This is a genomic window from Saprospiraceae bacterium (assembly GCA_016719615.1).
Classification (GTDB): Bacteria; Bacteroidota; Bacteroidia; order Chitinophagales; family Saprospiraceae; genus Vicinibacter.
On sequence record JADJYQ010000007.1, the window covers coordinates 1 to 431,078 of the forward strand.

Below are 431,078 nucleotides of genomic sequence, written 5' to 3' on the forward strand. Positions count from 1 at the left end.
AGACCATACAATCCTCCGACCAAATCTCCTTCTTTCCATATTTTGAATATTCCGGGCAATCTGAGCCACCCATTCCGGTCTAAACTGAGCCACTAATTCCGGTTGAATGTGAGCCAGGGATTCCGGAGCAAAGTGAGCCACTAAATAAGTAGATAAAAGACCATAAGCCAAAAGTAATTATTGTTGATTAATTTTGACATTTTGCGTAAAGATTCACCGGTTAGTTCAATTCTATGAGCTTGATGTATTATACGATCAAGGATAGCATCGGCAATGGTATTTTCATTGTATATTGATGCCATGCAGCTACAGGAAGTTGAGAGACGATTATGGTGGAATATCTGTTATGTCTATCTTCCATTATTTGCAACAAAGCTAAACGAGCCTGAGTATCGAGGGGAGTCAAACCCCAGTCATCTAAAATAACAAGATTTTTATTTTCAAGTCTATCAATGTCTTTGCGGAATGCACCATCCAATTTATCTGATTTAATTTTGCAAACAGTTTAGGTAATGAAAGATAAGCTTACGTTTGCCTTTAATACAAGCTTGATATCCGATAGCAGATGCAAGAAAACTTTTCCCGCAACCTGTAGCACCTGGTAATGATAATATTTTCACCACGATCTATGAACGAGCAATCCGATATTGAAGAAATTATTTCTTTTGAGAGATTCCTTTGTGGTGTACAAATCACATCGTTAAGATTAGCTTGATACCTAAACTTTGCATTCTTTACAGAAGTTTGAGTTTTGCGATGATTACGGTGCAAAAATTCAGCTTCTACCAATTGGCCAATTAAATGGATTCATCTGGTTTTTGGTGTGCTGGTAAATGAATAATGGCTTCGTATCGATCGGCCATTCCAGTTAACCGCAAGTTGCGCATGGAATCTAAAGTACTTTGTTGATTCATATAGATAATTTAAAAAGGTTACTTATAATACATTTGACCTCGGATATTTTCATGAAAAGATCCAATTGGGTTGGAGAAGCTTCGTCCCATTTGATATTTTGAAAATCCATTGAGAGAATTTGTTCCAATTTCCGGTATGATACATAATCAAATTGTAGACAGATTCCAGCAGCCTGATCTACCTTATCGTTTCCGTTTTTGTTGCAAGATGGAGCACCCCTGACAGCTTTTAAAAGCTTGCTCAGGATGTTTGCTCTGCGCAAATAGTTGTTCCATAAAACGAATTGTATGTTCTCCTATCTTAGCCCCTTCCTGGACAAAAAAAATCTTTATTCCAGCGACGGTAATATTGGTGATTGGGATGCAAATGAGTTCCATTGGTAGTATACTTGCTCCATGTTCTATTCCTTTGGTGTAGGGCTATTCGCTCATGTTTGAAAATATTTCCACGGTTGTGGCGGTATACCCAATATCAACTTTTTGACCAGTATAACTGTATGGTACAGAGTAATACTTGCGATCCTCGCTAAGCAATACATGACAATTGGGTTGAACCTTTGCTTGTTGATATTTTTTAAATTCAAATTTTAGTTCAGGCAATGGTTTTAGTTGATTTTTTCTACTGAATCAAATTGTTGTTTGCGGCTAAATGGTTTTTGTTGATAAAGAATACTATTGTGCTTATCAAGCAATATACGAATGGCTTCATTCAAGTCTCGAAGGCTATGAAAACTTTTTGTCGTGGAGCGGAGCATAAATTCTGGTATATATAGGATATTAATGGCAGATTCAACTAAGGCTTTATCTTTTGGTTTGCGTGCGTGTAGGTAATACTGCGGCATCTAATGCTCCGCAAAATCTGCCATACTTTTATTCAACTCAGGATCGTACTTGCTGGCACGGTTTACAGCAGGCTTTAGGTTGTCAGTAACGATCGCCTGTGGAACGCCCCCAAAATAATGTAGAGTTGATTCTAATGCGTATAAAAAATCAGGTGTGGTTTGACTTGGAATAGCGATTGCAAATGTGTATCCACTACAGGCAAAATACCAACAAATACTTCGACTGGAGTAGGTTCACCAGAATCGGGATCCAATAAGTGCAATTTTTTACCTGCAAAATCAATCATGATTTTATCCCCGGCTTTATGATCAAACACATAACTGAGTTGCTGACTTTTTTCATAGCGTTTAAAATGTTCACAAAATTGGGAGTATTGAACACCTGAGGAAACTCCCTTTGTAATCTTCCCAGAGCAAAAGTTTGGTCACTCCAACTTTTGTTAATCGTTTTTCATATCTGGGAACAAACGATATAATTCATCATGACTGGGTCTTGCTCAGCTGGAGGGTAGACAATAGAATATAACTCCTTGTCCGATAGTTTAAGTAATTGTTGATAACTCAAAGGATGCTTAGCGAATACCTCTTTGTATTTATCAATGGTATTCCTCGACATTCCGGTAAGCTGACTAATCTTACGATCAGATAAGGCTTCCAAAGTCAATTTTAATAGTTTTCTTAGCTTTTGCATAGATACAATTTGATTGGCCATCTTGAAGTAATTTTTACTTCAAAATAGGTCTCAAATCATACTGCCTTGAGTGGCTCACTTTGCTCCGGAATCCCTGGCTCACTTTACTCCGGAATCGGTGGCTCAATTTGCTCCGGAATCAGTGGCTCATTTTGGCCGGAATACTCACATATTTCTAGGGAATGCGCCAAACCCTTTTCATGCAGATCTGAAAAAGCTTTAATGATATCGCCGTGGATCCAGCTTCCGTGTTCGCCATGCCGGGCCACCGTTTTGCATTGAAGCATCACATCCAAAAAATTGCAATCCACACTGTATAGAAAAATATTTTTCTTCATCAATAATTTCAAACTCTTCGCGATCTTCAGTTTCTTTGAAACAGCACCAGCCCTGAGGAATGGGAGCAAACCACATGATTTGCTGGCCTTTATTGTACCGAGGAAAAATTCCATTGAGATAAGCCACCAGCAATTGTTCAACTCCAGACCCTGCCTACCATGAGTAAGCCGTCGTAAATGCCATCTGCAAGGTCTGGGATTTCATAATGACTTTCGTTGAGTTTGTATTCCTGCATGTTGATTGCAAAGATGGGATAAGAAATGGAATTTAGGCATGGAGGGGGGTAGGGGGGTCCGATAGTCTGGGAGCCTGGGAGGCATTTAAAACTTCGACCTTTGAAAATGTTGATTCTTGATCAATGAATATTGATTTATTTTCAACAAGCAATAGAAAAGAAAAGTATCATTATTACTAATTAACTAAAACCAATTTACCTTTGGCTTCCAGAATATTAATAGTATTTGAATCTGTCTTTGCAATAAATTGTGTAAATGGAAGCAAATAACCATTCAATTTATTTCCCAATTTAATACAATCCAATACATAGGATTGCACAGTTTCCCATGAAGGATAATTTAATTCTACTCTTAAATCGTTGATTAAATCAATTTCGGATTTCTGTTTAATAATTTTGTAATAATTATCATTGCAATAGAAGAATTGATTAACATGAAGGTTTTCGACAGTTAAGAGTTGAATTATTCCGTTTGTTATTAATATTCAAAATAAGTTCCTATTAAGGGATTAATTTTGCCATTTTTATATTATCATAAACGATTTGCTTTATATCCAAATTCCCAATTTCTATGGAATGAAGTAGCAATATCTCTAATGCTGAAATTTTCATATCTCTTGAAATATCGATAATCTTACAGTATGATGGAAATCCATTTTTTATAATGGTATTATTTAGAATAATAGAATTTATTGAGTCAATATTTTTTATTAAATCATTATAATAGTAAGCTGTTTTTTCGTTATTTAATCCAAAAGATCTGTAGAATTGATCTGTTTCATAAAGGTGCAAAAAAATACTATCTAATCCTGAATACATCAAGGATGAGTGATGTATTAATGGATTATCCATCGCTAGTTTAATTGTTGGTATATTAAGAAATTCAACAAAATATTTATTAGTTAAAAGACACTCTCTTTTGTTTTTTTTTAGTAAAATATTAATTAATTCAACTGATTTTGTTTCATTCTTTAAATTTAAATTTAATAATAGGGTATTCCAAATATCTGCTGAAGATGAACAAGAATCGATTTCATTATTTAGTATATTGGCAGCTTCGTTTAATTTGTCTTGTGAGATTAAAATATATGAGGTAAAGATGTTCTTGAAATAATTAAGATTCTGTGAATAAACAATCAAAGCATTTAAATTGGCAATAATAATCAATAAAGTACTTAGATTTACTTTCATTTTAAATGATTGAAAAATTCTATGGAACCCTAATAAATAAGACTAAAAGATTCCATAGAAAGGTAAAACAAAATTTTAATCATGGATTCCGAATATCATCTGTCTTAACACCCAATAAACTGGACAGAATTTTGAAAACAGTTTATTACTAGTGCATCATCCTTGTCCTGCTCACCTGTTAAGCAAAGATATGCCGTTTCGTTGAACTTGTCAAGGCTATACGGAGCGGACCCATCGCACGGGCTATTCATGTCCGGCCTTGACAAGTCCACCGTAGCCGGCTCAAATTGTTGCTTAACAGTTGCCCAGCACATAGCCCTGATTATCCATAAATTTCCTTGCCCAAAGCATCCACCTCTTATAATATTGACTGTAAGTATTCTTAGTAAAAGGAAGGTTAGCATAGTATAATTTATAGGCACGCTCTACTTCAAATACATTAGGAACTTCTTTGTGCATAAGTTGTATGTAATGTGGAGCTTGCTGGTCATCCTTCAAAGCATCGGGTCTGAGCTGTGCAGTTAAGTTGAAAGAGGCAAGTAGGAATATTAAAAAAACGAGGTAAGCTTTCATAATGCTATTCAATTGATAATGTGCACAAAATTAAGTGAATTGCATCAGATCATCTGAAGTAATAGGACGAGGGTCTTGTTTCCAGGATTGTCCGATAAGGGCATGCTTTTTATTCTGCTGCAACAGATTTTGGAACTCTTCAAGTTCCACGAGTTCAGCACCCATTGATTTCATATGTGGTGTATCCTGTTGACAATCGATAAACTTAAATTTCCGTCTGATGAGTTCGATACATAATGCTGTCAGAGCTATTTTGGAAGCATTACTTTCTTTAAAAAACATCGATTCCCCACAAAACATTTTTCCAAGCGCCAGACCATACAATCCTCCGACCAAATCTCCTTCTTTCCATATTTCAAGGGAATGCGCCAAACCCTTTTCATGCAGATCTGAAAAAGCTTGAATAATATCGCCGTGTATCCAGCTTCCGTGTTCGCCATGCCGGGCCACCGTTTTGCATTGAAGCATCACATCCAAAAAATTGCAATCCACACTGTATAGAAAAATATTTTTCTTCATCAATAATTTCAAACTCTTCGCGATCTTCAGTTTCTTTGGAAACAGCACCAACAGGCACGGGAGCAAACCACATGATTTGCTGGCCTTCATTGTGCCAGGAAAAATTCCATTGAGATAAGCCACCAGCAATTGTTCAAACTCCAGACTCCCGCCTACCATGAGTAAGCCGTCGTAAATGCCATCTGCAAGGTCTGGGATTTCATAATGACTTTCGTTGAGTTTGTATTCCTGCATGTTGATTGCAAGATGGGATAAGAAAGTGAATTTAGGGATGTGGAGAAGTCGGAGAGTCTGATAGTCTGTAAGTCTGGGAGGCTTGTAAAACTTCGACCTTTGAAAATGTTGATTCTTGTCCAATAATTATTGATTTATTTCCAACAAGCAAGCTTATATCTTAATTACTCTTAATGAATTGACGAAACCGTTTTTATTACTGAATTGTATAAAATAAAATCCTGAACCCAATTAGCCGTATGTATAATTGACTTACCATACTTGATTTTTGAATCATAAAAACATCCATGTTGACTAATTATTTTACAGATTACATATTCCTTCAAATTTTTATTAATTCTATAGTTATATAATCTTTTAAAAAGGAGAGGGATATAAAACTATTGCAAAACAATTTGAATTTATGTATTGACTCTTGGAAAGTTAGGTATTGAATTTGAAATGAAGATATGTTCTTCAAATATACACAAAGGAACTTCAGGAATTATCTGTGCTGATTAAACAATATGCTTGGAGACTTGAAGACGAATGGTGGAAATTAAATAATCAACAATATACTTAAATACAGTAATAATCCAATAAATAAAATTGTCAAAATAAAATTAAAATAAAATAAGTTTTACTATTTGTAAAACCAAATTTTTTAGCAGTTTATTTTCGTCTACTAATTCACTTTTCAAGTATAAATAATAGTTTGATGCGACAATGATTATGATAAACATTACTAATTCAACACCAATATTCCTAAAATATTCAAAATTTTATATTTAACCACCCTTAAAAATAGTATAAAACTAAAATAACGAATAATACTATTTTAATAAACTTTTGCTCTATTTATATTCGTTAAAACTGACATATGTTTGTTTATTTATGCTACATACATTTCGAAAAGGTAAAATTTTATTGTTAGTTATTTCCAGGCAGCAATCGGCATGATTTTTTCTCAGCTTCACGAATACACCTGTTAGCATTATCCACTCCGTTCATAGCTATCCCAACTGAAGCTCCCCAACCCCACTCTGCCACCCAAGCTGAGGCTACAGCAAAAATTGCATTCATTAAACATTCTTTTAGGGCCTTTTTATAAGCAGGACAACAATCCTCTTCAGGTAGATCACCGTTTTCGTCCAATTCACCCATCAGAGCAATCAATTCAATTTTTTCACTGACTTAATTCTGCTATATCAGGTATCTGTTTTGTAATAATGTGCCAAGGGTATCGATTAGTGCTATGTTACCCATTATGGATGTAACATTTTCAAAACCATAAGAATTTAGCGTATTTTGAAGATCGGTTGACTCAATAATCGTATCAAAAAGGGTGGTATCGTTATGAAATATATCTCTGTTTCCATAAAACAGAGAATCGCAAAAATTTAACATAGCTTGCTTTTGGGCTATAAAATCAGCATCCGTTAATATAGGATGATCTTGAACATCAATTCCAGAAACAGGAATGTCATTATCATCTGAACTGCCATCTTGTAACTCTTGTTTTGAACAAAAGTAAAAACAAGTAGAAACGAGTATCAAAAAGAACAAGAAAAATTTCATATTCTTTTTTATTAATAAAAATTAAAAGTGTAGAAATTACAATTAAAATCTAATTTTCCAATATTTGAATGTGCTTTATAAAATGTCAATCTAACTAAAGTTAATTTAAAAAACAGCGGCAAAATGTAATGTTAACAAATAATTAACACAATTATTTTTTTATATTGTAACACCCAGGATACACTGCTTAAATATTTGTAACAGTAATGTATCCGTCCCACGAAGTACACTTAGGCAACAATCTCAATGTTCTTCTTCGGGTTGACCTGCACCAATTCTGCGGAAGTAGTTCTGAGATACGATTTATAGGATGATCCTTAATTCTGTGGAAGACATCGGTTAACCAATCATATGGGTTAATGTCATGGAGCTTGCAAGTAGCAAACAAGGAATAAACCATAGCTGATCTATGGGCTGATTCCTCAGAACCTGCAAACAAATAATTCTTTCTACCCAGAGCCAAAGGACGGATAGCATTTTCTATAAGGTTATTATCAATTTCTACTTCACTATGAACTGTATATGCCAGTAGCTTATCCCATCGTTTGATTGCATATACAAAGGCTTTTCCAATTGCACTGGCTGGAAGTATAGATTCTACATTTTTATCAAGAAATTCTTTAATAGTATTCAAAACCGGAATGGCATTTTCCTGTCGCCATTTTTGTCGTTCTTCTTTGGATAGTTTTTGTTCTTTGGCAGATTCCTCAATTTTATAAAGAATTTGAATTTGCCTTAACACGTAATCTGCGCGCTGTTTGTCATTATCAAGTGCTTGTTCAAAATATCTTCTGGCATGTGCCCAGCAACTGAACATATTAAAATCCGGATTTTTATCACAGGATTCATAAACGCTATAACCGTCTGTTTGTAACTTACCTTTAAATCCCTGGATATGATTATTAAAATATTCAGCTGACCTTCCTTTTTGATAAGTAAATAGGACTAAATTATTTTGTGGATCTCTGCTGACCCACATATATCCTAAATGACATTTTCCTTTTACTTCATCTGATTGCACTTTGATTGGGCTTTCATCCGTTTGTAAATAATTAGCGGATAGAACTTTTTGATGAGCACCAAAAATGGGCTCCAATGCATTGACATATTGACTGCCCCAGCCTCCAAAAGTCGATCGAGGGATATCCACTTGATGCATTCTTTTGAGTTGTTGGAGGAATCTATAATATGGGTTATGATCCAAATACTTTCCAATAATAGCATAAGTCATAAAATCTGGACCAGCTATGCATTTATCAACTACTCTCGAAGGCATCGGAGCAATGATTATTTTTTCTGACTTTGGGTCTTTGTATTTAGGTCTTTCGTAGCGATTGACATAGATGACTCCTGGAATGTACTCCAATTCTTCAGTGACATTTTTGCCAATACATTTCATATCATCCGTTTTCCCCTCTGGCTCCAGTACAATGACTTCTCGCCTTAAGTGATCTGGCAGTTCTTTCCTTCCTCCGCGTTTGTGTACTGCCTTTTCTCTGGTGTGGGTTATTCTTTCAGTTAAATTTTCTAATGGTTGCTCCTCCTCGTTCACTTGTGTAAATAATGTATTCGGTGGGAGAGGTGGTTCGTTGCTTATGAATCGCTCCGATTTTGCTCCAAATATGAATCGTTTTAATTGCGCTAATTCTTGGCGTAAGTATTCGTTTTCCTTCTTGTATTCTGCAATTTGCGTAAGCAAATATTCATTTGTAATTTCTTTATTTGAATCTTGTATCACAACAACAAGATCGCAATTTATTTTCAATTTACATAATTATTTTTCAAATATTTTTCACCAATTATATGTCTCTTTCTATAACGAATACTGTTCAATTTAATGCCCTGCATGATACACATTAATTGCGTCCAACTGATGTTCAATTTTATATGATTAGTTTGCGATTCCATAATTTCAAAGGTACCTCTATCTAAACGCTTGCTCAATAATACTAATCCTCCGGTATCGTAAACCATCATCCGTATTTGATTACGCCGTTTATTAGTAAATAGATATACGTCACCGCTCAATGGATTACTTTGCATGATTGATTTAATAATTCCAAACAGTCCGTCATAACTTTTGCGGAAATCTGTAATACCGGTATATAGAAAATACCGGTGTCCGCTAGTAAACGGAATCAACTTTTGGAATTGATCAGTTTCAATAATGTTTCTGAACCGGGATTCGCCTGAAAGTTGATCGTCACTCCATTAGGATATACCAATCGAATTGTTGAATTTGGTGGTTGGATAGATCCAATTTGAATAAATTCATTTTTTGATTTTGATGGTTCCTTTAAACAGTACTTCTTTCTCCAATATTGAAATTGATGTATTGGGAACCCCTTTGTTGCCATAAAACTTTTAAGCGACATTCCGCTAGTTTCCAATTCAATTTTCAGCAGTTCAAATTCTTGCTTTGTCATATAAACTATTTTCTGGCAAAGCTATCGGGTGTTTGGGTCTCTCGCAAGATGTACTTCGTAGGACGGATACTCATAAACTAAATTTTCACAAAGCTATTTGGTGGCATTTGATTATGCAAGATTTACTTGATTATACGGATACTTTTTGTCTATAAAATATTTAAATTTCGTTATATGTAATAAATAATGTTTATCTTTATTTACATTATCTACTTATGGAAAAATATTTAAATAAATTTCTTTCAATCTTTGTATTCCTATTTATAATTCAATTTTGCATTAAAAACAATAGGGCGTTACCTTTTAATGGAATTATAAACAATTTAATTTGGGAGCCATTAAGCAAATTATTGCCATTTGATTTAATGAATAAATTATTTTTTTAATGCAGTCATTTTTAACTCAGAGTCACCTTTTGGAGGTAGTGGTGATACAACTTCTGAATTCATTATTTTTTTTGCAATAATTTTGACTTCAATAATTTGCACAATTTTTTTATTTACTATACCTAAAATACGAGAAATAAAATTTGAAGTGCTTAATTACCTTATTCTAAGGTATTATCTAGCCTTTATTATGATTTACTATGGCTTTGCAAAAATGTTTTCATTGCAATTCTCACAATTTGATCTGCTAACTTTAACTACAACCTATGGTGAATCAAGCCCAATGGAACTAGCTTGGGCATATTTTGGGTACTCACATTCATATCAATTCTTTATTGGCTTTTTAGAAGTTCTTTCATTTTTTCTGCTCTTTAGAAGAACAGCGACTTTTGGCGCACTGATCACACTTGTAATGACAATAAATATTGTAGCTGTAAATTACTTTTTGATATACCAGTAAAGTTATTTTCATCAATTTTATTATTTTTTACTATTGGCCTACTATCAAAAGATCTGAAGACTATTTTCATGTTCTTATTTTCCGGTAATTATGTTTCACTTAAAACAAAACCATACAATTTTGCAGATACAAATAGATTGCCTATATATTTAGTTGCAATAAAAACGGTTTTAATTGTTTTCTACTTTTTTTCAACAATTTCTGCCTTAAGCTCAAAAAAATTTAAATTTGATGCAATATCTAAAATACAACCAACAATGTATGGTTCATATACTATACTTAAACAAAATTTTGATTCTTTAAAAAATGCAAATCAAGTCGATAATAATTGGAAACAATTAATTATTGAGAATGAAGGCTTTGCAACTGTTAAATACAATTGTGACATTACTTTAAATTATGTAACATCATTTGATTCTATAAGTAAAAGTCTAATATTTTATGATGAAATGATGAATATTAAGTATGCTTACTTAATTTCAATAATTGACACCAATTCTTATATATTGAAAGGTCAAGATACATTTATTATAACTAAACAAATTGTTTCAAATAATATTAAATTAAAACATTTTCATTGGATAAATGATAACACAAACAATAAGTAAATCCGAGATTATCAGTCAGTAAAACAATATAATAAATTGACTTGTGATAATCACGATTGATAATCCACCAAAATCTTCCATTAGAATGTTTGCAAACAGCCATTTGGTTTGGAATAAATTTACCTTCCAGAATAATTTGATTTTTATTTAATACTTTACCTAAGCCACCATTATCATTTATTGAGATTAAAGTATAATACAATTTATCTGAATAAGAGTGTTTAAATTTGAATCCCAAATCTTTCTTTTATGAATAAGATAGATAAGATTTTCCATACCGTTAATAGTTAAAAAACTGGACGCGTTTGTTATAGGGTAAAAAACTCCCTGATAATCATTCCAATAGTCCCCCGGATTCAATGTATCACCATTTTCAACAATTCCATGTTCTTTGTTCCCAAGGTTAAATCCATCAAAATAGAATAAAAGATTTCCATTTTTATCCGAAATACTTGCATTCTCAAAACCCAAATAAAATCTATGACCTCCTTTAGTTGGTAAAATATTAATTGAGTCTTTGGAAAATTTAAAATTACTCTTCCAAATCTTGATGGTTGTGGAATATTATTATACCCAATTACCCAATTTAGGTTTTGGACTTGCGAAATTGATGAAAACTGTTGGATTACAAGGTAAAATATTATTTTAAAAATTCTATAATTCATGGAGTAAATATTTTTTCTGCCTTCATTGAACCATCAAGAAACTGATATTTAATTAAATAGATTCCTGTAGGCAAATTTAAATTACTTTGAGGACTTTTTAAAGACTCTGATTTTGGATTTTTAGTTAAAAGGATGTTTTACCAACTGAATCAAAGAAACAGTTTCTATGTCCTTGAAAAATGCTTAATATCCGCTAAAGAAAAAATATTCAAATATTTCTTCTTTGTTTTGAACGCTTAATCAGAATTGAAAACGGGTGACATGTAAATGAGATAACAATATTAAAACTTATAAAGATTCATACCAAATTTTTTTAGTTACATTTTTAAACTCAATGAAAAATTCAGGGTTTAACCTGATACCCTATAAGTAGAAACCCTGAGAAGAAATGTCATTAACAGGGTTTATATAAAATTTATTTAATGCCAATCTGGAAAAATGTGCAGTCTTTGTTTTGATTACTAATACTTATACACAGGTTTAGAAATGTTCTTTAACAATCTAAATTAGTAATTATGAAAAATCAAAATGGCGAGAGCCAAACAACATCGTCTATGTTGCTTGTAGGCTTGTAGGCTTTCCCGACATAAATAAACTTCTTATTTGCAATAACTTTATAATGTCGGGAGGCTTGTAGGAATGTAGGAATGTAGGAGGAAGTCTGTTAGTCTGTTAGTCTGTTAGTCTGTTAGTCTGTTAGTCTGTTAGTCTGTTAGTCTGTTAGTCTGTTAGTCTGTTAGTCTGTTAGTCTGTTAGTCTGTTAGAAAAAAACACGCCCTAACGAATGTTAGTTCAAATAAAATACAATTATTTTCAATTTATTTTCAAAACTTTACTTGCCTAAGTATTATTGCTTTAGGCTTTTGGCTTTCCCGACATGAACCAGCTTCTTCTTAAAAATAATTTTCTGATGTCGGGAGCTTTGAGCTTCCTCCTTAAACCTTTATCGTCTCAATCACCGCAGAGAGTCCGCGATCGCATAATGCATCTTTCATGGGGACCAGAATATTGAAACTTGCCGTTTTGACAACAGCTTTGCCTTTGAAATGCACGATCAGTGATAATTGCTCTGCCTGCTCAAAGCTGTGTTTACAAACATCCATCAGGCATTGAATGACCCAGTCAAAAGTGTTGACATCATCATTGAACACGATCAGTTCAGATACTTCGCCGGTGGCTTCTTCCAACAGGACTTCATCTTCCAGGGCTTCCCAGGTTCCAGGATTTGTTTGTGGCATAATTGAATCAATTGAGATTATCCAATGTTCTGTTCACAGCGTCGAAGTTAGGTAAATTTCCAGCATTCTCCAAAATTTCGATATACCGGAGCAGGCCTTCTTTGTCGATCACAAAAGCCGCCCGCTTGGAGACTCCCCTTAAACCAAAATTAAATTCCTCATAAAGGCAGTCGTAAGATCTTGAAACCGACTTATTAAAATCAGACAACAAAGGATATGGCAAATTTAATTCTTCTTTGTATTTGTTCAGGCTATAGGGAGAATCTACGGAGATCCCAAGAATTTGTGCATTGGATTTTGCATAAAAATCCATCTGGTCGCGTATGCTACAGAGTTCTTTGGTACAGGTACCCGTAAAAGCAAATGGAAAAAACAACAAGACGACATTCCGGTTTGCAAAATCGGTAAGGCTTACTTCCTTCTTTTCATTGGAAATAAGGGTAAATCCGGGTGCTTTTTCGCCAATTTTTAAACTGTACATATCTTGCTGTTCAAGCGGGCACAAAAATAGATATTTGTACCAATTTACAAAATGAATCTCACAGATCGTCAAAAAGCCATTTTAAACCTCCATCTCGCGGTCTTTTTGTTTGGCTTTACGGGAATTTTAGGTAAACTCATCTTATTGCCCGCATTGACCCTGGTTTGGTGGCGCGCACTGATGAGCTGGATTTTGATGTTGCCCAATTTAAAACAGGCCGGCGGACTCAAAAATCTGACGCCCCGAAGTATTTTTATCTTTCTGGGCATTGGCGTTGTGGTTTGCTTTCATTGGATGTGTTTTTATGGTTCCATCAAACTTTCAAATTCGTCGATAGCCATGATCTGTCTGGCTTTTATTCCCATTTTTACCGCTTTTTTTGAAAGTTTGTTCAATAAAAGGCCCTTAAACAGATTGGATGTGATCACTGGATTGGTCACCATTCCATCCATGTGGATGATTGTACAAAATATAGACCTGAGTTTCAGGCTGGGATTTGCAGCCGGAGTTCTTGCTTCCCTATTTTCTGCCATTTTTGCCAGTTTAAATAAAAAATATATCATGAAAGCGACAGCCATTCAAATATCCTGGCTGGAACTCTTTTCTGTATGGCTGGTTTTATCTATCATCATTCCGTTTATGTATTTCTATCAACCCGAAATGAAATTTCTACCCACAGGAATGGATTTTCTTTACCTGATCTTGTTATCATATGTATGCACTGTAGTGTCTTATGTTTTGGCACTCAAATCATTACACCACCTGAGCGCTTTTTCATCCATGCTGGCCTTTAATCTGGAACCCATTTACGGGATTATTTTGGCCATACTCGTCTTTAGTGAACATAAAGAATTTAATACCTATTTTTACATAGGTGCTACGATATTGATCTTAAGTGTTTTTCTCCACCCGATTTTACAGAAAAAATGGAATCCAAAACAATTCCCGGAAATTGAGCAATAAAAAAGGTCCTGGTCTGAACTCAAATAGTATATTTACGTTTACTATAAACCAACATTAAAACAAGTATTATGCCCTTTACACTCCCCGAACTTCCTTATCCTCATCAAGCGCTTGAACCTCATTTTGATACGCGCACCATGGAAATCCACCATGGCAAACATCATGCAGCCTATACTACAAATCTGAACAATGCCATCAAGGATACTCCACTGGAATCCATGACCATAGAAGAAATTCTCAAAAACCTTGACATGAACAATATGGCGCTTCGCAACAACGGTGGAGGCTATTACAATCATTGTTTATTTTGGGAATGCCTTTCACCACATGGCGGGGGAGAACCCAAAGATGAGTTGGGAGCTGCCATTACTGAATCTTTCGGAAGTTTTGAAGCTTTTAAAGAAAAATTTTCTCAAGCAGCTATGACCCGCTTCGGATCAGGTTGGGCCTGGCTATGCGTTCAACCGGGCGGGAAGCTCGAAATTTGTTCGACGCCCAATCAGGACAATCCTCTCATGCCTGCAACAGCTTGTGGAGGAACGCCTGTCATCGGTCTTGATGTATGGGAACATGCTTATTATTTACTCTATCAAAACAGAAGAGCCGAATTTATTTCAGCGTTTTTCAACGTCGTCGATTGGGAATTTGCTGAAAAACGCTACGCGCGTTTGCGTTAATTCACTACTCTATTTATGAACACATTAAACACAGTCATAGAATTATGCTGTGCAGATATCCATTCCGTTCAAGCAGCAGAGATTTATAAAATACCTGCTATTGAATTGTGTATAGATTTAAGTTGTGGTGGACTTACACCCGGTATGGCCATGGTTTCTCAAACCCGTAAATTATTTAGCGGTGAGTTGGGTGTATTGATTAGACCTCGCAAAGGAAATTTTCATTATAGTACTTTGGAAAAAGTCCTGATACTCGATGAAATTTCCAGAATGCTTGATGCCGGGGCAAATGCCATCGTCATTGGCGCTCTATATGAGGATGGAAGTCTCGATTTAAAATTTATGGAACAAATTGTGCAAGCTACCATGGGGAGTACTCTCGTGTTTCACAGAGCAATAGACACAACTCCTCACGTTGATAAGATTCTTCAACAGCTCACCGATTTTCAATTTGATCGGATACTAAGTTCAGGAGGAAAACATACTGCTTCCGAAGGGGCAGAAAATTTAAAAAAATGGAGTCAATCTATCAATCATCAAATTGAAATGGTTGCAGGTGGGAAAATAGATGCCAGCAATGTGAAGCAGATTATTAAAGAAAGTGGTTGTAGGAGAATTCATTGTGCGCTGAGGAGTCCTGGAGAGCTCACAGAAAGTGTTTTGGATTTAGGTATACCGGATGCACTGGATGTAGACAAATTAAAATCTCTTCTGAAAGTATTGAAAAAATAAAATTGAAATACTGAATCGAGGTTTCGGTATTGATTCATGTTCCTTTATTTCCCGCAGATTTTCGCAGATTACTCGCAGATGATTTTGATTAAAATTGGTGGCTAAAAACTTACTATTTTTTTCGATTGCGTAAATAAATTGTAATCTTCAGCTTTTGGCTTTGAGCTTTAGTCTTTAAGCTTTAGTCTTTAAGCTTTAGTCTTTAAGCTTTAGTCTTTTCCCTTTAGTAGGTTTATATGCTCTTTGCAACAAAGTCTGAATCTGAACATCGGGTTCCAGTTGATCCATTTGCTGAAGCACCCATGGATATCTGAATGAAACATAATTTGATAAAGGTTTGACTTTATACCTTTTAGGGTTTGGCAAGCTGGCTGCGATCATAGCCGCCTGCTCTCTGGTTAAAAACCGGGCATCTTTATTAAAGTATGACATTGATGCGGCCTGGATTCCAAATATACCTTTGCCCATTTCTGCACAGTTAAGGTACATTTCAATGATGCGCTTTTTCGGCCAAAGGAGTTCTATCATCACCGTAAAATAAACTTCAAGTCCTTTGCGAAGCCAGGATCTGCCTTGCCAAAGAAAAACATTTTTGGCAACTTGCTGAGAGAAATTGTAGAGGCGCCTCTTGTGCGTTTAGGTTTCTTTTTGTTATGCTCGAGCGCTTTTTCAATACTTTCAAAATCAAAGCCATTGTGTTCCATAAATATCTGGTCTTCCGCACCTATCACTGCCAGAACTGCATGTGGGGAAATGTTTTTCAGCGATACATAATCCCGATAACAACCATTGCCAGAAATCATACTATTCAATTGCGTGGTCGTGACAGGCGGAAATACAAGGATGAGTAAAACGAGATATAAAAAATGAGCCGCAATAATTAATCCTATCCAGGTCAGGCATTTATAATACCATGCCAAGGCTTTGTATCGAGTATATAAACCCTTGATCCGGCTACCCACAAGTAAAAATTTATCTTTCATCATTGGCTCTGCCAAATTTATGTATGTTTGGCAAATAATTGCATTCTATGATCTGGCTTTTACGAGGATTGGTCTTTTTTTTAGCCTGCTTTTTTATTTTACCCTGGTTTCAGGTCGAAGACCCCTTCAGATCTATAGGTCTCCGGTTTTTTTCCATCTCAGGTAGTGCTGCCCTTTATCAGCACGATTGCAATCCTGATCGCATCTATTTATATGAATACAATTTGGGGCAAACGCTTTATCAGCAGCGGTACGATGGTTATATTGAGAGCCTGGACCAGAAAATTCCCGAAAATATGCGTTGTTCCGGAACTTTAGCGTCTAAAGTAGAAATTCCCATTCGCTATTTTCCCTATTTCAAGTATTGGAGTGAACCGGAAGATGCCATCCGTCCATCCCTTATCCTATTCATCATGTTGAATGCCGTGAAATTTGGGTCGGTAATTTTGTTGGTACTAACGTTTGTTAGGAGGAGGTGAGGGGCAGTTGGAAGTTGACAGTTGTTGGTTGTTAGTAAAATTCCTTTGCGAGCGAGAACAAAATAAAAATAGCTGCGATTCATCTTGCACTTGGAAAACAGAGTTTTTCTGACGCCCCTGTGGATCCCGCTTTGTTTAAGTTATTTTAAAATATTAGAGTTTCTGAAAGCGAGATGAAGACTCCGCAGAGCAGGTTTTAATAAATCGCATTCAATTCTGAAAATTCTTAAATTCTGTAAATTCTGATTCAGACAATGAGGAAGTTATAAAAGTTTTTCATTTTAGCTAGATCACGGTTCTATTGAACTTCCGGTTCGCCACGAAGGCACAAAGACACAAAGGACCACGAAGGATTAATAATTGAGCAAGGATGATAGCTTATGGATGAATATTAAATATTGATTATTGCCCACTGACTATTGTCTATTAAGTAGGGAACAAAGATAAATGTGCTCTATTTAATCAAACCTCGTAATCATATATATCCTTTTCCCTTTAGCCTTCAGCCTTAATCCCTAATCCCTCCTATTCAATGGATGAAACTGCAATATCGTTTCGCGCAGATAATGTATATCCAGATGCGTATAAATCTCAGTGGTAGTAATACTTTCATGTCCAAGCATTTCCTGTACGGCCCGGAGATTGGCTCCGCCTTCTACTAAATGTGTTGCAAAGGAATGTCTGAAGGTGTGCGGACTCACTTCCTTTTTGATGCCAGCTTTGGCAACATAATGTTTGACCATATTAAAAATGCTGATGCGGGATAATTTCTTTCCAAAGCGGTTCAGAAATATATAATCTTCATGTCCCTTGCTGATTTGATGCTGATTGCGTTCGGCGTTTTTATAAATATTGATTTGTTTGAGGGCTTGCATTCCAATGGGGACTAATCTTTCTTTATTTCCTTTGCCAATCACCTTTATAAATCCATCTTCAAAATAAATGTTGGATAATAATAAATCCGTTAATTCGCTGACGCGCAAACCGCATGCATATAAAGTTTCAAGGATGGCCCGATCTCTATGTCCGTAGTCTTTACTTAAGTCTACGGCCTCTAAAATTTTATCAATTTCCTCGATGCGGAGGACATCCGGAATTTTTCGGATCCATTTCGGACCTTCGATGAGTTCCGTTGGATCATCCACTACGATGTTCTCGATCAATAAATATTTATAAAAGGCTTTGATTCCGGAGAGGATTCTTGCCTGAGAGGTTTCTGAAAAACCAAATTGATGAATCCACGCTAAAAAAGATTCAATATCTTCTGACTTGATCTGTTGAGGATTGCACCCATTCAGTGAATCTATTGAAAATTGTTTCAATTTTTCAACATCTCGAATATAGGCTTGTATAGAATGTGCCGACAAGGATTTTTCCAATTGGAGATATTGCTTAAAACCGATAATGCCAGAATGCCAGTCCATCCGGTAAATATAAGCCAGACATTCTTGCCTGCGGCTCTAAGCCAAATGACTTATTTTTGCAGCTTTAAAGTAAGAATGATAGATAAGATGCATGCAATTGAATTAGCCCGGCAGCTGGACCAAAAAGACAGTTTAGCTGAATTTAGACAACAATTTCTCATTCCTAAAAATGCAGAAGGTGAAGATTGCATTTATCTCTGTGGCAATTCTTTAGGTCTGCAATCAAAGGGAATTCGTACAATTATTGAGCAGGAACTTTCAGATTGGGAAAAATTTGGAGTACATGGCCACCATGATGCACAACGCCCGTGGTTTAAATATCATGAATTTCTGACGGAACCCATGGCTGAATTATTGGGCGCAAAACCGATCGAAACGGTTATTATGAATACGCTAACGGTAAACGTCCATTTAATGCTCGTTTCATTTTACCGACCCAAGCCAACTAAATTTAAAATACTCATTGAATACAGCAGTTTCCCTTCAGACAGGTATGCAGTTGAATCTCAGATAAGATTTCACGGTTACGATCCTAAAGATGCATTGATCATATTGGAGCCGGAGCCGGGAAAAGATTATGTGGGTCGGCAACAAATGGAAGCCGTCTTTGCCCGCGAAGGAGACCAAATTGCATTGGCTTTGATCGGTTCCGTGAATTATTACACCGGCCAGGCCTATCCAATATCTTTTCTCACTCAACTTGCACATGCACATGATTGTAAAATTGGATTTGATCTTGCACATGGTGCCGGCAATCTCCTATTAAATCTTCATGACGATGGTCCTGATTTTGCCGTTTGGTGCGGCTATAAATATCTAAACGGTGGCCCGGGCACATTGGCAGGCTGTTTTGTCCATGAACGACATTCAATGGCTCCGGAATTAGCGAGATTCGCTGGTTGGTGGGGCCATGATAAATCCCGACGATTTAAAATGGAGCCTCAATTTGAATGCATGCCAGGTGCCGAAGGCTGGCAATTGAGCAATCCACCTATATTGCCCATGGCATGTTTGCTGGCGTCCTTACAAATATTTCAAAAAGCTGGAATGAAAGCCATCCGTGAAAAAAATCTTGCCATGGGTAACTTAGTCATTCAATGGATCAAAGAATTGAATCATCCAAATATAGAAATCCTTACACCTGATCAGCCCGACGAAAGAGGAGCGCAACTTTCCATTCGTTTAAAAGATGCCAATAAAAATATTTTCCAAAAAATAAGTAAGGCCGGCGTCATTGCAGATTGGAGAGAACCCGATGTGATTCGCATTGCTCCTGTTGCGCTCTATAATAGCTTTACAGATATCGCCACATTTATTGAAATTTTTAAAAACGCAGTTTATGAAAAGGGATGATCAAAAGATTCTAATCGCTGGTAGTGGCTTGGTAGGTAGTTTAACGGCATTGCGCTTACTTCAACTTGGCTTCGACGTAGAGCTTTTTGAATCGCGGCCTGATATGCGCCGCACAGATATTCCTGCAGGAAGATCGATTAATCTGGCACTTTCACACAGAGGGATTAAAGGATTAGAACTTTGCGGAATTGGTCCGGAGGTTTTGTCCAATGCCATACCCATGTTTGGCAGGATGATTCATCCGAAAGAAGGAAACTTGCAATTCCAGGAATACAGCTCGCGATCAGGAGAATATATCAACTCGATCAGCCGTCGAAGCCTCAATATGGTAATTATGGATGCCATCGAAAAAATAAAACCTGATTGTATTCATTTTGGCCATCGTTTGGTCAACGTTGGCAAAGATGCTTCGGAATTTTATTTTGAAAATCAACAAAAAGAAATCATTAAAAGAGATCGAGCCATTCTTATCGGGGCAGATGGTGCCGGCTCAGCAGCCCGAAAATGGATGTTGGACCAAACGCCCCATTTTCATTTTGACTACAGCCAGCGATACCAGAATTATGGATACAAAGAATTGACCATTCCTCCCGGGGCTGGTGGTGAATTTGTCATTGAAAAAAATGCTTTACACATCTGGCCAAGGGGACACTTCATGATGATCGCCCTCCCAAATCCTGATGCCACTTATACAGCCACCTTGTTTTTGCCTTACCAAGGAAAAGAAAGTTTCTCACAATTACAAACAACCGAACAGTTGTTAGCTTTTTATAAGGAACATTTTTCAGATGCCGTGCCTCTCCTAAAAGATCTTGAAATTGAATTTTTTGAACATCCAACAGGTTATCTGTACACCGTAAAATGCGAACCCTGGCATTATAAAGATAAAGTCCTTTTGATCGGAGATGCAGCCCATGCGATCATCCCGTTTTACGGGCAAGGCATGAATTGTGGATTTGAAGATGTGTTTGTACTCGATCAACTAATCCACCAGCATTCTGAGTGGACATCTCTCTTTGAAGCCTTCTCGAAAGCACGCAAAAAAAATGGAGATGCCATTGCCGATCTTGCAGAAGACAATTTTATTGAAATGCGTGACAAAGTTGCCGATCCTGTTTTTCAGCGCAAACGCAAACTGGAAATTCAACTCGAAAAAGCTTTTCCGGAATATTATTCCAAATATGCGCTGGTCACTTTTCGACCGGACATTAGCTACTACGATGCCATGATACAGGGAAGAAAACAAGATGATCTGCTGATGGAGATCTGCAGGCAAGATCAGGAAGTATGGTCTGAAGCTGATTTGAGGGAGATTTATGGAGTCTGTTAGTCTGTTAGTCTGTTAGTCTGTTAGTCTGTTAGTCTGTTAGTCTGTTAGAAAACAACACGCCCTAACGAATGTTAGTTCAATAAATTTCAACTTTTTTTAATTTATTTTTTCGAATTTTACTTGTTAAATAATATTGCATTGAGCATTGAGCATTGAGCATTGAGCATTGAGCATTGAGCATTGAGCATTGAGCTTTTGACTTTTGACTTTTGACTCTTGACTCTTGCTCCTCTGTCCTGTAGGGACAAAATATGGGTAGCACAATGCGATTACGAAAACCGCGTGCCGTAGGTACGCAAGATGGATTATAGATGAAAGATGATGGATTATGGATTATGGATTATGGATTATAGAGCAAAGAGTAAAATGTATTATTCTAACGAACGTTTGTTAGTTTCAGCCTTTAATCCTCCCGACATCATCATCATCTTTTTATTGAATAAGAATTTCATGTCGGGACGACATCATCATCATCTTTTTATTGAATAAGAATTTCATGTCGGGACGACATCATCATCATCTTTTTATTGAATAAGATCTTCATGTCGGGACGACATCATCATCATCTTTTTATTGAATAAGATCTTCATGTCGGGACGACATCATCATCATCTTTTTATTGAATAAGACCTTCATGCCGTGACTCCATCATGCATGATCTTTGCTCCTTAATCTTAAGGTTTACTTATCCTGCTTTGCGAAAACCTTTTTCAACAGATCTGATGTTCTGGCGGATAAATTGTGGCGGATGTCTTTTTCTTCCTCTGCAATTTTCATAAACAGGCCATCGAGAGCTTTTTGCGTAACGTGATCAGACATGTCCGGATTGGCTTTTTTGACAAAAGGAATTTGGTTGTATTGGGTAATCGCCGAGTTCCACAATTGGAGGGCCCCAACTTTGCTCATCGATTCGTCTATAAGGGGTTTGAAAGCATTGTATAAAGCATTGCGGGTCGTTCGCGTCAAGTACATGGTAGCTGCATTATCTTCACCTTTTAAAATATTTAATGCATCAGCGATGGTCATTTGTTTAATGGCATCTATAAAAATAGGTTTGGCTTTGATCGCCGCATCTTCAGCTGCGCGATTCAGTTTTTCGATCACATCCTCTTCTATGCCACTGAATCCCGGGATGACCCGAAGTTTGTTACAAACTTGTTTGGCATCTTCTGGTAAAGCTATTTTATAGATACTTTTAAAATAGCCGTCCTTCTGAGAGAGCAGATCGGAACCATTAACGGCACCTTTTGTCAAAGCTTCCTTGAGTCCTGAAGCAATATCGTCGTTATTGAGATCAATTCCTGTAACTTTTTTAAATAATTTATCAAATTGGGCATTACAAGATTGAAAGAGCAAGGCTAATGGAATTAAAATAAAAATAGATCTCATGTTTTTTCATTTATAACTGCAAAACTAAGCGGCCTGACACATTCCTTTGGTTAAATCTTTGTGAAAACCCATCACATTGTTTTTCAGCAGTTTGTAATCTGTCAAATAAAATACCGCTATTTAAATACATATCATTGTATTTTTGCCGCTTTGTTTCGCGAATTAAAGTCTGCACATCCATGCCACCACCTAATGACCATCACAAATTAAGTCTCGGCGGTCTACTTATAACTCTAGGGATTATTTTTGGAGATATAGGAACTTCCCCTCTCTATGTGATGCAAGCCATTACCAAAGGGAAGGTCATTTCTCCGGAACTCGTTTTAGGTGGTGTATCGTGTGTCCTGTGGACATTAATCATACTTACTACGATCAAGTACGTATACCTTGCTCTCAATGCCGATAATAAAGGGGAAGGAGGGATATTCGCTCTTTATGCCAAAGTGAGACGTTACAATTCTAGTTGGGTGATTTACCCGGCTATAATAGGTTGTGCCACATTGATTGCTGATGGATTCATAACACCACCAATTTCAATCTCGGCCGCGGTTGAAGGACTAACTATCATTTTCCCCGGCATCAAGACAGTGCCGATCGTTATCGGTATCATCATTGCCATATTTACTTTTCAGCAAGTGGGCACCCAAGCAGTTGGCAAAACATTTGGACCTATAATGCTCATTTGGTTCAGTATGCTGGCAACATTAGGCGTCATTCAAATTATAGATCACACAGAAGTATTAGCAGCATTTAACCCTAAATATGCCATCAATCTCCTCATCCATTACCCACAGGGATTTTGGTTATTGGGAGCAGTATTTCTTTGCACCACTGGAGCTGAAGCTCTCTATTCTGACTTGGGTCATTGTGGCAAACAAAATATTCGGGTAAGCTGGTCATTTGTAATTGTAAGTCTACTTTTAAATTATTTTGGTCAAGCTGCCTGGCTATTGGAAAATCTGAACGGACAAACGATTACTTCCACAACACGAATTTTCTACGAGCTCATGCCTGCTTGGTTTCTACCGATTGGTATTGCAATCGCCACTGTTGCTACCATAATAGCCAGCCAAGCTTTGATAAGTGGAGTCTTTACTTTGGTCAACGAAGCTATGAAACTGCATTTGTGGTTTCGGATGCGCGTCAACTATCCTTCTAAATTCAGAGGGCAAGTCTACATCCCATCCATTAATTGGTTCCTGATGTGTGGATGTATTGCTGTGCAGCTTATTTTTCAAACAGCAGAAGCCATGGAAGCAGCTTATGGTTTGGCCATTACCATTGACATGTTGATGACTACTTTGTTGTTGAGTTATTTTTACAAAATCAAATCACATAAGACTTGGTTGGGTTTGGCTTTACTCATCTTTTATTTATGTTTTGAGACTACTTTTCTGATCTCCAATTTTGATAAACTGCTTCACGGTGGTTGGTTTACACTCATTTTGACTGTTGTTTTTGCAATAGTTGTATTTGTACATTACAACGCACAAAAGATCAGGAATAAACATACCAGATTCGTTCCGCTCAACGATTATGTGCCGGTTCTGAAAGACGTCATCACCGATGACTCAATATCCAAAGAATCCAGTCACTTGGTTTATCTCAGTATGTCTGAAAGTAAAAATCTGATTGATTCCAATATCATGTATTCCATCTTGCGGAAAAAACCAAAACGGGCAGATGTCTATTGGTTTGTACATGTTGCTATTGTTGACGATCCTTATTCAAAAAGCTTTCATGTCGACACCATTTTACCTGGTCAGATCTTTTTTGTTCATTTAAAATTCGGATTTAAGGTTCAACACAGAGTCAACTCTATGTTTCATGAAATCGTAGAACAAATGGTAGCAAGTGGAGAAGTAAGCATTAAAAGTGCCTATCCATCTATACGCAAACACAATATTGATTCTGATTTTAAATTTATCTTATTGCACACCCGTGTATCAGCAGATACAGAACTCACCGGCTTCGAGCAATGGGTTGTGAGAACTTATCGAATGCTTAAAAAATTCAGTTTGCCGGCCGTAGAGGACTTCGGTCTGGAGATGTCGAATGTAGAAGAAGAGTTAGTACCTATTTTGGTTGGACCGAAAGCGGAAATCCATTTGAAAAGGGAAATGTGAACAGGATAGACAGGATTGATAAGAATGACGGGATTTACAGGATTATGAAGCACTTTTTGACCTCTAATCTTTGTACCATAAATCATAAGCAATAGTCATTGGTCAATATTCATCCATAATCTCAAATCTTTACTCCATCATCTTTGATCTATCATCTATTATCTTTGATCTTTAATCTTTGATCTATAATCCTTGATCTATAATCCACCCGATAGTATATCCCATTTTTATTGAACTATTCCTTCATGTTGGGACTCCCAAATCAATCCTTTGTGGACCTTTGGGTCTTTGTGCCTTCGTGGCGAAAAGGATGTTCAATAGAAACGCATTCCAAATTGAAACAGTTACTTCTTCTTCAACTTCATGGTTCAATCATTTAATCCTGTAAATCTTGTTAATCTTTCAATCCTGACAGATTTGGGAAGTATTGTTGCAACAAGATGACAAACGGCTGATGATCGCGCATTTTTTCAAATCCCTTATCCAACTTCATTAATTCAGTTTTATTAAATCCTTGTGAGAAAGCTTGTTTAAAGTATTCCATAGATATTTCAGAATGATTTTGGAGAGATGCATTGCTTGCCAGATAAAAATAAACAAGTGGAGCCTTCTCTGTGATCCTTTTAAAATAGGCATCAGAAGAATCTAATTGATTTATACTTCGATAATATTCTCCTAAGCTTTGAAGGGCTGCAGGATTTTCTGGATGAACTCTTAATACATCATTAAAGATGGCCAAAGCTATCTGAGTTTGCTCAAGTTTCAATTCAATTTCACCTAGGTTAATCAATGCATCGGGATCATTTGGTTTTAGTTCAAGATAATGCAGTATCGCTTTTTTAGCTTCGGGATATTTTTTAGAGTGGTAATAGGTCAAGGATAAATTAAAATACGCATTCGCATACGTGGTATCCAATTGAGTCGCGATCATCAGATTTTCAATTGCCAAATCAAACTGTTGCACCATTTGATAAGATGAACCCAGATTGTAATGCGCCAATGCAAATTTGTTATCCAGTTCAATGGCTTTTAAGCCACTAAATATGGCACTGTCAAGAAGTTCCAGGTCATTGAAGCAAGCACTTAGATTGGTCCAGGCCAAAGCCCAGCCCGGACTAAGACTCAGTGCTTTTTGAAAATAGCGGATAGCTTCTTTTGAATTTGATTTACGCCTTTCGAGTAAACCCAACTCGTTATAAGCAAAGGCGGCATCCGGATCCAATTCAATGCAACGAAGTTGCTGCATACGAGCTGTCTCAAACAAATTTATATTTTTACTACGTTCTCCTTTTAATCTCAATTTTAGGCCTTCATAATAATGTTTACGGGATTGTAAAATTGAATACAATTTATGTTCAGTTCCCAGAATCGATGCCGCTTTTTCCAGATATTCAGGATAGCGCTCATAACGTTCATTGAAGGACCATCTCTTTCGCAATTCAACGGGATCTGATTTCAAATAATCGTTGATCGCCTGTTGCGTCTCATCCACCATCGCCGCAGCCAATTGATATTTCCATTGTTGAAGGTATGCTGCTGTTTCTGGTTCCTTTTCTAAAGCAGTGAGATAATCCCATGCCGAGCTGTCTTTAGGATAAATCATTCTTTTGTCTGCAATAGATTTAGCAAAAGCCTGATAAAGTTTTGAGATGTTTGGATTTTTAAAATTTGAAAAATCATTCAAGGTTCCTCTGGCTTGAGCAAGTGTCTGATTTTGTTGACCCGCTTCAGATTCTTCTGTTGGGCCACTGCTGCGCACTTTGGTTAATAATGATGCTTTATTTCCAACAGCCATGGGCAATTGTTTTTGCGGGGCTACCGCATTGGTTACTTCATCTTCAAGATATCTTTCAATCTCAAAAAGACTGACCATTTGATCTTTATTCTTATCAGCCAGGCCATTTAAACCTTTCAACAAATAATATGAAAATACTCCGCGACCTCCACCCCAATGAGCCGCTTCCAATGAAAGTTCATCAGGTTGGCAGGATAAAAATTTTTAGTTCGTTGGCAAATTGTTTGGCAAGATTCATGGATGTCAATTGGCTTCCGCCTACTGCATTTCCAGCCAGTTTTCCGGATCTGCAAGCATCTGTGATCATCAATACTTTAGCCTTATTTTGGGTAGATAAGGTTGAAATGATTTCTTGCAAATAAATCAATCCAAAAGTTCCGCCGCTCATATAAACCGCAGGCGGAGCATCCCAACACAAGAGAAAACCCGGTTGACTGATGGTTTTGGTTTCCAGGTCACCATGGCCGGAAAAATAGAAAATGAATAAATCGCCTTCTTTGATTTGGTCTAAAAGCGGATACATAGACATAATGACGTTACCAGCGGATGCTTTTTCATTGAGTAGCAACTCCAGATTCTGAGTATCCACTCCGACACCATTGGGATCGAGCAGATAATCTGCAAAGGCCTGTGCATCTCTGTCGGCATACTTTAAATCTGTGATTGCCGGATTTTGATAATCAGAAATGCCTACGACCAGGGCATAAATCTTTCCTTTGAGTTCCTTTTGGTTTTCAACTGCAGAAACACCTCTGGACAGGATTTGCGCTGTAGAGCACAATGGCAAAACGCCAGCCCAAAGCCAAAGCAATATATATTTATACGACCCCATTTAATTAAAGTACCCCTTATTGTAAATCGTTATCAGCTTGACCACGGCATTGATTTATTTGATTTAACGCTTTACTATGTAAAAATACATGGAATCTGATGGAAAAATAAAAAATTTAAGATTTGCAATGAATGGACCTATCCAGACTTTTAAGCTAAACAATTAGTTGTTACCCGAATTCAACAGATTTATGAAGTCTGTATCGGAATGAAATTTTTCAAAATTGGGATCATTTAAAATCTGCCAGTTGTATTGATGATTATTTTTCAAAACTTTTCGCAAAAAAGTCATTGTTTTAACCTTTTCTCCTGAGCTTGCCGATAAACAGGCTTGAATATAATGATATTTTGTAAGTTCAAACTTATTAGCTTGGAAGGCCCTCAAATATTTTTCAACTTGATCTAGTCTCCCGGTATAAATTAGATTACTTACAAGCCGCTCCAGGCCATAATCATCCAAATTAGAAAAATTTCTATAGGATTCGAATGCTTTAAGTGAATCCTTAAAACCATATTGATATATATCACCAATCATGATAGGATCATTATTTAGCTTGAGTGCATGGTGTAAAGCTTTTTGATAGTAGTAAACTGAACTATCCCGCATTTGGTTAAAAGCAAAACTCTCGCCCAATTCTTTAAGGAAGCGAACTTTCGTGGAATCAAATTTTAGATAACTTTTTAAAATAAAAATTGCACTGTCAAACTTATACTGACTCTTGTAATTCTGCGCCAGATACCAATGGGCTTCTTCATGATCCTTTTGTAAAGAGATAACACTTCGAAAGCAAGTGTCCGCTATTGGGTAATTTTTTTTCCAAAATTGAATTTTTCCCCTTATGAGCTTTGGCCCCCTGGCAAAAGTATCTCTCTTTTCAGCCAGGCTCGCCAATTTATAAGCTTCTTGTTGCCTTCCCGATTTAATATACATTTCAGCGAGATTATTGTAAGCTGAAGTGTAATCGGGGTTAATAGAAATTATTTTTTTTCCAAGCTTTTCTGCTTTGTCAAATTCATATAAACTTGAATATATCGAAATTAAATTAGTATAAGCAGCGTAATACTTGTTGTTGACTTCGATGGCCTTTTCAAAAGATTGAGCCGACTCTCTGATTTTTCCAATATTGTATAAACTTACACCAATTAAATTATGGACCAATTCGGAATGCGGTATCAATTGTGTACACTTATTAAAATAATAGAAGGAACTGTCCATATTTCTCATCGTTTGATGTTTGATGCCTAAGAACAGGTTTGTATAAGCTGCGTTTGGTTCGAGTGTTCTGGATTGATGCAAATAGAGGATGGATTGCATATGTGCATCATGGTTGAGTGGTCCATAGTTATTGATATGGATATTGAATCCTACAATCAAGGCCTTGATTAAAAAATATCTAGATAAGATTGGATTAAAGAGGTAATGATTTTTATCAATCAAATTGAGACAAGTATCTAGGTCCGACAAAATGTATTGAATTTGCTCCAATTTAAATCTGGGTATTTTTCCTTTATTGATGATTGGATAAATGATGCTATCAAATCCCCGATTGAAATGAACAATGAGTTTTCTTCTAAGTATAGATTCCAGGTCAGACTCAGGATTCCGTTCTATAAATTTTCGAAAATTGGAAGTGATTCCTTCAGAAATTTCAGGCTTATAATTGTAGCCATTTAAATATCCTGTGGTCAGGCTGTAATATTCTAGACTTATCGAATCTAATGCAGGCAATAGCTTTTCTTCGCCTCCTTTAAAATTAATATCGCCTGGCATTTTAAGCACTTTTGAAATGGACTCCTGTAGCGAATCTTTAGATACACCAGAAACACGCGTTATGATGCGACTAAATGGCCCCAAAACAATTGGCGTTTGTCTTTTATCACTTTCAAGGTAAGTGTGTTTACTAACATATTGGTTTAATTCAAATAAGCTAATACTATGATCATTATCTAAATCAGCCATTCCCCTTAATCCCATTTCAAGATTATATGAAAAAAGTCCTCTGCCTCCTCCCCATTCTTTACCTTCAATAGAGAGCTGGTCCACATCACATGAAAGAAGTAAAGTAGCATTGTCAGAAAGTGTATTCCTGATGGCTTTGGAAGTATGATTTTTTCCCTTATCGCCACCTTTTAGTTTTCCAGAATGACAAGCGTCTATAATATAAACCACTTCTACTCCCTGATCTGTAAGCTTACCAAAATAATCTGCCAATTGTGAAACTTGTAAAACCCCATCGCTCATTCCAAAATAATTGTCTTTCGGACTATCATAAAGGAGCAGCAGCCCATTCTTGGATTGCGTAAGGTCTTCGATATCCCCATGTCCGGCAAAATAAAAATACAATCGGTCTTTCGGTTTAAGTTTCTTAATTAAATCAGAAATTGCATCTGAAACATTAATTCGGGTTGCTTCGGCATTTAAAAATAGTTCGATCCGTTGAGAATCAGAGGCGGTGAAATTCGATTGAAGCAAATAGGATCTGAATGCCAACGCATCATGATCTGCAAATCGCAGATCATTAATATTTCTGTAATCGCTGATGCCAATGATTAAAGCAAAAATCCTCCCGGTAGAAATCTCAGTAACACCTTCAGGAATTTGCCCGCGGATTGGTTGCGTTGACACATACATCCCGCAAAAAACGAAAACGCTTAAAAATGAAATTTTCCATTTATAAGAGAATAGCATAACCCTTTTATTGAATTTTAAACTGACCTGTAAACCTGCTGTAAATATATCAGAAACCTTTGATCTTTTGCAATACTTAATCGTTAGATATTTTTTTGGCCCCCCGACTACCTTTACAACCAAACCTTCATCATGCTTTGACGCCCCTTTTATAAAATTAAAATGAATTGTTTTTCAAATAAAAAAAGAGGCCACTTTTGTGGCCCCCTTTATTTAGATCTGTTCTTCAGTATTTTTAAAAACTTGGGTAATTACTTCAAATCAACATTTGTAACGACTGCTTTATCAGCACGAGTAACTCTCATCCGATAATTTCTTCCTTTTGGCGCATCTGGCAATCCAAGCAAATCAACGTCTACGGTACCATCCTTCTCGTTGTATTTTACGCGTCTCTCACCTCTTGCAACAACTTTATCATCAGCGTCAACCAGTTGGAATGTTAAACCAGTGCGGCTCAAACTTCTCAAATCCTCAGTTTGAATAATCGATGGTGCGGCAGCGGATTTTCTTAAATTTAATTTAATACCTACCGATTCAGACCTTTGATTACCACCCGTTTCTGTAGCTTCAACTTGAGCGTAAGATTGGCTAAATCCTAAAAAAATGAAAGAAAAAAGAAAATAATACATGTTTTTCATTTGTAAAATAATTTAAAATTTAAAAATAATCGTTAATAAATAAAAAGCTATCAGATTTACATTCCTGATCGCATATTTAGGTACCCAATGCAGCAATTTGTTATCATTTTATTTTAATTATTTTTGATAAAATTGGCATTTATTGTAACCCGGGACAAATATATTCTTAAATCAATCATTGGCTCAAAATCCCCCTCAACTAATTACATATCCATAAATATCCAATTTAATGCAACAATTTACAGTTGTTGGATACTCTACATTGCAAGGCTTAATAAGCCTTTTAATTTTTCGATGGCAATGACCTTCTCATCAGAAATTAATTTCAAAAAATAAAATCCTGATCTTAATGAGCTTGCATTAATATTTTGTATTGGATTGCCCGCAATTACTTGTTGTTCAAAAACATTTCTTCCAGTTAAATCTATGATGCGGAATTTCATTCCAGTAATTGCTGAATGCTGCAATTCAATAGTAAAATTGCCATTGCTTGGATTTGGATAGATGCGCAATTTTCCAAGTTGTTCTGAATAGCTTGATAGCGGAACTTTAGATGTACAAATCTCAATATTATCCAGACCTATAACAGACATCACCGAATCACTTTGATTTTGAAGACAAATCACCAGGTATTTCAATTCAGGATTATGTTGAAAAATTAATGTAGTATCAAACCGTATGTAACCAAATGCTCCTAGTTGATCCTTATATACTTTTCTGACTACTTCTGTAGATCTAATCGGGTTTAATGTAGAATCATTTTGTAATCGAAATACAATGTTTGGCCTTATAAGATCGTAGTGTTTTCTCTGATAATCTAATAAATCAAATCCAATATTGATAAAATTGTCCTCTAGTAAGTTTACTTGCTGCCAAATTCCCGCAAAATTATTTTTATTTCCAATCAATAAAACCTGGCCATCATCAGAAGCACCCAAACTGTCCGTCACAAAAACCAAACCATCCCCGGTATTTGGAAATAATTTCCAATCATCAATTTTGGCTTCATTGTTCTTGCCCATATGGCCTTCGACCCTTCCTAGTGTGAAGTCACCATTTTTAATTGCATTTGGCTCACATAAACGAAGAGATGGATTAGGGAAGCAATTGATCGTTACTTTTCTGCAATAGAATTCCCGGCATGTATCCAATTTAACAGGATCGATTCGAGTGACAAACATGCACACGTTAAAAATTCCAGGATTACTAAATTGAATAAGCTGACTATTATTGCCAATGGATGTGCCAGGTGTTGGCGTCATTGCCGGAGTTACAACCCATGTAACTTTATCATTTGGACAAAGCGCTTTTGGTTTAAGTGTTCTGTTACAACTCATTTTATTACCACTTACATAAAACCCCTGTATAACATCTTGCTTAATGGAATCACATGGGCAGGGGCATTCATCAAATGAAAAGTTTATTTTGCAGTTACACTTATTACTTCCGCATTGTCCACTTACATTTAATGTATATTGTACTCCCGCATTAAACCAAAGTGTATTAAGCAGAATATCGAAATGTCCGCTTGCGTTCGGCTGTTGAGCATAAAGTGGAACATTTCCCAATGATACAATTTGTCCCGAATTTGATTGCACGATATTCCATTGTATGGAATCCTTAATACAGTTTATAGCATTGCAATTTAGATTGCCCTGAACAGTAAAATATTGTCCTGGCTTTATACAAGGCAATTTCACAGAAGGGCCGCCACAATTCCCAGCAAATAGAGCACCAGGCCAATTTGGATTAAGAAAAGTTATTGGAGAAAATGATTTGCACATACAAGTATCACAAACCAACTTCAAAGAATCCCGGTATACTTTATCAAAACATTTGACAGGCGGCATTACGCTGTAATCATATTCTGTTGCGGTCCATGAAATGTAATACGTTCCGTTTCCCGAATAGCTATGCATTGGCATGCTAGCTGTCGAATAATTTCCTGTAGTAGAAGAACCATCTCCCCAAAAAATCGGACCAATGGAATCACATTTTGGAAGATTAGCGATGTTGAGGGTGGCTTTACATTTAACATTATCAACCGTAATACTTACCGCATTTGAAATGCTCAATTCAAAATCAAATTGATTGGAACAACAATCATGTCCGTCTGCCATGAAATAAATAGTACAAGGACAAATATGGCTCCCACAATGTCCATTGATAGTTAATGTATATAATCCAGCTATTGAAAAACTTGAGTTCGTAAAAGGCAAAATAAAATCCGGATTGGCATGCACAGCAGGAATTGTAATAGGAATAAATCCAGGAGGTCCGGTAAGAACTAAATCAACCGTTGGTTGTGGACAATTGGTTCCCAAACATTTTAAAGAAGATAAAAATCGAATAGGTACGATTGCGGTGGATGCCGGCACAAATAAGGTATCACCGCAAGCATATGGAATAAGAGGTCCGCGGCCAATGCTGTATTGCAAATCAAATGGACCGCATAAACAAGTGTCGCAATTTACATTTACGGTCGTACACATTTTTTTGCTATTGCATTCATCAACCACATTGACACAAAGTTGATGGGTGCCGCTTGATGTAAATGTATATGACCAGGAACCGCCAGGGTTTGTAATCACCTGGGGTACATTGGCACCATCTAATGAAGGCGGTGTACTAAAGAGATAACATGAATCAAATTGTGGTGCAGTTGCGGTAAACTTACAATTCGATTGAACGACTGTAAATCCCTGATTAATAAGCGTAGAAAATGCGAGTGAATTTGCACAACAATCGATACAAAAATCACCGTCCTCCCAGAAGACTAACTTACTGGAAAGATTCGCACCAATGATAGGATTTACTACACTGTCCATGTAAAATTTATAATTAATGGGCGCTAAATTCGTAGGAACCAAAGCAACAGTATCCTGTAATACCATACATGTGTTAAGCTCAAGATCGCTTATGGAAAGAAAGGCTTCATGACCACCAAATCCCTGAGCCATAATTCTTCCATCTGCAAATACAATATTGTTGCCGGGTAATAATGAAGTTGTTCCGCCAAAATAGTTGGAACCGGAATTAAAATATTTGACCCAAACTAATGTTGGGGAATTAGGTAAGTTATCTATAAATTTCAGAATAACTGATCGGGTTGCTGATCCGAATGATCCATTACCCGTGGCATAAATAATACCCGGAGCGGCGACCCAAACTTGTGATAAGGAAATGAGTTTTGGAATTTGAACTTGCCACAATTGATTAAGATTTTGATCAAATTTTGAAAGAAAAGGTGCCTGACCCACTTCACTATTTGATGCTGTGTAAAATCCACCACTAATTCCATCCTGTACCATATCAGGATAGTTCATCCAATTTGCAATCTTTCCTGCGATTATTTTTCCATCATTTTTGGTCATATACATAATGCCGGAGTGATCATTCAGTGTATTTAATCGGCTCCCTGAAAGAATCATATTCCCATTCGGCAAAGCTTCCAAATCTCTTAAAAATTCATCATCATCAGTGCTCACATAAATTCGCTTCCAGTTGAAATTCCCGTTTGCATTCATATTTAATAAAACAACATCATCCCAGGTGCCTGATAATCCTGGAATTTCTTTTTGGCCGCCTAAGACATAATATGGAAATGCAGGATTATGAGGAATTGGGTTTTCAATAATTTTTAGAAAATAATCTCTTTCAGGTGCATCGTATTCTTTGACCCAAGCAAAGTTACCTGATGCATCAATTCTTCCCATAATGCTTTTACCAAGGCTATTATTTAATGGAGTAGAATGACCAACAACTAATAAGTCACCTGATGGCTGTATGCGAATAGCATCATTCCATTGCGACGTTATATCTAAACTTCTGGTCCAAAGCAGTGATCCATCTACAGCGAGCCGAGTAATGGAAGCACTGGGGAGCGAGCCGGCCGTTAGCTGATCCAGACCTAAGACATAATATTCACTGCCATCCGCTATTACTTTAGAAAATGAATTATTCAAGTTGCTTCCAAAGTATTTTTGAAATTGCGCTGAACTTTTAATAGGAACGCAAACAAATAATATAAAAATTACGAATGTTATTCTACTTGATCTAAACAGAAAAAACGAAGGTGTAAATGTTTTCATACCTGAATTATTTGTGAGTCATAAATACTAAAGATAAGCATTAAATCAGGCAAATTCGAAAATTCTGCTTTTAGATCATATTACACCAATAAAAAAGGAGACAACAAATGTCGTCTCCTTTTTTTATTTTTAAGACTTGGTGTGTCTTGTAGGAAAGATGAAGATTTACTTCAAATCCACATTCGTAATTGCATTGTCTGCTCCGGTAATTTTTAATCTAAAATTTTTACCTTTAGGTGCAGCAGGAAGACCTACAACATCAACTGAAACGTCTCCGTTAGCTTCGTTGTACTTCACGCGTTTGTCACCACCAGCAATTGCCTTACCATTTCCATCCAATAACTGGAAACGCAATCCTTTACGGTTCATTGTTTTTAAAGCATCAGCCATAATTGCTTTTGCAGCACCTGTTTTAGCAGTTCTCAGGTTTACAGTAAGACCTGTTGCAGGAGCGTTTGTGCCTTGATTAGCACCAGGTTTAGCAGCACCACCGCCCATTGCACCTTGTGCATAAGACTGGCTTAATCCCAAAAAAACGAAAGAGAAAAGAAAAAAATACAAGGTTTTCATTTTTGAAAATTTTTTAATAGTGATAAAATGGACATTTATTTTTTAGTAGCCTATTTGACAGATACTAGTCGAATCAAATATCTAACTAATATCGATAAGTATTCAAACTTGTTCAAATGTTATCAGCAAAGATGTCAATTTTTTTTTGAAGTATGGTCAGCTACCTTGCGATTATAGGATAAAATTAGATATGAATTATTGATTATGAAGCACTTGTAAAAAAAATAAGTCCTGGTAAAAAAATTGATAAATATTTAAAAGATGGCAACTTCCTTTCAGATCATATCAATTTAGACTCAGTTCCTGAACTTTACAAAAGCATAGTCAGCTACCGATTGAAAAGGCCTGATAAAAAATGAATACTTTTGGCTCGTAAAAACAGACTATGACGACAATGGATAGTTTTGAGGTCATTGGAGGCAATAGGCTTCAGGGCGATTTGCAGCCTCAAGGTGCTAAAAATGAAGCACTGCAAATATTATGCGCAACACTGCTCACGGAAAATACGGTAACAATAGAAAACTTACCTGATATTCTCGACATCAGGCATCTTATTGAGCTTATTGCCGGTTTAGGTGTAAAGGTGACCCGACATGATGCACATAAGTATAGCTTTGAAGCCAAAGACGTAGATCTTGAATTTTTTGGCACCGAAGCCTTTCAATCTAATGCGCGAAAGATCAGAGGGTCTGTAATGTTGTTAGCACCATTATTGGCCAGATATAAAAAGGCTGTACTGCCCAAACCAGGTGGCGATAAAATTGGCAGAAGACGCCTAGATACACATTTTCTCGGCTTACAAAAATTAGGCGCTCAATTTGACTACGATGACACGAAAGGGGCCTATGTCATCAATGCCGATGAATTAAAGGGAAGTTATATCCTCATGGATGAAATATCCGTAACGGGAACGGCAAACGTATTAATGGCCGCTGTATTAGCGAAAGGAACAACCACGATTTATAATTCCGCTTGTGAACCTTATATCCAGCAACTTTGTAAGATGCTCATCAATATGGGTGCCAACATAGAAGGCATTGGATCTAATCTCCTACATGTTCAAGGCGTCGAAAGACTAAGTGGAACCACACACCGCATACTTCCGGATATGATTGAAGTCGGTAGCTTTATCAGTCTCGCCGCCATGACACAATCTGAAATTACCATCAAAAATGCCGGCGTAGACCATCTTGGCATTATCCCATTTGTGTTTGAAAGAATGGGAGCACAACTAGAAATAAATGGTGATGATATATACATTCCCGCTATGGAAGAGTATGCTATACAGTCATTCATGGATGGTTCGATTATGACAATTTACGATGCCCCATGGCCCGGTTTCACTCCCGATTTGATGAGTGCTTTGTTAGTTATGGCTATCCAGGCAAAAGGAAGTGTGCTCATTCATCAAAAAATGTTCGAGTCGAGATTGTTTTTTGTCGATAAACTCATCGACATGGGCGCGCAAATTATTTTGTGCGATCCACACCGTGCCACCGTCATCGGTCTCAATCGTAAGTTCACTTTGAGGGGTATTGAAATGACATCCCCAGATATACGTGCAGGAGTTGCACTTCTCATTGCAGCGCTATCTGCTTCAGGCAAAAGTAAAATTCACTCCATACATCAGATCGATCGCGGTTATGAAAACATAGATCAAAGATTGAATTCCATTGGTGCCCAAATTACCCGGATTTGAAAATTCTATTCATTGCATGAAAAGCAGAACTTCCTGGAATGTAAAAATGGACAAACCCGCTTTGCCCGAAATAAAAACCGGTCCGGTTGAATGGAACGAAAGGTTTGGAGGAAATAAAATGGTCATTCCAACACCACGCCTGATCGAAAAAATAATATTCGAAATTCCGACAAGCAAAACTCTAAAACTGACACAGTTGCGGGAACATATCGCTGAAGAATGCAAAGCCGATTATGCCTGTCCACTGACCACTGGAATTTTTTTGCGAATTGTAGCAGAATATGCCGAAGAATTAAAAAAAGAGGGCGAACTGAAAATTCCACCTTACTGGAGAATTATTCGAGATGATGGGAGCCTTTTTGAAAAATTTCCAGGAGGAATAGAATCGCAAATGGAAAAATTAATAAAAGAGGGGCATCAGTTTAAAACCAGCCAAAGGGGTAAAGTGAAAATGGTTTCTTAAGTTGATGGTTGTTGGATGTTAGTTGATGGTTGTTGGTTGCTGGATGTTAGTCGTTAGGTTGTCATGGCATGAAGAAATCTTTTATCAACCTTAATTTGATGGTGCCGGGATTTGTTAGTTGATGATTGGTGTTGACCAAAGATTACTTGGAAAACAAACACGGTTCCCATTTAAACAATTTGGTGATCATAAGAAGCCGATCCACGCAGCTTGTTATGCTTAAGAAGAAGGTTTATTTATTAAAATACTATTCGTTTTTCTAAAATTCTGCCCCCGGATCTTTACCTTTAATTTCTAAATCGTTTGAATCGTGTTAAATAAATCTACGTATTATCTGTTTATCTTCCTGATGTTTCTGTCATGTAAGGCACCTAAGACGGGATTGTATGAAACTGTTGCAAATGATGTTGCTAAAATTCAACTCGTTCTCTTAAAAAATAAAAAATTCGAATTACATTTTAAAGACCTCGAAGAAAAACCAGAGAAAAAATATGTATTCAAAGGAAAGTGGTCGGAACAAAAAGATAAAATACGACTTCAATTCAAATTGGATAAAAATAATCTTCCCGACCTCTATGCACTCTTCGATCCCAATTTAACAGAATTTAAATCCATCCGGATTCTCGATAAGGAAAACGTTGAATTCAAGAAAACTGATAAAACTATTTATATATGGGGTATTTCTTGTCCAAAAATCCATATCCAAAAAAATAAATAATTTGATTCTATGATTAAAATTCATTGTCCAAAATGCAATTCAAAATTGGAATTAGAAGATGATTCTTCCGGCAAACAACGTTTTTGTTCTGTCTGCGGGCAAACTTTACAAATTCCGATTATTGAAGAATCCCAAATTATTAGTGAATACACAGATCAACAGGACTCCATTCAATCCCTGAATGAATCTTTCCAAAATATCATTGAAAAGAGTTCTAAACAAGCACAAACCTTACTCAAAGATTTACAACAAATACCATTAAAACAGGAAATTATCCCGATTGATCAAACAAATATTCATTTGCTTCTAAAGGATTTTATCTTCTGGGCAGTTAGTTTTTTAGGCATTATTCCTTTACTCATCATTACGGTTAATCATGTTTCTACTCAACTTACTATGTTTGCATTATTTTTTGCATTTGTTTGGGGTGTTATTTTTAAAAAATTTATAATAAAGGACCATACATCCAATCGACTTCCAATAGCCTCTTTGTTTTTTACGGGCATCATTGGTATCTGGTTATTGTTATTTGTTTATCGCTTTTTGCCAAATTTCTATCTCGATGCAGCAGACAATCCCAATTTGCTAATATCACTGATTGGATATGTACTCCAAGTAGGCATCTGTGAAGAACTTATAAAATCCATTCCTATTTTTGTTGCCTTAAGATGGTTCCGTAAAGATCTCAATGAGTTATCCCTGATCACCATCGGTGTTTTTAGTGGATTGGGTTTTGCAGCATTCGAAAATTTACATTATGGCGATAATGCCATTGGGAATACCTATGCCAAGACCCTTGACTATGGGGTTAGTGGTTTGGTATCAGGAGTTCAAAATGCGATGGTATTGGTAATGTTGCGTTCTTTGTCCTTGGTCTTTTGTCATGCTGTCTTTTCAGGCATTGTGGCTTATTTTATAAGTATTGCTAACATTCGCGGTACTCAACAATCTGCACTGATTTTTATAGGTTTTGCTACAGCTGCTATCTTACATGGAGTCTATGACTGGCTTGCAGGTATTCAACCTACACTCGCAGCGCTATTAGCTGGTTTTTCATTTGCGCTATTTTACGGTTATTTGATGAAATTAAAAAATACAAACCGGGCAGTTGGCTAATCCTGCAGTGTATCATATTCACATCCAACTCAGTGGTCTCTACAGATATTAATCATGTATTTCTAGTTGGCCCAAAACAAAGAAATAAATTTCTTGCATTTACCATTGAGCTTTCGGAAATAAATTTGCGAAAGATTTGCTTTTGTACTCATTTCTTGCTTCAGAATTAATGACATTTTTAATTCTGGATCCCATATAAATATTTAATGATTCCAACACAATTTCATTTATATTCAGACAAATGATGCCAATTCTATTGTAAATGTACTTCCTTCCCCTTCCTTACTTTCAATCTGGAGTGTACCATTCAATTTACGGAGAAGTTCTGAAATTAAAAAAATACCGAGGCCGCTACCTTTTTCGCCGTGTGTTCCCTTTGAGCTTTTGCTGGCATAACTTTTAACTCTTTCTATTTGATCTAAAGACATACCAAGCCCAAAATCCTGAACACTTATATATATTTTCTGATCTACATTTTTTGAAGTAATTAATATTTCCTGATGTTCCCTGCTAAACTTAATTGCATTGGTAATGAGATTTCGCAAAGCGATAGAAAGAATATCCACATCTGCAGGAACCATTTGTTCCTGAATACGGCTTTTGATTTGAATTTTCTTTTGAGCAGCTTGCAAATGCAATGAAGATATGACATCATCCACACATTCTTTTAAATCAACCGGCACGATATTTACCTCAGTATTTTTTAACTGCATATTAGCCCAGGCCAGGAGATTATCAAGCAGTTCACCTGTTTGAGTGACCGCCTGCATTGTTTGATTTTTAAAAAGCAATTTTTTATCTGCAGTGAGGGATTCATTATCAGATAGCAATAAGTATGATCTCAATGTGATGATCGGATTGCGGAGGTCATGGCTGATAATGGAAAATAAACGATCCTTCAAACTGTTCAATTCGTCAAGTGCAGATTTTTGATACGTGATTAAATCGCGTTGCTCCTCAACTATTCTTTTCTTGCGCTCAATTTTAATATAAGCGTATATCATTACAGTTAACAACAGAAATCCGGCTATCGCAATAAAAATAAATAAATTTCGCGCAGTCCGTTGTTTAGCTACCTCAGCTTCTTTACGATACAATTCTTTATTTTTCTTTTCCAGCAAATAATCTGATTCGAGTTCCGTTAGTTTGTATTTATTGTCTGCTGTAAAAATGCTATCTTTTAATCCAAAATGCTTTTTAAGATAATAACTGTGATTTTTCCAATCACCGATTTTTTCGAACATATCTGACATGTTCAGATAATTTTCCATTTCTATCAATCTGCTATTGCTTTCAAAACAATAGCGCAAACTCTCATGAAAGGCCTCTTTGGCCTTTTCAATTTGGCCAGCCTGCGCATAAATAGATCCAAAATTATTGTACACAGTTGCAAATGAATGGCTACTGGACTTCATTTTTATAAATACATGCAATGCACTGTCTGTATAATACAAAGCTTGCTCATTATCACCTAATTTCTTGTACATTAATCCCAAATTAACCAAAGTGGTCGGAATCAAATAGCTATCATTTGACAGCACGGCTATATTATGTGCCTTTTTTAGAAAAATGATAGCCGAATCATACTTGGATTGTTTGTAAAATATAATACCCACTTCTGAAAGATAAGTTAACCATTCAAAAGTGTCTTGAGTGATTTCAATCAATCGTTCGGCCTTACTAAAGTAATCTCTTGACTTGTCTAATTTATTGTAATCTGCATAAAGTGTGGCCACAGCTATATAAGCATTTGTAAGCCTTCTTTTATGCCCTAATTCTTCATAAATTCTGACGGCCTGCAGATAATTTTCTAATGCATGATCAAAATCACCTTTTATAATATAACAATATGCAATAGAATAATGATTTGCAGCCTCGTTGGTTTTTAATTTCAGAGCGCTGGCTATTTGACGAGCCCTTTCAAAATAGTCTATAGCCTTGCTGGCATTATTATTCATATAGTAATCCCCAATCTCCCGATGAATAAACATCTGTCCGGAATCGATCAGCTCCTCATTCACCATCCTCAACAAACTATCCAAGGTTTCATGAGATTGGGAAATGTTTTTATTCTCAAAGCAAAGAATAAAAATAACAATGAAGTAAAGCAATCTTATTTGCATCATTTAAATAAATCTCTTTATAGCAGAATTTCCAATAATAGCCTGAACAACTTCCTCTGAATACGATTTCCCAATAGGGAGTCTTAGTTTATCAATGTAAACCATTGCGTTTTCAACAGCTGTGATTTTGGATCTGTTGATAATGTGGCTTCGTGAAATTCTTATAAAATAATGTCCGGGCAATTGTTGTTCCAATGTTTTTAATCCGACCAATGCTATTTTTTTGGACCCATTGCTTAAAAAAATACTTACAAAATCAGCCATGGATTCTATATAGAGAACCTCTTGAAATAAAATCTTAACATATGCACTTTTCTCCCGGATAAAAAAACTGTCCTCATTATGCGCTGGAATCTGATCGGCCATTTCATCTTGCTTGCGCATTTCATACAACATTCTGACTTTGTCAACAGCTTTGATTAATCGCTCAGGTGAAAAGGGTTTGACTAAAAAATCAATTGCATCAACCTCAAAGGCGTCTGCCGCAAATTGAGGATAACTGCTAATAAAAATAGTGAGCGGGGTTTTATTTAAACTTCTGAGCAACTGAAGACCGGTCAAACCGGGCATCTCAACGTCCAGGATCATCATATCCGGTTGTTGCATCAAGATCATTTCACGGGCAGAAATTGCATTATCAGAGGTTCCAAGCAATTCCAAGCCTGGAATCATGCTTAAATATTGCAAGGTCAACTCCCTGAAAACCAGATCGTCATCAACTAAAATATACTTCAATTCGGTCATAAGGCTGATGCATAAATTTAAACAATAATTTACTTCGAATTTCTAAATCTACTCCAAACCATCATTCTTCGACTTTTACAGGGCTTCTAAATACTCCATTCTTTTCCAAAAATCCTAGGCCATAGGTTTGTTTTATGAAATTCATCAATTCACATCTAAAATCAGCCGCCGTGAAAAAGTCACAGTTTCTTTTAAGCATTGTTTCTGGAAAGCTAGAATTAAGGACAATTCATTTATTGCCCATTTTTAACATCTTGCTTTTAATTTCGCTAATTTCAAGTAATTGCCTGGCTGCGATTCGTTATGTCAAACCTATAGCAACCGGATCTGAAGACGGGAGTAGTTGGGCCAATGCTTCAAATGACATACAAGCTATGATCAATGCTTCCTCAGCCGGAGATGAGATTTGGGTTGCCGCCGGTACTTATTATCCCTTATATGAACCAGATGGAACTACAAATGCACCACGCGATTTTACATTCTATCTAAAAAATGGTGTCAAAGTATATGGATCATTTGCCGGCACAGAAACCAATCTGTCAGAAAGGAATTTGAGCTTACAGATTTCTATTCTGGATGGCGATATAGGCACTCTTGGTGACGTCTCGGACAATGCCTATCATGTCGTGCTATCCGTTTCTGATAATAATACCACTTTGCTGGATGGATTTGTCATCAGGAATGGTAGAGCGAATACTGCTACCAATCTTACCGTAGAATCAAAATCAACAGCAAGATCTGAAGGTGGTGGGATATACAACGCATTTTCAAATACAATTTACCAAAACATAGCTCTCGTAAATAATTTCAGCAGTGATGATGGTGGAGGACTCTATAATAACAATTCTTCTCCAAAGCTTATCAATGCCATTATCTACAACAACGATACCAATGACGAAGGCGGTGGAGTGTTTAATGAATCCAATTCCTATCCTGAATTTATCAATTGCACATTTGTAGAAAACGACTGCGCAAGAAGCGGAGGAGCCATTTTCGGCGTATTCAATAATGATCCTACAAAGTCAACAGTTGTTCGCAATTGCATATTTAGAGATAATCGAATCAACGGAGTTAAAACTACTAAGTTTGCTGATTTGGGAGCATTCGCTTCCTTTTTTTCTGTTGAAAATACAGATTTGCAATTTGCCTTCAATAATACCAATTATGAAACAGCGGAATTTTTAAACGATATTTCTGCTGCCAATAATTTTTTCAATTATGATCCCGCATTTCAAAATATAGCCGATCCGGATGGTGCAGATGATCAGTGGTTTAGCACAGATGATGGTTTGATCCTAAAATCCTGCAGCCAATTATTAAATGCCGGTGAGAATACTTTCAATAATTTAAGCAAAGATATTCAGAGCAACATTCGCATTTTCGAATCTACGATAGATTTGGGTCCTTACGAAATTCAGGAAACTGCAGATCCTGTCCTCATCACCAGTGTTGCTTTAGACACGATATGCAGCAATGTTTCCCAAAAATATGCAATAAGCTGTTCTCATGTCAGTGCAACTTACAGTTGGTCAAGGGCTCTAGTGACAGGAATCAGCAATGCTGCTGTTTCGAATCAAACCAGTGATACAATAAAGGAAAAATTGATCAATACCACATCAAATCAGGTCAATGCTGTTTATAAAATAAATGCAACAGCTAATACATGTAAAGGGCCAACATTTACCAGAACATTAACCGTTGATCCGAATCCAAATGCAAGCATACTAAATGTCAGTATGGATTCTGCATTTGTTAATAAACCATATCTGGACACCTTAAAGCAAACTGGAATGACAACGCCTAAATGGTCGGTTGTTTTGGACAGCTTCCCCCAAGGATTAATTTTAAATAGTACAAATGGAATCATTAATGGAACACCAACTCAGGTTGGTAATTATAATTTACCTGTGACCATCCAACAAGCCAGTTGTTCTGTATCCAAAACGATCCCAATGAAAGTATTTGAAACCATAACAGTTATAGAACTAAACAATATCAATATAGGTAATAAAAACGCTAGTGATACGAGCTTCTGGAGGTCAGTTGGCCTGTCTACCAATATTGATGAGGATGGTTTGCCGGATTCAACCGATCAAATAAAAATCATGGGTACTTCATCCGGTCAAATCACTTTAGATAAAAATTTAACCATACAATCGTTAGTTATTGATAGTGTTGCAGATGTTACAATAAAATTAGGAAACAAGATTTTATCAATCATTGGAGGCGAACTCAAAGCCTTGAAAGAAGGATCCTTAAAAGCAGATAGTGCGACACTTAAGTTTTACAGAAATGCAATTATTAATATCAAGGATATCATAGGTACCTTAGAAATGGAAACCGATGATACCGGTAAAATAATACTCTACAATCATCTCATCGTCAAAACGCTGTTGAAAATTAAAAAAATGAATAACCTGGAGGGAGGAAAAGAAATTCAGCTGGAAGGAGATGCCGAATTAAATAATCCCCCAATGCGTGGAGATGGCAAAGTAAAAATGCAAGGTAGCCAGGATCAAAAAATAAAAGGGGATGGATCCGTTCATCATTTAGTTGTTGATAAACCTAGCGGAAAGATTGACCTGGAAAATAATTTGCGAATCAAAAATGCAGATCCCAACGAAAAAGCACAACTCAAAGGAAATAATACGCCCATTAGAAGTAAAAACGGTAGTGCTGTTTTACTGGAAGATGAAAAAGAAGTTGAAGTCGATTATCAGGGAAAAATTGATCGCGTCGAAGCCAAGACTCCTAAACTCATGATGAAACAGGATTTAAATGTAGATTCTTTGTTGGTGCTCCACGCTGAACTTCTCGAAATGGATGCGCCTGCAGGTACCAAACTCAATAACAAGGGCAATATGGTGGTCAATACGCAAAATCTGAAAGGGCCTGCTTTTGTCGTTATGCTTGGCGATAGTCTGCAAATTATTTCAGGTCCGGGTGCACTTCATAAATTGGAAGTCAACAAACCAGAAGGTTCCTATATGCGCCTCGACGATTATCTGCGTATCAAAAATGCTGATCCCAACGAAAAAGCACAACTCAAAGGAAATAATACGCCCATTAGAAGTAAAAATGGAAGTGCGGTTTCACTGGAAGACGAAAAAGAAGTTGAAGTCGATTATCAGGGAAAAATTGATCGCGTCGAAGCCAAGACTCCTAAACTCATGATGAAACAAGATTTGAATGTGGATTCTTTGTTGGTACTCCATGCTGAGCTTCTTGAAATGGATGCCCCGCCCGGTACCAAACTCAACAACAAAGGAAATTTGGTGGTCAATACTCAAAATCTGAAAGGCCCTGCTTTTGTAGTTATGAAAGGCGATAGTCTGCAAATTATTTCCGGTCCCGGTGCCCTTCACAAATTGGAAATCAACAAGCCCGAAGGTTCCTATATGCGGCTCGATGATTACCTGCGAATCAAAAATGCTGATCCCAACGAAAAAGCACAACTCAAAGGAAATAATACGCCTATTAAATCAGAAAACGGTAGTGCGGTCTCACTGGAAGATGAAAAAGAAGTTGAAGTCGATTATCAGGGTAAAATTGATCGCGTCGAAGCCAAGACTCCTAAACTCATGATGAAACAGGATTTAAATGTGGATTCTTTGTTGGTGCTCCACGCTGAACTTCTCGAAATGGATGCCCCGCCCGGTACTAAACTCAACAACAAAGGAAATTTGGTGGTCAATACTCAAAATCTGAAAGGCCCTGCATTTGTAGTTATGAAAGGCGATAGTCTGCAAATTATTTCCGGTCCCGGTGCACTTCATAAATTGGAAGTCAACAAGCCCGAAGGTTCCTATATGCGGCTCGATGATTACTTGCGAATCAAAAATGCTGATCCCAACGAAAAAGCAGAACTCAAAGGAAATAATACCCCCATCAAATCAGAAAACGGTAGTGCGGTTTCACTGGAAGATGAAAAAGAAGTCAGCGTTGATTATGGAGGAGACATAGATAAAATACAAATTACAACTCCCAAATTAAGCATTAAGCAAGATTTACATATTGAAAAAGATCTAACCTACGCTGGAGATACTATCGAATTAAAAGGCCCGGAGAAGTCGATAAAAGTAAAGGGAGATTATCATAGCGATGCCCATATAAAAGGCGATTCCAAAACGGAAATTACCGGAAACCAAAAATCGCAGATTACAAGCAATGCTATGAAAAATCAGGGTTATTTAAAAATAAATAAATCGGATACAGCCAAAACAGAATTAATGACCGATCTTCTGGCAGATACACTTGCTGTGGAATCAGGAATTTTGGACCTCGGTTCTTATCAAGGAGATCCACAAATGCAAAGAAAAGTAACGGCCAATACTACTGTGCGAGGAAATGGAAAAATGGCAGGATCCGGAAAAGCTAAGAAACCGGATCCATCACCAAATGTACCACCGCCACCAAGTTGTGGGAAGGGTTATATATACAATACTAAAACCAAAGCCTGTGATCCGGAAATTGGAACTAATGCACCTCCTAATAATTCACCAGGAATTGAAACATGTGCAGCTCTAAAGTCAACAGATAAAATTGCTTATGAACAATGCCGAAAAAAATATGGAGTAGCTCCGGGTAATAGTCCCGGCCAAATTGAATTTGATTATCCTGTGGCGTTCAAGAATACAAATCTCGATTTTGAATTAACAGATATGGATGCCGGATCCGGCTACGACCAGGTCCGCATTAATGGTCAGATCACCATCGATACCGGAGTTAGTGTTACATTGATTGGAGCAAACATCAATTGTTATGAATTTATCATTTTGCAAAACAACAGCACAGATTCTATTAAAGGCAGGTTTTTAGACTTGCCGAATTCAGGTGATACGATATCATTTAATGGGTTCACATATGCCATCAATTATAAAGGTGGCGACGGCAATGATATTTCATTTAGATTACAGGACACCGTAAATCCCGTCATAAGTTGTCCTCCACCGATTGTAAAATATACAACTTCAAATCAATGCTTTTACCAAGCTCAAAATACGGAGTTTGACTATATTTCAAGCAGCGACAATTGTGCAGTGACCACCATTGAATTTTCATTTAGCGGTGCAAGTTCAGGCACCGGTCTGACAAGTTTGCGGGATACCGTTTTTAATGTTGGTGAAACAACCATCCAATGGATTGCAAAAGATGCATTTCAAAATTCATCTTTTTGTCAGTTTACACTCACCGTTCAGGATACGTTTAAACCTCAGGCCTATTGCAACAATTTTGATATATATTTGAATTCAGCCGGTTCATTTGAACTTGATGCTGAAAATATTAATAATAATTCATCTGACGTTTGTGGAATGTTGTCCTTCAATTTAAACAAGTCTGGTTTCAGCTGTGAAGATGTCGGAAGCGAAACTATAATACTAACGGTTACGGATTTACATTCCAACTCATCGACCTGCAGCGCTACAGTGAGTATATATGATACGGTTAAACCACAAGCCATCTGTAATAATGCTGCTGTTTATTTAAATAGTCAGGGAACCGTTGACATCACACCTGCTCAGCTTAACCATAGTTCTTCAGATGCCTGTGGCCTTGATGATTTGGATTTAAGCATTGATCAACTATTCTGTCATCATACGGGAGTTGTAGAAGTCGTTTTATACGTTACCGACCATAACGGGAACTCATCGAGTTGTGTAGGATTGGTTACTGTATTGGATACCTTATTACCCATCATTACGTGCCCGCAAAACCAAATTCGAAACACATTTATAGGTATGTGTACCTATACGGCCAATGGATCAGAATTTTACGCTACTTTCCAGGACAATTGCAGTAAAAAATCAGAATCTTGTATATTGACAGGCGCAAACACAGGAACGCAATCCGGAAGTTTGGCTGGAAAAATATGCAGCAAAGGAATTACAACAGTTTTGTGGACAGTGACCGCAAGCAATAATCAGTCGGGTACATGCTCCTTTACCATCAACATCCAGGATCTAGAAAAACCAAGTATCAATTGCCCTTCAGATATCACCGTTACTACACCAAATGGACTATGCAAAATTGACAAAGCTTTGGTAAATTTAGCCAACCCAACAGCTTCCGATAATTGTGGAATTAGCGGCGCAATAACCAACAATGCACCCAATCAATTTGATCTTGGAGTGCAAACTGTAAAATGGACAGCAAAAGATTCCAGCAACAATAAAAGCAATTGTAATCAAAAAGTTACAGTCCTGGCCTATAGTTGCGGAGCACCCGTTAATGTATTTGTTAAAGACACAACAGAAACATCTGCAAAGATAAAATGGAGCGCAGGGACTCCTTGCAATACAGAATATCAGTTGCGCATTCGTCACGAAGTAAGTACAGGTGTTTGGTCAAGCTGGTCAAGTTGGGTGACCGGTAATGGAAATTCGAAAGAATACCATTACACAGCTTTGCCCTCTGGCAAATTGCACCATTACCAAATCCGTTCTAAATGTGGTTCTGCGACAACATCAGCAATTATTGATGGTTGGTTCTCTACAAAGTCAAATAATTCACTCCGAAAATCTGACAAAAACATGAATGAATCATTAAACGTTTCAGATGCATACGGGATTCAGAAAATAGAAACCCATGCTTCAGTTCATACTTTAATGATTTCACCCAATCCGGCTACAGAATTTATCCAAGTTAAAATCAGCGGATTCGAATTCGTAAGCAAATCATTATTACTTGCAGATCTATTTGGCAGGAAAGTTCTTGAAATCAAATTGGATCCAAGAGAAAATGAAATGTATATAGATGTTCCGCTCTTACATCTCCGAAATGGAATTTACATACTTCAAATTTCAGACGGAAAGACAAAAATTACTCAACGCTTGGAAATTTTAAAATAAAAATTGCATCTACATTTTATAAGCCCGGAAACATCTTCCGGGCTTTTTTTATGCCATCAGAAAATATACCATTCATCATGTTGTATGAAAATTAAACTAACATATATTAGTTATCATCCCCAATCTATCATCCATCATCTATACTCCATAATCAATAATCCATCCACTTTACATATTCCGTCTGTATTTTCCTCCGACAGCATACAGCGCCGTGGTGATTTGACCGAGCGAACAAGTCTTCACCGCTTCCATCAATGATTCAAACATATTGGAATTATGCAAGGCTGCTTCCTGTAATTTTTGTAAGCTGGTCAGAGACTTATTATCATTTGCTTGTTTAAGTTCATTTAATGAAGTAATCTGATCATCCTTTTCAGACTCTGTAGCCCGGATGACTTCTCGTGGAAGTACCGTTGGTGATCCATCTTTTGATAAGAATGTATTAACTCCAATAATCGGGTATTCGCCCGTATGTTTGAGGGTTTCGTAATACAAACTTTCTTCCTGGATTTTGCTGCGCTGGTACATGGTCTCCATGGCCCCTAATACGCCACCTCTTTCTGTGATGCGATCAAATTCTGCCAACACTGCTTCCTCCACAAGGTCCGTGAGCTCTTCAATGATGAATGAACCTTGTAAGGGATTTTCATTTTTAGCCAATCCTAGTTCATTGTTGATGATCAACTGAATGGCCATGGCTCTTCGCACGGATTCTTCAGTAGGCGTGGTGATTGCCTCATCATAAGCATTTGTATGTAATGAATTGCAATTGTCATAAATAGCGTAAAGCGCTTGAAGCGTAGTGCGAATGTCGTTGAATGAAATCTCCTGTGCATGCAATGATCTCCCCGATGTTTGTATATGGTACTTCAACATTTGGCTTCGCTCGTTCGCACCATATTTATATTTCATAGCTTTAGACCATATACGACGCGCAACGCGTCCAATAACGGCATACTCAGGATCTACCCCATTCGAAAAAAAGAAAGAAAGATTGGGTGCAAAATCATCGATATGCATCCCTCTGGATAAATAATACTCTACAAAAGTGAATCCATTGGAAAGGGTAAAAGCCAATTGCGAAATGGGATTTGCCCCCGCTTCTGCAATGTGATAACCGCTGATAGAAACAGAATAAAAATTGCGAACTTTATTTTGAATGAAATATTCCTGAACATCGCCCATGAGTTTGAGCGAAAATTCTGTTGAAAAAATACAAGTGTTTTGTGCCTGATCTTCTTTGAGGATATCTGCCTGTACAGTACCTCTTACCGAACTCAATGCTTTTGCTTTGAGTTTTTCATAAATTTCTTTTTCCAGAACATCTTCTCCTGTAATTCCCAATAACATCAATCCCAATCCATTGTTGCCCGGTGGTAATTCCCCCAGATAGCTGGGCCTTTTGATTCCTTTTTGATCGTATTTGATCTTCAATTGCTCTTCTACCCTGGATTCTAATGTATGCTCATGAATATATAGTTCACATTGCTGGTCGATGGCTGCATTCATAAAAAATGCACATATGGTCGCTGCCGGACCATTAATGGTCATACTCACGGATGTTTTTGGATCGCACAAATCAAATCCACTGTATAGTTTCTTGGCATCATCGAGACTGCAAATGCTGACACCGCTGTTTCCAACTTTTCCATATATATCTGGACGATGATCGGGATCTTCTCCGTATAGGGTAACCGAATCAAAGGCTGTACTAAGTCTATTGGCAGGCATATCCAAGCTCAAATAGTGAAATCTTCTGTTGGTGCGTTCTGGTCCGCCTTCACCTGCAAACATTCTCGTCGGATCTTCTTCCTGCCTTTTAAAAGGATAGACTCCTGCAGTATAGGGGAACTCACCAGGAACATTTTCCTGATGCACCCAATGCAAAATGTCGCCCCAATCCTTATATTTCGGAAGCACAACTCTGGGTATTTTCGAATGTGATAGCGATTTAGTAAATGTTGGAACACTGATGTCTTTGTTTCTTACTTTATAAATATAAACATCCTGCTTGTAAGCATTTTTTTTGTCTTCCCATTTCTCTAAAATAATCTTGCAAGTTCCTTCTAAATGCAATTCACTTTCCTTGATTTGTTGCTCGACAGATTCAAAATTCGCATTTGCATTTTGCAATAATTGTTTTGCTGTATGCAAGGAGTAAAGTTCGCTGGCGGTTTGCGCTTGCTTATCTACCCATTTATCGTAGTTGCGGTTGTTATCCGAGATTTCACTTAAATAGCGGGTTTTTGAAGGAGGTATGATATAAATTTTTTCTGATTCTCCGACTGGCAATTTTAAATTTGATTCCCATAACACAGCAGTTTTTTCGGAAATTAGCGAGACCAGTTTTTTATATAAAAGATTGGTTCCCGGATCATTGAATTGAGATGCAATTGTTCCGAAAACAGGCATCTCATCCGGTGACTTATCAAATGCTTTGTGGTTGCGTTGAAATTGTTTGCGCACATCGCGAAGCGCATCCATGGCGCCACGTTTATCAAATTTATTGATGGAAACAATGTCGGCAAAATCCAACATGTCTATTTTCTCCAACTGCGTTGCAGCTCCATATTCAGGTGTCATGACATAAAGTGAAACATCGCTGAAATCGACGATCTCCGTATCGCTTTGCCCGATACCGGAAGTTTCCAGGATAATCAGATCAAAAGCAGACGCTTTTAATAACTTCAATGCATTTTGAATATGTGGAGACAAAGCAAGATTACTCTGTCTTGTAGCCAGTGATCTCATAAAAACCCGTCCGCCGTGAAATTCAGGATGAATGGCATTCATGCGTATGCGGTCGCCCAGCAAGGCGCCACCGGTTTTTCGTTTAGAAGGATCAACAGATAAAATTGCAATGCGTTTATCTCCGAAATCAAGTATAAATCTGCGAACCAGCTCATCCACCAAACTCGATTTTCCTGCACCACCTGTGCCGGTTATTCCGAGAACGGGAATCTTTTGGCTTAATGGAGTATTATCCATTTCCTTGACCAGCTGTGTGGCTTTTTCTGCATCATTTTCAATAACCGAAATCAATCGGGCAATGGCAGGTATGTCGCCTTTGAATGAGGCTTTCATTTCGCCATTCAAAGAGGAATACGTCAAGAAATCACATTGCCTGATCAAATCATTGATCATGCCCTGTAGTCCAAGTTTTCTTCCATCGTCCGGGCTGTAAATACGAGATATGCCATAAGCATGCAGATCTTCAATTTCTGAGGGCAGGATTGTTCCTCCGCCGCCTCCAAAAATCTTTATATGACCACATCCCTTCTCTTTGAGTAAATCATAGATGTATTTAAAAAACTCATTATGCCCACCCTGATAAGAAGTAATTGCTATACCTTGTACATCTTCCTGTATGGCAGCCTCCACGATTTCAAGTGCCGAGCGGTTATGCCCCAGATGGATGATTTCGACGCCACTGCTTTGCATAATGCGTCGCATGATGTTGATGGCCGCATCATGCCCGTCAAATAGAGAGGCTGCAGTCAGAATGCGAATTTTATGCGTGGATTGATAGGTGACTTCAGAAATCATAAATACTGTATTAGGCGTCAAATTTAAGGCTTAAAATGCAAGTCAAGGGCCTTATTAAACAATGATAAAAGTCAATAAATCGTCTTTTAATAGATCTAAAAATGGAAGAAATGTTGACAAAAAGTAAATTTTTGGTAATTTTCCCGTAGAATTCAGATCATGAATCAAAGAGCTGCTCTTCTTTTATTGCGTTTTAACAAATCTTGGGTCAAATGGACTTTGGTGGTTTTATGCTATTTTGGGCTCCAATCCTCAACAATCCACTCGAAACAATGGCTTGTCATTTATGCAAAAGAAGGATTTTTTAATGGCTTGATGCGCCAATCGTTCGGGCATATTTATGTAGGAATGATCCAGGAAGATCCTAAAAATCCCGGCGATTTGCTTGCAGGTTTTTGGGGGTATTATCCCCGCAATGGAATTCGCAAAGAAGGCGTATGGGGATATATGGATGGCAGTATTCGCAACGATTGGGGTGCAGACTACCAACATAGTTTCGCAGTTCAAGTCAATGACTCGGAATTTATGAAATGCCTGCAATTAATACAACAATGGGATCAGATGCCCTATTCGCTGAGAGCACGCAATTGCATTGATTTTATCAGACAAATCGTAAAATCAATGACTTCCTTAAAAGATCCGGATGGATTTTATTTACTCCCAAACGCATACATCGAAGCACTAAGAGACCAAAACAGAAAAATTGAATTTACTTCAGATTTCTCTTCGTATAAAAAAGTAGTTCAGGTCACACATTATGATGGCAGACTGGCCAAAAAGTTTTTCGTGCTAACCAAGTGGAAGGCTTTTATGATGAAGCATATGCGGTTGGGGAAAAGGGTAAAGAGTAAAGGCTAAAGGCAAAAGGCTAAAGGCTAAAGAAATGAAGCTATAAGCTATAAAGCTGAATGTAGAATTTGAATTCTATGTTAAACTGCGGAAATCAGCAGGAAACAATCCCTGCAGCATATTAAAATACCCTATCCCTCCTACTGACACTGCAAACAGAAATCACTTCTCTCGTTGAGGACGGTCACCCATTTCAAACAAATACTGTAATAGTATTGGCATATGAAAAAGACTATTCAACTGATTTTGATTGGCTTGCTTGTCCAGTCAGATTTACAATCGCAAAATGCCCTAGATGCGAGTGGTGGGTTTATAAAAAATACCGCCTACTCAGCATCTTATGCCATTGGTGAAGTTCAAACCATTACTTTAAAAAGCGGCACTCCCGCACAGTTTGCGACCTCCGGTGTGATCCAACCTGACCCTGTGGTCATTACGCTCACAGAAGATCCGCTAAAAAGGTCTTTCAAATTATATCCCAACCCGGTAGCGGATGTTCTCAAAATCGAATATGAAGAAAGCTCCAACATATCCTTTAAAATTTATAACCTCCAGGGTTGGGTATTGTCCGCTGGCATTGTAGAACATCGCGAGTTGAATCTGGCAACCTTTGCGCCGGGGGTGTATATGATTGAATTGAATGGAAAATCAACGGGTCCGCCACAGCTGTACTTGATCACTAAAAATTAATACTACTAACAAACGTTCGTTAGTTTTTTTTTCCATAATAAAAAAAATAGATCATCTTTATGAAATCGTCATTAAAAATTTAATTTATTTATTTTTCGCATGTTTGAGTCTCGGCACTTTTGCGCAGGTTCCGCAAGGACTCAATTTTCAAACCATCGTAAGGGATCAATCCGGAAAACCCCACGCGACAAAAAATGTGAATTTTCGGTTTTCCGTTTTACAAGGCGGAACTGGCGGACAAGTCGTTTATAGCGAAGAACACCGGGCAGTCAGCAATGAATTCGGTCTGGTCAATTTATTACTTGGATATGGATTTCCATTATCGGGAAGATTCGACCAGATCAACTGGAGTGCCGGAAGTTTTTTTCTCAAAACGGAGATCGATCCAAATGGTGGTATCAACTATGAACTTTCAGGCGTGTCACCATTTCTTAGCGTACCTTATGCATTGTATGCAGGTCAAACGAAACTCGAAGCCGGACCGGGCATTCAGATTGATGGAAATAAAATCAATAATACCGGTGATCCGGATCCATCTGATGATCTTAAAATAGGTTCTAATGTCGGAGGTGATTTGTCAGGCGCTCTTCCAAATCCCAAAGTTGCGGGTTTGCAAAACAGAGCTGTTTTGGATATTCAACCCAACATAAATCAGGCACTGGTTTGGAATGGGTCACAATGGATTCCGGCAAACATTGATAACGATCCTGGCAATGACTTATTAATAAACAGTGCTGCAGGAGGCGATCTGGGAGGAAGCTACCCAAATCCAACAGTTCAAAAACTCAATGGTTTTCCATTGGCAAGTACGAATCCGGATTCAGGTGATGTCCTCGTGTTTTCACAAGGTGAATGGAAACATATGCCTGTAACATCGAGCCCCGGTAGTTCTCACTGGAGAAAATCAGGAACAGAATTAATTGTCGATGATCCTGCAATACAAACTGTTCAGCTGAACAATTCGATTTTGAATACACGAAAAGAATTACGTGCAACGGAGGGCATGGATACAAGTTACATGAAACCCAAAAACCTGTATGTTACTTCCGGTACCGGTGCCACAAAATCTCAGGTCTTTTTAGGTGCTGATCGTGTACAAATGTTTGGAAGTGGTATGGATCTCGGTGGACTCAAATCCGAATATAGTTTGGGAGGTATTCCTTATGCCTATCTTGAAATACTTAATAACGATGGGGCTTCCAGGACCATAGGCAGTTATGTAGGTTCAGGTGTCTTTGGAATTACCATGTTTAATCCGGACAGAGGTTCTAAGCTGTTTGGAGATGCATTTGAAATCTACCGCAAATCAAAAGACAGCCCGGTTGAATATTCTGGTATCGAAATAAGAGACAGCGGTTTGTATTTTTATCAGGGAAATAAGGACATCCTTTATATGGAAAGCACTCCTCAATGGGGTGGCGAGTTATTTACATATGACAAAGCAGGAAAAGGTAGAATAGCTTTTTCTGAATTGATCAGTGATCAGACGCAACCTTATGTTGGATTATTTTCTACCAAAACCAATCGTGAAGTGGTTGCCTTCAACGGTTATAATTCTGTCGGTGAATTGACTTTATACAATTCAAATACAGACGAATGGATTTTGTATGCAGGATATTCTTCTTTGGGAACTGCATTCCCCTATATAGGCATTAGCGACGGATTTGGTGAAGATGTTGCGGGATTTACTTTGAACAACATGGGTGATGGAGTCATGTTTGCAGATTTGAAATTTTTCAGGATGGATGATCCTGAAGTTGCACAACAGGAGATTTGGTATGCCTGTGTAGAAGGTCCGGAAGCAGCGGCTTATGAAAGGGGCACAGGTAGTTTGGTGAATGGAGAAGCTTACATAAAATTTTCAGATCACTTCAGGAAAGTCATCAATCCACAATCATTGACGGTGCAATTGACTTCCCTTTCAGCTTCTACTTACGGTCTTGCTGTTATCGAAAAAAATGTCGATGGGTTCAAAGTCAAAGAATTGCAAAACGGAGATGGTAACTTTAGTTTTGACTGGGAAATAAAAGGAGTCAGACAAGGATACGAAGACTATCAGGTGTACCGCAAAAAAGAAACACTGAGATCTCAGGTCAAAGCATTAGGAGTTAAACCTCCAAATAATGCTTCAAACTCCTTTCGGAATACCAGGAACCGAAATAAATAATCCTAAAACATGTTTAAGATGATGGGGAGTATCGCTTTTCAAAAACGATACTTCCCAACTTTAAAAGCATTCTCCAAATAAGAAGGCAATGCAGCCGAGCCATACCACTTCAACAATATGGGCTCGAGTAATCCTGCTTTAATTGCAGGATCTGTATCCATTAAAATTTTAGCCTCTTCAAGATCGGTCATATCTAGTATGAATATTCCGCGGTAAAGTTCATTTTTAGCCAGCGGACCCGCAACGATCATTTTTCTTTCATCTACCAATTTTCCAATATTTGACATATGTCCCGCAAACAATTCTGAAACTTTAGCTTTATCTTGAATTTGAGCAGTACCCGTTTTCAGCAAGACGAGGATATAATTTTTCATACCATAATCATCGGCGCCGTATTTTTTAGCTAAAATGGAATCGTATTTTTCGTTTAGCGATTGGGAAATACCCAAGCATGAAAAAAATAAACTAACTGCGGCAAGTTGGAAAATTTTAGATTTCAACATTTTTTCTTGCAAAGTTAGTTTTGAAAGTGGAATAAGGAAAAAATAATTTCATTCAACAGTCATCAGAATTTTATCAAAATAGAAATATTTCCCAACCCCGCCAAAGAAAACTTTGTCATCAATGTATTAGATTATAATGCGGAAAAAATGCATCTGGAACTTTTTAATCTCACCGGCAAAAGGATCCTGATACAAAGATTGTTTGAAGGGAGTAATGGCATTGAACTTGGGTCCGTTTCAAGCGGTGTATTTGTCGTTAAAATATTTGAACAGGGTAGACTTGTGAAAAGCGAAAAATTGATAAGATTATGAACAGTTGAGTAAACATTCGTGTAGCCGATAGCCATTCGCTTTAAATTATTGAATGAACTAACAATTGTTTATGTATTCAGATGTCGCAATTTGATTTAACTACACCTTATCCAAAGCCTGTTCAAGATCATAAATAATATCCCTATAATGCTCCACTCCAATTGAAAGCCTGATCATTTTTTCAGTGATCCCCAGTTGTATTTTCTCATCAGGTGCTACATCTGCGTGGGTCATCGTGGCCGGATGTTCTGCAAGACTTTCTGTACTTCCTAAACTTACAGCGAGCTTAATGAGTCGGAGCGCATTCAGAAAATTAAAAGCATCTTTTTCACCGCCTTTGATGTCAAAAGAAATCATCGCGCCATTACTCAGACATTGTCTTTGTTTGATTTCATACAAGGCGCCATGAATGGGTTTGATGTTTCCTAAGAAATAAACTTTTTCAACTTTCGGATGTGTGTTCAGATAGTCCGCCACCTGATCTGCATTGGCTGCCTGAAGATCCATTCTTGCTTTGAGTGTTTCCAGACTTCGCAATAAGAGCCATCCGGTCCAAGGTCCGGCCATATTGCCTAAAAAGGTTCGCAACACTTTTACGCGGGTCATGAGTTCTTTTGAACCCAGGCATGCCCCCGCTATCACATCACTGTGTCCGCCAATATACTTGGTTGCTGAATACAGCACAAAGTCTGCTCCATGCTTTAATGGATGTTGCCAGATAGGCCCCATATAGGTATTGTCCACCGTCAGATAAATTTCTTTACCATTTTTTGAAAAATGACGGGCAATTTCTTTACAACATCGAATGTCAATTAAATCGTTGGTTGGGTTTGCAGGTGTTTCGATATAAATCATCGCAAGTTTATCTCCATGGCCGCTTTGTTCCACAATTTTCATCGCTTCTTCCTTACATTGGCCAACAGAAAAACTCAACACATGAATTCCAAATTGATTGAGAATTTTGCGAATGAAATGATCCGTACCCCCATAGAGTGGGGTACTAAATAATAATAAATCACCGGGTCTTAGAAATTCCAGTAAAACAGTAGTAATGGCAGACATCCCGCTTTCAAATACCGCACAATCTTCTGCTTCATCCCATAAGCACAATCGATTCTCCAGTATTTCCAAATCGGGATTGTTAATTCTGCTGTAAATTAATCCTGTCTTTTCTCCTTCCCCTCTTTCCCGAAGTCCATATGCGAGTTCGAAAAATGCCTTGCCTTCTTCCGCAGATCTGAAAACAAATGTAGAGGTTTGAAATATAGGACATTTAATGGCACCTTCCGACCATTCGGGTCTGTAGCCATAAGACATCATCAGGCTCTCGGGTTTCATTTTGTGAGTTGGCATTTCTTAAAATTTAAATATTTTTAATCGCCGCCAAGATAAATTACGCTTTAATACATAAATGTGATCCTTATCAGTTCTCCCCATGATTGCGATTAACCATCCTTGGATTTTCTGTACTGCCAGCAATGGAATAAGGTCAGCTTTGAAAGAGCATGCCATTTATACTTTTTTCAAAATTCGGATTATCATAATTTTTACGCTGGATTGATTTCACAAGTAAGCTTTGAAATGTTGTCTTGATCTTCCAATTCCATAGGATGCTCTTGCGTACCTACGGCACGCGAATATGGCATCGTTTTTTTTCTACCAAGATATTGTCCTTACGGGACAAGGGATAAAGAGTCAAGCGTTAGTGGTCAAGGTTCAATTAGAATTCATTGCGGAAAAGCCTTTAGTCTTTTGATTCGTATTGCTTGCCATCAAACTTATAAAATAAGAATTTGCTGCTGGCTCAAAAACCATTCATTACTGAATAACATCAAAATAAATGAGGCCCAAAAAAATGAAGCCTAATATAATGCGGTACCAACCAAAATAAGCAAAACCATATCGACTCACAAACATGATCATAAATTTTACAGCAATCCAGGCTGAAAAAAAAGCGACGACCATACCTATCGATAATAATTTGATCTCCTCAGATGTAAATATCATTTGTGTCTTGATTAAATCGTAGGTGGTTGCGGCAAGCATGGTAGGAACCGCCAGAAGAAAAGAAAATTCCGTGGCCTGCTTTTTATCAAATCCATTAAAGAGTCCACCTACAATAGTTGCTCCTGCCCGCGATACTCCGGGTATTACAGAAATGCCCTGTATCACACCAATCCAAAATGCATTAATTTCCGGAATTTTTTCGAGCTGATTTATTTTAGAAATTCTGCCTTCAATAAACCGATCCAACCATATAAAAAAGCAACCCCCTAATATCAGCATGATCGACACAACAGTGGTGCTGAATAAATAAGTCTTTATGATATCGTAGGCAAGAAATCCAATTACCGCGGTAGGTACAAATGCAATGACGAGTTTTTTATAGAGTTCAAAATTGAGAAAAAATCTTCGGGCATACATCCATGTTATGGCGAGGATCGCCCCTAATTGTATAGATATTTCAAATGTTTTTAAAAATTCCGTGTTCTCCAAACCCATACACGCTGATGCAAGGATCATATGTCCTGTTGAAGAGATCGGTAAAAATTCTGTCAAGCCTTCAACGATCGCAATAATAATGGCCTCAAAAATACTCATCGATTTTCCTAAATTGATTGACAAATAAATTAACTTAAGTTCAATACCATTGGCCCTGAATGGTTATATGGAATCCCAATGATTTAATATGATTTTGTAAATCTGTTGACCACAGTAGCGGATTTGTATGATTAAAATGGATAAACTTAATTTTCTCTTTATGCTTTGCTTCTTCTTTTTCAAATAATTTTACCGTTTCAACAACAAGTGGATGAGGTATTTCCTCCAAACTTCTGTTTGTCAATTCCCCTTCATGATAGAATGTAGCATCTATAAATGCAACATCTGATTTTTTAATTTCCTCTACAATTCCCATTTCCCATTTTTCCCATTTATCGATATCAGGAATAAATAAATAATCTCTCGAACCACATTTTATTCTAAACCCAGCCGTTTCAGAATACTCATCGCGATGCGGAACCAAAAACGGTGTGATACTATTGTCTTGGCTTACTAATTTTTCTTCGCCTGCATTTAAGCTGACGATTTGAATATTTTCCAATTTTACAAGTTGACTCCAAGGACCATTTTGCTCTAAAAATGCCTTCATCTTAGGCAAGACATAAACCGGCATTTTAGAACTATTTAAAACTTCACGACCCAATTGCATCAATCCGGAATAATGGCCAATATGCGCATGTGTTATAAATATACCCTGTGGCATGTATGGGAATTGTCCTTGCGTCAATTCCTGAAACAAATGTATTTGCCTGGCAATATCCGGCGTAGCTTCAATCAACCACCATTCATTTGTTTTCCAGTCGACTATTGCAAGAGAAACAATATACTGTTTTAAAGAATCCGAATTCCAGGCATTATTGCAACAGGCCTTTCTGCAAGCCATGTGTGGGTAACCTCCATCCTGACTGATGCCTAGCACGAGAACTGAAGATTTCGGATCTTGTGCACCGACTATAACAGATAAGTATAAAAATAAAATTCCAAAATATTTTGTCATATCAAAGCAAGACTTCTTTTAATTTTTTCTTCAATGCATTCATTTCATCGCGATGTACAGCAGCTTGTATAAAATCTAAATCTTTGGCAGCTGCTTTCATTTTGCGTTCGGCTTCTTCAATTAATTTTTCAATTTGGGATCTGTTCATAAATGCAATGAGTGGATCTGCCGCCACAGAGGATTCTTCTTTTCAAAATACGCTTTAACATCTTTTCCTCTCATATCCAATATAGAGCTTTTCTGCATGATTTCTTCACGGGTCTTGCTCAAGGTACGTGGTGTTATTCCAAATTCTTCGTTATAAGCTATTTGTTTGCTCCTGCGTCGATTGGTTTCTTCTATGGTACGTTGCATGGATTGGGTAATCTTATCTGCGTAAAAAATAACCAAGCCATTCGCATTTCTGGCGGCCCTGCCTGCGGTTTGCGTCAAGGAACGATCATTTCTTAAAAAGCCTTCTTTATCCGCATCAATGATGGCCACCAATGAAACTTCCGGAAGGTCCAGACCTTCACGCAAAAGATTAACCCCAACCAGCACATCAAACTCCCCAATGCGTAAATCACGTAGTATCTCTACGCGTTCCATGGTTTCAATTTCCGAGTGTATGTATTTGCATAAAATATCCATTCCCTGCAGATATTTGCTGAGTTCTTCAGCCATTCGCTTGGTCAGCGTAGTAACTAACACTCGTTCGTTTTTTTCTTTTCGAAGTCTGATTTCTTCGAGCAAATCGTCAATTTGGTGCAATGAAGGTCTGACCTCAATAGGCGGATCCAACAATCCAGTAGGCCGTACAACCTGTTCGACAAATTCACCTTCAGTTTGGGACAATTCGTAATCTCCGGGAGTGGCACTCACATACACCACCTGATTGATTTGTTGTTCAAATTCTTCAAAATTAAGGGGTCTGTTATCTAAAGCCGATGGCAGTCTGAATCCAAATTGAACGAGATTTTGTTTTCTCGCGCGGTCACCACCCCACATCCCTCTGATTTGCGGAAGGGTTACATGCGATTCATCAATAATGAGCAAATAATCTTCAGGAAAATAATCCAATAAACAAAAAGGTCTTGTGCCCGGAATTCTGCCATCAAAAAATCTGGAATAATTTTCAATACCACTACAATAGCCCAATTCGCGGATCATCTCCAGATCAAATTGTGTGCGCTCTACGATCCGCTTTGATTCCAAATACTTCCGTTCGCTGTCAAAATATTTCCGTTGTGCTTCTAATTCATCTTCAATAGAGCGAATGATGTTTTTCAATCGGTCTTTGGGGGCCACATATAAATTCGCCGGAAAAATGGCAGCAAAATCCATGCTAATGATGCGCTTTCCGCTTGTAAGTTCAATCTGATCTATGTTTTCGATTTCATCCCCGAAAAAATGGATGCGATATCCATAATCTGCATAGGGCAAATAGATATCCACGGTATCGCCTTTAACCCTAAATTCACCCCGGTTCAAACTGGTTTCCGTTCGGTTGTAGAGAATATCCACTAATTTGTATAAAAAAGCATTCCGCGGCATGACTTGCCCTTTTTCTAACCTGATAATTCCCGTTTTATAATCTTCAGGATTCCCCATACCGAATATGCAGGACACGGTGGCTACCAGGATAATATCTCTCCGGCCTGAAAGCAATGAAGAGGTAGCCTTTAATCGCAGCCGGTCCACTTCCTCATTGATCTGCAAATCTTTTTCAATGTAGGTATCAGATACAGATATGTAGGCTTCAGGTTGGTAATAATCGTAATAAGACACAAAATATTCGACGGCATTGTCCGGAAAAAATTCCCTGAATTCTCCGTACAATTGCGCAGTTAAAGTCTTGTTATGCGTCATTATCAAGGTCGGTTTTTCGACCTGTGCAATGACATTGGCCATGGTAAAGGTCTTTCCCGATCCGGTCACTCCTAACAAAACTTGTGAACGATCATGGTTCCTGATACCATCAACCAACTGTTTTATGGCTTGTGGCTGATCGCCGGTGGCCTGATAAGGTGAACTTAAGTGAAACGACATAAAATACAAAAATAAGCAGACTCCTGAAAGTGAAGGCCGGGATTTTAAATAGTAAACAACAGGGAAGTGGTCATGTTCTGATCATACTCCATGGACTCTTTGGTTGCCTCGATAACTGGCAATCCATGGCTCGAATGCTCAGCGAATATTTTACGGTCATCACAGTGGATCTCCGCAATCACGGGAAGTCCTTCCATCATCAAACGATGAACTACCGCGTCATGGCCGATGACTTACTGGATTTTATTCATTTTCATCAAATACCAGATTGTTACCTTATGGGGCACAGCATGGGTGGAAAAGTCATTTTGGATTTACTCAGCAGAGATTGGCAGACTCAGCACAAAGTGATGATTCTCGACATTGCACCGAAAGCCTATCCCGACGTTCACCTCAATATTTTCGAAGCAATGAAGGATTTACCTCTACATCAATTGAACACGCGACAAGAATTGGATCATTTTCTTTCTAATTCTATTCAAGAATTTTCGATACGCCAATTTATTCTCAAAAATGTGGATCGCGATGAATCGGGCCGATTCAACTGGAAATTAAATTTGGAAGTCCTGCATCAAAATTATCATGAAATCTCAAAAGCCATAACATTTGACAAAGTGATCTTCAATGAAATTTGTTTTGTGAGGGGTTCGCATTCGAATTACATCACTGATTTGGATATCATTGAACTCAAATCCACCTTTCCAAATTCAAAATTTGAAACGATCCTTACTGCCGGACATTGGATCCATGCAGATCAGCCACAGGCATTAAAAAATACAATAATGAAATTTTTTAAATAATAAAGGTCCCATGAAATTTTGCATTTTTAAACAAGACCTTTGGTTTAACGTTTCTAAAATACATCAAATAAACATAATAACATGGATATTCAAAACGCAATTGTCCTCATCACCGGCGGTAGTCAGGGCATCGGGCTCGAGACCGCAAAACTCCTTGTTTCCGAAGGCGCTCAGGTGGCCATCTGTGGGCGCAATAAACAAAAACTGATGGAAGCATCGCAATTAAGCGGAGCTTACCCAATTCAGGCAGATGTAAGCAGGGAAGATGAAGTCACAGATCTTATACAGGCTGTCATTGATCATTTCGGTGGCTACAACGTTTTAATCAACAATGCAGGTTATGGCTATTTTGATTTGATTCAAAATCTGGATTTAAATAAGTTTCGTCAGCTTCTCGAAACCAATTTATTGGGAGCTACCGCTTGTGCCAAAGAATCAGCAAAATATTTTATAGAAAAAGAATACGGCAATATCATAAATATAGCTTCCACCGCAGCAAAATCAGGCTTTCCTGCAGGTAGCGCTTATTGTGCCTCCAAATTTGCCTTGACCGCACTTACAGAATGTTGGAGAAATGAATTGCGGAAATACAACATCCGGGTCATGCAGATCAATCCCAGTGAAGTGCAGACAGATTTTGTAGTCAACAGTGGAAGACCCGAACGGCCGTTCAATGAAACAAAGTTGCAATCTGCAGAAATTGCACACAGCATTTTGAGCATGTTGCAAATGCACGATCGTGGATTTATCACTGAACTGACAGTTTTTGCAACCAATCCTCAATGAGATATCCCGATGCCAAAAAATCCTTTGGGCAGCATTTCTTAAAGGACCAGAATGTACTGGAAAAAATGGTCGAAATTCTAAAAGTATGGGATACGCCCAATTTGATAGAGATCGGACCCGGGACTGGAGCCCTCACCAAACGATTGTTAGTTTTGGGTAAAAATCTACGTTGCATCGAAGCTGACAGGGACATGCAGGCTTACCTTATGACCCATCATATATTGAACGAAGAACAACTCGTGAAAGCAGATGTTCTGGATATAAATCTCAAAGAATTATTTCCGGATCAGGATTTCATACTCTGTGGCAATTTTCCATATAATATTTCTTCACAGATTCTCATTCAAACGCTATTCAATGCAGACCGCATTCCTCATATGATCGGTATGTTTCAAAAAGAAGTAGCCATGCGCATTATTGCTAAACCAGGCACAAAAGATTACAGTTCGATCAGTGTACTCAACCAGTTATTATACGATCCGGTGAAGTGTTTTGACATTCCGCCCGGTGCTTTTCAACCACCGCCAAAAGTGATGTCATCAGTTGTCCATCTCCGCAGAAAAGAGCCTTTGATGGATTTGCAGTTGTTTAAAAATATTCAGAAACTGATTAGACACGCATTCCAGTTCAGGCGAAAAACGCTCCGCAATAATTTAAAATCATACGTACAAAATATAAACTTGCTGGAAGGAAAATATTTTGACCAACGGGCAGAAGCATTGTTGCCGGAGGAGTTTATAAAATTATATACTCAATTAAAAAGTATAGAAGCCTAAAATGACTTGCTAGTTATAAACAAATTTTCAATTATTCTTCACGACTCAAATCAATCAAATGACAATTTGATGCATTACTGGAGTAAGTTTCAAATTTAAAAAGTCTGGAACATCTTCTTTTTGTGCCATTGAATAAATATTTTCAGATTAATTTTTTTTACTCCTTTTATCCAATTCCCCTAAAGCCAAAATAGGTTGGTAAGATTTTAATTCAATGACTCTGAATCCAAAGGGTCTTCCTCTATAAACAAAGTTGGTCATCGCGGTGCCTCCCTGTCCAGCAATCTGAACATTGATCTCCAGCTTACTTAGTAATTCGCCATCGTATTCCATTTGCGGATAACTCAAGCTGATGCCTTTAAGTCCTACAACGACCCGAATAGAATCCAACAGGCTTTTTGACATTTGTCTTCCGAAATGCACTTCAACGCTATTGTCTTCAATAAATAAAGCATGTGGCTGGGGTTTCGGAGTGCAGGAAGTATAAAGTATCCCGGCCATACAAAATAACATTATGATTTTTTGCATTTGTTATGAATTTGATATGCCAATAAAGATATGCAATAGATTCAAAATATTGATCCTGCATTTATTAAAACCTGGCAATTTGATACTGGAATAAGGATTTCATTGATTGAATCGCAATTCTATGCAACTCTAAAATTGTACAGCTTGTAAAAAAATCATAGCTGAACAGCCCGATTTTAAGCTTTACTTTAGCTGAGTTTCTGTTTCACTTCTGTGATTTCAACAGCCTCAATGATGTCGCCTACTTTGATGTCATTGAAATTTTTAATGGTGATACCGCATTCCATATTTTCCTTCACTTCCTTGACATCATCTTTAAAACGTTTCAATGATGAAATCTCTGCTGTGGCGCCTTCGCGGTTAGGATAAACGACAATTCCATCACGTATAATTCTGATCGGATTATTACGTGCCAACTTCCCTTCAATGACCATACATCCTGCAACTGTTCCAACTTTTGAAACTTTGAAAACTTCCCGGATTTCAACTTGTCCGACGATTTTCTCTTCTTTCGTTGGTTCCAGCATCCCTTCCATAGCTGCTTTTATCTCATCAATGGCTTCATAGATGATAGAATACAATTTGATCTGTACGCCTTCTTTTTCAGCCAATGTTCTTGCCCCTAAAGTAGGCCTTACCTGGAAACCAATAACGATGGCATCTGATGCAGATGCAAGGAGGATGTCTGATTCTGCGATAGGCCCTACCGCTTTATGAATAACACTTACCTGTATTTTTTCGACTGATAATTTGATCAATGAATCTGAAAGGGCTTCCACCGAACCATCTACATCTCCTTTGACGATTAACTTCAATTCCTTGAAATCTCCCAATGCCAGACGGCGTCCGATCTCATCCAAAGAAATTCTCTTCGCAGCGCGTGTGGCCTGCTCTCTGTTGATTTGCATTCTGCGGCCTGCAATCAATCTAGCTTCACCTTCATCTTCCATCACTTTGAATTTTTCACCTGCCGTAGGTGCTCCAGGCAATCCTAAAACAAGTACAGGAGTTGCCGGTGGTGCCTTCGTCAATTTCTGAGCGCGCTCATTAAACATCGCCTTGACCTTGCCTGCATGTTCCCCAGCTAAAATAAAATCTCCCGTTTTTAAAGTACCGTTTTGGACCAATAATTTAGTTACATAACCTCGCCCTTTATCCAATGAAGCTTCGATGACAGTTCCTATTGCCGGTCTTTTCGGATTTGCTTTCAGATTCAACACCTCCGCTTCCAATAATATTTTTTCAAGTAAAGACTCGATACCTAATCCTGATTTTGCTGATATATCCTGCGATTGATATTTTCCGCCCCATTCTTCGATCAGCAAATTCATTTGGGATAATTCATTTTTAATGCGGTCCGGATCAGCGCCGGCTTTATCTACTTTGTTGATGGCAAAGACCATAGGTACTCCCGCTGCTTGTGCATGCGATATAGCTTCTTTGGTTTGAGGCATTACGTGATCGTCTGCAGCAATAATAATCACTGCTATATCCGTGACTTTGGCACCACGAGCACGCATCGCTGTAAAGGCCTCGTGACCAGGGGTGTCCAAAAAGGTTATAGGTTTGTGATCGGGTCCTACTTTTACTTCATAAGCTCCAATATGCTGTGTAATTCCACCTGCTTCTCCTGATGCCACGTTTGCTTTTCGAATATGGTCGAGCAAAGATGTTTTTCCATGATCTACGTGCCCCATTACCGTCACGATCGGGGAACGTTCAACCAAATCTTCAGGATCATCTACAATTTCTTCCTCATCATCAACGCTTTGCTCTTCCGCACTGATGAATTCAATCTTATGCCCGAATTCTTCAGATAATATTTCAATTACTTCTGCATCCAATCTTTGATTGATGGATACGATGATACCCATGTTCATACAAGTCATGATAACATCAGAAACGGGTACATTCATCAAATTGGCTAACTCTGAAACTGTGACAAACTCAGTAAGTTGAATTGCAGAAGCATCTTCAGCAGATTGCCTGATGTTCTCTTTCTCGCGCATTTCTTCGCGTTTGTCCCTTCTGATCTTTTGCCTTTTGTTTCTTCCACCTTGATGCAGTTTGGCCATAGTAGCCCTGATCTGATCTTCAATTTCTTTCGTAGAAACTTCTTTGACCTGTGGTTCATTCGGACGATGACCTGGCCTTCCTCCTCTGTCATCTTGTTGGAAATCTGTAGTGTTAACTTTTTTGCGTTTTCGTTTCCGCTTCTTTTTATCAGCTTCCGTTTCAACTTTCTTAGCCGGACCTGGACCGGCAGCAGGAGCGGGTTTTTTAGCTTCTTCTTTTTTCTTACTGCTGTCTTTTAATTTACTTGAATCAATTTTGCCCAAGATTTTGAGTCCTTGCAATTGAGGCGCTTCTATCCGTGTAATTTCCTCTTCTATCACGACAGGTGCTTCGGGCACTACTGGGGCAGGAATTTCGACAACCGTTTCCGCCTCTTCTTTTTCTTTTTCTTTTTAGGTTTGGCTTCCGGATTTTCAAGATCTATTTTACCAACGACCGTTAGTTTAGGTTTATCTTCTTCTTCGACTTTAGCCGTGATCACCTCCTGAGGTTTCGACACAGGTTTTTCAACCGGAGGCGGAGGCGGAGGGGGCGTTGGATCTCCAAAAAGATTTACGGTGACTTTTGGTTTTTCTTTGACAACAACAGGCGTTGCCAATTTCTGCAACTGATCAGCCTGTTCCTTTTCCTGAATGTCCTTCTGGAATTCTTTCAGCAGCTCGGTATACATCTCATCGGTAACTTTTGCTGTTGGCTTGTTCTCAATCTCAAAACCTTTCTTCTGCAAAGCTTCCACAACTGTGCTCAGTCCGACGTTAAACTCCGTTGCTACTTTAAATAATAATTTCATTCCTTGCGTTTACCAATACTCAGCTTGTCATTAATTTTTCAAGCTATCAATCTTTTAATTCTTCTTCTAATATTTTGATAACATCCATTACGGTCTCTTCTTCGAGATCGGTTCTTCTTACCAATTCCTCAACACTTAAATTCAAAACACTTCTCGCGGTGTCGCAACCGATTTTTTTAAATGCATCGATTACCCATTCGTCGATCTCATCTGTGAATTCATCCAGATCAACATCATCTATTTCGCCCTCATCCTGGTCTCTGTATACATCGATTTCATAACCTGTAATTCTGGAGGCCAATTTAATATTAGCTCCTCCTTTCCCAATTGCCAAAGACAGCTGATCTGCTTTTAAGTATACACTGGCTTTTTTATTGGCTTCGTCAATTTCTATGCTACTGATCTTAGCAGGAGTCAAAGAACGTTGTATATAAAGATTTAGGTTATTTGTAAAATTGACGATATCTATGTTTTCATTTCTCAATTCTCTCACGATACCATGAATCCGGCTCCCTTTCATACCTACGCAGGCACCTACCGGATCAATGCGATCATCAAATGATTCAACAGCCACTTTTGCACGTTCTCCGGGGATACGCACAATTTTGCGAATCACAATGAGGCCGTCTTCAATTTCCGGAACTTCCTGCTCCATTAGTCTTTGCAGAAAGCTGGGATCTGTTCTCGAAAGAGTAATGTAAGGCTGATTGTTTTTGAGTTCGACTTTTTTAATGACAGATCTGACGATATCTCCTTTGCGAAAATGATCGCCCCGAATGGTTTCCGTTCTTGGCAAGATCAATTCATTATTGGTAGCATCATCGATGATTAAAAATTCTTTCTTCAATACCTGATTCACTTCCCCGATCACCAATTCTCCTTCGCGTTCTGAATATCTTTTATAGACATCGTCTTTCTCGAGTTCCATAACACGAGAAACCAATGTTTGTCTGGCGGCCATAATGGCACGGCGACCAAAATCATCTAGTTCCAATTGTTCGTAACATTCCAGACCAACTTCATAATCTTCATCTATGGCCATGGCTTCAGAAATGGCAATTTCCTTCAAATCGTCCGTTACCTCGCCATCCGGTACAATCTTGCGGATACGCCAGATCTCGAGGTCTCCTTTTTGTGTATTGACGATGACGTTAAAATTTTCGTCAGAAGCGTATTTCTTGCGAATCATCGAACGGAACACATCCTCCAATACCCGCATCATCGTGGGTCTGTCGATATTTTTTCCCGCTTTAAATTCGGCAAAAGTTTCTACAAGTTTCATTGTACTAAATTTTTATTACAATTTTTGCTTCTGCAATAGCCGTATAAGGCAATTGCATTTCTATATTTTCTTTAATCTTTTTCTTACCTTCTTTTCTGATCTCTTCTCTTCCCAAAGTCAGCAAACTTTCATCAGCGTCGAGAATTGTGCCTTGTGTCAGACTTCCGTCAGCCAGTTTGACTTGTAGCTCCCGGCCGATATTCTTTACATATTGCCTGGGATACATCAGGGGTCGGGTTAGTCCGGGAGATGAAACTTCGAGGATGTAGTCTGGCCCAAACCAGGCTTTCTCATCAAAATACTTCTCTAAGTAACGACTTAGCTTTTGGCATTTTTCAAAATTCATGCCGCTATCACTGTCGACAAACACCCGCGTGGTCTTGCCAAACTGTTCGATGGTCACTAAAAAACAATCGCGAAAGCTTTCTTCCTGAAATTTCTTAGCGAGGAGATCCTGAATTTCTTCTGTATACATGAGCTCAGGTATTAAAACAAAAAAAGGGAACTTTTCCGTCCCCTCCTCTTAAAAGCCGCACAAAGGTAATACTTTTTTAGCGGATTACCAAGATTTTAAACTCGCATATTCATTTAGAAAACAATATGTTTGCGGGCGCTGTTTAGCTTGTTTAGACTTCTTTTGGAAATGCCATTCAACCATCAAAATTTACTCGTAAGGGCCTTAAATAAGGAATTTTTAAGTGCCGCAGAGGGTTTATGGCTGTTTCAAAACGCTCCAACGGCCGAATTAATGCATACGGCCCACCAATTAAGATGCCTTCAAGTCCCCGGAAATAAGGTGGGTTGGATCATCGACCGCAACAGTAATACCACGAATGTTTGTGTTGCAAACTGCAAGTTCTGTAATTTTTACAGGCCCCCGGGCCATGTCGATTCATATATCACCAGTCTCGAAGAATACCGCCAAAAAATCGAAGAAACCTTTCGATTGGGTGGCAGACAGCTCTTGCTTCAGGGTGGCCACCATCCGGAACTTGGACTCGATTTTTATTGCCGGCTATTTGCAGATCTCAAAAAGATGTTTCCAGATCTCAAATTACATGCCCTTGGACCTCCGGAAATCGCACACATCTCTAAACTCGAAAAATCGACGCATACGGAGGTTCTAAAAGCCTTGAGAGACGCCGGTTTGGATAGCTTACCGGGTGCCGGAGCTGAGATTTTATCAGACCGGGTCAGGAGATTGGTTTCCAAAGGCAAATGTGGCGGGCAGGAATGGCTGGATATTATGCGGGCAGCACATCAGCTGCATATCACAACTTCCGCTACCATGATGTTCGGACATGTGGAGACATTGGAAGAACGGATGGAACACCTCGTGCTCATCCGTCAGGTCCAATCTGAAAAACCAAAAGATGCCAAAGGATTTCTGGCATTTATACCCTGGCCCTTCCAGGATGAAGGGACCATGCTCAAAAGACTCAAAAGAGCCCGAAACGCTTGTACTGCCGATGAATACATACGAATGATCGCCATTTCAAGGATCATGCTTCCCAATATTCTGAATATTCAGGCCTCCTGGCTCACCGTAGGTAAGCAAACAGCACAGGTATGTTTGTATGCCGGAGCAAACGATTTCGGCAGTATCATGATTGAGGAGAATGTCGTTTCAGCAGCAGGTGCAGCACATAGATTCACCGCAAGTGGAATTCAGAAAGCTATACGGGAAGCAGGTTTTGAACCGCAACTGAGAAATCAGGAATACGAAGCCCTGGATTGGAACCCAAGCATAAAAGATCAAGAACTGGACCACAGTCAATTACTAGTAGACTAATAACGAATCATGTCTGAACTCTTCCAACAAATAGAAGAAAGTACTGCTTTTTTGAAAGCCAAACTCGGCCAAATACCGGAAATCGGGATCATCCTTGGAACCGGACTCGGTAATATTTCGGATCGAATGGAGAAGATTAAAGAGATCTCTTTCAAACTTATTCCTCATTTTGCGCCACCCACTGTCGAAAGCCATAGCGGAAAAATCATCCTTGCGCAATGGGGTTCACAACAGGTCCTCATTCTTTCCGGTCGCTTGCATTATTACGAAGGCTATTCAACTCAGGAAATCACCTATCCCATAAGAGTTTTGAAAGAAATCGGAATCAAACAACTTTGGATCACCAATGCCAGTGGTTCCGTAAATCCCGAACTACATGCGGGCGATGCCGTTTTTCTGGAAGACCACATTAATTTCCATCCTGAAAATCCCCTCCGCGGACATTATGACCCAAGAATGGGTGTGCGCTTCCCGGATATGTCGGAAGTCTATAACCGCGAATTATTAAATAGGGCTCAACGCTGTTGCGAAAGTCTGAATGTTCCTTTCCGCAAAGTAGTCTATTTTGGTTTACAGGGACCCAGCCTTGAAACGCCTGCAGAATACCGGATGATCCGAATCCTTGGCGCAGACATCGTAGGCATGTCGACCGTTCCGGAAGTTATTGTCGCACATCAATGTGGACTCAAAATTTTTGCGGTTTCACTGGTCACCAATTCTTGTCCGGATGATGTCGCCTATGAAAAAACGAGTCTGGAATCAGTACTCCAGGTTGTAGATCAAAATGCTTCTAAAATTTACGATATCATTGAAGCGATGTTGAGGGAAGAGGGGGGGGGAAGTAGTCTGATAGTCTGTTAGTCTGTTAGTCTGTTAGTCTGTTAGTCTGTTAGTCTGTTAGTCTGTTAGTCTGTTAGTCTGTTAGTCTGTTAGTCTGTTAGTCTGTTAGTCTGTTAGTTAACAACGCGAACTAACGTATGTTAGTTCAATAAATTTCAATTATTTTTTAATTATTTTTCTGAACTTTACTCGTTGCGAAAATTTTGTTATTGGCATCATTTGGAATGGGTTGAAACCCATTCCAAATGATGGTTTCAGGTTTAAATCTTGTTCCATTGGAATCCGTTTTCAAATTAACTTTTTTGGGATTCCATCTAAGTTTCCGGCTGAAGCCGGCATTGTGGTTTGATATCTTGTTCAATAAAAGTATAAAAATAATTCAACGGGATACGGTAGGCATTGGAAACGGCATACAGGGAGGGCATGAAGTTTTTATATTTGGTTTATTCAGTATTGACTACACTTAACTCTTTACCATTGACAATTGACTTTTGATCCTCCGTCCCGTAGGGACAAAATATCGGTAGCTCAATTCGATTACGGAAATCGCATGCCCTAACATGGATTATAGAGTATAGAGTATAGAAAAACGACTTATTATACTAACGTACGTTTGTTAGTTGCATCATCTATCATCTCCCGACATCATCATGTTGTTGTTAAAAAGTAACATCTTCATGTCGGGACATCCATAATCCATAATCTATCATCCACAATCCTATCTTCTCCACAAAATCAAGTCCGTCCTCGGTGGTTCCAGTCCGGCTTCGCGAATGGATTTTGCGATTTGCCCGCGATGGTAAGACGAATGATGGGATACGTGCGTAAGGATATCCATCAATTTTGATTCGTATACTTCTGTTCCGGAAATGGGCGTATATGAAATCAATTGGTCCAATTCCATGGTATTCAGGATGTCATCTATTTCCGTATTATTTTTAGCGCTGAGTTTTTCCAATTCTTCCAAAGGAAGTGTGATCCAAAACTCATAATCAAAGGGTTGTTTCAAAATTCTGTGTTGCCAAACATGTTGAGTCATGAGCACATGGGTAAACATTTTATAAGCATAATCTGAAATTTGTTGCTTTTCAGGATACAGTACTTCCATTACTAATTTATTGGCAGCATCTTGATAAGAAAACAAGTCTCTTAAATATTTTTTCATTTTGGCTTTTTTTTAAAACTCCTTAAAGGTAATTGGGAATCCGGAACTGAGAAAATTTTGAATTTAGCATTTTAAAAAAATTAGGTTTTCCTGATTTAAAATCTTTTAAGCAAAGTCTGGAATCTTCAAAACCATTCTTTATTTGAGGCGTTTAGTTTTAACTTTGCCGGCCCCATGGAATTTATAGAACAATACCCTGAATTAGAATGGATCACCATCACCGGTGCAGCTGAGCATAATCTCAAGCAGGTATCCTGTAAGATTCCCAGAAACGAACTTGTGGTCATCACGGGTATCTCGGGTAGCGGCAAATCTTCTCTGGCCTTTGACACGCTTTATGCAGAGGGCCAACGGCGTTATATGGAAACCTTTTCCCATTACGCACGCCAGTTTATCGGCAATATTGAACGTCCTGAGGTCGAGCGAATTGAAGGCCTGAGTCCGGTCATTTCGATCGAACAAAAGACTACGGGTTGGAATCCCAGATCTACGGTTGGTACCATAACCGAAATCTACGATTTGTTCCGTTTGTTGTATGCCAGGGCTGCAGATGCTTATTCACATGCCAGTGGCGAAAAAATGGTCCGCTATTCTGAAGAGCAAATGCTAGAATTGATCCAGGACCAATTCAACCATCAAACCGTGAGTATCCTGGCTCCAGTTGTGCGATCCCGAAAAGGTCATTATCGCGAATTGTTTGATCAGATCCGGAAACAAGGCTTTAGTAAAGTTCGCATAGACGGAGAGATTACCGATTTAAGTCCGGGAATGCAGGTTGACCGCTTTAAAATTCACGATATCGAAGTCCTCATCGATCGCCTTCAGGTCACACCCGGAAAATCTGAACGGCTTCAATACAGCGTTCAGACTGCACTCAAAATCGGGCAGGATGTGTTGTTTATTCTATTACCCGATGAAAAAAAGATATTTCCATTCAGCAAACGTTTGATGGATGCAGTATCCGGCATTTCTTATGATGAACCCTCTCCGAATAGCTTTTCTTTCAATTCTCCTTACGGAGCTTGTCCGGAATGTAAAGGCATTGGATCAGTATTCGAAATCGATCTGAAGCAAGTCATCCCTGATGATGAAAAAACCATCAATGAAGGCGGTATTGTACCACTTGGTGAGCAAAGGGAAAATTACCTGTTCCGGCAACTCAAACAAATCGCCGAACGACATAAGTTCACATTTTCTATACCCATTAAAAAAATCCCCAAAAAAGGTCTGGACACTGTCCTTTACGGGGGTGATGATAGTTACCCCAATCCGAATCCTAATGGCTGGTATGAAGATAGTTTTCACCTGGCCGCTGAAGGATTGGTCAACATGCTGAAAAGGTGGTATAGAGAAACCAGTTCTGAAAAAATCCGTCGCTTTGCCGAAGATTTTATGATCATTACCGATTGCCCTGTTTGCAAAGGCAGCCGGTTGAAAAATGAAAGCCTCTATTTCAAACTGGCCGATAAAAACATCAGCGAATTGGCCAATATGGATATCTCCGATCTAAATTTATGGCTTATAAATGTTGAAGATCGACTGAGCGAACGACAACGCATTATTGGCAAAGATATTTTAAAAGAGATCCGTGCCCGTGTAGGCTTTTTGGTATATGTAGGTCTTGATTATTTATCCCTGAACCGAACGGCCGTTAGTTTGTCAGGCGGCGAATCACAACGGACGCGATTGGCTACACAAATTGGTTCACAGCTTACCGGAATTACCTATATTCTGGATGAACCTTCTATCGGATTACATCCACGCGACAATCAGCGTCTGATCAAATCCCTGAGAGAACTTACCGATATTGGCAACACTGTGATCGTCGTAGAACACGATAAAGAGATCATGCAAGCTTCTGATTACATCATCGACCTCGGACCCGGAGCCGGCGTGCACGGAGGACATATTGTCGCCGAAGGCAAACCGGAATCTTTCATTCAACAACACTCGCTCACGGCTGAGTACCTAGCCGGAAAACGCGAAATCGCTATACCCAAAAACAGAAGATCCGGAAACGGAAAACACCTCATCCTTCGCGGGACGCGCGGAAATAATTTAAAAAATCTCAGCATCAAATTTCCGTTGGGCACTTTTATGTGCATCACCGGGGTTTCCGGAAGTGGAAAGTCATCTCTTATTAATGAAACATTGTATCCTATACTGAGAGAACATTTTTACAATAGTTTGCAAAGGCCTTTGAACTACGATGTTATAGAAGGCCTGGAACATCTCGACAAAGTCATTGAAATTGACCAGGAACCCATAGGCAGAACTCCGCGGTCAAATCCGGCTACCTACACCGGCGTGTTTACAGAAATTCGCAATCTGTTTACCGAATTGCCGGATGCAAAAATACGCGGTTACAAAGCAGGTCGCTTTTCATTTAATGTCAAAGGCGGAAGATGCGAAACCTGCGAAGGTGCAGGAATGAAAGTGATTGAAATGAATTTCCTTCCGGATGTACACGTGCACTGCGAAACCTGTAATGGAAAAAGATATAATCGGGAGACCCTGGAAATCCTGTACAAAGGAAAATCTATTGGCGAAGTATTAGAATTAACCGTAGAAGATGCGGCAGTATTTTTTGAAAATGTTCCCAGAATTTATCGCAAACTCAAAACACTGGTCGATGTGGGGCTAAGCTACATCACACTTGGACAGCAGGCCACAACATTATCCGGAGGAGAAGCCCAACGCGTCAAGCTGGCCGAAGAACTTTCCAAAAAGACACCGGCAATACACTTTATATATTAGATGAACCCACTACCGGATTGCATTTTGAGGACATCCGGCAATTGATTGACGTCTTGCAAAAACTCGTAGATCGCGGAAATACGGTAATGGTCATCGAACACAATCTCGATGTGATCAAAGTAGCAGATCTTATCTTGGATCTGGGGCCGGAAGGTGGTAAAAAAGGAGGACAGATTGTGGCATATGGAACGCCAGAACAACTAACGACCGTTAGTGAATCGTTTACGGGACAGTATTTGAAAGCGGAGATGGCTAGAAGATGATGGGGATGTGTTGCCCGCAGATTTCGCAGATTTATTTAATTTGATCTGCGTCCGAATCTGCGATATCTGCGGGAAACTCTTCCAATGTTTTATATTTTTACAAATTTGATGACATGTGAGCTGATGCCCTTTTCTTTTATATTTAAGAAATAGAAACCGGGTTTCAGATCTTCAACTGGAAACTGATGTTTGGATGTACCGGAAATCACATTTAGATCCCAACTTTGCAAACCTTGTCCGTTGAGATCCTGGATGACAATTTCACTATCCACATTTCTAAGACTTTCCAAATGGAGAAACAGCATGTGACCGACCGGATTTTGCATTAATTGCACAGCTGAAATATCCGTTTGTACAGTTCCGACATTGATGGCGCATGATAAAGCTCTTCTGATTTGCCCGCGAATTTCACCGGGCGGGTTGGCAGCTGTGTGCACATTGACATAAGCGCCATCATTTCTAATTTTGGCTGCGACAGTGCCTGGTATTTCGACAACTCCTGCAGCATAAGGATTAGGAACATCCAATGGAATTAATATAGACCCATTCACTCCAAAACCTGCATCGTGGATGTGTGCAGAAACGGCATCTCCATTTAAATCAGTTGAAAACAGGGTATATTCCAACTCCGTAGCAGCTTTATTGATAGCAACATGGGATGCCCCATAAGCCGGTACATTCTTTTTAGGTACTTCCTGGTCTCCACAAAGATCAAAAGCATATACATCCAATAAATTATTTTGAATTTGCCCGCGAATTTCACCAGCTGGATTGGCAGCTGTATGTATGTTAAAATACAATTCGTCTTTCAGGAAAGCTTGTAGTTGAATTGGAGTAAGTGCTGTCGAACCAGTGTATACACCTGGAAATCCAGTCGCCGTCAATGGCGCAACCACAGGTCCACTCTGTCCTGCACGAGCTTGATGGATATGGGCATCCGTCGCAATAAGGCCTTCAGAAATTACCAAATAAAACAGCGTGTCGATAGACGGATATCCAAGCACTCCATAGCCGTATCCTCTGGCTGCTGTTGCAACCGCTGGTGTTTCCTGATCGCCGTTCAAAAAAGCATTACCACTGAAAATGGCAGGAAGCTGAACTTGTCCACGGATTTCTCCATTCGGATAAGCAGCTGTATGAATATTCACATACACCCCTGTATCATAAGCGCTAAATATTAAGTCAATAACTGTGAGTTGATCCGTAATTGTCCCGCTGATAAAAGTTCCTGCATTTAAATCGGTTAAAACAGTTCCGTTGGTGGCTGCATCTCCTCTGTGGATATGAGCAGCTGTAGGTGGCCCGGTCAGGTTTATAGGCATAATTTGGTATTCCACGCGAGTGAGATTGGGTGAAAATCTCAAAACGCCCAGCCCAATACCCGGAGAAGGGACCGCTGGAATTTGATTTGCACCCAAGAGTACTACAGGCATAATCAATTCAGATCTCCAATCCAATTGACCTCTGATCTCACCGCCCGGAAAAACACTGGAATGCAGGTTCACATACAATCCACCAGTCGTAGCAAGTTCTAAAAATAATGCCGGCGTAGGAACTTTGGCTTTGATGCGATGACCTGATACAAAACTACCGAGATTAAGAAAAACAGGACCATTGGTGGCTCGATCTCCAACATGAATATGACATCCTGTGATATTGCCAGTGATATTTGAAAACGCTCCATGAATTTCTATTTCACTTAAATCTTCAGATAAAAGAAAGGTAAATAAACCACTTGCGTCTGTTCGCACCATGGGTATTTCATTGTCGCCATTCATTTCAGCCACAAACAATAATTGCCCGTTTTGGCCTACAAGCTGTGACCAACCACAAAAACTAATAAAAATTGATAAGAAATAAGTAATTCTCGTTTTCATTAAAATGAATTTAAGGTGATGATTGTAATAAAACAGCTTGATGGGTTAGTAGATGAAACCCTGCATTACAAAATTAAACATTTAAATGGGAATTATTGGAAATTTAACATTTCTACAAATGTGGGCATACAGCAAATAAATTGGAAAAACTTAATAAACTATTAGGCTATCAATGAAGCAACTGCATGCATGACATCAGATTTACCAAGGCCGTATTTGTCCAACAACTCAAGCGGTTTGCCGGACTCTCCAAAAGAATCGTTTACGGCAATATATGCTTGTCTGCATGGGTATTTTTGAGCAAGCAATTGGGCGACAGAATCACCCAATCCACCATTGCGTTGGTGTTCTTCACAAGTCACTACGCGTTTGGTTTTCATGACTGAACTTAGTATTGCTTCTTCGTCAAGAGGTTTGATCGTGTGTATATTGATCAATTCGCAATCTATATCTTGTTTTTCCAATTCCCTGGCGGCCTCCAGGGCAATCCAAACCAAATGTCCGGTTGCAATGATCGTAATGTCCCTTCCTTCTTTGAGAATTTGTGCCTTGCCAAATTCAAACTCTTGCTCTTCTAAAAACACCGGCCAATCGGGTCGGCCAAAACGGAGATACACCGGACCCTGATGATCAGCAATAGCCAATACCGCCTTCCTTGTTTGAGAAGCATCAGCAGGAACTACAACACTCATCCCCGGTAACATCTTCATCAAACCAATATCTTCCAAAATCTGATGCGTTGCTCCATCTTCGCCTAAAGTCAGGCCAGCATGCGAAGCGCAAATTTTTACATTTTTTTCTGAATATGCGATGGACTGACGGATCTGATCATAAACCCTTCCAGTGCTAAAGTTTGCAAACGTACCGGTATATGGAATTTTACCCACTGTAGCCATGCCAGCAGCCATGCCAATCATATTCGCTTCAGCGATGCCTGTTTGAAAAAATCGCTCCGGAAATTCTTTTTCAAAAGCATCCATTTTTAAAGATCCGATCAGGTCTGCACATAATGCGACCACCTCATTATTTTTTCTTCCCAATTCCAGCAAACCCTCACCAAATCCATTTCGAGTTGCAGATTTTTTTGTTGATTGATATATATCCCAGGCCATTTGTTATTAATATTAAATTATAGAACAGATTCTTAGGCGAAAGGTGAAAGTTATAAGGATCATGAGAAGATTAAAATTTATCACGTGATTTACTTTCCCTTATTACAAACTTAAACTCTTTTACTTTTAACTACTAACAACTGATAACTGCCAACTTCTTCATGGTACTCCTTCTCCTCTATGCTTTAGACTTTTCGCTTTAGTCTTCTCCCCTGCTTACTCAAAAGTCTCCCAGCGTTTCCTCCAACTGCGCCAGAGCAACTTTAGTTTGTTCGTCATTAGGGGCTACCCCATGCCATTTATGTGTGCCCATCATAAAATCAACACCAAAGCCCATGATGGTATTCATTAAAATCACTATGGGTTTTTGCTGATTTGCTTTGGAAATAGCTTTTTCTATGCCTGCCACAACTTCTGTCATATCATTTCCATTCATATGAAGAAGGTCCCAGCCAAAACTCCGCCATTTAGCTTCCAGATCGCCCAGGTCCATTACTTTTCGGGTTGGACCATCGATTTGTTGCCCATTCCAGTCGACGGTGACAATGATGTTATCTGTTTTGTAATGTGCTGCTGCCATTGCTGCTTCCCAAACCTGGCCTTCCTGTAACTCTCCGTCGCCTGTCAGTACATAAACCAAATGTGGATCTCCGTTTATTTTCTTAGCCAAAGCTGCGCCTAGCGCGACGCTTAATCCCTGTCCCAATGAACCCGATGCAACGCGGACTCCGGGCAATCCCTCATGAGTAGTGGGGTGACCCTGCAGTCGGGAATTTATTTGACGAAAGGTATTGAGCTCATCAATTGGAAAATAATTACTTCTTGAAAGAACAGAATAAAAGACCGGCGATATATGTCCATTGGAAAGAAAAAACAAGTCTTCGCCATGACCTTCCATTTTGAAAGGCAATTCTTTTCGCAAAAACTTGAAATACAGTGCCGTCAAGAAATCAGCACATCCCAAAGAGCCACCAGGATGGCCGCTTGCGCAACGATTGGTTTGGCGAATGATATCCCTTCTGACCTGGCTTGCTATGCGTTTGAGACCGTCAACATCCATAAGTGGAGCAAAAGTAGCTAAAGAATGGAAAATAGCTCACAAAACACTGACCCATCGCAAAAAATACATATTTTTTTTTCCATATGACTTCTTTGAAAATGACTATCCAGGTCGTTTAGTCCATTGGTTTGCAAAGTAATAAACCTGGTTTTCGATAGCCTTGATCCAATAAGGAATGTCATGGCCGCCGGGACCCTCATGGTATTCACAAGGTATATTCAGGGTTTTTTTTCCAAATCTTTTCATTCCCTTTGAGCGGTCCAAATACTTCCTGCAAGTTCCATTCGTCCGAAAAAGGGAGTATATCCAAAGCTCCGCTGATACTTCCTGCTATTCCAAATACATCCGGTTGATTTAAAGCCAAATATATGGCCCCATGTCCGCCCATACTAACGCCCGTTATCCCCCTATAAGTTTTGTCTTTCATACTTGGATAATGATCGTCTACATATTTTACTACTTCTCTAGCGATGTAGGTTTCAAATTTACTGTTTCTCCTGACCGGACTATTTACATACCAGCTTGAATAGTCTCCATCGGGACATACAATGATAATCCTATGATCATCTGCCCAATTTTTTAATTGCGATTCAATATAGTTCCATCCGGCATAATCGCTGCTGTGGCCATGCAATAAATACAAGACCGGAAATTTCTGTTGGGTCTTTTTTTCAATTTCCGGTTTAAAAATTAAAGCTGGAAAAGATTTATTCATTGACCTACTGTAGATTTGAACGGTATCCACTTTAGCGGCATTTGAAGATACAGCCAGCCAGCCACTCAAAAATAGCAATAAGCATTCTTTCATAAACTTTTGATTGAAGCATTTTTCATACATTAGGAATAAAGATATTAAAACCGCAGAATTTTATCTTCAAGCCAAATTAATTGTTGGATTTTGTCCATGAATTAAAAACATTTAGTGCAAGATGCAAAGGGTTTTATACATTTGAGGCTTATGCAGGGAAAACACCTGTATTCTATTGATATGTTGCGGGGCCTGGTGGCCTTGCTCGTTTGTTTATACCATTTCACTGAAGGCTTCTTTCCGGAAGAGCATGTTTTTAGATTTATTTTTTCGAAAGGTTATCTTGGGGTAGAAATTTTCTTCGTCATCAGCGGCTTTGTCATTCCTTTTACGATGTACAAATCCCAATATGTACATTCGAAGGCTCAAAATTTCATGCTTAAAAGATTGATTCGCATAGAACCACCCTATTGGTGCAGTATTGTTTTAATTTTTATCATTGACTATTGTGCTACTTTTTTCAAACATTACAAAGACAAGGAAATTGATTTTGAATGGACAGAATTATTGTACCATCTTTTGCATATCAATGATTTCTTAGGAACTCCTTGGTTGAAAGGTATATACTGGAGTCTGGCCATTGAGATTCAATATTACTTGCTCATGGCTGTCATTTTTCCATTTTTATTATTCAGAAAAACCTGGACAGCTACGCTGGTACTCTTTTGTTTTTGCATGGGTCGCTGGATCAATGCAGATGAGCTTGTACTTTATTATGGATGCCATTTCGCCACGGGTATTGTACTTTTTAACTATTACATAGGGGACCTCAATACAAAACAAGTTTGGATCGGACTCTTTATTTGTTTCGGACTTACTTTTTGGTGTTTTGATATTTATCATTTATCTGCAGTGGTGGGTTCTTCCATATTTATACTCTATTTTAATAAAATGATTCGCCCTTTGGTCTTTCTTGGAAAAATTTCATATTCCTTTTACCTGATACATATTCAAATCGGATGGACGCTCATGGATGTATTGCGAAGAACTTATCCGGACAGCAAGCTCTTTCAAAACCTGCTCATCAGTATCGCAGCAACAATTTTTGCATCCTGGATTTTTTACATCATCATTGAAAAGCCCAGCCACCGATGGGCTAAGAAGTGGGATACAGATTAAAGATGCATCGTATTATAAAAATGCTCACCTCACCCCCGACCACTGAGCGGAGAGGGGAGGAATTTTATGATTTATTGAAATTCACGTTGCACGAGTGTAAGGAAAACTCCGTTTTCTTTACGGACGATAAATTGACTTTTATTTATTTTGTTCTCGCTTTTTAAGGGGTGTACTGACCACAAGCATCCACACACTCCCTTTTCTTCACTCATCACTTTCTGTAATCCTTCGCCATCATTTTCAAAGTCGCCATTTCCTTCATCATTTCCCTTGCTTCTTCACAAGGCGCCCCCAAATAGTTTTTTCCAGCTTCGAGATCTTTTCCAACGCCTGATTTCGCTAGCAAGGTCACGCGATGGCCAATTTTTAAATTTTGCGCGACACCTACTTGTCCATACATAGTCACCCAATCGCCGACGATGGTTTTGCCTGCAATTCCGACCTGTGCTGCCAACAAACAATGTTTGCCAATGACAACGCCATGTCCGATATGCACCTGGCAATCAATTTTAGTTCCTTCACCAATGATCGTATCTCCGCTTACCCCTTTGTTGATTGTCGTTCCTGAACCCACATCGACGTGATCATGAATGACTACGCGACCACAGGATCTCCATTTCCGAAACCCGGCTGAAGTTTTTTTGAAATAGAATGCTTCTGTTCCAATAAGAGCACCCGGCTGAATGTTTACGTGTTGCCCTATTACTGTATATTCTCCAATGACACTGTTGGCACCAATGTAGCTGTTGGCTCCAATCACTACATGATGGCCTATAAAAACATTGGAATCGATATGTGAAGTAGGATGAATCCAGGCATTGTCGGAAATTAACTTATGCTGGTTTACAACAGGTCTGTACTCAAGCGCCAGTTGATTATAAACTTCAAAGGGCTGATCGGTTATCAATAAAGTTTTTCCTTCTGGACAATCCGTTTCCTTATTGATTAAAATGGTCGTTGCGGCAGAGTTTATCGATTTAGCATAATATTTTTCGACATCTACAAACGTGAGATCACCTTTTCGCACTTTATGTATTTCATTGATCCCAAAAATGAGTTGGTCTTTTTGACCAATGATTTTCATCTGAAATCGCTCGGCCAAATCTTTTACGGATAATGCTTGTGCTAATTGCATACTTTAAAATTTAATGCGCTTCCAACCAATTATTTCCAAATCCGATACCTACCTCTATGGGAACTTTTAGTTCCGGGATCGCATGTTTCATTTCGTATTGAACCATCTGCTGCATGATATCTAATTCGCTCTTTGGTACATCAAAAACCAATTCATCGTGGACCTGTAGTATCATTTTCGATTCCAGTTTTTCTTTTCGCAAGCGATCGTGAATGTGAATCATCGCTAATTTGATCATATCTGCTGCGGTACCTTGAATCGGTGTATTGATGGCCACCCGCTCCGCGTTGGTTCGTGCCAGGGCATTTTTAGAATTGATATCGCGCAAGACTCTTTTGCGACCCAACATCGTCGTGACATAGCCATTACTTCTCGCATTATCGACCACATTGGCCATATAAGCTTTTAATCCACTATAGGTTTTAAAATATTGATCGATCAAATCTTTGGCTTCTGTTCGACTGATGTTCAATTGTCTTGATATATTGGTAGAACCGGCACCATATAAGATTGAAAAATTCACAGTTTTAGCATTGCGTCGCTGATCACCGGTGACTTGATCATAATCGACATTATAGACCTTTGCAGCCGTTGCACGATGGATATCCTGTTCCTTAATAAAAGCATCGAGCATCATTTCTTCATTCGCTATCTCAGCAATCAATCTCAATTCTATTTGCGAATAATCTGCCGAAATTAAAACATGATCGGAGTCTCTGGGAATAAATGCTTTGCGGATCTCACGTCCGGCTTCGTCTTTAATGGGAATATTCTGCAAATTGGGATTTTCGCTGGCGAGCCTTCCGGTTGCAGCACGTGCCTGATTAAATGAACTATGTACTCTTCCTGTTTTAGAATTTATCATTAAAGGTAAAGCATCAACATAAGTTGATTTCAATTTTGATAATTTCCGGAACTCAAGAATATCATAGACAACTTCATTTTCTTCTGCCAATTCGCTTAATTTTTCTTCATCTGTGCTATATTGGTTGGTGCTCGTTTTTTTCCATTTGTATGGAATTTTCAATTTATCAAACAACACTTCACCTACTTGTTTGGGGCTTGCAATATTAAAACGCACACCCGCCTTTTTGTAAATCAGTTGCTCGGCGGTATAAATTTGTTTTTCAAGAACTTTCGAATAATCATTCAAAAAATCACCATCGATGCGCACCCCGGCAAATTCCAAATCGCACAATACTTTTACAAGCGGGAGTTCAATTTTTTGCAACACCGTATCCAATTCATTTTTTTGAATTTCATCTTTCAATATCGGAAGCAATTGCAAAGTCATATCAGCATCCTCCGCAGCATATTCTTTAATTTTTTCCAATTCGACATCCCGCATGGAACCTTGTTGAGCACCTTTTTTCCCAATCAATTCTTCGATAGCTACCATTTTGTAATTGAGATAACTTTCGGCGAGATAATCCAGTTTATGCCGCTGATCAGGTTCGATCAGGTAATGGGCAATCATAGTGTCAAACTCCGGAACTGGAAGTTGCACACCGTACCATTTCATCATGAGCATATCGTATTTGATATTTTGTCCGATGAATCTCTTAGAATGATCTTCCAATAGCCCTTTAAATGGTTCAAGCAATTTTTTTGCTTTGATTTGATCCGAAGGAAAAGGTATATAATATGCTTCGCCGGGTTTCCAACAAAAAGACATTCCTACCAGTTCTGCCTGATTGGCATCGATACCCGTGGTTTCCGTATCAAACGAAATGATGGAAGCATCTGAAAGGATTTTTAGTAAATGCGTGATTTCTGCATCGGTTTGGACTAAATGATATGTATGTGGAGTTGAATGAATGTCGTATTCGCCTATTTTATATTCCTTATTCTCTTTCTGATCCAGAGAAGATTCCTGAACTACTTCTTCACCAAACAAGGAAGATTGTGTTGGCTTGAGCGCAGCACCTAAAATGGTATCTGCGAGACTTCTGAATTCAAGCAGCTTAAACAACTCCATCAGACGTGGTTTATCAAAACCCTCAAGCCTATACATTTTTTCGTCAAACCGGATGGGGGCATGGATATCAATGGTTGCGAGTCTTTTACTAAGTATTGCAAGATGTTCGTGCTCAATGATTTTATCCTTGAGCTTACCGGCAACTTTGTCTTTGTTCTGCAATAAATTTTCAATACTATCAAATTCTTCGAGTAGTTTGGCTGCTGTTTTCTCACCTACGCCCGGAATGCCCGGTATGTTATCTACGGCATCACCCATGAGTCCCAGCATATCGATGACCTGATCGACTCTTTTTATTCCCCATGTTTCAGTAATTTCCTTAGGGCCCAATATATCGACTCCATTGCCTTGTCTGGAAGGTTTGTACATAAAGACATGATCTTCGACCAATTGACCATAATCTTTATCTGGAGTGACCATATAAACTTCAAAGCCTTCCTTCGAGGCCTGCTTGGCCAAAGTACCAATCACATCATCAGCTTCGTAAGCTTCGACGGTAACGATAGGTATATTAAAAGCTTTGATGAGTTCTTCGATATAGGGAAAAGCATTGGTGATGTCCTCAGGCTGGGCCTCCCTGTGGGCTTTGTATTCAGGAAATTCTTTATGTCTGAAGGTCGGGCCCGACAAATCAAATGCCACAGCAAGGTGGCTCGGTTTTTCGCGACTGATGATATCCCACAAAGTGCGGGTAAATCCATTAATGGCAGACGTATTTAATCCTTTGGAATTAATCAGAGGGCGTGTGATAAAGGCATAGTGAGCGCGATATACCAGTGCATGGCCATCCAGGAGGAACAGTTTTTTCATAATGCTAAAATGAAGGGTGAAGATAAGGAGAGTTGGAGGAAGTTAGTTGTCCCGACATGAAGTGGCCTTTTATGAAAAATAACTTGCTGATGTCGGGAGTTGATAGTAGTTAGATGTTAGTTGTTAGTTGTTAGTTGTTGGATGTTGGATGTTGGATGTTGGATGATAGTTGTTGGTTTGTCAATGCCTAAATAGGGTTGACCGTTTTGTGTAACTTTTTACTCGAATTATTTGCAGAGAATACATCAAGATTCTGAGGTGTTTTTTGCTCAAAATATATGGGGTTCGATACCCCATATATTTTGTTATTTGCATCAAATGACTCTTTCATCCTCGGTGTTTTTTTGCAATTGAAAGTTATATCCAAATTTTCAAATTCAACAGGACTTAATCTTTGTAACTCTTTATGAGGTTTTTCTAAGTTATAAAGTTGTACACTTCGGTCAACCTCTATAGTCAATTGATGATAATTTTAATATCCTGTGTATCAAATAGTTATTCTTTATGATTCCATTAACCTTCGCTTTACCATTTTCCCAAGCATATTCACACATACTGTTTCTGATTTCATATTTTGCGGTAAGCTCAAAAAGGATTTTGCATAGTATTGTCCACCACCATCGGAATGGAAATTAATTCGCTCATCTTTTGTTTGGCTCGCAACTTTATAGCCATTTTAAGGCTGGCATTGTGGTACAAATGGTCGTTAAATTATCCGACACGTTAGCCCAACAATTCGTCTAGAATAAGCATCAAGGATAAAAGTTAAATAATAAAACCTATTGTTTAATTCAAAATAGGTTATGTCGCTTTGCCAGACTTGATCAACTCGATTGATTTGGAGATCTATAAGCAAATTGTCAAATCGTATAACCCCTGTGTTGTCTGTTGTTCTTGGCCTAAATACTTTCTTAAGGGACATCAAACTATTTTCTTTACAAAAGGCTTCAAAACGGTCCCCGCCCATGGATTCTGGCCGAATTTTATAAAACAGATCACGCACTCCCATCGTAGGGTGATCTTCACGAATTTGGTGTATGAGCCACAGAAGTTGTGCTTCTATTTCTAGATCCCGGTGATTCCTTTCTATTCTTTGATGAACAGATTGTTTGCTGATATTCATTACTCTGTACAACTTATTTAATGAGAATGGATATGCCCTGTCTGAAGTAGCAGATTGTGCTGAAGAATATTTTTTTTAATATCAATCTTGTATGCTTCTTCTGCTAATTCAATCATCTTAGTTTGAAAGTCAATTAGATCTGTTTTGACCAATTACTCGTTCCATTGCAACTTTTTGCTTAAGTTCTATTATTTTTTAGTGTCGGAATTTGTTTCAACAATCATGCGAATTTGGCTTTTAGCTGCACCAAATTTACTCATCCATTTGTATACATTGGTAGGGCTAACCTCGTATTCCTTACAAATTTCACTGACTTTGCTCCTGCCTTGCTCTATCTCGAGAACCTTCGATCGTTTGAAACTTTCTGAAAAATGCCTCGCCATACGCTGCTCAATGCTCATTTTAAATTGCCTTCTAATTGTTGCCATTTTTATGTTTTTTAATGATAAAATATGGTCAACCTATATCAGGCACTGACAGTTAATAGTTTGTCCTGTAGAAGCCTCATACTTTCAATAATTTGCTGATGTCGGGACTGCCAACTTCCTCTTGTAGGCTTGTAGACTTTTCCGACATAAATAAACTTCTTATTTGCAATAACTTTATAATGTCGGGAGGCTTGTAGGCTTGTAGGCTTGTAGGCTTGTAGGCATGTAGGCATGTAGGCATGTAGGCATGTAGGCATGTAGGCATGTAGGCATGTAGGCATGTAGGCATGTAGGCATGTAGGAACCAACACCGACTAACGTATGTTAGTTCAAAAAATATACCGCTCATTTAAATTATTTTTCCTAAGGTATAATACTCAATAATATTGCTTTGAGCTTTGAGCTTTGAGCTTTGAGCTTTGAGCTTTGAGCTTTGAGCTTTGAGCTTTGAGCTGCCAACTCCCTCAAAACCTCCTCGTATACGTCACCAGCAATTGTTCGATAAAATTTATTCTTTTACCGGAACCGTTGATTCCCCCAACTGCATTGGAATCAGTGATGTTGTTAGTTTTATTGTCGTCGTAATAGAGATCCGCTTTGAGTTGCAAGTGAAATCCTTTGAACAATTCATATGCAAATGAATTTTGCCAAACCACATCGATGTTTTGCGGATTGTCCAGATAATCTGAAAACAAGTTTAATTCACTACTTACATTTAGTTTCTCAAAATACCTGTGTTTGTATCCGGCTTTCAACATGGCTCCCAATGCAAATTTTGAAGTTTCGTATTCTGTATTGCTACCTTCTTTTAATGCGGTGCCATGTATGCCTAGATTGGCTATGTTTTGATCGCTGATGATCGTGATTTGTCCGCCCACAGGCGAAAAGAAGATCTGCCAGTCTTTACTTTTTGAATATTCGATGCCGGGGGCGATTGTAATAAGAGCCGGCGAAAAAAGTTTTGAAACCAAATCGGTTTTGTAGGGTGCTACATTCAACTCTTTCATATAAATTAATTGTGATGCTGAATCTACATAACTATTGAGCAATTGTGTGCGCAATCCGAGATCCAGTGCAAAGGCCCATGCCGATGATTCGTTAAATTTATATCCCAGATTGGAATTCAGCTGTAACATATCGAGTGCTTTGCGAAAGGGTTGTTTTTCATTTGAGTTTGCATTGATCGTACCGGATCCCGTTCTCTCTGCTGAAAAATTAAATAGAATATCGTTTTTCCATTGGAACAATCCCATTTTAAATTTTGAATTGCAATTTATTGCACCACCGAAACCTAAACGACTGTTACCGGCACCGGGATATGGATTGATGTTTAGCAGTTGTCCAAGATCCATACCAATCGCTGCTTTATGCAACCAACCTTCCTTGTCTTCCAGATTTGTCTCGGATTTGAGTTTATCCATTCTCTCTTTTTCCTGAGCTGCCCTTTGTTCATCCACCTGCGAGTAAAGAAACGATGAACAAAACATGAATACACTTACTACCATTAGATTTTTCATATGCATTTAATTTATATTTGAATTCCGGCCAAAGATCATGAATTCTTAAATGGTTTCCAACGGTAAAGGACAAATTCACCTAACCCCCAGCCTCTCGCCACGAGGCGGAGAGGGGCAGGGGGTGAGGTGAATTTGTTAAATTTCAAGGTTTCAATCCATTGTATCTTTATATCCTATTTTGTTGTGCTTAGATAAGACAAGCTAAGGGAATTGAGGGAAATACCATTACTTATACCTTGATTTCCTACAAATTAGATTTCTTTGTTGGAAATTCATTTGCCAGACAATTTTACATTATATGCAAATTTTAGAATCGATAGTTTTTAGTCGTTGGAGAAAGGCTCAGTTTATTCTGTACTTATGTTTTCTTTCAATGAGTTTTGAATCAAATGCTCAAGGTAATACGGAAGAGGATGATGCCTTTATGATTAAACAATTTTACGAGGAAGCATTGGACAGGCAATTATCCTATAAATGGCTGCATTATTTGGACGAAAACATTGGTGGGCGCATCGCAGGTTCTCCCCAAAGTCTGGCAGCTGTTGAATTTACTGCACAAGTGATGGATAGTTTAGGAACAGATACCGTCTATCGATTGCCTTGCAAAGTCAATTATTGGTATCGAGGCGCCAAAGAGCAAGCCCGAATCGTAAATCACCCTGCGATGGGTACTCAGGAACTTCGATGTCTGGCATTGGGGGGTTCAGGAAGTACTGGTCCCAATGGGCTAACAGCAGAGGTGGTCGAGTTTAAATCTTTGGATGAATTAAGAGCCGCAGGAGACCGGGTCAAGGGGAAAATCGTTTTTCTCAGCCGGCCCTTCGATAATAAACATTTAAGAACCTTTCATGCCTATGGATCGGCAGTCGATCAAAGAACTGCTGGACCAAATCTGGCTTCTAAATTAGGAGCCGTTGCTTGTATAATCCGCTCCATGACCGGCAGAACAGATGATTGGCCTCATACTGGCGGTACACATTTCAGTGATTCAATCAAAGTCATACCCGCTTTGGCTTTATCCACAAAAGCAGCAGATGTGTTGAGTCAGTGTCTCAAAGCGGCTCCAACGCATATGTATTTAAAATCCTCATGCGAAAACCGGGGCATGCAAGAAAGTTACAGCGTTATTGGTGAAATTAAGGGAAGCAAATATCCTGATGAAATCATCTTGGTAGGTGGTCACCTCGATTCCTGGGATGTCGGCGGGGGAGCCCATGATGACGGCGCAGGTTGTGTTCACAGCCTGGAAGTTCTTTATTTGTTTAAACTTCTAGGTTACAAACCTTTAAGAACGATACGCTGTGTCATGTTTCAAAATGAAGAAAACGGACTGGCAGGCGGATTATCTTATGCAGCCTATTCCAACGCCCGCAAAGAATTTCATCTGGCCGCAATCGAATCCGATGCCGGCGGGTTCACACCACAAGGTTTTGGCTTTGATGGAGATGCAAAACTTATTGAACGCCTCAAAAAGGTCATTCCACAATGGGAGGAATTATTGGGGCCTTACAATATTGATTTCTCCCCTGGCGGAGGCGGAGCAGATATTGGCCCTTTAAAAAGCCAAAAAGGTATGTTATTTGGCCTCAAGCCGGACAGTCAGCGGTATTTTGATTACCACCATACCGAACAGGATCGCATTGATGCCGTACATCCAAGGGAATTGGCACTAGGATCAGCAGCTATGGCCAGTTTGGTGTTTTTAATTGACAAGTATGGAATCCGGTAATATTCAAATTGGGGATTACCAGTTTGAAAAATACATCGAAAAGGAACGAATAGAATCAAAAATTATAGAGCTTGCTGATTCGATCAATGCTTATTACAGTTCTCAAAACGTTCAAACGATCGTATTACTTGATGGAGCCGAAACATTCGCTTCAAAGCTAATCCCACACTTGAAATTCCCTATTTCTAAAACAGAACTGCAATTGAAAACTTATGAAGGATTCGAATCGACCCAGACTCTACAAATACCCCTGGAATTGCACCATCAATTCAACAAAAAGGATCCTGTTTTGATCATAGAAGATATCATTGATTCGGGGCTTACTTTATTCAAATTGTTTAACTATTTGAATCAATATGGCTTTAACAGTTTACAGATTGTCACACTTTTGCACAAACCTACTTGTTTGAAATATCCAATTCAGCCCATGTTTGTAGGTTTTGAAATTGGGCCTGAATTTGTTATTGGCTTTGGGATGGATATCGATGAAAGTGGAAGGGAGCTTGATTGTATTTACAGGCTTAAAAGTATTTAAATGCGTTATGAGATCCTGAGATATTGAAATTCAGTTAGTTATATAATTTATGGATTTGCAAATTCAGGTTTTACCTAACCCCTCTCCACTATGCGGAAAGGGGAATTGATACTAAATATATCTTCATTCTGCTTATACACCTAAATTGCTGAACTAGGTTTAAAACTCCTCATTCGTTCACTTAACGGTGTATAAATAGGAATTCATTTCGTTTAAGTTCGCTGAGACTTTACATGTGTTTATCTCTTCTGTTTGTCGGCACATCAACGATTCTTGTTTTCTCGATTTTCATAAGCATCTTCAATTAATACTATAATTTTTCAGGAATCTAGTTATTCTTGCAGCCCAAATCAAACCATTGACCCATGGTGTAACGGTAGCACTAGTGATTTTGGTTCATTCAGTTAAGGTTCGAACGCCGACGAAACCGATTAACAAAATCTCCCTTCAAAATCTAATGCTCGTTCGGTTTGTCGGCGTGCTGACAAGCCGGAACGAATAGTTTCTCAATTTCATCTCCCATAAACCGGCTTCGTCAGCATCCTTATGGGCATCGACGATTCTTGTTTTTTCGATTTCTGCCGAGTTGCTTGAATTAATACTATAAATTTTCAGGAATCTAGTTATTTTTGCAGCCCAAATCAAACCATTGACCCATGGTGTAACGGTAGCACTAGTGATTTTGGTTCATTCAGTTAAGGTTCGAACGCCGACGAAACCGATTAACAAAATCTCCCTTCAAAATCTAATGCTCGTTCGGTTTGTCGGCGTGCTGACAAGCCGGAACGAATAGTTTCTCAATTTCATCTCCCATAAACCGGCTTCGTCAGCATCCTTATGGGCATCGACGATTCTTGTTTTTTCGATTTCTGCCGAGTTGCTTGAATTAATACTATAAATTTTCAGGAATCTAGTTATTTTTGCAGCCCAAATCAAACCATTGACCCATGGTGTAACGGTAGCACTAGTGATTTTGGTTCATTCAGTTAAGGTTCGAACGCCGACGAAACCGATTAACAAAATCTCCCTTCAAAATCTAATGCTCGTTCGGTTTGTCGGCGTGCTGACAAGCCGGAACGAATAGTTTCTCAATTTCATCTCCCATAAATCGGCTTCGTCAGCATCCTTATGGGCATCGACGATTCTTGTTTTTTCGATTTCTGCCGAGTTGCTTGAATTAATACTATAAATTTTCAGGAATCTAGTTATTTTTGCAGCCCAAATCAAACCATTGACCCATGGTGTAACGGTAGCACTAGTGATTTTGGTTCATTCAGTTAAGGTTCGAATCCTTATGGGTCAACTTAAAGAGCTCTGTAAAACAGAGCTCTTTTTAATTTGATAGATTTATTTAATCCCCTACCACCGAAAAACTAAACATACAAGTCCTTCCACCAGGTCCCGTCATTTGCAATTTATTGACGACCACCCTATCCCCGGCATTCAATTTTTCAAGTTCTGTTTGTAATGCATCGGAAAATTTCATTTCGGTTTCTTCAAATGTCAGTGGATCAAATCCATTTTTTTCTATGGTCAGTTGCATATTAACTATTTTCCAATTTGATGGATCCTGCTTTGGAATGCAATAGGTTTGAATATTGCTCACATAGCGCAATATATTCAAATCTGCTCGTGTCAGACCCAAATTGATAATACCCATCAATCGCTGGCAATCTACTAACTTTAAGTAAATACCACTCGATTTCATGATTCGGATATCTTCATAACCATTTACAGTATCCATGGTGATCAAGGTATCTACAAATTCGCGCACAATAACTTTATGATCATTGCTTTGGGATCCAATTTTTATTGCTTGAGCACCTGCAGAAATTCCAGTGAGGAATAAACTGATAAAGACCAGTAATAATTTATATATCATAGTTAAGAATTTAATGAATAACTAAATTGTAAGTAAATACCAAAACTAAGAAAATAACACATTCCAATCATATTTATTTTCAATTTGGATTTGTATATTACAATGGCATTTTAAAAAATATAATCAATCCCTAAAACCCTTATTGTAAAGAACTGTTATTAATGTAAAGGGATTTCATATTAATTTTAAACCCGGACCTTTTGTGATGATGAATATTTGTAAAATTTTGATGACTGGCTTTATCTCAATATTTGTGTTTCAAAATTGTACTTTAGCCCAAAACGCAAAAGATATCGTCAAAAAGGCAGATGAACATGCGCGGGGGAAAACTTCGATGGCCACTATGACCATCCAGACGATTCGTCCAAAATGGTCTCGAGAAATGACGATGAAGACCTGGGGAAAAGGCAATGATTTGGCCATGATTCTGGTCACTGCACCTGTCAAAGACAAAGGTATTGTGTTCCTCAAACGAAAAAAAGAAGTTTGGAATTGGATTCCTTCCATCGAGCGCAATATTAAAATGCCTCCTTCTATGATGAGCCAAAGTTGGATGGGCACTGATTTTACTAACGATGATCTGGTCAAAGAAGCATCCATTTTAGAAGATTATGAGCACAGCTTGTTGAAAGACACGGTCATTGACGAAAGAAGTTGTTATAAAATTCACCTCCAACCGAAACAGCAAGCAGCTGTGATCTGGGGCGGTATAGATCTTTACATTGACAAGAAAACCTATATCATGATTTACGGAACTTATTTTGATGAAGATGGAAAATTGGTAAATACCATGCATGCATCCGATATTAAAAATTTAGGTGGCCGTCAATTACCAGCGCGATTGGAAATGATTCCTGCAGATAAAAAAGGACATAAAACTGTTTTGATTTACAATTCACTTACATTTGACAAAGCAATCGATGATGCTTTTTTTACGAGTCAAAATATGAATCGACTTCAATGATCCTTAAACTGATCTGGAGAAATTTGTGGCGCAACAGTCGACGAACTATTATCACAACGGCTTCTATTACATTTGCAGTATTGTTTTCTATCCTGATGCAATCGTTTCAAACGGGTGCTTTCGATAATTTAATCCAAAATGTAGTCGGTTACTATTCCGGATATGTTCAGATTCACAAAAATGGATATTGGAACGATCGGATATTAGAAAATGGTTTTTATTGGGAAGATTCACTAACACAAATCATCCAACAACATGCGAATATCTCCGGTATAGTTCCAAGACTTGAAACATTTGTACTCGCTTCTAATGGGTCACACACAAAAGGATGTATGTTGGTTGGAACTGATCCGGAAAAAGAAAATAAACTTAGCCAGCTCAAAAATAAATTGATCTCTGGAAACTATTTTTCCGAAACTGAAGAATCTATACTAATTGCAGAAGGCTTGGCCACGCGATTTGAAATTCATAGCGGAGATACTTTGGTTTTATTTGGTCAAGGATACCAGGGTACCATAGCAGCAGGCAAATACAAAGTGTCAGGAATAGTTAAGCTGGCTTCTCCGGCCATGAATGATGGTTTTATTTACTTGCCTCTAAAAACTACACAGTCCTTTCTAAGCGCAGAAAATTTATTGAGTTCCGTTTCTTTACAACTTCGAGATCCATCTTCGATGAAGATTCTTGTCAATGAACTTCAATTAAAACTTGGGCATGAATATGAAGCCATGGATTGGGAAATGATGATGCCAGAAATATCCAATCACATCAAAGCCGATGGCGTTTCCTTCTATGTTTTTTCAGGAGTACTTTATCTCATTATTGGTTTTGGTTTTTTCGGCACCATTCTCATGATGATTGCGGAGCGCAGAAAAGAATTTGGAATGTTGATCTCCATAGGGATGAAAAAATCCTGGCTTGGCCTTATGCTCTTTGGAGAGACCCTACTAATAACCGCTTTGGGAATATTGCTCGGAATGGGTCTAAGTTTTCCGCTGGTCGTTTATTTGAATAAAAATCCATTAGTGTTTACCGGAGAAATGGCTAAAGCCTATGAAGAATTTGGTTTTGAACCGATCATTCCAACAGCTATAAGCCTGAATATATTTTTATCACAATCTGTGGTTGTCATGTGCCTGGCATTTATTATCGGAATCTATCCTTTATGGCATATTCAAAAATTGGATGGTATAAAAGCCCTTCGCAATTGATAAGTCATGATGCTCATTAAAATTGCCTGGAGAAATATTTGGAGAAGTAAAAAGAGAAGTATCATTCTCGCAGTAGCGATCAGTTTAGGTCTCTGGACAGGTATTTTTTTAATTGCATTTTACAATGGTATGATTGAACAACGCGTTGACTCAGCCATACGCACTGAAATTTCTCATATACAATTGCACCATCCCGAATTTAAAAAAGATCATGATATTAAGTTTACAATTAGTGATGGATATGAAACACTTCAAAAATGTCAATCTCCAAATCAGGTCCATTCTGCTTCTGCCAGATTAATATTACAAGGTATGGTATCATCGTCTGCCGGGAGCCATGGGGTTTTTATCAATGGCATTATCCCAAAGCAGGAAAATTTATTGACCCGCCTCGAAGACAAACTCATAACCGGAAACTATTTTAGCAATGATGGTACAAATGAAATCATTCTGAGTCAAAAACTGGTTCATAAATTAAAATTGAACCTTCATAAAAAAGCAATCATCACTTTTCAGGATCATCAAGGCAATCTTGCTTCTGCTGCTTTTAGGATCAAAGGCATATTTAAAACAAACAATTCACCTTACGACGAAACAAATGTATTTGTACAGATCAACGACATCGATTCACTGGCAGGCGTAAAGGGAGAAATAAATGAAATCGCCTTACTGCTCCATTCCAATGAAACTTTAAATGAAACGGCAAATCAATTAAAACAAAAATTCAAACATCTTGAAATTAAAAACTGGATGGAAATTGCGCCTGAAATTGGATTCACGGTGAGTGCCGGATCACAAATGGTCTACATCTATATGGGAATTATCTTACTTGCACTTGCATTTGGAATCATCAATACCATGATGATGTCGGTATTGGAACGCACTCGCGAAATTGGAATGCTGCTATCCCTGGGAATGAATAAAATGAGAATTTTCGCCATGATATTATTGGAAACTTTTTTTCTTATTTTGGCAGGTTGCCCTGTTGGCATTCTCCTTGCATTTGTTTCCATTGGCATAACACAACAAACGGGAATTGATTTTAGTCACTTTTCAGAAGTATATTCAAGCTTCGGTTACAGCTCGGTCATTTATCCTTCTTTGAAATCTGACCAGTTTATTACAATTCTGTTAATGGTCATTTTTACCGCCATTATTTCTTCATAGTTTCCGGCACAACGCGCATTAAAATTGAAACCCGCAGCTTCTATTAAAATTTAAGCAACATGAAACAAATCGTCATAGATGCCCACAATTTATCTAAAATATACGATGAGAAAACGGTTCCAGTTTATGCATTGAATCAAGTTCACCTGCATTTAAACAAGGGTGAGTTTACCGCCATAAAAGGTCCTTCCGGTTCCGGAAAAACGACCCTGTTGAATATGATTGGAGGACTTGATCAACCCACTGAGGGTTTTGTTGAAATCAACGGGACCAATATCACAAATTTACATGGAAATGCTCTGGTAGATTTTCGTTTGCATAATATTGGTTTTGTATTCCAGTCTTACAATCTCATTCCCGTTTTAACTGCCAAAGAAAATATTGAGTTTATCATGTTGCTTCAGAAAATACCACTTCATCAAAGAGAGCAAAGAGTAATTGAGCTTTTAAAACAAGTAGGCCTGGAAAACAAAGCAAATAAAAGGCCAGGAGAATTATCCGGTGGACAACAACAACGTATAGCCGTAGCCAGAGCCCTGGCTTCAAAACCCCAATTTATTCTGGCAGACGAACCTACCGCTAATCTGGATTCAATATCGGCTGGAAATCTTCTGGATATGATGACCAAACTCAATGAAGAAGAAAACATGACTTTTGTATTTTCAACGCACGATCAAAGAGTCATTAACCGGGCAAGGAGGATCATCACATTAGAGGATGGAAAAATAGTGGATGACACAGATCCCGCATCAAGAAATTAAAACAGACGCATCACAAATTGAAAACCTATTTTTATATTTTTTTATTAAACCTTTTGTGTTTAGGCTTACATGTAAATGCACAGGAAGAAACGATCAAAAATCCATTGATCGAAATCAAAGGGTATATTAAAGATATACAAACTTCATTTTTCCAGGACAGGATTGAATCCATAACTTCTTTCAACACCTTACACAACAGGATCAATTTAAAATTAAACCTGGATTCTAAACTTTACTTTAAATTAGAACTGCGCAATCGAATTCTTTGGGGAGATCTGATCAAAGAGATTCCCAATTACGGTACATTTCTAGACGATGATGCGGGATTTATCAATCTTTCAAAATTATGGATGGATGAAAAAGGATTTGTCATACATTCCATGGCAGATCGAATGTATTTGCATTATACGACGGATGTATGGGATATTAAGTTGGGTCGACAGCGTATCAATTGGGGAATCAACACTATCTGGAATCCAAATGATATTTTTAATGCTTACAATTTTTTGGACTTCGATTATGAAGAGCGTCCGGGCAGCGATGCATTGAGAATTCAGAAAAATCTTCGCTCAAATGCTTCCATTGAATTTGCCTATAAACCAGGTAAAAATAAAGATCAACATATTGGAGGAATTTTATACAAATGGAATTCAGCAGCTTATGATTTCCAATTGCTTACCGGATTATTGAACACTGATTATTTTATTGGAGGTGGTTGGGCTGGAAGTATCATGGATGCGGGATTTAAAGGTGAATTCAGTTATTTTCATCCAAAGAAAAATACAGACGACACCAGTGGAGTTTGGAGTTTATCGTTTATGTTTGATCAAACATTCACCAACGAATGGTATTTGTCTTTTGCTTATTTATATAACAGTCAACCCAATGGCAGCCTTATTGGCAACAGCGGTTTTCTGGACGCTCAATTATCAGCAAAGTCACTTTTCCCATACCGCACTACATTTTATACAGGCATTTCAAAATCTCTGAGCCCTATTCATAATCTTGCATTAGCGCTGATTTATTCACCTACCCAAAATACCATTTTATGTATTCCATCTTATCATTGGAATGCGGCAACCAATTTTGATATTGACATTACCTTGCAGTCTTCCTTTGCAGAAATATCAAAGACCTATAAATCCATAGGAAATGCATTTTACATTCGCGGAAAATGGAGTTTCTAAAAAAAGCCCTTATTCCTACAGCAGGAACAAGGGCAAAATCTTTAGAAAAAAAAAATTAGTTCTTTACTTTGGTCTCCAGGCACCTATAATCGCTCCCATGACTGTAAACAACAGGAAGGTATAAAATCCGTCAACCATTGAAAGGCTGGTTGGATTGCCTGCAAAGCGGTTTCCTGTATAAATTCCAAACAGGTGAATCACACCGATCACGGCTCCCAATGTTGCTCCGGATTTCAGATCAAAGGAACTGGTTTTATTAACCAGCCAGTTCATGCAGTATGCATACACCAAGAGGCTAATGATGTTTACGATCATCGGTAAACTGTCCATGGGCATTTCAGCTCCATTTTTCATGACTTTCTCGCCATCCATGGTCATGCCGTTGCCCAACATCCAAAGGTCTGTAAACAACATGCCATACCAAAGCCAGCCCATGGCCATTCCAACTAAGGCCGAAACAACCAGCGCAATCCAATTTGTTTTTGTCTCCATTTTGTTTGATTTATGGTTAAATAATAAAATTAAGTGGAAATTGTCGAGCTAAATATAAAAGGATTTTGGAATACGATGGGGAGAAATTTAGGCAAGGCAGATTGAAGAAGCCTGAAAGTCTGGAGAATAGACTTGTAGATAAAAACCACACCCTAACGTATGCTAGTCCAAATAAAAACAAGTTTTTCAAATTATTTTTCCAATCTTGACTTGCTCTTCCAGACATCATCATCACCTCCTTATTGAATAATTTCTACTTGTCTGGACTATTGACCATTAACGCTTGACTCTTGCTCCCATGTCCCGAAGGGACAAAATATCGGTAGCTCAATGCGATTACGGAAATCGCATGCCGTAGGTATGCAACAGCATCATTGTGTGCAAAATGTTTGTTCATTTATTGTGTTCAGAATTTCGCCTTCGTATTCTCTAATCATAAAAATGCACTCAGGGTTTACCCTGATAAACCATCAGGGTAAACCCTGAATTTTAATACATTTTTACGAAAATGGGCTAAATTTTGAACGGATAATATAATGCATACGTTATAAAATTAACACCCCATTTTTATTCAAATTCAAGAGTATTAAATACCTAGTTGCAAATTTCATATTGCAAGTCTTTCCTGTATTGTATAAATTTAAAAGATTTATTAAAGACTTCAAAATCTATAATTGCAAGTTCCATAAACAGATCAAAAACCGATATGAAAAGTTAAAGTCGGCTGCGAATAATCGAATTTAAATTTTAATATTATTTGCAATGGTGTGGTCAATATATTTTCTAACCACTCTCCGGAATTTAGTATATTTGAATTTATTCGGAAGAGAGTATTGGTATTGTTATGCTTTAAAAATTTGTAGTTAACTTCATTATGAATCAATTTTCCTCTCAGGACCAGGATGACGAACTGATTTGTTTTCCACCAATACCTATTTTGAGCGATTTAAACAAAACAACTAAAACAAATGAATTCTATGTTGTTCCCAATCCTGCAGATCAGACTGTCCGTTTGCATGCAGCCGAAAACTTGAAAGTTATTGAAGCTGCATTGATCAATGAACAAGGAAAGGTCTTGATGAAATTTTCGGGTAAGACCATCCCGAATTCAATCGATATTAAGAGCATTCAAAATGGTTTGTATTATTTACGTTTCCTGACAGAAAATGATCAATATTTTGTAAAATTTATGAAATTATGATTCACTTATTCCAGGGAGGTTTATGCCTCCCTGGTTTTATAATTATTTAGAAATGATTACCAAATACTTCATCGTTTTTATTTTCTTATCCCCACTTTCTTTAAAAGCGCAATTCGAAGATCACAACTGGATTTTAGGCTATTTAAGTGGTTTTGGTCCCCATACCATGCAGTTTGATTTCAATGAAAATGAATTGAGGATTACAAACTATCATTCCAATTATAAAGTTGATCATGGCAATGCCATCATCTCCACTCCAGATGGTAAAAACATTCTTGCTATGTCAAACGGTTATACTATTTACAACCGAAATTTAGATACCATGGTCAATGGCGGCCGCATAAATTTAAAAACAGCTTTTTACAGTATATACGGGTCATCACTTCCTCAATCTGTATTGATATTAAATCTTCCAAATGCTCCACAATTATATAAAGTTTTATACTTTTGGGAAGATCAACCAAGGCGTGACAGTTTTATTCAAGTAAACCGTTTACTTCAAGCTACAATTAATATAGAACTTGAAAATGGTTTAGGTCGTGTAATTGAATCCGATGTACTGGTAGATGATGATGCCTTTGAGTTTGGCAAATTGCAAGCCTGCCGCCATGCCAATGGGCGTGACTGGTGGATTGTGATCCCTCGAAGATATTCCAAACAAATTCTTGTATATCTTCTAGAGCCTCAAGGTATCCGCAAGTCACATGAAGTAGAATTGCCCATTCCAATAAAAACAGGCATCGGTCAAGCACAATTCAGTCCTGATGGTACGAAGTATGGAATTTCTCAATCTCAGGATAATTTTCGTCAAGGCGATTATCTGGAATTATTTGATTTTGACCGTTGTGCAGGTTTGATCAGCAATATGAAATCCATTCACATTCCTGATACCCTTGGTTCAGGAGGCTTAGCTTTTTCTCCGGATTCCAGAAAACTATATTTCGGAACTTCGAAACGAATTTATCAGTTTGATTTGACTCAATCGGATGTAGCAAAAAGCAAAGTGCTTGTGGGATCATATGGAGGTCTTATCGATTCATTTTTTTCCGGAGCAGAGTGTAATACCGGCCCTATGGTCCTTGCGCCCGATCATAAAATATATATCGCTACAACGACCGGTACCTACTGGATGCATACCATCGAATACCCAGATAGCCTCGGTGCTGCCTGCCGGTTCAAAGAAGGCAGTTTACATTTACCTTCGCCCAATACCCGGTCGGTACCGTCCTACCCAAACTTTCGACTGGGACCCATTGATGGTAGTATTTGTGATAGTTTGGGTATTGACAACATTCCTTTAGCTCGATGGCGTTACGAGAAAAACTCAACAAATGATTTAACAATTCACTTTAGAGACCTCTCCGGTTTTCAACCAACTGAATGGAGCTGGGATTTTGGAGATCTGAATTCAGGTGTTGAAAATTATTCTTCAGTTCAACATCCCAGTCATCTATTTTCAATCAACGGGATTTATACTGTATGCTTGACCGCACGAAACTCCAGTGGATCGCATAGCCTTTGTAAAAATATTGATATTCAAGTTACCAATAATGCAGATCAACATAAAACTATTGAAACACTTTATCAGCTTAGCTATTATCCAACGCATGAAAAAATAATGATACAAAGTCCGCAAAATTCAGACCCGGTTTACATTGAACTGATAAACCATCAGGCCTACTCCTTAGCCAAATTTGATCATGTAACCCTTCCTTTTGAAATATCCACTGTGAATTGGAAACCTGGAATTTATTATGTTCGTATTTACAACAAAAATATTTGGTTTGTTCAAAAATTACTCATTATTTGAAGTGGGTTGTCTCGAAATTTTAGGCTTTCCCGACATAAATAAACTTCTTATTTGCAATAACTTTATGATGTCGGGAGGCTTTTAGGCTTTTAGGCTTTTAGGCTTTTAGGCTTTTAGGCTTTTAGGCTTTTAGGAATCAACAAATACCAATGATTATTCGTTTCAGCTTGTGCAGTTACATTTTTGGTTTGGGGTTCTTTTCAAAATTCGTTGGTTTCCCGCAGATCGCGCAGATTTAACGCTGAAAAATTGGACCGCGAAAATCTGCGGATATTCAATCTGCGTTTATCTTCGAGAAAGAATTCCTGCCTATAATTTTATTTCTAAACATCATCCATTGATCTTGACAGCTGTTAGGATTTTTACACCTAGAAAGTACAAAGGCTTAAATCTTGACATGATGAATACAAGAAAGTAAAAACGATCTGTGCATATCGTTGGCCAATGCCTATTGTTGTTTTTCTGCAAGCAAGATCATGAATGCATAATCAAGAGCTACTTCTTTCAGCCTTTCAAAACGACCAGAGGCCCCACCGTGGCCGGCATCCAGATTCGTGTGGAAGAGCAGTAAATGATGTTTGTCGGTTCGATGGGTACGCAACTTCGCAACCCATTTGGCTGGTTCCCAATACTGCACCTGGCTATCTGAAAAACCCGTTGTGATGAGTACATTTGTAAATTCCTTTTCCTCCACCTGATCATAAGGTGAATAGGATTTCATGTAATCGTATTGTTCCTTAATTTCAGGATTGCCCCATTCATTATATTCTCCTGTGGTCAACGGAATGTTTGGATCAGACATGGTGGTAAGTACATCTACAAACGGAACATGGGCCAGAATTCCCTTGAACAAATCAGGTCTGAGGTTGAGCAGCACGCCCATCAATAAGCCCCCCGCAGAACCTCCGCGTGCGAACAAACGTTCGTTAGTTGTATAGTGTTCCCGGATCAGGAATTCGGCACAATCTATATAATCGTAAAATGTGTTCATTTTGTGAAACATCTTGCCCTTTTCATACCAGTGCCAGCCATTTTCTTTTCCACCACGGATGTGAGCTATTGCCAATACAAATCCTCGATCCAATAGAGATAATGCATTACTGCTGAATACAGGATCATAACTGATCCCATAACTCCCATAAGCATTGAGCAATAATGGGGCTTTCCCGTTCTTTTCAAATCCTTTGCGATACACCAGGGAAATTGGAATCAGTGTTCCATCCCTTCCAGGAGCTTTAAAATATTCTGATTGGTAATTTTCTTTATCAAAATTCCCCAACACTGCATGTTCTTTTAATAATTCCAGCTTTCGTTCCGGGATGTGGTAATCAAATGTCGAACTTGGAGTCGTCAATGAGGTATAATGTAATCTGAGTACATCGGTATCCAATTCTTTGTTCGCACCTAACCAACAATCATAACTTGCATCCGGAAAGCGTATAAAATGTGGAACCTGTGCGCCACTCCATGGATGAATGCGAATTTGATTCAATCCATTACTTCTTTCATGAATCACCAGGTATTTGTCAAAGAACTCCATATCCTGAATCAATACTTCCTCGGAGTGGGTGATGATATCCGTCCACTGATCAAAGCTAAACTCCAATACATTTGCTTTGCTTATTTTAAAATTTACAGCCTGGTCATTGTGCAGGATATAAAAATGATGGTCAAAATAATCTACCGAATAATAAAAACCATTGACTCTTGGCTTCATACATTGAAGCAGAGAATCTGTTCCGTCCATTCTTAAAAAATGACATTCTACATTTTCTGTATAACCGCAATGAATAAATAAATAAGATCTGTCTTTTGATGAAGATATACTCACATAAGTGGTCTCATCTGGTTCATGATAGATAAGGGGATCCTGATCTACAGCAGAACCCAAAGTATGCAACCAGATTTGATCTGCACGCAAAGTCTCTGCGTCTTTTGTATTGTAATAAAACGAATGATTATCGGGTGTCCAGACAAAATCTCCAGCCATGATGCGATGGATCGTTTCTATCATTTCACCACTCCTCAGATCCTTTACAAATGCTTTATGTAGATTTCTTCCAGTGGTATCAAGGCCAAAGACCATTTTGTTTTCATCAGGGCTCAGTTTGGGCGGTATGACATGACAAAATTTCTGCCCTTCTGCAAGTTTGTTTACATCAAGAATGATTTCCTCTTCAGCATCCTGTATGTTCCGCTTTTTTCTGCAATAAATTGAATATTCTTTACCATGTTCGTGGCGGATATAATACAAATATGTTCCCATAGGATAAGGCACGGTTTGGTCCTCTTGCTGAATTCTGGATAACATTTCATCATACAATGTATCGCGCAATGGTTTCACTGGGGCCAGTACATTTTCGAGGTATTCGTTTTCTTGTTTGAGATATTCAATCACCTTTGGATTTTCGCGATCATTCAACCAATAGTAAGGATCGATTCTGATATCGCCGTGAAGTTCCAGTTGTTTATCAATCTTTATTGCAAAAGCTTCTGTTGTATTTTGATTCTTTTCAAAGACTTCTTTGGCTTTATTTGGTTCATTTAAATTCATCGCGTAATGTTATTAAAGCAATAATAACAGCAAGGTCTATAATTAGTTGAAGGAGTTTTACATTTAAAGGTGTTAGAGCGTATAAACGGAAATCAAAAGAGTTATTTTAGGAATAAGCACTTAGTTTGAACATCCCATTTTGGAAGGAAGGAATAGCATCGATAAATTTAGGATTCGCTTAAATAATTTATTCGCCGGCAGCAATTTTAATTTTTCCAAAATCTAATTTGGAGGCAAAGGCCAATTCTTCCTGCTCTGATGCAAAGCCTCTTAGATTAAATCCCACTAGTGTTTGTCCGAGGGGTAAATGTATTTGGGTGGCCCGAATTTTTAAAACCTGATCGTCATTTCCATAAAAATCGATCATCTCTGTTTTTAATACCCCTCAGCGTTCCAACGCGAATACTTTTTGCACCTTCCCCCAGTAGAGCCGGATTATTCATATACATATTTACGCCGCCCATTAATGGTGAATTAGCCATAATTTGAATATCTGCATCATTTTCAGGCTTTGTCGGATTTTTATAATCCCGACTTAAAGAAAGGCCTCCGCCCATAATTCCTGAATTATTGAAAGCTGCCTGAATAGCTTTTAAGCCATTGATTTCATCTGGTAGTAAATTAGCCATATCATTGGCCATAAGTCTGTTTAATTCGTTCATCGCATCCTGGAGGCTCAATTGCGCTTGTTTATAGTTTTTTTGTTTGTAAAATTCCTGTGCTTCAGTTACAAAACCCGGAAAGGGATCTTGCGCATAATTTTGGATACTGCAAGATGCGCAGTAAATGAATATGAGAATTGCATTTTTCATGATTAAGCATTTAGCTGTATCCAAAGATATTACAAATTCCATTGAATTTGAAATTAGATCTATTTCCTCTTAATTGCTTGGATTCCAAGATGCTAATCCATCCAACTTCATAAGTTCTTGCTTTGTTACATTTCGAACTACCACTGCATTGAAATGCCGTATATTTGCCACCTCACCTTATTTAGACCATGTCTCAGTTCGTACACTTGCATTGCCACACCCAATTCTCATTGTTGGACGGTGCCACCGATATCCCTTCTTTAATGAAAAAAGCGGCTGCCGATGGCCAAACAGCTGTCGCTCTGACTGATCACGGTAATATGTTTGGATGCTTCAGCTTTGTAAAAGAAGCTAAAGCCAATAAAATCAAACCTATTTTGGGTTGCGAATTTTACCTTGTACCGGACAGGCATAAGAAATCATTTGTCAAATCTGCAGGCGAAAAAGATGAACGCGTACATCAATTGCTGTTAGCGAAAAACCAAATAGGTTATGAAAACCTCTCCAAACTCTGTTCGCTGGGTTTTACGGAAGGCCTGTACGGAAAATTTCCCCGCATCGACAAAGAATTATTGCTTCAATATCACGAAGGTCTGATTGCAACCAGTTGTTGTATAGGAGCTGAAATTCCTCAAACAATCGTCAAAGGACAAATTGAAGAAGCAGAGCGCAAACTCAAGTGGTGGATGGATGTGTTTGGAGAAGATTATTATATCGAACTCCAGCGTCATCGCAATTGTGAAGACATAGATGGTTCAGGCGTAAGTCAGGAAAATATCAATCAAGTCCTATTGGGCTTTGCAAAAAAATACAATCTGAAAGTGATCGCTACCAACGATGTACATTACCTCGAAGAAGAGGATCACAAACCTCATGATGTATTACTTTGTGTCAATACGAATTCCAATGTTGAAGAAACAGATCGCTTTCAATTTCCGAGTTCTGATTTTTTCTTCAAGACTCATGATGAAATGATGTCCACCTTCAGTGATGTCGCTTATGCGGTTGACCAAACTCAGGAAATTGCAGACCGATGTTTTACACCCAATCTCGAAAGAGATGTATTACTTCCGAATTTTCCGCTACCACCAAATTTCACATCTCAAAATGTTTATCTCGAGCATCTCGTTTATGAGGGAGCGCGAAGAAGATATGGTTCATTGGATGCTGTTCATGAAGCGCGCATTCAATTTGAATTATCAGTTATAGAAAAAATGAATTTTGCAGGATATTTTCTCATCGTGCAGGATTTTATTCACAAAGCCAGAGAAATGGGTGTGAGTGTTGGACCCGGTCGCGGTTCAGCAGCAGGTTCGGTGGTCGCTTATTGTCTTACCATAACCGACATAGATCCAATCAAATACAATTTACTTTTTGAACGCTTTCTCAATCCGGAGCGGATCAGTATGCCGGATATAGATATCGATTTTGATGATCGCGGAAGACAAAAGGTCATCGACTATGTGGTCGAACAATATGGCCGCAATCAGGTGGCGCAAATTGTAACCTTTGGAACGATGGCCGCTAAATCTTCGATTCGAGATGTTGCGCGGGTTAAGCAACTTGACTTAGCTTCTGCAGACAGGCTTGCAAAATTAGTGCCCACACGTCCGGGTATTTCACTTCGATATATCATGGATGAAACCACAAATCTGAGTGAAGAGTTTCAGGCCGATGAGAAAAAACGCATTGAGGATCTTCGTCAAATCAGGAAGCAAACGGGCCTCGAATCTGAAGTATTGGAAATGGCGATGAAGCTCGAAGGATCTGTGCGTAACACGGGTGTACATGCTGCCGGTATTATCATTGCGCCTGATGAGATCACTAAATTCATTCCGGTTTTCACTGCAAAGGACACTGATTTATTGGTAACACAAGTGGAAGGAGGTGTTATCGAAAAAACAGGACTACTAAAAATGGATTTTCTTGGGTTAAATACCTTATCCATTATCAATGATACGCAAACAAATATTGAACGCAAATACGGACCTGAAGCACGCGTCGATCTTCATGAAATTTCTTTCGATGACCCTCAAACGCTCGAGTTGTTTCAAAGCGGAAATACGATAGGTCTGTTTCAATTTGAAAGCGAAGGCATGCGGGGTCATTTGAAAAATCTGAAGCCCAGCAGCATTGAAGATGTCATTGCAATGAATGCTTTGTTTCGTCCCGGGCCGATGGCCTATATTGATGAATTTATTGCACGCAAACACAAACGCGTGTACATCGAATACCCGCATCCATGGCTGGAAGAATTGTTGCGTCCAACTTATGGGATCATGGTTTATCAGGAACAGATCATGCAGGCAGCACAAATCATGGCTGACTATTCATTGGGCGAAGCCGACGTTCTCAGGCGGGCGATGGGAAAGAAGCAGAAGGAAGAGATGGAAAAACAGAGTAAACTCTTCGTCGAACGCAGTCAGAAAAAAGGAGTAGATCCTAAAAACGCGCAGGAGATTTTTGATGTAATGTTGAAATTTGCCTCTTATGGATTTAATCGTTCGCATTCAGCTGCATATTCAGTTCTTGCGTTTCAAACTGCTTATCTAAAAACTCATTTTCCGGCCGAATTTATGGCAGCTGTACTTACAGCAAACAAAAATAATGTTTCAGATTTAAGCATCTACCTCAAAGAATGCCAGCGAATGAAACTCACCGTGCTTTGTCCGGACATCAATGAATCTGAAATTGATTTCACTGTAAATGAGAAAGGCCAGATCAGATTTGGATTGTCTGCATTAAAAGGCATTGGTGAAGGTCCTGTCGAAGAAATTATGATTGAGCGCAATGCGCATGGACCATTTCAGGATTTCGGAGATCTTATCAAAAGACTAAATTCAAAAGTATTTAATAAAAAAGTTATTGAAAGTTGTGTTTACGGTGGCGCTTTTGATTGTTTTGCAAATATGCATCGGGCTCAATATTTTGCACCCTATGATAAATATCCAAGTTTCATAGAATACATGATTCGCTGGGGCAACCAATACCAATCTTCGAAAGATAATTTGCAGGCTTCTTTATTTGGCGAAAATTTTCATGATGAAATACCAATTCCCATAGCTCCGGAATGTTTACCCTGGACCACTCTTGAAAAACTTGAACGAGAAATAGAAATTGCAGGGATCTATTTAAGCGCACACCCGCTGGATGACTATAAACTCGAAATTCAACATGCTGCAACAATTACCATTGATCAACTCGATGTACTCAAAGAAGAAAACAGAGAAGGATACCGACATCGGATTTGCGGTATCATAGCAGAAGCCCAACACCGCACCAATCAACGTGGAGAAGGATTTGGGATTATCAAAATTCAGGATTATTACGGAAGCATCCAGATTCGCCTTTTTAAAGAAAAATATCTTCAATACAAAGCTTTTCTCAACAATGGACAAGCTGTAATGGTGGACGGCAATTACGGTAAAAGCAGATTCAGGCCCGAAAAAACGGATGAATGGGAATTTCAAGTTAACAACATAGTGATCCTTTCCGAGTCTTTACAAAATTTGTATAAAAAATCCTTACAACTGTTCGTTAAATTAGAATCCATTCAGGACGAAACAGGCGATGCGCTCGAAAAAATACTCAAATCGCACAAAGGGAATATACCTGTCAATCTTCAAGTATTGGATTCAGAAGATAAAATTCAGCTTGCATTAATTTCACCCAAAAGAGTTAGCATTGGAAGTGATTTATTGTCGGGAATAGAAGCTATCGGATTGAGTTATAAATTGAATTAACACATGGAGAAAAATATTTTATTCATACTCGCATTTTCCAGCTTGTCATGTTTTGTTAAGGCCCAAAATTTTGATGATTTTACGGTCGACAAAGAAGTGAGTATCTTTATCAAAGATAATTTTGCCACACTAAAAAATTTTGACTTAGGAATCAAGTGCCCCCATGAAGAAAATCAATGGTATCTAGATTCCTTGGAGTATTCTCCATGGTACGTTGGAGATTTTAATAAAGACAATATTTCAGATCTTTTTGTAACCGGCAAACAAAGAAAAGATCAGACGCATTATCTTATATTTGGCAAAGATGAATTAGACGAACAGGAAGGTTGGGAATTTTTGCAATTGTATCCTTCCAAAAAAAGAGGTGATCTCGTCATCCCATTTATTGAAGAGACCCGAAAACAATTGTACATCATTTTTAAACAATTTAAAACAAGCACCACTACCGTTGTAAAAGATGGTATGGAGGTCCGATTGCCTACAACGTATAAAGATTATTACAAAATGGGCTTGATGAAAAAGATACCCTTTTGTATGCACATGGACATATTCTTGAATTCAACCCTAAACCTGATACGCGAGTCATTAAATTCCTGCAGATACATATCTTTTGTCAATTCGGTGGTTGTCCAGATTTTAGATTAAAAATCAGTGCCGACGGACAAATGCTACGCAACAATATCAGCAATACAGAAGAAGAAGTCGGCATGTACACTGCTGTTTGCGAGCCGGATTTATTGGACCGCTTGTTTGCGCTTGCCAATTATTTAAAGGTTCATAAACAACTCGACAAATTTGGAGAGGATAGTGCTGATAAAACCGTTACGATGCTCATCGAATATGAAGACGGAACTTATAAATCCTGGTATGACTACGAGCAAGGCGCTAGTCTGGCCATGGCTCGTTTTTACGAATTAATGGTTGAAGCAAAAAAGGCCGCGGAGTGGGAGTTGAAATGAGGGGGGTGGAGGCTTGTAGGAATGTAGGGATTTAGGGATTTAGGCTTGTAGGAATGTAGGCATTTAGGAATGTTTGAATGTGGCTTTGAGTCTGATAGTCTGATAGTCTGATAGTCTGATAGTCTGATAGTCTGATAGTCTGATAGAAACAACAAATACTAACGATTGTTAGTTCAATATATATGCCCATTAAGTTATCATTATTTTACTTGCTTTGAATAGCAATTGCCAATAAATTATAGAGTCCTTAATCCATTATCCTTGCAAATAATTCGAGTAAAAAATTACACTAAACGATCAAGCCTATTCAGGCATTGACATTGACACTCTATAATCCTTGATCCATCATCTATACTCCATAATCTTTGGATCTCATCTTTGAGCTGTAACCCATAATCCTCGCTCAAAATAGCATTAACCTATAATCACTGCTCCAAAATCCATAATCCATCAGCCGTGATCCATCAACTATAATTCATCCTCTATACTCCATCATCCAACATCTCATCCTTCAATTTTACTCTTAAGGCTAAATTCTGATTCCTAAATAGATTTGGTAAATCAGCATCATCCTTTTTGCCACTAAGACGCAAAGGCACAAAGGACCACAAAGTATAATAGATGGTTTGTTTGGCTTAGAAGAATCAATAGAAATTATAGCAAATTAATGGATATTATTAAACTGACAATTGTAAGATTCAGTTGTTGATCATCCATCATCTCCTGACATCGGCAAGTAATGACTCATACTAACAGCTCTAAAATGATAATAAGAATCTTTATATTTGTGCAATGGGAAAGGCTTCCAAGTTACTAGATAAGATACTCACTGGAAAGTCTGATCACAATATAAAGTTCAATGATCTTTGTAGCATGCTTATGAAACTTGGATTTGATGTTAGGATTAAAGGAAGCCACTATATTTATTACAAAGAAGGTGTTCAGGAAATTATTAATATTCAAGATATTAATGGTCATTCAAAAGCATATCAAGTTAAACAAGTGAGAGAAATTATTATTAATTACAAACTAGAAATTCGAGAAGATGATGAATTATAAATATGAAATTATTATTTACTGGAGCGAGCCAGATCAATCATTCATTGCAGAAGTTCCAGAATTAGCTGGCTGTAAAGCGGACGGCAATACATATCAAGAAGCAATTTCAAATGTACAGTTAATAATTGATGAGTGGATTGAGACCGCCAAATCAATTGGAAGAACCATTCCAACTCCAAAAGGCAAATTGATGTATGCATAATGAATGAAAAAGAACGAGGCATATCATGGCATAGACTCTACACCGCCAAGCTTCGAAAATCATTCTCTTTTAATTTTTTCGGGTAATAAAAAAGTAATTCCTTATTTTTGGATGATTATGTTTGGCGGTGCAGCGTCTATGCCTGCACGTTATTGTTAGCAGAGGCTTCATGTCGGGATATCTATCATCCATCATCCTTGATCCATCATCTATACTCCATCATCCAACATCTCATCCTTCAATTTTACTCTTAAGGCTAAATTCTGATTCCTAAATAGATTTGGTAAATCAGCATCATCCTTTTTGCCACTAAGACGCAAAGTCACAAAGGACCACAAAGTATAATAGATGGTTTGTTTGGCTTAGAAGAATCAATAGAAATTATAGCAAATTAATGGATATTATTAAACTGACAATTGTAGGATTCAGTTGTTTATCATCTATCATCCTTGATCCTTGATCCATCATCTATACTCCATCATCCTTAATCCATCATCTATACCCCATATTCCTTCTTCTCATATTGATTTTCCACATATATATAAATTTTCCTTATATTCGCCCCAATTACCTAAAACCTGGGCTATTAAGGCAGAATTTTACGCACGCGGCAAAGTCTTGTTGAGTTCGGAATATCTCGTACTCTTTGGTGCTAAGGCATTGGCATTGCCGTCGCGTCTGGGTCAGAAAATGAAGGTTCAAGAATTGAGCGGCTCAGAAATTCTTTGGAATGCTTATGATGCCCAAGGTAAGAAATGGTTTTCTGCAGAAATCGATTTGCTGGGTTTTGATGTCGTTGAATCGTCTGATCCCCAAACAGGCAAATATCTGCGCAAAATTTTAAAAGCCTGCTGCCAGAATAATTCTGAGTTTCTGTCCCATTGGAAAAAATATAAAGTTGACCACTACCTCGAATTTCCATTGGATTGGGGTCTTGGGTCGAGTTCAACGTTGATTTATAACATGGCCTTATGGGCTGATGTCAATCCCTACCATCTTTATTTTGATGTAGAGACTGGATCTGGTTATGATGTCGCATGTGCCGGGGCTTCGGGCCCTTTGCTATATGCTTTGGGTGATGGCGAAATAGATCTCGAACAAGTGGATTACAAACCCTCATTCAGCGATAAATTGTATTTCGTAGTCCTAAATCATAAAACGGATAGCCGGGAGGCTGTTGAAACTGCCAGGAAAAACAAACCGTCTAAAGACATCATCCAAAAAGCATCTGACCTGACTGAAAAAGTATTAGATCTTAAAAATCTAGAGCAGTTTGAAAATTGGATTCGCGACCACGAAAATTTAGTATCGGAATATCTTCAGATGGATAAAATCAAGGACCGATTATTCAGAGACTACTGGGGCGAAGTAAAATCTCTTGGCGCCTGGGGCGGCGATCTCGCACTCATCAGCAGCAACAAATCGCGGCAGGACACAGAAGCCTATTTTCAAAATAAGGGTTTTCAAAAACTCATCCCCTATTCTGAACTGGTATTGTAACCAATTTAGAATACCAATTGTTATAGTTCAAAAATTTATGCCACCAGCGATTTGGCATTCTTTAAAACTTCTTGAAAGCTTCAGAGACTCGGACAACACCAGACGGTTTATTTTCCAAACTGAAAGTCCTGAACCTATTAATTATGTTCCCGGACAATTCTTAACCTGCGATTTGCCCATTGGTGAAAAGAGATTACAGCGCTGGAGGAGCTACAGTATCGCGAATCGCTGCGACGAAACGCAACAAATTGAATTCTGCATTTCTTACAAAAAAGACGGTCCGGCCTCTGAATTTTTCTTTCATAAAATTCAGAAAGGAGATATCATAAAAGCCAAAGGTCCGGAAGGAACTTTCGTCCTTCCCCAAATGTCAGGTATGCAATTGGTGATGATTTGTACTGGAACCGGGCTCGCACCCTATCGGGCCATGTTACAGGAGATCCTTCAATCGGGTCATTCCTTTAGTTCTATTCATTTAATTTTTGGATGCAGGAAATCTGATGACATTCTCTTTCGCCATGAATGGTCACAATGGGCTAGCGGTATTCCCAACTTTTTTGCTACGATTTGCCTTTCTCGCGAAAACGAATTCAGTCCAAAAGATTTTAAGGGTATTCGTTTTATGAATTCCTATGTTCATGCAGCTTATTTGGAGTCTTTAGCCAGTAATACCCTTGATCGCGATAAAGCCCTTTTCATGCTTTGCGGATGGCAGGAAATGATCGACGAAGCCATTGCCAAATTGTATCTCGAACAAAAAATTCCAAGAGAACAGATTCGATTTGAATTATTTGGATAGGGAGATGGCTTTTAGGCTTTTAGGCTTTTAGGCTTTTAGGCTTTTAGGCTTTTAGGCTTTTAGGAATCAACTAGTACTAACGAATGTTAGTTCAATAAATTTCAACCATTTTTGAGTATTATACCATTTTCTTCGATTGGAAAAATTAAACAGCTTGGTACTTGAATTCATTCTACTTATACACCTTCTCAATATTCTTATCCGGTATCAGCCAAAGTATCGCAACTGCAAATACGAGTATACCTGAAATGAGTGGGTAAAAATAGGAGGCCAGTAATGCGAGGGTATAGGCCAAGAGAGATATTTGACCTTTTTGATTTTGCATCTTATGGGCTTTTGTAAATTCGTCCGGATGCAAATGGTGTTTGACTACAAGCGTTTGTAAAATATAATATGCAAATGCACACATTAGCAACATGAGGCAATATAAAGCCACGGTATTTTCTGCAAAATGATTTTCTCCCATCCATGCGGTTGCAAATGGAATCAATGAAAGCCAAAACAATAAATTCAAATTCGCCAGCATGATTCCTGAAGTAATTTTATTCATGCTGTGCAGGAGGTGATGATGGTTGCCCCAGTAAATTCCTATGTATGCGAAGCTGATGGCATAAGAAATAAAAATCGGCCACAGAGCCATCAGGTCGCTCCAGGAAGATCCATGTGGTACTTTCATTTCTAAAACCATAATGGTGATGATGATGGCAAGTACGCCATCACTGAAAGCTTCTAATCGCGTTTTCGTCATGGTTGATCAGGTTTTTATTTTTGCAGGGCTACCCATGTAAATTCCGGGTACATCGAGATCCTTAGTAACTAATGCACCCATACCAATCGTGACCCCGGAAACAATTTTGAGTCCATCCCGAAGTGTTGCTGAAGGTGCAATCCAACAATGATCACCCAGCTCAGTACTTCCGCCAATTAAAACATTGGCAATGACCAGACAGTTTTTACCCAATTTCACATTGTGGGCCACATGGACGAGATTATCAATCTTACTGTTTGCACCAATTATTGTATTCCCAAGTGTTCCTCTGTCTATGCAAGTATTGGAGCCGATTTCAACATCATCTTCCAGTATGACTCCTCCCAAATGCGGAAATTTGATATAATTTCCATCCAATGCTTTCGAATATCCAAATCCATCAGATCCTATGGTCGTGTGGCTTTTGATTAAAACGCGTTTGCCAATAATGCTTTGATCGTGAATGACACAATGACTATGTATCATACAACCGTCTCCGATGGTACATTTGCCAATCACACAATATGCACCAATCGAAACATCTGATCCAATTTGGGCCTCTTCATTAATGATCGCTGTAGGATGAACGCCCGCTAATACTTTAGGAACAAATAATTTATTTAAAATACAAATAAACGTTTCTTTGGGAGCATCCGTGAGAATTATCGTCTGTTGGCTCCGAGGCTGCAATAGCGCTTCCAATGAAGTGTGTGCTATGATTAAATTCGATGTTAAGGTCTTGATAGATTCAGGATCTTTAGCTTTAGCAGCACCAAGCCAAATCAAACTGTCGCAATCGCCGGAATCGATATTTTTAACATTTGTAAAAGCAATGTTAGCAGGATTGCCTAAAATATGATGATCATAAATGAGGCAGTCTTCAATATCCGGGTATTTGAATGTATTCATGAATTCTTATCGCTTGTTATGAGGTCCTCTGTTATTTATCACTTCAGTCCCGAAAATAAGCAATATTTCCATGCTTCAGCAAGGATTCAACAGGCTTAAAAAATAATAGCTAAAAAAAGGAACTTAATTCTCTTTTTTTTGAAATTGCGTTCTTGCCTTAAAATTTCAATTTCAGGATTAGGTAAACTGCAAGTGTTATTTAGGACTTCTTGCGTTTAGACAACATTTCGTTGACTCCATCCGTAAACTCTTTTGAAGTAGGCGTATACCCCGTTTTACCCAAAGCATTAAAACTGTATTGGTTGGTCTTTTTATCTTTTTCAATATCGAATAGATACACAGTAGGGTAACCTCTCACACCAAAAGACTGTTGGAGGTTTGCATTCTGAGTCCGGATATTATCGGGAATTGAAAAAGATCTTGGAAAATCAAGTTCCAATAAAATGACATTCTTTTTCGCCCATGTTTTAAATTCATCCTTTACAAAAACGGCCGCAGACAATCTTTTACACCATCCACACCAGTCGGATCCTGTAAAATTTGCCAATATGGGTTTTCCCGTCTTTTTTGATAAGGCATAGGCTTCATCAAGATTTACCAGCCAGCCTTCATGTGTAGCTTTGTAGGGGCCTGGTTTTGCATTTGTTTGAGAATGGCTTAATTGGCTGAAGAATAAAAGTCCGCCAAAGATCAAAAGGTATAATTTCATTTTTTTAGTTATTCGGTTTACAAAAATCATTTAAGCTAGCAAATTTATGCATGTTAAAATAAAAAAACAGCATTATTCGAATTCGGTTTAAATCTCTTTGAAATTAAGTCCTTTTTTTTTGAATGAATAAAGGAGTTTTTGAAAAAAAAGTTTAAAAAACATCTGTTTTGTACAACAAAATCTTCTAAATGGCCCAAATTTAGGCCAATTTCATATAATTTGAGTGCTCATTGGGCAAATTATACCAATCATTAAAACTTTGTTAAAAATCAAATCCTGGTACTAAAGACCGTTTATGTGCTTAAAGCAAAGAATCCATACTCCAGCTCTTCCTAAAATATAATTCAATGTTATTTGAATGTATAAATCTTCCGGACCTCAAATAAAAATAAACTTCTTTAATATAAATTGTCCGCTCGAATTACTCAATTTCAAAAGATACAAACCACTATTCAAATCCTTGCGATCTATGGTTGCAATTTCTTGAAACCATGATTTACGCACAATCTGCCCTCTGTCGTTCAGTAATTGATATTCATCATAGTGCCGGGATCGAATTCTGACAAAATTCTCTGCCGGAATGGGAAAAACAACAGCTAAAGGATCGGATTCTTCTTCAATTGCGGTCACAGATTCTGAAATAACTGTTATTCGCCAACTGCTTTTGTTTTGTTGATCATCTACATTCCGCATACCCATTCTCAATCTACCGGTACCTGGATCCGGGCCGGTAAAAATATCAACAATGAATTCCATTTGTTGGCCGGGTTCTAAACTAATTTGAGTGCTGTCTACATTTGCAGGGTAACATACATCCAGACAAATACTCGATGACCAATTGGCCGGCAAATCATTGAGCAATCGCTTAATTTCAATTTTAGCTTTGGAGTTTCCTGTGTTAGTTAGGGTCCCTGAAACGTAAGCAACGCCATTTACCTGAGCATTAACAACTGTATCTGTTTTAATTTCGAAAGTAAAAGTGGAAATACCCTGTTGAATGCTATCACAGACAGCTGAAGGATTTAAAAATTTCTGAAGATCGCAAATCATATCATCGGGATCTCTATCAAACCACGCATGCTTAATTTTTACGCGTCCATCGACATCAATAAGTGTAGCATTATTTGGGGCCGGACCATAATGATACCACCATTCATTACATGGGCCATCCACTAAAATGGGGACATCAATTTTATATTCCAGCAATAAATCTTCAATAACCCGAATGCGCTCACCGTATGTTTTAGGCTGGCGATATAATATTCCGCCATTAATATTTTGTTGACCTGTGTTTACTCGACCAAAATAAGGGCTGATGTCTGTTTCGGGGTGCGCTTCAACTGTGTACACGATGGCTATTTCAATTTGATCTTTAAACATGGCTTGAAGGGTATTGATTTCAGAAATTTTACCCCTGAAGACCGGACAAGTATAACTTGAAGAGATCAGCAACACCGGCTTCCCCTTTTGAAGAATTTCAGACAATCTGAAATATCCTCCAAGATTATTTAATAAAGCAAAATCATGCACGGTATCCAGCAACTGATACCCACTTTCTTCAAAATTGCCGAGATAATTCTGAATCGGGCAAATACTATCTGTAAAGGCAGGTAATTTATTTAATCCTATAAACGGCTTGAGCTGGATTTGAGCTTGAAGGCCCCAGCTGAATCCAATCAATAAAAAACAAATGGCCAGTTTTTGCATGACTTTTTTGAATTGGACTAAATCCAGACCTCATGGTTTAATCAGAAATTCATTCTCCTCTAATTCAATGTATATTGTACATTCAGACCTCCATTGATGCGCACGTCCTTAAATTGGCTTAGAACATACGGAATGGTTTTCCGGTAATCCACAAACACGCGAATGTTTAGGTTTTTACTCATGCTATATTTGATGGCAGGAGTAAAACTGATCTGTTTGGAACCACTATTGGCTTGAGCATTTACATTGGCATCCAACCTGTGAATTTTAGTAATATTATCGTTGATCCCAAAATCAAAACTGATTTCCAGATCATTGCCCTTCGGATTATTAATATTAGCATCCGGGTCCTGATCTTCATCATCAGCCTTTTTCTTTTTCTTCTTTGTTTTCTTAGGCGGTTTATAATCTTTATTTAAAGCTTTCATACCTGGCAGCCAGGATAGAAAAACATCTTTGATGATATAACCCATTTTGATGGTATAGGTCGTTGCTTTTGTTTCAAGCAATTGTCCGTCAATTCCGTTGCGAAGATTTAAATTTCTGTTCTTGTTGTAATCCAGTCCAAGCTCCATGCCTGCCTTGGTCTTTATATTCACACCAACGAGTGGTGCAAATTGTTCGCTGATGACGAGTTCGGGAACTTCATACCGGGCATGATATGAAGCGCGATCGTCGTTACCTCTTCTGGAAAGGGGTAATTCATTTGCATCTATGCGATAATCGAGATTGCTTTTAAAACTATTGATCGTCAATGTATTCTTATAAGCATGTCGGATGCTGAAATCCTGAAATATGTCTTTAAGTCCACTTAATTTACTCAAACCATTATAGCTAACTTGCCAATTCGGCAGTGGAAAAGTTTCAAATAGATCCAGTCCAACTTTATTGGGGTCCTTATTTGTATAAGCTGCAAAAAATGCAGGTGTTACGACATCAATGTGGTCGCCCTGAAATCCATCGCGATAATCGGGATTTGTCGGACTCAAATTTTTGATCCCCAAGCGATCTGCTACTCGCTGAGAAACAATGGGCCGTGCATCGCTGAAACGCCTGAATACATCATCAATGTCACTGTTGAATATGGTTTGTAATGAAATATAAGATAAAGCTAAGTTGCCCATTTTCAAAAGGCGTAAAATGTTGGAATCCCAAAGTATTCGTGCCTATAATACTGTCGTATTTAAAAGTCTCCGAAATATCTTTCGTGTATGTTCTGTCCACATTTAAATCAATGCTAAAATCTTTTACGGGTTCGACTTTAAATTTAAAACTGAGCGTATTTGAATTTTTTTGCAACATTTCCTTGTTGAAAAAACAATTGTCAGAAATCCAGCCCTTTTCTGCAGCTTTATCCAACCAGCCACCTTTTCGAAAATCAGGTTGACCACCTGTTATAAAACTAAATCCGGGTGCATCAAATCCCGAACTCAATCCTAAGAGTTCCGGTCTTTCCATAAAACCCGGAATGGTGGTTCCTTTATTTTCAGCATAACTCATTTGCATTCGTTTCAGCATAGTTATTGGCGTAAGTGCTGCCTGAATCCAGGGATTGGGTTTATCAGATTTTGTTTTCTTTTTGTCTTTTGACTTTTCATCTTTCTTGGGATCCGCCTGGTTGCGCACGGAAGGTCTGAATCGACCTGTTGATGCACTTTCACCGCTATATTTTTTCAGAAATGCAGACTTATTGATTAATGTCGAAAAATTAATTTCTCCGGTGATGCTAATACTTTGTGTATTGGTAATAACAGATCCAAGTGAATCAATAGAATTAATCGAACCTCCAGCCCAATTAAAGCTCGAAGTATATTGGGTGCGAATCGTGACAAAGTCTAATAAAGGAAATAATTTTGTTGGTAATTGATAGGCAATTGTAAAATTGTGACGGTAGTCCTTGGTGCGCCCGAATGATTTTAAATTGTCTCTGAGAAATCTGCCGCGTTCACTGGCCTCCACTTCCTGATCTGTCAAAGGGTTCACATAAGCCTGTCGCAGAGGATTAAAAGTTATTTCATCAACAGCTGCTTCATTCTTCGCACTAAAATTGAGTTTTATGGACTTGGTAAGATCCCAATTCAAAGTATAATCGCGGGTCCATGCAAATTTGCGATCCTCCCAGGTACTATACTTCGGATCCGCAAATCGATAGGTTCGGGTTGCAGCTTTCCGGTTCAGATTATTTCTAACGGAAATTGAATTCGGAATTGGATTAAAATTAAAATCTCCAATAAACTTCAACAGCGGACTCGTGACAATTTTCTTAAAAGGTTCTATGTATTTCGGCGTAAGTGAATAATTATAATCGAGACCGCCTTGTTGACTTTTTAATTCGTCTTTGGATATGATAGGGTTATGTTTATTAGCTACAGAAACGGAATAACTCACCGAAAAATTGGAGATATCCCAGGGTTTAGGTTTGCCGCTCCCCTTTCTTTCTTTGCGCACATTATTGAATGCTATACTCTTGATCTCAGAGAAATCAATTGCCCGATCGCGAATAGAATCTTTTTGTGCCTGGCTTGAAGCAGCTTTAACTTTGTCTTTAAGTTCTATATCCGTATCGTTTGGATCGTATTGTGGGGTCAATGTTGTATTTGAATATTGCAAGGCCATTGGAATTTTTATACCTACACTTTGAGGTAAAAATTTATCCAAAGAAATATTCATCCCGGCATCCAATTGTACCGTTTCATAAGTCGCGCGTTGGTCCAATTTCTGGTCAATACCACCCCAGCCAACGGAGGCGTAATTTCCGGCTACACTTATATTTCCTAAATCAGCTAATTGCATTTCCGCGCGCACCTGTGCTGCCACGCCACCTTTTTCTTCTAAGCCGGACAATCGCAATTCATTAAACCAGACTTCAAGATCTTCTACAGTTTCTTTACTCTTATTTCGAAAACCCAGCAATACACCTCTCACCAAACCTATGGTTGGATTTCCAACAACTTTTACCGTGTTTTTGGGTTTTTCAGGATCGGGTTTAGAATAGGCTCCAAAATCTGGTACTACATTATTTCTTTCCGTTTTCAAATCCAATAAGAGTTGCAAGGGAAAATCAAATTCATTATCTTTTAACCAAATGGAATCTCTTTGATCAAAATGTTGCTCATCCGAAAAACGCAATGGAATTTCATATTCGTAATAATTATCTGTAAAATCTTTTCCTAATCTGATGAAAACACAAAGTCCATCGTTGTCTTTGGATTTCAAAGATTCCCCATGAACGAACATTTTCAATCTTTTATATTTGCGAATATCGAGGTCTATAATTTTATAAACAGATTGCGAGCAATTGGCTTTGAGGTCCTCCTTTCTCAACAAGATCGAAGATTCATTTTGCGGTATATCTGCAAATTGTGAACTGTAGAAACGCTCTCTTTGAATTCCAGGCGGCGTTGTATAATTAAACGGTGTCTTTCCGGCATTTTCTTCGATATCCACTTTATCGAGAATCAAAACTTTGTTTCCGGCATCTATTCCATCACATACATCTTCAAATTTCCGCCAGGCATTTCGGCCTAATTGAAATTTAATAAATCTGAAAGTAACCGTTTTATCAAATCCGGCAAATAACATACGCATGCTTTGAATAGATCTAAAATCCTGGATCTCACCTATTTTGCCTGTGTGCGATCTGACTGGTATTCTAAAGCGATACCATACTTCATCATCCAAAAGTCCAGGTACTTTTACGATCACTGTGTCTGTGATAAAATTATCGAGTGAAGCCGGATCGAATGCTATTTTATTGTCCGGTGTTCTATTTAATGGAATTTCATAATTGTAATACGATTCAATTTCATTGAGTGATTTATCAAAGTTGATATCTTCCTGATCGGGATAACCGGTATAAGCAGTAGATTGTATATTTCCTGTTTCAATTTGTGCATTTCCCTCCGGCATATTGTATCTTTTGTATTTATCTGTAACCGGAATGTTGGGTGCAAAGGTATTGGAGCGGTAAGAAGTATAATCATCGTTAGCAGGATCTCTGGCAAGCTCTGCAAATGCGGTTGGATTCAGGAAGTTTTGTTGTTGAGCAATGTAATTTGCATAAAACGTATTTTCATCTTTATCGAAATTTGACGAAACACTATTTAATCCATCATAACCTAAGTCTTGCCTTTCGCGATTATTGATATCAAAACTACTTGTGATAGGAGGGAAACGGCTGATCTTTCCAAAAACTGAAGGGTCTGTCAATAAATTCAAATCAGGAGTTGGCAGGCCATGTTCAAATTGTTGTTTACCATCCTTAAAAATATCTTCTGAAAAATTTCCAAGCTGTATGTATAATTTTCCATTTCCCGTTACCGGATCTGAAGGATCTGCTTTTGGTAAAAACGGATTCAGCAACCAGAAATCAATGTATTCGACATTGTTGGCTTCAAAATCATTGGTATTCAGACGAGTCATCAGCCCTGCCCATCTGGTTTCAGGCTGCAAGAGTTTGTGATCCCGGTCGATACCGGCAGTGCTAACTCCACCAAATGTAGAATCAATTGCCATCAAACCACCATTCACATCAAAATTATAAGGACCTTTTTCTTCCGGATAATAAGTCATGTCAAACGTCAACTCCGTACTAAATCCGATAGGTCTTTGCTTGTTCGGAAAAATTTCAATTTCATCTACCAATCTCGTGTAGTGATTATTTGGATTGAGGGTACTTACTCTGGCAAAATCGTCAATGCGGTACCAGGATAATAAGGCCCGATTGGCATTGCTGATGACGTTATCATAAAGTCCGGATCCCTGAAAAGGCTTATCGTTGATTCCTTGTGGCGCACTCGCCAGGACCCATTGAGAAACATTGAAACCCAAGCCTATTCCCGAAGATGCACCTTCAAAATCATCGATGTAAACGACACCACCTTCGCTTCCTTGTTGATTGATGGTATTGGAGTGACCTGGCAATAACGCGGCGCCCTCAGCTTCCAACTTCCAGGAGGATACTTCCTTGGTAGCATAAAACGGAAGCTTATCTAAGATGCGCGTCATCCAGGGTGCTTTTTTTGCGATGTTAAAATCCAGGCCAACAATTCTGTTGTTAATTGGATCTTCGCCAATGTTCACTTTTTCTGTAAAGGGTTTTTCAAATAAATGCATATAGGTTGCACCTACAGACCAGTCTTTTCTTTTAGAATATTCGGCTCTTAAGCCGATCATGGTTTTTGTTTGGAAACTGAACAAAGCGCTATCTTCAAAATCAACATTAATAGGTACTCCCGATTGCAATAAGGCTTCATTGAGGATCGTCACCTTCCCGAGATTGCGATCTACGATATAATCAGATCCCTCAACTAACGATCGTGAGCCTGCGCTGACAACAACGCGGGCATTGGGATCCAGATTAAAAGTGTTGAGTGATATTTCGTTTGATTTACCGGATTTATAAGATCCTTTGATGACAAATTGATTGGATTTCAACTCTCGTCGCGCAGCGGTAATGGAGACATCATATAAAGCGGTGTATTTATATTTATCATAAATTTCTTTTGTCCGCACGCTGTCTTTGATCACATTGGAGAGAAGTTTATACAGAGAAGAACCGAAGGGTTCCAACACCGGAAAAATTACAGCCCCACTTGCAGGGATCACCGTTTGTCCGGGTATAAAATCAAACACACCATCCGGTTGGGGGTCATTGGATTTATTCAAAAAATCCATTCTGAATAAATTCAATAAAGGAAAGCCATCTATTTCCTGGATGTAGCGTTTAGATTTGCCATCGCGGTCTTCGTAATAAATATCCATGGTAAAATCGTCCGGATTCAGATTAAAACCACCCGTTGGATAAACGTTTTTCATCATCTGCCGGTAGGAAGGTAAGTCCGTGCGCTGTGCAGATGATTTCAGCATCTTCACGAAAATGACTTTATAATTTAAGGAGTCCGATTTTACTTCTGAAGTAAATTCTCCCACTTTATAGGTTGCTCCGGAACGCGGATCGATATCCCTGCCATTTTGTAAATAATGATAAGCAACAGCCAATACCTGATTGGGTCTTGGTCTGAGACGCAAAGAAATGAATCCTAGATCTGCGTGGTAAGTATATTCATTCTGATTTAATCTTCTCGCTCTTACTTTTTCAAAATCTCTACCTTGTTTCAGATTTAAGCCGGCAGGATTTGATAAAATGCGCACGACTTTATTGAGGTCTCGTGCTTCCGGGTTTTCGAGAATTTTATCTAATAATGTGTTGGAAGTATTTGAAGGAACTTCAACCCCGGCTTTATCTTTGGAAATGGCTCTTCCCGGTAAAAAAGTCAATGCGGCTGAATCGCCCATATCAAATTGATCAGGGGTTGAAATGCCAAGATCAGCCAATGCAACGATATCGCGCAACTCTGTTTCCCGGCTATTTTGAGCGTCTTCGGTGATCCAAACTTCAATATCTTTTACTTTAAACTGACTATTGATTTCCGGAAGTTTTTCCAATGCAAATTCATAGGTACTCCGGTTGTAAGTGCTTAGAAAAAAATGTCTGTTTTCATCGTAACCATCGGGTCTGATTTCAAATTCCTGTACTACGCCTCCACCTTTAACCTCTATGTTTTCCTGTTTCGATTTTTGCTGAGAGATCAAACCGGTCAATCGCAAATAGCCGAATTGCCAATCTGTTTTGAAACCGAAAAGATTTTGACTACCCTGGATCAATTTTGTACGAAGCGGTAAACTTACATTTCCCGCTTCTATTTTTTTAATGATATCGTCTTCCGAAAATTTTTCGGAATCGTAAGCAAGTTTTAATTTATTTTCAAAATCAAATGCTGCTTTGGTATCGTAATTGGCATTCAATTTTAATTTATCACCAATGCTTCCAGTCAAGTCCATTCGGATATCTGTATCGAAATCGGGACCCCATTGTCTTTTCTGATAATCCTGCAACTGGGGGTTGTCAGTAAAATTGTAATAACCGCCTACAAAAAAACCGATAGAACCCTGCGGTTTGATGTCAATACCAAAACCACCAAATAATTTATCAGCCAGGTTCTTTTTTAAATCAATTTTTGTAATGGGATCGATGAGGTCGCCATAAGTTTTTTTACCGGTAGAAATACCAGCCAGATCTTTATAATACTCTTTGTCTTGTTGCCTAGCTTTAAATTTTAAGAATTCATCAAAACTTAAGGTGGTGCCGGGTCTGTATTCCAAATCGCCGACTTTTTCGGTAACTTTAAAGCTGTTGGTCTCAGGGTCGTACTCAATGTCCTGTTCGATTGAATTCGGATCTTTTAAATCAAAAGGATTGTTTCTCGGATTCTCTACAAAATTGCCCGGGCGATCTTTTAATGGAATGGTATCCTGAATACTTGTTAAAGGTTTTTCATTCCAATCCGGAATATGACGTCCTCCAGCTGCATAAACAGCGCTGAACATGCATGCTGCTATGAAAGCTGTTAAAAACAAGTTACCCAATTTATTCATAAATTCTTTAAAATCTTCCATAAGAAAAAACCGTCAGGATATAACGACAAAAAAGTATATAAGGTATTTGATGGGCGTGATTAGGCCAATTTTTTTAATGCTGCTTTGATGATTTGTTCCAGACTGATCTCGGGATCTTTCAATTCTATCAAATCTTTAAAAACCTGGTCAATAGCAGGTTTACCAAAGCCAAGAGCGACCAATGCAGAAATGGCTTCTGACTTCATTCGTTGAGGTGAAGCTACACCTGGTAAACTGGATTCAGCAAAACCTTCTTTGCTGATTTTGTCATGTAAATCGATGAGAATTCGCTGTGCGGTTTTAGGACCCACGCCTTTAATTTTTCTAAAAACCAATTCATCTCGAAGGGCTATGGCTGCTTTAATGGCATCTGGCTCCATGGAAGAAAGGATAAGCCGGGCTGTATTGGGACCTACTCCATTAACAGATATGAGATGGATAAAAAGTTGCCTTTCCGTTTCCGAAGAAAATCCATAGAGATAATGTCCATCTTCTTTAATGATCAAATGCGTCAATAGATATCCCTCACCCGTAGGAGCAATATTGGAATAAGTGTAAAGGCTGATGAAAATCTGGTAGGCTACACCCGAAGTTTCGATCACCGCAAAAGTTGGGTGTCTCTCCAATATTTTACCACGAATTGAATAAATCATCGAGTTTTAAATCTTTGCGTAAAATTAATTATTTATAGGTAAATATAGCAATATGTTGATTTTATATATTATATTAATTAAAATACAAATGGCCGACCCACTGTTTTCACCATACTTTAATAACTTTATTTTCCAATCGGCTTGCTTTAAAAGTAAGCGATTGGGTTCAAACACATTTATCAACTTTTAAATTTTAAAGAATGGAAATCAATTGGCTTGTTGTAATTGGAGCAGGAGTAATTCCCCTCATCACTGGATTTATTTGGTATCATAAAAGTGTATTTGGCAATGCCTGGATGCAAATGACAGGTATGACTGAAGAGAAAGCCAACCAGTCGAATATGGCGCTGGTATTTGGCTTGACATTTTTATTCGGCATTTTTCTGGCTTTATCGATGTTATCCATGACGATCCATCAGATGGGCATTATGTCAACTTTAATGAATGTACCCGGATTCGGACAGGAAGGGAGTGAAGTAGACCTCTATTTCAAGGATTTCCTCGCCAAATATGGAAATGAGTTCCGCACTTTTAAACATGGAGCACTTCATGGTGTGATTGGAGGCTTATTCATAGCATTACCGATTATTGCAGTTAATGCACTTTTCGAACAAAAAAGCTGGAAATACATTGCGATTAATGTAGGTTACTGGATGCTTACCATGGCTTTAATCGGTGGCGTCGTTTGTGCCTGGGGAGCGTAAGAAAGCTTAAAGACTGAAGCTGAAAAGCTTAAAGCCTTGTTATGTGGTATTTTTTTTGATGAATTGAAAATCGATGCCCATGAATAAACATAAAAAGCTTTAAGCTTTTGGCTCCCGACAACATCAAGTTATTTTTAAGAAAAGACATCTCAATGTCGGGATAGCTTTAAGCTTCTAACTGTTAAGAAACTAGCGTGCCCACATTTTCCCCACGAATGATGCGTTCAAAATTGGATGGTTGATTGACATCAAACACGATAATTGGTGTATGATTTTCTTTGCACATCGTAAAGGCGGTCATATCCATAACTTTCAAGCCTTGGGAAATCACTTCATCGAAGCTAAGTTTATCGTACCGCGTCGCATCCGGATACTTGAGTGGGTCTTTCGTATAGATTCCATCTACCCGGGTGCCTTTTAAGATGACATCTACATTGAGCTCACTCGCGCGAAGCGCTGCTGCAGAATCTGTTGTAAAATAAGGGTTTCCGGTACCTGCTGCAAAGATGATAACCCGCCCTTTTTCTAAATGCCTGATGGCCCGACGCCGTATGTAAGGTTCTGCAATTTGTCGCATTTCTATGGCAGTGATAAGCCGCGTGTAGACGCCAATTATTTCAAGCGCACTTTGCAAGGCCATGCCATTAATACATGTGGCTAACATTCCCATATAATCCCCTTGTACGCGTTCGATACCGGATCCTTCTCCATCCATGCCCCGAAAAATATTACCACCTCCAATGACAACGGCCAATTGTATTTTATGATCAACTGCCATTTTGATTTGCTGTGCATAATAATGCAACATTTTGGGCTCTATGCCATAAGCTTGTTCGCCCATGAGGGCTTCGCCGCTCAATTTCAGTAAGATCCTTTTATATGCACTCATTTTCAAAAATGGGTTGATGTCGTTACCTATTTGAAATCCTGATTTTCAGACTTCATTTGTTCACAATATGCCAAAAAAAAGGCGAATGATCAATCATTCGCCTTTCAAATTTTTCTTTTATCCTAATTTGACATGTCTGAATCCCGAAACGGTCAACTCTTTGTCAAAATTTTTCAAATAAGCTGCTATCGTCAGACTACCGTCTTTGACAAACTGCTGATGTAAAAGTGTACTTTCCTTGTAAAATTTTTCCAATTTGCCCATTGCAATTTTTTCAAGCATGGCTTCCGGTTTACCTTCTGCGCGGGCTTGTTCTTTTCCGATTTCAATTTCTTTTTCAATAACACTTGGATCCACATCGCCCTTATCCAATGCTAGTGGCTTCATCGCAGCGATTTGCATGGCGACATCTTTTCCGGCATCAGTAAACGCATCGGATGCTTTGTTAAGTCCTACCAAAACTCCGGCTTTGTTGCCCATGTGAATATAACTTTCAACCTGGGGCGCTTCCAACTTTTCGTAATTGCTGACTTCTATTTTCTCGCCGATGGCTGCTACCATATCGGTGACTTTTTCACCAATCTTTACATTTCCTTCATAGGTTTGTGCCAACAGGTCTTCCAGACTTGCAGGATAGGCATCCAAAGCAATATCTGCTATTCGTTTTGCTGTTTGAATGAAATCTTCATTTTTAGAAACAAAATCCGTCTCACTGGAAAGTTTAATGACAATTCCTTTGGTTTTGGAATCATTTACTTTGGCGATTACGGCTCCTTCTTTGGCTTCGCGATCTGCGCGCTTCAAGGAAAGTTTTTGTCCTTTTTTTCTGAGAATTTCTATGGCTTTTTCGAAATCTCCTTCTGCTTCAGTGAGGGCAGCTTTGCAGTCCATCATTCCGGCTCCTGTAGAATCTCTCAGATTCTTAACATCTGCTGCTGATAATGTAAAACTCATAATGTAATTATTAAATTAACTAACGTTCGTATGTTTAGCTTGCGGGGGCTTCTTCTTTGACCTCTGCATTACGCTCTTCCAATCCTTCGCGGATCGCTTGAACCATAAATTGGGTGATCAAAGCGATTGACTTTGAAGAGTCATCATTGGCAGGAATCGGAAAGTCCACCAAATTGGGATTGCTATTGGTATCGACCATAGCAAAAGTCCTGATGCCAAGGCTTTCTGCCTCATCAACGGCCAGGTGTTCATTGAGAATATCGACAATAAAAACGGCAGATGGCAACCTGTTTAGATTGGATACCCCACCCAATACCCTTTCCATTTTTTCTTTTTCACGACTTAAGGTCAGACGTTCTTTTTTAGTAATCGTCGTAACATTATTGTCGGTCAACATTCGATCGATATTATTCATTTTTTTAACCGAGCGACGAATCGTGGCAAAATTAGTCATCATTCCACCCAACCATCTTTCGGTTACATAAGGCATGTTGACACTTTTTGCAGCTTCCGCTACAATTTCGCGGGCTTGTTTTTTAGTGGCTACAAACATGATCTTTTTACCAGATTTGGCAATCTGTTTCATAGCATGAGCCGCTTTATCCAAACACTCTGCTGTACGGTTGAGGTCAATCAAATGTACGCCTTTATGCTCCTTGAAAATGTACTGGCGCATTTTGGGATTCCACTTTCTGCGCAAATGCCCAAAATGAACATTGGCTTCTAATAACTGCTGGTATGTGGGTTTTTCCATGATCATATTGTGAATGGTTCTCTTTTGAAATAAAATTAACGTTTACTAAACTGAGATCTCTTACGCGCTTTGCGCAATCCGAATTTCTTACGTTCAACCTCTCTTGCGTCTCTTGTTAAAAAATGTCTTTCTTTAAGTGGCTGACGCATTTCAGCATCGATTTTACAAAATGCTCTTGAAATCGCCAGGCGAATCGCTTCTGCCTGACCCTTCAATCCGCCACCGGCTACGGTAGCGTGGATTGCATAAATCTGATCACCTGCAACGGTTAATACAGGATCCATAACTTTTTGAGCAATATCCTTGATAGGAAAGTATTCCTCTAATTTTCTTTCGTTGATCGTGATTTCAGTAGTGGCAGTAGTTCCTTTGCGCAAGTAAACTCTGGCAACTGCTGCTTTCCTTCTCCCAATGGCATTGACGTTTTCCATAAATTAGATTGTGTAAGGTTCAGGTTTTTGAGCACTATGTGGATGTGTAGCACTCTCATAAACAAATAATTTCCTATACATGGCATCTCCAAGTTTGCTTTTAGGCAACATTTTTCGAACTGCCACTTCTATAACCCTGTAAGGGTGTTTTGCAAGCACTTCTCTGGGTGTAGCTGATTTCTGGCCTCCCGGATAACCACTATAGGTTAAATAGACTTTATCATCCATTTTTTTACCTGTAAAGCGGATTTTTCCGGCATTGATTACGATAACATTATCGCCACAATCCATGTGCGGGGCAAAATCCGTTTTGTGCTTACCCATAAGCAAATGAGCAATTTGCGAAGACAGACGACCGACCACCTGGCCTTCGGCATCAACTACATGCCATTTTCTGCTGGTTTCTGCATTTTTGGAGTAGGAAGTTTTAAAACTTAAGGTTTTCACTTTTACTGATTTTAATAGTAATAGCTCTTTTAAAGCGGGCACAAAGGTAACCGCAAGTCGCATTCCCTGTATAAGTTTTATTAAAAAAAATTGCAAATATTTAGCTAACTACTTGAAAAACAGTCTAAATTTTGACAATCCTTACAAATTGACCTGAATTTTTGAGATTCGCCAGTCAGTCCCTCTTGTAATCATTTGTTGCCAGAATCCATTTCGCCTTATCTTCACCCATTCAATTCAAGTAATGGACAAAATCAAAATAGGCATTAGCTGCGGCGATATCAATAGCATTAGCCTGGAGGTCATCCTGAAGGCATTAAGGCATGAGATGATCTATAAAAATATCATACCTATTCTTTATAGCAATGTCAAAATTGCTTCCTACCATAAAAATATAGCGCATCTGGATAATTTGAGCTTTAATATTTTGGCACAAGGAGAAAGGCCTCGAGCCGGTCGTCTGAACCTAGTGAATTGCTGGAATGACAATGTCACCATTTCACTTGGTAAAGCCAGTCCTGATGGTGGAAAATATGCTAAAATGTCCTTGGACAAAGCAATAGAGGATATTCAAAAAAATGAAATTGATGCACTTGTAACCGGACCCATTCACAAACATTCGATGCGAATGGCCGGTTTTGAGCACATGGGCCATACGGGCTATTTATTGGAAAAATCGGCTGCTAAAGATTGTCTGATGTTTATGGTTTCAGATGGCCTGAAAATAGGGATCGTTACTGAACATATTGCCGTTTCGCAGATTGCCCAATCCATTAAGAAAGATTCAATTCTGAGAAAATTAAAGATCATGGAACAATCCTTGATCACAGATTTTGGAATTGAAAAACCCCATCTGGCCGTATTAGGATTGAACCCGCATGCCGGAGAAGAGGGCTTATTGGGTTCGGAAGATGAAGAAATCATCAGACCCGCAATCATTGAAGCCAAAAAGAATGGAATGTTTGTTTCGGGACCTTATCCTGCAGATAGTTTTTTTGGAACCGGATTATTTAACAAATTTGATGGCATTCTGGCGATGTATCACGATCAGGGTTTGATTCCATTTAAGTCCATCACCCACCAGGAAGGCGTCAATTTTACAGCCGGTTTGCCTTTTGTACGAACTTCTCCCGATCATGGCACAGCATTCGACCTCGCCGGTAAAAATGAAGCAGACTCAGGATCGATGTTCAATGCCATACTTATGGCAAAAGAAATTGTATTCCAGCGAAAAGGATTTAAAGAAATGCATGAAAATGTATTGAAGAAAAGGCCAAAGCTATCAGAAGAAATGAGCGAGTAGGTTAAGATCACTCTATTATCATTCGTCTCGGTTGAGATTGGTTTACTTCGATCCGACAACCTTGGCACTGCAAAGTTATGCGAATTTGTATGAATATATAGCGTAAATTCAAATATAATTTTCTTAAATATTTTTCCGAAAAATGAATTAAAAAATATTTGAATGAATTTGTTTTCAATGCCCAATAACTGAATTCTCCGAACAACAATCAACGAGATCAAGCCTTAATCAATTCAAGATTCTTTTTCTTGCGCAATTTTTTCTTCGATTGTTTACTTTTCTTGTACTGAGATTTTACAAGTGGCTTTTTAGATTCCAAAGGAAGGATCTCTTTCGTTAAATAATCTACAGGAATTCCTTTAATTGCATTTTCTGAAGCCAATATCGCTTTTGGTTCTTCTGTTACTACAAAATCGCTTTGTGCTTTTTTCTGATCCAATAAATCGAGATTGTATTTTTCAATCAGGCGAATCAATCTTTCAGGATAATTGGGATCAGTTGCATATCCGCATTTTTTTAAGCCATACGCCCAGGCTTTGTAATCGTTGGCGGGCAATTCGAAAAGCTGGCTATATCTGGGCCGGAATTTGATAAAATCCGAATGATCTAAATAGGAATCCATCGCAGAAGAATAAGACCTGAAACAGGAAAAAATCAAATTACCAATTTGATCCTTGTCATCATCTTTGTACTGATAGGTATCTCCGGTCCAGTTTGCTTTACATTTTATTCCAAAATGGTTATTTGCATTTGTTGCCAACTCACTTCGGCCAGATTGAGATTCATGCAGCGCTTGGGCCATTTTAATACTTGCAGGTATACCTGTGCGCTCCATTTCCTGAATGGCCAACCACTTGAATTGCTCAATATATTTTTCTTGTACCGTAACGGGACGGGTGGCTGTTAAAAATATTGCAGAAAAGATCACGAATAACAGCTTGTGATGGGGGAGTAATGTTATTGCGGGCTTCATATTTAGTATCCTTTCCTTTTCAGATACAAAAATAATACCAATTTTGGATTTTCAAAATGGGGTTAAATATATAATATTTTATTTATCAATATATTATATAGTATGTTTTAATGTAATATATTTTAATTTCTTTCTATTTTGCCCAATTCTGCTGCTTTACAAGCATTTCCGGACCAAACATTTTTGCCAGCCGTTTAGTTGAATGATTGCGTTTCATGGATTTGTTGAAGATGCCTCCATTCATGCTCTATCAATATCCGAAAAGCATCCTCCAAACGATAACTCACTGCATTATTTGCAGGTGAGGAAATAATGCATCCAGATGCCAGCAAAGGGCTACTCTTCATTAAATACATTTTGACAAGCTCCTGATGTTCTTTGAAGATATGGATGATATCTTGTGCCGGGTTCAATTGTTCAGGTTGCCAAATTGAAAAAGTTTTGATCTTTTCTTTCCGATGCCGCGAAACTTTCTTCAATAACCAAGGACCTACAAATTTGGCTATATACTTTTTAAACCAATGGTATCTAACTGGCTCCGTCGATTCTAATAAGCGATCCATCACCGGAAAATAACTCGTATTTACAAGAATGATGTGCTTTAAGTTTTCAGCAATACTCCAGGAACCCTCTTTTCCCTTTTGAAATAATTTTTCGCTTGCCATTTTACTGTAAGTTTCTGTGACCAGCTTTGTGATTACATCTATTTCATGACAACATTCCTGAATAAGTAAACTGTGCTGAGGCATGTAGATAGTTTTATCAATTTTTCTTCCACTTTATATTACAGCCTAAACTTGGAAATTGTTCAGCGTCCACAGGTTGATCAGACAAAACAGCTTCTAATGCATTGCGCAAATCTCTTCCGGAAAGTGGAACACCTGATTGAGGCCTGCTTGAATCCAATCGACCCCTGTATTTTAAAATTTTATTCCTGTCGAAAACATAGAAATCAGGTGTACAAGCTGCATCATAAGCTTTTGCAATTTCTTGCGTCTCATCGAAGAGATAAGGAAATGAAAAATTTTTTAACAAGGCCAGTTCTTTCATTCTATCGGGACCATCCTGAGGGTAACTACTCACATCATTACTGCTGATGGCAAAAATAGCTATGTTTTTTTTCAAATATTCATTGGTAAGATTTACCAATTCATCCATAACATGCACTACATAAGGACAGTGATTGCAAATAAACATAATCAAATAAGCGTCTTTTGATGATTGCTCATAGAGTTGAATGAGTTGCCCGCTGACCACATCAGGAAGTTCAAAATCAGGTGCTGGTGTGCCAAGCGGAAGCATATTGGATTCTGTTAAAGCCATTATAGTGTTTATTGATTTTTAAAATGCGAATTCCAAAAATTCGACAATTATATTAAACTTAAAACGATTTACTCGTTAACAAGTTCGCTGCAATGATTTACATTTTTAATAAAATCGAATAGTTTGACTGAATGCATGTATTCGACTCCAAGAAATGGATAGACTTCCCTGTGATCAAATTGTTTTAGTTGAGATGACCAAATCGGATACGATAATGGTTCATAAGACCAATGCCATTTTTCTTCTTTAAACCCTGCTGGTCTCATAGGATTATATTCCGTATAAGATTGACAAAACCCAAATTTTCGCGCGTGTTGAATGAGCCATTGATACACGCGACTTCCTTCTTCCAATTCAAAATAATCGGGCTCCACTTCGTTAATATCAATATCGGTTCCCCAATGATGTCTTGAAAAACCCGGAGGTGCTGTGTATTCAAGAATTTTTTGAGCTTTGGTCACAGGGTCCTTTGTTATCGTATTGACGTCTACTCCATCTACCGGCAATTTACCCAACCATTTTTGTTCCCAAATTTCCTGTTGCTTTTCAAAACTTCTAAATGCAGAGACAATGAATAAATGAACCGTATCTTTAAACGCAGCTTCTTTCATTTTTAAAAAAGCGATATATGCATCTAATTGAAGAAACATATGTGACTTGTCCAACTCTGATTCGAATTCAATAAATCCATCTCTTAGCGACGGATCAAATTTCCCTGCCATAAATAGACTGTCTATCATCATTTTCGTTGGGCTGTCATTCATTATTTGGAGTTTATTAAATCTAATTCCATTTAAGCTTAAAAATATTATCGGATCAAGGATTCGATAATATTTTTTCTCCGATCTTGTTCTTCCATTTTTATGACGTCTTCCAAAGTATATTTTCGTTCGAGAGATTTCGCGTATCCGCCTGTATTGTCAAATAAGTAATAAACATTCGTTAGCCATTTTGAAGTGTCCGGTTCCTGAGAGGGTGAGGTTACGTATTCTTCAATAATTGGAGCTCCTAAAATATAAGGAGAATTATCCATGATGTAAGTGAGTTTGGTATGCGCATTTCGCAAACTCGTGTAACTGCCATAATTCTCGAGTTTATAACAATCAGTTGGCTTGATGGTATAGGAAGTGTAACCTGTATAATTTGGCATCGGCTTTTCTACAGGCAAGGCTGCCATAATAAGCACCTGGCCCAACTTAGCCTCCCATCCAAAGATTAAGCCCACAGGAGGTCCGACAAATTTCACTCCAAGAGAATCTAAAAATTTGTAAACCTTTGGCAATGATTTCGCATAATACTGCGGTATTTTTGAATTTACGATAATATCAAGGATACCAATATAATGTTTCTCTGTAAAGCTTGATTTTTGGATACCAAACTCAGTTTTTACCAATTGTTCAATATAGGTTTTAATGCCTTCCAGATCATTTTGAAGTGTTGCATCCAATGTTGCCGGCATACCGATATACCAGGCTCTTTTCCAAAATTCTATTCTTCCTGGTATTCTGGCATTCATTTTCAGAAACAAACTCTTTGTGCCCTCGGGTATTATTTGCCAGTTTAAGTTTAGTTTGGAAGGCAGTTTATCAGATTTCATGATGGCTGTAACCAGACTATCCTGAAAGGATTCTTCAATTTCTACGTAACCTTCACCCAAAGCTTTGCATTCGAAGCTAAAGTTGGCTCCAATAAAGTGTTCTCGGCCCCCTTTTGAGAATTTAAACCCGGGATCATCTTTAGCCCAACTGATCCATCTTGGCCAGTCCTTGATATCATTGATAGCTATGTAAGCCATTTTATAAGGTCCGTCAATCTTTATCTCACTGGAATACTTATAACTTGCCGGGCCGAAAAAGCATGCTAAAAAATAAGCAAACACAACAACAATCAAACCCCCAACAATTAACCATTTGCGATTCATACTTTGAACTTAATGCTGCAAAATTACGTTTTTGAAGCCTCTTTTGCTTAGTTTGTTCCTTAGCTTTGCGCATCATTTACAAATAATAAAGATTATGCACCCATTTCAGACGGTCCATTGTTGGTTCATCAGGGTTTTTACTTTTGTTTTCTTGTTTGGCTGTACAAACATTCTCTATAGCCAATATGATCCGTTATTGGGTATTCGCGTTGATGTGGTGTACCTCGCCTCTGATGTCCTGGAAGGCCGCGAAACCGGAACCCCGGGAGAAATGATGGCAGCTGAATACATAGCACATCGGATGAAAGAAATAGGTTTGAGTCCAAAAGGCTCTGAAGATTGGTTTTACGAATTTTCTTTTAAAGCGAATCCTCATGGCGGACCGAAAATAGACGGCAAAGGCAGAAATGTGGTCGGTTTTTTAAACAAAAAAGCTAAAAAGACCATCGTCATTGGTGCACATTACGATCACCTGGGTTATGGAGGCTCGGGTTCCCGAAGCCCAAATGAAAAAGCCATTCATAATGGAGCCGACGATAATGCAAGTGGAATAGCTGCCATGTTGTGGCTGGCAGAAAACCTGAAAAATGAGAAAAAACTTAAATTCAATATCCTGTTTATTGCATTTTCGGGTGAAGAAATGGGGCTCCTGGGTTCAAAAGCTTTTATAGAAAAACCTACTATTCCGCATGAAAGCATTCATGCTATGATCAATATGGATATGGTGGGCAGACTTAATGCTGAAAAAACAATGGCCATTAGTGGCGTTGGTACGGCAATTGAATGGAAAACGCATTTGGATAATTGCAGAATGCCCGGTTTTCAATTCAACTACAGCGATGGTGGGATTGGACCTTCTGATCACACGGCTTTTTATCTCAAAAATATTCCTGCCATACACTTTTTTACCGGACAGCATCAGGATTACCATAAACCTTCAGATGATAGTCATCTTGTGAATTACGAAGGCATTCGCGAGGTCAGCGAAATTATTTGGGGCTTACTGATTCATCTGTCTGATAAGCCGGTCTTAACTTTTCAAAAAACCAAAGACGAGGATAAACAAAGGGCCTCCTCTTTTAAAGTTACGATGGGTGTTATGCCGGACTACGTATACAATGGCGAAGGAATGCGCGTGGACGCTGTTTTGGACAACCGGCCCGCACAAAAAGCAGGACTTATGGGTGGAGACATCATTATAAAAATAGGAAGTTTTGACATTAAAGATGTCTATCAATATATGGAAGCGCTGTCCAAATTTGAAAAAGGCCAGAGTGCCGATGTAACTGTAAAAAGAAAAGAAGAAGTGCTGGTGAAACAAGTTGTCTTTTAACTAGGATTGGCTATGATAGAATATGATTGACTATGATAGACTATGTTTAACTATGATAGAATATGATTAACTATGATAGACTATGTTTAACTAGGATAGACTGAGATTAACTAAGATAGACTAGGATTAACTAGGATTTAATAGGATTGATAGGAATTACAGGATTGGCAAGAATGCCAAGAATAGTTGGATTGCAGGGATTGGAATTAGGGTCAATAAATTGTACTTAATTTGGATAGCGGATGGTTTTGGTTTTGTTCAGCTTGTCTATGATTTCCAAAAAATAAATCCCTTGCAGATTATGAAACACGAGCGAATAGGGTAATTGAATGTCATTCAATGCTGCAATGTATTTTCCTTCGGCGTTTAATATGTTTAATTTTTTAATAAATGTTTCGCCGCATTGGCTTGACAATATATTGTTTGCGATTTGGAAATCGAAACAATCCGCATTTTGATGGATATTTTTTATGGAAGACTCGTGAATTTCATCAATGATGCGCCAATTCATTTTATAATAATAATCACCAGGCGCTTTGATTGCATCTGTAAATCTTCCCTGCGATGGAAAGTTGGGTGGAATATAAATTTCTTTAAACCCGGAATGATTATAAGCTCTTTGCAAACTGAGTTCTGAATAACAAATGGATTCCGGCAGTTTCCAGTTTATTTCTGCTTGGTCTGAAATTTTCTGCACTTGGAATTCAGGTTCGCACAAACTCAGTTGAAAATCCAAATACAACACAAACAAACCATTTTGAATATCAGAAGCGAGTATAGAACCGGAAGGCAAATAAGGATAAACACCCCAGGCACCGGCATATTGTTGCGAATAATCCTGATTAGAAGGCTCTGTGTCGTAGTAAGCAATGATTTCAGGATTCAAAGGATCGCTGCAATTAAATACAACGACTCCATCATGATAATAACTCACAAACGCATATTCTCCTTTAAAGTAGGGATTGTGAGCCATACTAGCGGTATCCAAAGGAGCTTCTAATGCAGAGCGAAATAATTTTACAATACGAGGATTCTGTCGATCGCTGACATCCACCATTTTTAAACTGGTATTGTGCGTTTCATCTGCCCAAATTAAATATTTTCCATTTTCGTGCAACCAGGAACTATGATTGTACCCTTGTTGCTGATAAATATTGATGGAAGACAATTCTGTATAATCTCCATTCTGTTCTATTTTATAAATGTAAAAACCGTTAAAACCATGGGAACAAAAAGCCGTGTCATTTCTGACAAACAGATCGTGCACATAATTGCCGGGTAAATCTATTTTTTTGATCAGACGGGGATGTGTTGGATCGAATTGCAAATCCATCATTATTAAATCAACGGGTCCGCTACTGTCGCGACCACCTGCAATATACAAATGTGCGGTTGCGGTATCGACAAATAACATATGTGAAGTCAACACATGAGCATGATCCCTGTGTGCCAAGACAATCGAATCCGGAGCGTTTTTCAAATCAAATATGGTAAGCCCTTCGTTTGCAGCATCGGTAATTGCAAATAAATAATTTTGGTAAGTTTTGAATTCCCTCCAAATGGTACGAAATCCACCGGAGAAACTAAAAACGCGCCGAATGTTGAATGGATCCGTGACTTCATAAATCCAAATGCTATCCAAAGTACCTATGATGGCTATTTCTTTACCATCCGGATAGGCATATCCCCAAACATCGCTATAGGCAACTCCACTCTGTTGAGGCAATTGATCATCATCGTAACGTGATGCCAACGACATATTTTTATACTTTTGACACAGAATAACTGATTCTGTGAAAAGGCTCAATACAATGATCAGTATTAAATTTCTCATGTGTTTTACAAAAATACGAAAATTAAAGAATGAATGCACAGGAAGTCCTTTCAAAAGATCCCAAAATGAAAATACTGGTTGATCTGATTCCTCAAAGTGCCTTACATATCCCGGGACAAAAATCAGATATCCGTGAATATCTCGTCAGTTCTATCATTTCCCAACAGCTTTCGGTTAAAGTTGCCAAAGTCATTTTCACAAGATTCCTGGAACTCTTTGGTGGTAAATTCCCTCGAAATCTGGAAATCATAAACACGCCTATCGATCGTCTCAGAAGTATAGGATTGTCTGCACAAAAATCACAATATATTAAAAACATTGCCGAGTTTTTCGAAATACATAAACTCCACAAAAAAGACTGGAAGTCATTACCAGACGAAGAAATCGCTAAATTGCTCATCCAAATTAAAGGTGTTGGAGTATGGACTACTGAAATGGTACTGATGTTTGGCCTTTGCCGGGAAGATGTGTTTTCATCTGGAGATTATGGCATCCAGATGGCTATGAAAAAACTGTATAAATTAAAGCAAGAAGGCAAAGAACTCCAACATAAAATGTTGCGCATTGCAGAAAAATGGAGGCCACATCGTTCGCTAGCTTGTATGTACCTTTGGACCTGGAAAGATCTAAAAGAATAAAAAATGATAAATACACAACAACTGGATGCCTGCGTCCTCAAATTCCAAAATCAAGAAAAAGAAATTGATAAATTATTGGATGAATTACAAACAGATCAAGCTTTGTTGATGGATGTTTTAGTTGGAAGCCATGCCGAATTATTGACGGAAGAAGAACTCGATTATTTGTTATTTCTTTTTCTGGTACTCTATGGTACATTTAAGCAACAAATAAGCTTACCAGTTTTTAGTGAAGATGAAGTGATTAAGGCCGAAGAATTCAGCTGGAAATATATCAACGAACAAAATGATTATGACAAACTGGTCGAAATTTTTTACGCTGAAATTCCCAATCAGGATGTCATGGAATTCATTGACTTAAGCATTGCCCCGGATGATGAAAATGAAATCAAAATCACCCCGCCGGGCCGTCTGATCATGTTGGCAGTATTAACTGCTCTTTCACATCTGATGTTAAACCTTAAAACTTAAACCAAAGTATATTAGTGTTTGTTATTCTTCAAAAGGTCCAATTACCTTGCCTTCTATGGCATTTGTATTGTAGAAACTTGAATTTAATCGATCCATCAGAAATTTTCAAACATCCATGCATTACTTTACTAAAATTTTTAATATCATTTTCTCCACGAGAGCTGCCGGTTTATACATGTTGCTTTTTGCAGCAGCTATTGGAGTTGCCACTTTTATCGAAAATGACTTTGGAACAAGCTCTGCTCAAAAATTAATATTTAAAGCAAAATGGTTCGAATTATTGCTTGTCCTTTTTGGATTTTGTCTGATTTTCAATGTTATTAAATTTCGATTTTTTCAACAGAAAAAATGGGGAACTTTAATGTTTCATCTATCAATTATTGTCATATTGATGGGTTCTGGTATCACCCGCTATTTCGGATATGAAGGTATCATGCATATCCGCGAAGGCGAATCTAGCAATACCATTTTGTCATCAGAATCTTATTTACAATTGCAAGCCAACATTAAAGGTTTGCAGTATAAAACTGAAGACAAGGTTTTATTTGCATCAAAAGGAAATCATAATTATCAGCAATCCTTCCTGCTTGGACAAGAAAAAGTGGATGTTGAATTACTTGAATTTGTTCCAAATCCAATTGAAGTCTTAACAGATGATCCGTCAGGCGCCCCTTTCATAAAATTGGTTATGGGTGGAGAGCAAGGTCGTGAAGAATTTTTGCTAAAGTATAATAGTCCGCGATTGATAGCTGGTACTGTTTTTAATTTTGCAGAGATTCCACAAGCAAATGCAGTCAATATTCAGTTGAAAAATGACTCAATACTGATCGCGTATCACGAACCATTTATGCAAATGGTTATGGCTACTCAGCAAAAAGATACACTCGCCCCCGAGAAATATCACATGCTTCGCTTCAGATCTCTTTATTCTTCTAGTTCCTTCAACTTTGTAGTAAGTGAATTTAATAAAAGTGCAAAAGTGGATGTGAGTTCTTCCGATGCTAAAATGAGTAGTTCAAGTATAGCAGCTTTGAAATTAAAATTGAGTGTAAATGGTCAGTCCAAGGAATTTTACATTTCAGGAAGTCCGGGGAATGAAGGTAATCCCAGAACCCTTAGTTTTCCAGAAGGCAATTTCAGCTGGAGTTATGGAGCCAAGCGCATTCAACTTCCCTTCGAACTAAAATTAAGGGATTTTATCATGGATCGTTATCCGGGTACCAACAGCGCATCATCTTATGCAAGTGAAGTGACGCTCATAGATTCCAGAAAAAACATCCAAAAAGAACTGCGCATTTATATGAATAATATATTGGACCATGATGGTTATCGCTTTTTCCAATCTTCCTTCGATAAAGATGAATTGGGAACTTATCTAAGTGTAAATAGAGATGCTCCGGGAACCTGGGTGAGCTATATAGGTTATATTTTATTAACCCTTGGATTGTTGATTAGTTTGTTTGATAAAACCAGCCGATTCCAATATTTAAGTCGCAGAATTCAAGAGCTCAGACCGAAAAGTTTAGTTCTTTTATTTGCAAGCTTACTTCTGAATACTTTACTTTTTGCCCAAACTTCAACACAGAATGTACAGGCACAAATTCCAGCCATTGATCCGTCTCATGCCAAAATGTTTAGAGAAGTTATCGTCCAGGATGTGAATGGCCGAATGAAACCCATGAATACTTTGAGTTTGGAAATTCTCAGAAAGTTATCGCGTAAAGAGTCTTTATATGGAATGAATGCCGATCAGGTGTTTATTTGCATGTCTGCTTTTCCGGAAATCTGGAATAAATTGCCAATCATCAAAATTGGTAAACACGAAAAAATACAAAATCTCTTTAAAAATTCTGATGGCTACGCATCGTACCTGGATTTTTTTAATGCGGAGGGTGAGTATATTCTTAGAGATGATGTCAGGGAGGCATTTAATAAAAAGCCAGTTGACCGTGGTGTTTATGAAAAAGAAATTTTGAAACTGGATGAAAAACTGAACATCACAAGTATGGTTTTCTCCGGTAGTTTGTTAAAACTTTTTCCCGTAGAAAATCACCCAAATTTTCAATGGGATGCTCCATCTGGTCAACATATTCACCAACAACTAGAAATCGCTGCGGAAGCATTTCCGGATAGATTTTATAAAGCATATATCGAACAAATCCGAGAGGCCGAAAACACAAATAATTGGTCAACTGCCAATTCATTAATTCAGGAATTAAAAGTATATCAACACAAACTAGGAAAAGACATCATTCCTTCTGATTCTAAATTAACTGCAGAAATCTTGTTAAATGATTTGAATGTTTTTGGAAAATTGAGCAAGTATTATGGACTTTTAGCATTAGTTTTTCTTGGTTTATTGTTTACAAGTGTATTTGCTCCATCGAAATCCTTGAAATTGGGGCTGAGCATTTCTTTAATACTATTTATTGCAGGATTTTTATTCCAATCTTTTGGTTTGGGACTGCGATGGTATGTATCTGGAAGAGCACCCTGGAGCAATGGATATGAATCTATGATTTATATTGCATGGACAACGGTTTTAGCGGGACTGCTATTTTCAAGAAAATCCCTTGGCGGATTGGCAGCAACCAGCTTATTATCATCCATTGTACTTATGGTAGCTGGTTTGAGTTGGCTCGATCCTGAAATCACGCCATTAGTGCCAGTTCTAAAATCGTATTGGCTCACCATTCACGTATCACTTGAAGCTGGAAGTTATGGCTTTTTGGTGCTCGGGGCACTCATAGGTGCTTTGAATTTGATTCTCATGATTCTTACGACCCGAAATAATAAAATCAGAATGGACAGGGTCATTGATGAGATGAGTTATACAAGTGAAATGACCATCATAGGTGGCCTGGTTATGCTGAGTACCGGAACTTATTTAGGGGGTGTCTGGGCCAATGAGTCCTGGGGAAGATATTGGGGATGGGATGCGAAAGAAACCTGGGCACTGGTCTCTATTTTAATTTATTCATTCATTCTACATATGCGATTGATCCCCGGTTTAAAAAGCAGATATGCATACAATACTGCTACTTTATTCGGATTTGCATCTGTAATGATGACTTATTATGGAGTGAATTATTATTTATCAGGATTGCATTCATATGCAGCAGGCGATCCAGTGCCAATACCTGCTTTTGTTTATTACCTGATTGTTATACTTGTTGCGATTAGTCTCGGAGCTTACTTTAGAAATAAGCAGTTGGATATTTCGGAAAAAACTTAGTTTTTACAACTTATCAAAAATGTTGGGTGCTTATTTTAATTTGGCTTCTTCCATAATCACATCATATTTATATCCCGCACCAAAGTCTTTGTTTAATGCGATGACGCCTTCGAAAACACCAGATCTGCCTGCTTCGATGGCATCCTGACTTGTAATCGTTAATGTAGATTTCGATCCGGATTCATCTTCGAGGTGAATCCAGTTTTTTCCCATAATCTGAAAATTGATTTTTGTACATCGGCCACTAACTATAATTTTTTTACCCTTGTACTTTTCAGGATTTGAAAATATTTCAGCAATTTTAACGGCTCCCGCTACCGCCTGGATTTTTTCTTTTGGTCCATCCGTTTTTCCTTTTTGCAATTCATCAAATAAATTGGGATTTTGAGCTCCCGCCAATTTAATATTCGATACCAATAATAGTTCATCAAAGGTGCGATTCAATTCCGAACTTTGAAAAGCTTTCATTTTTAATCCACCGGTATAGACTACTTCAGCCCCCTTTGACACATCAGCTTTAGAAATGGCGATCCATTGCGATAATTCGCCTTCCTTCACGTATAAATAAGTATACTTACTTGTTTGTAAGACTTCTTCGACTAAAACCTTATGCGAAGTTTCCGTTTGAGGCATGGCTGATGGTGTTGGTGTCCCACTTGTTTGTCCAACAGGTTCAACCACTGTAGGCTTCGAATTACATGCTGTCATTAGCAATATTATAAATAATCCATATAAGGAATTGCGCATATTCAATATTTAAAATTTTGTACAAAGTTAATAAACCGAACAAAGAAATATATAAAAATCAAAATCGATACATGGCTCTGGCATTCATCCTCAGATAATTGCCAATTTTGTCATATGTTTCTTCTGCATAAACACCAATGGAATGTTTTTTTCCCAATCGCAAGTTTACACTAACTCCGCCTATATGTTGTGTAGCGTTGTAATCGTATAATGAATAGTCATAATTAACCCAACGATAATACAATTCGCTGAAAAATTTTCCCCTCCAAAAATCTTTATTGAGATGAATCCCATAAACTTTTGAAACGAGGTAATTTGTGTTTAAATAATTTCCAGAAATACTCAGCGCACAATTTAAAAATGGTATTCGACTATGTGAACCATACACATTAAAATTCAATGCTTCGTTCTCTCCACTCTGTTGATAGCGATAATTTGTGCCCATACTTAAATTTATAAATCTGGCCGGTTGAATCTGAACTTGTAAGCGAAGGCCTTGACGCGTTTCATCTTCCAACAGTCGATCTATATCATTTTTGTAAGTTTCGTAATAGATGATGTTGCTTCTGGCGTCGTATGATAGGGACATGTTAAAACGCCTTGAAAAACGGTAACGCCCCATCAGATATATATTTGTGAGTTTGAAAACAGTGGTAGCTTCATTGGGAATATTCTGATACAAATCGTATTCTGCGGAACAGAATAAACTTAAATTCCTGAATAGGGTACTTGAATGTTGAAAGTACATAAAACGGCGATCAATATTTCCGTTTCTGCGTTGCTCCATCAGTGAAAGGGTCTGCTGACTATTTATTTTTTGATCTACATTCCAGTTGTAGTGTATAAAAACACCTGCTTCCGGATAAATAAAATTAAATCCATAGTCTCTTAAATCCGGTCTTGAACCAAATATCGCACCTGCTTCAAAATTGTTGAACTTCCATTCTGCCTGAATGCCATCAATTGCACCCAAACTTGAAACTTTGTAATTGATGCGTCTTCCAATGCTGATTTTGAATTTATCTTTGATCTCATAACTTCCCGCAAGGCTGTAAATTTTCAATGCATCATTCAGATTATCCGAAACTCTGCTCCATTCTCCCAACCGATGCCTAAAGGAAACATAAGTCTCAACAGAAAAATGGCCGTTGACCAGCTCATTGCCTTGTGCAGAAAGAGTATATTGAAAGCGATGTGCATCAGATGATGGATTCGAACCAAATCCCGAGTAAGACGCGGCAGAAACCCGGCCTTTCCATTTATCAGGCGAACGAAATGAACTTGATTTTTCTCCTACAGTAGGTTTTAAAATTGCATCGGGGCTTAAATCGGGTATCCTGTTTTCATCTTCTTTTTCGCTTACCAGAGCATCGGTCATTTCGGTTTTTCTCATAAGAACCGGCCCAAGATTTTTAAAATCCAAAGAATCCAAAGGCTGGCAAACACAGGATGTTGAAGATTTATTTAAAACTTTTAAAACTGGTTTCCATTCATTTCTAAATAAAATAAATAGGGTATCGCCAGGCTGGATGGCTTTTGTTGATTTAAATTTTACGTAAATATTTCTGACTGATGTATAACTTACATAACCTGCATTTGAAGTATCCATCACTTGAGCATTGAGGACTAGATGAACGGAAACAAAACCAAGGATAAACAGAAATTTTAATCCAATAATTTTATAATTTAAAACGGCATTCATCATTTTTTACCCATTGGGTGACAATTATAACAAGCGTTGCTATTGTAGGAATATCCCGTAACTCCATTATGGTCATCATCGACTTCATTTTGGTCATCATGCTCATGACAATCTATGCAACTGAAAATATTGTAATTATTGGGATTGGTATGGCAATCTGAACAAGTGTTCCATTCATCTCTATGTTTGCCGCTGTAAATTGGAAAATACATGGCATCGTGGTTAAAAGTTGAAGGGACCCATGCATTTTGAGAATGACATAGCGTGCAATTGGTTGGGAATTGGGCCGTTTGATGGTCGGGATTATTTGTATTGTTATAATCATCAAGATGACAACCTACACAAGTATTCGGAGTGTTGTTGTAATCTCCGTTATGGCACAAATTACATTCATTTTTGATGGCAAAGTGCGCACCAATCAAAGGCCAAAATGCATCGTGATTGGGCATAAGTGCCGGTTCCCATCCCGGATTCGTAGTGTGGCAAGTCTGGCATTCCTGGGAAAATCCAAGACTTACGTGATTTGGATTTGTCGTTTGATTAAAATCTGTAAGATGGCAACCTTTACAGGTATTGGGAGTGTTTCCATAATTTCCATTATGACATAAAATGCAATCATCCTGAATAATTGCATGTCCACCGGTCAGCACATAATAATTATTATGATTGAAGTTAGAAGGAATCCAAGCAGTTTCCGTATGACAGCTCGCACAATCAGTAGGATACTGTTGGACCTGATGATCGGGATCAGATGTTTGGTTATAGTCATCTAAATGACATCCCACACAGGTATTGGGCGTATTGTTATAATTTCCGTTATGGCAAAGTGCGCAATCCATTGCAATCAATTGATGTGCTCCATTTAATGGATAATAAGAGTTATGATCCGGGAAAAGTGCCGGTGCCCAACCAGGTGTTGTCGTGTGGCATACTGCGCAATCTTTAGACAAGTTTAAATTTTTATGACTTGGATTTGTCGCTCCATTATAATCTTTCAAATGACATCCTTCACAGGTATTGGGTGTATTGTTATAATCGCCATGATGGCAAGCTGCACAATCATTGGCAATGCCTTGGTGCGCACCAGTTAATGGGTAATAACTGTCATGCAATGGAAACAATGCAGGTTCCCATCCCGGCTTGGTTGTGTGACACATCTCACAATCAAGTGGAAGTGCCAGGGTATTGTGATTGGGATTCTTGGATTGCTGGTAATCCGTTAAATGGCATCCTTCACAAGTATTGGGTGTATTGTTATAATTTCCTTTGTGACAAGCAGCACAATCACTGGCAATTTCGAGATGCCTGCCGGTAAGTGGGTAATAACTATCGTGTTCAGGAAACGCAGCCGGTTCCCAGCCGGGTTTAGTCGTATGACAAACTGCGCAATCATGTGACAAACCCAAGGTATTGTGATTTGGATTTTTACTTTCGTTGTAATCGTTTAAGTGACATCCATCGCAAGTATTAGGTGTGTTATTGTAATTGCCTTTGTGGCAAGCAGCGCAATCGTTTGCAATTTCCAAATGTTTACCGGTCAAAGGGTAGTAAGCATCGTGATCTGGAATTAAGGCAGGTTTCCATCCTGGAATTGTCGTGTGACATTTTGCGCAATCCATTGAAAATCCAAGGTTGGTATGATTTGGGTTGGTCGTCCCGTTGAAGTCGTTGAGGTGACAATTTTCACATTCCATTGGAGTTCCTTTGAATCCATTAGTATGGCAGGCTTTGCATTCAACAGTTGTGTGAGCTCCTGTCAACGGAAATTGGGTGGTGTTGTGATCAAACATATCATCTTTGCTTCCCATCGGGTGACAAGCAAAACAGGCCTGGCTGTTGTAGAAATATCCGAAAACCCCCACATGTTTTTCATCTGTTTCGGGATTGATATGACAAGTGGTGCAAACAAATTCTTTATAGTTGGAAGGATTCAGGTGACACTCTTTACATTCCATCCATTCATTCTTATGTTTACCGCTATAAATCGGAAAATGCAATCCATCGTGGTCAAAAGTGGAAGGAACCCATGCATTTTCTGTATGGCAACTTGCACAATCCGTAGAAAACTGCAGTGCTTTGTGATCCGGATCTTTTGCATTGTTATAATCGTCTGTATGGCAGCCCGAACAAGTGTTAGGTGTCATATTGTAATTGCCTTTATGACAAGCAGCACAATCTGATAAAAGCTGTTTGTGTGCACCATTTAAAACATAATACTGGTCGTGCTGATCAAATTTGGCTGGTTTCCATCCTATTGCTGTAGTATGACATGAAGCACAATCCAAAGACAATCCAAGATCTGTATGCTTTGGATTCAATGTTGCATTGTAATCGGTTAAATGACAATCAGAACAATTGGTGGGTGTTCCTTTGAATCCTGATTGATGACAAGAAATACATAGCGTTTGTGTATGTGCGCCCGTGAGCGGAAACATCGTTGTATTATGGTCAAAACGGTCTTCACCACTACCCATTGGATGGCAGGCCAGACAAGCCTGGTCCTGGTAAAAATAAGCCGGTACAGTTTGATGCTCGTCATCTGTTGCCTGTTTTAAATGGCAAACCACACAGCTGAATACTTTGATGTCGGTAGGATTTATATGGCAATCCCTGCATTCCATCCATTCGCCTTTATGTTTTCCATTATATATTGGGAAATATCGACCATCGTGATCAAAGGTCGATGGAACCCACTGATTTTCTGTATGACAGGACGCACAATCTGTTGAAAACTTCAGCACAAGATGCGCCGGATCGACCGTATTGTTATAGTCATCAATATGACATCCCGAACAAGTGTTAGGCGTATTGATATAATTTCCTTTATGGCAGGAGGCACAGTCTAAAAGTTTATGGGCACCATTGAACTGATAAATTTGATCATGTTGATCAAATCGCGCGGGTTGCCAGTCAGGAGCAGTAGTATGGCAACTGATACAATCATTACTCAAGCCTAAAGAGCGGTGATTGGGATTCACACTATTATCAAAGTCTTGTTGATGGCAACTTGAACATTGTGTAGGTGTGCCTTTAAAACCCTGGGTATGGCATGATTTGCAATCGGTTGTAACATGCGCACCCGTTAAAGGAAATCCCGTTGCATTGTGATCAAATCGGTCGCCCTTGCTACCGGTAGGATGGCAGGCAAAACAAGCCTGATCCTGATACCAATAGCCTTGCACGGTCTGATGCTGCTGATCCGTTTCATTGCTCAGGTGACAGCCGGTGCATTTAAATTCCTGATAATTTGCCGGATTGGTATGGCAATCCTGACAGCTCACCCATTCGCCCTGATGTTTTCCTGAATAAATGGGGAAATGCATTCCATCATGTTCAAAATTTGCAGGTATCCAGGCTTGTTCTGTATGACACATCGTACATTCCATAGGTATCTTCTGCAGAGCATGCGGAGGTGATGAAGATTGATTGTAATCTTCAAGGTGACAAGATTTGCATTCACTTGAGGTATTGATATAATCTCCTTTATGGCAGGCATCGCAATCCATAGCTATAGCAGTATGCGCTCCTTTTAATTCATAGTACTGATTATGTATATCAAATCTCGCTGGTTTACAGTCTGGATTGGTCGTATGACATTGTGCACAATCTTTACTTAGTCCCAGCTGCTGGTGATTTGGATTAAGACTTTGGTCAAAATGTATGGTATGACAATCCGCACACAACATTGGAGTGCCTTTAAACCCAACTGTGTGACATTTTTTACAGTCGACCTGTTGGTGCGCACCCGTTAAGGGAAAAGCTGTAGCATTATGATCGAATCTGTCGTCTTTACTTCCTGATGGATGGCAAGCAAAACAAGCCTGATCCTGATACCAATAGCCCAAAACCGTTTGATGCTGTTGATCTGTTTCATTGCTCAGGTGACAACCGGTACATTTAAATTCCTTATAGTTTGCCGGATTGGTGTGGCAATCACTGCAGGTAATCCATTCGCCCTGATGTTTTCCTGAATAAATGGGGAAATGCATTCCATCATGATCAAAGGTGGAAGGAACCCATGCGGACTCCGAATGGCAGGTCATACAATCTGTAGATAGCCTTTGCAACAGGTGAGGTGGATCTGTAGTTTTATTGTAATCTTCGATGTGACAAGCCGAACAAGTGTTAGGTGTTTGATTGTAATCTCCTTTATGACAGGCTGCACAATCATTCGAAATGAGCTGGTGCGCGCCTTTCAATACATAATATTGGTCGTGGATTGGAAAAGTAGCAGGTTTCCAGTCAGGTTCGGTCGTATGACATAACTTACAATCGTTAGGTATGTTCAATTTCACGTGATCCGGATTAAGACTCGATGTGAAATCAATCATATGACAATCTACACAAACCGTTGAAGTGCCTTTAAATCCTTTAGAATGGCATGCTATGCAATTGGCATCTTTATGCGCTCCGGTTAATGGAAAACTTGTGCTGTTGTGGTCAAAAACCGTCAATTTATCACCATTGGGATGGCAGGCAAAACAAGCTTGATCCGTATAAAAATAGCCATTTACTTTTTCGTGCTCCTCATCTGTATCGGGATTGGTGTGACAAATGGTACACGAAAATTCCTTGTAGTTGGCATTATTGAGATGGCAACTTGCACAATCTTTCCATTCGCCTTTATGCTCACCCGAATAGATTGGAAAATGATTCTGATCGTGTTGAGTGTAGTTTACAGGCTTCCAGTCAGCTACGAGTGTATGACAATCCAAACAATTGTTGCCAAACCCTGCAGAATTGTGTTTGGGGTTGGTGCTGTTATCGTAGTCATCTTTATGGCAACTGAAGCAATCCGGTGAAGTACTCGAATAATCCGGATCCGTATGACAAGCCTTACATTCATTGACATCATGCACACCTGTCAGCGGAAAAAAATCATGCTGAATAAATTGGGCATTCCATTTGTTGGATGCAGGATCATGACATGCAGCACAATCATTTCCATATCCTGCTTTTTTGTGATCCGGATTGGAAGTTTGATTATAATCTTCCCGGTGGCAATTGATACAGTCATTGCCAATGCGGTCAAATCTCAATTCCGTTTCTGAGGTATGACAGGCACGGCAATCTGTCGTGAGATGTTGGCCTAATAAAGGAAAACCATTTGAGTTATGGATGGGTTGAATATCGTTGATGATCCAGGTTTCTGTATTATGACAGCGTTGACACTTATCGCCTACCGTATTTTGATGCGGATCCTGGTGACAAGTCCGGCATTCGGATTTCAGCTCTTCAAAAACCAGATTTAAATGGCATTGTTTGCAATCGACGGTCGTATGTCGCCCATCTAATATAAATTGAGTTGAATCGTGATTAAAAGCCATAGAGTCGCGAACAATTGCCCATCCGGAAGCCGTATGACATAAAGCGCAATCTAATTTTAATTTAGGGCCATGAGGAGATTGTCCGAAAACGAATCCAGTTATTAATAAAAAACCGATCAGCGATGACAGTCTATGCACTCAAGTTTGTTCAATCGGTAATGTATGAATGTCTTACCTGCTTTTACAATAGCTGTATGACAAGCCTTGCACTCTAATTCTGCATGCTTGCCTTCTAGCTTAAATCTGGCAGTATTGTGTTCGAATTTAGAGGGCTTCCATTTCTCATAGTTATGGCAACTCTGACAATCGGTTATGCCGTTTAGGTCAAACTGTCGGTTATGAATATCTTCATGACAGCCCACGCAAATTCGCTCCAAAGTTATTAGATTTTTATAAGAATCGCCTGTTTCCCCCAATTTTAATTTATGGCAGTCCATGCATTTAAGGTTTTTATGAGCACCTTCCAGAGAAAAACCCGTCAAATTGTGATCAAAATGGACCATTTGCCAGCTTTCCTCACTGTGGCAGGCTTTGCAATTTTTACCTGAATAATACTTTTCAGGAATATAGGGCTCGTGTACATCCTTATGACAATCCCTGCATTGCTCTCCGATATTTCTAAATTTCCAGGTTTTATCCTTTAAATGACAGGATGAACAAGGAATCGCCTGATGTGAACCTTCCAATGGAAATTTGGTGTTGCGGTGTTGTTCAATGGAATAGTTGCTACCTGAAAATCCCTGTACAGTATGGCAATGAGCACAATCCCTATAAAATTCCGGTTTTGTAAAGATACCATCGTGGTAATCTTTATGACAATCACCACATTTTTGATGTGGTAGCGGCGTTGTGTAACTCGAAATATGGCATTTTTTGCAATCAACCTGCAAGTGTTTACCTTCCAATTTGAAATTGGTGAGCGCATGATTGAATTGGTCCATTTTTAACTGCGCTTTGAAACCACTTTCGTTGTGACATTGTGCGCAATTTTCTCCAAACTTTCCTTCATGTACGTCCTTATGACAATTCACACAAGCAGAAGTCAATACATTCTGATGGTCCTGGAATAATTGCAAAGGAGATTTCTTCAAATCATGGCATTTACTGCATAACGTTTGCTGGTGTTTCCCCTTTAAAGGAAAAGTTGTTTTGTTGTGATTGAAATTTCTGCCGCCGGAAAATTTTGAGAATGATTCCTCTGTATGGCAGTCGTTGCAAGTGTTGATAGATTTCTTATGCGGATTCGAGTGGCAACTATTACAAGTTTGATATGATTTGAGTTCAAACACCAGCTTCTTAGCGTTAGCTATTTGCATATCCTTGTGACAAGCCTTACACTCTACTGTTTTATGCTTGCCATTTAGTGGGAACTTGGTCTTTTGGTGATCAAAAGTTACAGCAGGTTTGAATGACTCCGTATGGTGGCATTTTGCACAATCCTTATCCATTGTTTCACGATGAACGTCCTCATGGCAACTGATGCATTTTGAATCGAGGCCGAGAAATGTTTTTGACTTTTTCTTTAACTGCGCATCCGCTACAAAAGCTGATTTATGGCAGGATTTGCAATCAATGTTCTGATGCTTGCCTGTGAGCGTAAACCCTGTCGACTTATGATCAAATTGTTTTTCATTGAATCTTATGATTTGAAAATTGCGTCCATGATGATCGCTGTGACATTGAATACAGGTTTTTGACTTAACCTCCTGACTGAAATGATAGCCTTTTCTTTGATTAATTCTCGATTGTATCTCTTTGTGACAATCCAGACATTTTGCATCTGAGACTTTTTCGCCAATGGTATGACATTTAGTACAATTGAAATTTCCTTCCAACTCAGCATGTCCTTTGAATAATTCACCCGGCGACAATTGGGCACAAACAAGGTTTGGCAAAACCCAGAGTAACACAGCTAGCAAGCCTGCTAAGCTGAATTTATTAAGATTAGAAGAAGCATTTCTCAATTTCAAATTCACATTTTCACATCAAATATGTAACAAACTTATAAACATCTGTAATATTAATTTACAAATAAGGCTCAACTATGTTTCTTCATGGTATAGCCAAATCTCTTACTGATTTGAATACCCGCCTTTTCCAAAAATTGGGTAGGCAATTCGCCACCTGCAAAAATATAAACGAGATCATTGGGTAAGTTCACGACCTCTTCCGAAGCGTTGTGTTTTATGTGCACTTCGTTTTCTGAAATGAGACTCAGCTGCGTATTTAATAAAACATCAATCGATTTATTTGCCATAGCGGCTTTCATTTTTTCTGCATTCTTTGGTTTGATTCTGCTAAATTGTTCGGACCTGTATGAAAGTGTTACTAAATTTTGTTCAGCCAACAATAGTGCTGATTCAATAGCGGAGTCTCCGCCACCAACAACCAATACTTTTTTGCCTGAGATATTTTCAGGTTCCAGCAGTCTATAAGCTACTTTTTCAAGATCTTCCCCTGTAACATTTAGTTTTCTTGGTGTTCCTCTTCGGCCAATAGCAATCAATACTTTGGAGGTGTAGAATACTTCACCTTTAGCAGTTAAAACTTTGAACTCTTTCCCTTCGTTTGAAATAGACTCAACTTTGGTATATTCTTTAATTTTAATTTCGTTTTTCGATAGGGTGGTCAACCATAAATCCAATAACTGTTTTTTATTGGTGTCTTTTAGCATGACTTTTCCATGCAAGGGGAGTTCCATTGGGTTTGTCATGACCACTTTTGCCCGGGGGAAGGTAAAAACCGTACCTCCCAGGCTATCCTGTTCAAGCGTTACAAAATTTAGTTTGTGTTTCTTAGCGGTCAGAGAGGCTGCAATTCCTGCCGGTCCCGCACCAATAATCACCACATCTAATTCTGCTTTTTCCTTTACAAAACCTTCTTTGACCATATTTTCGATGGCACTCGTGCCCTGTTCAACGCTGTTTTTAATCAAACCCATGCCACCTAATTCTCCGGCGATGTAGATACCGGGAACATTGGTTTCATAGGATTGGTGCACATGAGGTAAATCAACCCCTCTCTTTTCTGTTCCGATCACCAGCGTGATAGCTTCTACGGGGCAGGCGTGAAAGCAGGCCCCATGTCCTACGCAATTGGAAGCATTGACTAAAGTTGCTCTTCCATTGACGATACCGAGAATATCCTTTTCCGGGCAGGCTTCAATACATGCTCCGCTTTTGATGCATGTGGTCGTATCAATGACCGGATGTAAAGAAACCGGTTCGAAGACACCTTCTTCTTTTGCTTTGGCTATTTTGGCCTTGTACTTTGCTGTTGTCTTTTTTTGTTTGAGCAAATAAATGGAAACGACCAGAATACAAAGTCCGAAAACACTTCCGTAAATGATGAGCTTTTCAATAAAAAGATCTGTGATCAAAATATCCATCGGTATCCAAACATTAAAGTGATCACAACATGGACGACCATGATGATGAGCATGATAAATGCAAAAGGCAAATGCGCTACGTGCCAGTAGCGGAACAATCGTTGCATTGTATGTAAACGGTCAATCTTATTATTTAGTGAAATTTCTTTTTTAAACAAATTGATGATTTTATAGTGTTCACTTCTTTGAACACTTAAGTTGCGCAATACGTTTCCAATTTCTTTTAATTTATTCCTATCATCTTTAAATTTCAAGAACCATCTCTCCCAAAGTGAGCTTTCAGAATAATTTCCCTTTCCTCTCAAAGAACCTGTCAATAATTGGATATGGTTCTCATGGATATGAAATTGTTCATTTAATATTTCAGACATATTTAATTTAAGCGCATTAGCTTCTGCAAGACTCAGTTCTCTACCCTCGATGGTCCTGGGGATTTGGATGTATATGAATCTGCCTATTACACCACTAGCCACCACTGCAACCATACTCCAAAAACTAATAGATACCAATCCGCCGAATTTAAAGGCTGTATGAAACAAAACCAGCATAGGACCCAGCGAACACAAAAAGATATGAAATTCCAACCAATATTTAAGCCTGCCCAAGCCGGCCAAGGCTTTCACCTTTTTACGGGCGATGTATGAAAATACTCCAATCAAAATCAACAAAGTACCAATAATCCCATATCCATGCCCGAAGGGTCCACTGGGTTTGAGCATCGCATGATCATCGTGATAAAACCGCTCGACGACCGGCGTTTGGTAATAAGAATAGCCCTTATAGATCAGCCAAAAAAGTACTAAAACATTGATACCGACCAAAGTAGAAATAAAAATTTTATGGGTGGTTTTATTCATATCTTATAGGATAACGGAATTATGTTTGTGATAATATTTGGTACAAAAATAAATGGATTTTTAATGATAAACTATTACATGATAAAAGGCCAGATTGCCTTTGCTAAAATGCTTATTTAACGCAAACGACTGTATTTGAATTGGAAGGCTAGTTGCAGCAAATATAGTCAAAGAACAAATTGAAAGCAATTCACAACTATATAATAATCTGCCTCAGTCTTTGCCAAGTTGTAGCAAATATAGTCAAAGAACAAATTGAAAGCAATTCACAAGATCCGATGTAGAGCCTATGCCATTTTATTCCGCGTTCATTTATTTACAAGTTCAACTTTATTTTGTACTGCGAGTGAGTGCAAAAACTCAGGTGAAAAGTCTGCCCCGTTAGGCCATTCGACTGTCCAGCTATTTAATTTGAATTTTCTAAAATATTCGATTTCTTTAAGCGGTTCAAAAATTGGCCCATGAAATGAAGCTCTTAAGTCAACAATGCCAATTGTATTATCATTAAAGAATAATTTAAGCTTATAATCTTCCACATACTCCACTTTTATCAACCAAATTAATTCCATAATATTTATTTCAATGGTTCAATTTTATCCGGACTAATTCCATTCTGACATTTTTCCCAATTCAAAATTAACTCTTCTTTATGTATTTCCATCCACTCGAATAAAATTTTTAGGGCACGTTTTGGCATAAAACCTATAATTACTTCGTCATTAATATCAACAATAGCCTTGTAATTTCCATAAGTTACATGAAAATGAGGGGGATTATGCTCGTTAAAGAACATCATAATTACAAGTCCATAAAACCTTGAAATTTCTGGCATATTTTTCAAAGTTAGCACAAATTATCAATTTTTAGAATGCGGTATAAATTCCTTTACAATCGAAATACTATTATAAAATATAGTCAAAGAACAAATTGAAAGCGATTCACAACGAACGGCTGGAAGGTAGGCGTTAAATGCCAAAAGTGAAAACTTCCTTTATTTGACGGCATGATCGCAAGGAAAATGTTATGGACAGGCACATTACTTGCTAAGTGGAGATGCTAACTTAGTATCTAATTTTTCTTGAATATATTTCTTCAATTCCTTAAAAGACATATTGGCAGTTTCTTTGCTTATTTTGTCTCTAATTTCCCGCATCATCTTTACAGAATCGAATGTTTTTTCAATTTTATTAGTTTCCATAATTCATTAAATCGTTTGGACTTCTTATTTCTAATAACGCATAACCATTTTTTAAGTTCACAGAGTTATAACCTTTTATTCTTTGTAGGTTAACTATGTGCTTGAAATTCCAACTTGCCAAGACATCAACCTTAAAAATAGAAGCTAACACAATGTGTCTGCAATCTTCAATGCTTGTTAATCCAACTACCTTCTCTTCAATATATTTGTTTGCCAATTCAATTGCTTCCTCGTTTATTTCAATTCTTTCGAAAAATTCACTAGGGTATTTTTGTTATAGTGTTTGAACGTGTGAGGGGGCATCCAATAATTCTACGAATAATAAATCAGAGAGGATAAAGATAATTTCAGAATTTTCTAGTCTTTTAAATAAGGACCTTGTAGCATTCTCAAATTCCAAATCAAAATAACCACCTACTATTGAAGTATCTATATATATTCTTTGTTTCACTTAGCGAAGATATTACTTTTTTTGTTCTAATTATTTTTGTGCCTGCCCATTAAATTTTTATAAACGAAATACTGTTGTAAAATATAATCAAAGAACAAATTGAAAGCAATTCACAACCAGGGGGCAAAATATTTCAACAAATATATTAGACGTGCATTAACACACACTCACCGCTTTGCTTAAATATCTACTCGGAAAAAGTAGTAAAGGTTTTTCCATCGTAACGGCTTAAGCCAAAACCTCTTGTGCCAAACCAAAGATTTCCGCTTATATCCTCTAAAATACTAAAAACGGAATTGGAGACCAGGCCGTCTGCTGTCGTATAATTTTTGAAACTTTTTCCATCATAACAGTACACGCCATTCTTTTCCGTAGAAAACCACAAATTTCCCCTTTTATCCTCAAGAATTGAATATATTCCATAACTTACAAAGCCTTCATTTTCTCTAAAACTTGTAAAAGATATTCCATCATAGCGGCAGGCTCCGTGTCTTCTAGTAGCGAACCAAAGATTTCCTGCGCTGTCTTCCAGTATAGAAAATATCATATCATCCGCAATCCTGTCCTGTGCAGCTTTGTTGAAAGATGCGCCCTCAAATGTTTGGTTTTTTTTATCACCAGAACGACCGTCTTCATTCCGCAGATAATAATCGGCAGAAGGAAGATAGTTTTTAAATGATTTCCCATCATATCGCCACACACCACCACCATTCCAAGAACTGAACCAAATATTCCCTAGTTTGTCTTCCAAAATATCCAAAATAAGTTGGTCTTTATTGCCAAGATTAAAAGTTGGCTTATCATTCTGCGGAAATAAAGGTAAGGTTCTATCAGGGACATTGCTGTTCAGAAAGTTATCAAATATTTTTCCATCGTAACGATAAACTCCCTCACCCCATACACCAAACCAAAGATTTCCATTACTATCTTCAAGAATGCTTGAAATGGATTTTCTACTCGCATCAAAGTTCTCCGAATAATTAGAAAAGTATTTGCCATCGAACTTGCAGATGCCTCTTTTAGTGCCAAACAAAATATGGCCTGTTTTATCCTCTATAATTTCATTTACATCATTATCACTCAGTCCATCCCGTGTTGTAAAGTTTGTAAATGATATTCCATCGTAACGATAAACTCCTTCGCCGCTTGTACTAAACCAAATATTGCCAGCTTTATCTTGTAAATTGCAAATTAAATTGCCAGAGGCTATTCCTAAAGTCCTTGTTATTTTTAACTGTCCGTTTGTATTTTTATCTTGTTCATGTGCAACTCTTTTCTGTACGCCAGTTTTGACTTGCCCATTACACGAGCTTATCAGCTTGAATGATAGAAGCAGAGCAAAGATTTGAATACTTAATTTCACAATTTATTATAACTGAGAGCAAATATATATTATGCAATATTGCACTTATTTGATGGCAATGTAAGTATTAACGAAGTATAATTTGAAACCAATTCACTACAATTATCCATTTACAAAACGAGAATTAATTTGAACCTCAAATTTCTCCATTATACCTTGCATCGTAATCCACCATCCATTCAATCCCATATTTGTCTCTGAACATCCCAAAATAAGAACCCCAGGGGCTGTCGGCGATAGGCATTTCTATTTTACCACCTGCAGAAAGTCCGTTAAATAGTTTGTCGGCTTCTTCTTTGCTTTCAGCCGAAATTGAAATTTTACTTCTGTTTTCATTTTCATTGACCTGTCCCATAAAAGGTGGAACATCACTTGCCATCAAAACACTTGATTTTCCAATAGGCAAAGCAATATGCATAATACTATTGGCATCAATTTCCGGCATCGGATTGTCTGGATCGCCAGGCATATCTTTAAAACGAACTACCATTGCGAATTCGCCACCGAAAACTGATTTATAATATGTAAAAGCTTCTTCTGCATTTCCGTTAAAGTGAATGTAAGGATTGATCTGTGCCATTTGATTTGTTTTATAAGTTATGAATTAAGTTTTAAGCATCCGGGATATTAGGTTCAACCAAACGCTTTAATTTGTCTAAGGATTCCTGCCAACCCAAATAACACATTTCTATTGGAATGGAATCAGGTATTCCTTCTTGAGTTGCCAATAGTTCTGTCCCACATAAAACAGTTTTGAATTGTATGGTGGTAATCATTTGTCCCGGCAAATTGGGGTCGTCAAATTGGTCTGTGTATTTTAATACTTCATTGGGAATTATTTCCAAATATTCACCGCCAAATGAAAGACTTTTCCCCGTTGTAAAATTGATAAAAGACATTTTGTATGAACCTCCTATTTTTACTTCCATACTATGAACTTTACAAACAAAGCCATAAGGTGGAAGCCAGGAAGCCATCGCATCAGCATCTGTGAATGCTTTAAATACTTTTTCGATGGGTGCTGCAAAAACCCGGTGCAGATTTACAGTATTATTTGGCATATATTTCAAATTTTATGGGCAAAATTATTTCATTTTATTCAATTTTTCGAAATATGTCTATATCACCGCTCAATGGCTGCCCCAGTTGAATAAGTATTAAATTTCATTGATTTCAAAATCCATAAAAAGTAATGTTTTACGAAGTTCTAAGATTCATTCCTCAAAGCTTTTTTAGTATTTCGTCTGGTGAAAAAACAGCAATCTCAGAACCCTTGAAGTCTTTAAGATTTCTGGTCACAATACAATCCATTTTGTCAATCGAAGCAGCTGCTAGAATTTGCAGTGCGTCTTCAAAATCTTTAAATCTAGATTTTAATCCGCGAATTATGGTATGACCATCTATAGGAATAATTGTCAAAAATTCCGTTAAATCAAGTAAAATAGATCTCAATTTTTTATCATCAATATGTTTTTTAAGTAGAAAGTTAGTAGTCGCAATGGAATGAGAAGAAGCGTAAAGCTTTATTTTTTGACTTTCGGCAATTCCAAAAAGAGCTATAGCAAATTTGCTATGAGGCGTTCGGTCCGCCAATAAGTCCAGAATAATGTTTGTATCCACAAATATGTTCTTCATTGGTGCTTTTCCTTATAGTAGGATTCCAAAATCTTATTTTCGTTAAAATTTTTAGGCAATTTTACACTACCTACCAATTTCTTTAGTTTAGGTGAAATTTTACCACGAGACTCCTTATCCTGAATCAAGCTTTCCAGATAACTCTCAATGAGTTTAGATAAGCTCCGATCGGTCTCCTTAGCGTATTTTTTAGCTTTCTCAATCACGCTTTTTTCTACTGTTAATGTTAACTTGGTGGTCATCACACGTATATTTTATGTAAAAATACGTATAATTTTGAGTTTTGGCGAATTTTCGACAGAAAAAGTCCATTTATTTTTGAACTTATAAAAGTATATATTCGTGATGCGCCCAGTATTATTTCATCAATTCTTTCATCCATTGAATACATTCAACTTCATTTACGATGGACCATGAATGCGGATGCCGTTGTCCGTTGGAGCGATAGCCCGTTTGAAAAGACTGCATGAACTCAGCTTTCTGATTACCCATAAGATTAAGTCGGTTAATGAGTTCAGCCGTAACTTCATAATTTGATCTCCGAACGGTTTGATTTCGATTTTTAATTCGCCAGGCAATATCCACATCATGATAGGTTCGAACTGCAGTATTTAATAAAAACTTTTCGTTCTGACCATATGCTTTGTTCATACTAAATGCAGTAAGTTTCGCATATGTTGAGATATTTTCAATTGGAACACCATAATCATTTTTAATGTGGCGTATGGCTCTTTCTGCTTCTTCCACTGCCATTTCAGAGTACTTATTTTTTGCAGATTCCTCCAATTGCTCATAGATGGTAAAGATGTCAATGGGAGAATCTACTGTAAAAATACCCCGAGCTTGGATGGGAAACTTTTCCGGAAACTCATTACAAAGTTCTACATACCTCAACGCGAGCATTCCCCCGGCAGAATATCCGCCTAATACAAAGTTATTCGGACTGACATGGTATCGCTTTATAACATCATTGAGTACTGCAGATAATTTTAATTGCGTTATAGAGTCTGCATACAATTTGTTTCCACCTGCCCAAAAAATGCTTAAAATATTATTTGCGTGTGCAACTTTATGCAATTTCGTTTCATTTGGTGAGTCTTCCGGAATTTGTCCAAATCCAGCTATAAGAACCAAGGCACCTAAAATGGCATTCAAATTTTCCGGTTCTGCAACCAAATAATATCCGCTGTAAAAATCATTTTCATCCAAGACAATCTTTTTTAAGGATTGCGCATCTGTTTCCAAAATTGAGAAAATTACACTGGACAAGAATGATCCCCATTTAATGTTCAGGTACATACTTTTGCATTTCTTGTTAACTGGGAGGACATGTAATAGGGTAATTAAAGCCCACCACAAATATTTATCAAAAATAATACATCTTTGTTGCTTTATGGTTTTTATCAGATTAATACTTTGAGGCCAATAGGCATGCATCAATCCTAGAGATAAGTATATAGGTTCAAAATGAATTGAAATCTATTCACACATATATTCAAATTAAAACTAAACAATTATTTTCTTAATTACAACTTAACTTTGAGTTAAAGTGAATTTTAAGAAATGAGAAAAGCTGAAGCTGCATAAACGAGATTTATTAATCGCATAATAACATTGTCCTCATCTCACAGCTAAATTTTTTATTAGAAAATGGCGTGTATGTCATTGGCTATATAGGCTAGTCTCAGCTAAATATAGCTTTCAATAGCCCAATATCCAGGAATTATTTTATATAGTGTGATTTATTCTTCAATTTTAATTTCATTTACCGCAATTGATTTTTTGTACTGCTTAAAAAAATAAACCGACCAACATAGTGATACTATATGAAAAGACATAAATCCAATTTCGGCCCAAATTCCCAATACATTATGATTGTGATTCATATTAAACAATATCAGATTGATCGTGTATGGAAATGCACACCAGAGGGTGGCTATTTTAATCCACTTTGGAAATGGTTTGTAAAATGAAATGAGTATAAAAGCCGGAAAAAAGAAATAGCCTGCTGAGGAAATTATATGCATTCCCGGCTTCTCATACCAAAAATCCACACCAGCAAACAAAATACCCCAGGCAATGCCAAATATAGTGAACCCAGCTGCTGCCATGTCCCAACCTTCGCGAGCAAGTTTCATGGCCAATAAAATAGAACCGGTGGCAAAAGCTGTTTGAATAATTTTATGGCTTATATGTTGATTTGGGAATGCTACATTCCCCAACACAGCAATAATCGCAATCGCGAAACAAATCAATTGAGCATAGGTAACGTGCCTGTCAGAAATTTGATGAGGATTCATACCTGGTTTTTGAACGTCAAATATAAAATAGTATCACAAAACAATTGCATTATGGAAATTAAAATTATTCATCCGGGTCCCTTCCGTTGAAGTTTAGAACGTATGTTGTGAGGACTCAATAAAAAGAAATTCCATATATCAAAAGTGCGCTCCGGAATTCCAATTTTCTTCAATATAGACTTTATCTTAGCTCCTCGTATCCTTTTTGTAAAGGGTTTCAGGATTCGCAATATTTGTTGGATTTCCGTTCATATAGTTTACAATATTTTCAAAAGCTTTACTAAAGTATAATTCATAAGTGTTTTCTTCCACATAGCCTAAATGGGGTGTACAGATTACATTATTTATATTTAACAATTCATGATTTCTATCATAGATAGGTTCATTCTCATAAACATCGACACCTACAAAAATTTGCTTACCTGATTTTAGAACATTGAGCAATCCATCCTTTTCGATTAATTCGGATCTTGCCGTGTTGATCAAAGCCGAATGGTCCTTCATCTTCTGCAAATCTGCTACTTTGACAATTCCAAACGTTTGATCATTCAATCTTAAATGTAAAGTGATAATGTCACTATTTCTGAAAAAATAGTCCTTACTTTCAGCTTGTTGAAAACCATCTTCAGAGGCTTGTCTTCGTGAGCTTTCACTACCCCAAACTAAAACGTTGGCACCAAATACGTTCGCATATTGTGCAATTCTTTGACCAATTTTGCCATATCCCCAGATTCCTAAAGTTTTTCCATAAATGCTGGTCCCAATGTTGATCTGCCATTTACCATTCTTCATCCCTTCGATGGCCTGTGGTATTCTTCTAACCGTGTTCATCATCAATGCCCATGTTAATTCTGCAGGAGCCATCGGCGAACCCATACCTTCAGCAACGGACACATTGTATTGGGTACACAAATTTAGATCTATATGATTTGAAATTTTACCTGTTTGACTTATCAGTCTTAGTTCCGGCATTCTTATCAAGAGCTCTTCTGTAATATTCGTTCGCTCTCTTGTTAAAACTAGAATTTCGCAATCTGAAATACGCAAAGCAAGTTTAGCAGGATCCTGTTCGTGCTGATGCAAAATTTTGACATTTTGCTCTTTTAAAATTTCAAAACATTTTAGCTTTGAAATAACATCTTGGTAGTCATCTAAAATTGCGATTTTCATTTTTGACATATATAAAATCAGGTTCAAAAAACCCAAAACTAAATAAACTCTTGCCGGAAAGTTAGCTTTTATAAATCTCATAAATAGAGTTTTCATTTCTAAAATAGAGATATAATATTCCCCCCAAGCTGAAATAAAATGATGTTGTGCAAGCGAGCCTAACGTAAACACGTGGCTGTCATTGGGAAATGATTTGCTCTTGCTTCCACAATAACACCAATCAAAATTTGAACTTGCCGGCTTCAACAAAATCGCAGCGACTGAATCTAGTTAATCTTCATCCATTTCTATTGGAATCATTTTGGCCTCACTTCTTATCTCTGAGTGTCTGATTTCACCGCCACTTGTGCCGACATATTTTGCCAACACTCCATCCGCAATGGCCACTAAGAAACATAGAATAATGAGGTATTTTACGTGTTTAAATTTTCTTAATTCTGCAATAAAAGTTACACTGGCTATACTTCCCAATATCAAGGTCAGAACGAAAAATGATTCTGCATATTCCTCATGTGTGTTAATAAGTGTTTCGCTGATTCCTGTCATTTTTTCGATAACTTCTTCTGCACCCTCTCCGGTATAAAAAGCTACTATCGAGCAAATGGCACTGAAGATAAAAATTCCGTATGCGATAAGTTTAACTGCCGTATTTTTAAAGACCAGGCCAGAAATGAGTACAAGCATTCCGATCAACAAACCCACTATAGGAAGGTGATTGACAATTAAGTGAAAATGTGCGTTATTCATAATTATTCAGTTATAAGGTTAAAAGATCCATTTATTAAAAATTTTGCATTTTCTTTAAAATCCTGAAAATTCAAAACTTCTACTTGATTTTTATTGGTTAAGCCGATTTTAACTTCTTTTTTTACGAAAGTGTAAGCATCTGCCAAAGCATTTTGAAGAACTAAAACATAATACTTCCCATCAATCTCTACAATAGCATCTTGAGGCAAAGACATCTTAGCTAATGATGAAATAAAAATTTCAGCTTCCACATACATGCCCGGATAAAACCTGTTTGATCGCTGTCCGTCTACTAAATGACCGTGAATACCTACTGTTCGATTTTCCGCATGTACTGTTTTACTAATTAAATGTACTTTAGCTTTATATGCTTCGCTCCTATTATCTTGCAGGTTAAAATGAATAACTTGTCCTATATTTATTTTGGAAATGTCTTTCTCAAAAATGTTTAATTCTAAATGTATATGATCTGTATCCATAATGGAAATTGCCATCTTTGATTGATTTAAAAAAGTTCCTTTTGAAATCGCTACCTCTGTAACATACCCATTGATAGGAGACAACACTGCAACGGTTGTGCGAATATTTTCTAATGTCAGGGTATTTGGAGAAATATTCATCAATGACAATTTCTTACGCAATGCCTCCAGTTTAACACTTGTCACTGTATATTCAGATTCAGCTTTAAGGAAGTTCTTTTGAGAAGTTACATTATCCTGAGCCAGATTTTTTTGTCTTTCATAATCTGAGTTTAGATATGCGAGCTGTCCTTTTGCTTCCAAAAAATCTTGCTGCATTTGCACATAATCAGGGTTTTCAAGTGTGAAAAGTATCTGACCCTTTTTTACTCTTTCTCCCGGCAATAGTCGTATTTCTTTAACTGTACCTCCAAAATAACTACTAACCTCAGCACAATTTTCAGGAGGTACATCGAGTTTACCATTAGCTTTAACCAACTCATAAAAAGAGGTCATTTCCATTCTACCCAAAACCATTTGAGAAGACTGAAATTGATTTTTGGTAAGATTATAAGTATCTAAACTTGTGGTTTCCAGTATTTTTACATTAGAAATTAGGGTTTCGTTCTTCGTTTCACATGACGAGCCTATCAAAAATAAAGGCACAATCAAATAAATAAAAACCTGATTTTTCATTCGTTTCTTAAAATTGTTATTCATAGTTCTTTCATTAAATAATTGGCTTCCAAAACAGTCAAATTGTATTGATAAAATGCATTGAGATAATTTGTCTCAATGGATTTGGCATTTTCTATTAGCTGGGTATATTGAAAAAAGTTAATTTCGCCATTTTGAAAAGCTTTTACCGCATGGAATAAGGTTTCTTGCGAAAGTTTCTTTCCTATTGATTCGTAGTAAGTTAGTCCTTCTTCATATTTTCGTAAATCAGATTGAAGCGCCATATACTTTGCTTCCAATTGCTTTTTAAAATTTTCATTTTCAGAATTCAAAATGGAAACACCTGTTTTTGCCGCACTTATTTTGGCTTTATGTGAGCTAAACCATAAAGGAATGGCTACTCCAAGTTGGAATCCAAAATAGTTTTGCCTACCAATGCCATTATTTGAGCCCTGATATATTGAAACATTAAGATCAGGCAATAATTTTTGCTTTTCCAATTCAAGCTCCCGATCAACCAGATTTTTCGCATGCGTAAAATATTTTAAAAGCGGTTGGCCGATTGAATCAATCGGATTCAATTGCATGCGTTCAATTGCTGAATCGATAATCATAAAACCGGAATTGGATTGAACCCATTGATTCAATTGAATATATGATTTTTTGATGCTTTCTTTAATTTGATTAAACTGCAGTGACACTTCCTTCTTTTTAGTCTCTGCTATTAATTTTTCCAGATAATTGGATTCACCCTGATCAAACTTTCTCTGCGCAGCAAACGCGAAAGTAGTGAATAGACTATCCAGAAATTGGTAGTGATTGAGCATTTGTTGCCAATACACAATTTCGAAATAAGATTTTAAAACTTCTTTGGTTAAAGCGTATTTGTCAATGTCAAACTGATCATTGGACAATTGTGTTTTCGCCTTCATTCCTTTGCGCTGAGCACTGTAAATGGTCGGAAACTGAATGGATTGACTTAGGCCCCAAACATTCAGAGGCAAGTTATTAGGGGCAATGTTACTCTTGTCTTTGTTAAAATAAAATTCTGTTTTATTAATGTCAATTGCACTTGCCTCTAATAGTTTAGTTTGGGCAACTCTTTGGGAGGAAGCTTTCAAGCCAAGATTATTTTTCAATGCTAATTCTACGGCTTGTTTGGAAGATAATTTTGTGTCCTGAGGATGGCAAAGCATTGGAGTTGCAATAATGAATATCAGTAATAGGCCCTTCATTGGTACTTTTATTTTTGGGAAATGTCCTTTTCTATCAAACAGAGCATAAAGCACCGGCAATACAATAAGTGTGAGTGCCGTTGCGGAAATTAATCCACCAATTACAACAGTAGCTAAAGGTCTCTGAACTTCAGCACCGGCTGATGTAGAAATGGCCATAGGCAAGAAACCCAAAGCTGCAGCTGATGCCGTAAGCAATACAGGTCTCAATCTGTTTTTAGTGCCTATAAGTATTCGTTTGTTGATGTCCGTAATCCCATGTGCTTTCAATTCCTTGAATTCTTCAATCAGCACAATTCCATTTAATACGGCTATGCCGAAAAGAGCAATGAATCCCACACCAGCCGAAATGCTGAAAGGTAGATCCCGTATGTAAAGTAGTATGACTCCACCAATTGCTGACATAGGTATTGCACTGTATATGATCAAGGCTTGCTTGACTGAATCAAATGCAAAGTAGAGCAGTACAAATATGAGTAGGAGCGCAATTGGAACTGCAATCATTAATCTTTCGTTGGCAGTTCTTAAGTTTTCAAATTGACCTCCATATTCAATGGTATAACCAATGGGGAGCCTGACTTTTTTATTTATTTCTGTTTGAACATCCTTTACCACAGATTCCAGGTCTCTGTTTCGGACATTGACACCAACCACTATTCTTCTTTTGGTGTTGTCTCTTGAGATTTTTGCAGGTCCTTTTGAATAGCTAATGTTTGCAAATTCACTTAGAGGCAATTGGTTGCCATCTGGCAATTGAATCGTAGCTGTTTCGATATCTTCAATGTCCTTATGATGATGCTCATCAAATCGAACGACCAAATCAAATTGTTTTTCGCCTTCAAAAATAGTACCGGCTGGTTTTCCGGCAAAACCTATGGTAATGATGTTGTTTAGATCTTCGACATTGAGTCCATATTTTGCAATTTTTTGCCTGTCATATTTGACAGACATTTGAGGCAGTCCTGCAACTTTTTCAACAGTTATATCAGCAGCTCCATCAATCTCATCAATTGCTTTTTCTACTTCCAATGCTTTTTTATATAAAATATCCAAATCCTCTCCAAAAATCTTGATAGCCAGATCGGCTCGCACCCCGGTGATCAATTCATTGAACCTCATTTCAATGGGCTGCGTAAATTCAAAATCTACTCCAGGTATTTCTGCCAAGGCGCTTTTGAATTTATCTGCAAGCTCGTCTTTGCTTTTAGCAGATACCCATTCTGCCTTTGGTCTTAATTTGATAATTACATCACTCTCTTCCATAGACATTGGGTCTGTAGGTACTTCTGCAGCTCCAATTCTACTCACTACTTGTTCTACCTCCGGAAATCGCTTCAAAATTGTTTCGATTCGGGTAGTCACTTCAGTTGTTTTGCTTAGTGAGGTTCCTGTTTTCAAAACAGGCTGAATCACAAAATCACCTTCATCGAGGGTAGGTACAAATTCTCCACCCATTCGGGTAAAAATGAAAGCAACGGAAAGGAGAAGAACCCCTGCCATTCCTAAAACAATTTTTTTATTTTCTAATGCCCATGTTATTGTAGGTTTATAACTATTTTCGAAGTATGTTATCAAACGCGATGAAATCGTATTTTGATCAGGATCTGATGGTTTCATAAATAATGATGCCATCACAGGCACATAGGTAAAACAAAGCATCATTGCTCCTATCAAAGCAAAGCAAAATACCAAAGCCATGGGCTTGAACATTTTACCTTCCACACCAACCAATGAAAGAATTGGGATAAATACGATAATAATGATTAACTGGCCAAAAACTGCAGAGTGCATCATTTTTGATGCACCTAAATGCGTTATGTTGTCAATGAATCCTTGTCTTTCATCTTTAGGCAATGCCAATATATGGCTGCGTTCTGCTGTGATTTTAAATGCAATATATTCTACTATAATAACTGCACCATCTATAATGATTCCAAAGTCAATGGCTCCAAGGCTCATAAGATTTGCATCCACACCAAAGACATACATAAGCGATAATGCAAAGAGCAAACACATAGGAATTACTGACGCTACCACTAATCCGGAACGAATATTGCCTAGCAAAAGCACAACTACAAAAATTACGATTAAGCAACCTAGAATGAGGTTCTCGGCAATGGTGAAACTGGTTTTACCGATGAGTTCGCTTCTCTCCAAAAATGCATTGATACGAATTCCCGGAGGAAGCGAGGGAGATATTTGAGCAACCCTTACTTTTACTGCCTCGATTACGGCTTTTGAGTTGGCTCCTTTAAGCATCATCACCTGACCCAATACTTTTTCACCTTCGCCATTTCCGGTTATTGCACCAAAACGTGTTGCATGTCCAAATCCAACTGTGGCGACGTCTTTCATTAAAATAGGTATTCCATTTCTGTTTTCAATGACGATGTTTTCAATATCCTTTAGCGAACCTACCAAACCTTCTCCTCTGATAAAATATGTTTGATTCGTTTTTTCTATATACCCTCCACCTGCTACACTATTGTTTTTTTCCAATGCAGAAAATGCCTGGGGAACTGAGATATTCAGACTTCTAAGTTTTTCCGGATTGATAGCAACTTCATATTGCTTTAGGTAACCACCCCAGGTATTCACTTCAACGACACCCGGAATCCCTGAAAGTTGACGTTTAACAATCCAATCTTGTATGGTACGTACATCCGATAATGTATAATCGTTTCGGTGTGCTGAATCTACTTCAATAACATATTGGTAAATTTCTCCGAGACCAGTAGAGATGGGGCCCATAAATGGTTTTCCAAATCCCGCTGGTATTTTTTCTTCTGCAGCTTTAATTTTTTCTGCAATAAGTTGCCTTGGCAGATAGGTACCTATTTTATCATTAAAAACAACCGTTACGACCGAGAGGCCAAATTTTGAAATGGATCGAATTTCTTTAACATCAGGCAAGTTGGCCATTTCCAATTCCACCGGATAAGTCAGAAATTTCTCAACATCTTCAGTCGCCAGATTTCTGGAAGTCGTAATAATTTGGACCTGATTGTTAGTGACATCTGGAACAGCACCAATTGGAATCTCGAATAGAGAATACAGTCCAAAGCTGACAATACCTGCTGAAAATAAAAGTACTATCAACTTGTGATGGATGCTGTACTGAATGATTTTACCTAACATTTCTGTGCTTAATTAGAATTGCACAACAAATGTAGAGTGGTTAAATTAAGGCTTTTCTCAAGTCTTTCTTAAGATTGGCTTAATTATCAAATTTAAGCTAAACTCATTATAAAAAATTCTCCAACCAATGCCGATAAACACATTGCAACGGCAACCGAGAAAGTAGCTCATACTTTAGTTTTTAAAATAATGGTACCTCCAATTTTCGCAACCAAAACTCCTATAACAATAAGAAAAAAGATGGCAAAAAATAAATATAAAATTCAAATTGTGGCAAAAGGCATAAACAGTTTAACGAATAATTCCAACAATGCTCCTATGGCAAATGCAGCTCCAAAGGCCCATGCAGCCTGCAATGGCTTGCCTGACTTGGTACTTTAATCCCATTTCATCCAAAATATGCAATGCTAAAGCATCATAGATGTCAGCTCACTGGGTACGAGCTAGTCTGTTATCATTTTCAATCATCGCTCCTCATAAAATGCAGAAAGTAGTTGCAATTTCAGGTTTGGCAATCGTTCAAGTCCCGGCTTTTCCCGAACAATATCAGATTTCTCCATTTCTGTTTGCGATCTCGCGGGTACGTATTCATCTGCAGATATAGCCAATACAATTGTAACAATCCAGAATAAATTCACAAAATAATGGGCACTCAATATTTACTTGAAGCAGCGACTCCTATTGCATGTCTGGGTTATTAAAAAATGCCATCGTTAGCATCCCATAACTAAATACTCATACGTATGTATTGATTTTCCCGATACCTGCAAATTGAATTATTTCTCAATTATATTTCAATTTTCTTGGGTTGTAGTATTTCCCCTTGTACCGAAAGTTCTTATATGATATGAATTTCAGAACTATTTAAAACAAAATTGTCACCACCGTTCCCTGACCGTAAGTACTGCTTACTTTTAATTCGGCATGAATGGCATCGGCACATTTTTTTGCAATAGAAAGCCCTAAACCATTCCCTGAAATATGCTTGTGATTTAATGCATCAGACCGATAAAAGCTATCAAAAATTTGGTCCAGTTCCTCTGCCTTAATACCTATTCCATCATCTTTGATGGAACACATCGTGCGGTTGTTCATAATATCCACGCAGATGTTTATCTCACCATTATAATGAGAATATTTAATCGCATTACTCAAAATATTATCAATTATAATTTTACTGTAAAAATAAGGTACCCGTAAGGTATCTGCTATTTTAAGTTCAAAATTTATCTTTAGATTTTTCTCAGCAATTTGAGATTTAAAATGTGCTATTGATTCATCAATGACTGTTGGAAGTGCTAAACATTCGTCAAAATTTATACTGTTTGATTTTTCTAAACGGGCGAGTAGCAGGAGCTGCTCCAATATGACCGTCATTCGCTCAATTTCCTTTAAACTATATTGGATTTTTTCTTCGTATTCCTGTTGATTTCTTGGTTTACGAATGAGTACTTCTAAAGTACCTCTCAAGGCAGACAATGGGGTTCTGAGCTCATGTGAAGCGTCAGAAGTAAACTGTTTTTCTCTTATCAGTGCGTTTTCAATACGTTCTATAAGAGCATTAAAACTGGAAGAAAGTTCATAAATTTCGTCCCTGTTTTCAGGTAAGCTTACCCGTTCTTTTAAATTATTCCTGGTGATTCTTGAAATGGTATGCGTCATTTCCTGAATGGGGATAATGCTTCTGCCTGCAAGAAAACGCGATACAAAGTACAAGCCAATTAATACTATGAAAAAAGAAACAATCAAAACATTTCTTAATTTTAATATCACCGATAAAGAAGATTCAGAGGACATAGCTGCCAAAATATACCCTTTTATTTTTCCATTACTTTCTATTGGTATTTGAACCTGTCTAATTTTTCGTTCGTTGATTGCAGCATTAAAATGTCCTCCAAATTCGGATTCTTTAAATGGCAAAATATCCTGTTTTAAATTTGGAGACTTATCCATTAATCCACCTCGTTTATCAATCAGCTGAATAAATACAGGGTTAACTTGTACTTCACGATGTTCAATTTCCTCCCATTCAGCTTTATTGATAAAAAAGATGCTGTCGCCACTGATTTTTATTTCTTTCGTATGTTTTTCAGCTTCATAAGATAAATCACGATCCAAATTTCGAAATACAGCAGCTTTTACCATGAAAAATATGGTACCAAAAACAATCACCATTAAGATAGCTGTTGCCACCATGTAATGAAAAGCAATTCTATTTTTGAAATTTAAGCTCATATTTCTTTAGCGATATATCCCACTCCCCGAACGGTCTGGATGTAATTTTCTTCATCCGATAATGCGAGTTTTTTTCTAAGTGCATTGATATAAACATCAATTATACTGGTATTGTAGTCGAAGTGTATATCCCAAACACTTTCTATAATTCGACTTCTTCTACATACTTTGCCTTTGTTGCGAAGCAGAAATTCCAACAATGCAAATTCTTTTAAAGTCAAATTGATTTCCATTTCATCTTTAAAGACTTGATGTGTTTCAGTATTGAGGGATATTCTCCCCAACGTGAACAACGAGTGCTCACCTGTTTTGGGCCTCAATTGTACTTTGATCCTTTCTAAAAGTTCTTCAAAATGAAAAGGCTTCTTGATGTAATCATTAGCTCCTGATTGCAAACCAAAAACGGTCTCATCCAAAGTATCCTTTGCAGTAAGAAAAATAATTGGTGTTTTGAGAAATTCCTTTCTGAATTGTCTGCAAATCTCAATTCCGCTCATTCCCGGAAGCATCCAATCCAATAAAAGCAAGTCATACGCACCTGAAAGAGCAAGCTGCAAGCCTTTCCTTCCATCATACGCAACATCAACAGCAAAAGACTCCTCCTCCAAGCCCTGCTTTAGAAAAGCTGCTATTCCTTGCTCATCTTCTACGATTAGTATTCTCATAATGCAAATATTTCACATTTAACCATAAGCTTACCTTGATGGATTCTTAAGATTTGCTTAAATTTAATATTAGCAGTTTGTATCATTGTAAATCAACAATCATTTGATTGACCAGAAACCAAACATTTAAAATCATGATCCAGCATATAAACAAACCAAGGGCTTCCAATATCTATGATTACTTTAAGCTTTTCCAATTAGGATTAACTAGCATACAACTAAGCGTGTTTTATTTTTTAAATAATTGAAAAAATTCAATATTATCAATTCCCAGGTTATTGAAAACAAAATCATTGTACTTTTTCAACTCCGCTACAATAGTTCCCCGCTGAACTGCTTCGAGGTAAATTCTCATTTCAATTTCAAACTCGGTTATTTCTGCAATGAATATTTTTCGCAATAAATAAATGTCATTTTTTACCGTTTTCAACTTCTCAATTAAAGCCCGTCTCCTGATTTCATACAAGTCAAAATAAATATTAATAAAGCATTGGGTTGTTTGATCCATAGGAAGGTAGTAATAACTATGGTATGGGTCGAAAATGGTAGAAGTAATAACATTTGTTGAATCCTTGTACGAATTTACATCTAAAAAGATTTTAACAGAAAGTTTAAATTGTTCAGATCTCAAATTTTTAAAAAGTTCGTTTTCAACTGAATCAGGAAGAATTTCGCGAAGTTTAATTCTTGCTTTTGACCATTCCACATAAGGGTGTTCCAGTAAGCCCAATTTCATAAAAGAATTAGATTTGAAAAGCGCTTTATTATTTATTGAATTGCTATCTTTAAAAAAATGTTCATTCTTATTCAGACTATCATTCAATCGGTATTCATTGTTATAGTTCCAAAAGAATTCATTATAAGGAATTGCATTGACTTTACGATAATCATCCATGTATTGAAACGAATAATCAAAAACAGGTAGTATAAAAACATCATTGTAATCATAGGTATGCAAAACAGTATTGGTAACTATTGAATAAGTTTGTTCTTCCGTGTTTCCCATTCTGCTATGATAGTCAAATTTGTAAACAAAATCGATGTGATTAAAATAAGACTGATCATTTACAGATATGTAAGATTGCGTAATATTAAAACAAACATTTGCAACCTTGTCTGAAGGAAACAAAGGTAAAAATGGATGTTTAAGGGCATTCCTGCAATTTAAAGTTATCTTCATAAATTGCTTTTTTGTTTTATTGATCCAAATTTTGCCTTCAAAAAATCTGCCGGTCGTATCTTTAGGAAAATATTCAATCACATAAATAGAATCGGCTTCTCCGTCAAGAAAAGTGTTGTCCAAACTCAAAGTAAAATTCTTTCTTAATTTAGATTTTGACAATTCAAGCGGATTTAAAGGAAATTGTTCATTTCCTTTAAATAAATCCAACAGCAAAATTGCTCTCGAACTTTCCAGGGATACAAAGAATCGATCTTCATAAGGCTGTAATGCAATTCTTCCGGTTTTAAAATGTAAGCCAGACAATTGATACGATTTGATATCCGCATTATAATAGCCTTCTACAAACTCAATTTGTTTGTTGTTGATGAAGCTCTTTAACTCATAATATGATTTTGCGGTGATATCAACCGGAGATGATTTTTTCCTGCATTCCTGCAACAATTGAAATAAATAAGAGTTGTCCTTAGGTGTTACCGTTATTTCTTTCAACATATGAAAGTTCTCTTCAAGATTTATCAAATAAAAACTTACACCACCCTTAAGATTGATTATTTGATCTTTAAATCCAATAAATGAAATTCGAACTGTATCCCGGTATCCATTTATAGAAATTCTAAAATAGCCATCTGTATTGCTTATCGTTCCAATTTTTAGGCTCTTATTGTAAATAGTAGCGAAAGGTATTGGTTCATTCGTTCCCATATGATTGACTCTTCCTTCGATTTCATATGTTTGCTGTCCAATCAATGTTACTGTAAAGTTACAGACTAAATATAATATCAAATAATTCGCTTTCATCCGTGTATGTATAAAAGATATTCAAAAATGATTTGCCAGATGCTGTAACATAATAACCAGTACTGCATTATCGAATCTCGCTATCTTTTCGTGATTAAATTTAATTCATAAACCAAGCTGAATAAGACAACATAATTATCCAATGATACAAAGTGTCAATAATAAAGGCAGGAAACCCTCGAGCAATTGTGGCGGTCCAACTATAGCTAAATGCATTTTTTAATGCAATTAAATAATAGATTGCATTAATAAGTGGTATAGATAAAAAGATTAGCTCTGGTAAATCCAGGCATACCAACATTATTGCTAAAACCCATATCCACACAGATTGAAAAAGTGGAATCCAGGTATTTATATGAACTGTAAAAATCATAGAATCATAATAAAAGAATTTTTTTCTATATAAAACGGGAAACAGCAATAATGCATTAAAAGGAAGCAACAATATGAAAATAAGATTATTCCCGGCTGTCACTTTTTTTGTGAATGCAGATAGCGTAAGTTGACTATTGCATTGTGAACGGTAAGCCTTAATTAATTGAATATGAAAATAATCTGCAGGATAATTTTGTTCTTTTAACCAATCTTTAATTTTATGGTCAGGAATGTACTTTAATTCCCTCTGCTTAAGTATCGGTGTCGATGGGAGCGTAGGCCAAAATGCACTGGTTAATATTCTGATGGCACTACTTGAAGTATCCGCCAAATCATCAAATCGCTGACTCATCGATCTATTGGCTTTGGATACCGGTTCTAATTTGTGACTAATAGTATCCATTAAAAGCCAAAAACTAAACATGAAGAGCGCTGTGCACCAGATGTACATCCTCACAGGAGGAGAGTACCGATTTCGCTTGTCTTCTATAAAGTTTTTTGTAATCATTCCAGGGTGTAAAAACAAGGTCTTTATAGTTAGCCAAGTTTTATTATCCAAATGGAAAATACCCTCGATAAGCTCATATAAATAGTGAAAGAATGGCATTCTCGGACTATGATTTTCCTGCCCGCAATTTGGGCAGTATTTCATATTAGGCAGGTCAATCCTAAAATCGTAGTTGCAATTTTTACAGTGCTCGGTATGTAATTTTTTACCTGGCATAGCTATATTTCATTAAATTCTGATAAGTATACATCCATTACATGGCAAAAAATAAACAGCACCTTCATTACTTATAATAGTATATTTTCATACAAAATACAGATTAATTTCTTTAACCCATGGTGAAACTCTCATAAATATACAAATTTATAATATTTTAATAAAGACCAAAGTGGAAAAACAATTTCAACGGAATTGCTAAGAATTTATGTTAAAATTGTATTATTAGGAGGTATAAACATTTGGCCAGATAAAAAGGAAAACTTAATTCAATATAATCTTGTAATGTGTTGTTTATTTCAATTAGAATGGTGACATTTGAGACCATAAATAAGGTTTCTGAGTAAAAAAACATCACAGTTACAGGAAGATCAGGATATTTTCCAAGATCTGAAATCAGGCCAAATGGAAGCGTTTGAGCGGATTTACGATTTATATATGGATGATTTTCTAAATTCTGCGAGTTATAAATATAATTCAGTACCACATGAAGACCTGCTTGATGCATGGCAGGATACCGTAATTTCCTTTTTCGAGCAAATCCGTTCTGGAAAAATAACTCAATTAAGTTGTAGCATCCGAACATTTTTATTCCTGCTTGGTTTCAGGTATATCTCAAAGAATAAAAAAAAGTATATAAAAGAAATAAGCTCCGATACTTTTGAACAAGCAGAAATTCCGGAATCCATAATGCTTACATTCGATTATGAAGAACCGGATCAGGAAGATCGCCAACTGATGCTCGATGCCATAGAAGAATTACCAGCCCAAAGTAAAAAGATGTTGCAACTTAGATATATCGAAGGGAAAACTATTGATGAAATTGTGAAAGTCATGCAATATAATTCCGTAAATGCTGTGAGTGTAACTTTATCGAGAAATCTCAAACGACTCAAAGAAATAATAGAATCAAAACAAAATGCACGGATAATATGAATATTGAACAAATAGATCGATATTTCTCAGGTCATATGGACCCCAACGAACGTGCTGCATTTGAAACAAAAATGAACACTGATCCAAGTTTCAAGAACGAAGTATTACAATATCAAAAGGCTGTCGAAGCCATAAAAGTGTATTCGAGAAAGGAACTGAAAGACCACCTGATTAAAAGAACAAAGCAAAAGAACAAAGTAATTTCTAAAACCAAAATAATACTTTGGATTGCCATTGCAAGTATTATATTGTTAGTCATTTTATGGTTGAAAGCCGATCATCAGCCACATGAAATACATCAACAATTGATTCCACATTCTCAAGATACTAGCCTTCAATTAAAAATAGCCAATTTAAAAGACACGACCATAAACTTACAAAACAAATACGCTCAAACCAAAAATAAAAATGAAAATTCCAATGCAGATCAGCTGTTTGCAGTTCACTTCAGTGCTTTTACCGATGAGCTGCTTCAATCTCAAGTAAGAGGCCTACAAGATGAACCAACTCCTTTTGAATTATTTCAGCAATTGTATATTGACGCACAATACAAAGAAGCATTAAAAATATTTGAAACTCTCGATGCTTCACTACAACGAATCGACAATTTCAGATTTTTACAAGCCAATGCAATGATGGCTACAAATCAGATTGAAGAGGCAAAAGTAGTATTAAAATCAATTCTTAAAAACCAACAGACCCGCTATATTAAAGAAGTTTACTGGTATCTTGCTCTTTGTGAAATTCAGCAGAGAAATTTTTCACAGGCAAAGACTTATCTTTTAAATTCTGAATTAAAGTACGATAAAAAAGCTCAGACATTATTAAATAAAATTTCAAATTAAAATATTTTGAATTCCTTCAAGTACATTTTTTTTATCATCATTCCATTCACCGTTTTTGGCCAAAAACCTGCTGAGAAAATTCTAGCAAAGCAGCTGGATTCGATGATAATTTTAGGGAAGGAATATATAAATTCCAATGATTTTAAAAACGCACACGGCATATTTTTAAATGTTGATTCATTAATTATTAAAAATTATGGTAATACCTCACAAAAATATCTGGAAGTATACTATTACCTTGCTCGCTCTGCGAACAAACTTCAGGATTCAGAGGAGGCAATAATACAGTATAAAAAAACCATTGAATTAAGCAAATTTTATAATGATACTTTATCGGAAAATTATGAAATCAGTTTAGATGAGCTTTCTAAACTTTTTGCAAATCATGGTCGATTTAAAGAAGCAGAATTATTGATGCTGGATCTATTTAAATTAAGAAATCTTAAGTATGGAAAGTTGCATCCCAAGTCAGCCATGTCAATATACAGTTTATCAATTCTGAATGCAAAAATAGAAAACTATGAACTGGCCACAAGTTACGGTATAGAATGTCTTAACATTAGAGAGGCTGTATTTGGGAAAAATTCCATGGAATATGCCACCACAGTTTATCACTTGGTTAAATTATACAACGTCCAAAATCATTTTGATTCTGCAATCCACTACCTATACGAGAATTTGCAAATTTTACGAGCACTCAAAAAGACCAATACATCGATATATGCAGATTGCATTGCAGAATTGGCATTTCTAATGAAAGACAGGTTCGCTGATTTTGAACAAGCAGAAGCTCTGTTTCAGGAAAGTTATGAAGTATACCAAAACGAACCTAAGTTAAAAGCCAGACCTTCCTATGCGTTGCTTTTAAAAGGCCTTGGTATTCACTACAAAAGTATTGGCAACTTCAACAAGGCATTGTTATATCTATACGAAGCTAAATCGGCTACAAAGTCAAGCATTGGTACCAAAAACTGGGATTACTACTCAGTTCTTTATAATATTGGAAATGTTTATCTTGAACAGAAAAATTTTTCAGCTGCGAAAGAAATGTATATGTTTATTTTAAACTCGGATGAGCTAACTGCAGAAGACAAGGAAATTAATTTTCCATACGTCAAAGGAGCCTTAATAAGTTTGGGCGACATGACCGGAGAAAATGTACCGGAGTCTTATGCAAAAGACATCATGACAAAAGCACGCAGCAGTGAAACGACTAACTATACGTTGGCAATGACATTAAATCAAAACAGCGTTTGGTTATACAATCATCACAGGTATGCGGAAGCGCTTGAATCAGATCGCGAAGCATTGAATATTGCAAACGGTGTGTACTCGCCGGAGTCAGATCTTTTGAATGGAATATATTTTAACCTTTGTTCTGATTATTTAAAAATTAACCAGCCTGACTCTGCTCGTAAATATTTCTTTTTAAGTTACAATGCAACTAAAAGAAACTCTTGAATTCTTTCAAATTTATGGCAGACTCAGAAGTCGATTTACTAACACAGAAAATGTTACACTATAATTCGATATTAATCGGAAAAAGAATTTAATTCCAAATCCTATGCGGGTTTATTGTATGATGATGCTTTGTTATATCGTGGCATTCTTCAATATTCACGCTACATTAAAAACAAATTGATCAACTGCGATACTAACGCACATAAACTATTTGAAAAATATAAATCAAGCAAACGTTTGCTTGCCAATGAATATTCAAAACCATTAAGTGAACAAAAAAGAATATCAGATTTAGAAGAAACTGCAAATTTTTGTGAGAGGCAATTAAATTCACATGTTCAAGGAATCGAAAAATTATTAGACCTGGTAAGCTGGAAACAAGTTCATTCGCAATTAAAATCGGGTGAAGCCGCCATCGAATTTATAAGACTGAATATAGGAGAAGATTCTCCGCTACTGGATAGTTTCTGGTATGCCGCTCTTTTAATTCGACCTGAATTTCCAAATCCTGAGTTTATACTTATGTGTGAGGAACAGAAATTACGGGCCATTATTTCAGATGACCCCAAAAGAGAATGGACTACGTATCAAAGTTGTACGTTCCTGAATCCATTGAAGAAAACAATAGCAAAAGTTTAGAGCATTTCATTTGGAAGCCCCTAGAACCATTTTTGAACCAGGTAAAAACTATATATTACTCTCCGGTTGGACTTTACATCGCTTAAATTTAGGGCCTATCGTTCAAAGCAAGTCTAAACACTTATTGATGAATGATTATCAGTTCATATTAATGTCAAGCACACGCAATCTTGTTAGTGATCCTACTTTTAAGGATTCAATATCTAATGACTGCGTGTTTATTGGAGGAATTGAATATGAGCTCGACATAGATACAAATAAGCTGGTAGCATCCCATGATCAAGCTACGAATCAAGAATTTATGACCAGAGGATCGCATTCATTTTATACTGTAGATTCAACATTCAGAGCCAATAAATGGAATATCTTACCTGGTGCAAGGTTTGAAATTGATAAGATCCAAGAAATTACTTCTAAGAATAATATTAAGACCTCAAGTGTATATGGTAAATTGGCTAGTGAAGAATTTTTTAAATCTTTGGGGCGCTCAACTGAAAGGATGGTTTCTCCGGGCATTATCCATATTTCTACGCACGGATTTTTCTTTCCCGATCCTATTACATCCAATAAAATAAAAAAAGGCTCCATTGAAAACGAACCTGTATTTATGAACTCACCAGATCCCATGATTCGTTCGGGCTTAATCATGGCTGGTGCTAATTACACATGGATCAAAGCTGGGCCTTTACACAATTCGGAAGACGACGGCATCCTTACTTCGTTTGAAATAAGCCAAATGGATTTAAGCAACACAAAGCTTGTTGTTTTGTCCGCATGCGAAACCGGTTTAGGCGATATTGGAACTACTGAAGGCGTGTATGGTTTGCAAAGAGCGTTTAAAATTGCAGGCGTGCAGAACATTCTCATGTCCTTGTGGCAAGTTCCGGATAAGCAAACATCTGAACTTATGGAACTTTTTATAAAAATCTTATTCATCATAAAATGACCATTCGTGCTTCTTTGATTGCTGCTCAGCAATCATTGCACAACAAAGGACTAGAACCCTATTATTGGGCCGGGTTCGTGTTAATGGAGTAGTAGCTATAAAATCTCTCAACTATAGTATAGCTTCAATAGGTCAAAGGGCTTCTCCTGACTGAAGATTTATTCAGATTGCTAAGATTTTTATACCCAAATGTATAAATATGAAAAACGGGTATGAAATCAAATTTTTACAAAACAACAATTCTATTATTATTCGTAAGCTCTACATTGGAAATATCTGGACAATGGAACTCTCAGATACCACAAACTAACGATACAGTTTGGCTTTATGAAAACCAACTGGTCGATAAACAAACAGCGTGGTTAGGAGGTACTGAGTTTTTCTGGGATCCAGCCATTAATGGTTTCAATTATGGAAACTCTGATGTTTATTGTTATAGAACCAATGATGGGGGTTCAAGTTGGAAAGCAATCAGGTTTCCCCTTTCAGAGACACTGGCACCCTACCTTTCGACGATCCATCCCTTTGATGCCGAACATGCCATCATTGGTATTTACCTCTTTAAGTTCTGGTCAGAATTTAATTTACAGAACGCGAAATAGTGGTAGCAACTGGACTAGAATTGCAAATTCAATCTTTACAAATGGTTCTTCGTTTATTGATGCCATTTCTTTTAAAGATACTTTGAATGGAATTGCCATGGGCGATCCGATTCCGGATTTGAATTCACCAGATGCTTATTTTGAAATTTATAAAACAACAGATGGTGGTGCAAATTGGAATAGGATTCCAAGATCAAATATCCCAGAGCCCCTTACAGATGAAATTGGTTATAATGGAGAATTAACAAGAATAGGTGATCACATTTGGTTTGGAACATCTCATGGTAGAATCTACTCATCCGAAGATGGCGGAAACAACTGGATTGTTGATGAAATTGCACAAGGTGATATCGCATTTCTAAAATTTGTCGATGCTTCACATGGTGTTTGTTATGGGGGAGTTCCCAACCAAACGGGAAGATTATATTATACAGAAGATAGCGGTAAAACCTGGTCAGATGTAACGGCACCATTTGTAACAGCTGATCACTACTTTTGGTCATTTAGTCTGATCCCGGAATCCTATTATTTATTTCTTAATATTTCAGAATCTATAGAAGGCGGCCCTTTTAAAACATACATTTCTAAAGATAAAGGCAAAAGCTGGTTACAAATAGGAGAAGCTAATGAATTAAATGCAGCAAGATTTATAAGTCCACAAGTAGGTTTTGCCGGAGAAGGTCAATTAAAAGATCAGGATCATGGAACGAAACTTTTTCATATGTTGGTGACCCGCTTACAGGAATTTTTTCGACGAATGAATTAAAAGCAGAAGTTCAATTATCTCCAAATCCCGCAAAGGACATTCTTACGATTGACATTCAGATGGAAAAATCTGCAGACTTACAACTCATCATCAATGATCAAAATGGACATTTGATCTGGCAGAAGAAAATAAAATCTGCTGCTGACCGAATACAAGTGGAGTATAATGCAGAATTGTTGATTCCAGGAATTTATTTAATCAGCATCAGCAATGCCGAAGGTCATCTTACAAAATCATTTACAAAGAGCTAGTATTGTCAACTCATTAGATAACATCATTATTAATCAATTAAAATAATTTAACATGAAAAGTAAAACTCTTCCTTATTTTCTTTTTTTATTCACATGGCTGACTTTTTGTTCCTGCGTGGACAGAAATGATGTGAGAAATGAAATCTCTTCGTACCACCGTTGTATTACCATCTGTGAAGAAAATGCAGACCCGCCAATGGAACCAGAGATTTCCTGTGAAAACAAGTGTGATAGCACATGGTTAATTGGTCTAGCGCATTGCCTTGGTCCTAATACACCACAAAATGAAAGACTAAATTGTTTGGAACGAATAAGAGACGATAAATTAAAATGCTATACTCAATGCCGCAGAAATGTAGCTAAAATAAAAGCTGATTTGAAAAAATGCAAAATGGCCTGTATACCTGCTGTTAATCCTCACTAAATAAATTAAAACAAATGTGGTTAAAAGTAATTGACTATTCGCTATACTGGCGAATCCGAAACAACAAGGGCGAAGTTTGGCTTACGCTGGAGAATCAATCGAGCGCCCACGAATGGTTAGATACAGCAACAGAATTTAACGCGATTGCTGATCTTCTTCGAAACGAAAAACCAGTTTATTATGAAACTGAACGCGGATACCTGGGTTGCGGTTGGGAACCAACAGGTGAAGGTGAAAAGAATGAATCTCCATTTGTCCTTGAGCATTAGACAAAAGGGAAATTTTGAATACCGATGGCTATTCATTAACAATTTCACATTACCGCAGAAATTCTATTGGGCATTCTTTGAATGATGCTATGCGAATACTTTAATTAGAATTCGCATAGCAAATGGGCGTGTATTTATTCTGCCCATGAGTATAGTAATAGAACAATAGAACTAAAATTTGATAAGTAGACTTCCATTTCAAGGCAAAATAAAGGATCCAGAAGAATTCTCCCGAACAGGAATTAAGGTATAGAATTTTAATGAAAATAAGGCTTTGGTTTACTTACAATCGAAATGCGGATGAGCCTTGCTGAACGATTGATATGGTGATATTCCATTTATTTTAATTGCAACTCCTTTAATCTGATATGAGCTTCTTCATTCTCTGGGTTTAATTGAAGTGTCTGCCTATAGAATTTGAGGGCCTCTGTTTTTCTATTCAAAGCAGAATAAATATTTGCCAATGCCAATGTTAGCAAATATCTATCTGAAATTCAAGACATTGTTTTCTGCAATGACTCTGGCATCATCGTGTCTGTTTAAATTGAATAATTTTTCCGCCAAATAATACATTTGCAACCAGTCTGCATAAAACTTTGTAGTATCCAATTTCATAATATGGTAATCTGCAACTGCTATATCCGCAGTCTTTTGGGATAATATTGTCTCCATTTTTTTATGAATAGGTTCTTTCAAAACAACCGATTTGTTGTAAAGTATCCTCAATATATTCTTAATGATTCCAAAAAATCAGTCGGCGCACTATTGCATAAAATAACTGCCATACTATTTGTTTCTGGGATTCGAATCATAAAAGATATAAATCCCTCGGTTGAACCTAAATGATAATTTGCTGCAACACTATCGGTGGGAGTATACTTAAAATTTTGATTAAACCATCCGTAGCCATATCTGGCAGGTCTCATTCCGGGGGCTAACATTTCTTCTGTAAGCGATTTACTTAGTAATTTATAATTCGCAATGGCCATATGAAATTGGAACAGGTCTTCTACAGTTGAATAAAGATCGCCTGTACCCATAGTGTTTGATTGATCCCCTGAAATCGGCCGAAATGTAGTTTCCTAAACCATAGTCATAACCTGCAGCTCTTTGAGTTACAATATCTCTATGCGAATAGGAACCTGAATGATGCATATTTATTTATTAAAATTTCATCTCTCATGGCATTTGATAAGACTTCCAGTAACTTTTTCAATAATAAAACCCAAAAGTAAAATAAGCCCAACTGCTATACAAATATCAGTACCCGGTAAAAAATGCCAATGCAGAGTCTCTATAAATTTTAACATACTCCTCTCTTCTAAAACTTTGGCGGCTCAGTTTAGGAAAAAAATCCTTCATTATTTCATAATTTTGCAATCCAGAAGTATGGTTCAATAATTGTTTAATGGTAACTTTAGCTGCCGGCTTATCCATAAACTCCGGTAAATATGAATCAATAGATTTATCCAAACTCAACAATCCTTTCTCCACTAAAATTAAATTAAAGTTGCGGTGAATGGCTTAGATATAGAACCAAGCATAAATTTTGTTTCGTAGTATTAAGAATGTTCCATTCTCTCTATTAGCTAATCAAATGCATCCTTGTATATGATTTTACCATTTTCTGCCAAGTAAAACAGTTCCATCAAACATCTTGAACTCGTGATAAGTCTGCATTAACTTCCGCATTGCCTCCTTTTTGTCTTGCGCCAACAAGAATGTTATACTAAAAGCACAAGTCAAGAGTAAAATAAGTTTTTAAAAACATTGTAGTAAGGTTCTAAAATTGATAATTGTCTGAAAATCGCAAGATAAAATGTTTGTGGAGATAAGAATGAAGATCATCACTTAAATTCCTAATTTTTGGATTTGAAAAGCATTAAAATTATGGCAAAGATTTATAAAGTATATATGATTTTATCGATTTATGAGTTTTGCAATGCACTTGCGAAGAATTTATGATTGAAATAGCAATTTATTTGAGAATGCGATCGCGTTATTCATTTCTTGTTTAATTATATAAGTTTTAGCTTCTATTTTGTTCATCGCGACCAAGGACCCTTTTGTTTAACTTGATAAAAGCGCTTGCCATCAAATCGATAGAGTCCGGCGCCGGCACCCCACCACATATTACCTGACTGGTCTTGATACATGCATTGCACACAACAATTAATCCCATCCGCTTCTGTAAAAACTGAAAATGCATTTGAGTTCGAAATTGGAATAGAAGGGTCAAACCTCGTAGTGCTACCTCTGGCTGAAATCCAAATGTTACCTGATTTTTCCATAAATATACCCCAAACTTCACTTCCACCTAATCCGTCATTAGTAGTAAAATTTGTAAATTGTTTTCCATCATATCGACAAATTCCTCCCTTCATCGTAAACCAAATATTTCCAAAATTATCCTCTAACAATCCACCTGCATAATTATCGCCCAAACCTTCAATATCATTAAAATTTACAATGGCATTTTTCTGCTCGCCCGTAATTCGGCCATCATAACGAAAGACACCATGATCTTGTGAAGCAAACCAAATATTCCCATTGCTATCTTCCATAATATCTTTAACATTTATAAGTGGAAGCAAAGTAAATGGAAAAAAACATTTGCTACCAATACGATCTGCTGCCGGATTATATCTAAATACACCTTTCCCCGTGCCTATCCAAATTGTACCAGCTTTGTCTACCAGAATACTTCCCCGACCAATGTTTGTATTACTTAGTCCATTTTTTTCAGTATAATTTCTAAAAGTCTTACCATCATATTTTATAGCCCCGTAGTCTGTTCCAAACCAAATATTACCTATTTTATCTTCAGCAATCGCATGTACACTTATAAATTCAACTTTAACCAAACTTTGATCGTCCTCAAAAAATTCAGCTTTGGAGAAATATTTCAAAGTTTTAATATCATATCTTGCTACACTTTGACCGGCAGGCCCAAACCAATAATTCCCTTTTGAATCCTGAAAAATACTTCTAATATACTGACTTACAAGACTAGGGTCATTCGTTGGAGTTGGCTTGGCAACTAAAGTGGGAGGAGTTCCTATAATTTCCGGACTCTGACTTGAAGTATACAACTTTTTCTCAGATGTGTTCGAGTTAAGCTGGCCTTTACAAGAGAATTTAATAAAAAGCCTACTAAAATTAAAATATAAATTTGATGATGAAAATCTAATCTTGTCATATGTCGTATTTATTCTCCTTAAACAGACCTCTGCAAAAATACCAAGTTTCAAACTCATAATTGGCGTAATAAAGCCGAAAAGAATTTCCGTTTTGCCCGTATAATACCCAATTAAGTTAAGTCACTTTAATCAATCATTGACGAATTTGGAATAGTTAATTCTTTTCATCGACAAATAATGAAATAATTTAGACCAAACAATTAGGGTACACAGAACACTAACGACTATTCATTTAATTTTGAGGCACAGGATAATGTATAGCCACCAAGTAACTAAAAATCAAGATACCTTTACTTCCATCATTGCAGGATATTCAAATTTCGTTTAAAATATCGAAAAATGTAAGCACCAATAATTTTTTCAATTGGTTTCGGCAAAATGTTTCACTTCTAAATTCAAATTCAATTCCTAACTCCTTTATCTAACAAATGCTGATGGTTTATTTCTTCAGAGTGCAAGTTTCATCATAAGATCCGTCTGCATTTCACTGCCTAATTTGAATAAGTGTTTGTCAAATGTTTGAAAACCATTTCTCTCATAAAACTTGATAGCTTTGAGATTTTCTTCCCAAACTCCCAACCAAATATAATCTGCATTTTTGTTTCCAGCAATTTCAAGAGCTTTGTTAAAAAGATCCTGCCCTAAGTTTTTACCCTGAAATTCTCTGAGCACATAAATCCTTTCTATTTCCACACCCAGATCGGATTGCAATTCGGTCTGTGCCTGGCCAAAGTTTAATTTCAGATACCCTACAACATCTTTGTCATATGTCGCAAAATAAAATTCCGAATTTCCATCACTTAGCTCAGATAATAGTTTCTCTATTGAAAATTCCTCGTCCAAATACTTTTTCATATTCTCTGTAGAATTTACAGATGCAAATGTTTCTGTAAATGTTTGCCGACTTATTTGTTGCAAACGGCCAATGTCGTTCGTTGTAAATTTTAAAATTTCAACTTGCTTCATGATATCAACTTGAGCATCAAATAAAATAATTAAAATTTCAAAACGAAATAATTTGTATTATAAATTGATAGGCGAAATCCATTAAATAATTGGCACAAGCATTATGTTTGAAATCCTTCCAACCAAGTCAATCCATACTTTATGCTAAGACTGACACTAGTTCCAAATTTACATTCGTTTATAAATTCCATCAAAAGCCACACTTAATATTTTACCATCTGCATCTACAATATCCCATTTTTGAGAGACCGCACCATTTTCCAAGACTTGCCAGGTGATTTTGTTCTTGTAATTGTAATTTTTTCCTTTGATTGTTTCACTTTCCAAAATCATCTTGCCCATCACAAAATTTCCTTTTAATTTCAGAATCGTGCCTTTATTATCGAGGTATAACTGATTCCATGTTTTCTCAGTTGGATCGTAATAATTATAACTGGTACCCGTTAACTGGGCTGATTTCCAATTCTCGAGAATGACGCAAGAGTCTTGTATATACTGAATCACATTTTCACCCACCTTAATCCCCTTTGGATTTAAAACTTCCCATTTCCCAAGCCAAAGTCAAACTGCCTGTGTTGCGGAGAAGAACAGGCTTGTGCGTTTTGACTTTGGAGATTGCAGACCAAAACAAACATGAATAAGAGTGAAATCAAATTTCTCATGGATAGAAAATTTTTTAATAATAAGCATACCAGATTTTAAACTTTGAATTGCCAATTCAAAAGATAAATTTATAACTTTCTCCTTACTTAAAAATTAAAATCACACTTCTACAGCCTAGATATAAAATAAAGGAGTTGGTTTCAGCCCTTAGACTTGTCCTTTCCATTAAAAACTCGTGTTTTCAAGTATGAAATGCACATTTTTAATAAAATTCTGCAATTAAAATAATAACGGACATATATGTCCATTATTATAGAATATAGTTTAACTTTGTAAAAAATTCAGAAACATGTTCTCCAAAGCTTGCGAATATGCTATAAAAGCCAGCCTTTATATCGCCATGAAATCGGAAGGCAATGCCAGGGTAGGGCTACAGGAGATTGCTGAAGAAATCCAATCACCGATTTCGTTCACCTCTAAAATTCTACAAAAACTTGTAAAATCAAAAATCATCGACTCCCAAAAAGGCCCGACAGGTGGTTTTGAGATCAAAAAAATCAAAGCTGCAAAAACCAGCTAGCGAAATAGTGGCAGCCATTGATGGGGACTCCATATATATGGACTGCGCACTGGGTTTTGCGCATTGTAATGAGAAAAAACCTTGTCCGCTGCATTTTAAGATTAAAGCATTACGCGAAGAGCTCAGACAAATGTTGGAACATACCAGTCTCTTGGATTTATCAAAAGACATTCAAAAGCGCAAAACATTTTTAAAATAAAAATTGATAGCTATGATCACATTAGACATTACATCTCAGCCTACTGTTGGTTCCTTTGTAGCCAGGGATTATCGGACAGCCGCTGTATTTCAGAAATACGGCATTGACTTTTGTTGCAAAGGCGGAAAAACCGTTCATGAAGTCTGCAAAAACAAAAATATTGATGAAAACGAACTCCTTCACCAATTGGATCATGTGTCCAGACAAACCGAAGGACAAGCCATTGATTTTCAATCCTGGTCTCCGGATTTGCTCGCAGATTACATCGAAAAAAACATCATCGATACGTTGAACAAATGATCGAAACAATTCCTCCATTTCTGGACAAACTTTGTAAGGTACATGGAAGTAATCACCCGGAATTGTATGAAATCACCAAAGAATTTAAAACTTCGGCTTTGGAATTGAGCAATCATATGCAAAAGGAAGAATTAATCTTGTTTCCTTACATCCGCCAAATGGTTCATGCTAATCAACAGAATCAAAGACTTGAAAGACCTCCTTTTGGAACTGTAGAAAATCCCATCCAAATGATGCATCGCGAACACGATGTGGAAGGCGATCGTTTTCGTAAAATCTCACAACTTAGCGATGCCTACACCCTCCACCGGATGCTTGCACAACCTATCGGGTGGCGTTTTCTATGTTGAAAGACTTTTGAAGATGATTTGCACATGCACATTCACCTGGAGAATAATATTTTGTTTCCGAAGGCTGTTGAGCTGGAGTTGCAGTATTAAATTTTACCAAAAAAGTAATCTTACTAATACAACATACCAAATAACCAAATAGGAATCGTCTGTCTGTTGCCGATTTCAATTTGGTCCTAAAAAAAGCATTTTGATAATTTTTAATTTGCCTATTTGTTTTATTTTTTCCATCAACTTCTAAAATATATTTTTCATTCACTAAAAAATCCCCATATAATGCGGCTTTGACTTGATGGGCATTTTTTAATTGATTTAATAAAAAGCATTGCCTTACCTGTCCTATTTCACAATGTCCAGGGGCCAAAGCATACATCACATTTGTGTTTTGCAGGTATATTTTTTCTGCCTTTCGCATGACACCGGCATCCCTGCCCATTGGCAATAGCTGATGGATAAGTTCCGCTTTTTCCAATATTTTAAAATAATGCATTAACGCATTTCTGTTTGTCTGAATAATTTCTGCAAGTTTACTGATATTAGGTTTAAAAGGAACAGAAACTGAAATATGATACAAAAGTTTTCTTAGTTTATAAATACTTTCATATTCGATGGACTCAACAGAAGGCAGACCATTTTCCAAAATCATCGTTATAACTTGAAGCAATTTTGGGGCATAGACCTTTTCCCCTTCCAAATGATATGGATAATATCCGATTTTCAGATAGGCCTCAAAATATTCAAATGGCCTTAATTTCCGGGAATAATCTAAAGCGATCTCTTCGTGTTTATATAGTACGTCTTCCAGAGATATTGGTTCTAAAGAAATATTTCCATTCATGAGCATAAATTCCCTATAAGAAAGTCCATAAAGCTGGTAACTAGTTAATCTCCGACTGAGATCACCAATTCCCTTGTAAAGTTCCAAAATTGAGGAACTGGTGAAAACCAATTTCAAATCCGGATAACTGTCGTAAACATTTTTAACTCGCGAGACCAATTTGGATATTTATGCACTTCATCAATCGCCAGTATTTTTCCCCTTTTAAATAAAAGTGATGAGCGAAGTCCATTAGTGAATTCGAAGTAAAATAAAAATCATCCAAGCTTATGTAGATTGCCATATTTCCGGCAAGTTTAAGCTCTTTAAATATTGCAGTAATAATATAGTCTTACCAGTGCCTCTTGCTCCTTTTATGGCAATTAGTCTTTGAGTCCAATCAATTTGATTAAATAAATATCTGGGATGCAGAACATCCAATTTACTGGTCAATCTTTGAGATTTTTCAATCAAATAATTCATTTTGCAATTTTGAAGTAACAAATTTATAGATATTTTGCTATTTTAAATTATCATTTTATGAATTATTGAACTAATACATTGAATATCATATAATTGTGAGTAATTTTTTTTTAATATTTTCAAAAATTGGCAACATTTCAGCTGAAATGAAAAATTTCATGCAATCGGGTTCATTACTTTTTGATATATCTCACTACTCCTGTGAAAAAAAGGGATATCGTTCAAGCCTGACTGCTATTCAGTCCCACAAACTCTGCATCTTTGGTTTTATCTTCGCGGTTTAATCGATTGATATGTATTTTACCTTAACTGAGGAACAATTGGCCGTACAGGAGGCCGCCAGGGAGTTTGCCCGCAGGGAATTATTACCGGGTGTGATCGAAAGAGATTCTAAAATGATCTACCCGAAAGAGCAAGTCCAGAAATGGCCGAACTCGGATTTTAGGCATGATGGTCTCTCCTGAATATGGCGGAGGCGGTATGGACACCATTTCCTATGTTTTAGCCATGACCGAAATCAGTAAAATTGATAATTCCTGCTCTGTCATCATGTCTGTGAATAATAGTCTCGTCTGTTGGGGACTCGAAAAAATGGGCACTGAAGAGCAGAAACAAAAATACTTGCCAAAACTTGCAACAGGAGAATGGATTGGCGCTTTTTGCCTCTCCGAACCCGAAGCCGGGAGTGACGCCACCGCACAAAAGACCATGGCTGTTGATTGTGGCGATCATTATCTATTAAACGGTACCAAAAACTGGATCACCAATGGAGGCAGCTCCAATGCACATCTCGTGATGGCGCAAGCTGACCCCACTCAGGGCAGCAGAGGTATTTGCACTTTTATTGTAGAAACTTCATGGCCGGGCGTGATCATAGGCGCAAAGGAAGATAAGTTGGGTATTCGCTCATCAGATACACATACGATCATGTATAATGACGTTAAAGTACCCAAAGAAAATTTGCTGGGTCCGGCAGGAGACGGTTTCAAATTTGCCATGAAAACCTTAACCGGTGGCCGCATTGGAATTGCCTCACAAGCATTAGGTATCGCTTCCGGTGATATGAGTTGGCCATCAACTATGCCAAAGAACGGGCAACTTTTGGCAAACCCATTGCACAGCATCAGGCCATTGCATTCAAACTTGCAGATATGGCCACTGAAGTCGAAGCGGCAAAATTGATGGTGCTAAGAGCAGCATGGAGGAAAGATCAGGGTATGGATTTTACAACAGCTGCCAGCATGGCAAAAATTGTTTGCATCTGATGTCGCCATGAAACACACGGTTGAAGCCGTTCAAATTCATGGCGGGTATGGCTTTGTAAAGGAATACCATGTAGAACGCCTGATGCGGGATGCTAAAATTACCCAGATCTACGAGGGAACTTCCGAAGTACAGCGCATTGTTATATCAAGAGCAATCTTGCAGGGGCAGTTGTATCAACCGATGTGGGGGGAGTAGGATTATAGGGGAAAGGCTGAAGGCTAAAGCTTGGAAGAGATTATGGATTATGGTAACAAAACTAACACTTGTTAGGTTTACATATACTGAATATTTATTGAATTTTAATTCGTTATTTATTGCGAATCAACATTAGCTTCTTCTTTACTGTGATCTGTTAACTGCCAATTGAAAACTTCTTCAAGACTACCAACTGAAAACTTCATTCCAGCAACCATCAACTAACAACTAACAACTATCAACTAACAATGCTTTCCATGTTCGAAAAAGCCTGGTATATAGGGTCCTTCGCGAAAATTCCCGTGAAAATCCACTGGACCTTTCTATTGATTCTAATTTATATCATTGGTTCCGGTCTTTCCGAGGGTGCATCTACCAAAGAGATCGTCATTGAAGTTTGCTTTATTCTTGCTATGTTTTTTTGTGTGGTCTTACATGAATTTGGGCATGCCCTTACCGCACAACGTTATGGTATCAAAACAGAAGATATTATCCTGCTACCTATTGGCGGTGTAGCACGATTGCGCAATATGCCCGAAAAACCTATCCAGGAATTGATTGTAGCCATTATGGGCCCAATGGTAAATGTTGTCATCGCATTGTTGCTTTTCATTTTTCTTAGTATATACATGGATATCAATATTTTTAGTCTGGATCTTTTGGAAAACATTCATTTTGGAAACTGGTCGGGATTTTTGCCTTTGTTGATGATCTCTAATATCATGTTGGTTCTCTTCAACATGATTCCTGCTTTTCCGATGGATGGAGGTCGCGTTTTGCGGGCTTTACTTTCTATGAATTTCGGCAGGCTAAAAGCTACGCGTATTGCCTCTCTGGCCGGACAAGCGATCTGTATAGTTCTAATAGCCATCGGTCTTTATTATTCAGCATACACGCTGGCATTAATCGGCGTTTTTATTTTCTTAAGTGCTTCTCAGGAATACCGTTCTGTTGCTTTGGATACGGCACTCAAAAAATAAAACAGTAAGAACTTGTTATCAAAAAAGATGTTCCGCCATTAACTGAGTATCTGGATCTTAAAACTGCACATGAGCTCATTTTACATTATCCGTATCAATATTTTCCGGTGATTAATCTTATGGGAAGTTACAGCGGTTGGGTTTCTGCACAACAGATAAAAAAGGCGAACAAACAAAATCAAGAATCAAAAATATCAGACATCAGTCATAAATCACTATTGAGCATTCATCCGGACACAAGCCTCACAAATGCACTCCACAATATGCAAAGCGCCAACGAATTGCTGCTCGTTGTGGAAAACGAACAAGTGTTAGGTACCATTGATCGCATTTCATTACAGCAGTATGTTGGGATGGTGGAATGAGTGTGAGAGCTTAAAGCGAAAAGGTAAAAGCTAAATTTGTTTAGAATCAAGTATTTGATACGCTATCACCAAAAGTTAAGAGTTAAGAGCAAAGAGTAAATACCCACTAAACATGATTTGTTTAACTTTCCAACATAGTTTTACTTTTGCTAAAATTTTCATCTAATGTCTACAAATAAGTCATATAGTTTATTTCTTATTTTTCTACTACTTCTTTTAATCTCCTGCAATAAAGAAAAAACCTGCAGATCTGCAGATCCTTCAGCCAAAAAAATCATCAACCCCAATGGCGACAGCGAACTTGCGCTTTTAATGCGGGAAATGTATGACGAGACTTTTGAATTAAAACAAATGATAAATGCAGGTAAAACCGAAGCGGAATTCTTTGACCATGAAAAAATTCTAACCGCCCATGCCACCGAACCGGAAAAAGCGGCCTCAGCCGAATACAAGGCCTTTGCTCAAGCCTATTTGCAACAAGTCAAGCAACTGAATAACAGCAGCCCAGAATTGAAGAAAGAGCATTTCTCCAATTTGATCAGCCAATGTAAAAATTGTCATAAGGCTTTGTGCCCCGGGCCAATTGTAAAAATAAATAAGTTGGAATTTTGAGGATGAAAGAAGGATGTCTGTTAGTCTGTTAGTCTGTTAGTCTGTTAGTCTGTTAGTCTGTTAGTCTGTTAGTCTGTTAGTCTGTTAGTCTGTTAGTCTGTTAGTCTGTTAGTCTGTTAGTAAACAACACGCACTAATGTATGTTAGTTCAAATAAATACAACTTTTTTTAAATTATTTTTCCGAACTTGACTTTCTATAAAAATATTACTTTGAGCTTTTGACTGCTTGTATGGAATGGGTTGAAACCCATTCCTATTCATAGTTGAGGGTTCATTTTATGTGTTTTGGGGCTTATGTTTTTAAATCAGACTTTTTTATGTTCTCGCCTTTGTATCCGGCTGAAGCCGGCATAGGTTTGCGCTATATTGGCTGGAATGGGTAGGCTTAATTTCTTGTAGGAATCAATACAAACTAATGTATGTTAGTTCAAAATAAATATAAATTTTTTAAAATTATTTTTATTAACTTTATTTGCCAAAGAATGCTGCTTGACTATTGACTATTATGACAATTAAAAATCTATAATCTATAATCCTTACTCCATATTCCACTACCTAGTCTTATTCCCGGATAAATCCTACCGGCATTTGTTCGTCGTAATCTCCGGCGATCATTGGAGTTTGTACATTTCCAGTGTATTCGCGTACATTTTTATAGATGTATTCGAAAAGCTCTTTAAGTACAATTGTTTGATCGCCATCTGCGTCTGCATCGCCTTTTAAACCGCGGATTAAAAAATGTGAAAAAACGCCTTGCCGTAAACCGCCATCTTCTAATGAATATTCTTTGCTTTTAGAGGACATGACAAATGCAGTGCCGCCTTTACTTTGCGCCAGATCTTCGTAATAATGCATCAGCGATGATGAGAACGAACCTTTTTGCGCAAGAACGCTGCCTGAATGACAGGCATCGATAAAACAAATTTTGTTTTTAGCGCGACTTTTATTGATGATGTCTTTGACTTCATCGTGCTTGAGAATATTTTGAATGCCGTCATAATCGATAGGCAAAAAAGTGCCTTCGAGCCCGTGACCGGAGTAATACAACATCACTACGTCGTTTTCATCGGCTCTTAGAAAAACCTGATTTAATGCCGTGAGAATGGCATTGCGACTGGCATCTTCATCAATCAAAACGCGAACCTGTTGATCTTTGAGTGCTCCGCCCTCAGGACTTTTCAAAAAGGCATAGACTTTATAAGCATCGTCATCAGAATATTTTAAAACGGGCATATGGTCATATCGTGCAATTCCTATGATTACTGCCCAGATTTTGACTTCTTTACTGTGTTCCACAGCTACATTGGCATCAAAAATAAATTCTTTACGTCTGCTCAATTCTTTCACAGCTTTACCATGATCCCAGACTGCACCGTAAATTAAACCCGATGTAAAATACATCATGCCTTCGCCGTTGGGCGAATGATTTTTCCATTGACCTTCATAGCGGTCACCATTTGAGTAATAACAAATGCCTTTTCCTACTGGCTCGCCATCGACAAACTCCCCTACATATTTAGAACCATCGGCATATTTGAAAACGCCTCGACCCGATTCGCAGAAACTGATATTGCAATCCGGCAATTCCGATTCGGGCTCCATTTCTATTTTGGCTTCTATTTTTTGAATCGGCTTTTCCTGAACTATAGCTTCCTGAATTTTAATTTCCTGCTTGATTTCAGGCTTTGTTTCACTACTCGGCACTTGATCAGCATGTTGAACTTTGGTTTCTTCCTTTTTTTCTTTTGGTTTCTCACCAAAAAAACGGTCAACATCAGAATTATCTGTTACAATTTCACTTTTGCTGGAATCTACCGTCGAACCAAAAATTTTGTTGAAATATTTTTCTTCTTCGCTTTCTGTTTTCTCGGAAATAGGCAGCTGTTTTTCCAAAACGATCTCCTGATGATCGAGTTTATGTTCTTCATCTTTTTGTTGATCAGTTGCAGCAGTCACAACAGCTTGCTCCATAGGTTTTGACTGTTCTTCAACTTGTAATTTGATCATTTTGTCGGCCGACCATTCTGCTGAGACTATCTTCCCATTTGCATCATGAAAATTTCCGAGCCCATGTTTTTTACTGGCTTTCCATTGGCCCGTAAAGTGAGCTCCTGATTTATAATACAAGGTTCCTTGCCCTTCAAATAAAGCATTTACAAAGTCACCTTCATAGCGTTCTCCTGTTTTAAAATAATAGCTCCATTTACCGTTCGGTTTGTTGGCATACCAAAGGCCGATGTACTTGTCGCCTCTACCAAATTCCATGACTCCATGGCCTTGCATGAGATTTTGCTCATAAATCCCCGTGTAGACATCGCCATTGGCGAATTCCATCTTACCCTCACCCTGTCTCAAATCCTTGCTCCATTCACCCAGATATTTGTTTTGATTGTAGTAATAGTAAATACCTTTTCCTTCGCGCAAACCCGAACGAAATTCGCCTGTATACCTACTACCATCGGCATAAACCATGGTACCAAAGCCATTGATGCAATTTCCCCTGATACAATTCTGGGCATTTAATGCCAGGCTTAAAAAAACTCCTATGGAGATCAATAATTGCGTTTTCATAGATATGCTGATTTTATGTAGAAGACAGATGCTATAGGCCCAAAGTTATATTAAATAAAAAGCTAATATATAAAATATCTGTTTTAAAAGCGCTGATGAGTTGAAAACACAAATTTCAAGGGTATTAGTATCTTTGCATCCTAAATATTTCGTTAAAATGAAACATTATCTATTAGGACTTGGATTACTGGCCCTGTTAAGTTGCAAAAATGAGAAAGCTGCAGAAACTGTACCAGAATCGAATCAAACAAACGCTTTAGCCTATTACGGTGACAGCATATCTACCGATAGCGCTTTAACGGTAGATGAAACGATTCAATCACTGGCAGGCAATGACAGTATTATGACCTCTGTGAGCGGATACGTAACAAGCGTGTGCCAAAAAAAGGGTTGCTGGATGGTTTTGAGCCAAAACCCGGGCGACACTACCGGACTTTTTGTAAAATTCAGAGATTATGGCTTTTTTGTTCCTTTAGATTTTTCAGGTAGCAAAGTTGTAATACGTGGAAAAGCATTCAAAGAAATCACTTCTGTGGATGATTTGAAACATTATGCTGAAGATGAAGGGAAATCTGCAGATGAAATAGCGAAAATCACGGATCCTCTGGAGGAATTGAAATTTATGGCCGATGGAGTCGCTTTGATTGAAAATCCTACGAAATAATTTTTACCAACTTGTCAGTTTGTTACTAAATAATTATTTGTCAAGATTTTATTCAAATGATTTTCTCTCTTTCTGCGTTCTAAAGAATATTTTATACCGTATTGAATATGCCAAAAACTTCCATTTTCGAATTATTGGGAAAACAATCTTCGTTTTACCTTGATCACGTTTGTAAAACGATTCCAAAATCTACATTGCATCTTCCCGCTAAAGATAGCGTTGATAAAATCTGGACCATCAGCAACAGATCTAATCAAACGCTTCGGAACCTATCTGCGCTTTACAACAGTGGCAGATTGTCCGGGACGGGTTATGTGAGTATTTTACCTGTAGATCAGGGTATCGAACATAGTGCCGGTGCTTCGTTCGCACCCAATCCGGAGTATTTTGATCCGGAAAATATAGTTAAACTAGCCATTGAAGGTGGTTGTAATGCAGTTGCTTCTACTTATGGCGTACTTGCTTCTGTTTCGCGTAAGTATGCGCATAAAATTCCTTTTATCGTTAAAGTTAACCACAACGAATTATTAACTTTTCCTAACCGTGCCGATCAACTCATGTATGGTGTGGTGGAAGATGCATGGAACATGGGAGCAGCAGGAATAGGTGCTACTATTTATTTTGGATCTGAAGAAAGTGGCCGCCAGATCGTTGAAATTGCAGAAGCATTCGAGCACGCACATCAATTAGGTATGTTTACGGTATTGTGGTGTTATCTGCGAAATTCGGCATTTAAAAAAGATGGCGTTGATTATCATGCAGCAGCCGACCTTACCGGTCAAGCCAATCACCTTGGAGTGACCATACAGGCAGATGTCATTAAACAAAAATTACCTACAAACAACGGGGGTTACAATGCATTGAATATGGGAGGTTCTTCATACGGTAAAACCAATCCGAAAATATATTCTGAACTTACATCCGATCATCCCATTGACTTGTGCAGATACCAGGTAGCCAATTGTTATATGGGACGCGTTGGTTTGATCAATAGCGGTGGAGAATCAAAAGGTGCCGGCGATCTTTCGGAAGCAGTTATCACTGCGGTGATCAATAAACGGGCTGGTGGAATGGGTCTGATATCCGGAAGGAAAGCTTTTCAAAAGCCGCTTAAAGAAGGTGTAGAATTATTGAATGCCATACAAGATGTTTACCTGGATAAAAAGATCACAATAGCCTGATCCTGATATACGAATTATTAATTATCTGAAGAAGTTGGTCACCATTAAAGAAAATTATCTGCTCTGAATTTCTCTGCTATCTTATTTTACAATTTGTTTATTTGGGCTTTGGAGCTCAAATAAAAGGACCCGAAAAAAATAAAATTTCTTCGGGTCTTTGATAGTGATTGGCTTGTATTTCTTAGTTTGTTTTCAAACTTCCCTTAAATTCATAATGTAAATCTGCCTGTCCTTGTTTTCGCCACACGAATTTCCCCTGAATCTGGTTTTGCGCAAAACTTCCTTCGAAATCTATCTCTCCTTCGCTAGGACTTTTCGTGGTGCATTTAAAATTCGTGCCTTCCTTCGAAACATTGGTAGTGTAAGAAGCAGGACCAAATCCATACTGCCGACAACCCTCTGAATCAAATGTTCCCTTAGCAAAAACGAGCACATCAGGGTCTTGTTTTTCCGGTTTTCCGGTTTCCCAGGAACTTACCTGAAATGTTTTTCCATCGAGCGTTTCAGCACTTTTCTGAGCACAGCTTATTTGCCCCAGAATTACAAAAAGCAGAAAAAGATAATTCACATTTTTCATATAAATAGATTAAGATGATTAAAATCCTGTATCGCTTGCGCATTACTTCAACTACAACTGCCTTGATGGATGTGTTGCCAATATTCTTTGCTGAATGCGATTCAGACGGAAAAATAACACCCATACCACTCTCCAATTTTACAATTTCCTTATGGCCATTTGCATGTGCAACTTCAAGGGTTCCACCTGTAACCACATAAACCGCATGATCCGGATGAGTATGTAATGCAGCTGCTTCTCCAGGCTCAAACTCTATTTCAAATAGTCTCATTCCCAGTGTATCTGATAATAATTTATATACATTGGGAGCAGCTTTTAATACATCCTGCGATTTAAGTTCAGACAAATTAGAACTTAATCCAAAGATAAAAATAAGTGCAAGTAATTTAAATACATTTTTCATAATCCTATTTTTTAAAAATTAAATAATCAATTTAAGAATTCAAAATTCGAAGTCCAATACAGCTATTCCTCTGAAAAATTTAGAATTTTATGCCCAGTTAAGTTCCCTTAGGATTTCCCGATGTGATGATTCTATATTTGGTTTAAACTGTTGGTACCAATCTTTCCAGCTCTGCTTTTGCATTTCACCTAACATTCTGTTTTCATATTCACTTAATGTATCAAATCTGGATTCAAGTATTAGTCTGTACGAATCTCCTGTGAAATCAGCGTACATCTTGAAATCTGCCGGATTAAATACCCCAGATTGAGCAGCACTTCGCATCGATGCTGCAGCTTCTTTAAACATACCAAACTTAAGTCTGAAAGTATCTCTTATGACGTACATAAAATTTGTTTTTTAAATGATGATGCAAAGATTGGTCACGCAATTGTTGCTTGCAATCCCATATATATGTGAATTTACAAAGTAGCCATGCAATCCTTGTTAGCTTACCTCAAACTAAAACAAGTGTTCAATCGGCTTCAAGTTATGAAGCATTAAATCCTCTGCATAAGTCATTCTGTTTAATTCTTCTCATTATTAAACAAGAATGAATTTTCGCGGCAAATAAAATTTAAATCATCTTACATTAATTCGATCCAAAAATCTTTGCAGCTGCTTCTGTAGCTGAATGCACCTGCAATTTTTCGTAGATTTTTTTAATATGTGATCGCACTGTTTCGAGCGAGACGTTACATTTATCGGCAATCATTTTATAGCTGTGTCCGCTTGTAAGCAATTCCAGAACCTGTTGTTCTCTTTGTGTCAAGCCAAACTGCTCTGTTGATTTAATATTCGTTTTTTGAAAGGCTTGAATCACTTTTCTTGCAATACTTGAAGTCATTGGAGCTCCTCCATTTAAAACATCTCTAATGGCATCGGGTATGAATTGTAAGGGTGTACTTTTTAATAAATAACCCGACGCTCCGTTGCAAATAGCTTCAAGAATATTATCATTATCTTCAAATACCGTCAGCATAATAATCGGCAAATTTTTGTGATAGGCGCGCACTCTTTTTAATCCTTCGATTCCATCAACACCATTCATAGAAATATCCATCAATAATACTGTTGGATTGAGTTGATTTACTTGCTCAACAATTTGATTACAGTTTTCAAAGGCTGCCAAGACTTCAAAATCATCCACCATATTAAGAATGTCCGTGAGACTTTGTCTGAAGTAGTCATGATCTTCAAAAATGATAATTCCGGTTTTCATTTACTTTTCAAATATAAGTATGAAACAATAAGCGATGAAATATATTTTGATATGGGCCAACAAATGAAATTTCAATTTTCGCATCTTAGTTTCTCCCTCAAAATCTAACAAAAAGGTATAAAGTAATTATCTAAAAAGTGATTCATTTTATTCGTGCATCCCATGATATATCTATTTTGGTTCCCTTGCCGGGTGCAGAATCTAATTTGTATAACATATGTAGTGCAGCTACCCGCTCCCTAATATTTTTCAACCCATTGCCATTTTTTTCTGTTTCCGGATTAAATCCAACACCATTGTCAGAAATTTTCAGAATGACTTTATCCTGGACGACGGAAATAATTATGGAAGCAAAATTCGCTTTTGAATGCTTCGCCATATTGTTTAACAATTCCTTGTATATCAATAAAAAGTCTTTTCTAACATCCAAAGGTAATATCCTTCCGCTTGGTTGACTTTCCACTTTAAATTCAAATGGAATTTCTGCGGCTTCGAGAAATTCAGATGCATACATTCGCATGCGTTCGATCATTTTATCCATCTGATCGTTATGCGGTTGCAGTGACCAAATAATTTCACCCATCATGTCAATTGCTGACTTAGAAGCTGCCTGAATTCTTTCGACAAATTTACCTTGGACTTCAGGTTCTAATTTATTTTGCATCATCATATGACTGGTCAAATGAATACCACTTATACTGGATCCAACTTCATCATGCAAGTCTCTTGCAATTCTCATACGAAGTTGCTGAATATGTTTGTTCTCCAAGATTTTAATCCGAACATAAATCAAACCAATGGCCAATAAAAGTAAAACCCAAGCAATGGTGAAGGATTTTGATTTCCAAAAAGGCGGCAATATCTGAATTTTTAACAGGTCCGGGCTTTCAAACCATTGACCATCATAATTTGATGCTTTAATATGCAAAGTATAATCACCACCCTTCAAATTAGCAAAATGTGCATCCGTTCTGTTACCCGTATAGATCCATTCCTTATGTAGTCCATCCAGTTTATAGGCATAATTCATTTTGGAACTATTCGCATAATTTAAAGCTACAAATTCTACTGAAAAAATATTATGTTGATAATCAATTACAACAGGTTCCAAAATTCCCTCTTTACGCCTTAAGGGAATTTCAACTCCATAAACCTGCAGGGAACTTATGTATAACTCATGGGCTTTGATTCTTCTTAATGAGTTGTGTGGGTTACTGATGCTGATTTTGCTGTTTGAAGAAAACAACATGGTACCATCTTTACTCAGGCAAACGGCACCCTCCATTCGATTACCTGCCAGTCCATCAGACTGAGAATAAACGTGGAAGCTTCCATCCCTATGATTAAAATAACATAGACCCTTGTTGGTAGATAACCACAAATTTCCTTCCGCGTCTGGCGTTATAGAATTGACAGAACTGCTTGGCAACCCTTCCTGTCCTGTAAACGTTTTCATTTTATAGGACCGGGTATCCATACGCGTCAAACCATTTTCTGTTGCGACCCACAACATTTTATCAGCATCTTCATACAAATCAAAAATACTGTTATCAGGCAGTGTATGGCTTTGGCTTTTAGAGTGCCTAAAATAAGTAAAGGTCTTTTGTCGGGTATCAAACTTACTTAGTCCGCTGTTTTGTGAGCCTATCCATAAATTGCCGCCATAATCTACTAATAGACATAAAATGGTATTGTCCTGAATACCATTATAATTTGAATGGCCGTCGTATTTAAATTGTGCACATGTTTTTCCATCCCTGGATATTTGAAACAATCCTTCTGATGACGTAGCAATCCAAATATTTCCATGCTGGTCCAAAACCATTTTTCTTGCGGAGTTGAACATACAAGTGACCGGTAATGGAAATATTTTGCAAAGCTCTGTACTTTTATGATAGATCAACAAACTCTCGTTTTGTAGAACAAATACAGAATCCCCTATATTATGAACTTCATAAATTCGTTGATTCAAAGCACAGCTAAGCCGGGTACCAAGTGTGTGAACTGTTTCAAATATTTGCCCATTTTTGTAAAATCTTAGCAAGCCCAAACCCGGCACGGTGACAAAATAAAACGGATTTACGGAGTCTGTTAAATCTTCCACGATCTGATAGGGCATTCTGTAAATAGACCGTTCATCTCCGGAAACAGGAATATGAATAGTTGTGAATCTATGTGAACTCCGGTCATACTTACTTAGGCCACCATTACTTGCAATCCAAACAATTCCATCTTTATCAATAAGAATATCATTGATATAATCGTCTAATAAGCTAAATACATTTTCAGGATCGTGAAGAATTTGTTGATAATAATTTCTTTTACCCGGATGAAACAAAAAAATGCCAGCTCCATAAGTTCCAACCCACCAAGTTTCGTCATTTAATATGCCAATATCTGTCACAATATTGGTACGTATATCTTTGCTATAATTATTTTTATAATGGGTGATTTCAGTATGACCTTTTGCATTTTGAGTTAACATATTCAAACCTCCCATCCATGAACCCAATAACAAAGTATCAGCAGACAATTTTTTTATAAACCTGCAAGTAGTTGAACTTGCCAGCAAATGCGAAACCGGAGAATGAACTTCGATGGTATATCTTTCATTTGTACAAATGTCCCATATCCACACGTTACTTTGATTGGTACCTACAAACAAACGGTCGTTAGTATCGACATAGATGGACTTCAAACTAATGGAAGGGTCATCTACCATTATAAAGCTACGTTGTATAGATCCGTTGAGGCCAAGCAGATGTACCTTTGTTTTAGTACTGAACCAAACTCTATTCTGATAGTCTATGGTGAGACTGTGTATTCTGAAAAGATCGAGCGCCTCGAGTGTGTCAGGTAATGGAATTCTAAAAAATCTGTCTTCACTGTAATCATAATAACATAATCCTCCATTTGTAGCCACCCATATTCTATTATGGCGATCTACTATCATATCATTTACGATATTATTGGAAAGGGAGCTTTCATCATTTCTAATGCTCTGATATCTTTTAAATTTTTTGCCGTCATACTTCGCCAAACCTTCATTGGTTCCCAACCAAATAAATCCCATACTGTCTTGCACAATTTTACGAACCGGACAAGGCAGGCCCTGTAATTCTGTGATGCGCTCGAATGGAATGGAGCTCATTTGGCTTTGCGCAGTTATGCAACTAAAGAAGAGTACCACCCACTGAAAGGTCCTTAAGCAACCCGGACTTGCAAATATGTAATTGAAATGCATAATCGATTTCAAATGTAATCAAATTTTATAGGATCTTTAGGAAAAGTAGGCGAAAGTCAATGCGAAAAGCTCAAAGGAATTTATTTTCGGATGATAGCCTATAAAGCATAAATTTTTTAATGCTTAAACATTAACCAACGACATTTGATTTTTGCCTTAGGATGTATTCTAAGTGAAGATACCATACATCAAAGAAAAATAAAATGTTGCAAGTTGCAAGCAACATATTTCATTTTATGAATTAAACTAACACTCATTAGTTAAATGCAATCAGGGAATGCTTCAAATTAGTTTTATGATGTCAGCTTTTAAACGAGTCTCTACAAATGTAAAAACATCTTTACCGGATCTTCCAATAATTCTTTCAGCTTCACCAGAAAACGAACAGATGAGGATCCATCGATCAGTCGATGATCGTATGAAAGTGCCAGATACATCATAGGTCTGATTGCGATCTCACCATTGACAACAACCGGCCTGTCTTTGATCGCATGCATACCCAAAATAGCAGACTGAGGCTCATTTAAAATAGGGGTACTCATTAAAGATCCAAAAATACCACCATTCGTAATGGTAAAGGTGCCTCCGCTCATTTCATCTAATGAAAGCGTAGCTGTTCTCGCTTTATCTGCCAGTATTTTCAATTGTTTTTCAAACGCATGGATCGTCAGTGATTCAACATTCCTGATCGGAGGTACTACCAAACCCGAATCTGTGGAAATGGCCACTGAAATATCTACATAATCATGATAGATAATTTCCTCACCATCAATAAATGCATTGACTTCAGGCATTTGCATTAACACCTGACTGCAGGCTTTGGCAAAAAGCGACATAAAACCGATTTTTATACCATATTTTTTTTCATAAGCCTCGTTGTACTTTTTGCGGAGATCGATAAGGGCAGACATGTCGACTTCATTAAATGTAGTGAGCATGGCAGTATGATTACGCGCTTCCACCAATCTTTTAGATATGGTGCGTCGCATTCTGCTCATTTTTTCACGCCGATTTGATCGATTCAATACATTAGAATCATGACTTGCAAAAATAATTGGTTGTTGAACTTGTTTAACATGCTCAGCTTGCGAAACTGCTTTGTCTGCAACTGCTTTTAATGCATCTTCTTTGGTAATTCGACCCTCCTTTCCGGTGCCAGAGACTTCAGAAATGGTAATGTTTGCCTCTCTCATTAGTTTAGCAGCAGCCGGGGCGGGTTCTCTGATTTCAGATTGGCTACTTGAAGTTTGGGAAAGGACCTCTTTTTGTTGAGCGGTTTGCCCGGTCATCTTTGAAGAAGTATCTATGCGTGCAACCAGAGCTCCAATAGGCAGGTCATCTCCTTCTTTTGCCACATGGATCAGTTTTCCACTTGCCTCTGCAGGAAATTCCAAAGTTGCTTTGTCTGAATCGAATTCACAAATTGCTTCATCCATTGAGACAAAGCTCCCATCTGGTTTCAACCACCTAGATAGAGTGACTTCGGTAACCGACTCACCTATAACCGGAACTTTTAAATCGATAATTGCCATACTTTAGATTGCAACAAAGGTAACTGTGAAAGAAATTTGACCATCCAAAAAAAATAATAAGTCGGTACTTGATATTAACCCCTGGTTGTCCTGTAATGTTCATTTAACTTATTATTTAATTTTGCTTTGCACTACACAAAATTTGCCTTCATACCTTGCATACTCTTGAATCTACAAATTCGTTTTTTTCAAATTAAGAAGTCAATATTGAGCCTTCAAAATGATGACCAATGAAACGAACATTTAAATATTACCGGATCATGTGGTTGCGACATGACCTTTCATCGGGTATTTCCGTTTTTTTAATTGCACTTCCATTATGCATGGGTGTGGCTCTGGCTTCGAATGCACCTATTTATGCAGGAATTCTTTCCGGAATTATTGGAGGTATTATCGTAGCCCTGATCAGCAAATCTCCATTTGCAGTGTCGGGCCCTGCAGCAGGCTTAACAACCGTTGTCGCAGCTGCCATAACATCCCTGGGTGATTATAAATTATTTTTACTTTCTGTTTGTATTGCAGGATTGTTCCAGATTCTTTTGGCAGCTTTGAAAATTGGAATCATTGTTAATTATTTTCCTTCATCTGTCATCAAAGGTATGCTGGCTGCCATAGGTATTATTTTAATATCGAAACAAATACCAATAGCTCTGGGCTATGACCAACCAGATTTTTGGACCAGTGGATTTCTTGAAGTTTTCGCTTCCCATAACTTTCTGGGAAATCTTTCAAACTTTTGGGCGCATGTAAGTTTCTCGACCATCCTTATTACTTTCCTTTCTTTAATCATTCTCATCTATATTAAATTTACAAACAATAAAAAAATAAAAAGTTTTCCCGCTCCTTTTATCATCGTATGTCTAGGTATCTTATTAAGTTTTTCGCTAACTCATTTTACTTTCGGCCTTCCATTAAAACCAAGCCAAATGGTTGAAATTTCTTCCAATATTTTTAGCGAAATGACATTTCCGGATTTTTCACAACTCTTTTCTAATTTTAAAATTTGGGAAAACGGGCTCATTATTGGATCACTGGCTTCTTTGGAAACCCTTTTAAGTATAAACGCGCTTGACAAATTGGATGCCCATAACCGGATCACTCCGGTCAATCGGGAATTATTTGCACAAGGTATCGGCAATATATGTTGTGGCCTTTTAGGAGCCATTCCCATCACGGCGGTAGTGGTTAGAGGAGCTGCAAACATTGATGCAGGGGCAAAAACAAAAGCATCCGCTTTTACACACGGTTTGCTTTTATTAGGCGCAGTTTTGACGATTCCTTTTATTTTAAATCTTATTCCCTTTGCATCATTGGCAGCTATACTATTGATTACAGGATATAACCTGACGAAACCAAAATTGTATAAAAGTATGTTTACACTAGGTTCGAATCAATATCTGCCATTTATACTGACCATTGTAATGATTCTACTTACCAATTTATTAGTAGGTGTATGTATTGGTTTGCTTTTATCGATTTATTACATTGTGCAGAAAAATTTTAAAGCCGAATATAAAATCACAAAGACACATCAAGGAGGAATAGAAACTTATTACATTAAACTGAACTCCAATGTGACATTTTTAAATAAAGTCAATCTCCGAAAAGTTTTAGACGACATTCCCGAATACAGCATATTGACGATTGATGGCAGTGATTGTAATTTTATTGATTATGATATTCTTGAAATTATTGGAGAGTACGAGAATAAAGCTCACGACAAACATATTGAATTGCATTTGTCCGGAATTGAAAAAGTAGAAACAACCACCTTACATCATTAATTATTCTCTACTATAAATGATCAATTTGAGACAAGCAGTTGATTCAGTTCATATTTTTACTCAAGGCCTCCGTTAAAAGTTCCGGAAATTGATCGGGAGAGCAGGCAAAACATGGAATATCCAAGTCAGCGATTTGCTTTGCGAGCATCTGGTCATACTCCGGAGTGCCGCTATCTGTAAGGCTCAACAGACTATAAATCTTAACTCCACGATCAAGTAAACCATTGAGCTGCAGAATAAGGTCTTGTTTGTTGCCACCTTCATACAAATCGCTTACCATAAATAACAAACAATCTGAAGGATTCCGCATTTTTTGGGCGGCATACCTCACCGCCAGGGCAATATCCGTGCCCCCTCCACACGCAGCGCTAAACAACAATTGAACAGGATCATCATATTTGTTTGTAAAATCCAAAATCTCCGTATTAAAAAAAATAAGTTGCGTTTCTACCGTTTTTATAGATGCCAAAACAGACGCTACAATTGCAGTATAGACCATGCTTTCAATCATGGACTCGGAAATATCGACGAGAATAAAGATTTCTGGGATTCGGGTAGCTTTCTTATATCCATACCATTGCACAGGAATGATAGAGTTCAGATTGTTTTGATAATGCTTCAAATTCCTGTGTATCGTTTTATTCCAATCGATTACGCTGGTTGTCGGGTGTATTGGTTTTGACAACTGTACTTTTGCTTTTTGCACCGCAAAGATCAGCTTGTACTTCAGTTTTTGTTCAATTTCAGACACCAAATGTTGCACAATTTGTCGGGCTGCAGCCTTTGTTCTATCGGGCAACAAATGTTGCAATTGTAAAATAGTAGCAACCATAGAAATAGAAGGTTCAAGTTTTTCCAACAATTCGGGTTCCAATAGCATTTCCTTTACACCCTGACGTTCAAGCGCATCATTCTGCATGATCTGCACTACTTCCGTTGGAAAATTCAGCCTGATACCATCCAACCACTTCTTGATTTTTAAAGATGATTTACCAAATCCGCCACCTTCCTTTGCTCCATAAACCATTTGTAGCAAATGCTCCAGGTCTTTGTATTCTTGCGTAAGTTCAATATTATTTGGTGCTTCATCCTCCGTTCCCAGAACCAATTTCCACCTACTCAGACTATTGCCTTCCATTAAAGCAAAATTAGTATTTTTGGGCGCTCTTTTATATGATGACAGGATATCTGAAATGGATTTTAAGTTTATTTTTATGTTGGTTGATTTGGTTTAGCCTATTGCGCATATGTTTTATAAGCTTTGAGCACTTTTTCCATTACACCATAAGTCTCTCTGATTTTTTTAAAGCTATGTTTCATGGTTTGTATATGGATTTATCCATGACCGGATATTTGATCTTGATTCCTTTCCTTCTTTTTTTCTTAAAGAGTTATGTCCCATATGATAAGATCGTTTACTACTATCATATCCTTTTGATAGCAATAATCTCCCTTTTATATGGTTCTGATGCAGTGTTGTACCGCGAATGGGGTTATCGACTAGATAAAACGGCCTTTATGTATTTAACGCAATTCCGGGAAGCCGGTAATTTTATCGCCCCATCCAATAGTATCATGGGTATCTGCTTAAGTTGCTGTTTTTTCATAACCGGTTGGTTTATCTTTCAAAAATTCAAATCAATTTCCGAAATATCGACGCACAAGTACTTGTATGTGCTTCATTTTCTTTGCATTCCGCTTTTAATTTTACCTATCAGGGGTGGCATTGGAATTATACCTATGAATCCCGGAAAAGTATATTTTAGCACTCATGCATTTTCCAATCATTCGGCACTTAATGTTCCCTGGAATCTCTTATACAGCTTCGAAAAGTCCAACAAAACCAGACAGGATATTATCCTTTTAAATTCCCAGGCTACAGATGAAATATTGGCCTCTAATATCCTGGGTCGAGATACTAACAACTGTTCGTTTTTAACATTGAAGCGTCCAAAAATTCTAATGTTTCTATTAGAAAGTTTCACTGCCAATTTGATTTATAATAATTTTGAAGAAACAGAGATCACTCCCGGGCTCAATCGCAATTTTAAAACAGGGGTTTACTTTAAAAATGCATATGCTTCCGGAGATCGAACGGAAATGGGAATTGCTGCAAGTCTGAGTGGATTTCCGGCACAACCCTTTTCTTCTATCCTTCATTATCCCGATAAAACATTAAAATTACCATCTATCCTTACAGATTTGGAATTTGAAGGATATCACACTGCGTTCTATTATGGCGGAGATGTGAGTTTCGCAAACATGAATAGTTATTTTTTGAATGCAGGTTGTGACCGCATTTTGGATAAGTCTGCATTTCCTTCTTCAAGTTATAATGCCAAGTGGGGTGTTCATGATCACATTTTATTTGAAAAAATTTACGGAGACATTATAACTGACACTAGCTTGTTTTTTAAAATCTGTTTGAGTCTGAGCAGTCACCCTCCTTATGATGTCCCTGAAAAAACCAAATGGGAAAGTATCCGTGAGGAAGTTCAATTTCTGAACACAGCTCACTATACAGACAAACATCTGACAAGGATGTTGGATCAATTAAAACAACTTCCAATTTGGAATGAATTACTTATTGTGATTGTTGCCGATCATGGTGCCAGGTTCCCAGGCAATCATCCTTTCCATACTCCTGAGAAATTTCATATTCCCATGTGGTTTGGAGGAGGTGTCATTCAAAAAGATACCATTATTCAAACAATTGTTAGTCAAAGTGATTTGCCTGCTTTGCTATTGGAACAAATGGGCTTACTCCATCACGAATATACGTTTTCAAGAGGACTTTCATCCAGCTGTATTCCATTCGCCTACTACGCATTCAACAAAGGTTATGGCATCGTAGATTCATGTGGCACCAAATCATGGAGCCTTGATCCGCATCAGTTATTATTGAAAGTTTCAAGCCCTTGTACCCCCGATGATTTAGGAAAAGCATTCACACAAAAAGTATTAAATGTCTTTGAATCACTTTAAGCGCGCTCGATTAACCAGTTCAAAAGGCAATACATTATTAATTTAAGCTTGCGAAAATAAACCAGGATATTTTTCGTAAAAAAATAACAAAAGAATTTACTATTTCATAAAATCAGTCCTTTCTGAAAATCAATGCTGTCCATTTACATTTTCACCAATATAAAAAACAATTCGTTTCCGGCTCTCTTGGGAATGCTGTTGTAACAATTATCAAGTTTTCGGATTTGAAATTTTGCGCTGAATAGTTCCCTATATTCATCAGCATCACCTCCAAATGGCGGACCATCCGCAGCAAATGCGGTGGCAAAAAGTAGCCCGGCCACCACACCTTCCGGGTTCAATAAGTCGTGACATTGCTGCACGTATTGCCTACGTTTGCCTGGGTCTAAAGCACAAAAGAAAGTTTGTTCGAGGATGAGATCGTAAGGACCCTTCAATTCAAAAAAATCGCAGCATAATGAATGTACAGCATTCTTTCCGCGAAATTTCTCCGTTAAATTAGCCACTGCCTTTGGAGAAATGTCGACAATATCAATATTTGTATATCCCATGTTTATTAATTCCTCAGCTTCATAGGCATTACCACAGCCCGGTATTAAAATCTTTGCAGATTTATTGGGATAGCTCTCCATAAAAGTTATTAAAGCTGGTGAAGCATAACCTATATCCCATCCTGTTGTTCCCTGTTGCCATCTGAGGTCCCAAAACTCCTTGTCTAAATTTTGCATTTGCGATTAGAATTTATTGTAAATATTTATTAGTCTTGCGAAACCATGGAGAATAAATTATAAAATGAGAATCCATCCAAGGTCTATTTTACATAAAATTTTGCGAAAACCGGGTGATGGTCCGAATATGGAGTATGTAATACTCTGTGCGAGCAAAAAATAATTTCCTTTAAATCACCCATAACATAATCAATTCTTAGTCCGGGTAATGCGCCAGCATACGTTGTACCCAAGCCCGAGCCACATTCGAGGAAACTGTCATTGCGATCTTGTGCCAATACTTTATAACAATGTGAGAAAGGCGTATCGTTAAAATCGCCTGCAATAATACAGGGCTTGCCACAATCTATGGCATTTTGTTTTACCAGTAGCGCTTGTTTTGATCGTATGATGGCACTATTTTTATACTTACGCAACATCCTCCGAATCGTTCCGACGGTCTTATCATTTTCCTCTGACTGATCTGTGGTAATCGCCGTAACTTCTTTGGTGATTTGATTACTTTGAAGATGAAGGCTATAAACCCTGACCGTTTTACCTTGCATCAGAACATCAACCCACAAACAACTGTTCGTTCGCTTTCCAAAATCGATGCGGCCTTTGTCTAAAATCGGGAACTTCGAATATATTGCTGCCCCGTGTTGAATTAAATAATGAAAGTGCGGGTAGATACCAGCATTGTTAATAATTTCATCGGCAAAAAAATTATCTTCCTGAACACAAAGAATATCGGGATCGTGTTGTCTGATAAATGAAATAAATTTATTTTTTTTCATTTGCATCATTGCAGCAGAAGTATCCTTTAATTGTTTCAAACCGTAGACATTGTAACTCATGATGCTTATAGGATCTTTACGGCATTTATTGGCATCAGATGTTTCTCCGAAACTGAACATGAGTAACAAGGGATTCCATCCTAAAACAATGGTGACCAATGGCAACCATGCATTTTTCCAATTAAAAAGTAGCCAAAACAAAATCAGGATAATGTTGATGAGAAAAACAACAGGAATAAACAAACTAACAATTGAAAACATCCAGAATATGGAAGGTTCTAATCCGACCATCAGATAAATACCAATGCAGACAATGAACCAAACAATATTTAAGGATAAAAAAAAACGCAACATGTATTATTCTTTACTTCGGTGATCAAGATATGATTTCTCATCATCACTTAAAGTCTGAATCCCCTGTTTGTGAATTTTATCGAGAATTTGATTGAGACGATCCTCAGCAGGTTTGTCATCCGTGTGAGATTTTGGTTTTCTATGAAAGGGTAAGATTTTTGGTTTTTTCTTTGTTTTATGGAAAGCCTTTAATTTCAATATATCCATATCGAATCCTTTACGAAGTAATACGATATATAAATAACCCCACAAAGCACCACCCAGATGCGCAAAATGGCCTCCAGTGTTGCTGGTTTGTCCTGCAAACAAAATGTCCAAAATGAGGATGACCAATGCGAGATATTTGAGTTGAACATTGCCAAAAATCAATAAGCGTATATTATAAGTGGGTGAAATAGTAGCGGCTGCAAACAACAATCCATTAACCGCAGCGGAAGCTCCATAGGCATGTATTTCCATATGCTGATACCAGGGAATGAATTGTGCTGAAAGGATAAATGCCAGAGCTCCAAACAAAGCCGCCTCAAAAAAAATGTATTTCGCATGCCTAATGCCGATGAGATCTTCAACAATTCCTGCAAACCAATAAAGCCACATCATGTTCCATAATAAATGAAAGAAACCCTCATGCACAAAAATATGGGTCACCCATACCCAAATCCTCCAAATATTATCAATCCATTCTGATGAAATACTGACCGAATAGATAATATCATGATACGTTGCTGCTGCCAGTCCATCATTGCTAAACGTAAACCAAGCTTTCAAAATATTCAGCAGCAAAAAGACAGCTACACAAATAGCAATACAGCGAATCCAGAAACCGCCGGTTTGTAATTTGTATCGGATATCTTTAACGATTGAATCAAACATGATTATGGTCGTGCGCGCCAAAAATACAATAATAAAAATCCCATGAATGCACCTCCTAAATGCGCATAATGTGCAATACCGGTATGATATCCACTCAAACCCCAAATCAAATCACCTGCCAGAAAAAAGATCGCCAGATATTTTGCTTTTACAGGAATGGGGATAAACAATAGGCTCATCGGAAGATTGGGATAAAGGTAGGCCAATCCTATAAACAATCCATTGATAGCACCTGATGCACCAACAACCGGAATATGGATCTCTGCTTCGGATCCCATAAAATGAATAAGCACAAATTTTGATAAGATATGAAGCATGGCTCCACCTAATCCGCAAGCCAAATAATAGATTGTAAATTTTTTAGTCCCAAGACTTTGTTCCATTAACGGCCCAATGAAAAATAAGGAAAGCATATTAAACAAAAGGTGATTCGTACTTCCGTGCATAAACATATGCGTAATCACCTGCCAGGGTTGAAACATTGGGCTCCCGGGATAAAAGAGATAAAGCTGGTGTTTGAAATCGGCCATCAAACTTAAAGAAGCAAAAAAAAGAATGATATTGATAAACAACAGGTGTTTGACAGCGTCTGTAATTTGAAACATGGTTTAACTAAATTTTTTTTGAAGTTCTTCAATACTGATATGAAAGATACATTTTTTTCCACCAGGACTTGTATAGGGAATCTCGCATAGAAATAATTGTTCGACGAGGCTGTTTATTTCGTCTGCCTGAAGACTCCGGTTTCTTTTTAAAGCCCCTGCAGCAGCCAATGAGCGGGCAATGTGATCAGATAAAGGCAGCTCAACTTCCTGATGTCTTTTATAAGCTTCCAATATCTGCTCAACGATTAAATTTTCGGTAGCAATCCCTTCTAATTCTGCCGGAACTCCATGGATCACAAAAGAATCTGAACCAAAACCTTCAATTTCAAAACCGGCATATCGCAAAGGATCCAGAATTTCTGTTAATAAGCTCGCGTCCTGTCGAGTAAGATGGATTGTTTGGGGAAATAATAATCGTTGTGTTGGGCTGGCTTTGGACTGAATTTTATTTTTGTAATATTCGAAAAGGATGCGTTCACTTGCCAAATGTTGATCGATCAATGTAATCCCTGTATTTAATTGAACGATAATGTAACTATTCAAATACTGGATTGCCTTAAATCCTTTTAGAGGATCATCTAATTCCAAAGTTTTGGAATCCGAAACATCATTGATCCCGGAATCAATAATTTCTGCATGAACAGCGTGTTCATCGCGCCCTTCCGGAAAAGCCATAAGGTCCCATCTCACTTTATGGCTCGAATCCTGCGGAGGCATGGCGCCAGCAGAAAATGCATGCTGAAAACTACCCGTGATAACCCGGTCAATACCGGGATTGGCACCCTCAAAATCTATTAAAGGCGTAAAGCTAAATTGCGATAAACTATATCGGACCGCAGCCTTTAAAAACTGATAGATAAGTTTGTCCTCTTCAAATTTAATTTCATTCTTTGTCGGGTGAACGTTGATATCAATTTTTTCCGGATCAATGTTTAAAAAAAGTACATAAAAGGCATAAGTATCATCCGGAAGTATCTGATCATATGCTGCTTGTACAGCGTGTTGCAAATAGGGACTACGAATAGCCCTGCGATTGACAAACAGATATTGCTCACCTTTGGACTTCCGGGCAATTTCCGGTTTACCTATAAACCCGCTTACTTCTAAAACTTCAGTTTGTGGTTGAACAGCCAGTAATGCATCCTGGTATTTTTTACCAAATACACTTATTATGCGTTGTTTAAGATTAGATGCCGACAATTTGTATTTAATATCCTCATTAATTTGCAGGGTAAATGCAATTTCAGGAAAAGAGAGGGCCTGAAAAATGAATTCATCCACAAGATGCCTCAATTCAATGGAATCTGATTTCAAAAATTTTCGGCGCGCGGGAACATTAAAAAATAAATTCTTAACCTGGATTTGCGTACCTGGATTGCAGGCACAAGGTTCCTGCGTTTTTATTTTTGATTCTGAAATGGCGATCCGGGTTCCGGTTACGTGATCATGAGGTTTGGTTTTAAGTTCAACTTGAGCGACAGAAGCTATGGAAGCTAAGGCCTCGCCTCGAAAACCTTTCGTCTGAATCTTAAACAAATCATCGGCCGACATAATTTTGGAAGTCGCGTGCCGCTCGAATGCCATTCTGGCATCCGTCGGGCTCATCCCCGAACCATTATCATGAATTTGGATAAGTGATTTGCCGGCATCTCTAATCAGTACTTTTATTTCGCTTGCACCTGCATCCAATGCATTATCGATCAACTCCTTAACCACAGAAGAAGGTCTTTGGATCACTTCGCCGGCTGCTATCTGGTTGATGACGCCGTCTGATAATAGTTTGATAATATCGGCCATTTTAAATGCTAAAACAGGATGTAAGGTAAGTTGTTTTCATAGTAAATTCAGATAACAATATTGCAAATTATAAGTTGCAAATGTGGTAAAGTCGGCCACCTAAACTTTCAAATAACATTCAAAATTATTCAATTAAATGCATCATTACAGTACCCAAAGAAAATCAAAATTTTGCGGATGTATCATTTAATAAATTAAAGCTGAATTAACTTTGAAACAAGTTTGTAAAATAAACCATTCTATCATTTGCTCAGGGACTGAAATCGAATTAAAGAATTTAATATTCCATTGGTTGAGAAGTGGCAAAATGGCATCAATTGCCATTTTAAAATATATATTTCACAAATAAATGCATCAGGTATGGGATGATTTCTTTTTACCTTCGCCATCATGGATCCTCTCCTTAAAAAATTGATTCTCGAATCTGGCAATTGGTTGCGTACTTTAAAATCCGTACAAAAAAATCCTGATAGCGAAAACATACATCTTTTTCGACTGGCCATTAAACAACTCAATACTTTTTCAATAGTCATTCAATTTCCCGGAAAAAAGGATGCGCATGCCAAAACCTTTGCATTTTTAAATAAATGTTTTCAAACTGCTGGCATTATTCGCAATGCAGAATTGCAATTGCACAGACTCTCGGCAAATTCAGAAATTTGTTTAATAAATCTTATTCAAAAAAATGAGCGTGTTCATGAAAAAGCAAAAATGAAATTTATTCAACTTCTTGAATCATCAAATTCTTCAGATTTGGTAAAATTTCAGATTGCATTTTCGCATGAAATTGAGAAACTAACTTCGCGTCAATTTCTACTCAAACTCAATAAGACATTTCAAAAAAATCTAAAGAAATTGAATAAAAAAACGCATCAGAAATCATTAAGAAGAAACTTACATGATATGCGCATCATTATTCGAAGAATTATAGAAATCATGAATTTTATTGGTTTTTTTGAAAAAGATAAGGCCTTCATTGAATTTAATGAATGGCTTAAAACTCTAAATAAAAAAATTGGCAACTGGCATGATGCTGAAAGCTTACACCTATCCCTTCTTCGTTATTTGAAGAAAAATATGCCATTTAACAATGCATGTTATGAAATTGCCGACCAACTTGAAATTGAAATGGCTTTCTTAGAGCAGGAAATTGAAAACTTGTTGACCAATGGACTTTAATCTAAATAATGTAACAAAAGACCAAAGACTAAATTGAGCCCTTATAAACCAGGTCTTCTCGAATCCAAAAAACGCAGTATCTTTGCATCTTAGTTGCCAGCATGAGCGATTCTATCAAGCATGAATGTGGTTTGGCTTTGATCAGACTGCTTAAACCTTTAGATTACTACCAAAAACATTATGGAAGCTGTTTTTATGGCTTGCAAAAGTTGCATTTGCTCATGCAAAAACAACGCAATCGGGGACAGGACGGGGCCGGAGTAGCCACGATAAAACTGGACATTGAACCTGGAAAAAAATACATCTCCCGCAGAAGAAGCAACACCTCAAATTATCTGCAGTCTTTGTTTGAAGGAATTATGCAACACTTTGAGGGACTGGATGAATCGCAGATCCAGGATGGACATTGGCTCAAACAAAATAAACCTTTTATGGGAGAAGTGCTTTTAGGGCATTTGCGCTATGGCACTCATGGAGATAATACCATAGAAACCGTGCACCCCTTTATTCGTGAAAATAACTGGATAAGCCGCAATTTGGTGCTTGCCGGCAATTTCAACATGACCAATGTAGAAGAATTGTTTCAAAAGCTCGTTACGCTTGGCCAGTACCCTAAAATCAAATCAGACACCATCACAGTTCTAGAAAAAATCGGCCATTTTTTGGACGAGGAAGTCCAACATTTATTTGACTGGTATAAACCTGAAGGTTACACACAACAACAGATTAATCCGTTGATCTTTGAAAATCTGGATATCTGCAATGTGCTTAATAAAGCATCGAAAAAATTTGATGGTGGATTTGTGATCGCCGGTATGATCGGGCACGGAGATGCCTTCGTTTTGCGCGACCCCAATGGTATTCGTCCGGCATTTTATTATAAAAACGAAGACATTGTTGCTGTAGCCTCTGAAAGACCTGCGCTGCAAACTGCTTTCGAAATTGGTGCTGAAGAGATCCATGAAATAAAGCCTGGAAATGCACTCATCATTAAGTTTAATGGCAAAGTCAGCGAAGAACTTTGCATCGAACCCAAAACAAAGACCTCCTGCTCTTTTGAACGCATTTATTTTTCGAGAGGAAATGACATCGATATTTATCAGGAAAGAAAAAACTTAGGCAGAGCTTTGGCAACTGAATTACTTCCTGCAATTAATGAAGATTTTGACAATACTGTTTTTACATTTATTCCAAATACTTCTGAAACTGCTTTTGTAGGACTCGGGGAAGCTTTACACGATTATCTCAATCAACATAAATTGAACTTGCTGATTTCGGGAAATGGAAAGCTAGCTCCTGAAAAAATGAAGCAGATTGTATTGCAGAAACCCAGAATTGAGAAACTCATCGTCAAGGACGACAAGATGCGAACCTTTATCGCGAATGATCACATCCGGGGAAAACTGGTATCGCATGTTTACGACGTTACCTATGGGATCATCAGACCAGGATTGGATACTTTGGTAGCATTGGATGATTCGATTGTAAGGGGGACTACGTTGCGAGATAGCATCGTTCATATTTTGTCTACGCTCAAACCCAAAAAAATAATCATACTATCTTCTGCTCCGCAAATTCGTTATCCGGACTGTTACGGAATAGACATGTCGCAAATGGGACAATTTGTTGCTTTTCTGGCACTGGTAGAACTCTTACACGATGACAATAAAGAGTATCTTTTAGAAGAAACCTATGAAAAATGCCTGGCCCAACAGGAATGGCCGGCTGAAAAAATGAAAAATCATTTGATTGAATTGTACGACAGCTATTCTTTCCACAGCATTTCCAAAAAAATCGGACAGATGTTGAAACCAGCCAATAGTGATGTCGAGGTGGAAGTGATTTACCAAACTCTGGAAGGACTGCATAAATCCTGTCCCAACCATACCGGAGACTGGTATTTCAGTGGAAATTACCCTACACCCGGCGGTGTCAAAGTAGTCAATACTGCTTTTATTAATTTCATGCAGCACAACGACGTGCGCGCATATTGAAAGGCCGCACTTTAAGCACCAAGCAATTCCTTTACGATAGCGGAAATATTTTTTCCATCTGCTTTTCCTGCGAGCTGTTTACTCGCCAAACCCATGACTTTGCCCATATCCTTGGGTCCGGCAGCTCCGGAATTTGTTATGATTTCAGTTAAGACTTTTCTGAGTTCTTCAGGCGACATTTGCTCGGGCAAATACCTTTCGATAATTTGAATCTCTTCTCTTTCAACCACTGCCAGGTCTTCCCTTCCTTGTTTCTCATAAATATCGAGAGATTCCCGCCTTTGTTTAACCAATTTCTGCAGAATCTGGGTGGCCCGATCATCATCAAGTTCTTTACCACTACCATCTGTATTGGCTAAAAGAATAGCAGCTTTGATGGCTCTGATACCTCTCAAGGCAATCTGATCCTGTGCTTTCATCGCTTCTTTAAGATCCGCATTAATTTTTTCTGAAAAACTCATAATTCCCTAATTATCAATAATCGGCGAATAAAAGCCGACCACAAAAAACACTAAACACGCTCTCACATTCATTCTCACATTGCTTTGGTGGTCCCACCTGGGCTCGAACCAGGGACCCTCTGATTATGAGTCAGATGCTCTAACCAACTGAGCTATGGGACCGAAGCCGCAAAAGTACAAAATGAATTTGAAAAGCCAATCGCTGTTCTAATTCATCTCTTCCAAAACATTTTTATATTTTTCTAGCCCTTCACACGATCTGAGTTCTTAGTTTTTCCCTTATAAAGGGGATGTAAATGTGTTTCAGATACTACAAGCTTTAGATAAATTAATTTCTCATACCTTTATTAGGTATTTAAAATTACGGATGAGTGGAATATTCAAACTAAATCTTAAATGAATTACATTGTAAAAATGAAGGATTTTCAAAACATGAATAAATTTAAATTTAATATTTTATCCACGGAACTATATGAACAGTATTGTGAAAATATCACAACTTCTTTTCTTGAAAAATATAAATCATTAGAAGACAGCGAACTTTCAATATCAACTTTCAGTTTCTATACTTCCGTATCAGCTGTTTACTCATCCAAGATAGAAGGTGAACATATTGAATTAGACTCATATATAAAACACAAACGTTTCGGAATAGAATTCATACCTGATTACACACTAAAAATTGATGATTTATACAACGCGTACCAATTTGCTAAAACTGCAAAATGCAATTCTGAAAACATATTTCTTGCCCATAAAATTTTAACAAAAAACATATTACCGGAAATCAGACAGGGAAAAATCCGAACAGGGAATATGTATGTGACCGCTCAAGATGGGAGAATAGAATATGTGGCTGCTTCGCCCTTTCAAGTCACCACGGAATTGAATAAACTATTTGCAGACCTTGAAATATTATTAAACACGGAATTAAATATTCAGGAAGTATTTTTCTTTGCCTCCATGCTTCATCTAGTGTTTGTAAAAATACATCCGTTTGATGATGGTAATGGCAGATGTTCCCGACTTTTTGAAAAATGGTTTTTAGCAGAGAAACTTGGCCAGCAAGCATGGCTGATACAATCAGAAAAAAATTATTATTCAAATCATCGAAACTATTATAAAAATATTAGCCTAATTGGTTTAGAATATGAAACATTAGATTACATGAATGCATTGCCTTTTTTGCTTATGCTCCCGCAATCGCTTAACATAAATGAGAATGAATAACTGTTCGGACCCAATACCAAGTCCATTAGTATTAATTTACATCCTATTGACGTTTATAGAAGCAAAGCTAAAAATTCATTGCTCACTTGTTTGAAACATCAGATTTCTCAAAATTCTAAAGTATGGATTGTTTTGGGGATAGTTACAGGAAATGTGATTTTACAAAAACCTATAATTGTAAACTGCTTATGCACAAGAACGCTTCCCATTCCACTTTGAGGCCTAGCGGTCAAATTGATTTACCAAAATTCGAAAAAAAACTAAATTTTGTATTTAGTATATACTAAAAGTATATACTTTTGTGTTAAATAGTCTTATGAAAACCATCTCCCTAAAGCTAGAGGACCCCATTTTCGAAGAAACAGAAGAAATTCTGGAAAGTTTGAAAAAACCAAGAAACCGATATATCAACGAAGCTATTGATTATTATAATCGCCTACAGCAACGGTTAATGATCGAAAAAAAAATGAAGCTTGAATCGAAGCTCGTTAGAAAGAATTCCTCAAAAATTCTGAAAGAATTTGAAGATTTGAATGATGTCGATACGTCAGTTTGAAATATGGAGTGCAGACCTGAACCCTAATCTGGGAACAGAGCCGGGTAAAAAAAGGCCCGTCCTGGTCATTCAAACAGATTTATTAAATGATGTTCAGCATCCCTCTACTTTAATTTGTCCGCTAACCACAAATACGATTGAAAAAGCAACGCTCTTGAGGGTGCATCTTAAAAAAGGACAAGCCGGGCTTAAGAAAGATTCAGACATTTTGGTAGATCAAATCAGAGCTATTGATAACCGTAGATTCCTTAATAAAATGGGAAAACTACCACCTGAAAAAATTGAATTGCTTAAAAGGAACATTCTCTTAGTTTTGGATATTGAACATTGAAACCAAGATATTTTTAAAAAATCAATGATTAAAAACCTAATCTTCGACTTCGGAAATGTCTTGTACGACCTGGATGAAAGTTTAACGGAAAGTAAACTCAGAGAAGTCCTGGACCCTCATAAAACAGCTGACTTGTTTGAACAGGTGCTTCACCCATTTGAGCGGGGAGAAATTTCAGAAGAAGCATTTTTCAACAGACTTCAAAGAAGATCTCGCGATGTAAGAGATGGAAGTTATTATTATGAAGCCTGGAATGCCATGTTGTTGGGCATGCCCGCACATCGCTTTGAGTGGCTGAAACAAATCCGAAAAAATTACAAGGTATATCTCCTCAGTAATATAAATATCACGCATTTACGTGCGGTAAGGAAAAACATTAAGATGCAAACAGGGATTTTGGATTTTGAATTGCACTATTTTGATAAAGTCTATTATTCTTTTGAAATAGGTTTTCGCAAACCTGAATTAAAATGTTTTGAATATGTATTAAATGATGCAGGAATCATAGGAAAGGAAACTTTATTTATAGACGATAAAGTAGAAAACATAAAAGGGGCTTCTGAGGCCGGACTCCATGCAAAATTGCATATGCCTGAGCTTAAAATTGAAGAGCAGATGGAAAATTACTTATACGAATTTCATTGATGTACCTCAGCAAAGAAAATCTCATTCTTAAACTCAGGCACTATTGTGCTTACCAGGATCGCTGTCAGTCAGAGGTCGAGCAAAAATTGCGTAAACTCGGCGCAGATGAAGAAATGGAAGGTGAAGTTATCTTACATCTACTGCAAGAAGGTTTTTTAAACGAAGAGCGATTTGCCAAATCCTACGCGCGAGGAAAATTCCGCCATCTGCAATGGGGTCGAATCAAAATACGGGCCGGACTCCAGGCTAAAAAAGTTTCTGAACCCCTCCTTAAAATTGCAATGATGGAGATAGATGAAAATGAATACCGACAAACGCTGCATCAACTTCTTGAAAGAGACATGGAACATTATGGCGATAAATCAAAAGTGATTCAGCATTTGCTGGCAAAGGGATTTGAATATGAGTTGATTTTAGAAAGCATGAAAACCATGTAGCCTATTTCATCAATATCCAACTAGTTTTCAAGAATTTTATAATTACTTCTATATCTTAATTGGATTCTTAAATATCATGATTTTTATAGACTTAGCTTACAACAAGGTCGATTGTTTAAATTCATGTTGATCTATATAATCTGTAGTGTAATGCAGGCCCCGGCTTTCTTTTCGCATGGAAGCCGAACGCGTAACCAGATAACCGATAGTAATCAGGTTGCGGAGCTCGCACAAGGCCGCTGACAGCGTTGTAGAATGGTATAAGTCTTCTGTCTCTTTGTATAATAAATGCAGTCTATTCAATGCACGTTCGATCCTTACGTTGCTGCGTACAATACCTACATAATAAGACATGATCTCTTTGAGTTCCTTGATGCTTTGTGTAATCAATACAAGTTCTTTAGGATGCGCTGTTCCCGTTGCATCCCATTCTGGTATATCTGTTCGCAGTTGAAATCCATCTATTTTTTCTACGAGATCTTGTGCAATGCGATATCCAAAAACAGCCGCTTCCAATAGCGAATTGCTGGCTAACCTATTGGCTCCATGTAAACCTGTATTCGTGCATTCACCGCAAGCATATAAATTGCGGATGCTGCTGTGGCCATAGGCATCTACATGGATCCCGCCACACAAATAATGACAGGCGGGAACGACCGGAATCATTTGTTGCATCGGATGAATTCCGATGCTTTTACACTTTTCGTAAATATTCGGAAAATGTTGCACAAATTCTGTTTCGTCGAGATGTCTGCAATCCAGACATACATAATCTTCACCTCGCGTTTTTAATTCGTTGTCGATTGCCCTTGCAACAATGTCTCTGGGAGCCAACGAAAGGCGTTCATCGTAACGCTGCATGAATTCCTGGCCATCCTGTGTTTTTAGAATTCCTCCAAAACCACGAACAGCTTCTGAAATCAAAAACGCCGGATTCTCGGAACTGGCCCTGTATAAAGCCGTTGGATGAAATTGAACAAATTCCATGTTTTCCACATGTCCTTTGGCGCGATACATCATGGCAATTCCATCACCGGTTGCAATGATAGGATTGGTGGTCGTTCTGTAAATCTGTCCGGCTCCACCAGTTGCAAGAATTGTCACTTTTGCCAGATGCGTTTCTACTTCTAGATTTTTCAGATTTAAAAGATAAGCTCCATAACATTCGATATCAGGCATGATGCGCGTAACATTGAAACCCAGATGGTGCTGGGTCAAAACATCTATTGCATAATAGTGCTCGAGGATCTCAATATTTGGGCACTGGCTGCATTTGTCAAGCAAAGCACGTTCAATTTCTGCTCCGGTCACATCCTGATAGTGCAAAATCCGCTTTTCCGAATGACCACCTTCACGCGCAAGATCATAATGAGATGCATCGATTTTATCAAATCGGGCACCCCAATCGATCAATTCATGTACGCGTTGTGGCCCTTCCTCTACCACGATGCGTACGATCTCTTCATTACATAATCCATCGCCGGCATCCAGGGTATCTTGCACGTGTTTTTCAAAATCATCTTTGATCCGATCCCAAACCGCTGCAATACCTCCTTGCGCATAGCGGGTATTGCTTTCTTCCTTATTGGTTTTGCTGGTGAGTCGTATTTTCAAATCAGGACGCTGTCGCGCAATTTGAATAGCAGTCGTGAGTCCGGCAATTCCAGTTCCGATGATCAATACGTCAGAGTTGTAAATCATGCTTTCATTTGTTGGGCAAATTTACGGAATCGACGTGAGTAAAATGCTTTTGTAAGCTTTCATAAATGAGATGGCAATGATTTTTTGGAGTCATTTAACATGATAGAATTCAGCAATTGAAAATTTAAAATGTTGTCCGTTCAAGCTTATTTATAAGCAATTGGCTAAGGACATTTTAAGGACTACACTGTTTAAGCATCCAATTTTTTCAAACATATTAGAGAACAAAATTTATATCTTTGTGAAGTATGAGATTAGACCGAAACATCCATAACGCAGGGTCCTTTGAAAAAATTCAAGGCATTGAATTGCAAAATGCGAAACTAAAGAATTATAAAGGACGATTTTGTATGGGCATCATTTTGCATCTGCTCAATCATAATTTAGATCCTGAAAAAGTAAAATTTGAACGGATATTTTCCAAAGCTTATAAAAGACCTTGAATTCAATATTTAACGAAGATTTTTTAGAGTACATCAGTTTGCTGAACAAACACTCCGTTCGCTATATTTTGATTGGTGGTTTGGCAGTCAATGTTTATGGATACAGGAGATCGACAGGTGATATGGATTTATGGATTGAACCTACAGAAGAAAATCACACCCGGCTTACAAAAGTTCACCAGGAATATGGAATGTATATGGGAGAAATGGAAGATCTTGAAAATTTTATAGATACGTTAAAATTTGATGTTTTCCAGTTTGGAGGTGGTTTTATTAAAATAGACATCATGACTGCCTGTAAAGGATTAATATTTGAAAGTGCCTTAAAACAAGCTAAAATGATCAACATTGAAAAAGTGAATGTCCGAATAATTCATATCAATGATTTGATTCAGGCTAAATTAGCAGCGGGTAGATTTAAAGATTTGGATGATATTGAAAATTTAAATAAATTACGAGATCAGAATTCATAATTCTGATTTTAATCAAGGTTTCCGAAGTGAATTGTGAACACCTTACAGCTGCTAAAATTCTTTTGAATTTATACGGTGTAATTTTTGTTGAAATGTATCAAAATCAATTGTTAATATAAACACCGGTAAATTTGCATTTATGCCTGATTTTGCATATATTATTTACACCTGAAGCCTTTAACCCAGAATTGCCAATAGAATTCTATTACGAGCCAAAACTGCTTCAAATACAGTCCTCTTCTCGAAATTTGTGCTCAATGAAATCCTTACTTCACTTCCGCGCAAATTTCTTGCGAGGAGACCTGTCTTTTTTGCATTTTTGACTCTCACTACGAATCCTAATGGCAATTCTGGGTTTAATATTTACTGTTTTTAAAAATATTTTCTATTCAATACAACTTATTCCGCTTATTTTGTATCATATATGATGATGAGCAACAAATATATTCTTACCGTATTCTTCTTAATGCTCACGATAGGTAGTGCGATTTCACAGCATTGTGCATTTGATGAGAAACACCAGGCCTTATTGCAGTCCGATGCTGCCTATCTGCAGCGGACTCTGCAAATGGAAAATGAAATTTATCAGTACAGTCTCGATGCCCTGAAAAGCAAAATTCAAAGCCGATCCAAACCGATTTATACACTTCCCCTGGTGGTACACCTCATCGTTCCTCCCGGAACTGCTATCGGACAAAGCAATAACTTAACAGACCGGCAGGTCGAACAGGGTCTGGATTATTTAAATCAGGCTTTTTCTAATTCGGGTCCCTTCGCTGCTGCAAATGGGGTAGATGTTGGCATCCAATTCTGTCTTGCACGGCGAGATCCCAATGGTCAACCTACCAATGGAATTACAAGAACTCCGAGTAACCTGGTCAATGACATGATGTGTGCTCTAGGCACCAATGCTAACAATGATGCTGCGATTAAAGCGCTGATTGGTTGGGATTGTACTCGCTATATCAACATTTTTTTAGTTACAGATTTATTTAATAACAACTTTGGTTGCAGTCTGGCAGGTTACGCCTATTTCCCGGGTGCTCCCTGCACGGTAGACGGCATTGTTCAAGAAAGTCGTTATTGGAATTCAATTGGAGGAACAGTAGTTACGGCTCACGAAATGGGCCATTATTTTTCTTTGAATCATACCTTTAACGGCGGATGCACAAATGGCAATTGTCTACAGGATGGAGACCGGGTCTGCGATACACCACCTGACAATTCAGCATCCTTCGCACCCTGTAATACCAACTCCTGTAACACTGATATTCCGGATCTACCTGACGACAACAGCAACTACATGGATTATACTTCTTGCGGCCCGGTACATTTTACCGACGGACAAAGGAATCGTATGATCGCCGCACTGGAGACCACCCGCAAATCGCTGATCAGCTCCAATGGTTGTTTGCCTCCAGGAAATTATGATGCTGCTGCTTTGGAATTAAGTTTACAAGGTTCCGTTTGCACAGATTCCCTTTGTCCGAAATTCAAGATCCGAAATGACGGAAGTAAAAAGTTTTTCAACACTGGATATCAATTATCAGCTCAATGGAATTCCACAAAGTCCCTATGTGGAATGGCATATTAATTCCTGGTCAGAGCCAGGTCATAGATCTCCCTTGCATTCCCATTCCACAAGGAAATCATAGCTTATCCGTTACGCTCGGCAATCCCGATAATCAGCCGGATTTTTATCCTCAGAATAATATCCTCCAATATGCGTTTGAAATTTTTGAAGAACTTAAACTAACAATTGATAGTTTATCGCCCACACATTGCATCAGCGACGGAAAACTCTGGGCACATGCCACCGGCGGAACAGGGCCATATAAGTATCGCCTCAACAAGAGATCCGGATCACAAACAGATTCTTATTTTCAACTTCTGCTCGCTGGCAATTATATTCTCTATGCAGAAGACTTAAATGGTTGTCAGACCAGTTTGCCATTACTATTCCCGATAGTTGCGGCGGAATCGGAAATAAAAATTTATCACCAATGGAAATGCACGGCAATTGGGCAACGATTGCTATTTGTTGACAGAGGAGAATTTTGGTCAGACAGGATCCATCTGGTATGAAGATAAAGTCAGCTTACACAGTAGTTTTGACATCTATTTTGATATTAATTTAGGTTGCCTTGATGCGCAAGGGGCAGATGGCATTGCCTTTGTATTTCAACCCATTTCAACTTCGATCGGAGTCTCTGGAGGGGGACTGGGTTACCAGGGTGTTATGCCCAGTCTTGCTGTCGAATTTGACACCTATCACAATGGCAATTATACGGATCCCATTTTTGACCATGTTGCCATTATAAGAAACGGTAATGTAGATCATGCTTCAGGCGATAATCTCTCAGGTCGGTCGGGATTCTCAATGGAAATGCTAATGCTGAAGATTGCAATTTTCTAAAGTGCTTATACGTTGGAGCGCGAGCAATGCAACTTTATCGGTGTATGTGGATTGTATTTTAAAATTGCGCTATTCCGGAGATGTCGTTCGCAGTATTTTCAACAATGATCCGAATGTATACTTTGGATTTACAGCTGCAACAGGTGGATCTATCAATGTTCAGCAAGTCTGTTTAAATTACATCACCGGCGTCAACACACTTCCCGATCTTACCATTTGCGAAGGAGAATCGATCCAGGTTTCGGCCAAACCCAATTTCGCACAATATCGCTGGCGGCCTTCAAAAGGTGTGGTGATACCTCTGTATTTAATCCGACCATTCAACCAGATAGCACGACCACTTACCATATTGAATACAGTGATGCTTGCGGATTTCAGTATCAGGATTCGTTAACGATTTTTGTAAAGAAGTACAGTTTAAAGTATGAATTACAACTGGCCGACAGTTGCGGATCTTTTCGAGGAGCTTTACTTCGCATTTTGAAAAACCTGAAGACAGTTCAGCTCTTTACAGTATGGACGGTATTTTTTTTCTATAAACAATTTTATTTTGAAATTCCGGAAGAAGGATTTTACACGATCTATACCAAAATTGGAAACTGCATTCTTCCTGAAATTATTGAAGTGAGTGAATTCAAACACCGGCTTCGGGATAGTTTGATCCGGGTGCAAGCAATGAACTGCATCGATTCGGGACGTATCGTGATCACCGCACTGGAAGGCATACCGCCATATTCATATCGCATCAATGGCGGCAACTGGCAAAGCAGTGGTATTTTCACCGGATTGGCACCGGGCAATTACATCATTGATGTAAGGGATTCAACGCGATGTAACCTACAGCGCCTCGTTCAAATCGGTCTAGCCAATCAACGATTAACATTGAAACAAGACTCATTCAATCTTGAAATAAATTGTTGCCAGCCAAACGCATTTATTGCAGTGAGTGCAGATGGTACTTTCCCTTTTTACCATTATTCATTGGATCAATCATATTGGGAGGATTCAGGATATTTTACAGGATTACTTCCAGGTACACATACATTGATTCGCGCGATGAATACGGTTGCAGTTCAGATACTTTGCACTTTGTGGTGATTGATCATAGTCAGGTAGATCGCGATACACAATCTCTAAAAATTTGTGAAGGAGAATTTATTGTTGTCGGCAGCAACCGTTATACCACATCCGGAATTTACACCGATATTTTTCAAAATAGATTCTGTTGCGATAGTGTGATCGTCACAAATCTTATTGTCGACCAGTGTATAATATTCCAAATGTGCGGCAAATTTGCAATGGTTCAAATATTGTTGTAGGAACAAAGTCGTACACGAATACCGGAAAGTATATTGATACCTTACAAGTATCCGTTCCTGTGATAGTATTGTATACACCGATTTATTGGTTTACCCGATTTATGATTTACAACAAAATCATATCATTTGCGAAGGAGAGACCGTCATCATCGGCTCTAGTCAATACACAAAATCAGGCTTGTATCTTGACAGTTTATTGACTGATAAAGGTTGCGACAGTATTATTCATACACAGGTCACTGTAAATCCTAAACATTTATTTCAGCAGCAATTACAAATCTGTAAAGGACAATTCACCCGGGTAGGAAATAATATATACAATGCCACCGGTTTTTACCAAGACCGTCTGAATAATATTTTCGGATGTGACAGCATTGTTGAAACAAATTTATTTGTAGATACTGTAGAAGCCCAATTGCAAATTGGATACGATTCGGTGTTATGGTGATGACGATGCAGTTATTACAATTTATCCACAATCTGGAATTCCGGGATTTATGTATGCGCTGGATGACACCTCTACTTATCAATCCGATAATTATTTTAGCCCCCTAACACCCGGAAACTACCAAGTGTTCGTTAAAGATACTTTGGGTTGTGAAAATCAATATTCAGTTGTATTTTTTCAGCCCTTGCTTTAAGCAGATCTACCTGTGGAAATAAAACTTACACTTGGCGACAAAATACAATTACAAGCTATTTTAAATTTTATTCCCGGCACCGCAAGCTGGACGCCTGCCACCGGACTTTCCTGTACAGATTGTGCGGCGCCCTATTTGTTAGCACTTGAAAATGCAGAATACGAAGTATTATTTACCAATTCGGCTGGTTGTGAAGTGCGAGCAAAAATTAAAGTCATCGTCAACAATCAAACCGATGTTTATGTGCCCAACGTTTTCAGCCCCAACGGCGACAACCTAAACGACCTGGTTACCGTATTCGGAGGTCCCAGCATCCGAGAAGTAGAGCTGTTCCGCATTTATAATCGATGGGGAAATATGGTTTTTGAAAACAAACATTTTCAGTTGAATGACTTATTAGCCGGATGGGATGGAAGATTCAATGGTGAGCCGATGAATCCAGCGGTTTTGTATATCATTTGAAAGCGATTAGGATTGATGGAACGGTGTTGGAGAAATATGGGGATGTGAGTTTGGTGAGGTGATCACCTCCGCCTCCACCTCACCCCGCCCCTCTCCACTGTGCGGAGAAGGGCCGGGGAGGTGGATAATTTTAGCAACTGCGTCGCAGCTTCCTTAATCGTATCTTCCTTCTTTGCAAAACAAAATCTTACAATGCCCGGATCATACCCATCGTGATAAAATGCAGAAATGGGAATCGTTGCCACTTTTTTATTGGCTACCAATTGTTCTGCGAAAGTGACATCACTTAATTGTTCCGGATTTTTAAATCGCGCAAGTGCAAAATAACTTCCTTCGCAGGGCAACCACTCAAAATCTGGATGTTTCATTTCTTTAAAAAAGAAATCTCTTTTGTGCTGATAAAATTGTGGAAGTTCGTTGATAAATTCGGGAAGGATTCCATAAATTTTGCAATTGCATATTGTGCCCGGCGTGTTTACGCTAAAGACTAAGAACTGGTGGACTTTGCGGATTTCTTTAGTGAGTTCGGCTTTTTGCAATCGTATATCCTATTTTCCAACCAGTATTGTGTAAAGTTTTACCCATTGAAAATGTAACAATAGAAGATTTCATGATCTCAGGATAATGCAATGCACTCCAATGTGGCTTGCCATCAAAAACCAACATATCATAAACTTCATCCCATACCCACAAGACATCATATTGTACTGCAAGTTTTTCGAATCTCAGCATATCTTCTTGATGCAGTATTCTTCCTGCAGGATTGTGAGGATTGTTGATCAGAATCATCCGGATTTTTTCCTTTTGCAACATTGATTCAAGCTGCGTCCATGGAATCGAAAAATCTGGTAATTCGAGTCGGAGGTAAACTGGCTGACCCCCGTTGACCAGGACTGCAGGTCCATAAGAATCATAAGCAGGTTCAAAAATCAATACTTTATCACCGGGACGAATGAAAGCGCTAATAATCGTATAGATTGCTTGCGTGGCACCTGCGGTAACGGTAATATCATCATCTATATTCGCTTTGAGTTGGTATCGATTTTTCCAAACGACTTGCTATTTGTTGGCGCAACATGAGCAATCCCGGCATTGGGGCATATTGATTAAAACCGGATTCAACAGCTTCATTTAAAAATTGAAAAGTTGTTCGGGTGGTGCGAAATCAGGAAAACCCTGAGCGAGGTTGATGGCCTGATACTGTTGCGCCAGAGCTGTCATTTTCGCAAAATGGAAGCCCTGCTTGAGAAGTTTAGACGGTATCGGATTTAGCATCTGTTAAACAACGAAAAAATGAAAGCCGATCAATGTTTAGAATATTTTTTATAAATGCGATCGATCTCTCCTGCCATTCTATGATCTTTTTCTGTAACAGTATCGCCGGCATCGTGCGTTGTTAATACGATGTCGACTTTATTCCATGAATTTTTCCAATCAGGATGATGATTGAGTTTTTCTGCTTGAAATGCGACTTCGGTCATAAAAGCAAATGCCTCTCCCGAAATCTCTAAATTCAAAACTTGATTTTAATTTGTTACTACTTTCTTTCCACATAGTTTCGTTTTTATGTATCGTATTTAAATTCAAATGAATAATTTTCGAGTTCTTGCACTGCTGCTTCCAATAATCGAACCGCAGCGTCGATATCATCTTCATGTACCATTTCAATGACCTGATGAATATGTCTGGTGGGAATAGAAATGGCACCTGCAATGGTTCCATTTCCTGCACGTTGCACTGATGCAGTATCTGTACCACCACCTGTTAGCAATTCTGCTTGCCAGGGTATTTTATTTTTCTCTGCAGCAGATTTTAAAAATTGAACCATTCGATAATCAGGGATCACACTACTGTCAAAAAGTTTAATAGCAACGCCATTGCCCAGTTTGGTGATATATTCGTGAGATTGGGCTCCGGGTACATCATAAGCGATGGTCGTATCAATGTTGATGGCTACATCCGGTGCGATGCTGTTGGCCGCGATCATAGATCCCCGGCTCCCTACTTCTTCCTGTACCGTAAATACAGCATACACATCCAGAGGCGCTTTGGTCTTTTTCAGTTTTTTCATGAGTTCGACCAAAATATATACGGATACTCTGTTATCCAGAGATTTACAATTAATACATTTTCCCATGCGGATCATTTCGCGTTCACGGGTTATAGGATCTCCAATTTGAATTTTCCCGACTACTTCAGCTTTCGTTAAACCTGTATCGATAAAGAAGTCTTTTAAGGATGGAGCTTTTGCCCTTTCCTCTGCATTCATGATATGAAGTGGTTTACTTCCCATGACCCCGTGGATATCTTCTTTGCCGTGGATGATCACTCTTTGGGCGGTTAGTGTCTTTGGATCAAAGCCCCCGAGTGGAAGAAAGCGAATAAAACCTTCATCATCAATATGTTGAACGATGAATGCGATTTCATCCATGTGAGCGGTCAACAGAATTTTTTCGACTGTGCCCTTTGTGAAAGGTAATCAGGTTACCCATGGCATCTGTCCGCATGTCATCCACATCTTTTTCAAGAGTGCTCATGAGGAATGAACGGATGCGCTGTTCGAAGCCGGGAGCCCCCAGTACTTTGCATATTTTGAAGCAAATCGAATTCTGCCATTTCTTTTGTCTGGCCAAAATTAAGTCATGGGAGTTAATTGATTAAATATGGCTTTTGATACTATGTATGCCTGATTTTTATGAGCTTTGCAGCTGTGTCCGGTTTAAAAAGTCTCGCAAAGGAAACCATGATCTATGGTTTAAGCTATTCGCTTGGCCGTTTGCTCAATTTTTACTGGTTACCGTATACCTGACACGTGTGTTTTCAGACGAAAGAGCCTATTTTTCGATATACAGTGAATTGTACTTTTTTATTGCGCTTTTTTCTAGGAATTCTGGGTTTACGTATGGAAACGGGTTTTTTTAGATTTGCTTCTGATGAAACATTTGCAACTAAAATTTATCCGGTAGCCAGCCAGCTTGTTTGGATGGTTTGTGGGCTCTTCCTGCTTGCTGCTTATTTTGGATTAGATGTCATCAATTATGGATTACATTATCCACAATTACAAAACTTAATATTTCTGGCAGCGGGAATCACTGTATTGGACGTTTTGAGTGCCTTGCCCTTTGCCAAACTACGTTATGATAAAAGGCCCCTACGTTATGCCTGGATCAAACTCTCCGGATTGCTTTTAAACATCATTCTCGTGTTGTATTTTTTAAATGAATTTGGGGGAACAGCTGTTGAAAATTTATATTGGGTATTGCTGGCTAATTTGATAGGAAGTGCTTTGACACTCATTTTGCTGCTGCCAGAAATCAAGAATGCGTTTACCATCGCCGATTGGAAAATCTGTAATCGACTCTTGAAATACGTTTCTCCTTTAATCATCGTCACTCTTTCTTTTATTGTGATCCAATACGGGGCTACAAGTATACTTAAATACTTTCTTCCGGGAGATGCTTTACAAAACCTCGAAGCCAGTAGTAGTTTCAACGCAGCCATGCGACTTGCCGTCATTATGAATTTGTTTGTGACTGCATTCAATTATGCAGCCGAACCTTTTTTCTTTCGTCATGCAAAACAAGATCAGGCTCCGCAACTTTTTGCAAGATTGTCTTTGTATTTTATCATCGCGTGTTGTTTTATATACCTCGTGATGGGATTATTTATTGATGTGTTTGCTAAATTGCTTGATAAAAATTTTAGGGACGAATTATTTTTGGTAAATATTCTTTTGTTGGCCAATATCTTCATGGGATTGTATTCCAACTTTTCGAGTTGGTATAAATTGTCTGATAACAACCGTTTGATGGCCATTGTGAGTGTATTCGGAATGTTGCTGATGTTGGTTTTAAACGTCCTTTTGATACCCTATCTGGGCAACAGTTCGGCTGCCTATGCAAATCTTACAGCTTATTTATTCATTTGTGCCCTGGCTTACTATCAGGGGCAAAAAAAATATCCGATCCCTTATCCGATACTTAAAATGACCATGTGGTTGTTGGCTACAGTACTAACAGTTGTATTCATTCCAGGCATCTATACCTTTTTTAAAATTGAATCCCTCGTCCAGTATAGCCTATCCTTTTTGATCCTCATTGCATTTGGATATGCTGGGTATAAACTGGAATGCAAAAAGAAACTTGTTTGAATTTAATCTTTTACATGTTCATCCCCCACAAACACTCAAGACCTGTCCGGTAATATAACACGACATATCAGAAGCGAGGAATAACACAGCATCTGCAACTTCTTCGGGTTTTGCAAGACGGCCCAAAGGAATTGCTTTCATAAAAGCCTCTTTGGTTTTTCATCAAGCACATGCGTCATTTCCGTTTCGATGAACCCGGGAGCCAGTGCATTGCAGCGGATGTTGCGGGAAGAAAGTTCTTTAGCCATACTTTTTGTAAAACCGATCATGCCTGCTTTTGAAGCGGCGTAATTTGATTGACCGGCATTACCAAAAACACCTACAACAGATGAAATATTGATGATAGATCCACTACGTGTGCGCATCATGTGCTTGGCTGCAAATTTGGTCAGATTAAAACAGGATTTTAAATTGGTAGTGATGACCTGATCCCATTGCTCTTCGGTCATACGAAGGATCAGATTGTCTTTAGTGATACCAGCATTGTTTACAAGAATGTCCAGTCCACCCAAATCTGCAACTACAGATTGAATCAATTGCTCAGCATCTGTATGCACAGCTGCATTGGACAAATAAGCTTTTGCCTGGACACCATAGCGCATGCATTTTTCGGCAACAGCCTGAGCTTTATCCGGGGAAGAAACGTAAGTAATAGCTACATGCGCCCCATTTTTGGCAAGACCTTCTGCAATGGAAGCACCAATTCCACGGCTTCCTCCGGTAACGAGCGCAATTTTTCCTTTAAGCATTTTTTTGGATTTAGGAGATAAAGATAATTGGAATTTGCAGTTGAGGCTAAAGGGAAAAAGTTGAAAGACTAATGAAAATTAGAATGCATACCATAATTACTTTCTTCCCTTTAAGCTTTTCCCTTTAGCCTTAAATTTGAATAAACATCACCACTGGAATGATCTTTTGATGCTCCGGTTACACTTTTTAGTACATTGATTTTTTATTCCACCTCAAATAAGCCAGCACTGCAAAAATCAGTGCCTCCTTGTAATCAATCAAAATTGAATTTGGAATGACGTAACGCCATTCAGACTTACTTAATGCATTCATCCGCTCCAACAAAAAATCGTTGTAGGCTCCACCACCTGTACATAGAATCGAAGCAGTATAAGTTTTTCTCCTCAGAACTCTTTGAAATTTGTGTTTCAATAAAATGATGGATTTGAAATGCGATATGTTCCACTGCTGTGCTCAACAAATCCATTACTTCATAGTTATCGAACATGCGATCAGCTTCAAAGTTTTGCAGATACCATTCGCGGCCCAGGCTTTTGGGATAAGGCATTTGGTAAAAGTCCAGAGCATTCCAATTTTCTAATACAGCATGTAGGATCTTCCCAGATTGCGCAATTTTACCACCTTCATCAAAGGCTATTCCCAATTTTTGACTAAGACTATTGAGCATCATATTGCAAGGGCTGATGTCGCAGGCTTTTCTTTGGCCACCCATTTCCCATGATATATTTGAGAATCCGCCGAGATTGAGACAAAAATCAAATTCTGAAAACAACATTTCATCTCCAATGGGGACCAAGGGTGCCACCTGGCCTCCTAAAGCCACATCCTGCTGCCTGAAATTACAAACCACCGGAATTCCTGTTTGCCGATATATTTCTTGACCGGATCCAATCTGGAGCGTCAAAGCTTCATGGGGCCTATGAAAAACCGTATGCCCGTGAGAACCGATCAGATCAATTGGCAATTTAAATTCGTCTTTGAAAACTAACACTTGTTCGGCCAACCAAATACCATAGAGCCTATCCAATTCCTGAATCGCATCAGGGTCTGCATAAAATGCATTGGATAATTTTGATTTCCATTCTTCTGTATAAGGAATGGTTTTGGCCGCAATAAATTCAAACTGCAATTTGTGCGTTTTCGAAAACCGGATCAAAGCCATATCCAGTCCATCGAGAGAAGTGCCTGACATTAATCCTAATACGTTCATTTGAAGAAGGCTAAATACTTGAGGCTAAAGACTAAAGACTAAAGGCTAAAGGTATGTCCTTACCTGATATAGGTTGACTTTTTTTAAGTTAAATTAAAGATAGTGATGATGATGATAAGTTTTTCTTTTTTGCTTCTTTTTTCTTTTTGTTAATTTCACAAATTTCTGTTGAAAACTCCTTAATTCCTTGATTTATAATCATTTTAGGCCTGTCTTTTTCTGTCAAGTTTTTAACAAGGTTTTCAAAATTTTTAGGTGTTAACATTCCTAAGCTTTTATGTGGCCTTTGTTCGTTGTACCAGAATTTTATTTTATTACTCATTTGCATGATATTTTTTGAGGTTATTTCATACTCATTCAAATATTCGTTCTTTATTGTTCCTTGTATTCTTTCTACATAGGCATTTTCTTGAGGATTTAGACACATACTTGGATTCATTTTGCTTTCTCGAATTAATTCCTTTAATTCTTTACTTATATATTGACTGCCTCTGTCTGAATGAAATATGCAACCTATTATCTCTTCTTTATTTGATGTGGATTTTATTGCATTTTGCAAAGCTATCACTGTATGCCTGGCTGCTAAGCTTTGTGACATATGTAACGCTTTCAATATTCTTGTATACACATCTTCGATGGTTACTCCATAATAGTTGATCTGCCCAGCCTTAAAATAAAAGATATCAGATTGCCATACCTGGTTAGGACCATTGAGCTGCATTCCTTCGATTAAATTGGGATAGACTTCTACTGCCTGGCTCCGTAGTCCTAACTATACTGCGTTTTTTTTACGCATTTTAAAGCCATTGGCATTCGCTATTTCAATTACCTTATCTCTTCCAACTGGCCATTGATTTTCTTCTTTATAATACATCTTTCTACAACCCATTACTTTATGTATTTTTTCGTATTTCGTTTAGTTGATCAACTACTGATTTTATGAACTTGTCTTGTTTTACATTTTTAATCCGGCTTTTCCAGAGTGCCTGTTTGCTTATTCCGGCCAGTTCACTAATTTCCTTCAGTTTATATCTATGTTTTATTCCTTTGTTGATTCGATACCATTCGAAAGTCTTTTTTTACAGATTGCTTAATATCAATTTTGAATTCTTCATTCGCAATTTCAATCATCTTATTTAAAAACTCAATTTCCATTTGCTTACGACCCAACATAGCTTCAACTTCCTTCAATTTATTCTCCAATTCTTTACTACGATATGCCTCACTTTTATCTTCGACTACCATGCGCTTACTTTGCTTTAAATATAAGCTATATTGGTTAATCCATTTATATATACTGCCCTGGCTCACTCCTAACTCATTGGATGCTTGAAGAATTGTGCATTTGCCTCGTTCTACATCTCGAACTGTCTTGCGGCGTATCTCTACACTAAAAACACGCTGCACTTTCAGGCTTAATTTTTGCTTATTTTTGGATTCCATTCGGTTGACTTTTGACCAGATTTTGGTCAACCTATTTCAGGCATAGACAGTATGGTATTCCAACCTTTAGTCTTTAGTCTTTAGCCCTTTCTTATGAAGGTAAAAGGTAATTCAAAATTTACTATGTATTTGTATTTAGGATCTAATATTTTTTTATTTCCAGAAAAGGATAAAAGGAAATATTAAAAATGTAAAATTTGCAGTTGGTCTCTATAACCTTTAGTCTTTTACACTTAGCCTTTCCTTAAGTAAGCTAAAGTTGAACGGGAAAAAGTAATATGTTCTTTATCACTCCTTTAGCCTTTTCCTCCCGACATCATCGAGTGATTTTTTAATAAGAGGTTTCTTCATGTCGGGATAGTCTTAAGTCTTAATATATCGCCATATCAAACAACTTCCGGTACTCCAGACTCATTGGATGTTGCGGACCTAACAAATGAAACAGAGCGATCCCGGCACGTCTGGGCAATTCATTTTGGAAAGCAGGTTCTTTGTGTACAGCGTCAATGATGTCTTCTATCGCTGTGGAAATATTTTTTTGCAATATTTTAGTTTTGGCAGACGCTAAAAGCAAAGCCGCTTTATTTTTTAAAACTAGAGTCGATACGCATCCAGTCTTCGATGGCTTTGGCATCCTGTTCCAATTCATCGCGTTTTGGACTTTCGGCCAGGGAGCGAATTCGATCCAAAGCGTTTTTGGAGTTAAAAAATACTTCGTGTTTGATCAAGTTTTGAAGAGCCTCTTCGTGATCCGGGTGACCGCTCAAAAAAAGAATTAGTTTTTCCGCAAAAGCCGCATCAGGAAATTCGCATTCTTCAAGGATCAGGCTTTCGAAATCATCGACCTGTGCTTCCACTATTTCTGGCAGATCTAAAAGACCAAAAATTTTATCAAGCCATTGGCGTATCGTTTCTTTGGATTGTGCACCTGTGAATTCATCGATTATTTTTCCTTCATATACAAGTTTACAATGTGGAATACTTTGGATCTTAAAATAAGCTGCAATGTCCAGTTCAACTTCTGTATTGATTTTAACCAAAGCCCATTTTCCTTGATCTTCCGTTTCAAGTGATTCCAAGACCGGGCCCAGTACTTTACAGGGACCACACCAGGGAGCCCAAAAATCAATCAGTACCGGTTTTTCAAAACTGAGATCGACGACATCGCGTTTAAAATCGAAAGCTGGTTGATCCATAAGGGTTTATATTCAAAAAGAAAAATGAAAATTAGCTATGAATGGGTAATTTCCACTCTGCAAAAGAAACAAGTAAATTGGATTTTAGTTTTATCGAAATAAGAGCTTAAATCGTTCACGAGGAAGCTCTTATTCATATGCACCCATTTGTTAACTTTGGCCTTAAATTCAATAAGAAATGAGAATCATTTACATCATCATATTTTACTGTAGTGTTATGTCATCCTGCAAAGAAGGCTCCATGGCTGGAGGTGGCCAAAACAAAAGGCCCCTTACCATTGAAAACCTTCAGGGTTCCTGGGCCAGCAAACCCGAAGGTCCAGCCGAACTTAAATTTGAGCAGGATTCCATACATTTTCTCGATGATCAGCAATCCTTCAAATACATGATCGTAGGTGATTCTATTCAGTTTGAATTGAGTTGCCACATTCTGGTATAAGATAGAATTGAGGGGAAATGACAAAATGGACTTCACCACCCCCCAAATGGCATTGAAATATACACGCATAAATAATTGATAATCTGTATTTTATATTAATTCATGGGGTATTTATTTCAGGAAAAAAATCTGAAAATTCATAAATATCCTTAGATTTGCGGTCCCTTTAGGGTCGGGTGGCCGAGTGGCTAGGCAGAGGTCTGCAAAACCTCGTACAGCGGTTCGAATCCGCTCTCGACCTCAAAACATGAATTTCCCCTTATTCTTGCGGATAAGGGGATTTTTATTTTAGATTGATAATCAATTATTTATGATTCTATTTTAAAATGTCTTTATAAGGATCAGACAAATTAAATACGAAAAAAGCGTCCCCTGGTGACATTTAAATTTCAGAGTTTTCAAGATTCTAAGCACAAATTATATGTTAAAGCATATAATAAATGATTTAGGCATATAATTATATTTATTTGCATATATTTTCATATATTTGTAATGTTTTATATTTAAATGCATATAGTGAAAAAATTAGCAACATTTGTTAAAGAACGTAGGAAAGAAGTTCACCTTACTCAGGAAGAATTCGCAGAACGCACTGGAATTGCATTGACCGTATTACGTAAAATAGAACAGGGAAAAACAAATATGAATGTGAATAAAGTAAACCTTGTTCTTCGCATGTTTGGCCATGAATTAGCACCTGTAAACAGCAAAGAACTTGAAGAATGAGGCAAGGAAAAGTATATTATAAGGACCAGCTGGCAGGCATTATTACAGAGACTAATGATGGAGAATATATATATCAGTATAACGATCAATTTGTAAAAAATCATCCGAATGATTTTATATCATTTACGATGCCTGTAACCGATATACCTTATAAAGAAAATAGGCTCTTTCCTTTTTTTGATGGTTTGATCCCTGAGGGTTGGTTATTAGACATCGCCGCTGAAAACTGGAAGATTAATAAGAATGATCGAATGGGATTGCTACTAGCCTGTTGCAAGAATTGTATCGGGGCAGTAAGTGTGGAACCTGTAACTGAAAAAAATGAAGAATAAATGTCTATATTGTTATAAACCCATTCAAGTAGAGTTGGATTTTCACGAAAAATGCTCAATGGAATTTTTTGGGTTGCCCGTGCCTCCAAAAATTGAATATTCTCTTGATCAAATAAGTGAACTTGCTAAACAAATTGTTGAACGAAGTATCGCTGTTCCCGGAGTTCAAGCAAAACTATCCTTGTCCCTCGTCAAAAAAACGATGGAAAATTCAGACCCCCGATTAACTGTCGTTGGTGTATTGGTGGGGCAATATATTTTTAAACCACCAACTGACCGATTTCCAGAAATGCCGGAAAATGAACATCTAACCATGAGAATAGCCGAAGACTACGGTATCCGGGTTGCGCCATCATCTTTAATCAGACTGGCATCAGGCGAACTGTCATATATTACAAAGCGAGTTGATCGGACAGAAGCAGGAAAAAAAATCCACATGTTGGATATGTTTCAGATCACAGAAGCTTTTGATAAATATAAAAGTTCTATGGAGAAAATTGGAAAAGCTTTGGATCACTATTCCAGCAACACATTACTTGACAAATCCTATTATTTTGAATTAGCACTTTTCTCATTTCTAACCGGAAATAACGATATGCATCTGAAGAACTTCTCCATGATCGAGAGTCCTTCCGGATGGGCATTAGCTCCTGCCTACGACCTTTTGAATGTGGCCATTGTGCTCCCGGAAGATAAAGAAGAACTTGCATTGACTTTAGAAGGAAAGAAAAAGAATTTAAAACGAGAACATTTTGAAAAGCTGGGGGAAGGATTGGGTTTAATGCCCAAACAAATAAAAGCAGCATTCCAGCGTATGATTAGAAATAAAACAAAGGCAATTGATTGGATTCATAAATCATTTTTATCTAATGAATTAAAAATCGCCTATGTGGAAACTATTGAACGAAAATATGAGCAATTAGAATTAAACTAATTAATTACCCATCCAGACTCCCTTCCATAATCACTCCGTCGTTGTAAATAACATAATACCCAAACTCCAGCGCATCAATAAAATAAAAATCATGCTCATTACAACTTTGCATACATATTTCGTCTTGTTGCGTATGGCCAACGATTTGGTGGTAACCGGGGATAAAAGACGCTAATAAGGAATTCGGTCTAATCCAAATGGGACTTTGCTTATGTTTGATTCTGTAAACAATAATTCAACGAAATTGCATTCGTCCGGGTTGATTCAGCATTTTGGAAATTTTTTCACTATATATGATCCATTCCACCAACAATTTACTTTCGATTTTTACACCATTATTTTTAGCAGGTATCCAATAATCAGCATAGCTTAATATAAAATGATCCATACTATTTTTTATTCTGTCATGGTACTCCTTATGATTGAGTTCCCAATGCGTACAATGCCCGGAACTATCAATATTAAAAAATAGTTGCAATACTATGCTATCTTGGCTTGGAAATATTGGCTCACTAAATTTCCATGCAAAAGATCTGAATAATAGCAATTCAAAGACAGAACCGCCGCCCAAAAAAAGAGGTTTATGATCATTTTCTTTAAAATCGTCTGTCGGGTACGCCGTCAAATCTTTTAATAATTGCTCCTTAGAAAAATCATAAGATTGCAATACTTTACCCATGGTAGAAAAAGTTACCCAACTACCTACTCTTTGGTCTTGTTGAAATTGGCCTATCATATATGCTTGCAATTCAGGCTGAACAATTTCAAAAGTTTGTCTGGCCGGTGAATCCTTTTCTTGTATAAGATATCGAAGAAGCAAGCTTGGTATGCTGCTTTCGTAATAATAAAACCAAATGCCATCTCGTTTTCCATTTTTATAATTGCCTTTTCTTGTAAGTTTGTTTGATTTCAATTCGTCAATAATGAAGCTGGGGATCGCATAACGGAATAAACTTTGTTCTTCCTGATAAGCAATATTATAATACTCCCATAATCCATGCTTTAGGTTATTCAGGTAATTTCCATTTTCCAGTATAGCTAATTTTCCATTTGAAGAATAATATTTTACACTGAAACCATGTTTTACATTTACATCATTTTTCAGAACCTGATATTCCTCTATTACTCCATTTGAAAAAATAATTGTATCAATAAGATTTTGAGCGTGAACCGGAAAAATAAATTCCAAGAAATGGATAGCAAACAAGAAAATTCTGAATGTTGTTGAAATTGATTTATTAAAGCTAAAATAAAAATCAAATTTATTCAATAGCAATCTATTCATCAAGCTTATTTAGATGTTATCGATAAATTCCACAAATTTGAATAGATAATTATATTCATCCCAAATCAATCTTATTGAAACTGTATTCGCCAAGCCAGCATTTTCTTCCTTGCATATTTTTTACTGTATATAATCCAATCGACGGATAATTTACTTTGTATTTTTTGCCCATTTTCCACCGCTGGTATCCAATAATCCGGATAAATTGAAATAAATTCGTCCAAACATTTTTGTAAGCGCTTTTCATATTTCGGATGATTTATTTCCCAATGACTGCAATGTCCTAAAGTATCTATAAGAAAAACTAAAGTCAAAACAATGCTATCTTCTTTCGGATAAAGCAGCTCCGTAAATTTCCAGGAATCCAGTTGGCTAAATAGAAATTTAAATATGGATTCACCTCCTAAAAAAAGCGGCTTATGATGAGTTGCTAAATGTATAAGTTCCGGATATGCAATGGAGTCTTTTATCAATTTATGATTAGAGTAATCATAAGTTTGAAGCACTTCCCCATCTGCGGAAAATGAGACCCAAGTTCCGATTCTTTTATCCTTTTGAAATTGTCCGATCAAATAGGCTTGTAATTCTGGCTGTAAAATTTCAAAGGTTTGCCCTGAAGATGCTCCCTCTGCACGAGCATCTGATCGAACAAGTACACTTGGAATGCTGTCCAGATAATAATAGAACCAGATTCCATGCCGCTTGCCTTGCTGATAGTTTCCTTTACTTATAAGTTTATTGGATCTCGAGTCGTCAATGGTATATGTTGGGACTACTAAGCCATTTAAAGTGGCCCTTGTATCATCATATGTTTGGTTGTAATATTCCCACATTCCATGCTTTTTATTATTTCGAAAATATCCATTTTCGAGTATTGCCATTTTTCCGGCCAGTGAAAAATACTTGACATAGCTACCATGCTTAATTTCCTTATCAGAAGCAAGAATCTGAAATTCTTCGATCACTCCATTTGAATAGCTGGATCTGTTTTGGAGTTCCTGGGTTTGCAATGGACCTAAAAACCCGAGGCAACAAATATTCAATATCATTATCTTAGGCGAAATCAAAGTATTCGAAAATTTAGATCACAAATTTAAATCAATAAAAATATAAAAGCAATACATAAAAAAGGCCTTGCCCCGCAAAAGCTGGGCAAAGCCTCTTTTAACAAGTCAAGTTATCCGCAAAATGATAATATCTGGCGGATAACGGTAAGACTATTTACTTTCCTGAATTCGACTTGGCATAATCAATCATTCCCTGAAAATCAATGACCACTACCGGCTCATTTCCAACAACCCATGCATCGTGACCCTTTGGCAAATAGGACACATCTCCTGGATGGCAATCGATAATTGTACCGTCGTCCATTTTAACTCTTAGTACTCCGCTTACATGATATTGAAAATGCGGTGCATGACATGTCTCCGTCTTCGCAATGGATTTTACGGATTCCGACCATTTCCAACCCGGTTGAAAAACAGCTTTGCCGATCATAGCGCCACCAATTTTAGCTAAGTCGACTTTACCGAGGGGAAAAGTCCTAACATCATCGGGGACAGAAAAATTTACTTTAGCTGCTTTCTCTTCATGAGAATGGCCTATGTGTACTTGTGAAAATCCAAAATTGAAAAAGCAGAAACTGAAAACAAAAATTGATAAAATTAACCTGGCTTGCATAATAAAAATTTAAAAAATGAAAAATATTATTGACGTCACAAACGTAAGGGATCCTGAAACCCTGTAATTGTACAAAATCCCTTAAGAATTGTATAAATCAGAGATTCTGCCTGAGTGCAACCGGGTTCATCCCGGTTTTCTGTTTGATAAAGTGCGTAAAATGGGCCTGATCCTGAAAATTGAGTTCAAAAGCTATCTCTGAAATCGATTTATCTGTCGAGCCTAACTGGACTTTTGCTTCCAGGAGCAGCATATCACTGATAAAATCTCGCGGGCTTTTTCCAAAAGTTGCTTTAACAGCATCGCCTAGATACTTTGGGCTGATATTGAGCTCTTTTGCATATTTAGTCACCGAACGGTTGTTAGCGAACTGATGTTCGACAAGATGTTTGAATTTGGTTGCGATTTTTGTAGCTCTACTGCTGCTTTCCGTCAATCTGTTTACATAAGGTCTGTAAATTTCGCGAATCCGCAATAGGAGAATGTGGATGTAATTGCGGAGGATGTAATCCTTTTCATACGAGAAAGAATGATATTCATCAATGATGCTCTTGAATGCTTGTTGAATATTCAAACTATCCTCTTCCTTCAAATTGATGATGTGCTCGGCATCGAATTCCAAAAATGAAAATTCATCTGTCAAAGGACCATTCACCAGATTCTGAATAAATTCCGTTTTAAAATGAATGCAGTATCCTTTGCAGTTTCTGATAAATTTAGACGCATACACCATATTCTCGGGAACGATAACCAGATCATTCGGTTTCAGCCAGCGATAATCTGCACCCAGCAGCACATCGTGTTCTCCTTCTGTCAATAAATACACTAAATTAAACCTACGTCTTAAGGCCCTTATTCCTTTCTCCGGATCCACATCTTTGTGTTTGTCTTCCAGCGTACCCGGCATGACCATCATGTTGATATCATAAGGCCGGAGGTCCCGATTGACCAGCTTTTCAAAAGAAGCCAGGTCATTGATGAGCATTACATCTTTTTTACTTTTCGGCATAGATGAATCAATATCCAACCAAATTTACAAAATTAAAATGGATCAATATGAATTGAATATTATGAATATATTGAACCGGGTATTCTGTTCAGACCTGAACTATGAAATTTATATACTGCTAGTTTCAGCCACGTGCATTCTTCAGATCTCATTTACTCCAGTCCGGTTGTTGGAAACAAGATTTGCAATCCATCCCAAAGTGGATTTCAAATTTAATAATTAATGCTTTTGCGAAAGCCAATCCAGAATTTCCTCAGAGAGCGGACTTTCTTTATACGAAACTACGCGAATCCATTTTCCGTTTTCATCAATTAGAAATTTTTGAAAATTCCATTTGAGTTCTGCATCCTGAACTCCATTTTCAGATTGCTTGGTAAGCCATCGATATAATGGATGCTGATTATCACCTTTTACTGATATTTTGGCCATCATAGGAAAACTGACTCCATAATTCTTCTGGCAAAATTGCTGACTCTCTTCATTCGTACCGGGTTCTTGTCCGCCAAAATTATTTGCCGGAAAACCCAAAATGGTAAATTGTTCGCCACCAAATTTTTTGTAAAGTTCCTCCAATTCTGCGTATTGAGGTGTATATCCACATTCTGAAGCAGTATTTACGATAAGGACTTTTTTGCCTTTTAATTGGGCAAAATTAAATTCTTTGTCGTCGATGGATTGAACCTTAAAATTGTAAAAAGTTTGCATCGATTGTGAATGGATGATTGAACTGGTAAAAATTATGAAGAAGAAAAAAGGAATAACTTTCATATTTATTTTATCATAGTCAAACAGATATTTCGAACACTAGTTCAATGAACCATGTAGATTTAAATTTAAATGTATTCGAATCAGAGAATTAGACTATCTATAACACCCACCAGTTTACAGTCTCCTAAGAAGAAGAGAATGAGGAGTTATTTATTCAACCAACACAAAACCTGCCCATAAATAGGGATTGCTATATTTTTTACGCATTTCACTTTGAGTTAATCTAAAGGCGTCAGGAATACTTAGCTTTTTATTTAACCAGTTCGAATAATAGGTGATCATGAATTCCTTTGTTTCATCATCCGGGACTTGCCAAAGGCTCATCATCAAATACTTAGAACCAGCTATTTTGAATGCACGCTGTAGTCCATACACCCCTTCAATTCCCTGAATATCACCAAGACCTGTTTCACAAGCAGATAGAACCACAAGTTCAGTATTGGATAGATTCATTTGACTGATTTCGTAAGCGGTGAGAATGCCATCTTGCATGCCTTCCTTGAATGTTTTTCCATGAGTCCAAGCGTAATTTCCACCAGCAAGGATTAAACCAGATCTTATCATGGGGTGATCAGATATTTTGAAAACAGATTCGTGACTTTCTAATGCCAATTTTTGCCTTGTTATTGCCAAGTTTGTATCTGGCTTTTGAAAACTGTCCAGCAAAGTTCTCTCACTTGCCGTACTGTCGCGCAGCACTGCACCTTCCGTGGCGATCGATCGGTCTGGAAAGAAATAGCCATGTGTTGCCAAGTGCAATACTCTTGGAGATATTTCCTTTTTTCCTATAATTTTAAAAGATTCCTCTTTAGCCATATCACCTGAAAAAACAGTGGTGTTAAAATTTAATTTTTGAAATATTTTAGAAATAGCTTGAATTTCTTTTTCCGCTCCAATGAGATATCTCCACTCACTTGCTCTATTTATTAATCCCCTTTCTACCTCTGAAAATGGAAGAGCTTGATCTTTTATTGCCAAATAATTATCTGATTTTGTATCTATGATATTCAAAGTAGTATCGATGTTGTATTGAACACCCCCAAACAAAATAACATTTCTATTCGATTCAGTTTTTGTCAAATCTGGAACCACTAACGATCTTGTACTTCCAAGACGTACTAATTTGTACTTGTCAGCTAAATTCACTGAATTATTGGTTGGTATAGCATCAAAATTGATTCGATGTAAAATACCTGAAGGAGAATAATAAACTGTAGATATGTTTTGAAGTATAGCATCAAGTGGCTTCCAAATTAAATCGTATAATCCGTTAAATGTTAAAGTATTTATGGGTATGACTCCACGGCTTGCATATAACTCAGAAATAGATTCTGAAGATTTGTTTTTTATTAAAATTTTGGTGAGCTCATTTGCTTCAAAAAGGGGTATAAATTGTGGTTGCTCATCACTAGATTTCAAAACCAAGGCAGCATACATGGTGCTATCCGAATTTTTAGGGAAATTGACATTGAAAGAAATAAACTCGATTACCGCTTCATTTTGCTTTAATTTTAATTGAACTTCTTGCCACTTCACTTGCCGAATGGCATCTGCATAGCCGACCACAGATCGGGCTAATTCTTTTTCAGCAATATTTGCTTTTTCCTCGAGTTCTGAGATTTCTGATCGCTCTGCGATAGGTTTTGAATATTCAATAGTGAGTCGGTGTCGGTAGTCTTTGAGTTGTAGGTTGATTTCATTTGTTTCTGCATTGTCCATTGAAAATAAATTCAGTCTGGCAGCAGCAGTTAGGAGGAATCCTTTATGAAAAAGTGCATGGTCAAAAGCAAGTGATGGTAAAATTCCTACTTGCATTCCATTTGTATGTCTTGCAAGAAGAAAAGAACTCAAATTTTCTCCATTCTTTTGAAAAGTAATCGCGTATTCTCTGAGTTCAAGTTCTGACAGAAATGATGACGCTTTTACAAGCTTGTCTTGTTTACGTGAAGCTGCTTCTTTAAGCATGGGCTCAGATTCGGAAAACCTGTATTGTTTTTCATACAAAGTTGAAAGGTTGGTTAGGCTATGGGTATAATCAATATGGTCCTTTCCCAGAATTTTTTCGACTAAAGCTTTGTTTTCAATGAAAAGTGGTTCTGCTTTTTGATAGTCCGCCATTTCCCAATAAAGAATCGCTAGGTTGTTCAGGCTTATAGCATAGTCGGGATGTTCATTTCCTAGTGCGCTTTCGACTATGATTTTGTCTTCAAGGTAAAGCAGTTCTGCTTTTTCATATTCTCCCATATCACTATAAAGAGTTGCGAGATTATTCAAACTTGATGCGTAATCGCTATGTTCCCTACCGAGTGTTTTTTCTCGAATAGCTTTGGATTCAAGGAAGAGCAGCTCTGCTTTTTCGAAGTTCATAATGGCTCTGTAAAGGATTGCGAGGTTGTTAATGCTTGATGCATATTTGGGATGTTCCTTCCCTACTTTTTTTCCCAAATAGCTACGGCTTCAAGGTGAAGCGGCTCTGCTTTTTTATAGTTACCCATATCACTATAAAGAAATGCAAGGTTGTCCAAGCAATAGGCATAATTTGGATGCTCCTTTCCAAAAATATTTTCCTGAATGGATCTAGCTTCAAGAAAGTGCGGCTCTGCTTTTTCGTAATTGCCCATTTTATGGTATTGGATTGCCAGACCGCTCAGAATCAAAGCAAAATAGGGGTGATGATTACCCAATACTTTTTGAGTAATGTCTTTTGCTTCCAGATAGAGCAGCTCAACTTTTTCGTAGTTGCCTGTTCCTAAACTACCATAAAGTTTTGCTAGGTTAATAAGGCTCTGAACATAATCTGAATGGTACTTTCCCAGAGATTTTTCTCTGATGGCTTTGGCCTCAAGGTGGAGAAGTTCAGCCTTTTCGTAGTTGCCTATTGTATTATAATGAACTGCGAGGTTGTTTAAGCTATTGGCATAATCTGGATGGTCTTTTCCAAACACTTTTTCACGGATGGCTATAGTTTCAACGTATAACAGTTCGACTTTTTCGAAGTTTCCCATTTTAGAGTAAAGTTTTCCGAGATTGTTTAAGCTGTTGGCATAATCTGAATGGTACTTTCCAAAAATATTTTCCCGGATAGCTTTGGCTTCAAGGTGAAGCGGCTCTGCTTTTTCGTATTCTCCCAAATCAAAGTAAAGTAATGCCAGGTTGTTAAGACAATTAGCGAAATCAGGATGGTTCTTTCTAAATAATTTTTCGTGAATGGTTTTGCATTCGAGATAACATTTTTCAGCTTCCAAAAAATTTCGTTTGAAATCATGAACCCTGCCTCGGTTAAAGGCACAATTGGCGTAAACTGCTGACATCGATCCCAGGTTTGCAAGCGTGAGCTGTTCGGCTATGACATTGACTTCGAGTGCCTTGTCGAAATCCTTTTTGTCAGTGAGGTCACGAGAAAGCAGGATGAGACTGTCCACCTGCTTAATTATAACTGAATCTACAGTTTGAGATGATAAAGCGGTTAAAAAGCACGCGAATAATAAAAGCAACATTTTTTCATGGACCTTCATTCTAAGTTTTTTCAATTTATTTAAAAAAATCTACAATCAACACAAACGAAATGAAATACAGAGTGACAATGGCTGTGAGAATGCGTTTTATCATTTACTCCAATAATACAGAACCCTTCCCAAATTCGGTTTCACTACTCCACCAACACAAACCCTGCCCATTGATAGGGATCCAATCCGATTTCGCGCAATTCTTTTTGTGCTGCATGAAATGCATCAGGAATTGTCATCTTATTCTCCAACCATTTTTTGTAAAAAGTGGTCATCAATAAGGATGTTTGTTTATCGGGTACCTGCCACAAACTCATGATCAAATATTTTGCTCCTGCAATTTTGAATGCTCGCTGTAATCCATACACCCCTTCGTTCCCTTGTATGTCGCCGAGTCCTGTCTCACATGCAGAAAGTACAACTAATTCAGTATTCGATAAATTCATTTGTGAAATTTCATAAGCTGTCAAGATTCCGTCTTCTCTTCCCTCCAGTGTTTGTTTGCCTTGCCAGGCTGCATTGCCACCGGCCATGATCAAACCGGAACGCAACATGGGATGATCACTCATCTTAAACACTGGTTCTGTATGACTCCTGACCACTGACTCTTGACTATTATTTTTGGGGTCAGGAAAAAAATACCCGTGTGTAGCGATATGCAAGATTCTAGGAGAAGCTGAATTATTTACACCAATCTGTTTGAATGCCTCCTCCGTTGCGGTGGATCCCTTTTTTAAGGTTGTATTCATACCCGCAGTCTGCAAAATCTTTTCAATCGAATTCACTTCCTGTTCTGTGCCGACAAGGTAATTCCAAGTGCCCCCTCTCAGTGTAGAATCAACCAATGCGAAATATAGTTCGCCTCTGAATTGTGAAGTTTGAAAGAGTTCAGTATTCTGGGAGGCGCTGTCTTTTTCAAACTGTATTCCACCAAATAATATAACGTCGTTATTGGCAATTTTTATTTGAGTGCGAATGACCAACTGTCGGGTGCTGCCCATTTCAACCAGTTCGAAACGGTCTGACAACGTTTTGCCGTCGGCTGTCGGGATAGCGCTGAAATTCAGACGATGCAAAATTCCTGAAGGGGAGAAGTAGATTTTTTTGACACCATTCAGTTGCGTTTCCAGCGGTTTCCAGAGCAGGTCGTACATCTTGGAGAGGTTATACGCGTGAAGGGGTTTCACACCTCGACTGGCATACAAGTTCGGAACAGTAGCTGAATTGTCATTCGCTGTGCTACGCTGAAGCAGCCTGGCGACCTCCTTTTCCTCAAAGAGGGCCACGAAAACAGGTTGGCTAGCGCCCGGCTGGAGTAGCAGGGCAGCATACATGATACTGTCAGTCAAACTATTGCGATGATAGCGGAACCTTACGAACTCCACAACTGCCTCGTTTGATTTGAGTTTCTGCCGGACTTCATGCCAACGCACATGCTTTTTTTGCTCAGAATAGCCGGTAGCAATGCTGGAAAGTGCTTTTTCAAGTGTATTTGCTTTTTGTGTCAATTTGGCAACAAATTGGCTGTCAGCCTCTTCGATTGGTTTTGACAACTGCGCTGCGAGCATCCGCTTACAATTTCGCAGTTCAAGGTAAGTATTTTGGGCCAAGGAATCTGACAAAGCTTTCCGTTTGATCCGATCGGATGAATGCAACAAAATTCCTTTGTAAAACAGACTGTTATCGAAGCATGCGGACTGAATCCGCTTTCCACCATGTCGAAACGCGAAAGACAGTATCAGATCGTTGTGAATAACATACAAATCGATATATTTTCCCAGTTCCTGTTCTGAAAGATAGGTCAGTGCATTTTCCGCCAATAATTTATTGATATCGGAAAGTTCGGCATAAAGTGAGTCCGCCAGCTCTGTTTGTCCTGTCTGTGTATAAAGGTTCGCAATATATTGTAACGTCGTGGAATAATTGGATGAGATCCTGCCCTGTGTCGTTTCAAATATGCGCAACGAGGTCAAAAAGCCAGTTTCAGCACGCTGAAAATCTTCTGTTGATTGATAAAGAAGTGACAAGTTGCACAGCGTTAAAGCATAATGGGGATGATTTTTTCCATGAACCGCTTCATTGATTTTCAGCGACTCTAATAACAGGGGCAACGCCTCGTCGAAATTCTCACGGTATGTGTACAGATTAGCTAGGTTTTCTAAAGTGCTGGCATAATCCGATTGATCTTTGCCGGCGTTTTTTTCCAGAATTGCCAAAACCTGTGTATAGAGCAGCACGGCGGTATCGAGTTCATTACGGGCATAATAGGCAATATTTGCCAGGACATTCAAGGATTTCACATAGTCAGATGTTTCGGTCAACTCATTCCTGCGGTAGAATGCCGCTACCTGCTGAATATTGTGCCAAGCGTTTTCATAATTCCCCATATAAAAATACATCAATCCAAGGTCGTACAGATTGGAAACATATTGTACATGGTCCCTACCCAAGGTACTTTCCCTGATTTGAAGTGTTTGCAAAAAAAGAGGTTCAGCTTTTTTATAGTCGGCCATGTTGGCGTACACGTTTGCGAGCCTATACAGCGCGTTTGCATATTCAGGAAGATTTGTCTTGTTATTGTTCTCGAGTATGCCTTTCAACTCAAGATAATATTGTTCTGATATAGTGTACTGTCCGGTTTTGTTATAAAGCAAACCTAAGTTTATCAGGCTGCCCTGATAGTCTGGATGCAGACTGTCCAAAAATACTCTTCGATGTTCCATCGCCTCTAGCAACAGCGGTTCTGCAGCAAGTAGTTTTCCTATTTTAAGGTAAAACAAACCCAGATTATTCAGGCTGACACTGTACCTCGGATGATTCGCTCCAAGTGTAATGCGCCGTAATTCAAGGGATTCCCTGTAATACTGCTCTGCTTTCAGATTTTGTCCCATGTCTTCATACAGGATTGCCAGATTGGCTAGTGTCATAGAAAAATCAGGGTGCAACCTCCCCAACACTTTTTCCCTGATCACTTTTGATTCAAGATACCCTTTTTCTGCTTCTTGATAATCTCCTTTCGCATAAGAAATCCTTCCATGATTGTAGCCAGTGCTTCCATACGCTGCGGACTCCTTACCAAGTTTTTCGAGGGCGATTATTTCAGCAGCTGCATTGACCTCAAGGGCTTTGTCGAAGTCCCGTTTGGACGTGAGGTCACGCGAGAACTTGATTAGGCTATCAACTTGTTTGATCGCAATCGAATCAACCGTTTGGGCAGAAACACAAGTTAAGGTTGATACCAGTAAAAATAGAAAAGCGTATTTCATAAAGCGTGGTAATTAGTTTGTAAAAATAATTTTTTTAAAAAAACTACAACCCTAAAATGAATATAGACTGAATCAAGTATGAGGTTGGTTTCTTTGTGTTTATTCGACCAACACAAATGCTGACGAAGCCTAGCTTGTCAGCATGCCGACCAAATGCGTTAGCACCCGACAAAAATACAGATTGAGAATGAGAGCGGAGAATGAGGAAATAAGAAAAAAAATATTATTCTAACATTATAAATTTCGTCAAAAATATTGAACAAGAAATGATGTTAAAACATAAATCAAAATTCTTCAATTGCAGGCCTCAAAGCAAACCTAGAATAGGTCGCCTCATGAAACAAAACGTTAAATTCTCAAAATTCAATTAGAATACACTACTAATTTATAATTTTAGCTTTTCATATCTTATACCCAGCTTAAATTTAATAAATATGTATTCTACCAAACATTTTCTGATTTCTACTTGTATCTTGTTTTCTTTAGGATTTTATTCTACAAACCTGGAAGCACAATCATTAAAGCTTCCAGACAGCGGCTCAAATTACAAATGCCAAACAGGAAGAACCATCGGATTAACAGATATTGAAATTCGCTGGAACGCCCCCGGAGTAAAAGGTCGCGAAGGTAAAATCTGGGGCGATTTGGTTTATTTCGGTTTCACTACTTTGGGTTATGGATCGAATGTTGAATCTCCTTGGAGAGCAGGTGCTGATGAGAATACTACTATTTCATTTTCGACAGATGTTAAGATCAATGGTAAAAATTTAGCTGCCGGGAAATATGGATTTTTTATTGCCGTTTATCAGGACTCCTGCATACTTATTTTTAATAAAAACGCTGAAGCCTGGGGTAGCTATTTTTATAATAAGGATTTGGATGTTCTTAGAGTAAGCACCCGCCAGGTAAAAGCCATCGCAAAAAGTACTGAACGATTAGATTTTATATTCAATAATCAAACTTCCAATTCAGTCGATATTAGCTTGCAATGGGAATATTGGCAGATCCCATTTAAGGTAGAGATCGATTTAACAAAAACTACATTAGCTTCCATCAGAACTCAACTCAGTGGTGCCTTGGGATTTGATCCTCCCAGCCTGGAAGCAGGTGCCAATTGGTGTTTAACGAACAATATTAATTTTGAAGAAGCCTTAAATTGGATAAACTCGGCAACGAACCCAAATTTAGGCGGTTCCAGAACGTTTAAAGCCCTTTCCACCCATGCCGGATTACTCAACAAAACGGGTCGGCAAATTGAATCAGAAAAATGATGGCAGAAGCTGTCGAAATAGGTGGCGCTATTGAATTGCATCAATACGGCAGACAATTGATCACTCAGAAAAAATATCCCGAGGCCATGGTCATCTTTGAAAAGAATTATAACAAACATTATGGTTCCTGGCCTACCAATGTTGGTATGATGCGCGGATATTCCGCAATGGGCAATTTGAAAAAAGCGCTGGAATACGCCAAAATAGCACTTTCTCAAGCACCGACGTCCGAAGATAAAAAAAATATGGAGGGACTGCTTAAAACACTAGAATTGGGGAAGTTGTTGGAGCAATAACACTTGTTAGTTTACGATTAAAATCGCTTGTTTATTTTGAATGTAGTGATATGATGAAAATTCATTTTCCTAAATCAATTTGAATTAAATTTTAAAGATTATTGTTTGCAATTTTAGTAGAATGCATTCATTACTGCACATTTATGAATGAATTTAAATGAGGTAAGGTATCAACGCTTTCCTTTTAATTGGATAAGCTCTAAAATTTTCCAAATACCACCGATGATGCCGCATCGCCCTGGGCACGAGGTTGGCCAAAGTCCAAACAGCAAAACTCAATGCCGGCAGATTCCAGGCCATCACCGCAAATCCAATCCATTCTATGATTTCACCTAATAAATTTGGCGAAGAGACGAATTCAAATAAAAATCCACGGGGTATATGATATCCGGTATCGCCGCCCTTCCTGAGTTGAATAAGTATATCATCTGATTTCCAATTGATCCACATACCTAATAAAAAAATTGGCAGGCCCATAAGAAAGTGAGTACTTGAAAGCCAACTTGCTGTGTACATATCTCCAGCTGCAGCTTCAGCAAGAAAATTTCCATTTAAGCCCGCATTGACCACATTAAAGAAGATGGCGCTGCATACAATCAATAACGGCATTTTTTTGGGTGTAGTTTTTATTCGCAATGGGTAAACAATTGTCCGGTTGAAGTAATGTACTATCCACAATAAAAACAAAATCCATACATAACTATCTGTTCCCTGAATCGCTGTATAAAAAAAATAACACATGATCATCAGCGAAGGCAACTCCATGATAAACCAGCCCCATTTATTGCTTATTGAAGTGCCCCACTTTTCATGCGTATGACGTCCAAAAGGGGCCGTCACGAATTGTAAACTAACATATGTTAGTAAGGCCACAGCGATCCAAATATAGCTCAGGGTGTTCATGGAATCAAGATGCATATGTATTTCAAAATTATTTTATTACCCCCTTATCTTTAAGTAATTACAACTCAGAAACGCAATATTAAAGAATTACATCCATTTGCAATCCATTCTATTTAAAAAAAACTGCCGGAGGTACATCCTCCGGCAGTTTAAAATTTATGGCTGTTCAACTATAAATAAACGACGCTATCGGTATATCTCCGATTCCTTAATTTTCAAAAAGTTCTAATAACTCTGCTTTCAATTTGTCCGTTTACTGATACTTTAAGCAGGTAAGTTCCTGGCTCTGCAATCTCGATCTTAAACTTATGGCTACCGGAATCTAATTTTTCTAAATTACTTGAAACTATTGTTCGACCCTGGAAATCCATTATTTCATAAGAAAAAACTGCACTTTCAATGAATTGGATTTTCAAATTTGCAGTTTTCTTAAATGGATTCGGAGCTATTTCTAATTTAAACTTACTTTCCTTAGTTTCTTTGGTCCCTGTTGGGTTTCCCAAAAAATCTTTCCTTGCAACAACGAGTGTAGTACTCCTGTTAAACTGAATATTTCTTCCAGTCGCGTCTTTTTGAGTAAGTTGATTACTTGGTGCGGGTTCCTGAATAGAAATGAACATGTATTTATAATCCGGAGTAAAAGTCATACCTGTAGGTTCAGAGCCGAAAGGTGATTGCATGAAGATCTCCACCTTTGGCGCAGCTTGTGTGTGATCCGGACGAATGACCCAAACATAATTGTTACCACCATCCTGCAACACCCAAAGATTCCCTCTGTCATCAAAGGTCAGATTGTCGTTGCCTTGTGCCCAAGGTTCTGAAACCATTCTGCCGTTTGAATTCATTCGGTAAGATCTGTTTCCAGCAAAAGTTTCAAATGCTGATACAGTATTTCCATCGTCTTTAAATCGATAAACTCTACCAGCGCCCTTTACCGCAAAATAAACTTTTCCATCCAATGGCGAGATCTCAACATCCTCAACTCCAGGAAATACCGTTGCTCCATTTTGAATGGCCCAGGTCTTTACATTATTTTGTTCATCTTTTGTTGTGTTAGGTACCAATAACCACTCTCCTAATGGACTTACTGGTTCGCCTCCTGACATGCCTTGATTCAATTTTAATACATATAATTTTCCGGAAGATAGGTCAGACTCTTTATCTGCTATAAACTTATAAACAGAACCGTCGGATGCATCTTCACCCTGATATGCTGTGCGTTTATCATTTAATACAACCAAGTTTTCATGGCTCATTCTCCCCATCGCCCATAATTTGGCTTTGCCATTTCCATAATCCTTTACCATTCTTGTTACCGGATCAATTTCTACATTCCAGCCCCAGTCAACATATCCATCTGCATTTGCATCCTGATTTGTCGGACTATATATTTCTTCGCAGGTAATAACGGTATTCCAAGGTGTCACAGTTCCACTGCAATTTGTGGCGGTGGATACGACAGGACTAAAATCAACCGGCCCGGATGCATCTACTTGCCAAAGTTTAGAAGTCAGATCGTAGCGTATATCTGCAATGGAAACGCCTCCTGGTACTGTCTCGTGATTGACACTCAGGTATCCTAAAGTACTGGATCCATTAACAGGCACATAACCGGTAAAATCGAAATTTGTTGAGAACGATCCGGTTGTTCCTTTATAACTGTCGAATGCACCAAACAAAACCTGGAAAGTATGACTAGCAGGTACTTCTACAAGTTGATCTTGTGATCTTGCCAGCAAACTCGTAAAACAAGCAATATGTTTGTCGTTAGGATCAGTACATCCCAAATCTGTTGGATTGCTATTATATAAACTGTTGTTGATCTCCAGGTCAAAACTCAAATCTGAAGTTATTGGCCCCCACTGGTGTACTTCTGCCGCAATTTGATTGATTCCATTCTGGAATACAGACTTTGGCACATCAAACACATAATAATACGATTCATCATGACCTGTAATTCGATTTACTGCTTTCGTATTGTAATCCACTGATCCGCTTGGCATATTCGTCCTGAAGACTTCTATTCCGTTTACATAAACGATGGCTCCATCATCAACGCGCAAATTGAATTCTACCTGATTACCTAAGCTGGCTGTATCTGTGATTTCTATTTTTTTCCTAAAATAGGCCGTATTGTATTTGTTATTTGGATCCGGACCAAAGCTCAGTTTTGTGACAATGAAAGGATCTCCAAATCCAAGTGGAGCCGCTCCAAAATCCCAGCTTAGATCATCAAAAGTAATATTTGTCCAATCCCCCATTGGCGAAACTGCTTTGTCGTAATAAGCCCATTCTGATTTTCTTTTTACCGGGTATGGTGTAACAGCTAAAGTAGGTTTGGAAGATTGAAAATATTCAATAAGCAGTTTTGGCGCATCCGGTGCAGATCCATCATATGATTCAGCTTCTTTCAATCCGTTTCCTTTGATAAATAATGAAAGTGCGTTTCCTGAAGTCCAATCATCTTGTGCAAAAATGGAATTCAATAAACCTGCAATATTTGCAGAACGTTGATCATTTCCTTTCTCTCCAATGGTTTTCCAGCTACCATCTGGAATGTTCCATGTTATAGAATCTGCAAATACAGGTCTGCTGCTTAAATTGAACATCACTGCAGCATTAAAAGCTGCCGCGTTGCCTGTATTTTCAGCCCATATCGTTAGGTTTGAGGGATCCGTATTTTTATTGGTATTATCTACTGTAAATTGCAAATAGGCATTTTTAACGAGAGTGCCTTTAGGTAGTTGAACATTTGCAAATCGCATACCTACATATTGAGGATCCATATTACCTGCCGATTCCATACCCAATTCAAGGTCAGAACTACCAACATCCATACTTCCGGGAGTCTTGGTTTGGTTAGGGCCGGGAAGGTATTCTTCAAGATCGTCTTCAACACTTTGTATGCTGGTTGAATAGTTGCCAAGAGCGATATATTGAATCACAAGCAATGGTGCGTCGGCTGCTGAACCATCATAAGATTCTGCTTCTTTCAAGCTGTTTCCTTTTATAAATAATGCAAGCGAATTATTTGCAGCCCATGAATCCTGATTAACAATATTCTGAATCAGTTGTGCAATATTCGAAGATTGTTGATCAAGGCCTTTTTCCCCAATGGTTTTCCAGCTGCCATCTGGAATGTTCCAAACAACTGAATCCGAAAACACAGGTCTTTTTGTCAAATTAAAAGGATCTGCAGAATTAAAAGCAGCAGCATTTGGCGAATTTTCTGCCCATATGCTTAAATTACTGGGATCTGTATTTTTATTGGTGTTATCTACTGTAAATTGAAGGTAAGCCGATTGGATTAATGAACCTTTTGGAATCTGAATGCCATTGAAACGCATTCCAACATATTGTGGATCCATATTTCCAGCAGATTCCATTCCCAATTCAAGATCCGAACTTCCCAAATCCATGCTGCCGGGAGTTTTGGTTTGATTGGCACCAGGAAGATATTCTTCTATATCATCTTCAGCTGTGTTTATTCTCTGACTAAAAGTCTGAACCGGAATGAATTCAATATAAAGTAATGGTGCATCCGGAGCAGATCCATCAAATGATTCAGCTTCGCGTAATCCACTGCCCTTGATAAAAATGGCCGCAGCGTTTCCTGAATTCCAGCCGTTCTGATTTACAATTTCCTGGATGAGTTTAGAAATATCTACACTGCGTTGATCGGTAGATTTTTCTCCTATTGTCGCCCAGCTGCCGGAACGAATATTCCATAAAACTGAATCGCCAAAAGTAGGCCTTTTGCTTAAGTTGAAAGCCTCTGCAGAATTGAATGCAGCTGCATTTAAACTGCGTTCGGCATGTATGCTCAAGTTGCAAGGATCTGTATTTTTGTTAGTATTATCAACTGTAAATTGCAGGTAAGCTTTAGTGATCAATGATCCCGCAGGAATTGCAATATTTAAAAATCTTAATCCTATGTATTGTGGATCCATATTTCCGGCAGATTCCATACCCAATTCAAGGTCAGAACTACCCAGGTCCATATTTCCGGGAGTTTTGGTTTGATTGGCACCAGCTAAGTATTCTTCCAGATCATCTTCAATGTTGGCGATTCTAACGGAAATACTTTGTTGGGAAAAAATATTGATACCCATCAAAGCCAAACTTAAAATTAGTAATGTTCTTTGCATATTCATTTTTGCTCAAACATAAGGCTCGAAACTAATTCAATAGGCTAAATGCGTTTTACCAAAAAGACATGAAAAAATGTATCTTAAGTAAAATATAAATGAAGTTATTGTGTTGCTATTATATATTTTATGTAAATTAATGGTCATAATTAATAAATCGGATGGTACTTCACAAAATTTAAATAAGTGGATAGTTTTATCAAAGCGTCTTAAATGTAAATAAGTAAATTTTAAATATGACACCTTATTTGTAAAACCAATTTCAAGTTTTTATTTTCAAAATGCAATTCAAGAATGGTAGCTTAAGTTTGCCTTGTGAAATATAAAATATAATGAGTAATTATTTTACTCATTATACCTCTAAATTAAATATGAAATACTTCCTTCATTTTGTTGCTCTCTTAGATAGTCCTATTCACTTAAATTCTGTCAAATGCAATGTGAAATCTGTATACCATATCAATTAAACAATCAAAAAATCGCAGAAGAATTCGTAATTTTGGATGTTGTCCAATAGAGGAAATAAGAATTTCCCAACAGTTACAAAAAACGCACGATGAGATCTCTGTTACTTCTGTTCACTTTATCCTCCATAACCATAAGCGGTGTCATGGCCCAATCGCCTACCTGGAAACTTTGGGCCAGCGGTTTGCCTTCAGGCGTGTATCCAAGAATGGCGATTGCACCCAATCACGATATTTTTTACACCCTGCTCGGAACCGGCACAAATCTGGGATTAATCATGAAAGCAAATACAAAAGATCCAAACGGTAGCTTTGTTGAATTGCCCAAAATTCCCAGACCATCCAGCATCCAAAACAATATTGTGGCACTTGGCTTTAATCGACACAGCGAACCCATTGCCGGGATTTACTGGACAGACCCACTCCAACCCTGGTTGTTTCGGCTGGATTCAAAAAAATTGACCTGGGATACTTCTACATCACAAACAATTCCTAGCCTGGGCGGGCATTGCATAGCTACAGCTCCTAATGGTAATATCTACGTCGGTACCAGGTGGGCATATATTTATAAATCAACAGATGATGGAAAAACATTCACCGCTATAGACGATAGCAAAATTGTAAAAGATGAATATCCTTGTTATTATCCTAGTTTTAATGGTTCGGTTTATAATGGTGCTATCTTTTCAATTTCCATCGACCGCTACGGAAGAATTTATGCCGGAACTGAAACAGCTGGAGTTATTTATTCTGATAACGAAGGGCAATCATGGCATCCCGCAGATTTAATGGCGTGTCAACCAAATGACAAAACCCAAAAAGATAGCAATAGCCAAATGAAAGCGCTATCGATCAGCGGAAATGTAGCTGCACTTGGTTTTACCAAAGAACAAAACCTTGTCTGGTCCGGATTGGATATGTGGACTTTAGGCTGGAAAAACAAAATAGGCTTCGCAAATTTTCAGACTAAATCTGTTTCAGAACTTAAGGGGCTTCCTGATTATTTGATACAAACCGGACAACAAGTTTCAAAAATAGTCACCACGGATTCAGGTCAAATGTTTTTTCATAGTGGAAATTCAAATGGATCCGACCCAAATCAAATTGGCATTTATACTTCACGCGATGGCATACAATGGCGTTTATTCAATGATGGCATCACTGGGCAAAACGATGGTTTGTCACAAGGCTCTCTTGCCGTTGATGGAAACAAAGTATATATGGCCACACACGATGGAAAAGTTTGGATATACGAAGATCAACTTACCCATACTCGATCAGAAATTATTCAACAAAATTCACTTTCATTATATCCAAATCCGGTTGATGAAATGCTCCATATTAATTTAAATATACATTCAACAAACACTCCCAAACTATATATAATCAATGGAGTTGGCCAGATCGTTAAAAATATTTCGGTCAATGATCAAGTTCAATTAAGCATAGATATAAAAGACCTGGTCCCGGGATTATATCTTGTAAACTATCATGGTTCTTTTAGATTTTATAAATTATAATGGTCTGAATTTATTCCCCAATTCAAATGTTTATTCACCTTCAGCTTGAACTGCAATGCATTTTCCACAAGTCGAGATAAGAGCTCCATTCAGATCAGACGTATTGGATTTGTGCATGCTTGGCAAAACCAGCTTCATTGAATCACACGGCCATAGTGCATCCTATGAGGATATTAATAGCTATACGACAAAAGTTTATTCAGAATCAAATATAAATGCAGAACTGGATGACCTTTCTAATATTTACCATCTTTTGTTTAGCGATGGCATCCTAGTCGGATATTCAAAAATCAGATTAAATACTCCATGTGATTGGGTTCAACAAAAAACAATAGCAAAACTCGATCGGATTTATTTGCTGAAAGAATACTATGGACAAAAAATAGGTTTTAATCTTTATGAATATAATCTCCGAATAGCCCGAATGCATCAGCAGGAAGGCATTTGGCTGTATTGTTGGATTGAAAATCACAGAGCAATTTCGTTTTATAAGCGAATGGGTTTTGAAATTGTGGGAAATGCCGATTTTAAAATATCTGAAACGCACTCCAATCCAAACCATATCATGTATCTAAAATTAATATAATGATGCGAGTATGCGCAGCACAAATACATTCAATACCAGGAGATATAAATGCCAATCTTCAAAAACATGTAAAAGCAATTGAGCTAGGCGCATTTCACGGCTGTGATTTGATTTTTTTTCCTGAACTATCACTTACGGGATATGAGCCGACCTTGTCAAAGGCCCTTGCTTTTGATGTTGAATCTCCAAAATTGGATCTGTTTCAAAACTTATCCGATACACATAAAATGACACTTCTTATGGGTGCTCCAACAAAGCAAAACCAGGATATTTTCATTTCAATGTTTATTTTCCAAGCCGGTAAACCCAGACTTTGTTATTCAAAACAATTTCTCCATGCAGACGAACTGCCTTACTTTAATGCCGGACAGGAGAGCGTATTTTTACAAACAAATGATCAAATCATCGCACCCGCCATTTATTATGAATCCTTATTACCACACCATGCAGAAACAGCATTCAATGCTGGTGCCCATATCTATCTGGCCAGTGTAGCCAAATCGGAAAAAGGAATCCGAAAAGCGTATGAACATTATCCAGGCATTGCTCAAAAATATAGATTGACTGTGCTGATGTCCAATGTTGTTGGCCCTTGTGAAGACTTCATGGCTGGTGGAAGTTCGGCCGTTTGGAATCACCATGGAATATTAATAGATCATTTGGGTCCAGAAGAAGTAGGCTTACTCATTTATAATACACTAACAGAAGAGATCAGGAAAGTATATTTGTAATCGATATTAATTATTAAGAAAACTATAAGTAAAAATATATCCACAGATATCATGCAATTTTAACACAGATTGAATTTATTATTAAACACAAAAGAATCCAAATTTATTTTTAAAAATGGAAAAACAACATCACTACTCCATCAGCACTCAATGGACTGGCAACAGAGGCACAGGTACCAGCGATTACAGAGCGTACGACAGAAGTCATAGCATCCAATCCAAAAATAAAGCTCCTCTTGAATGTTCTTCTGATGCAGCTTTTCGAGGAGATCCATCAAAATACAATCCGGAAGATCTTTTGGTTGCTTCGATATCATCTTGTCACATGTTATGGTATCTGCATTTATGTGCGGATGCAGGCATCATTGTAACGAATTACGAGGATCAGGCAGAAGGCATTATGGTTGAAACACCCAATGGTGGTGGCCATTTTAAGGAAGTGATTTTAAATCCGATCGTCACAGTAACAGAATCGGAAATGATACCCAAAGCTGAAGCTTTGCATAAAAAAGCACATAAGTTATGTTTTATTTCGAATTCGGTAAATTTTGAGGTGCGTTTAAAAGTGAGCATTTTCACCTTACCCCCAACGCCTCTCCTCTGAAGTGGAGAAAGGAGCGATTTTCTAATTGGATGAGATATAACATATAAAGTCTACTGACTTTATTGAATTATTTTAATTATGGAATTATTATTTAATCACCGAATAACTCCCCTCGACACCTCAGTGGAGAGGGGTCGGGGGTGAGGTGGCTATTTTGAATTCAATCTAAAAGTATTCTCAAGATAACCCGGCCTTCTCTTGATGGTTTCCATCATGATCCGTTTATTTGCCAACAAACGTTCGTGAGGACTGAATAGAAAAATTTGTGGTTGCAAGTCGAAAAGCGTTTGCTGAAATTCCTGATAGCGTTTAAATCGTTCTTGTTCATCGGTTACAGACCTTATCCCGAGTATGAGTGAATCCAATTTTCCGGATTGGATTCCACATCGATTTCCACCTCCGGGTTTTGCATTGCTGCTGTGATAACTTTGGAAGGGATCGTATAATGTTGTTGCCTGAGGCGTGATGGTTACAAATACCAAATCGAAATTTCGTTCATTTAAATCTTTTCGTATAACCGATGCTTCTTTTGTTTCGGGTAATATTTCCATACCCAATTTTCGGGCTTCCTCTTGAAGCAGTAATGATATATTTTTACTGATGGCTCCTGATGCGAGAAACCTCAGCCGCAATATTTGCTTTTTACCATCGATCAATTTATCAAGCAAACCGTCTTTATCGGTGTCTTCCCAACCGGCTTGCTTTAATAATTCTTTGGCTGCTTCCGGATCATATCCTACCTCTTTTAAGTTCTTATTGTAATAGGGTTTAATGGGATGAATAGGTCCATAAATAGGGTCGGCAAGGCCCATCATCAGGTCATTAATAAAACTACTAACGTTTGTTAGTTTTGCGAGTGCTTTTCGCACTTGCACGTCCTGAAGTATTTGATTGCGCAGGTTTAATTCAATGAGGGCATATTGAAAATGTCCGGGCGAGTAAAATCGGAGCATCGAATTTTGCGTTGAATCTTTCCGAAGATCTGCAAACTGTTTTGGAGAAACTTCTGTCACCAAATCGACGCTACCTTCCTTTACAGCAAGGATCGCAGCAGCTTCATCGGGCATGATCACATATTCGATAAATGCGGGTTGGGCTTCCAGCATTTTATTCGTAGCTGCATATTTGCTTCCCCACCAATTCTTTTTGCGTTCTAATACGATTCTGGATCCTGCATCCCATGATTTTAAACGGTAGGGGCCAGCTCCTTGGATTCCCATTTTACAAAACGATGCACTTTCAAATTGTTCAGCAAATCGCTTGAGCAGTGAATGCTCCTCCGGTGTCCAGTTTGCACTATCTTTCCTAACCAATGCTTCTAGACTGAATGTACGCATGATTCTTTCCGGATCATACACATGTTCGGGATACAAATTCACATTTCCACTGACTTCTTTTCCCAACATATAATCCTTAGATACATGTACCTGCAATAATTTTGGCTTTGAAGAATCATATTGAATGTGAAAAATGTTTTTCAAAAAGCCTCTCCAAGTTGGATTTTTAATATATGGGTTTAAGGCGGCTTTCACCGTAAAATCATAATCGGCTGCTGTGATTGTTTTCCCATCGTCCCAGTTGGCATCATCCAATATTTCGACGCCGAAAATATGCGAAGTATCCGTTGTTGCTCTTATTTCCGGGGCGGACTTCACCATCAACGGACTCAATTCTAAATTCTCCGCACTGTATTCGATCATGGGCAACATTAGCAAAGCTTCTATTTGAGTTGCCAATGAAGACTGCGATACGATTGGATGCAAACAGTCAAAATCTTCTCGGATTCGGATCCGAACTGTAAATTCTTCATCCTTCTGCAACTGATGACAAGCAACAAGACCAAACAAAATGTAAATACAAAATAGTAGCTGCTGCCCCATTCTAAGAATTGAAATGTTGCGATTCATATTCATAATCTCATAAACTTTAGTCAGAAAAGGATGTTTCTTCAGTAAGTAAAGATATGGCAAATATTTTAATTGCAGGAGCCAATGGACTTATTGGAAAAGAGTTGTCTTCTTATCTCCATACACAAGGCCATACAATTCACTGGTTGGTTAGAAAACCCTCTGCACAAATTTCTTATCCGCAATTTATTTGGGATCCTTCAAATCAAAAAATCGATTTAAATGCATTTAAATCCGTAGACGTTCTCATCAATTTGACCGGCAGTCCTATATCTTCAGGCCGATGGACGGCCAAACGAAAGTCAGATATCTTACAATCGCGATTAAACAGTATTCAGGTATTGAGTGATGCACTAAACCTTGCGCAAGTCAGACCCCGCCAAATCATTCAGGCAACTGCTATTGGCTTTTATGGAGATCGTCCAAATGCTCAAGTTACAGAAAAAGACCCAGCCGGAATAAATGGATTTCTTTGTGAGGTGACCAAACAATGGGAAGACAAGGCCCGGATTTTTGAAAATCAAACACAAATACTAACAACTGTTCGTACCGGTTTATATTTAAGTTCAAACGGCGGGGTTTGGCCCAAACTTATTATGACTCTGCCCTTTAAATTTATCAGTTATTTTGGAAACGGGAATCAAATCTACAGTTGGATACATGATTCGGACTATATCCGGGCCCTGGCCCATTTGATCGATCATAAAATCAGCGGCCCTGTCAATTTAACCGCACCCCATCCGGTATCGCACAAAGATCTTGTAAAAGCCATACAAAAAATTTATCCTTGTCTTTTAATCCCTGGTCCGCCAGCAATAATACTTCGTATTCTTATGGGTGAAATGAGCAGCTTAGTGCTTGATTCATGTGATGCGCATCCCAAAGTTCTTTTAGATTCCGGTTTTCAATTTAAGCATGCCTACATTGATTCTGCAGTGCAAACCCTCCTCAAAAAATCCGATAAGGCCTAAACTTCAATTGTATTCCATTGCCTAAATCGCAAATTCCTTCAAAGTCAATGACAACTTTCTCCAAACCCGGCCTTTGGACTTAAATACGGAATTCCCAAATTCAATCCCCGCAATATCAAAAGCAAAGCCACAGCGATGATAAAAACGGGAATCATTTTTTGAATGTGCATGCGGTATTTAAGATGAAGTTTTTGGCCGAACAACATCAGCACAAACATGAGTGGTATGGTGCCCAAACCAAAAAAAAACATCAGTCCAGCTCCCGACCAGGGACTACCGCTGGCCATAGCTGTCATCAATGCAAGATAAACAAGCCCACATGGCAACCATGCATTTAGAATACCAAGTTCAAAAGGAAACCAGGAAGTTTTGGGTTTGCTGATTAATTCCGACAGCGCATTTTGAACAGTTTTATACCAACGACTGATCCACCAAGGTTTTCCGTCAATAAAATAATGAAACAAAAAAATAATCAGTATCAGACTCCCTGCCAATATGGACAATAATTGCTGTAAACCGGCTAGTGCAAAATGGTTTCCGATAAATCCAAAAAACAAACCCATGAAGGAATAAGAAATGGCTCTGCCAAAATTATACAACAAAGATGTCGCGATGTTTTGACCTGTGTTACTCAAGCTCAATGCGATAGGTCCGCACATGCCCACGCAATGCAGGCTGCCGAACAAACCAGTGGCCAAACCGGTTAAAACAATAAGTTCAAAACTCATGTGCTTTGATAATAGAACTTTTCTCTGAACGCATATGGAGTGTCTTTGTTGATCCACTCTGCCCGGAGTTGGTATTGTGCATTGATAAATGAACTTCCAGGAATTATTAGAATGCTGTTTTCATTTGGAACCAAACTCAATTTAATATCCTTTGACTTATCTGATAAACAAAGGAATTCTATACTGCCCTTCTCGATAGCATCTATGCTGTTTTTAGGAAATTCAATCCAAACCTCTCCTTCAATGATGCGAATGGAAATCCGGCTCTCCATTGCATCAAGGTTTCTTGCTCCTTCCACCACATTGATAAATTGTTGTTCTTTTTCATAATAGCGCTCATCCATCATCTGATTGTCTTGTTGGGCGGCTACATAAAGAAAATAAAAAATCATACCCATAAAGCCCGCATAAGCTAACACGATCCGATATGCCCAACTCATATTTAATTATTTAAATGGTCCTAAGAAATTTGTTTTAATTTTTTGAATCCGCTTCTGTTCTTTATACACGCCTAACTCTATTTCTGTTTTCCTTGACAAAATACTGTTTTTATCTAAGACGATAAAAAACTCCCATTCATTAACGGATTCCGGTTTAAGCGTTTGGTTTTTATTTCCAATGCTTCTGATCTCTCCCTTTAAATTTTCGAGACGAAATTCTACTTGCTGATCTGCATTTGTTTTATTTAGAATTTTAGCCACGTAGAGATTGCTTAAATGCTGTGCATCCAATTCCTGATATAATTGTCCCTGGGCTCTTTGCACATGTGTATCAATACTCTTACCACTTAAAACCAGAAAAGTCATGACAACTATCAAAACCAACAGCAATGCAGAATAAGCCTTCATGCGATTGTTAAAATGAAATTTGGAAACACCGGATATTTCATTTTCAGATGCATAACGAATGAGTCCTTTACGAAATCCAATTTTTTCCATGACCTCATCACAAGCATCAATACAAGCAGTACAGCCTACGCATTCCATTTGAACCCCATCGCGGATATCAATGCCCGTAGGACAAACATGCACGCACTTTTTACAATCAATACAATCGCCATCCGTTCGTAGCAAATTTTTTACGATCTTTCCTCTAGGCTCGCCTCTTGAATAGTCGTAAGCGATCTGCATGGTATCTTTGTCAAACATCACACTTTGCAAACGACCGTAAGGACACACCGTCGTACAAATGATATCTCTCACAAATGCAAATACTCCATAAAAAAGTAAAGTAAATACTAAGAGACCGCTGAACAAACTCATGTGTTGACCAATGGGTTCTTTGATAATTTTAAAAACCTCGTCAACTCCTACTATATATGATAGAAATGTATGTGCAATTATGGAAGAGATCAGTAAAAAAATAACATGTTTAATACTTTTTCGGATATACTTATCCAGATCCCAGGCCTTTTCATCTCTGGCTCTTTGCGCATTCGGAGAACCTTCAATCCACCATTCAATTTTTCGGAAAACCATTTCCATAAAAATGGTCTGAGGGCATGCCCATCCGCAAAAGAGTCTTCCGTAGATCACCGTAAACAAGGCAATGAAGATGATTAATGCGATCATGCCAACCGCAAAAACAAAAAAGTCCTGTGGCCAAAAGATATTGCCAAATATGATAAATTTACCTTTAACTACATTGATGAGTATGAAGGGTTCGCCATTGACTTTTATAAAAGGCAATCCGAAAAATACCAACAGGTAAAGGATCGTTGAATAATTTCGCCAACGATAATATTTCCCGGAAGGTTTTAATGAATAGACCCACTTTCTCCTCCCGGCTTCTGTTACTGAACTTACACGGTCGCGAAAACTCTCTGCATGTTGCAAATCTTCTGGGTTCATTATTTATTGTGTGCTCGTGCTATCTTTTACCGTTATAGAATCTTTCACAGCCGATACTGCTTCCTCTTTATAAAGATCACCCTGAGGTTCTTTACCTCCCGGTGGATTGGTTCCTCGCAATGATTTGATATAACTGGTTAATTGTGCTATCTGATTGGCGGAATAATCATCCTTCCATGGTTTCATCCCTTTCTCAATGACCCCGTATTTGATGACTGTAAATATTTGTTTTACACTTCCTCCATGTATCCAATAGTCATCTGTCATATTCGGCCCTACGGTACCTTGTCCCAACTCACCATGACAAACAGCGCATGCCGTTTTGAAAATGCTTTTCCCTTCATCAAATTGACCTGCAGGTAAAAGGGTCACTGAATTTTCATCCACCAAATTGGATTGTGTTTTTAAAAATTCAAGTTTTTCTATTGCTGCTTCATCCATTGCAATCTTAAATTCTTCGATCATCAAAGGGGCACTGTAAGCCACATGATAGCGGTACATATAAATTCCGGCAAAAATAATGGTTCCTACAAATCCGGCAATAAACCAGGGTGGGGTTACATTGTCTAATTCTCGAATACCGTCGTAATTGTGACCCGTATCGATATTAGATTCCTGCTCAATGGGTTTGAATGCATTGATGCGATCCCACCAACTTGGAGTAGCTTTTTGTTCAACACTTTTATAAGTATTCAGGCCCGTAAATTGTTTGATCCATTTTACGATGTACAATAGGATGAATATTTCAACGGCTATAATGACCAATAAAATCCAGGATTGTGGATTCATCATTTCGATAAATTTTCCTGCTGTGGTTGTACTCGAAGCTTTTGCAAACAAAGTCTGCTCTGCTGTGCCCATTAAAACTAATAATGCCAGCGTTTTCATTTTTCCAGAATTCATTTTATTCTTAAAATGAAATTGAAAAGCTGAACGAACCAGACCAGTTAAAAAGACAATGACCACGGCTAGTGTAAAAGCCATAACAAACAATGCAGTGTCGAGATCCAATGCAAATCCGGTTTGAGGATTTGCATCAACAGGAGATGCTTTAGCACTCTGTGCTCCTAAATAAATAGGTAATGTGAAAAACAAAAGTGCTGTAATAATTTTTGATATTTTATGATAGCGTTTCATATGTTCAGATTTGATCATGTTTATCTAATGGAAGATTTTCAAGATGCTCTATGGTTTCTTTGCTGCTGGAAAAAGCTAAGATCGTGACGCCCACAAAAAAGATCACAAAAAGCAATAATGAGATCAATGGATATACTTCAACTCCGGCAATTTTTTCTAAATAATAATTGAATTTCATATTAACTTATTAATCTGTTTTGAAATTATTTATTGCTCACACCTGATGTTCGCACATCTTTACCCAACCTTTGCAAATAAGAAATCAAGGCGATGATTTCTTTATCAGAACTGATTTCAATTTTATCTTTTTTCAAACTCGCAGTTATTTGATCGGCCTGCGTTTTCAATATATCATTAGCCGTTGCTTCGAGTTTTGAAGAATATGGCACACCCATTTTTCGCATCGCGTGAATTTTCGAAGGCGTTGTGCTGATGTCGAGATTGTTCTCAAACAACCAGGGATATCTCGGCATATTTGATCCTGGCGAAATAGAAGTCGGATCGAGCATATGGTTAAAATGCCAGCTATCTGGATATTTACCACCGACTCTTGCGAGATCCGGTCCGGTGCGTTTACTTCCCCACTGAAAAGGATGGTCGTATACAAATTCCCCGGATTTTGAATATTCGCCATATCGCGTTACTTCATATCTGAAGGGTCTGATCATTTGAGAATGACAATTATAACAACCTTCCCGAATGTAAATATCACGGCCCTGAAGTTCTAACGGAGTATATGGCTTTACACTTGCAATTGTAGGTACGTTTGATTTTACTAAAAAAGTGGGGACCAATTCAACGAGTCCGCCGATTCCTACAACTACTAAACTCAACACCAATAATAAAATGGGTTTTCTTTCAATCACGCTGTGCCAAATATGAGATTTAGGTGCACTATATTCCTTAGCAAGCGGAGCAGCCTGCGCTGTTTCTGATTCTACAAACTTACCTTGTTTAGCTGTTTTGATAAGATTATATACCATAACCAATACCCCTATTAAAAAAATTGTACCACCTAAAGCCCTTAGCAAATAAAAAGGCATTACACTTTGCACAACATCCATAAACTGATATTGCAGCTGGCCTTCAGGCGTAAAGGTTTTCATCATAAAATACGAACGGAATGCAGACCAGTACATGGGTACTGCATAGAGGATGATACCGAGAGTTCCAATCCAAAAATGCGTAGATGCTAATTTTTTACTGTAAAGTTTGACATTATAAAATTTAGGTATCAGCCAATACAACATCCCAAATGTCAAAAATCCGTTCCAACCCAAAGCGCCTATATGCACGTGCGCCACAGTCCAATCGCTGTAATGCGAAATTGCATTTACATTTTTTAAAGACAACATAGGGCCTTCGAAAGTGGACATACCGTAACAGGTAACTGCCACTACAAAGAATTTCAAAACGGGATCCTCACGCACTTTATCCCACGCACCGCGCAATGTAAATAATCCATTGAGCATTCCACCCCAACTAGGCAAAATGAGCATTATTGAAAAAACGGTTCCAAGAGATTGTGCCCAATCGGGCAATGCTGTATAAAGCAAGTGGTGCGGACCTGCCCAGATGTACAAAAATATAAGTGACCAAAAGTGTACGATACTCAAACGGTATGAATAAACAGGTCTGTCAGCAGCCTTTGGAAGAAAATAATACATCAAACCCAGATAAGGCGTCGTAAGAAAAAATGCAACTGCATTGTGACCATACCACCATTGTACCAATGCATCTTGTACGCCTGCATACCAAGAATAGGATTTAAATAAAGTAACCGGCATCTCAAATGAATTCACAATATGCAGCATAGCTACAGTAACCCACGATGCAATAAAAAACCAAATAGCTACATAGAGATGTCTTTCTCGCCTGGTCAGAATGGTTCCAAACATATTGATCCCAAAAACGACCCAGATTAAGGTTATCAAAATGTCGATTGGCCATTCCAATTCTGCATATTCCTTGCCTGTTGTAAATCCCGATAATAAAGTAACTGCAGCCAAAACGATAATGGACTGCCAGCCCCAAAAATGAATTTTACTCAACTTCGAACTCCACATGGACGTTTTTAGCAGACGTGGCAATGAATAATAAATTGCAGTAAAAATTCCGTTCCCAACAAATGCAAAAATGACCGCATTCGTATGTACGGGCCGCATACGTCCATAAGTTAAAAAAGACAGGTCAAAATTTAATGCCGGGAATACCAATTGAAAAGCAATGATGACACCAAGCAACATGCCCACAGCACCCCAAAAAAGGGTCGCAATTGCAAATAGCCTGGGGATTTTGTTGTCGTATTGAAATTGTTCAAGTTGCATATTTATTCGTTTGTATTTTGATTAGATTCAATTTCGTCGTCAAATAAGATGCGTTGAGCTGGTGAGTATACATCATCAAACTGCCCATCGCCGGAACCCCATAAAAAAGCAATGAGAAACCCCCCGGCAATACAGATACTGACAATAATTAATAAGATTATTACACTCATAATAATGAAAGCATAAAGTTGGCTATAGATCAAGGAGCAATAAATGGATAATGGTCATTGCCTTAAATGATATTGGTCAACTGGCGGCCCTTTAGGCTTAAGGCCTCCCGACATAAAGAATATGATCAGTATTAAAAACATTATCATGTCGGGAGGCTAAAGTTTAAAGTTTAAAGGGACCTTGAGTGAAATATTATTAGAATTTATAAGATTTTATACCTTGCACTCTATGATCAATTCTTAAAACTAAAAGATTTTGTATTTTCCTGTGTTAATAACTTTGTGGTCCTTAGAGTCTTTGTGCCTTCGTGGCGAAAAGGATGTTCGTTAGAAACGCTATCTATTTGGAACAAAAGACATAAGACCTTCAGGTAAAAGGAACAAAAGATCAAGGCTAAAGTAGGAAACAATGACTTTAAAATTCCTTACTTTGCTTTTGATTTTCAGCATACGAAGGATTCGATTTATTAATAAAAATCTCATCATAATACATAAATTCACTTTAGTCTTTAAGCTTTAGACTTAAGCCTCCCCCAATCCTCTCCTCCTCGCATAAAACTGCGTAAGCAATCCCGTCAATAAAATAATACTTATCGAACTGGCCGGCATGAGTATAGCAGCGATAACCGGTGAGAGTTGTCCTCTCAATGCAAAATAAGAACCCACGATATTGTAAAGAAAAGAATAAATAAACACCACCATAATGACCCTGCGCCCATCTGTTACGAATTTTAAAAGTTGTGGAATTTTATCAAAGGATACTCCATCCAAAATCCCATCGCAGGCCGGAGAAAAATTATTCTTATTTTCTGTAACCGCAAAACCCACATCACTTTGTTTTAATGCGCCGGCATCGTTGAGGCCGTCGCCGATCATCAAAGTCTGCTGCTGTTGTTGTTGGAGGTTTTGAATATATTCAAGTTTATCGTGCGGACTGTATTTGAATTTGAGTTGTTCACTTTTATTCAGCATTTTTGAAAGATAGGTCCTGTCGTGATCCTGGTCGCCGGAAATAACCGAAAGATCGTATTTTGATTGCAACTTATCAAACATGGGTTTCAACTGCGCACGGTAAATTTGCCGGACCAAAAAATAACCCAAATTTTTTCCATCTTCACAGATATGGATACTCGTTCCAAGTTCTGTTTGAGCTTCATTGGATCCGGTAAATTCAGCGGAACCCATTTTGAGATGGTGATCATTTATCCAGGCTTCAATACCCTTACCCTCAAGCTGCTTAAAATGCTGAACATCTATTGGATTTGTGATGTTGCCATGTTTGTATATGGCCATACTCAAGGGATGAGTGGATTGCCGGGCCAAAGAATAAACCCGGTGTGCTTGTTCACGGGACATTCGCGCTCCAATAAATTCAACCTGATGCATGCTACCTTCCGTCAATGTACCAGTTTTATCAAAAACGATATGTTTAACTTTTGTGATAGCTTCCAGGACATCCGAATGGCGGATATACAATTTATTTTTGGCTAAAATTTTAAGAACCTGACCATTGGTGTAGTTGCTTGCGAGCAAGAGTGCACAGGGACAAGCAACTATTAAAATAGTGGTCATGGCATTCCACATTAAATCCGGACGCGATTGCTGATACCAATACACAGCAGCCACTGCGGCGAGGAACAAAACAATGATAGTGAAGTTTTTTCCAATGCGATCGATCTCGTGCGAGCCATCGTTTTTACTTTGAAAGTGGCGATTCCACAAACTGGTCAGATAACTTTGTTCGACGGGTTTTAAAACTTTCAGGCGGATTTGAGCACCTGTTTGACGGGCACCGGCAAATACTTTTTCTCCATGTTTCGCCATCACTTTGATGCTCTCACCTGTTACAAAACTATAATCCAACTCTGCTTCTCCATAGATGAGTTCACCATCTGCAGGTACAATCTCATGGTTATGAATATAAATGATATCGTTGATCTTTAATTTTTCTATAGGAACGGGAACGATTTCGTTTTCGCGATACGTCATAACGGCAATTGGAAAAAATGACTTGTAATGGCGATCAAAAGAAAGTGCGCGGTTAGAACTTTCCTGAACAAATCGCCCCACCAGCATAAAGAAAACAATGCCGGCCATACTATCCATGTAGCCATTTCCAAAATCGGCCTGCATCTCGTAAAGGCTGCGCCCAAATGTGAGCAAAATGGCTATAGCAATCGGTAAATCAATATTGATATATTTCGCCTTAATGCCTTTCCATGCACCGATAAAAAATTCAGCTGCGCAATAAAAAAATACCGGCAAGGATAATAATAAAATAACCAGTGTAAACATCTTTCCCAAAGCAGTTTCGGCAATGGAGCCTCCTGAAAAATATTCAGGGAGACTTAACATCATAATGTTGGCAAAACAAAAACCGGCGATACCTAATTTGATGATTCGATGTCTTGAGTTTGTGATACCCTTTGCAGCATCCCCGGCATGAACATCGAGCTGAGGTTCATAACCAAGCGTCGTCAACAATTCGACCACTTTTCGAAGGCTGGTTTTCGCTTCATCAAAAACGATATGAATTTTCTTATCTGTAAAATGAACCCGCGAATACACAATTCCGGGATTCAGTTTGTGAACTTGCTCCAACAACCACAGACAGGAACTGCAATGTATTTGCGGCAAATACAAATGTACATGCGATTGTTTTCCATCTGAGAAACGCAACAAGACATTTCTCACTTCAGGTAATTCGAGGAAAGAATATTTTTCTCTCCAGACTGAAAATTTCTGAGATAAACCTGGATGTTCATTAAGATCATAATATTTGCAAAAACCATTTGTATCCAGTATTTCATAAACCAGTTTACAACCTTCACAACAAAAGTATTTTTCCTCGTTGCAGATCTTCAGATCATGACATTCACTTCCACAATGGAAACACAAGGTTTTTGGAGCAGTCGCTTTAACTTGTCTTTCTTCAGACATCTTCTCTAAAATATTAAAGCTTCAAAATTGGATACAATGAACGGTGGACTATGTGACAACCATCATATTTTGAATTGATCTTGGTCAGCTATCACATATATGAATAAGAGTATTGGCCGGATTTAACAAAATAAATCTCTCCTTTTCTTGATAAGAAGTCATTCAAGACTCAGGATTGCCTTTCAATTGGAAAGATTTCTTCGATAACATGCAAATAAGTACGAAAAGCTATAAAGCGGTTGGCATATTTATCGATATGTTCTTTCTGAAGAGCAGGGGCATATTGGGCCATGTATTTATTCATGGCCTCCATGGAAGGAGTATCATATTGGATGACATAGGTGACCCCATCAATTTCTTCGGTTTCCAGTTTAGACAATCTGCATTTGTTGAAAATTCCGGTACTTAAAACCCTGGGTATATGATGTGCGCGCATCCATTTTAACCACTCCTCGTGGATTTCAAGATTGAGTTTTACCGTGACATTGTACACGACCATGAATGATGTTTTAATTTCAGAAATCAAAACTAAGTGAAATTCCAAAACTACTGCGTTTTTTTTGGTCTAGTCACAGTCGTTCAATCTCGATAAGTCCCTACTTTTGGGGAAATACTATTTACAACTCAAATGCATATTTTTAAATGCTAAGACAAATCATTCTGTTAAATTTTCCCTCTTTTTAAAAAATTGAAATGCGGCACTATGTTTTAGTTGATTGGAAATAATTTTCTATAAGGTTTGTGTATAAACGACTAACTTTGCAATATATATAATTAAAATATGGAAGAAATTATTTTTATAATCAAAGAATCAGATGAAGGCGGATATGTGGCAGAAGCATTAAAATATTCCATATTTACTGAAGCTGAGAATTGGGATACCTTGAAAGATAATATTAAAGAAGCTGTACATTGCCATTTTGATGTCATTTCTGATAAAATAATAAGATTGCATTTTGTAAAAGATGAGATCCTGGCCTTACGAAATTGCCCAGAGATTATTCAGCATTAGATTTGATTCGTTTTTTAACAAAATTTGGATATTCTATAACAAGACAAAAGGGTAGTCACATCAGAATAACAAAAAACAGCAAAAAAGGAGATCATCATATTACAATTTCGAATCACGATCCATTGAAAATTGGAACTTTGTCATCCATACTTACAGCTGTTGCAAATGAATTAGAAATGAATAAAAGCGAATTAATTGAAAAGCTAAAATAATTTAATTGAGACTTTAAAACAGCTCGATTTTCCCAAAATGATTTGCGATATCAATTGAGTTATTGCCAGCAGTTTTTTCAGAAATCAAAACTAAGTGAAATTCCAAAACTACTGCGTTTTCTTTCCCCCTGTACCAGTATTCTGGAACCATCCAATTGGGTCAAAATAAATCTGTTTGGAGCATTATCATATAACATGCGATAATAAATTCCAATGTTAAAGTGCTCTTCAATTTTAATATCAAACGATGTCGTGACATCCATAAAATAATCCAATCTAACATCTGTTAGTACGCCATCTGTGACGCTACTGTTCAGATTTTCAAATGGAAAATTGATAAAAGTGTATAATTTAAATTTGTATTTGTCTTTGGGTTTCCAAACAATTCCGGGTCTTACTTCCCAACGAAAACTGTTTGTTGGCTCAAAAGAATTTGAAATGCTCGTATCAATATTATTAAACTTAATCGTTTGATTCAGCGTCGTCTTTTCCAATTCATAAAAGGCACCCAGCAGTATAGAAAATCTGAATTTACTATATTGCTTGCGGTTAGAACTTAAATATCTGGATCTTGCTTTTGAGATGATCTCCAAATCCGAAGCACTCAATTGAAAAGCATTATGTATAGGCATACAGGATTGCAAACATCTGATCAGATCGTTGCCATGCATTTCATAGCTGGGTTTTCTGTTCATTTCATCGCGATTGCTGATTCCTTTATCGGTAAGTGCTTTCGAGAATAAACTAAAGATAAAACCACCACCGATGGAATAATTGTTGTCGATTCCCAGATAATCGTCGCTGAATCTTTTTGCGTACACATAATTTTCCAGCCATAAACCATTGGACGAACTTTGTTCCTCCATTTTAGCTTGATACTTTGTGATCAGACGTTGGTATTCTTCAACATATACCCCCGGCTTGGTCATTTCTTCCTGAAGCTCTTTTATTTTTTCTTCGTATTTCCTTTTTCGTTTCGCAGGGTCGGGAATAATGGGGTGAAAATCGAAGGATATGTCGATATCCGAAACATTTTCCTGAAAAGTGCCGTCTTTCAATTGCGTTTGCAGGCTGGTTGAAAAATCAAGCTCATAGGGATAAACTCCTTTATCCATGCTGATTCCAGCCTCTACGCGGAATAAATTTCTGGTTTGCGTCTCATAACCACTGAATGCAAATTTTCCGTTTCCATTGAGGCGATGCTCCTCTTCCATAAAACCGTGCAAATCTTCCAACAATAATTGGGTCTCTTCTAATACTGTGGAATCCTCTTTACGGGTGCTCGTGTCCAGTGTTACCCATTGAAACCTCGATTTCTTAAGGAGAATGTTTTTATAAACATTTGAAAAATCTTTATCTGAAACCTGCGCGTACAGGTTTGAGCACGTCAGGCATAGACCTGATATGGTAAGGAGGATAATGCTTATTGTATTCCACATAAAGCCCCGATTCAAATGCATTTCATTTTTACCAGCAAATGGCTTGCCAAATAATAGGCCTGTCCAAGTGAATCAAAGCAAATTTATGAAGAAAATTAGCAGAAGGGAATTCATGTATTGCCTTTCGTGAATTCAATCCAATTCAGCTAAAGCGATCATTTAACGTTAATGCCAATCAATATCATAAATAAATTAAATTCGTACCTTTGACTAAATTTTGGCTATGAGCACAATAATGATCAAAACAGACAAGCAGAATAGTAAAATTCTGTCTGAACTTGCTAAAAAACTAGGTGCTAATGTAATTGACGTTAAAGACGAGCAATTTGAAGATTTTATGCTTGGCAATTTAATGGATTCAATTAAAACAGGTAAGACTGTTCCCAAAAGTATAATCTTAAAAAAATTGAAAGGCAAATGATCGTTGAATACGATAGGTCTTTTGAGAAATCCCTTGGCAAAATAAAGAATAAAGCATTTCTTTCAAAAGTTGAGCAAATAATCTCATCATTTGAAAATGCTCGTTCATTACATGCGCTTAAAAACATATCAAAACTAACAGGTTTCAAAGCATACTTTCGAGTAAAAATTGGAGACTACAGACTAGGTTTTGAAAAGATTAATGAGAACACCATAAGACTTATCATCATTGTGCATAGAAAAGATATTTACAAGCTGTTTCCTTAAAGTGGAGCACTGGCGAAAACATTGTATTTGCAACATGCCAATTGGAGATATTTCTTTCAGACTAGGCAGAAAAATATTTGACTTAGTTTTGATATGGCAGCCGGTGAAATGGCAAGTCATTACCAGTATGTTCTTGTAAATATCCCTAACTTTTTTAACTATTTTTCTAACTCCGAATTAAATACGGGATCTTTTTCAACAAACCCTGATTCGAAGCTAAAACAGTTTTCTTTTATATGATTCAACATTAGGAATCAACCTTGACGTTGGGCAGGAGTAAGTGGTTGTTGATCTAATAAACTTCAAGAATCAAAATCAATAAAATCAGCGAATTTTCTAAATTTCTTGTTATTCTGAATTTTCCTGCATTAACTGCTAAATAATCAATGAATATGAGCAGATGAATTGATGGAGAACATTAACAAAATTAAATATGGAAATAACTTCTTAAATTCATATATGTTAAAATAATATATAAATTTATAGATATAATATTTGGATTTTTGATCTAGAAGAAATATATTTGTTATTTAAAATTAAAAACATTACAATGAAACCTTTACGCCTTTACACCTTTACACCTTTACGCCTTTACGCCTTTACGGTTTTACGGTTTTACATCTAAATATTAAAAGCGTCTTTGCGTTTATATTTTTCAGCTTAAATCTTTTCTCATACCTCAATGTGCAGGCACAGGAATCAAATATTTCTTCTGATTGTGAAAATTTCAATTCTATTGTCAATGATTCAACAATCTTTGATAGCACGCATTTGATTGCGCCGTTTGAAAATGGAATTCTCTTTGTAGATTGTTCTCCAAAAGATAGCCTTGAAATAATTATTGCTAGTTTAGGTCTTGATTCCAATACGAGCTTTGAATTATTGTTCACCGAAAATGATTTCCAGGATACTATGTATTATTATTCAAGGCATCAACAGTTCTATAAAGGAATTAGGGTAGATGGAGGAGGATATACGGTCGAATATATCAGAAACCAAACAGATGATCCTGATAATCCTTGTGACAACATTTACTCCATTGCTCCAAGAATTTTGACTGAAATTTCAATAGATACAGCTGCAGATATTTCTTTGCAGTCTGCACTTGAATATTTTGAAAGCGATACGGTTTATGATTCGGAATTGATCATCACTCATAATTTTTTAAATGAGTGTGAATATTTGTTGGTCTGGAGAATTGCTTACAGTGATACCGCGGGCGGAAATAAATGTATATTTATTGATGCCAATACTGGAGACTCGCTAACTACCATCGATTTAAATGAATACATCAATGCCCCTACCATTACTTACGGCACGCAAAACTTTGAAAATCTTGAATCTGGCAATAATTATATTCTTAAGTCTACCGATCAAAGATTTAGAGTACTGGATTTTGATAACACAAGTACTGACCCACACCAGGGAAGGGGAGGCCCGGCGTATTTTCCAAATTGGAAAGACAAGCCATCTCCCTTCACATCAAATTCAAATACTTCGTGGGGTTCAGAAGCTACAACTTTAGCTTATCAGGCATTTTATGTAGTGGAGAAAGTACTGCCAGAATTCGACGGATTAGGTATTGGTGTCGGATTTACTGATGTTAGAGTCGGTACATTCACAAATTATGACAATGCAAATGCGCGACCTTGGGATGATTTTCAGGCTATATATTTAGGCGGTGACGCCAATGGTGGCCCAACTGCATTATTTGATATTGCAGCCCACGAATTGGCTCATATCTATTTGCGTAAATTTTTATCTAGTGAAAAATTGGCCGCAAATTCCTTGCATGAGGGATTGTGTGACATCATTGGAACCTATATAGAATCAAAGATACAATCCCTTGATTGGGCAATAGGAGGTGATGATAATCGAACTAAAGACGATTATGGTCGAAATCTGCAATTTCCCGGTACTGATTTTGACTGCTTTACTGAAGTGATAAATCTGACAAATGCACATCTAAGAGGAAAACCTCTGGGCCACTGGTTTTTTTTGATCAGCCAGGGCAAAACATCCCCGGTCATTCCGACTCTGGGTTTGGATAAGGCCATAGAAATCGTTTTGGCATCGCTTAAAAACCTGGGGAACCTAAGTGATTACAAAGACCTTATGGAATCAAGCTTAGCCTATGTTCTGAAAACTTATGGCAGATGTTCAGAAGAATTCAGGGCGGTGGCTCAAGCCTGGGAGTTAATTTGTATACCTACCGGATATGCCAATTCCGGAACCATACCTGATTGTTCGGCGAATATATGCCTAACGGGCAGCTCTATTATTTGTGAAGAATCCGATGCGTTTCAGTTATGCGCCTGTGGTAGTTATCCATTGGGTTCCACTTTCAATTGGACTATAATAGGTCCAAAAAGTACCGAATATACTTCACAATTGGGATTGCAGGGAAATAGTCAAACCGGAGGCCAATGTTTGACGATCACAGACATACCAAAGTATGCTTATTATCCCCAGTATATCAAAATTTCCATGTATTCTCCAGCATTATGTGATGCCGGGGTAAGACCTTGTGTAATATACAAGCTTCTTAAACTGCATGACTGCAATAATGACGATCCGAATTGCGATTATTACTCTGAGTTGGCCGGCAAAAACCAAAAAACGGAGGCTGGAATTCAAGCAACTTTGCATAAAGTCAAGCAGGATGATTGTTCATTATTGAGAGTTTACGATATTTATGGTCGTCTCATATTTACAACGAACAATTGCTTCATTCAGGAACAAGAAATTCCATATTCCGGAATTGCAATCTTTAGATATTCATCAAAGAATAATACCACTTTAAAAGTGCAAAAGAGGTGTTTAATTCATGACAGCAATTTAAAATAGCTCAGTTGGTAGTGCAGAAAATACTATGTAATGAATAATTTAAATTCATTGGCCTGGTGCCTTATTCTAAACTTTGCATTGAATAGCAAATTCCTTTTCTCAAACCTATATAGGTCCTGTTGTGGGTTATGATTTTCAAAAGGTTATTTCCACTCGGGATTTTATTAGCTTAGATTTAAAAAATAAAGGCTTTGGTAACGTCAGCCCTTTAGTAGGAATAAAATTAAAGCAATGCCTAATTAACAAGTTTTATCTTCAAATTTCTACTGATTTTACCCATAAGCATGTACGAGGCATTCCTGGTGGGGCTTTTTTTCAAGATTTTCTTTACCATTATAACTACTTTAAGAATCAGTTTTTATTTACCTATTATTGGAAAAATAAATGGAAAATTGGTGGAGGGATAACATACAATATTGTCAATAATCTATATTATGAAGACCTTGAAGATGGCCACACGAGCAATAATATGGTCAATTATTCTGAAAAAGGATGGGTGTTTATATTTGGGTTAAAGTATAATAAGTTTGAGTTTGAAGTTTATTATTTTAAAAGAATAGACACTCCAATTGATGGGGATAACATTTATGGCTACCACTTGCACCAAATTCAATCTTTAGGTCTGCGTGTGAGTTATGATTTTAAGATCTTCGACGGTTGTAAGAAAAAGGACAAACTTGAATGTCCACCGTTGAATAAGATGGCATTAGTGGAGTGAAGTATCCTTATTATCCCCAGTACATCAAAATTTCCATATATTCGCCAACATTATGTGATGCAGGAATAAGGCCTTGTGTAATGTACAAGCTTATCAAACTGCATGACTGAAATAATGACGATCCGAATTGCGATTATTACTCTGAGTTGGCCGGCAAAAACCAAAAAACGGAGGCTGGAATTCAAGCAACTTTGCATAAAGACAAGCAGGATGATTGTTCATTATTGAGAGTTTATGATATTTATGGTCGTCTCATTTTTACAACCCTCAATTGTTTAATTCAGGAACAAGAAATTCCGTATTCAGGAATTGCGATCTTTAGATTTTCATCAAAAGATGACAACTTATTAAAAGTTCAAAAGAGGTGGTTGCTTCATGACAATAAATTAGAATAATCTTAAAAAAGATCACAAAATTCTTTGCAATGAAGAATATATATAAATTGACTTATTGCGTCATTCTAAACTTTGCTTTGAATACCAATTCTTTATCTCAAACATACATAGGCCCTCATGTGGGTTTTGATTTTCAAAAGGTGATTTCAGCTCGCATTTTTAGATTAGATTTAAGAAATAAAGGATATGGACATCTCAGCCCAGTGATAGGACTAAATTTAAAGCAAAAACTGTTTGATCGACTTTTTCTTAATGTTTTAAGTGATTTTACCCATAAACATGTTCGAGGATTTCCTGATGGAAGTTTTTCCTCTGATTTTCTTTACCATTATAATTATATTAAAAATCAGTTCGTTCTTTCTTATTATTATAAAGATAAATGGAAGCTAGGTGGAGGCATGTCATACAATCTAGTAAATAATCTTTACTTTGAAGATATTGAACACGAATATATAAGCGATCAAAAATTTAAATATTCTGAGAATGGATATGTGTTTATGCTTGGGTTAAAATATAAAAACTATGAGTTTGAAGCTTATTATTATAAAAGGCTGCATGGGCCCATCGAAGGAGATGAGATTCATTTTTTTCACCTACACCAAATTCAGTCTTTAGGATTGCGTGTTAGCTATGATTTTAAGATCTTCGATGCATGCAAGAAAAAGGAAAAACCTGAATTGCCATCGGTAAATAAGATGGCAGTTGTGGAGTGATGATATTTTTTTCATCAAAAAATAATTTACCTGAAACTGTGAATTAATTCAGTGAGGTTCAATATTTCAATTCCTACGATTGATTGTAAAAATAACAATAAAACGGCAGATAAGATGGTTAATTTAAGATACCACTTCAAAATTGGCTTAAAACTGTAATGTATAATTTAAGAACTTTGCTTCTGTACTTTATTTTTTTCTGCGATTCGTCAATTAATACCTTTTCTCAAACTTATATAGGTCCTGTTGTGGGTTATGATTTTCAAAAAGTCCTTACTACTCCAATACATATTTATCGCTTAGATTTTAGAAAAAAGGGATTTGGATACAACAGCCCGCTGATAGGTATAAATTTTAAACAAAACCTGTTTAAACAGTTTTACGCACAATTTTCAAGTGAATACACTTATAAGCACGTACGTGGATTTTTTTACGGGGGGGTTACTGAAGATTTATTGTTTCATTATTCTTATTTAAAGAATCAGCTCCTAATTACATATTACTTTAAAACCAAATGGAAGATAGGTGCGGGATTGACTAATAATATAGTAACCAACCTATATTATGAGGACAAGGAAAGGGACTATACGAGCAATCAAAGGTTTAATTATTCTGAACAAGGATGGGTATTCATACTTGGACTGAAGTATAATAAATTTGAGTTTGAAGCTTATTATCAACGAAAACTGAGTACCCCAATTGAAGGAGATGCGATTCGTGGCTACCACTATCATCAAATTCAATCTTTAGGATTGCGTGTTAGCTATGATTTTAAGATCTTCGATCCATGTAATAAAAAGGAAAAGCCTGAATTGCCTCCGGTAAATAAGATGGCCATTTTGGATTAGGGCAATTAAAACAGCTCATAAACTAAAAACCAGCTTCACAAGAATTTTTATTCATAAATCAGTCCAATGATCAGAGGTATAAAACAGCGAAGGCATGCGTATGGTGAGATAGCTTTATCTTAAATTTTTTCCGCATCCATTATACCCATATACAATGCATACAAATTCGCAGCATTTTTTTCGTCGTCATGATATTTCTCAACATATAACCGACTCTTCCTCCCTATTTCATTTCTCTTTACAGGATGATCCAGCAGATCCTGAAGCACATCTTGAATCGTGTCCGGATTGGCATTCAATATCGGAAGGTCTTCGGAATAATTCTGACCCACCACCGGATTGATATAACACAAAACAGGTTTGCCCATGGCCATGGCTTCAACCGCAGCCGTTCCATGCGAACCTGTGATCAACTGATCGATAAATAGATCGCACTTACGCACCCAGGACAATGCCTCCTCCTTTGACATATTGTTGATGAGAACAAATTCAAAATCAAATTTTGCTTTTAAATTATCCAGTGCTTGTAAAACATATTTTGTGCCTTTGCCGCCGGTCTTCGAAGCCGAATGAACAATCAGGGGTTTGGCCTGATTGGGCGATGGATACACCGGTTGATAATCTTTCAATCCGATCAGCTGATAAACCCTATGTGTTTTTGGAAATAATCGTTTATCGATGTAATGCCCGATACCAATAAATTCCAGCGGCACAAATCCAAGTTTGTTAAATAAAATTTGTGTTCTACTGGAACGTTTCGCTGATTCAAAAGTATATTCGTACTGGCCCGTTTCCTTTTCGCGCTTGTAATATGGATTTACAGATTTATCGATATCCGGATTTCTGATTTCAGAACCACACCAAAGGATCAGGCCCTTTTTTTTCCACTGCTTTAACAAATGGTATTCCAGCGGAAACTTTAAAATCGGGATGTAATTAAAATCCCAATACCAATGTACAACATCTGCCCATTTAAATTCACGCCTGATTAAAAAATAATATAAAATATAAGCCCAAATCCTTTTGAATGGATTCATACTGACCAGTCCGGAGGGTAAATACATGCAATATTTTGAAGGCAACATTTTATTGACATGGGTAGTATAAGCCCGTATTTCGAGGTCCTGATATTTACGCAAGGCCTCCACGCGAAAATCCATGTCAGATGATACATTGTGAGGCAACATCAGGACACGGATCCTGCCTGTTGTCTCCCGGCTCATTTGTATAGTTCGTTGATGCCTTTGATCATATCCTGGGTGATGTCTTTATTGGGATCCCAATAAAAAATATTTCCATCGCGGGCCACACTGAAGATATACTGATAGCGACCGTCGCTGTTGTATTCTTTTAGAAAAGCAATGACCTTTTTATGTAAAGCTTCATTGAACTCTGCCGTTTCACCGGCAAATTGCTCCGATAATTTTTCTTTGCGTTCCACGAGTTCGCGTTCCATTCCGGCAAGGCGCTTCTGAGCGTTTTCCATTTCGTTGCGTGTCATGTTCTCCGCATTTTTCTGCAAGCGCTGAAATTCACTACGCAAATTATTTTCTTTGCCTTGGAGCTCCTTCATCATTTCTTCCTGTTTTTTCTTAAAATCGGCTTCCGACTGTTTGAAAAATTAAGATTCGGTAGCAGGCTGTCCGATTGAAAATAAGCGATGTCTCCTCCTCCCGAAGATGTTGTCGCAGGTGTAAGTTTATCTTTACCTGATTTCAATTGCTGGTTTTGCACAAAGAGGAATATCAATCCCAGTATAGAAACAGCATGGAGTGCCCAATTTAAATTTTTCATGAATTGTTACAGTTTTATTTTATTGAATCTATCAGACTAACAAACGTTTGTTCGTTTAAAAATCGGCACTGCCCGGAAACCTCGGAAATGGAATCACATCGCGGATATTGCTCATCCCGGTCACAAAAAGCACCAATCGCTCAAATCCCAAGCCGAATCCAGCGTGCGGACAGGTACCATATCGCCTGGTATCGAGATACCAATACATTTCATCGGCTGGAATATGCATTTCCGTCATTCTGCGCTCCAGATGTTCCAGCCGCTCTTCTCGTTGGGAGCCACCTACGATCTCTCCGATGCCCGGAAATAATATGTCCATGGCCGCAACAGTTCTACCATCATCATTTTGCCGCATGTAAAATGCTTTGATATCCTTTGGATAATTGCTTAGGATTACCGGTTTTTTAAAATGCTTTTCGACGAGGTAACGTTCGTGTTCGGATTGCAAATCGGCACCCCAGTCATTTATAGGGTATTGAAATTTTCCCTTCTTATTCGGGGTGGATTGTTTTAAGATTTCAATGGCTTCCGTATAGCTAATGCGCTCAAAATCATTTTCTACACAAAACTTCAGTCGGTCGAGTAAATTCATCTCATTTCGCTCTTGTTGAGGTTTCTGTTTGTCCTCGTCGATCTCGCGTTGATTTAAAAACTCAAGATCCTCTTGATTGTGCATCGTGACGTACTGTATGATACTTTTTAACAGGGCTTCTGCGAGATCCATATTGTCGTGAAGATCCGCAAAAGCAACTTCGGGTTCGATCATCCAGAATTCAGCAAGATGCCGGGGTGTATTGGAATTTTCAGCTCTGAATGTGGGTCCGAAAGTATACACTTGTCCCAGCGCCGTGGCAGCCAACTCAGCTTCCAATTGTCCTGACACCGTGAGATGGGTCTTTCTTCCAAAAAAATCTTTGGCATAATTCAGGGCGCCTTGTTCATCTCGGGGCAATTGCTCCGGATTCAGAGTACTTACCTGAAACATTTCTCCGGCACCTTCTGCATCAGATGCAGTGATGATGGGTGAATGCAAATAATAAAAGCCTCTTCTATGAAAAAAATCGTGGATGGCAAAAGCCAGTGTATGCCGGATCCTGAATATAGCACTGAAGGTTTGTGTACGGAAGCGTAAATGCCCAATCTGCCGTAAAAACTCCATACTGTGCTTCTTTGGCTGGAGCGGATATACCGAAGCATCGCAATCACCCAAAATTTCCAGCTGATTCAGCTGCAATTCGTTGGACTGGCCTGCACCCTGTGAAGTCACCAAAATGCCCTTAGCTTTTATCGCACTGCCAATGGTCACGCGTTTGAGAACTTCGGGATCAGTAGCTTCGGGATCGACGACCAACTGAAAATTTGCCAGTTGAGAACCATCGTTAAGGGCAATAAAACGGCTGTTTCTAAATGCCTTTACCCATCCCATAACCAGAAGTTCCTGCCCCAGAACTTCCATATCCCTGATATCTGCCAGTTTCGTACGCCGCATAATTTCTATTGAGGCCCAAAGATAAGACTTTAAAGGAAATCTGTTTTGCGCTTGATAGGTGCCGTCAGAGGTATTGATTTTTGCCCATGTATTGATTTTACAAATAGATTAGTATATAAATAATTTGGCAACTTATGGTGAAAGCTAAATTATTTATCCATATCAAAATATTTTCCAAAGAATCTCACCTGGCTACATTAAAATTATTCTTAACACCACTTTGCTCCATTTACTTCTGTTGCATTTTAACCATCATTTTAAAGATAAGTTTCTTATGAAACTTTGGATGATTTTATTTTGTTATAACAATATAGTAAATCTATTTTTATGAGCAAAAATCACACAGGCATTTGGTTGGATAGCAAGGAGGCCTTTGTTTTGAAAACTACAACAGACGGAAGAAGTACCCAACACATTCATTCTGACATTGAAACGCACGAACGAATCAAAGGAGAAGGTAAGGAATACACAAGGCTAGGAAGTGTTTACATCGATCCCGAAAAAACACATGAAAACCGAAGAGAGCATCAGGCCCAACAATACTTTGAAAAGATCGCACATGAACTTCAGGATGTCGATGAATTTATTGTATTCGGACCCGCACAAATGAAACAGGCGTTTTCAAGTTGGATCGAAGAGCATCGCGATTTTCAGAAAAAATTAACCGCCACTTTAACCACGGATAAAATGACCGAGAACCAAATATTTGATTTTATACAGGATTATTATCAGAAAAACTAAGGAAACAGTAATAATTTTATAAAAGAAAAGAATCCAGTTTTTGTTCCAGGGTTTCCAATACTGCCGGATTTAAATGGCCACTGTACTTGAGATAATCGTATTCTTTTAACCAATTCTTAAAAGCATCCACTTCCGGACCCGGTTCGAGAGACATTAACTTGGCACGCATTTCAGTAAATGTTATTTGCTCCGCATCTAATTTTAAATACTGTTTCATTTTTTGTGAAAATTTCATTTCCAAAACTTCCTGTGCATCCTTGGGATCAAATACTCGGATGTCCATGTTTTCTTTTTGATTTCTTTGAATATATAAGCGATAATGTCCAAGAAAAAACAGACTTATTGGGATCAATAAAAAAACATAGGTTAAAATATTTTTATATAGCGGTGCATAGATCCATGTGGTCTTTGGAATATCCATGAGTCCGGGTTCCGGCGAGTTTGAGCTTTGTGCCACATTTAGCAATCCGGATTCAACAATAGTAATGGAAAAACTATCCCGTATAGTTTTATAAGACTTTGATCGCGGATCGAAATATACAAACTCAGGCCGGATGATAAATGTACCGGGCTTTTTCGGAATAAGCAGATAATCGTAGTCACAGCTTTGCAGAATCTCAGGTTCATCTGTAATTTTTATCGGATTTCCTTTTTTGATATCGGTGATCTCAAATGCTGTATCCATGCGAATAAAGTTTTCTGCAAGTCCATTAAAATGGGCGTTTCCACGTATCTGAACCTGAATGTGAATGGCATCGTTGAGCGAAAATCGGTGACCGGGAGGTATGACTTTCATATCCATTTCTCCAACTGCACCCGAAAACTGTTCATCAGCGATGACTGGTAGGTTTTCAACCTGCAATTCCAAACTATTGGTTGAAACCGTTTCTATTTGCTGTCTGAAAAAAGAAGGCATTCCAAATCCAAATGGATCGTCCTGACCACGCACCAATCGATATACCACAGGCTCAATACTGATCACGCCGGTTTTTATTGGAAATAAAGCAATTTTTGAAAGTACTTTGGTCATGTATTCCTGACCTTTGTAAATCTCACGTGTGACCGGGTTGTTCAACATATTGACATTCATTTCATGAAATGCATCCATCACCGGTCGCGATGCTGCCTCGATATTTTCTATCGCAACTTTCGTGTATAGTTTATAGGTCAGCAGACATTGTTCGCCAACAACTACTTTTGATTTATCCAGACTTGCAATGATCAAAATATCTTTACCGGAAGATCCTTGTTCCTCAGCTTTCACTACTTCTATCCACAACTCATTGCTTTGAATTTCTTTTCCCTGGACGCGAACCCGCGCCGGAGCAATCCTGAACCGCCCAACTTTGTTGCAAATCAATTCGTATACATAACCTTGACTGGAAGACCTTCTTCCGTTAACGATGGAAGTTTGCATAGATCTCGCAGGTCCTGATAAAATCTGGAAAGGGCTAAAATCAGAAGCCTGAAAATATTGGCCTTCTGCATTGTACAAATTAAATGTCACTTGAAAACTGGAACCTTGCAGTACCGTTTTGGCATCAGTTTGTGCTTCAAATCGCTGAGCACACAAATCTGTTACCCAAAAAAATAATAAAAGAAGTTTGTGTATCCGCATCACATTTTTACAGGTTGACGTTTTTTCTTAACCGGACTTTTTACCGGTGCTTCGTCCATAAAATATTTACTCTCTTCCCTGTTCTTAGGATGTTGCCTTATGCCCTCCGGATTTGGCAATACGATGATTTGTATACTTGGTGTTTTCAGAACTCCATCTTCCGTTTCCAATTGGGCTGGGTTGATGATGTAGACGCCCTCAAATCCCGCTTCGAGATAATAACTATATGAGCTGCTTTGTTTGACATCTCCATTGATGATCGAAAAACTCGAAGAGCTATTGGGTCCGGAAACCACATTCCACCCTGCAAAATCCGGTGGTACAAACTGACCTTTTCCATTGTTGATTTCGAACTTTACTTCCAGATAATTTCCCAACAATAAGGTATCGCTACTAACGGTTACATTAAACTCCAGTTTTTGTGCACTGAGTTTAGCCGCAAAAAGTAAAACGAAAAAAATACAGCATCTCATACATTCCCGTTTTTTGAAAGAACAAACAATAATTTATTTTCAATGCCAAAATTAAATCAAATGTGGTAAGAGGAACGTTAATAATTTTTTAAAAACTTGCCTTTAGGCTGAAGAGAAAAGGATAAAGGGAAAAGGCAAAAGGAAAAGGGACATTTTTGATTATAGATCAAAGAGTAAGAAGCAAAGATGTAAGGAATGGAAATAAATTACTTTATCATCTATAAAGCTTTTGGCTTTAAGCTTCAAGCCATATCTCTTCAGCCTTTCACCTTTAAGCTTTTCCCCTAGCATCTACCAATCTTTCTCCCGCTTCGGCGATTTGCTTTGTGCTTTTTGCAATTTTTGACGCGTTTTTTGATCCTGTTCACCGGCCATGCGAAGTAATTGCTCCATTTGCTCTTTATTCATTTTGGATGGAGCAGGTTCTTGCTTTTGTGTTTGTTGTTCTTCTTTGTTTTGTGATTTTTGCTCTTGCTGAGATTGGGCTTCCTGGGCTTCTTTATTTTCGTTGGGCTTTTGTTGTTGTTGTTGCTGCTGCTGTTGTTGCTGTTGTTGCTGTTGCATCAATTGTTTTTTCGCCAACATCAGATTGTTGCGGGCATCGTTATCAGAGGGTTGTCTTTTGAGGACTTCCTTATATGCCTCCACACTTTTGTCAAATTGCTGGTTGTGAAAATAGGCATTGCCCAAATTGTAATAGGCTTTAGCTTGTCGTTGTTGATTGGACTCATTCAACAAACTATTTTTGTAATAATCAATGGCCTCCTGACTTCGACCTTGTTGGTAAAGACTATTGCCAATATTGTATGAAGACTTGAAGCCCGGCTTCATAGCGTGTGCCTGGCGGTAGTTTTCTTCAGCATCCTGGTAACTTGAATCTTTGTACAATTTGTCGGCTCTTAAAAAATACATACCTGGATCCTGCGCCGGTAATAACCAACAGATCCAGGAAAATATCGATATGAAACTTAGTGCCTTCATGTTTTTCTTCGAATCATCAGTGTTTCCAAAATAAGCAATAACAAGGCCAGACCTAAAAAATATTGAAAATAGGAATTAAAGCTACTAAAGGACTGATAAGTAATTTCTTTTCTTGCCAATGCATTAAATTTATTTCGCAAAGTCTCAAATCCTGTGTCGCCTGATTGTATTTCAAACATATCTCCTCCGCCTGCGTCTGCAATTTGTTTTAATAAGGATCGATTGGGTTTTGTGATGATGAGATTTCCCGAAGGATCGGTTCGAAAATTGGATCCGCCCTGATACATGGAAGGAATAGGACCGCCCTGTTCCGTGCCTAAAGGTATCGTAAATATGGTGATTCCACTTTCTTTAGCCCTTTGTGCGGATTCTACAATTTCTCCTTCGTGATCTTCACCATCGCTTAAAAGGATGATGACTTTGTGAAATCCTTCTTCCTTTGCAAATGACTTTTCAGCAAGCTGTATGGCATCTGCTATGGCGGTGCCTTGCGTGCCGAGATTTCGGGGGGACGCAGCCGTTACCATATTGTAAATTGTGGCCAAATCTGTTGTAAGCGGTGTATGCAAAAACGCACTGCCTGCAAATGAAATAAATCCAAATCGCTCCGAAGGGAAACGCTCGATAAATTGTTTGATCCAAAGTTGTGCTCTCGACAATCTGTCGGGCTTGATATCCTGACACAACATACTTTGAGAAACATCAAGTGCGAGATACACATCAATATTCTGCGTTTTTGCTTTTTCTTTCTTTTTGCCAAATTGTGGATTAGCTAAACTAACAATTGTTAGTGCAATAACACTCAGAAATAAAAAAAATTTAAGACTTGCTCTGTCGCGTACTACCAACCTGAGTTTACGAAGTAAATTCAACTCACCCAATTTAACGAGGGTCCTTTCGTTTTTTCTTTGTGCATAGCTATAAAGCAGGTATAATACCGGCAAGAGTATGAACAAAAACAAATAAACGCTTTCTTCGATTCTGAACATGGTTTTGTCTTCGCGTTAATAAGTAATCCGAAGCAGGGTCCAACGCAGGGTCCACTCCAAAGGGAGTAGCAACATTCCAGCGAGAAGGAAAATCCTGAATTCTTCTGAATACCTTTTAATATATCTGATTTCGACTTTTGTTTTTTCCAGTTGATCAATCTCCTGATAGATTTTAGCCAGTTTTTCGGCATTTGTTGCGCGATAATACTGCGCACCGGTGTATTGGCTAACTTGATTTAATAATTGTTCGTCGATATTCACAGGTGCCATTCCAAATACATATTCTCCATGTGGGCTTCTGCCTACTGGGGAGTATGCTTCCCCATTGGTACCAACACCAATAGAATAAATTTTAATCTGATAACTTTTCGCCAATTCTGCGGCGACAGCCGGAGACACATCACCTGCGTTGTTCACTCCGTCGGTGATAAGGATGATGATTTTACTTTTTGCTGAATCTTCTCTTAAGCGATTGACAGCAGAGGTCAAGCCCATACCTATCGCGGTTCCATCTTCAAGTAATCCGCATTTTAATTCTTGCAATAGGCCTTTCAAAGCTTCATGATCTGTGGTGAGCGGGCATTGCGTAAACGCTTCTCCGGAAAATGCGGTCAATCCGATGCGGTCATAAGGTCTTTTCGAAATAAAATCGATTGCCACCAGCTTACTTACTTCAAGTCTGTTAGGTTGAAAATCCTGACTCAACATAGATGATGATAAATCCATAGCCAAAAAAATAGCCACTCCTTCTGCATCAATCTTTTCTTCTTTCAATAACCACCTTGGTCTCGCAATGGCGAGAATAAATAATGCGATCACAAGTAATCGCAAATAAGGTAAATAATGAAGCCCTTTAATTTTCCAATTGGAAAATTTCGGAAGCTGGGATACTTCCGGAAAATACAGCGCATTTTGTCCTTTTGCAGATTTTTGAAAAATGTAATATGCCAGGAATGGCAACAACAGCAGTAAGGCCAAAAACCATGGTGCATCCCATTCAAACCGATCCCAAATCATACTCATGCTTCAGGCCATTTTCGCAAAAAAATCTTGTGATCTCTGCTCAATGCAAATATTCCCCTAGCAGTAAGCGATTCTTTATTCCAAAGACTAAGCAAAAATAAAATGGGTAGAAATACTGCAATGATGGGAATGGAAAGCAGAAAAAGAAAAATTTGTAATAAACGATTCCCTTCTTGTGAAAATAGATTGCTCTGCCATTTGTAAAATCGTCCGCAGTTGCGATAATGCAAACTCACCCAGTTAGCGGGTAATACAAATCGTTTCCATGTAAATAAGCCCGTAAAGAGTTCCAATGTTGCCAAGTCTTTAGATTGATTGTAGGCCTCCACGAGAACTTCCGGAACTGTTTCCAATGGAAATTCAAATTGATTGCTTACTTCTGCTCCCAACAAGGCGAGATAATGCTTTCTGTTTACACTCATCAACTGGTCACTTAAAGTAAGATGACTTTTTACAAAAGCTCTGGCAATTTCCATCCATCCTGCATGTTTTTCGAGTCCGGGAAATCTATTCGCGAATTTCACCAAATCACTTGTATTTAATAAGCCAATGATTGCATCATTTTCTACCTGATTCGATAATTTCTCATCAATCATGATTTTGACTTCTGTTGTCGTATGCTCCATAGCTGGAATAAAAAGTCCTTCCGATAAAAATTTTCTAACGATGATGCTAAGTTGATCGTAATAATTTTTAATTTCACCTCTTTGCCAAAGTTGTCCTTTTTCCAGTAAGTCGAGTGCATCCATGGCTTGCTCCCAAGGTCTAATCGGACTAGCAGAATGATAGGAAATGGATTTGGCACGATCGGCTTTAAAAAACTGCCATAATACAAACAGAATAAGGACCAGAAAAATCAAACTCAAGCCGATGATCAAAGCCAAACGCGATGTAGATTTGGTTTCTTCAATATATTTTATCGCACGCAAATCGGTCAGGCTATCCTGCGGAAAATAAACATGGAGATAAAGGGCAGGCAAGCTTTGATCTAAGGTATCCTGGTCGGCGATGGGCTTGGGTATTCTGAAAAATCCACTGTCAAAAACGGTAAACAAAATCTTTTTTTCCAAATACGGCTGTTTCCATTCCCAAACTCCATCTTCTAATACATTCAACCAACTAAGGGTATCCAATACCCGATGCATTTTTAGACCCCATAAACTATCTGAACATTGAATATGTAAAAACTGTTGTCCGCCGATCAACATCTCTGTAGAATCCAATCGAAGTTGTATATTCTTATTGGACTGTGCAAAAATTTCCATCGAGAAAAAACCAACAATAAATATACAAATAAGCTCAATGTTTTTTTTGCACATCAATTTCTTTTTTTGAAAAAATTCAATAATGTTTTGATGTATGTATCGTCGGGTTCTAATTCCAGAAATTCCGCTTTCGCTCGCAACAAGGCCTGTTTTATTTTGGTCTGATGAAGTTGTTGTGATTGCTTATATTTTTGATGCCAATTTGGATCATCGGTGTCGATAATCATTTCCAATCCACTTTCTAAATCCTTAAATTGCAATAAGCCGACCTTTGGAATTTCCTTTTCCAAAGGATCTCTTAATTGCAAGCCAATCAAATCATGTCGACGTGCTACAATTTTCAATGTGGTTTCAGGTACATCACTTTGAAAATCTGAGATCAAAAAACTAATACATCTCTTATTCTGAACGCGATTCAGATATTGTAAAGGCAAGTGATAATTGGTCGTGCCGGAATCGGATCTTTGGACCAGAAGTTCGCGAATCATTCTGAGAATATGTTGTTTTCCTTTTTTAGGAGGAATGTAAAGATGAATCACATCACTAAATAAGATGAGTCCTACTTTATCGTGATTCTGAGTAGCTGAAAAGGCAAGTACCGCGGCTATTTCAGCTGCCCATAAAAATTTTTCTTTTTCCTTTGTACCAAAATACATGGATTTACTGATATCTATCAGCAGCATCAAGGTCAATTCTCTTTCTTCTTCAAAAACCTTTACCTGCGTTTGCCCGGTGCGTGCCGTTACATTCCAGTCAATATGCCGGATATCATCGCCCATCGCGTATTCCCTTACTTCAGAAAATGACATGCCTCTGCCTTTAAAATGGCTATGATAAGCGCCTGAAAACAGATGCTGGCTTAAGCCTTTCGTCTTTATCTCGATCTGGCGTACTTTCCGAAGGATATCTTGCGTCAACATGCTCAATAAAGTTTTCTTAAAGGTCCTGTTTTTCGAATTTTATCTTGCAACAAAGCATAAGGAATAATGATCTTTCGATTTCCCCATACGCGGTTAAAGTCTGAACTAAAACAAAACCCTTCCGGTCTCAGGGTCCAGTGTTTGAATCCCTCCGTCTGAACGTACAATTTAAATCTCCCTGAATTATTGACACTCATCATTTCCTGTTTTTTCCAGGCTATGTATTCTTCAAAATATTTATGGTAATCAAACTCCTTTTCAAAAAGTTCGTCGATGCTGATGATCCGGTTACTTTTGCGATCGTAATTAAAAGACAAATTGCGAGTCTCATCACTCCAGGGTTCATCAAAGCGAAAATTCCCGTTACCCAGTCTTTGTGAATCCAATCGATGTCGATGTAAGCAGTAAACTCTTTCGTATTTTCAACAGGTGCATTTTGATAATAACTGACCACTTGTTCGGCCCATTTGTCAAGAAAAGCATTGATCCATTGATCAAAATCCTGGTCATTAAGCTGCAGGTATTGTGCATATATTTTAATACCCGGTAATTGCATATTTTTACAAACTAACGAATGTTTGAGAACCGATTCCCAGTTTTCGGTAAGATGGATTCTTTGTTTAAAATGTTCCTCGGTTTTAAATTGTTTGTCGTTTATTTTTTCGATAGTGAATTCCTTAACGCGCTCACCAAAATAATCGTGCATGCGCAATTTCATGATTTTACATTTAGGGTCTTCGCAATCACCGCTTAAGATGTAGCCTGTTAATTTTTGAGGAACACTTAAGGTGCCGTAAACGCGTTGGTCAATATCGCTTTGCAATTGTACAAAGACCTGATCTTTTTCCATGATTCCGGAAAACGATTGATACCAGTTTTGAGAAGGACATTTCGGCATAACAAATCCTTCTCTGGGTACTTTTTCAAATTCTATATACATTCCGGTTTCTTTCCCGGAATCCATCCATCGGGCTTTTAAGCCACTATCAAACATTTCTGCTAATAAAAATCCTACATGTTCAAAAGTACTGTCCTGTATAACAAGTTTAAATTGACCCTGATGATAAGCTCCTTCTACTAAAAAACTGTCAGCACTTTCCAGTCTGTTTAAATATCCTTTGTATTCTGTCAGATCATGGCCAAGAACCAGCGTATACTTTTCGCCTTTATGACTCCATCCGGAATATACATGTACCCACAATCCTTTATTTTTGATCCCAAACAAATCTATGATATGCCTGATCTGATAGGATGGATCAATCTGCTGCGCAGGCAGAATCACACTAACGAGTGTAAGTACCAGAAGGCAAAAAGTGTATCGCATGTTTTTAAATTAGGGTACTTCAACTTTTGACAAGATCTTACTAATAATTTCATCCTGGTGAATATCTTCTGCTTCGGCTTCATAACTCAATCCCAGACGGTGACGCAAGATATCCTTACAAACATTTTGGACATCTTCGGGGATCACAAATCCCCGGTGCTGCATAAACGCATAAGCTTTACTGGCATGTGCCAAAAAAATGCTCGCCCGGGGAGAAGCGCCATATTCAATATAAGCTGCCAAATCTTTCAATTGGTATTGTTCCGGGTTTCGGGTCGCAAAAACGAGTTGAAGTATATACTTTTCGATGCGTTCATCCATGTAAACTTTCAACACCGACTTTCGGGCCTTCAAAATGTCGTCGGGATGAACAACGGCTTGTGGTTTTTTAAGAACCTGTTCGCTGAGATTTCTTCTTACGATCTGGCGTTCTTCTTCAAAAGAGGGATAAGTCACGACCACTTTCATCATAAACCTGTCGGTTTGCGCCTCAGGTAATGGATAAGTTCCCTCTTGTTCAATTGGATTTTGCGTTGCCAGGACCAAAAAGGGTTCTTCCAAAGGAAAAGTCTCTTTACCGATGGTCACTTGCTTTTCCTGCATGGCCTCCAGCAGGGCTGATTGCACTTTAGCAGGAGCTCTGTTGATTTCATCCGCTAAAATGAAATGTGCAAAAATAGGTCCTTTGCGCACTGAAAACTGATGGTCAGCAGGATTGTAGACCAAAGTACCTAAAATATCGGCAGGAAGGAGGTCAGGGGTAAACTGTATCCTGCTGAATCGGGCATCTATCGACTGAGACAATGTTTTAATGGCCAGGGTCTTTGCCAAACCGGGCAATCCTTCCAATAAGATGTGGCCTTTGGTCAACAAACCCAACAATAAACGGTCCAGCATGTATTGTTGCCCTACCATTACTTCTCTTTGCTCTGTGAGCAAACGATCAATAAATGCACTTTCAATGGCAATTTGTTGATTTAAGGATTCGATATCGATATATGTAGACATATTCTATTGATTTTTAGCGAATACAGGCGGCGAATTTATCAACTTTGCGTTTTCATATAAACGCTAAAGCATGGCGAAAAACGCAAAATTGGGCTATTCGGGATATATAAGTACACTCCTTTTATATTTTTTTAACACTTTATGCTTGCCGGCGCAGGATATCAGCGATCAATTGATCAACGATCCTGCCATTCGCAAAATGAAATCCGGATATATTTTGATCAGATTGGAATCATTTGATAAAAAAATTCAATATATAAAACAAAGTTTGGAATCTGAAAAATGCAATCTGTCTTGTAAAGAAAAGAAGCAAAAAGAAATAAAGGAAATCGAAGTGGCCAGAGATCAGTTCAACAAAGCATTCATACAGGCATTTCGAAAATACTTGAGTTTCAGTAAAATATCATTTTACTACGATAAGAACCACCAAATGCTCAAACAAAATCAATTCTCCGGCACTCTTTTTATCGATGATAGTTTGCTTATGACCACCGGCGGGCCATTCCCCATGGATTCCCTTTTTATCTTAGCCAAAGACAAAACGCCAGAATCCGAATCAGAAGGCTGGTTATTTCAGGATTCAAATGGGAATCCACTCCGCAAAGGATTTCCGTTTATTACTCAGCATAATTTGAAAACATTGGTCAATTATTTCTCTTCCAGCGATCATCTCAAAAAAAATTGCACCCACATGGTGAAAAAATTGAACAAGGACCTGTTCAATTTTTATCATAAAGCAGAGATGAAGAGAATGGAGGGGGAGCGTGTGCTCATCGAAGGAGAAAATAGGGAGCGCTTGGATTAAGGATTATGGAGCAAGGATTATAGAAAGACTGTGCATATAGTATAGAGTAATGCCCTCAATTATAGATATTGACTCTTGACCATTAACTTCTGACTATTGATTAAAGAACTAGGATTATTTACTTGATGGTAACAAAAAAGCAACTCATTTATATCCATTGCATAACTTAAAGTCCTTTTGAAATTTATTCTCATTTTTTGAGAACCTGTATACAAGCATCGACATGAGTTACCTTGCCATTAGCAATACAAGCTAAGCAATAAGCTTTCAATTGACCTAATTGAACGACTTTATAAATTTGAATTTGGTCTTTACATTCAATTGATTTATCAATAAAAGAATTCCAATAGTATCGGTTTTTATCGCCGGCAATAACTTTAATATTCATAGAGTCCAAATAGATTAAATCCTGTTTTGTGCAAGCTTGTGTCCACTCTATATCTGCAGGGAGTGGTGCCTCCAAAATTGCAGATGGTGGTATTTCAATACTGTCATTATTTTGAGAAAATAAATTACTTATCGAACTTATTGATAACAATGATAGGAAAAGTAATTTCATGATTTCACTATTAAAGTTTTAGGCGCCTAACCAAACTGACAATCTATTTACTAAATCAAAGCTTTAGACTTTAAACTTTATAGCTTTGAGCTTCCCTCTAAATTTCAACTCCCCAATCTCTCAGCAAATAATCTAACATCTGCGTAGGCTCTGCTTTCGATTTCGCATGTTCCACCCCCTTTTTAACAACAGAAATGGCCTCTGATTTTTTACCATTGTGATGCAACATCCTGCCGTAATGAATGCAGTAAGCCTGATCCTGACTTAATGAAAATGCTTGCTTTGCAGTTTTTTCTGCAAGTGACATCGCATTTTTATCTTCCTTAAAATATTTGATGCAAAGTTGGCCGAGATCTTTGAGTTTTGCCGGATCTTTTTTGGCAATTTTATCTGCATATGATTTTGCAGCAGCGGTGAACTTATCCACATTTCCGGTTTCACCATAATAGTCAAGCGAAGTCGTGTATTTAAATTCATCGTAACGCGAAGGAATGTTTTTCATTTTTTCCTGAGCTTCCTGAAGTAAAGATTCATTGCGATAATCAAGCGCTTTTCTGACCGTGCGTTTACACGCCTGATAAATTTTCGATTCATAAACATCAAGTGATTTCAATTGCACAACAGCTTTTTTATTTTGCACTAGAAAATCAAAAATTCTGGAATCTGCTTCAGTCGTTGATTCAAGTATAATCTCTAGATTTTCAGGTTTAGTGAGGTCCTTTTGTGATGAAAGATATTCATTGGCAATTCTCAGGGATGGCTTACCAACCTGATTTAAAGATTTGATGTATGCCAATACGTTAGCAGCTTCGCGGTCGCCTCCTTCATAAAGTTTTGCCCAATCACCGGAGCGATCAAATTTTTTCAAAGCTTCGCGCCCGAGTTCTATAAATGCTTCTGCAGGACGAGCACCTCCGGTAGAATGGACCACTTTTCCATCTGCTCCTAAATATAAAAACGTTGGATAGGATCTCACGCTATACTTGGAACTCAATTCAGGTCCTTCACCTTTTTCCATATCTACTTTTATATTGATAAAATTGGCATTGTAGAACTCGCCAACTGCAGCATCGGGAAAAACATTTGATGACATCCTCCTACATGGTCCGCACCAGGTAGTAAAAGCATCCATAAAAACCAGTTTGCCTTCTTTTTCTGCTTTTGTTAGGGCTTCTTTAAAACTTCCGTGAAAAAAATCGATGCCCTTCAAACCGCTTGCTGGTTCCTGTGCTTGAAGCACCAGGGGGCTGCAAAAAACATAGTAAAAACAAACTGCTACGATCCTAAATAAAATGTTTTTCATGTGTTCCATTAATTTTACCACAAATATGAATCAATTTCGGCGAATGAGCCTATATTGCCAGTGCAGAAATCCCTTAATAAATATTTAAATGTTTCTTAGACAACAGTTTCTCGAATACATCTGTCAAACAAGTGAAATCCCGCAGGGTTTTGAAATCAGCAGCGCTCAGGGGACTTACCTGTACGATAAAAATAATATAGCCTATCTGGATTTCATTTCCGGATTTGGTGTGAATAACATCGGACACGGGGTGCCTGAAGTGATCAAAGCGATTCAACAACAATCACAAGTTTATCTTCATAGCAATGTCTATGGCGAACATGTACAACAAGTTCAGATCAAGCTTGCAGAAAAATTGGCAGATCTCTTACCGGCACATTTAAACAGTTTCTATTTTCTAAATTCAGGCAGTGAAGCTATAGATGCAGCCATAAAACTATCGAGACTCGCCACAGGCAGAACCGAAATTGTTGTTTGCAAAAATGCATATCACGGAAGCACTCTGGGTGCTGAATCGTTGCGTTCTGATGAAATGCACCGGGCAGCTTTTTTACCACTCATACCGGGAATCCGTTTTATTGAGTTTGGGAATATTGCTGATCTGAAATTCATTACCTCACATACAGCAGCAGTGATCACTGAGGTCGTTCAGGCCGAGGCAGGAGTGAGACGAGCAAATAGTGAATATTGGCAGGCCATGCGCCAACAATGCAATGATCATAATAGTCTCCTGATACTGGATGAGATCCAGACTGGTTTGGGTCGCACCGGAAAATTGTTTGCATTCATGCATTATGGAATTATTCCGGATCTGTTATTGAGTGGAAAAGCATTAGGTGCCGGCATGCCGCTTTCAGCTATAATTGCCAACAGGACCATGCTGGCACAATTATTCAAACAATTGCCCCTGGCGCACATCACCACCTTCGGTGGACATCCCGTTTCTTGTGCGGCAGCTCTGGCCGGATTAAATTTTCTAATCGAAAGCAGTTTGATAGAAACCGCAGAAGAAAAGGGACATTTCTTTGAATTGCTCTTAAAAAATAATTCCATTCAAGAATCCCGCCGCGAAGGACTTTTTATGGCCATAGATTTTCAAAATAAGATTCAGCTGATGCACGTCCTCCGGAAGTTATTTGAGCAAAAGGTGTTGGCTGAAGGTTTTCTATTTTCACCTGAGAGCTTGCGGATTGCCCCGCCTTTATGCATTGAAGATTTTGAGTTGAAAATGGTGGCAGAGATCATCAATCAACTATAAAATATTTATCATTAATCTAACACTCGTTAGTTTAATGACAGGTATTAAAAATATTAATTGTTGGCGCAAGTCTCCTGACTTGTGCCACCGAAATGCAAGCACAGAATATTGATTCTACTCGCAAAAACAACTTGTTCTATATGAACATCCCATGTCCCGTCAGGGACAATATATTGGTAAAAAACACTAAAGAACTTCACAGCGTGCCGTAGGCACGCAACAATACCCTTGGTTAGCCCGATTCTCCCTTTTTTATCAATACACAGTTCAAAAAATATAATTGACCATCTTTTTTAATGGCTGAAATTTATTGACTCATTTAACTTTCGCCAACCCAGATTGATTACCATACTTCTTAAAAATGTACCGCTCATCAAATTCAATTTGAAATTCCTTCAAAATATTTCTATATTCTTCCATAAATGAAATTTTCCTATGATGATTTTCCTGATTCATTATATAGCAAATAACCGATTCAATTTCTTTCTTACTATAAGAAAAAGCGCCAAAACCTTCCTGCCAGCTAAACTTTTCTGAAATAAACCGGCGCTTATTAACCCACTCAGAAGATTCCCCTTTTATAATTCTCATATATTCGGAAATAGCCTGACTTGGCCTAAAACCAACCAAAAGATGTACATGATCTGCCACCCCATTTATGGCTATTAATTTGTGCCCAAAGTTATTATTGATACCTGTAATATATTTATACAAATCTGCTTTCCATTCATAAGAAATGATGCATTTTCTATTTTGAACTGCAAACACAAATTGCAGATGTATTTGAGAAAATGTATTTGCCATAAAATGCTCTTTTGCCCCTACAGGGCAATGTGATTTATTTATTTTTCAGCTACCAATATTTTGTCCCTACGGGACAATGGACAATATGCTTGATTCATTCGTGATTATTGGAAAAGTCCACTAAATTTATAATTTCAAATTATTGAATGGGGCAAATTTTTTATTTAATACTTACCAGAATCCAATTTATTGTCGAAAAAGAGATAAAATAAATTCCATCCCGATCAAGAAATTTATATTTGATACTCGTATTTTTAAATTTATAGTTAATGATAATTTTGGTGTTAAAATAAAATTTGCAATAAAAGTCGGGAGACTTCCATGGCTTTATCCTTCTAATATAAAGCTGTTTTCGTTGGACACAAGTCTGGAGACTTGCGCCAGCGATTGAATAATTTTAATTTATTAGCAAAAATGATTTTAAAGAGTCTAAATAAATTAAATTGGATCGAATAGTTCTAGAGTTATTTATTAAACACCGCCATTTTCTTATTAATTGAGCATCCCCCTTGTTCCTTGTTTGGCATCGCTATATCTTTGCCCATCCATGAATATTTTGAAACAACTCGAACACCTTGCATCGGATCGCATATTGCTGTTGGATGGCGCGATGGGAAGCCTTATACAGACTTTTCGTTTATCTGAACAAGATTTCAGAAGTGATCGCTTTTTAGACCATCCCAAAGACTTAAAAGGTAATAACGATTTATTATCTATTACCAGACCTGATATCATTAAACAGATCCATCTGATGTATCTCGATGCAGGATCGGATATCATAGAGACCAATACTTTCAATGCTAATGCCATCTCTCAGGCAGATTACGGGATGGAATCCCTTGCATACGAAATGAATTTCGCATCTGCTAAAGTTGCAAAACAAGCAGCAGAAGAATATATGCTGAAATATCCCGGCTCTTTGCGATTTGTTGCAGGAGCTTTGGGCCCGACTAATAGAACGGCCAGCTTAAGTCCGGATGTCAATCGTCCCGGTTTCAGAAATGCTTATTTCGATGACTTTGTAGAAGCCTATTATCAACAGGCAAAAGGACTTATGGATGGTGGAGCGGATATCCTACTGGTAGAAACCATTTTTGATACGCTCAATGGCAAAGCTGCTCTATTTGCTATTGATCTATTATTCGAAGAAACGGGAAAAACCTTACCCTTGATGGTATCCGGAACGATTACAGATGCCAGCGGACGGACACTTTCCGGACAGACTGTTGAAGCCTTTTATATTTCTGTTTCACATTTACCTATGTTTTCCATAGGCTTGAATTGTGCTTTAGGTGCCAAAGAAATGAAGCCGCATCTCGAAGTATTAAGTAAAATGGCCACTTGTCGCGTGAGTGCATATCCCAATGCCGGATTACCCAATGAACTGGGTGGTTATGACCAGACGGCGAATGAAATGCAAGCCTTGATTGCAGATTATGCCGAAAACGGTTATGTCAATATTGTGGGTGGATGTTGCGGAACAACTCCGGAACACATTCGGAGCATGTCCAAAGCCATACATGGATTAAAACCCAGAGAGATACCTCGCGTCGAAGCTATAACCAGTCTTTCCGGATTGGAGGCAATGATCTTTCGACCTGATCTTAATTTTGTAAATATCGGCGAACGTACCAATGTAACCGGATCCAAACAATTTGCGAAACTCATCCTTCAAAAAAATTACGACGAAGCGCTGCAGGTAGCCCGACAACAGGTCGAAGCCGGGGCACAGATTATCGATGTCAATATGGATGAAGGTTTGTTAGATGGTGAACAAGCCATGTCGGATTTTTTAAATCTTTTAAGTTCCGAACCAGACATTGTAAAGGTTCCAGTCATGATCGATTCTTCGAAATGGAAAGTTATAGAGGCCGGATTAAAATGCATGCAGGGAAAATGTGTCGTCAATTCCATTTCACTCAAAGAAGGTGAAGCCAGTTTTCTCGAACAAGCCAAAAAAGTAAGGCGTTATGGCGCCGCGGTTGTCATCATGGCTTTCGATGAACAAGGCCAGGCTGATACCATCGAACGCAAATTTTCGATTTGTAAGAGAGCCTATGAACTGCTCATCAACAAACTTCAATTCAAACCGGAAGACATCATTTTTGACCCCAACATATTTGCAGTTGCCACAGGTATTGATGAACACAATGAATACGCCATAACTTATATCGAAGCATGTAAATTGATCAAAGAACATTTACCCGGTGTAAAAATAAGTGGTGGCGTAAGCAATTTATCCTTCTCTTACCGAGGAAATGAAATCGTACGTCAGGCGATGCATTCGGCATTTCTTTATCATGCTATACAAGCCGGAATGGACATGGGTATAGTCAATGCAGGGCAAATGGATGTTTACGATGACATTCCTAAAGAATTACTGGAGCGTGTGGAAGATGTGCTCTTCAACAGACGTGCCGACGCAACAGAAAGATTGACCGAATATGCCGAACAAGTTAAAAATAAAGGCAAAAATATCGTTCAGGCTGAAGTACAGGCATGGCGGAAAGAAAACGTAGAAAGCCGAATTCGTCATGCATTGGTAAAAGGGATCACAGAATTTATTATAGAAGATACGGAAGAAGCAAGATTAAAATTGGGCCGACCGATTTTTGTGATTGAAGGTCCGCTCATGGATGGCATGAATGAAGTTGGTGACTTGTTTGGGGCCGGAAAAATGTTTTTACCACAGGTCGTCAAAAGTGCACGCGTGATGAAACAAGCCGTTGCTTACTTGACACCATACATGGAACAAGATAAAACTACGGTATCCAGGGCAAAAGGAAAAATATTACTAGCCACCGTTAAAGGGGATGTTCACGATATCGGAAAAAATATCGTTGGCATCGTACTGGCATGTAATAATTATGAAATTATCGATCTGGGGGTCATGGTCTCCTGTGACACGATTCTGACTAACGCACGTTCGTTAGGTGTTGATATCATCGGATTAAGCGGACTCATCACGCCTTCCCTTGACGAGATGGTACACGTGGCGGAAGTCATGCAAAAAGAAGGATTCAGCACCCCCCTGTTAATTGGCGGGGCGACGACCTCGAAGTTACATACTGCTCTTCGCATTGAACCGAAATATCACCAACCCGTCATTCACGTGCTCGATGCCTCGCGTGCTGTGAATGTTGTAAGTCAGTTGTTAAGTGAAGATAGCTCGCAAAGAAACTTATTTCTACAAAACATCAAAGCAGATTACGAACGCACCCGCATTCAACGATTACAACGACAGCAATCCAAGACTCTGTTAGATCTATCATCAGCCAGAGCCAACAAATGGAAAACTGATTGGGAATATTTTAAACCTGTTAAACCTAATAATCAGGGAATTCAGGTTTTTGATAATTTAGATTTGTCCGTTCTGAAAAAGTACATCGACTGGACTCCTTTTTTTCAGAGTTGGGAACTCAGCGGGAAATATCCTTCCATATTTGAAGACGCTGTTATTGGTGAAGAAGCCAAGCGATTGTACGACGATGCGATTGCATTACTAGATGATCTCATTCTACATCAAAAAATTCAGGCCAAAGCAGTCATAGGAATTTTTCCGGCTGGTTCTCAAAATGAAGATATCCATGTTTTTTCGCCACACGATCCAACACAAAAGCTCATCGTCCTTCATCACTTAAGACAACAGGTAAAAAAGACAGAAGGTCAAGCAAATTTTTGTCTTTCAGATTTTGTCAAACCAATGCAATCAAATCCGGAAGATTATTTAGGTGGCTTTGCAGTTTGTGCCGGTTATGGAGTTGACGACTTGGTCGCTTTTTACGAAAGTAAACACGACGATTATCACGCAATCCTGGTCAAAGCATTAGCAGACCGACTTGCAGAAGCCTGCGCCGAATATCTTCACGAATATGTCCGAACTCAATACTGGGCATATGCCCCGGAAGAAAAATTCTCCAACGAAGAACTGATTCGCGAAAACTACACCGGTATCCGGCCGGCACCCGGTTATCCTGCCTGCCCTGAGCACACCGAGAAACTCAGTTTATGGAAACTGCTCGACGTTGAAAAAAATATCGGACTCCGCCTTACGGAAAGTATGGCTATGTACCCAACTGCCGCAGTGAGCGGTTGGTATTTTGCGCATCCAGAATCCAAATATTTCACAGTCAGTGAAATTGCAGAAGATCAGTTTACAGATTATGCCCAAAGAAAGGAATGGGCTGTAGCTACGGCGCAAAAATGGTTGGGCACTTTGTGGAGTGGGGACTGAAGAGTTGATAGTTGTCCCGACATGAAGGTGCTTCTTTAAAAAAAGTGGTAGTTGATAGTTGATAGTTGATAGTTGATAGTTGATAGTTGATAGTTGATAAACAACAAGACTTACAATTGTTAGTTTCAATATCTGTAAATTATTTATAAATAATTATGTTGTATCCACTTTTAATTCAGTTGACTCCTCAATCTTTTAAGTTTTCTCCGGATATAAATAATATACCCCAACATCCACAAAAAAATAATGGGTTCGATGATACAAAACAGCCAGACATTTACTTCCTTATACGTCATGTTAAGCAAATGTGCGGTGTGTTCCAAAATTTCAACACACCAATCAAAAACTTCATTCATCATCTAATACTTGAATTTAAAATATTAAAATTATTCATTAAAAAAGTGATATATAAAATAATAAGGCTTTCAATCTTCCTCAAATCTTTTAAATCCTATCAATCCTGTATTTCCTGTCCGATCCTGCCTAATTCAGTGTATGCCGCATCCAGCTGTTCGTAAAAATCAGAGCCAAACCGCCGAATAATGGCATCTTTAACAAAACGGTATAACGGAACTTTGTTCTCTTCTCCAAATTTGCAGGCTGCCTTACAAATATCCCACTCATCGTAATTCAAGGCAATAAATCCTCTTTTGGGATTTTCATTGACCCGCACCGGATACAGGTGACATGAAATGGGTTTCTGAAAATTTGAGTTCCCATCTTTCCAGGCTTGTTCGATGCCGCATTTGGCAATGCCTTTTTCATCTCTGATCATAAAGACGCAGGCCCCATCCGGCCTAAGCTGCGTGCCCCAGGATTGCATTTCCCGGTAATATTTGTAAGGTCCTGATTTTAAAAGAATTTTATAGCTCTCCGGATCCAGATAATCTTTCAATTCCTTCCAAATTGCAGCTAGCTTTGGCAACTCCTCTTTGGATAGTGGTGCCCCGAAATCGCCTTCATAGCAGCAAGCTCCTTTGCAGGCATCTAGTTTACAGACAAAATAGGCTTCAAAAAGCGCATCACTTATCAGAATATCATCGATCATCAACATAGTTGCGAATTCATTGAAAATAGGGGCAAATTTGGGTACAATTTATTGGCATTCAAGGCTTGAATCAAAGTTATTGTTAAATAATTACTTTTTATTTGCGATCATCAAAAACATTATACATTTGCGCTTTGTTTTTTGATAGGAAAGTACGTACAGTTCATGGATAAGTTAAAAGCCCTATTTCAAGAGAGTTTCAACGCCTCAGCCGACCAAATTAAATCTTTGGTAAAAGCCCATGGAGACCTGGTAATTGATCAGGTTCAGATAGACCAGATATACGGGGGTATGAGAGGAATTCAAAGTATGGTTTGGGAAACCTCTTCACTGGATTCTCAGGAAGGTATTCGTTTCAGGGGATATTCAATACCTGAACTTCGCAAGTTATTGCCCAAAATTAACGGCGCTACGGAACCTTTACCAGAAGGATTATTCTGGCTGATGCTAACAGATCAAATTCCCAATGAAGAAGATGTAGTTTGGTTGAGCCAGGAATGGATGCGCCGCGCAAAATTAACACACGCAGATTACGAATTGCTGGATCACCTGGATTCAGCCATACACCCAATGACTCAATTCAGCATCGCCATCATGGCCATGCAATCTTCCAGTCTGTTTGCCAAGGCTTATGAAAATGGCATTGGAAAAACCAGCTATTGGGAATACATGTATGAGGATTGTATGAACCTCATTGCCAAATTACCTCTGGTAGCTGCATACGTATATCGCAAGACCTTTTACAACAGCGAACACATACCTGCTGATCCTACTCTTGACTGGAGTGCAAATTTTGCACACATGTTGGGTAAAGATTCTCCGGAATTCATGGACCTCATGCGCCTGTACATGACCATACATGCCGATCATGAAGGTGGAAATGCATCTGCACATGCTGTTCATTTGGTGGGTTCAACACTCAGCGATGCTTATTTGTCGCTTGCAGGCGGAATGAATGCCTTGGCAGGTCCATTACATGGGCTGGCTAACCAGGAAGTAATGGATTGGATTTATGATATGATCCGCGACCTTGGAACCAACACACCTACTAAAGAACAAATTGCAGAATATGTGAAAACGACCCTGGCCAATGGTATTGTTGTACCGGGCTACGGCCACGCGGTATTGCGCACTCCGGATCCGAGATTCCTCGCCCAAAAGGATTTCGCTCAAAAGCATTGTCCGGATAATCCTATGGTTCAAATCGTATGGCATGTTTTCGAAGTGGTTCCCGAAATCTTACAGGGGCTTGGTAAAGTAAAAAATCCATGGCCCAATGTAGATGCCCATTCTGGGGCATTACTCGAGCACTATGGTTTAAAAGAACACAATTTTTATACAGTTATGTTTGGTGTTTCCAGGGCTTTGGGTGTTTTGGCCCAGCTCTGTTGGGACAGAGCCTACAACCTTCCTTTAGAAAGGCCTAAGTCTCTGACTTCCGAAGAAATCAAAACATTTGTCACCAGTCAAACAATCAAAACCATAGTAAACGTATGAACTTTCCAGACCAACTGAAATACACAAAAGAACACGAATGGATTCTCATTGAAGGCAATACCGCTACCATCGGAATCACTGAATTTGCTCAATCCGAACTTGGTGATATCGTTTATGTCGAAGTAGATACGGTAGGCGAAGAAATTGCCAAAGACGAAATCTTCGGTACCGTTGAAGCTGTAAAAACAACTTCCGACTTATTTATGCCCGTGACTGCCAAAGTGCTTGAATTTAATCCAGCATTAGATGAAAAAGCTGGTAACGATCCAACGCTTATTAATTCAGATCCTTATGGAGCGGGTTGGATTATTAAAGTGAGTATTTCCAATCCTTCTGAACTGGATGATCTCTTGGATGCTACTGCCTATCAGCAGCTCACAGGTCACTAATTCTAAATGATTTTGTTGCAGAAACCCGGTCACTATCGCAAACTGGGGTATTTGCTCGTTATGAGCATCATTGTATTGTCATTGTCACCGAGCAGCAGTTTACCGCAATTCAGTTGGGACCGCATGTTTGGTATTGATAAAATATTTCACTTTTTCTTTCACGGCCTGGCCAGCTTTTGTTTTTTAAAGTCAGCTGAAGAGAATGCAGCATTTAAAATAGCACTTGCCATGTTTCTCTTCGGTTTTCTAATAGAATGTTTGCAAAAATTCTTACCCGGAGGAAGATTTTTTGATGTGGCCGACCTCGTTGCTAACCTGACTGGAATTTTAGCAGCGATCCTGTTGTTTAAATATTCATTTCAAAAGTTTTCAGGCGAATAAATTCTCCGAAACACTTTCTTTACAAAGCTTTTAGTAATTTTCGGTCTCTAGTCAACGATGAAAATTAAATTTACACCCTCGCTCCTAAGCCTATTGATCCTGATCTTTATAATGGTCTTTGCTAATTTTAACATTGGGCGATGGAATGGTTTGAAAGTTATTGATTGGGATGTCGTTGGCTTTTATGCATATTTGCCCGCCACTTTTATTTACCACGATTACAAACTTAAGTTTGTAAAAGACCATCCGGAGTTCGCACATGAACGCAAATTCTGGCCACAAGCTGCACCCAATGGCGGTCTCGTCATCAAACCTACGATGGGACTATCATTCATGTATTTGCCCTTTTTCTTTATTGCACATTTCCACAGCCAAATAGCAGACCTGGAAGCAAACGGCTTTACTATTTTATACCATAAATACATTCATTTGTCTGCGCTGTTCTATTTGATCATTGGTTTATTCTTTTTAAGAAAGCTCTTGATCCGTTGGTTTTCAGAATGGGCTACTGCAATGAGTCTATTTAGTATAGTGCTGGGTACGAATTTATTTTATTACGCGACTACCGAAGCCAGCATGTCGCATGCTTATACTTTTTCTATTTGTGCGGTATTTCTTTATTCCATCGTAATATGGTATGATTTAAAAAATGTAAAAATTGCATTACTTGCGGGAATCTTGTTTGGATTGATGATCCTGATCAGGCCCGTGAATATTGTTTTTGGACTTTTTCCACTATTTTATGGCATGCGTTCGCTCAGCGCTTATAAAGAACGTTTTCAGTTTTTAATAAATCACAGCAAGCATTTATCCATCTTCTTCGCCTCTGCTTTTATCGTATTACTTCCACAATTTCTCTATTGGAAATCAGTAACCGGTCATTTTTTATTTTACTCATATTTGGATGAGCATTTCTACTTTTTAAAACCCAAACTATTACAAGGATTGTTTAGTTTTCGCAATGGTTGGTTAATTTATAGCCCCATCATGCTCTTTTCAATGGTAGGTTTGTATTTTATTAAATCTAAACATTCCGACCTTTTGAATCCTATTCGCATTTTATTTCCGTTCTACATTTATCTGGTTTTTTCATGGTGGTGTTGGTGGTACGTAGGATTTGGCAACCGTGCCATGATCGACAGTTATGCTATTTTGGCCATTTCACTCGCTACATGTTACGAACAATTGTTAGTTTCTAAATCTTTTATTAAATATACAGCTTTGGTTTTGCTGGTGTTTTTGATCGGATTAAATGCATTTCAAACCCTGCAATACCGGAATGGCTTGTTGCATTTTGACGGCATGAATTTCAAAGCATATAAAGCTTCTTTTGGAACACTAAAATACAACGATACTTACAAAAATGCATTGTTGTCTCCTGATTATGAAAAGGCAAAGAAAGGAGAGGAATAATAAGCAAAAATTAAATTTGAATTACTTATAAAATCAGAAGGGAGATCATACATAAGCTTTGCTTTTATTTCAATATATTTATGTTATTTAAGTACAAATCTCTTAATTGAAAAATCATCAAAATAAACCCAATCTTCCTTCGGATTAAACAAATACATTTCTAACATCTCACCTGCCTGAGACGAATCAATTTCGAACTGTAGTTGTAAGCGCTCCCAGTCCCCCTCTTTTTGGATCACCTCACTTTTGTTATAATAGATATTTTTATCTGGAATGGCAGCGACCATGTTTCTCATGATAAGCACGCGCATAAACATTCAATAGAATAAGAGTTAGCGTTGAGGATATGGCATGGGGCTTAAAAAAACTCAGCTGATGTTGATAATAATTCAATGCTAGTGAAGCACAATCTGATTGTCTCCATTTGTGTACTGATTGTGGACGCATTCGTATGATCTCATGATATTGGTAATAATAGCAAACCGTCAACAATACTGCTATAAAAACAGCGCAGTTGAGGATAGATGAAGAAGTTTGTTTCATCCGATATTACTATTCCACAAATAAAACCAAACCCTTTAAATAATTGCCTTCAGGATGAAATAAATTGACCGGATGATCCGGGGCTTGGGTCAATTTGTGTACAACGCGGATGTTTCTGCCTGATTCTATTCCTGCGGAAACAATGGTATTGTAAAATAAGTCTTCACCAACGACCTGCGAACACGAAAAAGTAAATAGGATACCACCACTTTGTATTTTTTTCATGGCAAGATGGTTCAATCGCTTATAGGCCTGCACCGCATGATGCCTTTTGTCAAGCGTTTTTGCGAAAGCTGGTGGATCTAATACGATCATATCAAAATGATCGGATGGTATTCTTTTCAAATAATCATAGACGTCTTCACAAATTTCAGTGTGCAATTGTCTGTTCGGAGCATTTAATTCAAAATTCCGCAAACAGCCGTCAATTGCTTTTTGACTAATATCGATGGAGCTTATTTCCAATGCATCATTGGATGCCGCATAAATACTAAATCCCCCCGTATAACAAAATGCATTTAATATTTTGCGGCCTTTTGCATATTCGCCTAATAACTTTCTGTTCTCCCGCTGATCCAGAAAGAAACCCGTTTTTTGTCCATGGATAGGATCTATTTCAAAAAACAAACCATTTTCTTTGACGATCACGGGATTTGAATTACCCGAAATAAGGCGATTTTCAAAAGCACGGCCATATGCTGCCGGAAGACAATCTTTGCTTTTATCTATAATATTGATGTTTTGATTGTCAAAACAAATAGCGCAGGCCTCTGCAATCTCCATAATTTGCCGGTGCATCCCGATGCTGTGACATTGGATCACCAGGGTATCTGCATATACGTCAATAATGAGACCCGGTAGCCCGTCACCTTCACCATGTACCCATCGAAAGCAATTGGTGTCAATTATTCTGGCCATCAAAACTTTACGCAATTCGAATGCTGCACTCAATTTTGTAAGCCAAAAGGACGATTCATAATTCACCTTTCCAAAACCCAAAATTTTGATCGCAATGCTTCCATTGTGAAAATGACCAAAACCAATGATGTTCCCGGTGTAATCAGCGAGCTGAACCAGATCCCCGTCTTCCAAGTTTGTGGGTTTGTCATAAATGGCTCCGGAAAATATCCAGGGATGTTTTCTCAACAAATTTTGCTCCCGTCCCTTTTTAATCTTTACTATGCCTTTATATTCCATCTTTTAATGCTTCTGAAATGGCAATGTACAAAAACCTAACTAATGTTGAGGATACCGGCTAAACTGAGGTTTCAGTTTCTATTCAAGGTTTTTTAAATTTTTACGCAAAAAGGATTTTATAAAGCTCAGCTGTGTTCTAATAACATTCAACCAATTCTAGCGGGGAATTCAAAGCTTGCTACAGAAATCCAGATTTCAATGAGAGCCTTTTAGCTGGTATTGATAGTTTGATGAGCTTAAAGTTTAGTCCCGGCAACATTGAAACGCTCCTACTAATTCTGAGGATCAGACAGCTGGATTATTGCATAAACACAGGAGGGAAATGCCATTTCGGGCCTCATTTCTCAAGCACTTTTAACTATTTAACATAAGAATAGTTGGCTTAAGTATAACTAAACTTAAGAGGATCATATGCAATGATGGATTGCTGAAAGGTGATTTGCAAATGTCAAATGCTCAATACCCTAAAGCGAAACCGCTTTTCTGCTGTAAGTCAAAATGGTCTCCAAACTCTTTGGATGGGCTGAAAACAAGACTTCAGGAAGCATATTTCTGGCTGTTGTCATACGTCTGAGTTCCTGTCTGGCTTCAAAGTCATTTTGAATAAATTCATCCAAAACGAGTTTTTCCGTAGCCTCACATTCCTTGTAAACGTAGCGAACAATTTGTAAAGTTGTAAAAGTATCTACCATAGGCTTGATCTGTAATTTTTATATAAAACTACAAGCCGTAGTAAAATATTGTTCTCACTCATGGGATTTTATAGCCTGCCAGATTTGGGTTTTCCCAAATGCTTTGAGCTTAAAATAGCCCCTAACATGCAAATTTCCACCTTTGCCGATCCATAGGCTACAATCATAAACACTTCCTGTGCAGGGGTCCAGAATCTTTCCATGCTCCAGGCGGTCATCCTCAAAATCGAGATCCCATATAATATCCATGCCCAAAAGTGGCTTGTTTTTCATGGGCGGCTTACAATTCCCGCAGTACTTCAAACTTGCATTCCCCGGAAGTTCGATAACCCTTGCATTTAGTTTGCCTTGCTTTTCATAGATTTCGGCGGTAAAAACCCATAAGCCGGTCTGTGCATCAAATGAACGCCACAAACCCTTAAAAGAGTCCCATTTTTCAGCTTGTACAGAGGAAATCAAGACACTACACCAAAGAACAAAAACGATCATTAAAGTTGCTTTTTAAGAAAAAATTTGAAAATAATTTTCTGTTTTAAAAAAAAGTTGGCATAGTATTAGAATAATAGCTAATGTAATTGTAAAACAAGAAAAGTTAAAGATATAAAAGATGTAGTTTTCTTTATTTGAGACCTTTAGACACCTGTAAATACGCCGGTATTTACAGGTTTTTTAGTTACCGTTCCCGTTTGTTGGAATTAGGCTTGTGAGAAGAAGCCTGATAGTCTATTTGTCTGTTAGTCTGTTAGTCTATTTGTCTGCTAGTTTGTTAGTCTGTTAGTCTGTTAGTCTGTTAGTCTGTTAGTCTGTTAGTCAAAACAACAACTAGAAATGATTTGTTCCAAACTGAAAACTGATAACTGCCAACTTCTTGTTGTAGGCTTGTAGGCTTGTAGGCTTGTAGGCTTGTAGGCTTGTACAAAAATTAAACTAACGAATGTTAGTTTAATAAATTTCTACTATTTTAATTTTTTTTTGTAGCTTTTGTCTGCTTGACCGCTCACGATATCATCATGATGTATACAAATAAAAAGATTCTTCATTTCGAGGCTAAAAGCCATTAAATTTAATTCTTTCCGATCCGCTTCAACTCCTGCTCAATAATAAAAGGCACTTGCTCGACTTTCAGGTTTTTGCCAATGATTTTTCGATCCTTGTTAAGCACATATAATTCAGGAGTTATATCGACATAATACTTTGCATAAATACTTTTGTTGCTTGGGTCGTGTACATTGATCCAATCCTGAACGCCGTTTTTATTGATAAAATTTCTCCATTCATCATCGGTAGCATTCAGAACAATAGCAAAGACCTCTACCCCTTTTGGCTTCCATGTTTTATAAAATTCTCTGAGCAATGGCATTTCCTTTTGACAATGGTCGCAATCGGGATCATACATAAAGACGATCACAAAATCTTCTTTAATTTCATAAATGGAACGGGTATTCCCATAGAAATCAGTAGACACCACATCAGGGCCTTTGCGATTCAGTAAACTAGACTTCATTTCAAAGACTTTCTTTTTAAAATCTGCAAGGTCTTTGTCGGATGCCCAAAAAGCTTTTTCTTTAGTATCAAAATATTTTTCAAGGATATGTACAAAGACTGCTTCTCCATCCATTACCTTGGTTTGGGTGGGTTGAAATTTTAAAGCAATCCAGTTACTTACAAATTTGAACATCTCTTTGTTGACCAAAGATTTTTTAATGATGAAATCTGCCTGCCTGATAATAGAGTCCGGATGCTGAGGTGTCAATTCCATGATAAATCGCTTCAATTTGTTGGCTAAAACCGGCGTTCTTAACAAACGTTCATCATTAAAATCGACATGGTCCCAAAACATTTGTCTAAATAATTCCAATTGGCGTTCGCGGTCGACTTCACCATTGGGCAGTCGCACATCTACAAGTTCAGGATTTTGTCCAGCTTGTTTGAATTTTGTGTACAAGGCATCAGGATATTTTTTCTGGAAGACTTGAAGCTGCATCTTACGTTCCTTCTGCATGGCTTCCAGCAGACTATCTACTTTTTGCAAAATTTCAGGCGGAGTCCCAACTGCATTTTTAAGTTCCTGAAGTGCTTTGGTGTCTTCATCATGCCTTAATTGCATTTTAAAATTTTCGTAAAGCATTTCATTGTCAGCTGAATTTTCGATCTGCATCGTTGCAACCATATCTGATTTATCGGCATTCATGCTAAAAAACGGTTGATCACCGATCATAAAATGAAAATTGCTGTAATCAGGCAGGATTGCATAAAAATATCCACTGGGAATTGTCCTTTTACTTTTGAGTTCAAATTTTCCGGATGCATCCACTAAGCTTGAATCAAGAATATAATTCTGATCGGCAAAGACGGCAATAAATTTTACTTTCCCTTCCTGAAGACCCTTGATGTGAAACTTGATGTGGCAGCTATCACTTTGGGCTAATAATGAATTGCACAAGACAAAGCACAATATTTGAATATATGGCATAGTTAAATCGTAAATGTTTGCAAAATAAATAAAGGCTACTCACTTTATATAATTCTTTGTCAGCCTTCCTTAAAACTTAAGTTTTTATTAAGAATTAGGCTGCAGGAAGAAGGCCTTGCCTTTACTGGAAATTGGGGTAAAATTCTTATTGAAGATTTGGCATTTCTTTCTGTAGGGTATCTTGTAGCATCACTTTCTTCATTTCAGAATAAATTCCTGCACAAACGGAATCAATTTTAAATAAACCCCGTTCGAAATCAGGCCCCATTTGTTTGTCCATATCCATAAACATCATCATAGGTCTGAAAATAAATGCGATGTCTCCCTGATCGTGCCATATTATTTTGGTTTTTTCATCTGAAGCTGCGCTCAGCATAAAGCCACCTCTGGATTGCATTTCGAAGGGAACTTTAAAATTTAAAACATAATTGAAACCATTTGGTGGATTGCTTGCTTCGACTTTTATCGAACCTGTTCCGCTGATATCCTTATCACCTGTCCAATTCATAATTGCTCCCGCTTCTCCATCGGGACCCTCATAAGTGTTTTTGACTGTTGGATCTTTTTCGGCCCATGGAGACCATTTCTCCCAGTTCCTGAAAATAGATATTTGATTGTAAACTAGTTTTTGCGGAGCATTGATCACTGATTCTCTTTCAACTCTGTAACTGGATTTACCAAGCAAGGCTGCAATGAGATATATGATAGCCAATACAAACAATATTTTAAATATGCTGATCAATAGTTTCATTTGAATAATTTTAGTTTATAACAATTGGTTATGATGAATTTACAATTATGGAATTTTATGTCTAAGTCATTAATATAAGCTCGATTTTAGACCTAGCTCCATATTTAAAAAATTTTAAGGAGAATGCTTTAAAATAATTTAGCTAAGGTAATCATTTTGCCAAAAGCCCGTTCTTACGCATATATTAATTTTTCTTAATGATCAAAACTGATACGAACCAGAGTCAGTTTTCCATTGTCTTCACTGGGAATCAGCATACTTTGCGCACTTAGGGCTATTGCATCCCGAAAACGGAGATTTAAATTCTTATAGGTGGTGTTAAGAACACTTTTTCTGATATGATCTCCATTGGGTTTTAATAAGTATTCTGAAACCGTACCATCCGAATTTACAGCATCATTAAAAATAATTCTTAACAATGCAGCTGTTTTAAATACAAAAAACGAACTAAAGATCCCTTCATCATCCTGGGAATATTGTCTCTTATGTAAAACGCGTTCCCAAAGCACAGCTCCAGTTGTATCAAAATGAACACCCAAAACGTCATCGAAATAATAGTCGAACCACCGGGATGTAAAATTAGTAGATGGGTCAATGCTTGAGAAATAGGGTCTTCTGCTTATTTCTTTTGTGTTTTCGAAAAAAACCAAACTTCCGCCGTTTGTTGTAAAAATAATATCCTGCAGTTTTAATTCCCCATCCCTCCATTCGCGTTTATGATTTAATTCGCCTTTCCATTCTTTTAACATTTCTGGAGTGAATGGAATTTTTTTACCAAATGTATTTTCTATTTTATTTTGAATAGCATAATAAATATAACCTTCCGGATATTTTCCGTTTTTTTCTGCATAAAGTCCAACGAATACACAGCGGTTGTTTTGATTATCCAAACTTATTTCAGTTTGAAAAAGAGTAGTCTCATGATGGACAATGGGATTTTGAATAATGAGATTTCCACTAATATCTACCACTTGTACATATTCGATTTTTTTATTCCTTTTTTGCAGGGCATCTTCACTTTTCCCATGGATAAAGACTTCCCCCTGATTTGAAACCACTAAGCCCTTTATTTGCAGCTCTTCACTTTCGTTGAGTAATTCATTTAAATTAATATGGTAAAATACGGAATCCAAATTTCTATTATAAAGTAACAAGGATTTATGAGACCTTACATCATCAAACCTGATGCAAATCCAATTTTTATTTTCAGAAGCATAAGCATACAAATTCTTCATGATAGCGGGAATCGTTCCATCCAATATTTTTTTATTTTGCAACAGGATTCCTTGAGTATTATAACGGGCCAGGATCAAATGATGAGTGTCGTCAATTTTTGTAGTATATAAAATATCAAGTGCATCATTGCTTTCATAAATATCGACAAGCCTCCATTTATTTCCAATTAACTCAATCGACCGTTCAGAACTCCAGGTAAAGTCATTGGTAAGCGTTTGAATGCTCAAACGAAAAGATTTATCCCGTATCAGAGAAACCGTACCATTTGGGTGCGGAAAAAAATAATATGCAAAATCATTTTTAATATTGACTTCAGGGCTTATAGAAACAGATTGGCCAGATAGTGCATTAAAATACAAAGCCAGACAAATCCCATATAAGCAACGAAAAGTGTTCATTTTAAAATATCCATTTAATTTCGCACATAATTACAAATAAAACGCATGAAAGCGCAGAAAATAATCGAATGTGTGCCAAATTTCAGCGAAGGCAGGGATCCACAGATCATAACAGCACTGGGTGAATGTATCTCGAAAGTACAAGGAGTTAAATTATTGCATGTGGATATGGGCAAATCTACAAACAGGATGGTCATTACATTTGCAGGCCAGCCCGAAGCAGTCATAGAAGCCGCTTTCCAGGTGATACGATTGGCCTCTGAAAAAATAGACATGCGAAATCACAAAGGTGAGCACCCAAGAATGGGAGCTACTGACGTGTGTCCCCTGATTCCCGTGCAGGGTCTTGATTTGGAAGAAACCGTCGAATATGCTAAAAAACTTGGGGAACGCGTTGGCCGCGAATTGGGCATTCCCGTTTATTTGTATGAAGCCGCAGCAAGTGCAACACATCGCCAAAATCTGGCCAATATCCGCAGCGGCGAATACGAGGGACTGGAAGAAAAAATGAAACAACCAGAATGGAGGCCTGACTATGGCCCATCCACATTTAATACACTTTCGGGTGCCACAGTGATCGGTGCCAGAGATTTTTTAATTGCCTATAATGTCAATCTCAATACTGCTTCCGTGAAATTGGCAAATGAAGTGGCCTTTGATGTTCGCGAGAACGGACGTCCTCTAAAAGATCCTCAAACCGGAATTTTACTCAAAGATGAACTTGGTGAATCCCTTCGCACTAAAGGCATGTGCCCTTCTGTTAAAGCTATCGGTTGGTTTATCGAAGAATATGGTTTTGCTCAGGTTTCTATGAATCTGACGAATATGTTGCAAACACAATTGCATGAAGCTTTTGAAGCATGCAGAAAATCTGCTGAAAATTATGGACTTTTGGTAACAGGATCAGAATTGGTGGGTTTATTGCCTAAAAAAGCTTTAATTGATGCAGGAAAATATTTTCTGCAAAAACAAAAAAGATCTTGTGGTTTGAGTGAATCCGAAATCATTCAAGTAGCTGTTCAATCTTTAGGATTAAATAGCATCCAAGTCTTTCATCCAAAAGAACGAATTATAGAATATATGTTAGACGATCAAAAAAATCCGCTAGCGGAAAGTTCCCTTGAAAAATTTGCAAAAGAAACGGCTTCTGAAAGCCCGGCACCGGGTGGTGGTTCAGTCTCTGCTTACACCGGCACGCTTGGTGCTGCTTTAGGAGCCATGGTCGCCAATCTGACGGCACATAAAAAAGGGTATGAGGATCAACTGGAATACTTTTCTGAAATAGCCGAAAAAGCCCAGACGAAAATGAGCGAGCTTTTATTTCTGGTGGATGAAGATACGCGAGCCTTCAACGGAATTCTCGAAGCGTTTCGTTTGCCAAAGTCAAGTGTGGATGAAAAAAAATTACGCAAAAAAGCCATTAAATCTGCCAATAAATATGCTATTGAAGTTCCCTATAAAACCATGAAGATAGCTGCATCATGCCTCGACCTCATCAGGCAAATGGCTGAAAAGGGAAATCCAAATTCAATCAGCGATGCAGGTGTTGCTGCGCTCTGCATCCAAACAGCTGTTCAGGGGGCTTGTCTGAATGTTCAAATCAATGCCATGTCGCTCGACGATGAAGAAAAAAAGAAATTCTATTTAGACAAAGCGGAACAGCTTGAACAAAAAACATTGAAAGAAGTGGCTTCGATTTTAGCTTATATCCGGAAGACTATGAACATTCCCATTCAATAATATATCTGAATTATCAAACAATGGAATCTCACAAACAAACATCCAAAATGGCAACCAATTATGGGGCCTTGTCAACACTCATTACCGTCTTTTTCTTTTGGGGTTTTATCGCTTCCGGAAATGGAGTATTTATTCCTTTTTGCAAAGATTATTTTCAATTGGATCAGTTTCAAAGCCAGTTGGTAGATTTTGCATTTTATGGTGCATACTACATTGGTGCATTGTCTTTATTTGTTTACAGCAATTGGAAGCAAAATGATCTTGTTTCTGGCTGGGGATACAAAAAAAGTATTGTATTTGGATTGTTGTTTTCACTTCTGGGTGCTATAGCAATGATCATCAGTGTTGAGTATGGGTCTAAAGAAAATGGCTTTACATTTTTCCTGATTTCATTTTTTATACTTGCCTTGGGATTTTCTTTGCAACAAACTGCAGCAAATCCCTTTGCTATTTCACTGGGCGATCCTTCTACCGGATCACACCGCGTAAATCTTGGCGGCGGAATCAATTCCTTTGGAACGGCCATAGGGCCTATTATTGTTGCACTGGCTCTTTTTGGTGCTACCCATTACGACGACAGTGCTTTACAAAATCTTAGTTTAAACAGTGTTATAGGATTATACATGGGTGTAGGACTCTTGTTTTTAATCGCTGCATTGCTTTTTGCTTTTTCCAAAAAAGTACCAGATGGCAAAGGATTGAGTGGATTTGAGCCTGCTCCAAAAGCAGTATGGTTATTACTTTCAATGACACTTGGTTTTATAGCCTGTTTTGTACCGGTATTTAACAGCTACAAAATCGAATGGAGTGAATCCGAACTGCAGGGCGTAGAGTTCAATAGAATGCTCTGGCTGATTGGAGCATTGTTCATATTAATTGCAGGACTTTGGGCATCCTTTCGATGGTCTCAAAAAAAACATCAGGGCTGGGGTGCGCTGCAATATCCTCAACTCACCCTTGGCATGTTTGCAATATTTGTTTATGTGGGTGTTGAAGTCACTATTCAAAGTAATATGGGGGAACTTTTAAAAAGTCCGGAATTCGGAAATATGCAAACTTCTGCGATCACTCCTTTTATTTCCATGTTTTGGGGGAGTTTAATGATCGGGAGATGGACGGGTGCCATTCCCGTATTTAAACTGGAAGCAAGAACAAAGAAAATCATGATGATCCTTGTACCCATTCTTGCATTTGCTGTTGTACAAATAGTCAACCGGATTGCCGGAAAAGATATGAGCCCTTTAAATGCATATATTTTATGTGTTGCTGTGTTAATCCTCGCTTTTTTTCTGGCTGCAGATAAACCTGCGCTTACCTTAATTTTGTTTAGTAGTCTGGCGATGGTATGTATGCTTATCGGACTGCTGTTCAGCGGTATGATTTCTATTTATGCTTTTCTGAGTGGTGGATTATTTTGCTCGGTGATGTGGCCTTGCATCTTTTCATTATCGATTGCCGGTCTTGGGAAATACGAGAGTCAGGGAGCAGCATTTCTCATTATGATGATTTTAGGTGGCGCGATTATTCCGCCTCTACAGGGCAAATTGGCAGATCTTGAAAGCATAGGCATTCATCAATCCTATTGGCTAACAGTTGTATGTTTTGCATATCTTGCGTTTTTCGGATATATTGTCAAAAATCTTTTGAAAAAACAAGGGATCGATTATGATGGACAAATTGATGCCAGACCTTAAAGTCTTAAATAAATTTTAAATTGTTAAAAGGACATCTGCATTTTAATAATTGAACGTACTTTTAAGCCATAATACCTTTACTATGAAAAAATTACTTGCTTTACTTTTAATGTTGTCTACACTACATTTAAATGCTCAAGATCAAAAGCCCCTGGAAAGCCCAACTTTTGATGTGGTTGTCCAATTATCAGATGATTTTAAAAGGCTTAAGGAGTCATTTGGTAAAGGAGAAATTGATGCGGCTACTTATAAATCTAGAGGAAGAGAAATCCTTAGCCAGTTAAGTGCTTCTTCTTATGAAGGATATGAAAAATTGACTTATGAACCTGTGCCGACAACTCCCGCAGATGCTACTATTGATGTTTCAGATCCTGGTATGGGAATGCCTTCAGACACCACTCCACAGGATTTTGAAATGCCGGAAATGGGTTCCGGTAGAAGTCCGATGGGTTTGCTTTCCGGTAACAAGAAAAGGACCTCGTTTAAAATCAGATACGGAATGTACTGGAATGGATTAAAACAAGGCACTAAAAATGCGTCAATTTCTTATCCCAAATTCAATACCTGGAGTTCATATAATTGGTTTGGCGAATTTGATATTTTATTGAATACGCGATTAGGTGGATCAAAAAGTCCTTTTAGTATTTATTATGGTATTGGTTGGGACAATCGTTGTTTTGTTCAGAAAAAGGATGTTCAGAAATTGGGAGTAGCAAATGGAGAAGCGACATTTACAAGTCCCACAGAAAAAGTGGACCGCTCTAAAATAGAATTGGGATTTTTGCGTATACCTGTGGGTCTTCAATTCAAGTCTAAGAAGTTTGCTTTGAATCTGGGTGGATATGTCGGTTTTAATACCTCTCATTCTCAAACATTAGAATACACTACTGCAGACGACGAAGCGGCTGAACTCCAATTAGACAAAGACTATGATTTCACGAAAACCAATTATGGTTTAAGTGCATCTATTGGTTATAAAAGAGTACACATCGGAGTTAATTACGATCTCAGTACTTTATTTAAGAATTCTAATGATTACGAATTCAATGCCTGGAGGATTGGCTTGCTGATATTCTAATGCGTTTTTAATTAATGATGGTTGGGGTTCTATTGGGCTTTTTTTTTGCCACGAAGGCGCTAAGGCTCAAAGGACCACTGAGTTTTTCCTCTTCGTGGTACTTTGTGTCTTCGTGACTTTGTGGCCTCGCTTTTTCTAGATTTTCGTTTTATTCGATATTAATTAATGGTTGGGGTTCTATACAGCTTTTTTTTTGCCACGAAGGCGCTAAGGCTCAAAGGACCACTAAGTTTTTCCTCTTCGTGGTACTTTGTGTCTTCGTGACTTTGTGGCCTCGCTTTTTCGAGATCTTCATTTTATTCGATATTAACTAATACTCAGGGTTCTATTCGGGCTTTTTTTTAGCCACGAAGGCGCTAAGGCACGAAGGACCACGAAGTATTCTTCTTCGTGACTTTGTGGCCTCGCTTTTCCACGTAAAGAGACGAATGATCAAAGTTCATTCCAATAATCTACATTCTAAATCGGCGTATTCCATTTTTTATAAGTACTACATTAAAATTTATCAGATAGCCTAATTTTAATTCTGATAATTTTAATTGGCTTAAAATTTGGGCTTCCCACACTGCATTCACAGTATCCATTGCTTTGATTTCAACAATTACAGCATTATTAACCAATAAGTCCAATCTCAAACCCTCATCAAAATGAATACCCTTATATTTTATTGGAATTATCGCTTGCCTTTTTACATGGAAGCCTTGTGCCATCAACTCATGCAACATACATAATTCGTATACTTTTTCCAGAAGACCCGGTCCAATTTCTTTATGAATTTGATAAGCTGCATGTACAATTGATTTTCCAATAAACTCTTCATTTTCCGTTAGGGTGCTGTACTTCATTTATAAAATTATTCGCGAAGTAAATTAGGGGGTAATAATTTAGACCGTGTATCTATGCCGTAAATTTTGAAGATCCGTTTATTAAATCATCCATACTTTTTATTGAATAAGTGCAGACTTTAAAAATTATCAAATTCTTATATGCTCGTTTCATGCTACCACTTAATAATAAATGCTATGGTGAATAGAATCTCAGCGATTGGAATGTCATTATAACTTGATACTGACCAAAATCAAGCAAGCCGATGACAGCAGTCACCAAATATCCACTTTTAAAATGCAAATCTTGTGGACATATTTAAGCCATATGTTAAAATACGTTGAAGGTGATATTATGATGAGTAAAGCGGATGCCATAGCACATGGAGTGGCGCCAATGGATCATTTTGACACAGGCCTGGCACTTGGTCTAAGGGAGAATTTCCCTTCTATGTATAAAGATTTCAGACATTATTGTCAAACTTTCCATCCCAAAGCCGGGGATGTTTGGTTATGGCAGGGAGCCGAAAAAAATAAAATTTTCAATTTGCTGACACAAGAACCTGCTCAGGGCAATTCCGGCCATCCTGGACGGGCCTCTACGATTAATGTGAGGCATTGCCTTAAAAACCTGGTGAAAGAGATCCAAAAAGAAGACATCCAAAGTTTGGCCATTCCAAGATTAGCTACGGGCGTGGGCGGTTTGGATTGGGAAGATATACGCAGTTTAATTGAGGAATATCTCGAACCTCTCCATATTCCGGTATATGTATACCATGTATATCGCAAAGGGGTCAAAGCTGCAGAATCCTAGTTGCAATATTATTAAAGGCTGATATTGTGTTCTATGGAGGGGAATAAGTTCTCCTCCATTTTTTTTTAATGATTCCAGAGCCATATTTGCCGCTCTTAAAAATATACAGTACATTGTAAAGTAAAGTGAACACGTATGAACCGATCAGAAATTTTTTATCAGAAACTAGCTTATTTGTTTTATGCAGTGGCCGATGCAGACGGGAATGTCGAAAAACAAGAACTCGATAAATTGCATGAAGAAGTACTTCGAATTTGGAAATCATTGGATGATGGTGTTGATGAATTCAACACGGATCTTTCTTTTGAAATTGAAGCCGTCTTTGAATGGCTTGATGAAAATCAATTTTCTTACAAGGATGCCTATACGGAATTCAAAGATTATGCACTCGAACACAAATCTTTGTTTGACGAAGATATCAAAAAGCGGATTATGCATACCGCACGTGAATTGGCTGCTGTCTATCGCAAAATAAACCATCTAGAAGAAAACCTACTTCACGATCTTGAAAATTTTTTACACAAATTATAAATCGTTTGTCGGTTTTTATAATAAACTTGTCGATTCGCCCTTAATGATAGAGATTCCAATCTTATCTTTCTTTTGAATTTCAATTTAATCCTTGAATTTCGCATATAGATGTTTCTGGATATCATACTGATCAGCTTTGGGTTTATTGCTTTGCTTGTGGGACTTGCCGGTTCAATTCTTCCTTTGCCGGGTCCCCCTTTAAGTCTACTAGGAATGTTTCTCATTCACTGGAGTCATAAAATTGATTTTGGAAGTCATTATTTATGGTGTTTCAGCATACTTACCATTTTGATTACAATTCTCGATTTTGTAATACCTGCCATCGGACAAAAAAAATTTGGTGGAAGTAAAATGGGAGTAATCGGCGGAATGCTTGGTATGTTTATAGGTTTGGCTGGTGGCATTGTGGGTATGTTAATAGGTACTTTTCTTGGTGGACTCATCGGTGAATTACTCGTTGGAAATAAAGGTCCGCAGGCATTTAAAGCTTCGATGGGTTCTTTCGTTGGATTTCTATTCGGCAGCCTCTTAAAAATGGTCTTGTGCCTAGCTATGTTGTGGGTATCTATTGTAGCTTTTTTTTGATTGCATTTTTTTAGGAAACAAATTATCTTTTTTGCGATCCTGATTTTAGTCGATATTTATTGATGGTTGGGGTTCTATTGGACTTTTTTTTGCCACGAAGGCGCTAAGGCACTAAGGACCACTAAGTATTCCTCTTCGTGGTACTTCGTGTCTTCGTGACTTTGTGGCCTCGCTTTTTCGAGATCTTCATTTTATTCGATATTAACTAATACTCGGGGTTCCTTTTGGTCTTTTGAATTGCCACGAAGGCGCGAAGGCGCGAAGGGCCACTAAGTATTCCTCTTCGTGGTACTTTGTGTCTTCGTGACTTTGTGGCCTCGCTTTTTCGAGATCTTCATTTTATTCGATATTAACTAATACTCGGGGTTCTATTGGACTTTTTTTTAGCCACGAAGGCGCTAAGGCACTAAGGACCACTAAGTTTTTCCTCTTCGCGGTACTTTGTGTCTTCGTGACTTTGTGGCATCTCTTCTCTGAAAATCAATGATTTACACAGGAGTAAAACATTCTTTCGATTCAGCTGCTCAAAATTTATTAAAAATATATTGTTCATGTCGATTATTCGTCATATCATTGCCGAATAATTCGTCATTATAAGAATACCTTATGCAACTTTCGGTGCACTCCTATTTCTCACTGCGTTACGGAACCCTGTCGCCTGAACAATTGGCGAAGGAGGCGGCGCGGCTGGAAATAGGGGTTTTACCGCTGACCGACATCAACAACTGTTCGGCTGCCTTTGCCTTTGCGCAAGCATGTGAGCGGGAGGGTGTCCGGCCGATTTACGGACTGGAATTCCGGCAGCATGGAAAACATCTTTACACTGCCCTGGCTAAAAACGCCGAAGGCATTGCAGAGATCAACCGGCAGCTTAGTCGTTTATCGCTGGAAAGCATCGAAGTAAGGGCCCCTGAATGGCAACATTGTTTCGTCATTTACCGGAAGGCCCCTTGTGAACCAACAGCCTTGAGGGATTATGAATATATAGGAATAAAGCCCGCGGAAGTACCTGCCCTTTTTTCTTCGTCCTTGCGTCCTCACGTGGACAAGCTCGTAGTCTTTTGCCCGGTTAGTTTCCTTGACGGGCAGGGCTTTCGCACGCATAAACTCTTGCGTTGTATTGATCTGAACATCGTCATCGGTAAACTCGAAGCATCAGACTGCGCAGCCGGTGATGAAGTATTTTTTTCCCCGGCGCAGATCCGCGAAATATTTTCGCAGTATCCACGCATCGTCCGCAACACCGAGGCCATTTTGGACGAATGCCGATTTGAGATGCCGTCAGACGACATCAACAACAGACGTTGTTTTACCGGAGCACCGGAAGGCGACTATAAATTATTAGCCAAACTTGCTTTTCAGGGATGCCGCAGACGCTACGGCGCACACAATGACCGCGCCACGGACCGTGTGCGCCGGGAGCTGCAGGTCATCCACCGGCTTGGGTTTAGCGCGTATTTTCTCATCACCTGGGACATTGTGCGCTATGCCCAATCTGCCGGTTATTACCACGTTGGGCGCGGCAGTGGCGCCAATTCCATCGTCGCTTTTTGTCTTTTCATCACCGACGTAGATCCACTCGAACTCGACCTTTATTTTGAACGCTTCATCAACCCGCACCGTACCAGTCCGCCGGATTTCGACATCGATTTTTCCTGGAGCGAACGCGATGATGTAACGGAGTACATCTTCGAACGCTATGGTCGCGAGTATACAGCCCTGCTGGCCACTTACAACAGCTTCAAGGGAAAATCAATCGTGCGCGCACTCGGAAAAGTATTCGGTTTACCCAAAGCCGACATTGATACCATCATCGACCATCCCAAAGCCACAGACAAACACCATCCCTTTTCAAAACACATCTTTCATTATGGAAAACAGATTGAAAAATTTCCCAACTATCTTTCGATTCATGCAGGCGGTATCATCATTTCTGAACGGCCGCTTCACTATCACACCGCCCTTCAACAAATGCCCAAGGGCTTTCCCATTACCCATTTTGATATGTACGGGGCAGAGGACCTGCGTTTTCACAAGTACGACATCCTGAGTCAGCGAGGACTCGGACATATCAAAGACGCCGTTGATCTCGTGCGGCACAACCAGGGAAAAAGTATAGAAATTCACGACATCCAATCCATTAAAACAAATGAACGCGTGCGCACGCAATTGCGATCGGGCCAATGCATAGGATGTTTTTATATCGAATCGCCCGCCATGCGCGGACTGCTCACGAAACTACATTGCGACAACTATGTACATCTCGTTGCGGCGAGCAGTATCATTCGCCCCGGCGTTGCTCAATCGGGTATGATGCGAGAATATATCGAGCGCTTCCACCATCCCGAAAAAGTAGAATATCTGCATCCTATATTTAAAGAACATCTACAGGAAACATTCGGCGTCATGGTTTATCAGGAAGACGTGATGAAGATCGTACATCACTTTGCGGGACTGGATCTGGATGAGTCGGATGTCCTGCGCAGAATTATGACGGGAAAACGCAAGAGCTCTGATACTTTCCGCAATCTGATGGAAAAATATTTTAGAAACTGTAAAGAGCGCGGATACCCCGATGCCCTCACACACGAAGTCTGGCGCCAGATTGAAAGTTTCAGTGGTTATTCTTTTTGCAAAGCCCATTCCGCTTCCTTTGCGGTTGAGTCTTTTCAAAGCCTTTACCTGAAAGCGCATTTCCCGCTGGAATTCATGGTTGCGGTGATCAACAACTTCGGAGGATTTTACAATGCAGAATTGTACATTCACGAAGCCCGCATGCACGGTGCGCAAATCAAAGCACCCTGCGTGAATAACAGCCAATACCTCACAAGCATTGTGGGCAAAACCATTTGGATAGGCTTTATACATATACATTCAATTGAACAATCCATTGCACAACGCATCGTCAGAGAACGAAAACACAATGGCCCATATACGGATCTCGACGATTTCATCCGCAGAGTACCAATGGGTCGCGAGCAATTACTGCTGCTCATTCGCATCGGCGCCTTCTCTTTTACCGGCATGCAAAAAGCTGAACTCATGTGGCAGAAAAATGCAGTTCCCGAAATGGGAAAATTGCAGGCTGTACCCTCTTATTTATTTGCCGACGGCAGCGAAGAGTTTGAAATCCCAAAACTTGAAGAAGGGCCTTTTGATCAGGTCTTCGACGAAATTGAATTGCTGGGCTTTCCGCTTTGCAGTCCGTTTGATCTGTTGGAAGAAAAACCTGCTCACTCGATCCTTGCTAAAGACATGAAAAAGTACAATCGGAGTCAGACCCGAATGCTGGGGTATTACGTCACCCAAAAGCCTGTACGCACCAAACAGGGTAAGCTCATGGCTTTCGGCACCTGGGTCGATCCTGAGGGCGCCTTTTTCGACAGTACTCATTTTCCGCCTTCACTCGAACGCTATCCCTTTATGGGCCGCGGCTGTTATGTCCTTCAGGGGAAAATTACGGAAGACTTTGAATTTCCAAGTTTGGAAGTGGAGTCAATGAAGAAACTGCCGTATGTAAAGGATCAGCGATATTAAAACCAATTAAACTAACAGTTGTATGTTTTGTAAATTCAAACTAATAAGCGGAAAGCTTAAAGCTCAAAGTCTGAGAATATTTAAATTACAGCCATTGCGTTTTCAGAAAATGTAAAAATCCAGATCACTAAACACTTAAAGTAAATGAATAGCTTCGTTCCATGATTTAAGCAAAGCTTAAAACGAATAAACACAAATAAAGTTGTCATAAAATAAAACAGTCCGCTAAGTGCGTAAAAACTACCCTGGCTTATTCCATTTTTGAAACCAGTCTGAAATAATTTGAAAGTTAAATTTTATCAATCGCCCGCCACTTGCTCTTTTCTCAACGAGGTAATGGACCACAATTTTTTCAAGCCAATGATGAAGAGGTAGTAACATAGAAAATAAAACAACCTTGAGAGTAAAAAGTTTCCAAGGAACTTCATGCGTAAGATGATGAATTTGTTTATCGAGTTTTATGATGAAGAATTCGAATAAGAAAATAAAGAACAGAAAACCCAAAGTTCTGATAATCCAAATCGGAACATGTAACTGTACAGCAGCAAGCAAAATAAAAAGTACTAGACCTATAAAAACAGCAATAAGATTGTATTGGTTTTGGTGGACCTTGTGCAGTTGTTCGGTTTCAAGCCTTTTCTGAAGTTGTAGAATTTGCGCTCCATTTTCAAGTTCCATTTTAACGATATCGCGGTCGTGCTGCAAACTATCCGCCCGATCCTGCAAAGAATGAAAGATCTGTATAAATTGCACAGCTTCATTTCCCTGGTTCGATGCAACATAAATATCTTTTAATTTTTTTGCAGCAATAAGCTGGTGTTTGGTGTTGTTCAAATGGTTTACAGCCTCAAACGAAAGCAGGTATGCCTTAAGTGCCAGCTTCTGATCTCCCATTCGCACTTTAAAATCACCATACCGCAAATACAAGGAATAAATATTGCCAAAACCAGCATTACTCTGTGAATATGCCTTAATCACCTTCTGGAAATAATATTCAGCTGAATCTGGCTTTCCGCTAAATTCATGATAAGCCGCCATAAACTTAAAATAATTATCAGAGTCAATAATTTTAAACTGCTCTAATTCTTCAGGATATTGTTCAGAATATAATTTGTATAGTTCTGGAGCTTTATTTGCATCAAGAAAACTAGTTCGAAGAAAAGCAAATGCATATACCGAAAGTCTTTTAATTGAAAATCTTTTAGAATAATTGACAACCTCCTTAAACTCAGATAGATTAAAAGTACCGTCTTTATTAATCTTCCGTACATATTCCAATTTATGCAACAATGAAAAATAATAAGAAATTGAATCATTAGCTAACAGATCAAGTGAAACTAATTTGTACTCATAAGCTTTTTCGTGAAGATTATTTCGATTGTAAAAATCTGAGAGTACCCCCAGAATGAAAGATCGATAAAAAGTAATTTGGATTTCCTCCGCAATGTAATACCCCTCCAAAAAATTTTTCAAGGCCGACTTATAGTCTATGGCACGTTCATGAGCTCTTCCCAGAGCAATGTGTTCCAGAACTTTCATATCACCAGCTTCCATTGCGTTCAATGAAACCAATTTATGTGCGTGATTAAAGGATTTCAGTGCATCAAAAGTATGATAATAATAATGGTTAAGAGCAAAGTGAAGAATAGCTTGAAGTTGAGGATTTTTAACGCTGGAAGCACTACGCTCAAGTTCCATTACTAATTCTTTTGTAAAAAGCAAATTATTACCGGACAATTCCGGAAGGGTTAAATAAGCGCAACTAAAATAAACCAAAGAATCAATGATAAGGGATGACTTAAATCTTTGGATGGTACTTCTCAATAAAGAGTCTGCGGATCTCCAATCATCATTAAATTGGATATGAGTATAAGCTTCTAAAACGGCACCTTGAAATGTTGAAAGATTTAATACTTCCGAACATACTTTACACGATAAATTCTGTTGTTCTACAGTTGCTATTCTACATGAAATATTAGATAGAAGAATTGCGATAAGTAAAATAAATAATCTCATGTTATGGCAAATCTACGGAATGCATTATATTTAGGCTATCTTTATTCAAAATCAAACAAAATAATAATTATGAAAGACATTATTCTTGCCTGTGTTTGCATCAGCGCGGGTCTTTGTGCCGGGTATTTTATTTGGAAAGGTGGTGATACTTCTACGCCATGCACCATTTCAAATTGTTGCAGATTACTCAATGAAAATCCTGATTCTTGCCGCCTTGTAATTCCTGCACCAAACACAATTACTCCAGTTGATGATACGTCCACTCTTAGACAGGCTTACAGGTCTTATAAGCGCATGATGAGACCTGACTCTTCCGGTTATAGTATAAACAGAGATTTAATTACTTATCTCAATGGACAAATGCAAGCTAATGCTAACATTGTTGGTTTTCGATTGTATCCAGGAGCAGTTGGAACCCAAAATAAAACGATTTACATTGCATTGGTTAGAAATGGTTCAGATTCATATTATTCAGAATCCATGAATTTAAGTAAGGGATTTCAATTCAATGCAGAAGGTCTCATGGGATATACAGGTCCCTGCCCAGATTGGTGCGACAACAACTCCCGTATTATAAAGTAAGAAAGCCCTAAAATAGCTTTAACATTATTTTTTTTGGTTTCAATGTAACCTTGAGCCCAATACCTGGTCTATTCATTAAAGAATTTATGAAAACCAGGATAAGAGCCTTATTTATGACCTTCACCTTAGCAGGGTTCGTGCTTTCAGCCTTACTTGGATTAGGCTCAATATTTGACCGTTCAGCTGTAAATCCAAATTCTTTTAAAACTCCAAATCATGGTAAAACTGAGTTGAAGCAGAAACTGGCATTTAATTCGTTCAAACACATTAAATCAGTCTCTCCATACGCGGATACAACCGCAATCGTCACTGAGCAATTATTAACTTATAGCCAAACCGACACTGCTCATATTGTTGTTGAAGAACAGTTTGTTTTATTGGAAGAACCAAAGCCATCAGAACCTCCCCTTCTGATAGATAGTACCGATTATGCATTCATAGAAATGGATGGCATCGAAATAGACACAAGCGATTTACCAAAATAATCGTAAACAAATATAGATTTCTTCATATACAGAAATAGCTCAGACCCGGATTTGACCTTAAAAGATCCGGGTTTTTAACAATTCGAAAAGATAATTCCAGCCAATCACAAAAGTAATATTACAAAATACAATATTCAAGTTTAAGCTATTTAAGCTGAACAATTCCCTCATATTTTATACCTTGCCACCATGACGTGGACCTGGAGAAATATGGTACTTTTTACTGCAGCTATCTGCATATTGTATCTTCTAGGCTTGATGTCCGTATACATCCTCATTAATCCAATTGTATTTAAAACTGAACGCACTTCTAAATATGAGACTCCCAGCTCCAAGAGAATCGAACATTTAGAAATTCAATTACCCGGAAACCAACACTTATCTGCCGTATTGTATAAAACAAGCAGCATACAAAAAGGGGTAATCCTCTTTTTACATGGGGTGAGAGGTAATCTCGATCGCTTCCAATTCCAAAGCCAACAATTTGTTTCGCGCGGATATTCCGTATTACTTCCAGACTATCGGGGATATGGAAAAAGTAAAGGTGAGCTTTCAGAAACCAGTCTAACCGAAGACGTCACCGCTTGCCTGGATTGGTTGGCAAAACGCCATCGCGAAGACAGTATTATCATTTATGCTATGGACTTTCTGGTACCGATTGCCTGTTATGTAAATACCATGTTACCTGCAAGATTGTTGATATTAGAAAATCCGGTTTATTCATTAAGAAGCTGGATCAAATTTCGTTATCCCGCATTTTTCCTTCCCTATGAACTAAAATATGATTTTAATACTTATGAATATCTCCACGATTGCTTAAGTCCGGTATATGTCATTAGACCCAACAAAAAAGCGGCCTGCACCCTCATCGAAGCTCAAAATTTGAAATTATTGCTCAAAGATCCTGATACCTTTATCCAATTAGACGACAGACCGAATGAAAACATTTATGAGTTGGAAAGTTTCCAAAATCATTTAGATCGAATATTGAATTTTGAATCTTTATGAGCAAGCGCAGTAAACTTGAAAAATTTGCAGAAAATTTACACTTTGCAAATGTACTCGAGAATTTTAGTTTCGAAGATCCCAGATTATTCAGTAATCCTGACACTCCAGTTGACTATAAAGCTCAATGGAAATCAAGGTATTTCAACAATACAAATGAACTAGTTCTTGAGCTGGCCTGTGGCCGCGGCGAATACAGTATTGGATTGGCACAACAGTTTCCTCATAAAAATTTTATTGGTATAGATATAAAAGGTGCACGCATTTGGAAAGGAGCCAAAGCAGCGTTGACAGAAGGCCTAAGGAATCTTGCATTTGTAAGAACCCGAATTGAGCTACTACCTTACTTTTTTGGAAATTCAGAAGTCGATGAAATATGGATTACTTTTCCGGACCCCTTTCTTCGAAAGAGCAAAGCAGAAAAACGATTGACATCAAATAGTTTTCTCAATATTTACAAAGCAGTACTAAAACAGGGCGCTCTGCTTCATTTAAAAACAGATGACCCGGATCTATATGCATTTAGCCTTGAATCTATTGAACAACACCCATGCTATAAGATTTTATACAACAATGATTCTATATATGATTCAGCATTAAGTATTCCCGAACTAAATCTTAAAACCTATTACGAACGCATGCATTTGGAAAAAGGAAGAAAAATAAAATACATTCGATTTGAATATTATAGTTGTTAGGACATCTCTCCCTGAAATTAACAAAACAAAAATAATTCAATTTATCATCCGTTTGGAAAACGGAGTTTTCCTATCACCCCAGCGTATCCCGCTTTGAAAAAATTTGGGGTGTAGATTTTACACTATTAAAGCGGGAGAAGACTACTCAGAGCTACGGATTTAAAATAATAGCAACAATTTTAAAAGAACCAGAATCTGCCATCTTCTCCACAAAGTGGAGAGGAGCTGGAAGTGAAGTGGCTTGGAGGTACGGTGACATAAAAAGCCCAAAATGAATAAAAGTCCGCTGAACTTTGAAGTTGTTTGTTTTTTAATTCATAAATTAATTTAGGATTCGCATTATAAATTCAATTTCTATTTTAGGCCATATTATTTCAATTAACTGCGAATATTATTTTTCTTCTTTAAATATACTAATTACCGCTTTTTCACCATTTTTTTGATACGCCCGATACATGCCTTCGGTATTAAAATCAAGACATAAATTACCATTTGCATCAACTGCAATTAATCCGCCATCCCCATTGATAGTGGGCAATAATTCGTGGATGACTTTGTGCACTGATTCCTCCAAACTTAATTTAGCGTATTTCATAATACAGGCAACGTGAAAGGCTACATTCATACGCATAAAATATTCACCCGATCCGGTGCAAGAAATAGCACATGTTGAATTATCAGCCCAGGTTCCGGAACCAATGATGGGTGTATCGCCGATGCGTCCGAATTTTTTATTGGTCATGCCACCAGTAGATGTGGCGGCGGCAAGGCAATTTTGTTGATCAAAAGCAACTGCCCCAACTGTCCCGAATTTACGGGAGTCGTGATCGAGGGTAATTTCATTATTTTCTTTTGCAACTAACAACTGTTTGTATCTTTGCTTTGTAAAAAAATAATCTTCAGATACTCTTTTAATACCTTGTTTTTTCGCAAACAATTCAGCGCCTTTGCCGGCAAGCATCAAATGTTCAGATTTCTCCAAAACAGTTCTGGCAAGCAGCACCGGATTTTTAATTCTTCGAACCATGGCTACAGCTCCTGCGTCCTGAGTCTTTCCATCCATGATCGATGCATCCATTTCCTGCGTACCCTTGGAGGTAAAGACAGAACCTTTGCCTGCATTAAACAAAGGGCAATCTTCCAGATAAACCACACTTGCAGTCACCGCATCTAAAGCGGAGCCGCCACTTTCAAGGATAAAATATCCTTTGGCAAGCGCCTTTGACAAGGCTTCGCGATATTTGCTTTCAGATTTGGGATTCATTTCCGACTTCAGCAGCGTTCCGGCACCGCCATGTATTGCAATACTAAATTTTTTCACAGTTGTTTGATTGAAAGACAAATTTACGTTTAAATAATGGAAATCAAATTTGGGGTCGCACAAATGCAGCTGCCGTATGAGTTTGGCTTCGTGATTCAATGTTTCAATTTGAAAGCTGGTTCCCGATAAAAAATTTGCTGACTTGATAGATGTCCAGATTCAAACTACAAGAATTCAACACTTTTATAAATTAACATTTCCAGTCCTTGCCATTCAAATCATGAATGATTATCTTTCGACGGCAAATAATTCTGATGAAAAACCTTATCCTCTTACATGGAGCACTTGCTACAGCAGAACAACTCCAGGAACTTGCAAGCCTGTTACAAGAAAATTTCAAGGTATATATTTACGAATTCGAAGGCCATGGTAAAAACTCCGATTCAACGAATCCATTTCAAATAGAGAATATGGCAGAAGCTTTGGAATCCTTTTGCCGTTTAAATGATCTCGACAACACTTACATCTTTGGATATAGTATGGGAGGATATGTCGCTTTATACCATAATATATGCTACCCTCAAAGAACACAAAAAATTGTTTGTCTGGCTACCAAATTTGATTGGAATCCCGAATCCGCTCAAAAAGAAGCAAACATTTTAACAGCCCAAAACATTCTTGATAATTTTCCGGGATTTGCAAATCTGCTTCAACAAAGACATGGTGCACATTGGGAAAGCGTCCTTGAGAAAACTGCAAACATGATGACAAGTTTAGGAGACAAACCTATATTGGATAAAAATAATCTTATAAAAATTAGTGCAACGTGTTTATTGTTATTAGGCGACAAAGATCATATGGTTAGTAAAGAAGAAACAATGTTAGCAGCTGAAGCCATTCCTAATTGCAATTTTATAACATTGGAAAACACCATTCATCCTATGGAAAAGGTAGATTCAAAAAAACTTTTAACAATATTAATTCAATTCTTACAAAGCTAAAATTATTTGAAAATGAAAATTTACTGCTTTATTATAAGTTTGTTGGTAACTACTTATTGTTTGCAGGCCCAAACAACATTAAATGTAGGCCCGGGAAGGACTTATGCCAATCCGGTGACTGCCGCTGCTGCTGCTAAACCCGGAGATACGATACTCATTCATCCAGCCAACTACAGAGGTCCCTTTTTTATTAGCAATTTAAAAGGAAGGCGGGATGCCTTTATTTTTATCAAAGGAACAAATAGAGACCAGGTCATTTTTGATGGCGGGAGTGAATCTCTGCATTTTAGTGATGCAGAATTTATACACATATCTAATATTACGGTACGCGGTCAAACCGGAAATGGAATGAATATAGATGATGCAGGTAGTTTGGAAAGTCCAACGAAACACGTCATCCTTGACAACTGCGTTTTTCGCGATATGGCCGCAAGTGGAAATAATGATTTACTAAAATTATCGGGACTGGATTCTTTCATCATCAGGCATTGTCATTTTGAAAACGGCGCAACAGGAGGTAGCGGAATCGATATGGTGGGTTGCCATGCGGGGACCATCCGCAATAATCGATTTATTCAACTGGGAAGTAATAGCATTCAGGCTAAAGGGGCATCCAGTGAAATCGAAATCCTGTCCAACCATTTTACCAATGGCGGTCAACGCACTTTAAATTTAGGTGGGAGCACGGGCAGTGCATTCTTCAGACCAGCGGGTGCCAATTATGAAGCGAGAAACATTCTCGCGGCCGCCAATATTATAGAGGGATCAGTAACTCCCGTAGCTTTTGTGGGAAGCCGCAATGTGCGTTTTATCAACAATACGATCATCAGACCCGAAAGATGGATCCTTAGAATTCTACAGGAAAGTAGCGATACCAGTTTTTACCTAAGTAGTGCCAACAATAGTTTTATTAACAACATTGTCGTTGTGAATAATTCTCTTTCGACGGATGTCAATATAGGCCCCAATACGAGTCCGACTACTTTTAAATTTTCTAATAACCTTTGGTATCATCTCGATAATGCCAATTGGCGCGGGCCGCAATTGCCCGTCATAGAAACACAAGGAATTGTGCAGATGAATCCTCAGTTTATGAATTTGCTGAATGGAGATTACCGATTGTTATCTAATTCGCCGGCGATAGGAAAAGGAAAATTGGAAATTAACGTCAAGGAAGACTATTCCGGAAAATTTTATTTAAACCCACCATCTATAGGCGCGTATGAAGGTGGTTTAGCTACTTCTACTCACCAAGATAAATCAAATAATGTGTTGATTTATCCGAATCCGTTTGATGATGTTTTGCACGTTCAAGATATATTAGGTACAGCTCATCTTCAAATCTATGATCTGCGCGGAAATTTGCATTTCCAAACTCATTTAGATTCTGCATCACATGTAATTGATCTGGAAAATTTGTGTGCCGGATTTTATATGCTAAAATTAAAGTTTAGGGATGGTGAAATTATTAGAAAGCTAGTGAAATATTGAAGATCTCGTCAAAAGGAGCTGTAATTGTCGCCAAAAGATCGTCAGTTGTCATTTATTCGTTTTTAATGACTGTTTTTTAGGCAAGACCTCTTCCCAATAGATTAAATTCCCGGTTTTAAGTCGATTATTTAAATGGAATGAAGACAACAACGAGCTGCCTATTTTTATTCATTTTTTCCTTTTGAAACAGCTATTTTCCATTTTATTAAAAATATCAAACCAACTTTGGTTCCGGTTTATTGAAAATAAAACGTTTATTAATAAAATAAGAATTCCCAATACAGAGATTGAAAAACTTATTAAAAGTAAAAAAAATGCTATGAGAATTGCCAATACAAGTATTAGATTCGTAGAAAATTTACTTTGTCGTAAAAATCGCGTAGCTATAAGGGATGTAATAACAAAACTGATAAACATATAATCCCAGAAAGCTAATGGTAGCCATTTTATAAGAGGTCTAACAGCAAATAATAGAAGCATTGCGCCAGAAAAAAATACAAATCCGGTTTTAAATCTTTTGAAAGTATATATATCAATATTTTTCAAATGTGGCTTTTAGAATCCTTCGATTATTTAGTATTCTGGCATAAACATCGTCTTTGGAAATTTGGATTCAGATTATTGCAGCTAATTACCAGTAAAAATGATCTGATGTTTAGCCACCTTTAATTGGTTATTCTATTATACCATGCTTCAAGTTTATTAAACACATTCCAATTCCTATAATTATAGTTCAGTTTTGAATATTGATCACAAATTACAGCCATAATGAAAATACATATCCCATTATAACTTCTAAAAAACAATAGCAAGCAAATAAAAAAGCTCAGGCAAAGAATCAAATTAGCTGATGCCCGTTCTCTTTTTAAAAATACACTTGCTGTAATTAAAAAAATGGAGAATAATAGTATCGAATGTTCCAATATCCCGAATGAAAAGTTCTCTCCTTTAATGTATGACACAAATCCAAGAAGCAATATAATATATACTCCAAAACCTATAGACTGCAAATGAATAAGTTTATAATTTTCTGTTTCCATATTGTGCATTTGTAATTACGCTCCCATACCAAAGATAAGTATTTTATAAGAAATTCACAAATCAGCTAATGTAAATTCAAATGCCGTTAAATCACCCCCATAAATACAGGAAAAACACCCTTTCAAAAGAAATTTATTTATTTAAACTTTGCCCGACTGTCCATTTTTCGTAATTTCAAATTTATTTCGATATGAACGAACGACATTATAAAATTGCCTTTTGGGTCTTAATCCTGGCCATGATTGTCTCAACAGTGATATCCATATTTACACAGAGTAAATTGGACAAAGCCATAAATGAAATTAAAAACGCTAAAGTCATACTTGACTCTGCACAAGCTACCATCCGAACTATAGATGTCACCATAAATGGTCTTCAAGAGCAAACTGATAAGTTCAAACAAGAGTTGGAAAGCTTCCACCTCAAGAGTTTGCAGGTTGATAGTATCCTCTTAAATCGCGAAAAAAATATTCTAAACCGGGTTTCAGATATCCAGTCCAAAATTCAACAATTGCAATTGCAGCGCAAGGATATCCTAAATATGCTCAAAGAACTCCCTCGGGAAATCGAAACTAAACCATTAAAACCTCTAGGGCAATGAAAATTAAACTTCAAATTCTGGTAGTGCTCTGCAGTATTTACAGTACCGCAAATATGGCTCAGCTCTTGGATCCACTAAAAATGGGAGATAGTGTCAATATTAATGTTTATTACATCACCCGCGGTATTCAACTCGATAACCAGTTGGATACATTATGGTTATTTAATAAACCTACTTTTGATAAATACAACAAAGCTTATAAGCTCTTATTTACATCGAGCGACAGTTATGAAAATCTGATCAAGCAAATGGAGACACGCGACTCTTTGGTTAATAAACTTCTCGAAGAACGAAAATCAGCTTATGATGCTTTGTTCAAATTAAATCAGGACTTTTACAACACAAGCGGTAATTACATCAAATCAACTCAAGACTCGTTGATAAGGATGACCGGACAACTCACTACGCTCAGCGGACAACTCAATAGAGCCAATGAAAATCTGGATCAGGCCATTGAATACATTAAAAGTGCAAAAAAGGATCGATATAAATATTTGATCATTGGATTTTTGGCCGGAGGAATTATTGGTTATGTTTTGCATTAATATAATGAAATTTGCAGATATAAAAAAGTACGGATATGGTAGAACACGAAAATATGGAGCAAGGGAAACAACAAGGTCAGTCTTCCCTTAAAAAGTTAAAATACTTTCTTCTATTTTGGAATGGGTTTTGGTCTATTCCATTGTCATTTCTAGCCTTTTTTGGATTGGGAATATTGGGCCAATACTTATTCGGAGAGGGCGTTGGCTTTTACGATCCATCATTTTGGCAAGCCGCATTACTGGCCACCGGAGAGTTTCTATTTTTTAATAGCATTGCTTTTTTTACACTTCGTTTTTGTTTCAGACATTTATGGAAATATTATAAGGGAAATAAGGAATTTAATGTGCGTTCACAAAAACTTGAGGTAAGCAATCGCTCGAAAGATGACTTTGATAATTTACAAGCATGGCAAAAATTATTTCTATTGGTCTTTTTATACTGCTTTTTCATCGCTGCTTTGGTCAGTCTGTACAAAGCCCATGTATAAGTTGCATCTACCTCGATGAGCTCGGTGTGATAGAACAAGGAGGAGCAAATAAAGGGCAGCGCGTTGAAGAATATTTAAAAGCAGCAGGCGGCAAAGCAGGTCAGCCCTGGTGCGCTGCTTTTGTAAAATGGGTATTCGACCAGGCCGGTATTCAAACGACAATCAATGTTTATAGTCCGACCGCACAAAATAAAAAAAACCTTATATGGGCCAAAAAGCAATCCCTAAAAACGCCGCAGAGTGGCGATGTGTTTTGCCTGTATTACCCAAAATTAAAGCGCATCGGACATACGGGATTCTACCATCGTCAAATCAACAAAAGCATTTACGAATCTGTTGAAGGCAACTCAAATGATAGCGGAAGTCGAGAAGGCATCGGAGTATTTAAACTGAAAAAGCGAAGCCTCAATGCAACATACTCTATCAGCCGTTGGACGTCAGATTAAATGCAACAATTCATGTTGTTATAATTAACCATTTGTGTATAAATTAAGCTTTGCGATATTTATTCCCGCAGATTGCGCAGATCATGCGCAGATTTTTGTTTATAATATTCTCTGCGGCAAATCTGCGAGATCAGAGGGAAACAAACGGATCATGATAATTAATCCAAATTTTCTTTTGAATTCCATTAATTTTGCTGCAATGAATATACACTATGGAACTCAACAACAGTAAAATTCTGGTGATCGGCGGCGGGGGATTTATCGGAAGCTTTGTGGTCGAAGAATTGTTAAAACATCCTGTTGCGGAAGTCGTAGTCTACGATAATTTTACTCGGGGAAAAAGAGAATACCTTGACCGGGCATTGCTCGACAAAAGATGTAGTATTTTTCCTTTTGGTGGAGATATCCGGGATATAGATATTTTGGATACCGCTGTATATGGAAAAGATTATGTGATTTGCCTAGCTGCCATGTGGCTCTTGCATTGTAAAGATTTTCCACGCACTGCATTTGAAGTAAATATTGCCGGCACCTTTAATATTCTGGAAGCATGTGTAAAACACCAGGTTAAAAAACTGATTTGGTCTTCATCAGCATCCGTTTATGGGGATGCCCTAGAATTACCCATGACAGAAGATCATCCATTCAACAATAAAAATTTTTACGGCGCGACTAAAATTGCCGGCGAAGCCATGTGCACTGCTTTTAACGACAGATATGGATTACAAGTTATTGGACTTAGATATATGAATGTTTATGGTCCGCATCAGGATCAAACTGCCGCGTACACGGGAGTCATCCCTATTATGTTGAATAAAATTGATGCCAATGAATCACCTGTCATCAACGGAGATGGTTCACAGGCTTACGATTTTATTTACGTAGAAGACGTAGCTCGCGCCAACATATGTGCATTAACCAGCGAACAAAAGTTTGGGTTTTACAATGTAGGTACAGAAATTCAAACCTCCATTCGCGAATTATGTGATTTAATTCTTCAACTAAAATCATCGGATCTAAAGTGCAATACAAACCATATTCTGCAGATGATGCCCGCGCACTCGTTCAAAATCGCATTGGTTCCCGCATAAAAGCAGAAAACGATTTAGGCTTTCATTATTCTTTTACTTTGGAACAAGGTTTGCAAAAGCTGATTGAATGGCGTAATACGAGCAAAAAGTCATAGGCCAATCCTACCTTTGTGCTTCATAATTCAGCATTTTGAGCACAAGAAAATATATTCAGATTTCACAACCCTCTATGGGTCAGGAGGAATGGGAAGCTTGTAAAGGTCCCATTTTTTCTGGATGGATGACGCAGGGGCCCCAGGTAGCTGCTTTTGAGAAGCGATTTGCGGAGATCCATCAGGTCAATCATGCCATTGCAGTTTCCAATTGTACGACCGCTTTGCATTTAGCTTTAGTCGCACTTGGTGTTGGTCCTGGAGATGAGGTGATCGTGCCTGCATTTACCTGGGTTTCAACTGCAAATGCAGCTATGTATTGTGGTGCAAAACCGGTGTTTGTCGATATCGATTTGGAAAGTTTTAATATGGATCCTGCTCAAATTGAGGCCAAACGTTCATCAAAAACAAAAGCGATCATCCCTGTTCATCTTTTTGGCCTGTGTGCAGAAATGGATGCCATCAAATCCGTTAGCGAAGGACTACGCATCATCGAAGATGGGGCCTGTGCCGCAGGAGCCCAATACCATTCAATCCCGGCAGGAGGTTTGGGTGATATAGGCTGTTTCTCGTTTCACCCCAGAAAATCGGTAACTACCGGAGAAGGCGGCATGTTGACGACAAATGATGATAAGCTGGCAGAAATTCTCAACAGACTTCGCAACCATGGCGCTTCTATTTCTGAAGAACAAAGACATAAAGGTCCAAAACCCTATATACTTCCTGAATTCGAAATGGTAGGCTACAATTACCGAATGACAGATTTGCAAGGAGCTGTTGGCAATGTTCAACTGGAAAAATTAGATGCATTCATTCGTTATAGAGACCAATGGGCCGGTTTTTATGAAGATGCCTTTCGAAATATTTCCTGGATAAAAACTCCAAAAACACCGCAGGGATTCAGGCATGGATGGCAGTCATATGTTTTATTTATTGACGAAAGCCAATCACCAATTCAAAGAAATGAACTTATGGAAATTCTACAAAATAAAGGAATTGCTACCCGACCCGGCACCCATGCAGTGCATATGTTGCAATTTTACAAAAATACATTTGGTATTCAGGTAAATGACTTTCCTAACGCTCGTAAGGCTGATCAACAAAGTATGTCCATCCCATTACACAATCTGATGGAAGAAGAGGATTTTCATTACATTGCTGAATGCATTCAGTCAGTAAATCGAATTTAAATCATGTGCGGAATCACAGGCATTTTTCATTTAGACGGGCAAGCCGTATCCGAAGGCGTTCTCCGGAAAATGACAGATGCATTAGCACACAGAGGCCCTGATGGTGAAGGTGTATTTATTCATCATCAATTGGGATTGGGACATCGCAGATTGTCTATTCTGGATGTAAGTGACCGAGGGGCGCAACCCATGCATTCTGCTGACAATCATTGGGCCCTTGTTTTTAATGGTTGCATTTATAATTTTAAAGAGTTACGCGATGAATTGAGAAAGTATGGTCACACTTTCAAATCGAATTCTGATACAGAGGTCATTGTAGAAGGCCTAAGTCGGTTTGGTCCCGAATATCTGCAGCGGTTTGATGGAATGTTTGCCATAGCTGCATGGAATAAACAAAGCAAAACATTATACCTGGCTCGCGACAGATTTGGAGTAAAACCTTTATATTATTATTTTGCAAACAATACATTGTTGTTTGGTTCTGAGATTAAAGCAATCATCGCACATCCTGAATATCAGACGAGAATAAATATTTCTGCATTGAATGAATATTTTACATTCCAGAATTTATTCAGATATCATACTCTTTTTGAAGGGGTGTTTATGCTTCCTGCAGCAAATACTATGGCAATAGATAGCTCAACACAGCAATTGCAACATCATGCCTGGTGGGATTATAATTTTACATCCACTGATGAATCAATGGATTTTGAAGAAGCCAAGTTGGAAACTGAACGCTTACTTCAAAAAGCAGTAAGCCGTCAAATGGTTTCGGATGTTCCATTAGGGAGTTACTTATCAGGGGGAATGGACTCCGGGGCTATTACCGCCTTGGCCAGCAAACACGTACCCAGATTGACCACTTTTACCTGTGGGTTTGATATGAGCAGTGTTACAGGGGTAGAAGCCAATTACGATGAAAGAAGGGATGCCGAACTTATGGCCAACTATTTTAAAACAGAACACTACGAACAAGTGATTAATGCCGGCGACCTCGCCTGGTCATTGCCTCGCGTTGTTTGGCATTTGGAAGATTTGCGGGTCGGAATGAGTTATCCAAATTATTACATCAGCAGGCTGGCATCAAAGTTTGTCAAAGTATGTTTACAGGGAACAGGTGGCGATGAATTATACGGCGGTTATCCCTGGCGATATTATCGCGTATTCCAATCTATCGACAGACAAGATTATTTTGAACAATATTTTGGATTTTGGCAACGATTGGTTCCAGAAGAACAAAAATCGGAGCTGTTTCTACCACATTTAATACCCGACATTGACAAAGCTGGGCCAAGACAAGCCTTTGAACGCGTATTCCTTTTTAATGATCATCTCCGCTATGATACTCCGGAACAGCATATCCAAAACAGTTTGTATTTTGAAATAAAGACCTTCCTGGCAGGATTATTGGTTGTTGGCGACAAACTATCCATGGCGAACGGCCTGGAAGAACGCTTTCCATTTTTGGACAATGCTTTGGTAGAATTTGCACAAAAAATTCCGGTTAGGCATAAACTTGCAGATCTGGAAAAATTGAAAAAAATGGACGAGGATATTTTTGGAAATAAAAAACAGCTTTATAAAGAATTCAAGGATGGAAAAAATGTACTTCGCAAAGCATTGGAAGATTTTATTCCTGAAAAGATCATCAACAGACCTAAACAAGGATTCAGCGCTCCTGATGAAAGTTGGTACAGAGGAGAAAATGCACAATACATCCGGGAACTTCTTTTAAATAAAAATACGGTATCTACAGAATACATCAACAAAGCATACATTGCCCGCATTGTAGATGAACATTTGCATCACCGTATAAATCATCGCTTGTTGATCTGGAGTCTGATGAATTTCGAATGGTGGTGTAGGATTTTTCTAAATGGTGAAAAAATAAAAGCCTGATAAGTTATTAAACATACCAGGCTCTTATAAACGGAATCTAATCCTATATTCTAGGCCCTGTTGTATCCAAGCATCCAGCCTATGGCACCGCCAGTCAATGCCCCCATCAAAGCAGACATGAAGGCATTGATAATCACCATTGTAAAACTACTGTAAAAATTAGTTGAAGCCAAAAACTGAAAATCAAATCCCAATGAAATACATACGCTGATGATTGCACCTGCAATAGCGCCTGTTTGTAGCGTACGAATATTGGCCCAACGCTCGTAAATAATAGCCATCGCCAGCGACATAAAAAGTCCACTGATAAAATAATAAAGAATATTATGCTGGTCTTCTGGCAACATAATAGATTTTGCGGTATCCGATAAATTGGATTCCATTAAACCCTTAAAGACCAGTGCATATAATGCCCATCCAGCGAAAAAATTCACAATGGCTCCTGCCAATGTACCAAGAAGTAATTTGTTTGTGTTCATTTTGTTTGAATTTTAATTTGAACATAAAAATATATAAATTATAGCAAACTCTGAAATAACTTTATTCGGGAATTATTTAAAAACATAATTCAGAGCAGATTATTGCCCCCCAAAATATACAATAAGATTGTATATTGGCCACAGCTTACAAATTATTATGTTTTCGAAATTTATCTGGAATGCCCTTCAACATTGGCTCCTGGCGAAACGAAATCTGGTCCGGTCTTCGTTTAAGCGAACACTTCCGACCAATGAGCTTTTAAGTGATCGGTGGGAAAAAGCAAAATTCCTGGGTTTTGGAGAAGGCAGCAGTATTTATGACAGTGCCTGCGTTTATGGAGATGTATCTGTCGGTAAAAATACTTGGGTAGGACCTTTTGTCATTTTAGATGGAAGCGGCGGATTAAAAATCGGGGAATGGTGTTCCATCTCAGCTTCTGTTCACATTTACACTCACGATACCGTAGAATGGGCAACCAGTGGGGGAGTCGCAGCCTATCAATATGCACCCGTTGAAATAGGAAATAACTGTTATATTGGTCCCCACAGTGTAATTGCCAAAGGCGTTATACTTGGTGATGGCTGCATCGTAGGCGCCAACAGTTTTGTAAACAAATCATTCAGTCCCGGAACTAAATTAGCAGGAAATCCTGCCAAAGAAATTTAATATATGTCGGAAATAATTCAACAACTTTTTGAAGTGGCTATCATCATTGATGGCAATAAAATTAATTTTTTAAAGTCAGCTTCGACATTGGAAGACAATCAACAGCAAACCAAAGATGTTTTCACCGACAAATGGAGTTCAACACATACTTTGGAAGATGTTGAAAAACTCTATCAAACACAGCAAGAATGGTTTTTGAAACTTTATGGTTTTGAAACAGAGCTCGCGTTGCAAGAATACTTAATTCCTAAAAAGGTAATTATCGATACGGGTTGTGGCCTCGGATATAAAGCTGCCTGGTTAGCTAAATTGGCTCCTCATGCGTTAGTGATAGGTATCGATATATCTGATGCAGCTCAAATTGCTGCTGAGTCTTACAAAGACTTAACAAACTTATGGTTTTTGCAAGCCGATATTGCTGCTACAGGTTTAAAACCACATTCTTGCGATGTAGTTGTATGCGACCAGGTCATCATGCATACAGAAAATCCCGAACGAACGTTTGTTCATCTTGCTGAATGCACTTCCCAAACCGGAGAGTTTCTCTGTTACTTCTATCGAAAAAAAGCATTGCCAAGGGAATTAATTGATGATTACTTTAGAAAGGGTACACACCATATTTCAAAAGAGGATATGTGGAATTTTTCAGAACAGCTTACAGAACTTGGAAAGAGATTGTCAGCTCTGCAAGTGAATTTCGAATGTCCTGACATTCCATTACTTGGAATTAAAGGCGGTGAGTACGATATTCAAAGATTTATTTATTGGAATTTTTTAAAGTGTTTCTGGAGAGAGGATTGGGGTTTCGAACTTTCAAAAATAACAAATTACGACTGGTATGCTCCAAGCAACGCCCAACGATTCAGCAAGGAGGAAGTGTTGGGTTTAGCCACTCAAAATGGAATGTATCCCCGTTTTTTTCATGAAGAAGAAGCTTGTTATTCTGCATGTTTTAGTCGCAATGTTTGAAAGCTTACAATTTTTTCTATAAAATAGTTAAGACATGACCTTACAACAATTTTTTAATTGGATTCAGGAAAATCCAATGATCACTTTATATTATTATGGAGGACTCTTATTGGCTGTTTTATTATTAAATAATTTGGCCGAACAAAAAGCTCAGTTATATCCATGGAATTGGATGTACAGTTTTATTATTTATTTGGTTTGTATTCCCGGAATCTTTGCAGTGACACTCAATGTGTATTTCTTTCTATTTGAAAAGAGGAGTATCCTTGATGCAGAACTTTTATTACAATTTTTGCCTATTGTAATGATGTTTGTGATCATTTACTATATTAAAAGGAATGTAAATCTGGATGATATTCCCGGATTTGAAAAAATCTACGGTCTGATGTGGATGATCTCTCTATTATTATGTCTGATGTGGGTCATTGACCGAACGCATCTATATGCCATTTGTTTTGTACCTTTTTATTATGTCCTTATCTTTTTAATGGCATCTATTTTTATCATCCGATATTTTTCAAAAAAATTTACGCAGTAGATTCATTTTAAATCCGGTTTCAGGTTCTTGTAATTCCCTGTACATAAAAAGTTGCATCAAGATGATAACAAAAATAAAAGACCACTTAACAAAATGCTAAATGGTCTTTAACGCCGGTAAGAATAGTTTTCTCTATTTAAGGACGGACAATGCCAGACGCTCATTGATTCCGCCTGCCTTTAGATCTATGGAGTACAACCCACTAGGGATGGACTTTAAGTCAAGTTTTATCTGAGTATGCTTCTCGCTTTTCTCTACGGTGATACAGGTAGATTGCAATTCTTTTCCATACATATCGATGATCGCAATTTTAACAGAACCTTCGACAGATTTCTCTAAATTTAATATCGCTATTTCATTTGCCGGATTCGGAAACAGCCAGGCTAATTTTGGTTGAACAACTTCGTTATTGAAAATACTTACTTCATTACTTTGCAGATACTGTTGATTTGCATCCAGGCCAATTACGCGGTAGACATATTCTCCAATAGAATGTATCTCCGGTACTTCTGTTGTAAATTCACAATTAGAAATTATTTCTGAAGATTTGACAGGATGATACACCTTATAAAATTCAAACACATTTGTTCCCGGAATTTTTCTTTCAATGCGGAAAGCATCTGAACACGTAAGATTTTCCATTTGCCATTTCAAAACATGTGATTTGTTTCCAGCTGATACGCTTAATTGAATTTGGTTGATATTTACAAGCGGCCTTTCCAATTCTTGCTGATATAAAATAAAATCACGGGTATTTGTTTTTATTCCCAAAGCCGGATTATAAACGCCTGCCCCAATATCCCTAATCGTATCGCATGAAGATCCACTCAGTTTATAGCTCGTCCAAATACCATAGTCTTCTGTAAAGTCAGAGTCTCGTGACGGATCACTACCTTGGAGCGGCGGAGAAAGCTCAAAGCCGCTTAATGGGGCAATTCTTAAATAATAATCCCCAGGTTCGACGCAAAAATTATAATAACCATCATGAATAAAACGGGTATTGTTCGAATACGTTTTAACACGGGTATAATAGGTGTTAGAAGGCAATTTGTAGATATAAACGAATAAGCCATTGATTCCATTTTCAGCATTTTGTTGAATGCCATCTTTATTTCCATCATAAAATACAAATCCTGTAATTGGAATACATTTAAACAAACCAAGATCCCAACTCAGGTCTTCTTCGCCACTCATCAGATTGGTATTTTCAGTTGCGTTAATCCCATTATCAGTACCGACATCGCTATCTTCTAAATCATTTCCTATATTACTCTTCGTGATGGTGTAACCGCCGGGTATTATAAATTTAATAAAATAATTTCCAGGTAAAATATTGTCAAATAAATATCTGCCCGAAGCATTTGTTTTTGTCGACTTAACAAAAGCTTTGGTATCGGCTCTGTACAACTCAACCATCACATTCGCAATACCTTCCTCTCCTGGTTCCTGTATTCCGTTTGCATTCCGGTCGTGCCAAACAAAATCACCAATGCTTGCTCTTAAACCATATCCCGCAACATCGTGATCGTCTTCATCCTGGTTTGCTAATAATCCTCCTCCCAGGATATTGTTATCGTCTGTATCTCCCGGCTTCACCAATCGTTCATGTGGAGCATCAGATGCCGGTTTGCTATCAGCGTCCAACATGCTGATATCCATACCGCTGGTGTCGAAAGCCTGTAAGATTTCAGCCCAATTGAAATAATCAGATATTTCAGTGCTTGGTACGGCTAATAATTTGATATCTACAGAATCAATATCTCCTTGATTTAATGTCTTACTGAATCGGTATTCTGCCCGTGAACCATTTAAAATCCAAGCGGGATTTTTTGTGGGTAACCAATGGTAACCTACATTCAAATAATCACCTATCAAAACCGATTTTGCAGGAATATTTCCCTGATTAAAAATTTTTATTCTAAAAATCGCGGTATCCCCCGATGGTTCAAGACTCTCTTTTCGCAAAGCCAGATCATGTAATAACAACATCGCTGGATCGTGATCGTCCTCATCCATGATTCCATCTCCATCAGTATCCATTCCATCATCATCAATAAAATTGTCGCTGATGGAATTTGGAATACCACCCGGATCATTGTTTTTATTAAAATCGAATTTGGAGTCAAGGTCTTGCAAGTAAATGTTATTTTCAAAATCTATAGCTCGTACAATTTCAGAAAAATTGGTCAAATTGAAAACACCTCCCGCATATTGCTGCACGCGCATTTGAATAAATAGACGAACACTATCGCCGGGATTTAATAAAGTGTCTTTTGTAAATGTAGCCGAGTGGGTCCCGGCATCATAGATCCATCCAGTATTTGGCAACCAAGTGAAACCGTTTGGCAAATAATCCACTACGGAAAACTGCACCGCAGGAATATTGCCTTGGTTATATACATTAATAGAAAAGATAGCAGTATCTCCATAATTCACCGGCAAATTTCCATGATATAATTTGCACAATGCAAGATCAAATATACTTGGTGCTGCAGGATCATGATCATCTTCATCTCCACCAAGGTCCTGAGAATTTATATTATTATCATTTGGTGAGCCTGGTAAAACAGCTCTTTCTAATAAGTGATCTGTTCCTTCGCGACTATCAAAATCCTGACCTGTTCTGTCTAATGAATCGAGATTCTGTGAACCAACGATTTCAGCATAATTGATCCAGTTTGCAAAATCATCAGTTGGTTTTAATTTTAAATACAATTTGACACTAAGACTATCTCCAGGATTGATGCGTTCCCGCATGATATGCTCAGCATGATCTCCATCTAATTTCCAAGTCGGATGATTTTTAGCATACACAAAATCATATCCTGAAGGGATGTGGTCGCGGATTCCAACGCGTCCTGCGGAATCTGTTCCCTGATTATAAATGGTGATTTCAAACTCAAGATCCTGTCCGATGGTATGCGGTTTTGGACTCAGGAGTACTTTTTTCAAAGCAAGGTCCCACACAAAAGTTGTGGCTGGATCTTTATCATCCTCATCAAAAATTCCATCCATATTGGAATCCATGCCATCATCATCTATATGATCATCCGAATCTGTAGAAATAATTCCACCCGCATCGTTGCTAATATCCATATCATGAACGCTATCAAAATCGTCTTGAAGAATATTCAATATATGATGAACGGTAACGATAAATGCATTCTTAACTTCAGCCATATTCACCCAGTCACCGGGATCAGTTGTAGGTAACAATTCCAGAGTAAGGGTCTTCACAACTGAATCTCGCGGGTTTATTATAATTGGAATTTCAGATGTGACCATGTTGTTTCCAATAGATGTCCATTCCGGATTATCAGAAGCATGAAAGATAAATCCATCCGGCACATAATCCACCAAAGTGATATTTTGCGCAGGCACATTTCCCTGATTATACAACCAGATATTAAAATCCACTTTTTGATGATAGCCCGTTGCCATCATATTAGCTCTCACTTTTCGCAATGCTAAATCAAATATGATCGTGTTCGCTACATCGTGATCATCTTCATCCTCACCTGGATTGGTCCTTCTATGTCCTTTTAAAAAATCATCATTCGGGTCGAATGGCATCACAAGATTATCATTTCTCCTTTCACTATCCGGATTAGAGTCAATGTCCACAGGTGGAATATGATTCGGAGATTTAAAAGAACTAATCTCAGCAGCATTGATCACATCATTTACATCCTTAAAGCCAGCATGAATACTGATGATTAAATCTGTTATCAGACTATCGCCCGGACCTAAGGAATCAATATTTAATAGTAAAGTAGTGTCATTCAGAAATTGCCATTGCGGATTTAGTATTGGATCAAATGAATAATTTTTTGGTAAATAATCCAAAACATCAACTTGAAGTGCTGGTAAACTACCCTGATTGTAAACTGCAATACGGAATGCTACATAATCTCCATTTGTTGCTGTAGTGGATGTGATTTCATATTTACGAAGAGCCAAATCAAAAAAATCAAAATCCGTACAAACCGTATCCTTTTCATCTGAAAGTCCATCCTGATTGATGTCTAACAATGATTCATTAAAAATGCCAAATCCAGCCAGAAATGCACCTTGCTCATTTTTCTTACAAGCCTGATAATAATTATCACCGGTACTTCCTGCACTGTAATCGAGGATAAGGTGTACGTCTATATAAAAACTGTCTGAAGAAAATTCAGCTAAAGATCTGTCAATTGCTAATGCCCAACCTTGAATACCCGGGGTATTCGATAAATTATTTGACTGCCCATTATTTATTTTAAATGAAGCAGATGAAATCACCAAGTCATTTTCAAGTTGAGGAAGATCATATAATGAATATATACCGGCTGCACCGCCTTTATTTTGTGCAACAATCAGATATTTTACAATAATAGACTCATCAACTAATTTTTCTTTAGAAATTAAATATTTTTCATGTTTGATCTGCGGAAGATCTCCGCAAAATGTGTCTCGCTTTTCAGGACGAAGATCATTGTTTAAATCGATCATGGCTACATTAAATAGTCCTTCACCAATTCTTGGAATAGCACTATTTGTAAAACCACAGGATCGATAGATATTATTTCCCTGAGTGATTGGATCAAAGTCCATTTGCACCATGAGATCGATGAAAAAGCTATCTCTTTCGCCTATCTGAATTTGTTGTGATGGACTTAAAATCCATCCATCAACAGGAACAATAATTGGTAACAAACCAGCTGCACCGGTATTTGAATGGTAAGCTGCATGCTGTATTATGATGTCATCATCAAAAGTTGGCCTGTCCAGCAAATTATAATCACCGGTGGCGCCACCTTTATTGTAAACAGTAATGAGGTATTTTAAACTATATTTTTCGAGTTCCGTTTGTTGGACTTCCAACAGCACTTTATTTAATTCGAGATAGGGTATATCTGTACAGATGGTATCTGCAAGATCGTATTGCCCATCTCCATTAAAATCCAGAAGTGCGCGATTAAATAATCCTTCACCAGATACCGGAATATTGGAAGAAAAACCGCATGCAGAATAAATATTATCACCATCAGATCCAGGTCGTAAATCTATTTTTACATTGACTGTGAGAAATACTGTATGTTTTACACCTGGAGCAATAAGCTGGTTTGAAATAATAGTCCACGGTCCTGTCCCAAACAGCGCACCACCTCCCTTTCCGGGAATGTTTGTGGTGTAAAATGCAGCTAAAACTTTGATATCATTATCAAAACCGGGCATATCCTGTAATGTATAACTACCCGTTTCATTTCCAAGATTTTCAATCTCAATTCGATAAATGATATTATGCGAAGCATCAGATTGAATGGTATTTGAAAATAAAGTTTTTTGAACACTGATATTGGGCCTAGGGCAAATAGATGGAGTTGTGAAAAGCGAATCGAGGCAATCATAATTGTCAGCATCTCTGATTTCAATTTTATATGTTGAAATTCCATCTGCATGAAAATCAGAATTAGGTGCCATTCCAACTAAAATTGCGGATCCATATGATGATGTCCCTAAAATATTTCCGTTCAACAGTACCTCAAATCGGCTGGTGGGTCCCGGTTGTGTATTATCAGCGCTAACGAGCACCGCAAACCAATCATCTGATGGATCATTTACAGTACCGTTATTATTACATTCGGTTTGCAAAAAGGTGTTGATTTTTAAGCCGCAACATTCCACAATTTGTACCCGGTAGTTACAATGTTGCCATGTAGTATCTCCTGAAATGTCAATAGCATAATAGTAATAAGCTTCATAACCATCTTCCAGACCAAAAAATGTTTTATCAAATAATAAATTTTCAGAATTGCCAACGATTGTTTGTGTAGTACTGTCAAACCAACAATAATGCACCATGCCCGGCACAGCAAGTAATTGAATCAGGGCATCTCTATTGCTGCATAATTTTTGGAGCGGAGGACAGCAATTCTCCGGTTGATCAAAAGCATCGATGGAATCGACCCTGCAATGCTGATCAAAAATGTAATAGGCTCTGATGATGATATCGTCAATTCCATCAGCTGCCAAATTCTTAAATTGCACATGGACGATTCCATCGGGAACTCCTTGTACTATTTGGGTCTCACCACTTGAAAGTTCAATAAAAATATTCCCTACCGGACAATTGCTTGCCACTAAATTAAAGGAGAGATCAAATCCATTTGTCAATGGATTGCATAATGTATATTGAAGATCTTTTAATGCTACTTTTCCGGGTATGGTTTGGAAAAAACCAAAATCAAATGAATGATCGTTTTGTCCACTGATTCCTGTAGTAATGTCCAAATAAATATCACCATTCATTGCAATTTTACCATCACTATCAATCTGGTCATTGTTTGGAGCTCCATCATCAGGTGGAGATAATAAAAAATTCAACAATGCAGCTTGTGAAACCGGATCAGTTATTCGCAAGCGATAATCTGTTTGTGGCCACAAAGATGTAATGTTATAGATATATGATGTTGGATATGGATTATTCTGTGGTGGCTCCTGATTTGAAAAGATATATTGACCATATTCATTGGTAATGGCAAATGCTACCAATGTATCATTGTGCAATAATTCTATTCTAACTCCCGGTATAGGTGGTTCGGTGGGATCCTGGACTCCATTATTATTCCTGTCAGACCAAACATAATTTCCAATTTCAAGCGGCGCAGCTTTGCTGAATATTTTCATATCACCAAGTGCATTACTTTTACCAATCAACAAACCAAAATCTTCAGGTATAATAATATATCTTTTATCCCAGTCTCCTGATTGATTATTCAAATGTAAAACACCACTGGTGAAAGAACCAAATGGATCCACACATGAACTGACAACATCTCGATATCCGGGACACAAACTCAAAGCGCCATTTAAACTTTCTCTTTCAACAACCAATCCAACTTTAGACATCGCATGATCCCCAAAATAGTATTCTCCGCCACCGGGACCAAATCCTGTATTTCTTCCGGCCGTTTCGTTTACGCCATCGTTGGCATTGTTTTCAATGATAAATTTTGATTGGATGGGATCAAATCTTGCTCTTAAGATATCTCCAAAACTAATGATTGTATGTATTCCATTTCCTTCAAGATCGTGTTGGTTAATGCCTCCTTGCATCGAATAACGATCCATCATTCCCACAATCATAACATCATCATCTTCAAATTCAATATCAGATAAAACCGGTTGCGGGTGTTGACAAAACACATTACCGCCATCCGGACAATCTCCATTCCAGGTATCCAACCAAGGATTGAAATTATATTTATTTGTGAAAGCCGGATAATCCAATGGAAATTGGAGTACTTCGGTAAAGCTTTCTGTATTTGGATTGAATGCATAAACAAATGCTGATAAATCTGAAGCCGATCCCATAGGTCCGGATGCATCACACACGACCCCTACATACAATATTCGCCGATGCATTTTTGCTGCCCAGGGTCTGAAGTTACCATTTGAACATCCCGGATCAGGTATGTCGAATGAATCTACATCTGCGGCATCGGGCATTTCAAATGGCAGATTTATAAAAATAGAATATAATTTGCGGGTATGCAGATTGATGAGGTACAATGTTTTTTCATCTTCTGAAATGTCCATTCCTCCAAAAGATATCTTTCCAATTTTACTATATGCTAAGGAATCTGTTGAAACGGGCGGAATTTGCAAAGGCAAATTTCGCTGTGTATTATTCGGAAAATCGCCTGATGGTATACCTATTGAGTTGAGATCCAGCAAAGGAGTAACATTGTTGGATTGCATATTTAATTCGTACAAACCACCATAAGATAATGGACCAATTCCGCTATGCCTTTTTAAGGCAGCGGAGGTAAATATTTTTCCACTTGATTTCTGAATGGCTACGCCCCAACAACTTCCAATTTGACTGCCGGTACCGAGACTCGTTACATTAGGGGCCATGCCACCGTGTTGACTTTGCAATATTTCATTTACATTTTTGCCGCCTGCGAAATAATCAAATTTTATAAATGCATCGAAGTTTGTAAAAGCTGATTGCGGGTCGAGTGGATCACCCATAACATAACATGGAGTCAGTATTTGAGGGTCTACACAATAATTTCCTGGATAATTTATACCATACTCAAGGTTTGAAGGATTGTTCAAAAGAAATTGAACAGAAGAGCTTTCATCAGGGTGCAAAGGATTTACAGGTCCACAATAATCAAAGGCTTTATGCTGCCTGAATTCTACCCTGTATGGCGGGTTATCAACAGGATTTACTATAAAATCACCCAGCTCATTTGTAAACGAAATGCTGGTATTTCCCTGAAGTCCGGTAATAATAATCTGAATTCCTTCAACACCGGGCTCAAAGTAAATCAAGCTGGAATCTCTGCTTCCATTGGCATTATAATCTCGGTAAACTTTTCCCGTTATTTGTCCATATAAGCCTGTAAAACAAGAAAATAGGAATATACATAGGAAGAGTTTACCAAATGTTTTGTGGTACATATTGGTCTATTAGGCTAGCCAATGAAAGCAAAAACCATACCATTATATTATAAACTGTGTTTATATGAATTAAAAGACCAGAATTCTTGAGAAGGAATTCCATCACAGGTTTTACTGAATGAATCAGCAGATTCAATTCTAAAGTTTAAAACGCCAATTGATGAGGTATTGCCATAGATGGCCATTCATCTAAAGGAGGGATTTTTCAATGCAAAATCTATTTATATTTGAAATTCCTACATCAAGAGTTTGCTTAGATATTCACCATAAGGGCTCTTTTGCAATTTAACTGCCTGCTCCTGCAACTTTTCTTTGGAAATGTATTTCATTAAATAAGCCACTTCTTCCGGACAACCAATTTTTAAGCCCTGTCGCTGTTCAATGACTTGAATAAATTGCGATGCTTGCATTAAAGACTCATGAGTGCCGGTATCTAACCATGCAATTCCTCGTCCCATAACTCCTACTTTGAGTTTTCCTCTTTTCAAATATTCTTTATTTACATCGGTAATCTCATATTCACCTCTTGCAGAAGGTTGAAGATTTTCCGCAATTTCGACAACAGTATGATCATAAAAATAAATACCGGGAACCGCGTAATTTGATTTTGGAGTTTTTGGTTTTTCCTCTAATGAAAGTACTTTATTTTCAGCATCAAATTCCACAACACCGTAGCGCTCAGGATCAGCAACGGGATATGCAAAGATGACAGCACCTTCAAGGCTTGAATGACAGCGCAACAATTCCGGAAATTTACTTCCATAAAAAATATTATCACCAAGAATAAGACAAACTGAATCGTTTCCAATAAATTCCTTTCCCAATACAAAAGCTTGTGCCAGGCCGTTTGGAACTTGCTGTTCCTTATAAGAAATTTGAATTCCAAACTGACTGCCATCTGCCAGTAGTTCTTTAAACTTTGGAAGATCTGTTGGAGTCGAAATAATCAGAATATCCTTTATTCCAGCCAACATCAATGTAGTCAAAGGATAATAAATCATAGGCTTGTCATACACTGGCATCAACTGTTTGCTCATAACGAGTGTGAGCGGATACAATCTAGTGCCATGTCCTCCTGCAAGTATTATTCCTTTCATGAATTTTTTTTTATAATAGAATAAATGAAATTGAAAATATAAATAAATTATTTATGCTGAATTAAAAGTATAATTGCTTTAAGCATTTCATCAAGTGGATTCAAATCTTCAAAAGAAATGAGTTCTCCTTGTTCCAATTTATGCAATAAAATATCCGAAGTCCGAATCGCCAGACCACAACGCAACATGGTAAAATTAGTTTTTAATTCATGCAAACTATTAAAAATTCTTTTTGCATCAGCTTCCCCAATCCTTTTTTGGATTTCTATCATTTTGAGGTTTGCATCATCAACCCATTCATCCAATAATTCTTGGAGCAATAACTCATCCTGAAAAGTCAGATCTCGTAAAAATTTTATATGAATTGAGATTTCCATAGGGTTTGTATAATGTTTCGTCTCTCGGATAGAAAATAAACTGGGCTCCTAATTCAGATAACACAAAAAGGCAAACATGCTCCGTATGCTCATTAAATACTTTTTGAAATTCGGCAATCCGATCTTCAAGAATAATGTTTTTAACGGAAAACTCTTCCAGACTGGAAGCGTGCACTGACCATACACCTGTATTTGGACCTGCTTCAATAAGACTTACCCCCATTTCCAACTCCTGTTGATGTAAAATAAAAATAGGATAGTTCGTAAGTTCCTGATCCAGCATGATTTCCAATGCGTTATTCAGTGCTTTGCGGTATCTTTTCAGATCTTCCTCCAGCTGCAAGTATTTTTCTATCGGATCGCTCATGTTCGCAAAGATAATAAGGCTACACATTCGACATGATTGGTATGTGGAAACATATCGACAGGGCTCAGTTTAATGACTTTATATTTCTCCGAAAGCCGGTCTATATCTCTTGCCTGAGTGGAGGGATTGCAACTTACATAAATGAGTTTTTCGATTTGCATCTTTAATAATTCCTGGCACACTTTGTCGTGTAATCCCATTCTGGGAGGATCAACGATGACGATATCAGGCCTGGCGCGCTCTAAAATCCAGGAAGATAACTCAAGTGATTCAGCCATTCCCATATGAAATTCGCAGTTCTCCAAATTGTTGGCCAATGCATTTTTTCTGGCGTCCTCAACGGCAGCCTGAATGGTTTCCACTCCGATAACTTTAGCTGCATTTCGGGCCAAATAAATTCCTATACTTCCTACCCCGCAATATAAATCGAGAATTGTTTCTCCACCTTTCAATTCACAATAACTTTCGATGAGTTGAAACAATACTTGGGCCTGTTTTGGATTTGTTTGGAAAAAAGATTTCGGACCAATCAGAAACTTTACATGTTCCCATGTTTCTGTTAGGAAAGGAATTCCATAAAAAAGTTGCAAATCCAAATCATAAATACTATCGTTATATTTAGTGTTGACCGCGGTATATATACTTTTAATTTGTGGAAATGTTTTCGATACAGCATTTGACAATTGGTGGATCTTCTCCTGATCATCCCTTCCAAAACATATAATACACATATATTCTTCCAGACTATTGCTTCGAAGAGTTAAATTTCTCAACAAGCCTGTATGATTCTTAATATCATAATAATCCCAGCCTTGTTCCATGGTATATGCACGAATAAAATTTCGAATGTCATTTGATACCCCCCCTTGATGAAAACAATGATGGATGTCAACAATTTTTTGAAAATGCCCGGGACGGTGAAAACCTAAAGCTTTATTTTGATCTTCAGCTGTTTCAGTTTCATTAAATAATTTCCAACGATGCGTTGAAAAGGTATATTCAAGTTTATTTCTGTAATAAGTAGTTTCTCGGGCCGGGATAATAGGTTCAAATAATGCATTTGGAATTTTGGCAATTCGTTGTATCGCATCCTTTGCCCACAATTCCTTCTGATGCAATTGTTCAGCATAATCAATATGTTGCCAGCTACATCCTCCACACACCCCAAAATGTGCACAATGAGGCTCTTTGCGATGTATGGAAGCTTGGATCAATTGATTTATTTTGCCAAACCAGGATCCTTTTTTCTTGGCAAAGAACTCAACCTCTACTTCGTCTCCGGGAACTGCTCCTTCAACAAAAACGACCATTCCTTCTGCGTTTCTTCCCACGGAAAAACCATTATTGGCTATTGCATGGATATTCACTTTTTCATTTTCTCTTTCTGGCTGCCATTAGTCAATAATTGTAAATTCAATTCTTCTGTTTAAACGTCTGCCTTCTTCTGAATTATTATCCGATATCGGTTTAGATTCACCCTGACCTTTTGCTTCCAAACGATCTGCCGTGATGCCTTTGGTCAACAAATAATTCACTACTGCTTGGGCTCGATTTGTAGAAAGCAATTGATTATCTAATTCCTCACCTACATTATCCGTATGACCTTCTATTAAAATCTTTAATTTGTTGTTTGATTTCAGGATTTTATACAATGCATCTAATTCAAATTTACTTGCAGGCAACAAAACATCAGATCCGGTTTCAAAGAAAATATTCTTTAAAACGACTTGCACATCAATGGATTCCTGTAATTTGGATAAATCGACATTTAATAGGAGCGGTCGATAAACGGATCTTGGTTCATTGCATAAAAATTGCTCTGTATATAAATTGTATAAATCATGTTGCACTTGAATAGCATAATCGGATCCTGCAGGCACTGAAAATAAAATTTGTCCCAGCACATCCGCTTTTTGAACCAGCATTAATTTTTGAGTGCTTAGGTTATATATTTTTACTTCCGCCTGCAACGGAATTTTAGTTGACTTATCCTGAATCTTGATTTTTACGTAAGTTGCAGCTACAACTTGCATTGAAGCTGGCAATGGAATCTCATACAAGTCCAAATTCGCTTTCATCCTGTTATTTTCAAGGTATTCATGGTCACTTGCCATCCATGCAGTTTTACCATTCGGAAGAACAATCCAGGAAGATTCATCGCCAATTGAGTTTGGAGGATATCCCAAATTGTTGACCTGGCTCCAATGATTGTTTGAATCCAAGGTGCTAACAAACAAATCTTTCCCCCCCATTCCCGTATGTCCATCAGATGCAAAATACAAAGTGATGCCATTCGAATGTAGAAATGGACTCACATCATCTCCTGTTGTGTTGATGGGCTCGCCTATGTTTTTGGGTGTAGTCCATTTTCCATCTTGCTTTTTATGTGAAAACCAAATATCTGTCCCACCTAAAGTTCCCTTTCGGTTGCTTACAAAATGTAAAGTTCTTCCATTGTTTGAGATACAAGCCTGGGACTCATATGCCGGAGTATTGATTTGCTCACCAAAATTCCTGGGATTGGACCATTGGTTTCCATCCCATTCCGAAAAATATAGATCGCAGCCACCAAGTCCTTCTCTTCGGTCACAGGAAGTAAAAACCAATAATTTTCCATCAGCTGAAATAGATGGTGAGCCTTCATTTAATGGCGTATTGATCACATCCAATGGTACGGCCATCGACCAAGTTGTATCCTGTTTGATTGCATAAAAAATATCTTCATCACCTCTTGGACTTCTTCGCGTGAAGTAGGCGAGTTTTCCATCTGCTTGTATGCTAGGCATATATTCTGAAAAATCCGAGTAAAATGCCGCTATGCGTTTTTGTTGAATCTCAAAATTATAATTCGTAGAATCAGCTGCAAATGAAATTTTCTTGTACAAAGTTTTTGCTTTGCTCAGTAAATCTATATTGGATGATTCTTTTGATATAAAAACTTCCATGTTTGCCTTGGCACGAGCAAACCTTTCCAATTTATACTGCACTATAGCAAGGGTATAATAAACTTTAATCTTATAAAATGAATCCAACTTTAATGCTGTTTCGAAATGTTTGGCAGCGGCTGTATAATCATTGAGCTCATAACAGACGGAAGCCAATTGAATTTGGGCATCGATAAAATCCGGAAATTGTTGGATGATTTTGCTAAATGAATTTCGGGCCTTTTCAAGTTGGCCATTTTTATATTCTGTTTGGGCCTGGTCAAATTTTTTGCGAAACTTTGTTGATACAGTTTCCAAACTTACCACCGCCTGAGCATCCATAGCATGTAAGTAAAGACAAGTTATCAATAAAATGAAAAGGTGTTGCATCCCATTTTTATATCAGAACGTTTAAAGTCCTGAATCTGGTGTTTACATTAAGACAGTTGAGCCAAAAATTGAGTAGCGGATGCATCGCCCAATTCTGCTGCCTTTTTAAGATCGAGAATGTAATCTGCCTTACCGGCTGCTTTTCTGGCTAAACCACGTTGCATAAATACTTCTGCTTTGTTATTTAAATCTGCAAGTCCATTGGTTTCAAGACTTTTATCAAAGGCATCCAGAGCTGCATCAAGTTCACCTAAGGCAAATAATGTTTTACCATAGTTGAACCAGGTTTTTGAAATATGTTTGAAGTTAGGATCAGTTTCCGGAAATTTTCGGGCAACTAACAGTTTATATTCAAATTTCGCGAGCTCAAACGCTTTCATTTCAAGATGACAATTTCCTTTGGCGCGTCTTGATGCCCAATGCAAAGGTTGAAGCGCGATAGAATGCTTCATTGATTGCTCAAAACTTTCCAAGGCAGCCGGATAATCATTTTTAACCATGAGAGTGCGACCAATACCATAATGCGAAGATGCATTCATATTGTCAATGGCAACAGATTTTTTAAAATCATAGAGCGCGTCTTCGTAATTTTTCAAATGAAAATTTACATACCCTCTAATTTCGTATGCCTGTGAATGTCTGTTGTATTTTTCAATAGCGTCTGTCAATAATTGAATAGCCTCAAGTTCCTTACCTGTTTGTTCAGCAAGTTTTTTACCTTCCAGGTATAACATCACAGATGACTTTTCTCCTTTGGGCTCAATATGTACATGTTGCAAAATAGTGCCATTGTCTGCCATCCATGCATTCAGGCTACCTGAAGCAGAAAATTGCGCACAATATTCCAATAAGCTGACTGTGTTTTTCCAGATTTTTTCGGAAGTTGTACCAATAAAACGATTAATGGTCAAACTAAAATCTTCGGGTACAAACAACTGTTCGGTTGTTTTAAACAATAGTTCTTTTTTGTAAAGAACCTCAGATTTTTGTTCAAATAATTGGATGACTTTTTGGTAAGACTTTTCATTTCCAAACTCAAACTTTCCCTGAACGATGACTTTAAAAAAATTGCCTGGAAGCATAGCTTTGTATAATTGTTGTCGGTTTGCCAATGACAAACTCAATTTTTGAATACTCGTAAAGGCTTCGCTTTTCTACATTGTTGTTGACAATGTTCGGTATCGAATAATAAAAAATATGTATTATCCTGATTATAAAGCCAACTACAAAGTTCAGAAGATTTCTTGAGAAAATTTTATAAATCGCTCAAAATCAAAGAATTAAATTTTTACAATACATACATATCTGGTTTATTGATGATTACATATTCAATTTTTTATGCTTTAAAAATTATTAACCGGGCTCCGACAATATACGTTACAATTCAATCTAACATACTGCCAATCAAGCGGGTAGCTCTATGCCCGAATCTTACCCTAAAAGTTTTATAAAATTGTGAATTTCCGATCTTTAAATCCATACTTTGGTCCCCTCTGTACAGTTTTTACATATATCAATATTTTTCCTTGATTTCAATAAATGCTGTCTAAAGTCTTTATAGGTTTTATTCTTCCATATCTCACCAAATTCTTCTGATTGCACGTTTCCCATAACATGTTGTGCATCCTTATCAAAACAACAGGGAACAACCCTTCCATCCCAGGTAATCACCGGGGCATTCCACAATCGCCAGCAGTGGTTCATCAATTTATTTTTAATTTTATATTGGCCATCTTTTTGTTTTTGATACCTTGAATAAACTTCTGACTCCGGAATCAATTCAGACCCTCCTGAATAATCATAAATCTGTGCTGTTTTAAAAGAATTTCATCACATCCCAATTCTTTTGACAACTTTTTTGCATCCAACATTTGATGAACATTCTTCTTCACGACTAAAAATTGGAAAATGATATAGGGCGTTTGGCTGGAAAGCTTGGATTTAGCTTCTACCAAATTCTTTATTCCGTTTATCACTTTATCCAATTGTCCGCCAACCCTGTATTGCTGGTATGTTTCCTGACTGGTTCCATCAACAGAAATAATGAGTTGATCCAGTCCCGAATGAACAATTTCTTCCGACACTGAAGGCGATAAAAAATGACCGTTTGTTGAAGTGGATGTAAATATTCCAGCCCGATGCGCTTGAAAAATTGCTGTGCATATTTCAGGATGCAAAAATGGTTCTCCCTGAAAATAAAAATTAAGAATCCAAAGCTGCGGATACAAATTAACCATCCACTGATGATAAGATTCCAAACTCAGATGTCCTGTCGGTCTTTGGAAGGATCTCAATCCTGAAGGGCATTGCGGACAACGCAAATTACAAGCAGTTGTTGGCTCTATAGAAATGGAAACTGGCAAACCCCACTGTACAGGTTTTCCCAGTATCCTTGAAATATAATAGGAAACAAAGACCAAACTAAAATTCCACAATCGCTTTAAACTCGCTTTTCGAATGATACGCAAAAAAAGTGGAATGGTCACAACTGGTGTTTTCACAAAGTTAAACGAACGAGTTATGAAAAAAGCATTTATATTTTATATAGTCAAGCTCTTTACAAACTCCCCGCTGAACACCTCGGCAAAATATTAAATGAAATAAAAAATAATGCATATTAAATTCAGAATCGCGAAACCCCCGATTTCATATCGTCAGATTATCGTTTGTTTATTACTTTGCATCGATTTTGCGAAAATTCTATGAAATATCTTATTGCAGGCTTAGGAAATATGGACAAAGACTACTTCGGTACACGGCACAATATTGGATTTGATGTAGTCGATGAAATGGCCACAAAACTTCAAGCCAGTTTTTCAACAGGCAGTTTAGCTCATTTTGCACAGTCGTCCTATAAAGGAAGAAAATTGATCCTGATCAAACCCACTACCTACATGAATCTGAGCGGTAAGGCCATTAAATACTGGATGACAAAGGAAAACATAACTCTGGACCATCTCTTCGTAATTTTAGATGATTTAAACCTCCCTTATGGGAAAATTCGAATTCGCCCCAATGGTTCAGATGGTGGGCATAATGGCTTAAAAGACATCCAACAAAATCTCGAAAGTAATCAATATGCCAGATTGCGGGTTGGAATTGGCAATACTTTTTCTAAAGGCAAACAAGTTGATTTTGTTTTGGGCAAATGGAATCAAGACGAACTGAAGCACTTTGATAAAATAAAAACACTGGCTGCTGAAGCTTCACTTTCTTTTTGTTTTGCAGGTTTACAAAACACCATGAATATTTTTAATGCCAAGTCAATAGAAGAATTGTAATCCTTCTGATTTCATCATCAGGTTCAAACTCATTCAAGAATTATGGCTTTGAATATAAAGAAGCTGCTGTTTTATTAGAAAAGACGGTAATCCTTTTTTAAAATTTCAAACAAATCAAAGATGGTTTGATTTATTTTATGACCATCTATAACATGAAGATTCTCCAATAAAGCGCTCCATTTTGCGAAGCCAAAAAGGAATATACATTAGATCTGCACGGCCCAACATGTTTGATAATATTCAAACTATTGATACTTTTTTTTCTGAATGATTTTACTAACATTAAAAATTTATCTTTTAGCATTGCAAGCCAAACGGAACTTGAAATGCAGTTTTCAAACTACTTTTCTATAACTTATCAATATCACCTATGATTGTCTTTCATTTTTTACATTAGTTTCTAACGAACGTTAGTTTTTGCTATATAATTGCCTGGAAACGTACATAAAATTAATTACCCCCATATACTCAGAACATACAACGGCATTGTGTTTAGAAAACAGAAAAAACTTTTATCTCATTATTTTTAAGTGACTTGATCATTTAAAAATAATGGCATCAAATGAAGTTTAAATTCAACCGAAACAAGCATAGGTCTTAAATAATGGAAGCAGCCAAAAATAGCTGCTTCCACTATGGCAAATCACAAAACAAATGAAAAGCTTTATAAACCAAAATCAAAAAAAATCTCAGCTATACACATTCAATAGGACATATCAGGAAGGAATCATTTTAAACATGCATCCAATTCCTTTCAAATGTTGCACAAAAGATCTTTGGAGTTTCATCTAAAAAGCTAAGACTAAGGGACAAAACCGAATACCGAAGGTCCAAGCTATTCATCATTTAACATAGTCTTTCGCGTTCACTCACCTTTGTGGCAAACACTTGACACTTTTAGGATAAACTCGATTGTTATAAAGTCTTCAAGGAGTTTCTATTTTAAATTGAGTATTCATTACTTTTCAAGCATTTTTTTTCCGAAAATATTGAACAGAGGATTTCCTTTTAAATTGAATAGATGATTTGTTGAAAAACAATGCTATTGGGGCATACCGTTGCCTAAAGATTTTTGCAACAAGCATAATATCCCGTTTCGCATTTAACTCCACATTTCATTTGAATCCCGGACCCAACCAATGTCCCGCCGTGTTCAATAGTGCATTCTGTTGATCCCTTTCCTCCATGGTCGCAATTTGATTTGTCAGTATTTGCTTTGCATTTACAACTGACCTCTTCTACGTCAGGATCCGACAGTGGACCACCATTTCCATAGAAGAATGGATAAACTTCGGGGCCACTTACCTTGGTCAAACCATAACCCGAATAATGCGCCGTTACATCCGGCCCAACAGACCACCGAATTGTTTTACCAGACACCAGTTCGATGATCAGTCCGTTGAAAACTTCACGTACCGCATGTAATTTAAGATTTTGTTGAAATAAGTGCTTGGACTGCGTATACAAAACAAAAATAGCCTCACTCGAAGTCCCTTGTGATTTTAACAGGACAACATAACCATTGCCACCTATCATATGGTAATCCATTGATTCGGATCGGGTCATTAAACTATCAGTTTTTGCAAATTCACGCTCAGAATCGCAAGAAAGTATTGGACATAATGTTGCCATTAATAATATAAGCTTAATAAATTTCATGTTTTAAATTTAGATGATTAAAAAATAATTGAATTTCTGATCATACACTTTTGCAACAAGCATAAAAACCAGATGAACATTTTACACTGCATTTTTCCTGGATACCAGTCCCGGCTCCGGTAGCAGAACCGGAAATATTGCAATCTGGAGACCCCTTACCTCCGGCATCGCATTTTTCACTAGTTGAATTAGTATAGCATTTGCATTTAATATATTCAACTTCCGGCTCATCCAAAATTCCATTCTGGTTATAAAACAACTTGTGATGATAGGCGCCGCTAACTTTTGATAAACTGTTTCCGAAAAAATCTGCACGGTCTTTACTTTGAATTGAAAGTTTTATAGATTGTCCATCCACCAACCTTAATTCTATGCCATTTTGTGTTTCATCAATGCTGGCAAGTTCTAAGGACTTTGTGAAATTTTCTTTAAAGTCCCTTCTTAGAATGTATACATCATCATTTGTTGTAGCATCATTTTTTAATAACAACAAATAGTGATCAATGGCCCGAAGCGTGTATGGCTCCGATGATAAATGGAGAAGCTCATGTGTGTTTTTTCCGCTCGGTACATCTTCGTCGCAAGCTATAAATAGCAAACATGACCAAAATAAAATGGAATACAATGTGTGTCTCATCTTGTTCATTTAACTGGGTGTATAATCGTCCTTTTTCACGCAGTTGGACAGCTGCGTCTGAATTTACTATGCATAGAATTTTCAGAACAGGAGCAAAACAAACATTGCATACTTTACATAACAAATTATTTGAATGAAATCTAAGCTGTTATTTATTCAATGAGGCCATCAAATGATTTAATGAAATTCAAAAGGAAAATTTTCAAAATGCACACATTGGAATGCTTGTCTAGACTTCATTAATAGAAAGCCAAATTCCTTGAGGAGGATAGCAGGCTGTTGACCTATTTAAAATATCGAATCATGGCTAAATCATCAAAAAAGCTTCAGCCTTTGACTTGGGCCCTTTTTAGTTTGAGGAACTGCTGGTTATTCCACTGATTTTTGGCAAAGGGCAGATTTTCAAAATTTTACAATAAAAATAAATGGGAATCCTATTACCTTTGCAAACCTTAAAAAAATGCTTTTTAAGCTGGTTTTTTACATCTAATTATTTGAACATCAATATATTAAAGATTCGATTATGGGAATGATTGCTAGTATCCGTAAACGTTTGTGGGTTGTAACTGTACTTATGGCCCTCGCACTTGTAGGTTTTATTGTGATGGATATGACATCCGGAGGGTCTGCTTCTTTATTCAATAATCCAGATTCTGTAGGTAAAGCAGCTGGTCAGGATTTGAGTTGGAGAGAATTTCAGAATACTGAACGCGTTTTATATGCCAATTCAGAAGTTGACTACTTTGGACGAAAAGATTATCTCTGGAACCAGTTTGTGGAAAAAAGTATCCTGGAAGCTGAGGCAAAACATACCGGCACAGGCATCAGTGAAGGCGAAATGCAGGAATTGCAGTTCGGTTACAATTTATCACCTATCATTCAGCGGAATTTTACGGACCCAAATACCGGCGCGATCAATCGCGAACAATTAAACGTTTTTAAACAAGGCCTTGAGGATGAAAGTCTTGACCCCAGACTTAAGGACTTTTGGTTGGTCCAGGAAAAAGAAGTGAATAAAGACCGCATGCACTCGAAATTAAACAACCTCGTTGCTAAATCTCTGTACATGCCCAATTTTATGGTCGAACGCAACCAATACGAAAGTAACTACAGACTTGATTTTGCCTATGGAGTGATTCCTTACAACGCCATCGATGAGGAGGAAATAAAAATAGAAGAAAGTGATTATGAAGCGATGCGTAAGGAAAAGGAAGCGTCCATTCGCACAGAAGAAGAAACCCGTACCGTTAAATTGGCAATTCTGGAAATTATCCCAACGTCCGAAGATAGTGCAACACTAAGAGAAGCAATAGCCTCTAAAATAGATGCTTTTCAAACGAGTACCAACGATTCCAGTTTTATTATCAGCAATTTAGGTACTTGGGAAGATGCATACAAACAAGCTTTTGAGTTAAATCCGGCCATTCAGGATACACTTTTCAAAATTCCGGTGGGTTCTGTTTATGGCCCTTACATTGACAATGGAGAATACAGGATTTCAAAAGTCCTGAACAGAAAAGCAATTCCTGATTCTGTAAAAGCAAGCCATATTCTCATCCGTGTTCAAACAAGAGAACAATACTTATCTGCAGTGAGCTTATTGGATAGCATTTCCAATTTAGTAAAAAATGGTACTTCAGGTTTTGATTCACTTGCCATGAAATTTAGCCAAGATCAAGGATCAGCTATAAAAGGTGGCGATTTAGGATATACCACAAAAGGCAAAATGGTCAAACCATTTAATGATGCTATTTTTTATCAAATGAAAAAAGGTGAACTCAAAATTGTACTCTCACAATTTGGATTACACCTAATATATTTGGAAGATGCTGCTTACAATAATAACACCATAGAAGTGCATCTTGGAACCATAGGCGAAACAATTCTCCCGGGTGAACAAGTTGCCAATAGTTTATACGATTATGCCCAAACGCTGATTCAGGAAAACAGAACACTTTCAGCTTTAGAAGAAGCGCTCAATAAAGAAGGAAAATACAAATTGGAAGTTGCCGGAAATTTATTTGAAAATACTTATCAAATTGCTACGATCGGGGCTTTTTCAAATAATACTGCCAGAGATATTGTGCGCTGGGCATTTGCAAAATCTACCAATGAAGGGGATGTAAGCCCAGAAGTTTATAGTATTCAGGAAGAAGTCAAAAAGTACACTCACAAATATGTCATTGCTGGTTTGTCAGAAATTGTTCCAAAGGGTATAGCTTCGATTGAACCATTCCGCAATCAGTTTAAGAATGAAATCCTCAAGCGCAAACGCTATGAGAAGATCAAAAATAAAATAGGAAATGTTACGGATCTTACTCTTGTCCTCGGCGAATACACTTTAAATACAATAGATACTGCAATTAATATTTCTCCATTTAGCGGTTATATTACAAATTATGGAGAAGAATCAAAAGTCATTTCGAATCTCACAAAATTGGAAGAAGGTCAGACTTCACAGCCGCTTATGGGCGAAAAGGGTGTTTTCGTTTGTAAAGTTCTTAAGAAAAACATTCCTCCACCTTTAGCAAATCTCGATGCCTTCCGTGCGTTTTATGTGCATCCTGCGAAAAATGTAGTCATGAATTATATCATGCCTTCTCTCAAAAAGAAATATAAGGTTGCCGATAATAGGAGCAAATTTTTCTAGTTTTGTCAACTCATTAAAATGAACATTTGAAGCCCGGGTACATAGTGTCCGGGCTTTTTTTTTGATGCCCACTCAACAATGATATCGGTTTTTTATCGTTATAGCCATTATGAAAAGTTCGATTGTTGGATTTAGCTTGTTGAGTATCCTATTCCTGATTTCGTGTAAAGGGATCAAACAGGTCGAAACCAAATATGAAAATGGCCGGACCTTCGAAAGTTATAGCATTCGTTTAGAAGGAAAGGACAGCATTCGCGAAGGTTCCTACAAGAGATTTGATGATGGTGGAAATATATTGGAAGAATGCATTTATCTAAATGGGAAAATTCATGGTCTTCGGAAAATGTATTTGGATGGAAAACTGATTAGCGAAGAAACCCGCGATCAGGATAAATACCAAGGCCCATTTAAAGCTTACCACAACAATGGCGCAGTTCAGCTCGAGGCTGAATATATAAATGATGAAATGACCGGATTGGTCAAGGTTTATTATCCTCATGGCGGATTAAAAGAAACCGTTACATTTGATAAAAATGTTGAAATGGGACCATTCAAAGAATACCATGAAAATGGCAGATTAAAAGCTGAAGGGGTATATCACCAGTTTGAAGGTCCTGTTGAACATGGTGAATTGAAATTGTACGATACCAGCGGTATTCTGATTAAAATAATGCAATGCGACATGGGTAAATGTTCAACAACATGGAAAAAAGATTCACTCATTATAAACTAATTTTTATCTGTATTTTCTCTACCGGTTTGGTGTTTAGCCAAACAGGTGGTCAACACATTTACCAATTTATGAATACCTCACCTGGCGCACGCATAAGTGCTTTAGGTGGAATGCCCATATCGTGGCGGGCCAATGATCCGGCAGCAGTTTATTTAAATCCTTCACTCTTAAATACTGAGATGAGTGGTGCTCTTCATTTTTCAAGCTTGTCCTATTTCTCTGATATTTCATTTGGGCATTTTAGTTATACACATGGCCTGGACAGCGCAGATATTGCTTTACAGCTTGGCATCCACTATGCAAATTATGGGGATATTACGCGCACAGACCCATTCGGTAATTCAAATGGAAGTTTTAAAGCATCTGATTCGGATATTTATCTTGCGGCTTCAAAAACAATCAAAGAACGCATTCAGCTAGGAGCCAGTCTTCATTATATATCTTCAAGTCTCGATTTATATTCATCACAGGGATTGAGTTTAAATGCCGGAGTTTCTTATTTCAATCCTGAAAAAAAATTCGGCTTGAGTCTTTTGTTTAAGCACCTAGGATTTCAATTAAGTAAATACCATCAGACTTCAGAAAAACTACCATTTGAAGTCCAACTAGCATATTCTAAAAAATTAAAACATTTACCACTGATCTATCACATCGGAATTCAACATCTTCAAAAATGGAATGTGCGTTATGACGATCCTGATTTGCAGGATGATGGTGTTCTTTTTGGCGATACCAATGAAGACAGCGATTTTTCAAAATCGTTTTCAAATGCACTTAGGCACTTTGTATTTGGCGTTGAGTTAAATATTGGTAAAAAAGAAAATTTCTCGTTGCGTTTTGGATATAACAATCTTCGCAATCGCGAACTATCTCTGGCTGACTACAGAAGTTTGTCCGGTCTTTCCGGTGGTTTCGGAATTAAAATCTACAAATTCAAATTCGATTACTCCTATGCATCCTACCACATAGCCGGTGGCAGTAGCCAAATCAGCATCAGCACGAATTTGAATCATTTTTTCGGAAAAGAAATATAGATTGAGGCTAAAGGGAAAAGACTGAAGGGAAAAGCTTAAAGTTTGAGTTTAACTAACAAATGTTAGTATTCATTAATTTAGGTCTTGTAAATTTATGATTGTCTGAAGCGGCAATTTCTGATTTCAAGATTTTATAAAATAAATTCTTTCTTCAAACAAAACATTCAATAAATATTCACATGATGTTTTCTTTTAGCTTACTTCATTAAAGCGTTTTATTTCATAAGAATCTCTCATTGCGGGATAGTATCGGGTAACAAGGATTGCCTGCCTCTGTCTGAAACTATAATTTTTGAAACGATATAGGAATCGAATTTTTTTTCTTACAGTCGGGGGTGTACTAATGTCTATCATTTGCTTACCACATACTCAATATACTTTTACCTAGAATCATCATTTATGAAGGGACTGCAATTTATGGCCTTTTAAATTGGGAATTGCAAACTGTTAACTGCCAACTACCTTTAGCCTTATAGCCTTTTAGCTTTATGCTTTTAGCTCTTAGCTCTACTCCTCCTCATCTGCCGGCCTATTTGCATCGCGTTTGTCGTAGGCTTTTAAGATTTCTTTGACGAGTCGGTGTCGTACTACATCCTCACGATTAAGATAAACAGTTGAAATGCCATAGATATTTTGCAATAATTTGGTCGCATGCCGCAGCCCTGAGACCTGTTTGTAAGGAAGATCAATTTGAGAGAGGTCGCCCGTTATAATGCATTTTGCAGATGGACCCAATCTGGTAAGAAACATTTTGAGCTGAAGTGGTGTACAGTTTTGAGCTTCATCTAAAATGATGAATGCATTGTCCAAAGTTCGACCCCGCATGAAAGCAAGTGGTGCTATTTCTAATACCCGGGTTTCCATAAACTGTTGGAGGCGCTCCGCAGGGATCATGTCATCCAGTGCATCGTAAAGTGGCCTAAGATAAGGATCAATTTTTTCTTTGAGATCTCCCGGAAGAAAACCTAAACTTTCACCTGCTTCGACCGCCGGACGCGTTAATATAATTTTTTTGACTTCCCTGTTTTTCAACGCCCTTACTGCTATAGCTACGGCGGTATAGGTTTTACCGGTCCCCGCTGGACCAATTGCGAAGACCACATCATTTTCGGCACTGGATTCCACCATTATTTGTTGGTTCTTCGTTTTAGCGTAGATGACTCTTCCATCCCGACCGTGCACTAAGACCATTTTATTCTCATTGGGTCCAACGGGTTGCTGATACGGGCTTTCTCCTTGTAAGAGATCTTCAACAGCCTGAAAACTTAAGTCTTTTTTATCCCTCAGCATTCTAACCATTGTTTCAACTTTCTCTTTGACAGCTTGGGTATCCTTCTTCTTGCCCGTAATTTTAATGAGAGAACCTCTTGAAGTAATGATGGTATCCGGATAAGATTTTCGGATCAGATTCAGTTTGCTGTTATTTTCGCCGAAAAGAGCAACGGGATCCAGATTTTCCAGGGTGAGGATGATTTCACTTTGTGACAATTAATGATATTTTAGGTGTTGATAAATAATAGATTACAAATATGCGTTTTAAAATGGATTTATTCAAAATTTCTGAAACTAAAAATTCGATTCCTGTTATTTTTACAATTATTTAATCTCAGGTATACAAAATATGGTCACTCGAATAGTAAAAATGTGCTTCCGTGAATCTGAAATAAATAATTTTAAAAATTTATTCGAACAAGTAAAACTGCCCATACTATCCTGTGAAGGTTGCATTTCTGTAAAATTACTTCAATCAAAAGATGAACCCCAATTCATTTTCACCCTCAGCAAATGGAATGAGGAAAAGGATCTTGAAAATTATCGTCAATCTGAATTATTTCTCAACACATGGAAGATAACCAGGTTAATGTTTGAAGGGAAAGCGGAGGCCTGGACCTTGTATGATCTTTAAACACACCAGGCAATAATATTGGCAATCTTTCTGAGTATTAGGCAGCCATGTGGACTTTTCCGCTCGCTTAAATCAAAATAAATTTAGATTCTGTTCTAGTTTCATTTTATTGCTAAAAAATTTGCTGGCTTCAATTTAATTAAAGGTTTGTTAGTCTTAAATATATTAAGAGTTACTTGTCGCAATTATACTTTGATGGGATTTATTGTTAAAAAGAATAACACTCGGGATGAAAACAAATAATTGGCGGAGTTCGCTCATTTTTATCTTCATCATCAGCCTTCTCGGCTAGGTATGATCAGCTTTCAAACTTATGTCAAGCACCGCCTATTTGCGGTTTCAGAGTCCAACGGGGAAATGTATTGATTAATCAAAAAATGATTGAACGCAGACAAGAAGTATTCCACCAAAAAGCATTGATGAAATGCGTTAGCTTTTTCGGAGATAGTGCTCAACGTGGTCCAAATTTTACAGCAAAGCGCTCCGGAACGTCAGTGTATTTTCGAATGATTTTTACATTGCTAGAGCAAAAAATAAAACCGGAAAAGACCCCAATCAAAATGAAATCAAACAACTCAACGAACAAGTCAAAAATGAATTGAAACAAAATCAATTCAATGAAAAAATTCAATTGGTAAAGCTCACTCCTGCACAGGATTTTACTATTTAAAATTTCGTTCAGGTAAAAAATTCGAAACTGGATTCTCTATACAAGTATTCAATATTTTGATTTTGCAATAAAAAAAATTGATTCTTCATTAGAGACCTTGTTTTTTTAATACCTCTGCTTCATTAACAAGTTTAAATATCCAATGCTAACTTTGAATAAGAAAATGAATATGGATTCAGATAACTTCAACCTTCAGGAATATTAAGGGAATTTCAGTAAACCAAAGGGGTTGTGGCAGAAAAACCAATTTCTGACTATATTTGGGATTGAATCAGCCAAATAGTATTTCTCCATGCGCACACTTTCAAAAGCCACGATCTATTGTTTAAGAGCCCTGATCTATGTGGCATCTAAAAACGAAAAAGAAAAGTATATCAACATTGGGGAGATCTCAGAAGAACTCAATATTTCATTTCATTTTCTGACCAAAACCTTTCAGGTCCTTACCCAACATGACTTATTGGCCTCACACCGCGGACCACATGGCGGCATTTTGCTTAAAAAACCCATGGAGGAAATCTTTCTCATCGATATTGTTCATATACTTGAAGGGGAAGATTTTTTTGAAAAATGCCTTTTGGGTTTGCCCGGCTGCGGATCGCACGAACCTTGCCCCGTTCATAATTTCTGGAAAAATGTGAAAGGCTCGCTTCAGAAAGAATTTGAGGAAACCTCACTCGCAGACCTCGCTAGTAATATCAAATCGAAAAAAATGCGTATCTGATGCCATTTTGATCTTACCAAATTTTATTTTTTCTGTAATTTACTGGTTATCTGATATTTATATTCGATTAAAATATTAAAAAAAAATATCATATATATTTAAGACTATTTGATCTTTTTTATATATTTGTGCATACTAATTTGATATAATTTACCATTCAGCGTGATTCTGATATGTATGACAAGGGTCACGGGATGAATTTATTGAGAAAGTTTAATTGCCCAAACTATGAATCAATTTGTAATCAAACGCAATGGAGATTACCATCCATTTCTCTCTTTTAAAATAGAAGACGCCATCACGAAAGCATTTAAAGGTCAACAGTTGGAACCAGATCTGGATTTGATTGGAAGTGTTCTTCAAATTCTTGAATCAAAAAATATTTGGGCCGTTGAAGAAATTCAGGACATCATTGAAAAAGAATTATTCAAGAAAGCCCACTACACTACCATGCGCGCATTTATACTTCACAGACATACGCGAAAATTACAACGCGAACATCAAAACGGACTCAATGACGATACGACTTATATAGATTGTTCCCAAACTATTGAAGAATATGTATTCCAAAAAGACTGGCGAATTAATGCCAATGCCAATACTTCCTATTCAAGTGCGGGACTGATCAATAATGTTGCTGGAAAGGTGATCGCCAATTATTGGCTGGATAAAGTGTATTCAAAAGAAGAAGCTTATGCACACCGCAACGGAGATTATCACATTCATGATCTCGATTGCCTTACGGGTTATTGTGCCGGTTGGAGTTTGCGAATTTTATTAAATGATGGTTTCAACGGAGTACGCGGTCGCGTTGAAAGCAGGCCGCCATCGCATTTTCGGGAAGCGCTCGGGCAAATGGCCAACTTTTTGGGAATCTTACAAAGCGAATGGGCGGGTGCCCAGGCTTTTAGTTCTTTTGATACCTACCTCGCACCTTACGTTTTCAAAGATCAATTGCAATTTGATGAAGTACTAAAAGCCGTCAGAAGTTTTGTTTACAATCTCAACGTGCCTGCACGCTGGGGCCAATCGCCGTTTACCAATATTACCTTGGACTGGGTGGTACCGAATGATCTCAAAGAACAGATTCCTACCCGAAATGCCAGACATTTGTTTGAGGGGAATTCATCCGAACAACTGTTAGTTTCCGCACAAAAAAAGGGCGTTTCGTCATTGACAGAATTGTGTTACAAACACTTTCAAGAAGAAATGAATCTGATCAACAAGGCCTATTATACCGTCATGACCGAAGGAGATGCCAACGGACAGCCATTTACTTTTCCAATTCCAACAGTTAATATAACAGAAGAATTTGACTGGTATGGTGAAAACACAGACTTGTTGTTTGAAAATACAGCAAAAATAGGTTCTTCCTATTTCCAGAATTTCATTGGAAGTCAATACATTCTAGATGAACAGGGAAATAAAATTGAAAATCCCTATGCCTACAAACCCAATGCCATACGAAGTATGTGCTGCCGTTTGCAATTGGATTTAAGAGAATTATTGAAAAGAGGAAACGGATTATTCGGGAGTGCTGAGATGACCGGTAGTATTGGTGTTGTGACCTTAAACATGGCAAGATTGGGTTATTTGCACAAACATGATTTACAAGGCCTTTACAATAAACTCAATCACCTTCTCGAATTGGCAAAGTCAAGTCTGGAGAAAAAACGTGAATTTATCCAGCTATTATACGATCGGGGTTTATTTCCATATACCAAAAGATATTTACCTCATTTCAGAAATCATTTTTCGACGATCGGCGTAAATGGCATGAATGAAATGATCAGAAATTTTACCGGAGATCAATGCGACATCATTCATACTGAAGGACATGAACTGGCATTGAATATACTGGAACATATCCGCAAAAAAATGTCGAACATCCAGGAAGAAACGGGCAATCTTTTTAACCTGGAAGCCACACCTGCAGAAGGGACCACTTATCGGTTTGCAAAAGAAGACAAAAAGAGATTTCCGGATATTCTTCAAGCTGGTTATGGCGATCACATTTATTACACCAATAGCTCGCAGCTCCCGGTAAATTATACTGATGATCCTTTTGAAGCTTTGTTATTGCAGGATGAGCTGCAATGTAAATACACTGGGGGCACCGTGCTTCATTTGTACATGCGGGAAAAAATCAGTTCGCCGGAAGCTTGCCGTAAACTCGTTCAAAAAGTCATTTCAAATTTTCGCTTGCCCTATATCACAGTGACGCCCGTTTTCAGTGTTTGCAACAAACATGGCTACCTCAGCGGTGAACACGAATATTGTCCGCAATGCGATGAACTTTTATTAAAAACTTTATTAACCGATTCAAATAAAAACTAGTTATGGAAACCAAACAACAAAACGTCCAACTCCTCAAACAACATCAGGAAAAAAGAAGTAAATGTCTTATCTTCACCAGAGTGATGGGTTATCATCGGCCGGTTGAAAGTTTCAACATAGGCAAAAAAGGTGAACACAAAGAAAGGATACATTTTATAGAGCAAAAAAATGGCTAATCCCATTTATCATATTACACCCTTTTCGTTACTCGATTATCCCGACAAAATAGCCTGTATCGTTTGGTTTGCTGGTTGTAACATGCGCTGTTTATATTGTTACAATATAGACATCGTCAAAGGCAAAGGGCGTATGAGCTATGATGAAGTTCTGGAGTTTCTCGACACCAGAAAAAATTTATTGGATGCCGTGGTGCTTAGTGGTGGCGAATGCATGTTGCATATTCGGATCGAACAGTTCATCAAAAACATCAAACTCCGCAACATGTTGGTTAAAATTGACACCAACGGCTCCAACCCACGAGCTTTATCCAGGCTCCTACGCGAAAATTTGGTCGATTATGTTGCACTTGATTTTAAAGCCCTCCAGGATAGGTTTCATAAAATCACCGGTTCCGATCATTTCCGCAATTTTGAAAAGACACTGGACCTTTTGATACATAACACTGTTCCCTTCGAAGTAAGAACAACTGTTCATTCAAAACTCATTGATGAAAACTACTTAAAACAAATGGTAGCTTATTTAAAGAACAAAGGCTACAGCGGTAAATATTATTTACAAAATTTCTTTAACGATACGCCAACGCTGGGAGAAATGGAAAATGATTACACAGCCATCCCGGTAGATTCGCTGCAACAATTTGGAATTCCGGTTTGTCTCAGGACTACTTAAACTTGAGCTTTGAGAATTTTGTTTTACACTAAATATTTTTGAAGTATAAAAATGTTATGCTCGTTTTAATATTTCCGAGCCCGGATAAATTTTCTGATAAAATGGCAAACTGATTCCTATCCGCAATAAATAAAATAAGATCACACAAATCATCGTACTAAACAAAATGACCGAAAAGCAAATTGCCTGGATCACTATTCCATCAGGATGCTGATTCTGCAAGGGTAATGTAGCAATCACGGCTGCACCCAAACCTTTAGGGATCATCATGCTGATGATGGCGCGGTCTTCAACAGGTGTTTGCGAAGTAAACATGAGCTTTACGATGACCAACCGAACCAAAAACAAACAGATCGTTATAATTGCTCCCCACATCAACCAATCCAGGCGATCAATTCTGATGTTGATGCCAATAAAGATAAAGAAGAATGTGCGCAATAGAAATACAATTTGTGAAAAGAAATCTTTCTCTTCATCGGGAAGCACGATACTTTGGTTGGGTATTATTCTGCTCAAAAGTTTGGGTTCAAAATATTCGAGATTACCGATGGCAATTCCAAAAGTCAATGCAGTGAGCGGACCACTGAAACCAAGATATTCTGATAAGCCATACACGATGAATAAAAATGCCGGCGTGGAGAACTTAGTAGATTTCAGCGATTGAATTTTATTGATGATATAGGACCAACTAAACGCACCCATTACGCCCAACAATACAGCCATGACCAATGAAGTAATAAATTGTGAGAACAGCATTTTTGTATCGATTTGTCCGGTCATCATCAATCCTAAAATACTAATGGGGACTGCCAGTGTAAAAACATCTGATTCTGCAGACTCCACGATTAAAGTCGTAGCAGTTTTAGAAGTTATGGCTATTTGTTTGACGAGTCCTACTACAACCGCCGCAGAGGTACCACCTAAAGTGCTCCCGATAAACAAACTACTCAGCAGCGAAATATCGAGTATCAAAAAACACATCAAAAAAACCACCAAAGTGGTACTCAAAAATCCTATTGTAGTAATGGCTGCAGAGTCTTTGAATGATTCCTTCAAGGAAGCAATTCTGAGTTCCGTACCACTTTCAAAGAGTATAAAAATCAAAACCAAATTGCTAAACAGCGAACCAAATTGCCCAAAAATTTCAGGACTAACGAGCTTGGAAACCGGACCAATCAAGAGCCCTATCAGCATGAGGCCCAAAACATCGGGCACCCCTTTCCGGCCAAACAATCCGCTCAGATAATGTCCGAAAAAGATAAACAAGCCGATAATGATGATGATGAGAGATGTTTCCATAGCTAAAATTCCTTTGCAATTTAAGGCAGATTTGCAAAGTTATTTTAAAAGAAATAGTTTAAGAAAATAAAGAGCCTGCCTCGGAAAGTCGTTTCACGACATGAAACAATTACATAAGTATATTTCTATTCATTCATTGCATTAAAATCACAAGTCAATCCGATTGAAATTTTCAAATAATTCTATTAAAATAAATAAGTTTTTGCACGTGTGCAAATTTATAGAAAATTATAAACGGGCAAATTTTAACAAAGGAACAATATCACCATTGTCTGCTTTTTTAAGGGCGTTAATATAAATTGCTCTTGAATTTGAAGCCGGGTCCAGATGAGACGCACCCCAGGAAAATACTTGCAGTTTAAATAGTTTCCCAATAATAATATCAGCTAATAAGCGGCTATGTCTACCGTTTCCATTAGGGAAACAATGTATGCTCACGAGTTTATGTTTAAACCTTATTGCAAATTCATCAGGGCTATAGGTTTTGTTATCCATCCAGAATATTGCATCCTCTAAGAGTTTTTTGAGTTCGATGGAAATTTGCCATTTGTCAACTCCAAGGTTCTTATTGGACCTTCTGAAATCACCTGCCCAAGCCCAAATATTTCCATACATTCGCTTGTGAACATCCTGGATAAATTTTTCAGTGAAGACTACATCCGGCTTAAATGTTTTCATTAAAACCCATTGTACAGCCTGCTCAATATTTTGTTGTTCAAACTCATCCAGCTCTCCCCGGGTAGCAATAGTTGGAATGAGCAATCCGTCTTTTTCTTCTTCATACAAAGGGGTTTGCCCATCTAGGTGTTCAAATTTTAATCCCATAAAATCTTAGGCATTTCGTTTTTTAAAGCAGTTGTGCATTCCTCAATTGCTTTAAGTAAACGTTTTTTCGAATTTTCCTGATCCTCCAATTTCATGGAGTTGGAGGTCCTTAATACAATTTGGGTGGCTAACTCTTTTGCTTTTCTGTCAATCAATTGCTCCAAAGTGCCATCCATAGGTACGAATCCATACACCAAATTCATATCTAATGCATGAGCTGCGGCCGTAAGTGCTTTAATTGTAATTGTGCCATCCTGTTCCCTTCGTTCTATATCTCGCATGCTTTGCTTTGAAATGGATAACTTATTTCCCAATTGCTGCAATGTTATACCTAAAGTAATACGAGTAGCTTTAATCCAGCCAGTTGGCGGCTGTGCTACATTATTTAAAATTGAAACCACTTGCATTTTATCACTAAGATGCTGAACCTGTAATGCCTTTTTGCCCATATTTGTAATATTATATTCTGACTTTATAGTAGCAAATGTAATACTATAGTATGACAAATACAACTCAAAAGTAATATTAAAGCTAGACTAATAAAATAGAAAACTCAGGATATAAACTTACTATATAATTGTTAATCAATGTTTTAACTTAAATTCAGAGGTGTTTAATCTTCCCTATTATTTCAGACCAGGATTCTGAAATAATAAAATTCAACAAGATCAAGAATTTTACAAGGTTTGTCAATCAGAACCTGAAAGTATTGACAGCTAATAACGGTATAACAGATGAAATTTCCAGTTATTGGGCAAGGCATAGTTTTGCCACAAGTTTGATACGTGCTGGTAAAAGCATGGAGGTCGTTGGCGAAGCTTTTGGCCATAGTGATAAAAAAACTACCCAGAATTATTTTGCCGGTTTTGATGATGAAACCAAAAAGACGATCAGCAATGCTCTGATGGATTTTTTGGATCTATAAAATCAAACTCACATCTCCCACTTTCTGCTGTAGTACTCCTGAGCTATTCCTCCAGATGATTTGATATACATAAACTCCTGGCTGGCATTTTTTACCGTAAACTACCATCCCATTTCGCACATAGGCCATTTTTAATTTGTAAGCCGCTACATTCATAAACAAGATTTCCCCACCGGTCAAATACTTTGATGCTTTCAACCATCCCGTTTCCCTCCTCCAACACAGGTCCCCAGCGATCATTGAGATTATCTCCATTTGGACTAAAACTATTAGGGACATACAACTCCTTTTCCTTTTTAATAAGCCTTATGAGTATGGAGTCAATCGCAGTGCAACCGTTGTCATCTTGTACGGTGATGTAGTATTTGGTATCTTTTGGAGGACTTACTTTGGGACGTAAACAATTTGTACAACTCAGTCCGGTAGATGGTGACCAATTTACCTGATTTACATTGGATGAATAATAAGGATCCAATACCAAGGAATCTCCTTCATCGATTTGTAACTCATTGAGTACATCAACATGGATTTCATCATACCATTTGATCTGATAATGAAAAACCGAATCGCAACTGCTTTGGTTTTGTTTTCGGATGGTCCAATTCATTTCTTCTTTGATCCAGGCATTTGCGATATATATTGAATCGCCCTGACAAATAAAATATTGAAGATTCTTTTCTTGTGGAATGCTTTTGTAGCTAACGATCGTTCTATGAACTGAATCACAGCCATTTTGATTTTGATAATGAGATTCAATCTTCAAAGTATCATAAATCCATTGACCATTAAGTTGAATGGAATCTCCGGGACATATTTCATATCTGTTGGTGTCGGGTAAGCTCAAAGGATACAGTTTTATATTAAGGTTCCATACTGAATCACAGCCATTTGAGTCCTGATTTACCAATTCTTTTTGAATACTGTCTTTACACCAAACTCCTAAGAACAATACGGAGTCCCCTGCACATGATATGATTAAACTGATTGGGTAGATTCTCAGGATAGACCCTGATATAAATTACATGATTTGAATCACATCCATTCCTATCTGAATACGTTTGAACAATATCAATACTATCCTCATACCATTGTTGCCCAACTTGTACTGAATCACCCGGACAGATCCAAACCTGTTCTGTGGATGAAATGGTTGGAAGGAAGGTCAGTAGTTGAAGATATGAAACGGAATCACATCCTGATTGATCTTGATAATTGAAGATTAAAAGGGTATCTGAAAAATAATAAACATTCGCAATGAAAAGACTATCTCCCGGACAGAACCCAATACTGTCCCTTTGAACAACAGCTTGTTTTTTTGTATAAATGCACAACGACAGTGTACTGTCACAAAATTCTGCAAAATGGATTTTAACATCCAGACAAGTATCTTGATTCAATGCATCGATCTTAAAACTATCAGAAGTAAGAAAATTTCCATTGACAAAAACGCTGTCTGCGTTTGAATTGAACTTAAACGTGGCGGTACTGCCACTGCATATTGATGTATCTCGTTGTAACCACTCAAACGCCGATTGGCAATTACAATTATTCACTTTTATTTTTAGGGTGTCACTTTTATATCCGCATAGAGTAGGATAAGCTGCAATCACCCGTTTATACCCGGGATCTGCAAAATAAACATCAATGGTATCCCCGTTTTGGTTTACGATGACTCCTCCGTCAGGTAACACCCATTGCAAATCAGGATGCGGACAAGGATCGGTCAACACATAACGCACCGTCGTATCGGCGCAAAACTCATAAGGACCATGCGTAAAGAGCCGGTAAGGAAACTGCAGGCCTTGTGCAAAATGAGGCGCTCCAAGTCCTGAGCCTTCCCCTAAATAAAATCCTTGTGATTGGAAATCACAGGCAAGGCCTTTCTCATTAGGTTTATTTATATTAAATAAATTAAAACTGTTTAAAAATGTCGTAATGTATATTTTATCATCTGGTCCTAACACTGGTGCACCTATGTTGCGCCTGACTTGATCCAAAATTGATACTATACTTGATTGATCACCGCCGTATCTAGCATACCCAAATCTATTTGCCAAATTTTACTTCCGGTGATATACAATTTTGTGTCGTCTGAAGAAAATTCGGATCCGTATACCCATTCATTAAATAAATTAAAACTCAATGGTACTCCACCGTAAATTGTTCCGGTCATTGGGTCAAAACGATGCAGTTCTATTGCACTTAAGAAAATTCTATTTACTCCATCAAAACCTAAGGTTGCCTCCGCAATAACAGAACCGCTATGAGAAAATTTTAGATAACCGCGTAAAGCAAATTTATAATCAATATTATTTATTATTCCTGAGTTCATTTTTCCATTTAAGCTAAATCCATTTTTATCTAACAGCCACACCGTAAATTGCTCGGTAATTGCATTTTGACCTATGATCCACCAGTCTTTTCCATTATAGTGGCGGATGCCTTCCACTCGTTCTGAGGTAGTATCCATCAATATCTGGTGTTTTAAGATCACCTTACCCAAGCCCCCGTTTTGACTCATGTCGATGATAGCATATCTGAGCGTTTTTGCAAAAGTGTCTGTTTGGTCTGTAATCTGTCCTGGGTAAAATATCCAATACAAAGAACCGGTTCCCGGTTGGGTAAAACTAAATTCATGGTGGAAGAAGCTCCGGCTAATCCAAATGGTGAATTGATATTTCCATTGTCCATCACCTGATGATTAGAATTAAAAATCTCATTATTGTTGGTATAAAATAATAATTTTCCATTACGATCACAAATTGAGGTATGGGCTTCTCCCTCCATATCCGCTAAATCCGGTATCCACTGCCGGAAAACCCCGATTCCAGTTTAGACTATGTTTGCCCATATACCATATCGAAGCCTCAAGACCTGTAGGACAATTGTTCTCTTGTTGTTCAATTGAATGCAGATTTAATTTATTGTTGATATCATTTTTTAAGATTAATGTTCTGCTCAATAGGATTGGATTTATTTCGACTTTAAATTGATTTGCATCACCTTTTTGAAAATAAAAATTAATTAGTTTGGTTTCGTTTTCAAAATTGTTAAATTCTGTTATTGGCCAATAAATGCCCATCCCAAGGATCAATAAAAAATATAAACAAATTTTATATACATTTTTCATCAGTGTATAAGCTTATTGAGATGATCCTTTTACACAAGTAAACGCTTTCTCATAAGTTAAAGTCAAACTGTTACTTGACAAATTAATAATGAATTTACGGTTTATATTGGTTAAAACATTCAATCCATCCAAACTAACTCATTATCTGAACAATTTTAAATATTGCTCAAAAGCAAATACCCTATTACGTTTAAAGCCGGTAAGTTCAATCAATATTTCAAGCCTGATAAAATCATTCAATAATCTTGAAATAGTGGGAATACTTGTATTCAATGCACTTGATAAGCTTTGCATGTCAGTAATGGCTTGTTCATATAAATATTGTAAGACCTTTTTTGCAAGCATTTGTTTTTTACCTAATTTAATAATTTTGATTTCAATCGCAGCTCTCAATTCAATAATTTCTTTAAAGCTTAGAATAGAGTTTTCAGCCGTGACGCGTATACCTTCTAAAAAGAATCTCAGCCATTGTGCCAAGTAAAATATAAAATAATTGATTCAAAGCATCCGGAAGAATTAAAAATAAGACAGAAAAACTTGTTTTCAAAATAAAAATTGATTATCTTGCATTCCTAAATTTTGGTAAGATGAAAGCAATTTTACAAAATAAGCTCCAATTAATTCTTTGCCTGTTGTTATGTTCAACTGCCATCATTGGTCAAGATCTGAGCATCATTTCATTCAAGTCAATGCCTGCCCAAATATACCTGCACAGACCTATTGTCTTTCAGCTTGTGATCATCAATCAAGGTCCAGAACCTGTTCCGGGTTTTATTATCGAAATTAAAGTTTCCAATCAGGACAATGGCCGGATGGTTTTTGAAAAAACATATATGATGGGGTTTCTTTCAGGATTTTCCACGACGACCTTACTCACCAATGCAGATTTATTTTACCTAAATAGAGAAGAAGCTCATTTAGCATCGGCAGAAATAATATTTGATGGAGATCCAGGACCAACGAATAATTATGCTCAATTTGAATTCACACCAGAAAGTTTAGGTATTCAACTTACTTCTGAACAATGGAATTCGTCTTCACCAACAAATCCTTCCATTTATCCCTATGGTGCCATCGGCTTTAAACTTCCCAAAAGCTTGTTCCAGTTGATTAAAAATCCATTGATCCAAATTGCCTGTGGAAAAAATGAAAATTTATTGCCCTGTTTTTATAATTTCCCATTCCCACCGATGGAAGAACGGGATGTTTGGATTCCAATCAATTATACCAGCGCTGATTTTGTCGCGGGAGAGCTAATTCAAGATTTACAATTATCCATTCTGATCACAGATTATACCTGGTCAAATCAAAAGCTCCCTTGGTTTGATTTTATTGAAAATACATGTCATCAATTGAACACCAGTGCCTATGGTGGAAATTGGATCAGTCCGACTGCAGATCCTCCTTTGGTAAAAACACCTGTTTCGTTTACAAATAATATGCTTCCCGATCTAAACTATCAATCCGGTATAGTCGGATTGGATTTGAATGCTTTAGCTCCAAAGACAAATCCATGTTATTCCGGAGATAATAGGGCTAGTGGGCCTGCAGCTGCTTCCAATGGATTAATGTCACTGATCAATAAGCATCCAGATGAACTTGACAATGGATTGCAGCAAAGGGAAATACTCGAATTGATCAGCAGGGATGCACTGCGTCGAACAGCTTCGGGAATTACTGTCAAACAATTCATTGAAAGTAAATTAAACCTCCTGGACAATTTATGCATGCCTTTAGGAATTGAATATCAATGGGCGCAAAATACTTTGCCATTGATTATGAGTCCACAAGTATACCAGAGAAGTCAGGCGAGCAACGCATATTTGCAATATGGAGACCTTCCTTCATTTGATTTTATAAAAACGAAAATAAGTGCAGGTGCTTCAGTTGAACTAATATTTGGATATTATGACAACAATAACCAACGCCTTGAAGGAAGCTGGGCAAATGTTTGTGGAATTCTTGATCATCCATCGTTTCATGGCATCTATATACACTTAGATATTGATGACCAAAATGCAGGAGGACATAGGATCTTTTATTCTCATTTAAAGCAAGAAAATTCAAAAAAATGGTCACGACTTGTGAGCTTTGAAAATCTCAATTATGCTTGCTGGCTTGAGGCAGCGGTATCTCAGGAGTTTAAGCCGGGTAAAATGTTTAATCCCATTCCTTTGACGACGTTTAGAAATATTCATTTGTCAGGACCTTTGCAATCTTATCAATTGTCCGGGACATTCCGGCTTTTCATCCCGGCTTCTGAAATGACAGAACAGGCTTATGTAAATATTTTTGCGCAAAAGGAATCCGGAGCATGGGTTTGGCTATCCAGAGCTGTGCCTTTAGCCGTTTTTGACAATGACTACAAATTGGATAATCCATTCAGTTACCAACGACTTGATCTGAATGCAGCCCAGTTGAAAGACAAATTGTTGAATGTGTACGTAGATTATGGAAGAGATGTAAATTCCTACAATTCTATTATTCCTCATTGGAAACTAAAAAAGAATTTGGTCTATAAAATACAGACCAAAGACATTATGATAAAATACAATCCGGTGAGTGGAGATGGCGACGATCACAGTGATCACACAACCGGAAGTCCATTGCCGGACATAAGAAGCTCTGCGGTTGCAGATTCAGTCTACAGAGGATGCAAAGTTGATAATCTGGATCTGGATTCTTCAAGGCATAGACCTAACTCAAGCATGAATACACAGGGAGATTGGAATGCATGTGCTCCAACTGCCGCAGCCAATAGCATGCAGTGGCTGGAAGGACAATTTCCGGATAAAATTAAAACGAATCTGAGTTTGCGAGAAAAAATGGAAGAACTCAGTAGGCTTATGAAAAGACCAAATGAGCAAGGAGTATTAACTGATTCCTTTATTCTGGGTAAACTGGCTTTTATAGACAAGTACAAATTACCGATAAAGGTAAAATTCCAACGCTGCTGTCACTGGCCAATTGAAGACATAAGGTCGCCGGATAGTTTGCACGGTCATTCTGCACGAAATGACAATGATACCATGAAACCATTTCGTTTGAGATGGGATTGGCTGGTCCGGGAGATGAAGGCCGGGGAAGACGTTGAACTAGAGTTTGTCTATAAAGATATCAAAAAGGATTCAGTTGTAGGTGCACATATGGTTACTGCAACGGGCATAAAGATTGTTGGAGACCAAAGGGGATTTTGGTATAAAGACGATGAGCGACAGGACACTGTTGATGGAACAGGCGAGTCTTTCGTCCATTGGGAAAATGATTCTATGGGATATGTTTATGTCCCGGAACTGTCAGATTCCTGCGTTCGTACTTATGTTACCAGTATGATTTCAGAAAGTTATGACAGCACCGTTGTCTTTTATGTCATTGCAGTTGATGATCTAGAAAGATCTGGAATTCGAGTTTGGCCAAATCCTGTAGAATGTAAAACGCAGTTGAATATTCAATTGAATGAATCCTGGCAGGGAATTGTTCAGTGGCGATTGATTGACTTCGCCGGTCGAGTGAATTCTTCAGGTAAAATGCGATCTTATATTAATAATTATCGGCTCAGTATTCCTACAACAGATCTGATCCCTGGCAATCTTTATTTGCTTCAATTAATTCATGACAAACAATTTTATGCGATAAAGATCTTTGTAACACATTAAAAAGAGAATTGCTTTATACTTATTGAATTCATGTTTAGATTGAACTCCAGATCGGAAATTAATGTGCTATAGTATAAAGGTTAATATTTGTGATTCGCTAATTGTGCTATAAATAAATAAAATACACTTTCTCTGTAATGAAGGAATTTTAACAAATCACTTGGCTGAAATTCAGATCAGGATTTTTTTAGCAATTGGATAGTAAATAAGTTGAATTACATTAAAATTTAAAAAATGAAAACAAATTTATTTTATGTCTTATCCCTGGTATGCCCTATCAATACCCCTATCAACATAAGCCCCACAACATCGGGAACTCCTTTCCGTCCAAACAAGCCGCTCAGATAATGTCCGAAAAAGATAAACAAGCCGATAATGATGATGATGAGAGATGTTTCCATAGCTAAAATTCCTTTGCAATTTAAGGCAGATTTGCAAAGTTATTTTAAAAGAAATAGTTTAAGAAAATAAAGAGCCTGCCTCGGAAAGTAGTTTCATAACATGAAACAATTACATAATTATATTTCTATTCATTCATTGCATTAAAATCACAAGTCAATCCGATTGAAATTATCAAATAATTCTATTAAAACAAATAAGTTCTTGTACGTGTGAAATTTATAGAAAATTATGAACGGGCAAATTCTAACAAAGGAACAATCTCACCATTGTCTGCTTTTTTAAGGGCGTTAATATAAGTTGCTCTTGAATTTGATGCCGGGTCCAGATGAGACGCACCCCAGGAAAATACTTGCAGTTTAAATAGTTTCCCAATAATAATATCAGCTAATAAGCGGCTATGTCTGCCGTTTCCATTAGGGAAACAATGTATGCTAACGAGTTTATGTTTAAACCTTATTGCAAATTCATCAGGGCTATAGGTTTTGTTATCCATCCAGAATATTGCATCCTCTAAGAGTTTTTTGAGTTCGATGGAAATTTGCCATTTGTCAACTCCAAGGTTCTTATTAGACCTTCTGAAATCACCTGCCCAAGCCCAAATATTTCCATACATTCTTTTGTGAACATCTCGGATAAATTTTTCAGTGAAGACTACATCCGGCTTAAATGTTTTCATTAAAACCCATTGTACAGCCTGCTCAATATTTTGTTGTTCAAACTCATCCAGCTCTCCCCGTGTAGCAATAGTTGGAATGAGCAATCCGTCTTTTTCTTCTTCATACAAAGGGGTTTGCCCATCTGGGTGTTCAAATTTTAATCCCATAAAATCTTAGGCATTTCGTTTTTTAAAGCAGTTGTGCATTCCTCAATTGCTTTAAGTAAACGTTTTTTCGAATTTTCCTGATCCTCCAATTTCATGGAGTTGGAGGTCCTTAATACAATTTGAGTGGCTAACTCTTTTGCTTTTCTGTCAATCAATTGCTCCAAAGTGCCATCCATAGGTACGAATCCATACACCAAATTCATATCTAATGCATGAGCTGCGGCCGTAAGTGCTTTAATTGTAATTGTGCCATCCTGTTCCCTTCGTTCTATATCTCGCATGCTTTGCTTTGAAATGGATAACTTATTTCCCAATTGCTGCAATGTTATACCTAAAGTAATACGAGTAGCTTTAATCCAGCCAGTTGGCGGCTGTGCTACATTATTTAAAATTGAAACCACTTGCATTTTATCACTAAGATGCTGAACCTGTAATGCCTTTTTGCCCATATTTGTAAGATTATATTATGACTATATAGTAGCAAATGTAATACTATAGTATGACAAATACAACTCAAAAGTAATATTATAGCTAGACTAATAAAATAGAAAACTCAGGATATAAACTTACTTTATAATTGTTAATCAATGTTTTAACTTAAATTCAGAGGTGTTTAATCTTCCCTATTATTTCAGACCACGATTCTGAAATAATAAAATTCAACAAGATCAAGAATTTTACAAGATTCATTAATCAGAACCTGAAAGTATTGGCAGCTAATAACGGAAACCCTAGCTCAGGTTCAACCGGAATCGGTGGTTTTTCAAAATGACCGGAATATTCAGTGACAATGTCATCATCTAAGTGCCATGCCTTATCGATTGTATATGGTTCAAAACTTTGATATTGAAGCTTTTGTATATTCCTGCCTGTTTCGAAACGATGAATGCTTAAATTACTATTAACTTATTATTAAATGTAAAAAATTTATAATTTCATTATATCGATTTAGTGAAATTAAGAATTTTTATAATTTCATCTGACCCCCCTCTATTGAATAAGTGGTGTGTTTAGTATATCGCCCCACGCTACAATATACAGGCCCCGCGAGGTTTTATTTATTTGGTTTTAACAACACAACATGTTACAACTTCATAAACTTTGCAACCATTTGTCCCTCCAAATGAATCACATACATTCCAGGTTCCAAATCATAAATAGTTATCGTCTGTTGGTGATTATGTAGCGTTTCCATCTTTGTTAATATTCCAAAAGAATTAAAAAATTTCAGCTCGGATTTATCATTTAATTCTCCTCTAAAATCAATATGAATGAGATCCAAACTTGGATTTGGAACGATCTCAATCACATGGCGTAAATTGAATGATTGATCTGCAGCATTAGTCATCACGTACTTATAAAGGCCTCCATTAATAGTACTTGCAAACAGGCTACCGGTGCTGTCAGAAGTTATTTGATGAATTTTGATGTGCGGGAAAGGCAACCCATTCATGTCAAAGGCAATACAATCATTATTTATACATTTGAACAGTCCTTTAACAGGGTCAAATAAGTATATATTGTCTTGTTTATCAAAACCGCAAAGTATCGCATCTTGATGAAATTCGCCTACGCTATCAATCACTTCTAATTCCGGACTTAATTTAAACAATGCTTCATCGAGGTAATAAATATCTCCATACGAATTCATTTTAAAAGGATGTTTCATCCAATATTTTGAGTAAGGGCTTCCATAAGTCCCATACCGTTCCTTTTGAGTAGCATAACAACTTTGAGACCAAAGAACATAATTCCATCCATTGGGGTGAAAAAGCATGTTATGCAATACTCCATCAAAACCGCACGGAACAACAGGTACATAAACAGATATTTCCAGGTTTTCATCGTATTCTAAAAGGCCATAAGGGTCGCTATCCAAAAAATAAAATTCATTGTTTTTTCCTATAAACATGAATCTCGTGACCACCTCTTTCAATTTTATGTGAGATTTAAAGAAATCATTAGACTTATAGATCCCTTTGTTTGTAAATGCATATAGGTCACCTCTCTGATTTTTATGGAGCGACTTTATTGCAGAGCTATCAAAAGTATAATCCAGCTTCAACCAATCCAATCCTCCATTATGAGTTATGCGAAAATCAGATGTAAAAAAAGAAGGATATGGTTCTGTACCTACGACCAATTGACCCTTTTCATGATGCAAAATGAAAGGTGTACTTAAATTTTTTAAATTGCTCCTTAAATCACAAATGGTATCCAACGGATCGGAATAGTAATAAATTAAATCCGCACCAATTCTATGTGTATAAAAAAACAACATTTGCCGCTTGTAGAAAGCTACAGGTAGCGTCAAAATATGGCCGCCAATATTTTTCCTTCCGGGAATCTGGGTCCAATTTGCTCCCCCGTCTTCAGATAGATAATGCGGCATACCATAGTTGATTAAATTGCCATGAAGATCACTGGTAATTTTACCTCTGATGCTATTCTGGCCAATATGACCTGCTACTAAAGTGTCTAGCTTATTATTGCTGGGATCGTATAAAAAATTATTGTATAAATTGTCCGTAGTCGTTAAAATTATTTTTCCCTCCGAAGTCGGTATTATGTTCTGAAAGTTTACCGGTACTGTTAACTGGCTGTCAGATGCTATTCCATTTAGGTCCAATTCGTATAAATTATAGTTGGTATTTCCAAACGCAAGCAGATAATATCTGGAATTAATTCTACATATTGATTTTGGAAATCTCAATATTGTAGGCGAAGGTTTAATAAAATTAGTAAAAGTCATCCCTTGGTCAATTGTATAATAAAGATTGCTTGAGGTAAAACAAAATATAACACCGAAACTATCAACAACGATATTTGTTATTTTCTCATAAGAATAATTCAATTTTTCCCAATCTGTTATCCCTTTATTCAAAACATATAATTCAGATCCATTAGCTAAAAATAAACGGTCAAATCCATCACTGACCAAAAGAGCGTCTTTCGAAACAGCGCTTTCCAATCCCCCATTGATGTATTTCCAAGTCATTCCAAAATCTTCCGACACTTGTATTCCGGAATAAGGCATGCTGATATACAGTTTGTGGTCTTTTGAGGTGGCAACATTGTTGATTCGAGAAGCAGCAGGAAGATTGATAGATTCCCATTTATTCTGAGAGTAGATGCAAAACGAATCAATAAAAATCCATAATAACACTAGTATGTATTTAATCATTTTGCATTAGTTTATCTCAAATATAAATAATTTCCCACATATCCGGCAAACCGATAACTGATATGTGAGTGCAATTTAATCTTGTCGTCTGTTTCAACCACTCAGGAAAGTGAATGAGTATTATTTTTATTGACGGCCAACTTTTTAATAGGAAAGGATATTAAAAGGAATAAAATAATGCAAAAATTTAAAAGAAGAACAACAACTCTTCTATAAAAGCAAAAATGCAGAGCATCTTGGCTTGCGTTTTTCGATTTCCTTTCTTCGAATGAAGGATGAACTACTGTATATGTATCACACTCTATGCCATAAGTCATAAATAAATTACTAATTTTTGCACAAAATGCTTTTTTAATCAATATCCAGAAGTTGTCCTAAGCTAACATTGGATTTTGAAATTGAATTATCATATCCTAATAAAAAAGGAGCTACAAATTTCACATTGTAACTCCTTAATTATCAGTGGGAGATACTGGGTTCGAACCAGTGACCCTCTGCTTGTAAGGCAGATGCTCTGAACCAGCTGAGCTAATCTCCCTTTTCATAGGGACGGCAAAGATACCAGCAGATTTCTCTTTTCCAAAATGATTAGCATATTTTTCCTGCTTGCTTATATATGTCATTATAAGACAATAGTATTCATATTAAACTATTATCAATTTGTATCGGTTTCTTCAGGTGAGGAATGGCGCATTTCGACGATGGAGAGTATCCTGAAGGCAAAAGCAATGCCTAAAATACTCGTAGTGGTTAATCCAATTTTGACCTTCCAATCGAGCTCAAACTGGTAAATTCCGAAGGCAAGCAGCCAGGAAAGTCCGCAAAATACAAAGGTGAACAATACAAAATCGCGGGTGATGTTGACCAATGACTTCAGCCAAATATAAATCGCCTGTATAAAAAATAAAGTGCCATGAACTACCACCGCGACGATTGCAGTTGCCTGTGCTCCATATTCAGGAATCCATTTCCAATTCAATAGGATGCACAATATTGCAGCCAAGGCATAAAATATTAGCAATACCCTTTCTTTATGAACTGCCTGATAAAATGCGCCTAATATAAAATTTAAACTTGCTGGAAGAAAGGCCATCATGACTATTGCAAAAGTCTGAATCCATAATGGATCATTTCTTTTATATAAAATATCGACCCATTCTGCTGCATAAAAAAATCCGAGTGTACTTACCAGTAAGGTGCCAACCAGCAACCATTTTACAGACAACTTAAACAAGCCACTGAGTTTATCTGCTTGTTCATGCAATCGCGAAAACATGGCCAATAATAATCCACCAATCGCTAGTGAAAACATACTTGCTGCTTCAAACAATCGCATCGCAGATGCATATATACCTGCCTGTTCAGCTCCATGTTCATGCAGCCGATGTAATAATACAACATCAGCTTTGTTATAAATAGAACCGCATAAATAAATGAAAGCAAATGGCAATGTTGAAATTAATAAATTTTTGATGGGGATCACATCGGGAAATAATCTTTGAAAAACCAATCCTTTCTTCTTTAAAAAAATATAAGTTAAAATAAATGTGATCGCCAAAGAAATACTTTGTATCCAGATAAATCCATGTATGTTTAAATAGCTATGAAAAAAAGGAATCCATAGTAGCGCAGACCCCATTAAAATTAATATAAACCGGTCCATTACAGAAAAAAAACTATCCTGTCTGTAAAATCCTAATCCTGAAATTCCGGCTCTGTTAAATGAAATAGCACTCGCTAAAACCTGATTAATCGCCAAATGAAATATCAATATCCAGTAATCCGATGGGTAATTTGCAGCTTTGCACATGATTACAATAACTCCAATGTATATCGTGGAGAGTAAAATTTTCATCACAGCGAATTCCTGAAGGCGTTTTAAACTATCATCTCTGTTCTGACTAACAAATCGGTTGATCAGGTTTTGTAATCCAAAATCATTGATAAACTGAAACACCAAGGTAAAATTGAATAAACTGTAATAAAGTCCATATTGCTCTGCTCCCAATGCCAATTGGAAATTTCTGTCTATACCTAAAAGAAAATAGACTTTGATCAATAAATTGCTGACCAATAATAAACTTACGTTAACTACAAATTCGCGTTTCATCTAAAAACTGCAAGATACAAATAGGCGCTTAATTCGCATTTTGATACGACATTTGATAATTCATAGTTCTCCTTCAGAACATTCCATTTATTCCCTATTTTTGGAACTATAATTTTCATCCATGAATTTTGCCATCAATTTCAGTCAAACTGCTTTTTATTTACTATTGCTTCTTTCAGGATTTTCCATCACTCTACCCGGTCAACACATTAAGTTTCAGAAGACTTATGCCCCCGGTACATTTACTCCCGGTATCAAAAACAATCAGGCCAGCTTCTACGATCTTGAAAGTTTGTCAGATGATGGTTTCGCAACCTTGGGTTTTATCAATGACACATCCAATTTTTCAGAAGGCCATTTGGTGCGTTACGATTGTACAGGCAAGGTACTTTGGGGTAAAAGGCTGGGTTTTTCAGGATCACCAACCAATACCAATGCCGGAATTATAGAAACCCCTGAAGGTGATATCGTATTCAGCTTCAATCTGGGTACCGGTTTTTTCAGAGCTTCGATCCTGGTAGGTCGAATATCAAAAGACGGTCAAACGAAGTGGATGAAACGCATTGGCAACAGTACTGAATTTGGTCGGGATATTGCCATGACTTCAGATGGAGGATTCATCATCGCTGGGAGCACTGGTACACATGGTACTGATGCAGTTGCAGATGATATCTATCTTATCAAATTGGATGCACTTGGCAATGTCGTTTGGAGCAAAACTTTTGGTAATCCTGCAGGTACTTACGATGAGGCTTTTGCCGTAAAATTGGATTCCCGCAATCGGATCATCGTCACGGGTCGTTGTATCGCAGATACTACCTTTCAAGCTTTTATTTTGCAAGCGGATGCTAACGGAAATCCTTTGCGATTTAAAACTTGGGGCTATCATAACCAACGCACCAATGCCTTTGATTTGATCGTCGACAAAGAAGATCATTATCTGATCACTGGTTTTACTACCTTACTTGAAGACAATCATGCAAGTTCTGAAAATGATGCCTACCTCATTAAGGTAGACAGTAGCTTGAACACCGTTTTTGCTAATGTGTATGAAGTGAATCGTGGAAGTGACAATAGCACAATTGGAGAAGGCTTAAGCTTGTTGGATGACGGGGGCTATGCGATTGGTGTAAGTTCACTGGGATTTTCAACACACAATGTAAATTTCCCAAATTCACCTAACAAAAATGCGCTTTATGTCATCAATAAAAACGGCAGCATCCGCAAGATCTTTTTATACAATCAACACGGTTCGCAATATACCCGAGTACGTAAAAGCAGCAAGGGGTCTGTTCTCATTGGCGGTTTTTCGAGAGCTTATACCGACCGCAATCATAGCCAGGGGCTCATCATCAAAACCGATAATCTATATCAATCGGGTTGTTATGATATTGACGTCACTCCTGAAGTGAGTTTATACAGCCCGACATGGCAGGTAGCTGATTATATTTACCAAAGCAGATCCGGCCATCGAATTTTAGATTACCTCAATTTCAGCGATTCCCTGAGTAAGGAACAAGTCCTTTGCGAAGAAATTCCATTTTTGACTCCAGATTTTAATGGACCAACTGAAGCCTGTCCCGGTAAGGTATCATTTGAAGACCAATCTGCAGGACCAGGAACTGGTTATTGGTTGATCAATCAGGATACCATTAAAGTTGATGGCAGCCTTGATTTCGTATTCACTAAATCAGGTACATATCAAATTACAAGAGTATTGCAATTTAGTTGTATCGTAAAATCCATCACGAAAGAAATTCTGATCAACTCAGGTTTCATAGATACTTTAAATTATTCAATATGTGAAGGTAGCTCTTATGACTTTAGAGGAAACACTTATCATCAAGCTGGCATATACAACATAAACCTACCGGGATCGGCAGGCCAGTGCGACTCTGTATTTATACTCAACTTAAATCTCGCGAAACCCACAGAACTTTCAGAAGCAAAGACTTTTTGCGGCAGCTCTTTTAGCTATCTAGGAAATACTTACGATCGTTCGGGAGAATATAACATTACTCTTAAAGACCAAAATGGATGTGACAGCTTGATCATCCGGCTCAAACTTGATAAAATTTATGATCATACCAGTTCAAATCCCATTGAATTGGATACGGTAAGATTTTGCGATCAATTCTCGTACAAAAATTTCGTGTTTACCAAAAGCGGTGCTTATAAAAATTTCCCGGTGGATACCCTGGATGACTGTAAGATTGAAAGCATCAATATGGTTCTCGTCGATGATTGCAATTGTCTTACTTTTCCAAATGCATTTACTCCGGGAAATGGCGATGACATCAACAATGATTTCAGACCTTTCATCACCTGCCCTGAAATCATAGGCAATTACTCTTTAAAAATATTTAATCGCTGGGGTCAGGAAGTATATATGAGCAACAGCCCTGATTCAGGCTGGGATGGTTTCAAAGACGGAAAGCCACTTCCTATTGATACATATATGTATCAATGCAGCTACGATATTCGTTATAATGATACAGACATCAGGAAGCGAACAAGGAAAGGCTCGGTGAGCCTCATTAGATAATAATGAGGTAAAGGGATTAAAAAAGAATGAACTAAACTCATATATATTTCAAGTAATTGAAAGAATTAAATCTAATAAACGTTTGTTAGCTTTATTCAATTGCTCCGGAAAAAATCATAACCATTACAAACAACAAAATTTTTCATTCCGGTATTGTAAAATTCTTCAGACTGCCAACTTTTATCCCTCTTCCGGATGCCAAAAAAAATCTTCCATAGGAGTTACTTTGTGATCTACAACCTTTACACCTTCTTTCCGCAGTAATTTAGCCATGCGTTCGCCGGCTTCACCAAACATCATTCGGCCGCTGAGTTCTCCTTTGACATTGACGACCCTGTGTGCCGGGATATTTGAAACATGGCCTTTGAGTTGATTTAATGCCCAGCCTACCATTCTCGCCGAACCTAATGATAAATAATCTGCAATAGCCCCATAAGTGCTTACGCGACCTCTAGGAATCGTCTGAACAACACCGTAGACCCAATCGAAATAATTGTCTTTCGGAACCAGAGCATTGTTGTATAAATTGACGGCCTCTTCTTCCAATTCTCGCATTTGCTTTTGTTCAGCTTTAGTTTTGTCCTTAAAACCGAGTAAATGCAAGATTCCATGGATGATGACGCGCAATTTTTCTTGTTCTACATCCTGATTAAACTTTGGGGCATTATCAATGACCCGATCTATACTAATGTACAGTTCGCCCTCAATTTTATCATTTGCTAAAGGAAAGGTAATGATGTCAGTAAAATAGTCGTGGCCCAAAAACTGCTTGTTCATGTTCAGCAGATACAGGTCATCACAAAAAATGATATTGATGTTTCCGGGTTTCTTTCCATGTAACTTGATCATTTTGTTGATCCATTCCTTCCATTTTCTTTCCGGAATTTCAAATGTCTCACATTGAAAATCAAATTGGATGTTTGAAGCAGGTGGCATTTAAAAAATTACCTTACAAGTGTTAGCTAAATAAACAGCACATGCATACGATGTATGACTAATTGATATTTATGATGTCTGAATTGCAAATTTGATCTCTACCGTACGACCATTATCTGAAAAAATAACGCGATCAGATAAGCGTTGCATGAGGAAAACGCCTCTTCCGCCACATTGATGAATATTTTCAGGCAGTGTTGGATCCGGAATGGAAGCCGGATCAAAACCTTGTCCCTCGTCAGAAATTTTAAAGCAGATATGCTTTTTCATCCGTGTCATTTTCAGACTTACAAATTTATTACAATCGGATTTGTTACCGTGTAATATGGCATTATTTACGGCTTCAGTAATCGACACCAGAATATTCGGATATAGACTTTTGTCTAAATGGTATTCGTTAAAAATGGTGTGCAGGTATTCTTCTACCTGACAAATATTAGCCGGTACTGAAGCAATGCGGATCATCCCTGCTTTTTGAGGCTTTGATAATATTGCTCTACCAGCCGTTTGTAAAAAGGCCGCAATTCCGGTGATATTTGTTTGAACCATTCTGTCTCTCCCTGTCTTTGTTTGATATATTCTTCCAGACCGGGCGGAAACTTACGTTCAATATTCGTACCAGTTTCAGATTTTCTTTGTTCATCCCATTCCCTTTCGCGTTCTGCGCGATCAGATTCTAGCAGCCTCGTGGTAATTTCCTCTTGCCTTTTGAGCATTTCATTGGTTAATTGTTTATTGACCAACTGCTTTTCGAGCTTATTCATTTCCTCTATCGCCTCGCGCGCTTCTTTAGAACCATTTCCGCGTTCACTGTTTTCTTTGTCCAAATCCTGCAACATTTTACGCAGTTTAGCTTGCTGTGCTGCCATTTCCGCAAACTCCTGAGAAGTCCCTTGTTTTCCTTCCTTCATCTTCCCCAATTGATCTTTCATTCCCTGACCCATTTTTTTCATGCCTTCTGTGATCTTGTCAGCCGGTTTACGGCCTGAACTTTGTCCGGGTTTATCGCAAGATTTATTGCCTGGTTTTTTACATGAACCCCCTTTACACTCTTTTTGCTTTTGATTTAAAGTTTCAGACAGCATGAGTGCCAGATCGTTCATATTGGTCATTACTCTTCGCTGATTGTTTCCGGCTTCTGCACTTCTGCGCTCTTCCAGGTGATCAATCCCCGATACAAAATTAGCATTGATCTCATTGACCTTATCCTGAACAAAAGATTGAATCTCAACAATTCTTTTACTCAAAACTTCAAGTGTATCTTCTACAATTTTAAAATTTTCTTTGATTCTAAATTGATCCTGGACCAAACCCAGAAATTTTGGCGTCTGCACATTCACCTGTCCAAACTCTTTCACCAGGCCTTCCTGCTCAAATGACAAGGCTACTAAATTCTCCAACAATTGGCGCAACATTTTGGCATCTTCTTCCGCTTGTTCCTGATCGGACTCCTCCATTTCCTGCTCCATTTGATCAGCCATTTCTTTCATCTTTTTAGAAGCATCCTTTTGTTTTTTCGCCGCCTTGCTCTTTCCGGATTTACCTGCATCCTTATTTTTCATTTCTTCAGATGCGCCCTTTAGATCTTTTTTAATGTCTTCACTCTGCGCTTTGCGATCTTCCATTTTGCGCTGCGATTTCATCTCCTCATTCTTCTTTTGCATCTCTTCCTGCTTTTTAGCAAGATCATCAAATTTTTTATTGATATCTTCTTGCTGATCTTTCAGCCCATCTTCCTTTGCTTCTTCCTTTTGGGTTTGTTCTGAAAGTGCATCTTGTTTATCAGAAAGTTTGCGCAACTCATTGATTTGATCTTTGAGGTTCTTCTCCAATTCCAATTGTTTGAACAATTCCAGCAATCGCTCCATTTCTTTAGACATATCCATATTTTTATTCTGGAATTGCTCCGTCATTTTAAGCGTTTGCTCTTTGTTCAATTCACTCATCAGATCCTGAATCTGTTTCATGATTTGTTTCATTTCCTCACTTGCAGTTTCATTAAACAACTTCTGAAGTTGCTCTTGTTTTTCCTGTAATTTTTCGTCTTCGTTGGTCTGTTTTTTTAAATTCTCATCAAATTTTTTCCTGGCCTCATCGAGTTTATTCTGCAGCTTCTGCTGATCCTGCATCAGCTTTTCTATTTCTTTTTTATGCTGCCACTCCAGGTCCTTTTTTTGACGCATTTTATTTTTAAAAGCATCAATCCGTTCCTGCAATTTCTTAATGTCCTTCAAGGCATCTTCCAGATTGTCTTTTATGTCCTGGTTATTGCTGGCCTCTTGTTTAGCAAGTTCTTCTTCCGAAGCTTCTTTATACAACTGTATCTGGCTGCGTGCTGATTTACTCCCATTAACTGCATCATTATCCCAAACTTCAAAATAATAACTGATAGATTCTCCGGGTTCCAGATTGAAATTATTTGCATCAAAAACATATCTGAAATCCTGAAGTTTAGCTTCAGAAGTTGTTTGAATGGGTACAGATTTAATCAATTTTTCCTTCCCGTCTTTTTGCAATATGGTGTAGTTAAAAGTCAAAGTTTTGATTCCATAATCATCGCTTGCATCTCCTGCAAAGTATTGTACTTTCCAATTGGAGCTATCCGCAAAAGATTCGACCTTGATTTGTGGATATTGATCTTCGATGATATGTATCTGGTACGTTACAGAATCCGGATCTGGCAATTGTTGGTTTTTTAAATACAAAGTGTAGGATTCGTTTTTGGAGAATTTCCTGGTATATCTGAATTGGTTTTCATTTTGTAATTCCAATGCTGATATGTGCTGGTCACTTTCGGTTTTAAAAGACAATTGATCTGTAAAACTTGTATGGATTTCCCAGGACACTTTGGTTCCTGTTGGAATCAAAAGGTCACCAATGTTCTCTATTTTTTCAGGTTTGCGTCCTGTATAAGCAGGGTAAGTCAGACTCACCTCAAATTGTTCAACCAAAGGTTTCATCAGCACTTGTAACAAAAACTCATCCGACTGCACATTGCCCGAAAATATTTTGAAGGTCTGATCTTTTTGTACATTACTGAAGGTATATACAAATTGTTCCGGGCCTTCCTTCTGTAAACGATACTGAAAATTATCCACCTCAATAAACGCTTCTGCGGGAATGGCGCGACCTTCGGTGTGCAAACGAAGTGTAAATTCTCCGTTCTGTTCCACTTTTAAATCAGGTACATCCAACACAAATTTAAATGCTGCTTCTTTTTCAAAATCTTTATCCAACTGAAGGAGTCGTTGAGTGGGTTTTTGAATAAACCCGGGAGCAAATACCAATATAGAAGCTAATAGAAAAACAGGTCCGATTGCATAATGCATGTATTTGCGGTTTTTTTGTAAGTCTATGGCTTGAACAAAAGGAACCGGTTGTAGATCGTAAGATTTCTGGGCAATACTCGCTTCAATTAAACTGCGATCTGAAAAATTAATGGATTGAGACTTCAGTTGAAGTACATTGAGCAGCTTGTCCTTTACATCTTTGAATTGGCTACCAATGATTTTGGCAGCTTCTTCGTGTGAGATCAATTTACCCAATCTGAAATAATGAAAAAGTGGTGTCAAAATCCAAAAAACCAAACCGGCCATAAATAACCCCAGGTAGGAAAATGAAAGAATTGCTCTTACACTTTTACTAAAATAGAATTGACTCTCCAAAAAATTGTAAGCCAGGAATACAAGAGTTAATAAACCCACAAAGTAAAGACTGCCCCGAATCAATTGATTCATGTAATACTTACGGGTAAATTGGTCAATTTTAAGAATTAACTGGTCGTAATAATTTTCCTTTGGTGCCATACAAACTGTTCAACTAATAAAAACGCAAAATAGCCGAAAATAATTTCAGCAATATAGAGTGAAATCAATAAACTTAAGTTAAAACAACAAATCCAAGTGCTTGGTTTAAGCAGAAATATTGTATTCGCGCAAAGCATCATTGAGCGAAACCTTTTTGTCTGTTGATTCTTTGCGCTCACCAATGATCAATGCGCAGGGCACCTGATAATCACCTGCAGGATATTTTTTGGTATAAGAGCCCGGAATCACGACGGATCTTGGTGGTACAAAGCCTTGATACTTAACGGCTTGTTCTTTAGTTACATCCAAAATATGTGTTGAACCCGTAATCACCACATTAGCACCTAAAACAGCTTCCCGACCAATTATGGCTCCTTCTACGATGATGCAGCGGGATCCAATGAAAGCATTGTCTTCGATAATATTTGGTTGTGCCTGCGGAGGTTCAAGAACTCCGCCTATGCCTACGCCTCCTGCCAAATGAACATTTCGTCCGATTTGTGCACAAGAGCCGACAGTTGCCCAGGTGTCTACCATTGTACCTGAGCCTACCCATGCCCCGATGTTCACATAACTTGGCATGAGGATCGCGCCCGGTTCAATATACGATCCGTAACGAGCAATGGCATGTGGAACAGCCCTGATACCCAATTGGCCAAAATTGGTTTTTGTGGGTATTTTATCAAAAAATTCGAGGTCTCCAGCTTTAATGATCCGATTCTCGCTAATGGGGAAAAAAAGCAATATCGCTTTCTTAATCCATTCATTGACGCGCCATTTATCTTCACCGGGTTCGGCAACCCTAATCCTCCCACTATCCAATAAGGATATAACTTCCTGGATATGCTCCTTTATTTCTTTCTCATTCAACAAACTGCGGTCATCCCATGCAGCTTCAACGCTCTTTTTTAAATGTTCCATCTTAAAATGTATATGAAAATGCAAGTATAGTGGAAATAATGCCAACAATATAACCAATATATATTTCATCTCTGGTATGAGCCTTCAAATAAAGTCTGCAACTTCCAATCCATGCAGCAAGCAGCACAGAAATCATCAAAAGCTCATGAATATGAAAAGAAGATACGCCTTCTCTGTAAAATCGGAAATAGAAAATTGAATCCTCCGGAAAATGAAAGCGGACCATCCACCACAAGCAGCAGAAAGATGCCCATGAAGCAGTGTGTAAACTCAATTTCAGTTTCGTGTTGATCACAAATGCAAAGAAAATACAGATAATGGCACTCAACACAAAAGCCGTCATTAATTTAGGTATATTTTCCTGGGATTTCAGGTTGATCCACAGCCATAAATTAAATATCGCACATATAATCAAGGGTATAAACCGATCAAAACGATCAGTCATACTAAATGATTTTAACAATCCGGTCCATTTCATAAGTCCAATTGCAATGGAAGGGATGAAGACCGTATAGATAAAAGTGAGTACTACCAAAATAGACTGCTCAGACCAAACCAAAACACCAAATAGATGTGGTTTCAGACATAGCAATAAAAACAAAGCATAAAAGAGTAGAAAAATAGGATGAAAAATATAGGAACTAAACAAGGCCAGTGGCCTTAGGATGGATTGCATTTGCATGGTTGGCCAAAGGTAAGTAATTCAATGATTCCTATGGATAAGTGGCCTCAAATCAGGAGATATTATTTACCGAAAATCAAAAGTTCCATAAAACTCCTTATCATCAAACGATTTGATTTGACTTCCCCTTTCAAATTATCATCGAAGCCTTTTGCCAACGCAACTTTTTTCATTTTATCAAATGTTTCCATTCGCAATTTAAAAATGGGAAAAGATGGAGGACAGATGATAGATTAAGGAGTATGGAGTCCCGACATGAAAATCTTATTCCCTAAAAAGGTGATGATGATGTCGGGAGGAGTATATATGATGGAGCTTAGATCGAACATGTGTATCAGACGGATTGGCTATAAACGGTATATTGCTGAATATTTGATAGATCTCAATTTTACTGATACTAACTAACGTTCGTCCGTTCATAATATAAATTGGAAAAGCTACTTTACAATAATATAGCCAAATTGCTCAAAACCAAAGTGTAAAATCCAATCAACTGAAAACTGATTACTGATTACTGTAAACTTTCCTGATTTTTCCCATTCTGATATAAACCGGAAACCTCACTTCGCAATTTTCCTGATCCGGCCAGATTTTTTCTAGTTGCGTTTTAAATGCCGGCAATGGAGAATGTCCAATGTATTTTTCATACTTATGAAGTGCAGACCAGGAGCTTAAATAACCTAAAAAACGATCGCGATTCCAGGTATCTCGGATTTCAAAAACAGGACAGTCAATTTCTTCGAATGGAAAAGGGATCGATGTGAGTTTCTCTTCTATAAGTTTTCTGGCAGGATCCCAATATGGGCCTAATGTGTTTTCATAAAGCCCATATAATAATTTATCTATTTCTTCATTGATGCAAATATTTTCATAAACCCACACAGCGAGAATGCCATTTGGTTTAAGCACACGAGAAACCTGATGATAAAACTTATTAAAATCAAACCAATGTATGGCCTGAGCCACTGTGATAAGGTCACAAGACTGCGTTGCCAAAGAACTTGATTCTGCAGATTCGCATAAGTACTGCACATTTTCAAAAGATGGTGCCCGTTGTAGTTGCTGTGCACTTAAGTCCGTTGCAATAACCTTACTAAATTTCTCGCCTAATTTTCGGGCCACCTGCCCATTACCTGTTGCACAATCCCAGGCGAGTTCAAAATTCTTACATTTACTGTAAACCCATTCATACAACTCTTTAGGATAAAGTGGCCGATGTTGAGCATAACTTTCGGAAGTTTGACTGAACAAATCTTTTGGACTCATTGATAATTACTCATATTGTTTACTTCAGAGAATTTTTTTTCTCTTAAACCAGAAATATATGATAAGGCTCACGAGCGCCATAATTGCCAGACTATAATAATATCCCATGGACCAGTTTAATTCAGGCATATGTTTAAAATTCATTCCATAAACACCTACTATAAATGTGAGTGGTAAAAAGAATGCAGAAAAAATCGTCAGTAATTTCATGACATCATTACTACGCTGTGTCGTAATCGACAAATACATATTTAATAAATTATGCGAATCATCAATAATCTCATCATAATTAAGTATAGAATTTGTGAGTGTATCTTTAATATCCTGAAATCTGGTTTGATATTCCTGATGAATTTCCAACTGTTGAAAAACATTTTGCGTTAAAAGCAATAATTTTCTTCCAATCCGGGCCCGAATTTTTTGAAAATAAAGATCTTCCAATGAGATGTGCGCTGATTTTTTCAAGAATAATGTTCTTTCAAACTGATCGATGCGTTCGGCTTGATTTTTGATTGGTGCATTAAAGGAATGAACCATTTCTATTGCAATATCCAAAAACAATTCCTGTGGATCTTCATAATTGGATTTATCAAATTGCAAAAAAGGAAATTCCTTGCGGTGTATGGTAATCAGCTGATTTTCCTTTAGAAAGAAAGCAATTTTGTTTGAAATTTCACTGTGTTTTGTGACCCGGTCACCTGCCAAAGCTGTAAATGAGCGAAGGATAATAAAAGTATACCCCTCGAGTTTTTCAAGCTTTGGAAGATGCCCATGTTGTAAACTATCATTCACCAGATTAAGGTCAAGCCCGTACTGTGATGCAAGATCTTTTAACTCTGTTTTACTTGGGTTCGCCAAATCAATCCACACAAAGGATTGAAACTGTTTTTCTTTTTTAAAAAATGTCATGTACTCCTTATCGCCTTAGATTCAAAATTAATGAAAACTATTAAACCAGATGGATAAAATTATTTAAAACAAGATCATTCTATACAAACGGGATGATCATAAGTATCATTTGGCACGGCGTTATATTATTTGAATCACCATAGATTTCGTTCCAACAAATTTCAGGAATTTCAGAGCGATTTATAAAGTATCAACAGTTAATAAATGCCCAAACTAAATTGCAAAAAATACAGTTGCCTTAAAATATACGAAAAAATCCTAAAGTTCAAACTCAAAAGGACTTATAACGCAATCTTAGGCTATTCAAAACTACACTTACACTGCTAAATGCCATTGCCATACCTGCCATCATTGGATTCATCCAAATTCCCCAAATTGGATATAACAAACCTGCTGCAATAGGTATCCCAATAATATTATAAAAAAAAGCCCAAAATAAATTTTGACGAATGGTCTGTAAAGTTGCCTTCGAAATCCCAATGGCCATTGGAAGTTTAGTGACTTCTGAAGAAACGATCACGATATCAGATGTTTCCTTTGCAATATCTGAACCCAGGCCCATTGCTATACTAACATTTGCCTGTGCAAGGGCAGGACTATCGTTGATACCATCACCAACCATGGCAACTTTATGTTTTTCTGATTGTAGCTTTTTCACAAATTCCAATTTGTCTGCCGGACTTTGCTCTCCTTTCCAACGATCGATACCTGCTATTTTTGCAATACTTTCAGCAACAGATTTCCGGTCACCGCTAAGCATCCAAATAGAAAGATTCATAATTTTCAGATTCCGGATCATCCCTGGAATTCCCGTTCTGATCTCATCTCTAAAAGTAAGACTAGCTAAAATATTTTCCTCATTAAAAAAATAAACAAGACTTTCTTGAGCATTTACCACAGCAGTGATCATCTCGAGCTTACCGGAAATCAGATGTTGCGCTTGTTGTTTTAAAAATTTATGGCTCCCCAGAAAATATTTTATATTATTAAAACCAGCTTCTACACCCAGGCCAGGATGGTTCTTGTAGAAATCAGGAAAACGCTCCATCTCAGACTCCGATGGAATTTCTATGGCTTTTGCAAGAGGATGATCTGAACGGATTGCCATACTTTTTAATATTTCACGATGGTCTGGAATGTCCGTAAACCAACGAACGTTTGTTAGTTTTGGAATTCCATGTGTGAGTGTGCCTGTTTTATCAAATATCAAAGTGTCTATTGATTTTACCTGTTCTAAACTACCGGCATCCCGAATCAGGATTCCATGCTGAGCCGCTTTCCCCATACCCACAATAACGGCAGTTGGCGTTGCTAAGCCCAAAGCACATGGACAAGCCACGATAAGTACGGTCACTAAAGCAAGAATGCCCTTTTGCAATCCTTGTACAGGATCCATGAAATACCAGATAACAAATGAAAGTAAGGCAAGAAAAATTACAGTAGGTACAAACACTGAAGCAATTTGATCTGTAAGTTTTTGAACTGGGGCTTTAGTCGTTTGTGCTTTTTGCACCCATTGTATCATTTGAGCCAATTGCGTTTCAAGACCTACTTTTTGAGCTCTATAAGTTAAACTGCCTTCCAGATTGAGAGAACCACCCATCACGCGATTTCCAATTTGTTTTATGAGTGGCATGGATTCTCCGGTCATCAAACTTTCATCAACTGCCGAATTTCCGGATTCAACAATTCCATCTACTGCTATGCGATCGCCTGGACGTGCCAATAACAAATCACCAACATTGGCCTCAGCACTTTTGATTTCATCAAATCCTCCAGAAGTATTTACACGTAAAACCGTAGCAGGATGCAGTTCCATCAGTTTCCGAATCGCAATACCCGTCTTTGCTTTTGTTTTTTCTTCCAGCCATTTCCCCAACAATAAAAAGGCAATTACAACTGCAGCAGACTCAAAATAAATTGGTTTAAATTCCAAATCAAACTGCTCTGTTTCAGCTTTAAACAAATAGGCTACACTAGTGCAATATGCCACGGTCGAACTCATGGCTACCAGTGTATCCATGTTCACTTTACCATGCCGGCCCAATAACCAGGCTCTTTTAAAATAATCTCTGCCCAACCAGAATATTACCGGAGTTGAAAGCAGCCAAAGTATCCATGGAGTATATACCCAATGCATATGCATCATGCCCAACCAAACGATTGGCACGCATATTATTAATGCCCAGAATGCTTTGTGCTTTTGATTTTGCAGGAACTGCCTTTCTTCGCCAACATCAAAATCTGTAATAGGATGATCGGGTATGGCTTCCAAATGGTAGGAATGATCTGATATTAATTTTTCGAGAACATTGGAATTCACTAAATTTTCCAAATAACTCAATTTTAAAACAGAATTTGCATAATTGACTTCTGCACTTATAACGCCTTTTTGATCTTTCAGAATGTCTTCGATACTTAATGCACAATTTGCACACGACATTCCCTGGACTTTGTAAAGTTTTTCCAACAGCGGGATTTTGAAAGCTGCATTTTGCAACTTCGAAAGGATATCAGGTAAAATTTCGAAAAGGGCATCTGATTCAAGATGGATTCCATGATGAATCTTTTGAAATTTCAATTGCGAAGACCATTCTTTCAAAAGATCCTCGATCTTAGCATTGCTCTTTGAATTTGTTGTAGAATTCCAGTAAATATCAATTTGCTTGATAGATTGCTTCATTGTGGCGTCCCTTTGTTATAACTGAACCTCTTATAAAACAATAAGCAGATGATGTAGTTCAGCATTAGTCTTGTCAAAAGTCTTTATGCGGTTTAAAACTTTAAAACTTGGGGTGGGCTTTAAAAAAAGAATAGCGAGACTACATTGTCATCTCGCTATTTCGGATATATATATGGGAATTAGAGAAAAAAGCAATGAATAAAACGCCTTTATTGCTTTCCTCTTGTTTTCTTCACAACAAATTTACAAATGTTCTGCACATTGTTTCATGTTTTTATAAATTTTATCAGGCCTCTCCGGCTTCGACACTTTCTTCGATTTTTACCATTTTTCCAGTGGCGAGTTTGGCTTTTATTTTTTCTTCAATTTGAGCTGAAAGTTCCGGATTGTCTTCTAAAAATTGTTTTGCTGAGTCACGGCCCTGTGCAATTTTCGTGCCTTCATAGCTAAACCAAGAGCCACTTTTCTGGATTACATTTAGTTCAGAGCCTAAATCCACAATTTCCCCTGATTTTGAAATTCCCTCACCGTAGGTGATATCAAATTCTGCGACGCGAAAAGGAGGTGCCATTTTGTTTTTGACGACTTTTACTTTGACTCTGTTTCCTACAATGTTTCCATCTTTATCTTTAATGGCACTGCTAGTGCGGCGGATGTCTAGGCGGATACTGGCATAAAATTTCAATGCATTTCCACCAGTAGTTGTTTCCGGATTTCCGAACATCACCCCGATTTTTTCTCTCAACTGATTAATGAATATGCAACAACAGCCTGTTCTTCCGATCGTTCCGGTTAATTTCCGAAGTGCCTGACTCATCAATCTGGCCTGGAGACCCATTTTTGATTCACCCATTTCTCCTTCTATTTCACTTTTGGGCACAAGTGCCGCTACAGAGTCAATGACAATGATATCAATAGCACCGGAGCGAATCAGGTTTTCAGTGATTTCGAGGGCTTGCTCCCCATTGTCCGGTTGAGAGATCAGAAGATCTTCCGTATTGACTCCCAGGGCCTCTGCATATGCCCTGTCGAAAGCATGTTCTGCATCAATAAAAGCTGCGATTCCCCCTCTTTTCTGGCATTCTGAAATGGCGTGAATTGCCAAAGTCGTTTTTCCTGAACTTTCGGGACCATAAATTTCAACAACTCTACCACGCGGCAAACCACCTATACCTAATGCAATATCAAGCCCCAGTGAACCGGTAGAAATAGAATCAACACTATCCAATATGGGTTTGTCTCCCAATTTCATAATGCTCCCTTTGCCATATGTTTTTTCAAGCCTATCGACCGTAAGCGCCAGTGCTTTTAGTTTTTCTTCTCTTTCTTTAGACATATTAAATAAATTTATATAAGTGCAAATGTAATGTATTAAATGAATTTCAATGTATAAATATCTCGATGTTATGGATCTCTCAGGACTCACAAATCAGCTAAAAAGACTCAGGGTAAACCCTGAAAATGCTCAGGGGAAACCCTGAATTTTCGCCCTTTTATTTGGATTCTTGTTTTATTCATATTACTATTGTTCAGGTTTTAAGAAAAATAATAGATGCTTCGTTAATTCCAAACTCCGGTGTGCGTCAATAACCGATCAATTTGGAATCATCTTCATGAGATTTTTATTCTAGGGATTAGGAAACCGCCCCAATACTAACTGGGGCGGTTTTTTTTTACCCCCGCTATAAAAATATCAAATGCCATTTTAATTTATCTGGTAGTTCAACTACATTTTGATAAAACGAGAAAAAAGTCTATCTCTTCCCTCAGTTTTTATGATTACATGATATAGCCCCTTTGGAAAATCCATTACAGAAATACTACCACCAAAGTTTTCCTCTTGCATAGTTTTCAAAATGTGACCTTCGGCATTTGCGATTTGGATCTGTTCAAAATTTAATGGTTGTTTCATCTCCAGGTGCAAGGTTTCGTGCACAGGATTTGGAAAAATATTTCCTCCATTAAATTCAGGTCTTGTTGCCTCATTATTCACCACATACATACATGGACTTTTTTTGGCTTCGTAGGTAAAGAAAAGACTCAATCCATAAATAGTATCCGCACTGGTAGCGTTAAAAGTCCTAATCATACGGTATGTATATTCTGCTGGGAAAAAACCCCGACGATAATCATTGTTGAGATTTATACTGAATTCTTCTACTCTTCTCATACAGGCAAATCTCTTCCCCGGAAACTGGATCCATGCAGTCAAAGGATCTATGATCTCAGCATTAAAGTCCGGCGTTATAAAACTGTTATATACGCATTCCTGACTATTCACAAAATCAAGTGAATCCCAAACAATCTTGACAGGAAAGTGATTCGCTTTCACAAAAAGGATAATATTTCTACTCTCATGACAGGTATATCCAGGATATGGAAAATTTTCGAGCCTTTCAGCTTTCGAAATGATGCGCTTGCTTAAGGTACCTTCAAATCCTGCCTGATCCAATATACTTCGATGTGCAGCCCTGACTTCCAAATCTCCTGAAAACGGATGTGTTAGATTTACTTCTCCAAATTCCGGATTTAATATTTCATTGGCCGATGTATCAAAGCCAAGAGTAATGGTGTCTTTATTTCCCATCTGGTCTTCAAAATACAAACGCGTTTCAAACAATGGATTTTTTTGTCCAAGACCATCATTTAAAAATGGCATTAGAAATAGGAACAGAATATTTTTCATAATTACATTTTTACAAAATTACAAAAAGAGAGTTTATGATCGTTTTGAACAAAAAGCCTGTAAACACCCAAAGGTATTTCATGAGCATCAAATTCAAAATTATTGCTACCCTTATGCACCATCAGCTTATCAGAAAGGGTATAATTTAATCCCGTACTTATATTTCTGGCGATAACTGCAAATATTTCGGTTTCATCTTGATTTTGGATCTTTAAAGTAATACCTCCATTTACGGGATGATTCAAAATTTCCAATTCATCAAATGAAGCTGAACCACATGTGGCTTCATTGGTTCTGAATTTGTAAGCATAAAAATCCTGCGAACATTCATTAAATGTTTTTAACTCCGCTATATATGTAGTATTTGGCTTCAACAAATATTCATAACCCGGATACAGCTTGCTCGTTTTATAACAAAACCGCCCTGCAATTCCGAATCTGGTACCTGAATCATAAATTAGAATTTTACCATTATTTATTTCTTCAAATATTTTTAATTCGAAGGATTCTTCATCCCAACTACCTTCCATCATTAAACATTCATTACATCTGTATATATCTGCCTTATCTTTTGGCAGTTGATTAATAAATGCCTTGGTTGGCGGACAGCCACCGATTTTTTCTATTAAGTCGCATTTATTGTTGTTGATGAAGTTTAACATTTTTTCCAACTGACATGGCGTGATGGCAGATTTATTAGAAGAATAGGACATCACGTTGTTATCAATATTTTCTTCCAAACAACAAGGACTTGGAGCGCAAGGCGGAGCTTCATCACAGTCGCCTACTTGATTGAAGTTTCCATCGTAATACCCGGGTTCTCCGGGATGCGTTCCCGGAAATAATTGTCCCCAACAAGTTATACTTTGTTCATTCTTATTTTTATCTGAATTCCATTCAATAATCCCATTGCAATTTTTATCCCAAGAAAATATCATTCTAGGTGTATCTTCACAATCATCTGAATTAAAAGTATGTCCCAAACTAAATATATGACCCAATTCATGATACAGGTTTCCTAGAGTCCACCAAATTTCTGGATTAAATCTGACTGCCCCACCCGTATTATCTAATGAATATCCAATACCGGAAGCACCAAATGGAGAATGAGCTATATAAAAATTGATAGTGTTTGATCGGTCAACTCCAAATTCTCTGTTTAAATTAATGATATTGTATTCTGCTTCAGCCCGCGATTTACAATGTGTATAAACGCCTGTCAACACAAATCTGAAAGGCAGACAAGGCGCTTGTTTCAAATTGCTTTGCACCTGTTTTTGATTGTGTTTGATCTCATTATTCAATAATTGTATCATCCGTTCGGTATTCTTATATACTTCGTCCTGCTCGAACAATTCCTGTTGAATTTTTCCCTGACAATCGTCATCCACAAAATAATGCACATTCAATCTCAGGTAAATTGGCGTACAATTTTCCATGATATCCTGGACATCAAAACAAGTTACTGCCTGGCTGCTTTGTTGATTTGTAAAATCTTCCTGCCATGCGCAGTTGTAATCCATTTGTTGGGCATTTATTTGGGTACATAGCTTCATAACTATTACCATAAGGTAAAGGGTGTGTCTCATTGTAAATTATTTTAGGTGTTAAGAAATAAAATCCAAGGTAGGATACTTCGCTGAACGCGCAAGTGCGAGTTATTGATTGGGGAAATTGATTTATTGAGTGGGGTGGGGTGGGTTATTGAATGCACCTCATCCCCGGCCCTTCTCCACTGGCATGGAGAAGGGCCGGGGATGAGGCCAGGAGATCAATTGTACATCAATACTTCTTACTCCGCTCCCAATAATTCTGTGCCTCTATCTCCTCTAAAATATTTAAATAATTTCTATATCTGATTTCGCTTAAGACACCTTGATCTAAAAGATTTTTCACTTCACATTCGGGTTCATCTCGGTGAGTACATTGAGAGCCGAATTTGCATTTAGATGATACTTCAAAAAATTCTCTGAAATTATGCGCAACGTCCATGACTTCCAGATTGTTGAAGTTCAATGTTTTTATTCCGGGTGTATCTATTAAATAGGTATTTTCCTTGATAAGAAACATTTGTGCGAAGGTAGTAGTGTGCGTACCTTTTCCACTATAGTCGGAGATATCGCCCGTCCGTAAAATCAGATCAGGCTCTACACCATTGAGAATAGTTGATTTACCCACACCTGATTGTCCTGAAAACAAACTAATCTTATCTGTCAGTTTATCTCGCAATTCGCTTATACCATAATTAATGCGAGCAGATACGGCCATGACCTCATATCCTATTTTGGTATAAACCAGTTTTTGCTCTTCAAATATTTCTTTTTCGCGATCACCATAGAGATCCCTTTTATTAAAAATGATGAGGACCGGAATATTTTGAGGTTCTGTTGTTAAAATGAACCGGTCTATAAATCCTGGTTTTAAAGGGGGTTCACATATGCTTGTGATAAGAATGGCCTGATCGATATTACATGCTAAAATATGAATATGCCATTTGGACTTTGGTGATTGTCGAGCAATATAATTTTTTCTTGGAAGGACTTTTTTAATAATACCTTGCTTTTCATTTTCCAATTCAAACTCTACAAGATCACCAACGGCAATTGGATTGGTTACATTCTCTTTATCTAATTTGAGTTTTCCGATCAGTCTGCAAGCATAAAATGTCGATGAATTTTCATCCAGCACATCATACCAACTCCCCGTAGATCGCATCACCCTTCCAGTTAACATCAGGCTTTTGCATTTTTAAAATCAAAAGTTCTCACAAGGACCATCATTTCTTTTATCAAATCGGGATTTGTTTCTACTTCATTTCCAACCACGGCCAGATCTGCTCCGGATTGATAAGCTAATTCCAATGGAGGGCAAGATTTTAATCCTCCCCCTACAATCAATGGGAGATTTACCTTATTCGAAACGGCCTTGATCATTTCTGAAGCTACCGGTATTTTTGCGCCACTCCCCGCTTCCAAATAGATGCACTGAAAATTTAAAAACTTACAAGCCATAGCAGTTGCAACTGCAATTTCGGTTTTATCATGTGGTATTGGCAAGGTCTGACTTAAATACGCCGCTGTATTTGAATGGCCTCCATTTATTAACAAATAAGCTGTAGCTATCACTTCAAGATTTGTTTCAGCAATTTTCAAAGCGGCTTCGACGTGTTTAGAAATTAAGTATTCCGGATTTCGCCCGGAAACCAGTGATAAAAACAAAAGTGCATCTGCTCCGGGGTCTATTTGATAATTGTTTCCGGGAAATAATACGATGGGTATATTTGATTCACTTTTTATACGGGTAATACTTGAGGCCACATGATCTTCAGATAATAAACTTCCTCCAACAAAAAAATAACCGACACCATGAACATTCGCCAGTTCAATAATTTTATCCAGATTTTTGAGTTTGTTCTTATCGGGATCAATGAGAATAGCAAGACTTTTCTGTCCTCTTTGTTTTTTTTGCAATAACTGAGCATATAATGTTGCCATGTATCTGCAAAGCTAATGAAAACTCGCCCTCAATGCCATTTGAATTTGCATTTCAATTTCGAAGTAGGATGTTACACATTGTTCATGTCCCGCAGCGATTTCCTTATGGTATTCTCCTCCCGGGTGTATGTATATAATTTTTCCGTCTTTTCCGATCAAAAAACTTACCGATGTAAATTCTTTGGGAGTGCGACCTAACCAAAATTTATACAAATTGGTCCAATCCTGATCTATGCCTATCGGAAACTGAAATCCTTTTTCACGAACAAATTCGCGAACTTCCTCCGGATCAAGAATCCTTGGCTCGGGTTTGGGATGATAGAGCCCAATGACAACCAAACCTGAATCTGCATACCGCTGATGCCATTCATTTAATGCATCTGCGGATTGCACACAGAAAACGCATCCATCGGTCCACCAACGAAGTAATACGACCTTGCCTTGTAGATTCGCCAATTGTAATTCGGGCGAATGCAGCCAAATCATTTTTGAAAATTCCGGAGCGCGATCGCCAACTGAATATTCATGGTTTTGACAAGCATAAAATACGAAAAAGGAAAAATAAATAAAATGAAATTTCATCAGTGCAGCACCAATGCTTCGTCTTTTCCGAGAGCTTTATAACGTCCTTTGGAAAATTTACTCCCATTGAATTCGAGTTGTTCGCGTATTTGCTGTTTTTCAGCATCATCCAATTTTACAAAATCTGAACACCTTCTCGAACAACAGTCTTCATATTTTTGAGCGCAGGCGGGACATTGAATAAATAAAATATGACACTGGTCGTTTTTGCAATTCACATGATTATCACAAAGAGCTCCACATTGATGGCACCGAGAAATGATCTGATCGGAAATGCGCTCTCCCAGTCTTTCATCAAATACAAAATTTTTTCCTTTAAATTTATTTTCGAGATGCTGCTCATTTACTTGCCTTGCATATTCAATGATTCCTCCATTCAGTTGAAAGACATTTTTATATCCTTTATATTTTAAATAGGCACTTGCTTTTTCGCATCGAATGCCACCGGTACAATACATGACCAGGTTTTTATCCTTGTGCTCTGCAAGCATATCAGAAATAATCGGGAGCGATTCTCTGAAGGTAACGACCTCTGGACAAATAGCGTTCTCAAAATGACCCACTTCGCTCTCGTAGTGATTGCGCATATCCACTACTACGGTATTCTCTTTAGAAATAATTTCATTAAACTCCAGTGCATTCAGATGCACACCGCAATCAGACGCATTAAAATCGGGATCTTCAATGCCATCAGCGACAATTTTTTTGCGCACTTTAATATTCAGTTTAAAGAATGATTTACCGTCGTCTTCTATCGCAAAATTTAAGCGGATGCCATTTAAAAAATCGATGTCATTCATCACTTTTTTAAAATCTTCCAATCGAGCACTGGGTACTGAAATCTGCGCGTTGATGCCTTCTGATGCAATGTAAATACGCCCTAAAACTCCCAGCTGTTCATACCGATCATACAAATGATTGCGAAAAAATGGCGGATTCAGAATGTTGTAATACTTATAGAACGAAATAGTAGTTCTGGCTTCCTGACTTTCCTTCATTTTGCGAATGAGCTCTTCGCGGTTAACCAGATTATATAATCGAAGTGTCATACTAAATCAATGTTCGATAATAAAAGATTTCGCATTTGATCCATCCGTCGTCATAAAATACAGACCCGGCTGCCATCCTTCAGTTACAATTCTATGCAGCTTCGAAGGATTTTTTAATTGAAAGATTTCTTTGCCATAAATATTTTGGATGCTGATTTCAGAAATATTTGCATTGGCCAATTCAATATTTATATAATTTTTTGCTGGATTCGGATACATTTTTAAACCAGCAATTTCAGGCTGTTTGGTATCAACAACCAACAATGCTTTTTCTACTGCAGCCAAAGCATTTACAAACCCAAAACCAAAAGTATTATTCGGAATACTGCTTCCTGTTGATGGCCAACAATCGAAGTCCGAATTGATCCGCGTTGCAGTCTCTTCAATAATTTGCTCAATGCGTTCTACCTGACCAGACAGGAGTGGATTTGCGCTGATCATAAGTGCAACCAAGCCTGCAACGTGCGGACCTGCCATACTGGTGCCATTCCAGGAAGCGAAATTTCCATCAGGTAAAACAGATAACACATCTGAACCGGGAGCAACCACATTTGGTTTTACGCGAGTGGCTTTATAATTATTAACCGGACCGTTGCTGCTGAAATCGCTGATTTTTAAATCCTGTCTGACGGAGCCAACAGTAAAACTTTCTTCATAAATCGCAGGAATATGTTTTAGTGTATTGCAACTGGCACCATCATTACCAGCAGATACGACTACGACCACACCTGCTTTTCTCAAATTTTCAATAACCCTTTCCATAATGGGATAAGAAGATGTGTCACAGCCTTCTTCCAGACTGCAATACCAACTGTTATTGATCACGTGTGGAGCCTTGGTGGGATTGTGGTTTTGACCATTGAGATCGTGTGGCGCTAAAAAGAATTCAAAACATTCGATATAGGTTGATAAAGCACCATTGCCCCTTTCCATATTTCTGCAACCGATCCATTGAGCTTCAGGCGCAACACCAAACAATTGTTCGTCAGTACTTCCTACCATCGTACCAACTGTGTGCGTACCATGTGAATGATCATCACATGGTTCCTTGACATTGAGCCCACAAGGATTGTCGGGACTGCCGCTCAGAGGACTGATGGCATGAATGGCATCATGCCAGTTGTAATTATGATCGGTTTGCCCATTTTCAAAGCCACGATATTTGCTTTTGAGTCCGTTTACATCCCATTTTACGCCTGTATCTTCGCCTGCTACGACTATACCTTTGCCTTTGATCCCCAGATCCCATACTGCGGGAACATTCATTTGTTGAATACCCCAGGTAATTTCAGGCGCCCTTTGATGCATAATAGCAGAAGCATCTGTTTGCGGAAATTGAAAATTCAAATGAGCATCGTAGCTTATTTTTTCAATTCCGGTTTGAGCTTGTAAAAATGAGATTGCTTCGCGATCTATTTCAGCATGGATCACATTTGCGACAAAAAATGTCTTGTAACTTATATTTCTTTTTGCAAAATAATGAATGACCGCTTGTTGATTTTGTTCCGCTGTTTCCTTAAGTTGTTGGTAAACATAGTGGCCTTTTTGTTCTTTGGGCCATTCGGATTTCCATTCATTAAATGTGGCTTGTTCCTTAAATGAAATCAGCACGGGCCATTTTTCACCAGCTTCCATTTTTTGCAAAAGGGTGGAACTCATTTGTGCAGACAAATTGGCAAAAATGAGTAGCAATAAAAAAGTCAAAATTCTCATATTTCGGTTTGTGATTATACGTTTGAAATCATTTCTGTTCATTATATAATGGGATGCTTTATTATTCATTGCCGGTAATTATATAAATTTGAACTCTTTGGATATTAAAACACAATGAAGTTTCCCATAAATATTTCGCAAAGTTAGGCTGTTTTCCAATAAAACACCTCCAAATTGGATAACGATTTTGCAGCTGATTTGATTCCATTTTCTATCTATTTTCCGAGATCATCAACAAGTTTCTGGTTTTTTCTAAGCCATTTGTGCTTTACTTTGTTATATAGCTGCATTTCTTTAAATTGTACCATGCCAAAAGGAACATTAGACCGCAAGAAAGATCATATAGAACTGGCCTTTGAAGCCCAAACAGAGGCCCAATGGCTTGATGATCGATTTTATTACGAGCCGGCACTAAGCGAACATCCTCCTTTCGAACAGGTGCTGCCCTTTCAATTTGGGGCCAAGACCTTATCTTATCCCATTTGGGTGTCGAGTATGACCGGGGGTACTGAAAAGGCTAGAAAAATCAACGAGAATTTATCGCAAGCATGTCGGGAATTTGGCCTTGGTCTGGGACTCGGCTCCTGCCGGAAACTTGTCGATCAGCCTGAACTTTTACCTGATTTCGACATGCGAGAATGGATTGGAAGTTCGCTTCCTTTGTTTGCGAATCTGGGGATTGCACAACTCGAAGAATGGTTGGCTAAGGGACAGCAAGAAAAAATAACCTCGCTTATCCAAAAATTGCAGGCAGATGGATTAATCATACATCTCAATCCTTTTCAGGAATTCATGCAGCCAGAAGGGGACCATTTTCGCGAAAAACCAATAGAGACCATACAAAAAATCCTAGATCAGTTTGAATTTCCGGTCATTGTTAAAGAAGTCGGACAAGGTATGGGTCCGGCGTCTCTTAAAGCTTTGTTGCAAATGCCCTTATTGGCCATTGAGTTTGGAGCATTTGGTGGAACGAACTTTAGTTTGCTTGAAATACAAAGACAGCATTCCACATTTAAGGAAGATTTGCTTCCACTTACAAGGATTGGCCATAGCGCATTGCAAATGGTTGAATATTGCAATCGCATTGTTGAAGAAATAAAACCACGTTGTCAATTTCTGATCATTTCCGGGGGCATTAAAAGTTTTCTGGATGGTTATTATCTCATTCAAAAAAGTAAAATTCCCGCTATTTATGGCCAGGCATCCGGTTTTTTGGCGCATGCACAGGGCAATTACGAAGATTTAAGAGCTTATGTGAAAAACCAATTGCGTGGATTACAATTGGCCAGTGCGTTTCTTAAAGTTAAATAAAAATCATTCAAAATAAATTTGGATTATTGAAAACTAAAACCATCAGCGGGTTTTCAAAATTGTCGAAACGCGGCAAGATCAAATGGATCGTAGAGAATTTCTTCAAAGATCCTGAAAATGTCATGCACGAGCTGATGAGTTACTGGCATAAAAATGAAGACCAGCAAAAAATCCTCGATGCGTTCAGCGAAAATACCATTAGCAATTATCACTTACCCTATAGCGTAGCTCCCAATTTTTTAATCAATGGCCGGATGTATTGTGTGCCCATGGTGACTGAAGAAAGTTCGGTAGTCGCTGCAGCATCTGCAGGTGCCAAATTCTGGATGGAAAGAGGCGGGATACATGCTCAGGTGATCAGCACCGTAAAACTTGGACAGATCCATTTTAACTGGAGCGGAAACGCAGTTTTACTAAATGAACTGTTACCCGTTTTAAAAAAGCAAATGTTGGAAGAAGCCGGTGAGCTTTTAAAAAACATGACGGCAAGGGGGGGAGGTGTTGGTAAAATGGAAATCAAACAATTCGAAAACATTCCTAATTATTTTCAGTTGTTGATCGCTTTTGAAACCTGTGATTCCATGGGTGCCAATTTCATCAATTCCTGTCTTGAAAGTTTTAGCGCGACGCTTGAAAAATACATCACTCAGGCATCTGCATTTAAGGATGAGGAACGCGACATCGAGATCATCATGTCGATACTTTCCAATTATACACCCGATTGTTTAGTAAAAGCCTGGGTAGAATGCCCCATTTCATCTTTAGGCGATTTTGGTGGTACTTTATCTGCGAATGACTTTGCTGATAAATTCTTTCAGGCCGTAGAGATTGCAAAATACGATACCTACCGAGCAGTGACTCACAATAAAGGAATTTTTAATGGTATCGATGCCGTAGTATTGGCAACGGCTAATGATTTCAGAGCAGTGGAAGCCTGTGGTCATGCATATGCTTCCAGAAACGGGAGCTACTCAAGTTTGAGTCATTGCGAATTGAAAAATGGAAATTTTTATTTCTCTCTGGAAATTCCATTAGCACTGGGTACCGTTGGCGGACTGACTTCCTTACACCCCATGGCCAAAAGATCTTTGGAACTTTTGCAAAACCCCAGCTCCACTGAATTGATGATGATCGCTGCAGCTACCGGCCTGGCCCAGAATTTTGCTGCCTTACGGTCGTTAGTTACAACGGGCATTCAATATGGTCATATGAAAATGCATCTGAAGAATATTTTGATGCAGCTAAAAGCAACAGACCCTGAGATCCAAAAAGCGCAGGAATATTTTCGATTGCATAAAGTGAGTTACAATGCGGTGCGGCGGTTTTTGGATGAGATGCGGGGAAAGTTATCATGATCCGTTTGGTTCCCGCTGATCGCGGAGAATTGAGAGAAAATCTGCGGGTATTCAAAATCTGCGAAATCTGCGGGAAAAATTTATAGATGAATAGGATTCACTGAACTCCATTGTTTTAATCTACATACAAATTGTCTGAAGCAGAATTAACTGAATTATTGAATTTTCAGGATTGAATACTTCTCAATTCCATTTTGATTTTATATTACTGTTTACCCAGCAAATTTTCTGCTTTGAATGCTGCAACAATTCAAAGAAAAACTCCAATCAGACAAATACAAGAATTAAACCAAAAATAAATTAACCGGAATATTTTGAGTATTCGCAAATTTTATTAGTATATTTGTTTAACAATCTTCACATATTACATATATGCAATCAAGATTTTGTTTAATTTTAATTTTTAATTTAGCTTTCTTCAACGTTTTCTGCCAACAAAATATTTTTTTCAACTTCATTCCGGATGTTGGATCAATTAATGGCCAATCCCGATTCAGAGGAGTGAATTCCGACTCAAATTATATCTATGTCATTGGTGATATGGTATCTAAACAAGATTCTGATGGTCGGAATAAGGTCGTTGACCCGATGGCCTGGGTTTTTGACTATTCTGGAAATTTGGTTTCTTCACATAAAATATTAGATACCTTCATCCCGGGAATACGTCCTTACGGCGAAGTGATTTCCCTATATCCACAAGGTAACGGAATATTTGACTTCATGTTTGATGCTCTACCTTTCGAAGGACATCCTAAAGGGGCAGGTGGTTATGCAAGAATAAACATGCACACTGGCGCTATCCTGAAAACATGCAAAATGCCAGTTTATTATTTAGAAAATCCAAGGATCGGTGAGATCATTTTAAATGAAATAACTTGGGTAGGAGATCGATTGATTTGGGCACAGTTAACTTCAGGCCCAAATGTCCGCGAGCAACACATTATGGAAATGGACTCTTCTTTTAATATAGTTAAAATTATAAAGCTTGAGGATAAGTTAAATGACACTCTTGAAAATCATTGTTGGATAAATAAAGATCAGAGCGGGATCTATGAAGTAATATCAAATGCATTACAAATAAATATTAATAATTCTTTCAAGCATATTTTAATTTATAAAAAATATGATACAATTGGTAACTTAATCAAAAAGCAAGTACTCAATACTTCCAATATAAACATTGGCATTAATGGGTCATTGAGCTACAATATTAAAAAGGCTTTAAATAAAACTTTTTTAATTTTTGGGGCTAAAATCGATCCTAAATCAGCCAAAATACTTGCACCCGTTTCATTACTAACAAGTCCAGAATTCGATACACTTTACAAGTCAACTCCTATGCATGTTGATTCTCAGGCTGGAATTAATCTTGTAGATTACTGGACTTATTATCTTGAAAAGCAAATGTATGGAGATGGTTTTATAGCCAGTGCTGCAATAGAGACAAGTCTTTTTGCTGAGCCAGATTATGGTGTACTATATAAGGTTTCCAATTTGGGAGATTCACTCTGGACCAGAAAATTTCAACCATTGGGATGGGAAAGTGCCCGGGCCTCTTGGATCAAGTTCATTCAAGTTAAGGAAACTCCTTATCACACTCTGGTTGTCAGCGCTATAGTTGCTGATGGTGATGAAAATGTAGTTAAGGGATGGTTACTCCACCTCGACAAAGACGGTTGTCTGATTCCTGGGTGTTATACAGGTATAAACACAAATCTTTCAAATAAAAATGAATCTACGCCATTTGAAGTTTATCCTAATCCAATTTCAGGTCATCTATTATATTTGTTAAGCCGCGTTTCAGCAAAACAATGCCGTATCTCCCTTTACGACCTTTTAGGAAATATAATGGAGACCAAATCTCTTTCCATTGAAAAAGATGTTCAATATCTTCTGGATATACCTGAAAAGCTGCCTAACGGACAGTATTTGATTAAATTAGAAATTCAAGGTCAAGTGTTTACAAAGCCTATTCAAATCATGAGATAAAAAACGGTTTTAGGTAGTTCATTTACTTATCAAGTACTATTTTTTATCAGGTTTTTGCTTTGTGTAATACGTTCATTTGAAAATGCATCTCAAGAATATCTTAATGCAACTTCAGGCTACGGAACCGGAGATTGTAAAAGCGCAAGACTATTTTCGATTGCATAAAGTGAGTTACAATGCGGTGAGGCGGTTTTTTGGATGAGATGAGGGGTGTGCTATCATAATCCCTTGGTTTCCCGCTGATCGCGCAGGTTTTATTCAAATCTGCGGGAAACAAATTTAGAAGAATAGTAATACATAAACTTGAATATTTATAGATCTTTCTTACTAAAAATTTTAACAGCAATAAATAAGGCTGATACAATCCAAAAGACCATGATGCCTCCCGTAAACAAAATGCCATAAATGCTGCCAAAGAATTCCTTGAACAATGCGCCGGTATAGCCCATCAAAGCACTTACATCCATTTGTAGCATCATAGATACGCGGGCCAGGTCAATTGGGTTTAGTGCGGTCAGCAATAAAGTCAATTTTTCAAGCGGGTATTCGCTGAAAGCAAAGAGAATCATTAAGACTACACCATCGTAAACCAGTGCAAAATAAAACCAGATCATCAACACCATCCCGATCCCTCTTGCCTTATCTCGTGACAATACTGCTGCAAGAAAAGCAATAGATGTACAGGCCATGGTCAAGCCGCATCCGGTAATTAAAAATATAATGGCAAGATAACTCTGATAATACATTAAAACAGGCAAACCCAGACCCAGCAAAAAAGCAAACATCAGTGAAAAGGCTGTAGCAAAATATTCACTCAATATGACCTGATTTCTGCCCACCGGTTGAGCAAGTAACATTTCTATAAACTCATAGGAGTTGTAATAATGTATGGTTGCAAAGATCATACTGATGAGTGGAATGATGATCAGTTCAATATTCAATAAACTCAACAATGCTTTGTCTGGATTTTCTTCCAGATTGAATAATAATAAACTGGCCAAAAACTGAAATGCTGCATAGAGCAGAATCACTTTATTGCGAATGATATCAGACAGTATATGTTTGCTCAATTTCCACATGGTCTCAATTTTTATTTTGCAACATAATACTGGCAATAGCTTTTCCAAATTTCTGCTCTCCTGTAAAAGCTCTTAATTTTTCCATACTGGCATCATAGCGCACTTTTCCTTCCTGCAAATACAATACATGTGTAGTGAGTTCATCAAAATCACTTAAAACATGTGATGTGATGAGTATCAATTTATTCTTATTCTTTGCATCGTGAATTTTTTCTTTCAAAATCTCTGACGCCAATGGATCCAAACCCGCAGTAGGTTCGTCGAGAATATAAATGGGAGGGTCGAAAAGAAAAGCAACAGCTGCACTCACTTTTTGCCGCGTTCCTCCGGAAAGGGTTCTCATGCTCTGATGATAAATATTCCGAAGCTGATACGATTCAACAAGCTCGATATCCAAATGATCCTTGCTTACATTTCGAAGTTCGGTCAGCAAGTCAAACAATTGTCCGACTTTCATATGATCCGGATACCTCCCGATCTGTGGCATGTAACCTATCTGGGATCTGTAGGTAAAATCATTGGAAATAGATTTTCCGTTGATTAAAATTTCTCCGGTATCCGGTCTGACCAGACCTAAAATACATTTAATCAAAGTGGTTTTGCCGGAACCGTTCGGCCCAATCAAAGAGGTGACCTGCTGCGAAGCAAAGGAAACACTGATATCATCCAATGCCTTAACTCTTTTGAATTGTTTTTGAAGATTTCGAATGGCAATCATAAACACAAAGGCTTTATAAGGGGTTTATTATCTATCAGTAATTCCGGTGTGAGGCTCGGAATGGCTTTCTCTGCTTTGTCCAAAAAAGAGATCAATATACTTCTCAATAAAATAAGCGTATATGGATTTTGTTCGACGATCATGGAATACATGCTTACGGGTCTGTAGGGTATATCTCCGTATCCGTCCCGTGTACGATCGTAGCCGTCGTACTTATCCCAATAATTCTGATCAAATGAATTTAAAACCAGGGAACCATTGGTCGCAATATCAAAACTGTTCCCGCTGAAATTGTTGTGTTGAATTTTGTTTTCATTACAACTCGCCTGTACTTTCATGGCCCAGCCATTTTTGTGAAAATGATTCCAATGAATATTTATCCTGTTGGTTCCTTCCATATATATCCCAACAGTGTTTTGATCAAAGAGATTATAAGCTATATAACTATCTGAAATATCTTTCAATAGAATTCCATATGCTGCACTGCCCCAATTGTCGACAAATTCATTGGCTTGCATATCAACTTCTTTGGAATACATCACTGCTACACCGGCACCATTTTCAACAAATCTATTGTAAGTGTAAGTGTCTTTATGCGAAAACATAAAATGCAGACCGTAGCGGATATTTTCATAACTCAAGTTGCAGGTGATCAGTGATTCCGTTACAAATTCAAAATAAATTCCATCCCGGTGTTTGCTGATGATATTGCCATCAATCAAGGCCTTTTTACATTTCCATAAATGGATGCCATTGCCTGTATTTTGTTCTGTTTTCGGATTTCCGTGGATCCTATTATTTCTAATGACAATATCCTCTACATTTGAAATATGGATGGCAAAATAAGCATGGGTGATTTCGTTCTCTTCTAGAGTTATATTTCTTGCGTCGATGCATTTGATCGCAGCATAATCCAACATGGAAGAATAACCGCTATTCAAAAATACAAAGCCACTGACCGTGATATCCCTTCCACTGATGGTCAGAATTTCATATTTGCCTTCACCATCCAAACAAGGATGATCTAGGCCTTTTAAATAAATGGATTTATTGATAATGATATTGCCTTCTCTATAAACTCCGGAATGCACCCAAATGCTATCGCCATCTACGGCCATCGATACCGCTTCTTTGATGCTTGTGATGTGTCCATCATGTTGTCCTACCGATATTACTCTTGCCTGTAGGTGTACATTGCAAAGCAAAAGAAAAAGCAGAAAAGTAAATTGCAAATGTCCGTTCAAAGGCATTACTTACTCAATATTTTTATAGATATATTTCCAATCCACAATATGTCTGTCCTGTCCGTTGCGTGCAAAATTATTGGCAGGAAGTTCCGATTCAAAGGCCGCTGTATTAAAATTCATAGGTGTTCTTACATCTTCACCATAAACAAACTTACAGTTGTTCACATCCAAAAGATTATTTTCCTTTTCATAATCCATGACCAGCACATGAGCAAGTTTTTGCTGATCGAAGGTACCTGATTTCATAAGTCGAATCATGCAACCAATATCATCAAATTTATAAACTTTACCTTTTTCAGTAACTATTTCCGATCCGAATTTTCGGTCCACAATGCCCATTTTACAGGTATAACAGATATCAGTTCCATATTTAAATGGTTCGGGCTTAACTTCGCAGGAAATCATTCCAAGACCCAGCACCAAGGCCATTGTAGTCAGAGGAGCAGAGACTGATTTTTTGCGAAATTGATTCCATTCGTACAACCAAACCAAGGCCATGATAGTAGCTGCAACAAAAATGATCCAGCCTCCAATGTCAGGTTGCGAATATGCATCAAAATTCAATAATCTTTTATGTCCGAGTAATGGCGGCTGATAGGATAAACCAGGTACTTTAATGGCTGCAGTAGGATCGAGATTATGACCGTATTCGTAACCCCATCTGTAAAAATCATACATGCTGAAGACTCCACCAAAAGCGGTGAAAACCAGGTACCAAAAAAGTATATTCAATCTACCGGCATAAGCAACCAATAATCCCAATAAAATATAAAAAGCCACGATGTAGATCAATATTTCAAATTCGGGAAACATTTCTACAGAGATATGTCTCATTCCGATATAATGATTCAAGCCATTGATGATTTCAACATCGCCCGTTAGCGATTTTAACCAGATCTTCATGGTCAATCCTTCCGGATATTGTGGTGCAAAAAGATCGATGCGCCAAACAGGTACGAAATAAGTAAGCAATAAGGATAGAGACATTGCAAAAACGATCCATCGGGATCTGTTACTGATAAAAGTATTGCTCATATTCTGATTTAATTTAGATAAATATAAAAGTGATAACTCCTCAAAGTAAAAAATAATTCAAAGCAGATACCTGTGACAAGAATCTATTAAAATATATTTCAATTTAGAAAAAAACGGGGCGTAACTTAAATTAAGTTTCGCCCCTCATCAAATCAAATGATCTTATTGCTCAATCAAAATAAGTTCATCGAAAATTACTATTCAGGAGGCAACAAAACGGCATCAATCACATAGATGATACCATTTGAAGCTGGTACCGTTGCAACTACATTTGCAGAATTGTTGATCATGATTTTACCATCCTTCAATTGTATACTAATATTTTTGGTATTGGCCATATTGATGGTTTGTCCGTCGCGAAACATATTCTCTCTGTAAACGCCTAATGCAACATGATACTCTAAAATATTTTGCAAAGCAGCTTTCTGTTCATTCTTCATCAGGTTTTCAACTGTTCCTGCGGGCAGTTTTTCAAATGCCGCATTGACTGGTGCAAAAACTGTAAAGGGTCCGGCATTGGCAAGATCATTTACATATTCAGCCTGTTGAAGTGCTTTTACGAGGGTTGTGTGATCAGCAGAACCTATAGCTATTTTCACGATGTCTTTTTGTGAATCATCATCCTGCACTGCAGCCTGTCCCAAATCTGCTGCCTGTGTTTCTACTGCCGCTGTTCCCGCATCCTGCGTTTTCTCACCACCCTGACATGAGATAAGTATTAAACAGCTTATCATCATCATGAATTGAAAAATCGTTTTCATATTTTTTGCTTTTGAAAAGATAAATATTATTTAAATCAAAATTTATTGGGCAGCTTTGGCTTGCTCCCCTGTTGAGAATGTAAGTGGAACGTTGGCACCCGCTGGACTTACTCTAATATAACCCTGCATTTCCTGGTGCAAAGCAGAACAAAAGTCGGTACAATACATTGGATACACACCCACACGCTCTGGTTTCCACAACAAAGTTTGTGTTTCTCCCGGCATGATCAGCAATTCCGCATTGTTAGCTCCTTTTACGGCAAATCCATGTGGTACATCCCAGTCCTGTTCGAGGTTGGTAACGTGGAAGTATACGACATCTCCCAATTTAATTCCTTCTATATTATCCGGTGTAAAGTGAGAACGGATCGAAGTCATATATACATGGATCTCGTTACCTTTTCTAACAACCTTTGCCTCTTTTTCTCCAAGCGCTACGTATGGATTTTTATTTTCCTCCAACTTATAAATTTTGGTAGAATTTTTCATGATCAATTCAGCAGGAATTGCTTCTGCATAATGCGGCTCACCTATGGTAGGAAAGTCGAGAATCAACTGCATTTTTTCACCATCAATGGAGTAGAGTTGTGCACTTTGAGTAAGTTCGGGACCTGTTGGTAAATAACGGTCTTTGGTTATTTTATTATACGCGATCACATATTTTCCCCATGGTTTCTTTGTTGGACCGCCGGGCACGCAAAGGTGGCCAATTGAATAATACGTTGGAACCCTGTCTAACACTTGTAAGTCACTGATTCTCCATTTTACAATTTCTGAAGAAACGAAAAACGAAGTATAGGCATTTCCTTTATCATCAAATTCTGTATGTAAGGGACCTAAACCGGGTTTTTTAACTTCGCCGTGTAATACTGCGTCGTATTTTAAAACTGGAATGCCTTCATAATCTCCATCGAAATTTTTTGCAGTTATAGCTTCCTGGATTTTTGTAAAAGAGAAAACAGGAATCAATGCAGCTAATTTTCCACTACCGACGATATATTCACCGGATGGATCTGTATCACATCCATGCGGAGATTTTGGACAAGGCATAAAATAAACCATATCCGGACAATCTTTGGGGTCCAGAACGAGTACTTCTGTTTCGATTTTTGAAGTTGCCATATGTGCTGCTTCATCATAAACATTATGTGCATAGCGAACAGACTTCTTCATAGCTTTTCCCGCTTTTACATATTCCTCTGCTTTTTTCCAGTTGACAGCCATTATAAAATCTTTATCCATTTGACTGGCATTGACTTCCAATAAAGTATTGGCTCTTTCTGCATTGTAACAGCTGAAGAAAAACCAACCATGCGATTTTCCTTTTCCTGCGCGGGCCAGGTCAAAGTTGATACCGGGAAGTAAAATTTGAAATGCAATGTTCATTCGACCGGTTGGTTGATCAACAGAAATAAAACTCACCGTACCTCTGAAATTTTCTTTGTAAGTATTGATCGGCACATCCAATTTATCGCCCATGGGTAAACTAAAGCGCGTACCGGCGACAACATATTCTGTGTTTTCAGTAATAAAAGGTGAAGAGTGGTTACCACCGCTGTTTGGGATCTCAAGAATTTCGGCAGTCCTGAATGTTTTGAGATCAAGGCGCGCTATACGAGGTGTGTTATTGGCATTCCCGAAAGCCCAACGACCATCGTGTATGCCATCAGTAACAGATAAGGCCGGATGGTGTAAATCATCCCAAGGGACAAAGCCATGAGAAGTATTCAACATGGGCTTTGATTCTTCCGAATATCCATATCCCTTTTCCGGATCTACAGAAAATACCGGAATCACTCTGAATAATCTGCCCGAAGGCAAACCATAAACAGCCATTTGGCCGCTGAATCCACCGGAGACGAAATTGTAAAACTCATCGTATTTTCCGGGAGGAACAAATGATTTAACAGCTGAGTTTCCACCTACAGCAGATTGCACCCCTTTGGGTTTACAGCCCGTTGAAAAGACAAAAATCAGCCCCAGCATGGCTAAAGCAGCCATGCTCATTTTCATTTTAATTGACATAGTTATATGATTATTGTAAAAAAATAGTTTGCAATTTCTGCTTACATCTCACCATCATTCTTGCGCATAAATTCCAATAACTGAAGGGACTCTTCTTTGCTCACATTCTGATTCGGCATACGCACTAAACATTGCTCCAAGAGTTTTTGCGCTTCCGGATCTTTTTCTAACATCATGTCGACATTAATAATCATATTGATGATCCAGGATGGCGACCTCTTTTTAGTAACGCCTTTCCATCCGGGTCCGACCAACTTATCTTCCGTTAGTTTATGACAAGCGAGACATTTCAGATTGTAAATATTTTCGCCACCTTTCACCCATTCCTGATTCAAAGGCGTATTCATTACAATTTCTGCATCCTTTACTTCCGTTCCATGAACTTCCGGTTGTCCCTTTTGAAGTTCCGCAAAATCTACGGTCGGCTGATCTTCCTTCACTCCACCCTTACATTGAAGGAGCATGATGCTGACACATATAATACCAATAACATTTAAAATTGTATTTTTCATATTGATTTGATTTTTGAAATTAATTATGGACATCCATGTCTTTTATTATGGTCAAAGTTGGCGCAACTTGAATAAATGATATATGACGAATATCACCGGAATCCATGATTCTTATCAGCCATCACAATTTATATAAAAAATAATTTTGGCTTTAAATTCAAAATGCTGACATCAAAAACATTTGGGTATGCCGTGAGGGGATTGTTGTATCTATCAAAGGAAGCTTCTCATGACAAGTATATTCAAATGGATGTTATCGCACAAAGGATTCATGCGCCCAAGCATTTTTTAGCTAAAATTTTTAAAAAACTTGCTGATGCACAATGGATAGATTCCATAAAAGGACCTAATGGAGGATTCAAAAGCAATGAAAATACGCTAAATGCCAGCTTGTTGGAATTGCTTTTACTCACAGACCCTAACGATCCATTAGATCATTGCGTACTGAAGTGGGAGAAATGTAATTCGAAAAGACCTTGTCCGTTTCATGTGCATATCGATCCTATCAAAAGCCAATTTATAAAAGTTTTAAAACAGACCCGGATTATTGATTTGTTGGATGTGAACATTCGCAACAAGCACTCTTTTTTAAAAGACATTTAAGGACAAATATATTTGCTGATGTTGGAAGAAAAACTTTGTTTTACCAACATGATTTTATTTCCCGCTCATTTATGCAGATAGATTTATTGGTGTAAATGAGCGGGAAATAAAACGGATTACCTCATGGAAATACATGATCATCATTATAATTCCATTTATTTTTCAACAATGAATTGTTTTGTGATTTGCTTTGTTCCATTGGAAATTCTTATGAAATAAATACCGGATGTTACATTCAATTTATGCAAATCGATCTCGATTTCGTTTTCTGTAGCCTGTAATTTTGCATTCAAAATAAGTTTACCCTGTACATCCATTAGAGTCATTTGCTTTTCAGCGAGATGAAATCCGGAAAAATGGAGAAAAAGAATTTCTCTTGCAGGATTGGGTGATACGAATAAACTTGTCGGGTCTCCAACAAATCCCTGAGAAATGTTTTCATGTTGCTCCTGATCTTTATAAATTCTGCTTGTAGGATCGTCATTCTTTTGAAGACTACCTCCCGAAGGTAAAGTTGTAAACCAAGCATTGATCGAATTTGAATTGGTTGCTGATCCACATTTTGAGCGAATTTGATAGTGATAATATCTGTTGGGTGACAAGCCGGAAAATAAATGCTCCAATCCGGGACCGGAATGATTGTTCCAGCCTGACCAGGATGACCATATACCCGGGGAAATTTCATATCTGATGCGCAATTGATAATCAGTAGCACAAGGAACTCCTGCATTCCATTTGATTTTTGCGCTGGTTTGGGTAATATCAGTTTGATAGACCTGTTGCGGTGTGCCACAACTGCCTGCTTTGATCGTAACTTTTTGAATACAGGTATTCGTATTACCCGATAAATCTGTGACCGTCCACTTTACATTTTTAACTCCTAAAGCATAGGTCGGGGGCGCATTATTGGATGTTCCTGCTACACCACAATTATCGCTTGTCACAGGACTTCCCAAATTGATCTCTGATGAAGGTACAGGTCCGCA

General features: G+C 37.8%; 361 protein-coding genes, 4 tRNA genes and 14 pseudogenes. 153 read left to right on the forward strand and 226 right to left on the reverse strand.

Annotated features, from left to right (window positions below):
• Positions 1–140: 140 nt before the first annotated feature.
• The 12 genes and pseudogenes from IPM92_14550 to IPM92_14605 form a co-directional block, all read right to left on the reverse strand.
• Positions 141–914: pseudogene (locus tag IPM92_14550) on the reverse strand (ATP-binding protein).
• A 973-nt stretch (positions 915–1,887) separates the two neighbouring features.
• The gene (locus tag IPM92_14555) at positions 1,888–2,073 is read right to left on the reverse strand and encodes a hypothetical protein (GenBank protein ID MBK9109551.1); all 186 of its coding nucleotides are present in this window, start codon (positions 2,071–2,073) and stop codon (positions 1,888–1,890) included.
• A 134-nt stretch (positions 2,074–2,207) separates the two neighbouring features.
• On the reverse strand, positions 2,208–2,447 hold the full coding sequence (locus IPM92_14560; protein ID MBK9109552.1) for a hypothetical protein: 240 nt from the start codon (positions 2,445–2,447) through the stop codon (positions 2,208–2,210).
• A gap of 104 nt (positions 2,448–2,551) precedes the next feature.
• Entirely contained in the window at positions 2,552–2,854 is a 303-nt protein-coding gene (locus IPM92_14565; GenBank protein ID MBK9109553.1) for a hypothetical protein, read from the reverse strand.
• A gap of 668 nt (positions 2,855–3,522) precedes the next feature.
• Positions 3,523–4,212, reverse strand: a complete 690-nt coding sequence (locus IPM92_14570; GenBank protein MBK9109554.1) for a hypothetical protein — start codon at positions 4,210–4,212, stop codon at positions 3,523–3,525.
• A 294-nt stretch (positions 4,213–4,506) separates the two neighbouring features.
• Entirely contained in the window at positions 4,507–4,785 is a 279-nt protein-coding gene (locus tag IPM92_14575; protein MBK9109555.1) for a hypothetical protein, read from the reverse strand.
• Positions 4,786–4,815: 30 nt separating this feature from the next.
• Positions 4,816–5,538 carry a leucyl/phenylalanyl-tRNA--protein transferase gene (locus IPM92_14580; GenBank protein ID MBK9109556.1) on the reverse strand — a complete coding sequence of 241 codons (723 nt, stop codon included), beginning with the start codon at positions 5,536–5,538 and terminating at the stop codon, positions 4,816–4,818.
• 909 nt (positions 5,539–6,447) lie between these two features.
• A complete protein-coding gene (locus IPM92_14585; protein MBK9109557.1) occupies positions 6,448–6,681 on the reverse strand; it encodes a hypothetical protein in 234 nt (77 codons plus the stop codon).
• A gap of 39 nt (positions 6,682–6,720) precedes the next feature.
• The gene (locus tag IPM92_14590) at positions 6,721–7,095 is read right to left on the reverse strand and encodes a hypothetical protein (GenBank protein MBK9109558.1); all 375 of its coding nucleotides are present in this window, start codon (positions 7,093–7,095) and stop codon (positions 6,721–6,723) included.
• 187 nt (positions 7,096–7,282) lie between these two features.
• On the reverse strand, positions 7,283–8,860 hold the full coding sequence (locus IPM92_14595) for an IS66 family transposase (protein ID MBK9109559.1): 1,578 nt from the start codon (positions 8,858–8,860) through the stop codon (positions 7,283–7,285).
• Entirely contained in the window at positions 8,857–9,237 is a 381-nt protein-coding gene (gene tnpB / locus IPM92_14600) for an IS66 family insertion sequence element accessory protein TnpB (protein MBK9109560.1), read from the reverse strand. Before tnpB ends, IPM92_14595 begins: the two co-directional genes overlap by 4 nt.
• A complete protein-coding gene (locus IPM92_14605) occupies positions 9,234–9,521 on the reverse strand; it encodes a hypothetical protein (GenBank protein ID MBK9109561.1) in 288 nt (95 codons plus the stop codon). Before IPM92_14605 ends, tnpB begins: the two co-directional genes overlap by 4 nt.
• Before the next feature lie 914 nt (positions 9,522–10,435).
• Here IPM92_14605 and IPM92_14610 point away from each other — a divergent pair.
• Positions 10,436–10,975: a hypothetical protein gene (locus IPM92_14610; protein MBK9109562.1), complete on the forward strand. Its 540-nt coding sequence runs from the start codon at positions 10,436–10,438 to the stop codon at positions 10,973–10,975.
• A 1,600-nt stretch (positions 10,976–12,575) separates the two neighbouring features.
• Here the strand turns inward: IPM92_14610 and IPM92_14615 are convergent.
• A complete protein-coding gene (locus IPM92_14615) occupies positions 12,576–12,878 on the reverse strand; it encodes an ATP-dependent Clp protease adaptor ClpS (GenBank protein ID MBK9109563.1) in 303 nt (100 codons plus the stop codon).
• Between the two features lie 7 nt (positions 12,879–12,885).
• Positions 12,886–13,359 carry a redoxin domain-containing protein gene (locus IPM92_14620; protein MBK9109564.1) on the reverse strand — a complete coding sequence of 158 codons (474 nt, stop codon included), beginning with the start codon at positions 13,357–13,359 and terminating at the stop codon, positions 12,886–12,888.
• 51 nt (positions 13,360–13,410) lie between these two features.
• On the opposite strand from IPM92_14620, the gene IPM92_14625 reads away from it, so the two are divergent.
• The 3 genes from IPM92_14625 to IPM92_14635 all read left to right on the forward strand — a co-directional run bounded on the left by IPM92_14625 (position 13,411) and on the right by IPM92_14635 (position 15,731).
• A complete protein-coding gene (locus tag IPM92_14625) occupies positions 13,411–14,322 on the forward strand; it encodes a DMT family transporter (protein ID MBK9109565.1) in 912 nt (303 codons plus the stop codon).
• 68 nt (positions 14,323–14,390) lie between these two features.
• Positions 14,391–14,999: a superoxide dismutase gene (locus IPM92_14630; protein MBK9109566.1), complete on the forward strand. Its 609-nt coding sequence runs from the start codon at positions 14,391–14,393 to the stop codon at positions 14,997–14,999.
• A gap of 15 nt (positions 15,000–15,014) precedes the next feature.
• Entirely contained in the window at positions 15,015–15,731 is a 717-nt protein-coding gene (locus IPM92_14635; GenBank protein MBK9109567.1) for a hypothetical protein, read from the forward strand.
• Between the two features lie 195 nt (positions 15,732–15,926).
• Here the strand turns inward: IPM92_14635 and mtgA are convergent.
• Positions 15,927–16,714: pseudogene (gene mtgA / locus IPM92_14640) on the reverse strand (monofunctional biosynthetic peptidoglycan transglycosylase).
• Positions 16,715–16,761: 47 nt separating this feature from the next.
• Here mtgA and IPM92_14645 point away from each other — a divergent pair.
• Positions 16,762–17,193 carry a hypothetical protein gene (locus IPM92_14645; GenBank protein MBK9109568.1) on the forward strand — a complete coding sequence of 144 codons (432 nt, stop codon included), beginning with the start codon at positions 16,762–16,764 and terminating at the stop codon, positions 17,191–17,193.
• Between the two features lie 515 nt (positions 17,194–17,708).
• Here the strand turns inward: IPM92_14645 and xerD are convergent.
• Positions 17,709–18,617: a site-specific tyrosine recombinase XerD gene (xerD, locus tag IPM92_14650; GenBank protein MBK9109569.1), complete on the reverse strand. Its 909-nt coding sequence runs from the start codon at positions 18,615–18,617 to the stop codon at positions 17,709–17,711.
• A gap of 75 nt (positions 18,618–18,692) precedes the next feature.
• On the opposite strand from xerD, the gene kynU reads away from it, so the two are divergent.
• Both kynU and IPM92_14660 read left to right on the forward strand, forming a co-directional pair.
• Positions 18,693–19,970, forward strand: a complete 1,278-nt coding sequence (kynU, locus tag IPM92_14655) for a kynureninase (GenBank protein ID MBK9109570.1) — start codon at positions 18,693–18,695, stop codon at positions 19,968–19,970.
• Positions 19,957–21,300, forward strand: coding sequence for an FAD-dependent monooxygenase (locus IPM92_14660; protein ID MBK9109571.1), 1,344 nt, complete (start codon positions 19,957–19,959; stop codon positions 21,298–21,300). The genes kynU and IPM92_14660 overlap by 14 nt, the downstream gene beginning before the upstream one ends.
• 681 nt (positions 21,301–21,981) lie before the next feature.
• Here IPM92_14660 and IPM92_14665 read toward each other — a convergent pair.
• Positions 21,982–22,689 (reverse strand): DUF4197 domain-containing protein, encoded by a 708-nt coding sequence (locus tag IPM92_14665; protein ID MBK9109572.1) that lies wholly within the window; start codon positions 22,687–22,689, stop codon positions 21,982–21,984.
• Positions 22,690–22,868: 179 nt separating this feature from the next.
• On the opposite strand from IPM92_14665, the gene IPM92_14670 reads away from it, so the two are divergent.
• Positions 22,869–24,815, forward strand: a complete 1,947-nt coding sequence (locus IPM92_14670) for a KUP/HAK/KT family potassium transporter (GenBank protein ID MBK9109573.1) — start codon at positions 22,869–22,871, stop codon at positions 24,813–24,815.
• A 394-nt stretch (positions 24,816–25,209) separates the two neighbouring features.
• Here the strand turns inward: IPM92_14670 and IPM92_14675 are convergent, their stop codons facing one another.
• The 6 genes from IPM92_14675 to IPM92_14700 all read right to left on the reverse strand — a co-directional run bounded on the left by IPM92_14675 (position 25,210) and on the right by IPM92_14700 (position 35,429).
• Entirely contained in the window at positions 25,210–26,781 is a 1,572-nt protein-coding gene (locus IPM92_14675; protein MBK9109574.1) for a hypothetical protein, read from the reverse strand.
• A 10-nt stretch (positions 26,782–26,791) separates the two neighbouring features.
• On the reverse strand, positions 26,792–27,442 hold the full coding sequence (locus tag IPM92_14680; protein ID MBK9109575.1) for a caspase family protein: 651 nt from the start codon (positions 27,440–27,442) through the stop codon (positions 26,792–26,794).
• A gap of 162 nt (positions 27,443–27,604) precedes the next feature.
• The gene (locus IPM92_14685; GenBank protein MBK9109576.1) at positions 27,605–30,130 is read right to left on the reverse strand and encodes a caspase family protein; all 2,526 of its coding nucleotides are present in this window, start codon (positions 30,128–30,130) and stop codon (positions 27,605–27,607) included.
• Positions 30,131–30,381: 251 nt separating this feature from the next.
• Positions 30,382–30,768 carry a hypothetical protein gene (locus tag IPM92_14690; protein MBK9109577.1) on the reverse strand — a complete coding sequence of 129 codons (387 nt, stop codon included), beginning with the start codon at positions 30,766–30,768 and terminating at the stop codon, positions 30,382–30,384.
• Between the two features lie 257 nt (positions 30,769–31,025).
• Positions 31,026–34,733 (reverse strand): T9SS type A sorting domain-containing protein, encoded by a 3,708-nt coding sequence (locus IPM92_14695; GenBank protein ID MBK9109578.1) that lies wholly within the window; start codon positions 34,731–34,733, stop codon positions 31,026–31,028.
• Positions 34,734–35,024: 291 nt separating this feature from the next.
• Positions 35,025–35,429 carry a hypothetical protein gene (locus IPM92_14700; GenBank protein ID MBK9109579.1) on the reverse strand — a complete coding sequence of 135 codons (405 nt, stop codon included), beginning with the start codon at positions 35,427–35,429 and terminating at the stop codon, positions 35,025–35,027.
• A 394-nt stretch (positions 35,430–35,823) separates the two neighbouring features.
• On the opposite strand from IPM92_14700, the gene murA reads away from it, so the two are divergent.
• The 4 genes from murA (at position 35,824) to IPM92_14720 (ending at position 39,425) form a co-directional block, all read left to right on the forward strand.
• On the forward strand, positions 35,824–37,128 hold the full coding sequence (gene murA / locus IPM92_14705) for a UDP-N-acetylglucosamine 1-carboxyvinyltransferase (GenBank protein MBK9109580.1): 1,305 nt from the start codon (positions 35,824–35,826) through the stop codon (positions 37,126–37,128).
• Between the two features lie 16 nt (positions 37,129–37,144).
• Positions 37,145–37,591: a hypothetical protein gene (locus IPM92_14710; protein MBK9109581.1), complete on the forward strand. Its 447-nt coding sequence runs from the start codon at positions 37,145–37,147 to the stop codon at positions 37,589–37,591.
• A gap of 310 nt (positions 37,592–37,901) precedes the next feature.
• The gene (locus IPM92_14715; GenBank protein MBK9109582.1) at positions 37,902–38,309 is read left to right on the forward strand and encodes a hypothetical protein; all 408 of its coding nucleotides are present in this window, start codon (positions 37,902–37,904) and stop codon (positions 38,307–38,309) included.
• A 9-nt stretch (positions 38,310–38,318) separates the two neighbouring features.
• Positions 38,319–39,425, forward strand: a complete 1,107-nt coding sequence (locus tag IPM92_14720) for a PrsW family intramembrane metalloprotease (GenBank protein MBK9109583.1) — start codon at positions 38,319–38,321, stop codon at positions 39,423–39,425.
• Between the two features lie 233 nt (positions 39,426–39,658).
• Here IPM92_14720 and IPM92_14725 read toward each other — a convergent pair whose 3' ends face one another.
• Together IPM92_14725 and IPM92_14730 are read right to left on the reverse strand one after the other, a co-directional pair.
• Positions 39,659–41,551, reverse strand: a complete 1,893-nt coding sequence (locus IPM92_14725) for a tetratricopeptide repeat protein (protein MBK9109584.1) — start codon at positions 41,549–41,551, stop codon at positions 39,659–39,661.
• A complete protein-coding gene (locus tag IPM92_14730; protein ID MBK9109585.1) occupies positions 41,552–42,292 on the reverse strand; it encodes a response regulator transcription factor in 741 nt (246 codons plus the stop codon). It lies immediately after the preceding gene.
• A gap of 170 nt (positions 42,293–42,462) precedes the next feature.
• Between IPM92_14730 and IPM92_14735 the strand changes: the two genes are divergently transcribed.
• A complete protein-coding gene (locus tag IPM92_14735) occupies positions 42,463–49,140 on the forward strand; it encodes an HYR domain-containing protein (protein ID MBK9109586.1) in 6,678 nt (2,225 codons plus the stop codon).
• 168 nt (positions 49,141–49,308) lie between these two features.
• Here the strand turns inward: IPM92_14735 and IPM92_14740 are convergent, their stop codons facing one another.
• The gene (locus tag IPM92_14740) at positions 49,309–52,686 is read right to left on the reverse strand and encodes a methylmalonyl-CoA mutase family protein (GenBank protein MBK9109587.1); all 3,378 of its coding nucleotides are present in this window, start codon (positions 52,684–52,686) and stop codon (positions 49,309–49,311) included.
• A 159-nt stretch (positions 52,687–52,845) separates the two neighbouring features.
• On the opposite strand from IPM92_14740, the gene IPM92_14745 reads away from it, so the two are divergent.
• The 3 genes from IPM92_14745 (at position 52,846) to IPM92_14755 (ending at position 56,392) form a co-directional block, all read left to right on the forward strand.
• Entirely contained in the window at positions 52,846–53,544 is a 699-nt protein-coding gene (locus tag IPM92_14745) for a hypothetical protein (GenBank protein ID MBK9109588.1), read from the forward strand.
• 213 nt (positions 53,545–53,757) lie between these two features.
• On the forward strand, positions 53,758–54,225 hold the full coding sequence (locus IPM92_14750) for a T9SS type A sorting domain-containing protein (protein MBK9109589.1): 468 nt from the start codon (positions 53,758–53,760) through the stop codon (positions 54,223–54,225).
• Positions 54,226–54,328: 103 nt separating this feature from the next.
• Positions 54,329–56,392 carry a hypothetical protein gene (locus tag IPM92_14755; GenBank protein ID MBK9109590.1) on the forward strand — a complete coding sequence of 688 codons (2,064 nt, stop codon included), beginning with the start codon at positions 54,329–54,331 and terminating at the stop codon, positions 56,390–56,392.
• Positions 56,393–56,430: 38 nt separating this feature from the next.
• On the opposite strand, the gene IPM92_14760 is transcribed toward IPM92_14755, so the two are convergent.
• On the reverse strand, positions 56,431–56,895 hold the full coding sequence (locus tag IPM92_14760) for a hypothetical protein (protein MBK9109591.1): 465 nt from the start codon (positions 56,893–56,895) through the stop codon (positions 56,431–56,433).
• A 42-nt stretch (positions 56,896–56,937) separates the two neighbouring features.
• Here IPM92_14760 and IPM92_14765 point away from each other — a divergent pair, with 42 nt between their 5' ends.
• A complete protein-coding gene (locus IPM92_14765; protein ID MBK9109592.1) occupies positions 56,938–57,207 on the forward strand; it encodes a T9SS type A sorting domain-containing protein in 270 nt (89 codons plus the stop codon).
• A gap of 99 nt (positions 57,208–57,306) precedes the next feature.
• Here the strand turns inward: IPM92_14765 and IPM92_14770 are convergent, their stop codons facing one another.
• The 4 genes and pseudogenes from IPM92_14770 to uvrB all read right to left on the reverse strand — a co-directional run bounded on the left by IPM92_14770 (position 57,307) and on the right by uvrB (position 62,794).
• Positions 57,307–58,560 (reverse strand): cystathionine gamma-synthase family protein, encoded by a 1,254-nt coding sequence (locus IPM92_14770; protein ID MBK9109593.1) that lies wholly within the window; start codon positions 58,558–58,560, stop codon positions 57,307–57,309.
• Positions 58,561–59,025: 465 nt separating this feature from the next.
• Complete coding sequence (locus tag IPM92_14775) at positions 59,026–59,808, reverse strand: undecaprenyl-diphosphate phosphatase (protein MBK9109594.1); 783 nt, start codon at positions 59,806–59,808, stop codon at positions 59,026–59,028.
• Positions 59,809–59,848: 40 nt separating this feature from the next.
• Entirely contained in the window at positions 59,849–60,766 is a 918-nt protein-coding gene (locus IPM92_14780) for an MBL fold metallo-hydrolase (protein ID MBK9109595.1), read from the reverse strand.
• 1 nt (position 60,767) lies between these two features.
• Positions 60,768–62,794, reverse strand: a pseudogene (uvrB, locus tag IPM92_14785) (excinuclease ABC subunit UvrB).
• Positions 62,795–62,823: 29 nt separating this feature from the next.
• On the opposite strand from uvrB, the gene IPM92_14790 reads away from it, so the two are divergent.
• The 3 genes from IPM92_14790 (at position 62,824) to rsmA (ending at position 65,156) form a co-directional block, all read left to right on the forward strand.
• Positions 62,824–63,594, forward strand: coding sequence for an alpha/beta fold hydrolase (locus IPM92_14790; protein ID MBK9109596.1), 771 nt, complete (start codon positions 62,824–62,826; stop codon positions 63,592–63,594).
• Between the two features lie 81 nt (positions 63,595–63,675).
• Positions 63,676–64,380 carry an SDR family oxidoreductase gene (locus tag IPM92_14795; GenBank protein ID MBK9109597.1) on the forward strand — a complete coding sequence of 235 codons (705 nt, stop codon included), beginning with the start codon at positions 63,676–63,678 and terminating at the stop codon, positions 64,378–64,380.
• Positions 64,377–65,156, forward strand: coding sequence for a ribosomal RNA small subunit methyltransferase A (gene rsmA, locus IPM92_14800; GenBank protein MBK9109598.1), 780 nt, complete (start codon positions 64,377–64,379; stop codon positions 65,154–65,156). The genes IPM92_14795 and rsmA overlap by 4 nt, the downstream gene beginning before the upstream one ends.
• Positions 65,157–65,303: 147 nt before the next feature.
• Here rsmA and IPM92_14805 read toward each other — a convergent pair whose 3' ends face one another.
• The 4 genes and pseudogenes from IPM92_14805 to IPM92_14820 all read right to left on the reverse strand — a co-directional run bounded on the left by IPM92_14805 (position 65,304) and on the right by IPM92_14820 (position 70,307).
• Complete coding sequence (locus IPM92_14805) at positions 65,304–65,684, reverse strand: hypothetical protein (GenBank protein ID MBK9109599.1); 381 nt, start codon at positions 65,682–65,684, stop codon at positions 65,304–65,306.
• 188 nt (positions 65,685–65,872) lie between these two features.
• Positions 65,873–68,550 (reverse strand): annotated as a pseudogene (infB, locus tag IPM92_14810) (translation initiation factor IF-2).
• A 46-nt stretch (positions 68,551–68,596) separates the two neighbouring features.
• Entirely contained in the window at positions 68,597–69,832 is a 1,236-nt protein-coding gene (gene nusA, locus IPM92_14815) for a transcription termination/antitermination protein NusA (GenBank protein ID MBK9109600.1), read from the reverse strand.
• 4 nt (positions 69,833–69,836) lie between these two features.
• Complete coding sequence (locus tag IPM92_14820) at positions 69,837–70,307, reverse strand: ribosome maturation factor (GenBank protein MBK9109601.1); 471 nt, start codon at positions 70,305–70,307, stop codon at positions 69,837–69,839.
• A 168-nt stretch (positions 70,308–70,475) separates the two neighbouring features.
• Here IPM92_14820 and mqnC point away from each other — a divergent pair, with 168 nt between their 5' ends.
• The 3 genes from mqnC to IPM92_14835 all read left to right on the forward strand — a co-directional run bounded on the left by mqnC (position 70,476) and on the right by IPM92_14835 (position 72,931).
• Positions 70,476–71,624 (forward strand): dehypoxanthine futalosine cyclase, encoded by a 1,149-nt coding sequence (gene mqnC / locus IPM92_14825; protein MBK9109602.1) that lies wholly within the window; start codon positions 70,476–70,478, stop codon positions 71,622–71,624.
• Positions 71,625–71,633: 9 nt separating this feature from the next.
• Entirely contained in the window at positions 71,634–72,485 is an 852-nt protein-coding gene (locus IPM92_14830) for a purine-nucleoside phosphorylase (protein MBK9109603.1), read from the forward strand.
• Positions 72,486–72,709: 224 nt separating this feature from the next.
• On the forward strand, positions 72,710–72,931 hold the full coding sequence (locus IPM92_14835) for a hypothetical protein (GenBank protein ID MBK9109604.1): 222 nt from the start codon (positions 72,710–72,712) through the stop codon (positions 72,929–72,931).
• Between the two features lie 251 nt (positions 72,932–73,182).
• Here the strand turns inward: IPM92_14835 and IPM92_14840 are convergent, their stop codons facing one another.
• Complete coding sequence (locus IPM92_14840) at positions 73,183–73,629, reverse strand: hypothetical protein (protein MBK9109605.1); 447 nt, start codon at positions 73,627–73,629, stop codon at positions 73,183–73,185.
• Positions 73,630–73,803: 174 nt separating this feature from the next.
• Between IPM92_14840 and uvrA the strand changes: the two are divergent.
• A pseudogene (uvrA, locus tag IPM92_14845) lies at positions 73,804–76,649 on the forward strand (excinuclease ABC subunit UvrA).
• Between the two features lie 89 nt (positions 76,650–76,738).
• On the opposite strand, the gene IPM92_14850 reads toward uvrA, so the two are convergent.
• From IPM92_14850 to IPM92_14865, 4 genes are all read right to left on the reverse strand, one after another.
• Positions 76,739–78,526, reverse strand: a complete 1,788-nt coding sequence (locus IPM92_14850) for a CHRD domain-containing protein (GenBank protein MBK9109606.1) — start codon at positions 78,524–78,526, stop codon at positions 76,739–76,741.
• Between the two features lie 161 nt (positions 78,527–78,687).
• The gene (locus IPM92_14855) at positions 78,688–79,638 is read right to left on the reverse strand and encodes a transketolase family protein (protein ID MBK9109607.1); all 951 of its coding nucleotides are present in this window, start codon (positions 79,636–79,638) and stop codon (positions 78,688–78,690) included.
• 220 nt (positions 79,639–79,858) lie between these two features.
• On the reverse strand, positions 79,859–80,698 hold the full coding sequence (locus IPM92_14860) for a transketolase (protein MBK9109608.1): 840 nt from the start codon (positions 80,696–80,698) through the stop codon (positions 79,859–79,861).
• A 205-nt stretch (positions 80,699–80,903) separates the two neighbouring features.
• Positions 80,904–81,506: an esterase family protein gene (locus IPM92_14865; GenBank protein ID MBK9109609.1), complete on the reverse strand. Its 603-nt coding sequence runs from the start codon at positions 81,504–81,506 to the stop codon at positions 80,904–80,906.
• Positions 81,507–81,656: 150 nt separating this feature from the next.
• On the opposite strand from IPM92_14865, the gene IPM92_14870 reads away from it, so the two are divergent.
• Complete coding sequence (locus IPM92_14870) at positions 81,657–82,625, forward strand: acyltransferase (GenBank protein MBK9109610.1); 969 nt, start codon at positions 81,657–81,659, stop codon at positions 82,623–82,625.
• A gap of 211 nt (positions 82,626–82,836) precedes the next feature.
• Here IPM92_14870 and IPM92_14875 read toward each other — a convergent pair whose 3' ends face one another.
• The 5 genes from IPM92_14875 to IPM92_14895 form a co-directional block, all read right to left on the reverse strand.
• Complete coding sequence (locus tag IPM92_14875) at positions 82,837–83,760, reverse strand: UDP-3-O-(3-hydroxymyristoyl)glucosamine N-acyltransferase (protein ID MBK9109611.1); 924 nt, start codon at positions 83,758–83,760, stop codon at positions 82,837–82,839.
• Between the two features lie 10 nt (positions 83,761–83,770).
• Positions 83,771–86,548 carry a DNA polymerase I gene (gene polA / locus IPM92_14880; protein MBK9109612.1) on the reverse strand — a complete coding sequence of 926 codons (2,778 nt, stop codon included), beginning with the start codon at positions 86,546–86,548 and terminating at the stop codon, positions 83,771–83,773.
• A 706-nt stretch (positions 86,549–87,254) separates the two neighbouring features.
• Entirely contained in the window at positions 87,255–87,671 is a 417-nt protein-coding gene (locus IPM92_14885; protein MBK9109613.1) for a hypothetical protein, read from the reverse strand.
• 188 nt (positions 87,672–87,859) lie between these two features.
• Positions 87,860–88,099 carry a transposase gene (locus IPM92_14890; GenBank protein ID MBK9109614.1) on the reverse strand — a complete coding sequence of 80 codons (240 nt, stop codon included), beginning with the start codon at positions 88,097–88,099 and terminating at the stop codon, positions 87,860–87,862.
• Positions 88,100–88,563: 464 nt separating this feature from the next.
• The gene (locus IPM92_14895; protein MBK9109615.1) at positions 88,564–89,616 is read right to left on the reverse strand and encodes a DUF3078 domain-containing protein; all 1,053 of its coding nucleotides are present in this window, start codon (positions 89,614–89,616) and stop codon (positions 88,564–88,566) included.
• Between the two features lie 373 nt (positions 89,617–89,989).
• On the opposite strand from IPM92_14895, the gene IPM92_14900 reads away from it, so the two are divergent.
• The 3 genes from IPM92_14900 (at position 89,990) to IPM92_14910 (ending at position 93,183) form a co-directional block, all read left to right on the forward strand.
• Positions 89,990–91,345 carry a M28 family peptidase gene (locus IPM92_14900; GenBank protein MBK9109616.1) on the forward strand — a complete coding sequence of 452 codons (1,356 nt, stop codon included), beginning with the start codon at positions 89,990–89,992 and terminating at the stop codon, positions 91,343–91,345.
• Entirely contained in the window at positions 91,332–91,880 is a 549-nt protein-coding gene (locus IPM92_14905; GenBank protein ID MBK9109617.1) for a hypothetical protein, read from the forward strand. The genes IPM92_14900 and IPM92_14905 overlap by 14 nt, the downstream gene beginning before the upstream one ends.
• 1,232 nt (positions 91,881–93,112) lie before the next feature.
• Positions 93,113–93,183 (forward strand) — tRNA-Gln (locus IPM92_14910).
• Between the two features lie 48 nt (positions 93,184–93,231).
• On the opposite strand, the gene IPM92_14915 is transcribed toward IPM92_14910, so the two are convergent.
• On the reverse strand, positions 93,232–93,762 hold the full coding sequence (locus tag IPM92_14915) for a hypothetical protein (protein ID MBK9109618.1): 531 nt from the start codon (positions 93,760–93,762) through the stop codon (positions 93,232–93,234).
• Between the two features lie 229 nt (positions 93,763–93,991).
• Here IPM92_14915 and IPM92_14920 point away from each other — a divergent pair, with 229 nt between their 5' ends.
• The 5 genes from IPM92_14920 to IPM92_14940 are packed head-to-tail and all read left to right on the forward strand — an operon-like array spanning position 93,992 to position 99,052.
• Positions 93,992–94,726, forward strand: a complete 735-nt coding sequence (locus IPM92_14920) for an outer membrane lipoprotein-sorting protein (GenBank protein MBK9109619.1) — start codon at positions 93,992–93,994, stop codon at positions 94,724–94,726.
• Positions 94,723–95,937 carry an ABC transporter permease gene (locus IPM92_14925; GenBank protein MBK9109620.1) on the forward strand — a complete coding sequence of 405 codons (1,215 nt, stop codon included), beginning with the start codon at positions 94,723–94,725 and terminating at the stop codon, positions 95,935–95,937. The genes IPM92_14920 and IPM92_14925 overlap by 4 nt, the downstream gene beginning before the upstream one ends.
• A 6-nt stretch (positions 95,938–95,943) precedes the next feature.
• Complete coding sequence (locus tag IPM92_14930) at positions 95,944–97,104, forward strand: ABC transporter permease (protein MBK9109621.1); 1,161 nt, start codon at positions 95,944–95,946, stop codon at positions 97,102–97,104.
• 59 nt (positions 97,105–97,163) lie between these two features.
• A complete protein-coding gene (locus tag IPM92_14935; protein MBK9109622.1) occupies positions 97,164–97,865 on the forward strand; it encodes an ABC transporter ATP-binding protein in 702 nt (233 codons plus the stop codon).
• Positions 97,866–97,882: 17 nt separating this feature from the next.
• The gene (locus IPM92_14940) at positions 97,883–99,052 is read left to right on the forward strand and encodes a hypothetical protein (protein MBK9109623.1); all 1,170 of its coding nucleotides are present in this window, start codon (positions 97,883–97,885) and stop codon (positions 99,050–99,052) included.
• Between the two features lie 63 nt (positions 99,053–99,115).
• Here the strand turns inward: IPM92_14940 and IPM92_14945 are convergent, their stop codons facing one another.
• The gene (locus tag IPM92_14945; protein MBK9109624.1) at positions 99,116–99,544 is read right to left on the reverse strand and encodes a DUF1761 domain-containing protein; all 429 of its coding nucleotides are present in this window, start codon (positions 99,542–99,544) and stop codon (positions 99,116–99,118) included.
• 874 nt (positions 99,545–100,418) lie between these two features.
• On the opposite strand from IPM92_14945, the gene IPM92_14950 reads away from it, so the two are divergent.
• Positions 100,419–100,745: a T9SS type A sorting domain-containing protein gene (locus IPM92_14950; GenBank protein MBK9109625.1), complete on the forward strand. Its 327-nt coding sequence runs from the start codon at positions 100,419–100,421 to the stop codon at positions 100,743–100,745.
• 52 nt (positions 100,746–100,797) lie between these two features.
• Positions 100,798–102,555 carry a PKD domain-containing protein gene (locus IPM92_14955; GenBank protein MBK9109626.1) on the forward strand — a complete coding sequence of 586 codons (1,758 nt, stop codon included), beginning with the start codon at positions 100,798–100,800 and terminating at the stop codon, positions 102,553–102,555.
• A gap of 448 nt (positions 102,556–103,003) precedes the next feature.
• Here the strand turns inward: IPM92_14955 and IPM92_14960 are convergent, their stop codons facing one another.
• From IPM92_14960 to IPM92_14970, 3 genes are all read right to left on the reverse strand, one after another.
• Positions 103,004–105,109: a S9 family peptidase gene (locus IPM92_14960; protein MBK9109627.1), complete on the reverse strand. Its 2,106-nt coding sequence runs from the start codon at positions 105,107–105,109 to the stop codon at positions 103,004–103,006.
• 187 nt (positions 105,110–105,296) lie between these two features.
• Positions 105,297–105,476 (reverse strand): hypothetical protein, encoded by a 180-nt coding sequence (locus IPM92_14965; GenBank protein ID MBK9109628.1) that lies wholly within the window; start codon positions 105,474–105,476, stop codon positions 105,297–105,299.
• Entirely contained in the window at positions 105,454–105,921 is a 468-nt protein-coding gene (locus tag IPM92_14970; GenBank protein ID MBK9109629.1) for a hypothetical protein, read from the reverse strand. Before IPM92_14970 ends, IPM92_14965 begins: the two co-directional genes overlap by 23 nt.
• Positions 105,922–106,109: 188 nt before the next feature.
• On the opposite strand from IPM92_14970, the gene dnaE reads away from it, so the two are divergent.
• From dnaE to IPM92_15005, 7 genes are all read left to right on the forward strand, one after another.
• Positions 106,110–109,664, forward strand: a complete 3,555-nt coding sequence (gene dnaE / locus IPM92_14975; protein MBK9109630.1) for a DNA polymerase III subunit alpha — start codon at positions 106,110–106,112, stop codon at positions 109,662–109,664.
• Positions 109,665–109,667: 3 nt separating this feature from the next.
• Positions 109,668–110,309: a hypothetical protein gene (locus tag IPM92_14980; protein MBK9109631.1), complete on the forward strand. Its 642-nt coding sequence runs from the start codon at positions 109,668–109,670 to the stop codon at positions 110,307–110,309.
• A gap of 20 nt (positions 110,310–110,329) precedes the next feature.
• Positions 110,330–110,623, forward strand: a complete 294-nt coding sequence (locus tag IPM92_14985; GenBank protein ID MBK9109632.1) for a hypothetical protein — start codon at positions 110,330–110,332, stop codon at positions 110,621–110,623.
• A 792-nt stretch (positions 110,624–111,415) separates the two neighbouring features.
• Positions 111,416–111,682, forward strand: coding sequence for a type II toxin-antitoxin system HicA family toxin (locus IPM92_14990; GenBank protein ID MBK9109633.1), 267 nt, complete (start codon positions 111,416–111,418; stop codon positions 111,680–111,682).
• Positions 111,672–111,884 (forward strand): type II toxin-antitoxin system HicB family antitoxin, encoded by a 213-nt coding sequence (locus IPM92_14995; protein MBK9109634.1) that lies wholly within the window; start codon positions 111,672–111,674, stop codon positions 111,882–111,884. Before IPM92_14990 ends, IPM92_14995 begins: the two co-directional genes overlap by 11 nt.
• Positions 111,885–112,340: 456 nt before the next feature.
• Complete coding sequence (locus IPM92_15000; protein ID MBK9109635.1) at positions 112,341–113,384, forward strand: hypothetical protein; 1,044 nt, start codon at positions 112,341–112,343, stop codon at positions 113,382–113,384.
• A gap of 37 nt (positions 113,385–113,421) precedes the next feature.
• The gene (locus IPM92_15005) at positions 113,422–114,183 is read left to right on the forward strand and encodes an FAD-dependent oxidoreductase (GenBank protein MBK9109636.1); all 762 of its coding nucleotides are present in this window, start codon (positions 113,422–113,424) and stop codon (positions 114,181–114,183) included.
• A gap of 172 nt (positions 114,184–114,355) precedes the next feature.
• On the opposite strand, the gene IPM92_15010 is transcribed toward IPM92_15005, so the two are convergent.
• The 7 genes from IPM92_15010 to ruvA form a co-directional block, all read right to left on the reverse strand.
• Complete coding sequence (locus tag IPM92_15010) at positions 114,356–114,931, reverse strand: DUF1211 domain-containing protein (GenBank protein MBK9109637.1); 576 nt, start codon at positions 114,929–114,931, stop codon at positions 114,356–114,358.
• A 6-nt stretch (positions 114,932–114,937) separates the two neighbouring features.
• Positions 114,938–115,840 carry a UDP-3-O-(3-hydroxymyristoyl)glucosamine N-acyltransferase gene (locus IPM92_15015; protein MBK9109638.1) on the reverse strand — a complete coding sequence of 301 codons (903 nt, stop codon included), beginning with the start codon at positions 115,838–115,840 and terminating at the stop codon, positions 114,938–114,940.
• Between the two features lie 199 nt (positions 115,841–116,039).
• Complete coding sequence (locus IPM92_15020; GenBank protein MBK9109639.1) at positions 116,040–116,549, reverse strand: thioredoxin family protein; 510 nt, start codon at positions 116,547–116,549, stop codon at positions 116,040–116,042.
• 378 nt (positions 116,550–116,927) lie between these two features.
• Complete coding sequence (locus IPM92_15025; protein MBK9109640.1) at positions 116,928–118,256, reverse strand: T9SS type A sorting domain-containing protein; 1,329 nt, start codon at positions 118,254–118,256, stop codon at positions 116,928–116,930.
• 59 nt (positions 118,257–118,315) lie between these two features.
• Positions 118,316–119,380: a cell surface protein SprA gene (sprA, locus tag IPM92_15030; GenBank protein ID MBK9109641.1), complete on the reverse strand. Its 1,065-nt coding sequence runs from the start codon at positions 119,378–119,380 to the stop codon at positions 118,316–118,318.
• The gene (gene sprA, locus IPM92_15035) at positions 119,328–125,693 is read right to left on the reverse strand and encodes a cell surface protein SprA (GenBank protein ID MBK9109642.1); all 6,366 of its coding nucleotides are present in this window, start codon (positions 125,691–125,693) and stop codon (positions 119,328–119,330) included. Before sprA (IPM92_15035) ends, sprA (IPM92_15030) begins: the two co-directional genes overlap by 53 nt.
• An 80-nt stretch (positions 125,694–125,773) precedes the next feature.
• Positions 125,774–126,367 (reverse strand): Holliday junction branch migration protein RuvA, encoded by a 594-nt coding sequence (gene ruvA / locus IPM92_15040; protein ID MBK9109643.1) that lies wholly within the window; start codon positions 126,365–126,367, stop codon positions 125,774–125,776.
• A gap of 200 nt (positions 126,368–126,567) precedes the next feature.
• On the opposite strand from ruvA, the gene IPM92_15045 reads away from it, so the two are divergent.
• A complete protein-coding gene (locus IPM92_15045) occupies positions 126,568–127,071 on the forward strand; it encodes a DUF1761 domain-containing protein (protein MBK9109644.1) in 504 nt (167 codons plus the stop codon).
• 181 nt (positions 127,072–127,252) lie between these two features.
• Here the strand turns inward: IPM92_15045 and IPM92_15050 are convergent, their stop codons facing one another.
• The 5 genes from IPM92_15050 to rplM form a co-directional block, all read right to left on the reverse strand.
• Positions 127,253–127,960: a UMP kinase gene (locus IPM92_15050; protein ID MBK9109645.1), complete on the reverse strand. Its 708-nt coding sequence runs from the start codon at positions 127,958–127,960 to the stop codon at positions 127,253–127,255.
• 117 nt (positions 127,961–128,077) lie between these two features.
• A complete protein-coding gene (locus tag IPM92_15055; GenBank protein ID MBK9109646.1) occupies positions 128,078–128,914 on the reverse strand; it encodes an elongation factor Ts in 837 nt (278 codons plus the stop codon).
• 34 nt (positions 128,915–128,948) lie between these two features.
• Positions 128,949–129,668 (reverse strand): 30S ribosomal protein S2, encoded by a 720-nt coding sequence (gene rpsB / locus IPM92_15060; GenBank protein ID MBK9109647.1) that lies wholly within the window; start codon positions 129,666–129,668, stop codon positions 128,949–128,951.
• Between the two features lie 35 nt (positions 129,669–129,703).
• Complete coding sequence (gene rpsI, locus IPM92_15065; protein MBK9109648.1) at positions 129,704–130,099, reverse strand: 30S ribosomal protein S9; 396 nt, start codon at positions 130,097–130,099, stop codon at positions 129,704–129,706.
• Positions 130,100–130,102: 3 nt separating this feature from the next.
• A complete protein-coding gene (gene rplM, locus IPM92_15070) occupies positions 130,103–130,546 on the reverse strand; it encodes a 50S ribosomal protein L13 (protein MBK9109649.1) in 444 nt (147 codons plus the stop codon).
• 244 nt (positions 130,547–130,790) lie between these two features.
• Here rplM and pdxA point away from each other — a divergent pair, with 244 nt between their 5' ends.
• Complete coding sequence (gene pdxA, locus IPM92_15075) at positions 130,791–131,849, forward strand: 4-hydroxythreonine-4-phosphate dehydrogenase PdxA (GenBank protein ID MBK9109650.1); 1,059 nt, start codon at positions 130,791–130,793, stop codon at positions 131,847–131,849.
• Between the two features lie 217 nt (positions 131,850–132,066).
• On the opposite strand, the gene IPM92_15080 is transcribed toward pdxA, so the two are convergent.
• The 5 genes from IPM92_15080 to IPM92_15100 form a co-directional block, all read right to left on the reverse strand.
• Entirely contained in the window at positions 132,067–132,822 is a 756-nt protein-coding gene (locus tag IPM92_15080) for a glucosaminidase domain-containing protein (GenBank protein ID MBK9109651.1), read from the reverse strand.
• Between the two features lie 194 nt (positions 132,823–133,016).
• Positions 133,017–133,571, reverse strand: a complete 555-nt coding sequence (locus IPM92_15085) for a DinB family protein (protein ID MBK9109652.1) — start codon at positions 133,569–133,571, stop codon at positions 133,017–133,019.
• A 13-nt stretch (positions 133,572–133,584) separates the two neighbouring features.
• Positions 133,585–134,145 (reverse strand): thioredoxin family protein, encoded by a 561-nt coding sequence (locus tag IPM92_15090; GenBank protein ID MBK9109653.1) that lies wholly within the window; start codon positions 134,143–134,145, stop codon positions 133,585–133,587.
• Between the two features lie 68 nt (positions 134,146–134,213).
• Positions 134,214–134,867 (reverse strand): M15 family metallopeptidase, encoded by a 654-nt coding sequence (locus tag IPM92_15095; GenBank protein ID MBK9109654.1) that lies wholly within the window; start codon positions 134,865–134,867, stop codon positions 134,214–134,216.
• A gap of 86 nt (positions 134,868–134,953) precedes the next feature.
• Positions 134,954–136,066, reverse strand: coding sequence for a hypothetical protein (locus IPM92_15100; GenBank protein ID MBK9109655.1), 1,113 nt, complete (start codon positions 136,064–136,066; stop codon positions 134,954–134,956).
• A 94-nt stretch (positions 136,067–136,160) separates the two neighbouring features.
• On the opposite strand from IPM92_15100, the gene IPM92_15105 reads away from it, so the two are divergent.
• Positions 136,161–137,399: a M20/M25/M40 family metallo-hydrolase gene (locus IPM92_15105; protein MBK9109656.1), complete on the forward strand. Its 1,239-nt coding sequence runs from the start codon at positions 136,161–136,163 to the stop codon at positions 137,397–137,399.
• A 226-nt stretch (positions 137,400–137,625) separates the two neighbouring features.
• Here the strand turns inward: IPM92_15105 and IPM92_15110 are convergent, their stop codons facing one another.
• Positions 137,626–139,233, reverse strand: a complete 1,608-nt coding sequence (locus IPM92_15110; protein MBK9109657.1) for a choice-of-anchor B family protein — start codon at positions 139,231–139,233, stop codon at positions 137,626–137,628.
• Between the two features lie 29 nt (positions 139,234–139,262).
• Here IPM92_15110 and IPM92_15115 point away from each other — a divergent pair, with 29 nt between their 5' ends.
• From IPM92_15115 to ccsA, 3 genes are all read left to right on the forward strand, one after another.
• Positions 139,263–139,871 (forward strand): DNA-3-methyladenine glycosylase 2 family protein, encoded by a 609-nt coding sequence (locus tag IPM92_15115; GenBank protein MBK9109658.1) that lies wholly within the window; start codon positions 139,263–139,265, stop codon positions 139,869–139,871.
• 3 nt (positions 139,872–139,874) lie between these two features.
• A complete protein-coding gene (locus IPM92_15120; protein MBK9109659.1) occupies positions 139,875–140,342 on the forward strand; it encodes a hypothetical protein in 468 nt (155 codons plus the stop codon).
• 115 nt (positions 140,343–140,457) lie between these two features.
• A complete protein-coding gene (gene ccsA, locus IPM92_15125) occupies positions 140,458–143,577 on the forward strand; it encodes a cytochrome c biogenesis protein CcsA (protein MBK9109660.1) in 3,120 nt (1,039 codons plus the stop codon).
• Positions 143,578–143,607: 30 nt separating this feature from the next.
• Here ccsA and IPM92_15130 read toward each other — a convergent pair whose 3' ends face one another.
• The 25 genes from IPM92_15130 to IPM92_15250 all read right to left on the reverse strand — a co-directional run bounded on the left by IPM92_15130 (position 143,608) and on the right by IPM92_15250 (position 175,951).
• Positions 143,608–144,324 (reverse strand): hypothetical protein, encoded by a 717-nt coding sequence (locus tag IPM92_15130; GenBank protein ID MBK9109661.1) that lies wholly within the window; start codon positions 144,322–144,324, stop codon positions 143,608–143,610.
• A gap of 58 nt (positions 144,325–144,382) precedes the next feature.
• Positions 144,383–146,029 (reverse strand): hypothetical protein, encoded by a 1,647-nt coding sequence (locus tag IPM92_15135; GenBank protein MBK9109662.1) that lies wholly within the window; start codon positions 146,027–146,029, stop codon positions 144,383–144,385.
• Complete coding sequence (locus tag IPM92_15140) at positions 146,026–151,491, reverse strand: hypothetical protein (GenBank protein ID MBK9109663.1); 5,466 nt, start codon at positions 151,489–151,491, stop codon at positions 146,026–146,028. The genes IPM92_15135 and IPM92_15140 overlap by 4 nt, the downstream gene beginning before the upstream one ends.
• Positions 151,470–153,323 carry a cytochrome c family protein gene (locus IPM92_15145; protein ID MBK9109664.1) on the reverse strand — a complete coding sequence of 618 codons (1,854 nt, stop codon included), beginning with the start codon at positions 153,321–153,323 and terminating at the stop codon, positions 151,470–151,472. Before IPM92_15145 ends, IPM92_15140 begins: the two co-directional genes overlap by 22 nt.
• A 68-nt stretch (positions 153,324–153,391) precedes the next feature.
• Positions 153,392–154,741 (reverse strand): NAD(P)-binding domain-containing protein, encoded by a 1,350-nt coding sequence (locus IPM92_15150; GenBank protein MBK9109665.1) that lies wholly within the window; start codon positions 154,739–154,741, stop codon positions 153,392–153,394.
• A complete protein-coding gene (locus IPM92_15155; GenBank protein ID MBK9109666.1) occupies positions 154,729–155,598 on the reverse strand; it encodes a hypothetical protein in 870 nt (289 codons plus the stop codon). Before IPM92_15155 ends, IPM92_15150 begins: the two co-directional genes overlap by 13 nt.
• A gap of 308 nt (positions 155,599–155,906) precedes the next feature.
• Entirely contained in the window at positions 155,907–156,167 is a 261-nt protein-coding gene (locus IPM92_15160; GenBank protein MBK9109667.1) for a DUF2442 domain-containing protein, read from the reverse strand.
• 5 nt (positions 156,168–156,172) lie between these two features.
• Positions 156,173–156,430 (reverse strand): DUF4160 domain-containing protein, encoded by a 258-nt coding sequence (locus IPM92_15165; GenBank protein ID MBK9109668.1) that lies wholly within the window; start codon positions 156,428–156,430, stop codon positions 156,173–156,175.
• Positions 156,431–156,634: 204 nt separating this feature from the next.
• The gene (locus IPM92_15170; protein ID MBK9109669.1) at positions 156,635–156,796 is read right to left on the reverse strand and encodes a hypothetical protein; all 162 of its coding nucleotides are present in this window, start codon (positions 156,794–156,796) and stop codon (positions 156,635–156,637) included.
• Positions 156,797–157,434: 638 nt separating this feature from the next.
• A complete protein-coding gene (locus IPM92_15175) occupies positions 157,435–158,610 on the reverse strand; it encodes a hypothetical protein (protein ID MBK9109670.1) in 1,176 nt (391 codons plus the stop codon).
• A gap of 136 nt (positions 158,611–158,746) precedes the next feature.
• Positions 158,747–159,190, reverse strand: coding sequence for a VOC family protein (locus IPM92_15180; GenBank protein MBK9109671.1), 444 nt, complete (start codon positions 159,188–159,190; stop codon positions 158,747–158,749).
• A 31-nt stretch (positions 159,191–159,221) separates the two neighbouring features.
• The gene (locus tag IPM92_15185; protein MBK9109672.1) at positions 159,222–159,671 is read right to left on the reverse strand and encodes an SRPBCC family protein; all 450 of its coding nucleotides are present in this window, start codon (positions 159,669–159,671) and stop codon (positions 159,222–159,224) included.
• Between the two features lie 160 nt (positions 159,672–159,831).
• Positions 159,832–160,245, reverse strand: a complete 414-nt coding sequence (locus IPM92_15190; protein MBK9109673.1) for a PIN domain-containing protein — start codon at positions 160,243–160,245, stop codon at positions 159,832–159,834.
• Positions 160,242–160,487, reverse strand: coding sequence for a hypothetical protein (locus IPM92_15195; GenBank protein ID MBK9109674.1), 246 nt, complete (start codon positions 160,485–160,487; stop codon positions 160,242–160,244). Before IPM92_15195 ends, IPM92_15190 begins: the two co-directional genes overlap by 4 nt.
• A 115-nt stretch (positions 160,488–160,602) precedes the next feature.
• Positions 160,603–161,544 carry a hypothetical protein gene (locus IPM92_15200; protein ID MBK9109675.1) on the reverse strand — a complete coding sequence of 314 codons (942 nt, stop codon included), beginning with the start codon at positions 161,542–161,544 and terminating at the stop codon, positions 160,603–160,605.
• Between the two features lie 443 nt (positions 161,545–161,987).
• Positions 161,988–162,545 carry a hypothetical protein gene (locus tag IPM92_15205; GenBank protein ID MBK9109676.1) on the reverse strand — a complete coding sequence of 186 codons (558 nt, stop codon included), beginning with the start codon at positions 162,543–162,545 and terminating at the stop codon, positions 161,988–161,990.
• Between the two features lie 186 nt (positions 162,546–162,731).
• Positions 162,732–163,715 (reverse strand): D-2-hydroxyacid dehydrogenase family protein, encoded by a 984-nt coding sequence (locus IPM92_15210; GenBank protein MBK9109677.1) that lies wholly within the window; start codon positions 163,713–163,715, stop codon positions 162,732–162,734.
• Positions 163,716–163,985: 270 nt separating this feature from the next.
• Positions 163,986–164,462: a hypothetical protein gene (locus tag IPM92_15215; GenBank protein MBK9109678.1), complete on the reverse strand. Its 477-nt coding sequence runs from the start codon at positions 164,460–164,462 to the stop codon at positions 163,986–163,988.
• A gap of 2 nt (positions 164,463–164,464) precedes the next feature.
• Entirely contained in the window at positions 164,465–165,616 is a 1,152-nt protein-coding gene (locus tag IPM92_15220; GenBank protein ID MBK9109679.1) for an efflux RND transporter periplasmic adaptor subunit, read from the reverse strand.
• Between the two features lie 20 nt (positions 165,617–165,636).
• Positions 165,637–169,971, reverse strand: coding sequence for a CusA/CzcA family heavy metal efflux RND transporter (locus tag IPM92_15225; protein MBK9109680.1), 4,335 nt, complete (start codon positions 169,969–169,971; stop codon positions 165,637–165,639).
• 464 nt (positions 169,972–170,435) lie between these two features.
• A complete protein-coding gene (locus IPM92_15230; protein ID MBK9109681.1) occupies positions 170,436–170,627 on the reverse strand; it encodes a hypothetical protein in 192 nt (63 codons plus the stop codon).
• 208 nt (positions 170,628–170,835) lie between these two features.
• Positions 170,836–172,206, reverse strand: a complete 1,371-nt coding sequence (locus IPM92_15235) for a HAMP domain-containing protein (GenBank protein ID MBK9109682.1) — start codon at positions 172,204–172,206, stop codon at positions 170,836–170,838.
• Positions 172,203–172,871: a response regulator transcription factor gene (locus IPM92_15240; protein ID MBK9109683.1), complete on the reverse strand. Its 669-nt coding sequence runs from the start codon at positions 172,869–172,871 to the stop codon at positions 172,203–172,205. The genes IPM92_15235 and IPM92_15240 overlap by 4 nt, the downstream gene beginning before the upstream one ends.
• Before the next feature lie 229 nt (positions 172,872–173,100).
• Positions 173,101–174,852, reverse strand: coding sequence for a carboxypeptidase-like regulatory domain-containing protein (locus IPM92_15245; protein MBK9109684.1), 1,752 nt, complete (start codon positions 174,850–174,852; stop codon positions 173,101–173,103).
• Positions 174,853–174,952: 100 nt separating this feature from the next.
• Positions 174,953–175,951: a DUF3667 domain-containing protein gene (locus IPM92_15250; protein ID MBK9109685.1), complete on the reverse strand. Its 999-nt coding sequence runs from the start codon at positions 175,949–175,951 to the stop codon at positions 174,953–174,955.
• Between the two features lie 405 nt (positions 175,952–176,356).
• On the opposite strand from IPM92_15250, the gene IPM92_15255 reads away from it, so the two are divergent.
• The 10 genes from IPM92_15255 (at position 176,357) to IPM92_15300 (ending at position 183,090) form a co-directional block, all read left to right on the forward strand.
• On the forward strand, positions 176,357–176,887 hold the full coding sequence (locus tag IPM92_15255) for a sigma-70 family RNA polymerase sigma factor (GenBank protein ID MBK9109686.1): 531 nt from the start codon (positions 176,357–176,359) through the stop codon (positions 176,885–176,887).
• Positions 176,884–177,732, forward strand: a complete 849-nt coding sequence (locus IPM92_15260; GenBank protein MBK9109687.1) for a tetratricopeptide repeat protein — start codon at positions 176,884–176,886, stop codon at positions 177,730–177,732. Before IPM92_15255 ends, IPM92_15260 begins: the two co-directional genes overlap by 4 nt.
• A 6-nt stretch (positions 177,733–177,738) precedes the next feature.
• Positions 177,739–179,193: a tetratricopeptide repeat protein gene (locus IPM92_15265; protein ID MBK9109688.1), complete on the forward strand. Its 1,455-nt coding sequence runs from the start codon at positions 177,739–177,741 to the stop codon at positions 179,191–179,193.
• Positions 179,194–179,307: 114 nt separating this feature from the next.
• Positions 179,308–179,832, forward strand: coding sequence for a hypothetical protein (locus tag IPM92_15270; GenBank protein MBK9109689.1), 525 nt, complete (start codon positions 179,308–179,310; stop codon positions 179,830–179,832).
• 10 nt (positions 179,833–179,842) lie between these two features.
• A complete protein-coding gene (locus tag IPM92_15275) occupies positions 179,843–180,778 on the forward strand; it encodes a CHAT domain-containing protein (GenBank protein ID MBK9109690.1) in 936 nt (311 codons plus the stop codon).
• A gap of 212 nt (positions 180,779–180,990) precedes the next feature.
• Entirely contained in the window at positions 180,991–181,380 is a 390-nt protein-coding gene (locus tag IPM92_15280; GenBank protein MBK9109691.1) for a hypothetical protein, read from the forward strand.
• Positions 181,316–182,146, forward strand: a complete 831-nt coding sequence (locus IPM92_15285) for a hypothetical protein (protein ID MBK9109692.1) — start codon at positions 181,316–181,318, stop codon at positions 182,144–182,146. Before IPM92_15280 ends, IPM92_15285 begins: the two co-directional genes overlap by 65 nt.
• Before the next feature lie 59 nt (positions 182,147–182,205).
• The gene (locus IPM92_15290; protein MBK9109693.1) at positions 182,206–182,397 is read left to right on the forward strand and encodes a hypothetical protein; all 192 of its coding nucleotides are present in this window, start codon (positions 182,206–182,208) and stop codon (positions 182,395–182,397) included.
• 52 nt (positions 182,398–182,449) lie between these two features.
• Positions 182,450–182,821 carry a hypothetical protein gene (locus IPM92_15295; protein MBK9109694.1) on the forward strand — a complete coding sequence of 124 codons (372 nt, stop codon included), beginning with the start codon at positions 182,450–182,452 and terminating at the stop codon, positions 182,819–182,821.
• Positions 182,822–182,835: 14 nt separating this feature from the next.
• Entirely contained in the window at positions 182,836–183,090 is a 255-nt protein-coding gene (locus IPM92_15300) for a hypothetical protein (GenBank protein MBK9109695.1), read from the forward strand.
• A 338-nt stretch (positions 183,091–183,428) separates the two neighbouring features.
• On the opposite strand, the gene IPM92_15305 is transcribed toward IPM92_15300, so the two are convergent.
• From IPM92_15305 to IPM92_15335, 7 genes are all read right to left on the reverse strand, one after another.
• Entirely contained in the window at positions 183,429–183,554 is a 126-nt protein-coding gene (locus IPM92_15305; GenBank protein ID MBK9109696.1) for a tetratricopeptide repeat protein, read from the reverse strand.
• Between the two features lie 19 nt (positions 183,555–183,573).
• Entirely contained in the window at positions 183,574–183,762 is a 189-nt protein-coding gene (locus tag IPM92_15310) for a hypothetical protein (protein ID MBK9109697.1), read from the reverse strand.
• Positions 183,763–183,812: 50 nt separating this feature from the next.
• Positions 183,813–184,130 (reverse strand): serine hydrolase, encoded by a 318-nt coding sequence (locus tag IPM92_15315; GenBank protein ID MBK9109698.1) that lies wholly within the window; start codon positions 184,128–184,130, stop codon positions 183,813–183,815.
• 220 nt (positions 184,131–184,350) lie between these two features.
• Positions 184,351–184,584 (reverse strand): serine hydrolase, encoded by a 234-nt coding sequence (locus IPM92_15320; protein MBK9109699.1) that lies wholly within the window; start codon positions 184,582–184,584, stop codon positions 184,351–184,353.
• 551 nt (positions 184,585–185,135) lie between these two features.
• On the reverse strand, positions 185,136–186,347 hold the full coding sequence (locus tag IPM92_15325; protein ID MBK9109700.1) for a regulator: 1,212 nt from the start codon (positions 186,345–186,347) through the stop codon (positions 185,136–185,138).
• A gap of 390 nt (positions 186,348–186,737) precedes the next feature.
• The gene (locus IPM92_15330; GenBank protein MBK9109701.1) at positions 186,738–187,256 is read right to left on the reverse strand and encodes a GNAT family N-acetyltransferase; all 519 of its coding nucleotides are present in this window, start codon (positions 187,254–187,256) and stop codon (positions 186,738–186,740) included.
• Between the two features lie 168 nt (positions 187,257–187,424).
• On the reverse strand, positions 187,425–187,760 hold the full coding sequence (locus tag IPM92_15335; protein ID MBK9109702.1) for a hypothetical protein: 336 nt from the start codon (positions 187,758–187,760) through the stop codon (positions 187,425–187,427).
• Between the two features lie 448 nt (positions 187,761–188,208).
• On the opposite strand from IPM92_15335, the pseudogene IPM92_15340 reads away from it, so the two are divergent.
• Both IPM92_15340 and ric read left to right on the forward strand, forming a co-directional pair.
• Positions 188,209–188,638: pseudogene (locus IPM92_15340) on the forward strand (Rrf2 family transcriptional regulator).
• A gap of 12 nt (positions 188,639–188,650) precedes the next feature.
• Positions 188,651–189,378, forward strand: a pseudogene (gene ric / locus IPM92_15345) (iron-sulfur cluster repair di-iron protein).
• Between the two features lie 1,015 nt (positions 189,379–190,393).
• On the opposite strand, the gene IPM92_15350 reads toward ric, so the two are convergent.
• Positions 190,394–190,588, reverse strand: a complete 195-nt coding sequence (locus IPM92_15350) for a hypothetical protein (GenBank protein ID MBK9109703.1) — start codon at positions 190,586–190,588, stop codon at positions 190,394–190,396.
• 293 nt (positions 190,589–190,881) lie between these two features.
• On the opposite strand from IPM92_15350, the pseudogene IPM92_15355 reads away from it, so the two are divergent.
• The 4 genes and pseudogenes from IPM92_15355 (at position 190,882) to IPM92_15370 (ending at position 194,006) form a co-directional block, all read left to right on the forward strand.
• Positions 190,882–192,049: pseudogene (locus IPM92_15355) on the forward strand (acyl-CoA dehydrogenase family protein).
• A gap of 257 nt (positions 192,050–192,306) precedes the next feature.
• A complete protein-coding gene (locus IPM92_15360) occupies positions 192,307–193,029 on the forward strand; it encodes a site-2 protease family protein (GenBank protein ID MBK9109704.1) in 723 nt (240 codons plus the stop codon).
• 107 nt (positions 193,030–193,136) lie between these two features.
• Positions 193,137–193,394 (forward strand): hypothetical protein, encoded by a 258-nt coding sequence (locus IPM92_15365; GenBank protein ID MBK9109705.1) that lies wholly within the window; start codon positions 193,137–193,139, stop codon positions 193,392–193,394.
• A gap of 165 nt (positions 193,395–193,559) precedes the next feature.
• Positions 193,560–194,006, forward strand: coding sequence for a hypothetical protein (locus IPM92_15370; protein MBK9109706.1), 447 nt, complete (start codon positions 193,560–193,562; stop codon positions 194,004–194,006).
• 562 nt (positions 194,007–194,568) lie between these two features.
• Here IPM92_15370 and IPM92_15375 read toward each other — a convergent pair.
• Entirely contained in the window at positions 194,569–196,578 is a 2,010-nt protein-coding gene (locus tag IPM92_15375) for a caspase family protein (GenBank protein MBK9109707.1), read from the reverse strand.
• Positions 196,579–196,735: 157 nt separating this feature from the next.
• Here IPM92_15375 and IPM92_15380 point away from each other — a divergent pair, with 157 nt between their 5' ends.
• Both IPM92_15380 and IPM92_15385 read left to right on the forward strand, forming a co-directional pair.
• Complete coding sequence (locus tag IPM92_15380) at positions 196,736–197,242, forward strand: DUF4920 domain-containing protein (protein ID MBK9109708.1); 507 nt, start codon at positions 196,736–196,738, stop codon at positions 197,240–197,242.
• A gap of 107 nt (positions 197,243–197,349) precedes the next feature.
• A complete protein-coding gene (locus IPM92_15385) occupies positions 197,350–198,423 on the forward strand; it encodes a class I fructose-bisphosphate aldolase (GenBank protein ID MBK9109709.1) in 1,074 nt (357 codons plus the stop codon).
• Between the two features lie 181 nt (positions 198,424–198,604).
• On the opposite strand, the gene IPM92_15390 is transcribed toward IPM92_15385, so the two are convergent.
• The 6 genes from IPM92_15390 to odhB form a co-directional block, all read right to left on the reverse strand.
• Positions 198,605–198,991, reverse strand: coding sequence for a hypothetical protein (locus IPM92_15390; GenBank protein ID MBK9109710.1), 387 nt, complete (start codon positions 198,989–198,991; stop codon positions 198,605–198,607).
• Complete coding sequence (locus IPM92_15395; GenBank protein ID MBK9109711.1) at positions 198,927–199,403, reverse strand: cupin domain-containing protein; 477 nt, start codon at positions 199,401–199,403, stop codon at positions 198,927–198,929. Before IPM92_15395 ends, IPM92_15390 begins: the two co-directional genes overlap by 65 nt.
• An 87-nt stretch (positions 199,404–199,490) precedes the next feature.
• On the reverse strand, positions 199,491–199,790 hold the full coding sequence (locus IPM92_15400) for a hypothetical protein (GenBank protein MBK9109712.1): 300 nt from the start codon (positions 199,788–199,790) through the stop codon (positions 199,491–199,493).
• Positions 199,791–200,034: 244 nt separating this feature from the next.
• The gene (locus IPM92_15405) at positions 200,035–200,664 is read right to left on the reverse strand and encodes a response regulator transcription factor (GenBank protein MBK9109713.1); all 630 of its coding nucleotides are present in this window, start codon (positions 200,662–200,664) and stop codon (positions 200,035–200,037) included.
• Between the two features lie 142 nt (positions 200,665–200,806).
• The gene (locus IPM92_15410; protein MBK9109714.1) at positions 200,807–203,908 is read right to left on the reverse strand and encodes a hypothetical protein; all 3,102 of its coding nucleotides are present in this window, start codon (positions 203,906–203,908) and stop codon (positions 200,807–200,809) included.
• A 320-nt stretch (positions 203,909–204,228) separates the two neighbouring features.
• On the reverse strand, positions 204,229–205,440 hold the full coding sequence (gene odhB, locus IPM92_15415; protein MBK9109715.1) for a 2-oxoglutarate dehydrogenase complex dihydrolipoyllysine-residue succinyltransferase: 1,212 nt from the start codon (positions 205,438–205,440) through the stop codon (positions 204,229–204,231).
• A 230-nt stretch (positions 205,441–205,670) separates the two neighbouring features.
• Between odhB and IPM92_15420 the strand changes: the two genes are divergently transcribed.
• Positions 205,671–207,224 (forward strand): SulP family inorganic anion transporter, encoded by a 1,554-nt coding sequence (locus tag IPM92_15420; GenBank protein MBK9109716.1) that lies wholly within the window; start codon positions 205,671–205,673, stop codon positions 207,222–207,224.
• Positions 207,225–207,267: 43 nt separating this feature from the next.
• Here IPM92_15420 and IPM92_15425 read toward each other — a convergent pair whose 3' ends face one another.
• On the reverse strand, positions 207,268–208,362 hold the full coding sequence (locus IPM92_15425) for a VWA domain-containing protein (GenBank protein ID MBK9109717.1): 1,095 nt from the start codon (positions 208,360–208,362) through the stop codon (positions 207,268–207,270).
• 296 nt (positions 208,363–208,658) lie between these two features.
• On the opposite strand from IPM92_15425, the gene IPM92_15430 reads away from it, so the two are divergent.
• Positions 208,659–210,209, forward strand: a complete 1,551-nt coding sequence (locus IPM92_15430) for an LTA synthase family protein (GenBank protein ID MBK9109718.1) — start codon at positions 208,659–208,661, stop codon at positions 210,207–210,209.
• Between the two features lie 143 nt (positions 210,210–210,352).
• Here the strand turns inward: IPM92_15430 and IPM92_15435 are convergent, their stop codons facing one another.
• The 5 genes from IPM92_15435 to mutL form a co-directional block, all read right to left on the reverse strand.
• Positions 210,353–210,937, reverse strand: coding sequence for a methyltransferase domain-containing protein (locus IPM92_15435; GenBank protein MBK9109719.1), 585 nt, complete (start codon positions 210,935–210,937; stop codon positions 210,353–210,355).
• An 83-nt stretch (positions 210,938–211,020) separates the two neighbouring features.
• Positions 211,021–212,067, reverse strand: coding sequence for an endonuclease/exonuclease/phosphatase family protein (locus IPM92_15440; protein MBK9109720.1), 1,047 nt, complete (start codon positions 212,065–212,067; stop codon positions 211,021–211,023).
• A 3-nt stretch (positions 212,068–212,070) separates the two neighbouring features.
• Positions 212,071–212,940, reverse strand: coding sequence for a rhomboid family intramembrane serine protease (locus IPM92_15445; GenBank protein MBK9109721.1), 870 nt, complete (start codon positions 212,938–212,940; stop codon positions 212,071–212,073).
• Between the two features lie 2 nt (positions 212,941–212,942).
• Positions 212,943–213,545: a rhomboid family intramembrane serine protease gene (locus IPM92_15450; GenBank protein ID MBK9109722.1), complete on the reverse strand. Its 603-nt coding sequence runs from the start codon at positions 213,543–213,545 to the stop codon at positions 212,943–212,945.
• 3 nt (positions 213,546–213,548) lie between these two features.
• Complete coding sequence (gene mutL / locus IPM92_15455; GenBank protein ID MBK9109723.1) at positions 213,549–215,342, reverse strand: DNA mismatch repair endonuclease MutL; 1,794 nt, start codon at positions 215,340–215,342, stop codon at positions 213,549–213,551.
• A gap of 390 nt (positions 215,343–215,732) precedes the next feature.
• Between mutL and IPM92_15460 the strand changes: the two genes are divergently transcribed.
• Both IPM92_15460 and IPM92_15465 read left to right on the forward strand, forming a co-directional pair.
• Complete coding sequence (locus IPM92_15460) at positions 215,733–216,521, forward strand: CHAD domain-containing protein (protein MBK9109724.1); 789 nt, start codon at positions 215,733–215,735, stop codon at positions 216,519–216,521.
• 101 nt (positions 216,522–216,622) lie between these two features.
• Positions 216,623–218,515, forward strand: a complete 1,893-nt coding sequence (locus IPM92_15465; GenBank protein ID MBK9109725.1) for an amidophosphoribosyltransferase — start codon at positions 216,623–216,625, stop codon at positions 218,513–218,515.
• An 11-nt stretch (positions 218,516–218,526) separates the two neighbouring features.
• On the opposite strand, the gene IPM92_15470 is transcribed toward IPM92_15465, so the two are convergent.
• Both IPM92_15470 and IPM92_15475 read right to left on the reverse strand, forming a co-directional pair.
• Complete coding sequence (locus IPM92_15470; GenBank protein ID MBK9109726.1) at positions 218,527–218,976, reverse strand: GatB/YqeY domain-containing protein; 450 nt, start codon at positions 218,974–218,976, stop codon at positions 218,527–218,529.
• Between the two features lie 85 nt (positions 218,977–219,061).
• A tRNA-Ile gene (locus tag IPM92_15475) sits at positions 219,062–219,138 on the reverse strand.
• A 270-nt stretch (positions 219,139–219,408) separates the two neighbouring features.
• Between IPM92_15475 and IPM92_15480 the strand changes: the two genes are divergently transcribed.
• The 5 genes from IPM92_15480 to IPM92_15500 all read left to right on the forward strand — a co-directional run bounded on the left by IPM92_15480 (position 219,409) and on the right by IPM92_15500 (position 222,175).
• The gene (locus tag IPM92_15480; protein MBK9109727.1) at positions 219,409–220,206 is read left to right on the forward strand and encodes a Fic family protein; all 798 of its coding nucleotides are present in this window, start codon (positions 219,409–219,411) and stop codon (positions 220,204–220,206) included.
• A 316-nt stretch (positions 220,207–220,522) separates the two neighbouring features.
• Complete coding sequence (locus IPM92_15485; GenBank protein MBK9109728.1) at positions 220,523–220,762, forward strand: hypothetical protein; 240 nt, start codon at positions 220,523–220,525, stop codon at positions 220,760–220,762.
• A complete protein-coding gene (locus IPM92_15490) occupies positions 220,743–221,093 on the forward strand; it encodes a type II toxin-antitoxin system PemK/MazF family toxin (GenBank protein MBK9109729.1) in 351 nt (116 codons plus the stop codon). The genes IPM92_15485 and IPM92_15490 overlap by 20 nt, the downstream gene beginning before the upstream one ends.
• Positions 221,094–221,117: 24 nt before the next feature.
• Positions 221,118–221,738, forward strand: a complete 621-nt coding sequence (locus IPM92_15495; protein ID MBK9109730.1) for an HAD family phosphatase — start codon at positions 221,118–221,120, stop codon at positions 221,736–221,738.
• Positions 221,738–222,175: a RecX family transcriptional regulator gene (locus IPM92_15500; protein MBK9109731.1), complete on the forward strand. Its 438-nt coding sequence runs from the start codon at positions 221,738–221,740 to the stop codon at positions 222,173–222,175. The genes IPM92_15495 and IPM92_15500 overlap by 1 nt, the downstream gene beginning before the upstream one ends.
• Positions 222,176–222,271: 96 nt before the next feature.
• On the opposite strand, the gene nadB is transcribed toward IPM92_15500, so the two are convergent.
• The gene (gene nadB, locus IPM92_15505) at positions 222,272–223,876 is read right to left on the reverse strand and encodes an L-aspartate oxidase (GenBank protein MBK9109732.1); all 1,605 of its coding nucleotides are present in this window, start codon (positions 223,874–223,876) and stop codon (positions 222,272–222,274) included.
• A 248-nt stretch (positions 223,877–224,124) separates the two neighbouring features.
• Between nadB and IPM92_15510 the strand changes: the two genes are divergently transcribed.
• The 7 genes from IPM92_15510 (at position 224,125) to IPM92_15540 (ending at position 228,306) form a co-directional block, all read left to right on the forward strand.
• Entirely contained in the window at positions 224,125–224,319 is a 195-nt protein-coding gene (locus IPM92_15510) for a hypothetical protein (GenBank protein ID MBK9109733.1), read from the forward strand.
• Positions 224,316–224,792 (forward strand): nucleotidyltransferase, encoded by a 477-nt coding sequence (locus IPM92_15515; protein MBK9109734.1) that lies wholly within the window; start codon positions 224,316–224,318, stop codon positions 224,790–224,792. The genes IPM92_15510 and IPM92_15515 overlap by 4 nt, the downstream gene beginning before the upstream one ends.
• 424 nt (positions 224,793–225,216) lie before the next feature.
• Positions 225,217–226,386 carry a hypothetical protein gene (locus IPM92_15520; GenBank protein ID MBK9109735.1) on the forward strand — a complete coding sequence of 390 codons (1,170 nt, stop codon included), beginning with the start codon at positions 225,217–225,219 and terminating at the stop codon, positions 226,384–226,386.
• Positions 226,347–226,877 carry a hypothetical protein gene (locus IPM92_15525; protein MBK9109736.1) on the forward strand — a complete coding sequence of 177 codons (531 nt, stop codon included), beginning with the start codon at positions 226,347–226,349 and terminating at the stop codon, positions 226,875–226,877. Before IPM92_15520 ends, IPM92_15525 begins: the two co-directional genes overlap by 40 nt.
• A complete protein-coding gene (locus IPM92_15530) occupies positions 226,831–227,208 on the forward strand; it encodes a hypothetical protein (protein MBK9109737.1) in 378 nt (125 codons plus the stop codon). The genes IPM92_15525 and IPM92_15530 overlap by 47 nt, the downstream gene beginning before the upstream one ends.
• Complete coding sequence (locus tag IPM92_15535; GenBank protein MBK9109738.1) at positions 227,195–227,602, forward strand: hypothetical protein; 408 nt, start codon at positions 227,195–227,197, stop codon at positions 227,600–227,602. Before IPM92_15530 ends, IPM92_15535 begins: the two co-directional genes overlap by 14 nt.
• 86 nt (positions 227,603–227,688) lie before the next feature.
• On the forward strand, positions 227,689–228,306 hold the full coding sequence (locus IPM92_15540; GenBank protein MBK9109739.1) for a hypothetical protein: 618 nt from the start codon (positions 227,689–227,691) through the stop codon (positions 228,304–228,306).
• Positions 228,307–228,341: 35 nt separating this feature from the next.
• Here the strand turns inward: IPM92_15540 and IPM92_15545 are convergent, their stop codons facing one another.
• On the reverse strand, positions 228,342–228,605 hold the full coding sequence (locus IPM92_15545; protein ID MBK9109740.1) for a hypothetical protein: 264 nt from the start codon (positions 228,603–228,605) through the stop codon (positions 228,342–228,344).
• 7 nt (positions 228,606–228,612) lie between these two features.
• Between IPM92_15545 and IPM92_15550 the strand changes: the two genes are divergently transcribed.
• Positions 228,613–228,975, forward strand: a complete 363-nt coding sequence (locus IPM92_15550; GenBank protein ID MBK9109741.1) for a hypothetical protein — start codon at positions 228,613–228,615, stop codon at positions 228,973–228,975.
• A 205-nt stretch (positions 228,976–229,180) separates the two neighbouring features.
• Entirely contained in the window at positions 229,181–229,630 is a 450-nt protein-coding gene (locus tag IPM92_15555) for a gliding motility-associated C-terminal domain-containing protein (GenBank protein MBK9109742.1), read from the forward strand.
• 62 nt (positions 229,631–229,692) lie between these two features.
• On the opposite strand, the pseudogene IPM92_15560 reads toward IPM92_15555, so the two are convergent.
• The 3 pseudogenes from IPM92_15560 to IPM92_15570 form a co-directional block, all read right to left on the reverse strand.
• Positions 229,693–230,905, reverse strand: a pseudogene (locus IPM92_15560) (aminotransferase class I/II-fold pyridoxal phosphate-dependent enzyme).
• A gap of 29 nt (positions 230,906–230,934) precedes the next feature.
• Positions 230,935–231,184 (reverse strand): annotated as a pseudogene (locus IPM92_15565) (4a-hydroxytetrahydrobiopterin dehydratase).
• Between the two features lie 10 nt (positions 231,185–231,194).
• Positions 231,195–232,167, reverse strand: a pseudogene (locus IPM92_15570) (M20/M25/M40 family metallo-hydrolase).
• Positions 232,168–232,499: 332 nt separating this feature from the next.
• On the opposite strand from IPM92_15570, the gene IPM92_15575 reads away from it, so the two are divergent.
• Positions 232,500–233,780 (forward strand): polysaccharide biosynthesis C-terminal domain-containing protein, encoded by a 1,281-nt coding sequence (locus IPM92_15575; protein MBK9109743.1) that lies wholly within the window; start codon positions 232,500–232,502, stop codon positions 233,778–233,780.
• An 18-nt stretch (positions 233,781–233,798) separates the two neighbouring features.
• On the opposite strand, the pseudogene fabG reads toward IPM92_15575, so the two are convergent.
• The 6 genes and pseudogenes from fabG to IPM92_15605 form a co-directional block, all read right to left on the reverse strand.
• Positions 233,799–234,529: pseudogene (gene fabG, locus IPM92_15580) on the reverse strand (3-oxoacyl-[acyl-carrier-protein] reductase).
• A gap of 296 nt (positions 234,530–234,825) precedes the next feature.
• Positions 234,826–235,740, reverse strand: coding sequence for an anhydro-N-acetylmuramic acid kinase (locus tag IPM92_15585; GenBank protein MBK9109744.1), 915 nt, complete (start codon positions 235,738–235,740; stop codon positions 234,826–234,828).
• A gap of 88 nt (positions 235,741–235,828) precedes the next feature.
• Positions 235,829–236,461 (reverse strand): transposase family protein, encoded by a 633-nt coding sequence (locus IPM92_15590; GenBank protein MBK9109745.1) that lies wholly within the window; start codon positions 236,459–236,461, stop codon positions 235,829–235,831.
• A gap of 311 nt (positions 236,462–236,772) precedes the next feature.
• Complete coding sequence (locus IPM92_15595; GenBank protein ID MBK9109746.1) at positions 236,773–237,183, reverse strand: transposase; 411 nt, start codon at positions 237,181–237,183, stop codon at positions 236,773–236,775.
• Between the two features lie 370 nt (positions 237,184–237,553).
• Positions 237,554–237,727 carry a tetratricopeptide repeat protein gene (locus IPM92_15600; protein ID MBK9109747.1) on the reverse strand — a complete coding sequence of 58 codons (174 nt, stop codon included), beginning with the start codon at positions 237,725–237,727 and terminating at the stop codon, positions 237,554–237,556.
• A 37-nt stretch (positions 237,728–237,764) separates the two neighbouring features.
• Entirely contained in the window at positions 237,765–238,379 is a 615-nt protein-coding gene (locus IPM92_15605) for a hypothetical protein (protein MBK9109748.1), read from the reverse strand.
• A 178-nt stretch (positions 238,380–238,557) separates the two neighbouring features.
• On the opposite strand from IPM92_15605, the gene IPM92_15610 reads away from it, so the two are divergent.
• The 5 genes from IPM92_15610 to IPM92_15630 all read left to right on the forward strand — a co-directional run bounded on the left by IPM92_15610 (position 238,558) and on the right by IPM92_15630 (position 240,810).
• The gene (locus tag IPM92_15610; GenBank protein ID MBK9109749.1) at positions 238,558–238,818 is read left to right on the forward strand and encodes a hypothetical protein; all 261 of its coding nucleotides are present in this window, start codon (positions 238,558–238,560) and stop codon (positions 238,816–238,818) included.
• A gap of 170 nt (positions 238,819–238,988) precedes the next feature.
• Positions 238,989–239,059: transfer RNA gene (locus tag IPM92_15615), tRNA-Cys, on the forward strand.
• Positions 239,060–239,334: 275 nt separating this feature from the next.
• Positions 239,335–239,544, forward strand: coding sequence for a helix-turn-helix transcriptional regulator (locus tag IPM92_15620; GenBank protein MBK9109750.1), 210 nt, complete (start codon positions 239,335–239,337; stop codon positions 239,542–239,544).
• Positions 239,541–239,876, forward strand: coding sequence for a HipA N-terminal domain-containing protein (locus IPM92_15625; protein MBK9109751.1), 336 nt, complete (start codon positions 239,541–239,543; stop codon positions 239,874–239,876). The genes IPM92_15620 and IPM92_15625 overlap by 4 nt, the downstream gene beginning before the upstream one ends.
• Entirely contained in the window at positions 239,866–240,810 is a 945-nt protein-coding gene (locus IPM92_15630) for a HipA domain-containing protein (protein ID MBK9109752.1), read from the forward strand. The genes IPM92_15625 and IPM92_15630 overlap by 11 nt, the downstream gene beginning before the upstream one ends.
• Before the next feature lie 235 nt (positions 240,811–241,045).
• On the opposite strand, the gene IPM92_15635 is transcribed toward IPM92_15630, so the two are convergent.
• The 8 genes from IPM92_15635 to IPM92_15670 all read right to left on the reverse strand — a co-directional run bounded on the left by IPM92_15635 (position 241,046) and on the right by IPM92_15670 (position 252,324).
• The gene (locus IPM92_15635) at positions 241,046–242,095 is read right to left on the reverse strand and encodes a hypothetical protein (protein MBK9109753.1); all 1,050 of its coding nucleotides are present in this window, start codon (positions 242,093–242,095) and stop codon (positions 241,046–241,048) included.
• 71 nt (positions 242,096–242,166) lie between these two features.
• On the reverse strand, positions 242,167–243,138 hold the full coding sequence (locus tag IPM92_15640; protein MBK9109754.1) for a hypothetical protein: 972 nt from the start codon (positions 243,136–243,138) through the stop codon (positions 242,167–242,169).
• 178 nt (positions 243,139–243,316) lie between these two features.
• Entirely contained in the window at positions 243,317–243,700 is a 384-nt protein-coding gene (locus IPM92_15645; GenBank protein MBK9109755.1) for a cupin domain-containing protein, read from the reverse strand.
• Between the two features lie 172 nt (positions 243,701–243,872).
• Entirely contained in the window at positions 243,873–244,784 is a 912-nt protein-coding gene (locus IPM92_15650) for an AraC family transcriptional regulator (GenBank protein MBK9109756.1), read from the reverse strand.
• 219 nt (positions 244,785–245,003) lie between these two features.
• Positions 245,004–245,552 (reverse strand): glutathione peroxidase, encoded by a 549-nt coding sequence (locus tag IPM92_15655; protein ID MBK9109757.1) that lies wholly within the window; start codon positions 245,550–245,552, stop codon positions 245,004–245,006.
• Positions 245,553–245,702: 150 nt separating this feature from the next.
• The gene (locus IPM92_15660) at positions 245,703–247,997 is read right to left on the reverse strand and encodes a CHAT domain-containing protein (protein ID MBK9109758.1); all 2,295 of its coding nucleotides are present in this window, start codon (positions 247,995–247,997) and stop codon (positions 245,703–245,705) included.
• Positions 247,982–248,974 (reverse strand): tetratricopeptide repeat protein, encoded by a 993-nt coding sequence (locus IPM92_15665; GenBank protein ID MBK9109759.1) that lies wholly within the window; start codon positions 248,972–248,974, stop codon positions 247,982–247,984. Before IPM92_15665 ends, IPM92_15660 begins: the two co-directional genes overlap by 16 nt.
• A 227-nt stretch (positions 248,975–249,201) precedes the next feature.
• On the reverse strand, positions 249,202–252,324 hold the full coding sequence (locus tag IPM92_15670; GenBank protein MBK9109760.1) for a CHAT domain-containing protein: 3,123 nt from the start codon (positions 252,322–252,324) through the stop codon (positions 249,202–249,204).
• Positions 252,325–252,758: 434 nt separating this feature from the next.
• On the opposite strand from IPM92_15670, the gene IPM92_15675 reads away from it, so the two are divergent.
• Positions 252,759–253,595 carry a DUF2911 domain-containing protein gene (locus tag IPM92_15675; GenBank protein ID MBK9109761.1) on the forward strand — a complete coding sequence of 279 codons (837 nt, stop codon included), beginning with the start codon at positions 252,759–252,761 and terminating at the stop codon, positions 253,593–253,595.
• Entirely contained in the window at positions 253,592–253,891 is a 300-nt protein-coding gene (locus tag IPM92_15680) for a hypothetical protein (protein MBK9109762.1), read from the forward strand. Before IPM92_15675 ends, IPM92_15680 begins: the two co-directional genes overlap by 4 nt.
• A gap of 153 nt (positions 253,892–254,044) precedes the next feature.
• Here the strand turns inward: IPM92_15680 and IPM92_15685 are convergent, their stop codons facing one another.
• Both IPM92_15685 and IPM92_15690 read right to left on the reverse strand, forming a co-directional pair.
• Positions 254,045–254,794 carry a hypothetical protein gene (locus tag IPM92_15685; GenBank protein MBK9109763.1) on the reverse strand — a complete coding sequence of 250 codons (750 nt, stop codon included), beginning with the start codon at positions 254,792–254,794 and terminating at the stop codon, positions 254,045–254,047.
• A 215-nt stretch (positions 254,795–255,009) separates the two neighbouring features.
• A complete protein-coding gene (locus tag IPM92_15690; GenBank protein ID MBK9109764.1) occupies positions 255,010–258,942 on the reverse strand; it encodes a DUF839 domain-containing protein in 3,933 nt (1,310 codons plus the stop codon).
• Between the two features lie 556 nt (positions 258,943–259,498).
• Here IPM92_15690 and IPM92_15695 point away from each other — a divergent pair.
• From IPM92_15695 to IPM92_15710, 4 genes are all read left to right on the forward strand, one after another.
• Positions 259,499–260,926: a T9SS type A sorting domain-containing protein gene (locus tag IPM92_15695; protein ID MBK9109765.1), complete on the forward strand. Its 1,428-nt coding sequence runs from the start codon at positions 259,499–259,501 to the stop codon at positions 260,924–260,926.
• Between the two features lie 55 nt (positions 260,927–260,981).
• Complete coding sequence (locus IPM92_15700) at positions 260,982–261,512, forward strand: GNAT family N-acetyltransferase (GenBank protein MBK9109766.1); 531 nt, start codon at positions 260,982–260,984, stop codon at positions 261,510–261,512.
• Positions 261,512–262,243, forward strand: a complete 732-nt coding sequence (locus IPM92_15705) for a carbon-nitrogen hydrolase family protein (protein MBK9109767.1) — start codon at positions 261,512–261,514, stop codon at positions 262,241–262,243. Before IPM92_15700 ends, IPM92_15705 begins: the two co-directional genes overlap by 1 nt.
• Positions 262,244–262,358: 115 nt before the next feature.
• Positions 262,359–262,847, forward strand: coding sequence for an OsmC family protein (locus IPM92_15710; GenBank protein MBK9109768.1), 489 nt, complete (start codon positions 262,359–262,361; stop codon positions 262,845–262,847).
• A 149-nt stretch (positions 262,848–262,996) separates the two neighbouring features.
• On the opposite strand, the gene IPM92_15715 is transcribed toward IPM92_15710, so the two are convergent.
• Complete coding sequence (locus tag IPM92_15715; protein MBK9109769.1) at positions 262,997–264,727, reverse strand: hypothetical protein; 1,731 nt, start codon at positions 264,725–264,727, stop codon at positions 262,997–262,999.
• A gap of 83 nt (positions 264,728–264,810) precedes the next feature.
• Here IPM92_15715 and IPM92_15720 point away from each other — a divergent pair, with 83 nt between their 5' ends.
• Positions 264,811–265,725, forward strand: coding sequence for a TIGR01777 family protein (locus IPM92_15720; protein MBK9109770.1), 915 nt, complete (start codon positions 264,811–264,813; stop codon positions 265,723–265,725).
• 44 nt (positions 265,726–265,769) lie between these two features.
• Here the strand turns inward: IPM92_15720 and IPM92_15725 are convergent, their stop codons facing one another.
• From IPM92_15725 to IPM92_15765, 9 genes are all read right to left on the reverse strand, one after another.
• Positions 265,770–266,453, reverse strand: coding sequence for a sulfite exporter TauE/SafE family protein (locus IPM92_15725; protein MBK9109771.1), 684 nt, complete (start codon positions 266,451–266,453; stop codon positions 265,770–265,772).
• Complete coding sequence (locus tag IPM92_15730; GenBank protein ID MBK9109772.1) at positions 266,450–266,893, reverse strand: FixH family protein; 444 nt, start codon at positions 266,891–266,893, stop codon at positions 266,450–266,452. The genes IPM92_15725 and IPM92_15730 overlap by 4 nt, the downstream gene beginning before the upstream one ends.
• A 6-nt stretch (positions 266,894–266,899) precedes the next feature.
• The gene (gene ccoG / locus IPM92_15735) at positions 266,900–268,303 is read right to left on the reverse strand and encodes a cytochrome c oxidase accessory protein CcoG (protein ID MBK9109773.1); all 1,404 of its coding nucleotides are present in this window, start codon (positions 268,301–268,303) and stop codon (positions 266,900–266,902) included.
• 3 nt (positions 268,304–268,306) lie between these two features.
• On the reverse strand, positions 268,307–269,440 hold the full coding sequence (locus tag IPM92_15740) for a c-type cytochrome (protein ID MBK9109774.1): 1,134 nt from the start codon (positions 269,438–269,440) through the stop codon (positions 268,307–268,309).
• Positions 269,441–269,444: 4 nt separating this feature from the next.
• Positions 269,445–269,618, reverse strand: coding sequence for a cbb3-type cytochrome c oxidase subunit 3 (locus tag IPM92_15745; protein MBK9109775.1), 174 nt, complete (start codon positions 269,616–269,618; stop codon positions 269,445–269,447).
• Between the two features lie 25 nt (positions 269,619–269,643).
• A complete protein-coding gene (ccoN, locus tag IPM92_15750; GenBank protein MBK9109776.1) occupies positions 269,644–271,767 on the reverse strand; it encodes a cytochrome-c oxidase, cbb3-type subunit I in 2,124 nt (707 codons plus the stop codon).
• A 2-nt stretch (positions 271,768–271,769) separates the two neighbouring features.
• A complete protein-coding gene (gene ccoS / locus IPM92_15755) occupies positions 271,770–271,937 on the reverse strand; it encodes a cbb3-type cytochrome oxidase assembly protein CcoS (GenBank protein ID MBK9109777.1) in 168 nt (55 codons plus the stop codon).
• A gap of 522 nt (positions 271,938–272,459) precedes the next feature.
• Complete coding sequence (locus IPM92_15760; protein ID MBK9109778.1) at positions 272,460–274,877, reverse strand: heavy metal translocating P-type ATPase metal-binding domain-containing protein; 2,418 nt, start codon at positions 274,875–274,877, stop codon at positions 272,460–272,462.
• Between the two features lie 169 nt (positions 274,878–275,046).
• Complete coding sequence (locus IPM92_15765; protein MBK9109779.1) at positions 275,047–275,421, reverse strand: DUF4286 family protein; 375 nt, start codon at positions 275,419–275,421, stop codon at positions 275,047–275,049.
• Positions 275,422–275,658: 237 nt separating this feature from the next.
• On the opposite strand from IPM92_15765, the gene IPM92_15770 reads away from it, so the two are divergent.
• Together IPM92_15770 and IPM92_15775 are read left to right on the forward strand one after the other, a co-directional pair.
• The gene (locus IPM92_15770; protein MBK9109780.1) at positions 275,659–275,889 is read left to right on the forward strand and encodes a 2-oxoisovalerate dehydrogenase; all 231 of its coding nucleotides are present in this window, start codon (positions 275,659–275,661) and stop codon (positions 275,887–275,889) included.
• On the forward strand, positions 275,865–276,101 hold the full coding sequence (locus IPM92_15775; GenBank protein MBK9109781.1) for a type II toxin-antitoxin system HicA family toxin: 237 nt from the start codon (positions 275,865–275,867) through the stop codon (positions 276,099–276,101). The genes IPM92_15770 and IPM92_15775 overlap by 25 nt, the downstream gene beginning before the upstream one ends.
• A gap of 77 nt (positions 276,102–276,178) precedes the next feature.
• Here IPM92_15775 and IPM92_15780 read toward each other — a convergent pair whose 3' ends face one another.
• Complete coding sequence (locus tag IPM92_15780) at positions 276,179–277,540, reverse strand: hypothetical protein (GenBank protein ID MBK9109782.1); 1,362 nt, start codon at positions 277,538–277,540, stop codon at positions 276,179–276,181.
• A gap of 223 nt (positions 277,541–277,763) precedes the next feature.
• On the opposite strand from IPM92_15780, the gene IPM92_15785 reads away from it, so the two are divergent.
• The 6 genes from IPM92_15785 (at position 277,764) to IPM92_15810 (ending at position 283,748) form a co-directional block, all read left to right on the forward strand.
• Complete coding sequence (locus tag IPM92_15785) at positions 277,764–277,961, forward strand: hypothetical protein (GenBank protein MBK9109783.1); 198 nt, start codon at positions 277,764–277,766, stop codon at positions 277,959–277,961.
• Entirely contained in the window at positions 277,958–278,227 is a 270-nt protein-coding gene (locus tag IPM92_15790) for a type II toxin-antitoxin system RelE/ParE family toxin (GenBank protein ID MBK9109784.1), read from the forward strand. Before IPM92_15785 ends, IPM92_15790 begins: the two co-directional genes overlap by 4 nt.
• A gap of 684 nt (positions 278,228–278,911) precedes the next feature.
• The gene (locus IPM92_15795) at positions 278,912–281,074 is read left to right on the forward strand and encodes a M4 family metallopeptidase (protein MBK9109785.1); all 2,163 of its coding nucleotides are present in this window, start codon (positions 278,912–278,914) and stop codon (positions 281,072–281,074) included.
• A gap of 121 nt (positions 281,075–281,195) precedes the next feature.
• Complete coding sequence (locus IPM92_15800) at positions 281,196–281,792, forward strand: hypothetical protein (GenBank protein ID MBK9109786.1); 597 nt, start codon at positions 281,196–281,198, stop codon at positions 281,790–281,792.
• Positions 281,793–282,264: 472 nt separating this feature from the next.
• Entirely contained in the window at positions 282,265–282,900 is a 636-nt protein-coding gene (locus IPM92_15805; GenBank protein ID MBK9109787.1) for a hypothetical protein, read from the forward strand.
• Positions 282,901–283,058: 158 nt separating this feature from the next.
• Positions 283,059–283,748, forward strand: a complete 690-nt coding sequence (locus tag IPM92_15810; GenBank protein MBK9109788.1) for a hypothetical protein — start codon at positions 283,059–283,061, stop codon at positions 283,746–283,748.
• A 119-nt stretch (positions 283,749–283,867) separates the two neighbouring features.
• On the opposite strand, the gene IPM92_15815 is transcribed toward IPM92_15810, so the two are convergent.
• From IPM92_15815 to asnS, 4 genes are read right to left on the reverse strand one after another with little or no spacing between them, the layout of a single operon-like run.
• Positions 283,868–284,971, reverse strand: a complete 1,104-nt coding sequence (locus IPM92_15815; protein MBK9109789.1) for a glycosyltransferase — start codon at positions 284,969–284,971, stop codon at positions 283,868–283,870.
• Positions 284,968–285,324 carry an OmpH family outer membrane protein gene (locus IPM92_15820; protein MBK9109790.1) on the reverse strand — a complete coding sequence of 119 codons (357 nt, stop codon included), beginning with the start codon at positions 285,322–285,324 and terminating at the stop codon, positions 284,968–284,970. Before IPM92_15820 ends, IPM92_15815 begins: the two co-directional genes overlap by 4 nt.
• Entirely contained in the window at positions 285,321–285,542 is a 222-nt protein-coding gene (locus tag IPM92_15825; GenBank protein ID MBK9109791.1) for a hypothetical protein, read from the reverse strand. Before IPM92_15825 ends, IPM92_15820 begins: the two co-directional genes overlap by 4 nt.
• A 55-nt stretch (positions 285,543–285,597) precedes the next feature.
• Entirely contained in the window at positions 285,598–287,031 is a 1,434-nt protein-coding gene (gene asnS / locus IPM92_15830) for an asparagine--tRNA ligase (GenBank protein MBK9109792.1), read from the reverse strand.
• Between the two features lie 327 nt (positions 287,032–287,358).
• Here asnS and IPM92_15835 point away from each other — a divergent pair, with 327 nt between their 5' ends.
• Positions 287,359–287,772 (forward strand): hypothetical protein, encoded by a 414-nt coding sequence (locus IPM92_15835; protein MBK9109793.1) that lies wholly within the window; start codon positions 287,359–287,361, stop codon positions 287,770–287,772.
• Positions 287,773–287,788: 16 nt separating this feature from the next.
• Here the strand turns inward: IPM92_15835 and IPM92_15840 are convergent, their stop codons facing one another.
• From IPM92_15840 to IPM92_15885, 10 genes are all read right to left on the reverse strand, one after another.
• Positions 287,789–289,390: a protein BatD gene (locus IPM92_15840; protein MBK9109794.1), complete on the reverse strand. Its 1,602-nt coding sequence runs from the start codon at positions 289,388–289,390 to the stop codon at positions 287,789–287,791.
• On the reverse strand, positions 289,390–289,863 hold the full coding sequence (locus tag IPM92_15845; protein ID MBK9109795.1) for a BatD family protein: 474 nt from the start codon (positions 289,861–289,863) through the stop codon (positions 289,390–289,392). The genes IPM92_15840 and IPM92_15845 overlap by 1 nt, the downstream gene beginning before the upstream one ends.
• Positions 289,864–290,154: 291 nt before the next feature.
• Positions 290,155–290,844, reverse strand: coding sequence for a tetratricopeptide repeat protein (locus tag IPM92_15850; protein ID MBK9109796.1), 690 nt, complete (start codon positions 290,842–290,844; stop codon positions 290,155–290,157).
• Entirely contained in the window at positions 290,841–291,833 is a 993-nt protein-coding gene (locus tag IPM92_15855; GenBank protein MBK9109797.1) for a VWA domain-containing protein, read from the reverse strand. Before IPM92_15855 ends, IPM92_15850 begins: the two co-directional genes overlap by 4 nt.
• Positions 291,834–291,848: 15 nt before the next feature.
• Positions 291,849–292,850 (reverse strand): VWA domain-containing protein, encoded by a 1,002-nt coding sequence (locus tag IPM92_15860; GenBank protein MBK9109798.1) that lies wholly within the window; start codon positions 292,848–292,850, stop codon positions 291,849–291,851.
• 2 nt (positions 292,851–292,852) lie between these two features.
• Positions 292,853–294,175 carry a hypothetical protein gene (locus IPM92_15865; GenBank protein MBK9109799.1) on the reverse strand — a complete coding sequence of 441 codons (1,323 nt, stop codon included), beginning with the start codon at positions 294,173–294,175 and terminating at the stop codon, positions 292,853–292,855.
• Positions 294,175–295,041 carry a DUF58 domain-containing protein gene (locus tag IPM92_15870; protein ID MBK9109800.1) on the reverse strand — a complete coding sequence of 289 codons (867 nt, stop codon included), beginning with the start codon at positions 295,039–295,041 and terminating at the stop codon, positions 294,175–294,177. Before IPM92_15870 ends, IPM92_15865 begins: the two co-directional genes overlap by 1 nt.
• A 2-nt stretch (positions 295,042–295,043) precedes the next feature.
• Positions 295,044–295,238, reverse strand: coding sequence for a hypothetical protein (locus IPM92_15875; protein MBK9109801.1), 195 nt, complete (start codon positions 295,236–295,238; stop codon positions 295,044–295,046).
• Between the two features lie 20 nt (positions 295,239–295,258).
• The gene (locus IPM92_15880) at positions 295,259–296,365 is read right to left on the reverse strand and encodes a hypothetical protein (GenBank protein ID MBK9109802.1); all 1,107 of its coding nucleotides are present in this window, start codon (positions 296,363–296,365) and stop codon (positions 295,259–295,261) included.
• 9 nt (positions 296,366–296,374) lie between these two features.
• Entirely contained in the window at positions 296,375–297,373 is a 999-nt protein-coding gene (locus IPM92_15885) for an AAA family ATPase (protein ID MBK9109803.1), read from the reverse strand.
• Positions 297,374–297,443: 70 nt separating this feature from the next.
• Between IPM92_15885 and IPM92_15890 the strand changes: the two genes are divergently transcribed.
• Positions 297,444–298,178: a hypothetical protein gene (locus IPM92_15890; GenBank protein MBK9109804.1), complete on the forward strand. Its 735-nt coding sequence runs from the start codon at positions 297,444–297,446 to the stop codon at positions 298,176–298,178.
• A 190-nt stretch (positions 298,179–298,368) separates the two neighbouring features.
• On the opposite strand, the gene IPM92_15895 is transcribed toward IPM92_15890, so the two are convergent.
• Positions 298,369–298,737 carry a hypothetical protein gene (locus IPM92_15895; protein ID MBK9109805.1) on the reverse strand — a complete coding sequence of 123 codons (369 nt, stop codon included), beginning with the start codon at positions 298,735–298,737 and terminating at the stop codon, positions 298,369–298,371.
• 97 nt (positions 298,738–298,834) lie between these two features.
• The gene (locus IPM92_15900; protein MBK9109806.1) at positions 298,835–300,040 is read right to left on the reverse strand and encodes a thioredoxin family protein; all 1,206 of its coding nucleotides are present in this window, start codon (positions 300,038–300,040) and stop codon (positions 298,835–298,837) included.
• An 88-nt stretch (positions 300,041–300,128) separates the two neighbouring features.
• On the opposite strand from IPM92_15900, the gene IPM92_15905 reads away from it, so the two are divergent.
• Positions 300,129–301,298 (forward strand): aspartate aminotransferase family protein, encoded by a 1,170-nt coding sequence (locus IPM92_15905; GenBank protein ID MBK9109807.1) that lies wholly within the window; start codon positions 300,129–300,131, stop codon positions 301,296–301,298.
• A 315-nt stretch (positions 301,299–301,613) separates the two neighbouring features.
• Here IPM92_15905 and tnpA read toward each other — a convergent pair whose 3' ends face one another.
• Positions 301,614–302,102 carry an IS200/IS605 family transposase gene (tnpA, locus tag IPM92_15910; protein MBK9109808.1) on the reverse strand — a complete coding sequence of 163 codons (489 nt, stop codon included), beginning with the start codon at positions 302,100–302,102 and terminating at the stop codon, positions 301,614–301,616.
• A gap of 547 nt (positions 302,103–302,649) precedes the next feature.
• On the opposite strand from tnpA, the gene metH reads away from it, so the two are divergent.
• A complete protein-coding gene (metH, locus tag IPM92_15915) occupies positions 302,650–306,336 on the forward strand; it encodes a methionine synthase (protein MBK9109809.1) in 3,687 nt (1,228 codons plus the stop codon).
• A 454-nt stretch (positions 306,337–306,790) separates the two neighbouring features.
• Here metH and IPM92_15920 read toward each other — a convergent pair whose 3' ends face one another.
• Positions 306,791–307,390, reverse strand: a complete 600-nt coding sequence (locus IPM92_15920) for a DUF3109 family protein (protein MBK9109810.1) — start codon at positions 307,388–307,390, stop codon at positions 306,791–306,793.
• Positions 307,391–307,549: 159 nt separating this feature from the next.
• Here IPM92_15920 and IPM92_15925 point away from each other — a divergent pair, with 159 nt between their 5' ends.
• The 4 genes from IPM92_15925 to IPM92_15940 are packed head-to-tail and all read left to right on the forward strand — an operon-like array spanning position 307,550 to position 311,064.
• Complete coding sequence (locus tag IPM92_15925; protein MBK9109811.1) at positions 307,550–308,881, forward strand: citrate (Si)-synthase, eukaryotic; 1,332 nt, start codon at positions 307,550–307,552, stop codon at positions 308,879–308,881.
• The gene (gene gcvH, locus IPM92_15930; GenBank protein MBK9109812.1) at positions 308,878–309,270 is read left to right on the forward strand and encodes a glycine cleavage system protein GcvH; all 393 of its coding nucleotides are present in this window, start codon (positions 308,878–308,880) and stop codon (positions 309,268–309,270) included. Before IPM92_15925 ends, gcvH begins: the two co-directional genes overlap by 4 nt.
• A 6-nt stretch (positions 309,271–309,276) precedes the next feature.
• Positions 309,277–309,651, forward strand: coding sequence for a VanZ family protein (locus IPM92_15935; GenBank protein MBK9109813.1), 375 nt, complete (start codon positions 309,277–309,279; stop codon positions 309,649–309,651).
• Between the two features lie 57 nt (positions 309,652–309,708).
• The gene (locus tag IPM92_15940; GenBank protein ID MBK9109814.1) at positions 309,709–311,064 is read left to right on the forward strand and encodes a hypothetical protein; all 1,356 of its coding nucleotides are present in this window, start codon (positions 309,709–309,711) and stop codon (positions 311,062–311,064) included.
• A gap of 83 nt (positions 311,065–311,147) precedes the next feature.
• Here IPM92_15940 and IPM92_15945 read toward each other — a convergent pair whose 3' ends face one another.
• From IPM92_15945 to IPM92_15975, 7 genes are all read right to left on the reverse strand, one after another.
• Complete coding sequence (locus IPM92_15945) at positions 311,148–311,375, reverse strand: hypothetical protein (protein ID MBK9109815.1); 228 nt, start codon at positions 311,373–311,375, stop codon at positions 311,148–311,150.
• Positions 311,376–311,616: 241 nt separating this feature from the next.
• A complete protein-coding gene (locus tag IPM92_15950; protein MBK9109816.1) occupies positions 311,617–312,804 on the reverse strand; it encodes a class I SAM-dependent rRNA methyltransferase in 1,188 nt (395 codons plus the stop codon).
• A gap of 464 nt (positions 312,805–313,268) precedes the next feature.
• Complete coding sequence (locus tag IPM92_15955) at positions 313,269–313,496, reverse strand: hypothetical protein (GenBank protein MBK9109817.1); 228 nt, start codon at positions 313,494–313,496, stop codon at positions 313,269–313,271.
• A 54-nt stretch (positions 313,497–313,550) separates the two neighbouring features.
• Positions 313,551–313,985 carry a DUF2147 domain-containing protein gene (locus tag IPM92_15960; GenBank protein ID MBK9109818.1) on the reverse strand — a complete coding sequence of 145 codons (435 nt, stop codon included), beginning with the start codon at positions 313,983–313,985 and terminating at the stop codon, positions 313,551–313,553.
• A 574-nt stretch (positions 313,986–314,559) separates the two neighbouring features.
• Entirely contained in the window at positions 314,560–315,939 is a 1,380-nt protein-coding gene (locus IPM92_15965) for a redoxin domain-containing protein (protein MBK9109819.1), read from the reverse strand.
• A gap of 175 nt (positions 315,940–316,114) precedes the next feature.
• Positions 316,115–316,720, reverse strand: a complete 606-nt coding sequence (locus tag IPM92_15970) for an SRPBCC family protein (protein MBK9109820.1) — start codon at positions 316,718–316,720, stop codon at positions 316,115–316,117.
• Positions 316,721–316,914: 194 nt separating this feature from the next.
• Positions 316,915–318,354, reverse strand: a complete 1,440-nt coding sequence (locus IPM92_15975) for a hypothetical protein (GenBank protein ID MBK9109821.1) — start codon at positions 318,352–318,354, stop codon at positions 316,915–316,917.
• Between the two features lie 45 nt (positions 318,355–318,399).
• On the opposite strand from IPM92_15975, the gene ftcD reads away from it, so the two are divergent.
• The 3 genes from ftcD to IPM92_15990 all read left to right on the forward strand — a co-directional run bounded on the left by ftcD (position 318,400) and on the right by IPM92_15990 (position 322,866).
• Positions 318,400–320,094 (forward strand): glutamate formimidoyltransferase, encoded by a 1,695-nt coding sequence (gene ftcD / locus IPM92_15980; GenBank protein ID MBK9109822.1) that lies wholly within the window; start codon positions 318,400–318,402, stop codon positions 320,092–320,094.
• Positions 320,095–320,114: 20 nt separating this feature from the next.
• On the forward strand, positions 320,115–321,788 hold the full coding sequence (locus IPM92_15985; protein MBK9109823.1) for an MFS transporter: 1,674 nt from the start codon (positions 320,115–320,117) through the stop codon (positions 321,786–321,788).
• Between the two features lie 82 nt (positions 321,789–321,870).
• Entirely contained in the window at positions 321,871–322,866 is a 996-nt protein-coding gene (locus tag IPM92_15990) for an outer membrane beta-barrel protein (protein ID MBK9109824.1), read from the forward strand.
• 452 nt (positions 322,867–323,318) lie between these two features.
• On the opposite strand, the gene IPM92_15995 is transcribed toward IPM92_15990, so the two are convergent.
• The gene (locus IPM92_15995) at positions 323,319–323,711 is read right to left on the reverse strand and encodes a GxxExxY protein (GenBank protein ID MBK9109825.1); all 393 of its coding nucleotides are present in this window, start codon (positions 323,709–323,711) and stop codon (positions 323,319–323,321) included.
• 307 nt (positions 323,712–324,018) lie between these two features.
• Here IPM92_15995 and IPM92_16000 point away from each other — a divergent pair, with 307 nt between their 5' ends.
• The 4 genes from IPM92_16000 to IPM92_16015 all read left to right on the forward strand — a co-directional run bounded on the left by IPM92_16000 (position 324,019) and on the right by IPM92_16015 (position 329,157).
• On the forward strand, positions 324,019–324,504 hold the full coding sequence (locus tag IPM92_16000) for a macro domain-containing protein (protein ID MBK9109826.1): 486 nt from the start codon (positions 324,019–324,021) through the stop codon (positions 324,502–324,504).
• Between the two features lie 135 nt (positions 324,505–324,639).
• Entirely contained in the window at positions 324,640–325,035 is a 396-nt protein-coding gene (locus IPM92_16005; protein MBK9109827.1) for a hypothetical protein, read from the forward strand.
• 108 nt (positions 325,036–325,143) lie between these two features.
• The gene (locus tag IPM92_16010) at positions 325,144–325,620 is read left to right on the forward strand and encodes a DUF456 domain-containing protein (GenBank protein ID MBK9109828.1); all 477 of its coding nucleotides are present in this window, start codon (positions 325,144–325,146) and stop codon (positions 325,618–325,620) included.
• A 606-nt stretch (positions 325,621–326,226) separates the two neighbouring features.
• Positions 326,227–329,157, forward strand: coding sequence for a DNA polymerase III subunit alpha (locus tag IPM92_16015; GenBank protein MBK9109829.1), 2,931 nt, complete (start codon positions 326,227–326,229; stop codon positions 329,155–329,157).
• Between the two features lie 240 nt (positions 329,158–329,397).
• Here IPM92_16015 and IPM92_16020 read toward each other — a convergent pair whose 3' ends face one another.
• Positions 329,398–331,173, reverse strand: a complete 1,776-nt coding sequence (locus IPM92_16020) for a hypothetical protein (protein MBK9109830.1) — start codon at positions 331,171–331,173, stop codon at positions 329,398–329,400.
• A gap of 69 nt (positions 331,174–331,242) precedes the next feature.
• On the opposite strand from IPM92_16020, the gene IPM92_16025 reads away from it, so the two are divergent.
• The 4 genes from IPM92_16025 to trmB all read left to right on the forward strand — a co-directional run bounded on the left by IPM92_16025 (position 331,243) and on the right by trmB (position 333,943).
• Positions 331,243–331,755, forward strand: a complete 513-nt coding sequence (locus tag IPM92_16025; protein MBK9109831.1) for a hypothetical protein — start codon at positions 331,243–331,245, stop codon at positions 331,753–331,755.
• A gap of 86 nt (positions 331,756–331,841) precedes the next feature.
• Positions 331,842–332,240, forward strand: a complete 399-nt coding sequence (locus IPM92_16030; GenBank protein MBK9109832.1) for a hypothetical protein — start codon at positions 331,842–331,844, stop codon at positions 332,238–332,240.
• A gap of 210 nt (positions 332,241–332,450) precedes the next feature.
• Entirely contained in the window at positions 332,451–333,248 is a 798-nt protein-coding gene (locus IPM92_16035; GenBank protein MBK9109833.1) for an alpha/beta hydrolase, read from the forward strand.
• A complete protein-coding gene (gene trmB / locus IPM92_16040; protein MBK9109834.1) occupies positions 333,245–333,943 on the forward strand; it encodes a tRNA (guanosine(46)-N7)-methyltransferase TrmB in 699 nt (232 codons plus the stop codon). Before IPM92_16035 ends, trmB begins: the two co-directional genes overlap by 4 nt.
• Before the next feature lie 391 nt (positions 333,944–334,334).
• On the opposite strand, the gene IPM92_16045 is transcribed toward trmB, so the two are convergent.
• Entirely contained in the window at positions 334,335–335,264 is a 930-nt protein-coding gene (locus IPM92_16045) for an isoaspartyl peptidase/L-asparaginase (protein ID MBK9109835.1), read from the reverse strand.
• A 254-nt stretch (positions 335,265–335,518) separates the two neighbouring features.
• Here IPM92_16045 and IPM92_16050 point away from each other — a divergent pair, with 254 nt between their 5' ends.
• From IPM92_16050 to asnB, 9 genes and pseudogenes are all read left to right on the forward strand, one after another.
• Entirely contained in the window at positions 335,519–336,205 is a 687-nt protein-coding gene (locus IPM92_16050) for an alpha/beta fold hydrolase (protein ID MBK9109836.1), read from the forward strand.
• A gap of 12 nt (positions 336,206–336,217) precedes the next feature.
• On the forward strand, positions 336,218–337,696 hold the full coding sequence (locus IPM92_16055) for a right-handed parallel beta-helix repeat-containing protein (protein MBK9109837.1): 1,479 nt from the start codon (positions 336,218–336,220) through the stop codon (positions 337,694–337,696).
• 1,231 nt (positions 337,697–338,927) lie between these two features.
• Positions 338,928–339,338 carry a hypothetical protein gene (locus IPM92_16060; GenBank protein MBK9109838.1) on the forward strand — a complete coding sequence of 137 codons (411 nt, stop codon included), beginning with the start codon at positions 338,928–338,930 and terminating at the stop codon, positions 339,336–339,338.
• Positions 339,335–339,883: a hypothetical protein gene (locus IPM92_16065; GenBank protein ID MBK9109839.1), complete on the forward strand. Its 549-nt coding sequence runs from the start codon at positions 339,335–339,337 to the stop codon at positions 339,881–339,883. The genes IPM92_16060 and IPM92_16065 overlap by 4 nt, the downstream gene beginning before the upstream one ends.
• A gap of 35 nt (positions 339,884–339,918) precedes the next feature.
• Positions 339,919–340,371: a hypothetical protein gene (locus tag IPM92_16070; GenBank protein MBK9109840.1), complete on the forward strand. Its 453-nt coding sequence runs from the start codon at positions 339,919–339,921 to the stop codon at positions 340,369–340,371.
• Complete coding sequence (locus IPM92_16075; protein MBK9109841.1) at positions 340,290–340,817, forward strand: CHAP domain-containing protein; 528 nt, start codon at positions 340,290–340,292, stop codon at positions 340,815–340,817. The genes IPM92_16070 and IPM92_16075 overlap by 82 nt, the downstream gene beginning before the upstream one ends.
• Before the next feature lie 212 nt (positions 340,818–341,029).
• Positions 341,030–342,003: pseudogene (locus IPM92_16080) on the forward strand (NAD-dependent epimerase/dehydratase family protein).
• A 74-nt stretch (positions 342,004–342,077) separates the two neighbouring features.
• Positions 342,078–343,190 carry a DegT/DnrJ/EryC1/StrS family aminotransferase gene (locus IPM92_16085; GenBank protein MBK9109842.1) on the forward strand — a complete coding sequence of 371 codons (1,113 nt, stop codon included), beginning with the start codon at positions 342,078–342,080 and terminating at the stop codon, positions 343,188–343,190.
• 3 nt (positions 343,191–343,193) lie between these two features.
• Entirely contained in the window at positions 343,194–345,089 is a 1,896-nt protein-coding gene (asnB, locus tag IPM92_16090) for an asparagine synthase (glutamine-hydrolyzing) (GenBank protein MBK9109843.1), read from the forward strand.
• 50 nt (positions 345,090–345,139) lie between these two features.
• Here the strand turns inward: asnB and IPM92_16095 are convergent, their stop codons facing one another.
• Positions 345,140–345,568 (reverse strand): hypothetical protein, encoded by a 429-nt coding sequence (locus IPM92_16095; protein MBK9109844.1) that lies wholly within the window; start codon positions 345,566–345,568, stop codon positions 345,140–345,142.
• 157 nt (positions 345,569–345,725) lie between these two features.
• Between IPM92_16095 and IPM92_16100 the strand changes: the two genes are divergently transcribed.
• Genes IPM92_16100 through IPM92_16110 form a run of 3 tightly spaced genes read left to right on the forward strand, consistent with a single transcriptional unit; the run spans position 345,726 to position 347,742 of the window.
• Positions 345,726–346,235, forward strand: a complete 510-nt coding sequence (locus tag IPM92_16100) for an acyltransferase (GenBank protein ID MBK9109845.1) — start codon at positions 345,726–345,728, stop codon at positions 346,233–346,235.
• A 3-nt stretch (positions 346,236–346,238) separates the two neighbouring features.
• Positions 346,239–347,204: a class I SAM-dependent methyltransferase gene (locus IPM92_16105; protein MBK9109846.1), complete on the forward strand. Its 966-nt coding sequence runs from the start codon at positions 346,239–346,241 to the stop codon at positions 347,202–347,204.
• 34 nt (positions 347,205–347,238) lie between these two features.
• A complete protein-coding gene (locus tag IPM92_16110) occupies positions 347,239–347,742 on the forward strand; it encodes a hypothetical protein (protein ID MBK9109847.1) in 504 nt (167 codons plus the stop codon).
• 132 nt (positions 347,743–347,874) lie between these two features.
• Here the strand turns inward: IPM92_16110 and IPM92_16115 are convergent, their stop codons facing one another.
• The 8 genes and pseudogenes from IPM92_16115 to IPM92_16150 form a co-directional block, all read right to left on the reverse strand.
• Entirely contained in the window at positions 347,875–356,196 is an 8,322-nt protein-coding gene (locus IPM92_16115; GenBank protein ID MBK9109848.1) for a DUF11 domain-containing protein, read from the reverse strand.
• A gap of 236 nt (positions 356,197–356,432) precedes the next feature.
• Positions 356,433–357,293, reverse strand: a complete 861-nt coding sequence (gene rfbA, locus IPM92_16120) for a glucose-1-phosphate thymidylyltransferase RfbA (GenBank protein ID MBK9109849.1) — start codon at positions 357,291–357,293, stop codon at positions 356,433–356,435.
• 47 nt (positions 357,294–357,340) lie between these two features.
• Positions 357,341–357,670, reverse strand: a complete 330-nt coding sequence (locus tag IPM92_16125; protein ID MBK9109850.1) for a hypothetical protein — start codon at positions 357,668–357,670, stop codon at positions 357,341–357,343.
• Positions 357,618–358,037, reverse strand: coding sequence for a hypothetical protein (locus tag IPM92_16130; GenBank protein MBK9109851.1), 420 nt, complete (start codon positions 358,035–358,037; stop codon positions 357,618–357,620). Before IPM92_16130 ends, IPM92_16125 begins: the two co-directional genes overlap by 53 nt.
• Entirely contained in the window at positions 358,034–359,404 is a 1,371-nt protein-coding gene (gene rlmD / locus IPM92_16135) for a 23S rRNA (uracil(1939)-C(5))-methyltransferase RlmD (GenBank protein MBK9109852.1), read from the reverse strand. The genes IPM92_16130 and rlmD overlap by 4 nt, the downstream gene beginning before the upstream one ends.
• A gap of 27 nt (positions 359,405–359,431) precedes the next feature.
• A complete protein-coding gene (locus IPM92_16140) occupies positions 359,432–361,351 on the reverse strand; it encodes a PD40 domain-containing protein (protein ID MBK9109853.1) in 1,920 nt (639 codons plus the stop codon).
• 47 nt (positions 361,352–361,398) lie between these two features.
• On the reverse strand, positions 361,399–362,463 hold the full coding sequence (locus IPM92_16145; protein MBK9109854.1) for a tetratricopeptide repeat protein: 1,065 nt from the start codon (positions 362,461–362,463) through the stop codon (positions 361,399–361,401).
• Between the two features lie 358 nt (positions 362,464–362,821).
• Positions 362,822–363,810, reverse strand: a pseudogene (locus IPM92_16150) (SPASM domain-containing protein).
• Positions 363,811–364,053: 243 nt separating this feature from the next.
• On the opposite strand from IPM92_16150, the gene IPM92_16155 reads away from it, so the two are divergent.
• The gene (locus IPM92_16155; GenBank protein MBK9109855.1) at positions 364,054–364,632 is read left to right on the forward strand and encodes an aminoacyl-tRNA hydrolase; all 579 of its coding nucleotides are present in this window, start codon (positions 364,054–364,056) and stop codon (positions 364,630–364,632) included.
• Between the two features lie 1,062 nt (positions 364,633–365,694).
• On the opposite strand, the gene IPM92_16160 is transcribed toward IPM92_16155, so the two are convergent.
• The gene (locus IPM92_16160) at positions 365,695–366,291 is read right to left on the reverse strand and encodes a hypothetical protein (GenBank protein MBK9109856.1); all 597 of its coding nucleotides are present in this window, start codon (positions 366,289–366,291) and stop codon (positions 365,695–365,697) included.
• A gap of 40 nt (positions 366,292–366,331) precedes the next feature.
• The gene (locus tag IPM92_16165; GenBank protein MBK9109857.1) at positions 366,332–366,928 is read right to left on the reverse strand and encodes a hypothetical protein; all 597 of its coding nucleotides are present in this window, start codon (positions 366,926–366,928) and stop codon (positions 366,332–366,334) included.
• Positions 366,929–367,451: 523 nt separating this feature from the next.
• Between IPM92_16165 and IPM92_16170 the strand changes: the two genes are divergently transcribed.
• From IPM92_16170 to porQ, 3 genes are all read left to right on the forward strand, one after another.
• Positions 367,452–369,578 (forward strand): peptidylprolyl isomerase, encoded by a 2,127-nt coding sequence (locus IPM92_16170; protein MBK9109858.1) that lies wholly within the window; start codon positions 367,452–367,454, stop codon positions 369,576–369,578.
• A 109-nt stretch (positions 369,579–369,687) separates the two neighbouring features.
• The gene (locus IPM92_16175) at positions 369,688–370,311 is read left to right on the forward strand and encodes a toxin-antitoxin system YwqK family antitoxin (GenBank protein ID MBK9109859.1); all 624 of its coding nucleotides are present in this window, start codon (positions 369,688–369,690) and stop codon (positions 370,309–370,311) included.
• Entirely contained in the window at positions 370,281–371,345 is a 1,065-nt protein-coding gene (gene porQ / locus IPM92_16180) for a type IX secretion system protein PorQ (protein ID MBK9109860.1), read from the forward strand. Before IPM92_16175 ends, porQ begins: the two co-directional genes overlap by 31 nt.
• A gap of 507 nt (positions 371,346–371,852) precedes the next feature.
• Here the strand turns inward: porQ and IPM92_16185 are convergent.
• Positions 371,853–372,833 carry a PhoH family protein gene (locus IPM92_16185; GenBank protein MBK9109861.1) on the reverse strand — a complete coding sequence of 327 codons (981 nt, stop codon included), beginning with the start codon at positions 372,831–372,833 and terminating at the stop codon, positions 371,853–371,855.
• A 133-nt stretch (positions 372,834–372,966) separates the two neighbouring features.
• Between IPM92_16185 and IPM92_16190 the strand changes: the two genes are divergently transcribed.
• The 5 genes from IPM92_16190 (at position 372,967) to IPM92_16210 (ending at position 377,831) form a co-directional block, all read left to right on the forward strand.
• Complete coding sequence (locus IPM92_16190; protein ID MBK9109862.1) at positions 372,967–373,251, forward strand: antibiotic biosynthesis monooxygenase; 285 nt, start codon at positions 372,967–372,969, stop codon at positions 373,249–373,251.
• A gap of 962 nt (positions 373,252–374,213) precedes the next feature.
• A complete protein-coding gene (locus IPM92_16195) occupies positions 374,214–374,645 on the forward strand; it encodes an Rrf2 family transcriptional regulator (GenBank protein MBK9109863.1) in 432 nt (143 codons plus the stop codon).
• 228 nt (positions 374,646–374,873) lie between these two features.
• Positions 374,874–376,982, forward strand: a complete 2,109-nt coding sequence (locus tag IPM92_16200; GenBank protein MBK9109864.1) for a ribonucleoside triphosphate reductase — start codon at positions 374,874–374,876, stop codon at positions 376,980–376,982.
• 2 nt (positions 376,983–376,984) lie between these two features.
• A complete protein-coding gene (locus IPM92_16205) occupies positions 376,985–377,158 on the forward strand; it encodes a hypothetical protein (protein MBK9109865.1) in 174 nt (57 codons plus the stop codon).
• The gene (locus tag IPM92_16210) at positions 377,151–377,831 is read left to right on the forward strand and encodes an anaerobic ribonucleoside-triphosphate reductase activating protein (GenBank protein MBK9109866.1); all 681 of its coding nucleotides are present in this window, start codon (positions 377,151–377,153) and stop codon (positions 377,829–377,831) included. Before IPM92_16205 ends, IPM92_16210 begins: the two co-directional genes overlap by 8 nt.
• A gap of 54 nt (positions 377,832–377,885) precedes the next feature.
• Here IPM92_16210 and IPM92_16215 read toward each other — a convergent pair whose 3' ends face one another.
• The 3 genes from IPM92_16215 to IPM92_16225 form a co-directional block, all read right to left on the reverse strand.
• Entirely contained in the window at positions 377,886–379,130 is a 1,245-nt protein-coding gene (locus tag IPM92_16215) for a cation:proton antiporter (GenBank protein ID MBK9109867.1), read from the reverse strand.
• A gap of 228 nt (positions 379,131–379,358) precedes the next feature.
• Complete coding sequence (locus tag IPM92_16220) at positions 379,359–379,955, reverse strand: mobile mystery protein B (protein ID MBK9109868.1); 597 nt, start codon at positions 379,953–379,955, stop codon at positions 379,359–379,361.
• A complete protein-coding gene (locus IPM92_16225; protein ID MBK9109869.1) occupies positions 379,946–380,404 on the reverse strand; it encodes a mobile mystery protein A in 459 nt (152 codons plus the stop codon). The genes IPM92_16220 and IPM92_16225 overlap by 10 nt, the downstream gene beginning before the upstream one ends.
• Positions 380,405–380,664: 260 nt before the next feature.
• On the opposite strand from IPM92_16225, the gene IPM92_16230 reads away from it, so the two are divergent.
• Positions 380,665–380,880: a tyrosine-type recombinase/integrase gene (locus tag IPM92_16230; protein MBK9109870.1), complete on the forward strand. Its 216-nt coding sequence runs from the start codon at positions 380,665–380,667 to the stop codon at positions 380,878–380,880.
• Positions 380,881–380,971: 91 nt separating this feature from the next.
• Here the strand turns inward: IPM92_16230 and IPM92_16235 are convergent, their stop codons facing one another.
• From IPM92_16235 to IPM92_16255, 5 genes are all read right to left on the reverse strand, one after another.
• Positions 380,972–381,724: a gliding motility-associated C-terminal domain-containing protein gene (locus IPM92_16235; protein ID MBK9109871.1), complete on the reverse strand. Its 753-nt coding sequence runs from the start codon at positions 381,722–381,724 to the stop codon at positions 380,972–380,974.
• 82 nt (positions 381,725–381,806) lie between these two features.
• Positions 381,807–382,877 carry a hypothetical protein gene (locus IPM92_16240; protein ID MBK9109872.1) on the reverse strand — a complete coding sequence of 357 codons (1,071 nt, stop codon included), beginning with the start codon at positions 382,875–382,877 and terminating at the stop codon, positions 381,807–381,809.
• An 8-nt stretch (positions 382,878–382,885) separates the two neighbouring features.
• A complete protein-coding gene (locus tag IPM92_16245) occupies positions 382,886–383,482 on the reverse strand; it encodes a hypothetical protein (GenBank protein ID MBK9109873.1) in 597 nt (198 codons plus the stop codon).
• A 153-nt stretch (positions 383,483–383,635) separates the two neighbouring features.
• Positions 383,636–384,010, reverse strand: coding sequence for a hypothetical protein (locus IPM92_16250; protein ID MBK9109874.1), 375 nt, complete (start codon positions 384,008–384,010; stop codon positions 383,636–383,638).
• Positions 384,011–384,151: 141 nt separating this feature from the next.
• Positions 384,152–384,487, reverse strand: a complete 336-nt coding sequence (locus IPM92_16255; GenBank protein MBK9109875.1) for a hypothetical protein — start codon at positions 384,485–384,487, stop codon at positions 384,152–384,154.
• A gap of 110 nt (positions 384,488–384,597) precedes the next feature.
• Between IPM92_16255 and IPM92_16260 the strand changes: the two genes are divergently transcribed.
• Entirely contained in the window at positions 384,598–387,666 is a 3,069-nt protein-coding gene (locus tag IPM92_16260) for a T9SS type A sorting domain-containing protein (protein ID MBK9109876.1), read from the forward strand.
• 251 nt (positions 387,667–387,917) lie between these two features.
• Here IPM92_16260 and IPM92_16265 read toward each other — a convergent pair whose 3' ends face one another.
• The 6 genes from IPM92_16265 to IPM92_16290 form a co-directional block, all read right to left on the reverse strand.
• Positions 387,918–388,067 carry a hypothetical protein gene (locus IPM92_16265; GenBank protein MBK9109877.1) on the reverse strand — a complete coding sequence of 50 codons (150 nt, stop codon included), beginning with the start codon at positions 388,065–388,067 and terminating at the stop codon, positions 387,918–387,920.
• Between the two features lie 227 nt (positions 388,068–388,294).
• Positions 388,295–388,891, reverse strand: coding sequence for a mobile mystery protein B (locus tag IPM92_16270; GenBank protein ID MBK9109878.1), 597 nt, complete (start codon positions 388,889–388,891; stop codon positions 388,295–388,297).
• Positions 388,882–389,340, reverse strand: coding sequence for a mobile mystery protein A (locus IPM92_16275; GenBank protein ID MBK9109879.1), 459 nt, complete (start codon positions 389,338–389,340; stop codon positions 388,882–388,884). Before IPM92_16275 ends, IPM92_16270 begins: the two co-directional genes overlap by 10 nt.
• 635 nt (positions 389,341–389,975) lie before the next feature.
• Positions 389,976–392,075 (reverse strand): T9SS type A sorting domain-containing protein, encoded by a 2,100-nt coding sequence (locus tag IPM92_16280; GenBank protein ID MBK9109880.1) that lies wholly within the window; start codon positions 392,073–392,075, stop codon positions 389,976–389,978.
• Between the two features lie 463 nt (positions 392,076–392,538).
• A tRNA-Val gene (locus tag IPM92_16285) sits at positions 392,539–392,613 on the reverse strand.
• 117 nt (positions 392,614–392,730) lie between these two features.
• A complete protein-coding gene (locus tag IPM92_16290; GenBank protein MBK9109881.1) occupies positions 392,731–394,185 on the reverse strand; it encodes an oligosaccharide flippase family protein in 1,455 nt (484 codons plus the stop codon).
• Positions 394,186–394,306: 121 nt separating this feature from the next.
• Here IPM92_16290 and IPM92_16295 point away from each other — a divergent pair, with 121 nt between their 5' ends.
• The gene (locus IPM92_16295) at positions 394,307–396,730 is read left to right on the forward strand and encodes a gliding motility-associated C-terminal domain-containing protein (protein MBK9109882.1); all 2,424 of its coding nucleotides are present in this window, start codon (positions 394,307–394,309) and stop codon (positions 396,728–396,730) included.
• A 180-nt stretch (positions 396,731–396,910) separates the two neighbouring features.
• Here the strand turns inward: IPM92_16295 and ybeY are convergent, their stop codons facing one another.
• The 5 genes from ybeY to IPM92_16320 all read right to left on the reverse strand — a co-directional run bounded on the left by ybeY (position 396,911) and on the right by IPM92_16320 (position 403,069).
• Positions 396,911–397,666 (reverse strand): rRNA maturation RNase YbeY, encoded by a 756-nt coding sequence (gene ybeY / locus IPM92_16300; protein MBK9109883.1) that lies wholly within the window; start codon positions 397,664–397,666, stop codon positions 396,911–396,913.
• Positions 397,667–397,735: 69 nt separating this feature from the next.
• Positions 397,736–398,131 carry an ATP-binding protein gene (locus tag IPM92_16305; protein MBK9109884.1) on the reverse strand — a complete coding sequence of 132 codons (396 nt, stop codon included), beginning with the start codon at positions 398,129–398,131 and terminating at the stop codon, positions 397,736–397,738.
• Positions 398,128–401,472, reverse strand: a complete 3,345-nt coding sequence (locus IPM92_16310) for a DUF4175 domain-containing protein (GenBank protein ID MBK9109885.1) — start codon at positions 401,470–401,472, stop codon at positions 398,128–398,130. The genes IPM92_16305 and IPM92_16310 overlap by 4 nt, the downstream gene beginning before the upstream one ends.
• A gap of 105 nt (positions 401,473–401,577) precedes the next feature.
• The gene (locus IPM92_16315) at positions 401,578–402,393 is read right to left on the reverse strand and encodes a 2,3,4,5-tetrahydropyridine-2,6-dicarboxylate N-succinyltransferase (GenBank protein ID MBK9109886.1); all 816 of its coding nucleotides are present in this window, start codon (positions 402,391–402,393) and stop codon (positions 401,578–401,580) included.
• 1 nt (position 402,394) lies between these two features.
• A complete protein-coding gene (locus tag IPM92_16320; protein ID MBK9109887.1) occupies positions 402,395–403,069 on the reverse strand; it encodes a hypothetical protein in 675 nt (224 codons plus the stop codon).
• A 39-nt stretch (positions 403,070–403,108) separates the two neighbouring features.
• On the opposite strand from IPM92_16320, the gene IPM92_16325 reads away from it, so the two are divergent.
• Positions 403,109–403,312, forward strand: a complete 204-nt coding sequence (locus tag IPM92_16325) for a hypothetical protein (GenBank protein ID MBK9109888.1) — start codon at positions 403,109–403,111, stop codon at positions 403,310–403,312.
• Positions 403,313–403,579: 267 nt separating this feature from the next.
• Here the strand turns inward: IPM92_16325 and IPM92_16330 are convergent, their stop codons facing one another.
• The 11 genes from IPM92_16330 to IPM92_16380 form a co-directional block, all read right to left on the reverse strand.
• Positions 403,580–404,341: a class I SAM-dependent methyltransferase gene (locus IPM92_16330; protein ID MBK9109889.1), complete on the reverse strand. Its 762-nt coding sequence runs from the start codon at positions 404,339–404,341 to the stop codon at positions 403,580–403,582.
• 24 nt (positions 404,342–404,365) lie between these two features.
• On the reverse strand, positions 404,366–405,250 hold the full coding sequence (locus IPM92_16335; GenBank protein ID MBK9109890.1) for a hypothetical protein: 885 nt from the start codon (positions 405,248–405,250) through the stop codon (positions 404,366–404,368).
• Between the two features lie 271 nt (positions 405,251–405,521).
• Entirely contained in the window at positions 405,522–407,933 is a 2,412-nt protein-coding gene (locus IPM92_16340) for a copper-translocating P-type ATPase (protein MBK9109891.1), read from the reverse strand.
• Between the two features lie 286 nt (positions 407,934–408,219).
• Positions 408,220–409,269, reverse strand: coding sequence for a recombinase RecA (gene recA / locus IPM92_16345; GenBank protein ID MBK9109892.1), 1,050 nt, complete (start codon positions 409,267–409,269; stop codon positions 408,220–408,222).
• A gap of 390 nt (positions 409,270–409,659) precedes the next feature.
• The gene (locus tag IPM92_16350) at positions 409,660–410,619 is read right to left on the reverse strand and encodes a T9SS type A sorting domain-containing protein (GenBank protein ID MBK9109893.1); all 960 of its coding nucleotides are present in this window, start codon (positions 410,617–410,619) and stop codon (positions 409,660–409,662) included.
• Between the two features lie 2 nt (positions 410,620–410,621).
• The gene (locus tag IPM92_16355) at positions 410,622–412,142 is read right to left on the reverse strand and encodes a hypothetical protein (GenBank protein ID MBK9109894.1); all 1,521 of its coding nucleotides are present in this window, start codon (positions 412,140–412,142) and stop codon (positions 410,622–410,624) included.
• Between the two features lie 259 nt (positions 412,143–412,401).
• Positions 412,402–413,352, reverse strand: a complete 951-nt coding sequence (gene rsgA / locus IPM92_16360) for a ribosome small subunit-dependent GTPase A (protein MBK9109895.1) — start codon at positions 413,350–413,352, stop codon at positions 412,402–412,404.
• On the reverse strand, positions 413,352–414,113 hold the full coding sequence (locus IPM92_16365) for a geranylgeranylglyceryl/heptaprenylglyceryl phosphate synthase (protein ID MBK9109896.1): 762 nt from the start codon (positions 414,111–414,113) through the stop codon (positions 413,352–413,354). Before IPM92_16365 ends, rsgA begins: the two co-directional genes overlap by 1 nt.
• A gap of 12 nt (positions 414,114–414,125) precedes the next feature.
• Entirely contained in the window at positions 414,126–414,695 is a 570-nt protein-coding gene (locus tag IPM92_16370; protein MBK9109897.1) for a TlpA family protein disulfide reductase, read from the reverse strand.
• Entirely contained in the window at positions 414,695–415,744 is a 1,050-nt protein-coding gene (locus tag IPM92_16375; protein ID MBK9109898.1) for a rhodanese-related sulfurtransferase, read from the reverse strand. The genes IPM92_16370 and IPM92_16375 overlap by 1 nt, the downstream gene beginning before the upstream one ends.
• 6 nt (positions 415,745–415,750) lie before the next feature.
• Positions 415,751–417,457 (reverse strand): S8 family peptidase, encoded by a 1,707-nt coding sequence (locus IPM92_16380; protein MBK9109899.1) that lies wholly within the window; start codon positions 417,455–417,457, stop codon positions 415,751–415,753.
• Positions 417,458–417,763: 306 nt separating this feature from the next.
• Between IPM92_16380 and IPM92_16385 the strand changes: the two genes are divergently transcribed.
• The 3 genes from IPM92_16385 (at position 417,764) to IPM92_16395 (ending at position 422,112) form a co-directional block, all read left to right on the forward strand.
• The gene (locus IPM92_16385) at positions 417,764–418,768 is read left to right on the forward strand and encodes a type 2 isopentenyl-diphosphate Delta-isomerase (GenBank protein MBK9109900.1); all 1,005 of its coding nucleotides are present in this window, start codon (positions 417,764–417,766) and stop codon (positions 418,766–418,768) included.
• 26 nt (positions 418,769–418,794) lie between these two features.
• Positions 418,795–420,123, forward strand: a complete 1,329-nt coding sequence (locus IPM92_16390; GenBank protein ID MBK9109901.1) for a hydroxymethylglutaryl-CoA reductase — start codon at positions 418,795–418,797, stop codon at positions 420,121–420,123.
• Between the two features lie 501 nt (positions 420,124–420,624).
• Positions 420,625–422,112: a T9SS type A sorting domain-containing protein gene (locus IPM92_16395; GenBank protein ID MBK9109902.1), complete on the forward strand. Its 1,488-nt coding sequence runs from the start codon at positions 420,625–420,627 to the stop codon at positions 422,110–422,112.
• Positions 422,113–422,423: 311 nt separating this feature from the next.
• On the opposite strand, the gene IPM92_16400 is transcribed toward IPM92_16395, so the two are convergent.
• The 7 genes from IPM92_16400 to IPM92_16430 form a co-directional block, all read right to left on the reverse strand.
• Complete coding sequence (locus IPM92_16400) at positions 422,424–423,191, reverse strand: ABC transporter permease subunit (GenBank protein MBK9109903.1); 768 nt, start codon at positions 423,189–423,191, stop codon at positions 422,424–422,426.
• Positions 423,192–423,195: 4 nt separating this feature from the next.
• Positions 423,196–423,909, reverse strand: a complete 714-nt coding sequence (locus tag IPM92_16405) for an ABC transporter ATP-binding protein (protein MBK9109904.1) — start codon at positions 423,907–423,909, stop codon at positions 423,196–423,198.
• Positions 423,906–425,159, reverse strand: coding sequence for a nitrous oxide reductase family maturation protein NosD (nosD, locus tag IPM92_16410; GenBank protein MBK9109905.1), 1,254 nt, complete (start codon positions 425,157–425,159; stop codon positions 423,906–423,908). The genes IPM92_16405 and nosD overlap by 4 nt, the downstream gene beginning before the upstream one ends.
• Before the next feature lie 3 nt (positions 425,160–425,162).
• Positions 425,163–426,191 (reverse strand): nitrous oxide reductase accessory protein NosL, encoded by a 1,029-nt coding sequence (locus tag IPM92_16415; GenBank protein MBK9109906.1) that lies wholly within the window; start codon positions 426,189–426,191, stop codon positions 425,163–425,165.
• Positions 426,192–426,388: 197 nt separating this feature from the next.
• On the reverse strand, positions 426,389–426,952 hold the full coding sequence (locus tag IPM92_16420; GenBank protein ID MBK9109907.1) for a fasciclin domain-containing protein: 564 nt from the start codon (positions 426,950–426,952) through the stop codon (positions 426,389–426,391).
• A gap of 42 nt (positions 426,953–426,994) precedes the next feature.
• Positions 426,995–428,965: a Sec-dependent nitrous-oxide reductase gene (nosZ, locus tag IPM92_16425; GenBank protein ID MBK9109908.1), complete on the reverse strand. Its 1,971-nt coding sequence runs from the start codon at positions 428,963–428,965 to the stop codon at positions 426,995–426,997.
• A gap of 53 nt (positions 428,966–429,018) precedes the next feature.
• Complete coding sequence (locus tag IPM92_16430) at positions 429,019–429,489, reverse strand: c-type cytochrome (GenBank protein MBK9109909.1); 471 nt, start codon at positions 429,487–429,489, stop codon at positions 429,019–429,021.
• Positions 429,490–429,651: 162 nt separating this feature from the next.
• Between IPM92_16430 and IPM92_16435 the strand changes: the two genes are divergently transcribed.
• Positions 429,652–430,092, forward strand: a complete 441-nt coding sequence (locus IPM92_16435; GenBank protein MBK9109910.1) for an Rrf2 family transcriptional regulator — start codon at positions 429,652–429,654, stop codon at positions 430,090–430,092.
• Positions 430,093–430,247: 155 nt separating this feature from the next.
• Here IPM92_16435 and IPM92_16440 read toward each other — a convergent pair.
• A partial coding sequence (locus IPM92_16440) for a T9SS type A sorting domain-containing protein (protein MBK9109911.1) occupies positions 430,248–431,078 on the reverse strand: 831 nt, incomplete at its 5' end.

Coding starts and splice junctions, on each gene's coding strand:
- IPM92_15150 (MBK9109665.1), bottom strand. CDS start 154,741: ATGGATATTTTGATCACAGATCTTTTTATTGAAAAGCTCATCATTTAC.
- IPM92_15410 (MBK9109714.1), bottom strand. CDS start 203,908: ATGCATTTCAATTACATATTTGCAAGTCCGGGTTGCTTAAGGACCTTT.
- asnB (MBK9109843.1), top strand. CDS start 343,194: ATGTGCGGAATCACAGGCATTTTTCATTTAGACGGGCAAGCCGTATCC.
- IPM92_14725 (MBK9109584.1), bottom strand. CDS start 41,551: ATGATGCAAATAAGATTGCTTTACTTCATTGTTATTTTTATTCTTTGC.
- ruvA (MBK9109643.1), bottom strand. CDS start 126,367: ATGATTTATTCAATTCGTGGTAAAATATTGGAGAGACACCCAACTTTT.
- IPM92_14775 (MBK9109594.1), bottom strand. CDS start 59,808: ATGAGTATTTTTGAGGCCATTATTATTGCGATCGTTGAAGGCTTGACA.
- IPM92_15005 (MBK9109636.1), top strand. CDS start 113,422: ATGCCACCAGCGATTTGGCATTCTTTAAAACTTCTTGAAAGCTTCAGA.
- IPM92_15130 (MBK9109661.1), bottom strand. CDS start 144,324: ATGCGCAATTCCTTATATGGATTATTTATAATATTGCTAATGACAGCA.
- pdxA (MBK9109650.1), top strand. CDS start 130,791: ATGGACAAAATCAAAATAGGCATTAGCTGCGGCGATATCAATAGCATT.
- IPM92_15790 (MBK9109784.1), top strand. CDS start 277,958: ATGATCGTTGAATACGATAGGTCTTTTGAGAAATCCCTTGGCAAAATA.
- tnpA (MBK9109808.1), bottom strand. CDS start 302,102: ATGGCAAATACATTTTCTCAAATACATCTGCAATTTGTGTTTGCAGTT.
- IPM92_15840 (MBK9109794.1), bottom strand. CDS start 289,390: ATGCGGATACACAAACTTCTTTTATTATTTTTTTGGGTAACAGATTTG.
- IPM92_15500 (MBK9109731.1), top strand. CDS start 221,738: ATGTACCTCAGCAAAGAAAATCTCATTCTTAAACTCAGGCACTATTGT.
- IPM92_16020 (MBK9109830.1), bottom strand. CDS start 331,173: ATGAGATTATTTATTTTACTTATCGCAATTCTTCTATCTAATATTTCA.
- IPM92_15785 (MBK9109783.1), top strand. CDS start 277,764: ATGAGCACAATAATGATCAAAACAGACAAGCAGAATAGTAAAATTCTG.
- IPM92_16195 (MBK9109863.1), top strand. CDS start 374,214: ATGCGCACACTTTCAAAAGCCACGATCTATTGTTTAAGAGCCCTGATC.
- IPM92_16330 (MBK9109889.1), bottom strand. CDS start 404,341: ATGAGTCCAAAAGATTTGTTCAGTCAAACTTCCGAAAGTTATGCTCAA.
- IPM92_16010 (MBK9109828.1), top strand. CDS start 325,144: ATGTTTCTGGATATCATACTGATCAGCTTTGGGTTTATTGCTTTGCTT.
- IPM92_15700 (MBK9109766.1), top strand. CDS start 260,982: ATGCATTTTCCACAAGTCGAGATAAGAGCTCCATTCAGATCAGACGTA.
- IPM92_15380 (MBK9109708.1), top strand. CDS start 196,736: ATGAAACATTATCTATTAGGACTTGGATTACTGGCCCTGTTAAGTTGC.
- IPM92_14645 (MBK9109568.1), top strand. CDS start 16,762: ATGATCTGGCTTTTACGAGGATTGGTCTTTTTTTTAGCCTGCTTTTTT.
- nadB (MBK9109732.1), bottom strand. CDS start 223,876: ATGATTTACAACTCTGACGTATTGATCATCGGAACTGGAATTGCCGGA.
- IPM92_16380 (MBK9109899.1), bottom strand. CDS start 417,457: ATGAGAATTTTGACTTTTTTATTGCTACTCATTTTTGCCAATTTGTCT.
- rpsI (MBK9109648.1), bottom strand. CDS start 130,099: ATGGAAAACGTCAATGCCATTGGGAGAAGGAAAGCAGCAGTTGCCAGA.
- IPM92_16190 (MBK9109862.1), top strand. CDS start 372,967: ATGGTCACTCGAATAGTAAAAATGTGCTTCCGTGAATCTGAAATAAAT.
- IPM92_16055 (MBK9109837.1), top strand. CDS start 336,218: ATGAAAATTTACTGCTTTATTATAAGTTTGTTGGTAACTACTTATTGT.
- IPM92_15685 (MBK9109763.1), bottom strand. CDS start 254,794: ATGAACACCCTGAGCTATATTTGGATCGCTGTGGCCTTACTAACATAT.
- IPM92_14965 (MBK9109628.1), bottom strand. CDS start 105,476: ATGATCGATTTTTATGGAAATGACGATCAGGTTTTAAAAATTCGGGCC.
- IPM92_15295 (MBK9109694.1), top strand. CDS start 182,450: ATGAAAAGTAAAACTCTTCCTTATTTTCTTTTTTTATTCACATGGCTG.
- IPM92_14935 (MBK9109622.1), top strand. CDS start 97,164: ATGAAACAAATCGTCATAGATGCCCACAATTTATCTAAAATATACGAT.
- IPM92_14820 (MBK9109601.1), bottom strand. CDS start 70,307: ATGTATACAGAAGAAATTCAGGATCTCCTCGCTAAGAAATTTCAGGAA.
- IPM92_15745 (MBK9109775.1), bottom strand. CDS start 269,618: ATGAAATTCAATTATTATTTAGAAAAAATTGCCGGAGTTGAAGTATAT.
- recA (MBK9109892.1), bottom strand. CDS start 409,269: ATGTCTAAAGAAAGAGAAGAAAAACTAAAAGCACTGGCGCTTACGGTC.
- IPM92_15855 (MBK9109797.1), bottom strand. CDS start 291,833: ATGTTCAGAATCGAAGAAAGCGTTTATTTGTTTTTGTTCATACTCTTG.
- IPM92_15160 (MBK9109667.1), bottom strand. CDS start 156,167: ATGGAATTAATTTGGTTGATAAAAGTGGAGTATGTGGAAGATTATAAG.
- IPM92_15045 (MBK9109644.1), top strand. CDS start 126,568: ATGGAAATCAATTGGCTTGTTGTAATTGGAGCAGGAGTAATTCCCCTC.
- IPM92_15705 (MBK9109767.1), top strand. CDS start 261,512: ATGATGCGAGTATGCGCAGCACAAATACATTCAATACCAGGAGATATA.
- IPM92_14915 (MBK9109618.1), bottom strand. CDS start 93,762: ATGATATATAAATTATTACTGGTCTTTATCAGTTTATTCCTCACTGGA.
- IPM92_14610 (MBK9109562.1), top strand. CDS start 10,436: ATGTTCTTATTTTCCGGTAATTATGTTTCACTTAAAACAAAACCATAC.
- IPM92_15225 (MBK9109680.1), bottom strand. CDS start 169,971: ATGTTAGGTAAAATCATTCAGTACAGCATCCATCACAAGTTGATAGTA.
- IPM92_14920 (MBK9109619.1), top strand. CDS start 93,992: ATGACTGGCTTTATCTCAATATTTGTGTTTCAAAATTGTACTTTAGCC.
- rpsB (MBK9109647.1), bottom strand. CDS start 129,668: ATGGAAAAACCCACATACCAGCAGTTATTAGAAGCCAATGTTCATTTT.
- IPM92_15960 (MBK9109818.1), bottom strand. CDS start 313,985: ATGATCGTTTTTGTTCTTTGGTGTAGTGTCTTGATTTCCTCTGTACAA.
- IPM92_16385 (MBK9109900.1), top strand. CDS start 417,764: ATGCCAAAAGGAACATTAGACCGCAAGAAAGATCATATAGAACTGGCC.
- IPM92_14875 (MBK9109611.1), bottom strand. CDS start 83,760: ATGCAATTAGCACAAGCATTATCCGTAAAAGATTTGGCCGAGCGATTT.
- IPM92_15485 (MBK9109728.1), top strand. CDS start 220,523: ATGAAAACCATCTCCCTAAAGCTAGAGGACCCCATTTTCGAAGAAACA.
- IPM92_16215 (MBK9109867.1), bottom strand. CDS start 379,130: ATGGAAACATCTCTCATCATCATCATTATCGGCTTGTTTATCTTTTTC.
- IPM92_15165 (MBK9109668.1), bottom strand. CDS start 156,430: ATGCCAGAAATTTCAAGGTTTTATGGACTTGTAATTATGATGTTCTTT.
- IPM92_15670 (MBK9109760.1), bottom strand. CDS start 252,324: ATGAAATACGCTTTTCTATTTTTACTGGTATCAACCTTAACTTGTGTT.
- rfbA (MBK9109849.1), bottom strand. CDS start 357,293: ATGAAAGGAATAATACTTGCAGGAGGACATGGCACTAGATTGTATCCG.
- IPM92_15490 (MBK9109729.1), top strand. CDS start 220,743: ATGTCGATACGTCAGTTTGAAATATGGAGTGCAGACCTGAACCCTAAT.
- IPM92_15190 (MBK9109673.1), bottom strand. CDS start 160,245: ATGAAGAACATATTTGTGGATACAAACATTATTCTGGACTTATTGGCG.
- ccoG (MBK9109773.1), bottom strand. CDS start 268,303: ATGAACCCAGAAGATTTGCAACATGCAGAGAGTTTTCGCGACCGTGTA.
- IPM92_15495 (MBK9109730.1), top strand. CDS start 221,118: ATGATTAAAAACCTAATCTTCGACTTCGGAAATGTCTTGTACGACCTG.
- IPM92_15400 (MBK9109712.1), bottom strand. CDS start 199,790: ATGTACGTCATAAGAGATACTTTCAGACTTAAGTTTGGTATGTTTAAA.
- IPM92_14970 (MBK9109629.1), bottom strand. CDS start 105,921: ATGAAAAATGCAATTCTCATATTCATTTACTGCGCATCTTGCAGTATC.
- IPM92_15935 (MBK9109813.1), top strand. CDS start 309,277: ATGATTTTGTTGCAGAAACCCGGTCACTATCGCAAACTGGGGTATTTG.
- IPM92_15235 (MBK9109682.1), bottom strand. CDS start 172,206: ATGAGCTTAAATTTCAAAAATAGAATTGCTTTTCATTACATGGTGGCA.
- IPM92_16025 (MBK9109831.1), top strand. CDS start 331,243: ATGAAAGACATTATTCTTGCCTGTGTTTGCATCAGCGCGGGTCTTTGT.
- ccoN (MBK9109776.1), bottom strand. CDS start 271,767: ATGCAACTTGAACAATTTCAATACGACAACAAAATCCCCAGGCTATTT.
- IPM92_14620 (MBK9109564.1), bottom strand. CDS start 13,359: ATGTACAGTTTAAAAATTGGCGAAAAAGCACCCGGATTTACCCTTATT.
- odhB (MBK9109715.1), bottom strand. CDS start 205,440: ATGGCAATTATCGATTTAAAAGTTCCGGTTATAGGTGAGTCGGTTACC.
- IPM92_16340 (MBK9109891.1), bottom strand. CDS start 407,933: ATGAAGCAATCTATCAAGCAAATTGATATTTACTGGAATTCTACAACA.
- IPM92_16060 (MBK9109838.1), top strand. CDS start 338,928: ATGAACGAACGACATTATAAAATTGCCTTTTGGGTCTTAATCCTGGCC.
- IPM92_16100 (MBK9109845.1), top strand. CDS start 345,726: ATGTTTTCGAAATTTATCTGGAATGCCCTTCAACATTGGCTCCTGGCG.
- IPM92_15955 (MBK9109817.1), bottom strand. CDS start 313,496: ATGGTAGATACTTTTACAACTTTACAAATTGTTCGCTACGTTTACAAG.
- IPM92_15815 (MBK9109789.1), bottom strand. CDS start 284,971: ATGAGCCGGGAGACAACAGGCAGGATCCGTGTCCTGATGTTGCCTCAC.
- IPM92_15690 (MBK9109764.1), bottom strand. CDS start 258,942: ATGCAAAGAACATTACTAATTTTAAGTTTGGCTTTGATGGGTATCAAT.
- IPM92_16155 (MBK9109855.1), top strand. CDS start 364,054: ATGAAATATCTTATTGCAGGCTTAGGAAATATGGACAAAGACTACTTC.
- IPM92_15650 (MBK9109756.1), bottom strand. CDS start 244,784: ATGCCGAAAAGTAAAAAAGATGTAATGCTCATCAATGACCTGGCTTCT.
- IPM92_15940 (MBK9109814.1), top strand. CDS start 309,709: ATGAAAATTAAATTTACACCCTCGCTCCTAAGCCTATTGATCCTGATC.
- IPM92_14855 (MBK9109607.1), bottom strand. CDS start 79,638: ATGGCCTGGGATATATATCAATCAACAAAAAAATCTGCAACTCGAAAT.
- IPM92_15280 (MBK9109691.1), top strand. CDS start 180,991: ATGAAATCAAATTTTTACAAAACAACAATTCTATTATTATTCGTAAGC.
- IPM92_15010 (MBK9109637.1), bottom strand. CDS start 114,931: ATGACGAAAACGCGATTAGAAGCTTTCAGTGATGGCGTACTTGCCATC.
- IPM92_15990 (MBK9109824.1), top strand. CDS start 321,871: ATGAAAAAATTACTTGCTTTACTTTTAATGTTGTCTACACTACATTTA.
- IPM92_16315 (MBK9109886.1), bottom strand. CDS start 402,393: ATGGAACATTTAAAAAAGAGCGTTGAAGCTGCATGGGATGACCGCAGT.
- IPM92_15610 (MBK9109749.1), top strand. CDS start 238,558: ATGAGAATCATTTACATCATCATATTTTACTGTAGTGTTATGTCATCC.
- IPM92_14625 (MBK9109565.1), top strand. CDS start 13,411: ATGAATCTCACAGATCGTCAAAAAGCCATTTTAAACCTCCATCTCGCG.
- IPM92_14585 (MBK9109557.1), bottom strand. CDS start 6,681: ATGGGTGAATTGGACGAAAACGGTGATCTACCTGAAGAGGATTGTTGT.
- IPM92_15730 (MBK9109772.1), bottom strand. CDS start 266,893: ATGAGTTGGGCATATCGGATCGTGTTAGCTTATGCGGGCTTTATGGGT.
- IPM92_15025 (MBK9109640.1), bottom strand. CDS start 118,256: ATGCAAAAACTGGCCATTTGTTTTTTATTGATTGGATTCAGCTGGGGC.
- IPM92_15835 (MBK9109793.1), top strand. CDS start 287,359: ATGAGCAAAAATCACACAGGCATTTGGTTGGATAGCAAGGAGGCCTTT.
- IPM92_16125 (MBK9109850.1), bottom strand. CDS start 357,670: ATGGAAATCTCAATTCATATAAAATTTTTACGAGATCTGACTTTTCAG.
- IPM92_14770 (MBK9109593.1), bottom strand. CDS start 58,560: ATGCCAACTCACAAAATGAAACCCGAGAGCCTGATGATGTCTTATGGC.
- IPM92_16265 (MBK9109877.1), bottom strand. CDS start 388,067: ATGGAAACATCTCTCATCATCATCATTATCGGCTTGTTTATCTTTTTC.
- ccoS (MBK9109777.1), bottom strand. CDS start 271,937: ATGAGTGTAATAATCTTATTAATTATTGTCAGTATCTGTATTGCCGGG.
- IPM92_16085 (MBK9109842.1), top strand. CDS start 342,078: ATGGGTCAGGAGGAATGGGAAGCTTGTAAAGGTCCCATTTTTTCTGGA.
- IPM92_16325 (MBK9109888.1), top strand. CDS start 403,109: ATGGATAAGTGGCCTCAAATCAGGAGATATTATTTACCGAAAATCAAA.
- IPM92_15435 (MBK9109719.1), bottom strand. CDS start 210,937: ATGCAAAATTTAGACAAGGAGTTTTGGGACCTCAGATGGCAACAGGGA.
- IPM92_14635 (MBK9109567.1), top strand. CDS start 15,015: ATGAACACATTAAACACAGTCATAGAATTATGCTGTGCAGATATCCAT.
- IPM92_14955 (MBK9109626.1), top strand. CDS start 100,798: ATGATTACCAAATACTTCATCGTTTTTATTTTCTTATCCCCACTTTCT.
- IPM92_15590 (MBK9109745.1), bottom strand. CDS start 236,461: ATGCAGCTCAATGGTCCTAACCAGGTATGGCAATCTGATATCTTTTAT.
- IPM92_16405 (MBK9109904.1), bottom strand. CDS start 423,909: ATGATTGCCATTCGAAATCTTCAAAAACAATTCAAAAGAGTTAAGGCA.
- IPM92_15770 (MBK9109780.1), top strand. CDS start 275,659: ATGGAAGAAATTATTTTTATAATCAAAGAATCAGATGAAGGCGGATAT.
- IPM92_15310 (MBK9109697.1), bottom strand. CDS start 183,762: ATGGAGACAATATTATCCCAAAAGACTGCGGATATAGCAGTTGCAGAT.
- IPM92_15420 (MBK9109716.1), top strand. CDS start 205,671: ATGAAACGAACATTTAAATATTACCGGATCATGTGGTTGCGACATGAC.
- IPM92_16435 (MBK9109910.1), top strand. CDS start 429,652: ATGCTGACATCAAAAACATTTGGGTATGCCGTGAGGGGATTGTTGTAT.
- IPM92_15510 (MBK9109733.1), top strand. CDS start 224,125: ATGAGATTAGACCGAAACATCCATAACGCAGGGTCCTTTGAAAAAATT.
- IPM92_16295 (MBK9109882.1), top strand. CDS start 394,307: ATGAATTTTGCCATCAATTTCAGTCAAACTGCTTTTTATTTACTATTG.
- IPM92_15925 (MBK9109811.1), top strand. CDS start 307,550: ATGGATAAGTTAAAAGCCCTATTTCAAGAGAGTTTCAACGCCTCAGCC.
- IPM92_15370 (MBK9109706.1), top strand. CDS start 193,560: ATGTCTACAAATAAGTCATATAGTTTATTTCTTATTTTTCTACTACTT.
- IPM92_14615 (MBK9109563.1), bottom strand. CDS start 12,878: ATGCCACAAACAAATCCTGGAACCTGGGAAGCCCTGGAAGATGAAGTC.
- IPM92_16400 (MBK9109903.1), bottom strand. CDS start 423,191: ATGTGGAAATTGAGCAAACATATACTGTCTGATATCATTCGCAATAAA.
- IPM92_14590 (MBK9109558.1), bottom strand. CDS start 7,095: ATGAAATTTTTCTTGTTCTTTTTGATACTCGTTTCTACTTGTTTTTAC.
- IPM92_14660 (MBK9109571.1), top strand. CDS start 19,957: ATGAAAAGGGATGATCAAAAGATTCTAATCGCTGGTAGTGGCTTGGTA.
- porQ (MBK9109860.1), top strand. CDS start 370,281: ATGGAAAAAAGATTCACTCATTATAAACTAATTTTTATCTGTATTTTC.
- IPM92_14860 (MBK9109608.1), bottom strand. CDS start 80,698: ATGGATGTTGACGGTCTCAAACGCATAGCAAGCCAGGTCAGAAGGGAT.
- IPM92_16225 (MBK9109869.1), bottom strand. CDS start 380,404: ATGGGCAAAAAGGCATTACAGGTTCAGCATCTTAGTGATAAAATGCAA.
- IPM92_14750 (MBK9109589.1), top strand. CDS start 53,758: ATGAAAAAGACTATTCAACTGATTTTGATTGGCTTGCTTGTCCAGTCA.
- IPM92_14680 (MBK9109575.1), bottom strand. CDS start 27,442: ATGGGGTCGTATAAATATATATTGCTTTGGCTTTGGGCTGGCGTTTTG.
- IPM92_14690 (MBK9109577.1), bottom strand. CDS start 30,768: ATGAAAAACATGTATTATTTTCTTTTTTCTTTCATTTTTTTAGGATTT.
- nusA (MBK9109600.1), bottom strand. CDS start 69,832: ATGAAACTTGTAGAAACTTTTGCCGAATTTAAAGCGGGAAAAAATATC.
- IPM92_15695 (MBK9109765.1), top strand. CDS start 259,499: ATGAGATCTCTGTTACTTCTGTTCACTTTATCCTCCATAACCATAAGC.
- IPM92_14980 (MBK9109631.1), top strand. CDS start 109,668: ATGGAGAAAAATATTTTATTCATACTCGCATTTTCCAGCTTGTCATGT.
- IPM92_16170 (MBK9109858.1), top strand. CDS start 367,452: ATGGGAATGATTGCTAGTATCCGTAAACGTTTGTGGGTTGTAACTGTA.
- IPM92_15085 (MBK9109652.1), bottom strand. CDS start 133,571: ATGCCTCAGCACAGTTTACTTATTCAGGAATGTTGTCATGAAATAGAT.
- IPM92_15205 (MBK9109676.1), bottom strand. CDS start 162,545: ATGAATCCTCATCAAATTTCTGACAGGCACGTTACCTATGCTCAATTG.
- IPM92_16050 (MBK9109836.1), top strand. CDS start 335,519: ATGAAAAACCTTATCCTCTTACATGGAGCACTTGCTACAGCAGAACAA.
- IPM92_14700 (MBK9109579.1), bottom strand. CDS start 35,429: ATGAAAACCTTGTATTTTTTTCTTTTCTCTTTCGTTTTTTTGGGATTA.
- IPM92_16160 (MBK9109856.1), bottom strand. CDS start 366,291: ATGAAATTTATTAAGCTTATATTATTAATGGCAACATTATGTCCAATA.
- IPM92_14835 (MBK9109604.1), top strand. CDS start 72,710: ATGATGGTTTCAGGTTTAAATCTTGTTCCATTGGAATCCGTTTTCAAA.
- IPM92_15245 (MBK9109684.1), bottom strand. CDS start 174,852: ATGAAAGCGAATTATTTGATATTATATTTAGTCTGTAACTTTACAGTA.
- IPM92_14710 (MBK9109581.1), top strand. CDS start 37,145: ATGAAAAGCAGAACTTCCTGGAATGTAAAAATGGACAAACCCGCTTTG.
- IPM92_15920 (MBK9109810.1), bottom strand. CDS start 307,390: ATGTTGATGATCGATGATATTCTGATAAGTGATGCGCTTTTTGAAGCC.
- IPM92_14720 (MBK9109583.1), top strand. CDS start 38,319: ATGATTAAAATTCATTGTCCAAAATGCAATTCAAAATTGGAATTAGAA.
- IPM92_14780 (MBK9109595.1), bottom strand. CDS start 60,766: ATGACAAAATATTTTGGAATTTTATTTTTATACTTATCTGTTATAGTC.
- IPM92_15015 (MBK9109638.1), bottom strand. CDS start 115,840: ATGAATACATTCAAATACCCGGATATTGAAGACTGCCTCATTTATGAT.
- IPM92_16370 (MBK9109897.1), bottom strand. CDS start 414,695: ATGAAATTTCATTTTATTTATTTTTCCTTTTTCGTATTTTATGCTTGT.
- IPM92_16220 (MBK9109868.1), bottom strand. CDS start 379,955: ATGGGATTAAAATTTGAACACCTAGATGGGCAAACCCCTTTGTATGAA.
- kynU (MBK9109570.1), top strand. CDS start 18,693: ATGATAGATAAGATGCATGCAATTGAATTAGCCCGGCAGCTGGACCAA.
- murA (MBK9109580.1), top strand. CDS start 35,824: ATGGATAGTTTTGAGGTCATTGGAGGCAATAGGCTTCAGGGCGATTTG.
- IPM92_16310 (MBK9109885.1), bottom strand. CDS start 401,472: ATGGCACCAAAGGAAAATTATTACGACCAGTTAATTCTTAAAATTGAC.
- IPM92_15360 (MBK9109704.1), top strand. CDS start 192,307: ATGTTCGAAAAAGCCTGGTATATAGGGTCCTTCGCGAAAATTCCCGTG.
- IPM92_14760 (MBK9109591.1), bottom strand. CDS start 56,895: ATGTTGAAATCTAAAATTTTCCAACTTGCCGCAGTTAGTTTATTTTTT.
- IPM92_15440 (MBK9109720.1), bottom strand. CDS start 212,067: ATGTTGCGTTTTTTTTTATCCTTAAATATTGTTTGGTTCATTGTCTGC.
- metH (MBK9109809.1), top strand. CDS start 302,650: ATGAATATTTTGAAACAACTCGAACACCTTGCATCGGATCGCATATTG.
- IPM92_16005 (MBK9109827.1), top strand. CDS start 324,640: ATGAACCGATCAGAAATTTTTTATCAGAAACTAGCTTATTTGTTTTAT.
- IPM92_15110 (MBK9109657.1), bottom strand. CDS start 139,233: ATGAGAAATTTAATACTGATCATTGTATTGAGCCTTTTCACAGAATCA.
- IPM92_16200 (MBK9109864.1), top strand. CDS start 374,874: ATGAATCAATTTGTAATCAAACGCAATGGAGATTACCATCCATTTCTC.
- IPM92_16035 (MBK9109833.1), top strand. CDS start 332,451: ATGGTACTTTTTACTGCAGCTATCTGCATATTGTATCTTCTAGGCTTG.
- IPM92_15625 (MBK9109751.1), top strand. CDS start 239,541: ATGAGGCAAGGAAAAGTATATTATAAGGACCAGCTGGCAGGCATTATT.
- IPM92_15395 (MBK9109711.1), bottom strand. CDS start 199,403: ATGAAAAATGTATTTAAATTACTTGCACTTATTTTTATCTTTGGATTA.
- IPM92_15740 (MBK9109774.1), bottom strand. CDS start 269,440: ATGAAACGCTATCATAAAATATCAAAAATTATTACAGCACTTTTGTTT.
- IPM92_15115 (MBK9109658.1), top strand. CDS start 139,263: ATGAATGCACAGGAAGTCCTTTCAAAAGATCCCAAAATGAAAATACTG.
- IPM92_16110 (MBK9109847.1), top strand. CDS start 347,239: ATGACCTTACAACAATTTTTTAATTGGATTCAGGAAAATCCAATGATC.
- IPM92_14840 (MBK9109605.1), bottom strand. CDS start 73,629: ATGAAAAAATATTTAAGAGACTTGTTTTCTTATCAAGATGCTGCCAAT.
- IPM92_15080 (MBK9109651.1), bottom strand. CDS start 132,822: ATGAAGCCCGCAATAACATTACTCCCCCATCACAAGCTGTTATTCGTG.
- IPM92_15890 (MBK9109804.1), top strand. CDS start 297,444: ATGGCGAAAAACGCAAAATTGGGCTATTCGGGATATATAAGTACACTC.
- IPM92_15285 (MBK9109692.1), top strand. CDS start 181,316: ATGCCATCATTGGTATTTACCTCTTTAAGTTCTGGTCAGAATTTAATT.
- IPM92_15195 (MBK9109674.1), bottom strand. CDS start 160,487: ATGACCACCAAGTTAACATTAACAGTAGAAAAAAGCGTGATTGAGAAA.
- IPM92_16335 (MBK9109890.1), bottom strand. CDS start 405,250: ATGACATTTTTTAAAAAAGAAAAACAGTTTCAATCCTTTGTGTGGATT.
- IPM92_14925 (MBK9109620.1), top strand. CDS start 94,723: ATGATCCTTAAACTGATCTGGAGAAATTTGTGGCGCAACAGTCGACGA.
- IPM92_15760 (MBK9109778.1), bottom strand. CDS start 274,877: ATGTCTGAAGAAAGACAAGTTAAAGCGACTGCTCCAAAAACCTTGTGT.
- IPM92_15185 (MBK9109672.1), bottom strand. CDS start 159,671: ATGCCAAATAATACTGTAAATCTGCACCGGGTTTTTGCAGCACCCATC.
- IPM92_16270 (MBK9109878.1), bottom strand. CDS start 388,891: ATGGGATTAAAATTTGAACACCCAGATGGGCAAACCCCTTTGTATGAA.
- IPM92_15450 (MBK9109722.1), bottom strand. CDS start 213,545: ATGTTTCAAATTACAGACGCTGTCAAACACCTGTTGTTTATCAATATC.
- IPM92_15885 (MBK9109803.1), bottom strand. CDS start 297,373: ATGTCTACATATATCGATATCGAATCCTTAAATCAACAAATTGCCATT.
- IPM92_15105 (MBK9109656.1), top strand. CDS start 136,161: ATGCACCCATTTCAGACGGTCCATTGTTGGTTCATCAGGGTTTTTACT.
- IPM92_14730 (MBK9109585.1), bottom strand. CDS start 42,292: ATGACCGAATTGAAGTATATTTTAGTTGATGACGATCTGGTTTTCAGG.
- IPM92_15090 (MBK9109653.1), bottom strand. CDS start 134,145: ATGGCTTTAACAGAATCCAATATGCTTCCGCTTGGCACACCAGCACCT.
- IPM92_14740 (MBK9109587.1), bottom strand. CDS start 52,686: ATGATTTCTGAAGTCACCTATCAATCCACGCATAAAATTCGCATTCTG.
- IPM92_15020 (MBK9109639.1), bottom strand. CDS start 116,549: ATGAAATTATACCTTTTGATCTTTGGCGGACTTTTATTCTTCAGCCAA.
- IPM92_15330 (MBK9109701.1), bottom strand. CDS start 187,256: ATGAAGCAAGTTGAAATTTTAAAATTTACAACGAACGACATTGGCCGT.
- IPM92_14865 (MBK9109609.1), bottom strand. CDS start 81,506: ATGAAAGAATGCTTATTGCTATTTTTGAGTGGCTGGCTGGCTGTATCT.
- IPM92_16320 (MBK9109887.1), bottom strand. CDS start 403,069: ATGCAATCCATCCTAAGGCCACTGGCCTTGTTTAGTTCCTATATTTTT.
- IPM92_15200 (MBK9109675.1), bottom strand. CDS start 161,544: ATGTACCTGAACATTAAATGGGGATCATTCTTGTCCAGTGTAATTTTC.
- ybeY (MBK9109883.1), bottom strand. CDS start 397,666: ATGCCACCTGCTTCAAACATCCAATTTGATTTTCAATGTGAGACATTT.
- trmB (MBK9109834.1), top strand. CDS start 333,245: ATGAGCAAGCGCAGTAAACTTGAAAAATTTGCAGAAAATTTACACTTT.
- IPM92_15290 (MBK9109693.1), top strand. CDS start 182,206: ATGGAAAAATCTGCAGACTTACAACTCATCATCAATGATCAAAATGGA.
- IPM92_16030 (MBK9109832.1), top strand. CDS start 331,842: ATGAAAACCAGGATAAGAGCCTTATTTATGACCTTCACCTTAGCAGGG.
- IPM92_16165 (MBK9109857.1), bottom strand. CDS start 366,928: ATGAGACACACATTGTATTCCATTTTATTTTGGTCATGTTTGCTATTT.
- IPM92_14630 (MBK9109566.1), top strand. CDS start 14,391: ATGCCCTTTACACTCCCCGAACTTCCTTATCCTCATCAAGCGCTTGAA.
- IPM92_16175 (MBK9109859.1), top strand. CDS start 369,688: ATGAAAAGTTCGATTGTTGGATTTAGCTTGTTGAGTATCCTATTCCTG.
- IPM92_14850 (MBK9109606.1), bottom strand. CDS start 78,526: ATGAAAACGAGAATTACTTATTTCTTATCAATTTTTATTAGTTTTTGT.
- dnaE (MBK9109630.1), top strand. CDS start 106,110: ATGTCTCAGTTCGTACACTTGCATTGCCACACCCAATTCTCATTGTTG.
- IPM92_15470 (MBK9109726.1), bottom strand. CDS start 218,976: ATGAGTTTTTCAGAAAAAATTAATGCGGATCTTAAAGAAGCGATGAAA.
- IPM92_16130 (MBK9109851.1), bottom strand. CDS start 358,037: ATGAGCGATCCGATAGAAAAATACTTGCAGCTGGAGGAAGATCTGAAA.
- IPM92_15715 (MBK9109769.1), bottom strand. CDS start 264,727: ATGGGGCAGCAGCTACTATTTTGTATTTACATTTTGTTTGGTCTTGTT.
- IPM92_16260 (MBK9109876.1), top strand. CDS start 384,598: ATGAAAGCAATTTTACAAAATAAGCTCCAATTAATTCTTTGCCTGTTG.
- IPM92_15460 (MBK9109724.1), top strand. CDS start 215,733: ATGGATCCTCTCCTTAAAAAATTGATTCTCGAATCTGGCAATTGGTTG.
- IPM92_15860 (MBK9109798.1), bottom strand. CDS start 292,850: ATGATTTGGGATCGGTTTGAATGGGATGCACCATGGTTTTTGGCCTTA.
- IPM92_15900 (MBK9109806.1), bottom strand. CDS start 300,040: ATGAAAAACATTTTATTTAGGATCGTAGCAGTTTGTTTTTACTATGTT.
- IPM92_16070 (MBK9109840.1), top strand. CDS start 339,919: ATGGTAGAACACGAAAATATGGAGCAAGGGAAACAACAAGGTCAGTCT.
- IPM92_15210 (MBK9109677.1), bottom strand. CDS start 163,715: ATGAAAATCGCAATTTTAGATGACTACCAAGATGTTATTTCAAAGCTA.
- IPM92_15100 (MBK9109655.1), bottom strand. CDS start 136,066: ATGAATCGCAAATGGTTAATTGTTGGGGGTTTGATTGTTGTTGTGTTT.
- IPM92_14560 (MBK9109552.1), bottom strand. CDS start 2,447: ATGCAAAAGCTAAGAAAACTATTAAAATTGACTTTGGAAGCCTTATCT.
- IPM92_15050 (MBK9109645.1), bottom strand. CDS start 127,960: ATGAGTGCATATAAAAGGATCTTACTGAAATTGAGCGGCGAAGCCCTC.
- IPM92_15525 (MBK9109736.1), top strand. CDS start 226,347: ATGGAATTCCACAAAGTCCCTATGTGGAATGGCATATTAATTCCTGGT.
- IPM92_14995 (MBK9109634.1), top strand. CDS start 111,672: ATGAATTATAAATATGAAATTATTATTTACTGGAGCGAGCCAGATCAA.
- IPM92_14930 (MBK9109621.1), top strand. CDS start 95,944: ATGATGCTCATTAAAATTGCCTGGAGAAATATTTGGAGAAGTAAAAAG.
- ftcD (MBK9109822.1), top strand. CDS start 318,400: ATGAAAGCGCAGAAAATAATCGAATGTGTGCCAAATTTCAGCGAAGGC.
- IPM92_16420 (MBK9109907.1), bottom strand. CDS start 426,952: ATGAAAACGATTTTTCAATTCATGATGATGATAAGCTGTTTAATACTT.
- IPM92_14895 (MBK9109615.1), bottom strand. CDS start 89,616: ATGAAAAATCTAATGGTAGTAAGTGTATTCATGTTTTGTTCATCGTTT.
- IPM92_16095 (MBK9109844.1), bottom strand. CDS start 345,568: ATGAACACAAACAAATTACTTCTTGGTACATTGGCAGGAGCCATTGTG.
- IPM92_15895 (MBK9109805.1), bottom strand. CDS start 298,737: ATGAAATTACTTTTCCTATCATTGTTATCAATAAGTTCGATAAGTAAT.
- IPM92_15880 (MBK9109802.1), bottom strand. CDS start 296,365: ATGCGATACACTTTTTGCCTTCTGGTACTTACACTCGTTAGTGTGATT.
- IPM92_15630 (MBK9109752.1), top strand. CDS start 239,866: ATGAAGAATAAATGTCTATATTGTTATAAACCCATTCAAGTAGAGTTG.
- IPM92_15240 (MBK9109683.1), bottom strand. CDS start 172,871: ATGAGAATACTAATCGTAGAAGATGAGCAAGGAATAGCAGCTTTTCTA.
- IPM92_16350 (MBK9109893.1), bottom strand. CDS start 410,619: ATGAAAAATATTCTGTTCCTATTTCTAATGCCATTTTTAAATGATGGT.
- mutL (MBK9109723.1), bottom strand. CDS start 215,342: ATGGCCGATATTATCAAACTATTATCAGACGGCGTCATCAACCAGATA.
- IPM92_15945 (MBK9109815.1), bottom strand. CDS start 311,375: ATGCGCGTGCTTATCATGAGAAACATGGTCGCTGCCATTCCAGATAAA.
- IPM92_15325 (MBK9109700.1), bottom strand. CDS start 186,347: ATGAGTTTGAAACTTGGTATTTTTGCAGAGGTCTGTTTAAGGAGAATA.
- IPM92_15445 (MBK9109721.1), bottom strand. CDS start 212,940: ATGTTTGATTCAATCGTTAAAGATATCCGATACAAATTACAAACCGGC.
- IPM92_15220 (MBK9109679.1), bottom strand. CDS start 165,616: ATGAAAAATCAGGTTTTTATTTATTTGATTGTGCCTTTATTTTTGATA.
- IPM92_14945 (MBK9109624.1), bottom strand. CDS start 99,544: ATGGAGACAAAAACAAATTGGATTGCGCTGGTTGTTTCGGCCTTAGTT.
- IPM92_14805 (MBK9109599.1), bottom strand. CDS start 65,684: ATGCAAAAAATCATAATGTTATTTTGTATGGCCGGGATACTTTATACT.
- sprA (MBK9109642.1), bottom strand. CDS start 125,693: ATGAATAAATTGGGTAACTTGTTTTTAACAGCTTTCATAGCAGCATGC.
- IPM92_16250 (MBK9109874.1), bottom strand. CDS start 384,010: ATGAAAAATGTATATAAAATTTGTTTATATTTTTTATTGATCCTTGGG.
- polA (MBK9109612.1), bottom strand. CDS start 86,548: ATGAAAAAACTGTTCCTCCTGGATGGCCATGCACTGGTATATCGCGCT.
- IPM92_16415 (MBK9109906.1), bottom strand. CDS start 426,191: ATGAGCAATACTTTTATCAGTAACAGATCCCGATGGATCGTTTTTGCA.
- IPM92_15055 (MBK9109646.1), bottom strand. CDS start 128,914: ATGAGTTTTACATTATCAGCAGCAGATGTTAAGAATCTGAGAGATTCT.
- IPM92_15155 (MBK9109666.1), bottom strand. CDS start 155,598: ATGAATAAAACCACCCATAAAATTTTTATTTCTACTTTGGTCGGTATC.
- sprA (MBK9109641.1), bottom strand. CDS start 119,380: ATGGGCAACTTAGCTTTATCTTATATTTCATTACAAACCATATTCAAC.
- xerD (MBK9109569.1), bottom strand. CDS start 18,617: ATGGACTGGCATTCTGGCATTATCGGTTTTAAGCAATATCTCCAATTG.
- IPM92_14960 (MBK9109627.1), bottom strand. CDS start 105,109: ATGAATTTAAATGAACCAAATAAAGCCAAAGAAGTCTTTGAAAAGAAT.
- IPM92_15810 (MBK9109788.1), top strand. CDS start 283,059: ATGTATAATTTAAGAACTTTGCTTCTGTACTTTATTTTTTTCTGCGAT.
- IPM92_15725 (MBK9109771.1), bottom strand. CDS start 266,453: ATGAGTTTTGAACTTATTGTTTTAACCGGTTTGGCCACTGGTTTGTTC.
- IPM92_15950 (MBK9109816.1), bottom strand. CDS start 312,804: ATGGAATATAAAGGCATAGTAAAGATTAAAAAGGGACGGGAGCAAAAT.
- IPM92_16430 (MBK9109909.1), bottom strand. CDS start 429,489: ATGAAAAATACAATTTTAAATGTTATTGGTATTATATGTGTCAGCATC.
- IPM92_15875 (MBK9109801.1), bottom strand. CDS start 295,238: ATGAGTGTCAATAATTCAGGGAGATTTAAATTGTACGTTCAGACGGAG.
- IPM92_15850 (MBK9109796.1), bottom strand. CDS start 290,844: ATGAAGGCACTAAGTTTCATATCGATATTTTCCTGGATCTGTTGGTTA.
- IPM92_15585 (MBK9109744.1), bottom strand. CDS start 235,740: ATGAACGTATTAGGATTAATGTCAGGCACTTCTCTCGATGGACTGGAT.
- IPM92_16210 (MBK9109866.1), top strand. CDS start 377,151: ATGGCTAATCCCATTTATCATATTACACCCTTTTCGTTACTCGATTAT.
- IPM92_15520 (MBK9109735.1), top strand. CDS start 225,217: ATGATGATGAGCAACAAATATATTCTTACCGTATTCTTCTTAATGCTC.
- IPM92_14885 (MBK9109613.1), bottom strand. CDS start 87,671: ATGAATATCAGCAAACAATCTGTTCATCAAAGAATAGAAAGGAATCAC.
- rsgA (MBK9109895.1), bottom strand. CDS start 413,352: ATGTTAACTGGAAGGGTGATGCGATCTACGGGGAGTTGGTATGATGTG.
- IPM92_14900 (MBK9109616.1), top strand. CDS start 89,990: ATGAGTTTTGAATCAAATGCTCAAGGTAATACGGAAGAGGATGATGCC.
- IPM92_16115 (MBK9109848.1), bottom strand. CDS start 356,196: ATGTACCACAAAACATTTGGTAAACTCTTCCTATGTATATTCCTATTT.
- IPM92_15350 (MBK9109703.1), bottom strand. CDS start 190,588: ATGAATTATTTGATTGAAAAATCTCAAAGATTGACCAGTAAATTGGAT.
- IPM92_15905 (MBK9109807.1), top strand. CDS start 300,129: ATGTTTCTTAGACAACAGTTTCTCGAATACATCTGTCAAACAAGTGAA.
- IPM92_15255 (MBK9109686.1), top strand. CDS start 176,357: ATGGAAGCGTTTGAGCGGATTTACGATTTATATATGGATGATTTTCTA.
- IPM92_16015 (MBK9109829.1), top strand. CDS start 326,227: ATGCAACTTTCGGTGCACTCCTATTTCTCACTGCGTTACGGAACCCTG.
- IPM92_15595 (MBK9109746.1), bottom strand. CDS start 237,183: ATGGAATCCAAAAATAAGCAAAAATTAAGCCTGAAAGTGCAGCGTGTT.
- IPM92_14890 (MBK9109614.1), bottom strand. CDS start 88,099: ATGGCAACAATTAGAAGGCAATTTAAAATGAGCATTGAGCAGCGTATG.
- IPM92_15720 (MBK9109770.1), top strand. CDS start 264,811: ATGGCAAATATTTTAATTGCAGGAGCCAATGGACTTATTGGAAAAGAG.
- IPM92_14570 (MBK9109554.1), bottom strand. CDS start 4,212: ATGAAAGTAAATCTAAGTACTTTATTGATTATTATTGCCAATTTAAAT.
- IPM92_15870 (MBK9109800.1), bottom strand. CDS start 295,041: ATGTTGACGCAAGATATCCTTCGGAAAGTACGCCAGATCGAGATAAAG.
- IPM92_15825 (MBK9109791.1), bottom strand. CDS start 285,542: ATGAAAAATTTAAATTGGGCACTCCATGCTGTTTCTATACTGGGATTG.
- IPM92_15985 (MBK9109823.1), top strand. CDS start 320,115: ATGGAATCTCACAAACAAACATCCAAAATGGCAACCAATTATGGGGCC.
- IPM92_15820 (MBK9109790.1), bottom strand. CDS start 285,324: ATGATGAAGGAGCTCCAAGGCAAAGAAAATAATTTGCGTAGTGAATTT.
- IPM92_15970 (MBK9109820.1), bottom strand. CDS start 316,720: ATGAAACTATTGATCAGCATATTTAAAATATTGTTTGTATTGGCTATC.
- IPM92_14665 (MBK9109572.1), bottom strand. CDS start 22,689: ATGAGATCTATTTTTATTTTAATTCCATTAGCCTTGCTCTTTCAATCT.
- IPM92_16075 (MBK9109841.1), top strand. CDS start 340,290: ATGGCAAAAATTATTTCTATTGGTCTTTTTATACTGCTTTTTCATCGC.
- IPM92_16205 (MBK9109865.1), top strand. CDS start 376,985: ATGGAAACCAAACAACAAAACGTCCAACTCCTCAAACAACATCAGGAA.
- IPM92_15710 (MBK9109768.1), top strand. CDS start 262,359: ATGGAAAAACAACATCACTACTCCATCAGCACTCAATGGACTGGCAAC.
- IPM92_15845 (MBK9109795.1), bottom strand. CDS start 289,863: ATGAGATGCTGTATTTTTTTCGTTTTACTTTTTGCGGCTAAACTCAGT.
- nosZ (MBK9109908.1), bottom strand. CDS start 428,965: ATGAAAATGAGCATGGCTGCTTTAGCCATGCTGGGGCTGATTTTTGTC.
- IPM92_16065 (MBK9109839.1), top strand. CDS start 339,335: ATGAAAATTAAACTTCAAATTCTGGTAGTGCTCTGCAGTATTTACAGT.
- IPM92_14990 (MBK9109633.1), top strand. CDS start 111,416: ATGGGAAAGGCTTCCAAGTTACTAGATAAGATACTCACTGGAAAGTCT.
- IPM92_15975 (MBK9109821.1), bottom strand. CDS start 318,354: ATGAACACTTTTCGTTGCTTATATGGGATTTGTCTGGCTTTGTATTTT.
- IPM92_14685 (MBK9109576.1), bottom strand. CDS start 30,130: ATGCTATTCTCTTATAAATGGAAAATTTCATTTTTAAGCGTTTTCGTT.
- IPM92_16140 (MBK9109853.1), bottom strand. CDS start 361,351: ATGCAACACCTTTTCATTTTATTGATAACTTGTCTTTACTTACATGCT.
- IPM92_16000 (MBK9109826.1), top strand. CDS start 324,019: ATGTTAAAATACGTTGAAGGTGATATTATGATGAGTAAAGCGGATGCC.
- IPM92_15095 (MBK9109654.1), bottom strand. CDS start 134,867: ATGGCAGGGAAATTTGATCCGTCGCTAAGAGATGGATTTATTGAATTC.
- IPM92_14580 (MBK9109556.1), bottom strand. CDS start 5,538: ATGCAGGAATACAAACTCAACGAAAGTCATTATGAAATCCCAGACCTT.
- IPM92_16275 (MBK9109879.1), bottom strand. CDS start 389,340: ATGGGCAAAAAGGCATTACAGGTTCAGCATCTTAGTGATAAAATGCAA.
- IPM92_14795 (MBK9109597.1), top strand. CDS start 63,676: ATGGATATTCAAAACGCAATTGTCCTCATCACCGGCGGTAGTCAGGGC.
- IPM92_15465 (MBK9109725.1), top strand. CDS start 216,623: ATGAGCGATTCTATCAAGCATGAATGTGGTTTGGCTTTGATCAGACTG.
- IPM92_16290 (MBK9109881.1), bottom strand. CDS start 394,185: ATGAAACGCGAATTTGTAGTTAACGTAAGTTTATTATTGGTCAGCAAT.
- IPM92_16280 (MBK9109880.1), bottom strand. CDS start 392,075: ATGATTAAATACATACTAGTGTTATTATGGATTTTTATTGATTCGTTT.
- IPM92_14905 (MBK9109617.1), top strand. CDS start 91,332: ATGGAATCCGGTAATATTCAAATTGGGGATTACCAGTTTGAAAAATAC.
- IPM92_15375 (MBK9109707.1), bottom strand. CDS start 196,578: ATGAAAACGCAATTATTGATCTCCATAGGAGTTTTTTTAAGCCTGGCA.
- IPM92_15315 (MBK9109698.1), bottom strand. CDS start 184,130: ATGGGTACAGGCGATCTTTATTCAACTGTAGAAGACCTGTTCCAATTT.
- IPM92_15250 (MBK9109685.1), bottom strand. CDS start 175,951: ATGCCAGGTAAAAAATTACATACCGAGCACTGTAAAAATTGCAACTAC.
- IPM92_15995 (MBK9109825.1), bottom strand. CDS start 323,711: ATGAAGTACAGCACCCTAACGGAAAATGAAGAGTTTATTGGAAAATCA.
- IPM92_14830 (MBK9109603.1), top strand. CDS start 71,634: ATGTCTGAACTCTTCCAACAAATAGAAGAAAGTACTGCTTTTTTGAAA.
- rsmA (MBK9109598.1), top strand. CDS start 64,377: ATGAGATATCCCGATGCCAAAAAATCCTTTGGGCAGCATTTCTTAAAG.
- IPM92_16375 (MBK9109898.1), bottom strand. CDS start 415,744: ATGACACTTCGATTATATAATCTGGTTAACCGCGAAGAGCTCATTCGC.
- IPM92_14670 (MBK9109573.1), top strand. CDS start 22,869: ATGCCACCACCTAATGACCATCACAAATTAAGTCTCGGCGGTCTACTT.
- IPM92_16105 (MBK9109846.1), top strand. CDS start 346,239: ATGTCGGAAATAATTCAACAACTTTTTGAAGTGGCTATCATCATTGAT.
- IPM92_14745 (MBK9109588.1), top strand. CDS start 52,846: ATGAATCAAAGAGCTGCTCTTCTTTTATTGCGTTTTAACAAATCTTGG.
- IPM92_15135 (MBK9109662.1), bottom strand. CDS start 146,029: ATGATGAATGCCGTTTTAAATTATAAAATTATTGGATTAAAATTTCTG.
- IPM92_15480 (MBK9109727.1), top strand. CDS start 219,409: ATGAATAAATTTAAATTTAATATTTTATCCACGGAACTATATGAACAG.
- IPM92_15865 (MBK9109799.1), bottom strand. CDS start 294,175: ATGTGCAAAAAAAACATTGAGCTTATTTGTATATTTATTGTTGGTTTT.
- IPM92_15300 (MBK9109695.1), top strand. CDS start 182,836: ATGTGGTTAAAAGTAATTGACTATTCGCTATACTGGCGAATCCGAAAC.
- IPM92_15170 (MBK9109669.1), bottom strand. CDS start 156,796: ATGGAAACTAATAAAATTGAAAAAACATTCGATTCTGTAAAGATGATG.
- nosD (MBK9109905.1), bottom strand. CDS start 425,159: ATGCCTTTGAACGGACATTTGCAATTTACTTTTCTGCTTTTTCTTTTG.
- IPM92_14605 (MBK9109561.1), bottom strand. CDS start 9,521: ATGACAAAGCAAGAATTTGAACTGCTGAAAATTGAATTGGAAACTAGC.
- IPM92_15605 (MBK9109748.1), bottom strand. CDS start 238,379: ATGGATCAACCAGCTTTCGATTTTAAACGCGATGTCGTCGATCTCAGT.
- IPM92_14575 (MBK9109555.1), bottom strand. CDS start 4,785: ATGAAAGCTTACCTCGTTTTTTTAATATTCCTACTTGCCTCTTTCAAC.
- IPM92_15635 (MBK9109753.1), bottom strand. CDS start 242,095: ATGAATAGATTGCTATTGAATAAATTTGATTTTTATTTTAGCTTTAAT.
- IPM92_15260 (MBK9109687.1), top strand. CDS start 176,884: ATGAATATTGAACAAATAGATCGATATTTCTCAGGTCATATGGACCCC.
- asnS (MBK9109792.1), bottom strand. CDS start 287,031: ATGCGGCGTACGAAACTGGCAGATATCAGGGATATGGAAGTTCTGGGG.
- ccsA (MBK9109660.1), top strand. CDS start 140,458: ATGCATTACTTTACTAAAATTTTTAATATCATTTTCTCCACGAGAGCT.
- IPM92_16355 (MBK9109894.1), bottom strand. CDS start 412,142: ATGGATTACAACTGCGCATGGCAGGAAGATTTTACAAATCAACAAAGC.
- mqnC (MBK9109602.1), top strand. CDS start 70,476: ATGCCATTCAACCATCAAAATTTACTCGTAAGGGCCTTAAATAAGGAA.
- IPM92_15405 (MBK9109713.1), bottom strand. CDS start 200,664: ATGAAAACCGGAATTATCATTTTTGAAGATCATGACTACTTCAGACAA.
- IPM92_15675 (MBK9109761.1), top strand. CDS start 252,759: ATGTATTCTACCAAACATTTTCTGATTTCTACTTGTATCTTGTTTTCT.
- IPM92_15215 (MBK9109678.1), bottom strand. CDS start 164,462: ATGAATAACGCACATTTTCACTTAATTGTCAATCACCTTCCTATAGTG.
- IPM92_15780 (MBK9109782.1), bottom strand. CDS start 277,540: ATGTGGAATACAATAAGCATTATCCTCCTTACCATATCAGGTCTATGC.
- IPM92_16305 (MBK9109884.1), bottom strand. CDS start 398,131: ATGATCCGCATTGCTTCAGTACCGGCTAATATTTGTCAGGTAGAAGAA.
- IPM92_14870 (MBK9109610.1), top strand. CDS start 81,657: ATGCAGGGAAAACACCTGTATTCTATTGATATGTTGCGGGGCCTGGTG.
- IPM92_15120 (MBK9109659.1), top strand. CDS start 139,875: ATGATAAATACACAACAACTGGATGCCTGCGTCCTCAAATTCCAAAAT.
- IPM92_14985 (MBK9109632.1), top strand. CDS start 110,330: ATGCTACGCAACAATATCAGCAATACAGAAGAAGAAGTCGGCATGTAC.
- IPM92_14950 (MBK9109625.1), top strand. CDS start 100,419: ATGAATCAATTTTCCTCTCAGGACCAGGATGACGAACTGATTTGTTTT.
- IPM92_15680 (MBK9109762.1), top strand. CDS start 253,592: ATGATGGCAGAAGCTGTCGAAATAGGTGGCGCTATTGAATTGCATCAA.
- IPM92_16365 (MBK9109896.1), bottom strand. CDS start 414,113: ATGGCAACATTATATGCTCAGTTATTGCAAAAAAAACAAAGAGGACAG.
- gcvH (MBK9109812.1), top strand. CDS start 308,878: ATGAACTTTCCAGACCAACTGAAATACACAAAAGAACACGAATGGATT.
- IPM92_15655 (MBK9109757.1), bottom strand. CDS start 245,552: ATGAAAGTTATTCCTTTTTTCTTCTTCATAATTTTTACCAGTTCAATC.
- IPM92_15425 (MBK9109717.1), bottom strand. CDS start 208,362: ATGGAAGGCAATAGTCTGAGTAGGTGGAAATTGGTTCTGGGAACGGAG.
- IPM92_15180 (MBK9109671.1), bottom strand. CDS start 159,190: ATGGCACAGATCAATCCTTACATTCACTTTAACGGAAATGCAGAAGAA.
- IPM92_15385 (MBK9109709.1), top strand. CDS start 197,350: ATGCCAAAAACTTCCATTTTCGAATTATTGGGAAAACAATCTTCGTTT.